Annotated in this window: 357 protein-coding genes, 2 tRNA genes, 1 pseudogene and 2 riboswitches; of the genes and pseudogenes, 217 read left to right on the top strand and 143 right to left on the bottom strand. The window is 67.6% G+C overall.

Annotated features, from left to right (window positions below; all coding sequences use genetic code 11):
- The 5 genes from AC1EJR_RS07895 to AC1EJR_RS07875 all read right to left on the bottom strand — a co-directional run.
- A partial coding sequence (locus tag AC1EJR_RS07895) for an ATP-binding cassette domain-containing protein (RefSeq protein ID WP_477106200.1) occupies positions 1-225 on the bottom strand: 225 nt, incomplete at its 3' end.
- Positions 226-548: 323 nt separating this feature from the next.
- Entirely contained in the window at positions 549-2,228 is a 1,680-nt protein-coding gene (locus AC1EJR_RS07890) for a GMC family oxidoreductase (RefSeq protein WP_477112790.1), read from the bottom strand.
- 90 nt (positions 2,229-2,318) lie between these two features.
- Positions 2,319-3,182: a lysophospholipase gene (locus tag AC1EJR_RS07885; RefSeq protein ID WP_477112795.1), complete on the bottom strand. Its 864-nt coding sequence runs from the start codon at positions 3,180-3,182 to the stop codon at positions 2,319-2,321.
- A 166-nt stretch (positions 3,183-3,348) separates the two neighbouring features.
- Complete coding sequence (cueR, locus tag AC1EJR_RS07880) at positions 3,349-3,777, bottom strand: Cu(I)-responsive transcriptional regulator (RefSeq protein WP_092290921.1); 429 nt, start codon at positions 3,775-3,777, stop codon at positions 3,349-3,351.
- Positions 3,774-6,032, bottom strand: coding sequence for a heavy metal translocating P-type ATPase (locus AC1EJR_RS07875; RefSeq protein ID WP_441591615.1), 2,259 nt, complete (start codon positions 6,030-6,032; stop codon positions 3,774-3,776). Before AC1EJR_RS07875 ends, cueR begins: the two co-directional genes overlap by 4 nt.
- 161 nt (positions 6,033-6,193) lie before the next feature.
- On the opposite strand from AC1EJR_RS07875, the gene AC1EJR_RS07870 reads away from it, so the two are divergent.
- Both AC1EJR_RS07870 and AC1EJR_RS07865 read left to right on the top strand, forming a co-directional pair.
- Positions 6,194-6,391: a heavy-metal-associated domain-containing protein gene (locus tag AC1EJR_RS07870; protein WP_477112789.1), complete on the top strand. Its 198-nt coding sequence runs from the start codon at positions 6,194-6,196 to the stop codon at positions 6,389-6,391.
- Positions 6,392-6,510: 119 nt separating this feature from the next.
- A complete protein-coding gene (locus AC1EJR_RS07865) occupies positions 6,511-7,395 on the top strand; it encodes a hypothetical protein (protein WP_477112788.1) in 885 nt (294 codons plus the stop codon).
- A 74-nt stretch (positions 7,396-7,469) separates the two neighbouring features.
- On the opposite strand, the gene AC1EJR_RS07860 is transcribed toward AC1EJR_RS07865, so the two are convergent.
- From AC1EJR_RS07860 to AC1EJR_RS07850, 3 genes are all read right to left on the bottom strand, one after another.
- Complete coding sequence (locus tag AC1EJR_RS07860; RefSeq protein ID WP_092290929.1) at positions 7,470-8,198, bottom strand: OmpW/AlkL family protein; 729 nt, start codon at positions 8,196-8,198, stop codon at positions 7,470-7,472.
- A gap of 249 nt (positions 8,199-8,447) precedes the next feature.
- Positions 8,448-9,416 carry a delta(1)-pyrroline-2-carboxylate reductase family protein gene (locus tag AC1EJR_RS07855; RefSeq protein WP_477112787.1) on the bottom strand — a complete coding sequence of 323 codons (969 nt, stop codon included), beginning with the start codon at positions 9,414-9,416 and terminating at the stop codon, positions 8,448-8,450.
- Between the two features lie 69 nt (positions 9,417-9,485).
- Positions 9,486-10,484, bottom strand: coding sequence for an aldo/keto reductase (locus AC1EJR_RS07850; RefSeq protein WP_092290933.1), 999 nt, complete (start codon positions 10,482-10,484; stop codon positions 9,486-9,488).
- A gap of 87 nt (positions 10,485-10,571) precedes the next feature.
- Here AC1EJR_RS07850 and AC1EJR_RS07845 point away from each other — a divergent pair, with 87 nt between their 5' ends.
- Positions 10,572-11,498 (top strand): LysR family transcriptional regulator, encoded by a 927-nt coding sequence (locus tag AC1EJR_RS07845; RefSeq protein WP_092290936.1) that lies wholly within the window; start codon positions 10,572-10,574, stop codon positions 11,496-11,498.
- Here the strand turns inward: AC1EJR_RS07845 and pbpC are convergent.
- The 4 genes from pbpC to AC1EJR_RS07825 form a co-directional block, all read right to left on the bottom strand.
- On the bottom strand, positions 11,495-13,699 hold the full coding sequence (gene pbpC / locus AC1EJR_RS07840) for a penicillin-binding protein 1C (protein WP_477112794.1): 2,205 nt from the start codon (positions 13,697-13,699) through the stop codon (positions 11,495-11,497). The two genes, AC1EJR_RS07845 and pbpC, sit on opposite strands and share 4 nt — an antisense overlap.
- A 2-nt stretch (positions 13,700-13,701) precedes the next feature.
- A complete protein-coding gene (locus AC1EJR_RS07835; protein WP_092290940.1) occupies positions 13,702-14,415 on the bottom strand; it encodes a lysoplasmalogenase in 714 nt (237 codons plus the stop codon).
- A complete protein-coding gene (locus AC1EJR_RS07830; RefSeq protein WP_477146975.1) occupies positions 14,412-20,408 on the bottom strand; it encodes an alpha-2-macroglobulin family protein in 5,997 nt (1,998 codons plus the stop codon). The genes AC1EJR_RS07835 and AC1EJR_RS07830 overlap by 4 nt, the downstream gene beginning before the upstream one ends.
- A gap of 93 nt (positions 20,409-20,501) precedes the next feature.
- A complete protein-coding gene (locus tag AC1EJR_RS07825; protein ID WP_092292059.1) occupies positions 20,502-20,981 on the bottom strand; it encodes an Lrp/AsnC family transcriptional regulator in 480 nt (159 codons plus the stop codon).
- A gap of 141 nt (positions 20,982-21,122) precedes the next feature.
- Here AC1EJR_RS07825 and phhA point away from each other — a divergent pair, with 141 nt between their 5' ends.
- From phhA to AC1EJR_RS07805, 4 genes are all read left to right on the top strand, one after another.
- Complete coding sequence (gene phhA / locus AC1EJR_RS07820) at positions 21,123-22,046, top strand: phenylalanine 4-monooxygenase (protein ID WP_477146974.1); 924 nt, start codon at positions 21,123-21,125, stop codon at positions 22,044-22,046.
- Between the two features lie 23 nt (positions 22,047-22,069).
- Positions 22,070-22,393: a 4a-hydroxytetrahydrobiopterin dehydratase gene (locus tag AC1EJR_RS07815; protein WP_477146982.1), complete on the top strand. Its 324-nt coding sequence runs from the start codon at positions 22,070-22,072 to the stop codon at positions 22,391-22,393.
- A 110-nt stretch (positions 22,394-22,503) separates the two neighbouring features.
- Positions 22,504-23,208: a response regulator transcription factor gene (locus AC1EJR_RS07810; protein ID WP_477146973.1), complete on the top strand. Its 705-nt coding sequence runs from the start codon at positions 22,504-22,506 to the stop codon at positions 23,206-23,208.
- A complete protein-coding gene (locus tag AC1EJR_RS07805) occupies positions 23,147-24,847 on the top strand; it encodes a sensor histidine kinase (protein WP_477146972.1) in 1,701 nt (566 codons plus the stop codon). The genes AC1EJR_RS07810 and AC1EJR_RS07805 overlap by 62 nt, the downstream gene beginning before the upstream one ends.
- 14 nt (positions 24,848-24,861) lie before the next feature.
- Here AC1EJR_RS07805 and AC1EJR_RS07800 read toward each other — a convergent pair whose 3' ends face one another.
- The gene (locus AC1EJR_RS07800; protein WP_092290953.1) at positions 24,862-25,359 is read right to left on the bottom strand and encodes an SET domain-containing protein; all 498 of its coding nucleotides are present in this window, start codon (positions 25,357-25,359) and stop codon (positions 24,862-24,864) included.
- A gap of 820 nt (positions 25,360-26,179) precedes the next feature.
- Between AC1EJR_RS07800 and AC1EJR_RS07795 the strand changes: the two genes are divergently transcribed.
- Positions 26,180-26,458, top strand: coding sequence for an HU family DNA-binding protein (locus tag AC1EJR_RS07795; RefSeq protein ID WP_092290955.1), 279 nt, complete (start codon positions 26,180-26,182; stop codon positions 26,456-26,458).
- Positions 26,459-26,699: 241 nt separating this feature from the next.
- Entirely contained in the window at positions 26,700-27,671 is a 972-nt protein-coding gene (locus AC1EJR_RS07790) for a DUF2272 domain-containing protein (protein ID WP_477112785.1), read from the top strand.
- A gap of 54 nt (positions 27,672-27,725) precedes the next feature.
- Here AC1EJR_RS07790 and AC1EJR_RS07785 read toward each other — a convergent pair whose 3' ends face one another.
- On the bottom strand, positions 27,726-29,480 hold the full coding sequence (locus AC1EJR_RS07785; RefSeq protein ID WP_477146971.1) for a carbohydrate porin: 1,755 nt from the start codon (positions 29,478-29,480) through the stop codon (positions 27,726-27,728).
- Between the two features lie 304 nt (positions 29,481-29,784).
- Between AC1EJR_RS07785 and AC1EJR_RS07780 the strand changes: the two genes are divergently transcribed.
- The 5 genes from AC1EJR_RS07780 (at position 29,785) to AC1EJR_RS07760 (ending at position 36,397) form a co-directional block, all read left to right on the top strand.
- Positions 29,785-30,924 carry a TRAP transporter substrate-binding protein gene (locus tag AC1EJR_RS07780; RefSeq protein WP_092290961.1) on the top strand — a complete coding sequence of 380 codons (1,140 nt, stop codon included), beginning with the start codon at positions 29,785-29,787 and terminating at the stop codon, positions 30,922-30,924.
- Positions 30,925-31,035: 111 nt separating this feature from the next.
- The gene (gene rarD, locus AC1EJR_RS07775) at positions 31,036-31,938 is read left to right on the top strand and encodes an EamA family transporter RarD (RefSeq protein ID WP_092290963.1); all 903 of its coding nucleotides are present in this window, start codon (positions 31,036-31,038) and stop codon (positions 31,936-31,938) included.
- Positions 31,939-32,059: 121 nt separating this feature from the next.
- Positions 32,060-33,232, top strand: coding sequence for a DNA polymerase IV (gene dinB / locus AC1EJR_RS07770; protein ID WP_477146970.1), 1,173 nt, complete (start codon positions 32,060-32,062; stop codon positions 33,230-33,232).
- Between the two features lie 80 nt (positions 33,233-33,312).
- Positions 33,313-34,506 (top strand): MFS transporter, encoded by a 1,194-nt coding sequence (locus AC1EJR_RS07765; protein WP_441591598.1) that lies wholly within the window; start codon positions 33,313-33,315, stop codon positions 34,504-34,506.
- Positions 34,507-34,627: 121 nt separating this feature from the next.
- Positions 34,628-36,397 (top strand): diguanylate cyclase, encoded by a 1,770-nt coding sequence (locus tag AC1EJR_RS07760; RefSeq protein WP_477146969.1) that lies wholly within the window; start codon positions 34,628-34,630, stop codon positions 36,395-36,397.
- A gap of 30 nt (positions 36,398-36,427) precedes the next feature.
- Here AC1EJR_RS07760 and AC1EJR_RS07755 read toward each other — a convergent pair whose 3' ends face one another.
- Complete coding sequence (locus AC1EJR_RS07755; protein WP_092290972.1) at positions 36,428-36,928, bottom strand: hypothetical protein; 501 nt, start codon at positions 36,926-36,928, stop codon at positions 36,428-36,430.
- Between the two features lie 377 nt (positions 36,929-37,305).
- On the opposite strand from AC1EJR_RS07755, the gene AC1EJR_RS07750 reads away from it, so the two are divergent.
- From AC1EJR_RS07750 to AC1EJR_RS07725, 6 genes are all read left to right on the top strand, one after another.
- Positions 37,306-38,262 (top strand): Bug family tripartite tricarboxylate transporter substrate binding protein, encoded by a 957-nt coding sequence (locus AC1EJR_RS07750; RefSeq protein ID WP_092290974.1) that lies wholly within the window; start codon positions 37,306-37,308, stop codon positions 38,260-38,262.
- 128 nt (positions 38,263-38,390) lie between these two features.
- Positions 38,391-38,873, top strand: coding sequence for a tripartite tricarboxylate transporter TctB family protein (locus AC1EJR_RS07745; protein WP_092290976.1), 483 nt, complete (start codon positions 38,391-38,393; stop codon positions 38,871-38,873).
- Between the two features lie 19 nt (positions 38,874-38,892).
- Entirely contained in the window at positions 38,893-40,407 is a 1,515-nt protein-coding gene (locus AC1EJR_RS07740; protein WP_092290978.1) for a tripartite tricarboxylate transporter permease, read from the top strand.
- A 95-nt stretch (positions 40,408-40,502) separates the two neighbouring features.
- The gene (locus AC1EJR_RS07735; protein WP_477146968.1) at positions 40,503-40,943 is read left to right on the top strand and encodes a PaaI family thioesterase; all 441 of its coding nucleotides are present in this window, start codon (positions 40,503-40,505) and stop codon (positions 40,941-40,943) included.
- 19 nt (positions 40,944-40,962) lie between these two features.
- Positions 40,963-41,892 (top strand): patatin-like phospholipase family protein, encoded by a 930-nt coding sequence (locus AC1EJR_RS07730; protein ID WP_477110831.1) that lies wholly within the window; start codon positions 40,963-40,965, stop codon positions 41,890-41,892.
- A 69-nt stretch (positions 41,893-41,961) separates the two neighbouring features.
- Positions 41,962-43,443 carry a dihydrolipoyl dehydrogenase family protein gene (locus tag AC1EJR_RS07725; RefSeq protein WP_441591592.1) on the top strand — a complete coding sequence of 494 codons (1,482 nt, stop codon included), beginning with the start codon at positions 41,962-41,964 and terminating at the stop codon, positions 43,441-43,443.
- Positions 43,444-43,503: 60 nt separating this feature from the next.
- Here the strand turns inward: AC1EJR_RS07725 and AC1EJR_RS07720 are convergent.
- From AC1EJR_RS07720 to def, 8 genes are all read right to left on the bottom strand, one after another.
- Positions 43,504-43,579, bottom strand: a tRNA-Phe gene (locus tag AC1EJR_RS07720).
- A 62-nt stretch (positions 43,580-43,641) separates the two neighbouring features.
- Positions 43,642-44,361, bottom strand: a complete 720-nt coding sequence (locus AC1EJR_RS07715; RefSeq protein ID WP_092290986.1) for a response regulator — start codon at positions 44,359-44,361, stop codon at positions 43,642-43,644.
- A gap of 51 nt (positions 44,362-44,412) precedes the next feature.
- Positions 44,413-46,893 carry a sensor histidine kinase gene (locus AC1EJR_RS07710; protein ID WP_477146967.1) on the bottom strand — a complete coding sequence of 827 codons (2,481 nt, stop codon included), beginning with the start codon at positions 46,891-46,893 and terminating at the stop codon, positions 44,413-44,415.
- The gene (locus tag AC1EJR_RS07705) at positions 46,890-47,780 is read right to left on the bottom strand and encodes a DUF4390 domain-containing protein (RefSeq protein ID WP_477146966.1); all 891 of its coding nucleotides are present in this window, start codon (positions 47,778-47,780) and stop codon (positions 46,890-46,892) included. Before AC1EJR_RS07705 ends, AC1EJR_RS07710 begins: the two co-directional genes overlap by 4 nt.
- 8 nt (positions 47,781-47,788) lie before the next feature.
- Positions 47,789-49,162 carry a 16S rRNA (cytosine(967)-C(5))-methyltransferase RsmB gene (gene rsmB, locus AC1EJR_RS07700; protein ID WP_092290992.1) on the bottom strand — a complete coding sequence of 458 codons (1,374 nt, stop codon included), beginning with the start codon at positions 49,160-49,162 and terminating at the stop codon, positions 47,789-47,791.
- 128 nt (positions 49,163-49,290) lie between these two features.
- Positions 49,291-50,151, bottom strand: a complete 861-nt coding sequence (gene htpX / locus AC1EJR_RS07695; RefSeq protein ID WP_092290994.1) for a zinc metalloprotease HtpX — start codon at positions 50,149-50,151, stop codon at positions 49,291-49,293.
- A 140-nt stretch (positions 50,152-50,291) separates the two neighbouring features.
- Complete coding sequence (gene fmt, locus AC1EJR_RS07690; RefSeq protein ID WP_477110832.1) at positions 50,292-51,287, bottom strand: methionyl-tRNA formyltransferase; 996 nt, start codon at positions 51,285-51,287, stop codon at positions 50,292-50,294.
- A gap of 110 nt (positions 51,288-51,397) precedes the next feature.
- Positions 51,398-51,904, bottom strand: a complete 507-nt coding sequence (def, locus tag AC1EJR_RS07685) for a peptide deformylase (RefSeq protein WP_092290998.1) — start codon at positions 51,902-51,904, stop codon at positions 51,398-51,400.
- Positions 51,905-52,065: 161 nt separating this feature from the next.
- Here def and AC1EJR_RS07680 point away from each other — a divergent pair, with 161 nt between their 5' ends.
- From AC1EJR_RS07680 to AC1EJR_RS07665, 4 genes are all read left to right on the top strand, one after another.
- Positions 52,066-53,241, top strand: a complete 1,176-nt coding sequence (locus AC1EJR_RS07680; protein ID WP_092291000.1) for a LysM peptidoglycan-binding domain-containing protein — start codon at positions 52,066-52,068, stop codon at positions 53,239-53,241.
- Entirely contained in the window at positions 53,238-54,401 is a 1,164-nt protein-coding gene (dprA, locus tag AC1EJR_RS07675) for a DNA-processing protein DprA (protein ID WP_477112781.1), read from the top strand. Before AC1EJR_RS07680 ends, dprA begins: the two co-directional genes overlap by 4 nt.
- A gap of 75 nt (positions 54,402-54,476) precedes the next feature.
- On the top strand, positions 54,477-54,878 hold the full coding sequence (locus tag AC1EJR_RS07670) for a thioredoxin family protein (protein ID WP_149137045.1): 402 nt from the start codon (positions 54,477-54,479) through the stop codon (positions 54,876-54,878).
- Positions 54,879-55,043: 165 nt separating this feature from the next.
- The gene (locus AC1EJR_RS07665) at positions 55,044-57,752 is read left to right on the top strand and encodes a DNA topoisomerase III (protein WP_477146965.1); all 2,709 of its coding nucleotides are present in this window, start codon (positions 55,044-55,046) and stop codon (positions 57,750-57,752) included.
- A 64-nt stretch (positions 57,753-57,816) separates the two neighbouring features.
- On the opposite strand, the gene AC1EJR_RS07660 is transcribed toward AC1EJR_RS07665, so the two are convergent.
- The 3 genes from AC1EJR_RS07660 to AC1EJR_RS07650 form a co-directional block, all read right to left on the bottom strand.
- On the bottom strand, positions 57,817-58,236 hold the full coding sequence (locus AC1EJR_RS07660; RefSeq protein ID WP_441591586.1) for a type II toxin-antitoxin system HicB family antitoxin: 420 nt from the start codon (positions 58,234-58,236) through the stop codon (positions 57,817-57,819).
- 15 nt (positions 58,237-58,251) lie between these two features.
- Positions 58,252-58,437: a type II toxin-antitoxin system HicA family toxin gene (locus tag AC1EJR_RS07655; RefSeq protein WP_441591585.1), complete on the bottom strand. Its 186-nt coding sequence runs from the start codon at positions 58,435-58,437 to the stop codon at positions 58,252-58,254.
- 115 nt (positions 58,438-58,552) lie between these two features.
- The gene (locus tag AC1EJR_RS07650) at positions 58,553-59,470 is read right to left on the bottom strand and encodes a LysR family transcriptional regulator (protein ID WP_441591584.1); all 918 of its coding nucleotides are present in this window, start codon (positions 59,468-59,470) and stop codon (positions 58,553-58,555) included.
- Positions 59,471-59,660: 190 nt separating this feature from the next.
- On the opposite strand from AC1EJR_RS07650, the gene AC1EJR_RS07645 reads away from it, so the two are divergent.
- On the top strand, positions 59,661-59,912 hold the full coding sequence (locus AC1EJR_RS07645; protein WP_092291006.1) for a hypothetical protein: 252 nt from the start codon (positions 59,661-59,663) through the stop codon (positions 59,910-59,912).
- A gap of 129 nt (positions 59,913-60,041) precedes the next feature.
- On the opposite strand, the gene AC1EJR_RS07640 is transcribed toward AC1EJR_RS07645, so the two are convergent.
- The 3 genes from AC1EJR_RS07640 to AC1EJR_RS07630 form a co-directional block, all read right to left on the bottom strand.
- Positions 60,042-60,482 (bottom strand): hypothetical protein, encoded by a 441-nt coding sequence (locus AC1EJR_RS07640; protein WP_477146964.1) that lies wholly within the window; start codon positions 60,480-60,482, stop codon positions 60,042-60,044.
- Positions 60,483-60,688: 206 nt separating this feature from the next.
- Positions 60,689-60,883 (bottom strand): YbdD/YjiX family protein, encoded by a 195-nt coding sequence (locus AC1EJR_RS07635; RefSeq protein ID WP_092291010.1) that lies wholly within the window; start codon positions 60,881-60,883, stop codon positions 60,689-60,691.
- A 35-nt stretch (positions 60,884-60,918) separates the two neighbouring features.
- Positions 60,919-62,994, bottom strand: coding sequence for a carbon starvation CstA family protein (locus AC1EJR_RS07630; RefSeq protein WP_477146963.1), 2,076 nt, complete (start codon positions 62,992-62,994; stop codon positions 60,919-60,921).
- Between the two features lie 367 nt (positions 62,995-63,361).
- On the opposite strand from AC1EJR_RS07630, the gene AC1EJR_RS07625 reads away from it, so the two are divergent.
- From AC1EJR_RS07625 to AC1EJR_RS07595, 7 genes are all read left to right on the top strand, one after another.
- Positions 63,362-64,780: a cache domain-containing protein gene (locus AC1EJR_RS07625; RefSeq protein WP_477146962.1), complete on the top strand. Its 1,419-nt coding sequence runs from the start codon at positions 63,362-63,364 to the stop codon at positions 64,778-64,780.
- Entirely contained in the window at positions 64,777-65,484 is a 708-nt protein-coding gene (locus AC1EJR_RS07620; RefSeq protein ID WP_477112779.1) for a response regulator, read from the top strand. Before AC1EJR_RS07625 ends, AC1EJR_RS07620 begins: the two co-directional genes overlap by 4 nt.
- A gap of 312 nt (positions 65,485-65,796) precedes the next feature.
- Positions 65,797-66,927 carry a TRAP transporter substrate-binding protein gene (locus tag AC1EJR_RS07615; protein WP_092291016.1) on the top strand — a complete coding sequence of 377 codons (1,131 nt, stop codon included), beginning with the start codon at positions 65,797-65,799 and terminating at the stop codon, positions 66,925-66,927.
- A gap of 102 nt (positions 66,928-67,029) precedes the next feature.
- Complete coding sequence (locus AC1EJR_RS07610) at positions 67,030-67,677, top strand: TRAP transporter small permease subunit (protein ID WP_092291018.1); 648 nt, start codon at positions 67,030-67,032, stop codon at positions 67,675-67,677.
- Positions 67,674-69,635 (top strand): TRAP transporter large permease, encoded by a 1,962-nt coding sequence (locus AC1EJR_RS07605; RefSeq protein WP_441645265.1) that lies wholly within the window; start codon positions 67,674-67,676, stop codon positions 69,633-69,635. The genes AC1EJR_RS07610 and AC1EJR_RS07605 overlap by 4 nt, the downstream gene beginning before the upstream one ends.
- A gap of 217 nt (positions 69,636-69,852) precedes the next feature.
- The gene (locus tag AC1EJR_RS07600) at positions 69,853-70,365 is read left to right on the top strand and encodes an RNase A-like domain-containing protein (protein WP_441591577.1); all 513 of its coding nucleotides are present in this window, start codon (positions 69,853-69,855) and stop codon (positions 70,363-70,365) included.
- The gene (locus tag AC1EJR_RS07595) at positions 70,301-70,588 is read left to right on the top strand and encodes a contact-dependent growth inhibition system immunity protein (protein WP_177219848.1); all 288 of its coding nucleotides are present in this window, start codon (positions 70,301-70,303) and stop codon (positions 70,586-70,588) included. The genes AC1EJR_RS07600 and AC1EJR_RS07595 overlap by 65 nt, the downstream gene beginning before the upstream one ends.
- Positions 70,589-70,632: 44 nt before the next feature.
- Here AC1EJR_RS07595 and AC1EJR_RS07590 read toward each other — a convergent pair whose 3' ends face one another.
- The gene (locus AC1EJR_RS07590) at positions 70,633-72,489 is read right to left on the bottom strand and encodes a phosphoenolpyruvate carboxykinase (GTP) (RefSeq protein ID WP_441591575.1); all 1,857 of its coding nucleotides are present in this window, start codon (positions 72,487-72,489) and stop codon (positions 70,633-70,635) included.
- 569 nt (positions 72,490-73,058) lie between these two features.
- Between AC1EJR_RS07590 and AC1EJR_RS07585 the strand changes: the two genes are divergently transcribed.
- From AC1EJR_RS07585 to AC1EJR_RS07565, 5 genes are all read left to right on the top strand, one after another.
- Entirely contained in the window at positions 73,059-74,072 is a 1,014-nt protein-coding gene (locus tag AC1EJR_RS07585) for a D-2-hydroxyacid dehydrogenase family protein (protein ID WP_092291026.1), read from the top strand.
- Positions 74,073-74,212: 140 nt separating this feature from the next.
- Entirely contained in the window at positions 74,213-75,373 is a 1,161-nt protein-coding gene (locus AC1EJR_RS07580; protein WP_454757433.1) for an MFS transporter, read from the top strand.
- 75 nt (positions 75,374-75,448) lie between these two features.
- On the top strand, positions 75,449-76,093 hold the full coding sequence (locus AC1EJR_RS07575; RefSeq protein WP_092291030.1) for an MOSC domain-containing protein: 645 nt from the start codon (positions 75,449-75,451) through the stop codon (positions 76,091-76,093).
- Between the two features lie 273 nt (positions 76,094-76,366).
- Complete coding sequence (locus AC1EJR_RS07570) at positions 76,367-77,602, top strand: efflux RND transporter periplasmic adaptor subunit (protein ID WP_441645751.1); 1,236 nt, start codon at positions 76,367-76,369, stop codon at positions 77,600-77,602.
- A gap of 3 nt (positions 77,603-77,605) precedes the next feature.
- Complete coding sequence (locus AC1EJR_RS07565) at positions 77,606-80,821, top strand: efflux RND transporter permease subunit (RefSeq protein WP_477146961.1); 3,216 nt, start codon at positions 77,606-77,608, stop codon at positions 80,819-80,821.
- A 5-nt stretch (positions 80,822-80,826) separates the two neighbouring features.
- On the opposite strand, the gene AC1EJR_RS07560 is transcribed toward AC1EJR_RS07565, so the two are convergent.
- Positions 80,827-81,726, bottom strand: coding sequence for a LysR family transcriptional regulator (locus AC1EJR_RS07560; RefSeq protein ID WP_477146960.1), 900 nt, complete (start codon positions 81,724-81,726; stop codon positions 80,827-80,829).
- 90 nt (positions 81,727-81,816) lie between these two features.
- Here AC1EJR_RS07560 and AC1EJR_RS07555 point away from each other — a divergent pair, with 90 nt between their 5' ends.
- From AC1EJR_RS07555 to AC1EJR_RS07540, 4 genes are all read left to right on the top strand, one after another.
- The gene (locus AC1EJR_RS07555) at positions 81,817-82,593 is read left to right on the top strand and encodes an NAD(P)H-dependent oxidoreductase (RefSeq protein ID WP_477146959.1); all 777 of its coding nucleotides are present in this window, start codon (positions 81,817-81,819) and stop codon (positions 82,591-82,593) included.
- Positions 82,594-82,717: 124 nt separating this feature from the next.
- Positions 82,718-83,218: a MotA/TolQ/ExbB proton channel family protein gene (locus tag AC1EJR_RS07550; protein WP_255370693.1), complete on the top strand. Its 501-nt coding sequence runs from the start codon at positions 82,718-82,720 to the stop codon at positions 83,216-83,218.
- Positions 83,215-83,562, top strand: coding sequence for a DUF2149 domain-containing protein (locus AC1EJR_RS07545; protein ID WP_092291040.1), 348 nt, complete (start codon positions 83,215-83,217; stop codon positions 83,560-83,562). The genes AC1EJR_RS07550 and AC1EJR_RS07545 overlap by 4 nt, the downstream gene beginning before the upstream one ends.
- Entirely contained in the window at positions 83,559-84,386 is an 828-nt protein-coding gene (locus tag AC1EJR_RS07540; protein WP_477146958.1) for a ChaN family lipoprotein, read from the top strand. The genes AC1EJR_RS07545 and AC1EJR_RS07540 overlap by 4 nt, the downstream gene beginning before the upstream one ends.
- 133 nt (positions 84,387-84,519) lie before the next feature.
- On the opposite strand, the gene AC1EJR_RS07535 is transcribed toward AC1EJR_RS07540, so the two are convergent.
- The 6 genes from AC1EJR_RS07535 to AC1EJR_RS07510 form a co-directional block, all read right to left on the bottom strand.
- A complete protein-coding gene (locus AC1EJR_RS07535) occupies positions 84,520-86,136 on the bottom strand; it encodes a T6SS phospholipase effector Tle1-like catalytic domain-containing protein (protein ID WP_477146957.1) in 1,617 nt (538 codons plus the stop codon).
- A 66-nt stretch (positions 86,137-86,202) separates the two neighbouring features.
- The gene (locus AC1EJR_RS07530; RefSeq protein ID WP_477146956.1) at positions 86,203-86,679 is read right to left on the bottom strand and encodes a DUF3304 domain-containing protein; all 477 of its coding nucleotides are present in this window, start codon (positions 86,677-86,679) and stop codon (positions 86,203-86,205) included.
- On the bottom strand, positions 86,669-87,541 hold the full coding sequence (locus AC1EJR_RS07525; RefSeq protein ID WP_177219850.1) for a DUF4123 domain-containing protein: 873 nt from the start codon (positions 87,539-87,541) through the stop codon (positions 86,669-86,671). The genes AC1EJR_RS07530 and AC1EJR_RS07525 overlap by 11 nt, the downstream gene beginning before the upstream one ends.
- An 11-nt stretch (positions 87,542-87,552) precedes the next feature.
- Entirely contained in the window at positions 87,553-89,847 is a 2,295-nt protein-coding gene (locus AC1EJR_RS07520; RefSeq protein WP_441591563.1) for a type VI secretion system Vgr family protein, read from the bottom strand.
- Between the two features lie 108 nt (positions 89,848-89,955).
- Positions 89,956-91,431, bottom strand: a complete 1,476-nt coding sequence (locus AC1EJR_RS07515; RefSeq protein ID WP_477146955.1) for a sensor histidine kinase — start codon at positions 91,429-91,431, stop codon at positions 89,956-89,958.
- Position 91,432: 1 nt separating this feature from the next.
- Entirely contained in the window at positions 91,433-92,107 is a 675-nt protein-coding gene (locus tag AC1EJR_RS07510) for a response regulator (protein WP_092291052.1), read from the bottom strand.
- A 213-nt stretch (positions 92,108-92,320) separates the two neighbouring features.
- On the opposite strand from AC1EJR_RS07510, the gene AC1EJR_RS07505 reads away from it, so the two are divergent.
- The gene (locus AC1EJR_RS07505; RefSeq protein ID WP_477146981.1) at positions 92,321-93,409 is read left to right on the top strand and encodes an ABC transporter substrate-binding protein; all 1,089 of its coding nucleotides are present in this window, start codon (positions 92,321-92,323) and stop codon (positions 93,407-93,409) included.
- Positions 93,410-93,421: 12 nt separating this feature from the next.
- Here AC1EJR_RS07505 and AC1EJR_RS07500 read toward each other — a convergent pair whose 3' ends face one another.
- Positions 93,422-94,138 carry a TetR family transcriptional regulator gene (locus tag AC1EJR_RS07500; RefSeq protein ID WP_092291054.1) on the bottom strand — a complete coding sequence of 239 codons (717 nt, stop codon included), beginning with the start codon at positions 94,136-94,138 and terminating at the stop codon, positions 93,422-93,424.
- Positions 94,139-94,637: 499 nt separating this feature from the next.
- On the opposite strand from AC1EJR_RS07500, the gene AC1EJR_RS07495 reads away from it, so the two are divergent.
- From AC1EJR_RS07495 to AC1EJR_RS07485, 3 genes are read left to right on the top strand one after another with little or no spacing between them, the layout of a single operon-like run.
- Complete coding sequence (locus AC1EJR_RS07495; RefSeq protein ID WP_092291056.1) at positions 94,638-95,804, top strand: efflux RND transporter periplasmic adaptor subunit; 1,167 nt, start codon at positions 94,638-94,640, stop codon at positions 95,802-95,804.
- 43 nt (positions 95,805-95,847) lie between these two features.
- Complete coding sequence (locus tag AC1EJR_RS07490; protein WP_477146954.1) at positions 95,848-99,003, top strand: efflux RND transporter permease subunit; 3,156 nt, start codon at positions 95,848-95,850, stop codon at positions 99,001-99,003.
- 1 nt (position 99,004) lies between these two features.
- Positions 99,005-100,483, top strand: a complete 1,479-nt coding sequence (locus AC1EJR_RS07485) for an efflux transporter outer membrane subunit (protein WP_092291060.1) — start codon at positions 99,005-99,007, stop codon at positions 100,481-100,483.
- A gap of 69 nt (positions 100,484-100,552) precedes the next feature.
- Here the strand turns inward: AC1EJR_RS07485 and AC1EJR_RS07480 are convergent, their stop codons facing one another.
- The 7 genes from AC1EJR_RS07480 to AC1EJR_RS07450 all read right to left on the bottom strand — a co-directional run bounded on the left by AC1EJR_RS07480 (position 100,553) and on the right by AC1EJR_RS07450 (position 108,966).
- A complete protein-coding gene (locus tag AC1EJR_RS07480) occupies positions 100,553-101,338 on the bottom strand; it encodes an OmpW/AlkL family protein (protein ID WP_477112793.1) in 786 nt (261 codons plus the stop codon).
- An 80-nt stretch (positions 101,339-101,418) separates the two neighbouring features.
- The gene (locus AC1EJR_RS07475; protein WP_441591557.1) at positions 101,419-102,717 is read right to left on the bottom strand and encodes a DUF2957 domain-containing protein; all 1,299 of its coding nucleotides are present in this window, start codon (positions 102,715-102,717) and stop codon (positions 101,419-101,421) included.
- 41 nt (positions 102,718-102,758) lie between these two features.
- Positions 102,759-104,150 carry a DUF2957 domain-containing protein gene (locus AC1EJR_RS07470; RefSeq protein WP_477146953.1) on the bottom strand — a complete coding sequence of 464 codons (1,392 nt, stop codon included), beginning with the start codon at positions 104,148-104,150 and terminating at the stop codon, positions 102,759-102,761.
- A gap of 227 nt (positions 104,151-104,377) precedes the next feature.
- On the bottom strand, positions 104,378-105,304 hold the full coding sequence (locus tag AC1EJR_RS07465; RefSeq protein WP_092291068.1) for a DUF1571 domain-containing protein: 927 nt from the start codon (positions 105,302-105,304) through the stop codon (positions 104,378-104,380).
- A 200-nt stretch (positions 105,305-105,504) separates the two neighbouring features.
- Positions 105,505-106,446, bottom strand: a complete 942-nt coding sequence (locus tag AC1EJR_RS07460; protein ID WP_477146952.1) for a TetR/AcrR family transcriptional regulator — start codon at positions 106,444-106,446, stop codon at positions 105,505-105,507.
- 331 nt (positions 106,447-106,777) lie between these two features.
- Complete coding sequence (locus AC1EJR_RS07455; RefSeq protein ID WP_477146951.1) at positions 106,778-108,373, bottom strand: GMC family oxidoreductase; 1,596 nt, start codon at positions 108,371-108,373, stop codon at positions 106,778-106,780.
- An 11-nt stretch (positions 108,374-108,384) separates the two neighbouring features.
- Positions 108,385-108,966, bottom strand: coding sequence for a hypothetical protein (locus tag AC1EJR_RS07450; RefSeq protein WP_441645448.1), 582 nt, complete (start codon positions 108,964-108,966; stop codon positions 108,385-108,387).
- Between the two features lie 318 nt (positions 108,967-109,284).
- Here AC1EJR_RS07450 and AC1EJR_RS07445 point away from each other — a divergent pair, with 318 nt between their 5' ends.
- The 4 genes from AC1EJR_RS07445 to AC1EJR_RS07430 are packed head-to-tail and all read left to right on the top strand — an operon-like array spanning position 109,285 to position 113,630.
- Positions 109,285-110,838 (top strand): flavin-containing monooxygenase, encoded by a 1,554-nt coding sequence (locus AC1EJR_RS07445; protein ID WP_477112775.1) that lies wholly within the window; start codon positions 109,285-109,287, stop codon positions 110,836-110,838.
- A 31-nt stretch (positions 110,839-110,869) separates the two neighbouring features.
- Entirely contained in the window at positions 110,870-111,763 is an 894-nt protein-coding gene (locus AC1EJR_RS07440; protein WP_477105418.1) for an SDR family NAD(P)-dependent oxidoreductase, read from the top strand.
- Positions 111,760-112,761 carry an alpha/beta fold hydrolase gene (locus AC1EJR_RS07435; RefSeq protein WP_092291080.1) on the top strand — a complete coding sequence of 334 codons (1,002 nt, stop codon included), beginning with the start codon at positions 111,760-111,762 and terminating at the stop codon, positions 112,759-112,761. The genes AC1EJR_RS07440 and AC1EJR_RS07435 overlap by 4 nt, the downstream gene beginning before the upstream one ends.
- On the top strand, positions 112,758-113,630 hold the full coding sequence (locus AC1EJR_RS07430) for a metal-dependent hydrolase (protein ID WP_092291082.1): 873 nt from the start codon (positions 112,758-112,760) through the stop codon (positions 113,628-113,630). The genes AC1EJR_RS07435 and AC1EJR_RS07430 overlap by 4 nt, the downstream gene beginning before the upstream one ends.
- Here the strand turns inward: AC1EJR_RS07430 and AC1EJR_RS07425 are convergent.
- Positions 113,627-114,439, bottom strand: a complete 813-nt coding sequence (locus AC1EJR_RS07425; protein ID WP_092291084.1) for a MerR family transcriptional regulator — start codon at positions 114,437-114,439, stop codon at positions 113,627-113,629. The two genes, AC1EJR_RS07430 and AC1EJR_RS07425, sit on opposite strands and share 4 nt — an antisense overlap.
- A gap of 79 nt (positions 114,440-114,518) precedes the next feature.
- Between AC1EJR_RS07425 and AC1EJR_RS07420 the strand changes: the two genes are divergently transcribed.
- From AC1EJR_RS07420 to AC1EJR_RS07405, 4 genes are all read left to right on the top strand, one after another.
- The gene (locus AC1EJR_RS07420) at positions 114,519-115,463 is read left to right on the top strand and encodes a LysR family transcriptional regulator (protein ID WP_477112774.1); all 945 of its coding nucleotides are present in this window, start codon (positions 114,519-114,521) and stop codon (positions 115,461-115,463) included.
- 197 nt (positions 115,464-115,660) lie between these two features.
- A complete protein-coding gene (locus tag AC1EJR_RS07415; protein ID WP_477146950.1) occupies positions 115,661-116,641 on the top strand; it encodes a Bug family tripartite tricarboxylate transporter substrate binding protein in 981 nt (326 codons plus the stop codon).
- A 14-nt stretch (positions 116,642-116,655) separates the two neighbouring features.
- Positions 116,656-117,630, top strand: coding sequence for a M14 family metallopeptidase (locus AC1EJR_RS07410; protein WP_092291090.1), 975 nt, complete (start codon positions 116,656-116,658; stop codon positions 117,628-117,630).
- A 185-nt stretch (positions 117,631-117,815) separates the two neighbouring features.
- Positions 117,816-119,828 (top strand): methyl-accepting chemotaxis protein, encoded by a 2,013-nt coding sequence (locus AC1EJR_RS07405; protein ID WP_477146949.1) that lies wholly within the window; start codon positions 117,816-117,818, stop codon positions 119,826-119,828.
- A gap of 58 nt (positions 119,829-119,886) precedes the next feature.
- Here the strand turns inward: AC1EJR_RS07405 and AC1EJR_RS07400 are convergent, their stop codons facing one another.
- The 10 genes from AC1EJR_RS07400 to rpmH all read right to left on the bottom strand — a co-directional run bounded on the left by AC1EJR_RS07400 (position 119,887) and on the right by rpmH (position 127,957).
- Positions 119,887-120,486 carry an Sbal_3080 family lipoprotein gene (locus AC1EJR_RS07400; RefSeq protein ID WP_092291094.1) on the bottom strand — a complete coding sequence of 200 codons (600 nt, stop codon included), beginning with the start codon at positions 120,484-120,486 and terminating at the stop codon, positions 119,887-119,889.
- Positions 120,487-120,684: 198 nt separating this feature from the next.
- Positions 120,685-121,251, bottom strand: a complete 567-nt coding sequence (locus tag AC1EJR_RS07395) for an OB-fold putative lipoprotein (RefSeq protein ID WP_092291096.1) — start codon at positions 121,249-121,251, stop codon at positions 120,685-120,687.
- A 33-nt stretch (positions 121,252-121,284) separates the two neighbouring features.
- Entirely contained in the window at positions 121,285-121,908 is a 624-nt protein-coding gene (locus AC1EJR_RS07390) for a TetR/AcrR family transcriptional regulator (protein ID WP_454757451.1), read from the bottom strand.
- A 39-nt stretch (positions 121,909-121,947) separates the two neighbouring features.
- Positions 121,948-123,375, bottom strand: a complete 1,428-nt coding sequence (mnmE, locus tag AC1EJR_RS07385) for a tRNA uridine-5-carboxymethylaminomethyl(34) synthesis GTPase MnmE (protein WP_477146948.1) — start codon at positions 123,373-123,375, stop codon at positions 121,948-121,950.
- Between the two features lie 46 nt (positions 123,376-123,421).
- The gene (locus AC1EJR_RS07380) at positions 123,422-124,219 is read right to left on the bottom strand and encodes a CHAD domain-containing protein (protein ID WP_477112773.1); all 798 of its coding nucleotides are present in this window, start codon (positions 124,217-124,219) and stop codon (positions 123,422-123,424) included.
- A 116-nt stretch (positions 124,220-124,335) separates the two neighbouring features.
- A complete protein-coding gene (gene tam, locus AC1EJR_RS07375; protein ID WP_441591533.1) occupies positions 124,336-125,106 on the bottom strand; it encodes a trans-aconitate 2-methyltransferase in 771 nt (256 codons plus the stop codon).
- Positions 125,107-125,228: 122 nt separating this feature from the next.
- Positions 125,229-126,911 (bottom strand): membrane protein insertase YidC, encoded by a 1,683-nt coding sequence (yidC, locus tag AC1EJR_RS07370; RefSeq protein ID WP_441645438.1) that lies wholly within the window; start codon positions 126,909-126,911, stop codon positions 125,229-125,231.
- A gap of 22 nt (positions 126,912-126,933) precedes the next feature.
- The gene (gene yidD, locus AC1EJR_RS07365; RefSeq protein ID WP_092291108.1) at positions 126,934-127,233 is read right to left on the bottom strand and encodes a membrane protein insertion efficiency factor YidD; all 300 of its coding nucleotides are present in this window, start codon (positions 127,231-127,233) and stop codon (positions 126,934-126,936) included.
- A gap of 8 nt (positions 127,234-127,241) precedes the next feature.
- Positions 127,242-127,679 carry a ribonuclease P protein component gene (gene rnpA, locus AC1EJR_RS07360; protein WP_092292073.1) on the bottom strand — a complete coding sequence of 146 codons (438 nt, stop codon included), beginning with the start codon at positions 127,677-127,679 and terminating at the stop codon, positions 127,242-127,244.
- A gap of 143 nt (positions 127,680-127,822) precedes the next feature.
- Positions 127,823-127,957, bottom strand: coding sequence for a 50S ribosomal protein L34 (rpmH, locus tag AC1EJR_RS07355; protein ID WP_008650850.1), 135 nt, complete (start codon positions 127,955-127,957; stop codon positions 127,823-127,825).
- An 815-nt stretch (positions 127,958-128,772) separates the two neighbouring features.
- Between rpmH and dnaA the strand changes: the two genes are divergently transcribed.
- The 5 genes from dnaA (at position 128,773) to AC1EJR_RS07330 (ending at position 136,123) form a co-directional block, all read left to right on the top strand.
- Complete coding sequence (dnaA, locus tag AC1EJR_RS07350; protein ID WP_092291122.1) at positions 128,773-130,533, top strand: chromosomal replication initiator protein DnaA; 1,761 nt, start codon at positions 128,773-128,775, stop codon at positions 130,531-130,533.
- A gap of 367 nt (positions 130,534-130,900) precedes the next feature.
- Positions 130,901-132,016, top strand: a complete 1,116-nt coding sequence (gene dnaN, locus AC1EJR_RS07345; RefSeq protein WP_092291124.1) for a DNA polymerase III subunit beta — start codon at positions 130,901-130,903, stop codon at positions 132,014-132,016.
- Positions 132,017-132,227: 211 nt separating this feature from the next.
- On the top strand, positions 132,228-134,753 hold the full coding sequence (gene gyrB / locus AC1EJR_RS07340) for a DNA topoisomerase (ATP-hydrolyzing) subunit B (protein WP_477146947.1): 2,526 nt from the start codon (positions 132,228-132,230) through the stop codon (positions 134,751-134,753).
- A 100-nt stretch (positions 134,754-134,853) separates the two neighbouring features.
- Positions 134,854-135,186, top strand: coding sequence for a nucleotide pyrophosphohydrolase (locus AC1EJR_RS07335; protein WP_477146946.1), 333 nt, complete (start codon positions 134,854-134,856; stop codon positions 135,184-135,186).
- Positions 135,187-135,259: 73 nt separating this feature from the next.
- A complete protein-coding gene (locus tag AC1EJR_RS07330) occupies positions 135,260-136,123 on the top strand; it encodes a restriction endonuclease (RefSeq protein WP_477146945.1) in 864 nt (287 codons plus the stop codon).
- 120 nt (positions 136,124-136,243) lie between these two features.
- On the opposite strand, the gene AC1EJR_RS07325 is transcribed toward AC1EJR_RS07330, so the two are convergent.
- From AC1EJR_RS07325 to AC1EJR_RS07315, 3 genes are read right to left on the bottom strand one after another with little or no spacing between them, the layout of a single operon-like run.
- Positions 136,244-137,875: an ATP-binding protein gene (locus tag AC1EJR_RS07325; protein WP_477146944.1), complete on the bottom strand. Its 1,632-nt coding sequence runs from the start codon at positions 137,873-137,875 to the stop codon at positions 136,244-136,246.
- A gap of 10 nt (positions 137,876-137,885) precedes the next feature.
- The gene (locus AC1EJR_RS07320; protein WP_441591520.1) at positions 137,886-138,500 is read right to left on the bottom strand and encodes a DUF4194 domain-containing protein; all 615 of its coding nucleotides are present in this window, start codon (positions 138,498-138,500) and stop codon (positions 137,886-137,888) included.
- Positions 138,497-138,937 carry a DUF3375 family protein gene (locus AC1EJR_RS07315; RefSeq protein ID WP_441591518.1) on the bottom strand — a complete coding sequence of 147 codons (441 nt, stop codon included), beginning with the start codon at positions 138,935-138,937 and terminating at the stop codon, positions 138,497-138,499. The genes AC1EJR_RS07320 and AC1EJR_RS07315 overlap by 4 nt, the downstream gene beginning before the upstream one ends.
- A 182-nt stretch (positions 138,938-139,119) precedes the next feature.
- Here AC1EJR_RS07315 and AC1EJR_RS07310 point away from each other — a divergent pair, with 182 nt between their 5' ends.
- The 8 genes from AC1EJR_RS07310 to AC1EJR_RS07275 all read left to right on the top strand — a co-directional run bounded on the left by AC1EJR_RS07310 (position 139,120) and on the right by AC1EJR_RS07275 (position 148,021).
- Positions 139,120-139,995: a DUF72 domain-containing protein gene (locus tag AC1EJR_RS07310; RefSeq protein ID WP_441591517.1), complete on the top strand. Its 876-nt coding sequence runs from the start codon at positions 139,120-139,122 to the stop codon at positions 139,993-139,995.
- A gap of 53 nt (positions 139,996-140,048) precedes the next feature.
- Entirely contained in the window at positions 140,049-141,479 is a 1,431-nt protein-coding gene (gene dbpA / locus AC1EJR_RS07305) for an ATP-dependent RNA helicase DbpA (RefSeq protein ID WP_092291166.1), read from the top strand.
- Between the two features lie 202 nt (positions 141,480-141,681).
- Positions 141,682-142,122, top strand: a complete 441-nt coding sequence (locus AC1EJR_RS07300; RefSeq protein ID WP_441591515.1) for a CBS domain-containing protein — start codon at positions 141,682-141,684, stop codon at positions 142,120-142,122.
- 251 nt (positions 142,123-142,373) lie between these two features.
- Complete coding sequence (locus tag AC1EJR_RS07295) at positions 142,374-143,864, top strand: MDR family MFS transporter (protein WP_441644157.1); 1,491 nt, start codon at positions 142,374-142,376, stop codon at positions 143,862-143,864.
- A gap of 131 nt (positions 143,865-143,995) precedes the next feature.
- A complete protein-coding gene (locus AC1EJR_RS07290; protein ID WP_477146980.1) occupies positions 143,996-144,661 on the top strand; it encodes a glutathione peroxidase in 666 nt (221 codons plus the stop codon).
- Between the two features lie 97 nt (positions 144,662-144,758).
- Positions 144,759-145,538 (top strand): oxygen-binding di-iron domain-containing protein, encoded by a 780-nt coding sequence (locus AC1EJR_RS07285; RefSeq protein WP_092291172.1) that lies wholly within the window; start codon positions 144,759-144,761, stop codon positions 145,536-145,538.
- A gap of 147 nt (positions 145,539-145,685) precedes the next feature.
- The gene (locus tag AC1EJR_RS07280; RefSeq protein ID WP_092291174.1) at positions 145,686-146,534 is read left to right on the top strand and encodes a fumarylacetoacetate hydrolase family protein; all 849 of its coding nucleotides are present in this window, start codon (positions 145,686-145,688) and stop codon (positions 146,532-146,534) included.
- A gap of 227 nt (positions 146,535-146,761) precedes the next feature.
- Complete coding sequence (locus AC1EJR_RS07275) at positions 146,762-148,021, top strand: M20 aminoacylase family protein (RefSeq protein ID WP_477146943.1); 1,260 nt, start codon at positions 146,762-146,764, stop codon at positions 148,019-148,021.
- A gap of 46 nt (positions 148,022-148,067) precedes the next feature.
- Here AC1EJR_RS07275 and AC1EJR_RS07270 read toward each other — a convergent pair whose 3' ends face one another.
- Positions 148,068-148,886 (bottom strand): AraC family transcriptional regulator, encoded by an 819-nt coding sequence (locus tag AC1EJR_RS07270; protein WP_092292079.1) that lies wholly within the window; start codon positions 148,884-148,886, stop codon positions 148,068-148,070.
- 189 nt (positions 148,887-149,075) lie between these two features.
- Here AC1EJR_RS07270 and AC1EJR_RS07265 point away from each other — a divergent pair, with 189 nt between their 5' ends.
- On the top strand, positions 149,076-150,305 hold the full coding sequence (locus AC1EJR_RS07265) for an MFS transporter (protein WP_477146942.1): 1,230 nt from the start codon (positions 149,076-149,078) through the stop codon (positions 150,303-150,305).
- 94 nt (positions 150,306-150,399) lie between these two features.
- On the opposite strand, the gene AC1EJR_RS07260 is transcribed toward AC1EJR_RS07265, so the two are convergent.
- Positions 150,400-151,707, bottom strand: a complete 1,308-nt coding sequence (locus AC1EJR_RS07260; protein ID WP_477146941.1) for a M20/M25/M40 family metallo-hydrolase — start codon at positions 151,705-151,707, stop codon at positions 150,400-150,402.
- 262 nt (positions 151,708-151,969) lie between these two features.
- Between AC1EJR_RS07260 and AC1EJR_RS07255 the strand changes: the two genes are divergently transcribed.
- Both AC1EJR_RS07255 and AC1EJR_RS07250 read left to right on the top strand, forming a co-directional pair.
- Positions 151,970-152,233 (top strand): hypothetical protein, encoded by a 264-nt coding sequence (locus AC1EJR_RS07255; protein ID WP_177219853.1) that lies wholly within the window; start codon positions 151,970-151,972, stop codon positions 152,231-152,233.
- 117 nt (positions 152,234-152,350) lie between these two features.
- A complete protein-coding gene (locus AC1EJR_RS07250) occupies positions 152,351-153,343 on the top strand; it encodes a Bug family tripartite tricarboxylate transporter substrate binding protein (RefSeq protein ID WP_454756716.1) in 993 nt (330 codons plus the stop codon).
- A 21-nt stretch (positions 153,344-153,364) separates the two neighbouring features.
- Here AC1EJR_RS07250 and AC1EJR_RS07245 read toward each other — a convergent pair whose 3' ends face one another.
- Positions 153,365-154,096 carry a response regulator transcription factor gene (locus tag AC1EJR_RS07245; protein WP_477146940.1) on the bottom strand — a complete coding sequence of 244 codons (732 nt, stop codon included), beginning with the start codon at positions 154,094-154,096 and terminating at the stop codon, positions 153,365-153,367.
- Positions 154,097-154,272: 176 nt separating this feature from the next.
- Here AC1EJR_RS07245 and AC1EJR_RS07240 point away from each other — a divergent pair, with 176 nt between their 5' ends.
- Positions 154,273-155,076 carry a response regulator transcription factor gene (locus AC1EJR_RS07240; RefSeq protein WP_477112771.1) on the top strand — a complete coding sequence of 268 codons (804 nt, stop codon included), beginning with the start codon at positions 154,273-154,275 and terminating at the stop codon, positions 155,074-155,076.
- Positions 155,077-155,156: 80 nt separating this feature from the next.
- Here AC1EJR_RS07240 and AC1EJR_RS07235 read toward each other — a convergent pair whose 3' ends face one another.
- The 4 genes from AC1EJR_RS07235 to minC all read right to left on the bottom strand — a co-directional run bounded on the left by AC1EJR_RS07235 (position 155,157) and on the right by minC (position 158,674).
- Entirely contained in the window at positions 155,157-156,260 is a 1,104-nt protein-coding gene (locus tag AC1EJR_RS07235) for a porin (protein ID WP_477146939.1), read from the bottom strand.
- 449 nt (positions 156,261-156,709) lie between these two features.
- Positions 156,710-156,964, bottom strand: a complete 255-nt coding sequence (gene minE / locus AC1EJR_RS07230; protein ID WP_011296252.1) for a cell division topological specificity factor MinE — start codon at positions 156,962-156,964, stop codon at positions 156,710-156,712.
- Between the two features lie 15 nt (positions 156,965-156,979).
- Positions 156,980-157,795 carry a septum site-determining protein MinD gene (gene minD / locus AC1EJR_RS07225; RefSeq protein ID WP_092291192.1) on the bottom strand — a complete coding sequence of 272 codons (816 nt, stop codon included), beginning with the start codon at positions 157,793-157,795 and terminating at the stop codon, positions 156,980-156,982.
- Between the two features lie 72 nt (positions 157,796-157,867).
- Entirely contained in the window at positions 157,868-158,674 is an 807-nt protein-coding gene (gene minC / locus AC1EJR_RS07220) for a septum site-determining protein MinC (protein ID WP_441644112.1), read from the bottom strand.
- 197 nt (positions 158,675-158,871) lie between these two features.
- Here minC and AC1EJR_RS07215 point away from each other — a divergent pair, with 197 nt between their 5' ends.
- The 16 genes from AC1EJR_RS07215 to AC1EJR_RS07140 all read left to right on the top strand — a co-directional run bounded on the left by AC1EJR_RS07215 (position 158,872) and on the right by AC1EJR_RS07140 (position 181,021).
- Positions 158,872-159,843: a magnesium and cobalt transport protein CorA gene (locus AC1EJR_RS07215; protein ID WP_477146938.1), complete on the top strand. Its 972-nt coding sequence runs from the start codon at positions 158,872-158,874 to the stop codon at positions 159,841-159,843.
- A 178-nt stretch (positions 159,844-160,021) separates the two neighbouring features.
- The gene (locus AC1EJR_RS07210; protein ID WP_255370702.1) at positions 160,022-160,150 is read left to right on the top strand and encodes a hypothetical protein; all 129 of its coding nucleotides are present in this window, start codon (positions 160,022-160,024) and stop codon (positions 160,148-160,150) included.
- Entirely contained in the window at positions 160,150-160,239 is a 90-nt protein-coding gene (kdpF, locus tag AC1EJR_RS07205; RefSeq protein WP_092291198.1) for a K(+)-transporting ATPase subunit F, read from the top strand. Before AC1EJR_RS07210 ends, kdpF begins: the two co-directional genes overlap by 1 nt.
- 11 nt (positions 160,240-160,250) lie before the next feature.
- Positions 160,251-162,077: a potassium-transporting ATPase subunit KdpA gene (kdpA, locus tag AC1EJR_RS07200; protein ID WP_477146979.1), complete on the top strand. Its 1,827-nt coding sequence runs from the start codon at positions 160,251-160,253 to the stop codon at positions 162,075-162,077.
- Between the two features lie 14 nt (positions 162,078-162,091).
- Positions 162,092-164,272, top strand: coding sequence for a potassium-transporting ATPase subunit KdpB (gene kdpB / locus AC1EJR_RS07195; RefSeq protein WP_441591501.1), 2,181 nt, complete (start codon positions 162,092-162,094; stop codon positions 164,270-164,272).
- Between the two features lie 25 nt (positions 164,273-164,297).
- Positions 164,298-164,933, top strand: coding sequence for a potassium-transporting ATPase subunit KdpC (kdpC, locus tag AC1EJR_RS07190; protein WP_441591499.1), 636 nt, complete (start codon positions 164,298-164,300; stop codon positions 164,931-164,933).
- Positions 164,934-165,000: 67 nt separating this feature from the next.
- Entirely contained in the window at positions 165,001-167,886 is a 2,886-nt protein-coding gene (locus AC1EJR_RS07185; protein WP_477146937.1) for a DUF4118 domain-containing protein, read from the top strand.
- A gap of 5 nt (positions 167,887-167,891) precedes the next feature.
- Positions 167,892-168,587 carry a two-component system response regulator KdpE gene (kdpE, locus tag AC1EJR_RS07180; protein WP_092291206.1) on the top strand — a complete coding sequence of 232 codons (696 nt, stop codon included), beginning with the start codon at positions 167,892-167,894 and terminating at the stop codon, positions 168,585-168,587.
- Between the two features lie 180 nt (positions 168,588-168,767).
- Positions 168,768-169,457 (top strand): tetratricopeptide repeat protein, encoded by a 690-nt coding sequence (locus AC1EJR_RS07175; protein ID WP_369823465.1) that lies wholly within the window; start codon positions 168,768-168,770, stop codon positions 169,455-169,457.
- 152 nt (positions 169,458-169,609) lie between these two features.
- Positions 169,610-173,149, top strand: a complete 3,540-nt coding sequence (locus AC1EJR_RS07170) for a transglutaminase family protein (protein WP_477146936.1) — start codon at positions 169,610-169,612, stop codon at positions 173,147-173,149.
- A 30-nt stretch (positions 173,150-173,179) separates the two neighbouring features.
- Positions 173,180-175,816 (top strand): circularly permuted type 2 ATP-grasp protein, encoded by a 2,637-nt coding sequence (locus AC1EJR_RS07165; RefSeq protein ID WP_477146935.1) that lies wholly within the window; start codon positions 173,180-173,182, stop codon positions 175,814-175,816.
- A complete protein-coding gene (locus tag AC1EJR_RS07160; RefSeq protein WP_477112767.1) occupies positions 175,813-176,763 on the top strand; it encodes a transglutaminase family protein in 951 nt (316 codons plus the stop codon). The genes AC1EJR_RS07165 and AC1EJR_RS07160 overlap by 4 nt, the downstream gene beginning before the upstream one ends.
- 134 nt (positions 176,764-176,897) lie before the next feature.
- Entirely contained in the window at positions 176,898-177,764 is an 867-nt protein-coding gene (locus tag AC1EJR_RS07155; RefSeq protein ID WP_477146934.1) for a hypothetical protein, read from the top strand.
- A gap of 103 nt (positions 177,765-177,867) precedes the next feature.
- On the top strand, positions 177,868-178,743 hold the full coding sequence (locus AC1EJR_RS07150) for a hypothetical protein (protein ID WP_092291218.1): 876 nt from the start codon (positions 177,868-177,870) through the stop codon (positions 178,741-178,743).
- Positions 178,744-178,888: 145 nt separating this feature from the next.
- Positions 178,889-179,782, top strand: coding sequence for a hypothetical protein (locus AC1EJR_RS07145; RefSeq protein WP_477146933.1), 894 nt, complete (start codon positions 178,889-178,891; stop codon positions 179,780-179,782).
- Between the two features lie 123 nt (positions 179,783-179,905).
- Positions 179,906-181,021: a hypothetical protein gene (locus AC1EJR_RS07140; RefSeq protein WP_477146932.1), complete on the top strand. Its 1,116-nt coding sequence runs from the start codon at positions 179,906-179,908 to the stop codon at positions 181,019-181,021.
- A 128-nt stretch (positions 181,022-181,149) separates the two neighbouring features.
- On the opposite strand, the gene gatB is transcribed toward AC1EJR_RS07140, so the two are convergent.
- The 5 genes from gatB to gatC all read right to left on the bottom strand — a co-directional run bounded on the left by gatB (position 181,150) and on the right by gatC (position 186,093).
- On the bottom strand, positions 181,150-182,604 hold the full coding sequence (gatB, locus tag AC1EJR_RS07135; protein ID WP_477146931.1) for an Asp-tRNA(Asn)/Glu-tRNA(Gln) amidotransferase subunit GatB: 1,455 nt from the start codon (positions 182,602-182,604) through the stop codon (positions 181,150-181,152).
- Positions 182,605-182,664: 60 nt separating this feature from the next.
- Entirely contained in the window at positions 182,665-183,693 is a 1,029-nt protein-coding gene (locus tag AC1EJR_RS07130) for a dienelactone hydrolase family protein (RefSeq protein ID WP_177219854.1), read from the bottom strand.
- A 76-nt stretch (positions 183,694-183,769) separates the two neighbouring features.
- Positions 183,770-184,234, bottom strand: a complete 465-nt coding sequence (locus AC1EJR_RS07125) for a hypothetical protein (RefSeq protein ID WP_441591485.1) — start codon at positions 184,232-184,234, stop codon at positions 183,770-183,772.
- On the bottom strand, positions 184,234-185,733 hold the full coding sequence (gatA, locus tag AC1EJR_RS07120; protein WP_441591484.1) for an Asp-tRNA(Asn)/Glu-tRNA(Gln) amidotransferase subunit GatA: 1,500 nt from the start codon (positions 185,731-185,733) through the stop codon (positions 184,234-184,236). Before gatA ends, AC1EJR_RS07125 begins: the two co-directional genes overlap by 1 nt.
- 60 nt (positions 185,734-185,793) lie before the next feature.
- On the bottom strand, positions 185,794-186,093 hold the full coding sequence (gatC, locus tag AC1EJR_RS07115; RefSeq protein ID WP_477112765.1) for an Asp-tRNA(Asn)/Glu-tRNA(Gln) amidotransferase subunit GatC: 300 nt from the start codon (positions 186,091-186,093) through the stop codon (positions 185,794-185,796).
- Between the two features lie 767 nt (positions 186,094-186,860).
- Between gatC and AC1EJR_RS07110 the strand changes: the two genes are divergently transcribed.
- The 7 genes from AC1EJR_RS07110 (at position 186,861) to AC1EJR_RS07080 (ending at position 194,896) form a co-directional block, all read left to right on the top strand.
- Positions 186,861-187,904: a rod shape-determining protein gene (locus AC1EJR_RS07110; RefSeq protein WP_011296266.1), complete on the top strand. Its 1,044-nt coding sequence runs from the start codon at positions 186,861-186,863 to the stop codon at positions 187,902-187,904.
- Between the two features lie 127 nt (positions 187,905-188,031).
- A complete protein-coding gene (gene mreC, locus AC1EJR_RS07105) occupies positions 188,032-189,003 on the top strand; it encodes a rod shape-determining protein MreC (protein WP_092291234.1) in 972 nt (323 codons plus the stop codon).
- Positions 189,000-189,512, top strand: a complete 513-nt coding sequence (gene mreD / locus AC1EJR_RS07100; RefSeq protein WP_092291236.1) for a rod shape-determining protein MreD — start codon at positions 189,000-189,002, stop codon at positions 189,510-189,512. Before mreC ends, mreD begins: the two co-directional genes overlap by 4 nt.
- 85 nt (positions 189,513-189,597) lie before the next feature.
- Complete coding sequence (gene mrdA, locus AC1EJR_RS07095; protein WP_477112764.1) at positions 189,598-191,973, top strand: penicillin-binding protein 2; 2,376 nt, start codon at positions 189,598-189,600, stop codon at positions 191,971-191,973.
- A gap of 14 nt (positions 191,974-191,987) precedes the next feature.
- On the top strand, positions 191,988-193,130 hold the full coding sequence (gene rodA, locus AC1EJR_RS07090) for a rod shape-determining protein RodA (RefSeq protein ID WP_454756722.1): 1,143 nt from the start codon (positions 191,988-191,990) through the stop codon (positions 193,128-193,130).
- Positions 193,131-193,179: 49 nt separating this feature from the next.
- The gene (locus tag AC1EJR_RS07085; protein WP_477146930.1) at positions 193,180-193,851 is read left to right on the top strand and encodes a DUF484 family protein; all 672 of its coding nucleotides are present in this window, start codon (positions 193,180-193,182) and stop codon (positions 193,849-193,851) included.
- A 1-nt stretch (position 193,852) separates the two neighbouring features.
- Positions 193,853-194,896 (top strand): tyrosine recombinase XerC, encoded by a 1,044-nt coding sequence (locus AC1EJR_RS07080; RefSeq protein WP_477146929.1) that lies wholly within the window; start codon positions 193,853-193,855, stop codon positions 194,894-194,896.
- Positions 194,897-194,905: 9 nt separating this feature from the next.
- Here AC1EJR_RS07080 and AC1EJR_RS07075 read toward each other — a convergent pair whose 3' ends face one another.
- Positions 194,906-195,865, bottom strand: a complete 960-nt coding sequence (locus AC1EJR_RS07075; RefSeq protein WP_092291246.1) for a transcriptional regulator GcvA — start codon at positions 195,863-195,865, stop codon at positions 194,906-194,908.
- A 195-nt stretch (positions 195,866-196,060) separates the two neighbouring features.
- Here AC1EJR_RS07075 and AC1EJR_RS07070 point away from each other — a divergent pair, with 195 nt between their 5' ends.
- From AC1EJR_RS07070 to pcp, 9 genes are all read left to right on the top strand, one after another.
- A complete protein-coding gene (locus AC1EJR_RS07070) occupies positions 196,061-196,429 on the top strand; it encodes a DUF2917 domain-containing protein (protein WP_092291248.1) in 369 nt (122 codons plus the stop codon).
- A gap of 118 nt (positions 196,430-196,547) precedes the next feature.
- The gene (lipB, locus tag AC1EJR_RS07065) at positions 196,548-197,306 is read left to right on the top strand and encodes a lipoyl(octanoyl) transferase LipB (RefSeq protein ID WP_477146928.1); all 759 of its coding nucleotides are present in this window, start codon (positions 196,548-196,550) and stop codon (positions 197,304-197,306) included.
- An 82-nt stretch (positions 197,307-197,388) separates the two neighbouring features.
- Positions 197,389-198,381, top strand: a complete 993-nt coding sequence (gene lipA, locus AC1EJR_RS07060; RefSeq protein ID WP_092291252.1) for a lipoyl synthase — start codon at positions 197,389-197,391, stop codon at positions 198,379-198,381.
- Between the two features lie 337 nt (positions 198,382-198,718).
- Positions 198,719-199,369, top strand: coding sequence for a 5-oxoprolinase subunit PxpB (gene pxpB / locus AC1EJR_RS07055; RefSeq protein ID WP_092291254.1), 651 nt, complete (start codon positions 198,719-198,721; stop codon positions 199,367-199,369).
- Complete coding sequence (locus AC1EJR_RS07050) at positions 199,366-200,385, top strand: 5-oxoprolinase subunit C family protein (RefSeq protein WP_092291256.1); 1,020 nt, start codon at positions 199,366-199,368, stop codon at positions 200,383-200,385. Before pxpB ends, AC1EJR_RS07050 begins: the two co-directional genes overlap by 4 nt.
- A gap of 34 nt (positions 200,386-200,419) precedes the next feature.
- Complete coding sequence (gene pxpA / locus AC1EJR_RS07045; RefSeq protein ID WP_092291258.1) at positions 200,420-201,160, top strand: 5-oxoprolinase subunit PxpA; 741 nt, start codon at positions 200,420-200,422, stop codon at positions 201,158-201,160.
- 66 nt (positions 201,161-201,226) lie between these two features.
- Positions 201,227-201,967: a DUF969 domain-containing protein gene (locus AC1EJR_RS07040; RefSeq protein WP_092291261.1), complete on the top strand. Its 741-nt coding sequence runs from the start codon at positions 201,227-201,229 to the stop codon at positions 201,965-201,967.
- Between the two features lie 3 nt (positions 201,968-201,970).
- Positions 201,971-202,921 (top strand): DUF979 domain-containing protein, encoded by a 951-nt coding sequence (locus AC1EJR_RS07035; protein ID WP_092291263.1) that lies wholly within the window; start codon positions 201,971-201,973, stop codon positions 202,919-202,921.
- 18 nt (positions 202,922-202,939) lie between these two features.
- Positions 202,940-203,602: a pyroglutamyl-peptidase I gene (gene pcp, locus AC1EJR_RS07030; protein WP_477146927.1), complete on the top strand. Its 663-nt coding sequence runs from the start codon at positions 202,940-202,942 to the stop codon at positions 203,600-203,602.
- A 16-nt stretch (positions 203,603-203,618) separates the two neighbouring features.
- On the opposite strand, the gene AC1EJR_RS07025 is transcribed toward pcp, so the two are convergent.
- Genes AC1EJR_RS07025 through AC1EJR_RS07005 form a run of 5 tightly spaced genes read right to left on the bottom strand, consistent with a single transcriptional unit; the run spans position 203,619 to position 208,613 of the window.
- Positions 203,619-204,929, bottom strand: coding sequence for a VanZ family protein (locus AC1EJR_RS07025; protein ID WP_477146926.1), 1,311 nt, complete (start codon positions 204,927-204,929; stop codon positions 203,619-203,621).
- A 21-nt stretch (positions 204,930-204,950) separates the two neighbouring features.
- Positions 204,951-205,652 (bottom strand): ABC-type transport auxiliary lipoprotein family protein, encoded by a 702-nt coding sequence (locus AC1EJR_RS07020; RefSeq protein ID WP_477146925.1) that lies wholly within the window; start codon positions 205,650-205,652, stop codon positions 204,951-204,953.
- Positions 205,653-205,702: 50 nt separating this feature from the next.
- Positions 205,703-206,644 carry an MlaD family protein gene (locus AC1EJR_RS07015; RefSeq protein WP_177219855.1) on the bottom strand — a complete coding sequence of 314 codons (942 nt, stop codon included), beginning with the start codon at positions 206,642-206,644 and terminating at the stop codon, positions 205,703-205,705.
- Complete coding sequence (locus AC1EJR_RS07010; RefSeq protein ID WP_092291271.1) at positions 206,644-207,486, bottom strand: ABC transporter ATP-binding protein; 843 nt, start codon at positions 207,484-207,486, stop codon at positions 206,644-206,646. Before AC1EJR_RS07010 ends, AC1EJR_RS07015 begins: the two co-directional genes overlap by 1 nt.
- Positions 207,483-208,613, bottom strand: a complete 1,131-nt coding sequence (locus AC1EJR_RS07005) for an MlaE family ABC transporter permease (RefSeq protein WP_092291273.1) — start codon at positions 208,611-208,613, stop codon at positions 207,483-207,485. Before AC1EJR_RS07005 ends, AC1EJR_RS07010 begins: the two co-directional genes overlap by 4 nt.
- A 198-nt stretch (positions 208,614-208,811) precedes the next feature.
- Between AC1EJR_RS07005 and AC1EJR_RS07000 the strand changes: the two genes are divergently transcribed.
- Genes AC1EJR_RS07000 through AC1EJR_RS06990 form a run of 3 tightly spaced genes read left to right on the top strand, consistent with a single transcriptional unit; the run spans position 208,812 to position 211,417 of the window.
- Entirely contained in the window at positions 208,812-209,720 is a 909-nt protein-coding gene (locus AC1EJR_RS07000) for a biotin--[acetyl-CoA-carboxylase] ligase (protein WP_477146924.1), read from the top strand.
- On the top strand, positions 209,717-210,547 hold the full coding sequence (locus AC1EJR_RS06995) for a type III pantothenate kinase (protein ID WP_477112761.1): 831 nt from the start codon (positions 209,717-209,719) through the stop codon (positions 210,545-210,547). The genes AC1EJR_RS07000 and AC1EJR_RS06995 overlap by 4 nt, the downstream gene beginning before the upstream one ends.
- A gap of 45 nt (positions 210,548-210,592) precedes the next feature.
- Positions 210,593-211,417 (top strand): SPOR domain-containing protein, encoded by an 825-nt coding sequence (locus AC1EJR_RS06990; RefSeq protein WP_477146923.1) that lies wholly within the window; start codon positions 210,593-210,595, stop codon positions 211,415-211,417.
- A 13-nt stretch (positions 211,418-211,430) separates the two neighbouring features.
- On the opposite strand, the gene rfaE2 is transcribed toward AC1EJR_RS06990, so the two are convergent.
- The 6 genes from rfaE2 to AC1EJR_RS06960 form a co-directional block, all read right to left on the bottom strand.
- Entirely contained in the window at positions 211,431-211,925 is a 495-nt protein-coding gene (gene rfaE2 / locus AC1EJR_RS06985) for a D-glycero-beta-D-manno-heptose 1-phosphate adenylyltransferase (protein ID WP_477146922.1), read from the bottom strand.
- Positions 211,926-211,947: 22 nt separating this feature from the next.
- Positions 211,948-212,802, bottom strand: a complete 855-nt coding sequence (locus tag AC1EJR_RS06980) for a ferritin family protein (RefSeq protein ID WP_477146921.1) — start codon at positions 212,800-212,802, stop codon at positions 211,948-211,950.
- Positions 212,803-213,019: 217 nt separating this feature from the next.
- Positions 213,020-214,210, bottom strand: a complete 1,191-nt coding sequence (locus AC1EJR_RS06975; protein ID WP_477112792.1) for a patatin-like phospholipase family protein — start codon at positions 214,208-214,210, stop codon at positions 213,020-213,022.
- A 70-nt stretch (positions 214,211-214,280) separates the two neighbouring features.
- On the bottom strand, positions 214,281-215,150 hold the full coding sequence (locus AC1EJR_RS06970) for a PhaM family polyhydroxyalkanoate granule multifunctional regulatory protein (protein ID WP_477146920.1): 870 nt from the start codon (positions 215,148-215,150) through the stop codon (positions 214,281-214,283).
- Positions 215,151-215,208: 58 nt separating this feature from the next.
- A complete protein-coding gene (locus AC1EJR_RS06965; RefSeq protein ID WP_092291287.1) occupies positions 215,209-216,048 on the bottom strand; it encodes an enoyl-CoA hydratase/isomerase family protein in 840 nt (279 codons plus the stop codon).
- 88 nt (positions 216,049-216,136) lie between these two features.
- On the bottom strand, positions 216,137-217,117 hold the full coding sequence (locus AC1EJR_RS06960) for a fumarylacetoacetate hydrolase family protein (RefSeq protein WP_092291289.1): 981 nt from the start codon (positions 217,115-217,117) through the stop codon (positions 216,137-216,139).
- Positions 217,118-217,231: 114 nt separating this feature from the next.
- On the opposite strand from AC1EJR_RS06960, the gene AC1EJR_RS06955 reads away from it, so the two are divergent.
- From AC1EJR_RS06955 to AC1EJR_RS06940, 4 genes are all read left to right on the top strand, one after another.
- Positions 217,232-218,104 (top strand): IclR family transcriptional regulator, encoded by an 873-nt coding sequence (locus AC1EJR_RS06955; protein WP_092291291.1) that lies wholly within the window; start codon positions 217,232-217,234, stop codon positions 218,102-218,104.
- 40 nt (positions 218,105-218,144) lie between these two features.
- Positions 218,145-219,149, top strand: coding sequence for a DUF3108 domain-containing protein (locus AC1EJR_RS06950; protein WP_477146919.1), 1,005 nt, complete (start codon positions 218,145-218,147; stop codon positions 219,147-219,149).
- 36 nt (positions 219,150-219,185) lie between these two features.
- Positions 219,186-220,016: a 3-oxoadipate enol-lactonase gene (gene pcaD / locus AC1EJR_RS06945; protein ID WP_092291293.1), complete on the top strand. Its 831-nt coding sequence runs from the start codon at positions 219,186-219,188 to the stop codon at positions 220,014-220,016.
- A gap of 240 nt (positions 220,017-220,256) precedes the next feature.
- Positions 220,257-220,514, top strand: a complete 258-nt coding sequence (locus AC1EJR_RS06940; protein ID WP_092291295.1) for a BTH_I0359 family protein — start codon at positions 220,257-220,259, stop codon at positions 220,512-220,514.
- Between the two features lie 84 nt (positions 220,515-220,598).
- Here the strand turns inward: AC1EJR_RS06940 and AC1EJR_RS06935 are convergent, their stop codons facing one another.
- Positions 220,599-220,991: a rhodanese-like domain-containing protein gene (locus tag AC1EJR_RS06935; protein ID WP_092291297.1), complete on the bottom strand. Its 393-nt coding sequence runs from the start codon at positions 220,989-220,991 to the stop codon at positions 220,599-220,601.
- Positions 220,992-221,196: 205 nt separating this feature from the next.
- On the opposite strand from AC1EJR_RS06935, the gene AC1EJR_RS06930 reads away from it, so the two are divergent.
- The 5 genes from AC1EJR_RS06930 to AC1EJR_RS06910 all read left to right on the top strand — a co-directional run bounded on the left by AC1EJR_RS06930 (position 221,197) and on the right by AC1EJR_RS06910 (position 227,004).
- Positions 221,197-222,270 carry a homocysteine S-methyltransferase family protein gene (locus AC1EJR_RS06930; protein WP_092291299.1) on the top strand — a complete coding sequence of 358 codons (1,074 nt, stop codon included), beginning with the start codon at positions 221,197-221,199 and terminating at the stop codon, positions 222,268-222,270.
- 37 nt (positions 222,271-222,307) lie between these two features.
- On the top strand, positions 222,308-225,055 hold the full coding sequence (gene metH / locus AC1EJR_RS06925; protein WP_092291301.1) for a methionine synthase: 2,748 nt from the start codon (positions 222,308-222,310) through the stop codon (positions 225,053-225,055).
- 148 nt (positions 225,056-225,203) lie between these two features.
- Complete coding sequence (locus AC1EJR_RS06920) at positions 225,204-225,596, top strand: hypothetical protein (protein WP_092291303.1); 393 nt, start codon at positions 225,204-225,206, stop codon at positions 225,594-225,596.
- 315 nt (positions 225,597-225,911) lie between these two features.
- A complete protein-coding gene (locus tag AC1EJR_RS06915) occupies positions 225,912-226,544 on the top strand; it encodes a response regulator (RefSeq protein WP_061956399.1) in 633 nt (210 codons plus the stop codon).
- 55 nt (positions 226,545-226,599) lie between these two features.
- Complete coding sequence (locus tag AC1EJR_RS06910; protein WP_092291305.1) at positions 226,600-227,004, top strand: response regulator; 405 nt, start codon at positions 226,600-226,602, stop codon at positions 227,002-227,004.
- Positions 227,005-227,033: 29 nt separating this feature from the next.
- On the opposite strand, the gene AC1EJR_RS06905 is transcribed toward AC1EJR_RS06910, so the two are convergent.
- Positions 227,034-228,434 (bottom strand): CHASE3 domain-containing protein, encoded by a 1,401-nt coding sequence (locus tag AC1EJR_RS06905; protein WP_092292089.1) that lies wholly within the window; start codon positions 228,432-228,434, stop codon positions 227,034-227,036.
- A 282-nt stretch (positions 228,435-228,716) separates the two neighbouring features.
- On the opposite strand from AC1EJR_RS06905, the gene AC1EJR_RS06900 reads away from it, so the two are divergent.
- Together AC1EJR_RS06900 and AC1EJR_RS06895 are read left to right on the top strand one after the other, a co-directional pair.
- The gene (locus tag AC1EJR_RS06900) at positions 228,717-228,881 is read left to right on the top strand and encodes a DUF1328 domain-containing protein (protein WP_092291307.1); all 165 of its coding nucleotides are present in this window, start codon (positions 228,717-228,719) and stop codon (positions 228,879-228,881) included.
- Between the two features lie 83 nt (positions 228,882-228,964).
- Positions 228,965-229,396 (top strand): ElaB/YgaM/YqjD family protein, encoded by a 432-nt coding sequence (locus AC1EJR_RS06895; RefSeq protein WP_092291309.1) that lies wholly within the window; start codon positions 228,965-228,967, stop codon positions 229,394-229,396.
- Between the two features lie 165 nt (positions 229,397-229,561).
- Here AC1EJR_RS06895 and AC1EJR_RS06890 read toward each other — a convergent pair whose 3' ends face one another.
- The gene (locus AC1EJR_RS06890; protein ID WP_092291311.1) at positions 229,562-229,882 is read right to left on the bottom strand and encodes a DUF1840 domain-containing protein; all 321 of its coding nucleotides are present in this window, start codon (positions 229,880-229,882) and stop codon (positions 229,562-229,564) included.
- A gap of 190 nt (positions 229,883-230,072) precedes the next feature.
- Here AC1EJR_RS06890 and argS point away from each other — a divergent pair, with 190 nt between their 5' ends.
- The 5 genes from argS (at position 230,073) to AC1EJR_RS06865 (ending at position 235,236) form a co-directional block, all read left to right on the top strand.
- Entirely contained in the window at positions 230,073-231,881 is a 1,809-nt protein-coding gene (gene argS, locus AC1EJR_RS06885; RefSeq protein WP_454756728.1) for an arginine--tRNA ligase, read from the top strand.
- A 105-nt stretch (positions 231,882-231,986) separates the two neighbouring features.
- Positions 231,987-232,736, top strand: coding sequence for an SPOR domain-containing protein (locus tag AC1EJR_RS06880; protein WP_477146918.1), 750 nt, complete (start codon positions 231,987-231,989; stop codon positions 232,734-232,736).
- A gap of 115 nt (positions 232,737-232,851) precedes the next feature.
- A complete protein-coding gene (locus AC1EJR_RS06875; RefSeq protein ID WP_092291317.1) occupies positions 232,852-233,490 on the top strand; it encodes a thiol:disulfide interchange protein DsbA/DsbL in 639 nt (212 codons plus the stop codon).
- A gap of 100 nt (positions 233,491-233,590) precedes the next feature.
- Positions 233,591-234,403, top strand: a complete 813-nt coding sequence (locus AC1EJR_RS06870; protein WP_477146917.1) for an SDR family oxidoreductase — start codon at positions 233,591-233,593, stop codon at positions 234,401-234,403.
- Positions 234,403-235,236 (top strand): helical backbone metal receptor, encoded by an 834-nt coding sequence (locus AC1EJR_RS06865; protein WP_477146916.1) that lies wholly within the window; start codon positions 234,403-234,405, stop codon positions 235,234-235,236. The genes AC1EJR_RS06870 and AC1EJR_RS06865 overlap by 1 nt, the downstream gene beginning before the upstream one ends.
- Before the next feature lie 23 nt (positions 235,237-235,259).
- Here the strand turns inward: AC1EJR_RS06865 and AC1EJR_RS06860 are convergent, their stop codons facing one another.
- Positions 235,260-236,336, bottom strand: coding sequence for an MBL fold metallo-hydrolase (locus AC1EJR_RS06860; RefSeq protein WP_441591453.1), 1,077 nt, complete (start codon positions 236,334-236,336; stop codon positions 235,260-235,262).
- 193 nt (positions 236,337-236,529) lie between these two features.
- Here AC1EJR_RS06860 and AC1EJR_RS06855 point away from each other — a divergent pair, with 193 nt between their 5' ends.
- The 24 genes from AC1EJR_RS06855 (at position 236,530) to AC1EJR_RS06740 (ending at position 260,492) form a co-directional block, all read left to right on the top strand.
- The gene (locus AC1EJR_RS06855) at positions 236,530-236,955 is read left to right on the top strand and encodes a MerR family transcriptional regulator (RefSeq protein ID WP_092292091.1); all 426 of its coding nucleotides are present in this window, start codon (positions 236,530-236,532) and stop codon (positions 236,953-236,955) included.
- Positions 236,956-237,056: 101 nt separating this feature from the next.
- A complete protein-coding gene (locus tag AC1EJR_RS06850; protein WP_441591451.1) occupies positions 237,057-238,250 on the top strand; it encodes an isovaleryl-CoA dehydrogenase in 1,194 nt (397 codons plus the stop codon).
- Between the two features lie 86 nt (positions 238,251-238,336).
- On the top strand, positions 238,337-240,160 hold the full coding sequence (aceK, locus tag AC1EJR_RS06845) for a bifunctional isocitrate dehydrogenase kinase/phosphatase (RefSeq protein ID WP_092291327.1): 1,824 nt from the start codon (positions 238,337-238,339) through the stop codon (positions 240,158-240,160).
- Positions 240,157-240,828: a carbonate dehydratase gene (gene can / locus AC1EJR_RS06840; protein WP_092291329.1), complete on the top strand. Its 672-nt coding sequence runs from the start codon at positions 240,157-240,159 to the stop codon at positions 240,826-240,828. Before aceK ends, can begins: the two co-directional genes overlap by 4 nt.
- A gap of 37 nt (positions 240,829-240,865) precedes the next feature.
- The gene (locus tag AC1EJR_RS06835; RefSeq protein WP_092291331.1) at positions 240,866-242,062 is read left to right on the top strand and encodes an acetyl-CoA C-acetyltransferase; all 1,197 of its coding nucleotides are present in this window, start codon (positions 240,866-240,868) and stop codon (positions 242,060-242,062) included.
- 40 nt (positions 242,063-242,102) lie between these two features.
- Complete coding sequence (locus AC1EJR_RS06830) at positions 242,103-242,783, top strand: SDR family oxidoreductase (RefSeq protein ID WP_092291333.1); 681 nt, start codon at positions 242,103-242,105, stop codon at positions 242,781-242,783.
- Between the two features lie 29 nt (positions 242,784-242,812).
- Positions 242,813-243,943 carry an acyl-CoA dehydrogenase family protein gene (locus AC1EJR_RS06825; RefSeq protein ID WP_477105393.1) on the top strand — a complete coding sequence of 377 codons (1,131 nt, stop codon included), beginning with the start codon at positions 242,813-242,815 and terminating at the stop codon, positions 243,941-243,943.
- 114 nt (positions 243,944-244,057) lie between these two features.
- Complete coding sequence (locus tag AC1EJR_RS06820; protein WP_092291337.1) at positions 244,058-244,726, top strand: 2-hydroxychromene-2-carboxylate isomerase; 669 nt, start codon at positions 244,058-244,060, stop codon at positions 244,724-244,726.
- Positions 244,723-245,415 (top strand): HAD family hydrolase, encoded by a 693-nt coding sequence (locus AC1EJR_RS06815; protein WP_454756731.1) that lies wholly within the window; start codon positions 244,723-244,725, stop codon positions 245,413-245,415. Before AC1EJR_RS06820 ends, AC1EJR_RS06815 begins: the two co-directional genes overlap by 4 nt.
- On the top strand, positions 245,412-245,843 hold the full coding sequence (locus tag AC1EJR_RS06810) for a YchJ family metal-binding protein (protein ID WP_477146915.1): 432 nt from the start codon (positions 245,412-245,414) through the stop codon (positions 245,841-245,843). The genes AC1EJR_RS06815 and AC1EJR_RS06810 overlap by 4 nt, the downstream gene beginning before the upstream one ends.
- 51 nt (positions 245,844-245,894) lie before the next feature.
- Complete coding sequence (locus AC1EJR_RS06805) at positions 245,895-247,502, top strand: carboxyl transferase domain-containing protein (RefSeq protein ID WP_092291343.1); 1,608 nt, start codon at positions 245,895-245,897, stop codon at positions 247,500-247,502.
- Positions 247,503-247,563: 61 nt separating this feature from the next.
- The gene (locus AC1EJR_RS06800) at positions 247,564-248,490 is read left to right on the top strand and encodes a dienelactone hydrolase family protein (protein ID WP_144199244.1); all 927 of its coding nucleotides are present in this window, start codon (positions 247,564-247,566) and stop codon (positions 248,488-248,490) included.
- A 30-nt stretch (positions 248,491-248,520) separates the two neighbouring features.
- The gene (locus tag AC1EJR_RS06795; protein WP_477146914.1) at positions 248,521-249,309 is read left to right on the top strand and encodes an enoyl-CoA hydratase/isomerase family protein; all 789 of its coding nucleotides are present in this window, start codon (positions 248,521-248,523) and stop codon (positions 249,307-249,309) included.
- Positions 249,310-249,565: 256 nt separating this feature from the next.
- Positions 249,566-250,984, top strand: coding sequence for an adenosylmethionine--8-amino-7-oxononanoate transaminase (gene bioA, locus AC1EJR_RS06790; RefSeq protein WP_477112757.1), 1,419 nt, complete (start codon positions 249,566-249,568; stop codon positions 250,982-250,984).
- Positions 250,974-252,188 carry an 8-amino-7-oxononanoate synthase gene (bioF, locus tag AC1EJR_RS06785; RefSeq protein ID WP_477146913.1) on the top strand — a complete coding sequence of 405 codons (1,215 nt, stop codon included), beginning with the start codon at positions 250,974-250,976 and terminating at the stop codon, positions 252,186-252,188. Before bioA ends, bioF begins: the two co-directional genes overlap by 11 nt.
- Complete coding sequence (bioD, locus tag AC1EJR_RS06780; protein ID WP_477112756.1) at positions 252,185-252,949, top strand: dethiobiotin synthase; 765 nt, start codon at positions 252,185-252,187, stop codon at positions 252,947-252,949. Before bioF ends, bioD begins: the two co-directional genes overlap by 4 nt.
- A gap of 30 nt (positions 252,950-252,979) precedes the next feature.
- Entirely contained in the window at positions 252,980-254,041 is a 1,062-nt protein-coding gene (gene bioB, locus AC1EJR_RS06775) for a biotin synthase BioB (RefSeq protein WP_092291355.1), read from the top strand.
- Between the two features lie 64 nt (positions 254,042-254,105).
- Complete coding sequence (locus AC1EJR_RS06770) at positions 254,106-256,139, top strand: acetyl/propionyl/methylcrotonyl-CoA carboxylase subunit alpha (protein WP_092291357.1); 2,034 nt, start codon at positions 254,106-254,108, stop codon at positions 256,137-256,139.
- A gap of 96 nt (positions 256,140-256,235) precedes the next feature.
- Positions 256,236-257,177: a 2-hydroxyacid dehydrogenase gene (locus tag AC1EJR_RS06765; RefSeq protein WP_477112755.1), complete on the top strand. Its 942-nt coding sequence runs from the start codon at positions 256,236-256,238 to the stop codon at positions 257,175-257,177.
- Between the two features lie 41 nt (positions 257,178-257,218).
- Positions 257,219-258,151, top strand: a complete 933-nt coding sequence (locus tag AC1EJR_RS06760) for a hydroxymethylglutaryl-CoA lyase (protein WP_092291361.1) — start codon at positions 257,219-257,221, stop codon at positions 258,149-258,151.
- A 37-nt stretch (positions 258,152-258,188) separates the two neighbouring features.
- Entirely contained in the window at positions 258,189-258,722 is a 534-nt protein-coding gene (locus AC1EJR_RS06755) for a YbaK/EbsC family protein (protein ID WP_092291363.1), read from the top strand.
- An 8-nt stretch (positions 258,723-258,730) separates the two neighbouring features.
- Positions 258,731-258,991 carry a DUF1289 domain-containing protein gene (locus AC1EJR_RS06750; RefSeq protein ID WP_092291365.1) on the top strand — a complete coding sequence of 87 codons (261 nt, stop codon included), beginning with the start codon at positions 258,731-258,733 and terminating at the stop codon, positions 258,989-258,991.
- On the top strand, positions 258,988-259,929 hold the full coding sequence (locus AC1EJR_RS06745; protein ID WP_477105386.1) for an MBL fold metallo-hydrolase: 942 nt from the start codon (positions 258,988-258,990) through the stop codon (positions 259,927-259,929). Before AC1EJR_RS06750 ends, AC1EJR_RS06745 begins: the two co-directional genes overlap by 4 nt.
- A gap of 14 nt (positions 259,930-259,943) precedes the next feature.
- Positions 259,944-260,492: a GNAT family N-acetyltransferase gene (locus AC1EJR_RS06740; RefSeq protein ID WP_477146978.1), complete on the top strand. Its 549-nt coding sequence runs from the start codon at positions 259,944-259,946 to the stop codon at positions 260,490-260,492.
- A gap of 3 nt (positions 260,493-260,495) precedes the next feature.
- Here AC1EJR_RS06740 and AC1EJR_RS06735 read toward each other — a convergent pair whose 3' ends face one another.
- The 6 genes from AC1EJR_RS06735 to AC1EJR_RS06710 all read right to left on the bottom strand — a co-directional run bounded on the left by AC1EJR_RS06735 (position 260,496) and on the right by AC1EJR_RS06710 (position 267,223).
- Positions 260,496-262,637, bottom strand: coding sequence for a TonB-dependent receptor (locus AC1EJR_RS06735; protein WP_092292095.1), 2,142 nt, complete (start codon positions 262,635-262,637; stop codon positions 260,496-260,498).
- Between the two features lie 60 nt (positions 262,638-262,697).
- On the bottom strand, positions 262,698-263,183 hold the full coding sequence (locus tag AC1EJR_RS06730; RefSeq protein WP_477112754.1) for a hypothetical protein: 486 nt from the start codon (positions 263,181-263,183) through the stop codon (positions 262,698-262,700).
- Positions 263,116-264,300, bottom strand: coding sequence for a GTP-binding protein (locus AC1EJR_RS06725; protein ID WP_441591431.1), 1,185 nt, complete (start codon positions 264,298-264,300; stop codon positions 263,116-263,118). Before AC1EJR_RS06725 ends, AC1EJR_RS06730 begins: the two co-directional genes overlap by 68 nt.
- A gap of 241 nt (positions 264,301-264,541) precedes the next feature.
- Entirely contained in the window at positions 264,542-264,961 is a 420-nt protein-coding gene (dksA, locus tag AC1EJR_RS06720) for an RNA polymerase-binding protein DksA (RefSeq protein WP_008642844.1), read from the bottom strand.
- A gap of 617 nt (positions 264,962-265,578) precedes the next feature.
- Positions 265,579-266,673, bottom strand: a complete 1,095-nt coding sequence (locus AC1EJR_RS06715) for a CobW family GTP-binding protein (protein ID WP_092291371.1) — start codon at positions 266,671-266,673, stop codon at positions 265,579-265,581.
- A gap of 31 nt (positions 266,674-266,704) precedes the next feature.
- On the bottom strand, positions 266,705-267,223 hold the full coding sequence (locus AC1EJR_RS06710; protein WP_092292099.1) for a Fur family transcriptional regulator: 519 nt from the start codon (positions 267,221-267,223) through the stop codon (positions 266,705-266,707).
- A gap of 358 nt (positions 267,224-267,581) precedes the next feature.
- Here AC1EJR_RS06710 and AC1EJR_RS06705 point away from each other — a divergent pair, with 358 nt between their 5' ends.
- The 4 genes from AC1EJR_RS06705 to AC1EJR_RS06690 all read left to right on the top strand — a co-directional run bounded on the left by AC1EJR_RS06705 (position 267,582) and on the right by AC1EJR_RS06690 (position 271,310).
- Entirely contained in the window at positions 267,582-268,568 is a 987-nt protein-coding gene (locus AC1EJR_RS06705; protein WP_092291373.1) for a tripartite tricarboxylate transporter substrate-binding protein, read from the top strand.
- A gap of 210 nt (positions 268,569-268,778) precedes the next feature.
- Complete coding sequence (gene hslV / locus AC1EJR_RS06700) at positions 268,779-269,315, top strand: ATP-dependent protease subunit HslV (protein WP_092291375.1); 537 nt, start codon at positions 268,779-268,781, stop codon at positions 269,313-269,315.
- 48 nt (positions 269,316-269,363) lie between these two features.
- Positions 269,364-270,695, top strand: a complete 1,332-nt coding sequence (gene hslU, locus AC1EJR_RS06695) for an ATP-dependent protease ATPase subunit HslU (protein ID WP_092291377.1) — start codon at positions 269,364-269,366, stop codon at positions 270,693-270,695.
- 243 nt (positions 270,696-270,938) lie between these two features.
- Positions 270,939-271,310, top strand: coding sequence for a hypothetical protein (locus AC1EJR_RS06690; RefSeq protein WP_092291379.1), 372 nt, complete (start codon positions 270,939-270,941; stop codon positions 271,308-271,310).
- 33 nt (positions 271,311-271,343) lie between these two features.
- On the opposite strand, the gene AC1EJR_RS06685 is transcribed toward AC1EJR_RS06690, so the two are convergent.
- Together AC1EJR_RS06685 and AC1EJR_RS06680 are read right to left on the bottom strand one after the other, a co-directional pair.
- Positions 271,344-271,937: a response regulator transcription factor gene (locus AC1EJR_RS06685; protein ID WP_092291381.1), complete on the bottom strand. Its 594-nt coding sequence runs from the start codon at positions 271,935-271,937 to the stop codon at positions 271,344-271,346.
- Positions 271,937-273,265, bottom strand: a complete 1,329-nt coding sequence (locus AC1EJR_RS06680; RefSeq protein ID WP_477146912.1) for an ATP-binding protein — start codon at positions 273,263-273,265, stop codon at positions 271,937-271,939. The genes AC1EJR_RS06685 and AC1EJR_RS06680 overlap by 1 nt, the downstream gene beginning before the upstream one ends.
- Positions 273,266-273,541: 276 nt before the next feature.
- On the opposite strand from AC1EJR_RS06680, the gene AC1EJR_RS06675 reads away from it, so the two are divergent.
- On the top strand, positions 273,542-274,039 hold the full coding sequence (locus AC1EJR_RS06675; protein ID WP_477146911.1) for a copper chaperone PCu(A)C: 498 nt from the start codon (positions 273,542-273,544) through the stop codon (positions 274,037-274,039).
- 8 nt (positions 274,040-274,047) lie between these two features.
- Here AC1EJR_RS06675 and AC1EJR_RS06670 read toward each other — a convergent pair whose 3' ends face one another.
- The 4 genes from AC1EJR_RS06670 to AC1EJR_RS06655 all read right to left on the bottom strand — a co-directional run bounded on the left by AC1EJR_RS06670 (position 274,048) and on the right by AC1EJR_RS06655 (position 276,133).
- Complete coding sequence (locus AC1EJR_RS06670; protein WP_477112751.1) at positions 274,048-274,986, bottom strand: LysR family transcriptional regulator; 939 nt, start codon at positions 274,984-274,986, stop codon at positions 274,048-274,050.
- A gap of 62 nt (positions 274,987-275,048) precedes the next feature.
- Positions 275,049-275,264, bottom strand: coding sequence for a cysteine-rich CWC family protein (locus tag AC1EJR_RS06665; RefSeq protein ID WP_441591424.1), 216 nt, complete (start codon positions 275,262-275,264; stop codon positions 275,049-275,051).
- Positions 275,261-275,485, bottom strand: coding sequence for a zf-HC2 domain-containing protein (locus tag AC1EJR_RS06660; protein WP_441591422.1), 225 nt, complete (start codon positions 275,483-275,485; stop codon positions 275,261-275,263). Before AC1EJR_RS06660 ends, AC1EJR_RS06665 begins: the two co-directional genes overlap by 4 nt.
- 36 nt (positions 275,486-275,521) lie before the next feature.
- Positions 275,522-276,133, bottom strand: coding sequence for a sigma-70 family RNA polymerase sigma factor (locus AC1EJR_RS06655; RefSeq protein ID WP_477146977.1), 612 nt, complete (start codon positions 276,131-276,133; stop codon positions 275,522-275,524).
- 153 nt (positions 276,134-276,286) lie between these two features.
- Here AC1EJR_RS06655 and argB point away from each other — a divergent pair, with 153 nt between their 5' ends.
- From argB to AC1EJR_RS06625, 6 genes are all read left to right on the top strand, one after another.
- A complete protein-coding gene (argB, locus tag AC1EJR_RS06650) occupies positions 276,287-277,204 on the top strand; it encodes an acetylglutamate kinase (protein ID WP_477146910.1) in 918 nt (305 codons plus the stop codon).
- Positions 277,205-277,283: 79 nt separating this feature from the next.
- The gene (locus tag AC1EJR_RS06645) at positions 277,284-278,336 is read left to right on the top strand and encodes a pyrimidine 5'-nucleotidase (RefSeq protein ID WP_441644138.1); all 1,053 of its coding nucleotides are present in this window, start codon (positions 277,284-277,286) and stop codon (positions 278,334-278,336) included.
- Entirely contained in the window at positions 278,333-278,992 is a 660-nt protein-coding gene (gene slmA, locus AC1EJR_RS06640; RefSeq protein WP_092291397.1) for a nucleoid occlusion factor SlmA, read from the top strand. Before AC1EJR_RS06645 ends, slmA begins: the two co-directional genes overlap by 4 nt.
- A 300-nt stretch (positions 278,993-279,292) precedes the next feature.
- Positions 279,293-280,471 carry a homoserine O-succinyltransferase MetX gene (metX, locus tag AC1EJR_RS06635; protein WP_092291399.1) on the top strand — a complete coding sequence of 393 codons (1,179 nt, stop codon included), beginning with the start codon at positions 279,293-279,295 and terminating at the stop codon, positions 280,469-280,471.
- On the top strand, positions 280,468-281,079 hold the full coding sequence (metW, locus tag AC1EJR_RS06630) for a methionine biosynthesis protein MetW (protein WP_092291401.1): 612 nt from the start codon (positions 280,468-280,470) through the stop codon (positions 281,077-281,079). Before metX ends, metW begins: the two co-directional genes overlap by 4 nt.
- A 71-nt stretch (positions 281,080-281,150) precedes the next feature.
- Complete coding sequence (locus AC1EJR_RS06625; protein ID WP_092291403.1) at positions 281,151-281,981, top strand: acyl-CoA thioesterase; 831 nt, start codon at positions 281,151-281,153, stop codon at positions 281,979-281,981.
- A gap of 6 nt (positions 281,982-281,987) precedes the next feature.
- Here the strand turns inward: AC1EJR_RS06625 and AC1EJR_RS06620 are convergent, their stop codons facing one another.
- Positions 281,988-283,271: a muropeptide transporter gene (locus AC1EJR_RS06620; RefSeq protein WP_477146909.1), complete on the bottom strand. Its 1,284-nt coding sequence runs from the start codon at positions 283,269-283,271 to the stop codon at positions 281,988-281,990.
- A 148-nt stretch (positions 283,272-283,419) separates the two neighbouring features.
- Here AC1EJR_RS06620 and AC1EJR_RS06615 point away from each other — a divergent pair, with 148 nt between their 5' ends.
- Positions 283,420-284,340, top strand: coding sequence for a M48 family metallopeptidase (locus AC1EJR_RS06615; RefSeq protein WP_177219863.1), 921 nt, complete (start codon positions 283,420-283,422; stop codon positions 284,338-284,340).
- Positions 284,341-284,456: 116 nt separating this feature from the next.
- The gene (locus AC1EJR_RS06610; RefSeq protein WP_477112750.1) at positions 284,457-284,930 is read left to right on the top strand and encodes an excinuclease ATPase; all 474 of its coding nucleotides are present in this window, start codon (positions 284,457-284,459) and stop codon (positions 284,928-284,930) included.
- Positions 284,931-285,005: 75 nt separating this feature from the next.
- On the opposite strand, the gene argC is transcribed toward AC1EJR_RS06610, so the two are convergent.
- Positions 285,006-285,953 (bottom strand): N-acetyl-gamma-glutamyl-phosphate reductase, encoded by a 948-nt coding sequence (gene argC / locus AC1EJR_RS06605; RefSeq protein WP_477146908.1) that lies wholly within the window; start codon positions 285,951-285,953, stop codon positions 285,006-285,008.
- Positions 285,954-286,115: 162 nt separating this feature from the next.
- Here argC and AC1EJR_RS06600 point away from each other — a divergent pair, with 162 nt between their 5' ends.
- Both AC1EJR_RS06600 and AC1EJR_RS06595 read left to right on the top strand, forming a co-directional pair.
- Positions 286,116-286,412 (top strand): type II toxin-antitoxin system MqsR family toxin, encoded by a 297-nt coding sequence (locus AC1EJR_RS06600; RefSeq protein WP_092291411.1) that lies wholly within the window; start codon positions 286,116-286,118, stop codon positions 286,410-286,412.
- 30 nt (positions 286,413-286,442) lie between these two features.
- Positions 286,443-286,844, top strand: a complete 402-nt coding sequence (locus tag AC1EJR_RS06595) for a type II TA system antitoxin MqsA family protein (RefSeq protein ID WP_092291413.1) — start codon at positions 286,443-286,445, stop codon at positions 286,842-286,844.
- 36 nt (positions 286,845-286,880) lie between these two features.
- On the opposite strand, the gene AC1EJR_RS06590 is transcribed toward AC1EJR_RS06595, so the two are convergent.
- On the bottom strand, positions 286,881-287,657 hold the full coding sequence (locus tag AC1EJR_RS06590) for an exodeoxyribonuclease III (RefSeq protein WP_477112749.1): 777 nt from the start codon (positions 287,655-287,657) through the stop codon (positions 286,881-286,883).
- A gap of 31 nt (positions 287,658-287,688) precedes the next feature.
- Between AC1EJR_RS06590 and pyrE the strand changes: the two genes are divergently transcribed.
- Entirely contained in the window at positions 287,689-288,366 is a 678-nt protein-coding gene (gene pyrE, locus AC1EJR_RS06585) for an orotate phosphoribosyltransferase (protein WP_441591415.1), read from the top strand.
- A gap of 54 nt (positions 288,367-288,420) precedes the next feature.
- On the top strand, positions 288,421-289,764 hold the full coding sequence (locus tag AC1EJR_RS06580; RefSeq protein WP_477146907.1) for a DUF3734 domain-containing protein: 1,344 nt from the start codon (positions 288,421-288,423) through the stop codon (positions 289,762-289,764).
- A 10-nt stretch (positions 289,765-289,774) separates the two neighbouring features.
- Here AC1EJR_RS06580 and AC1EJR_RS06575 read toward each other — a convergent pair whose 3' ends face one another.
- Genes AC1EJR_RS06575 through AC1EJR_RS06560 form a run of 4 tightly spaced genes read right to left on the bottom strand, consistent with a single transcriptional unit; the run spans position 289,775 to position 293,289 of the window.
- Entirely contained in the window at positions 289,775-290,584 is an 810-nt protein-coding gene (locus AC1EJR_RS06575; protein WP_477146906.1) for a polyphosphate kinase 2 family protein, read from the bottom strand.
- Positions 290,585-290,621: 37 nt separating this feature from the next.
- Positions 290,622-291,488, bottom strand: coding sequence for a diaminopimelate epimerase (gene dapF / locus AC1EJR_RS06570; protein WP_092291423.1), 867 nt, complete (start codon positions 291,486-291,488; stop codon positions 290,622-290,624).
- Positions 291,489-291,502: 14 nt separating this feature from the next.
- Positions 291,503-292,396: a lipid A biosynthesis lauroyl acyltransferase gene (locus tag AC1EJR_RS06565; RefSeq protein WP_092291425.1), complete on the bottom strand. Its 894-nt coding sequence runs from the start codon at positions 292,394-292,396 to the stop codon at positions 291,503-291,505.
- Positions 292,393-293,289: a lysophospholipid acyltransferase family protein gene (locus tag AC1EJR_RS06560; protein ID WP_477112748.1), complete on the bottom strand. Its 897-nt coding sequence runs from the start codon at positions 293,287-293,289 to the stop codon at positions 292,393-292,395. Before AC1EJR_RS06560 ends, AC1EJR_RS06565 begins: the two co-directional genes overlap by 4 nt.
- Before the next feature lie 325 nt (positions 293,290-293,614).
- Between AC1EJR_RS06560 and metK the strand changes: the two genes are divergently transcribed.
- Both metK and AC1EJR_RS06550 read left to right on the top strand, forming a co-directional pair.
- Positions 293,615-294,778, top strand: coding sequence for a methionine adenosyltransferase (gene metK, locus AC1EJR_RS06555; RefSeq protein ID WP_092291429.1), 1,164 nt, complete (start codon positions 293,615-293,617; stop codon positions 294,776-294,778).
- A gap of 131 nt (positions 294,779-294,909) precedes the next feature.
- A complete protein-coding gene (locus AC1EJR_RS06550; protein WP_441591412.1) occupies positions 294,910-295,803 on the top strand; it encodes a Kdo hydroxylase KdoO in 894 nt (297 codons plus the stop codon).
- Positions 295,804-295,834: 31 nt separating this feature from the next.
- Here the strand turns inward: AC1EJR_RS06550 and AC1EJR_RS06545 are convergent, their stop codons facing one another.
- Complete coding sequence (locus tag AC1EJR_RS06545; protein WP_477146905.1) at positions 295,835-297,238, bottom strand: coniferyl aldehyde dehydrogenase; 1,404 nt, start codon at positions 297,236-297,238, stop codon at positions 295,835-295,837.
- Between the two features lie 230 nt (positions 297,239-297,468).
- On the opposite strand from AC1EJR_RS06545, the gene AC1EJR_RS06540 reads away from it, so the two are divergent.
- Entirely contained in the window at positions 297,469-299,160 is a 1,692-nt protein-coding gene (locus tag AC1EJR_RS06540) for a GMC family oxidoreductase (protein ID WP_441591411.1), read from the top strand.
- A 13-nt stretch (positions 299,161-299,173) separates the two neighbouring features.
- Here the strand turns inward: AC1EJR_RS06540 and AC1EJR_RS06535 are convergent, their stop codons facing one another.
- Complete coding sequence (locus AC1EJR_RS06535; protein ID WP_477146904.1) at positions 299,174-300,715, bottom strand: methyl-accepting chemotaxis protein; 1,542 nt, start codon at positions 300,713-300,715, stop codon at positions 299,174-299,176.
- Between the two features lie 175 nt (positions 300,716-300,890).
- Positions 300,891-302,558 carry an acyl-CoA dehydrogenase family protein gene (locus AC1EJR_RS06530; RefSeq protein ID WP_477146903.1) on the bottom strand — a complete coding sequence of 556 codons (1,668 nt, stop codon included), beginning with the start codon at positions 302,556-302,558 and terminating at the stop codon, positions 300,891-300,893.
- Between the two features lie 234 nt (positions 302,559-302,792).
- Positions 302,793-302,894: riboswitch (TPP riboswitch) on the top strand.
- Between the two features lie 104 nt (positions 302,895-302,998).
- Here AC1EJR_RS06530 and thiC point away from each other — a divergent pair.
- The 6 genes from thiC to AC1EJR_RS06500 all read left to right on the top strand — a co-directional run bounded on the left by thiC (position 302,999) and on the right by AC1EJR_RS06500 (position 308,923).
- A complete protein-coding gene (thiC, locus tag AC1EJR_RS06525; RefSeq protein ID WP_092291440.1) occupies positions 302,999-304,876 on the top strand; it encodes a phosphomethylpyrimidine synthase ThiC in 1,878 nt (625 codons plus the stop codon).
- A 57-nt stretch (positions 304,877-304,933) separates the two neighbouring features.
- A complete protein-coding gene (locus tag AC1EJR_RS06520) occupies positions 304,934-306,142 on the top strand; it encodes an FAD-dependent oxidoreductase (protein ID WP_454756747.1) in 1,209 nt (402 codons plus the stop codon).
- Positions 306,143-306,168: 26 nt separating this feature from the next.
- Positions 306,169-306,366 carry a sulfur carrier protein ThiS gene (gene thiS / locus AC1EJR_RS06515; RefSeq protein WP_092291444.1) on the top strand — a complete coding sequence of 66 codons (198 nt, stop codon included), beginning with the start codon at positions 306,169-306,171 and terminating at the stop codon, positions 306,364-306,366.
- 6 nt (positions 306,367-306,372) lie between these two features.
- Positions 306,373-307,221: a thiazole synthase gene (locus AC1EJR_RS06510; RefSeq protein ID WP_092291446.1), complete on the top strand. Its 849-nt coding sequence runs from the start codon at positions 306,373-306,375 to the stop codon at positions 307,219-307,221.
- Entirely contained in the window at positions 307,218-308,378 is a 1,161-nt protein-coding gene (locus AC1EJR_RS06505; RefSeq protein WP_477112744.1) for a thiamine phosphate synthase, read from the top strand. Before AC1EJR_RS06510 ends, AC1EJR_RS06505 begins: the two co-directional genes overlap by 4 nt.
- A 110-nt stretch (positions 308,379-308,488) precedes the next feature.
- Positions 308,489-308,923 (top strand): PaaI family thioesterase, encoded by a 435-nt coding sequence (locus tag AC1EJR_RS06500; protein WP_092291450.1) that lies wholly within the window; start codon positions 308,489-308,491, stop codon positions 308,921-308,923.
- On the opposite strand, the gene AC1EJR_RS06495 is transcribed toward AC1EJR_RS06500, so the two are convergent.
- Positions 308,920-309,336 carry a PGDYG domain-containing protein gene (locus AC1EJR_RS06495; RefSeq protein WP_477112743.1) on the bottom strand — a complete coding sequence of 139 codons (417 nt, stop codon included), beginning with the start codon at positions 309,334-309,336 and terminating at the stop codon, positions 308,920-308,922. The genes AC1EJR_RS06500 and AC1EJR_RS06495 overlap by 4 nt on opposite strands.
- Before the next feature lie 9 nt (positions 309,337-309,345).
- Positions 309,346-310,185 carry a bifunctional hydroxymethylpyrimidine kinase/phosphomethylpyrimidine kinase gene (gene thiD, locus AC1EJR_RS06490; protein ID WP_092291454.1) on the bottom strand — a complete coding sequence of 280 codons (840 nt, stop codon included), beginning with the start codon at positions 310,183-310,185 and terminating at the stop codon, positions 309,346-309,348.
- A gap of 98 nt (positions 310,186-310,283) precedes the next feature.
- Positions 310,284-310,355: riboswitch (S-adenosyl-L-homocysteine riboswitch) on the top strand.
- A gap of 110 nt (positions 310,356-310,465) precedes the next feature.
- Between thiD and ahcY the strand changes: the two genes are divergently transcribed.
- From ahcY to AC1EJR_RS06470, 4 genes are all read left to right on the top strand, one after another.
- The gene (gene ahcY, locus AC1EJR_RS06485; protein ID WP_477146902.1) at positions 310,466-311,884 is read left to right on the top strand and encodes an adenosylhomocysteinase; all 1,419 of its coding nucleotides are present in this window, start codon (positions 310,466-310,468) and stop codon (positions 311,882-311,884) included.
- 78 nt (positions 311,885-311,962) lie between these two features.
- Positions 311,963-312,310: a phage holin family protein gene (locus tag AC1EJR_RS06480; RefSeq protein ID WP_092291458.1), complete on the top strand. Its 348-nt coding sequence runs from the start codon at positions 311,963-311,965 to the stop codon at positions 312,308-312,310.
- Between the two features lie 12 nt (positions 312,311-312,322).
- Positions 312,323-313,153: a methylenetetrahydrofolate reductase [NAD(P)H] gene (gene metF, locus AC1EJR_RS06475; RefSeq protein WP_441591404.1), complete on the top strand. Its 831-nt coding sequence runs from the start codon at positions 312,323-312,325 to the stop codon at positions 313,151-313,153.
- A gap of 38 nt (positions 313,154-313,191) precedes the next feature.
- Positions 313,192-313,953, top strand: coding sequence for a Mut7-C RNAse domain-containing protein (locus AC1EJR_RS06470; protein WP_092291462.1), 762 nt, complete (start codon positions 313,192-313,194; stop codon positions 313,951-313,953).
- On the opposite strand, the gene AC1EJR_RS06465 is transcribed toward AC1EJR_RS06470, so the two are convergent.
- Positions 313,950-314,543, bottom strand: a complete 594-nt coding sequence (locus AC1EJR_RS06465) for a 5-formyltetrahydrofolate cyclo-ligase (protein ID WP_477105375.1) — start codon at positions 314,541-314,543, stop codon at positions 313,950-313,952. The genes AC1EJR_RS06470 and AC1EJR_RS06465 overlap by 4 nt on opposite strands.
- 118 nt (positions 314,544-314,661) lie before the next feature.
- On the opposite strand from AC1EJR_RS06465, the gene AC1EJR_RS06460 reads away from it, so the two are divergent.
- The 4 genes from AC1EJR_RS06460 to AC1EJR_RS06445 all read left to right on the top strand — a co-directional run bounded on the left by AC1EJR_RS06460 (position 314,662) and on the right by AC1EJR_RS06445 (position 319,817).
- The gene (locus AC1EJR_RS06460; RefSeq protein ID WP_477146901.1) at positions 314,662-316,620 is read left to right on the top strand and encodes a lytic transglycosylase domain-containing protein; all 1,959 of its coding nucleotides are present in this window, start codon (positions 314,662-314,664) and stop codon (positions 316,618-316,620) included.
- 83 nt (positions 316,621-316,703) lie between these two features.
- Positions 316,704-317,726, top strand: coding sequence for a complex I NDUFA9 subunit family protein (locus AC1EJR_RS06455; protein ID WP_441591401.1), 1,023 nt, complete (start codon positions 316,704-316,706; stop codon positions 317,724-317,726).
- Positions 317,727-317,869: 143 nt separating this feature from the next.
- Positions 317,870-318,559, top strand: coding sequence for a glutathione S-transferase family protein (locus AC1EJR_RS06450; protein ID WP_477112742.1), 690 nt, complete (start codon positions 317,870-317,872; stop codon positions 318,557-318,559).
- 7 nt (positions 318,560-318,566) lie between these two features.
- The gene (locus AC1EJR_RS06445; RefSeq protein WP_477112741.1) at positions 318,567-319,817 is read left to right on the top strand and encodes a multifunctional CCA addition/repair protein; all 1,251 of its coding nucleotides are present in this window, start codon (positions 318,567-318,569) and stop codon (positions 319,815-319,817) included.
- 10 nt (positions 319,818-319,827) lie between these two features.
- Here AC1EJR_RS06445 and AC1EJR_RS06440 read toward each other — a convergent pair whose 3' ends face one another.
- Both AC1EJR_RS06440 and AC1EJR_RS06435 read right to left on the bottom strand, forming a co-directional pair.
- The gene (locus AC1EJR_RS06440) at positions 319,828-320,022 is read right to left on the bottom strand and encodes a DUF2905 domain-containing protein (protein ID WP_092291474.1); all 195 of its coding nucleotides are present in this window, start codon (positions 320,020-320,022) and stop codon (positions 319,828-319,830) included.
- Between the two features lie 12 nt (positions 320,023-320,034).
- Positions 320,035-321,213 carry a class I SAM-dependent methyltransferase gene (locus AC1EJR_RS06435; protein ID WP_441591398.1) on the bottom strand — a complete coding sequence of 393 codons (1,179 nt, stop codon included), beginning with the start codon at positions 321,211-321,213 and terminating at the stop codon, positions 320,035-320,037.
- Positions 321,214-321,229: 16 nt separating this feature from the next.
- Between AC1EJR_RS06435 and AC1EJR_RS06430 the strand changes: the two genes are divergently transcribed.
- The 3 genes from AC1EJR_RS06430 (at position 321,230) to ttcA (ending at position 323,520) form a co-directional block, all read left to right on the top strand.
- On the top strand, positions 321,230-322,048 hold the full coding sequence (locus tag AC1EJR_RS06430) for an SDR family oxidoreductase (RefSeq protein ID WP_092291478.1): 819 nt from the start codon (positions 321,230-321,232) through the stop codon (positions 322,046-322,048).
- Between the two features lie 112 nt (positions 322,049-322,160).
- A complete protein-coding gene (locus tag AC1EJR_RS06425) occupies positions 322,161-322,505 on the top strand; it encodes a dihydroneopterin aldolase (RefSeq protein ID WP_477146900.1) in 345 nt (114 codons plus the stop codon).
- A 70-nt stretch (positions 322,506-322,575) separates the two neighbouring features.
- Positions 322,576-323,520, top strand: a complete 945-nt coding sequence (ttcA, locus tag AC1EJR_RS06420) for a tRNA 2-thiocytidine(32) synthetase TtcA (RefSeq protein ID WP_477146899.1) — start codon at positions 322,576-322,578, stop codon at positions 323,518-323,520.
- On the opposite strand, the gene AC1EJR_RS06415 is transcribed toward ttcA, so the two are convergent.
- Positions 323,513-324,325, bottom strand: coding sequence for a DUF6279 family lipoprotein (locus AC1EJR_RS06415; protein WP_092291484.1), 813 nt, complete (start codon positions 324,323-324,325; stop codon positions 323,513-323,515). The genes ttcA and AC1EJR_RS06415 overlap by 8 nt on opposite strands.
- 254 nt (positions 324,326-324,579) lie before the next feature.
- Here AC1EJR_RS06415 and glmU point away from each other — a divergent pair, with 254 nt between their 5' ends.
- The 9 genes from glmU to AC1EJR_RS06370 all read left to right on the top strand — a co-directional run bounded on the left by glmU (position 324,580) and on the right by AC1EJR_RS06370 (position 334,614).
- Complete coding sequence (gene glmU / locus AC1EJR_RS06410) at positions 324,580-325,944, top strand: bifunctional UDP-N-acetylglucosamine diphosphorylase/glucosamine-1-phosphate N-acetyltransferase GlmU (protein ID WP_441591395.1); 1,365 nt, start codon at positions 324,580-324,582, stop codon at positions 325,942-325,944.
- Between the two features lie 107 nt (positions 325,945-326,051).
- Positions 326,052-327,890, top strand: coding sequence for a glutamine--fructose-6-phosphate transaminase (isomerizing) (gene glmS, locus AC1EJR_RS06405; protein WP_477146898.1), 1,839 nt, complete (start codon positions 326,052-326,054; stop codon positions 327,888-327,890).
- Between the two features lie 251 nt (positions 327,891-328,141).
- Positions 328,142-330,364 (top strand): catalase, encoded by a 2,223-nt coding sequence (locus AC1EJR_RS06400; protein WP_477146897.1) that lies wholly within the window; start codon positions 328,142-328,144, stop codon positions 330,362-330,364.
- 235 nt (positions 330,365-330,599) lie between these two features.
- Positions 330,600-331,196 carry a GTP cyclohydrolase II gene (gene ribA / locus AC1EJR_RS06395; protein WP_092291492.1) on the top strand — a complete coding sequence of 199 codons (597 nt, stop codon included), beginning with the start codon at positions 330,600-330,602 and terminating at the stop codon, positions 331,194-331,196.
- A 177-nt stretch (positions 331,197-331,373) separates the two neighbouring features.
- Positions 331,374-331,829 carry a PA2169 family four-helix-bundle protein gene (locus AC1EJR_RS06390; protein WP_092291494.1) on the top strand — a complete coding sequence of 152 codons (456 nt, stop codon included), beginning with the start codon at positions 331,374-331,376 and terminating at the stop codon, positions 331,827-331,829.
- A 252-nt stretch (positions 331,830-332,081) separates the two neighbouring features.
- Positions 332,082-332,570 (top strand): bacterioferritin, encoded by a 489-nt coding sequence (gene bfr / locus AC1EJR_RS06385; RefSeq protein ID WP_477112740.1) that lies wholly within the window; start codon positions 332,082-332,084, stop codon positions 332,568-332,570.
- Between the two features lie 95 nt (positions 332,571-332,665).
- Positions 332,666-332,740, top strand: a tRNA-Cys gene (locus AC1EJR_RS06380).
- 353 nt (positions 332,741-333,093) lie between these two features.
- Positions 333,094-333,537 (top strand): GNAT family N-acetyltransferase, encoded by a 444-nt coding sequence (locus AC1EJR_RS06375; protein ID WP_477146896.1) that lies wholly within the window; start codon positions 333,094-333,096, stop codon positions 333,535-333,537.
- A 93-nt stretch (positions 333,538-333,630) separates the two neighbouring features.
- Positions 333,631-334,614, top strand: a complete 984-nt coding sequence (locus AC1EJR_RS06370; RefSeq protein WP_477112739.1) for a quinone oxidoreductase family protein — start codon at positions 333,631-333,633, stop codon at positions 334,612-334,614.
- A gap of 15 nt (positions 334,615-334,629) precedes the next feature.
- Here AC1EJR_RS06370 and dmeF read toward each other — a convergent pair whose 3' ends face one another.
- Both dmeF and AC1EJR_RS06360 read right to left on the bottom strand, forming a co-directional pair.
- Positions 334,630-335,631, bottom strand: a complete 1,002-nt coding sequence (gene dmeF / locus AC1EJR_RS06365; RefSeq protein WP_441591390.1) for a CDF family Co(II)/Ni(II) efflux transporter DmeF — start codon at positions 335,629-335,631, stop codon at positions 334,630-334,632.
- Positions 335,632-335,737: 106 nt separating this feature from the next.
- Positions 335,738-336,655, bottom strand: coding sequence for a LysR family transcriptional regulator (locus AC1EJR_RS06360; RefSeq protein ID WP_477146895.1), 918 nt, complete (start codon positions 336,653-336,655; stop codon positions 335,738-335,740).
- 171 nt (positions 336,656-336,826) lie between these two features.
- On the opposite strand from AC1EJR_RS06360, the gene AC1EJR_RS06355 reads away from it, so the two are divergent.
- Entirely contained in the window at positions 336,827-337,705 is an 879-nt protein-coding gene (locus AC1EJR_RS06355) for an alpha/beta fold hydrolase (RefSeq protein WP_092291506.1), read from the top strand.
- Between the two features lie 445 nt (positions 337,706-338,150).
- Positions 338,151-338,738 (top strand): acyloxyacyl hydrolase, encoded by a 588-nt coding sequence (locus tag AC1EJR_RS06350; RefSeq protein WP_477112738.1) that lies wholly within the window; start codon positions 338,151-338,153, stop codon positions 338,736-338,738.
- An 11-nt stretch (positions 338,739-338,749) separates the two neighbouring features.
- Here AC1EJR_RS06350 and AC1EJR_RS06345 read toward each other — a convergent pair whose 3' ends face one another.
- On the bottom strand, positions 338,750-340,183 hold the full coding sequence (locus tag AC1EJR_RS06345; RefSeq protein ID WP_477146894.1) for an aminotransferase-like domain-containing protein: 1,434 nt from the start codon (positions 340,181-340,183) through the stop codon (positions 338,750-338,752).
- 299 nt (positions 340,184-340,482) lie between these two features.
- Here AC1EJR_RS06345 and aptA point away from each other — a divergent pair, with 299 nt between their 5' ends.
- Positions 340,483-341,814, top strand: a complete 1,332-nt coding sequence (gene aptA / locus AC1EJR_RS06340) for an omega-aminotransferase AptA (RefSeq protein WP_092291512.1) — start codon at positions 340,483-340,485, stop codon at positions 341,812-341,814.
- Positions 341,815-341,857: 43 nt separating this feature from the next.
- The gene (locus tag AC1EJR_RS06335; RefSeq protein WP_092291514.1) at positions 341,858-343,384 is read left to right on the top strand and encodes a CoA-acylating methylmalonate-semialdehyde dehydrogenase; all 1,527 of its coding nucleotides are present in this window, start codon (positions 341,858-341,860) and stop codon (positions 343,382-343,384) included.
- Between the two features lie 57 nt (positions 343,385-343,441).
- On the opposite strand, the gene AC1EJR_RS06330 is transcribed toward AC1EJR_RS06335, so the two are convergent.
- The 3 genes from AC1EJR_RS06330 to AC1EJR_RS06320 form a co-directional block, all read right to left on the bottom strand.
- Complete coding sequence (locus tag AC1EJR_RS06330) at positions 343,442-343,732, bottom strand: contact-dependent growth inhibition system immunity protein (protein ID WP_144199064.1); 291 nt, start codon at positions 343,730-343,732, stop codon at positions 343,442-343,444.
- Positions 343,733-343,738: 6 nt separating this feature from the next.
- Positions 343,739-344,569, bottom strand: a complete 831-nt coding sequence (locus AC1EJR_RS06325) for an RNase A-like domain-containing protein (protein WP_477146893.1) — start codon at positions 344,567-344,569, stop codon at positions 343,739-343,741.
- A gap of 227 nt (positions 344,570-344,796) precedes the next feature.
- Complete coding sequence (locus AC1EJR_RS06320; protein WP_144199060.1) at positions 344,797-345,213, bottom strand: WapI family immunity protein; 417 nt, start codon at positions 345,211-345,213, stop codon at positions 344,797-344,799.
- 150 nt (positions 345,214-345,363) lie between these two features.
- Between AC1EJR_RS06320 and AC1EJR_RS06315 the strand changes: the two genes are divergently transcribed.
- Entirely contained in the window at positions 345,364-346,773 is a 1,410-nt protein-coding gene (locus AC1EJR_RS06315) for an amino acid permease (RefSeq protein ID WP_477112736.1), read from the top strand.
- On the opposite strand, the gene AC1EJR_RS06310 is transcribed toward AC1EJR_RS06315, so the two are convergent.
- Entirely contained in the window at positions 346,770-348,176 is a 1,407-nt protein-coding gene (locus AC1EJR_RS06310; RefSeq protein ID WP_477146892.1) for an aminotransferase-like domain-containing protein, read from the bottom strand. The genes AC1EJR_RS06315 and AC1EJR_RS06310 overlap by 4 nt on opposite strands.
- A 176-nt stretch (positions 348,177-348,352) precedes the next feature.
- Between AC1EJR_RS06310 and AC1EJR_RS06305 the strand changes: the two genes are divergently transcribed.
- The gene (locus AC1EJR_RS06305; RefSeq protein WP_092291522.1) at positions 348,353-348,691 is read left to right on the top strand and encodes a DUF2917 domain-containing protein; all 339 of its coding nucleotides are present in this window, start codon (positions 348,353-348,355) and stop codon (positions 348,689-348,691) included.
- A gap of 234 nt (positions 348,692-348,925) precedes the next feature.
- A complete protein-coding gene (gene icmF, locus AC1EJR_RS06300) occupies positions 348,926-352,240 on the top strand; it encodes a fused isobutyryl-CoA mutase/GTPase IcmF (protein ID WP_477146891.1) in 3,315 nt (1,104 codons plus the stop codon).
- Positions 352,241-352,267: 27 nt separating this feature from the next.
- Here icmF and AC1EJR_RS06295 read toward each other — a convergent pair whose 3' ends face one another.
- From AC1EJR_RS06295 to AC1EJR_RS06270, 6 genes are all read right to left on the bottom strand, one after another.
- Positions 352,268-353,365 carry a T6SS phospholipase effector Tle1-like catalytic domain-containing protein gene (locus AC1EJR_RS06295; RefSeq protein WP_477112735.1) on the bottom strand — a complete coding sequence of 366 codons (1,098 nt, stop codon included), beginning with the start codon at positions 353,363-353,365 and terminating at the stop codon, positions 352,268-352,270.
- Positions 353,366-353,558: 193 nt separating this feature from the next.
- Positions 353,559-354,020, bottom strand: a complete 462-nt coding sequence (locus AC1EJR_RS06290) for a DUF3304 domain-containing protein (protein ID WP_313818144.1) — start codon at positions 354,018-354,020, stop codon at positions 353,559-353,561.
- A gap of 14 nt (positions 354,021-354,034) precedes the next feature.
- Positions 354,035-354,385 carry a DUF3304 domain-containing protein gene (locus AC1EJR_RS06285; protein ID WP_222944701.1) on the bottom strand — a complete coding sequence of 117 codons (351 nt, stop codon included), beginning with the start codon at positions 354,383-354,385 and terminating at the stop codon, positions 354,035-354,037.
- Positions 354,386-354,510: 125 nt separating this feature from the next.
- Positions 354,511-354,972 carry a DUF3304 domain-containing protein gene (locus AC1EJR_RS06280; RefSeq protein WP_454756759.1) on the bottom strand — a complete coding sequence of 154 codons (462 nt, stop codon included), beginning with the start codon at positions 354,970-354,972 and terminating at the stop codon, positions 354,511-354,513.
- Between the two features lie 14 nt (positions 354,973-354,986).
- Complete coding sequence (locus AC1EJR_RS06275) at positions 354,987-355,256, bottom strand: DUF3304 domain-containing protein (RefSeq protein WP_477112734.1); 270 nt, start codon at positions 355,254-355,256, stop codon at positions 354,987-354,989.
- A gap of 16 nt (positions 355,257-355,272) precedes the next feature.
- Entirely contained in the window at positions 355,273-355,440 is a 168-nt protein-coding gene (locus AC1EJR_RS06270; protein WP_441644574.1) for a hypothetical protein, read from the bottom strand.
- A gap of 227 nt (positions 355,441-355,667) precedes the next feature.
- Here AC1EJR_RS06270 and AC1EJR_RS06265 point away from each other — a divergent pair, with 227 nt between their 5' ends.
- Together AC1EJR_RS06265 and AC1EJR_RS06260 are read left to right on the top strand one after the other, a co-directional pair.
- The gene (locus AC1EJR_RS06265; RefSeq protein ID WP_477146890.1) at positions 355,668-356,096 is read left to right on the top strand and encodes an HIT family protein; all 429 of its coding nucleotides are present in this window, start codon (positions 355,668-355,670) and stop codon (positions 356,094-356,096) included.
- Positions 356,097-356,147: 51 nt separating this feature from the next.
- A complete protein-coding gene (locus tag AC1EJR_RS06260) occupies positions 356,148-357,002 on the top strand; it encodes a 3-hydroxybutyryl-CoA dehydrogenase (protein WP_477146889.1) in 855 nt (284 codons plus the stop codon).
- A 39-nt stretch (positions 357,003-357,041) separates the two neighbouring features.
- On the opposite strand, the gene AC1EJR_RS06255 is transcribed toward AC1EJR_RS06260, so the two are convergent.
- Positions 357,042-357,710: a Crp/Fnr family transcriptional regulator gene (locus AC1EJR_RS06255; RefSeq protein ID WP_092292105.1), complete on the bottom strand. Its 669-nt coding sequence runs from the start codon at positions 357,708-357,710 to the stop codon at positions 357,042-357,044.
- A 231-nt stretch (positions 357,711-357,941) separates the two neighbouring features.
- Here AC1EJR_RS06255 and AC1EJR_RS06250 point away from each other — a divergent pair, with 231 nt between their 5' ends.
- The 7 genes from AC1EJR_RS06250 to AC1EJR_RS06220 all read left to right on the top strand — a co-directional run bounded on the left by AC1EJR_RS06250 (position 357,942) and on the right by AC1EJR_RS06220 (position 366,430).
- Positions 357,942-359,906 carry an AMP-dependent synthetase/ligase gene (locus tag AC1EJR_RS06250; RefSeq protein ID WP_477112733.1) on the top strand — a complete coding sequence of 655 codons (1,965 nt, stop codon included), beginning with the start codon at positions 357,942-357,944 and terminating at the stop codon, positions 359,904-359,906.
- A 13-nt stretch (positions 359,907-359,919) separates the two neighbouring features.
- A complete protein-coding gene (locus tag AC1EJR_RS06245; RefSeq protein ID WP_477146888.1) occupies positions 359,920-360,840 on the top strand; it encodes an ABC transporter ATP-binding protein in 921 nt (306 codons plus the stop codon).
- Between the two features lie 15 nt (positions 360,841-360,855).
- Entirely contained in the window at positions 360,856-361,770 is a 915-nt protein-coding gene (locus AC1EJR_RS06240) for a branched-chain amino acid ABC transporter permease (RefSeq protein WP_477146887.1), read from the top strand.
- A 20-nt stretch (positions 361,771-361,790) separates the two neighbouring features.
- Entirely contained in the window at positions 361,791-362,867 is a 1,077-nt protein-coding gene (locus AC1EJR_RS06235) for a branched-chain amino acid ABC transporter permease (RefSeq protein WP_092291545.1), read from the top strand.
- A gap of 59 nt (positions 362,868-362,926) precedes the next feature.
- On the top strand, positions 362,927-364,264 hold the full coding sequence (locus AC1EJR_RS06230; protein ID WP_092291547.1) for an ABC transporter substrate-binding protein: 1,338 nt from the start codon (positions 362,927-362,929) through the stop codon (positions 364,262-364,264).
- A 79-nt stretch (positions 364,265-364,343) separates the two neighbouring features.
- Complete coding sequence (locus AC1EJR_RS06225; RefSeq protein ID WP_092291549.1) at positions 364,344-365,159, top strand: ABC transporter ATP-binding protein; 816 nt, start codon at positions 364,344-364,346, stop codon at positions 365,157-365,159.
- Positions 365,160-365,179: 20 nt separating this feature from the next.
- Entirely contained in the window at positions 365,180-366,430 is a 1,251-nt protein-coding gene (locus AC1EJR_RS06220) for a phenylacetate--CoA ligase family protein (protein WP_477112732.1), read from the top strand.
- Here the strand turns inward: AC1EJR_RS06220 and AC1EJR_RS06215 are convergent.
- From AC1EJR_RS06215 to AC1EJR_RS06185, 7 genes are all read right to left on the bottom strand, one after another.
- On the bottom strand, positions 366,421-366,924 hold the full coding sequence (locus tag AC1EJR_RS06215) for a YbaN family protein (RefSeq protein WP_369823467.1): 504 nt from the start codon (positions 366,922-366,924) through the stop codon (positions 366,421-366,423). The two genes, AC1EJR_RS06220 and AC1EJR_RS06215, sit on opposite strands and share 10 nt — an antisense overlap.
- A 38-nt stretch (positions 366,925-366,962) precedes the next feature.
- Positions 366,963-367,940: an NAD(P)H-dependent flavin oxidoreductase gene (locus AC1EJR_RS06210; RefSeq protein ID WP_441591379.1), complete on the bottom strand. Its 978-nt coding sequence runs from the start codon at positions 367,938-367,940 to the stop codon at positions 366,963-366,965.
- Between the two features lie 298 nt (positions 367,941-368,238).
- Positions 368,239-369,432: a class I SAM-dependent rRNA methyltransferase gene (locus tag AC1EJR_RS06205; protein WP_092291555.1), complete on the bottom strand. Its 1,194-nt coding sequence runs from the start codon at positions 369,430-369,432 to the stop codon at positions 368,239-368,241.
- Between the two features lie 4 nt (positions 369,433-369,436).
- Positions 369,437-369,742 carry a YbeD family protein gene (locus tag AC1EJR_RS06200; RefSeq protein ID WP_092291557.1) on the bottom strand — a complete coding sequence of 102 codons (306 nt, stop codon included), beginning with the start codon at positions 369,740-369,742 and terminating at the stop codon, positions 369,437-369,439.
- Between the two features lie 25 nt (positions 369,743-369,767).
- Positions 369,768-370,961, bottom strand: a complete 1,194-nt coding sequence (locus AC1EJR_RS06195; protein ID WP_092291560.1) for a D-alanyl-D-alanine carboxypeptidase family protein — start codon at positions 370,959-370,961, stop codon at positions 369,768-369,770.
- A gap of 43 nt (positions 370,962-371,004) precedes the next feature.
- Positions 371,005-371,649, bottom strand: coding sequence for an alpha/beta hydrolase (locus AC1EJR_RS06190; protein ID WP_092291562.1), 645 nt, complete (start codon positions 371,647-371,649; stop codon positions 371,005-371,007).
- Positions 371,650-371,731: 82 nt separating this feature from the next.
- The gene (locus AC1EJR_RS06185) at positions 371,732-372,052 is read right to left on the bottom strand and encodes a (2Fe-2S) ferredoxin domain-containing protein (RefSeq protein ID WP_477146886.1); all 321 of its coding nucleotides are present in this window, start codon (positions 372,050-372,052) and stop codon (positions 371,732-371,734) included.
- A gap of 420 nt (positions 372,053-372,472) precedes the next feature.
- Between AC1EJR_RS06185 and AC1EJR_RS06180 the strand changes: the two genes are divergently transcribed.
- From AC1EJR_RS06180 to cmdF, 4 genes are read left to right on the top strand one after another with little or no spacing between them, the layout of a single operon-like run.
- Entirely contained in the window at positions 372,473-373,759 is a 1,287-nt protein-coding gene (locus AC1EJR_RS06180; protein ID WP_092291566.1) for a dicarboxylate/amino acid:cation symporter, read from the top strand.
- 49 nt (positions 373,760-373,808) lie between these two features.
- Positions 373,809-375,821 carry a sensor histidine kinase gene (locus AC1EJR_RS06175; RefSeq protein ID WP_092291568.1) on the top strand — a complete coding sequence of 671 codons (2,013 nt, stop codon included), beginning with the start codon at positions 373,809-373,811 and terminating at the stop codon, positions 375,819-375,821.
- A 27-nt stretch (positions 375,822-375,848) separates the two neighbouring features.
- Positions 375,849-377,168: a sigma-54-dependent transcriptional regulator gene (locus AC1EJR_RS06170; RefSeq protein ID WP_477146976.1), complete on the top strand. Its 1,320-nt coding sequence runs from the start codon at positions 375,849-375,851 to the stop codon at positions 377,166-377,168.
- Between the two features lie 60 nt (positions 377,169-377,228).
- Positions 377,229-378,845, top strand: a complete 1,617-nt coding sequence (gene cmdF / locus AC1EJR_RS06165; protein ID WP_477146885.1) for a tyrosine 2,3-aminomutase — start codon at positions 377,229-377,231, stop codon at positions 378,843-378,845.
- A gap of 10 nt (positions 378,846-378,855) precedes the next feature.
- Here cmdF and AC1EJR_RS06160 read toward each other — a convergent pair whose 3' ends face one another.
- From AC1EJR_RS06160 to AC1EJR_RS06140, 5 genes are all read right to left on the bottom strand, one after another.
- Positions 378,856-380,952 (bottom strand): ATP-dependent helicase, encoded by a 2,097-nt coding sequence (locus AC1EJR_RS06160; protein ID WP_477146884.1) that lies wholly within the window; start codon positions 380,950-380,952, stop codon positions 378,856-378,858.
- Between the two features lie 135 nt (positions 380,953-381,087).
- Positions 381,088-381,408, bottom strand: a complete 321-nt coding sequence (locus tag AC1EJR_RS06155; protein WP_092291574.1) for a helix-turn-helix domain-containing protein — start codon at positions 381,406-381,408, stop codon at positions 381,088-381,090.
- Positions 381,405-381,731 (bottom strand): type II toxin-antitoxin system RelE/ParE family toxin, encoded by a 327-nt coding sequence (locus tag AC1EJR_RS06150; RefSeq protein ID WP_477112730.1) that lies wholly within the window; start codon positions 381,729-381,731, stop codon positions 381,405-381,407. The genes AC1EJR_RS06155 and AC1EJR_RS06150 overlap by 4 nt, the downstream gene beginning before the upstream one ends.
- Positions 381,732-381,932: 201 nt before the next feature.
- Positions 381,933-382,472, bottom strand: coding sequence for a TlpA disulfide reductase family protein (locus tag AC1EJR_RS06145; protein WP_092291578.1), 540 nt, complete (start codon positions 382,470-382,472; stop codon positions 381,933-381,935).
- Between the two features lie 55 nt (positions 382,473-382,527).
- Positions 382,528-383,001 carry a thioredoxin fold domain-containing protein gene (locus AC1EJR_RS06140; RefSeq protein ID WP_092291580.1) on the bottom strand — a complete coding sequence of 158 codons (474 nt, stop codon included), beginning with the start codon at positions 382,999-383,001 and terminating at the stop codon, positions 382,528-382,530.
- A gap of 157 nt (positions 383,002-383,158) precedes the next feature.
- On the opposite strand from AC1EJR_RS06140, the gene AC1EJR_RS06135 reads away from it, so the two are divergent.
- The 3 genes from AC1EJR_RS06135 (at position 383,159) to AC1EJR_RS06125 (ending at position 384,708) form a co-directional block, all read left to right on the top strand.
- The gene (locus tag AC1EJR_RS06135) at positions 383,159-383,779 is read left to right on the top strand and encodes a hypothetical protein (protein ID WP_477146883.1); all 621 of its coding nucleotides are present in this window, start codon (positions 383,159-383,161) and stop codon (positions 383,777-383,779) included.
- A 22-nt stretch (positions 383,780-383,801) separates the two neighbouring features.
- Positions 383,802-384,461: a LysE family transporter gene (locus AC1EJR_RS06130; protein WP_441644587.1), complete on the top strand. Its 660-nt coding sequence runs from the start codon at positions 383,802-383,804 to the stop codon at positions 384,459-384,461.
- An 85-nt stretch (positions 384,462-384,546) separates the two neighbouring features.
- Positions 384,547-384,708 (top strand): hypothetical protein, encoded by a 162-nt coding sequence (locus AC1EJR_RS06125; protein ID WP_477112728.1) that lies wholly within the window; start codon positions 384,547-384,549, stop codon positions 384,706-384,708.
- On the opposite strand, the gene AC1EJR_RS06120 is transcribed toward AC1EJR_RS06125, so the two are convergent.
- Positions 384,705-386,252 (bottom strand): YifB family Mg chelatase-like AAA ATPase, encoded by a 1,548-nt coding sequence (locus AC1EJR_RS06120; RefSeq protein WP_092291584.1) that lies wholly within the window; start codon positions 386,250-386,252, stop codon positions 384,705-384,707. The genes AC1EJR_RS06125 and AC1EJR_RS06120 overlap by 4 nt on opposite strands.
- A gap of 103 nt (positions 386,253-386,355) precedes the next feature.
- Positions 386,356-386,634 (bottom strand): accessory factor UbiK family protein, encoded by a 279-nt coding sequence (locus AC1EJR_RS06115; RefSeq protein ID WP_092291586.1) that lies wholly within the window; start codon positions 386,632-386,634, stop codon positions 386,356-386,358.
- Positions 386,635-387,181: 547 nt separating this feature from the next.
- Between AC1EJR_RS06115 and AC1EJR_RS06110 the strand changes: the two genes are divergently transcribed.
- The 3 genes and pseudogenes from AC1EJR_RS06110 to AC1EJR_RS06100 all read left to right on the top strand — a co-directional run.
- A complete protein-coding gene (locus AC1EJR_RS06110) occupies positions 387,182-387,991 on the top strand; it encodes a TorF family putative porin (RefSeq protein WP_092291588.1) in 810 nt (269 codons plus the stop codon).
- 55 nt (positions 387,992-388,046) lie between these two features.
- Entirely contained in the window at positions 388,047-388,385 is a 339-nt protein-coding gene (locus AC1EJR_RS06105) for a P-II family nitrogen regulator (protein ID WP_092291590.1), read from the top strand.
- Positions 388,386-388,421: 36 nt separating this feature from the next.
- A pseudogene (locus AC1EJR_RS06100) lies at positions 388,422-388,604 on the top strand (ammonium transporter); the annotation flags it as partial.

Raw genomic sequence — 388,604 nt, 5'->3', positions numbered from 1 at the left:
CGGTTTCTCGCGGGTGATGTCGATGCCGTTGAAAAGGATGGTGCCGGTGGTCGGCTCCAGGAACTTGGTGAGCAGGTTGAAGCAGGTCGTCTTGCCCGCGCCGTTGGGGCCGATCAATGCGTGGATCGAGCCGCGTCGCACCTGCAGGTTGACGTCGCTAACCGCCGTGAACCCCTTGAATTCCTTCGTGAGGTTCTTTGTTTCCAGGATGATTTCCTGAGTCATAGTCTCCTGCCCGCCCTCTTGCTGCGATACCGGGTTGTGCCCGGCACTGACAATGGTTCGAACTCCGGCTTTGTCGCCATGTTTGCCGCGTTATAGGTGTCTGGAAGCGGCGCGGCTGCCGCGATATCCGGGTGGCTCAACCGCCCTGAAGTGCAGGCGGGAGCACCGTATACCGGCGACTATTGTGTGCGTCTGCTGCGTCGCAAAACATCGGGGTTTGCACTAGGCATAAGACATGCAGGAGTCGTCATGTTTCGCCTTGTCTGGTCAACGCTGGCGCGGGTTGGCGGCGGGTTGGGGGCTCCCGCTGCCGACCCGGCACATCACGCCACGGGAATACCCGAAGGCGTGTCAGCAAGCACCTGCACCACGGCGGCGCCACTGGCGCGCAGCTTGCGATCCTCGCGGATCATGTCGCTGGCGCGCTCGGCGATCATGATCGTCGGCGAGTTGGTATTCCCCGACGTGATCAGCGGCATGACGGACGCATCCACCACGCGCAGGCCGGCGATGCCCCGCACGCGCAGGCGGTTGTCCACCACGGCGTCCGGATCGTCGGCGGTGCCCATGCGACAGGTGCCCACCGGGTGGAAAATGGTCGTGCCGATGGCGCCAGCAGCCTCGGCCAACTGCTCGTCCGTCTCGAAAGCGGCGCCGGGCAGCCATTCCTGGGGCTGGTACGGCGCCAGCGCCGGGGAGGCGACGATGCGCCGCGTCAGGCGCAGCGAATCGGCCGCCACCTTGCGGTCCTCCTCGGTGGCGAGGTAGTTGGGGGCGATGGCCGGTGCGCGCCGGAAATCGGCGTCTTCTATATGTACGCTGCCGCGCGAGCTGGGCCGCAGGTTGCACACGCTGGCCGTGAAGGCGTTGAAGGCGTGGAGCGGATCGCCGAACTTGTCGAGCGACAGCGGCTGCACGTGGTATTCGAGGTTCGGCCGTGTGTAGCTGGGGTCGCTGCGCGCGAACGCGCCGAGTTGCGACGGCGCCATGCTCATCGGCCCGCTCTGGTTGAACGCGTACTGGAGGCCGATGCCGAGCTTGCCCCACCAGCGCGCCACGCGCGTGTTCAGCGTGCGCACGCCATCCACCTTCATCACCGCGCGCAGCTGCAGGTGATCCTGCAGGTTCTCGCCCACGCCCGGCAGCGCCTGCCGCACGCGGATACCGAGCGACTGCAGCCGCTCCGGCTGGCCGATGCCGGACAGCTCCAGCAGCTGGGGCGAATTGATCGCACCCGAGGCCAGGATCACTTCCTCGGTGACGCGTGCCTCGCGGTTCTCCCCGCCGCCGACGAACTGCACGCCGGTGCACCGGCGCCCGTCGGGGCCGTCGAAGGTCAGCGCGCTGACCTGCGCCCCGGTGACGATGGTCAGGTTGGGCCGGTCCGAGGCGCGTCGCAGGAAGGCCTTGGCCGTGTTCCAGCGAATGCCGCGCCGCTGGTTGACCTCGAAATAGCCGACGCCGAAGTTGTCGCCACGGTTGAAGTCGTCGGTACGGGGGATGCCGGCCTGCTCGGCCGCGTCGATAAAGCGCTCGAGGATGTCCCAGCGCAGCCGCTGGGCCTCCACGCGCCATTCGCCGCCCGCGCCGTGGAAGGCGTTGGCGCCGCGATAGTGGTCTTCGCTGCGCCGGAACAGCGGCAGGACGTTGTCCCAGCGCCAGCCGTCGTCGCCGGCGATGCGCGCCCACTCGTCATAGTCCTCGCGCTGGCCGCGCATATAGATCATGCCGTTGATGGACGAGCTGCCGCCGAGCACGCGCCCGCGCGGGTAGCCGAGCGAGCGGCCATTGAGCCCCGGCTCCGCCACGGTGCGGTACATCCAGTCCGTGCGCGGGTTGCCGATGCAGTACAGGTAGCCCACCGGAATATGAATCCAGTGATAGTCGTCCTTGCCGCCCGCCTCCAGCAGCAGCACGTTGACGTCGGCGTCCTGCGTCAGGCGGTTGGCCAGCACGCAGCCGGCCGAACCGGCGCCCACGATGATGTAGTCGTACGTCTCCATAGTCCCTGGCTAGTCCTTCAATGCGCCCCGGCACATCGGTTTTATTATCGGAATGCCACGGATCATCGCACGACTCGGACCCTGCCGCCGTCAGGGCTTTGCCTGAGCCCCCGCACCCGTCCCCGCCACGGGTGCCGCCCCCAGATGCGCCCGCAGCCAGCCGGAGAGCGCCGCGAACACCTCGCTGCGCAGCGGCTCGGCCTCGTTGAAGATCTCGTGATAACCGTTGCCGAACCAGACCATCTCGCGCAGGTCCTCGGGCGCGTTGTCGTGGAAGGTCCGGCTGCCGGCGGCATCGACGATCCGGTCCGCGCCGCCCACCAGCATCAGCGTGGGCGCCTCGAGCCGGGGCGCGTCGGCCTGCGCCTGGGCCATGCCGTGGAGGAACGTCTCCAGCACGCCGGCGCTGATGGTGCCCTGCACCAATGGATCGGTGCGATAGGCGCGCGCCACCTCGGGGTCGTGCGACAGCTGCCGCGCGTCGATCGGATTCGGCACGCGCAGTTGTGGCGCCAGCGCCAGCAGCAGCCGGTGCACGGTCATCATGCCGCTGGAGATGCGCAGCGCCAGTGCCGGCGAGGACAGGATCAACGCGCGAATCGGCCGCACGCGTGCCGTGGCCAGCCGCGCCGCCACGAGCCCGCCCATGCTGTGGCCGAGCACGATCGGCAATTCGTTCCACTGGCGCACGGTGGCGTCGTGGATCTCGGCGAGGTCATCCACATAGGTGTCCGCGTGCGGCACGGCCATGCGCGGGCCGCCGCTGGCGCCATGGCCGCGATGATCATAGGCGCGCACGCGCAGGCCGAGCCCGCACAGCAGCGCCGCCACATGCGGGTAGCGCCCGCTGTGCTCGGCCAGCCCGTGTACCAACAGCAGCGTGCCGAGCGGCTCGGGGTAGCGGTTCGGATCGGGCAGCCAGGTGCGCACCAGCAGCTCGGTGCCGTCGCGCATGCGCTGGCGGGTCTCGGCTGGGGCGATGCTGGGGCGGGCGGCGGCTTCGGTGCCGGGCCGTTCGTCCACGCCGCCCACGTCGTCCGTGCCGATGAGAGGTTCGTCCATCGCTGGTCTCCTGATTGGTACGCCTGCTTCTTCTTGTGGGAATGCTTGCGGCGCGCGGTCAGCGGTGACAGCTCGCACAATCCTTGGAATCCTCGCCGGCGGCGCTCGCCATGTCCGCCAGGATCGGGCAGTCGGGGCGATCGTCGCCGCTGCATGACTCGGCCAGCGCACGCAGCGTGTCTCGCATTGCAGCCAGTTCGGCAATGCGCACTTCGAGATCCGCCACGTGCTTCAGGGTCAGCGCCTTGACGTCCGCGCTGGCCCGCGCGCGGTCGTGCCAGAGCGACAGCAGCCCGCGAATCTCGTCGAGCGAGAATCCCAGATTACGGGCCCGCCGCACGAAGCGCAAGGTGTGCACCGCGCGGTCGTCGTAGCGCCGGTAGCCGCCCTCGGAACGCGGCGGCGCGTCCACCAGGCCGATCGATTCATAGTGGCGGATCATCTTGGCCGTGACGCCAGAGGCCGCTGCGGCTTCTCCGATATTCATCGTGATTCCTCATCAGTCGATCGGGCACTCGCCGCCCCAGCACCCGCCGGATGCCAGCGGCGCAGCAAGAGCGCATTGCCGACCACGCTCACGCTCGAAAACGCCATGGCCGCGCCCGCGACCACCGGGTTCAGCAAGCCGGCGGCGGCAAGCGGAATGCCGATCACGTTGTAGATGAACGCCCAGAACAAATTCTGCCGAATCTTGCGCACGGTGCGGTGCGACACGGCGAGCGCATCGGCCACCAGCGCGGGGTCGCCGCGCATCAGCGTGATGCCGGCGGCGTGCATCGCCACATCGGTGCCGGTGGACATGGCGATGCCCACATCGGCGGCGGCCAGCGCGGGGGCGTCGTTGATGCCGTCGCCGACCATCGCCACCACGGCGGCGCCGTCGCGCTTGAGCGCGGTCACGCGCGCGGCCTTGTCCTCGGGCAGCACCTCGGCCTGGAACTCGTCCAGACCGAGCGCGCGGGCGACCTGCGCGGCGGCGCCGGGGTTGTCGCCGGTCAGCATCACGGTCCGGATGCCCGCCGCGCGGAGCCGTGCGATGGCCGGTGCGGCGCCCGGCTTCACGGCATCGCCGAACGCGACGAGACCCGCCACGCGTCCGTCCGCCATCAGCCAGGACACCGTGCGGCCCTCGGCGCGCAGCCGCTCGGCTTCGGCCTGGAGCGGACCGGCGTCGGCGTGCAGGCTGGCGCGCAACGCCTCGCTGCCCAGTTGCAGCGGCTGGCCATCGACCACCCCGGCGATGCCACGCCCCGGCAGCGCACGCACCTCGCTCGCCGGCAGGGGCGCGATACCACGCGCGGCGGCAGCCGCCAGCACGGCACGGGCCAGCGGATGCTCGCTGCCGGACTGCAGCGCCGCCAGGCGCGCCAGCAGCGCGGCTTCGTCCCCATCGGTGGCGATCAGCGCCACCACATCGGGCTTGCCGACGGTGAGCGTGCCAGTCTTGTCGAAGGCGACCACCGACACGCGATGCGCCACCTCCAACGCCTCCGCATCCTTGATCAGGATGCCCGCGCGCGCGCCGGCGCCCGTGCCGGCCATGATCGCGGTCGGCGTGGCCAGCCCCAGCGCGCACGGGCAGGCGATGACGAGCACGGCCACCGCGTTGAGCATCGCGGCGGTCCAGTCGCCGCCCACCAGCCCCCAGCCGAGCAGCGTGGCCGCCGCCAGCGCCAGCACCACCGGCACAAACACCGCGCTGACCTGATCCACCAGCCGCTGGATCGGCGCCTTCGCGGCCTGCGCGTGCTCCACCATGCGGATGATGCGCGCCAGCACGGTCTCCGCGCCCACCGCCACGGTGCGCGCCACCAGCAGCCCTTCGGCATTGATCGCGCCACCGGTGAGGCGATCCCCGGCGCGCTTCGGCACCGGCACGGACTCGCCGGTCAGCATCGATTCATCGACATGGCTGCTGCCTTCGATCACCTCGGCATCCACCGGAATACGTTCGCCGGGACGCACGATGACTTCGTCGCCCACGCGCACGGCGGCCAGCGGCACGGTGGCTTCCACGCCGTGCCGACGCACCTGTGCGGTATCCGGCCGCAGCGCGGCCAGCGCGCGGATGGCGGCGGCGGTCTGACGCTTGGCGCGCGTCTCCAGCCACTTGCCGAGCCGCACCAGCGTGATGACCACGGCGGCGCTCTCGAAGTAGAGGTGCGGCATGACGTCGTGCGCCATCGCCATCTGCCACAGTGACAGCCCATACGCGGCGGACGTGCCGAGCGCCACGAGCAGGTCCATATTGCCGGCCCCGGCGCGCACGGCCTTCCAGCCGGCCTTGTAGAAGCGCCAGCCGAACACGAACTGCACCGGCGTAGCCAGCAGCCACTGGACCCACCCGGGCAGCATCGCGTGGATGCCGAACCACTCGAGCACCATCGGCGCCACCAGCGGCACGGACAGCGCGGCGGAGATCGCCACGGGCCACGGGCCGGACCAGAAATCGGCATGCCCCGCCTCCGCCGACACCGATGCCTCGTCCGCCGGAACCGGCGTGGCCGCATAGCCGGCGCGCGTGACGGCATCGGCCAGCGCCGCCGCATCCACGGCGCCACGCTGCACGGTGACGGCGGCGCGCTCKGTAGCGAGGTTGACCTGGGCATCCTCGACGCCGGGCACCGCGCGCAACGCACGCTCCACCCGGCCCACGCATGACGCGCAGGTCATGTCGGCGATGTTCAGGTCGATGGTGTCGCGCGGCCCTTCGGCGGCGATCAGGGCGGGGGTACTGGACATGACAGGAAAACTCCACGGGAGCCATCGATAGCGATGACTGCACTGTGAACCCTACCATGATTGGAAGGTCAAGGTCTTTGCGCGACGCGGAAAGCGCTTGCGCTTCCCATGGTGGGAAGGTTCACACTGCAGGCTATCGTCATTAATCCCGGAGTTCCAAGATGATCCAGTTCCAAGTCGAAGGCATGTCCTGCAACCATTGCGTCCGCGCCATCACCCAGGCCGTGCAGGCCGTTGATCCTGCGGCACGCGTCACGGCCGATGTGCCGACGCAGGCGGTGAAGGTGGAATCGGGCGCGGGTCGACAGGCGCTGCGGCAGGCGATCGAGGGGGCGGGGTATCCGGTGAAGGCGGAGTGAATCTGGCGCCATTTTGTGTTGCGCCTGAATCATCGCAATTTCAGCGTATGGCCATAGCCGGAGCGCAACCCGTCATATAGATTCCGCGGTCCAAGCTTCCTCGACCGCGATCCATCGATATGAAACCGTTGCGATGCCTGCTCGTTCTCATCGGCACTTTTACGCTGTCCAACGGGGCCACCGCCTCTCCGCAGGAGCCTGATGAATTGCCGACACGCTATGTGTCGGCCCCAAACCTCCCCTATTCCTCGATGCAAGAGTGGGAAGGACGCGTGGCAGTGGTCAGGGCCAGATCAGGCTCTTACGGTGTCAGGGACCCGTCGACGCGGCGCGAGATACTGCGGCCTAATTGGAAGGCCGTCGAGATCATTCAGGCAAGGCACCCCAGCCCCGCCGTGGCGCCCCCTGTCCCGGCCTACCTGCTGGCAACGAAGGTGCGCATGCAGCTCTTCACCTTGTCCGGCGAGCCCGTCGATGTCCCGCCGTTTGACAGGATCGAGGTCCTGCACGACTTCTTCGTTTCCCTGCGCCCCGGTCTGATGCTGTGGAAAACAACGGAGCTGCAGGCCAAAACCTGCATGCTCTACAGCATGGGTTTCCGGCCGCTGCTCCGCACACCCATGCCGCTCGACGTTTTCGGCAAATGTCCGGCTGAGTATTTCAAGGAATACTCCAGCTTCGCATTCACCGACACGGCGGAAAAGAGTCGGATATACCGCAAGGAACTTGCCGGTCCCGAAGGTCTGCTGCTTCCGACCGCCGCGAATATCGACGGCACCATCGTTTTCCGTTATGAAGACGGCTCTCTGGTCTTGAGGCGGCGTCGCGGTGGACCGCTGGAATATCGCCTGGTCAATGCCGCCGCACAGGATGTCCAGGGCGCAAGTTTCAGTAGATTCCGAACGTTTGGCCGTCGCCCTCTGGTCCTGCATGAGGGGAAATGGCGGACCCTCAATCCTGACGGCACCCTCGGTTCACGGCTCTTGTTCAGGTTCAGTTCCTGACGGTATCGCGCGAACCATGAAAAAAGGGCACCCTAGGGTGCCCTTCTTGTCACATCACGTCCGGATCAAACCGATCAGAACCGATACCCCACATTCAGGAAGGTAACGATCGGGTCGATCTTGATCTTGGTGTGCGACTGCACCTGCGCGCCGTTGGCCAGCGTGGTGGTGAAGTTGGCAGTGGTCGAGATCGGTACGTAGGACACCGACAGGCCGACGAACCAGTTGTCGGTCACGGCATAGTTGGCGCCGACGTTGAACACCGGGTTCCACGACGGCTTGGCCGAGGCGGTCATGGTCGAGCCCGGGCCGAATTCGCTCTGCACGAAGGTCTGGTTGGTGACCGTTTCGCCCGTGAACCACGTGTAGTTCACGCCGATGCCCACGTACGGGCGGAACTTCGTCTTGGCGTCGAAGAAGTGCCACTTGGCGACGATGGCCGGGCTCCACTGGCGCACCTTGCCGAGCTTGCCGTACTTCTCGTAGCCACGGTCACCGCTCACGTCGTGCTCCGGCGGAATGCCGGCCACGAATTCCGTGGAGATGTTGTCCGTGAAGAAGTGGCTGAACGCCAGGCCGACCGTGTCGGCCGAGTCGATCGTGGCGCCCGTGTTCTGGCGCTGCAGGCCACCGGTGGGACGGCCCGCGACCGAGTCGATCGTCAGGAATTCCGAGTGGCCCTGCGGCATCACCCGGAACCAGCCCAGGCTGACGATATTGCTGCCCGCGGATTGTGCTTGTGCCACGCCCGCCAGCGTCATTGCGGCGGCGGCCACGAGCATCTTCTTATAGGTGTTCTTCATGATTCCTCTTACTCCTCATCCTCGTTCTGTCTCAACTCACTGCTGGCACGCATTATCCGTCTCACGGACGGCAAGCTGTTTCAAACGTGATACCGGGAGGTAGAAGAATTGCCCTAAAGGCAGGGTTAACCCAAGAACCTCGCACAAATCGAGGTCGAATTCGCCTCAAAACGCGGCTTTCGCGCAACGGTTCTGTTCACAAAACGATAATCCATTCGAACAGCGTGGTTTTTCCGCTGAGGACGAAGGTCAGCCGGCGTCACTCCGGCTCGCCAGCACGCAGGCAGCGAGGTCCCAGAGCGCGTAGCCCACGCTCTTGAAGACCAGCGGGCAGCCGGTGCGGGCGCGCAGAGCGTCGGCATCGAGAATGGCGGTTTCGAACGGCTGGACCGTGGCCCAGTCGATGCCGGCCTGGAGCAGGTCGCCCGCCTCGTCCTCGATGCCGAACAGGGTGTCGGCCAGCAGCCTGCCTCGGGCGGAGGCGGTCTGGCAGAGCACGGGCGGCAGCTCGCACATATCGGGGCGGAATGCGCCGACGCCTGCGACGAAGTGCCGATCTGTCCACAACCCACTGTCGAGGTCGGGCAGCACCGCCGTGCGGCTCGACGTCACCGTGACGACCATCGACACATGTGGAAGTGCCTCGGCCACATCGTCGATCACCCTCGCTTCCACGCCGAGGGCGCGCGCCTGGGTGGCCAGCGCCTCGGCCTTGTCGCGCGTGCGCGACTGCAGCCAGACCCGCCGTACCGGCAGGCCGGCCACGAAGGCCTCGAGGTGGGTCTGCGCCTGCACGCCGGCGCCGACGATCAGCAGCTCGCCATCGGGCTCGGGCGCGAACGACTGCGCCGCCAGCAGCGTGACCGCCGCCGTGCGCCGCCCCGTGACCGTGGGGCCATCTAGCATGGCGATCCGCTCGCCCGTGTGCGCATTGGCGACCAGCACTTCGCCGAGGATGGTCGGCAGGCCGCGCCGGGGGTTGTCGGGATGGACGGTGATGTTCTTGGTCATCACCAGGTCGCGGTTGCGCGCAGGCATGACCAGCAGCGTCCCGGCGCCGCTCGCGGCGTCGCCCACGGGCAGCGCGATGCGCGGCGGCGCCATCGCGCTGCCATCCCGCAGTTCAGCGAGCATGGCGGCGATGGCCTGGGCCAGTTCGGGATACGGCAGGCGGGCCGCCGTGGCGGCGGCGTCGAGTGGGACGAAGGCGTTGGGCATCGGGCGACGGATGGGTGACAGGTGGGCCGAAGGCAATCCGCCATTGTCCCCCATGCCGCGCCCCCGGGATCAGCGCGACAGCATCCCCATCACCGCCGCCGCGTAGCGCGTACCCGCCGCTGCGCCGGCCGGGAATACGGCCTCGATGTCGGCAAGATCCTGCGCTCCGAGCCGCACATCGAGCGCACCAAGGTTGTCATCGAGATTGGCGATGCGGCGCGTGCCCGGAATCGGCACCACATGCTCGCCGCGCGCCAGCACCCAGGCCAGCGCCAGTTGAGCCGGCGTGCAGCCGCGGGCATCGGCCAGCGCACGGACCTTGTCCACCAGCGCCAGGTTGCGGGCGAAGTTCTCGCCGATAAAGCGCGGATTGGTCTTGCGATAGTCGTCCGCATCGAAGTCGTCTGGCGTGCGGATGGCCCCGGTCAGGAAGCCGCGCCCGAGCGGGCTGTACGGCACGAAGCCGATGCCGAGCCGCTCGCACGTGGCGTAGATGCCGTTTTCGTCCACGTCACGCGTCCACAGCGAGTACTCGGTCTGCAGCGCGGTGAGTGGATGCACCGCGTGGGCGCGTTCGATGGTCTCCGCGCCCGCCTCTGACAGCCCAATCCAGCGCACCTTGCCCGCCTGGACCAGTTCGGCCATCGCGCCGACGGTGTCCTCGATCGGCACGGTCGGGTCCACGCGATGCTGGTAATAGAGATCGATGGTGTCGAGGCCCAGCCGCTTCAGGCTGGCATCGCAGGCGGCACGCACGTACTCGGGCCGCCCGTTCACGCCGCGCGCCGCCGGATTGGCCGGGTCGCGCACCATGCCGAACTTGGTCGCCAGCACCACCTTGTCGCGCCGCCCGCCGGCCAGCGCGCGGCCAAGCAACTGCTCATTGGTGTGCGGGCCGTAGATGTCGGCCGTGTCGAGCAGGTTCACGCCGCGCTCGATGGCATGGTGGATCGTGCGGATCGACTCGGCGTCGTCGTGCGCACCGTAGAAGTCGCTCATGCCCATGCAGCCGAGGCCCAGCGGGAAGACGTCGGGGCCGACCCGGCCCAGTTTGCGCATTGCGGTCATGTGAGACTCCTTGTGACGGGGTTGGAAACTGGCGCCCAGTATCCCCATCCCGCGCGATCGGAAACAGCATGCTACGCTGCAAGCATCATGAAGCCCGACTTCACAATCGATCCTGATTCCCTGCCCTCGCTGGCCGCCTTCGCCTGCGTGGCGCGGCTTGGCAGCTTCACGGCCGCTGCCGGCGCGCTGGGCGTCAGCCCCTCGGCGGTCTCCCAGACCATCCGGCACCTGGAAGACCGGCTGGGTGTGCGGCTGCTGCAGCGGACCACGCGCCATGTCGGCCTGACCGAGGCCGGCGCGGCACTGCTGGCCCGCGTGGCGCCGGCGCTGGCCGAGATCCAGGCGGCCACCGAGGACGCCCGCGCCCAGCGCGACACCCCGGTCGGCACGCTGCGGCTGACCAGTTCGCACTCGGCGGTGGTCATCGCGCTGCGGCCGATCCTGACGGACTTCATGCGCGCCTATCCGTCGATCTGCGTCGATCTGGTCACCGACGACCGCTTCGTCGACCTGATCGCCGAAGGTTTCGACGCCGGCCTGCGGCTGGGCGAGGCACTCCACCAGGACATGGTGGCGATTCCAGTGACCGGCCCGCTGCGGATGTTCGTGGCGGCCTCGCCCGACTACCTCGCCCGCCACGGCACGCCGCAGACGCCGCACGCACTGCATCAGCACGCCTGCCTGCAATACCGCTTCGGGCCGATAGGTTCGGTGTATCGCTGGGAGTTCGCGCGCGGCGGGCGGCCGTTCACGGTCGATACGCGCGCCGCGCTGATCGCCAATGACAAGACCATGCTGCATCAGGCTGCGGTGGCCGGGCTCGGCCTGATCTACGAGTTCCCGCACCACATCCAGGCCGCGCTGGCGGCAGGCCAGCTCGTCACCGTGCTGGAAGACTGGACGCCGCCGTTCTCGGGCTTCTACCTCTACTACCCGAGCCGCGCGCTGATGCCGCCCAAGCTGCGCGTATTCGTCGATTTCCTCAAGGCGCGCGGCCTGCCGGCAACGGCCTAGCGCCGCATCGACGTGCGCTGCGGCCCGGCCTCGCGCACGCTGGCGCCGCGCACCTCGATGCCGATGTCATCGACGACCTTGCCCGCCGCATCGACCAGTTCCACGCGATGCCGGCCCGGCCACGGCAGCCACGCCAGCTGCCCACCCTTGCCGAGCGGCTTGCCGTCGATGCGCCAGCTCACCGCGCGCGCCGTCTGCCCGGTCAGCCCATCGGCATGGAACCAGACGCGTTGCGCATCGGGCGGAATATCGGGATCGAGCGCGAAGATCGTGCCATCCCTGGGACTGGCGATGGCCGGCGTGCCGCTCGACGGTGGCGCCGCGCCCACGTTGATGCGCGTCACGGCGGTGCCGGCCAGGAACACTTCCTCGCGCGCCGGCTCGAGGTTGTCGGCGAAGGTCAGCGGCACCCGCTCCACGCCGGCCGGCATCGCGGGCGCGCGGCTGGACGACTGCCGATGGAGCGCCGCCATCACGTCGTGCCACACCGGCGCCGCGCCGGAGACCCCCGACACATCGTGCATGCTCGCGCCGCTGGCGTTGCCGATCCACACGCCCACCGTGTAGCGCTGCGACCAGCCGATGCACCAGTTGTCGCGCATGTCCTTGCTGGTGCCGGTCTTCACGGCGGTCCAGAAGCGCGTGGTCAGCGGGGTGTCGAGGCCGAAGGTTCGCGCCCGCGCGTGGCGGTCGGCCAGCACATCGCCAATCACATAGCTGGCCGCCGGACTCATCACGGGCTGGCGGGGCACCGGCGCGCCGTCCACGGTCATCCGCACCGGGCCGTAGGCGCCCTGGTTCGCAAAACTCCGATAGGCATTGGTCAGCGACAGCAGCGACACATCGGCGCTGCCCAGCGCGAGGCTGTAGCCGTAGTAATCGCCCGATTCGGTGAGCGGCAGGCCCAGCGCCACCAGCCGCCGATGAAAGCGATGCGGCGTGACCATCACCAGCGTCCGCACGGCCGGCACGTTCAGTGACGAGCCGAGCGCCGCGCGCAGGCTGACCCAGCCCGCGTAGCGATGATCGTAATTCTGCGGAATGTAGAGCCCGCCGCCGGTCGGCAGGTTGACAGGACGGTCATCGAGCAGCGACGCGGCCGTCAGCCGTCGTTCCTCGATGGCCTGCGCGTACAGGAACGGCTTCAGCGTCGAGCCGGCCTGACGCGGCGCGGCGGCGTGATCGACCTGTGCGGCCGACGACAGCGCGCCTGAGGAGCCCACATAGGCCAGCACATCGCCGCTGGCATTGTCGATGACCACCACGGCGCCGTCCTCGGCATTGCGCCCGGCCAGTTCGCGCAGATGGCGCGAGAGGCTGTCCACGGCCACGCGCTGCACCTCGGCATCGACCGTGGAAGCGATGCGCGCCGGCACCGGCCGCCCTGCCGGCAGCGTCTCGCGCGTATGGGCGATCACGGCGCGCGCAAGGTGCGGCGCCAGATTGGTCCGGAAACTCGCGTCCGGCACGCTGGCCGACTTCGCCAGGGCCAGCGCCGTGAAGCCATCCAGGCCGTCGCACTCGCGCGGCTGCTTCATCTCGCGCAGGATGCGGCACGCGCGCACCGACACCTGCCCCGGCGCGGCGTTGGGGCCGCGCACCAGTGCCACGGCAAGCGCCGCCTCGCGCGCATTCAGGCCGCTCGGCACCTTGCCGAACAGCGTCTGCGACATCGCCGAGAGCCCCACCAGTTCGCCCCGGAACGGCACGAGGTTCAGGTATGCCTCGAGGATCTGGTCCTTGCTCCAGCCGTGTTCGAGCGAGGCGGCGCTGACCGCCTGCCCTACCTTCTGGCCGAAGCTGCGCCCGCGCGCGGCACGCAGGTCTTCATCGAGCAGACCGGCCAGCTGCATGGTCAGCGTGGAGGCACCGCGCGTGCGCGTGTTCCACATATTGGCCCACGCGGCGGCGGCCACCCCCTGCCAGTCCACGCCGCTGTGCGCGTAGAAGCGCCGGTCCTCGGACAGCACGATGGCCGTGCGCAGGGCCGGCGAGGTGTCGGCCAGCGTCACCCAGTCGCCACGCCGCGCGCGGAAGTCGTCCCGCACGCGCGCCACGGGTTCGCCATGGCGATCCATCACGACGATGTCGGCGCTGCGCCAGTTGTCGCGCACGTCGCGGAAGGCGGGCACCGCCGCCGCCGAGGACGTGGCTGCGGCCAGCGCGAGCAGGACGAGTGGGGCAAACAAGCGGCGCGGCATCGTCATCGTCCCCCGGCCTCCCCGCGCTCCGACACCACCCCCGCCACCAGCAGCACCTGCGCCAGCGCGTAGGTCCACCAGATGCCGAGTTGGTAGGTATCGAACGGGGACAGGAACCTGGCCATGCCGATCATCGCGTCCGAGGCGACGAAGCACAGCGCGCCCAGCGCGGCGAGCGGCGTTGGCAACTGCGCCAACAGCGCCGCGCAGGCCATGGCCGCCAGCGCGCCGATGTAGACCGTGACCGGCAGCGCCATCTCGCCAAGATTGGGCCAGAAGCGGCCGAGCAGCGCGCCCGCCGCACCGATCACCAGCCCGCAGCCCAGCAGTCGCTGCGGCCGGAGATCACGCGCCATCGGCACGAACAGGCGCAGGTAGGCCAGGTGCGCCAGCAGGAAGGCGCCGAGCCCGCCGAGGAACGAGATCTTCAAGCCCGGCAGCGCGAGCAGGAAATCGCCGATCGCCGAGAACACGAGCGCCACTACCAGCCAGCGGCGCTCGCCAAGCGGGCGATGGAACCATGCGGCGCGCGCCAGCATGATCGCCATCGCCGTCTTCCACGCCGGCTGGTAGGCGATCTGGCCGGTCAGCGGCGTGCCGGGCGGTAACTCCATCGACGCCTGGAGCAGCAGCACGCCATAGACCACGGCGGCCAGCGTGCCCGCGATCCACCACTCGCGCACGCGCGGCGGCATCCGCATCGCGAGCCAGCTCATGGGCGCGCTCCCACGGTCACCTTGGCGTTGGGGGCGGCGCCGAACACGTCGGGTGCGTAGAGCGCCTCCACGCGCGTGGGCGGCAGCGCGAACTCGCCGGCGTTGTTGAGCCGCACCGTGTACTCCACCGCCACGTTGCCCTTGGGCAAGTAGCCGAAGTACTCGCGGTACGACTCGGGCGTGCGTTCGGTGAAGGTCGCCGACGACTTCTTCTCGCCGCTCGTGGCGATCTGCGAATCGCGGCCCAGCCCGCTGCCGAGGATGGTGGCGCCGGTCGGCACCGGATCATTCACCACGACCCAGGTCATGTCCGCCTGCGCGTCCACTTCGAGCCGCACGCGATAGGAGTCGCCGCGCGACCACTTGCCCGCCACGGCCTGCTCCACCGGTGTCACGGTGCGCTTGATGCGATACCCCGCCGCCACCGGATCGCGCAGCGGCACGGCGGCCATCGCCCGCACCGTGGCCCAGGGACGGCCCGAGCCCTGCTGCTCGACCTGCAAGGTGCCAGTCGTGCCGGCAGCGGGCCACGGCAGTTCCACCGCGCCGCTCGCCACGCCATCCTTCTTGGTCGCGCCCGACCAGTCGAACGTGCGCGAGGCATCGCCCAGCGTCACGCGCGCGCCGCCGGCCACCGGTGTCTTCTCAAACGCCTGCGCGTAGCGCTGCACGGCCAGCACGCCCCAGGCGTTGGCCGTGGTGGTGCCCCACGCGCCGCGCGTCTGGCGGCCCAGCAGGCCGGTCACCAGTTGCGGCACATCATCTTTCCAGCCCGGCAGTTGCGTGGCCAGCGCCAGCAGCTTGGCGGCGTTGACGTCGCCGTTGGCCATCAGCCACCACCAGTCGTCGCTGCGCTCGGTCGAGAACACCAGCCGCGTGCCCTGCACCGTGAGCCGGCTGCGCAGCAGTTGCTGGGCTTCGGCGAGGCGTTTTTCATGCTCGGGGATGTCCGTCACGCGCGAGAGCAGCGCCAGCCAGTCGATCAGCGCCGAGGTGGGCCACTGCGCGGGCAGGATCTGGACGCTGCCGAGCATGCGCGCCTGGGCGTGGCCGGTGCGCGAGAGTGCCTCGAGCGCGGCCAGCTTGCGTACGTCGAGGTCCATCGACGCGGATGCCGGCGCCCAGCGCGGCGGCGTGATGCGCCCTTCGACGAACGACGTCAGCCCACGCTCCATCTGCGCGCGCTGCGCCTCGGGGAGGCGCATCGGCAGACCGGCCCGTGCGGCCTCATCGGCCACGGACAGCAGGTAGGCCGTCAGCACCTCGCTGCCCGCGCTCGCATCGCTCTGCAGCGGGAAGTAGGCGGCCAGGCCGTTGCTGTCGAGGTAGGACGGCAGTTGCGCCATCAGTGCATCCCACGCCGCCGTGTCGCCCAGGCCGAGCGACTTCGACGTGCGCTGTTCGAGGCAGCTATAGGGATAGTGGCGGAACCACTCGCGTACGCCAGGCATCCCGCCCGCCAGCGACGACTGCATCGTCACCTGCATGCCGCCGCGCAGCTTGCCGGACGGATCGGTCAGCGCGCCGGCCGGGGCCTGCACCGGCACCGAGACCGTCGGCGTCATTTGCGCCAGCATCGCCTGCTGCGCGGTGACGGGCACCGCCGGGACGATCTGCTGCGAGAGCTTGAGCCGGTCGGCCGCATTGCTACCGCCCTTCTCGGTCGCCGCCACCTCCCACATTGCCGTGCCGCTGCGGCTGTAGGCCAGCAGCGCCGGCGCGGTCACGTCCCAGCCAATCTCGCGCGAGGCGCCGGCCGCCAACTCCACGGTCTGCGCCGGCAGCGTCTGGGCATCGACGAGCGTGGCGCGCGCGGTGGCCTCCACAGTCATCGCCCGTTGCGTGGTGTTGCGCAGCGTGAACATGGCGCGATACTTGTCGTCCTCGCGCACCAGCAGCGGCAGGCCCGAAATCATCTGCAGATCCTGCGTGGCGGCGACGGTGGCGCTGCCGGACCCGAAACGGCCCACGCCGAGGTCGGCCACGGCGACGATGCGGAAGCTCGTCAGCGAGTCGTTGAGCGGCACGTCGAGCGTGGCACGCCCTTCGGCGTCGAGCTGCACGCGCGGGTTCCACAGCAGCAGCGTGTCGAACAGTTCGCGCGTCGGACTCTTGCCCCCGCCGCCGCCGGCCGGCACGGCCTTGCGGCCGTAATGGCGCCTGCCGATGATCTCCATCTGCGCGGTCGAGGTCTCMACGCCATAGCTGCGCCGTTGCAGCATCGCGTCGAGCAGGTTCCAGCTCGTGTTCGGCATCAGTTCGAGCAGCGCCTGGTCCACGGCGGCCAGCGCCACCTCGCCGTTGGCGGCGGGCTTGCCGTCGGGCAGCTTCACCTGCACCACCACGCGCGCCTTGCCGCGCACCGGGTAGGTGGCCTTGTCCGGCGTCACGGTCACGTCGAGCCGATGGGCTTCATTGCCGACGCGGATCTCGGCCAGCCCGAGCCGGAACGCCGGCTTGGACAGGTCCACCAGCGGCGATGGCGCCACGTAGTCGCGCCCCTCGCTGCGGAACGCGCGCCACCAGTCCACCGGCTGGCGCCAGCCCCAGGTGAAGAACGAGTACCACGGCACGTCGCGGAGGCGCCCGCGCACGCTCAACACAGACACATAGACGTTCGGCCCCCATTCCGGCTTCACCTTGAGCCGCACCGTGGGATCGGTGCCGTTCAGCTCCACCACCTGCGTTTCGAGAATGCCTTCCCGTTCGATGGCGACCAGCGCCGTGGCATGGCGGAACGGCATGCGCACCTGAAACACGGCGGTATCGCCGGGCGCGTAGGCGCGCTTCTCCGGCAGCACGTCCATGCGGTCGTGGTTCTCGCCGCCGAACCAGAGTTCGCCCTGGCGTGTGACCCAGACCGTGGTGGAAGCCTGCGAGACACGTCCGTCCGTATCGCGCGCACTGGCGATCAGCTCCACCTGCCCCGCCTGCGCCAGCGACACGTCGCAGCGCATGCGGCMCTGCGCATCGGTGCGCGACTCGCACACCACGCCCAGGTCCTTGCTCTCGGTACGGTTGTCATAGCGATAGAAGCCGCCAACCACGCGCTGGCGGGCAGACGTGGTGATGCGCGCGCGCGCCTTCACCTGCACCGGCGTATCAGCCACCGGCTTGCCCTGGGTGTCGAGCACCACGCCCTGTACCGACAGCTTCTGGCTCACCGATACCCAGTTGGCCGCGCGGATGCCCGCCACCACGGCGGCCGGCCACACCGGCACGGTCTGGCGCAGCGTCTGGATCTCGCCATTCGGGTCGGCAAAGCCGGCCTCCAGCACGAGGTCGCCCGGCGTGGTGATCTTCGGCATGTCCTTGACCGTGACCTTGCCGTTGCCGTCCTTGTCCAGCGTGACGGGCAGCTTGTCGGCGACGAGCTTCTCGCGGCTTTCGCCGGATGTGTCCTCGCTGTCTTCGTCATCGACGGTGGCCTTCTCGTCCTGCGCGCGCGGCGGCTGGAACGAGAATTCGTCGAAATCGGCGAAGTTGACCGGCTTCTCGCGCAGCAGCGCCGACAGGCGCACCGGCAGGCCGGCCGCGCCGCCGCCGTTCAGATAGTGGATTTCCACGCCGACCGGCACCTCGCCCGGCGCGACCAGCGCGTTGCCCTTGGCTTTCGGGTCCTTGGCCGTGCTCAGCGTACCGGACAGTACCGGCAGGCGGAATGCTTCGACGCGGAAGCTGCCGCCGTCGAGCGTGCGGCCATCGACATAGACCAGCCCCACGGTGTAGACGCCCAGCTTGGCTGCCTGCGGGATCTGGAAGGTGCTCTCGGCGCTGCGCCCGCCCGTGGCCGTGGTACGCCAGGCCAGCGGCAGTTCATAGGTCTGGCCGCTGCCGTCATGCGTGACGACGGCCTTCTCCGGCATCGATACCGGCAGCGCAAAGCCCTGCGCCGTCTCGCTGCGCAGCAGGTGCTTCATCGACACCGTCTCGCCCAGCCGCAGCAGCGTGCGGTCGAAGATGGTGTGCGCGCGCACGGTCTGCTTCGGGCTCATGTCGGTGGGCACGTTGAAGCGCCACGTCTCGATGCCACGGTTCCAGTTCGACATCACGAAGGCCATGTCGGCCTTGCCGCGCGCCTTCGGGTGGTCGGCGGCGATCCGTGCGGAGACGAAGTAACCCTCCATGCCGTTGCCGCAGTCCTGGTAGCGCTGGTCCGGCAGCTTGGCGAAGCGGGCGACGCCGGTGGCGTCGGTGGTGCCTTCGCCCAGCAGGGCGCCCTCGCAGCTACGCACCGCGATGCGGGCGTTGGCGACGGGCTTGCCGTCGTCGAGGCCGGTCACCCAGGCCAGTCCGCTCATCTCGCCCTCGGCAGTGCCGCGCGCGAGCTTGAAATGGACGCCGAGGTTGGTCACCAGCGCCGCCGTGCGCACGTACATCGGCTCGGACTTGCCGAGCAGCGCGGCGCCCAGCATCGGCGAGGCAATCTCCACCACGTGGAAGCCCGGCTCGGGCAGCGGAATGCCGACGACCTCGAAGGGTCGGGGCGAGGTGTCCGACGATTTCGGAATCGCCAACGTCTGCGCGCCCGCCACGCCGCGCAGCAATGGCACCGCGCGCGTCTCGATGGCCGGGGCGTCGCGCGGGCTCTTGGCCCGGTACGGCGGCTGGCCGGCACGGATCGCGTCGATCTGTTCCTTGGTCCACGTGTTCTCGTGCATGCGCTTGACCATGCCGAACCAACGCAGGATGGCCGTGTCGTCATCGACCTTGAGCCGCGCCACAGTGCCCGCCTGGGCGCGCACGGACGTGGCGGGCAGGTCGGCCTCCACGTTGCGCAGCGTCACGGGCAGCAGCGGCGGATAGTCGGCCGGGGACTTGCCGCGCGGCACATCGGCGAAACGTTCCACCACGCCGAACGGCGCGGCGGCGAACTTGGCCAGCGGCGGCAGCGCGCCGGTGGTCAGCTTGATCGGGAACAGGTCCGCATTGGTCAGCGGGCGGCCGCTGTCGTCCTTGATGTCGCGCGGGGCCTCGATGGTCAGGCTGGCGCGCTCCGGGAACGGCGCGGTGAAGCGGACCGACTCCACCGGGGCGTCCGGCGGCGTGTCCGGGTCGAAGGCCGGCGCGCGCGGGCCGGACGGGGTTTTCAGGACGATGTGCTCGGCCACCTTGCGCGGAATCGGGGCGGTGAAGGTCACCGTCATCGGCCGCAGCGGGGTGCAGGGCGCCTCGGCCCGTTCGCGCTCACAGGTGAAGCCGGCGGCGAAGGCTTCGCGCACCGTGTAGTCGAAGCGGCGCGGCGCCGTGGTGGCAATGCCGGAGGGTGTGGCGATGCCCGCATCGAGCACGAGCTGCATCMGCGCGCCGGCGGGCAGCTTCTGCTGGCAGGCCAGCAGGTGCACCGCCTCCCCTTCCCGCTTGACGATCTCGTTCCAGCCGACCGCCGCAATCACGTCCGTGCGTTCCTTGCCGGCCAGCAGCCGTACCGGAATGCGCTCGCCCAGGCCCTCGGCCTGGCACCACGCGTGTTCGCGGATCGACCCGGCCGTGGCCGCGCCGTTAAAGCGCAGCACGAAGACCTGGTCTTCCTCCACCTCTCCGCCGGAAGGCCGGGCCGATACCACCGTGGGCCCACCGGTCTCGAACCGGTATTCCGGCTTGCCCGCGTAGGCCTTGCCAGCCACGCTCTTGAGCCCGCCGGCAATGCGCACCGTGCAGCGCATGCCGGGCGGCAGGTCACGCTCGAAGTCGAATACCCAGTTGGTGGCGTTGACCCAGCGCCCGCTACCGGCCGCCGCACCGCCGGTGCAGGACACCGCCGCGGGTGGCGCGGCGTTGAGGTCGCCCATCGGCACCATCGGCTCGTCGAACCGGATGGCCACCTGGCGCACCTGGGGCACCACCCCTTCGGGCGAGAAACGCGCGATCTGCGCCGCGTGCGCATCGCCGGCGCCGGCCCACAGCGCCAGTCCCGCGCCCAGCACGGCCAGCCTCCCAAACGTGGTGGCGTACCCGCCGCTGCGACCCGAGGTGACAATCGTCCCCATCATCCTTTCCTTGTTGGATTTGGCTCGGGGCGAGGGTGACATGCGCGGATGGCAAGCGCAAGCCTCTGCACATTTTGGATTTTGTGTATGGCTGATTCAGCGCAAATGTGACAGCGGCAGCGGTCCTTCGCGCTTCAGGGCGGTCAGCACGATGTTGGACCGCACGCTCTCCACGCCGGGCACGCGCATCAGGCGCTTCATGGTGAATTCGGCCAGCGTTGGCAGGTCCGGCACCACCACGCGGACAAGGTAATCGGCCTCGCCGGCGACCGAGTAGCACTCCTGCACCTCTTCCAGCAGCAGGATTTCCTCGCGGAAGCGTTCGATGATGGTGTCGCCGTGGTGGGCCAGTTTCACACTAATAAATACCAGCACGCCCAGACCCAGCGCTTGTGGCGAAAGATTCACACGGTAGCCGGTAATCACGCCATCGGCCTCGAGCTTGGCCAGCCGGCGGCCGACCTGGCTGGGCGAGAGGTGCACCCGTTCGGCCAGTTGCTGGTGGGTAGAGCGGCCGTCGGCCTGCAGGGCGGTCAGCAGGGCGAGGTCGTAGGGGTCGAGGCTGGCAGTGTTCATGGCACGCAGAAAATCCGCATCCAGGATCTGAAAGATGCAGGTTACCTGCATGCGCCGACGAAACCAAGCCGTTTATGCGGCCTGAATGCACGTCCACACGCCTACACTGTGCATAAATTCCGCATCGCTGGAGACACACAGATGAACGCCACCCCGGACACCACGGCCGACTTTGCCGGCACGATGACCGCCAAGCTCAGGGAACAATTCGAAGCCGGCCTGCTGTCCGGCGAGGAACTGCGTCCCGACTTCACCATCGCCCAGCCGGTGCACCGCTACACCAGCACCGACCACGCCATCTGGCGCAAGCTCTACGACCGCCAGGCCTCGATGCTGCAAGGCCGGGTCTGCGACGAGTTCCTGCAAGGGCTGGGCACGCTGGGCATGGAGCGCGACCGCGTGCCCGAGTTCGACCAGCTCAACGAGACGCTGATGCGCGCCACGGGCTGGCAGGTGGTGGCCGTGCCGGGCCTGGTGCCGGACGAGGTGTTCTTCGAGCACCTGGCCAACCGCCGCTTCCCGGCGAGCTGGTGGATGCGCAAGCCCGAGCAGCTGGACTACCTCCAGGAGCCGGACTGCTTCCACGACGTGTTCGGCCATGTGCCGCTGCTGATCAACCMGATCTTCGCCGACTACATGGAGGCGTACGGCAAGGGTGGCTTGAAGGCGGCCAAGCTCGGCGCGCTGGACATGCTCGCGCGCCTGTACTGGTACACCGTGGAATTCGGCCTGATCCAGACCCCGGCCGGGCTGCGCATCTTTGGCGCGGGCATCCTGTCCAGCCAGGGCGAATCGATCTACAGTCTGGATTCGGACAGCCCGAACCGGATCGGCTTCGACCTGCACCGCATCATGCGCACGCGGTACCGGATCGACACCTTCCAGAAGACCTACTTCGTGATCGACAGCTTCGAACAGCTGTTCGACGCCACGCGGCCGGACTTCTCGGACCTGTACCCGCAACTGCGCGCGCTGCCGACGCTGGGCGCCGGCGATGTCGCCGAGGGCGACCGTGTGCTGAACATCGGCACCCGCGAGGGCTGGGCCGACAGCAACGACATCTGACGACGACAGCCGAGCCGCAGAACATTMATAACACCGAGGCCATCATGACCCCTCTTTCGCAAGACGCCCGCGCCAGCCTGCTGGCCGGGCTACCCGGCTGGACCCCGGTCCAGGACCGCGATGCCATTCACAAATCCTTCAAGTTCGCCGATTTCAACGCGGCGTTCGGCTTCATGACGCGCGTGGCGCTGCATGCCGACAAGGTCGATCACCATCCCGAATGGTTCAACGTCTACAACCGCGTGGACATCACCCTGTCCACCCACGACGCCAACGGCCTGACCCAGCGCGATATCGACCTGGCGCGTTTCATCGAGCAGGCTTTCAGCGGCCCGCCGGCGCGTTGAAGTCGCGCTATAGATAACTGTCGCCAGCTGAAGGGCAACTGAAAGGCAGCGCGCAAGGCTGCCCTGTACAATCGGCGGCATTGCCCCACAACGCCGCCGAGCCCCCTGCCATGCGTATCCTGCTGATCGAGGACGACCGTCAAATCGCCAGTGGCGTGGAGGCGGGCCTGACCCGTGCCGGCCATCAGGTACGCGTGGTCCATGACGGCGTGTATGCCACGGATCACCTGCTGCGCGAGCAGCACGACCTCGTCATCCTCGACCTGGGCCTGCCCGGCATCGACGGCATGACGCTGCTGGCCCGCTACCGCGCCCGCAACCGCACCACGCCGGTCATCATCCTGACCGCCCGCGACGAACTCGAAGACAAGCTCTCCGGCCTCAACGCCGGCGCCGACGACTACCTCGTCAAGCCCTTCGCGCTGCCCGAGCTGGAAGCGCGCGTGCGCGTGCTGCTGCGCMGCAGCCAGCATGGCGAGGCCGCGCCCGAGCGCGACGTGCGCCTGGGCCGCCTGCGCCTGTCCGGCAACGACCGCCGCATGTTCGTCGACGGCAAGCCGCTGGAGCTGTCGCCGCGCGAGTTCGCCGTGCTGGAACTGCTGCTCCAGCGCCAGGGCCGCGTGGTGAGCAAGGCGCAGATGCAGGACCACCTGGCCACCTTCGCCCATCCGGCTGGCGAGGGCGGCGATACCGTCGGCGACACCGCCATCGAGGTCTACGTGCACCGCGTGCGCAAGAAGCTCGAGGAAGCGGATGTCGAGATCGTCACCGTGCGGGGCTTCGGCTACCTGCTCCAGATTCGTGGCGGACACTGACTCTCCCTCCCCCTCGCGTTCGCGGCTGGTCCGCGCTTCGAACCCGAGCCTGCGTGTCCACCTGCTGCGCGCGCTGGCCACGCCGCTGTTCGCGCTGGTGCTGGTCAGCGGCTCGCTCTCCTACTGGCTCGCGGCGCACTACACCACCCAGGTCTTCGACCGCGCGCTGTATGGCGTGGCGAACAACATCGCCCAGCAGATCCGCATCGCCGGGCCGCGCCTCGATCAAGATATTCCGATGATTGCCCAGACGCTGGTCGAGGCCGAAGGCTCCGACCGCATCTACTGGCGTATCCACKGCCCGGACGGGCTGATCGGCGGCATGGACACCTGGCTCGGCTACGGCACGGGCCAGACCACGCTCCACGACGCACGGCTGTTCTACGCGTGGTTCAGCGGTCGCCAGGTACGCGCCGTGCGGCTGCCGGTGACGCTGCCGAGCCCCGCCTCGGACGAATTCGGCACGAGTGGCGAGGGCACGCTGTCGCGCGGGCCGATCGTCGTGGAAGTCGCTGAACTGCTAGACCGCCGCGAGACGGCGGCGAACGAGATCCTGCTGTCGGTGTCGGTGCCGCTGATCCTGCTGCTGCTGGTGGGCAGCCTGATCCTGTCGCACGTGCTCAAGGAGGAACTGGTGCCGCTCCAGATCCTGACCGACAAGCTGAACCGCCAGACCGCCCGCTCGCTGGCCGCGCTGGACGAAACCCAGGTGCCGGCCGAAGTCGAACCGTTGATCCGCGGCCTGAACGCGCTGCTGGCGCGCCTGCGCGATGCGCTGGACGCCCAGCGCAAGTTCATCGCCGATGCCGCGCACCAGCTACGCACGCCGCTGACCGCCGTGAAGCTCCATGCGGACCGCGCGCTCGATGCCGATTCCCCCGATGTGGCCCGCCACGCGCTGCGCGAGGTGCAGACCGCTGCCGACCGCGCGGTGCGGCTGTCGAACCAGCTGCTGTCGCTGGCGCGGGCCGAGCCGGGGCTGTCGCTGGAGCGGCTGGGGCCGGTGGAACATTTCGACCTGGCCGAACTGGCTTTCGAGATTGGCGCGGAATGGGTGCCGCAGGCGCTGGCCCGCCGCGTGGACCTGGGTTTCGAGATCCTGCCTGGCCCCACCTTCACCGGCAGCGCGCCGGCCACGGTGCGCGGCAACCGGCTGCTGATGCGCGAGGCGCTCTCGAACCTGATCGACAATGCCGTGAAATACGTGCCGGCCGGCGGGCGCATCACGGTGCGCGCGGGTGGCGAGACCATGGGCCATCGCGGCATGGCCGTGGTGATGGTGGAAGACAACGGCCCGGGCATTGCGCCAGCGCGGCGCGAGGAAGTCTTCAAGCGCTTCTTCCGGGGCGATCACACACCCGGCGCCCAGGCGGTGCAGCAGGCCGCGCCGAGCGGCGCCGGCCTGGGGCTGGCCATCGTGCATGAAATCGTCTCGCTGCACCAGGGCACCATCCGTATCGAGGACGTGCCCGCGCCCTCCCCGGCGCCTGTGCCGGCGCCGTCCGCGCTGTCAGCCGTGGTGGCTGGCCACGGGGATCACGGCGACCATGGGGAGCAGCGCGACCCGGCACCCCGGCGCGCGTCGATGCGGTTCGTGATCCGCATCCCCTGCGAGGCGCCCGGCACGGCTGCCGGCTGACTTCTTCCGACTGCTTACTTCCGTTCCTTCGGGGCCAGCATCGTGCCCCGGCAGTTCGGGCTGCCGCAGCGGCACTCGTATTCCTTCTTCAGCTTCTTGGTATAGCGCGCGTCTATTACCAAACCATAGTCATAGAACAGCTCTTCGCCCTGGGCGATGTCGCGCAGCGCGTGGATGAACACGCGCCCCTTCTTCTCACGTGCCTCGCAGTTCGGCTCGCAGGCATGGTTGATCCAGCGCGCGCGGTTGCCGCCGAACTTGGCGTCGATCACGTCGCCGTCGTCCAGGCTGAAGTAGAAGGTGTGGTTCGGGTCGGCCGGATCATGCGGATGGCGCTTGAGCGCTTCTTTCCACGAGATGTGCTCGCCCTTGTATTCGATCACGCGCTCGCCCTCGGCGATATTGCCGATCGCGTATACGCCCTTGCCGTGCACGCCTGACTGGCGCACCTCGATGCGGTCGCTGGCGCTCTTCTTCTTGCCCGCCTTCTTTGCCTTGCCTTGTTCCGACATGTCGCTGTTTCCCCGTCAAACCGATGACTGCCGGTCCACTCCGGCGCGCCCCGGATGATACCTGCCAACCATGTCGGCGCGACACCCCTTTTCGCCTCCTGTATACCGTCATGCATGTGGATAAACCGGCCAAAATCTGTGGATAAGCGCGCGGGTTTGGTGTGGGCGGCAAGGGGGTGACATGGGGATGGCGCAGGAACAAGTCGACGAGGTATACCTCCCATCCTCCTCCAGACGGCTGAGTCATCCACGCCGGCCAACAACCGCTCCCTGTGCTTTCGGTATACGTAAACATCTGATCCGATTGACGTATACGTGGTTATCCACAGAAACGGTCGCCCTCTATTGACTACTACTATTCGTATACATAAAAGAAAGATGTAAACCGAAAGCACGAGAGCCGGCAGCGCAGCGAGGTATACGTCCGAACCCCTCCGACTTTGGGAGGAAGGCCGTTTTGGACGTCGATGAAAAATTGAGCAGGTCCCGTTTTTCGCGTATACCGGCACGCGGGCACGCCAGAAGCCCCTCAGGCGCTTTTGGCCGCGTATACGTCCCCAACCCTCTGTCAGCCGCGTATACGCCTCTCAAGGGCTCTCAGCGCTTCCAGGCCCCTTCCGCGTGACGCGTATACCGCTTCCCAATCGCCCTCAGCCCCCCTGCTGCCAAGGCCTGGCAATGGCTGGCGTAACAATCTGTTCCCGGTGCGCCTTCCCCGACACGGTATGATGTGGCCCGCGGCGTCTTTGCCGGTGCGGGTTCCAGCGGAGCCGGCGCGGCCAGGACGTCAGTGTTTTTTCAACTCGAGACGGAGTGAAGCATGACGAAAACCGAACTGATCGACGCGATTGCAGCTGGCGTGGACGGTCTGACCAAGGCCAAGGCGGAACAGGCACTCAACGTGACGCTCACCGCGATCATGGACGCCGTGGCCAAGGGCGATACCCTGAGCCTGATCGGCTTTGGCACCTTCAGCCAGGGCGAGCGTGGCGAGCGCATGGCGCGCAACCCGCGTACCGGCGAGGAAATCAAGGTGGAAGCCGCCAAGACCGTGAAGTTCAAGGCGGGCCAGAAGTTCAAGGACGCCGTCAACCAGTGATGCTTGCGGGCCGATGAATCAGCCCGGTTTGCAAGACCCCGCCGTGCCGCCACCGGATGCCGTCTCCGGCGCAGGTGCGCGCCAGGCGGGGGACGTTATCCACAACAGGTTTCCCGCCGCCGTGCGCGGCAAACCGCACAGCTGCACCGTGCCGTCAGACGGCGGCCGCAATCCTCTTCAAAATGGCGTCCGGACGTGGCCAGCACTAGGATTCTCGGGCGTCGCCATCCGTGGCCTCGCCATGCCGTCCAGCCCGCTCGCACCCAGATTTCCACAGCGTTATACACAGCGCTTTCCACACAAGGCTCCACAGCTTTCTCCACAGGCACTGACTCGGCGTTTTCTGAGTCTGGTAGCACTCGCCGTGCTATGTGGTTGCACCGCCGCGCCGCCGCGCACGGCACGTCCGCAGGCCGTGCCCTTGCCCGACCTGGAGCGCGTGGCCACCACGCCCGGCGCCACGCCGCGTGAGCGCATTGTCGAGATCGCCATGCAGGAGTGGCGCAAGTGGGGCAGCCAGACCATGCGCATCGGCCGCGACGATGGCGCCTGTGTGACGCACAGTCCCCTGCCCGCCCCGGTGGCAGTCGAATCGTTCGCCCCCCTCGCCCCGCAAGGCGCCCAGTCGGCGGACGATGAATCGGACGAGAACGGGAATGCAACGGATTGCATACGTTTTCCCGATGGCACGGGCATGGAAGCCACCGCGCAAGGCTGCCGGATGGCCCAGCGCTACTGGGGCATCGTGGGCGAGGCGCCGGATTGCCGCCAGGTGACGCAAGGCGGGTGGGCGTGGTCGGCCGTGTTCATTTCGTGGGTGATGCGCAAGGCTGGGCTCAACAACGACCAGTTCCTGACCGGTCAGTCCCATGCGATGTATGTGGTCGATGCCCGGGATGGCAAGCTGCCGCGTCCCGCCTTCCATATCGAGCCGATGCCGGCGCTGCCGCGCCCTGGCGATGTCATCTGCGCGCCGCGCGGACGTGACAAGTACCTCGAGAACCTGTCGGAGATCGGCTTCGGCACCACGCCGATGCACTGCGACATCGTCGTGGCCGTGGACCCCGCTGCGCGCGTGGTGCGGGCCATCGGCGGCAATGTGCAGCAGTCGGTGACGATGAGCGAGATCGACCTCAACGATGCCGGCCAGCTCGACGCCTTCACCAACTCGCACATGCCGTGGCTACTGGTGATGCGGAACGATTTGCAGTGACGGGACGAATCGAGTGGGCTGAAATTTCCGCTCGATCATCTATCCGAAGAATGATTACCAGCGGCGGTTGAGCTGCACGCCGAAGATCGAGCCGCTGGTMTGGGTCGCCCAGGCTTCGGCGGGCGTGGCGAAGGTGATGCCGTCGACGTCGCTGGCGCGGCTGTAGGTGTAGAACGCGCGTAGGTTGGCGTTGCCGGTGGACTTGCCGAGCGTGAAGGTCGGCGCCACGGTCAGCGCGGTGCGCTGGCCACCCACGCCAAACCCGGACGAGATCTGGTCGTGCGCGACTTCGAAGTTGAGCCGGAACTGGTCGTTGGCCACATAGGCCGGACGGAAGCGCGTGGCCGCCCATTGCAGCGTGCCGACCGGCGAGCGGTCCAGCTGCAGGCTCGATTCCACCGAGCCGCCGATGCCCGAGCGGCCCTTCCACTCCATCGATTCCGCCACGCGCACGCGTGACAGCGAAGCGCCCATGCCCGTGTAGCCGGTCATGGCCGCGCGCGACCCCTGCCCGTACTGCACGCCCAGCCGGTTGGTGCCCATCAGCACGTTCTTCTGCTCGTGCATGGCGGAGGCCCACCAGGCGCTGCCGGTGTCTTCCATGGCCGAGAGCGGCTCCACGCGCGTGAAACCCAACTGGACGTTGCCCTTGTCATTGGTGTCGATCGGGGCGCTGCGCAGGCTGTGATAGCTGGGCAGATGGGCGCCGTTCAGATCGTTACGTGCGGTGTATTGATAACTGAGTCCGAAATCGCCCAGTTTGGCGTTATCCACCCCGAATCGCATCGAGGGCGAGTTGGGCGGCAGCAGGCCGGACGACATCAGGAACGGATTGCTCTCGCGGCGGCCGGCCCAGACGCTGGCGCCATCGAGCACGGATACACCCGAGAGCCCGGTGACAGAGGTATAGAACTGCGGCACCAGTGCGTAGGGGTCCACGGCGGCGGCGTTGCCGTTGACCGAGGTGGCGTTGGTACCCCGGGCCTGGGCCACGAGCTGGACCTGGGTGCCGCCGCCGATGTCGGCCAGCGATTCGCGGATCTTGACCTCGCCAGTGCTGGTGCAGGCCAGCCCGCCACCGAGCCCGACCGACGGCGTACCACCGCCCGGGCAGGCGCGCTGCGTGCTGGCGCGGTCCTCGACCGCTGCACGGCCGCTGTAACCCATGCGCCATACCGTATCGCCGGCGAGATCCTCGGCCGGCAACTGCGAGCGGAGCACCGGAGTTGCATCCGAGACCGTACCCGCTTCAGCGCTGTCGACTTGATCACCGCCGTTTGTGCCATCAGCGGCACTGGCGCGTGCCGGCTGGACGGGCTGAGCCGGCTGCGCGGGGAATTCACCCAGCCGCTGCGGGAAGAGGACCAATGGCGGTGGCGGAGGCGGCGGGGCTGCGGCCGACTCGGGCGGACCGACGAAGTCGGGGTCCACGGGGTTCTCCGCCGCGACGGTTGCCATGGTTTCGGATGGTGCCGCATTCGCCGCATTCGCCGCATTCGCCGCACTCGCCGTATTCGCCACAGCCGCATCGGCAGACTTGCTCGTACCCGGGACGACGGTCGGCTGGATCAGGTCGTACAGCGGGTCCGTCGCCGGCGCGGCAGCCGCCACGGGCGCAGCGGTAGGTACGCTCGCTGGGGCCGAAGTCGACGCCATGGCCGTCGGCGGCACAGTGCTGGCCGAAATTTGTGGCGGTGTCGCCACCTGACTGCCCGTTTGCGCGCAGGCGACCATGCCCCAAGCAGCCATGACGGCAAACGTGAGACGGCGGGAACGCAGGCGAGCGAATCGGGGTACTGGCAGCAGCATGGGAAACAGTGACGGCGCGCGGCGCGCCGGATGGGGGCTCCGTTTTTTAACAGGCGAACTTTTTGACCGCAAGACGGGTTACAAAATCCATCAAACCGTGCGGCATCTCACATTGCGAAAAGATCACCTCGCGCCACCTTGCCAGTCTCCCCGTAAACCGTTGCAGAAGTGCGAATCCCTAGCGAAAACCCGCAGTCGGGAGTGTGGTCGTGCGCAAAACGCCACCGCTATAATCGACCGGCTGTTTTGGACTTGTCCTATGGGTGGGGCAGCCAGCGCACATATATCTATAAGAGGAGATGTCATGGAACGTCGTTCCTTCCTGTTGAAAGCATCGGCTGTGGCCGCTACCGGGGCCCTGGCCGCGTGCGGCAAGGAAGACAAACCCGCCGCGCCCGCGGCGTCGGCGAGCGCACCGGGCGCGCCGGCCGTGATCGGCAGCAACCCGGCGGTGGAATGGCGCCTGGCATCGAGCTTCCCGAAGTCGCTGGACACCATCTACGGCGCCGCCGAGCTACTGTCCCAGCGCGTGAAGGAGCTGACCGACGGCAAGTTCAACATCAAGGTGTTCGCCGCCGGTGAAGTGGTGCCGGGCCTGCAGGTGCTGGACGCCGTGCAGAACCAGACCGTGCAGATCGGCCACACGGCCGGCTACTACTACTTCGGCAAGAATCCGACGCTGTGCTTCGACACCACCGTCCCGTTCGGCCTGACCGCGCGCCAGCAGACCGCGTGGATGATGCAGGGCAACGGCATGAAGCTGATGCGCGAGTTCTTCAAGGAATATAACGTCGTCAACTTCATGGGCGGCAACACCAATGCCCAGATGGGCGGCTGGTTCCGCAAGGAAATCAAGACCGTGGCGGACCTGCAGGGCCTGAAGTACCGCATCGCCGGGTTTGCCGGCGTGGTGCTGCAGCGCCTGGGCGTGGTGCCGCAGCAGATTGCCGGTGGCGATATCTACCCGGCGCTGGAAAAGGGCACCATCGATGCGGCCGAGTGGGTCGGCCCGTATGACGACGAGAAGCTCGGCTTCTACAAGGTGGCGCCGTACTACTACTACCCGGGCTGGTGGGAAGGCAGCGCCCAGCTGTCGTTCTACGCCTCCGCACCGGAGTTCGAGAAGCTGCCGGCGCAGTACAAGCGCGCGCTGGAAACGGCCACCATCGAGGCCCACACCAACATGATGGCCAAGTACGACGCCGTGAACCCGCAGGCGCTGGCCCGTCTGCTGGAGAATGGCGTGAAGCTGCGCCCGTTCTCGAAGGAGATCATGGAGGCATGCTTCAAGGCCACGCAGGACGCGTACGCCGAGGAAACCGCCAAGAACCCGTCGTTCAAGAAGATCTATGACGACTGGCGCGTGTTCCGCAACAACGAGGCCGCCTGGTTCAACGTGGCCGAGCAGGGCTTCGCGCAGTTCAGCTTCGCGCGCAAGCTGTAAGACATCGATGTGATTTGGATGTGATGTTGTCGCCTCTCCCGCCAGGGGGAGGCGAGTTCCAACGCCGATGACGGCGTCCCGGTAGAATCCGCGCACCTACCGGATACTCCCATGCAACTCGGCATCTTCTACGCGCTGCTCGCGTACGTCATCTGGGGCCTGCTGCCCCTCTATATCAAATCCCTCCACGGCGTGGCGCCGCTCGAGATCCTGCTGCACCGGATGGTGTGGTCGCTGGTCTTTTTGGGCGCGATCCTGCTCTGGCGGCGGCATTTCGGCTGGCTGCGCGAGGTGGCGGGAAATCCTCGCCTGATCCTCGGCTTCGCGGCGAGCGCCGCCCTGCTCTGCGCCAACTGGTTCCTCTATATCTGGGCGGTGTCGGCCGACCGGGTGGTCGATGCGAGCCTGGGCTACTTCATCAATCCGCTGTTCAGCGTGCTGCTGGGTGTGCTGTTCCTGCACGAGCGGCTGCGGCCGGGGCAGTGGCTGTCCATCGCCGTCGCGGCGGGGGGCGTGCTCTGGCTGACCATCAGCGCCGGGCAACTGCCGTGGATCGCGCTCGCGCTGGCGGCGTCGTTCGGCGGCTACGGGCTGCTGCGCAAGACCGGGGCGCTGGGCGCGCTGGAGGGGCTGTCGCTGGAGACGCTGCTGCTGTTTCCGATTGCGGCCACCGCGCTGGGCGTGCTCGTCTTCACCGGCCAGGACACCTTCCGGAGCGCAGCACCGGGTACGCAGATCTTGCTGCTGCTGGCCGGCCCGGTCACGGCGGTGCCGCTGCTGTTCTTCGCCGCCGGCGCGCGCCGGATTCCGCTTTCGCTGCTCGGCCTGCTCCAGTACACCGGCCCGACGCTCCAGCTGCTGCTCGGCATCTGGCTGTGGCACGAGCCGTTCCCGGCCCAGAAGCAACTCGGCTATGCACTGATCTGGGTGTCGCTGCTGATCTACGCGATGGAAGGGGTGTGGGTTTCCCGCCGCAATTCCGTTAAGTCTATCAGCGCGACAAATGAAGCATAAGTTTGGATCGATTAATCGATTCATCCCGGGAATGATGGATTAACACCGGCTCGGCATGCGAGGGCCGACGCACTATACTGTACGTTTATACAGTACCGACGACGCGCACGCCCCCTTCGCCATGTCCACCCCCGTCCGGCGCATCGCCCACCTCGACATGGACGCCTTCTATGCGTCCGTCGAACTGCTCCGTTATCCCGACCTGCGCGGCCAGGCCGTTGTCATCGGCGGCGGCCGCAATGCCATCCCGGAGACGCTGCCCGATGGCTCGCGCCGCTATGCCCGCCTGCGCGACTACGTCGGACGTGGCGTCGTCACCACTTCCACTTACGAAGCCCGCGCGCTGGGCGTGTTCTCGGCGATGGGCATGATGAAGGCGGCCAAGCTGGCGCCGGACGCCATCCTGCTGCCGACCGATTTCGACGCCTATCGCCGCTACTCGGGCCTGTTCAAGGCCGCCGTGCGCACCTTCACCGAGCAGGTGGAAGACCGGGGCATCGACGAGATCTATATCGATCTGACCGAGGTGCCCGGCGAGCCGGCCGAGGTAGCCGCKCGCATCAAGGCKGCCGTGAGCGAGGCCACTGGCCTGACCTGCTCGATCTGCGTGGCGCCCAACAAGCTGCTGGCGAAGATCGGGTCCGAACTCGACAAGCCGGACGGCCTGACCCTGCTCACCCCCGCCGACATCGCCCACCGTATCTGGCCGCTCGCGGCGCGCAAGGTCAACGGCATCGGGCCGAAGGCGGCCGAGAAGCTGGCCGGCATCGGCATCGACACCGTGGGCGACCTGGCCGAGGCCGACCAGGGCGTGCTCCAGACCCATTTCGGCCGCAACTACGCGAGCTGGCTGATCGAGGTGGCGCATGGGCGTGATGACCGCCCGGTGGTGGTCAGTTCCGAGCCCAAGTCGATGAGCCGCGAAACCACCTTTGAGCGCGACCTGCACCCGCGCGTGGACCGCCCGCTCCTATCGGAATCGTTCACCAAGCTCTGCATGCGCGTGGGCGAGGACCTGCGCCGCAAGGGCTACGTGGGCCGCACGGTGGGCATCAAGCTGCGCTTTGACGATTTCCGCACGGTCACGCGCGACCTGACCATGCCGGCCCATACCGCCGATGGCGCGGCGATCCGGCGCAGCGCCACGGAATGCCTGAAGCGGATACCGCTCGAGCGGCGCATCCGGCTGCTCGGCGTGCGCGTGAGCKCCCTGATCCCGGCGGACGAACAGGGCGACGACCCGGCGCCCGTGCAGGAGGAGTTCCGCTTCGAGGATGAGCGGCCGGATGCCTGACGCGGCACCGGAATGACCCCTCCGACGCATCTATCTATCTCCMGCTAGAATCGGCGGCTTCGAGCACCAAGGCCGTCCCCATGACCACCACCGCCACAGAGCGCGCCGCTGAGCCCGCCACCTGGATCACGCCGCTGCTGGCCACGGCCTGCGGCATGATCGTCGCCAATCTCTATTACGCCCAGCCGCTGGTCGGCCCGATCGCCCGGTCGCTGCAACTCTCGCCCGAGATTGCCGGGCTGATCGTCACGCTGATCCAGATGGGCTACTGCGCGGGGCTGGTGCTGCTGGTGCCGCTCGGGGATCTGGTCGAGAACCGCAAGCTGGTCCTGACGCTGATTGGCGGCTGTGCCGTGGCGCTCATGGCGGCGGCCCTGGCCACTCACGCCAGCGTGTTCCTGATCGCGGGCTGCGCCATCGGCCTATGCTCGGTGGCGGTGCAGGTGCTGGTGCCGTTCGCGGCGCACCTCGCCCCGGACCATATCCGGGGCCGCGTGGTCGGCAACGTCACCAGCGGGCTACTGATGGGGATCATGCTGGCGCGGCCGGTGTCGAGCCTGATGGCCGGCCTGACGGGCGGCTGGCACACCATCTTCGCGGTCTCGGCCGTAGCCATGGTGCTGCTGGCGCTGGTGCTGGCGCGCAAGCTGCCGCGCCGCCAGCCCGCGCGGGGCGTGACCTACGGCCAGATGCTGGCGTCGATGGCGCACCTGCTCCGTACCCAGCCCGTGCTGCGCCGGCGCGCGCTGTACCAGGCCAGCATGTTCGGCGTGTTCAGCCTGTTCTGGACCACCATCCCGCTCTATCTGGCCGGGCCTGCGTTCCACATGTCGCAGACCGGCATCGCCGTGTTCGCGCTGGTCGGCGTGGCCGGCGCCATCGCCGCGCCGATGGCCGGCCGCTACGCGGACCGGGGCCACAGCCGCCAGATGACCGCCATCGCGCTGGCCATCGGCGCCGGGTCGTTCCTGTTGAGCCGGGTGGGCGTGGAGGGGTCGATGACCTCGCTCCTGGCGCTGACCGTGGCGGCCATCCTGCTCGACTTCGGCGTATCGGCGAACCTTGTGGTCGGCCAGCGCGCCATTTTCACGCTCTCGGCCGAGCACCGCAGCCGGCTGAACGGCCTGTACATGGCGATCTTCTTCGTCGGCGGCGCCACCGGCTCGTGGCTGGGCGCCTGGGCCTTCGCGCGCGGCGGCTGGCCGCTGGCGAGCTGGATCGGCTTCGCGCTGCCGGCGCTCGCCCTGCTCTACTTCCGGACCGACCGGCACTAAGCGCGGGGCGCCACCCCCTCCCGAAGTCCCGTTTGCTGCACTACACTGGCCGAGCGTTGTCCTTCATCGTCACAGTTTCGTTGCAGTGCCCGCTCAGGCGGGACTTGCCCGGAGGCCCCCGATGCCATGGCGCAAACTGGTGCCGCAACCGCGATGGTTACCGCGCGCGGCGGTCATGCGCCCGCAGCGAGTCGTGATCTGGTGTTTCAGCCTCGTGCTGGCGCTGACGCTCGCCGTTGGCCTGCGAGACCTCTACACGCTGCGCGAGCGCGTGATTGCCAGCCATCAGCACAATCTCGCGCTGCGCGCGATGGGGCTGGAGGCCGCCGTGTCGTCGGAGCGCTTCCGGCTGTCGTTCGTGCGCGACTACGCGCGGCAGCTGATGCGGATGGAGGCCGTGCAAGCCCGTGGCGTCTCGGACCCCGTCCTCGATCGGGCCTTCGCCGCGCGCGACGAGCCGATCTGGCAGATGGAAGTCCCGCTCGGCGATGCGCCCCTGATCGGCGTGTCACCGCAGGCCCTGGCCGGCCTGCCCGGCTTCGAGCGCCACGTGGGCGACCTGCGCGCCGACCTCTTCGCCGCGCGCCAGCTCAGCCATGTGCTGGGGCTGACCATGGGCGTGGACGAGATCCGCAATTCGGTCACGTTCATCTCGAGTAACGGCTTCTTCGTGACCTATCCCCCGGTGCCGGCCGACAAGGCACCCGCGTTGCTGCAGCGCTTTGCGAGCATGCCCTACTACCGCGATCTCCTGCCCGACCGCAATCCGGGCCAGGACCTGCGCTGGGCGCCGCCCTATCGCCAGTTCGAAAGCACCGAGCTGCGCACCACGCTGAGCGTGCCGATCTATGTGGAGTCGCGCTTTCGCGGCGTGGTGGCGGTGGATGTCTCGCTGAAGCATATCCAGGCGCTGCTCGGCGCACCGAGCGACGACTCCCCGGCCCTGAACCGCTACMTGATGGACAGCGCCGGCCGACTGATCGCGGCCTACCATGACCATCTGAGCACGGACCTGCGCTGGCCCGACGTGCTGGGCGACACCTGGCGCGACGTGGGACCGCAGACGCTGTTCGCCACCGACGGCCCCGGCATGCGCAAGGGCGATGGCGGCTACCTGTTCTACCAGCGGCTGGGCACCGGGCAGTGGATGCTGCTGGAGGCGGTCTCGACCGCCCAACTCTACGGCGAGGTTTTCTCGCGCATCAGCAAGCCGCTGCTGCCGGTCTGGATCGCGCTGCCGCTGCTGATGTGGATCTCGGTGAGGCTGGTATCGCTGCTGTTCAGCTACTACCTCGCGCTGGGCGACAAGCTCCAGAAACTGGCCGAGCGCGATCCGCTGACGGACCTCGCCAACCGGCGTCATTTCGGCGACCAGTTCGCGCAGGCGGCGGCGCGGCGCGCGCGCGACGGCAGCGCGCTGTCGATGCTGATGCTCGACATCGACTATTTCAAGAAGGTGAATGATCGATGGGGCCATGCCAGCGGCGACCACGTGCTCCAGCGGCTGGCCACGGCGTTGCGGGAAAATATGCGTGCGGTGGATACGCCGGCCCGCCTGGGTGGTGAGGAATTCGCCGTGTTGATGCCCGGCGCCACGCTGGCCGAGGCCAGGGTCAGTGCCGAACGGCTGCGCGTGGCGCTGGCCGCGATGCCGGTGGAGCCCGCCCCGGACGCGCCCACGTCAGCGACGCAGGGCGACCCCGGAGCGCGCATCCGCTTCACGGTGTCGATAGGCGTGGCCGAAGCCGGGAGCGACGGGGGCCAGACACTCGATGCCATGTTGGCGACGGCCGACCGCCGTCTTTATGCCGCCAAGGCAATGGGGCGAAACCGGGTTTGCGCGGAGGATGCGCGGGCCGGCAATGCAGAGGCACCGCCGGTTGCGGGGTGAGGTGCAGGCAGGTCATGACGGCGTCCCCGGTCAGCGCAGCAGGAAGGCGATGTCCTCGACGGCAATCACCGAAACCGGGATGCCCTTGCGGCGCTGGAACAGGATGTGTTGCTGCACGCGGCTGCGCTGCTCCGCGAACACGGCCGGGTCCACCGGCGTGCCGCTGCGCGCGTAGTGCTGCACCAGCAGCTTGTAGGCGCGATGGCGGATCTGGAGCGTCTCGTTCTCGGCGCGCAGCCGCTGCCATTCGGTGGGGCTGAGGTCGAGCGTGTGGTTGAGTTCGTCGAGCGTACGCGCGTGAAGGTCGCGGTAGAGATCGCGCTCGGCTTCGGCGCGATGCAGCTCGTCGCGCAGCGCCATGATCTTGTGCTGGAGCTTCAGTGTCTGCCCCACCGCCGCCTGCATGCCCTTGGCGGCCTCGAGCGCCTGGCTTGCCGCCGCCATGGTGCTCTTCCACAGTCCACGGTCGGTACCCGCGGCCGTATCCAGCTCCGGCGGCCACACGTCGGCAGCCTTGATCGTCGTATCCATTGTTGACCCCAGTTGACACCCATCAGGCCCGTCGCCTCGTTGTGCGCGGGTCCCTTTTTCATCGTTTGTCCGTCGCCTGTTCCGCACTGCAACGTGCGGCAGGCAACTGTGGTCAATCGTAGTGATATGTCTGACGTCAGCCAAGTCAAAGATGTTTAGATCAGACTTCCTCGCACTTGTCTGTGGCGAAAACCATGCAGTGGGTAGTGCGTGTGCCGTCCGGCGCGTGTCGGCGGGGCCAGACAAAGCAGACAACCCCCACGTAAACCCCATGCGAATTCCTGTCGGTTTGACAGGCTTTTGACAGTTACCGACCTCTAGAATCCAGCCCACAGCTATCACTAGCTATCCATTCCAAAAAAAGACAGGAGACCGCGATGCCTCGCACGCTTGCCCGCTTTGCCCATGTCGTCCTCGCCGCCGCCACGCTGGCCGCGGCCCCGGCCTACGCCGTGGACAGCCTGAAGGTCATGATCGGCGCCAACCCCGGCGGCGGCTACGACCAGACCGGCCGCACGATCGGCGCGGCGATGATCGCGGCAGGCACCGCCAAGACCGCGTCCTATGACAACAAGGGCGGCGCCGGCGGCACCATCGGCCTGACCCAGTTCGTCAACACCGACAAGGGCAACCCCAACGCGCTGATCGTGACCGGCGCGGTGATGGTCGGTGCCATCGAGACCAACCATCCGCCCGTGACGCTGAAGAACGCCACGCCGATCGCCCGCCTGTATGCCGACACCATGGTCCTGACCGTGCCGGCCAGCTCGCCGCTGAAGTCCATCAAGGACCTGACCGCGCAGCTCAAGGCCAACCCGGGCAGCGTGAGCTGGGGTGGTGGCTCGAAGGGTTCGATCGACCACATCCTGGCCGGCCTGATCGCCAAGGACATCGGCGTGGATCCGAAAAAGATCAACTACGTGCCGTTCGCGGGCGGCGGCGAAGCCTCCGCGTCGATCATGGGCGGCCACGTGACCGTGGGCATTGCCGGCGTGTCCGAGTTCCTGCCCTTCATCAAGAGCGGCAAGATGCGCGCGCTGGCGGTGACCTCGAAGGACCGCACYGCCGACATCCCCACGCTCAAGGAGCAGGGCGTGAACGTGGAGATCTATAACTGGCGCGGCGTCTACGGCGCGCCGGGCATCACGCCCGAGCAGCGCAAGGCGATGATCGACGCCGTGGTCAAGGGCACCGAGAACAAGGTCTGGAAGGAAGCCCTGACGAAGAATGACTGGACGCCCTTCCTGCTGACCGGCGACGAGTTCGGCAAGTTCGTGGATGCCGAGTCGACCCGCCTGGGTGGCACGCTGCGCGAACTGGGCGTTGCCAAGTAAGTCCGGCGKATTCATCGCCAACTGCACGACTCKCCTCACCGCCCCACCCGCGCGCCCCAACAATAATCACAATCCTGTCACGCTCGTCGTGACCGCGCGGGTGGTGGCCATCCCTCCGGGAGCCCACCATGAAACCATCGCATGTCTCCATCGGCATCGCCGTCCTGGCGTTGTCCGCCTTCTTCCTGGCCGGCCTGTCCGGCATCTCGGGCGAGGAAGGCTACGCCGGCCTGTCGCCGCGCTTCGCGCCCACCCTGGTCGCCATCGGCCTGGCCGTGTGCGGCGCGCTGCTGACCTGGCAGGGCGTGCGCGGCGGCTTCCGCAATATGCCGGAGGAAGATGCCGAGTTGCCCGAGGCGCCACACAACTTCAAGGGCTTCCTGTGGGTAGCGGCGGGCCTGGTGCTGAACATGGCGCTGATCGGCACGCTCGGCTTCGTGCTGTCCTCCACGCTGATGATGGTCTGCGTGGCGCGCGGCTACGGCAGCCGCCGGCTGGTGCGCGATGCGCTGATCGGCCTGGGCCTGACGCTGCCGATGTGGGCGTTGTTTGAATTCTTGCTCGGCATCAACCTGCCGCTGCTGCCCCTTTTGTCGATCTCCGGCTTCTGAACCGGCGGGAGGAATTGCCATGGATACCCTGAACCAGTTGATGCACGGCTTCGCCGTCGCCATCACACCGATCAACCTGATGTGGGCCCTCGTGGGCTGCTTCCTCGGCACCGCCATCGGCGTGCTGCCGGGCATTGGCCCGGCCCTGACCGTGGCGATGCTGCTGCCGCTGACGGCCAAGGTGGAACCCACCGCCGCGCTGATCATGTTCGCCGGCATCTACTACGGCGCGATGTACGGCGGCTCGACCACCTCCATCCTGATGAACACGCCGGGCGAGTCGTCCACCATGGTCACCGCCATGGAAGGCAACCTGATGGCCAAGAACGGCCGCGCCGGGCCGGCGCTGGCCACGGCGGCGATCGGCTCCTTCGTGGCGGGCACCATCGCCACCGTGCTGCTGTCGATGTTCGCGCCGGTGGCGGCGGACGTGGCGCTGCAGTTCGGCCCGGGCGAGTACTTCATGATCATGCTGCTGGCCTTCACGACCGTGTCGGCCGTGCTCGGCTCGTCGCTGCTGCGCGGCATGACCAGCCTGTTCCTGGGGCTCGGCATCGGCCTGATCGGCATCGATTCGCTGTCCGGCCAGACCCGTTACTCGATGAACATCCAGGAGCTTTACGACGGCGTGGATATCGTCGTGGTGGCCGTGGGCCTGTTCGCCGTGGGCGAGGCGCTGTTCAACGCGTTCTTCCCGCAGCCGGCMGGCTCGTTCAACAAGCTCAGTTCCGTCCACATGAACAAGTCGGACTGGAAGCGCTCGGTGCCGGCCTGGCTGCGCGGCACGCTGATCGGCTTCCCGTTCGGGCTGATTCCGGCCGGCGGCGCGGAGATCCCGACCTTCCTGTCGTACGCGACCGAAAAGAAGCTCTCCAAACACCAGGACGAGTTCGGCAAGGTGGGCGCCATCGAGGGCGTGGCCGGCCCCGAGGCCGCCAACAACGCCGCCGTGACGGCCACGCTGGCGCCGCTGCTGACGCTGGGCATTCCGACCTCGAACACCACCGCCATCCTGCTGGCGGCGTTCCAGAACTACAACCTCCAGCCCGGTCCGATGCTGTTCCAGACCTCGGGCGATCTGGTCTGGGGCCTGCTGGCGTCGCTGTACATCGGCAACGTGATGCTGCTGGTGCTGAACCTGCCGGCGATCGGCCTCTGGGTGCGCATGCTGCGCGTGCCCACGCCGCTGCTGTACGGCGGCATCCTGATCTTCGCGGGGCTCGGTGCGTACGGTATCCGCCAGTCGTGGTTCGACCTGCTGCTGCTGTTCGTGATCGGCCTGCTGGGCATGGCCATGCGCCGCTTCGACTTCCCCACGGCGCCGGTCATCGTCGGCCTGATCCTGGGGCCGATGGCCGAGAAGCAGCTGCGCAATGCGCTGTCGATTGGCCAGGGCGACTGGAGCCTGTTCGTCAAGCAGCCGATCTCCGCCACGATTCTGGCGATGACGGTGGCCGTGGTGGTGGTGCCGCGCGTGCTGCGCTGGCACGCCAGCCGCAGCAGTGCCCGCGCTGCTGCCGACAACGCGGCGTAGCCGTCGCCCGCCCCGGCCGGCGGGGTCTTGCAGTGCATCACACGGGGGGCTGCGGCCCCCTGTATCATTGGCGAAACCCGCTCGACAGGATCGCCATGCCGGAACCGACCTCCGCACCKACCKCAGCGCCCGCCTTCACCCTGGCTGATGTCGATGCCACGCTGGAACGCGTGCTCGCCCCGTGGGTGCGCCAGCTTGGCCTGCGAGCCGAGGCGGTGGACGACCAGGGCGTGACGCTGCGCCTGCCGTTCAGTGAGACTTTTCGCCATGCCGGCGGCGTGGTGTGCGGGCAGGTACTGATGTCGGCAGCCGATACGGCGATGATCGTCGCCATCTCCCGGGTGCTCGGGGAGTTCCGCCCGATGACCACGGTCAGCCTGACCACCAACTTCATGCGGCCTGTGATCGACGGCGACGTGCGCGTGCGCGCCAACGTGCTGCGGCTCGGCAAGACCGTGGTGTTCGGCGAGATCGAGCTGACCGGCACCGACGGCAAGCTGGCGGTGCAGGCCACCACCACCTACGCGCTGCTCTGACATCCAGGACCATCCGACGATGATGACTGGCGCCGCGCCAATCTCCTCCGCCCCTCCCCAGCCGCTTTCCCAGCCGTTCGACCAGATCGTGTTCGCCGGCGGCGGCAACCGATGCTGGTGGCAGGCCGGCTGGTGGGACACCGTGGCGCCCGAGCTGGCGCTGCGGCCGCGCGTGATTGCGGGCATCTCGGCCGGGGCGGCTACGGCGTGCATGGTCCATGCGCATGATTCGCACCAGACCATGGCCTATTACCGCGACATCCTGGCCAACAACACGCGCAACGCCTACTGGGGCAACCTGCTGCGGCGCGAGCGCGTGTTTCCGCATTACGGCATCTATCGCAACGCGCTGCTGTCGCTGTTCGGCGATAACCGGCTCGCGCGGCTCCAGGCCGCGCCCGAGATCCGCATCGGCGTGGCGCATATCCCGCCGTGGAGCGGCCCGCGCCTGGCCGTGGCCGCCGGGCTGCTCGCGTACAACATCGACAAGCACCTCCTCAAGACGCTGCACCCGCGGCTGGGCCGCAAGCTGGGCTTCCGGCCCGAGTTCGTGCGCGCGCAGGATTGTGCTTCGCCCGAGGATCTGGCCGATCTGCTCTTGCAGTCGGCCTCCACGCCGCCGTTCACACCGGTACTGAAGCGCCATGGGCGCGCGGTGCTCGATGGCGGGCTGGTGGACAACGTGCCCGTCGATGCGCTCGACCCGGCCCCCGGCAACGTGCTGGTGCTGGTGACGCGGCTGTACCCGCGCCCGCCCCGCTTCGTGCTGGCGGAGGGCGGCCAGCGCCGGCTGTACCTGCAGCCGTCGCAGCGCGTACCCATCTCGAGCTGGGACTACACCCGGCCCGAGGCCATGACACATGCCTACGATCTGGGCCGGCGCGACGCGGAAGCGTTTCTGCGCGACTGGCCCACGATCCGGGACGAGGAATTGTTGCCGGCGCCCTGAGTGGTTGCGCCCACGGGCGCCGGTCGGTCGTGTTGAATGCGGCGATGCGCCGCGTACAAGGAGACATGGATGACTAAGCGCCAGGCAACACCCGAGACCGCCACCCCGGCACCGGCCAAGGAGCGCCGCCGCGCGCGCGAGATCAGCGCGGCGCCCGTGGTGGAGAACGTGCCGCGCCGCAAGCGCAATGGCCGGCCGGGCAAGGCGCGCGAGGCGGACCTCGTCGTCATCGGCGCGGGTTCCGGCGGCGTAGCGGCGGCCCGGCGCGCGGCGTCGCTGGGCGCGCGCGTGATCCTGGTCGAACGTGGCGCCATCGGCGGCACCTGCGTCAATCGCGGCTGCGTGCCCAAGAAGATGCTGTCCTACGGTGCCACCTGGGCGGCCATTTTGTCCGATTGCCTGTCTCACACGGGCGGCAAGGAGGACTGGCGCGATGCCATCGTGCGGGTCAATGCCGAGGTCGCGCGTCTCAACGCGTCTTATGCCCAGCGGCTGACCGAGGCCGGCGTGGAGATCCTGCACGGCGAGGCCCGGCTGACGAGCCCGACCGAGATCGTCGTCGGCAACGAAACCCTGCGCACCCGCAAGACGCTGATCGCCACGGGCGCGCGGCCGCGCGTACTTTCGGTGCCCGGCGGCGAGCTGGCGAGCACGTCCGACGATGTGTTCACGTGGCAGACCGTGCCGGCGTCGATGGTGGTGATCGGCGGGGGGTATATCGCCGTGGAACTGGCGTCGATCCTGTCGCGCTACGGGGTCAAGGTCGACCTGCTCGTGCGCGAGGACCGACTGCTGCCGCGCTTCGACCACGACGTCTCCGCCTCGCTGGCCGGGGCGCTGGCCGCCAAGGGCATCCGCCTGCATTTCAATACCGAGGTGACGCTGCTCTCGCAGGCCAATGGCGCGACCGAGGTCTGCTATACGCAGGACGGCAACCCGGGCCGTACCCAGACCGTGCGCGCCCAGGCGGTGCTGTCGGCCATCGGTCGGCAGGCCAATGTGGAGGGGCTGGGGCTCGAGGACATCGGCATCGAACTGGGCGAAAAGGGCGGCATCGTTGTGGACCGCCAGTTCCGCAGCGCGGAGCGCGCGCTGTACGCGGTGGGCGACTGCATGGCCGAGAACCTGCACCTGACGCCGGTGGCCATCGCACAGGGCCGCTGGGTCGCGGACCGCCTGTTCGGCAAGCGCGGCGACCTGGCCGATTTCGACATCGTGCCCACGGCCGTGTTCTGCGAGCCGGCCATCGGCGTGGTGGGCATGACGGAGGCGCAGGCCATCGAGGACGCGGGGAAGCCGGAGCGCATCCGCACCGAAATCAAGCGATTCGTCTCATTGGAAAACCGCTTCGGCGGCAGTTCGCAACAGTCGATGATCAAGCTGGTGCTGAACGCGCGCAGCGGCCGGGTGCTCGGCGTGCATTTGATGGACAACGCCGCGCCCGAGATCATCCAGGCGCTGGCGGTGTCGCTGCGGCTGGGGCTCAAGGCCTCGCACCTGAAGACGACCCTGCCCCTGCATCCGACGGTGGCGGAGGAGATGTTCGGGTAGGCGCTAAACCATTGACCCCAAACGCAAAAACGGACGCCGAAGCGTCCGTTTTCTTGTATCTGGTGGCCTGGGACGGAATCGAACCGCCGACACAAGGATTTTCAATCCTCTGCTCTACCGACTGAGCTACCGGGCCAAAGAAGCGAAACTATATCAGCGCGAAACCGGCCAGTCAAGCGCCCCGTGCATCACTGTCGGTCATTGTTCGGTGGGCTCGGGCTTGTTGCGACCCAGCTCCACGCCGAGCTGCTTGAGCTTGCGGTACAGGTGGGTCCGTTCGAGGCCGGTCTTCTCGGCCACGCGTGTCATGCTGCCGTGTTCGCGCACCAGGTGGTATTCGAAATAGGCACGCTCGAACAGATCGCGTGCCTCACGCAATGGCATGTCGAAGGAGAAGTGCATCTCGGCCTCGGGCAGGCGTGCCGGATTGCCGTTCGCGGCGATCTCCGCGGGCATCTCGGCGGGCGCCAGCGCGGCCGCGGCGGCTTCGCCCGTGGCAGAGGTGGCGGCAGGCGCCGCGCTGGCCGCCGTCGGCGCCGTACGCGGGCGTTCGATGCCGCGCGCCAAGCCTTGCTCCACGGCGGACAGCAACTTCTGCAGCGCGATGGGCTTCTCGAGGAAGTTCAGCGCGCCAATCTTGGTCGCCTCCACAGCGGTGTCAATCGTGGCGTGGCCAGACATCATGATGACCGGCATCGTCAGGTAACCCTGTGCCGACCATTCCTTGAGCAAGCTGACGCCATCGGTATCTGGCATCCAGATATCGAGCAATACCAGATCGGGCGTCCCGGCCGCACGGTACTCGCGTGCCTGCTGGGCGTTCTCCGCCACTTCGACCACATGGCCTTCGTCACTCAGGATCTCCGAGAGTAATTCCCGGATGCCCATTTCGTCGTCGACTACGAGGATGGTTGCCATACTTCCCCTCTTAACCCCACCGCAGCGCCACCGGACGGTGACGCAGTTTGACTATGCCAGTTTAACGAACAGGATCGAGATCTGTGCCCCGATGATCTCGGCGCCGTCCATGCGATTGCGTAACTCGATGCGCGCGCCGTGTTCGTCAATGATCTTCTTTACCATCGCCAGCCCGAGACCCGTACCCTTGGCTTTCGTGGTCACATACGGTTCGAACGCCCGACTGAGAATACGGGGTGCGAATCCTGGACCATTGTCCGCGATGGACAGCTTGACGGCCTGCCGGTCTTCGCCAGCAGAATCTTTGTATTCTACAGTCTCGGTGTGCAGAGTGATATGGGGCGCCGCCCTACCGGCCGCCACGTTGTCCGCCACCGCATCCTGCGCATTCTGCAGCAAGTTGTGGATCACCTGCCGCAACTGGGTCGGATCTCCCTTTATTTCAGGCAAATCGGGCCCCAGCGCCGAATGGATCACGGGATGCTCGTGCACCCCGGGCTCGTCGATCCCATACAGATGCAAGACTTCTGCCACCAGGTGATTCAGCGCCAGCGTCTGCACTACGGCGGGCGGCGTACGCGCGTAATCGCGGAAGTCGTCAACCATGCGTTTCATTGCCGCCACTTGGTTAACGATCGTTGCGGCCCCGCGCTTTAGCACTTCCGCATCGGTTGTCTCCAATTTCGGCGAAAGTTTCATCTGCAGGCGCTCCGCCGAGAGTTGGATCGGGGTGAGCGGATTCTTGATTTCGTGGGCCAGCCGGCGCGCCACCTCGCCCCAGGCGACCGAGCGCTGGGCCGAGATCACATCGGAAATATCGTCGAAAACCACCACGTAGCCGGGCTCGTCGCGGCTGCCGCCCGGCAGGTGGGCGCCGCGCACCAGCAGCGTCAGCGGCTGTTCCTCGTCGCCCTGCGGCAGTTCGATCTGCTTCTGCCAGTGCCGCGCGCCGCCCAGCACCTCGCTGGTGTTCTGCTCGGAAAACGCCTGGCGCACGATCTCGGTGAACTCGCCCAGCCCTGGAATCTGCTCGGCCGGCTGGCCCAGCACACCGGCGAAGGGCTGGCGGAAGATGCGCTCGGCGCCGGGGTTGGCGGTCAGCAGCGCAAAGCGCCGGTCGAACACCAGCACGCCGGCGGTCAGGTTCTGCAGCACGCTTTCCAGGTAGGCCTTCGACTGCTCCAGCGCGGTGCGGTTTTCCTCCACGGCGATGCGGGCCTCGGACAACTGGCGCGTCATCGCGTTGAACTGCTGCGTCAGCATGCCCAGTTCGTCGCGGCTTTTAAGTTCACGCTTGGGTGAGAGATCGCCCTCGGCCACCTCCTTGGTCCCCTGCAGCAGCATCAGCAGCGGCCGGGCGAGCTGGCCGCCCAGCAGCAGGGCCAGCATCACGGCGATGAACACGGCCAGGAACAGCGTCAGGGTCAGCGTGCCGATGTACATCTTGCGCAGGCCGGTGCGCCCCAGCGCCTTTTCCTGGTACTCCTGATAGGCGCGCTGGACCTCGTCGGCATTGCGTGCGAGCACGGCCGGCACTGGGTGCAGCACCTGGAGGTAGCGCTCCTCGCGCACCGTATCGCCCATCAGGCCGAAGCCGGTAGCCGGTGCGTCCTCGGGGCGGCGCTCCACGGACAGCCCCGACCCGGCCCAGCGGGCACCGGGCGCGGACATGCCGGCACGCGGCGGGCGCTGCGCGCGCTGGACCGCGGCGGCTGCAGCCACGGCGGCGGCCTGCGCCTCCGCGTCGGTCGAGTTCTGCGACGGCGCCGGCCCGAGCGGAATGATCACGCGGATGCGGTACAGGTGGGTACTGTCGATGGGGCCCGTGCGCTTGCCGTCCACCGAGGGCTCGGTGCCGCCCTCCACGGCCGCATAGCCGCCGGCCAGCCGCGCCTGCTCGGCGAGCATGCCCGACGGCAGGTCCGGCACCAGCGAGGCGTAGCTGCTCGACGCCGTGGCCATCACCCGGCCGCTGCCGGTGAAGATCGCGGCCTCCTGCACGCCGTACTGCTCGCGCAGCCGGTTCAGTTGCAGCGACGTGGCCATGCCCGACGACCCCGTGAGCTGGTCCGCCATCAGCCGGGCCTTGCCCTGCAGATCGGCCAGTTGGCTGTCGATGGTGGACCGGCCCAGGTTCAGCCCGGCCTCGAGCGCCGTTTCCACGCGTACATCGAACCAGGATTCGATGCTGCGCGAGACGAACTGCAGCGAGACCAGGTAGATCAGCACGCCCGGCAGCAYGCCCACCACGCCGAAGAACACGGCCAGCTTGGTCATCAGCCGCGTGCCGAACTTGCCGCGCCGGTAGCGCACCCACAGCGTCATGGCCAACGCGCCCACGGTCAGCACAAGCAGCGCGCCGACGACGAGGTTGACCTTGAACAGCAGGGTGAAATAGCGATCGAAGAATTCGGTGTTGGCCGAGGCCCCGGCCAGCAGGCCCACCAGGACCAGCGCCAGGAAGACGATGATCCCCACCACGACGCGATAGAGCACGCGGCGGAATCGGCTGTCCCAGATCGCTCCGTTCATGGCGGGCTCGATGCGGGCTGTACCAATTGGCTCGGAGACAGGACCGTGGAGACGGTCTGCGAGAACGGCGTGCGGGCATCGGCTGATGGCGCGGAGGCCGCGGCGGGCGCGGAGCCGGGGATGGYCGGCGCAGCGGGCGGTGCCGGGGGTGCCGCAGGCGGTGAGGCCGGCATCGGGGCCGGCGGTGGGGGCAGCGGCTGCGGCGCGTCGAGGTTGGTCGGCACGGTGTAGTTGAAGCGCTTCCACTCGGACGACAGGTTCCACTCGCGCGTGTTCACCGCATTGATCTGGAACGGCTTCGGCAGCTGCGAGAGGTCGAGCCGCATGCGCAGCTCGGCGTGATAGGTTTCGCCGCGCCGCACGTCGCCGCGCTCGAACACGCGCCAGCCACGCACCTGCTGGATGAACTGCAGCGCGCCCTTGAGGCGGTTGAACGGCAGTTGCAGCCCGCCCGTGGAAACGCGGTACTGACGCGTCAGCGGCTGATACGACAGGCGCACGCTGCGGTTGGTGTTCACCGGCTTCTCGTCGAACCAGTACCAGCGCGGGCGCGAGAGCTGGAATTCGACCACGAAATAGAGCGGAATGCCCTTGTGCAGCGCGTCTTCCAGCGCCGGCGGCAGGTCGAAATCGAACGAAGTGGCCAGCTCGAAGCCGCCGTCCTGGTATTCGATCTTCGCTTCGGAATTCTCGATGAGCTGCGCCTCGGCGCGGGGCGTCAGCGCTAGCAGCAGGCTCAGCAGCAGCCATGCGGTGACGGCCCAAATGCTGAGTGTGCCAAGGGTGCCCAGCGCACGCCGGCCGCTATTGGCCAGCGCGAGCGCCGGCGCCTCGCGCGTTGCGCGGCCCGGGACTCGGTGGACGAACAAGCGCAGCGGGCTCGGCATCGGTGGGATCAGGCGCGTTTCTGGAAGCGGGCGTAGTAGAAGCCATCGTGATCGGTAGGCAGACCCGATGGCGAACCGGTTGGCAGGCTGGCCGTTTCAGGCGCCTTCGTACCGGGCAGCAGTTGTCCCGGCGCTTGCAATCGTATCGCATCTGGTAGCTGCGCACCAAACCAGAGCGCCTGCTCCTCGCCTTCCGTTGGGAAAATAGAACAGGTCACGTACACCAGGATGCCGCCCGGCTTCAGCAGCGGCCAAAGTTGAGACACGATGCGACGCTGCTCATTGACGAGGCGCGCGATATCTGTCTCGCGGCGCAGCCAGCGGATATCGGGATGGCGCCGCACGATGCCCGACGCCGAGCACGGCACGTCCGCCAGGATGCGATCGAACGGCTGGCCGTCCCACCAGTCCTGGGGCCGGCTCGCGTCGCCGACGATCACGTTGGCGCGCTGGCCCAGGCGGGCAAGGTTTTCGTGGATGCGGGCGGCGCGTTGCGCGTCGCTCTCCACGGCGGTGACGTCGATGTCGGCCAGCTCCAGCAGGTGGCCGGTCTTGCCGCCGGGGGCCGCGCAGGCATCGAGCACGCGCATGCCATCAGACAATTCGCAAAGGGGCGCGGCCAGTTGCGCGCCGGCGTCCTGCACCGACACATCGCCTTCGGCAAAGCCGGGCACCTGCGAGACCGGGAACGCGCGGACCAGCCGCACCGCCTGCTCGCCCACGACCGTGCCGGCCATGCCGGCGTTGGCCAGTTCAGTCAGATACTCCGGCACCGACATGCGCTGCGTGTTCACGCGCAGCGTCATCGGCGGCCGGGCGTTGACGCTCTCCGCCAACGTAGTCCACTGGTCCGGGTACGCCTTGCGCAGCTGCGCCAGCCACCAGGACGGCAGGTTGTAGCGCGCTTCCTCGTCCTGGTTGACGGTCTGCATCAGTTGCTGACGTTCACGCAAAAAGCGGCGCAGCACCGCGTTCACCAGGCCGCGCGCGTGGGCGGTCTTCGGCTCKGATGCGGCCGCGCTGACGGCCTGGTCTACCACGGTGAAATCGCTGTAGCCACCGCGCCCGACCTTGCTGGCATCGCCCTCCTCGCCTTCCAGCAGCAGCGCCAGGGCCACGGCCAGCAGGGAATCGACGAGCGCGCCGGGCGGGCGCGTKACCAGTTCGGTGACCAGCGCGCGCGTGGTGCCGAACTGGCGCACGGTGCGATAGGCCAGGTCCTGCACGGCGCCGCGCGTGGCGGCGTCGCGCACGCGGTCGAGCCGCAGGTGCGTGGCGACGTCTTCGATGGCCTGCGGCAGGGCCGTGCCTTCATTGACGCCGCGTACCGCCGCGGCGGCGCCGAGCATCTGGAAGGCAAGTGAATCGTGTTGCAGGCGCATGGAATACGAGAATTCTGAAAATGCTATGAATGACAGTGACCGGCACGGCGTGCCGATCACAAAAAAAGCCCGCCGGTTCCGGGGAACACAGCGGGCAGTTTACCCGGACTCGGGGCGCGCGGCCGGCCTCAGGCGGGATAGGTGCCCGTCTGCGCCATGTGCATCAGCCGCGCAACGCGCTCCTCGGTGGCCGGGTGGGTCGAGAACAGGTTGGCGATGCCGCCGCCCGAGAGCGGGTTCATGATCATCATCTGCGCCGTGGCCGGGTGCGCCTCGGCGGCCTGGAACGGGATACCCTGCGCGTAGCGGTGGATCTTGTCCAGCGCGCTGGCCAGCGCCTGCGGGTCGCCGCTGATCTCGGCGCCGCCCCGGTCGGCCTCGAATTCACGCGCCCGGGAAATCGCCATCTGGATCAGCGAGGCCGCCAGCGGGGCCAGGATCGCCACGGCGATGCTGGCGATCGGATTGGACCGATTGCCGTTCTCGTCGCGCCCGCCGAAGAACATCGCCATGTTGGCCAACGCCGAGATCGCACCGGCCATCGTGGCCGCGATGGTCGAGGTCAGGATATCGCGGTGCTTCACGTGCGCCAGTTCGTGCGCCATCACGCCGCGCAGCTCGCGGTCAGACAGCACGCGCAGGATGCCCGTGGTGGCCGCCACCGCCGCGTGCTCGGGGTTACGCCCCGTGGCAAACGCGTTCGGCGCGTCCTCGTTGATCAGGTACACACGCGGCATCGGCAGCCCGGCGCGCTGGGACAGCTCCTGCACCATGTTGTAGAACTGCGGCGCCGTGCCGGCGTCCACTTCCTGCGCGTTGTACATGCGCAGGACCATTTTGTCCGAGAACCAGTAGGAAAAGAAATTCATGCCCAGCGCGATCAACAGCGCGAACATCATCCCGCTGCGGCCCCCGATCATGCCCCCGATGACGATGAACAGCGCCGTGATGGCGGCCATCAGCATGAAGGTCTTGACCCAGTTGAACATGGAAAAGTCTCCCAAATCGACAATCGACGTACATCCCCGCGTACCCGCCCCTGCGGGACGCGTTGACGGTTAGATCGGGACCGATTGCCGGAAATTCAATGTCCGTAGCAGGGTTTTTGCAGACGGATGTGGAGATTGCGTCACGCCGGCACGAGGCAGCGCGTGCCCGGCGGCAGCGGCTGGCCCTGCAGGAACTGTTGCGCCGGCTGGCGGCGGCCGCCCGGCTTCTGGAGTTCGGTGACCTGGAGCGCGCTGCCCTCGCCGCAGGCGATGATCACGCCGCTGGCGTCGGCCGCCAGCACAGTGCCGGGCGGGTGCGGCAGCGGCGTCGAGCTGGCCAGCGGCAGCGCCTGCCAGCACTTGATGACGGTGTCGCCCACCTGCACCGTGGCMCCGGGGAAGGGGTTGAAGGCGCGCACCTGGCCAGCCAGCGCCGTGGCCGGGCGGCGCAGGTCGAGCGGCGCTTCGTCCTTGGCGATCTTCTCGGCATAGGTCACGCCGGCCTCGGGCTGGGGCGTGGCGGCCAGCGGCTGGCCGGCCGCCAGTTGCTGCAGCGCCGCGACGATCATCCGCCCGCCCAGCGCCGCCAGCGTGTCATGGAGCGTGCCGGTGGTGTCCAGCGGGCCGATCGGCACGGCCTCGCGGGAGAGCATGCCGCCCGTGTCGAGCCCTTCGTCCATCTGCATCAGCGTGATGCCGCTCTCGGCATCGCCGGCCTCGATGGCACGGTGGATCGGCGCCGCGCCGCGCCAGCGCGGCAGCAGCGAGGCGTGGATGTTCAGGCACCCATGGCGCGGCAGCGTCAGCACCTCGGCCGGCAGGATCAGGCCGTAGGCGGCCACCACCATGACATCGGGCGCCGTGGCCGCCAGCGCATCGACGGCCGCGCCGGCTTCCTCGGGATATTTGCCCTGGCGGCGCAGCGAGCGCGGCTGCAGTACCGGCCCGAGGCCGGCATCGAGCGCAAACTGTTTGACTGGGCTGGCCTGCAGCTGCATGCCGCGGCCCGCCGGGCGGTCCGGCTGGGTCAGCACGGCCACCACCGGGAAGCCTGCGGCGTGGATGGCCTCCAGGGCGACGCGCGCGAATTCCGGGGTGCCGGCAAAGGCAACGCGCAGTGGCTGGGCTTGGGTCATGGCAGGGTTCCGCGATAAAAACGCCACCGGCCGCATGGTGGCGGCCGGGTGCATTGGGTGCTTCGGAGGGGTTAACGATAGCAGACGGCGCCGGCGCGGCGGCACCGCTGTTACATCCGCGAACGGACGCGCTTCTGGAGCTTCTGCTTGATGCGGGTGACCTTGAGCGGCGACAGGTACTCGACGAACACCTTGCCCATCAGGTGATCCATCTCGTGCTGTATACATACAGCGAGCAGATCGTCGGCATCGAGTTCGAAGGCTTCGCCCTTTTCGTTCAGCGCGCGTACGCGCACGCGGTCCGGGCGCTCCACGCGGTCGTAGACCTCGGGCACGGACAGGCAGCCCTCTTCCCAGACCTTGCGGTTGTCGCTGGCCCAGACGATTTCCGGGTTGATGAAGACCTGGAGGGCGTCGCGCGTCTCGGAGAGGTCGATCACGATCACGCGCTCGTGCACATCCACCTGCGTGGCGGCCAGGCCGATGCCCGGCGCTTCGTACATGGTTTCGGCCATGTCGCGCACCAGCGTGCGGATGCGGTCATCCACCACCTCCACGGGCTTGGCCACTTTGTGCAGGCGGGGATCGGGGTAGGTGAGGATGTCGAGTTTTGCCATGATGCTCGGGCGCAACGCCAGGTGCTGTCTACTGCCCGGCCGCGTTGCGGCGACGGGTGTTTACATGCAGAATCGGGGCGCAAGTACAAAAAATCAAGGCGGGCCGCAGCAGGCACGCTCTCTAGGGTCAATCCGGTCGCTACACCGACCGGTTCACGAAAATGCGCGATCTTACCAAAGAACAAGCGGCGTCGGGCCGCAGGCTGCACGCGTTCACCCTTCTCATGCTAAGTGTCGCCGGCATCACTGCCGGGGCGGGCATGACCGTCCAGGCCGCAGACCTCAGTGTCTCGCCGGCGCAGCAGGCGCAAGCCGACCGGACGGCACAGCAAGGCATTCCAGTTGCCGATCTGGCGCCCAGCGCGCCGGGCCAGTACACGGTGCGCTCCGGCGACACCCTGTGGGGCATCTCGGGCCGCTTCCTGCGCCAGCCCTGGCGCTGGCCCGAGCTGTGGGGCATGAACAAGCAGCAGATCCGCAATCCCCACCTGATCTATCCGGGCCAGACCCTGTATCTGGTCACCCGCGATGGCCGCGCCTACCTGAGCACGACCGCACCGGGCGGCGCGAGTGGCGATGGCCGCCTCTCGCCGCGCATGCGGGGCGAAGGCGCCGATGGCGACGCGATCCTGAGCATTCCGGCGGCCGACATCGAGCCGTTCCTGATCCGCCCGCTGGTGGTGGACAAGGACACCGTCGATACCTCGGCGCGCCTCGTGGCCCTGCCCGATGCCCGTGTCTACATGGGCCGTGGCGATACCGGCTACGCGCGCGGCATTGGCCCCGGCGATGCCTCCATCGGCAGCGACTGGCAGGCCTTCAAGCCGGCCTTGCCGGTGCGTGATCCGATCACCAACAAGGTGATTGGCTTCGAGGCCGAATACCAGGGCAGCGTGCGCGTCTCGCGTCCGCCCGAGGGCCCGGACGCCGTGACCACGGTGCAGGCCACTCAGTCGCTGCAGGAAATGGGCCCCGGCACACTGCTGCTGCCCCAGCCCCCGCGCGAGCTGGTGCGCTATGTGCCGCACGCGCCCGAGACCGACGTGAATGCCCGCATCGCAGCCGTATATGGCGGCGTGCAGTACGGCGGCGCCAAGCAGGTGGTGGTGCTGAACGTGGGCACCGATGCCGGGCTCGAGCCGGGCCATGTGCTGGCGCTCTCGCGTGACGGCGGTCTGGTCAAGGATCCGACGGACAGCAATCGCACCATCCGGCTGCCCGACGACCGGTACGGGCTGGCCTATGTGTATCGCGTGTTCCCGGGTATCTCGTACGCGCTGGTCACCGATGCCACGAACCTGATGAAGGTTGGCGACATCGCCACGACGCCACGTTGACCGGTTGGCGCGCGCCGGAGGGCGCGCAAGTCTCCGGGCCGGCCCTGGGCAAGGATGCGGGGCTGGCCGACGTTGCGGCGTGGCTGCGGCTGATCGCCACGCCAGGACTGAGCGCAGCGGCCGCGCGCCGGCTGCTGGGCGCGTTCGGCCTGCCGTCGGCGGTGCTGGCGCAGCCCGCTGCCCGACTGCATGGGCTGGTGCCGCCCGCCATCGCCCAAATCCTGACCGCCCCGCCCGATGCCACGCTGGCCGCGCTGATCGCGCGTACCGAGGCATGGCTTGCCGTACCCAACCATCACCTCGTCACGCTCGCCGATAGCGATTACCCGGCGCGGCTGCTCGACCTCGCCGATCCCCCGCTCCTCCTCCACGTCAATGGCCGGCGCGATGCGCTGGCAGCGCCGTCCATCGGCATCGTCGGCGCGCGCAAGGCCACCGTGCAGGGGGCGAAGGACGCCCACGCGTTTGCCGCTGCCCTGTCCGGGGCGGGATTCACGGTGGTGTCCGGCCTCGCGCTCGGTATCGATGCAGCGGCCCATGCGGGGGCGATGTCCGGCGCCGGCGGCACGATTGCCGTCATCGGCACGGGTATCGATGTGGTGTATCCGGCACGCCATCACGCGCTGGCGCATGAGATCGTCGACCGAGGCGGCGCCATCCTCAGCGAATTTCCCCTTGGAACGCCGCCGGTGAGCCACCACTTCCCCAAGCGGAACCGGCTGATCGCGGCACTGGGCCAGGGCGTGCTGGTGGTCGAGGCGGCCGAGCGGTCGGGGTCGCTGATCACGGCGCGGCTGGCGTCGGAGCTGGGGCGCGAGGTGTTCGCGATACCCGGCTCGATGCACGCGCCGCTCTCGAAAGGCTGTCACCGGTTGATCCGGCAGGGCGCCAAGCTGGTGGAAAGCCTCGAGGACATCGTGGAGGAGTTTCCCGACCTCGCCCCGTCATCGGCCAGACCCGCCGGGGCGGAGGTTGCCGACCCCCGCCCGACCCCCGCCGACGCATTCGGCGCCGCCCTCGCCTATGATCCTGTGACACTAGACGCCTTGTGCGCCTGCAGCGGAATGTCGGCGGATGCGGCGTCGGCAGCGCTTTTACAGCTGGAACTGGCCGGCGCGGTGGAGCGATTACCGGGCAACCGCTACCGGCGGCTCGGGTAAGGGGCGCCAAACTCTATACAATCTGCCGGCAATTGCCGCGGCTGGTKCCGTAGGCTGCTCATGTTTTCGACTGCCATGACCGTTTACTTTCCCGAACAAGACGCCGCGGCGCTGCGCCAGGCGTTGGCCGCGCGGCCAGCGGGCCGGCTGGTGGCCTGCCTGTGCGCGGACTGGTGCGGGACGTGCAAGGACTATATGAGTGGCTTTGCGGCGCTGGCAGCGCGCTATCCCGGCGACTGCTTTGTCTGGATCGATATCGAGACCCACGCCGACCGGCTCGGCGAGGACATCGACATTGAGAATTTTCCGACGGTGCTGATCCAGCCCGTGGCCGGCGGCGATCCGCATTTTTACGGCACGGTGCTACCTCATCTGGAAGTGTTGGAGCGAATGCTGGACCGTGGGGCGTCGATGCCCGCGGCCGCATCGGAAATTCCCGAAGTGCTCGACTGGTTACTCGAGAGCCACCCCGGCTGATGCCATGTGCTGCCTGAGCCTCAGGCGGCGTTTGCTTGCACCGCCGACGGATGCGCGCTTATTATTGGCGCCTCAAAGCCCAGGCGTGCTGTTTACATAATTAGCAGTGCCAATCAAGAGGCGCTGGCTTCCCCTGGAGGGGGCCGCGCCGCAAGGACCCGTTCAATGTCTAAAGCCCTCATCATCGCGGAAAAGCCATCGGTCGCCGCCGATATCGCGCGCGCCCTCGGGGGCTTTACCAAGCACGACGAGTACTTCGAGAGCGACGACTACGTGCTGTCTTCGGCCGTGGGCCACCTCGTGGAGATTGCCGCGCCGGACGACTACGAGGTCAAGCGCGGCAAGTGGAGCTTCGCCAATCTGCCGGTGATACCGCCGCACTTCGACCTGCGCCCGATCCAGAAGACCGAATCGCGGCTGAAGGTGCTGAACCGGCTGATCAAGCGCAAGGACGTGACCGGCCTGATCAACGCCTGCGATGCGGGGCGCGAGGGGGAACTGATCTTCCGCCTGATCGCGCAACAGGCCAAGGCCAAGCAGCCGGTGCGCCGGCTGTGGCTGCAGTCGATGACGCCGCAGGCCATCCGCGACGGGTTTGCGCAGTTGCGCGACGACCTGGAAATGATGCCGCTGGCCGATGCCGCGCGCTGCCGGTCGGAGGCCGATTGGCTGGTCGGCATCAACGGCACCCGGGCGATGACCGCGTTCAACAGCAAGGGCGGCGGTTTCTTCCTGACCACGGTGGGCCGGGTGCAGACCCCGACGCTGTCGATCGTGGTGGAGCGCKAGGAGAAGATCAAACACTTCGTGGCGCGCGACTACTGGGAGGTGCACGCCGAGTTCATCGCCGCCAAGGGCCTCTATGAAGGCCGCTGGTTCGACCCGAAGTTCAAGAAGAACGAGTTCGACCCCGAGGCGCGCGAGGCGCGCCTGTGGAGCGAGGCCGAGGCCAAGAGCATCGTGGCCGCCTGCCGCGACAAGCCGGGCACCGTCACCGAGGAATCGAAGCCGTCGACGCAGCAGTCGCCGGCACTGTTCGACCTGACCACGCTCCAGCGCGAGGCCAACTCGCGTTTCGGCTTCTCCGCCAAGAACACGCTGGGCCTGGCCCAGGCGCTGTACGAAAAGCACAAGGTGCTGACGTACCCGCGTACCGACGCCCGCGCGCTGCCCGAGGACTACCTGGAGACGGTCAAGGAGACCATGGGCATGCTGGCCGACAGCTCGCCCAACTACCTGACCCACGCCAAGAAGATCCTGGCCAGCGGCTGGGTGAAGCCGAACAAGAAGATCTTCGACAACAGCAAGATCAGCGATCACTTCGCCATCATCCCGACGCTGCAGGCGCCCAAGAACCTGTCCGAGCCCGAGCAGAAGCTGTATGACCTGGTGGTGCGCCGCTTCCTGGCGGTGTTCTTCCCGGCTGCCGAGTTCCAGGTGACCACCCGTATCACCGAAGTGGCCGGCCACCACTTCAAGACCGAGGGCAAGGTCCTGGTCAATCCGGGCTGGCTGGTGATCTATGGCCGCGAGGCGCAGGGCAAGGACGACAAGGACGCCAACCTGGTGCCGGTGGACAAGGGCGAGCGCGTCAAGACCGACAAGGTCGAGTCCGTCGGCCTGACCACGCGCCCGCCGGCGCGCTACAACGAAGCCACGCTGCTCTCGGCGATGGAAGGCGCGGGCAAGCTCGTCGACGACGACGCGCTGCGCGAGGCCATGGCAGGCAAGGGCCTCGGCACGCCGGCCACGCGCGCAGCCATCATCGAAGGGCTGCTGACCGAGAAGTACCTCGTGCGCGAGGGCCGCGAACTGATCCCGACCGCCAAGGCGTTCCAGCTCATGACGCTGCTGCGCGGCTTGGGCGTGCTCGAACTGACGCAGGCCGAGCTGACCGGCGAGTGGGAGCACAAGCTGTCGCAGATCGAGCGCGGCCGGCTCAAGCGCGACGAATTCATGCGTGAGATCGCGCAGATGACGCAGCAGATCGTCAAGCGCGCCAAGGAATACGACAGCGACACCATTCCGGGCGACTACGCCACGCTGGACACCCCGTGCCCGCAGTGCGGCGGCCAGGTCAAGGAAAACTACCGCCGCTTTGCCTGCACCGCGTGCGAGTTCTCGATCAGCAAGATCCCGGGCGGCCGCCAGTTCGAGATCGAGGAAGTCGAGGAACTGCTGCTGAAGAAGGAAATTGGTCCGCTGCAGGGCTTCCGCAGCAAGATGGGCCGGCCGTTCGCGGCCATCCTGAAGCTGGCCAAGGGCGACGACGGCAACTGGAAGATGGAGTTCGACTTCGGCCAGAACGACGATGACGCCGATGGCGAGCCGATCGACTTCAGCGCCCAGACCCCGGTGGGGTCGTGCCCGAAGTGCAKCGGCGCGGTCTACGAGCACGGCATGAAGTACGTCTGCGAGAATGCCGTAGGCAGCGAGAAGACCTGCGATTTCACCACCGGCAAGATCATCCTGCAGCAGGAAATCTCGCGCGAGCAGATCGGCAAGCTGCTGACGGCCGGCAAGACAGACCTGCTGACCGGCTTCAAGTCGTCCCGCACGGGCCGCAACTTCAAGGCGTTCCTGGTGAAGCAGCCGGACGGCAAGATCGGCTTCGAGTTCGAGGTACGTGAGCCGAAGGCTGGCGCCAAGGGCGCCGCAGCCAAGACCGCCAAGGGGGCCAAGGCCACTGAAGCGGCCGAAGGTGCCGAGACCGAAGCCGCCACGGCCAAGCCGGCGGCGAAGAAGGTAGCCGCGAAGAAGGCGCCCGCCAAGAAGGCTGCAACGAAGACCGCGACCAAGACCGCCACCGCCAAGACCCCGGCCGCCAAGAAGACCCGCGCCGCCACCAAGGMGACGGCCGACGCCGAAGAGTAAAAGCCCGCGCGGCGCGAGCCGGGCGGGCTTTCTTCGAGCGACGAAGGCAGGCAACGCGGCGGAATCAGACCGCCAGCACCTCCAGGCGCTTGCCCAACTGGTGGAACGCCGCTTCGATCTGTTCGATCTTGGACGAGTGGCGCAGATCCAGCAGTCGGTCGACTTGCGGCATATGCAGCGCCAGCCGCCGCGCCAGTTCCGCCTTGCGCACCCCTTGGGTCAGCAACTCGTTTGCCAGTTGGACCTTGGCCGCGACAAGCGCGGGCAGCACCACGGTGCGTTGGCCTCGCTTTGGCTTCGAGCCTCGCGGAATAATGCGCTTCTCCTGGAAATAGATCTCGAAAGCCGCCTCGAGGGCGTCGAGGCCCTCCACGAGCGCGTCCGCTTCATCCTCGCCAACCGAGGTCGCTTCGGGAACGTCGGGGAAAGTGACAAGCAATGTGCCGTTGTCATCCGGCGTGAGGTTGACTGGGTACGCGTACATTTGGGGCCTCCCCGCTTACTTGATACCGAGCTGCTTCTTGATGGCTTCGACCAGTCCCGTGCCCATTTCCTTGGAACCATGGTCCGGAAAGATGGTGGTCCTGCCACGGAGCGTCACCCGGTAGTGGCTCGAGCCGCTTCGGTGCCGCTCAAACGTGGCACCTTGCTGGCGCAGCCATTTCCGAAACTCGCTGTATTTCATGCGCCTCCAGATGCGTCGGGAGGTGTGCATGGTACAACACAAATGTTGTGTTTTGTTGTGAAATTCTACAACATTTTTGTTGCGTTTTGGGTGGCGTGTTTCGAGTCGCGTTTGACTACGGCTTCTGTCCGCTGGCTTCGCCGGCCCGCTTCGTGCCTTCCTCGAGCAGGAAGTCGATGAAGGCGCGCACCTTGGTCGGCAGGAACTTCCGGCTGGGGTAGACCACGCTCACGTCGCGGCGCGGCAGTTGGTATTGGGGCAGGATGTGCGTGAGGCGGCCGGCTTCGATGTTGGGCCGGGCGAGATAGGAGGACAGCATGGCGATGCCCATATTGGCCAGCGCGGCCTGGTGGGCCAGTTCGGCGTTGCTGCACAGCAGGCCCGGCCGGATCGCGACCGTGACGTCGCCTTCGGGGCCGGAGAGCGTCCATTCGTGCTCGGCCGTCGGCAGCCGCATGGCGATGCAGCGGTGGTTGGCGAGGTCCTGGGCATTACGCAGCGGTGGGTGCGCGCGCAGGTAGCCGGGCGAGGCACACAGGATGACTTCGGCCGAAATCAGCGGCCGTGCCACGAGGTGCGAGCCGAGACCCAGGTCGGACAGCATCACACCAACATCCCGGCCTTCTTCCACGATATCGACGATACGGTCCGAGAGCAGCACGTCGAACACCACGTCCGGGTAGAGCTGCTGGAAGCGTTCCAGGGTCTGCGGCAGCAGGTGGAGGCCGAACATGACCGGCGCCACCAGCCGCAGCGTGCCCGAGAGCGACTGGCTGCGCGCCGTGACCACCGATTCGGCTTCTTCCACATCCTCGAGGATCTGGCCGCAGCGCTGGAGGTAGGTTTCGCCGGCGTCCGTCAGCGAGAGGCTGCGGGTGGTGCGGTTCAGCAGCCGGGTGCCCAGGTGGCTTTCCAGGTCCGCCACATAGCGCGTGACCACGGCATTGGACATTTCCAATTGCTGCGCCGCACGTGCAAAACTGCCAAGTTCCACCACCTTGGCGAAGACGCGCATCGATTGAAGCCGATCCATGACATAGTCTCCCGATTCACCCGTGAACTTTTACACGATCCGGGGGATTTATTGTGAAAAGCACAATCAATCATTGTGGATGGCAATATTTATTCATATCAGGGGAATGCCTAATATCGCATCACCTGATGCCGCATCGCAACATCCACATTCCGAGCGCCGGCATCCACGAAAAACGAAAGGATTTGCCATGAAGCGCCAATTTGCCCTGACCGTTGCCCTGGTTGCCGCCCTCTCCGCCGCCCCGGCGTTCGCCAAGACCTCGTTCGACCCGTACACCGACGGCGCCAAGTCCACCAGGTTCGACTCGTTCACCGACGGTGCCCGCACCGGCAAGTTCGATTCGTTCGGTGAAGGCGCCCGCACTGGCAAGTTCGACTCCTTCGGCGAAGGCGCCCGTGCTGGCAACTTCGACGTCTACACCGACGGCGCCGCGCTCTGATCTGAGCCCGCCAGTCGCCAAAAAGCCCGTACCTGACCGGTACGGGCTTTTTGTTTATGCGCGCGATGTTTGCTGCGCGCCATGGAAAAACGGGCCCGAAGGCCCGTTTTTTCGTTACCCGCCAATGACTTAGTCGTCGTGGCGATGGCCATGGCGGCGATGCTTGCTCTTCTTGTAGTAGCGGCGATCGTCGTCGTAGGAGTTGCTGCGCGAGACGTTGCCGCCCAGCGCCGCACCGGCCGCGCCGCCCAGGCCCGCACCCACCAGGCCGCCCGTACGGCCGCCCATGGCGTTGCCGGMCGCCGTGCCGGCGCCGCCGCCCAGGGCGCCGCCGATGATGGCACCGGTGCGTTCGCGCTTGCTGGAGGTCAGCGCGCCGCCGGCGCCGCCGCCCACCGCGCCGCCGATCACGGAGCCGGTGCTGCCGCCCAGCGCGCCGCCCACGGCAGCGCCAGCCACGCCGCCCAGACCACCGCCGAGTGCATTGTTCAGGTCACCCCCTGCAAACGCCGGCAGCGCAGCCGCGGAGAGGGCAAGGGCCAGAGTGAGGGTGCGAAKATGGCGAGACATCGTGTTTTCCTTTATCAGTCGTGCATCTGGAACCGGAGTGTAGAGAACGAGCCGTGCCGTTGCTGTAACCAGTTGTGAGGCCCTGTAACCCGCTCCAGAAACGGTATCTATTGGTTAAAAATCGCGGTGTAAACACAACACCCGATTACCGGGGATAAAAAAAGCGACCCCGTAGGGTCGCTTTCGTCACGTCATGATGGATGACGTCAGCAGCACTTGCCCTGCCCGCCGCCGTACCGCGCTTCCTGGCGTTCGCGGAAGAATTCCTCGTACGTCATCGGCGCGCGGTCCGGGTGGGTGGACTCCATATGGGCCACGTAGGTCTGGTAGTCAGGCAGCCCGACCATCAGCCGCAGCGACTGGCCGAGGTAGCGGCCCATGGTCCCGATTTGATCCAGCATGGTGGCCTCCTGTGGATGGCGATTGGGTTGCGTACTCAGTGCTGCGCGGCCGAGGTGCCGGCCGGCAGCGGCTCGAACGGCGTCTCGCTGTCCGTGCGCTTGGTGATGCCGCGTGCCGCCATGGCCGTCTTGAAGCCATAGAAGACAATCGACAGCACCACGAACATGAACAACGCGCACAGGCCGGCGTCCAGGTAGTCGTTGAAGACGATGCGGTGCATCTGCTCCATCGTCTTGGCCGGCGCCAGGACCTTGCCCTGGGCGATGGCGTCGCTGAACTTGGCCGCGTGGGTCAGGAAGCCGACCTTCGGATCGGCATCGAACAGCTTCTGCCAGCCGGCGGTCAGCGTGCAGATCAGCAGCCACACGGTCGGCAGCGCGGTCACCCACGCGTACTGGCCGCGCTTCATCTTCACCAGCACGCAGGTGCCCAGCACCAGTGCCACGGCAGCCAGCATCTGGTTGGAGATGCCGAACAGCGGCCACAGCGTGTTGATGCCGCCCAGCGGATCGACCACGCCCTGGTACAGGAAGTAGCCCCAGGCCGCCACGGTCAGCGCGGTGGCGATCAGGTTGGCCGGCAGCGAGTCCGTGCGGCGCATGGACGGCACGAAGCTGCCCAGCAGATCCTGCAGCATGAAGCGGCCGGCGCGGGTGCCCGCGTCCACGGCGGTCAGGATGAACAGGGCTTCGAACAGGATGGCGAAGTGGTACCAGAACGCCATCATGGCCTGGCCGCCCACCACCTGGTGCAGGATGTGGGCGATACCCACGGCCAGCGTCGGCGCACCGCCGGCGCGCGAGATGATCGTGTTCTCGCCGACATTCCTGGCGGTCTCGATCAGCACGTCAGGGGTGATGACAAAGCCCCACGTCGACACGACCTGGGCCACGGCTTCCGGCGTCGTGCCGATCACGGCCGCCGGGCTGTTCATCGCGAAGTACACGCCCGGCTCGATCACCGAGGCGGCTACCAGCGCCATGATGGCGACGAAGGACTCGGCCAGCATCGCACCGTAGCCGATGAAGCGCGCGTGCGACTCGTTCTCCAGCAGCTTGKGCGTGGTGCCCGACGAGATCAGCGCGTGGAAGCCCGACACCGCGCCGCAGGCGATGGTGATGAAGAGGAACGGGAACAGGTTGCCCGACCACACCGGCCCGCCACCCTGGGCGAACTGCGTGAACGCCGGCATCTTGAGTTCCGGCGCGACGATCACGATGCCGATGGCCAGCGCGATGATCGTGCCGATCTTCAGGAACGTGGACAGATAGTCACGCGGCGCCAGCAGCAGCCACACCGGCAGCACGGCGGCGATGAAGCCGTAGATGATCAGCATCCACGTCAGGGCCTTGCCGTCGTAGGTGAACAGCGGCGCCAGCGTGGCGCTCTCGTGCACGTACTGGCCGCCGATGATGGCCAGCATCAGCAGCACGAAGCCGATGACGGAGACCTCGCCGATACGGCCCGGGCGGATGTAGCGGGTGTAGATGCCCATGAACAGCGCGATGGGGATGGTCACCGCCACAGTGAACGTGCCCCACGGCGAGCCGGCCAGCGCCTTCACCACGATCAGCGCCAGCACCGCCAGGATGATGATCATGATCATGAAGCAGCCGAACAGCGCGATCATGCCGGGCACCGTGCCCATCTCGGACTTGACCAGGTCGCCCAGCGAGCGGCCGTCGCGGCGCGTGGAGATGAACAGGATCATGAAGTCCTGCACCGCCCCGGCGAACACCACGCCGGCCAGGATCCACAGCATGCCGGGCATGTAGCCCATCTGCGCGGCCAGCACCGGGCCGACCAGCGGGCCGGCGCCGGCAATCGCGGCGAAGTGGTGGCCGAACAGCACCGCCTTGTTGGTCGGCACGTAGTCCAGGCCGTCGTTGTGGCGCCACGCGGGCGTCATGCGTTTGGGGTCGAGCTGCATCACCTTGTCGGCGATGAAGCGGCTGTAGTAGCGGTACGCGATCAGGTAGATGCAGAGCGCGGCAACCACGATCCACAGTGCACTGACGGCTTCCCCGCGCGACAGCGCGACGGTGGCGAAGGCAAACGCGCCGAGCACGGCGACGGCCAGCCACAACAGGTGTTGTCCGATGCGATTCATGTTGAAGGGTCTCCTCAGACCGGATATGAAAAACCTGGCGACGCGGATGGCGGGCAGAGTGGGTGGTGCCGGGGCGGCGGCGGACGATCCTGCGAGGAAAGGGGGTCTCCTGGATGTCTGCGGCGTGCCCGGTCTGTTCTCGTCTGTTCCGGATCTGGTCGGCAGGCAGGAGCGCACCGAACCGTGGGCGCGGCGCGCTGACTGCAACGGATTGTGCAGCGCAGGGGCGCACCGCCAATCCGGCGTGTAGTATTGACACCCGCTCCAGCCGGCACAAGCGCGTAACTACGCAACGGGCTTGCGTAGTACTACGTAAGGCCACGCTGCCATGCGGCCTCGCCGGCCTCGGTGTTTACCCCCGATCCAGATGAAACTCCGCCAGAAGATCCTGTTGCTCGCCGTGGCGCCGCTTGCGGTGGCCATGTTCGGCATCGCCTTGGCCGTGCGCTATCAGGCCACCGCGCTGGCCCGCCACGAGCGCGCGCTGGTGGAGGCGGCCTACCTCCAGAGCAAGGAAGTGGAGCTGCGCCACTACGTGGAACTGGCGCAGAGCGCCATTGCGCCGATGGTCGATTCCGGCCGCAACGATGCCGAGACCCGCCGCGCCGCCATGGAAGCCCTGGCGCGGCTCGACTACGGCCCGGACGGCTACTTCTTCCTCTATGACCTCCAAGGCCGCAACCTGATGCACCCGCGCCAGCCCGAACTGGTCGGCCAGGATTTGTGGCTGATGCGTGACCCGCAGGGCGCGCTGACCATCCAGCAGTTGATCATGGCGGCCAAGGCCGGCGGCGGCGCCGTGCGCTACCAGTGGAAGAAACCGTCCTCGCAGCAACTCGCCCCGAAGCTTGGCTACGTCGTGGCCGTGCCGGCGTGGAACTGGATGCTCGGCACCGGCATTTATCTCGACGATGTGGAGCGTACGCTACGTCAGCTCGATGCCCGGGCCGAGACCGACATCCGTGAGACCATGGCGTGGATCGGCGTGATTGCCGGCATCAGCATCCTGCTGGTGGCGGCGAGCGGCCTCGCCCTCAATGTGAGCGACCACCGCGAGGCGGACGCCAAGCTCCATCAGCTGGCCCGGCGCGTGGTGCAGTCGCAGGAGGAGGAGCGCGCGCGACTTTCGCGCGAGCTGCACGATGGCATCAGCCAGTTGCTGGTGTCGGTGAAGCTGGTGCTCGAGGCCGCCACGAACCGCCTGAAGCTGGCGCCGACCGAGGGCGCCTCGGTGGCGCCCGTGCTGGGCATGGCGCTGAACCGGCTCGACTCGGTGTTCAACGAGGTGCGACGGGTGGCGCGCAACCTGCGCCCCGCCCTGCTCGACGACCTGGGTTTGTTCGCCGCACTGCAGCACCTGGCGCGCGAGATGCAGGCCGGCAGCACGCTGGAGATCCACGTCACCCAGACCGGCCAGCCTTGTGAACTGGCCRACGAGCAGGCCACCGCGCTGTTCCGCATCGCCCAGGAGGCGCTGACCAACGTGGAGCGCCACGCGCATGCGCGGCGTGTGGAGGTGGCGCTCACCTTTGAAGACAAGCTCACGCGGCTGACGGTGCGTGACGACGGCACGGGCTTCGACGTCGCCCGCATGCAGTCAGACCCGCAGCGCGGCATCGGGCTGCGCAACCTGCGCGAGCGCATGGCCGCGCTCGACGGCCAGTTTGTGCTGAGTTCCTCGCCGGCCGGCACCCGGCTGGTGGCCACGCTGCCCACGCGTCTTCCAGCCCAACCGCACGCCCCACCGCCCGCCCCAGCCCCCGTATCGGAAATTTCGCAGTCATGACCGCTTCGCACGACGACGCCACGACCTCCCCGGCGTCTCCCTCCGCCCCCGCACTCGCCACGCCGGCCCGCGTGCTGTTGATCGACGACCACGCGCTGGTGCGCGACGGCATGCGCATGCACCTGACGCTCCAGCCGGGGCTCGAAGTGGTGGGCGAGGCCGATGACGGCGAGGCGGCGCTCGGCTGGCTGGCCGCCGCCGGCCCCGGGCGGCACCCGGACCTCGTGATCACCGACATCGGCATGCGCGGCATGGGCGGCATCGCGCTGGCTGGCGCGCTGCACGACCGCTATCCGGAACTTGCCGTACTGATCGTGTCGATGCACGACAACCTCGAGTACGTGCGTCAGGCGATGCGTGCCGGCGCCCGCGGCTACGTGCTCAAGGACGCCCCGGCCGACGAATTGCTGGCCGCCATCCAGGCCGTGCTGGCCGGGCGCGTGTTCTACAGCGCCCGGATCGCGCGCGGCATGGCCGAGCAGACCGTGGGACCGGTGGACGCGCTCACGCCACGCGAGCGAGACATCCTGGCCGGCATCGGCCGGGGGCTGGCCAACAAGGAAATTGCCGCGCAACTCGGCGTGTCGGTGCGGACGGTGGAGACCCACCGCCTCAACCTCAAGCGCAAGCTCGGCATCGAGGGCCGCGCCGGGCTGGTGAAGTACGCCGTGCAATCGCTCGCCGGCGAGCAGGACGGCAACTAGCCCTCCTCCCCCGGCTTTTCCTCCGCCTTCCCAGCTTCTTTCCTGCCATCCGACTGCGGCCTGCCGCACGCGGAATCGGGTATCCCCTACATTGTTGGCGCGATGCCTGTTGCCTAACATTCAGACAACTGAAGGTCGGGGGAAATGTCTCATATTGTCCGCACGTGCATGCTGCGGACCCTTCCCACTGCCTCGCGCTACCTCTTTCCTTCCACTGTTCTCAACCGTGCGTGCAGGCGCCTTGCCTGCGCGCGCGGGTGTCCGTGCGGTTCGTCGATTGGTTCATCCAATACAGATAATGGGGAGACAGTCATGGCAGCAAGGCAGAAAGGCAGCGCGGTATCGCGACGCAAGTTCATGGGTGGTGCCGGCGCCGCCGCCGTGGGCACCGCGACGATGGGCTTCCCTGCCATCGTCAAGGCGCAAGGCCCCGTGACGATGCGTTGGCAGAGCACCTGGCCCACCAAGGATATTTTTCACGAGTTCGCGGGTGACTTCGTCAAGAAGGTCAACGACATGTCCGGCGGCGAACTCAAGATCGAGTTGCTACCGGCGGGCGCCGTGGTCAAGGCGTTCGACCTGATCGACGCCGTCAGCAAGGGCACCCTCGACGGCGGCCACGGCGTGATTGCCTACTGGTACGGCAAGAACTCGGCGCTCGCGCTGTGGGGCTCGGGGCCGGCCTGGGGCATGGACCCGAACATGCTGCTGGCCTGGCACAAGTTCGGTGGCGGCAAGGAGCTGCAGGAGGAGATCTACCGCAGCCTGAACCTCGACGTGGTGTCCTTCCTCTACGGTCCCATGCCCACGCAGCCGCTGGGCTGGTTCAAGAAGCCGATCACCAAGCCAGAAGACTTCAAGGGGCTCAAGTTCCGCACCGTGGGGCTGTCGATCGACATCTTCACCGGGCTGGGCGCGGCCGTGAACGCGCTGCCCGGCGCCGAGATCGTGCCGGCACTGGACCGTGGCCTGCTGGACGCGGCCGAGTTCAACAACGCGAGTTCGGACCGCGCGCTGGGCTTCCAGGATGTGTCGAAGGTCTGCATGCTGCGCAGCTTCCACCAGTGCTCGGAGCAGTTCGAGATCATCTTCAACAAGAAGCGCTACGACGCCCTGAACCCGAAGCTGCGCGCGCTGATCGCCAACGCCGTGGACGCGAGTTCCGCCGATATGTCGATGAAGGCCATCGACCGCTATTCGAAGGACTACCTGGCGCTGCAGCAACAGGGCGTGAAGTTCTACGCCACGCCCAACTCGGTGCTTCAGGCGCAGCTCAAGGTCTGGGACGACATCGTGGCGCGGAAGGAGAAGGAGAATCCGATGTTCAAGAAGGTGAACGATTCGATGAAGGCGTTCGCGCAGCGCAGCACGCGCTGGCAGAACGACACCAACGTCGACTATCGGATGGCGTCTTCCTACTACTTCGCGCCGAAGAAAGGCTGAGTTCGAGGCTGGGTCCACGCTACAAGGCAGGCGGCGGGCGCGCATGATGGCGCGGGCCCGCCGGCGGCCGTCTTCCTCACCGTTCCCTGAAAAGGCATCTCCGTGCAAAAGCTCCTGTTCGGGATCGACAGGATCAGCACCTTCGTCGGCCAGACCGCGTCGTGGCTGATCGTCGCGCTGACACTGATCATCAGCTACGAGGTTTTCTCCCGCTACGCCTTGGGCACGCCCCATGCGTGGGTGTTCGACGTGAGCAACATGCTCTACGGCGCGCTGTTCATGCTGGCCGGCGCCTACACGCTGGCCAAGCGCGGTCATGTGCGCGGCGACATCCTCTACGGCTTTCTCTCGCCACGCGCGCAGGCAGGCATCGACCTCGTACTTTATTGTCTTTTCTTCTTCCCCGGCGTGATCGCACTGGCCTGGGCCGGTATCGACTTCTTCGAGGTCTCGTTGGCGCAGAACGAGCATTCGTCGATCGCGGCAGACGGGCCGCCCATCTACCCGTTCAAGGCCATGATTCCCGTGGCGGGCGCCTTCCTGCTGCTGCAGGGCGTGGCCGAGGTGATCCGCTGCGTGGTCTGCCTGAAGCAGGGCCGCTGGCCGGCGCGCGAGGATGACGTGGAGGAAGTGGATGTGGACAAGCTGCGCCAGATGGTGAGCAGCGAGGACGTGCTGGCGACACCCGCGTCGCCAGTCGAGCCCGCACCGGCCAAGACTTCGGAAAAATACGAGGGCATCGCGCGATGAGAAAGGAACTGTGGTTCGGCCTGTCGCTGATGATATTGATTGTCGGCGCCGTGTTCGTGTTCATGCCATCGCCCGCGGACTGGACGAACGGCCATCTCGGGCTGCTGATGCTGGCGCTGATCGTGGTGGCGATCATGCTCGGCTTCCCGACCGCCTTTACGCTGATGGGCATGGGGGTGCTGTTCGCCTGGCTCGCGTACCGGCACGCCAATCCCGAGATCGCCGTGGAGCAGACGCTGGACCTGATGGTGCAGCGGGCCTACGCGGTGATGACCAATGACGTGCTGATCTCGATCCCGCTGTTCGTGTTCATGGGCTACCTGGTGGAGCGCGCGAACCTGATCGAGAAGCTGTTCCGCAGCCTGCACCTGGCGCTGGCGTGGATCCCGGGCTCGCTCGCGGTGGCCACGCTGATCACCTGCGCGGTGTTTGCCACGGCCACGGGCATCGTCGGGGCGGTGGTCACGCTGATGGGGCTGCTGGCGTTCCCGGCCATGCTGCGGGCGGGGTACAGCACGTCGGTCTCGGCCGGCGCGGTCACGGCGGGCGGGTGCCTGGGCATCCTGATTCCGCCATCGGTGCTGCTGATTGTCTATGGCGCCACGGCCGGGGTGTCGGTGGTGCAGCTCTACGCGGGCGCATTCTTCCCCGGGCTGCTGCTGGCGGGGCTCTATATCGTTTATGTGATTGTGCTGGCGAAGCTGCGGCCGGCGCTGGCGCCGCCGCTGTCGGCCGAGGAGCGCGTGGTGCGCCTCTCGCCGATGGCCACCACGCTGCGCGACACCGTGAGCCGGCGCGCCCTGCCGGCGCTGATGGTGGGGCTCAAGGGCCGGCGCAATGTCGATGTGCCGATGCGCGACGTGGCGCGCCAGCTCGGCGTGACGCTGATGCCGGCGGTCTTCGTGGCGGTGTCGATGAGCCTGATGTACGCGGCCGTGACCTCGCCGCTGGTGGCCGCCGGCGCGGGCGGGCTCGAGGAGATGGGCGCGGTGTCGTCGTCATCGTCATCTTCCGAGGGGGAGGCATCGTTCGACAGTCTCCAGGCCCCTCCCGAAGAAGCCAGCCCGGCGGCCGATGCGCTGACGCCGGCCACGCCCGCCGCCCCGCCCATCGCCCAGATGCCGGCCCCGGCACCCGCCGAGGCCAAGCCGACGCTGGCGAAGCCAGCCGCCGATGGGGCAGCCGATGCCACCGCCGAATCCCGACCCGCCCCCACGTGGTTCTGGGTGACGCTGGCCGTGGTGGCGTTGCTGCTGGTGTATTTCTACTGGCGGTTCGACTTCGCGCGGCTCGAGATCTTCAAGATGCTGCTGTCGTCGTTCTTCCCGCTGGCCGTGATGATCCTGGCGGTGCTGGGTTCCATCGTCTTCGGCCTGGCCACGCCCACCGAGGCGGCGGCGGTCGGCTCGCTCGGCGGCGCCCTGCTGGCCCTGGCGTACGGCCAGCTCAACTACGGCGTGGTGCGCGACTCGGTGTTCCTGACGGCCAAGACCAGCGCGATGGTGTGCTGGCTGTTCGTCGGCTCGTCCATCTTCTCCGCCGCCTTCGCCCTGCTGGGCGGCCAGGCGCTGGTCGAGGCGTGGGTACTGTCCCTGAACCTGACCCCGGTGCAGTTCATGATCCTGGCGCAGGTCATCATCTTCCTGCTCGGCTGGCCGCTGGAATGGACTGAGATCATCATCATCTTCATGCCGATCTTCATCCCGCTGCTCGACAACTTCGGCATCGACCCGCTGTTCTTCGGCCTGCTGGTGGCGCTGAACCTCCAGACGGCCTTCCTCTCCCCGCCAGTGGCGATGGCGGCGTTCTACCTCAAGGGCGTGGCCCCACCCCACGTCACCCTGAACCAGATCTTCGCCGGCATGCTGCCGTTCATGGCGATCCAGATCCTGGCGTTGGCGCTGCTCTATATCTTCCCGGGGATTGGTCTGTGGCTGCCGCAGGTGTTGTATCGGTAGGTACGGCGGCGACGCCGCAAACGGCGCCCAAGTGGCAGTTCCCTGCCACGAGGTTTGCTCCCTCTCCCCTCAGTGGGAGAGGGGAGACAACCGGCGCCCGCTCCATCGTGGGTGGCCATCTCGCAATTTCCTTGTTCCCGCCTGACGTTGCGTCATCTCAATCCCCCACATACGGTAGAACGGTAGGGTCTGGCCTCTCCTTTATCGAGATTCGCCGATGACGCAAGAAGACGAGATAGATGGCCTACGCATTGTCATGAGCGCGGAGCAACTAGAGGCGCTGCTGGCGGGAGAGCCGCTCCGCATGGGCCAGCAAGGTGGCCATACGTTGCGCGAACATGTCGGCCACACGGAAGCGCAATTGTGGGAAAGGCTTTCGCAAGAACCCAGGTTGCGAGCGGCATCGTCATTTTTGGATTGCGACACGGCGGAGTTGGCCATCACCGCGGCCGTGCATGCGAACAGGCGCCGGATAGCGAAATGGGCAGAAGGCTATGGCGCGACGCGATTCGCACTAGAGCAAACCACGGCCAGATCCACTGGCAAGGTCGCCTCCCGGAAAACCGGGACAACGCACGATGGGAACAAACTCGCTGTCGTGCTGTGCCGCGAGCCCTATAACGGCATGCCGTATTTCATCCTGACCGCATATCCGATTGTCGACCATGAGCAAAACCCGGTATCCCGATTTATGGCAGTTGCTAGGCGCTTACTTCAACCAGGATTTTGATCTGTTCGGAAACAGCATCGAAGACCTGACGGATCTGTACATTTTCGAGTCGGACGGGGCGACACGAAGGCGGGTGCTCCGCGACATCGAGACATTCAGGTCGAAGCACGCGGGAGACTTCGAGGAAGCCTATCGCAGGGAGTTTCGTGAAGAAATCGACTGGGGAATCAGCCACGAGGCGTTCCTCGGCAAAGTCGAGCGTCTCATTCACGATAGCCTATAAAAAAGGGCGCCTTGCGGCGCCCTTCTTCATTCCAACCCGAACCCTCAGGCTGCCAGCCGCTTGGCCAGCTTGTCCTTCGTTTCCACCAAATCCTGCGGCAGGTTGTGCTGCAGCTGGGTGAACAGTTCGTCGTGCAGCGCCAGTTCCTGCTGCCAGGCGGCGTGGTCGATCGAGGTGACTTGCTGGAATTGCGCTTCCGAGAAGTCCACGCCGCTCCAGTTCAGGTCCGCGTAGCGGGGCGAGGTGCCGAAGACGTGCTCGGCGCCCTGGCCGCGGCCTTCCACGCGGTCGATCATCCACGACAGGACGCGCATGTTCTCGCCGAAGCCCGGCCAGACGAAGTTGCCGTCGGCGTCCTTGCGGAACCAGTTCACGCAGTAGAACTTCGGCAGCTTGGCGCCGGCGGCTTCGAGCTTCTTGCCGAGTGCCAGCCAGTGGCCGAAGTAGTCGCTCATGTTGTAGCCGCAGAACGGCAGCATGGCGAACGGGTCGCGGCGCACCACGCCTTGCTGGCCAGCGGCCGCGGCGGTGGTTTCGGAGCCCATCGTGGCGGCCATGTAGACGCCTTCGGTCCAGTTGCGGGCCTCGGTCACCAGCGGCACCGTGGTGCTGCGGCGGCCGCCGAAGATGAAGGCATCGATGGCCACGCCGGCCGGGTTGTCCCAGTTCTCGTCGATCGACGGGCACTGCGAGGCCGGCGCCGTGAAGCGCGCGTTCGGGTGGGCCGCCTTGGCGCCGGTTTCGCGGGCGATGGCCGGCGTCCAGTCCTTGCCCTGCCAGTCGACCAGGTGCGCCGGGGCTTCCTTGGTCATGCCTTCCCACCACACGTCGCCGTCATCGGTCAGCGCCACGTTGGTGAAGATCACGTTCTCCTTGAGCGTGGCCATGGCGTTGAAGTTGGTCTTCTCGCTCGTGCCCGGGGCCACGCCGAAGTAGCCGGCTTCCGGGTTGATGGCGTAGAGACGGCCGTCCTGGCCCGGCTTGATCCAGGCGATGTCGTCGCCGATGGTGGTGACCTTCCAGCCCTCGAAGCCCTTGGGCGGGATCAGCATGGCGAAGTTGGTCTTGCCGCAGGCCGACGGGAACGCGGCGGCCACGTGGTACTTCTTGCCCTCGGGCGAGGTCACGCCGAGGATCAGCATGTGCTCGGCCAGCCAGCCTTCGTCGCGGCCCATGGTCGAGGCGATGCGCAGCGCGAAGCACTTCTTGCCCAGCAGCGCGTTGCCGCCGTAGCCGGAGCCGAACGACCAGATCTCGCGGGTTTCGGGGAAGTGGACGATGTACTTGGTCGGGTTGCACGGCCACGGCACGTCCTTCTCGCCAGCGGCGAGCGGCTTGCCGACCGTGTGCACGCACGGCACGAACTCGCCGTCGGCGCCCAGCACGTCATACACGGCGCGGCCCATGCGGGTCATGATGCGCATGTTGACGGCCACGTACGGGGAATCGGACAGTTCCACGCCGATATGGGCGATCGGCGAGCCCAGCGGGCCCATCGAGAACGGCACCACATACAGCGTGCGGCCGCGCATGCAGCCGTCGAACAGGCCGGACAGCGTCTGGCGCATCTCACGCGGGGCAGTCCAGTTGTTGGTCGGGCCGGCGTCCTCTTTCTTCTCGGAGCAGATGAAGGTGCGATCCTCCACGCGCGCCACATCGGACGGATCGGACAGTGCCAGGAAGGAGTTCTTGCGCTTGGCGGGGTTCAGGCGGCGCATGGTACCGGCAGCGACCATCTGTTCGCACAGGCGGTCGTACTCCTCCTGGGAACCGTCGCACCAATAGATGCTGTCCGGTTTGGTCAGTGTGGCGATGTCGGTAACCCATGCGACCAGTTTCTGGTTCTTGACCCAGGACGGCACGTTCAGTGCCGGGGTGCCTTGCATTGTGGGGTGGTTCATACAGCTACTCCAAAGCGAGAAAGAAACCTTGGCAAAGCCCTGCCGGGTACCGTGTCAGGCTCCCGGGGCGGCGCCGTCCATAGCGTGAGGGAATGAGAGGCCCGGTGCGCCATGTTCGACATGGGGCACTCGGGCACGCAATCGTCACATCCCGTTACAACTACGCAACAAGCAAATCCGCCCAAGGGTCGCAGCGGTCCCTGCGGCTGCGCTACAGTTGCGCTTCGCCCGCATATGGCGGGCGGCAGGGGCCGGTCGGGCTTTGTCCGGCGGCGCGGGGCGATGGGCGGGAGCGTGGCTCTACCGTCGCATCCGGCCCGCCGCGTCGCAGAAGCGGGCAAGGATACCACCGCAAACTCCGCCTGTTTTTTGCTGCGCAACATTGTGCCGAGGCATCCGGCGCCCCGTTTTGGCGGGTCGGCAAGGGCGCACGCGGATGCGGAACGAGCCATGTCTGGGTTCAATGTTGCGTCAGGTCGGCCCACAATACTGTCGGGCGCGCGCTGATTCTGTTGCCGTGCGCACCAAGCCGCCGCCCCGATGTCGCTCCTCAAGCCAAAGAGTCACCGATGAAGATTGCCGTTCTCGACGATTACCAGGACGCGGTGCGCAAGCTGCCGTGCTTCGCCCTGCTGGAAGGCCACGACGTCAAGGTGTTCAACAACACCGTCAAGGGCGTGGGCCAGCTGGCCGCGCGCCTCTCCGATGTGGAAGCCGTGGTCCTGATCCGCGAGCGCACCCGTGTGACGCGTCAGTTACTTGAAAAGCTGCCGCGCCTGAAGATCATCAGCCAGACCGGCCGCGCCGGCGGCCATGTGGATATCGACGCCTGCACCGACCGCGGCGTGGCCGTGCTCCAGGGCGTGGGCTCGCCAGTGGCCCCGGCCGAACTGACCTGGGCGCTGATCATGGCGGCCCAGCGCCGCATTCCCCAGTACGTGGCCAGCCTGAAGCATGGCGCCTGGCAGCAGTCGGGGCTGAAATCGACGACGATGCCGCCCAACTTCGGCCTGGGCCAGGTGCTGCGCGGCCAGACGCTGGGTGTCTGGGGCTACGGCAAGATCGGCCGGCTCCTGGCCGGCTATGGGCGGGCGTTCGGCATGAACGTGCTGGTCTGGGGCCGCGAGGCCTCCCAGCAGGCTGCGCGTGAGGACGGGCTGAACGTGGCCGCGTCCGCCGAGCAGTTGTTTGCCGAGAGCGACGTGCTGTCGCTCCATCTGCGCCTGAACGACGAGACGCGCGGCATCGTCAAGCTGGCCGACCTGCAGCGCATGAAGCCCACGGCGCTGTTCGTCAACACCAGCCGGGCCGAGCTGATCGAGGATGGCGCGCTGGTCGCCGCGCTGAACCGGGGCCGCCCCGGCATGGCGGCCGTGGACGTATTCGAGTCCGAGCCGATCCTGCAGGGCCACGCGCTGCTGCGCATGGAGAACTGCATCTGCACGCCGCACCTGGGCTATGTGGAGCGCGACAGCTACGAGCTGTACTTCCGCACCGCGTTCCAGAACATCCTCGACGTGCTGGACGGCAATCACGAAAGCGTGGCCAATCCCAAGGCGCTGACGCCCACCCTGTCGCGCTAAGTTATTAGACAGTGCGGCCGGGGGCCGCAGCCCCCATGGAGACGCTCGGCGAGCGTCTCCTTCCCCACATTGGCGCCGGTCCGGATTGCGCCAAAGCCGCTACACTCGGGGCAATCTGTCGCCCCATCCCCCTAAATTTCATGGATCCCAGGCTCCTGGCGCTGTGCGTCGGCAACTTCGTCATCGGCACCGGCGCGATGATCGTCACCGGCATGCTCAACGACATTGCCGCCGATTTCGCGCTCAGCGCCGCCACGGCCGGTCAGCTGATCTCGGTGTTCGCCATCGCCACCTGCGTGGGCGCGCCGCTGTTCGCCACGATCGGCTCCCGCATCGACCGCCGCCTGCTGCTGGCCGGGGCGCTGCTGGTCTACGGGGCGATGCACCTCGCCGCCGCGTTGGCGCCCAGCTTCGCCATGCTGATGGCGATCCGCTTCGTCACGGCCATCGGCGCCGCCATCTACACCCCGCAGGCCGCCGCCACGCTGCCGCTGCTGGTGGATGCCCGCACGCGCGGGCGGGCCATCAGCTTTGTCTTTCTGGGCTGGAGCGTGGCCAGCGTGGTGGGCGTGCCGCTGGGCACCTTCATCTCCAGCACGCTGGGCTGGCGCGTCAGCATGGGGCTGGTGGGCGGGCTGTCGCTGATCGTGTCGATGGCGGTCTGGCGCGCGTTGCCGGCCGGGCTCCAGGTGGCGCCGGTGGGCCGCAAGGCGTGGGCGGCCGTGCTGCGCCACAAGCCGATCATGCTGGTGGTGACCACCACGATGATCCAGTCGGCCGGCATGTTCACGATGTTTACCTACATCGCCCCGCTGATGCGGGACCGCTTCGGTATCAGCGGCGGCGCGCTGAGCCTGATGTTCCTGGCCTACGGGATCTGCGGCGTGACCGGCAACGTGGTGGCCGCCTCGCGCATGGACCGCGTGACGCCGAGCCGCATCGTGCAGGTGGCGCTGACCACCTCGCTGGCCGCCATGCTGCTGTGGCCGCTGGCCGGCTGGCATGTTGGCGCGCTGGTGGCGCTGTTCATGCTCTGGGGCGTGGGCGGGTTCGCCACCAACAGCGCCCAGCAGGCCCGGCTGGTGCTGCTGGGGCCGGACCAGGCCGCGGCGTCCATCTCGCTCAATTCCTCTTCGATTTACCTGGGCCAGGCGCTGGGCGCCATGGCCGGGGCGGCCATCTATACCGTGGCCGGGCCCGATGCGCTGCACTGGGGTGCGGCGGTGCTGATCGCGCTCGGACTGGCGATTTCGCAGCGGGCGCGGGCGCTCGGCTGCCACTGGACACCGCGCAGCGCGTAGCAGATGTCGTAGCAGTCCCAAAGCAGCGCGGGACCACGAGCCCGCGCGGCCCCGCACACGCAAGGAGGGCGTACCGTGGCCGAGACCGATCCCCGTCCCAACCCAGCCGCCTCGGGCGGTGGCGCCACCGGCCGCGTGCTGGCCGTCAATGTCGGCATCCGCCTGCCGCTGGTGGTGGCCGGGGCCGGCACCGAAGCCGTGGTGCTCTCCGCCATCCGCAAGCATCCGCTCAGTACGCTGCATCATCCGATTGCCGTCGGCGTGCACCTGCGCGGGCTGGCCGGCGACGAGCAGGCCGACCTGACCGTTCACGGCGGGCGGGACCGGGCGGTCTATGCGTACCCGATCGAGCATTACACCTGGTGGAACGCGCGCCGCCGCGAGGCCGGTGTCGAAGAGGCCGAGCGCCCGCTGGCCTTCGGCGCCATGGGCGAGAACCTGACCCTGCAGGGGCTGCTCGAATCCGCCCTGTGGATAGGTGACCAGCTGCGCGTGGGCGAGGTGGAACTGGTGGTGCGCGCACCGCGCCAGCCCTGCTACAAGCTCAACGCCATCCTCGGCTATGCCCAGGCGGTGCGCGACATGGTGCGCAGCGGCTATTCGGGCGTGTACCTGAGCGTGGCCACGCCGGGGGTGATCCGGGCCGGCGATGCCGCCGTGGTGATCCCGGGGCCGCGTGAAGTGTCGGTGGAAAACATCAATCGGCGCACCAATCCGTAACGAAATCGACGTTCCACCCCCTTCCAGCGTTAGTCCGGAGTGGCCCGACCGTGCTTTTCTGCTAATGTTTTAAGTCAGATACAAGCGTCTTCGGGCCAGATCTCCCTCCCCCGGCCCGCCTATCCCCTATTGGCGCTGTAACAGGTTGTAATACGACGCGCTGGCCTGAAAAGCCAAGGCGCGGTACTAGTAGTGGTTTGCGCGGGCAAACCGGTTCCAAGAAGCCGGTGCCGGGGAGCGGGCGCGCGCCATGCGGTGTTTGAGGGTCCTCACATGAAAACAGACGGGATCGACCGGCCCAAGGGCTTCGTCGATGGCAACTGGAGCGCGTCCACCAGCACGGGGCGCGGCCGCACTTCGCCCTGGATCGCCATCGTGGCGGTGATCGTCATTGCCGGGGCGGGCTGGTTTGGCTACAAGACGTGGTTCGCGCCCAAGCCGGCGGCCAAGGGCCCGACCGCCACGGCGGTGGCCACGGCCATCGTCCAGCAGGGCGATGTACCGCTGGAAGTCACCGCCAACGGCACCGTCACGGCCATGCAGACCGTGGAGGTGCGGCCGCAGGTGTCCAGCACCGTCCAGACCGTGCATATCAAGGAAGGCCAGACTGTGAAGCCGGGCGATTTGCTGTTCTCGCTCGACACCCGCATGGACGAGGCAAACCTGGCCAAGGCCCGCGCCCAGTTGATGCGCGACCAGGCCGACCTGTCCGATGCCCGCCGCACGCTCTCGCGCAGCCAGGAGCTGCTGGAGCGCAATTTCGTCTCCAAGAGCGCCGTGGATACGGCCCAGGCCAAGCTGGACGGCTTCGAGGCCACCATCCGCGCCGACCAGGCCGCGATCGAGGCCAGCCGCGTGGCCATCAGCTACGGCGCCATCCGCGCGACGATTGGCGGCCGCACCGGCGTGATCAACGTCTTCCCGGGCTCGCTCGTCACCCCCGCCACGGTGACGCCGATGGTGACCGTGGCGCAGATCTCGCCGGTTACCGTCAGCTTCACGCTGCCCGAGCGCCAGCTCGCCGCGCTGCGCGAGGCGCTGCACGCCGGCCCGGTCGAGGTGACCGCCGTGCCCAACGACGGCAACAAGGCCCCCGTGACCGGCAAGATCACCTTCGTCGACAACACCGTGGACCCGCAGTACGGCAGCATCCGCGTGAAGGCGATGTTCGACAATCAGGCGCAGCGGCTCTGGCCGGGCACCTACGCCAACGTCAGCGCCACGGTGCAGGTGCTTCGGGGCGCCCTCAGCGTGCCGCCGCAGGCCGTCATCACCGGCCCGGAAGGCCGCTTCGTCTACACCGTGGGCGCGGACCACACCGTGACGCGCGTGCCGGTGACCGTGGTGGCCACCACCGCCGCCGCCGCCGTGGTCGAGGGCGTGCAGCCCGGCGCCCGCGTGGTGACCGAGGGCGCGCAGAACCTGCGCCCCGGCGCGCTGGTGCGCGAGGCCCGCCCGCGCGACGCCTCATCCCCGGCTGCCCCGGCGGCCGTGGCAGACAAGCACTAGACCATGACGCTGTCCGAACTCTGTATCCGCCGGCCCGTCATGACGGTGCTGCTGTGCCTGGCCGTCATCGTGACGGGCATCGTGCTGTATCCGACGATTCCCATCGCGGCGCTGCCCAGCTTCAACTCGCCGGTGATCCAGGTCACGGCGACGCTGCCCGGGGCGAGCCCCGAGACCATGGCCGCCTCGGTGGCCACGCAGCTGGAGAAGCAGTTCGCCACGATTCCAGGCGTCACCGTCATCAGTTCGTCCAACACGCTGGGCAATTCCAGCATCACCATCGAGTTCAACAGCKACCGCAACATCGACGATGCGGCCGTGGACGTGCAGGCGGCGCTGTTCCGCGCCCAGCGTTCGCTGCCGATCGAGATGACCGTGCCGCCGTCCTACCGCAAGGTGAACCCGGCCGATGCGCCGGTGCTGCTGCTGGCGATCAACTCGCCCGCGATGAGCCTGGCGGAGCTGAACGCGTTCGGCGACAACCTGATTTCCCCGACGCTGGCCACGCTGCCCGGCGTGGCGCAGGTGCAGATCTTCGGCCAGAAGCGCTTTTCGGTGCGCGTGCGCGCCCACCCGGACGCGCTGGCGGCGCGCGGGCTCACGCTCGACGAGCTGGCCACCGCGCTGAACCGCGCCAACGCCAATACGCCGGTCGGCACGCTGGACGGCGCACGCCAGACCCTGACCATCCAGGCCAATCGGCAGATGACCAGCGCCGAGGCGTTCCGCAACATCATCGTGGCCAGCCAGCCGAGCGGCGCCGTGGTGCGGCTCTCGGACGTGGCCGATGTGGAAGACGGCGTCGAGACCATCAAGACCGGTAGCTGGCTCAACAACGAGCGCTCCATCGTGCTGGCCGTGCTGCGCCAGCCGGACGCCAACACCGTGGCCGTGGTGGATGCCATCAAGGCCGCCCTGCCCCGCCTGATCCAGCAGATGCCCGGTTCGGTCAGCGTGAACGTGGTGAACGACCGCTCGCGCTCCATCCGCGAGTCGATCCATGACGTGCAGTTCACGCTGGCGCTGACCGTGGGGCTGGTGGTGATGGTGATCTTCCTGTTCCTGCGCCGCGCCGCCGCCACGCTGATACCGACGGTGTCCCTGCCGATCTCGCTGATCGGCACGGTGGCGCTGATGAAGGCGTTCGGCTACAGCCTGGACAACGTCTCCCTGCTGGCCATCACGCTGGCGGTGGGCTTGGTGGTGGACGACGCCATCGTGATGCTTGAGAACATCGTGCGGCACATCGAGGAAGGCGTGCCGCCGCTCAAGGCCGCGCTGGTGGGCTCGCGCGAGATGGGCTTCACGATCCTGTCGATCTCGATCTCGCTGGTGGCCGTGTTCATCCCGATCTTCTTCATGCCGGGCGTGATCGGGCTGCTGTTCCACGAGTTCGCCGCAGTGGTGTCGCTGTCGATTCTGGTCTCGGCGGTGGTCTCGCTGACGCTGATCCCGATGCTCTGCGCGCGCTTTCTCTCGGCCGAGAACGTGCCGGTGGACGAGTCGCAGCACGCCTATGGCGACCATGGCGACCACGCCTCCGGTGCGGCCAGCGCCGCCGCGCCGCGCGTGCAGCAGAAGCAGACCATTGGCATGCGCAGCACGCAGTGGTTCGAGGACCTCTTCGAGTGGACGCTCCATAAGTACGCTACCGGCCTGGACTGGTGCCTGGCGCACCGGCGTTTCGTGCTCGGCGTGGCGGGGCTGACCTTCGTGCTGACCGCCGTGCTGTTCGTCAAGATTCCGAAGGGCTTCTTCCCCGAGGAAGACATCGGCCAGATCCAGGTCAACGCCGAAGGGCCGCAGGACATCTCGTTCGATGCCATGTCCGACCGCCTGCGCGATGCCGCCGAGCGGATCCGCGCCAATCCGGCGGTGAAGAGCGTGGTGGCGTCGATTGGCGGCGGCAATTCGCCGGCCATCAACACGGGCCGGATGTTCGTGGAACTGAAGCCGCTGGACGAGCGGCCGAAGATGCCGCAGGTGGTGGAGTCGCTGCGCAAGGACGTGTCCAGCGTGCCGGGGCTGGCGGTGTACTTCTCGCCGGTGCAGAACCTGCGGCTGGGCGGGCGCCAGAGCAAGAGCCGCTACCAGTACACGCTGCAGAGCGTGAAGGCGGGCCAGCTCCAGGAGTACAGCGACAAGATCATGGCCAAGATGCGCGCCGAGCCGATCTTCCGCGATGTGACGAGCGATTCCCAGCAATCGGGCCTGGAAGCGCAGCTGACCATCGACCGGGACAAGGCCAACGCGCTGGGCGTGCAGATGCAGGACGTGCGCACGGCGCTGTACACGGCGTTTGGCGAGCGGMAGGTGTCGACCATCTACACGCCGATCGACAATTACTACGTGATCCTGACCGCCGCCGATGTGGATCGCGTGGACGAGACGGCGTTCTCCAAGCTCTACGTGCGCAGCAAGACCGGGCAGATGGTGCCGGTGTCGGCGTTTGCCACCACCGAGCGCCGGGTGGGGCCGATTGCGGTGAACCACCAGGGGCAACTGCCGTCGGTGACGGTGTCGTTCAACCTCGCGCCGGGCGCGGCGCTGGGCGACGCTTCGGCCAAGATCGACCGCTACAAGCAGGAGATCGACATGCCGCCAGCCATCTTCACCAGCTGGGGCGGTGATGCGGCGGTGTTCCAGTCGTCGCAGGCCACGCAGGTGGTGCTGCTGGTGGCGGCTATTGCGGTGATCTATACGCTGCTGGGCGTGCTGTACGAGAGCTACATCCACCCGCTGACCATCCTGGCCGGGCTGCCGTCGGCGGCCATCGGCGCCTTGCTGACGCTGTTCCTGTTCAACGTGGAGTTGTCGCTGATCGCGACGATTGGCGTGCTGATGCTGATTGGCATCGTCAAGAAGAACGCGATCATGATGATCGACTTCGCGCTCGCGGCGCAGCGCGACCACGGCATGGCGCCGGCCAAGGCGATCCGGCAGGCCTGCCTGCTGCGCTTCCGGCCGATCATGATGACGACCTTCGCGGCCGTGATGGGCGCGCTGCCGCTGGCGCTGGGCCTGGGCGCCGGTGCCGAGCTGCGCCAGCCGCTGGGTCTGGCCGTGGTGGGCGGCCTGCTGTTCTCGCAGGTCATCACGCTGTTCATCACGCCGGTGATCTACCTCGCGCTCGACCGGTTCTCCGGCACGGGTCCGCTGCAGATCGATTCGGAAGGCAACCCGCTCGCGGAACGCGAGCCGGCGGCGGTCACGCACTGATCCTGCTAGACACTGGTGGCCTGCGCGATGCATTCGCGCAGCCACTGGTKCGCGGGGTCGCGATGGGCGCGCTCGTGCCACAACATCGACATCTCATAGCCGGGCACCTCCACCGGCGCCTCTACCACCTCCAGCGTTACCGTATCGCGCACCAGCCGCTCGGGCAGCATCGCCACGAGGTCCGTGCGCTCCAGCACCGCGCGCACGAACAGGAAGTGCGGCACCGATAACACCACGCGGCGCGTGGCGCCGGCCGCCGCCAGCGCGGTGTCCGTCACGCCGAAGAAGCCGCCGCCATCGGGCGACACCATCACATGCTCCAGTTCCGCAAACTGCGCCAGCGTGGGCCGCCGCTTCAGGCGCGGATGGCCGGCGCGGCCCACCAGCACGTAGCGCTCGGTGAACAGCGCGCGGCGGCGCAGGCCGGGCGGCGCGCCATCGGAGGTGTGGAAGGCGAGGTCGATCTCGCCCTGCTCCGCCTGCCGGGCGATGCTGGCCGGCACCATGTCGAGCACCGCCAGCCGCGTGCCCGGCGCCGCCGCGCGGATGGTGCTCAGCGCCGGCAGCACGATGGTCGATTCGCCATAGTCGGTGGCGGCCACGCGCCAGGTGTGGTCCGCCTGCGCGGGGTCGAACGGGCTGGACGGCGCCACGGCGGCTTCCAGCGCCGCCAGCGCCTGCCGCAGCGGCTCGCGCAAGGACTCGGCGCGGGCCGTGGGCCGCATGCCGCGCGGCCCGGGCAGCAACAGCGGATCGCCGAAGATCTCGCGCAGCTTGGCCAGATGCACGCTCACCGAGGGCTGCGAGTAATGCAGCCGCTCTGCCGCACGCGTGACGTTGTGCTCGGCCAGCAGCACATCGAGCGTCAGCAGCAGATTCAGGTCCAGACGCCTGAGATTAGTCATCGCAATACCTAGGATATTGGAAATTCATTTCCAATATACCGGACGGCCGTCCATCCTTGGGGCATCCCTTCCCATCGACAGAGACCCGCCATGAACGTGCTGATTGTCTACGCCCACCCCGAACCGACCTCGCTGAACGGTTCGCTCAAGGATTTTGCGATGCAGCGGCTCGCGGCCAACGGCCACGCGGTGCAGGTCTCGGACCTCTATGCGATGGGCTGGAAGCCGCAGCTCGACGCCGGCGACACGCTCGAGCGCCAGGCCGGTACGCCGTTCCATCCTTCGCTCKACTCGAAGCGCGCGTTCGAAGGCGGCTGGCAAAGCCCCGACATCGCCGCCGAGCAGGACAAGCTGCGCTGGGCCGACGCCGTGATCTTCCAGTTCCCGCTCTGGTGGTTCTCCATGCCGGCCATCATGAAAGGCTGGGTCGAGCGCGTGTACGCCTATGGCTTCGCCTACGGCGTGGGCGAGCACTCGGACGCGCGCTGGGGCGACCGCTACGGCGAAGGCTCGCTCAAGGGCAAGCGGGCGATGCTGCTGGTGACCACGGGCGGCTGGGACTCGCACTACAGCGCGCGCGGCATCAACGGGCCCATCGACGATTTGCTGTTCCCGATCCAGCACGGCGTGCTGTACTACCCCGGCTTCGACGTGCTGCCGCCCTTCGTCTCCTATCGCAGCGGGAAGATGGATGACGCGCGCTTCGCGTCGATCCGCGAGGCGCTGGGCGCACGGCTCGATGCGCTGTTCGAGACGGCGCCAATCCCCTATCGTCCGCAGAACTCGGGGCAATACGAGATTCCGGCCCTGACGCTGCGCGACGATATCGCGCCTGACCGCAAAGGCTTCGCCGCGCATATGGAATAGGAGGGCGCTTGGGACCGGTGCCGGTACTATGCGTGGCTTGGCAGCGGCGATCATTGGATAGTCATCGCCATGAAGAATCAACGTAGTTAGATTTATCGCTTCATTATTCATCGCGACGATATTTATGACGCCCACCGTCCTCGAAACGCTGATGTATGACATCGGCCAGTTGTTCCTGTACCCCACGCTGGCCATGATCGGCCTGCTGTTTCTCTACGCGTTCTGGGCGCTGGGCCAGTTCGCCATGCAGGCGTGGCTGCGCCGGCGGCATGGGATCGAATCGGGGCGCGGCTATCTGCTGGTGGCCTGGGCGCACGCCAACGGGGTCAGCCACCCGGACGCGCTGGACGTGGCCGCGCACCGGCTACTGGAGCGCCTGCGCATTGCCACCCGCGTGGCGCCGATGCTCGGGCTGGTGGCCACCATGATCCCGATGGGGCCGGCGTTGAAAAGCCTGTCCGGCGGCAACCTCGCCAATGTGGGCGAGAACCTGACCATCGCGTTCTCGGCGGTGATCCTGGCGCTGATCGCGGCGAGCATCACCTTCTGGGTGGTCAATGTGCGCCGCCGCTGGCTGGCCGAGGAACTGGTCTGGCTCGGCCAGGCGCGCGAGGCGGCCCGATGAGATTCCTGGACGAAAGCGAGGCCGACGACCCGATCCTGTCGGTCGTCAACCTGATCGACGTCTTCCTGGTGGTGATTGCCGCCCTGCTGGTGGCCATCGCCCAGAACCCGATGAACCCGTTCACGCACGACGACGTAACGGTCATCACCAACCCGGGCAAGCCCAATATGGAAATCGTGTCGCGGCAGGGGGAGAAGATCGTGCGCTATCAGGCCAGCGGGCAGGTGGGCAGCGGCGACGGCATCAAGGCCGGCGTGGCCTACCGGCTGAAGGATGGGTCGATGGTGTACGTGCCGGAGTCACAACAGGCGTCCCAACAAGCCACGTCCGGAGCGAAGCCATGATGCGCGCGACGATCCTTGGCATGGCGCTCGCGATGCTGGCCGGCTGCGCGACGCAGCCGCCGTCGCCGGCGGCCATCGGCGCCACCTTCCCCAGCCGCCAGTACGTGTTGCTGGGCGAGGTCCACGACAACGGCGCGGCGCAGGCGGCCCGCCTCCAGGCGCTGACCCGCGCCGTGGAAGCCGGCTGGCGGCCGGCGGTGGCGATGGAGCAGTTCGACCGCGAGCGGCAGGCCGACATCGACCGCGCCCGCAAGGAACGGCCGGGCGATGCCGACTACCTGATCGCCCAGGCCGGCAGCGCGGCCGGCTGGCAGTGGCCGCTGTACCGGCCCGTGGTGGCGCTGGCGCTCCAATATGACCTGCCGCTGCTGGCCGCGAACCTCTCGCGCGCCGATGCCGCGAAGATCGTCCGCGGCGGGCTCGGCGCGGTCTTCCCGCCGGACCAGCAGGCCGCGCTGGGGCTGGACAAGCCGCTGCCGATGGAAGTCGTGGCCGCGCAGACCGCGACGCTGGATGCCGGCCATTGCGGCAACTTCCCCAAGGCGATGCTGCCCGGCATGCTCAACGCCCAGGCCGCCCGCGACGCCGTGATGGCCCGCACGCTCGCCCCCTACGCCAGCCGCGGCGCGGTACTGATCGCCKGCAACGGCCACGTACGGCGCGACCTCGGCGTGCCCCGCTGGCTCCACGGCGACGCCGCAAAGGTGCTCAGCGTGGGCTATCTGGAGGACGGCAGCCGCGCCGAAGGCTTCGACGAGGTGGTGCGCGTGGCCCCCGTCGAGCGGAAGGATCCGTGCAAGGAGGCTGTGGCGAAGCCGCGGTAGGCGTTTGATTCGTGGCTGATCTCATCGGCCACGGTCCGCCGTCGATGAGGGCTGGCACCGCAGGCGGCACAACCAAGGCGAGCTAAGGCTGATATCGGTGTAGGAATCGGACAACTTTGGGTTAACTTGGGGCTCAATACACTTGTCGGTAGCGGAAGTAGCCGTTGGTTACGCGCCGGGGCTCCATGAGCCCACCCATCCGGAATCCGCATCGGGAGTCGTGGACGTAGTCGTCCATCAAGGTGCGAACCGCCGGGGGCACGGCGAGCGAATGGGTGGCATGCTCGAGCATGTGGCGAGTCTCGGCGTCCACGGGCTCGGTTACGTCATCCTGCAACACGCGCAGGACGGCAGCGCCGATGGGGTTAAGGGTGCCGACGAGGTCAGTCTGCGACGACCCGGCATGCTGCAAGCGGCGGCGCAGGGCCGTAATGTGCTCGGCGAAATCATCGACGCCCTCCTGTAGTCTGGCCCGGTCCGCGCCCAGCTTCGCGTCCAGGTAGAAGCGCCGCGTCTTCAGCGGATCCTTGTACGCCATCAGTTCCCCGCGCCACTGCAGGTATTGCAGCGTGTGAGACTTGAGCACCCCGGTGACTCCAGCCTTGCCTGTTGCCGTGGTGTCGATGCCGCAGGTCTTGAAGAAGTCGTTCGCCGCGCTGACGAGCCGCGGTGAGCAGTGGTAGTCGACGGCGAGGTTGGGCGCTTGCCTGATTTCCGCCATGGTCATCAACGGCACCCCGGCGCTGAAGGCGGCGTGATGCATGTCGATCAATGGAATCTGGGACAGATGTGGCGATGCGCCCCATTCGGGCATTGCCTTGCCTTGCTCCCCGGGGCGATAGCCGCCACCGACGTCGGAATGCATGCCGGGATAGCCGACCTGCCGCGCACGCGCGGCGAGTTCGAGAGGGAAACTTGCACGCTGCTCGTGCAGCGCAACGAAGTGCACGCACTGATCTACCGCAGGGCTGATATCCATGTAGCCCTCGGCCCAGTCCAGATGGCCATTGAATCCCGGCACGATGTCTGGCACGCCGACCGACGCTACGGTGTCGAACAGGCCCATGAAGTAGATCCGGATCGGGACGCTGGCCAGCCGATAGGCGCCATCCTTCTGCTCCATCAACTGGAGCAGCCAGTTGGCGAATACCCGCGCTATGGCCGCGCCACGTGAGAAGCCGAACACTGCAACGTTGATCCGGGTGACCTGACGCTGGCTGCTTCTTATGATGGCTTCGAGTTTTTGCTCCCAGGCGGTTAGCACCATGCGGCGGTATGGTCCCTCGAGGCCCATATTCGCGAAGAGGGAACTTGCGTTGTTGACGACGGTTCTTGCCGTTTCGTCATCGAGAAGGAGCGCCTCGGTCAGGTAGTAGTGCACCGAATTCAGAATGCGCGTGATCGCCCAGTTAATGCGGTCCGCACCCATGTAGCCCCCCGCCATGCCCTTGTGTCCGCCGGGATCGCCGATTTTCTCGAACGGAGTGCCGAGTCCCGGTACGTAGTGGGAGAAGAATCCATCTTCGAACCTATCAATGCTCGCGTTATACAGGCGGGCAACATTGCTATGCTTACMGACGGATGTCTGAGTGCCGTTGAGGCCGGGCTCCTTCCAGTCCTTGTTGTTGCCGGTACCATCGAAGAATAGATTGACATACACCTGCCCGTTGCATTGAACAGGGCGGCATTCTTCTGGGCACGTGATTGCTCGGCAGCGCTGCAGCGATTCACGTACGGTGAGCTTGCGCATGCCGCTATTAGGCATTGGTGAGGGTGGCGAGATGCTGTAAGGCAAGTTTTTTCTCCATCCAGCGTGTTACAGGCGGGTTTCGTCCCCTCGTAGGGGATAGGCAGGGTGGYGGGGTCCGACCATCGTCACAAAGACCTTGACGTTCCCGTCGCGCAGAAAATGTACGGACAGCATTCCTCCGTCTTCGGGCCGATAGGACGGCACCATCACCTTACGTTGCTTCGGAGTGTCCTTAACGTTGTTGACCCATTCGACGTTCAGTGTCATGCCGGGCCGATAAATTCGCGAAATGCTGGCGCAACACGTGAACTTCCCGCCCCCCGAGTGCGGACCTAGGTACGCACCGCCATAGCCGTTCACCGAGAAGCTGTAGATGCCTTCGTCGGTATGGTTGTAGCCAACCACTTCCAGTGTCATAGGGTCTTCGCCACAGCCGGACAGTGCGACAGACCCTGCTGCCAGCATTACCACCAGAAATGTTCGAAACCTCGGGCGCCAACCGGCAGTGGCAGTGCTTGTCATTGAGATGGCGTTATGGTTCATGGCTTGCTCCTCGGTTGTCATCGATCGTGTCCCACAGCGGTCTTGCAATATCCAAGATGTCGTCCCCAAGGCCAGCCAGCCAGTCCTTGAAGGCTTCCTCGTGGGCGGGCGCAGGCATCGACAGGCGCTGCGCAACCCGAGGATGGTCGACATAACGTCCGGACGTATGGAGCGCCAGGGTCAGGAGTTGCAGACGGTCTGGCCTCGCGGTTAGTCCGTGCTGCCGCGCGACAAGCAGGTGCTCCTGGACGAACGGATAGAGCGTGCGATACGGTACGGACCGGAGTTCGTCCCGATTTACCTCGCGTAGATCCACGATCATCATGTCGGCCTCGCATGCGCTCATTAGCGCTGAAAGCTGGTTGTCATCGAGGCGGATAGGGGCTGGCGGCGGTTCCGTCGCGCCCGCTGCAGGCAAGGGTAGTTGTTGTGGCTCGCCGAAACGGTCGAAGTAGGTCCATGCCGAKACGTGCCGCGTGAAAAGGGCGCGCTGGTCAGCCCCCAGAATCTCCAGCCAGGCTGGAAGGATGCGGCCGTCGTACCAGCGCACGATCATTTCCCGGCCGTTGGGTATCTCGGTCAGATGGAACTGGCGAAGATGCTCGGCAAGCTCGTCAAATGGCACCGAGGCGATGAGGAGGCTGACGCAGGGCTTCAGTTTGCCCAGGTGCTCGGCTGCCGCGAGTAGGTTTTTGCGGAGTTCGTCATCTCGGTTCAAATCGATCAGGAGCGGCGCCATGTCTAGCAACGATTCTTCCGGATAGCCGGCAAAGAGGGACTGGTACGTGGCGCCCGAGCGGTCCAGTCTTCGGTGAAATCGCATCTGTTGGCTCGAGTCGATCAGTGCAAATCGATAGTCCATATCGGAATTCCCTATTTGAGAATGACGCCAGGCGTACCCCGGCGCATGGCGTCGAGCAGGCAGCTTCTGCATGTGGTACGGGGGAATTGAGGCAGCGGAACGGTCATCGACGCGCGTTCCTGGGTGCTCCAGTACGCCGACTTTTCGTAGATGTCGCCCAGCGTGACGTTCTCGATGCGCTCCCCGGTGATGCGGATGTAGGATCCTCCGGCACCGATCCAGACCTCTTTGTCTGCGGTAAGAACAAGCTTCCCGTCGGTACTGCTGATGGTGACGTCCTTAAGTGCCGCCAACTGCAATTCATCGCCCTGCGCCTGGATCTCGACCTTGCCGCGCGCCGCGAACAGTTTCATGCCGAGCTTCTGCGCGAACAGCAACACGGCGTCGCCGGCGGCGACGGTGAAGCGCTTCATCACGCCGATGTCCGCGCTGCCCCCGGCGGTGGCGATGAGATGGTTCGCCGCGCTGGTTTGCAGGTCCGCGCCAGACACCAGGGCGATACCGGCGGGGGCGCTGGCGAGCAGGCCGGCGGCGCGCAGTTGCTTGAGGCTGTCATTGAGCAAGGCCTGCTGGCGCTCGCAGTCGGCGGCGAGGGCCTGGGCGGTCTTGGCGGTCTCGGCCAGTGCCTGGCTTTGCTGGAGCGCTTGTTCGAGCAGGCGCTGGGCTGGGGCCATGTCGAGTTGCTGTCCTGTGGCCTTTGGCTGATCGTCGGCGGTGATGAACAGCCCCTTGCCGCCCCGGATCGCCCCCCAGCCGGAAGTCCTGAGTTCGAAGCCCTCACCCCGTCGCTTCCACTTCCCATCCACCATGTGGCCAAGCGTCAGCTGACTCTTCCCCGAATGCTCGGTGGACAGCTTGATGTGCTCCTGCCCCTCCCAATCCTCGAATTCGAGCTTGTTATCGCTCTGCGTACGGATGACGTTGCGGGACAGCCAGCGATCCTGATTAGTAATCAGATCCGTCTGACGACTGTTATGGTGAACGTGGGCGATATACGGCTTATTGGGATTACCGTCCCGAAATGCGATCGCCGCCTCGGTGCCGTCGATCAGCGGGAAGTGGAATCCCGTTTGCAGTGCCCCGGCGAATGGCTTGGCCAGCCGCAGCGGCACGCATTCCCCACCGCCCGGCCAGTCCTCGAAATCGAAGTCAAAGCGGACGGTGTAATAACCCTGCTGGGTCAGGTAGGCATATGGATATTGGCTCGGGGAGGTAATGCGCGCACTCAGCGTGCCCTGAATCTTCGGCCAGTTGGCCTCGTCCAGCGGTAGCCGGAAGCGCCGATCCGAAGGGATCGATTTGAAGGTATTGCGATACGCGGCGTCGCGTGCGCCGGTGTGGATGACCTCGGTGATGACCTGCCCATGCGGCGCGTCCGCCAGCGCAAGATCCATCCGCAGAATCCGCGCCGGACGCAGTTCCAGCACGTTGCTTTCGCCCTCATACACCACCTGCGAAGCCACCGCCGCCTCATGCCGAAGCTGCGCCTCCCACTTGGCGCCTTCGAAATCCAGATGATGAGTGCCGAAGACATAAGGCTGGCCGTAGGTGGTCTTGTCCTTCCTCGCGACATTGGCTTCGCCCTTCAGCGGCTCCCATGCCAGATCGGGGTTGTAGTCCGCCACCAGGAACGATGCTGGAACGGTTTTCGCAATAGTACGAAGGGCGAAGACCGCTTCGATGCCCGCTTCCAGCCCCGCCGTCTCCCGGTACGGCACCCGCAGTTCAGGCTGGTAGAGGTAATGGTCGATGTCATCGCCAAACACCACCATCTCGCCGAACTTGCCGGGAAGGAAATAGGAATACAGCCCCTCCTGCTCCATCAGCAGACGGATGGTTTCCCAATCGGACATCTGATACTGGAAGCGGAACGCGTGCTGGGGATATTGGCGTCGAAGCCTGAAGGAAAACTGATGCCCGACCAGTTCATGCCGCCGCAGAATTGCCTCGATAATCTTCGGCGCGGTCTGGTGCTGGTAGATGCGGGTGGAGCGAGTCAGCCTCAGGCGGGCGACCAGCGGTTCCACGACCATCTCATACGCATGGAAGTCCGGTGTTTGCGCCGTCTTGGAGAAGCGGGTGATGCAGCCGGCAAAGGTGCGCGGCTCGGATTCATCGCCGGGGTCGATCAGGAATGTGGCCGGCTTGCCGAGATAATCGGCGCGGTCCAGTTCAAGAGGGTGTGTCAGTTGGACGATGGCCTCGTAGGGCTCGCCCAGCCGCTCCACCGCCTCGAATGACACCACCGACAACCCTGCGGCGCTTGTCGCACCGGGGACTTTCAGGAAATACGACTGCCGCGCCATGATTCTCGCTCCGTTGCCCGCGCAGTCCGGAAAAGCTGCGTAGGGGCCATGCTAGAAGCGTCGAAGTGGGCACTACAATCGTACTAGTTCGAAAAATCGCTGTCGCGTCTACGCGTCGCCAGCCATCGGCAATCTCAACTCCGCTCGCACCCCCCTGCCCTGTACGCCTTCGCGCAGCACCACGGTGCCGCCGAAGCGTGMGGCCATTTCCCGCGAGATGGCGAGGCCCAGGCCGGATCCCGGTTCGGTGTTTTCCACCCGTCGATAGAAGCGCGCGAACACCTTCTCGCGCTCAGCTTCGGGGATGCCGGGGCCGTCGTCTTCCACCACCAGCAGTGCATCGCCGCCCACGCGCGCKGCGGAGAGCGTGATGCGGCTGCCGCGCCCCGAGTATTGGATCGCGTTGTGCACCAGGTTGGCCAGTGCCTCGCGCAGCAGCGCGGCGTCGGCGCGCACCGGCAGCGTCAGGTCCGTCGGCCGTTCCCAGCCGAAGTCCTGCTGCTTGCCGCGCGCCAGCGGCAGGTAGTCGAGTGCCACCTGTTCTGCCACGGTCACCGCGTCGATCTCGGCCACGAATTCGGCCGGCCCGCCGCCCTCGCGCACTGGCTGCCGAGCACGCGCCAGCGCCAGTAGCTGGTTCGTCAGCCGCGCGGCTTGCTCCAGTTGCGTGACGATGCCGCCCACCGCTTCGCCAGCCGCCTCGCGCCCGGCCTCGCTGTGGCGGGCCGCCAGCTGCCGCTGGGCGAACTCGGCCTGCGTCTTGAGGATGGCCAGCGGCGTGCGCAGCTGGTGCGCGGCATCGGCGATGAACTGGGCCTGCGACTGCGCCATGGTCTCGGAGCGCGAGACGTGCAGGTTCACCGCGTCCACCAGCGGACGCACTTCCACCGGCACGCGGTCGAATTCGAGCGGCGTCAGGTCCTCGGGCGAGCGCGCGCGCACATCGTCGCGCACGCGCTGCAGCGGACGCAGCACATAGGTCACGCCGCCCACCAGGATCAGGGCCGACAGCACGATCAGCGCCAGGTCGCGCAGCAGCGCGCTGCGCCAGACATTGGCGATCAGCGCCGAGCGGGGTTCGGCGGTCTCGGCCACCTGGATGATCACGCGGATGCGCGCGTCGGGCCGGTAGACCGGCCGGGCCATCGCCGCAATGCGCACCGGCTCGCCGCGATAGGTGGCGTCGTAGAAGCGGGTCTGATTGTTGACGAGGGTGCCCGCCGGCAGCGGCAGGTCGTCATAGCCGGTCACCGTCTCCACGCGCCCTGCCCGCTCCATCGACACCCGGTAGAACACGTGGGTCTGCGCGGCGGTCTCGAACATCTCCATCGCGGCATCCGGCAGCGTCAGCTGCACGCTCTCGCCGGCCATGCCGATGGCGTTGTCGATGGTGCGCACGGAGCCGTAGAGCGAGCGGTCGTAGGCGGTGTTGGCGGCGTGGCGCAGCGTGCCGTAGGTGAACCAGCTGTCCACCGCCATCATCAGCGCCAGCGCCGGCACGAGCAGGATCAGTAGCTGGCGGCGCAGGCTGCCGCGCAGCCAGGGCCGCGCCGGCGTTGGCGTGCGCGGGCGGCGGCGCCTCATGTCAGGCCTCGGCCTCGGGTTCCAGCAGGTAGCCGAAGCCGCGCAGCGTGACGATGGTCACGCCATGGCCGGTCAGCTTCTTGCGCAGGCGGTAGACCAGCACCTCGATGGCGTCCGGACTCACGTCGGCATCGAGCGAGAAGACTTTGTCGAGCAGTTGCGCCTTGGTCAGCGGCTGGCCGCTGCGGGCCAGCAGCGCGCCGAGCAGCGTGGATTCGCGTGGCGTGAGCGCCAGCGGGGCGCCGCCGAGGGTGAAGCTGCGCGTCTCGCCATCGAATACCAGCGTGCCGCATTGCAGGCGGGGATGAGCGCGGCCACGGCTGCGGCGGATCAGGGCGAGGATGCGCGCCTCGAGTTCGGCGATGGCGAAGGGCTTGGGCAGGTAGTCGTCGGCGCCGAGGTTCAGGCCGCGCACACGTTCGTCGAGGGTGTCCTGGGCGGTCAGGATCAGCACCGGCGTGCGGTCGTCGCGGCCACGCATGGCCTTGAGCACGGCCAGGCCGTCCTTGCCGGGCAGGCGCAGGTCGAGCACCACGGCGTCGTATTCCTCGGCCATCAGCCGGGCTTCGGCCTGCAGGCCGTCCGCCACGTGCTCGATGACGAAGCCGCCCTGCTCCAGCGCGCGGGCCACCCAGCGGGCCAGTTCCACCTCATCTTCTACCAGCAGGATACGCATGCCGGACCTCCTCTGCCGGATCGGGAATCGAGGGCGCGGGCGCGTCCCGAGGGCGCCTATAATACCTCCGCCCTGCCCGCCGGTGTCGGCGGCCTGTCCCTCATCGCCCTCCGTTCCGCCTTGCCGAATCGCGTCCTGACATCGCCCCTGCCGACGCCGTCCTCCGCGCCCGCATCGCCGGTGCGCCGGCACCTGCTGCGCGCGGGTGCCGCGATGGCCGCCCTGCCCGCACTGGCCCAGGCCGCACCGCGCGTGCCGGACGGCTATCCGCCCGAGTACGCCGGCATCATCGAACGGGCCCAGCGTGAGGGCGCCGTGGCGGTCTACGCGTCGACGGATCTCGCGGTGGTCCAGCCGCTGATCGCCGCCTTCGAAGCGCGCTACCCCGGCGTGCGCGTGCGCTACGCGGACCTGAACACGGTGGAGCTGAACGATCGATTCCTGGCCGAGAGCGCCGCGCTGGGCGCCACGCGCGCGCCGCGCGACGCGGCGTTCGCCGATGTGCTGTGGAGCACGGCGATGGACCTCCAGATCAAGCTTGTCAACGACGGCTATGMCCAGCGCTACAACTCGCCCGAGCGCGCCGGCCTGCCGAGCTGGGCGGTGTGGCGTGACGAGGCCTGGGGCACGACCTTCGAGCCGGCCGTGATCGTCTACAACCGCAAGTATTTCGATGGCGCGCATGTGCCCGGCAGCCGCAGCGGGCTGGCGCGGCTGCTGCAGGAGCGCGGGCCGCAGTGGCGCGGGCGCATCGTGACCTATGACGTGGAGCGTTCGGGGGTGGGCTACCTGCTTGCGCAGCAGGACGCGCGCATGGGCAGCGAGTTCTGGTATCTGGCGCAGGCGCTGGGTCGCGCGGGCGTGAAGCTGTCGGCCTCGACGGCGGACATGATCGAAGGCATCGCCAGCGGCGAGCTGGTGCTCGGCTACAACCTGCTGGGGTCGTACGCGCTGTCGCTGATGGAGCGCGGCGCCAGTATCGGCGTGATCGCGCCGCGCGACTACACGCTGGTGATGTCGCGCGTGGCGTTTATCGCCCGGCAGGCGCCCCGGCCCAATGCGGCGCGGCTGTGGCTGGACTTCGTGCTCTCGCGCGAGGGGCAGGCGCAGCTCGGCAAGTCGACTTCCCAGCTCTATACGATCCGCACCGATACTGACAGCGCCTACACGGCCCAGACGCTGGCGGAGCGGCTCGGCTATGCGCTCAAGCCGATCAGCGTGGGCCCCGGCCTGCTGGCCGCGCAGGACGCCCTGCGCAAGCGGGCGTTCCTGGCGCGCTGGCGCGAGGCGCTGCGGGGATAGGGCTGGGGAGGCTTATTCGGCCAGGGCCTGTGGCGTGGACGACCCGCAGAACGTGGCCATTTCGGCGTCGATCGGCCCCATCGGGCGCGGCACGTAGCCTTTCCGGAGCGCGGTGGAGAAGCGCAGCATGTCGATCATGGCGTCGGCCAGCCGCTCGGCTTCGTGATTGAGTTCGAAATCCTCGGGCGAGAACAGCCAGTGCGCCAGCACGCCGCCAATGGCCGCGTGGAAGGCGTTGACGGCCAGCGGGATGTCGAGATCCTCCGGTAGCTGGCCGCATTCCACGGCCATGCGCAGGTGCTCGTGCATCTTGACCAGCCCTTCCTTGTGCGACTGGCGCTGGCGTTCGAAGATCGCGCCGTTGTCCTGCACCATCTCGCACTTGTGGAAGATGATCTCGAAGACGCGGCGCCACTGCGGGTTCACCACGGTCTGCTTGAATACGAAGGCGCAGATGTCGCGGATGCTGTTCAGCGGATCCTCGCGCAGCGCACGCCGCTCGGGGGCGATCAGCGCCTCCACCGGCAGGTTCACGCGGTCGCACATGGCCGCGAAGACATCGCTCTTGTTCTTGAAGTGCCAGTAGATGGCGCCGCGCGTGACGCCGGCCGCTTCGGCAATATCTGCAAGTGACGGGCGCGCCACGCCACGGGCGTGGAACACCGCCTCGGCGGCATCCAGGATCCGGTTGCGGGTTTCCTGCGCTTCTTCCTTGGTACGTCTGACCATTTCCTCTTTCCTGCCAGCGGACGCTTATCCGCCCAGGTCTCCGTTGTGCCACACGATTGTGACGACAACCTCTCATTTGTTCATGGCGACACCGCCATCGGCGGGGCGCATCCTAACCTGCCCGCAATATTCGTGCTCACTGTTGACGCAAATCGTCAAGATTGCGTCAAAAAGGCTGCGCTTCAAAGTGTTGTAAAAGGCGCTGTTTGCGTGCCGGACTTAACATACATGCTTGAATGTATATATACTACGCGCTTGCTCGATCGTCGGCCAGCCCAAGATCCAGTGACGCCCTGCACGCAAAGTGACGTCACGGCCGACGCGCCGGGCACCAACCTGCCCGTTTTAACGCACCAACGCCGCTAGCCATGCGCCCGCTCAAGGGGGCCGGCTTGCGGTGCGCATTACGCTTTTCCGCACTCGCCACGCAGTGGCGCGCCCGTCCGGCCGTCACATGCGGCCAGTGCGGCAGATCTCAAACATCATCATGGGGTTATCGATGAGGAAGTCCCAACGTATCCATTGCGTTGCCGCCGCCGTGGCGGTCCTGGCGTTGTCCGCCTGCGGCCAGAAGGCCCCGCAGGGCGGCGCCATGCCGCCGGCCGAAGTGGGTGTGGTTACCGTCACACCGTCCGCTGTTGCCGTCATCAATGAATTGCCGGGCCGCCTGGAAGGCGTGCGGACCGCCGAAGTGCGCGCCCGCGTGGAAGGCATCGTGCTGTCCCGCAACTACACCGAAGGCGGCGAAGTGAAGGCTGGCCAGGTGCTGTTCCGCATCGATCCGGCCCCGTACCAGGCCCAGCTGGCGTCCGCCAGGGCGCAGCTGGAGCGGGCCGAGGCCAACGCCGTCTCCGCGCGTCAGAAGGCCGAGCGCTACAAGCCGCTGGTGGCCGCCAACGCGGTCAGCAAGCAGGAGTTCGATGACGCCGTGGCCGCTGCCGGCCAAGCCAATGCCGACATCGCCGCCGCCAAGGCTGCCGTGACCACGGCCCAGATCAACCTGGGCTACACCACGGTCACCGCGCCGATCTCCGGCCGCGTGGGCCGCGCGCTGGTCACCGAAGGCGCGCTGGTCGGCAAGGGCGAAGCCACCAAGCTGACGGTGGTCGAGCAGGTCGATCCGATCTGGGTGACGTTCACGCAACCTGCCGCCGAAGTGGCACGCCTGCGCCGGGCCATCGAGAATGGTCAGGTCAAGGGTGTGAATGGCGGTGCCCGTGTGCACCTGTTCCCCGAGGCGGGCGACCGCGAGTACAGCCAGACCGGGAAGCTGCTGTTCACGGACATGACCGTGGACCCGACCACCGGCTCGATCACGCTGCGCGCGGAGTTCCCGAACGCCAAGCGCGAACTGCTCTCGGGCACCTTCGTGCGCGTGAAGATCGAGCAGGGCGTGGACGAGAACGCCCTGACCGTGCCGCAGCGCGCGCTGATCCGCACGGCGCAGGGCGCCAGCGTGATGGTGGTGGGCGCCGACGGCAAGGTGGCCGTGGTGCCGGTCAAGGCACCGCAGGCGATCGACGACCGCTGGATCATCACCGAAGGCCTGAAGGGCGGCGAGAAGGTGATCGTGGAAGGGCTGCAGAAGGTGCAGCCGGGCGCGCCCGCCAAGGCCGTGCCGTTCCAGGCGCCGAAGACCGCGTCGACCCCGGCCACCCAAGGCTGACCCGCGCCATCGCACCATAAGTAATAGATAGGGAGCCAGATTCATGGCCAAGTTTTTTATCGACCGGCCGGTGTTCGCGTGGGTGCTCGCGCTGATCATCGCGCTCGGCGGGGTGCTGGCGATCCTGCAGCTACCGATCGCCCAGTACCCCAACATCGCCCCCCCGATCATTTCGGTGACCACGACTTACCCCGGTGCGTCCGCCAAGACCATCGAGGACTCGGTGGTGTCCGTGATCGAGCAGGAACTCAACGGCGCGCCGAACCTGCTGTACTACGAGTCGCAAAGCGAGGCGTCCGGGCTGGCGTCGATCAACATCGCGTTCGCGCCGGGCTCGAACGTCGACCTGAACTCCGTGGAGGTGCAGAACCGCCTCAAGCGCGTGGAAGCGCGCTTGCCGGCKKAGGTGCGCCAGCAGKGCGTGAAGGTGGACAAGGCCGGCAACAACTACATGATGTTCATCACGGTCTCGTCCAAGTCCGGCAATACGGATGCGATCGCGCTCGGTAACTTCGTCTCCGCGCAGGTGGTGGACTCCATCCGCCGCGTGCCCGGCGTGGGCTCGGCCGACCTGTTCGGTACCGAGTACGCCATGCGCGTCTGGCTGGATCCGGCCAAGCTGACCGGCTACAACCTGACGCCGCTGGACGTGACCGCGGCGGTTTCCGAGCAGAACATCCAGGTCGCCGTGGGCGAACTGGGCGGCACGCCGTCGCCCCGGGGCACGGAGCTGAACGCCACGGTGAGCACGGAAAGCCGGCTGACCACGCCCGAGCAGTTCGCCAACATCCTGCTGCGCACGAACCCGGATGGGTCGTCGGTGCGCATCAAGGACGTAGGCCGTGTGGAACTGGGCGGCGCGGACTACTCCACGCTGGCCCGCATCAACGGCAAGCCGGCGTCGGCCATCGCCATCAAGCTCGCGCCCACGGGTAACGCGCTGGCCACGGCCACCGCCGTGCGCGCGAAGATGGAAGAGCTGCAACGCTACTTCCCGCCGGACTACGAGTTCAGCGTGCCGTACGACACCTCCGCCTTCGTGAAGATCTCGATCGAGGAAGTGGTCAAGACGCTGCTCGAAGCCGTGGTGCTGGTGTTCCTGGTGATGTACCTGTTCCTCCAGAACTTCCGCGCCACGCTGATCCCGACGCTGGTGGTGCCGGTGGCGCTGCTCGGCACGTTCGGGGCGATGCTGGCCTTCGGCTTCTCCATCAACGTGCTCACGATGTTCGGCATGGTGCTGGCCATCGGTATCCTGGTGGACGATGCCATCGTGGTCGTCGAGAACGTCGAGCGGATCATGAGCGAGGAGGGGCTCTCGCCCCGCCAGGCCACCCGCAAGGCCATGGGCCAGATCACGGGCGCCATCGTCGGCATCACGCTGGTGCTGACCGCCGTGTTCATCCCGATGGCCTTCTTCTCGGGCTCGGTCGGCAACATCTACCGCCAGTTCTCGCTGTCGCTGATCGCCTCGATGGCGTTCTCGGCCGTGCTGGCGCTGACGCTGACCCCGGCGCTGTGCGCCACGCTGCTCAAGCCGGTCGAGGCCGGCCATCACGAAGAGAAGAAGGGCTTCTTCGGCTGGTTCAACCGCACGTTCGCCACGGCGTCCACCGGCTACCAGGGCATGGTCGCGCGCATCCTGAAGCGCTCGGGCCGCTACCTGATCATCTACGCGGTGATCATCGCCGGCGTGGTGCTGCTGTTCCAGCGCCTGCCGTCGTCGTTCCTGCCCGATGAGGACCAGGGCTACATGATCACGGTCGTGCAGCTCCCGCAGGGCGCCACGCAGGAGCGCACCATCGGCGTGCTCAAGCAGATCGAGGACTACTACCTGCAGAAGGAGTCGAAGGTCGTCGACCAGATGATCACGGTGGCGGGCTTCTCGTTCTTCGGCCGTGGCCAGAACGGCGGTATCGCCTTCGTGCGGCTCAAGGACTGGAAGGAGCGCCCGGGCGCGGACCAGACCGCCCAGGCGCTGGTGGGCCGGGCATTCGGCGCGCTGTCGTTCATCAAGGATGCGATCATCTTCCCGCTGAACCCGCCTGCGATCTCGGAACTCGGCAATTCGTCGGGCTTCGACTTCCGCCTGCAGGACCGCACGGGGCAGGGCCACGCCAAGCTGATGGAAGCGCGTAACCAGATGCTCGGCATGGCGGCGCAGAATCCGGTGCTCCAGGGCGTGCGCCCGGAGGGCCAGGAAGACGCGCCGCAGCTGCGCATCGACATCGACCGCGAAAAGGCGCGGGCGCTGGGCGTGACGGTGGCGGATATCAACGCCACGCTGACCATCGCCTTCGGTTCCTCGTACGTGAATGACTTCATCTATGAAGGCCGCGTGCGCCGCGTGATCGTGCAGGCTGAGGGCGCGGACCGGCAATTGCCGGACGACCTGACCAAGCTGCGCGTGCGCAATGCCAATGGCGACATGGTGGCGTTTGCCGCGTTCGCCACGTCGCAGTGGATCATGGGCTCGCCGCGCCTGGAGCGCTACAACGGCATGCCGGCCGTGAAGCTGGCTGGCCAGGCTGCGCCGGGCAAGTCCACGGGCGAGGCCATGCGCGTGATGGAGGAGAACTTCGCTAAGCTGCCGCCGGGCTTCGGCTTCGAGTGGTCGGGCCAGTCGTATGAAGAGCGCCTGGCCGGTTCGCAGGAGCCGATTCTCTACACGCTGTCGCTGGTGATCGTGTTCCTGTGCCTGGCCGCGCTGTATGAGAGCTGGTCGATCCCGGTGGCGGTGCTGCTGGTGGTGCCGCTGGGCGTGCTCGGCGCGCTGCTCGGCGTGACGCTGCGCGGCATGCCCAACGACGTGTACTTCAAGGTGGGCCTGATCGCGACGATCGGCCTCTCGGCGAAGAACGCCATTCTGATCGTGGAGTTCGCCAAGGACCTGCAGGCCCAGGGCAAGGGGCTGGTCGAGGCGACGCTCGAGGCGGTGCACCTGCGCTTCCGGCCGATCCTGATGACGTCGTTCGCATTTATCCTGGGCGTGCTGCCGCTGGCGATTGCCACCGGCGCAGGCTCGGGCAGCCAGCGCGCCATCGGGACGGGCGTGATGGGCGGGATGATCACGGCCACGGTGCTGGCGATTTTCCTGGTGCCGGTATTCTTCGTGGTGGTGCGCGGCCGCTTCAAGGGCAGCGCGAGCCAGCACGAGCGGGAACGCGCGCGCCTGGAAGAAGCCCAGGAGAAAAACTGACATGACCAAGACACTGACCACACTGCTGCTGGTGGCCGGCGTGCTGACGGGCTGCACGCTGGCGCCGCACTATGACCGTCCGGCCGCGCCGGTGGCGGCTGGCTTTCCGGCGGCGCCGGAGGGCTACGCATCGGCCGAGGTGAAGAGCGGCGAGACCCGCCGCGCCACGGACATCGGCTGGCGCGACTTCTTCACCGATCCGCGCCTGCAGGGGCTGATCGCCACGGCGCTGGAGAACAACCGCGACCTGCGCACGGCGGCCTTGCGTATCGAGGAAGCGCGCGCGCAGTATCGGATCCAGCGCGCGGACCTGCTGCCGACCCTGAACGGCAACGCGAGCTTCCAGCGCGGCCGGTTCTCCGGGGCAACCTCGGGCGTCGATCAATCGTTCACGGGCAACATCTACCAGGTGGGCCTGTCGGTGACCCAGTGGGAGCTGGACTTCTTCGGGCGCGTCCGCAGCCTGTCGAACGCCGCGCTGGCCCAGTACCTGAGCACCGAGGAGGCCCATCGCGCCGCCTACATCTCGCTGGTGTCCGAAGTCGCCAAGGCCTATCTCGCCGAGCGCGCGGCGGCCGAGCAGTACGACCTGGCCCGCAACACGCTGGAAGCGCGCCAGAGCACGTTCGAGCTGGCGAAGCGGCGTTTCGATGCGGGGGCCACCTCGGCCCTGGATCTGCGCGACAACGAGTCGCTCGTGGCGCAGGCCCGCGTGGCCGCCGCGCAGCTGGCGCGCCAGCGTGCGCAGGCGCAGAACGCGCTGGAAGTGCTGGTGGGCAAGCCGATCGGCGAGATTGCCAACCTGCCGGCACCGATGCAGCTGTCCGACGAGCACATCATCAGCGACATCCCGGAAGGCTTGCCGTCCGATCTGCTGACGCAGCGTCCGGACATCCGCCAGGCCGAGCAGGCCCTGCTGTCGGCTAACGCCAACATCGGCGCGGCGCGGGCGGCGTTCTTCCCGCGCATCACGATGACCGCGAGCGCCGGCAACATCAGCACCTCGTTCACCAACCTGTTCGACTCCGGCGCCAACATCTGGTCGTTCTCGCCGCAGCTGGTGCTGCCGATCTTCGACTACGGCCGCAATCTGTCGAACCTCGACCTGGCGAACGTGCGCAAGAACATCCAGGTGGCCAACTACGAGAAGACCATCCAGGTGGCCTTCAGCGAAGTGGCCGACGCCCTCGTGGCGCGCGGCACGCTCGAAGAGCAGGTGGCCGGCCAGCAGCAGCAGCGCGACGCGGAATCGGCGCGCTACGAGCTGTCCCGGCTGCGCTTCCGCAGCGGCGTGGCGAGCTATCTGGACGAACTCGACGCGCAGCGCCAGCTGTTCTCCGCCGAGCAGGCGCTGATCCAGGCGCGGCAGTTGCGTCTGGTCAACTCGATCGACCTGTACCGCGCGCTGGGCGGCGGGCTGACCGAGACGGGTGCAGTGGCGCAGGCCACCACGCCGCCGACGGGCACCTCGGCACAGTAAGGACTGCGGCAACGCAGATGCAAAAAGGGCGAAGCGCGAGCTTCGCCCTTTTTGCTTGGGAGCGCCGGATCAGAACTTGTACGTCGCCGCCAGGAAGAAGATGATCGGATTCGGTTCGAGCTTCGTCTTCGAGGTGGACAGCGTGGTGCCGTCAGACGCCTTGATGGTCATCGTCGAGGTGCTCTTCAGCGGGATGTAGGTCACCGCCGCCGTCACGCCCCAGTGCTCGTTGAAGTTGTAGGTGCCGCCGACGTTGAACACCGGCGCCCACGACGACGAGGCATCGGCATGGACCGAAGTCGGCCCCGGGATACCGGCGCCGGCCGCCAGCACCGCGCCGAGGTTGTTGTTGACCGACTCCGCGAAGGCCGGATTCACGCGGATATCGGTGAAGAAGTTGTACGACACGCCCACCCCCAGGAACGGCCGGAAGCGCGTGCCCGGCTCCAGGAAGTGATACTGGACCATCGCGGCAGGGCTCCACTGGCGGGCGCGCGTGATGATCGGGTTCAGCGATGGATCGCCCAGGCTCTGCCGCCCCAGTGCGCCGGCGGGCCCCGGCGGGATCAGCTCGCCGTGGCCGTACAGCTTGAACTCGGGCGGAATGCCACCCACGGCCGTCACGGCGATATGGTCCGTGACGAAGTGGCTGAAGGTCAGCCCCAGCGTATCGGCATTCGACGTCGACAGGCCGCTGCCCGGCGCCGTGAACGTGGAGGGCAGGCCGAGCGGGTAGTTGATCGGCACGTCCACCACGCTGGTGGTCAGCGGCGGGCTCGTGCCGTGGGTCTGGATATGGAACCAGCCCGCCGAGACGACGTTGTCCCCGGCTTTCTGGGCGTGGGCGGCCGGCATGCCGGCGCACGCGGCCAGCGTGGCGATGGTGGCGAGGCGGGCGAACAGGCGGTGCAGGGTCATGTTGTGTCTMCTGTCCGTTATTCGACAAACGCGCCGACGGTGAAGTAGGGCGAGCCGTTGCGGTCCTCGACGAAGCCGAACACGCCGCGTGGGCCGGTGAACATGAACTTGCCCTTGGGGCCGCTGGCGCCGACGTCCTTGCGAGTGGTGGTGACCACGCCGGGCACCGTCTGCGAGAAGTCGAGCTTCATCGCCGTGGCCAGCGTGGCGTCCGAGGCGCGGAACGGGTCGAGCATGGCCGCGTCGCCATCGACCAGTGCCGTCACGCGGTACTCGAAGTTGCTGTCCACCCCCACGTACTCGGCGTTGTAGGTGCCCTGCGGCGCGGAGACCGCCTGCGCCATCATGCCGATGCCGATCTCGTCGTCGGCGCCCACCGGCAACTGGGTGAAGTCGTCGTTGGCAAAGCCCACCCGGATCATGATCGGCACGAGGTGCCCGGCCAGCTTGCCGACGATCAGGTAGGCGCGGCCCAGCACGGCGCCCAGCGTCGGCGGCAACTCGCCCTCGTAGTGCGTGGAGAGCAGCGTGCCGTTGTCCTGCGGCACGAACTTGTCGCCGCGCTGCTTGCAGGTGCCACCGGCCTTGTTGTCGCACACCGTGAACGAGCCATCGGCCGCCAGCGCCATGCGGTAGTCCTGCGCCACCATCTGGAACTTCTTCGATGGCACCTCATGGAAGCCCGAGCCGTTGTAGCTTCCGGCAATCTTGGTCAGGTCGGTCTCGGTCTGCGCGAAGCCGATGAACTGGAAGAACGGGAAGGTGGTATCCGGCACCGAGCCCGCGCCGGCGATGCCGTTGAACTGGATGCGCGCGCCCGGGATGGTGCCGCCCATCACGCCCTGCCCGATGAACAGCCGCGCCGGCCGGGCCGGGTCGAGGCTGGCGCCGAGCAGCTGGAACGCGCACTGGTTGAGCTTCTCGGTCGGCAGGCCGGTCTCTTTGGCCAGCGTGCCGGTCATCACGTTCTTGCCGCCGGTGGGGTCGGAGCGGGTCGGCTTGATGGTGCCCGTGGTGCGCGGCACCGATGAATCGAGGAAGGTGACAGCCCAGGTGCGCTGGGTGGTATCGATCTGCACCTTGACCAGTTCGCCCGAACCCGTGCCGCCGATGTAAGGCGTGGAATAGTCGATGGCGCTCGGGCACAGCCGCACCGGCGCGGCGGCCGGCGTGGCGGTGCCACCGCCGCTGTCCCCGCCGCCACCGCAGGCGGCGAGCAGGGCGGTGGCGCCGAGTACCAGCGCGAGCCGGCCCAGCCACGGTTGGCGACGGGGGACGGGGAGCGAGTCAGGAAGCGGGGAGGGCAGTTGGGGCATGAGGCGTCTCCTTKGTCTTTCTTATGGTGTGGGGTGCGGAATCAGCGGCTGGCCAGCGCGCTCACGCGGAACGTGGGGCTCGCGGCGGGGCCGAACAGGTGCGCGTAGACCGGGCCGGTGGTGATCAGCTTGCCGGTGACGCCGCTGTTGTCGGTGGTGGCCACTACGCCGGGCTGGGTGGCCTGCGTGAAGTCSATCTGGAAGCCGCCCACCGGCTTGAGCGACGAATCCTGCGGATCGATCAGCGCGACGAGGTTGTCGTGGACGATCGACGACAGGTACTTGAAGTCGCTGCCCGAGCCGATGTAGCTGCCCTGCATCGCCGCCTGCGTGGTGGCGGTGGTGGGCGAGAGCAGCGCCAGGCCCGATTCGTCATCCACGCTGAGGATGTTCGCCGCCAGGTCGATGCGGGCATAGCCGACGCGGATCAGCAGCGGCACCTGCGCGCCGTCGAGCTTGCCGACCACCAGCACGCCCTTGGCGAGACTGTTGGGGTCCTGCAGGAAGGCCTTGTCGAAGAAATGCGGGTAGGGCTGGGTGCTATTGGCGTTGTCGCTGTCGAACGCGCCGTCGGTGCCCCCGCGCAGCTTCCACGGCTGGCCCGTGGTCACGCAGTTGCCGCTCGATGCGTGACAGGTGCCATCGGCATTGAGCGTCTCCACGGTCTGCGCCGTGGCAGGCAGGAAGTAGCCGGCCGGGGACAGCTCGCCACCGGACGGCACGAGGTGGTAGCCGAGCACGTTGTAGGTGCCGGCCACCTTGGCGAAGTCGGTCTCGGTCTGGGCGAAGGCCAGCACCGGGTACATCGGAAAGGTGGTCTTCGGGATCGCGCCGATGCCGAAGATGCCGGCGTACTCGATCGTCGCCCCCGGAATGCCGCCGCCCGCCACGCCGTTGCCGACGAAGATGATCGGCGGGTTGGCCGGGTCGATCAGCGCCTGCGAGACGCCGTCGGAGGCCGTGGCCGTCTTCAGCTCGTAGGCGCACTGGTTCTGCGCCGGGGTGGGCAGCGGGCGCGTGGGATGCGCCATCGTGCCGGTCAGCGTCACGCCGCCGCGCGTCGGGTAGATGTCGTTGGTGGCCTTCGGCACGGCCGATTCGAGGATCTGGATGCGGTAGGTGCCCTGCGTGGAGTCGAACTGCATCTTCACGAGTTCGCCAGCGCCGGAGCCGCCCGTGTAGGTGGTGTTGTAGTCGAGCGTGTCCGGGCACAGCGCGGCCACGGGCTGGTTCTGCGTGGGGCCGGTGGCGGGGCAGCTGTTGGTGGCGCCGCACTGCTGGGCGGCGGCGGGCGCCGCGGTGCCCGGGTCATCGCCCCCGCCGCCGCAAGCGGCCAGCGTGAGCGTCAGGCTTACCCCAGCCAGGGTGGCGGCGAAGCTAAGGGCGCTGTTAGGGGCGCGATGTGGCGCGCGCCGAAGGTGCAGCTCGGACATGACTTGTCTCCATGTTGTTATGACCGGCGGTCCGCTTGTTGCGGATCTCTCGCGGTGGGTCGGACTCTCGCGTCTGGCGCGTTTGAGCGTCAATAGAGCGCTCGTTCCAAACACCGGTGGCCGGTCTGTCAGCGTTGCCGTGCAAGCGCGGGGGCCCAGCGTTCAAACCGTGTGCGGAGGCCCCTGCGTCCACATTCAAACGCCCGGCGTACGCACTCGCGCGGCGGTCAGAACTTGTACTCGCTGTTGGCGGGGTCGAACGTGGCGGCGTCGAAGGTCTTCTTCACCGCGCGCTCGAACACGATCTTCTCGACCATGTTGCCGTCCGCGTCCCACGCGGTTTCCACGCGCGGCCACGGGTGCTTGAGATCCAGCATCAGCTGCACCTTCTTGGCGTAGTACTTGGGCGCGCCCTCGGGGAGGTCCCAGGTCAGCGCCACCATGCGCACGCCCTGTTCGCGCACGATCTCGGCCCGGTTGTACTTTTCGGAGAGGCCGGCGGCGCGCAGCGAGCGCGCGTCGCGTTCGAGCATCGACAGCACGAACTGGAAGCCCAAGTCGCGGACCGTATGGTTCGACTGAGACTTGGCGAGCGTGCCATCGAGCGAGATCCACATCGACGTGAAGCCCATGATGCCGCCCAGGTGGCCGTACATCTCGTCCTTGCGGCGGGTCTCGTCATAGAGAATTTCCTGCCCGGACTGCACGCCGTTGGGCAGCCACTTGGCGTAGAGCTGGCGCGGCTGGTGGCGGTAGCGGATCATCATCCGCGCCGGGGTGTCCTGCCACTGGCCATTGAGGCGCTCCTGGCGGGTCATCCAGTATTCGTATTCGGGATAGCGGCTCATCTCGGCGCGCGCCCACATCAGCAGGGTCTCGGGCTGCAGGGCGTCGAAGGTGGCCAGTAGCTGCGCATCGGGCAGCGCGGCCAGCTCGCCGCTGGCAACCTGCTTCGAGAACAGCGCCGACTGCTGGGCGGCCGGGATGCCGTCATAGGGCGTGGCGGCGCGCGTACCCGGTGCTGCGGCGGGGGCGCTCATGGTTGGGGCGGCCGGCGGCGCGGTCTGGGCGCGGGCCAGCGGCAGGCCAACGTGTTGCGTGGCCAGCAGGCCGATGACGGCGCCGATGGCGGCGACCAGATGTAATGGCTTCATCGCGTGTCTCTTGTCTGTTGTTGTGCAAGGCGTGGGCAAATGGCGGGCAGCAGGGCGCCCGTGCGTGGCGCGCAGGGCGTCACGCCTCGCGGTGGCGTGGCGAAAAGAATCGATCTCGAATCAGGGCAATCCCGGCGCGACGCGGGTCGTCGCGCGCTCGGTGCCAGGGCGGCGGTCCCGATGGAGACCGCCGCGCACGGCTAGTTTCTGGAGCGGGTGCGCATCCAGTCGTCGAGCGGATTGCTGGGGAAAGCGGGACACATCTCGCGGCGTACCGCCAGGCTGGCGGTGGCCGCGCGCGTGGCCCCTTCGTTGCGTACCGTGCGCGTGCCGCGTCGGGCACGGTTCACGGCGGCGGCCGTGGCAACGGCGGCCTTGTGGGCCTCGTCCTCCACGGTGGCGGCCAGGGCCGCCATATGTGCCTGCTCATCGGCCTGCTGAGCATCGCCGATGTCGAACACGTCCTGCAGCGCGCCCAGCTCCTGCGTCTCGGGCGAGGGCGCCTTGAGGGCTGCCACCACCATCGACGTCAGCTGGGCCAGCACGTGCGCATCGCTCATGCTCTTGCCCTGCGTGAACGCCGGCATCAGGTTGCCGAGTTCGTCGCCGGCCAGCACGCCGGCCAGCGCCTTGAGCGCGAAATGCAGGCGCCAGCCGAGTTCCTGGCGTGGCACGTCCGGCAGCGCCCGGGCGAAGGCTTCGAAGAAGCGCCCGAAGACCGGAGCGTAGTGCCCMATCAGGTAGGACTGGATGAATGGCGAGGTGTCCGAGTACACCCGCCCGAGCAGGCGCAGGAAGGACGGACCGCCGATCTCGGGCTGGCGTGCCATCTGCAGCGCGGGCACGAACAGCGCGCCCATCACGTGTTCGCAGCGGATGGCGTGGCCGGGCCAGCGGGCCTCGCAGGCATCGAGGAGCGCCAGTCGCCGCGTGTTGAGTGGATCCAGCCGGCGGCCGAGCACCGCCTGCATCATCATTTCCTTGCTGCGGAAGTGGTAGTTGACGGCTGCGAGATTGACGATCGCCCGCGACGTGACTTGCCGCAGGGAGGTCGCTTCGTAGCCCACTTCGATGAACAGCTTCTCGGTCGCATCCAGGATCCGCGCCTTGGTATCGCCTGCCGTGCTTTTGCCGGTCTTCATGGGGTGTCTCTCGCAAAATTACTGCTGTGGACCCCTGCAAATATCCACTACCACTGTGGCTCCGTTGCTCTGTCGGCGTACGGATGCTTGAAACGGTTGTACGAAGCCTACTTCACCGCCTCGACTGTTTCACAAGTGCAATTTTCGAAGAGTTCCTCTAGACCGCGAGTACCGATCCGCCAGGCAGAAAACCTACGCGAATCCGTAGGGTCGCCACAGTCGCCGGGCCTCCGCCATGCCTTGTGATGCCAAGCCTGGCGGCGGTTTGCCTCCGCTGCGCGATCCCCAACCCAACGCTACCGCCCCCCCGAGCGGGCCGCCGCCGATCCCATCACGCCGTGATGCGAGCTGCTAGCGACATACCATTTTGCGCCGTCAATGCGAAAACTGACAACTGGGGATTCGCCCCGATGCTCGTAGGAAACACTGACCCGTCGCACACAGACAAATTGGACAAATGGTGATGCCGGCCCTGGCTATCGACCACGCCGCGCGCCGGGTCGTCGCTCATCGCGCAGCCGCCCATCAGGTGGGCGGTGAACAGCAGGGCACGGAACGGCTTCAGGGGCAGGGTCTGGATGGCGTCGCGCGCCTGCGGCCAGCTGGTGTACCAGGCGGCGTCCAGATGGGCGGGACGCACCTTTTTGGCGCCAGCGGCGAACTGGGCCTCGGCCATGCTCAGCCAGGCGCGGCGCACGCCGTCCCAGACGTAGTCGCTCAGCGCGTAGTCCAGCACCGGGCTGCCGTCGTCGGCCACGCGCACCCGGCCGCCGGGGCTATCCGGCACGAAGCCGTCGCGCAACAGCGCCAGCATGGCGTTGGTGTGCGGCAACGCGGCCATCTCGCGGCGCAGCGCATCGCCAAAGTTATTGAGCACGCCAGCGCTGATGCCGGGGAACATTGGCGGGACCTCCAGCTTGTAGCCCATCGGGCCGGTGGCGCCATTGCGCCACTGAAATTCGTCCGAGGCGATGGATTGGGGCGCCCCATAGTACGGTTCGATAAGCTCCGGCATTTCCGCAATGCTCAAATTCACCGGATGAATAAACGTGCGACGACCGATAAGATCGTGCGGATCCGGCACCCCCGAACGCAGCAGTAGCGCCGGCGAGTTGATGGCCCCGCCCGCCACCACCACATGGCGTGCCCGCACGGTCAGCGTCACGCCGGTCGGCGTATAGCCGTCGAAGCCGAGGGCCTCGCCCGTCAGCCCGTGCGCGGCCTTGCCGTCATGGTCGAGCTTGCGTACCCGCACGCGGTGGATCAGCGTGGCGCCGTGGGCGAGCGCGTTGGGAATCGTCGACACCAGCATCGACTGCTTGGCGTTGACCGGGCAGCCGAAGCCGCAATAGCCGGAGTTCCAGCACCCCTTCACATTGCGCGGAATCACGTGCGATTCCCAGCCGAGCTGGTCGCAGCCCCGCTTGAGCACCGCGTTGTTCGGATTCGGTGCCATCGCCCATGGCGCCATGCCGAGCCGGGCCTCGATGCGCGCGAACCACGGCGCCATCTCGGCCTCGCTGTGGMCCGTCACCGCGTGTTCGCTGGCCCAGTGCGCCAGCGTCCGGGACGGCGTGCGGAAGCTGGACGACCAGTTGACCGTGGTGCTGCCGCCCACCGAGCGTCCCTGCAGCACGGCGATCGCACCGTCCGACGTCGCCCGGGCGGCCGCCTCCTGGTAGAGATCGCGATAGGCGCGCGCCTCGTCCATGTCCCGGAAGCTGTTCGAGGTATGCAGCCCGCCTTCCTCGAGCAGCAGCACCCGCAGGCCCGCTTCGCTGAGGATTTCGGCGGCCATGCCGCCGCCCGCACCGGTGCCGATGATGGCCACGTCAGTGTCGAGCGTGCGCGGCGCGGTGAATGTGGCGGCGTCCAGCACCTTCCAGCCGGACGCGATGCCGGCGCTGTAAATATCGTCGATGGCCATGAGCGGGAGCCTTAGCTGTGGAGGGCGCGATAGACCGCGGGATTCGGGCCGGGATAGCCGCTCGCAGCCCAGGTGCCCGGCAGCACGAAGTAGGCGACGCTGGCCAGCTTGACCAGCACCACGCCGCCCGCGTTGAGCGTCTCGAAACGGCTGGCGCGCCAGCGCGCGAGGAAGGCGCGCACCGCATCGGGCGTGGCCTGCTCCCACGGCGACCGAACGCCCGCCACGGCCCAGCGCAGCGGCGTGCTGGCCAGCAGGTCAAGCAGCTTGCGTAGTTCCCCGCGCCCGTTCTGATCCATTGCGGCGATGGTTCCGTCGATGTTCCTTACGGCGGCGGCCAGCCGCGTCTCGTGCGTGGCGGCGTCCACCGTGGCCAGATCGCTGGCGATGGCGGGCAGCAGGGCGCGAAACAGGGTCACATCGGCCGGGCGCAGGAACGCCATGCCGGCCTCCGGCGCATCGGCGGGCGTGCAGCCGGTCAGTGCCGGGAACAGCGCCGAGCAGGCGATGGCCGCCGAGAAGCCGGCGCCAACCTTCAGGAATGCGCGACGCGCGGGTCGTTGGGGTGGGGCGAGGGAAGCCGGTCGGGGCATGCGGTGTCTCCGTTTTTGTTCTTGGGATGACGGCGTGGCGATTCTGCCTAAGCGCCCGAGAATAATTTCGACTTCCACTTCGGTTTCAAACGCGCGGCTGACATCCGTACCCACTGCTGCGCCCATCGCTGCGTCATCGTTTTATGTGATGGCTACGACACTGGAAATCCCCCAAAAATAGAGCAATCCTTCAAGCCATCGGATTGACCGGCCCCGGAAGCGCTACCTATGATKACATCGAACAATGTCACAATAAACGGTGTCGCTAACGAACCGCCGCCAGCCGGCGCCGCCAGCGCACCCACCGGAACGCCCTCTATGAACGCACCCGTGGACCTGCCGGCCGGTCTTGGCACCGAAGTCACCTGCGACATCGCCATCATCGGCAGCGGCTTTGCCGGGCTGGGCATGGCCATCCGCCTCAAGCAGTCTGGCGAAGACGATTTCCTGATCTTCGAGCAGGCCGAGGCGGTGGGCGGCACCTGGCGCGACAACCACTACCCCGGCTGTGCCTGCGATGTGCAATCGCACCTCTATTCGTTCTCGTTCGCGCCGAACCCGGACTGGTCGCGCATGTTCTCGACCCAGCCGGAAATCCGCGCCTACCTGGAACACTGCACGGACCGCTTCGGCCTGCGCCCTCACCTGCGCCTTGGGCATTCGCTCCAGCAGGCCACCTGGGACGCCCCGGCAGGCTGCTGGCGCCTGCGCATGGCCGATGGCCGGCGCGTGCGGGCGCGGGTGCTGGTGTCGGGGATGGGCGGCCTGAGCCGGCCATCGATCCCCAATATTCCCGGCCTCGATACCTTTGCGGGCGCGATGTTCCACTCGCAGCAGTGGCGCCATGACACGCCGCTGGCCGGCAAGCGCGTTGCCGTGATCGGCACCGGTGCCAGCGCGATCCAGTTCGTGCCGCAGATCGCGCCGCTCGTCGATCAACTCGACCTCTACCAGCGCACCCCGCCGTGGATCATGCCGAAGCCGGACCGGCCGGTCTCCGCCGCCGAGCGCTGGCTGTTCCGCCACCTGCCGTTCACGCAGGCGCTGGCGCGCACGGGGATCTACTGGATGCTCGAATCGCGCGTGCTCGGCTTCGTGCTCCATCCGAAGCTGATGAAGGCGGTGGAGCGCATCGCGCGCCGCCATCTCCGGCGGCAGGTGCCGGACCCGACCCTGCGCGCCACGCTGACGCCGGACTACACCATCGGCTGCAAGCGCGTGCTGATTTCGAACGATTACTACCCGGCGCTGATGCGGCCCAACGTGGACGTGGTGACCACCGGCATCGACCACGTCGAGGCGGACGCCATCGTCATGCGCGACGGCACGCGCCGCCCGGCGGACTGCATCATCCTCGGCACCGGCTTCCACGCCACGGACCCGCTGCCGCGCGGCGTGATCGTCGGCCGCGACGGCGAAGACCTGCTCGATGCCTGGCGCGATGGCGCGCAGGCCTACCTCGGCACCACCGTGGCCGGCTTCCCGAACCTGTTCCTGATCGTCGGCCCAAACACCGGCCTGGGCCACAGCTCGATGGTGTTCATGATCGAGTCGCAGGTGAACTACGTGCTGGACGCGCTGCGCCACATGCGTCAGGCCCGCCTCCAGGCCGTGGACGTGCGCCCGCCCGTGCAGGCCGCCTTCAACCGCAACATCCAGCAGAAGCTCGGCCACGCCATCTGGAGCGCCGGCGGCTGCGCCAGCTGGTACATCGACCCACGCAACGGCAAGAACACCACGCTGTGGCCGGGCTTCACCTGGCAGTTCCGCCGCGCCACGCAGGCTTTCCAACCGGCCGATTACGAGCGATGGCCGGCACGGCAGCCGACTGGCATGCCGCAGCCCGAGGACGCCGACGCGATCCGCATCTAGCCCCACACGCCAAATAAAAGAGGAGACCCGCATGAAGGTGTTTCGAAACAAGGTGGCCGCCATCACCGGCGCCGGTTCGGGCATGGGCCGATGCCTGGCGATCCAGCTCGCGCAGGAGGGCTGCCACGTGGCGATTTCCGATTGCAACGAGGCGGGGCTGGCGGAAACCGCTGCGCAGGTCGCGCGCCATGCGCCGGGTGTGACGATAACGGCGCACCTCGTCGATGTGGCGGACCGCGCCGCCGTCCACGCCTGGGCAGACGACGTGGCCGCCGCGCATGGCCGCGTCAACCTGATCTTCAACAACGCCGGCGTGGCGCTGTCCAGCACCGTGGACGGCATGCAGTACGACGATCTCGACTGGATCATCGGCATCAACTTCTGGGGCGTGGTCCATGGCACGAAGGCCTTCCTGCCGCATCTCAAGGCCAGCGGCGAGGGCCACATCGTCAACACCTCGAGCGTGTTCGGCCTCTTCGCGCAGCCCGGCATGGGCGCGTACAACGCCAGCAAGTACGCGGTGCGCGGCTTCACGGAGTCGCTGCGGCAGGAACTCGACCTGATGGACTGCGGCGTCTCGGCCACCACGGTGCACCCGGGCGGCATCAAGACCAATATCGCGCGCGACAGCCGCGTCTCGCCGAGCGTGAACGGCCTGCTTGTGCGCGATGCCCAGCAGGGCCGTGAGGCGTTCGAGAAGTTCTTCATCACCACGCCCGAGAAGGCCGCCGGCATCATCCTGGACGGCGTGCGCGCCAACAAGCGGCGCGTGCTGGTGGGGCCCGATGCGTACGCGGCAGACGCCATGGCGCGCCTGCTGCCGGCGGCGTACCAGTCGCTGGTGGTGCGCGAGACGCGCCGCAAGCGCAAGACGCTGATGCCGGATGGCACGCCGGCGGCGGCCAGCGAAGGAGAGCGCGCATGACCCGCGCCGCGTTGCCGCGGGAAGCCGCGCTGCAGGCGCCGCCGGGCGCGTTCACGCGCTGGTTCGGGCAGGGGCGGGTGGGCTTCTTCAGCCTGTCCCGCGCTACGCTGGCGCGCCGCTACGCGCTGCCGGCCTCGCGCTGGGTGCAGGTGATGGGCGCGCTGGTCCACTACACCGAGGAGGGCGTGCCCGAGGGCGAGCCGCTGGTGCTGATCCATGGTTTCGGCGCGTCCCTGCACACCTGGGAAGGGCTGATGCCCGCGCTGCGCCAGCGCTACCGCGTGCTGCGGCTCGACATCGCCCCGTTCGGCCTGACCGGACCGCTGCGCGACGCACGCGGCCGCGTGGTGACGATGGACATCCACGTCTACCGCGACTTCATCGACGCCTTCCTGGCCGCCGTGCAGGTCTCGCGCGCCACGCTGATCGGCAACTCGCTGGGCGGGCTGATCGCCTGGGACCTGGCCGTGCGCCGCCCCTCGCTGGTCAACCGGCTGGTGCTGATCGATGCGGCCGGTTTCCCGATGCAACTCCCTATCTATATAGATCTGTTCCGCCACGCGCTGGTGCGCTGGTCGGCGCCGCGCCTGCTGCCCGAGTGGATCATCCGGGCGGCCACGCGCGATGTGTACGGCGATGCCTCGCGCGTGCCCGAGGCCACCTTCCGGCGCTATGTCGATTTCTTCTACGCCGAGGGCAGCCGCGAGGCCATCGGCCGGATGGTGCCGAAGCTCGATTTCGCCGACCTCGCCACCGACCTGCTGGCCGGCGTGCGCGCGCCGACGCTGGTGCTGTGGGGCGACCGCGACCGCTGGATTCCGCCCGCGCACGCCGACGCCTTCCTGGCGCGGCTGCCCAACGCCACCCTGCGCCGCTACGCCGGCCTGGGCCATATCCCGATGGAGGAAGACCCGCACCGCGTGGCGACCGACCTCCTGCCGTTCCTGGACGCCGCCGGCGCAGGCCGTCCGCTTTCGATCAAGGAGCTCACATCATGATGCCAGTCCGTCGCGACGTGCATCCGCACCTCCCGCCAGCCCGCATCAGCGACTGGCACGAGCGCGGCCCCCACGTCACCCACTTCATCAACGCGCTGTCGATCTTCTTCCCGGCCGGCGAGCGCTTCTTCATGGACAGCGTGCGCCACTACCGCGACCAGCTCACCGACCCGGAGCTGAAGCGCGCCGTGGCCGGTTTCATCGGCCAGGAGGCGATGCACACGCGCGAGCACATCCTCTACAACCGGCTGCTCGACGACGCGGGCCTGCCGGCGAGCCAGCTCGACAACTTTGTATCAAAACTGTTGAATTTGCTGCGCAAGATCCTGCCGCACTCGTGGCAGCTCGCGCACACCATCGCGCTGGAGCACTACACGGCGATGCTGGCCGGCGGCATGCTGTCCGACCCGCGCCACATGGGCCGTTCGGAGCCGGGCTACCGGCAGGTGTGGACCTGGCACGCGCTCGAGGAAACCGAGCACAAGGCCGTGGCCTATGACGTCTGGAACGCCGTGATGAAGCCCGGCCCGTACCGCTACCTGCTGCGCGCGTTCACCATGCTGACCACCACGGTCACGTTCTGGGCGCTGGTCTTCGTCTTCCACGTGCGGCTGGTGATGGCGGACAAGACCTGCCGCCACAAGCTGCCCGGCTTCGGCAAGGTCGTCAACTTCCTCTGGGGCGCGCCGGGTGTGCTGCGCAAGATGATCCCGGAATGGTTCGACTACTTCCGGCCGGGTTTCCATCCGTGGGACGAGGACAACCGGGCCGAACTGAACCGGATCGGGCCGCTGATCGAGGAGATCGAGCAGACCGCGCTGCAGGCCGGGGCCAGCACGCGCGCGCCGTCGATCCGCAGCGCGGCCTAGCTGCGGGGCTCGGCGGGAGGTTCCGAGGGAGGCGCGGCGGGATCGTGCAGGTGTTCAAGGATCGCGGCGACGCGGTCCCCGAGGTACTTGTTGGCCGAGATTTCCAGCGCACGCATCATCTCGGTCTCCACGGCCACCATCGCCAGCGGGCGGATGCGCCAGAGGATGTCCACCAGCCGGGGCACCTCGGCCGGCGGCGGCAGCTGGCCTTCGCCAAAGCGGTCCAGCTCGCGCACGACCATGCCGACGATGCGGTCGGACACGGCCTGGAAGTGGCTGCGGGAATGCTCGATGATGTCCAGCACGTCTTCCAGCCCGAAGCCGGCCCGGGCGATCTCCGCGCCGGCCATCAGCGCGCGCGGGCTGCGCGCGAGGTAGCCGAAGCCGTCCGGCTCCAGCAGCCCCAGCGCGATGGCCTTGGCCAGCGCCGGGCGCGACACCGCACGGCCGAACAGCCGGGCCAGTGCGAGGTAGGAATAATGGCGCGGCGCCTCGCTGTTCCACGGGCTGCTGATGGCCGTCTCCAGCCCGAGGATGGAGCGCAGGTCGTGGCCTTCGACGATGGCCTTGAGCAGCTCCATGATGTTGGCGAGCGTGTAGCCGCGCGCCAGCAGGTGATGGATCAGGCGAAGGCGCCCGAGATGGGTTGGCGTGTAGATGCCGACCCGGCCACGCCGCTCGGGCGGATCGATCAGCCCGCGATCCTGGTACGAGCGGATATTGCGCACCGTGGTGCCGGCCGCGCGCGCCAGTTCGTCGATCGTGTATTCGGGATGCGGCGGCTTGGCGCCGCGCGGTTCGGTGGCCATGGGGGAAAATTCTAACCGAGTCGCGCAGGGGCCGGCGCTACAATGCCCGATCTCCCGCCTGCCCCGCCCGCCGCCCCCCATGCACATCCGTTGGCTCGAAGACTTCGTCTGCCTGGCGCAGGCCGGCAGCCTGGCGCGCGCGGCCGAGTTGCGCAATGTCACGCCGCCGGCGTTCGGCCGGCGCATGCAGGCGCTGGAGGTCTGGGCCGGCGCGCCGCTGATCGACCGCAGCGCGTTTCCCGTGCGGCTGACCGCCGAGGGCCGCCAGTTCCTTGAAGCCGCCGAAGCCGCGCTGCGCACGCTCGACGAAGCACGCCTGTCGCTGCGGGCCGCACATCGCGCTGATGCCAAAACGCTGACCATCGCCACCGGCAAGACGCTGGCCCGCTCGATGGTGCCGGCGTGGCTGGCCGGCCTGCGCCACGCGCTGCGCGACGACCCGGCCGGCGCCGGCTTCCGCACGCGCATCTCCACCCATGCCACGCACGACGCCCTCGCGCTGTTCACCGAAGGCGACGTCGACTTCCTGCTCTGCTACAGCCCGCACGACCTGCCCGTGATGCTGGACGACGCGCGCTACACCTTCCACCCGGTGGGCGTGGAGCGGCTGGTCTGCGTGGCCGCCGCCGACGCGCGCGGCGGCCCGGCCTATCGGCTGCACCGGGCCAAGACCGCCGCGCGTACCGCGCCCGTGCCGATGATCGCCTACGCCGAGACGCTGACCATGGGCCGCATGGTCAATCAGGAAATCGCGCGCCGGAAGCTGGCTGCGCGGCTCGATGTGATCGCCGTGAGCGATTTCGCCGAATCGGTGCATGAGATGGTGCGCCAGTCGATGGGGCTGGCCTGGCTGCCCGCCCGGCTGATTGCCGACGACCTCCACGCGGGCCGTCTGGTGCGCGCCGATCTGGACGGCGGCGACGCCTCCGACCTTGTCCTCGACATCCGCCTCTACCGGCCCCGGGCGTCGATGCGCGCGCTGGCGGAGGCGTTCTGGCGGGCGGCGGCGCAGCGGGCGGATTAGGACGCGTCTTAGCTGTCGATTCGCGCGCAGAATCGGGAGCGAACTCCGTCGATTTTCGACCCACATTTGTGCGTCCAACTGCACCATTCCGGCCCATTGCCGAAATGGCAACCCGCATTGCCAAAGCCGCATGCCGGCGCGCCCGGCGCTCACTACCATCGCCGGACAACACCACACCTGCCGGAAGAGAAATCACCATGAAAACCCTGCTGCGCGCGGCCGCTGCCGCCTCCCTGAGCTGTTGTGCCCTCGCCGCCACCGTCGCCCAGGCGGCGGGTGGCTATCCCACCAAGCCCATCACGCTGGTGGTGGGCTACACCGCCGGGGGCAGCGTCGATCTGGTCGCCCGCACCRTGGCGCCGGAGCTGGGCAAGCGGCTCGGCCAGAGCGTGGTGATCGAGAACCTCGGCGGCGCCGGTGGCACGATCGGCGCGTCGAAGGTGGTCAAGGCGGAGGCGGATGGCTACACGCTGCTGCTGGGCTCGGGCAGCGAGGTCTCCATCGCCCGCCTGACCAACCAGGCCGTGCGCTATGACGGCGAGAAGGATCTGGCGCCGATCACCTTCGTCGGCACGCAGCCGATGGTGCTGGTCGGCAAGCTGCAACTGCCGGCCAAGGACGCGGGCGAGCTGATGGCGCTGGCCAGGTCGCAGCCGGGCAAGCTGTCTTACGCGTCGTCGGGCGTGGGCACGCCGCTGAACCTGGCGGGCGAGCTGATCAAGCAGCAGKGCAAGGTCAACATCACGCACGTGCCGTACAAGGGCGCCTCCGCGATGGCCACGGACCTGCTGGGCGGCCAGATCGACCTCGCCGTGATGGTGCTGTCCTCGGCGCTGCCGCATATCCAGGCGGGCCGCGTGCGCGCCTATGGCGTGACCGAGGGCAAGCGCGCCAGCGTGGCGCCGAACGTGCCGGCGCTGGCCGAGACGCCGTCGCTCAAGGGCGTGGACATGGGCGTCTGGTTCGGCCTGATGGCGCCTGCCGCCACGCCGCGCCCGGTGATCGACCGCCTGAACACCGAGATGCAGGCCGTGCTGGCCCTGCCGGACGTCCGCAAGAAGCTGGCCGAAGCCGGCGTGGAGGTGGCGCCGGCCAATCCGGCCCAGTTCGGCACCTTTATCAAGCGCGAGACGGCCCGCTATCGGACCATCGTGCAGACCGCCGATATCCGCGAGTAAATAGGATTCTTTCCATGACGCAGACGCCTCCCGCCTTCGCCGCCTATCCGGTGGAGGTCAGCTTTCCCGATATCCGCCCCTACGCCGCCGGCAACACCGGCATCGCCTACGTCCACACGTTCGATTCCGGCCTGCCGGGCCCGCATGTGATGGTCAACGCGCTGACACACGGCAACGAGGTCTGCGGCGCCATCGCCGTGGCCGGCCTGCTCGACCACGGCCTGCGTCCGCGCCGGGGGCGCCTGACGCTGGCGTTCGCCAATGTGGACGCCTACGCCACCTTCGACGCCGCCCGGCCCGATGCCTCGCGCTTCGTCGACCAGGACTTCAACCGCGTCTGGACCGCCGCCGTGCTCGACGACACCACGCGCGATTCCAGCGAACTGCGACGCGCCCGCGCCATGCGCCCCGTGATCGATACCGTGGACCTGCTGCTCGACCTGCACTCGATGCACGAGAAAAGCCGGCCGCTGATCGTCTCCGGGCCGCTCGACAAGGGCATCGCGCTGTCGAAGGCGCTCGGCGCCCCGGCGGACATCATCGTCGACGAAGGCCACCCCGAGGGCCGCCGCATGCGCGACTACGCCGGCTTCGGCGACCCGGCCAGCGCGCGCAACGCGCTGCTGGTGGAGTGCGGCCAGCACTGGGAGACCGCCGCCGTGGACGTGGCGCGCGACTGCACGGCGCGCTTCCTGCTGCAGGCGGGCATCGTCGAAGAAGCGGATTTGCCGGCCGGCTGGCTGCGCCCGCTCCCGGCGGCGCAGCGCGTGGTACGCGTGACCGAGCCCGTGGTGGCGGCGAGCATGGACTTCCGCTTCGCCGGCCCGTACACGGGGCTGGAAACCTTCGACCAGGCGGGCACCGTGATCGGCTGGCGCGATGGCGAGCCGGTGACCACGCCGTACGACCACTGCGTGCTGGTGATGCCGTCGCTGCGCCAGCTTCGGCCGGGTGTGACGGTTGTACGACTTGGTCGGCTGGACGTTTGATCGAACACATCCATGCAACCGGTTGCAATCGACATTGCATCCTGATGTGACCTATTAGAGTAAGCGTTCGATCCATTCAAGCCGGGGGGCGCGCCATCCGTTATTGACGCTGTGACGACCTGCCGTCAGAGCGGGCGTTGCCCGCGCGCCATAAAGGTGCGTGGAATTGCCACGGAGCGCCCCTTTTGACTTCTCTCTCACTCTCCCGACCCGCGTCGGCCGGCCGCGCGCGCGCGCTCGCCGGTAGCTGGAGCATCGGCACCCGCATCGCGCTGGTGGTGCTGGTCGTCCAGATCATCGCATTCGGCGCCTACGCGCTGGCGCTGTCCCTGAGCAGCATGCATCAGCTCGAGGACCAGGCCCGCGAGGCCATCTACGCCGAAAGCCAGACCCTCAGCGAACTGGTCGGCCAGCTCGACGACACCATCCTCCAGGAAGCCGACCGCTTCATGCTGAGCTTCGCGGCCGTATTGCCCGGCCCGTACAGCGTGGACCCGGCGCAGACCGTGGAAGTGGCCGGCAAGGCCACACCGACGTTCCGCAGCGGCGACCTCGTGCTCAATAACAGCTTCGACGTGCCCGACCGCTTCCTCGCCACCACCGGTGGCGTGGTGGCGACGGTGTTCGCGCGCACCGGCGACGACTACATCCGCGTGACCACCTCGCTCAAGAAGCAGGACGGCCAGCGCGCCATCGGCACGCTGCTGGACCGCGCCGGCGCCGCCTACACGGCCGTGGCGGCGGGCAAGTCCTACCGCGCGCTGACGTGGCTGTTCGGCAAGCCCTATATGAGCAAGTACGAGCCGGTGCGCGACGCTGGCGGCAAGATCGTCGGCGCGCTGTACGTGGGCGTGAACGTCGAGGCCGAGCTGGCGATGCTGAAGAACCGCATCCGCCGCAAAGCCATCGGCAGCGATGGCCACTTCATGGTGATCGACGCCCGGCCGGGCGCGGACCAGGGCAAGGTGCTGGTCGACCGGGCCGGCGGCGAGGGCTCGGTGCGCATCGACGCCAAGGACGCCGATGGCAAGACCTGGGTGCGCGACATGATCGCCGCCAAGGAGGGCTCGATGGTGCACACGGTGGCCATGGGCAATGACGGCAACGGCGCCACCGCCGAGCGCCTGACCGCGTTCGCCACCTACCCCGAGTGGCAGTGGGTGATCGCCGGCACGGTGCCGATGGATTCGCTGCGTGGCGAACTGGTGGCGAGCCGCAACCGCTTCCTGGCCGCCGGCCTGCTGGTGGCGCTGGCGGTGTCCGCCGCGTTCTGGTGGCTGCTGCGTCGCATGGTCAGCCAGCCGCTGACGCACGCGGCCGGCGCGGCCTCCCGGCTGGCCGAGGGCGACCTGACTGCCCGGCTGGACAGCCCGCGCAATGACGAGATCGGCGAGCTGATGCGCGCCATCGACGGCGTGGGGCAGGGGCTGACCGGCATCGTGGACAAGGTGCGCGGCAGCGTGGCGGCCATCGCCGGCAGCACGAGCCAGATCGCCAGCGGCAACGCGGACCTGTCGTCGCGCACGGCCTCGCAGGCGGGCAGCCTGGAGCGCACCGTGGCCAGCATCGAACAGCTTTCCGCCACCGTGAAGCAGAACGCCGACAACGCCCACGACGCCAACGCCGCTGTGGCCAGCGCCGCCGAGGCGGCCCGCGCGGGCGGGATGACGGTGGGCAAGGTGGTGGATACGATGGCCGAGATCCATCGCAACGCGCAGCAGGTGGTGGACATCATCGGCATGATCGACGGCATTGCCTTCCAGACCAACATCCTGGCGCTGAACGCCGCCGTGGAAGCGGCCCGGGCGGGCGAGCACGGGCGCGGCTTTGCGGTCGTGGCCGGCGAGGTGCGCAGCCTGGCACAGCGCAGCGCCAACGCGGCGGGCGAAATCAAGGGGCTGATCGAGCGGACCGTGACGGACCTGAAGTCTGGCAACGAGGCCGTGCAGCAGGCCGGTTCCGCCATCGACGACATGGTGCGGCGCGTGGAAGGCATGGCGGCGCTGATGAGCGACATCAGCGTGGCCTCCCGCGAGCAGGCGCAGGGGCTGGCGCAGGTCAGCGGCGCGGTGGCGGAGATGGATACCACCACGCAGCAGAACGCCGCGTTGGTGGAAGAGGCCGMCGCGGCCGCCGAGAGCCTGCATCACCAGGCGCAGGAGCTGCGCCAGGCGGTGGAGGTGTTCCGGCTGGCCTGATGGCTGGGCTGCTGGTTGGCCTGACTGCTGGCCTGACTGCTGGCCTGACCGGGGACGGTCAGGCGGCGGGTGCCGGCGCCGGGGCTGCCTCGGGCGCCGGTGCCGGGGCGGGCGCTGCCTGGGCCGGCTGCGGCTTGGGCTTCAGGCCCGGGAAGAGCTGGTCGACCAGTTCCTCGATCTTGGACGCCGGCGGGATCAGGTGGCTCAGGTTCACGCCGCCCGCGCTGCGGTTGGCGTTGAACAGGGCCTTGCCCACGCGCTCGCCGTTGCGGTAGATGGTGATGTCCGCCGAGGTCAGGAATGGCGTCACGTAGGTCTGGCGCTGGGCCGTGTAGGTGGCCGTCATCGGGCACGAGGCGATCGACGAATACGGCGGCAGCATCTTCACCTCGAAGTTGCGCGCGCGCAGCGAGGCCGCGAAGTCTTCCACATAGGCATTGCCGTTCACCTGGTTGGTGACCACGCAGAACAGCGCGCCATCGGCGCCAATCACCTGGTTGCCATCGACACGGAATTCGGCCGGGCCGCCATAGGCACCGGACTGGTAGCCGGCGATGGGGTCGTACGTGACCGGCCGGTCGACCGGGGTGACCGCCTGGTAGGTGGAACAGCCGGTGGCCAGCAGGGCCAGCGCAGCGGCAAGGGTTGCTCTCTTCATGGTGTGTCCTGGATCGCGTCGGCGAGGGTGCCGGCCGCCCGGGCTCACAACAACAAGCGAGGGGCGCAGTGCCGGCAGCATGCCTGCGTACTGTAGGCGTGCGGCGCGGCGGTCAATGCGGGGAACAGAGGGGGAAAATCGGCCCAGCCGTGCTGTCAGGCGGCCAGGCGGCCCGGGAGGCGCTTCTTCGTTAGGGACTTAGTTGGCGCCGCCACGTACCAGGCACTCGTTCAGCAGCGGCGTGCCACCCTCGGCCAGCCCGGCGCCGGTGCACTCCACGGCCACCTTCTGGCCGCGCCGGACCATCGTGGCGCGTGCCTCCACCTCGCATCGGCGCCCGGCCGGTCCGCAGATCTGTTCCGGCAGCAGCACGGCGCGGACCACCTGGCCCGGCGCATCGGTGCGGATCTCTAGAAACACCTCCGTCCCTTCACGGCGAATGCCGCTGGCCACGCCTTCCACGATGAAGTATTTGCCCCGATAGCGGTCGTCGGCCGCCCCGGTGTTGTCGCGATAGTCGTTGAGCAGGGCCGCCGCCGCGTACTCGGGCAGCCGGTCGGCGGGACGGTTCTCGTCGATGCTGATCGGATCGAGCGTGCCGTCGTGCGGAATGCCGCGCGGCACGCTGGCCGGCACCACCTCGGCCGTCTCGGCGGGAGCGGGCCCGGTCGGCACGATCTCGCCAGTGTCATTGCCGACAAACCACAGGATGCCGATGATCGCCACGAAGACGATGATGAGAAGGGTTTGCCGGAGACGGGACATCTTGGAGGGGGGCTGAGGAGGAAAAGCGGCAGTTTACCCGGTTGGGCCGCCCGAGACCCCATCGGCGTCGCCAACCTGCGCCAGCAACTGCGCCTTGGCCGCCGCCAGCACCTCGTTGGACAGCCCGGTGCCCAGCGTGGCGCGCGACAGCACGAGCGCGCCGACCATCGTCGACAGCTGCGCGATGGCCGCCGCGCGCCGTGCCGCCGGGTCGTCGCCCGGCTGCACGCCCTCGAGGATCTCGAGCAGATCGCGGATACCGTCGACAAAGGCCGCACGCACCGGTTTCTCCTCGCCCTCGCGGGCGACGTCATTGGCCAGCGCCGCCGCTGCGCAGCCGGTGCCGGCGGCGTTGCGGTTGCGCACGGACAGGTAGTTCTCGATCAGCCCGGCGAGGGCGGTGGCCTTGTCCGGAGATTCCTCCACCCGCTTGCGCCAGCGCGCGCCCGATTCCTCGAACGCCCGCGTGCAGGCGATGGCCGCCAGCGCATCCTTCGACGCAAAATGGCCATAGAACCCGCCATGCGTCAGCCCAGCCGCCCCCATGAGGTCCGCCACGCTGATGCCATGAAACCCCTGCTCGCGAAACAGCCGCGAGGAGACCTGTTCGATAGTGACGCGGTGCCGTTCGGCTTCCGCCTTGGAGACGCGGGGCATGTGTAACTCCGGTTCAGGGATGTGCGGCCCGGGCAGGCCCTACTTCCCAATACAAAACCGCGTGAAGATGGTTCCCAGCAGGTCGTCGCTCGTGAACTCGCCGGTGATGCTGTTGAGGTGGTCCTGCGCCAGCCGCAGTTCCTCGGCGAACAGGTCGAGCGCCTGGGCCTGTTGCTGCGCGCGTTCGGTGGCCACGTCGAGGTGGGACTGGGCGTTGCGCAGCGCGGTGAGATGGCGCTCGCGCGCGAGGAAGGTGCCCTCGTTGCCGGACTGCCAGCCGATCAGACGCAGCAGTTCGCGGCGCATGAGGTCGATGCCCGCGCCGGTGCGCGCCGAGATCCAGATCTCGGTCGGGTTCGGCCCGTTGGCCGCCACCACGTGCGGGCGGTTGCCGCCGAACATCATCTCGCCGGCGGCGGGCGCCATGTCGATCTTGTTCACCACGCGCACGATCGGCGCGCCCGGCGGCAGGCGGCCGCTGAGCTGGTCGTCGATGTGGTCGTCGATCTCGGACAGGCCATGCTCGATGTAGTCGGGGGCATCCACCAGATGCAGCACGATGTCGGCGCGGCCGATGGCCTCCCAGGTGCGCTCGATGCCGATGCGCTCGACCTCGTMGGCGGCGTCCTCGCGCAGCCCGGCGGTGTCGATGATGTGGAGCGGAATGCCGTCGATCTGGATCGTCTCGCGCACGCGGTCGCGCGTGGTGCCGGCAATCGGCGTGACGATGGCCAGTTCGGCGCCCGCCAGGGCGTTAAGCAGCGACGACTTGCCCACGTTCGGCTGCCCGGCGAGCACCACCGACAGCCCCTCGCGCAGCAGCGCGCCCTGGCGCGCCTGCTTCAGCACGCCGGCGAGGTCGCTGCGGATGCGGGCCAGCTGGCCGCGCGCGTCGGAGGCTTCGAGGAAATCGATCTCTTCCTCGGGGAAGTCCAGCGTGGCCTCCACCAGCATGCGCAGATGGATGACCTTCTCGACCAGCGCGTGGATGGCCTTCGAGAATTCGCCTTCCATCGAGCGCGCGGCGGAACGCGCCGCGGCCTCGGTGCTGGCTTCGATGAGGTCGGCCACTGCTTCGGCCTGGGCGAGGTCGAGCTTGTCGTTCAGGAAGGCGCGCCGCGTGAACTCGCCGGGCTCGGCCACGCGCAGGCCAATCTCGCGCCCGGACTCCAGGCAGCGCGACAGCAGCATCTGCATGACCACCGGTCCGCCGTGGCCCTGCAGTTCGAGCACCTCTTCGCCGGTGTACGAGTTGGGGGCGGGGAAGTACAGCGCGAGGCCGTGGTCGATCACGCAGCCGCGCGCATCGAGGAAGGGCAGGTAAGTGGCATGGCGCGGCTTGAGCGTCTGGCCGCAGACCGCGCGCATCACGGTGCCCACATCGGGGCCGGAGACGCGCACGACGCCGATGCCGCCACGACCTGGTGCGGTAGCGATGGCGGCGATAGGAAGCTGGGGAGCAGTCATGGGCACTATTGTCGCAGAACGGGATGGGTGCGGCGCATGCCGGCGGTTAGGGCGGGGTGGGTTTGGCTGTCGATTCGGCCATGGATTCGGTCGTCGATACACCGAGGCATTCCGCCATCAACCGACGTGCCACCGAGGCGTCGATCACGGCGCCGAGCTCCCCCTGCCTTGCCACGAGTTGCTTGCGCAGTCCTTTGCGATAGCACTTCGGCAGGACATCGGACAGCGCTTCGATCGCATAGCGCAGCCGCTTGTTGCCGATGCGGAGCTTGTGCACGTGCTCGGTCCGGCCGTCGCGCGCGGTGCGGGTGAGGTCACGTACCCGATCGCGTGCCTTGCGGATGCGCTTGCGGGCGAACGCGCCCAGCTTGCCGCGCGATTTGCGCCCGGCAAGGTGCAGCAGGTCTCGGTGCAGTGTAGGCAAAGGCGCCTGCCGATATCGTGACAATCGTGTAACCATGCCTTCCCGCGCGGCCGACCGGCGTGCCTGCGCGGTCTCGATCAGCGCCACCAGCACGGCATCGCCAGGATGGTCGGCCAGCGCCGGGGACAGCGTCTCGATGACGAACACGTCCCAGTCGCGCACGTCGCTGGCGGCGTTCGCCACGTCGCGCAGCGCCCGCTTCCAGCGGGCCTTGACGCGCGCGGGCTGTACCGGGCCGAAGGCCCAGGCCACGGCGCGCAGGTGTCGCAAGGCCACGCGCAGCGCGTGGACGTCCTCTGCCTGATCGCGGTGCAAGACCAGTTCCAGCCCGTCCTCCACGGCGCTGAGGCCCTGCGTGGCCAGGTCCACGAAGGCTTGGGCCGGACGCATGTTCCGGTGCAGGGCGGGGGCGGTTGGCATCGGCAACCTCTGACCTCCACGACAATGACTGTGTCACTGCAGTGTAGGCGATAGCGCACGCGTCGCCGGAGATGCTGTGACCGCTGCGCCGCACAAGGGCGCCCAAGGAGTTGCCGCTAGCGCGTGGCGACGATGAACACGCGCGGGAATGGCAGCAGCACCGTGCCGTCGGCCATCGCCGGGAAGACCTTGGCCAGCGCGGCTTCGTACTGGCGCAGGTAGTCGGCCTGCTCGGCGGCGTCCAGCGGCGCCAGGAATGGCCGCAGGCCGCTGCCCTTGAACCACTCCACCACGGCGGCGGGGCCGCCCTTGAGGGGATGCTGGTAGATGGTGCGCCAGACATCCACGCGCGAGCAATGCGGCTTGAGCAGTTCGTAGTACCAGCGCTCGGACGCCAGCGGCGTGCGCGCCTGCGCCGCCGCCGTGAGTTTGGGCGACCACGGCCCGTTCATGGCCGTCTCGCGCATCAGCAGGTGCGGCGGTTCGTCGAGGTTGTCCGGCATCTGCACGGCCAGGCTGCCGCCCGGCGCGAGCTTGCTCACCAGCGACGGGAACAGCGTGGCGTGATCGGGCACCCACTGGAACACCGCGTTGGCCAGGATCACGTCATAGGGGCCGGCGTCGGTCCACGTGGTGGCGTCGGCGAGGGCGAAGTCGATATTCGGCAGGCGCTTGCGGGCGGCCGTCACCATGTCGGCATCGCTGTCCAGGCCGGTGACCTGGGCGTCGGCATAGCGCGCCGCGAGCACCTCGGTCGAGTTGCCGGGCCCGCAGCCGATGTCGACCACGCGCCGCGCCTCGCGGGTGGGAATCGCCTGCACGAGGTCGCGCACCGGGCGCGTGCGCTCATCCTCGAACTGTACGTACTGGCTGGCCGACCATGTCATCTCGCGTCCTCTTCATCGTGGCTGGATCAGGGCACAAGCATACGCCGCCGGCGCACCAAAAAAGAAGCCCGGCGCGAGGCCGGGCTTACTTTCAGATTCGTCTCAGGCGAATGTCAGCGCGATCAGCCCTTGGCCACCGCCGCCGCCTTGCCCTTGCCGAGCATCCGGTTGATCTGCCATTGCTGGGCGATCGACAGGATGTTGTTCACGACCCAGTACAGCACCAGGCCGGCCGGGAAGAAGAAGAACATGAACGAGAACACCAGCGGCATGATCATCATGACCTTCGCCTGCACGGGGTCCGGCGGGGTCGGGTTCAGCTTGGTCTGCACGAACATCGACACGGCCATCACCACCGGCAGGATGTAGAACGGATCCGGCACCGACAGGTCGTGGATCCAGCCCAGCCACGGCGCGCCGCGCATTTCCACGGACGAGAGCAGCACCCAGTACAGCGCGATGAACACCGGGATCTGGATCACGATGGGCAGGCAGCCGCCCAGCGGATTGACCTTCTCGGTCTTGTACAGCCCCATCATCTCCTGGTTCATCTTCTGCGGATCGCCCTTGTGGCGTTCGCGGATGGCGGTCATGCGCGGCTGCAGGTCCTTCATCTTGCCCATGGACTTGTAGCTCGCCGCGGACAGCGGGAAGAACACCAGCTTGATCAGCACCGTCAGCGCGATGATCGACCAGCCCCAGTTGGCMAGCACGCCATGCAGCTTCTCGAGCAGCCAGAACAGCGGCTTGGCGAGGATGGTCAGCCAGCCGTAGTCCTTCACCAGCTCCAGGCCCGGCGTGATCTGCTCGAGCATGCGCTCTTCCTGCGGACCGGCGAACAGGCGGGCATCGGTGGTCACCGAGGCGCCCGGCGCGATCTGGCCCAGCGGCTGCTGGATGCCCACGCGGTACAGGTTCGGATCGATCTGCTCGGCGTAGAAGCTGTGCTGCTTGCCAGCCTGCGGAATCCAGGCGGAGGCGAAGTAATGCTGCACCATCGCCACCCAGCCGCTGGTGGTGGCAGCCGGCACGGTGGCCTTGCCCTTGGCGATGTCTTCGAAGCTCAGCTTGTGATACTTGTCGGCATCGGTGTAGATGGCCGGGCCGGTGAAGGTGCTGTAGAACTGCGACTGCTCGACCTTGCTGCCGTCGCGCGCCAGTTCCAGGTACAGCGTCGGCGAGATCGGCGCCGTGCCGGCGTTGGTCACGTCGAAGCGCGCATCCACCACGTAGCTGCCCTTGTGGAAGATGTAAGTCTTCACGAACTTCACGCCGCTCTTCTCGGCAGTCAGCACCACTTCGAGCTTGTCCTTGCCATCCAGCGTACGCGGACCCGGCGCAACCGAGAACACCGTGGTGTGGTTGGGCAGGTCGCCGCCGATCAGGCCGGAGCGCGCCATGTAGGTGCGGTTGGCGTCACGTTCGAACAGCACGACCGGCTTGCCGTCCTTCTCGTGGTGCTTGAGCATCTCCAGGCGGGACAGGATGCCGCCGGCCGTGTCGATCTCGGCACGCAGGTCGTCGGTGGTGACCACCACCTTCTCGCCCGTGGGCTGGGCAGCGGCCTGCGGGGCGCCAGGCACTGCGCCCGGCGCCGAAGCACCCGCGGTGGCCGATGCGTTCGCCTTGGGCACGTCGCCCTGCGCCGCAGCGCCGCTCGCGCCGCCGGCCGGGGCGGCCTGCTGCTGCGTGTTGGCGCTCGGGAAGAACATCGACGCGTGGCCGTTGGCGCGCTGCCAGTTGTCGTAGAGCAGCACGAGGGCCATCGAGAAGATGACCCACAGGATGGTGCGTTTGATATCCATGTCTCGMTATGGTCGGAGGAAATCAGGGTCTCGGGAGCCGGACCGTGACAGGCGGGCGGCCTGGCGCGGCGGAGGCAGGAGTCGCCGCGGCGGCATTCCCGTGTTTCGTGGGGTCGGGCACGGGATCATACCCGCCCTGCGTGAAAGGATGGCAGCGGCAGAGCCTGCACGCGGCCATCCAGCTGCCCCGGGCCGGTCCGTGCAGCACGATGGCGTCACGGGCGTACTCGGAGCAGGTAGGCAGGAAGCGGCACCGCGAGCCCAGGTACGGACTCAATGCGATCTTGTAGATGCGCAGCAGGGCAAGCAGGATTCGCTTCATGGTGGATATCAGGCAGGCGCGTTGGGCGTGGCAGGCGCCGCCGGGCCGGCCGCATCGACGGCGGGCGGGGCGGTGGGCAAGGGTCTGGCCGCCACCTCGAGCAGGCCGGCGATTTCCGCAAGGCACGCCCGCCGGACGGCCGTCCGGCTGGCGAAGTCCGCGCGCGGAAACTTGGCCTGCAGCCGCAACAGGATGTCGCGGCCCGCGAGTTTGGCTTGCTGGCCCCGGAACAGTTCCCGCGCCATGCGCTTCACGAGGTTGCGCTCGGCGGCGCGCGGCGCGAACTTCTTGCCGACGACGATGCCCAGCCGGGCCTGCGCCTGGCCGTTGGCTCGCACGTACAGCACGAAGTGTGCGCTGCGACGCCGTGGCCGCAAAGCAAAAACGGATGAAAATTCATCCGTCTTTGTGAGCCTCGCGGCTTTGGGAAAGGCATGGGTAGACACGCTGTGCAAAGCTAGCGGGATCGCTGGGCTTGCGGCGGCTGCCCCTGGCTGACCTGAGTGCGAGGCGGTGGCGGGGACGGTCAGTGCGCGGTGCGATGGCAGGCCATCGCGGCGCTCGACCGTCCGGGCCGGTCGCCCGGCGCTCAGATGGCCAGGCGCTTGCGGCCCTTGGCGCGACGAGCGTTGATGACGGCACGGCCGCCGCGGGTCTTCATGCGCACGCGGAAACCATGGGTACGCTTGCGGCGGGTAACGGAAGGTTGGTAGGTACGTTTCATGTTGCACTCTCTGGTTGATCCGGGCTTTCCGGGCGCCGGCCAATGCCGGGGCGCCTTGGCCGCCGCGTATGGTTCGCATGGGGCCGCCGCAATTCCGATCGGGTTTGCTGCGGTCTGCCGACGATTCTGGTTCTGTCTTGCTGCCGGCCGCCGCTGGCCTGGCTGAAGGCCGAGGCGCTGACGGGGGATCAGGCCGCTTGCCTKATGCCGCACATGTTTACACGTGGCGGTACGGGCCAGACCCGGCGATGCGCATACGTGATCCCCTGCCGCATCGCAGAACCCGCCATTTAACCGATATTCGCGCGAACTGTCAAGGCAACGGATGGCCAGTGCCGCCGACGCCGCCACAATGGCAGGCGCATGCGTCGGTGCGCCATTGTCCACAATGGCCGGTGGGTAACCTTGTGGGTATCCGGGGTCACCTATATGCGGTAGCCAAGATGTCCAACTCGTTGTTTCCGATGGATTATCAGCTGCCCAGGCCCCTCTCCGGGCCGTTCTTCCTTATAGGTTGTGCACAGCAATCCACTGAATTTTCACAACTTGTCCACAGGGTTATCCTTTGTGGATAACTTGAGGCGGGGGGTACAATCCCGGTCCAAACACTACACGGGCCGCGTGGCGCACGCACAACCCGGACTTCCTGCCTTGGTATACCGCTTGATCGGGCGATGCTTGCCGCACGCCGATGGGGTGGCATTGCCGCGTCGCGCTGGCCCCCGAGGGGCCGCGTGGCGGGAAGCCGGATGATTGGCGGGCACCCCGATACTCGTGACGCGCTGCGGCCTGGCGCGATCACCAAACAAGAACACATGCAAGATTTCTGGCAGGCGGCAGCCGCGCAACTCGAGCGCGAACTGACGCCGCAACAGTTCAAGACCTGGATCAAGCCGTTGGCGCCCGTCGCCTTCGACGAGGAGGCGCATGCGCTGCGGATTGCCGCGCCTAACCGCTTCAAGCTCGACTGGGTCAAGAGCCAATTCTCGGGCCGCATCACGGCCCTCGCCTGCGAATATTGGGAAGCGCAGGTTAGCGTTCACTTTGTCCTTGACCCTGCCGCCTCGGGGCGCGCGGCCGCCTATACCCAGCAGGCCACGGCACAGATGGGTGACAACGCCGGCGCGCACGCTGCAATGGGTACGCCGATGGGCGCACCCGGCAACGGCTATCCGAGTGGACAACACGGCGCTTCTCATGCGCCGCAGGGAACCGGTTATCCCGACTATCCGAACCCGGGCGCGCCGAGCGGCTATCCCGGCATGGCTGCCCTGAATCCCCAGGGCAACTACCCGGCGCGGCCGCAGATGCCGCAGGCGCCGCACACCGGTCATCCGCTGCAAGGCAATGCCGGCGGMCATGGCGCGGATATCGGTGATATCGACGTGGCCCAGATGGACCCGTCGGAGGCCAGCGCGCGTTCGTACCGCGTGCAGCCCCAGCATCCGCAGCATGTGCAGCAGCACCCGCAGCACCAACAACACCCGCAGCACCAGTCCCACCCGGGCCAGCCGCAGCCGATGGGCGGCGCCCAGCCTAGCGACACGGTGCATGAGCGCTCGCGCCTGAACCCGATCCTGACGTTCGACAACTTCGTCACCGGCAAGGCCAACCAGCTGGCGCGCGCCGCCGCGATCCAGGTGGCCAACAACCCGGGCAAGTCGTACAACCCGCTCTATCTCTATGGCGGCGTGGGCCTGGGCAAGACCCACTTGATCCATGCCATCGGCAATTTCATGCTGATGGAGAACCCGCGCGCGCGGATCCGCTACATCCACGCGGAGCAGTATGTGTCCGATGTGGTGAAGGCGTACCAGCGCAAGGCGTTCGACGAGTTCAAGCGGTACTACCACTCGCTGGACCTGCTGCTGATCGACGATATCCAGTTCTTCTCCGGCAAGAACCGTACGCAGGAAGAATTCTTCTACGCGTTCGAGGCGCTGATCGCGAATCGCGCGCAGGTGATTATCACCAGCGACACGTATCCGAAGGAAATCACCGGCATCGACGACCGGCTGATCTCGCGCTTCGACTCGGGGCTGACCGTGGCCATCGAGCCGCCCGAGCTCGAGATGCGCGTGGCCATCCTGATGAAGAAGGCCGCCGCCGAGAACGTGAGCGTGCCCGAAGAGGTGGCGTTCTTCGTCGCCAAGCACCTGCGTTCCAACGTGCGCGAGCTGGAAGGCGCGCTGCGCAAGATCCTGGCGTTCAGCAACTTCCACGGCAAGGACATCACGATCGATGTCACGCGTGAGGCGCTGAAGGACCTGCTAACCGTGCAGAACCGCCAGATCTCGGTGGAGAACATCCAGAAGACCTGTGCCGACTTCTACAACATCAAGGTCGCGGACATGTATTCGAAGAAGCGGCCCGCCAATATCGCCCGGCCGCGCCAGATCGCCATGTACCTGGCCAAGGAGCTGACGCAGAAGAGCCTGCCGGAGATCGGCGAGCTGTTCGGCGGACGCGACCACACCACGGTGCTGCACGCCGTGCGCAAGATCGCCGACGAGCGGAGCAAGGACGCGCAGCTGAACCACGAGCTGCACGTGCTGGAACAGACGCTCAAGGGGTGATGCCTGAGCCGGTGACGCAGGTGAATCCTGCGCCGCCTGGCACCGTTTTATGATTTTAAAGGTTGGCCTTGCCGGGCTGGCATACTACAGGGTGCGCGCCCGGCGGCAAACGGGCGACTGAACGAAACGCTTGGATCGCGGGAAATCGGCCTCAGATAAGGCTTTGCGGTGAGTCGGGGCGGCTTGGCGGGAAGAAATGACGGATCGTGGCTTTTTAGGCACAGCCGTCCTCCGCGCCGGAGCCGGCCCGCTTCACCGCAGCGGCTTATCCTTGGTACAATGCACAATTAACTCCTTGATTCCTAAGTGAATTTGGGGTTGCGCGCAACCTGCGGTCGCTGACGACAAACGACGAAGGATAAATTCAATGCAATTGGTCAAAACCTCGCGAGACAATCTGCTGCGTCCGCTGCAAATCGTGAGCGGCATCGTGGAGCGCCGCCACACCCTCCCGATCCTGGCCAACCTGCTGATTCGCAAGTCCGGCTCGAATGTTTCCTTCCTCTCGACGGACATCGAGATCCAGATCACCACCCACGCCGAATGCGGCGTTGGCAGCGACAGCGTGGCCACCACCGTGGCGGCGCGCAAGCTGCTGGACATCCTGCGCGCGATGCCTGACGGTGACGTGGCGCTGTCGCTGAACGACAAGCGGATGACGGTGCAATCGGGCAAGAGCCGCTTCGCGCTCCAGACGCTGGCCGCCGAGGAATTCCCGACTGTGGCCGAGGCTGCGGAGTTCAACGCGAGCGTGAGCCTGCCGCAGAAGACGTTCAAGCATCTGCTGGCGATGGTCCACTTCGCCATGGCGCAGCAGGACATCCGCTATTACCTGAATGGCATGCTGCTCGTCGTGGACGGCAAGAAGGTGATGGCCGTGGCCACCGACGGGCACCGCCTGGCGTACTGCGGCGTGGAACTCGAGACCGAGGCCACCGGCGGCGGCGCGCGCCAGGAAGTGATCATCCCGCGCAAGACCATCCTGGAACTGCAGCGGCTGCTCGAAGATAACGACGATCCCGTGCAGGTGCAGCTGGCGGCCAACCAGGTCAAGTTCACGTTCGCCAACATCGAACTGATCAGCAAGCTGGTGGAAGGCAAGTTCCCGGACTTCCAGCGCGTGATCCCCAAGGGCTACAAGAATGCGTTCGCGATCGACCGCGTGAAGCTGCAGCAGGCGCTGCAACGTACCGCCATCCTGACCACGGACAAGTTCAAGGGCGTGCGCTGTATCCTCGATACGCACATGCTGAAGATCAGCTCGACCAACGCCGATCAGGAAGAGGCGCAGGAAGAACTCGAACTCGATTACTCGGGCGACGCGCTCGATATCGGCTTCAACGTGACCTACCTGCTCGACGTGCTGGCCAACCTGAAGAGCGAACAGGTGCAGGTCAGCCTGGGGGACTCCAATTCGAGCGCCCTGATTACCGTACCGGAAGACGACAACTTCAAGTACGTCGTCATGCCGATGCGGATCTGATGACCGGGACTCCGGTCATGCCCGCCCACGCGGGGATGGCCGTGGACTGTCCAGTAGACAACCGGGCACACACCGCAGCAGGGGCAGGATCCCAACGATCCGCCCCTTTTGCCGTTTTTAAGTAACCCGCCATTGCGGACCCCAGACCCCGCGCCAGCCCGGCGTCGGGACCGGATTCCGCATTTGCCGTGAGTATCGTGAGTAGGAAAACATGACCGACCAGCAAAATCCGCAGCAGGAAAACTCTTACGGAGCCTCTTCGATCCAGATCCTGGAAGGCCTGGAGGCGGTACGCAAGCGCCCGGGCATGTATATCGGCGACACCTCCGATGGTACTGGCCTGCACCACCTCGTGTTCGAGGTCCTGGATAACTCCATCGATGAGGCGCTGGCTGGTTATTGCACCGAGATCCAGGTCACGATCCACAGCGACAACTCGATCTCCATCGTCGACAACGGCCGCGGCATTCCGCCGGCGGTGAAGTTCGACGACAAGCACGAGCCGAAGCGCAGCGCGGCGGAAATCGCCATGACCGAGTTGCACGCGGGCGGCAAGTTCAACCAGAACAGCTACAAGGTGTCTGGCGGCCTGCACGGCGTGGGCGTGTCCTGCGTGAACGCGCTGTCCAAGTGGCTGCGTTTGACCGTGCGCCGCGACGGCCAGGTCAACCTGATCGAGTTCGCCAAGGGCGAGGTGCAGAACCGCGTGATCGAGACCGTGAACGGTCCGGATGGCAACCCCGTGGAAGTCTCGCCGATGAAGGTCATCGGTGCGACCGACAAGCGCGGCACCGAAGTGCACTTCCTGGCCGACGAGGAAATCTTCACCAACGTGGAGTTCCACTACGAGGTGCTGTCCAAGCGCATCCGCGAACTCTCGTTCCTGAACAACGGCGTGCACATCCGCCTGACCGACCAGCGCACGGGCAAGGAAGAGGATTTTGCCTACTCGGGCGGCGTGAAGGGCTTCGTCGAGTACATCAATCGCGCCAAGACCGTGCTGCATCCGACCATTTTCTACGCGAATGTCGAGAAGGAAGGCATCACGGTGGAAGTGGCCATGCAATGGAACGATGGCTACAACGAGCAGGTTTTGTGCTTCACGAATAATATTCCGCAGCGCGACGGGGGGACCCACCTGACCGGCCTGCGCGCGGCAATGACGCGGGTCATCAACAAGTACATCGAAGAAAACGAGATCGCCAAGAAGGCCAAGATCGAGACGTCCGGCGACGACATGCGCGAGGGCCTGTCCTGCGTGCTGTCCGTGAAGGTGCCCGAGCCGAAGTTCAGCTCGCAGACCAAGGACAAGCTGGTGTCGTCCGAAGTGCGTCTGCCGGTGGAGGAACTGGTAAGCAAGGCGCTGACCGACTTCCTGCTGGAAACGCCGAACGACGCCAAGATCATCTGCGGCAAGATCGTGGATGCCGCTCGTGCGCGCGAGGCGGCCCGCAAGGCCCGCGAAATGACGCGCCGCAAGGGCGCTTTCGACGGCATGGGCCTGCCGGGCAAGCTGGCCGACTGCCAGGAGCGCGACCCGGCGCTGTCCGAACTGTTCCTGGTGGAGGGCGACTCCGCAGGCGGCTCGGCCAAGCAGGGCCGCGACCGCAAGTTCCAGGCAATCCTGCCGCTGAAGGGCAAGATCCTGAACGTGGAACGCGCGCGCTTCKACAAGATGCTGTCCAGCCAGGAAGTGCTGACGCTGATCACGGCGCTGGGCACCGGCATCGGCAAGGACGACTACAACCTCGAGAAGCTGCGCTACCACCGCATCATCATCATGACCGATGCGGACGTGGACGGCTCGCACATCCGCACGCTGCTGTTGACGTTCTTCTATCGCCAGATGCCGGACATCATCGAGCGCGGCTATGTGTACATCGCCCAGCCGCCGCTGTACAAGATCAAGCACGGCAAGGAAGAGCGGTACATCAAGGACGACAACGAACTCAACGCCTACCTGCTGAAGCTGGCGATGGAGAAGGCGTCCCTGACGCGCCCGGACGGCAGCGAGATCATGGGCGACGCCCTGACCGAGCTGGCGCGCCAGTACCAGCTGGCCGAAGGCGTCATCGGCCGCCTGTCCCGCATCGTCGACCCGGACGCGCTGCGCGCCATCGCCGACGGCGTGGTGCTGGATCTCGACAACGCGGCAGCGGCGGAAGCCTCGGCCGTGGCGCTGAAGGCCAAGCTGGCCGAGATGCACGCCAAGACGCTGCTGGGCGCCGCCGTGAACGACGACGGCACCGCTGACGTGTATGCGCAATTCGACGAGAAAACCGACAAGMACCGCCTGATGATCGCGCGCCGGCACCACGGCAACGTGCGCCTGTCGCACCTGGACGCGGACTTCGTCCATGGCGCCGACTACGCCGCACTCGCCCGCGCCGCCACGACCTTCCAGGGCCTGATCCCGGAAGGCACCAAGGTCAAGCGCGGCGAAGGCGAACGCCTGCGCGATCAGACGGTGTCCGACTTCCACCAGGCCATGCAATGGCTGCTCTCCGAAGCAGAGCGCGGCGTGTCCCGCCAGCGCTACAAGGGCCTGGGCGAGATGAACCCCGAGCAGCTGTTCGAAACCACGCTGGACGTGACCCAGCGCCGCCTCCTGCGCGTGCAGATCGAAGACGCCATCGCGGCCGACCAGATCTTCACCACACTGATGGGCGACGAAGTGGAACCGCGTCGTCATTTCATTGAGTCGAATGCGCTGGTGGCGCGGAATATTGATGTTTGAGGTGGTGCGCCGATCCTAGCGAGATCATAAAAACGCTAGTCATCAAATGGGGTTACGGCTTGCCAGGCCGTAACCCTTTTTCATTGAAGTGAGACTGTCCATGCCTCTCATCGATATCAAGAATCTCCAACTCGCCGCCGMCGCCTTTGGCGAGCGGCGCGGCTGGGGCAAGTATCACAGCCCCAAGAATCTCGCCATGGCGCTGAGCGTCGAGGTGTCCGAACTCGTGGAAATCTTCCAGTGGCAGACGGAAGAGGAATCCCGCAACGTCATGGCGACCGCGGAGCGGGCGCATGTGGAGCAGGAACTGGCGGATATTACGATTTACCTCACGCAGCTTGTGACGGCGTTGGGGGTGGATCTGGATGCCGCGGTGAGGGCGAAAATGGAAATGAATGCGGTGAAATATCCCCCACCTGCGGGGGAAGCGTAGCGGAATCGAATTCAGGCACACTCGCGGCATAAGGACGAATTCAAAAACCCTACGGGCGTAAGCGAGCATCGCGATGGCAAGAAGAAATAATAACGGTGTCTTCGAGGATCTTTTCGGTATTGCCCGGATGTTGCCATGGTGGGCCAGCGTAGTCCTTGCTGTGGTCGCCTACGGCATATTGCATCGTTATGCCATCGCCGACGTTCCCACCAATGTGCCGCCTGGTCAGATCGGCAGTATGGTTGTTGCACAGATGGTCAAGGCGTTCGCCACATATGGCCAGTACATCGTCCCTACCATCGTTCTCGCAGGCGCGTTGGCGTCGTATTTTGAAAAGAAAAAGCGAGAGAGGCTTATTGGCGCGGTAGCCGCTGATGCGTCAGGTAAAGCCCTGAATCAAATGTCGTGGCGCGAGTTMGAAATGCTTGTGGGACAGGCGTTTCGCGCAGATGGCTATACCGTGACAGAAGTCGGTGGCGGTGGAGCTGACGGCGGCGTGGACCTACAATTGCGAAAGTCCGGCGAGATATTCCTGGTTCAATGCAAACAGTGGAAGGCGTACAAGGTCTCCGTGAAAGTGGTTCGGGAACTCTACGGCGTCATGACGGATAGAGGCGCGGCTGGCGGTTTTGTCGTGACGTCAGGCGTTTTCACGTCGGATGCGGCGGCATTTGCCAGGGGCAAGAATATCGAACTCGTGGATGGCGCGTCGCTATTGGCTCGKATTCGAAAAAACGAAGCGATCGCGCCATCTCCTGCACTGTCGGCACAATATACCTCCGTCGAACCGATGGCCTCAAGTGCCGGCCCGACGCCAGCTTGCCCGAAGTGCGGTGCACAGATGCTCCAGCGGATCGCAAAGCAAGGCGCTAACGTGGGTAAGGCATTTTGGGGATGTGAGGCGTTTCCAAAGTGCCGTGGTGTTCGGGGACTGTGAGGGATACGGTTTTCGCGGATAGAGCGGGCTGTCTCGGATCTGCCGACTTACCGATCGGGAAGATTTCCTTCCTAAATCGCTCGATAGACGCTTTCGCGTTATCGATCGGTAATTTTCTTCCTACACATTCCCGATTGCCACGCGCCAGACCCGCGCTGCAGCGTCTCCCTCATACCGCACAAACGCCACGCTGGACACCATCGGCTCAACAATAGGAATCTTCTCCATCGGGGTGACGATCAGGCATTGCACGTTGGCGGCGCCTAGCCGTTGTAGCCAGTTGCGCGTGGTGTCGTCGTCGCCCCGCCAGAATKATTCATCCAGCACGGCGAGGTGGAAGCGGTAGGGCCGAGCCGCCTCTGCGGTGGCCAGCGCGGATGGCGCGTCGCGTAGTTGTTCGTCCAGAAGTGCCCAGTCGCGTGCGTCGGCGTCGATGCGGGCCTGGAGCCAGCGGCGCATGCTCTCGCGGCAGGGGTCGCATGATTCCACGGTGGGCGCGTGTTGCCCGAACGCCTCGGCGCGCAGCGCGTCGAGCATGTCGAGGCTGGCCGACTGCATGGCGGGTTCGGACGCGGCCAGTAGGTCTTCCGCCTGCTGGCGCTCCGTTTCTGCGATGGCCATCGCCGTCTGCGCCGCCGTGCGGGCGTCGCGGCAGGCATCGAGCGATTGCTCGCATGACCGGATTGTCCCTCGTAACTCCTCCAGCCCATCAGCCAGTTGCTGGAGGATGTCCGAGGCATTCTGGAGTCGTTGCTTTTCCTCGCCGAGCCGCGCGGCGTCGCGCGCCGGCATGTGCCAGTCGATTTCGTGGAAGTCTAGAAAAGCGGAGAGTTGTGAGAGCGCTGCGGACGGCGCATGGGCCCGGCGCGCCGCCAGCCGCTCGCGTTGGGCGAGGAAGTCCGCCTCGGTGGCGGCAGGCGCTTCGTTGACGGAGGCAATCAGCGTGGCGTACAGCGTTGCGCGTTGCCGGCGGATGTCGCGTACCCGTTCGAGTTGCTCGATATCGATGTCGAGTTGCGCGATCCGCTCGCCGCCACTCGCGGAAATGCTATGCCGCAGGTGCAGCGCCTGGGCGCGCAGCGCGGCGTGGCGCTCCACTTCATCCAGCACGCGGCGGTCGTGTCGCGCCCAGTCGTCGGCCAGTTGTCCGAGCCGCACCTCCAGCAGCGCGAGCTTGAGGCTGGCAAAGTAGCCGTCCAGCGCGTCGCGGCAGGCGCGCAGAGCCTCGACGGGTAGCGGATCGCCGATGGTGAAACAGCGACGGAACCATGCGTGATACCGCGCGAAGGTGTCGAAGGATTCGGCGCCGACCGTGCGCAGCGATTTGCGGAGGGCGACGAGGTCGCCGTCGAAGTGAGAAAGATCCCCGCCGATGCTCAATTCATGCGGCGCGGCGACGAACAGCCGCGCGGGCAGGGGCTGATCCGCCGMGCTAGGGAATATCTGGGCAAGGGTGACCGTTCTGTCGAACGCGGCATTGTGGAAGACGCCAAGCAGCATGGCGGGCCGATCCGTCGCATGCGGCGTGATAGCGGGGTTCGGGGCCGGGAGTAGGAGCATTCTCAAGGCCTCKACCAGGGCGCTCGTGCCTGGCCCGAGGTTGCCAGTCAGCACGGCATGGCGGCCGTCGGGACACATCGATGTCACACCTTGCCGGAACGGCCCCCAGTTCGAGACCTCGAGCCGCATCAGGCGGAATCCTGCATCCAGTGTGGTGGCCTCGATATCCGGGGCCACCGTCTCCGGTGCCATGGTGGGTGGCCTATCCATCGACGCCTCGCGTGCGCTCGGTGGAGGTGCCGCGCAGTTGTGTCTGATAGGCGGCCAGCCGCGCGTCGAAATCGGCCAGCCATTGGGTGTCGATAAATGCTTTCAACACCCGGCGGACTTCGTACGAAGGTGTTTCCGTTTGGCCCGCGCGCCGCAGGAAGCCGAGTTCGACGATCTTGCCCACATGCGAGTCGACCATGTCGATAAGTTTGGCTTCATTGCTGCCCGAAGGCAGGAACGTGCGTAGCAATTCAGCGATGTCTTCGCGCGTCAGGATCAGTGGGCCATCGAGACCGGCAGCGTCGAATTCGGCGAGCGCCTTGCGCAGCAACGCCAGCGTGAGGCTGACCGCGTAGGACAGGGGGCGTCTGGCGATCAAAGAGGGCGCCGTGGCATCTGCCGCTGGCGCTGATAGCACTCGTAGAAATGCGAATCCATCGTCCTCGTCGACGACCAGGGCGAGGCCCAGCACGGCCACATAGTCGCGCACGGCTGCCTGCTGTGACACGAGTGCCTGCCAAGCGCTGGGTGAGTCTTCGCGGCACAGCACCCCTTTGAGCAGCGGGACCACAAGGGGCGACAGGGCGTGGGGACCGTGCGCGCTCATGATCCATGTCTCACAAAGACGACGCGTGGCATTTGTGCGCCGCGTGTCAGCGGCTCGCCGCCCATGCCGCGCGCGTGCCAGGTGACGGTCTCGGTCGCCGCCTCATCGACGACGCAATGGAAGGTATCGCCAGTCAGTTGCAGATAAGTCAGCAACTCCGCGAGGCCGTGTTCGAGTGGGTGGTCCCCGCAGAGGGATTGCAGCGAGACTTGCGGCTGGCTGCGTAGCGCAGCTTCGACCCGTCGTTTGAGAAGGCTCTGACTCAGGGCCGCAGCCGGCGGCGGCTGATACAGCACCCGCTCCATGGGCAGGTCGATGTGAGCCGCCGTCTCGTCGATCGACGAAAACAAGCCGGCTGGCGGGGTGTCGCGCAGTGCCAGGGCCCGTGCCTCGATGCTTTGCAGAATGGCCGGGAGCGTGTCGGGGTCGATGCGCAAGGCGGGCCCTCCGGGTTAGGTGAGGCGGCTGGAATCGGTTGTAGTGTGCCTTCGGTCGCCACATTCAGGAAGCAACATTCCCGCCATGAATCGTCATGCGACGAAAACGTGGCGTTGGCCGGACACGCCGCTGCGCGCTAGACTGGTATGCATCGCATTTTGCGTGATTGGCGGAGGTGGTCATGGCAGTGCGCAAGCAAGGCAAGACGGTAGGTAACATCCACATCGGCATCGGCGGATGGAGTTTTGCGCCATGGCGCGACAACTTCTACCCGTCCGGGCTCGCGCAGGCGCGCGAACTCGAGTACGCAAGCCGTCACCTGACCGCCATCGAGATCAACAGCACCTATCACGGGACACAAAAGCGAACGTCATTCGCCAATTGGCGCGATGCGACCCCGGATGGCTTCGTGTTCTCGGTGAAGGCGTCGCGCTTCGCCACCAACCGGCGCATCCTGGCCGAGTCGGGCGACTCCATCGCCCGCTTCATCGACAGCGGCATTGCCGAGCTGGGCAAGAAACTCGGTCCCATCGTCTGGCAATTCGCGCCAACCAAGCAGTTCGTGGCCGATGACTTCGAGGCATTCCTGACCTTGCTCCCGGATGCTGTCGAAGGCGTGAAGCTGCGGCACGTGCTTGAGGTGCGGCACGAGAGCTTTATGTGCGACGACTACCTGAAACTCGCGCGCAAGTTCAAGGCGGCCACGGTGTACACAGATTCGCCAAAGTTTCCGTCGTTCGCGGACCCGACCGCGGACTTTGCCTATGCGCGGCTGATGAACGCGCAGGCCAAGCTCAAGACCGGCTATGCGCCGAAGGACCTCGACGCCTGGGCCGCGCGCGCCACCGCGTGGGCCGGCGGTAGCGTGCCGGACGACCTGCCGCGCGTGGATGAGCAGGCCGGCGCCCGTCAGAAGCCCAAGGGGTTGTTCCTGTTCTTCATCAACGGGGCGAAGGAGCACGCGCCGGCGGCGGCGCAGGCCCTGCTCGAGCGGCTGGGATGGGCGCCGACCGAGGACGTGCCGGTGAAGAAGCCCGCCGCGCGCAAGGCTGCGTGACTGAAGCCGGTTTCCGAGCCACCCCCGCCGCACCCCCGCCGCTATAATCCGGCATGACTTCGAGCCCAACCCCCAACTCCACCGCCCCCGCCACGACTTCGGCAGGCGCGCCGTTCTCTGATCTGGCGCTGTCGCCCGCTATGCTCGCCACGCTGGCGCAGCTCGGCTACGACACCATGACGCCGATCCAGGCCGCCAGCCTGCCGCTGGCGCTGGCCGGGCAGGATCTGATCGCGCAGGCCAAGACTGGTAGCGGCAAGACCGCCGCCTTCGGGCTTGCGGTGCTGCATCGGCTCGACGCACGCCGCTTCGACGTGCAGGCGCTCGTGCTCTGTCCCACGCGCGAGCTGGCCGATCAGGTCACGCAGGAAATCCGCCGCCTGGCGCGTGCGGAAGAGAACATCAAGGTGCTGACGCTGTGCGGCGGGTCGCCTATGCGGCCACAGGTCGACAGCCTTATCCATGGCGCGCATATCGTTGTGGGCACCCCGGGGCGCATTCTCGATCACATCGAGCGCGGCAGCCTGGACCTGCGCGGTATCAATACGCTGGTGCTGGACGAAGCGGACCGCATGCTCGACATGGGCTTCTTCGATGACATCGCGTTCGTCGCCAACCATTGCCCGAAGGACCGCCAGACACTGCTGTTCTCGGCCACCTACCCGCCCGGCATCGTCAAGCTGAGCCAGCAGTTCCTGAACAAGCCGCGCGAGATCAAGCTGGCCGAGACGCACGGCGCCAGCAAGATTCGTCAACGTTTTTACGAGGTGGAGGATGGCGACCGCCTGCAAGCTGTGGGCCGCCTGCTCGATCACTTCCGGCCTGCCAGCACGCTTGCCTTCTGCAATACCAAGGCGCGTTGCCGCGATCTCGTCGAATTGCTGCGCGCGCAGGGCTTCGAGGCCCTGGCGCTGCATGGCGACCTGGAACAGCGTGACCGCGATCAGGTGCTGGTGCAGTTTGCGAACCGGAGCTGCTCGGTCCTGGTGGCCACGGACGTGGCAGCCCGCGGTCTCGACATCGCCCAGTTGGAAGCCGTGATCAACGTCGATGTCACGCCCGACCCCGAGGTGCATGTGCACCGCATCGGCCGCACGGGCCGCGCGGATGCCGAAGGCTGGGCGTTCAGCCTGGTCAGCATGGATGAAATGGGGCGCGTGGGGAACCTGGAACAGCATCAGGGCGGCGAATTCGAATGGCACGCGCTGACCGAGCTGGTGCCGAAGAGCAAGGAGCGCCTGCTGCCGCCGATGGTCACGCTGCAAATGCTCGGCGGCCGCAAGGAAAAGATCCGCGCGGGCGACATCCTCGGCGCGCTGACCGGCGAGGCCGGCTTCACCAAGGAACAGATCGGGAAGATCAACGTGATGGAGATGTCCACGTACATCGCCGTGGATCGTGCCATCGGCAAGGAAGCGGTCAAACGGCTCAACGATGGCAAGGTCAAGGGCCGCAAGGTGCGGGTGCGGATGCTGACCGAGTAACGCGCGACTTCGCTGCTGGGAATTGTGCGCAAGAAGAAACAATAGGGCACGTCGGCTTGCTTACAAAGATTCGTGAAAGTCACCCTGTAAGCGCCGACTATCCTTTGCTAATCTGAATGAGCGGCCGGCGGCGTATGCGGGGGCAAGACAGCGCGGCGGGCCGGTGCAGCGATTTMCCCAGACAGCAATAAGGAGTCGGTCTATGAAAACCGCACGGCAGGTTCTGGAAGCGAAGCCAAATCAGGCGATCTTCAGCATTCCTCCTTCAGCGACGGTCTACGCCGCGCTGCAACTGATGGCGGAGAAAGGCATCGGCGCGTTGCTGGTGATGGAGCACGGCAAGATCCAGGGCATCCTCAGCGAACGCGATTACGCCCGAAAAGTGATTCTGATGCAACGTACGTCGCGCGAAACGCTAGTGCGGGAGATCATGACCTCAGCGGTGATCTATGTGCGGGCGGACCAGACCACGGACGATTGCATGAGCCTGATGACGCGGCACCGCCTGCGCCACCTGCCCGTGATGGAAGGGGACGAACTGCTCGGCATGCTGTCGATCGGCGACCTCGTGAACAACATCATCAGCGAACAGCGTTTCGTGATCGAGCAACTCGAACACTACATCACCGGCGGCTCGCGCTAGCGGCCATCAGGCCACGGACGCGCCATGTGGCGCCGTGGCCACTTCTCGCCAAAATTCATTGCTACGTCAACGATGGCTTCCGCATATAATTATGCGGATACTGAATTAGGCCGTCCCCACGCAAGGGATGGTCCCCGCAGCCTCCATCCCGCCGTAGCCACATGTCGTCGCCCACCTCGCCGCAATCCGCCGTGGAGGCTACCGCCTCCGTTCCCGAACATCCGCCCATCGTCCACGATCACCGCGCCATCATGCGGGTGATCGGCGGCATCGTGTTATGTATCCTGCTCGCGGCGCTGGACCAGACCGTGGTCATCCCCGCCGTGCCCGCCATTGCGAATGATCTCAACGGATTTGGGCATCTGTCGTGGATCGTCACTGCCTACCTGATCGTCTCCACCGTCACCACGCCGCTGTACGGCAAGCTGTCCGATAGCTTCGGGCGGCGGCGCCTGCTGATGGTGGCCATCACGCTGTTCATCCTCGCCTCCGTGGCGTGCGCGCTGGCGCAGTCGCTGACGCAGCTGATCCTGTTCCGGGCGCTGCAGGGCGTGGGCGGCGGCGGGCTGATGTCGCTGGCGCAGGCGGCCATTGCGGACGTAGTGGCGCCGCGCCAGCGCGGGCGCTACCAGGGCTATCTGGCGATGGTCTGGGCGATGGCCTCCATCGCCGGGCCGCTGGTGGGCGGCTGGGTGTCTGACCATCTGTCCTGGCGCTGGCTGTTCTGGATCAACGTGCCGCTCGGCGCGCTGGCCATGGCGATGTGCTACCGGGGCCTGGCCAACCTGCGCCCGCGCGGCGGCCGGCCGCGCGTGGACTGGCTGGGCGCGCTGCTGCTCGCGGTGGCCATCGTCGCCTTCCTGCTCGCCATGAGCTGGGCCGGCGATGCCTTCGACTGGATCTCCCCGGAAACCGGCGCGCTGCTGGCCATCACGGCCGGGGCGCTGGCGCTGCTGACCTGGCAGGAACGCCGCGCGGCGGACCCGATGCTGCCGCCGCGTCTGTTCCGCAACCGCGCCTATGTGATGGGCGTGGGCGCCTCGGCGCTGGCCGCGCTCAATATCTTCCTGTGCATCTTCGCGCTGCCGCTGCATTTCCAGCTGGCGCGCCATGCCGATGCCGCGATGTCCGGCCTGCTCGTGGTGCCGTTCCTGCTGTCCACCGTGGCCGGCAACCTCGTGGTGGCCTGGCTGGCGCCGCGCATGGGACGCATGCGGGGCATTCTCAGCGCCGGCTTCGTGTTGGCCGCCATCGGCCTGAGCGCGCTGGCTGGCGCTACCCCGGACGTGCCCACGGCTGCCGTCCTGCTCGCCATGACGGTGGGCGGCGTGGGGCTGGGCATGGCGATGGTCGGCACGCTGATTTCGGTACAGAACGCGCTCGAGCGCCGCGACATGGGCGCCGGCACCGGCGCGCTGCTGGTGGTGCGCTCGCTCGGCAGCGCGATTGGCGGCGCACTGGCCGGCACGCTGCTGGCGCTGGAGTTCCGCGAGGCGATGGGCCGCGCCGGCGTGACCCAGGCGCTGGACCTTGGCGCGCTGCGCCACGGTAGCGAGGCGATGGCGCATCTGTCGCCGGCCGTGCGGCAGGTGCTGTCCGCCGGCGTGGAGTCGGGCTTCCAGCTGATTTTCGCGGCGGGCGCGGTGGCGGCGGTGGTGGCGTTACTGATCGTGCGGCGCATGCCGGACCTGGAACTGCGTACCAGCGTGACCGAGCACGCCGCGACGGCGGTGATGGACTGACCCCCGGACGGATGGCGGCCGCCATCTTCCATCATCGATCCTGCAGCACGGAGTGCAGTGAACCCGACGAAGGCGTAGACTGCGGAGGCTACCTTTCACGCCCCAATATGGAGTCGCCCGTCATGACCCGCATGGTCCCCCCGACCCGGATGCGCCACCCGCGCACGGCCACCCTGACGCTCCAGCGCCGCGCGCTGCTCGCCGCCCTGGCGGTGTCCGCGATGGCCGCCGCCACGGCCAGCCTGCTGCCGCGCGCAGCCCACGCCGCCGAGAAGTCGACCCCCACAGCCGCCGCTTCAGCCGGTCAGGCCGGCAGTTGCCCGGCGACGCTCAACTTCAAGTTCCCGCGCCTGCAGGACGAGTCGCCCCAGAATCTGTGCCAGTACGCCGGCAAGGTCGTGCTGGTGGTCAACACGGCCAGCTACTGCGGGTTCACGCCGCAGTATGAGGGCCTCGAGGCGCTCTACGCCAAGTACCGGGAGCGCGGCCTGGTCGTGCTCGGCTTCCCGTCGAACGATTTCTCGCAGGAGCCCGGCTCCTCGAAGGAAATTTCCGACTTCTGCTACAACACCTACGGCGTCAAGTTCCCGATGCTGGGCAAGTCCCACGTGMGCGGCAGCGATGTCAACCCGATGTACGAGCTGCTGGCCAAGGAAACCGGCACCGCGCCGAAGTGGAACTTCTATAAATACCTGATCGACCGCAAGGGGCAGGTCGTCGGCAGCTACAACAGCATGGTCAAGCCGGACGACAAGCAACTCGTGGCCAATATCGAGAAGCTGCTCAGCACGCGCTAAGACCGCATGACCGACCTTTGATCCCCGTCAAAGGTCGAACCGCCCCCGCTGGTACTTTCGCCGATTCAAAACAAAAACGAGCGAAAGGGGGGCCGCGATGGCTATCGCGCTATATGAATCGAGCGAGCATGTCTGCATGGTGTTCACCGACCTGGTGGACGATGGCGACGGGGACGTCGTGCAGTCGAACCAGTTCCTGGTGGTCAACCACGGTCACGGGGCGTTGATCGATCCCGGCGGTGCGCTGACCTACGGCGAGCTGTATATGGCGATCAGCCGCCACTTTCCGCCCAAGCGGCTCGACTACGTGCTGGCCTCCCATGCCGATCCGGACATCGTGGCGTCGGTGGGCCGCTGGCTGACGGCATCGGACAGCAAGGTGTTGATCTCGCAGGTATGGGCGCGCTTCCTGCCCCATATCTGCCAGGCCGGAAAGATGGCCGGCCGCGTGGTCGGCATTCCGGATGCCGGCATGGTCGTGCCGCTCGGCGCGAGCAACCTGATCGCCGTCCCCGCCCACTTCCTCCATTCGGAGGGCAATTTCCACTTCTACGATCCCATCAGCAAGATCCTGTTCTCGGGCGATCTGGGCGCGGCCATGACCACGGCCGCCGAGGCCGGCGCGGTGGTCGAGGACTTCGACGCCCATCTCCCGCGCATGCTGCCGTTCCATCGCCGCTATATGAGCGGCAACCGCGCGTGCCGGCTCTGGGCCGAGATGGCGCGGACCATGGATATCGAATGGATCGTGCCGCAGCACGGGCCGTCGTTCCGGGGCCGGGCGATGGTGAAGCGCTTTATCGACTGGGTGGGGCAGCTCGAATGCGGGCTCGACCTGCTCGACAGCTCCCACTATCGCGTGCCGGCCGGGGCGTAAACGTAGCGCGTGGTGGTGACCCTGGCGGTACTTCTCCACCGGGGATGTCTCCGCTGCTGCACAGGACAAGCCGGCCAGATTCCGGCTATCCTCGGTTTCCTTGCCGTCTCGCTTCCCACGGCCAGCCCAGAAACCAAGGAAATCACCATGAAACTAGTACGCGTAGGACAGCCCGGTGCAGAGCGCCCGGGCGTCGTGGATCGTGATGGCCGCGTGCGCGACCTGTCTGCCGTGATCGGCAACATCGGCCCGGACGAACTGGCGCCGGCCGCGCTGGCCCGGCTGGCCGCGATCGACCCCGCCACGCTGCCGCTGGTGGAGGGCGCCCGCCACGGCGTGCCCTGGACCGGCATCGGCAAGATCATCGCCATCGGCCTGAACTACGCTGACCATGCCGCCGAAGCCGGCATGCCGCTGCCGGCCGAGCCGATCGTCTTCCTGAAGGCCAATTCCTCGCTGAACGGCCCCAACGATGCCGTGATGCTGCCGTTCGGTTCGGAGAAGTCCGACTGGGAGGTGGAGCTGGGCGTGGTCATCGGCACCACCGCGCGCAATGTCTCGAAGGCCCAGGCGCTTGAGCACGTGGCGGGCTACTGCGTGGTCAACGATGTGTCCGAGCGCGAGTTCCAGATCGAGCGCGGCGGCACCTGGGACAAGGGCAAGGGCTGCGACACCTTCTGCCCGGTCGGCCCCTGGCTGGTCACGCGCGACGAGGTGCCCGAACCCCAGAACCTGGCGATGTGGTTGGACGTGAACGGCCAGCGCATGCAGAAAGGCAGCACCGCGACCATGGTTTTCGACGTCGCCACCGTGGTCAGCTATGTCAGCCGCTTCATGACCCTGCTGCCCGGCGACCTGATCGCCACGGGCACGCCGCCGGGTGTGGGCATGGGGTTCAAGCCGCCGCGCTACCTGCGCGCGGGCGACACCATGCGCCTCGGTATCGCCGGCCTCGGCGAGCAGACCCAGCAGGTCGTGCCATACGGCGAGCGCTGAGTCGGGCGTCGGCCCATGTCCGACATCGTTGCCAGAAAAAGGGGGACTTTCGGGTTCCCCGCTGAAACGTCTTCATACAAAGGGTCGCAGTTCCACACAAAGCGTCCCCTAAGGGCAACAGTTTTGGCACGGTTTAGGGCGCATACGCACGAAATCCGCATTCTGGGTTTTACCCTTCGACCCTGCGTGAAATACTGTTCATACATGCAAGCCAAAAGAGCAATGCCATGTCTGAACATGCCCCCGAAATAGAATCGATATTGAAGACCGTCGCGGTCAAGCTCGCGAACGGTTCCACCGAATCCCCCACGCGCTCCTACTGCACGCTGCACGACACGCTCGATTGCCACGACGAGCTGCAGGACATCCGGCGCAGCATCCACCAGCATCCCGAACTGGCCTTCAACGAGATCCGCACTGCCGAACTGGTGGCGTCCCGCCTGGAGGGGTGGGGCTATCAGGTCACGCGCGGCGTGGGCGGCACCGGGGTGGTCGGCACGCTGCGCGCCGGCACGGGCAAGCGGAGTGTCGGCATTCGCGCCGATATGGACGCGCTGCCGATTCACGAGCGCTCGGGTTTGCCCTATGCCAGCGTGCATGAGGGCAAGATGCACGCGTGCGGCCACGACGGCCACACCACCATGCTGCTGGGCGCCGCCCGCCAGCTGGCGCGGACCCGCCGCTTCAACGGCACCATCCACCTGATCTTCCAGCCGGCCGAGGAAATCGGCGCGGGCGGCGGGGCGGAGCGGATGCTGGCCGATGGCCTGTTCGAGCGGTTTCCCTGCGATGCGATCTTCGGCCTGCACAACCATCCGGGCGTGGAAGCTGGCACCTTCATGTTCCGTTCCGGCCCGTTCATGGCGGCCTGCGACACGGTAGCGATCACGATCCGCGGCAAGGGTGGCCACGCGGCGCGCCCGCACCAGTCGATCGACCCGATCCTGGTGGCCGGCAGCCTGGTGATGGCGCTGCAATCGGTGGTATCGCGCAATGTGGATCCGAACGAGACCGCCGTGGTGACCATCGGCACGCTGCACGCCGGCCACGCCCCGAACGTGATTCCGGACAGCGCACGCATGGAAATCAGCGTGCGGTCGTTCAACCCCGAGGTGCGGGCGTCGATGGAGGCGCGCATCCGCCAGCTGGCTACATCGCACGCCGAGGGTTACGGCGCTACGGTCGATATCGACTACGTGCGCGGCTACCCGGTGCTGGTGAACAGCGAGGCCGAAACCGAGTTCGCGCGCCAGGTGGCCGAGGAACTGGTGGGGCCGGAGCGTGCCGTGCCGAATTTCCACCGGATCGCCGGCAGCGAGGACTTCKCGTACTTCCTGCAACAGCGCCCGGGCTGCTTCGTGCGGATGGGCAACGGCGCCAACCAGCCGCTGCTGCACAACGCCGGCTACGACTTCAATGACCAGAATCTGACCGTGGGCGCGGCGTACTGGACCCGGCTGGCCGAGCGTTACCTGGATGGGGCCTGAGCGGGACCCGATCGGGGCCTGAGCCCCGACCGGGCTCATCGGGCAGTTATCGGAAGAAGGCGCTGGGCGGCACGCCGAACTGCCGCCGGAACATCGTCGCAAAGGCGCTCGGGCTGCCATAGCCCATGTCGAGCGCCACATCCACCACCTTCGCCCCCGCCGCCAGGCGCTCCAGCGCGGCCAGCAGCCGCGCCTGCTGGCGCCACTGGCCGAAGGTCATGCCGGTCTCGCGCGCGAACCGTCGCTGGATCGTCTTCGGATCTACCCCCAGCGAGTTTCCCCAGTCGGCCAGGGTCAGGTCGGTGTCCGGGCTTTCGACGATGGCGTCGCAGATCTGCCGCAGGCCGACATCGCTCGGGCGCGGCAGGTGCAGCGGCAGGGTCGGCACCAGCAGCACCTCATCGAGCAGCAGCCGCATCAGCCGACCGTCGCGCGAGTCCGGTGCATAGGGCAGGGGGATGTCGATGGCGGCCAGGATCAGCTCGCGCAGCAGCGCGGTGACGCCGAGCACGGTGCAGCGGGTGGGGAGGTCCGGCGCGGCGTCCGGGCGGATATAGGCGGTGCGCATCTGCACGCGGCCGACCATGCGAATCCAGTGCACCGTGCCGCCGGGCATCCACATGCCGCGCGTGGGCGGCACGATCCACTGCCCGTCCGCCGTGGAGACCACCATCACGCCGTGCATCGCGTGGATCAACTGCGCGTGGGGATGCTGGTGCGGCTTGGTGACGTGGCCCGGGGCGTAGTCGGCGGCCATGGCCGTTACCGGCATCGGGCTGCGGTCGTAGCGGATGTAGGCTGGCGAGGCCGCGTAGGTGTCGGCCCGGGCGTCGGCATCGGGGTCGTGCGGGGCATCGGGCGGCAKGCGCCGGGCGCCCGGCGTGGTKCGGTCGATCCACTCGACTGGCGGCGGCGTCGCTTTCCGAGGACGGGGGGTGGGCGGCATGTCCTTTTCTCCAAAGTTCCGGCCCCATTCTCGCAGGACAGGCGGAAATTTGCCATTTAGGATGCGATCGTCACACTTTTAACCAGATCGGCCAATGCGCCCCGCCCCATGAGCACAACCGTCAATCCCGCCCCCGCCGCCGAGGCCGCGCACCGCGAGGAAGGCACGCGCTTCCGCGTGTTGTACGCGATCAGCTTCGCGCACTTCCTCAACGACATGATTCAGTCGCTGATCCTGGCCATCTATCCGATGCTCAAGGGCGGCTTCAACCTGAGCTTCACCCAGATCGGCCTGCTGACGCTGACCTATCAGATCACCGCGTCGCTGCTGCAGCCGATCGTTGGCCTGTACACAGATAAGCATCCGAAGCCACATTCGCTGGCCATCGGCATGGGCTTTACGCTGTGCGGGCTGCTGCTGCTGTCCGTGGCGCCGACCTATGGCGTGCTGCTGGTGGCGGCGGCGCTGGTGGGTACCGGCTCGTCGATCTTCCATCCGGAGTCGTCGCGCGTGGCGCGCATGGCCTCGGGCGGCCAGCACGGGCTGGCCCAGTCGATCTTCCAGGTGGGCGGCAACGGCGGTAGCGCCATGGGGCCGCTGCTGGCGGCGTGGATCGTGCACCAGCAAGGCAGCGTGGCGTGGTTCTCGCTGGCCGCGCTGCTGGCGATTGCCGTGCTGTGGCAGATCGGCGGCTGGTACGGCCGCCACCTGGCCGAGCGCGCAGCCAAGAAGAAGGGCGCCGGCACGGCGGCCAAGCCGCTGCCGAYCCGCACCGTGGTCCGCGCCATCGCGGTGCTGCTGCTGCTGATCTTCTCGAAGTACTTCTACATGGCGAGCCTGAACACGTATTACACGTTCTATCTCATGGAGAAGTTCGGGCTGACCCGCCAGTCTTCGCAGATCTACCTGTTCCTGTTCCTGTTCGCGGTGGCGGCCGGCACCATCCTCGGCGGCCCGATTGGCGACCGCATCGGCCGCAAGCGCGTGATCTGGGCGTCGATCCTCGGCGTGGCGCCGTTCACGCTGATGCTGCCGCACGCCAACCTGTTCTGGACCGGCGTGCTGTCGTTCGTGATCGGCTTCATCCTGGCCTCGGCGTTCTCGGCCATCCTCGTGTTCGCCCAGGAGCTGATTCCGGGCAAGGTCGGCATGGTGTCCGGCCTGTTCTTCGGCTTCGCGTTCGGCATGGGCGGCATCGGCGCCGCCGTGCTCGGCACCCTGGCCGACACGCACGGCATCAAGACCGTGTACGACGTCTGCGCCTATTTGCCGCTGCTCGGCCTGCTGGCGGTGTTCCTGCCGGACCTTGGCGGACGGAAGAAGACCGCGGCGGCCTAGCCCGCCGTTGGATTGCTCCCCTCGCCCGCTTGCGGGAGAGGGGCCGGGGGAGAGGGCCGGCGCATGAACCTGCCCGCCACCCCTCGTAGAACGCCTACTTCGCGGCCCCAGCCTTATCCTGGGACACATCCATGATCATCCGCGTCAGCAGGTACAGGCGCGGCGTGACCGAGTTCAGGTCCACGTACTCGGCATCGTTCGAATGCGCGCCAAAGCCGCGCAGCCCGAAGCGCTCGATCACCGGTGCCTTGGTGCCCGCCGCCGCGAACGCCGCGTCGGTGCCGCCGCCTTCGGCAGTGTCATAGACCATCAGCTTCTMGCCGATTTCCGAATAAATGCCCTGCGCATGGGCTGCCAGCGTGCGCGCCGCCTGGGTGACCTCGAGCGGCGGGCGACGACGCTCGAACTTGACCTCGACCTTGGTGTCCGGAATCAGCTTCTGCTTCACGCGCTCCTGCAGCGTGCGCTCCAGGCCATCGTAGTCGGCGGTGCGCAGCACGCGCACATCGGCCTGCGCCGTGGCGACGGCCGGAACCACGTTGCGGTTGGTGCCCGCGTTCGAGATCGTCCAGTTGACCTTGAGCCCGGTGTCCGGGTTGGACAGGTCGCGCATTTGCAGGATCTGGTGCGACAACTCGTACAGCGCGTTGCGGCCCAGCTCCGGCGCGCTGCCCGCGTGCGACGCCTTGCCCTCGACTTTCAGCGAAATCGCACCGATGCCGCTCGTCGCCAGCGACAGGCGGTCGCCCGTGACGCGCGTGGCCTCGCACGAGAACACGGCGTCCTGCTGCGCCCCGAGCTTGGTCATCATGGCGCGGGCGCCCGGCGAGCTGATTTCCTCGTCGCCGTTGATCAGCACCGTCAGCGTGCCGTAGTCCTTGAACTTCATCTTTTGCAGGATGGCCACCGTGTGGAGGATCACGGCCACGCCATTCTTGTCGTCGGCAATGCCCAGCCCGTAGGCGCGGTCGCCGTCCACGCGGAACGGCTGCTGCGCGAGCATGCCGCGCAGGTACACGGTGTCCATGTGGGCGATCAGCATGATGTTGCGGCGCCCGGTGCCCTTGAACTGGGCCACGACCATCTTGCCGACCTTCTCCGGCGTGTCTTCCATCCGGTAGACCTCGGTGGGCTCGACCAGCTTGGCGTCGCCGCCGAGCGCGGCCAGCCGGTCCCGGATCAGCGCGGCGATGCGGTCCAGACCCTCGATATCCTTGCTGCCGGACTCGATCGACACCAGATCCTTGAGCGTGGCGATCAGCGCGGGCTTCTCCTGCTGGGCGAGCTGGTAGGCCGGCTCCACCGGGGCGGCGTGGGCCGTGGCGGCGCAGGCGGAGGCCAGTGCCAGCGCGAACGGCAGGGCGCGCAGGGCAGGGAAGCGGGGGCGACGAACGGATGGCATGCGGTCAGGCTCCTTGTTATGGGGATGTGGGATCGGAAATCTTGAGCGCATGGCGCCGCCACGTAAAGTGCGCCAGACGCGATGCCGCGTGAAAGCGCCAGCCTGTCGCGCGCACGCAGCAGACATGGCGCGACATGGCCTGCCCATGGCCCGGCCACGGACCAATCACCGCCAGATGGGGCCAACGCCAGCGTTTTGCGGCATCATGGCGGGCATGAAGTCCGCCGTGCCCCCGCTCCCCGGTCATTCCGGTCATCCCGCCATGCCAGCCGCCCCGCCCCTGCCGGTACCCACCCGCCCCGCCTGCGCCCACTGCCTGGCCTTGGCCGAGGACCCGCGCCGGCGCGAGCCGCACGCCTGCCTGGCTCTGCGCAACACGGCGCCGCATGTCAGTGCCAGCGCGGCCGGGGTGCCGTTCAGCATGCTGTCCTTCACCTGCCGCGAGTGCGGCACGGCGTGGCGGCTGTACGACCGCGCCAACGAACTCTTCGTCTCGTGGGTGCCGGAACACCCGCTCGTGCGCTAAAACGGCTTCGCCGGGAGGGCTGGCAAGGCCGGAACGGCAAGCGGGCGGTTCGGCCGCCGGGGCCCTTCGGCTAAGATAGCGCCAATCCATCAGCAACCCTCCCGCCCCGTTTCCAACATGTTTCCTGCCATTTCCAAGCCGCTGCTGGCGGCCTTGTCTGTCGCCACGCTTGCGGCCCCGTCCTTCGTTTCCTCCGCCCACGCGGCCGACGCCTACCCGAGCCGCCCGATCCGCGTGATCGTGGCCTACCCGACCGGGGGCATCAGCGACGCCGTGGCCCGCGCGCTGGGCGAGAAGCTGTCCGTACAGATGGGCACCTCCGTGGTGGTGGAGAACAAGGCCGGCGCTGGCGGCAGCATCGGCATCGACGCCGTGGCCAAGGCCGCGCCGGACGGCTACACCATCGGCTTCGCCTCCACCAGCCCGCTGACGCTGAACCCGCACGTGGGCCGCGTCAACTACGACCCCGAGCACGACGTGGCGCCGGTCATGAGCGTCATGTACTCGCCGGTGCTCGTGGTGGCCACCTCGGGCTTCGCCGGCAAGGCCTTCCCGGACCTCGTCGCGCAGGCCAAGGCCAAGCCGGGTTCGGTCCGCTGGGCCACTTCGGGCCTGGGCACGGTCGGGCACGTGATGCTCGAGCAGGTCAAGGCGAAGTCCAAGGCCGACATCACGCTGATCCCCTACAAGGGCGCGGGCCAGCAGATGAACGACGCGCTGGGCGCGCAGTTCGAGGTGATGAGCACCAACGCCAGCCCCATGCTGAGCCAGCATATGCAGGCGGGCCGCCTGCGCGCGCTGGCCGTGGGCGCGCCCAAGCGCCTGGAGAGCCTGCCCGGCGTGCCGACCTTCGCCGAACTCGGCTATCCCAAGGCCAACCTGACGTCGACGTTCGGCATCTTCGCTCCGGGCAAGACCCCGCCGGCCATCATCAACCGCCTCAACGCCGAACTGAACAAGGCGCTGGGCGAGCCGGAAGTGCGCGAGCGCCTGCTCAAGGGCGGCGAGGTGCCCACCGGCGGCACCGCCGCGCAGTTCGCCGCCGCTATTCGCGCGGAATCGGAAGACAACGCGCGCATCGTCAAGGAAGCCGGCATCAAGGCCGACTGAGCCCCCGTCGTCCACCATCGGCTAGACCAGATCCAGCCGGCTGCCCAGCCGGTGGATCGCCCGCAGCATCACGCCGTTGCGGGGCCATAGCGCCAGCTTGGTCCGCACGCGCGAGAGGTGGCTGTCCACGGTGCGCGCGTGTGTGTGCACCCCGCCGTCCGGCCAGACGTGCCGGATCATCGCCTCGCGCAGCACCAGCGTGCCCAGGTTGCGGAACAGCAGAAGGGCCAGCGCAAACTCCTTTGGCGCCAGCGCCACKGGCACACCGGCCACCCAGGCCTGCCGCTCGGCCGTGACGAAGCGATAGACGCCGCTCACGAGTTGCTCGGGCATGTCGCCGAAGCCCSCCGGCGCCACGGTGCCGGCCAGMATTCCCGGTACTGCCGCGCGCCGCGCCAGCGCCTCCACGCGCGCCAGCAACTCGGCCCCGCGCCCCGCCTCGCCCACGTAGGCATCGGCGCCCGCCGCCAGGCAGGCCGCCACCTGTGCGTCGTCGTCGCCCCGGCCCAGCATCATCACCGGCACGCCTTGTCCGAGCGTGTCGCGCACCCATTTCAGCACGTCGCACGCGGCCGTCGCGGCGGCGATGGAACTGGCGCGGTCCAGCAGCAGCACGTCGTAGCGGGCATCCCGCACCGCGTCCGTCATCGACTTTCCACACCCGAAGCAGCGCACGACATGCCCGCCCCGATGCAGCGCGTGCCTGAGCATTCCGGCGCGGGACGGGTTGTCCGCCAGCGCGGCGATCTTCACGATGGGCCTCCCTCGGCTTGTTTCAATGCGGCCATGGTAGGCCGCGCGCCGGCCGGCACGAAGTAAACATTTGTTGCCGACTAAAAATGAGCATCGTCTTATAGGGTTGCGACGCGTCCCGGCCTCTAATGCTCGGATGGCAGACAACGGATGCGCCTCGGGGGCGCGCAACGACGATGGGATTGAGGATAGCTTCGCTGGAGCCAGACGCCGGCCACGCCGCGCGGATTCGGGAGATCGTGACCGCCGCCGGGCACGAGTGCGTGACGTTCGACGACGGCCGGCGCATGCTGCTGACGCTGCGCAAGGTCACGTTCGACCTGCTGCTGCTGGACTGGCACGCGCCGCAGGTCAGCGGCCGCGAGGTGCTGGCGTGGGTGCGCGCCCATCTGGACGCCCGCGTGCCGGTGATGTTCCTGACCGGGCTGGACAACGAGCGGGACATCGTGGCGACGCTGGCAGCGGGCGCGGACGACTACATGGTCAAGCCGATCCGCCCGCAGGAACTGGCCGCGCGGATCGAGGCGCTGCTGCGCCGCGCGTACCCGGACCTGCGGCAGTCGCGCGACGGCAGCATGGCCTGGGGCTGCTTCGCCTTCCACCTGGCCACCCGGGCCTCGACATGCCACGGCCAGAAGGTGGCGCTGACGCCCAAGGAATTCGACCTCGCGCTACTGCTGTTCCGCAACGCCGGCCGGGTGGTGCCGCGCGAACACATGGTGGTGGCGGTCTGGGGGCGCGACATCCCGCCGATGTCCCGCACCATCGACACCCACATCTCCCGCGTGCGCAACAAGCTGGGCCTCTGGCCCGACAACGGCGTGCGCATCGTCCCGCTGTACACGCATGGCTATCGGCTGGAGTTGCTCGGCGAGGAGGGGTTGGCGGGGCCTGCACCCAAGCCCGACGCCGCGCCGGCCGGCGGCTCCCGCAGGCGCCGTGGAACGGGCCGCCAGCCGGTGCTGGGCCCCAATCGCTGATGACGGCAGGAACGACCCGCCGCCCTGAAAAACAAAAAGGCACCCGAAGGTGCCTTTCTGCGATGCGGTCAGACCAACAATCAGAAGATGTGGCGGATACCTGCGGCCACGCCCGTCTGGTTGTTCTTGCCAGGCATTTCGGCCTGCACAGCGCCCGTGACCTTGTTGTAGTCGACGGTGCCGTACACCTGGGTACGCTTGGACAGCGAGTACTCGGCCAGCAGCACGCCGGTGTAGCGGTTGCCGCTGCTTTCCACGCCGTTCTTGTCCTTCACGTGGTCGCCGTAGAACACGCCGGTCACGGCCAGGGCCGGGCTGACCTGGTAGGTCATGCCGACGTAGCCGATCATGTCCTTGCGCGGCGTGTTGGCGGCGCCGGCGGCGATGGCGTTCTGGGCGGCAACCGTGGTCGTGGCGGCCGAGCGGTTCAGGAAGCCATTGTCGATCGTACCGGTGGCGTMACGGCCGCCGACGTAACCGAGGAACAGCTTGGCTGCGCCGATGGTGTACTTACCAGCCAGGCCCCACATCTGCTGGCGCTCGCTGCTGGCGTTGCGGAATTCCTGGTACACGGCGCCGATGCCGAACGGCCCGATGTCGTACGAGGCACGGGTGCCCCAGTACTGGTTGCGCGTCATGCTGCCGGCGGTCTCACCGAAGCCGTAGCTGGCGCCCACGTTCAGGCCCGCGAACGCGCCCGAGTAGCTCACCACGTTGTCGGTACGGATCTGGGTCAGGAAGAACGGCCAGGCGTTGTTGTCGTAGTTACCGATGGTCAGCGGGTCGAAGTCGCCGAACAAATTAAACCCTTCGGTGTACTGGCGGCCCAGCTTGACTGCGCCGAAGTCACCGGCCAGGCCCACATAGGCCTGACGACCGAACATACGGCCACTCGGGTTGGCGGTGCTGACCTGGTTGGAACGACCCGTATCCGGATCGAAGCCGTTTTCCAGCTGGAAGATGGCCTTCAGGTTGTTGCCCAGTGCTTCGCTGCCCTTGATGCCCCAACGGCTGTTGGTGATCGCGCCGTTGGTCAGCTGCGTCTGGCTGTGGTTGCCGGCGTCGGCGTTGGTCTGGAAGCGAATGCTCTGGTCAACGATACCGTACAGCGTCACCGACGTCTGTGCGTAGGCGCTGCCGGCCAGCAGGCTGCCAATGGCGAGGGTGAGTAGCGATTTCTTCATGGTGCTCCTTTTCTGTCTTGTGGTTGTGCCGTAACCGGATCACGGCCGGCACAAAGGTTTACGTTTGCAGTAAACGCCGCGAAAATTTAACAAAACACGGAACTTTCGGACATAAAAGCAGCGTGAACCGGCACTCTAGAGAGACATTTGGTGCAATTCCGTTGGTTTGTCGCTACACAATGTCACACCCTCGTGATAATGGTGCATTGCAGCGTGCGCCATGGCAGTGCATGGACGTGGGAGGCGAGCGGTGGGGCGGCTGTGCAGGCGCGATTGCAGCCACCACGTGGATGGTTGCTGCAATGCAAAAACCCCTCCTTGCGAGGGGCGGGTTATCCCTTAGTTAATGGGATAACGGCGCACGGAAGGTATCCGCGCGCCGTTCAGGACCGGGAAACTCGAATTAATTCGAAAACCGAAAAACGAATACCGAAAATGCCGAAGGGCAATCAGTTTTGCGGGATTTCGATTTTCACCTCGAGCACTTCGAGGTTGTCCTGGCGCTCCAGGCTGACGCGCAGGTCCTGGTCGCTGATCTTCACGTACTTGGAAATCACGGCCACCAGCTCGCGCTGGAGGGCCGGCAGGTAATCGGCCGGCGCGGAATGGCCGGTGCGCTCATGGGCGAGGATGATCTGCAGCCGCTCTTTGGCGACCGACGCTGACTTCTTCTTCTCCCCCAGCAGGAAGGACAGGATCGACATAGGGATGAGTCCTCCTTACTTGTTACCGAAGATGCGCGAGAGCAGGCCCGGCTTCTGGTAGTCGGTGAAACGCATCGGCTTGTCCTTGCCCAGGAAGCGGTCCACCACGTCGCCATAGGCGTCGGCCACATCGCTGCCTTCCAGGTGGATGGCGGGCGTGCCCTGGTTGGACGCGTGCAGCACGGCTTCCGATTCCGGTACCACGCCAATCAGCTTGATGCGCAGGATTTCCTGGATGTCGGTCAGCGACAGCATTTCGCCGCCATGCACGCGCTTCGGGTTGTAGCGCGTGATCAGCAGGTGCTCCTTGATCGGCTCGCCGCCCTCGCTGGCACGCTTGGTCTTCGAGGCCAGGATGCCGAGGATGCGGTCCGAGTCGCGCACGGACGAGACTTCCGGGTTGGTCACGACGAGCGCCTCGTCGGCGAAGTACATCGCCATCAGCGCACCGGACTCGATGCCCGCCGGGGAGTCGCAGACGATGAACTCGAAGCCCATGCCCACCAGGCCGTTGATGACCTTTTCCACGCCGTCGCGGGTCAGCGCGTCCTTGTCCCGCGTCTGCGACGCCGGCAGGATGAACAGGTTCTCGCACTTCTTGTCCTTGATCAGCGCCTGGTTCAGGTTGGCTTCGCCCTGGACCACGTTGATCAGGTCATACACCACGCGGCGCTCGCAACCCATGATCAGGTCGAGGTTGCGCAGGCCGACGTCGAAGTCGATCACGGCCGTCTTGTGGCCCCGCAGGGCCAGGCCGGCGGCGAAGCTCGCGCTGGTGGTGGTCTTGCCAACGCCTCCCTTGCCGGAGGTCACAACGATGATTTTTGCCATGGCTCTATGGTCCAGTATGGGTGCAGGGTATTTCGTACCGGGCGGGCCGGCCGTACCGATGGGTTAGCGCGGTTATTTCATCCGCAGCGGTTCGAGAATCAACTTTTCGTCAGCCAGGCGCACCTGGGCCGACTTGCCGAGCACATCGGCCGGGAGCGTCTGCTCGGCGGTCCGATAGATGCCGGCGATGGAAATCAGCTCGGGCTCCAGGCACGTGCAGAAGATGCGCGCGTCCGGGTTGCCCTTGACACCCGCCAGCGCGCGTCCGCGCAGCGGGGCATAGATATGGATGTTGCCTTCGGCGATGACCTCGGCGCCGTAGCTGACCAGGTCCAGGATCACCACGTCGCCCTGCGCGTAGATCTGCTGGCCGGAGCGCAACGGCTTGTCGATCAGCAGGGTCGGCACCGCGCGCGGGGCGGCGGCAGCGGCCATGATCTCGGCGATATCCGAGGCCGTGTTGTTGACTGGCGCGGCTTCGGCGGCGGGGGATTCAGGGGTTTCGGCGGCCTTGGGGGCGCCTGGGGCGGCAGCCGTCGCCGCTTCGTCCCGGCCGCCACGGCGGCTCTGGCTCTCCAGCAGCGGCAGACCGAAGGCTTCGGCCCAGGCGCGCTGGTCGTCGCGCGCCACCACGCCGATGGCCCGGGCCCGCAGGGTGGCCAGCGTGTCGATCACGCGGTCCAGCGCCAGGCGGTCGTCGCCTTCCAGGCGGCGCAGGTCCAGCGCCACCACGTCATTGGAGAAGAAATCGGGGGTCGATTCGAAGCGGGAGAGGAGATCATCCCGCAGCGCCTCGATGTCGGCGGTCTTGAGGGCGAGAAGGAGGGCGTCGACGTTGCCACTGCGCAGCTCGAAGCGTGGCGATTTCTTCTGAGACATAGTCGGTGACCGTGGAAATGCCACATTCTAACGTCGGTTCTCCGGCGAACTGTAACAATTCTCGAACCCGGCGCCGAACGTGCCCGATGCGGGGCTTCCCGGCCGGATCGCGCGCCTAAAGTGCCGGGCGATGCCGCTTACGCTCGCAGAAGGGTGACGCTCTTGTTACGATTGCGCATCTCGACAACGGAGTTCCCATGGGCGCCATCGTCAATTGCGCGGCCTATCGTCAAGGCAAGAAGCTGGGTCCGGTCGAATTCGACGCCCTCGCCGGCGTACTGTCCGAGCCCGGCACCTTTGTCTGGCTGGGCCTGCACGAACCGGACCTGGCGTTGCTGCGCAAGGTCCAGCAGGCGTTCGGGCTGCACGACCTCGCCGTGGAGGACGCCCTGGACGCCCACCAGCGGCCCAAGCTGGAAACCTACGGCGATTCGGTCTTCGTGGTGCTCAATACCGCGCAACTGGTCGGGGAGGAGGTGGTGGTGGGAGAGACGCACCTGTTCGTCGGCCCGAACTACGTGGTTTCGGTACGGCACGGCGCCAGTTCCACCTACGCCCCGGTGCGCGAGCGCTGCGAGAGCGACCCGCAGGGGCTGGCCAACGGCCCCGGCTATGTGCTCTATGCGCTGATGGACTTCGTGGTGGACCACTACCTGCCCATCGTCAACCGGCTCGAGGACAACTTCGAGACGCTAGAGCAGGACATTTTTMGCGATGAATTCGATCGTGCCGCCATCGAACGGCTGTACCAGGTCAAGCACCAGGTGCTGCGGCTGCGCAACGCGGTCTATCCGGTGGAGGACATCTGCAGCCAGCTGATCCGGCTGCACGAGGAACTGGTGCCGAAGGAGCTGCGCGCCTATTTCCGCGACATCGAGGACCACGCCAGCCGCATCGTCCGCACGCTGGACGTGGTGCGCGAGATGCTGACCACGGCGGTCCAGGTCAACCTGGCGCTGGTCACGGTGGGCCAGAACGAGGTGGTCAAGCGGCTGGCCGGCTGGGGCGCCATCCTCGCCGTGCCGACCGTGATCTTCAGCCTCTACGGCATGAATTTCAGCTTTATGCCAGAGCTGAAGCTCCATTACGCCTATCCGGTGGTCATCGGCGTGACCGCCACGGCCTGCACCTGGCTCTGGCGCAAGTTGCACCGGGCGGGCTGGATCTAGCCCAGTCCGGCTCAGCCGCCATGGCTGGAAAACGGCGCCACGCCTGGCGTTGGCGCCGTTTTTATATCTTCTTTACACCACCCCTCCCCCTCTCTACCCCGTTTTTACCCCGCCGTCCCTAATCTCCAGAACGTGAAGTCAACGTGAATCCTTCACGTTTTTCCTATTTGGGGTTTGTATGGACGGGATCTATTTCCTCGTGTTGCTGGCCTTCGGCGCGCTGACCGGCGCGCTGCTGGCACTGTGCGCCGCGCTGGGCGCCAACCCGCCGTCTGCGCGGCAGACGGACGACGAGCGGGGGCGCTGATGGACTGGACCGACATCCTGAGCGGKGCCCTGGCCGCCGCGATCTTCCTCTACCTGCTTTTTGCCCTGTTCCGGCCGGAGAAATTCTGATGTCCACGCCGTTGTCCACACAATTCATCGGGCTGCTGGTCCTGTACCTCGCGATCCTGTTCGCGATGGCGCCGTTCCTCGGCCGCTACATGCGCCGCGCGCTGGAGGAGGGCGACTATCGCCTGACCGCCTGGGGCCGCCCTCTTGAGCGCGCGCTCTACCGTCTGGCCGGCGTGCGCGCGGACGCGGAGATGKGCTGGAAGCAGTACGCCATCGCCGTCCTCGTCTTCAACGTGCTCGGCGTGGTCTTCGTCTATGCGATCCAGCGCCTGCAAGGCATGCTGCCGCTGAACCCGCAGGCGTTCGGCGCGATCTCGCCCGACTCCTCGTTCAACACCGCCATCAGCTTCGTCAGCAATACCAACTGGCAGGGCTACGCCGGTGAATCGACGATGAGCTACCTCACGCAGATGCTGGCGCTGACGATGCAGAACTTCGTCTCGGCGGCCACTGGCATTGCGGTGGTGTTTGCGCTGATCCGCGGCTTCGCGCGCCACGGCGCCGCCACGCTCGGCAATTTCTGGGTCGATCTGGTGCGCACCACGCTCTATGTGCTGCTGCCGCTGTCCTTGATTACCGCGCTGCTGCTGGTCAGCCAGGGCGTGATCCAGAACTTCGACCGCTACCAGGATGCAGCGCTGGTCTCGGAACTCACCTACACCCAGCCCAAGGTGGATGCGGCCGGCCAGCCCGTGCTCGACACCGCCGGCCAGCCCGTGACGGAGACCGTCAAGACCCGCACGCAGTCCTTGGCGATGGGTCCGGTGGCCTCGCAGGAAGCCATCAAGATGCTCGGCACCAACGGTGGCGGCTTCTTCAATGCCAACTCGGCGCACCCCTACGAGAACCCCACGCCGTTCACGAATTTCGTGGAAATGCTAGCCATCTTCCTGATCCCGGCGGCGCTGTGCTTCGCCTTCGGCGAGATGGTGCGTGACCGCCGGCAGGGCGTGGCGGTGCTGGCGTCGATGACCGTGATCTTCGTGGTCATGGCGATTGCCGCCGTGGTGTCCGAGCAGCAGGTCAACGCGGCGCTGACGTCGCTGGGTATCGACCACGTGGCCTCTGCGCTCCAGGCCGGCGGCAACATGGAAGGCAAGGAAGTGCGATTCGGCATCTCGGCGACCTCCCTGTTCGCGACGATCACCACGGCGGCGTCGTGCGGCGCGGTGAACGGCATGCACGACTCGTTCACGGCCATCGGCGGGCTGGTGCCGATGCTGCTGATGCAGCTGGGTGAAGTGGTGTTCGGCGGCGTGGGTTCGGGCCTGTACGGCATGCTGGTCTACGCGGTGCTGGCGGTGTTCATCGCCGGGCTGATGATTGGCCGCACGCCGGAATACCTCGGCAAGAAGATCGAAGCCTACGAGATGAAGATGACCGCCGTGGCGATCCTCGTCACGCCACTGCTGGTGCTCGTGGGTACGGGCATCGCGGTCATGACCGAGGCCGGCCGCGCGGGGGTGTTCAACCCCGGCACGCACGGTTTCTCGGAAATCCTCTATGCCCTCTCGTCGGCGGCGAACAACAACGGCAGCGCGTTCGCGGGCCTCTCCGCCAACACGCCGTTCTATAACGGGCTGCTCGCCGCGGCAATGTGGTTCGGCCGCTTCTGGATCATCGTGCCGGTACTGGCGATGGCCGGCTCGCTGGCCGCCAAGCGCCGCACCCCGCCTACCGCCGGCACCATGCCGACGCACGGCCCGCTGTTCGTGGTGCTGCTGGTGGGCTCGGTCCTGCTGGTAGGCGCGCTKACCTATGTGCCGGCGCTGGCGCTGGGCCCGGTGGCCGAGCAGTTGCAGCACATCCCGGCCGCCACTCAGGCGGTGGCCCGGTAATCGTGGAGAATCGTATGCAGCAAGACACTACGGTGACGCGCACTTCGGTGGCGCGTACCCCGCGTCAGGTTCCGGCCCGGGGCGGCATGTTCGCGCCCGAGCTGGTCAAGCCGGCCATCGTCGACGCCTTCAGGAAACTGTCGCCGCGCGCCCAGTTGCGCAATCCGGTGATGTTCGTGGTCTACGCGGGCAGCGTGCTCACGTCGATCCTGTTCCTGCGCGCCCTGTTCAGCCCCGTGCAGGGTGGGGAATCGGCCGGCTTCATCCTGGCCATCTCCATCTGGCTGTGGTTCACGGTGCTGTTCGCCAACTTCGCCGAAGCCATGGCCGAAGGCCGCAGCAAGCAGCAGGCTGCCGCGCTGCGGGGGCTGAAGACCACGGTGACGGCACGCGTGCTGCGCCCGGGCCGGACCAACATCCGGGCCGATGGCGCCACCGAGGCGCGCATCGCCACGGACCTGCGTCGCGGTGACGTGGTGCTGGTCCAGGCCGGCGACATGATCCCCGGCGACGGCGACGTGATCGAAGGCGTGGCCTCGGTCGACGAGTCCGCCATCACGGGCGAGTCCGCACCGGTGATCCGCGAGTCCGGCGGCGATTTCTCGTCGGTCACGGGCGGCACGCGCGTGCTGTCCGACTGGATCGTGGTGCGCATCACCGCCAACCCCGGCGAGAGCTTTATCGATCGCATGATCGGCATGGTGGAAGGCGCCAAGCGCCAGAAGACCCCCAACGAGCTGGCGCTGACCATCCTGCTGGTGGGCCTGACGCTGGTCCTGCTGCTGGCCACGGCCACGCTGCAACCGTTCTCTCTATATAGCGTGATGGTGGCCAAGGCCGGCGTGCCGGTCTCGGTGACGGTGCTGGTGGCCCTGCTGGTGTGCCTGATCCCGACCACCATTGGCGGCCTGCTGTCCGCCATCGGCGTGGCCGGCATGAGCCGGATGATGGAGGCGAATGTGATCGCCACGTCCGGCCGGGCCGTGGAAGCTGCTGGCGATGTGGACGTGCTGCTGCTCGACAAGACCGGCACGATCACGCACGGCAACCGCCAGGCCGCGCGCTTTATCTGCGCACCGGGCGTGACCCCGCGCCAGTTGGCCGAAGCCGCCTGGCTGTCGTCGCTGGCTGATGAGACGCCGGAAGGCCGCAGCATCGTGGCGCTGGCCCGCCAGCAGCCCGACGCCACCGTCCCCGAAATGGGCGGCAAGGGCCTGGACGCCCCCGTGTTCGTTCCCTTCACCGCCCAGACCCGCATGAGTGGCGTGGACGTCACCCACGGCGCGCGGGTGCGCAGCGTGCGCAAGGGCGCCGCCGATGCGGTACGCCGCTACGTGGCCGACCGCGCCGGCAAGTTCCCCGATGCCGTGATGCAGGCCGTGGACGATGTGGCGCGCGCCGGCAGCACGCCGCTGGTAGTGGCGGAGGCGATCTCCGAAGGCACCGAGGACAGCGTGCGCGTGCTCGGCGTGGTCGAACTCAAGGACATCGTCAAGACCGGTATCCGCGAGCGCTTTGGCGAACTGCGCCGGATGGGCATCCGCACGGTGATGATCACCGGCGATAACCGCCTCACGGCGGCGTCGATCGCGGCGGAAGCCGGCGTGGACGACTTCCTGGCCGAAGCCACCCCCGAAGCCAAGCTGGCGCTGATCCGCGAGTACCAGCGCGAGGGCCGCCTCGTCGCCATGACCGGCGACGGCACCAACGACGCCCCGGCGCTGGCCCAGGCCGACGTGGCCGTGGCCATGAACAGCGGCACGCAGGCGGCGCGCGAGGCCGGCAACATGGTCGACCTGGACAGCAATCCGACCAAGCTGATCGAGATCGTCGAGATCGGCAAGCAGATGCTGATGACGCGCGGCTCGCTGACCACGTTCAGCGTGGCCAACGACGTGGCCAAGTACTTCGCGATCATTCCGGCCGCCTTCGCCACCACCTATCCGCAGCTCAACCTGCTGAACGTGATGGGGCTGGCCACGCCGGCGTCCGCGATCCTGTCGGCGGTGATCTTCAACGCGCTGATCATTGTCGCCCTGATTCCGCTGGCACTGCGCGGCGTGGTCTACCGCCCGCTCGGGGCGGCCGTGCTGCTGCGCCGGAACCTGCTGATCTACGGGCTGGGCGGCATCATCGTGCCGTTCGCGGGGATCAAGCTGATCGATCTGTTGCTGACGATGTTCGGCTGGGTCTGAGCCGAGTCGTCTAGGAGAAATACGCATGACTACGCAAACCAAGGCCGCCATGGGCGCCGCCGCAAACAACGTACCGCGCCAGCCGGGGCTGCTTCGGCCGGCGCTGACGATCTTCGTCGGCCTGGCGGTGGTGACCGGGCTGCTGTATCCCGGCGCGGTGACCGGCATCGCCCGCGCGGTGTTCCCGCACGAGGCCGCCGGCTCGCTGATCGAGAAGGATGGGAAGGTGGTCGGCTCGGCGCTGATCGGCCAGCCGTTCTCCGAGCCGAAGTACTTCTGGGGCCGCCTGTCGGCCACGGCGCCGATGCCGTACAACGCGGCGGCGTCGGTGGGCTCGAACCTCGGCCCGAGCAACCCGGCGCTGACGGACGCGGCGCGGGCGCGCATCGAGGCGCTGCAGGCCGCCGACCCCGACAACAAGGCGCCGGTGCCGGTGGATCTGGTGACGGCCTCGGGCAGCGGCCTCGATCCGCACATCAGCCCGGCGGCGGCCCGCTACCAGGCGGCGCGCGTGGCGCGTCTGCGCGGGCTGTCGGTGGCGCAGGTGGAGGCCCTGATCTCGGCGAACACGGAAGGCCCGGGGCTGGCCGTGTTCGGCGAGCCCGGGGTGAATGTGCTGAAGCTGAACCTTGCGCTGGATGGGGTGAAGCGGGGCGCCTGATGGAATGGATGCGCCAGCCCACGGCCGCCGGCCCCGTGGCAGAATCCGTCCCACCGCCCCCTCTACCATGACCCTCGCCGACAACCGCCCGGACCCCGACGCCCTGCTGCAACGCATGCAGGAGGAGGGCGCGCGCGCCGGGCGCGGCAAGCTGCGGGTCTACTTCGGCGCCTCGGCCGGCGTGGGCAAGACATTTGCGATGCTCACCGCCGCCCGCGCGCTGCGCACGCAGGGGGTGGATGTGGTGGTGGGCGTCGTGGAGACCCACGGCCGCGCCGAAACCGAGGCGCTGGTCGCCGGGCTGGACAGCGTGCCGCTGCGCGAGATGCCCTACCGCGACCGCATCCTCAAGGAATTCGATCTCGATGGCGTGCTCGCGCGCCATCCCGCGCTGGTGCTGGTGGACGAACTGGCCCACACCAACGCCGCCGGCAGCCGGCATCCCAAGCGCTGGCAGGACATCGCCGAACTGCTGGCCGCCGGCATCGACGTCTGGACCACGGTCAACGTGCAGCATCTGGAGAGCCTGAACCAGGCCGTGGGCGGCATCACGGGCGTGCGGGTCTGGGAGACCGTGCCCGATGCCGTGTTCGATGACGCCGATGACGTCGTCCTGGTGGACCTGCCCGCCGACGAACTGCTGCGCCGGCTGCGCGAGGGCAAGGTCTACCTGCCCGAGCAGGCCCGCCACGCCGCGCGCAATTTCTTCCGCAAGGGCAACCTGATCGCGCTGCGCGAGCTGGCGCTGCGGCGCACGGCGGATCGTGTCGATGACGACGTGCGCGCCTATCGCGACGCCCAGTCGATCGAACCGGTCTGGCGCACGCGCGAGGCGCTGGTKGCCTGTATCGGCACCGGCGACGACGCCGAGCAGGTGGTGCGCAGCGCGCGCCGGCTGGCCAGCCAGCTCGACTGCGACTGGCACGTGGTGACGATTGCCACGCCCCGGCTGGTGCCGCTGTCCACCKAGGTGCGCACCCGCGTGCGCGCGGCAATGCGGCTGGCCGAGGAACTGGGCGCCCGCACCGAGACGCTGGCCGGACACGATATGGTGCGCGCGGTCACCGGCTACGTGCGCCGCCACAATCTCACCAAGGTGCTGGTGGGCCGCGCGCGCACCGACTGGCAGCATGAAGGCGGATGGCTCGAACAGGGCCGCATGCTGCTGGGGCGCGCGTTGTCGCCGGTGCTGGGCGCCGGCAACCGGTTGATCGGCCGCCAGACCTTCGCCGATGCGCTGGCGGCCGGCTGCCCTGAAATCGACGTGATCCGCGTGGCGGCCGACACCACACGCGCGGCGCCGCTGCCGGCCACGCAGGGCCTGCCGGCAGGGGCGATGTCCGAGGAAAACGTCGCCGAATCGGGTACGCGCCGCCTCGACTATGTCTGGTCGGTGGCCTGGTGCGCCGGGGCCACGCTGCTTTCCACGTTCGCCCAGCCCTGGTTCGACATCGTCAACATCGCCATGCTGTTCCTGGCCGCCGTGGTGGGCGTGGCGCTGCGCCATGGGCGGGGGCCGGCGGCGCTGGCGTCGGTGCTGTCGGTGGGGGCGTTCGATTTCTTTATCGTGCCGCCCCGGCTCTCGTTCGCCGTCAGCGACGTGCAGTATTTGCTGACCTTCGTCGTGCTGCTGACGGTGGGATTGGTCATTGGCCAGCTCACTGCCGGCCTGCGCGAGCAGGCGAGCGTGGCAGTGCGGCGCGAGACCGATGCCCGCACGCTCTACGAACTGGCGCGCGAGCTGTCGGCGGCGCTGACCACGCAGCAGATCGTCGAGATTGGCGGACGCTTCCTGCGTGCCGCGTTCGACGCCCACGCGTCGTTCTTCCTCGTCTCCGCATCGGGCCGGCTGCTTCCGGTGGCGGATCCCAATGAGACAAGTCCGAAAGAAGGTCGGACCACCAAGGGCGAAGCCATCGACACCGTGCTGGCCCAGTGGGTGTTCGACCATGGCGAAGCGGCCGGCACCGGCACCCACACGCTGCCGGGCAGCACCGTGCTGTACCTGCCGCTGAAGGCGCCGATGCAGACGCGCGGCGTGCTGGCCGTGGAGCCGCACGATTGGGGCGCGCTGGCCGACCCCGCGCTGCGCCGCCAGGCCGATGTGTTCGCCACGCTGATCGCCATCGCCATCGAGCGGCTGCACTATGTGGAGGTGGCGCAGCAGGCGCTGGTGTCGATCGAATCCGAGCAGCTGCGCAGTTCGCTGCTGGCAGCGGTGTCGCACGACCTGCGCACGCCGCTGACCGGGCTGATCGGCATGGCCGAGTCGCTCGCGCGGGCGCCGCTGCCGGCCGATGTGGCGGCCACCGTGGACGCCATGCGCGTCCAGGCCCACCGCATGCGGACGATGGTGGTGAATCTGCTCGACATGGCGCGGCTGCAGCGGCACGACGTGTCGCTGACGCGCGGCTGGCAGTCGATGGAAGAACTGGTGGGCGCGGCGCTGGCGGCGATGCGCGAGGCGCTGGCGGGGCACCCGGTGCAGGTGTCGGGGCTGGCGGCGCTGCCGCTGGTCGAGTGCGACGCCGTGCTGGTGGAGCGCGTGCTCTGCAACCTGCTGGAGAACGCTGCCAAGTACACGCCGCCGGGCACGACGGTGCGCATCGGCGGCGCCGTGGCCGGCGAGATGGTGCAGGTGTTCGTCGAGGACGACGGCCCCGGCGTGCCGGTTGGGCAGGAGCGCCGCATCTTCGAGAAATTCACGCGCGGCGCGCACGAGTCCGCCACGGCAGGCGTGGGGCTGGGCCTGGCGGTGTGCGACGCCATCCTGCAGGCGCACGACGGCCGCATCTGGGTGGAGCCGGTGCACGGCGCGGCGCCGCATGGCGCGCGCTTCACGCTCGCGCTGCCGCGCGGCAATCCGCCGGACATCGAGCCGGAAACCCTGCATGACCTCAACGACCTCAATGATCTGAGCGACCTGAACCAGGTCGCCAGGACGGAACCCTGAACGAGATGCCATTCGACTATTCGCCGACCGTCCTGCTGGTGGAGGACGAGCCCCATATCCGGCGCTTCGTGCGGGAATCCTTGCAGGCCGAGGGCTGCACCGTGCACGAGGCGGAGACGCTCAAGCGCGGGCTGATCGACGCCGGCACGCGCCAGCCAGACGTGGTGATCCTCGATCTCGGCCTGCCCGACGGCGACGGCATGACGCTGATCCGCGAGATGCGTACATGGACGCAGGTGCCGGTGCTGGTGCTATCCGCGCGCACCGAGGAGGCCGACAAGATCGCCGCGCTCGACGCCGGGGCGGACGACTACCTGACCAAGCCCTTCGGCGTGGGCGAACTGGTGGCGCGCGTGCGCGTGCTGCTGCGCCGCCACGCGCGCGCCAATCCGCAGGGCACGCCGACCATCGCCTTCGGCGACGTGCAGGTGGACCTGGCCAACCGCCTCGTCACGCGCGCCGAGGCGCCCGTGCACCTGACCCCCATCGAATACCGGCTGCTGGCGGTGCTGATCGCCCACCGCGGCAAGGTGATGACCCACCGCGAACTGCTGCGCGAGGTCTGGGGCCCGTCGCACGCCGAGAGCAGCCACTACCTGCGCGTGTACATGGGCCACCTGCGCCACAAACTTGAATCCGACCCCGCCCAGCCAGCCCACCTGCTGACCGAGGTCGGCGTCGGCTACCGCTTCGCGGCGTGATCCCCCAGTCTTCTGTGCCGCCCAATCCACGTACATAAGACGACTCGCATTCTGGCGAGCCGGTCGAAGCGTCGTCCGCTACACTGAATTGGTAGCGCCCCGTTCCGTCCGACCCCTGCTCGCCGGAGTCACGTCATGTCTGCCTCCCTTGTCCCGATTCGCCAGGCCGCAGCCGCTGTCATGGCGTGCATGGCATTTCTGGCCTGCGTGCTGTCCGTGGCCCATGCCGCACCGATGCGGGCCGCCACCGAGCCGCCGGCGCCCGCGCAGGCGCAGACGCGCGATGCGGTGACCGCTTACGAGGCTGGGCAGTTCGATGCCGCGCTGCAGGGGTTTGCCGCGGCGGCGCAGAAGGGCAACCGGCTGGCGCAGTTCAACTACGCGATGATGCTGTTGCGTGGCGAGGGCACGTCGCCCAAGCCGCAGGAGGCGCTGGTCTGGCTGCGCAAGGCGGCTGACAACCAGATGACACATGCGCAGTTCACATTGGGCGATCTGAACGAGCGCGGCGAGTTGGTGCCGAAGTCGCTCGTGGAGGCCAATCGCTGGTATGAGCGCGCGGCGCAGGGCGGGCATGTGCAGGCGCAGATGGCGCTGGCCACCAACTACTTCACCGGGCGGGGCGTGGCGCGCGACTACGGCAAGGCGTTCACCTGGTACAGCCGGGCGGCCACAGCCGGCGACGGTGGCGCGCAGTACATCGTCGGCAGCTATTACGAGCGGGGCGAGCCCGGCGTGGTGGACAAGGACATCGAGCAGGCCAAGATCTGGTACGCCCGCGCGGCGGCAGGCGGGGACCCCGGCGCGCTGGCCAAGCTGCGGTCGCTGCTGGAGGAAGGCCTGCGCGCCAAGAGCGGCGGGTCGATGTGAAGCGCCGCGCGCGCCACCTCGTCGGGGCCACGGCGCGGTCTGCCGATAGGGCTCGGTACAAGTCTTGCTTGCTGCATTCCATCCGGCCGATGCCCATCTGGACGATTCACTGACGCATTACTGACGATTCACCGCACCCCTGGGAGGTTGTAGTGGCTACGCACGTTGCGCTGAACCATGTCACGCATTACCGCTACGACCGCCCGGTGAATCTGTCACCGCAAGTCGTGCGGCTGCGCCCCGCGCCGCATTGCCGGACCCCGATCCTGTCCTATTCCCTGCGCATCGAGCCCGCGCAGCACTTCGTGAACTGGCAGCAGGACCCGTTTTCCAACTACCTCGCCCGCCTGGTCATCCCCGAGAAGACCACCAGCTTCAAGGTCACGGTGGACCTCGTGGCGGAAATGGCTGTCTACAACCCGTTCGATTTCTTCCTGGAGCCATCGGCCGAGACATTCCCGTTCGACTACGACGCCAGCCTCGGGCACGACCTCGCCCCCTATCTGGTGCGCGGCGAGCTGACCCCCCGCCTGGCGGCCTTCGTGGCCAGCATCGACCGGACGCCCACCGCCACGCTGGACTTCCTGGTGGCCCTGAACCAGCGCCTCCAGCACGACATCCGCTACCTGATCCGCATGGAACCGGGGGTGCAGACGCCCGAGACCACGCTGGAGAACGCCTCCGGCTCGTGCCGGGACACCGGCTGGCTATTGGTGCAGACGCTGCGCCATCTTGGGCTGGCGGCGCGTTTCGTATCGGGTTACCTGCTGCAGCTGACGCCCGACGTGAAGGCCGTCGATGGCCCGGTAGGCGCCGAGACCGATTTCACCGACCTCCATGCCTGGTGCGAGGTCTACCTGCCCGGCGCCGGCTGGATCGGGCTGGACCCCACCTCCGGGCTGCTGGCCGGGGAGGGCCACATCCCGCTAGCCTGCACGCCGGAGCCCAGCGGCGCCTCGCCGGTGAGCGGGGCGGTGGACGAGTGCGAGGTCTCCTTCGAACACCATATGTCGATCACGCGAATCTATGAGTCCCCGCGCGTGACCAAGCCCTATACCGAGGCGCAATGGATGGCCGTCGATGCGGCCGGCGCAGCCGTCGACCGGACGCTGGAGCAGATGGACGTGCGCCTGACGATGGGCGGGGAGCCCACCTTCGTCGCTGCGCGCGACCGCGAGGGCGCCGAATGGAACACCGACGCGCTCGGCCCCACCAAGCGCGGGCTGGCCACCGAACTGGTGCAGAAGCTGCGCGCGCAATATGGCGAGGGTGGCTTCCTGCACTTCGGCCAGGGCAAGTGGTATCCGGGCGAGCAGTTGCCGCGCTGGGCGCTGTCGATCTGCTGGCGTACCGATGGCGTGCCGTGCTGGGAGAACCCGGCGCTGTTCGCCGATGAGCGCGAGCCGGACGCCTACACCGACGCCGACGCCCGGCGCTTCATGGAAACCCTGACCGCCCGGCTCGGCCTGGCTTCGCATTTCATCCTGCCCGGCTACGAGGACGTCTGGTACTACCTGTGGCGCGAGCGCAGCCTGCCGGTCAACGTCGATCCGCACGAGGCGCGGCTGGAAGACGCCATGGAGCGCGCCCGCCTGCGCCGGGTGTTCGAAGGCGGCCTGTCGCGCGTCACCGGCTACGTGCTGCCGCTGGCCCGCGCCACGCAGGAGCCGCCGTCGCGCAATGACGCCGCATGGATTACCGGCCCGTGGTTCCTGCGCGATGACCGCATGTATCTGCTGCCCGGCGATTCGCCGATGGGTTACCGGCTGCCGCTCGACGCCCTGCCGTGGGTGTCCGAGGCCGACTACCCGTGGCAGTTCGATCAGGACCCCTTCGCCCCGCGCGCCCCGCTGCCGGCCACTACACCGCTGCGCAGCCAGTTGCCGGCGCCGGCCGGCGGGCTGTCGCTCGAACCGACCGGGCTGGGTCCGGCCGCCATGGCGGTTCGGCGCGCCCAGGCGCGCGGCGAGGCCGTCGCCCCGGCACCGTCCGGGCCCGCAACACCAGCGGAGCCAGCACCCGCACCGGTCGCCACGGCCGACGCAGCGGGCCTGGCCCCGGCCTTCACCCGCCCGCCCGCGCTTGGCGAGTCGGCGGCGGACATCATCCGTACCGCGCTCTGCGTGGAAGTGCGCCATCCCAGCCGCGCGGCCGGCCCGGCCGTCGAGTTGAAGGCGATGGGCGACAAGCGCGGCATCCTCTATGTCTTCATGCCGCCGCTGACCGTGCTCGAGGACTACCTCGCGCTGGTGGCCGAGGTGGAAGCCACGGCGGCCGAACTCGGCATGAAGATCGTGATGGAAGGCTACCCGCCGCCGCGCGATCCGCGCCTGAAGCTGCTCCAGGTCACCCCGGACCCGGGCGTGATCGAGGTCAACATCCATCCGGCCAGCAACTGGGCGGAACTGGTGGATCACACCGAGTTCCTCTACCAGGCCGCGCACGAGACGCACCTTTCCACCGACAAGTTCATGCTCGATGGGCGCCACACCGGCACCGGCGGCGGCAACCACTTCGTGCTCGGCGGTGCCACGCCGGCGGACAGCCCCTTCCTGCGCCGGCCTGACGTGCTGGCCAGCCTGATCGCCTACTGGCACAACCATCCCGCGCTGTCCTACCTGTTCTCGGGCCTGTTCATCGGCCCGACCAGCCAGGCGCCGCGCGTGGACGAGGCCCGTAACGACCAGCTCTACGAACTGGAGATCGCCTTCGCGGAACTGCGTCGGCAGGTGGCGCTGCACGAAGGCGCCGGCGATGGCCACACCCCGCCATGGCTGATCGACCGGGCACTGCGCAACCTGCTTGCCGATGTGACGGGTAATACGCATCGATCCGAGTTCTGTATCGACAAGCTCTATTCCCCCGATGGCGCCACGGGCCGGCTCGGCCTGCTGGAGCTGCGCGCCTTCGAAATGCCGCCGCACGCACGCATGAGCCTGGTGCAGCAACTGCTGCTGCGGGCGATGGTCGCCCGTTTCTGGCGCACGCCCTATACCGCGCGGCTCACGCGCTGGGGCACGGCGCTGCACGACCGCTTCATGCTCGGCACCTTCGTGCAKATGGATCTGGAGGACGTGCTGGCCGAGATGCGCAGCGCCGGCTTCGTGTTCGAGTCCGCGTGGTTTGCGCCGCACTTCGAGTTCCGCTTCCCGCGCGTGGGCGAGGTGGAGGCCGAGGCGGCCGGGCTCTCGCTGCAACTGCGCGCGGCGCTGGAGCCGTGGCACGTGATGGGCGAGGAGGGCGCGGCGGGCGGCACGGTGCGCTATGTCGATTCGTCGGTGGAGCGGCTGGAGGTGCGCGTGCTCGGCATGAACGAGACCCGCCATGTGGTGACGGTGAACGGCCGGACCATCCCGCTCCAGCCCACCGGGCGCGCCGGCGAGTACGTGGCAGGCGTGCGCTACCGCGCCTGGGCGCCGCCGTCGTCGCTGCATCCGACCATCGGCTCCCATGCCCCGCTGACCTTCGACGTGGTGGATACGTGGATGGATCGCAGCGTAGGGGGATGTCAGTATCATGTTTCCCACCCCGGCGGCCGTAATTACCAGACATTCCCGGTGAACGCCTACGAGGCCGAAAGCCGGCGGCTGGCCCGTTTCTTCACCATCGGCCATACGCCGGGGCGGTCCGTGGCGCCGCCGGTGGAACGCAGCCTCGAATTTCCCTTTACGCTCGATTTGCGGCAGATCTAGCCCGACACCCTCCCCCGGAGACCCCTCCCCGTGCCCTTGCAGTCGTCGCTTCCCCTCGACGGATCGGACAGCCCGGCTGCCATGGCGAGCCGGCTGGCCCTGCCCGTGCCGTCCGGCCATCTGGACGAGCTGCGCCTGCCGGACGGCACGCTGCGCGCGCCCTGGGCGCGCTTCTTCTCGGAACTGGGCGAGCAGGGCGACCTGGGCAACCTGAGCCCGGACGCGCTGGCGGCGCGCGCGGCGGCAGTGGCGCGCCAGATCCGCGACAACGGCGTGACCTATAACGTCTATGCCGACCAGGGCGGCGGCGCGCGGGCGTGGCAACTCGAATTGCTGCCGTTCCTGATCGCCGAGGAGGACTGGGCCGTGATCGAGGCCGGCGCAGCCCAGCGCGCCACGCTCGCCAACGCCATCATGGCCGACATCTACGGCCCCCAGACACTGCTCACGCGCGGCCTGCTGCCGCCGGGGCTGGTCTACGGCCATCCCGGCTACATGCGGCCCCTCAAGGGCTACCAGCCGCCCGGCGGCAGCTTCCTCCAGACCATGGCGATCGACCTCGTCCATACCGACGATGGCTGGACCGTCATCGCCCATCGCACGGAAACCCCGTCGGGCATGGGCTACGCGCTGGAGAACCGGCTGATCATCTCGGGCCAGTTCGCCGATGCCTTCCGCGAGATGCGCGTGCGGCGCCTGCCGCCGGCCTTCGCCCAGCTGATCTCCACGCTGGCCCACGCGCCGCTGGTGGCGGGGGCGGATGAAGGCACGTCGCTGCCGTCGAGCGGCGGGCTGCACATCGTGCTGCTGTCGCCGGGGCCGTTCAACGAGACCTACTTCGAGCACACCTTCCTGGCGCGCTACCTCGGCATCACGCTGGTGGAAGGCAAGGACCTGACCGTGCGCAACGACATGGTCTACCTGAAGACGTTCGGCGGGCTGGAGCGCGTGGACGTGATCCTGCGCCGGCTGGACGACGTGTTCTGCGACCCGCTGGAGCTGCGCAGCGACTCCACCATCGGCGTGCCGGGGCTGCTGGAGGCGATGCGGGCGGGCAACGTGATGGTGTCGAACGTGCCGGGCGCGGGTTTCCTGGAGTCGCCGGCGATCCACGGCTTCCTGCCGGGCATCGCCCGCGCGTTGCTCGGGGAGACGCTGATCCTGCCTGCGGTGTCGAGCTGGTGGTGCGGCGAGGCCGCCGCGCAGGACGAGGCCATGTCGACGCTGACCGAGGCCTTCGTCATGCCGACCTATCCGCGCGTGCCGGGCGAGCCGCGCCTGGGCATGGAGCGCGGGCTGCAGCCGCTGGAAGACTKGCGCGCGCGCATCGCCGAGACGCCGGACCGCTACACGCTGCAGGCGCCGCTGCCGCTTTCGCACACGCCGTGCTGGGAGCCGGACGGGCGCGGTGGCGGGCGGATTGGCTCGCGGGCGTCCATGCTGCGCGTGTTCGCCATCGCCGATGGCAACGGCGGCTGGCAGGTCATGCCGGGCGGATTCATGCGACTGGCGCCGCCCCGGCTGGAGGCGGTGTCGATGCAGCTGGGCGGCACCAGCGCCGACACCTGGGTGCTCTCCAGCCAGACCTCGGGCGCCGTGCCACTGGCCGCGCGCAGCGGGCTGGCGGGGGCGCCCGCCTCGCGCCCGCTGGCCGTCTCCAGCCGCGCCGCCGAGAACCTGTACTGGGCCGGCCGCTACGCGGAGCGCGCCGAGAACACCGTGCGCCTGTGCCGGCAGATCCTCGGATCGATCGAATCGAACGATGAAACCGACGACGGCACGCTGAACATGATCAGCCAATTGGCGCAGTGGTTCGGCCTGGTGCCGGCCCAGACGCCGTCGCCGCAGGCGTCGCTGCGGGTGTTCGAGCGCAGCCTGGTGTCCGCGCTGGCCGATGCCAGCGGGAGCGCCGGCGTGGTGCAGACGCTGGCCAGTCACGCCCGCGCCGCCAACGAGATCCGCAACCGGCTCTCGAACGACCACTGGCGCACCATCCTGGCCGCCCGCAACGACTTCCATGACGCGATGGCCGCCGCCGCGTGCCCGGCCGGCTCGGCCAGCGGCGAGGGCTCGTACGACCGCTCCCGGGTGCTGGTCGCGCTCGAGCAACTGTCGATGCAGCTCGGGGCGATCAGCGGCGCGCAGGGCGACCGCATGTCGCGCGACGAAGCGTGGCGGCTGGTGTTCATCGGCCGTCATATCGAGCGCGTCTCCACGCTGGCGCTGTTCCTGGAGGTGGCCGAGCGCAGTGGCGCGCTGCGCTCGCGCAGTGGCTTCGACCTGCTGCTGCACCTGTTCGACAGCACGCTGACCTACCGCTCGCTGTTCCCGGGCCGGACCGACGTGCCGGCGCTGGTGGACCTGCTCGTGCTGGACGCCACCAACCCGCGCGGCCTCTACGGCGTGCTGGACCGCCTGCGCGAGAAGCTGGTGCAGTTGCCGACCGGCGCCACGGGCCAGGCCCGCGTACCGCTGGCGGAACTGCTGCCGCCGGCCAGCGCGCTGCCGTCGCGCACGGTGCTGTGCGCCACCGATGACGAGGGCCGCCATGCCACGCTGGCCGCGCTGTGCGACCAGCTCGGCGCGCGCATGGCCAAGCTGTCCGATGAAATCGGCGGCCGGTACTTCAGCCATGCCGGCGTGGCGCCGGAAACGGACCTGCCATGAGCGTGCATCCCGTGCCCGCCGCCAAGCCGCCGGCCACCCCGGCGCCGACGCCGGAGGCCGACGCCCCGGCCACCCTGAGCGTGCACCACGTCACCACCTACCAATACGCCTGGCCCGTGGAGCACGCGCAGCAGCGCGCCGTGGTCACGCCGCCGTCCTACCCGTGGCAGGCCGTGAGCGCGCACTGCACCGACATCGATCCGCAGCCCTCGCACCATCACGTGCGCACCGATGCCTTCGGCAACAACGTGCTTCATTTCATGCTCGACGTGCCGCACGAGACCATGCGGCTGACCACGGCCAGCACGGTCACGCTGACGCCGCGCTGGGCCACGCTCGACCCGGCCCGCAGCCCGCCGTGGGAGAAGGCCGCGCAACGGCTGCGCTACCGCGCCGGCCAGCCGTTCGATCCCGAGGCCGAGTTCGTCTTCGCCTCGCCCAATGTGGCGCTGCACGCGGACCTGCGCGACTACGCCCGGCGCAGCTTTACGCCCGGGGTGAGCGTGGTGGCTGGCGCCATCGACCTGATGCACCGCATCCACGCCGATTTCGAGTATCACGCCGAGATCACCGAGGTCCACACGCCCGCGCTGGAGGCCTTCGCGCTGCGCAGCGGCGTGTGCCAGGACTTCGCCCAGGTGATGATCGGCTGCCTGCGCTCGCTCGGGCTGCCCGGGCGCTATGTCAGCGGCTATCTCCGCACCGACCCGCCGCCGGGCGAGCCGCGCCTGCTGGGCGCCGATGCCTCGCACGCCTGGGCCGGCGTCTGGTGCCCCGGGAACGGCTGGGTCGATCTCGACCCGACCAACGCCATGCTGGCCGACACCCGCCACGTCACCCTGGCCATCGCGCGCGACTACAGCGACGTGCCCCTGCTGCACGGCGTCATCGTGGGCGGGGGCGAGCACACGGTGGAGGTGGAGGTGAGCGTGGTGCCAGTGGAGTGATCGGCGGCGCCCGCGCATCATCTACCCGGGGATCCATGTACTTCAGGAGAGGGACCGCGGAACATGGTGGCGTCCTGGACGTTGTGGCGCCATGATGCGCGCCGTCCACCAATGGCACCTTTCGGAGAACTGCAATGACCCATCGCACCGCGATCGAAGCAAGGCGAAATCTTCCGGGGAGGGCCTTGCAGGGTGAGTATGTCACCCAGCAACAATTCAATGCGCTACGGAAACGGGTTGACGCTATTGCGCTGACAGACGACGGCATTATGTATTTCACAGTCAACAGCACCGGCGCGGATAGTCAGGCCAATGGCAGCGAGTCGGTGGCGATTGCCAGCGGTGCCTCCGCAAATTCCGAAGAATCTGTTGCAGTCGGCTACCTGGCTACCGGATCTGGCCAGGGCTCGGTGTGTGTGGGGGCGTATTCCTCAGCCAGCGAAACGTGCAGCACCTCCATAGGCTTTGACACGCTCGCTCAGGCTTATGGAGCGGTTGCGATCGGGTCTGCCGCGATAGTGGACCCCGTTGCTAACAAGGGGATCAGTATCGGCAACACAGCCATCGTTGCCGGTGATTCAGCATTGGCCATCGGCGCGAGTGCCACGGCGAGCGGCGAGCAGAGTGTGGCGATAGGCGCTGGTTCCACGACCGATCGCGCGCAGACGGTGTCCGTAGGCAATGACAGCGCGCTCCGCTTCATCGCCCGTGTTGCGGCGGGGCAGGAGGATGATGATGTCGCCACAATCGGCCAGTTGAAGGAGGCTGGCCTGCCCGTGAATGCGCGCGGCGAAGTGGAGCGTGCGCTGGTGCTGTACGACGACAGGAACAAGACGAGGCTGACGCTGCCGTTGGTAAGAGTGTMGGGATTGCGTCCCGCTGAACTGAGCGCGCAGAGCACAGAAGCGGTAACGGGCAGCCAGCTCTTCAAGGCAAATCAGCGGCTGGTCGAACTCGAGGCGCGCCTCGCGGCGCTGGAGCGTGCGGTGCGCGACAGGTAGTCGTGCAGGAATGGCCCCGGGTGGCTTGAGCACATGGTGCGGTCACACGGCAATCTTACTCAGGATGGGGCGCTGTCCGTCGCGGCAGCTGATGGAGAACGCAATGAGCAATCAGACTGATGTCCAGGCTAGGGCCAACGCCTCGGACAGGGACCGCCCGGGCCAGTATGTCACCCTGCAACAGTTCCATGCGCTACGGGAACGGGTTGACGCCATTGCGCTGCAAGACGACGGTATTACGTATTTTGCAGTCAACAGCACCGGTCCGGACAGTCAGGCCAATGGCATAGAGTCGGTGGCGATTGCCAGTCACGCCGAGGTGGATTCCGAGGAATGCGTCGCTGTCGGCCACGCGGCGGGAACAATCGGCGCGGACTATCCGGGCTCGGTGTATGTGGGTGCGTATGCCCAGGGATATGCCATATGCACCACTGCCATCGGCTATTACGCCTATACCAACGCTTATGGAGCGGTTGCGGCCGGGTGTCTGGCGACGGTGAGCGCCAGTGGTAACAAGGGGATTGCTATCGGCGATCTGGCCCTCGTTGACAGTGATTCAGCAGTGGCCATCGGCGCGAAGGCGACCGTGAATGGCGCCCAGAGTGTGGTGCTGGGTTGCGCTTCCACGACCGATCGCGCGCAGACAGTATCTGTCGGCAATGACAGCACCCGTCGCTTCATCGCACGTGTTGCGGCGGGGCAGGAGGATGATGATGCCGCCACKGTCGGCCAGTTAAAGGAGGCGGGCCTGTCCGTGAATGCGCGCGGGGAAGTGGAGAGCGCGCTGGTGCTCTACGACGACAGGAGCAAGACCCGGCTTACGCTGCAATCGGTAAAAGTTGCGGGGTTGCGACCCGCTGAGCAGAGCCTGCAGAGCACGGATGCGGTGGCAGGCAGCCAGCTCTTCAAGGCAAACCAGCAGCTGGTTGAACTCGAGGCGCGCCTCGCGGTGCTGGAGCGTGCGGTGCGCCACAGGTAGTACGGGAGCGAGCACACGGTGGAGGTGGAGGTGGAGGTGAGCGTGGTGCCGATGGATTAGGCTGGGTTTGTCCGATCCATGGTTTTCCGAAGTACGGCGTGAAAACATGGCCTCGCTGGCCAACGTCAACTTCAGGAGACCTTCGATGAGCAACGCCCAGACGGATATCGCAAGCAATCAGTACCTGACCCGGGAACAGTTCCAGGCACTGAGCGCAGTCGGAAAGAACGACAAGAACGCCAAGTACTTCCACGCCAACAGCAAGGGTCCCGATAGCGAGGCCAGTGGCCAGGAAGCCGTGGCCATCGGACCCTCCGCCGTGGCGGCGGGCTCGGGGAGCGTTGTGGTGGGCGAGGGCGCCGTGTTCGGCGCCGCGGGCCGGGGCGTGGTCATCGGCTCCCAGGCGCAGGTCGGGGCGGACTCGCCCGGCGACGGCGTGGTGGTACTGGGCAGCGACGCCACGGCATGGGGCGACAAGGCCGTGGCGATCGGCGGCAACGCCAATGCGGGCTACACGGACAACATCGCCATCGGCGGCGATGCCCAGGCCACCGCTGCCTCCGCCGCCGTGGCGGTGGGCGCCGATKCCTTCGCGGGGGGCGACCAGAGCGTGTCCGTCGGCTCCGCCGCCAGCGCCCAAAGCCAGGCGGCCGTGGCGATCGGAGCCAGCGCGAACGTGTACGGCTACGGCACCATCGGCATCGGGCGCGGCGCCATCGCCAACAACCACCACGCCACCGCCATCGGCGAGTATGCGGAGGTGAGCGCCTACGGCAGCGTGGCGCTCGGCGCGTCTTCCGTCTGCGACCGCGAATACGCGGTGTCCGTCGGCACGGCGGACAATGGCCGCTACATCACCCATGTGTTACCGGGCGAGCAGGACGACGACGCCGTGACCGTCGCGCAACTCAAGGACGCGGCCCTGCAGGTCAACCCGAAAGTGGCCCGGCGCCTGGGCAACCTCGAGGCCCGCATCGCAACGCTGCGCCAGCTCGAAGCGCGCATCGCGGCGCTGGAGCGGGCGGCGGGGCGTTCGTAGTCGGGGGGCGGGCGGCCTTTGGATCCATGTACTTCTGGAGATCGGGTAGCGACCATGGCGACGGCACGGGCCGTGTATGCGCCCTTGCCGTGGTTCTGATCAACCMGATTCCAGGAGCCCTTCATGGCAATTCCTMAGACTGAGCCCGAAGCAGGGAACCATCCATCGTCCGCCAACGGCAATCGTGGCGGTGGCGGTGGCGGCGGCGGTGGCGGCGGTGCGCCCTACCTGGCCTATGACGACAAGAGCAAGAGCCGCGCTACGCTGCCATCGACATTGGTCACGGGGCTCCGGCCCGGCGATGTGAGCCCCGGCAGCAGCGACGCCATCACGGGCAGCCAGCTGGCCGACACGGAGGCCGACGTCGCTGGCAATGCGCAGGACATCGCCGCGCTGTCGCAGACGGTGGATGACCTCGCCTCGGGCAAGACCGGCCTCAAGTATGTGCAGGTGAACGCCAGCGGGACGGCCGCCTCGGCACMCGGCAGCAACGCCATCGCCATCGGCGCGGATACCGTCGCCACCGGGGTCGGCAGTGTCGTGCTGGGCCAAGGGGCGACGGTCAGCGAGTCGGGGCCCGGCGTGGCCATTGGCCTGAATGCCCGTGCCGATGTCGCCGCGCGGGACCCCGTGGACGCCGGCTCGGTCGCACTGGGCTGCGATACCTATGCCTATGGCAGCCGCTCGGTCGCGATCGGCGAAAAAGCGCAGGCCGCCTACGCGTGGAGCGTCGCCATCGGCGGCAATGCCGTGGCGTCCGGCGCGGACAGCTTCCAGGTGGGCGGCACCACGGCGGTGGGGATGGCCGCGGTGGCATCCGGTCACAAAAGCGTGGCGCTGGGCCAGCGATCGGAAGCCTCCGGCGCGACGGCCATCGCCGTGGGGCYGATGGCGCAGGCCACCAATACCGGCGCGGTCGCCGTGGGCACCGACGCCGTCGCCAGCACCGAGTTCGCGGTGGCGCTCGGGCACGGCAGCCGCGCGGCGGCAGCGCACGGCGTGGCGCTCGGCACGGCCTCGTACTGCGACCGCGACCTGACGGTCTCGGTCGGCACCGACACCCTGCAGCGCCAGATCATCAACGTCGCGCCGGGCACCGCGCCGACCGACGCGGCCACCGTGGGGCAACTGAGCGCGCCCATCGCCCAGATGCGGGAAGCCCTCGCCTCGCGCGAGCGCCGCCTGCACGACCTCGAGGCGCGCATCGTGGCGCTGGAGCGGGCGCTGCGGGGGGCTTAGGGGTGCTTAGGGGTGCTTAGGGGTGCTTAGGGGTGCTTAGGGGTGCTCAGGGGCGCCCAACAAAAAAGCCGGCCGCTTGCGCGGACCGGCTTCTTTCGCCAGATGGCTCGGATGACGCCGAGGGCGGGTCAGCCGAGCTTTTTCTTGAGCAGTTCGTTGACCTGGGCCGGGTTGGCCTTGCCCTTGGTGGCCTTCATGGCCTGGCCGACCAGTGCGTTGAACGCCTTTTCCTTGCCGGCGCGGAACTCTTCGACCGACTTGGCGTTGGCGGCCAGCACGTCGTCGATGATCTTCTCGAGTTCGCCGGTATCGGACATCTGCTTGAGACCCTTGGCGGCGATGATCGCGTCGGCGTCGCCGCCGGACTCGCCGGCCCACATCGCCGGGAAGACGTCCTTCTTGGCTGTGTTGTTGGACACCGTGCCGTCGGCGATGCGCGCCAGCAGCCTGGCCAGTTGCGCCGGGCGCACCGGGGCGTCGTCGATGGCCATGCCTTCGCGGTTCAGTTGCGACGCCACGTCGCCCATCAGCCAGTTGGCCGCCGGCTTGGCGCTGGCCACGCCGGCTTCGGTCACCACAGCCTCGAAGTACGCGGCGAGGGACTTGGTGGCCGTGAGCGTGCTCGCATCGTAGGCCGAGAGGCCGTATTGCGAGACGAAGCGCGCCTGCATCGCCGCCGGCAGCTCGGGCAGGCCGGCGCGCACGCGCTCGACCCACTCGCTGTCGATMTCGAGCGGCATCAGGTCCGGATCGGGGAAGTAGCGGTAGTCGTGCGCGTCTTCCTTGGTGCGCATCGCGCGCGTCTCGCCGGTGTCCGGGTCGAACAGCACGGTGGCCTGGACGATCTTGCGGCCGTCCTCGATCTCGTTGATCTGCCACTGCACTTCGTAGTCGATCGCCTGCTGCAGGAAGCGGAACGAGTTCAGGTTCTTGATTTCGCGGCGGGTGCCGAATTCCTTCTGGCCGACTGGGCGCACCGAGACGTTGGCGTCGCACCGGAAGCTGCCTTCCTGCATGTTGCCGTCGCAGATGCCGAGCCACACCACGAGCGAGTGCAATGCCTTGGCATAGGCCACGGCCTCGGCCGAGCTGCGCATGTCTGGCTCCGTCACGATCTCCAGCAGCGGCGTGCCGGCGCGGTTCAGGTCGATGCCGGTCATGTTGGCGAAGTCCTCGTGCAGCGACTTGCCCGCATCCTCCTCAAGGTGGGCGCGGGTCAGGTTCACGGTCTTCTCGTAGACGCCCTGCCGTCCTTCCACCTGGATCGTGATGGTGCCGCCCTGGACGACCGGGATCTCGTACTGGCTGATCTGGTAACCCTTCGGCAGGTCAGGGTAGAAGTAGTTCTTGCGCGCGAAGATGCTGCGCGGCGCGATATGGGCGCCGATGGACAGCCCGAACTCGATGGCGCGCTCGACGGCGCCCTTGTTCAGCACGGGCAGCACGCCCGGCAGCGCCAGATCCACGGGCGAGGCCTGCGTGTTGGGTTCGGCCCCGAACGCGGTGGAGGTGCCGGAAAAAATCTTCGAGGCGGTGGAGAGCTGCGTATGCGTCTCCAGGCCGATCACCACTTCCCATTGCATGGCGGTATTCCTGGTTTAAGTCTTCTGTTCTGTTCTATATCAGGCCGGACCCGGCGTTTTTCAGGGCGCGGGGTTCAACAGCCACGAATCGAGTTGGGCGAGCGCGGCCACACGCGCCAGGGCGTCGCCGCCGCTGGCGGTATCGCCGCCCGGGGTGCGCCGGGAGGCGTCGCGCCGGCCGTGCAGCTCGCTGGTGCCGTCGAAGCCATGATAGGCGCCCGGGTAGATCTCCAGCCGGAAGCGCGCATCGGGCTGGCGGGCCAGCACCGCGTTCTGGAGCATCGCGCAGCGCGTGGCCGGGGTCCAGTCGTCCGCGCCGCCAATCATCATCAGCACCGGCGCGCGCAGCTTGAAATTGTGCTGCCGCACCACGCGCTTGCAGGCCGGGTAGAAGGCCACGGCGCGCTCCACGGCAGGCGTGCCGGCCGGCCACGGGCGGCTGGCGTCGATGGCGGCCAGCACCGCCTGCGCGCCGTTCGACCAGCCCAGCAGCACGATGCGGCGCGGGTCGACGCCGGGCTGGCGGGCCACCCAGCGCAGCGCGGCCAGGGCGTCGGCGCGGCGCGTCTTGTCGTCGATGCCGCGCGCGTCCGGCGTGTCGCCGCAGCCGCTGGTGATGCGGCCGCGCGGGCCGAAGCTGTCCGGCATCAGCACGGCGTAGCCGCGCTCGGTCAGCCAGTGGGCGTACTCGCGGTAGCGGGCCTGCAGGGCGCCGGCCGGGTCGAGGATTTCGTCGATGGAGCCGGTGCGCCGTGCCACGCGATGCGTGTCTTCAAGCCCACCGCAGCCGTGCAGCGCCACGACCACCGGCAGCGGCTGCGACCTTGGCTGGCCGCTGTCGCGGGGCAGGAACCAGTAGGCGGGGAGCGTCGGCATGCCGGCATCGCCCGCCAGCCGTACGCGCTGGACGATGGGCGCCGGGGCGGCCGACGTGGAGGTGGCTGCCGAGGCCGCCACAGAAGCCGCCACAGCAGGCGCACTGGAGGCCGAAATCGGCGCTTGCGGCGCCGAGACCGTGCTCCAGGCCGGCACCGCCGCCACCGTCATCATCGCAAAACCCGCGCGCAGCCAGCGCCGCGCCCGAGGCATAACGCCGGGCAGAATCCCGGGCAGAACCCCGGCGGCGAAGGATGAGCGTGGGCGGCGTGGCGGCATGATAGTTACGTTATCGCGTGCGGGCGCAGGCGCCCGAGTCCGGCTCGAACATCACCGGCCACGCTTCTTCATAGATGCCGGGCGTGCAGTGCGACTGGCAGCTTGCGTGCGCCAGCGTCACGCGGCGCGGGTCCTGCCAGACCATCAGCTTGCAGGCGCTGCCATCGTTGGCGCGCAGCTCGATATGTGGCGTTTTGCGCACCTGTCGGAAGTCGGCCAGATTGAAGCTGCACGAGCCGCGCTTGCCGACCCACAGCTTCCACTGCAACTGCTGCACGGCGTTGTCCACCACGCGTAGCTGGGCGTCCTCGCGGAAACCGTCTTCCTCGGTGCGGCGGCAGTCGCCGTTCAGGTCGATGTCCCGCGCGGCGATGGGCGTGGAGCGCCCGCCGAAGGGCAGCGAGCAGCCGGCCAGCACCACGGCGAGGGCCATCGCGACAAAGAGGCGTAGCAGGCGCTTGTCGTGCATCGTCATCAGGCCGGGCGGCGCAGGTGCCAGTCGGTGGCCTGCTGGAACGCATGGGCCACCTGCAGCAGGCGCGCTTCGTCGAAATAGTTGCCGATGAGCTGCAGGCCGACGGGCATATTGTCCTGACCGGTGCCGCACGGCACGCTCATGCCGGGCAGGCCGGCGAGGCTGGTGGAGAGCGTGAAGATGTCGGCCAGGTACATCTGCACCGGGTCGGCGGTCTTCTCGCCGAGCTTCCAGGCCACCGTGGGCGCCACCGGGCCCATGATCACGTCGCACTGGCTGAAGGCGCGCTGGAAATCGTCGGCGATGATGCGGCGGATCTTCTGCGCCTGCAGGTAATAGGCGTCGTAATAACCGTGCGACAGCACGTAGGTGCCCACCATGATGCGGCGCTTGACCTCGGCGCCGAAGCCTTCGGCGCGGGACTTCTTGTACATGTCGAGCAGGTCGCTGTACTCGGCCGCGCGGTGGCCGTAGCGCACGCCGTCGAAGCGCGACAGGTTGCTCGACGCCTCGGCCGGTGCAATCACGTAGTACACCGGGATCGACAGCTCGGTCTTGGGCAGGGTCACGTCGACCAGCGTCGCGCCGAGCTTCTCGTACTCGGCCAGCGCGCCGCGCACGGCGGCTTCCACGTCGGCGGACAGGCCCGCGCCAAAGTACTCGCGCGGCAGGCCGATGCGCAGGCCGGCCAGCGGTTGGTCGGCGCTGGCGCCGGCGCGCGGCTGGCCCAGATGGCGCGTGAAGTCCTCGTCCACGCCGCCCTGGGCGGGCGTGAGGCTGGTGGAATCCTTCGGATCGAAACCGGCCATGGCGTTGAGCAGCAGCGCGCAGTCCTCGGCCGAGCGCGCCATCGGGCCGCCCTGGTCGAGCGACGAAGCGAACGCGATCATGCCGTAGCGCGAGACGCGGCCGTAGGTCGGCTTGATGCCGGTGATGCCCGAGAACGACGCCGGCTGGCGGATCGAGCCGCCGGTGTCGGTGCCGGTGGCGGCCGGGGCCAGCCCTGCGGCCACCGCGGCGGCGGAACCGCCCGAGGAGCCGCCCGGCACGCGCTGCTTGTCCCACGGGTTGCGCACGATGCCGAAATACGAGTTCTCGTTCGACGAACCCATCGCGAATTCGTCCATGTTGGTCTTGCCCAGCGTGACCATGCCGGCGGCGGCGAGGCGCTCCACCACGGTGGCGTCGAACGGGCTCTGGTAGCCGGCCAGCATCTTCGAGCCGGCCGTGGAGGCCCAGCCGCGCGTCACGAAGACGTCCTTGTGGGCGATGGGCACGCCGGTCAGCGGCGTGGCCTGGCCCTGGGCGCGGCGCGCATCGGCGGCACGGGCCTGCTCCAGGGTGAGGTCGGCGTTGATGTCGACGAAGGCGTTCAGGTCGCGCGCGGCCTCGATGCGGGCGAGGTAGTCGCGCGCGAGTTCCTCGGCGGAAACGGTGCGCGCCGCCAGGGCATCGGCGATCTGGCGCAGGGAAGTCACGGAATCAGCGGAAAAGGACATGTTGGTCTGGTGTCTGCGGTGGCGGTCAGGGGCGGCGGGCCGGGCGGGTGGGCCCGGGCGTCACTCGATGACCTTCGGCACCAGGTAGAGGCCGCGTTCGGTGGCCGGGGCCGGGCGCTGGTAGTCTTCGCGGCGGTCGGTCTCGGTCACGGCATCCTCGCGCAGGCGCTGGGCGATGTCGCGCACGGCGGAGAGCGGGTGCGCCAGCGGCTGGATGCCGGTGGTGTCCACCGCCTGCATCTGCTCCACCAGCGAGAAGAAGTTGTTCAGTTGGGCGAGCGTCTGCGCGGCCTCGGCATCGCTGGTTTCGATGCGGGCCAGGTGCGCGATGCGCTTGACGTCGGAGAGTGCGAGAGCCATGGCGTGATGCGGCGCGGGCGCCGGGTTCAGTCCATCGGACTGGGGATGTTGCGGTCGGGTGGCGGGCAGGACGCCCGGAGCGGGGTCCGGGGGCGCCCCCGGGATCGTTTCGTTACAAGTTTTTCCGGGCGCTGACGCCCCGAAACAGCGTGGATTATAAGGTATCATTACGCGCTGCAGGCCTCCCGCAACGCGGACTTCACATGGCGCGCCAAATGGCGGGTTCCAGGCAGGTCACGGGTCACGCCGGCGGCTGCGCCGGTGATGCCGTCGCCACTGCTGGCACGTACCATGAGTGCCGGGCAGGGCAGCCGCCCGGGGCATGCGGCGCGCGAGCGTCGCAGGACTGCAACAGAGCAGGAAACGATTGGCGAACGATAAAGGCACGGCCCGGCGGCGAGTCCGCGATTAACGGCTGGTTTTCATCGCAGTTTCACACTTCACAATCAGGTTCCTCCGATTAGGCTTCTGCCATCKTCAGGCGATTTTCCGACCTGTCCGGCGCATCTGGCGGCGAACTTTCGCGCAGAGTCTAATCAAAGGTTCCCGTAGGTCCGGCGTGCAGGTTGCGCCGGTTGCGGATCGCCGATGACCGGGCGGGCATGCGCCCCTCGCCGTCGGCACCGGGGCGTACCGGCTTGCCGGTACGGGCCGCAGCGCACCGGGGGAACCGTGAACCATCACCCTTGCAAACGTATACCTGGCCGGGCCGAAGACGGCGCCGGCCGTTTCGCATACTCGCGAGCCAACAAAAGACAGGATTCCTGATGTTCGGATTTCTCCGCAGCTATTTCTCCAACGACCTGGCCATCGACCTGGGCACCGCCAACACCCTGATCTATATGCGCGACAAGGGCATCGTCCTGGACGAGCCGTCGGTCGTGGCCATCCGTCAGGAAGGCGGCCCCAACGCCAAGAAGACGATCCAGGCGGTCGGCAAGGAAGCCAAGCAGATGCTGGGCAAGGTGCCGGGCAATATCGAGGCCATCCGCCCGATGAAGGACGGCGTGATCGCCGACTTCACCGTGACCGAGCAGATGCTCAAGCAGTTCATCAAGATGGTCCATGACTCGAAGCTGCTGCGCCCGAGCCCCCGGATCATCATCTGCGTGCCGTGCGGCTCCACCCAGGTGGAACGCCGTGCCATCCGCGAATCGGCGCTGGGCGCCGGCGCCAGCCAGGTGTACCTGATCGAGGAGCCGATGTCGGCCGCGATCGGCGCCGGGCTGCCGGTGTCGGAGCCGTCGGGCTCGATGGTGGTGGACATCGGCGGCGGTACCACCGAGGTGGGCATCATCTCGCTGGGCGGCATGGTCTACAAGGGTTCGGTGCGCGTGGGCGGTGACAAGTTCGACGAAGCCATCGTCAACTACATCCGCCGCAACTACGGCATGCTGATCGGCGAACAGACCGCCGAAGCCATCAAGAAGGAAATCGGCTCGGCATTCCCGGGGTCCGAAGTGCGCGAGATGGAAGTCAAGGGCCGCAACCTGTCCGAAGGCATTCCGCGTGCATTCACGGTCTCGTCGAACGAAATCCTCGAAGCCCTGACCGATCCGCTGAACCAGATCGTGTCCGCCGTGAAGATCGCCCTCGAGCAGACGCCCCCGGAACTGGGTGCCGACATCGCCGAGCGCGGCATGATGCTGACCGGTGGCGGCGCGCTGCTGCGCGACCTGGACCGCCTGCTGGCCGAGGAAACCGGCCTGCCGGTGCTGGTGGCCGAAGACCCGCTGACCTGCGTGGTGCGCGGCTCCGGCATGGCGCTCGAGCGCATGGACAAGCTCGGCAGCATCTTCTCGTACGAGTAAGAACAGGAACCGCAACGTGGCGACACGCGGCATGCCGGCCCCAGCAGGCTGCGCCGGCGCGTGCGCCACGAGATTTCCGCCCCTTCCCGCCGCCCCCGGCGGGATGACTTCGCCTGCGCACGGGTAAATGGATTACTCCCCACCGCCGCTCTTCAAGCAAGGCACGTCCGCCGTGGCGCGGCTGGTCATTTTCGTGACCATCGCGCTGACGCTGCTCGTGGTCGATGCCCGCTTCGACGCCATGCGCGTCGCGCGCCAGGTTGCCGCCACCGTGCTGATGCCGGTGGAACGCGCGGTCCTGGTGCCGCGCGATGCGCTGCGCGGCGTCTTTGACTATGCCCAGTCGTCCGTCACGCTGGCCAACGAGAACCGCGAGCTGCGCCGCAGCGCCGTGGAGCAGGCCAGCGCCGCCGTGCGCCAGGCCCAGCTCGAGGCCGAGAACAACCAGCTGCGCAAGCTGCTGAATCTGACCCAGCAATCGGCCACGCCGGTGGTGGCGGCGGAGATCCTCTATGACGCCCGCGACCCGTACAGCCAGCGCATCGTGATCGACCGGGGCAGCGTGCAGGGCCTGCGCGCCGGCTATCCGGTGATCGACGAACGCGGCGTGATCGGCCAGATCACGCGGGTCTCGCCGCTCCAGTCCGAAGTGACGCTGCTGACCGACAAGGATCAGGCGATTCCGGTCCAGGTGGTGCGTAACGGGCTGCGCAGCGTGGCCTTTGGCGGCTCGCGTGCCGGGCAGCTCGACCTGCGCTTCATGGCGGCCTCGGCCGATCTCCAGCAAGGAGACCTTCTCGTCACATCCGGCCTGGACGGGACCTATCCGCCCGGCCTGCCGGTGGCGAAGATCTCCCATATCGAACGCAAGGCCGATACCGCCTTCTCGCGCGTGTACTGCGAGCCGGTGGCTGGCGTGCGCTCGCACCGACAGTTGCTGGTGGTGCGTTACGAGTCCGGGCTGGGACCGCGTCCGCAGGACGAGGACAAGCCGCAGAAGGCCGAGCGCGGTGCGCGTTCGGCGGCGGCCCGCGCCGGTGCCGAGAAATCGGCAGAGAAAAACGGCGATAAACCCGCTGCCACGGAGCCCGCACGGTGACCAATCCCCAGTATCTGCTGCGCCCGGTCAACCCCGCGTTCATCGCGGTGACGTTCATCGTCGCCTTCCTGTTCAACCTGATGCCGTGGGGCACCACGCTCTGGATTCCGGACATGGTGGCGCTGGTGCTGGTGTTCTGGAACATCCACCAGCCGCGCAAGGTCGGCATGGGCGTGGCCTTCCTGCTCGGCCTGCTGATGGATGTGCACGATGCCCGCCTGCTGGGCGAGCACGCCATGGCCTACACGCTGCTGGCCTACTTCGCCATCACGATCCATCGCCGCGTGCTGTGGTTCTCGGTTTATACCCAGGCGCTGCACGTGCTGCCGCTGCTGTTTATCGTCCACGCCGTGCCGGTGGTGATCCGCCTGGCCATGGGCGCGCCCCTGCCGGGCTGGCAACTGCTGCTGGCGCCCTGCATCGAGGCGCTGCTGTGGCCGCTGGCCACCAGTGTGCTGTTGGCGCCACAGCGGCGTTCGCACGACGTCGACGAAACCCGACCGATTTAGCCGATCCAGCCTTCCCGGGCCGGATCTATCTATATAGAGCCGCCCGGGCCACCGCCCACGCCGAACCCGCCGCCGCAGTACCGCCATGACCGAAATCCGCAACGTCGAACTGGAAATCGGCCGCTTCCGCATCCGCGTGGCGGCTGCCGCCCTGTTTACGGTGATCTGCTTCGGGCTGCTGTTCACCCGCTTCCTGTGGCTGCAGTGGTACAAGCACGACCAGTACTCGGCCAAGGCCGAGGACAACCGGATCTCGGTGGCGCCGATCGAGCCCAATCGCGGCATCATCATGGACCGCAACGGCGTGATCCTGGCGCGCAACTATTCGGCCTACACGCTGGAAATCACGCCGTCGAAGCTGACCGATACCCTCGACAACACGATTGAGTCGCTTTCGTCACTTGTCGATATCCAGCCGCGTGACCGTCGCCGCTTCAAGCGGCTGCTGGAGGAATCGCGCAGCTTCGAAAGCCTGCCGATCCGCAGCCAGCTTTCCGACGAGGAAGTCGCCAAGTTCTCCGCCCAGCGCTTCCGTTTTCCCGGCGTGGATGTGCGCGCGCGGCTGTTCCGCCAGTACCCGCTCGGCGAATCGGCCAGCCACGTGATCGGCTACCTGGGGCGCATCTCGCAGCGCGACCAGGAGCGGATCGATGCGATGGACGAGGCCAACGACGCCGAGGGCGCCAAGTACGATCCGCGCAAGGACGCCGACAACTACAAGGGCACCAACTACATCGGCAAGATCGGCCTGGAGCAGAGCTACGAGGCCGAACTGCACGGGCTGACCGGCTTCGAGGAAGTGGAAGTGAGCGCGGGCGGGCGGCCGATCCGCACGCTGTCCACCTCGCCGGCCACGCCGGGCAACAACCTGATCCTGTCGCTGGACATCCGCCTCCAGCAACTGGCCGAGCAGCTGTTTGGCGACCGGCGCGGCGCGCTGGTGGCGATCGAGCCGGCCACGGGCGACATCCTGGCCTTCGTCTCCAAGCCGACCTACGACCCGAACCTGTTCGTGGAAGGCATCGACTCGAAGACCTGGGACGAACTCAACAGCTCGCCGGACAAGCCGCTGCTGAACCGCCCGCTGCGCGGCACCTATCCGCCCGGCTCAACCTACAAGCCGTTCATGGCGCTGGCGGCGCTGACCATCGGCAAGCGCACGGCCGCCTGGGGCATGCACGATCCGGGCTTCTTCACGCTGGGCAACCACACCTTCCGCGACGACAAGCCGGGCGGCCACGGCTGGGTGGACATGCAGGCGTCCATCGTGCAGTCCTGCGACACCTATTACTACGCGCTGGCGCGCGACATGGGCGTCAACGGCATCCACGACTTCATGAAGCCGCTCGGGTTCGGCCAGATCACGGGTATCGACATCGAGGGCGAAAGCCGCGGCATCCTGCCGTCCACCGAGTGGAAGCGCAAGGCGTACCGCAAGCCCGAGCAGCAGAAGTGGTATGACGGCGAGACCATCTCGCTGGGCATCGGGCAGGGCTACAACAGCTTCACGATCCTGCAACTGGCCAATGCGGTGTCGATCATCGTCAACAATGGCGCGGCGATGAAGCCCCACCTGGTGAAGGCGGTGGAGGATTCGGTCTCGCGCCAGCGGACGCTGACCGTGCCCAAGGAAAGCTATCGGATTCCGCTCAAGCAGGCCGATATCGACGTGATCAAGAAGGCCATGGTGGCCGTGACGCACTCGGGCACTGCCGCGCGCGTGTTCGCGGGCGCGGCCTACGAATCGGCCGGCAAGACCGGCACGGCGCAGACCTACACGCTGGCCAAGGGCGAGAAGTACAACCACCATGCCATCGACGAGCGAAAGCGCGACCACTCGCTCTATACCGCGTTCGCGCCGGCGGACAACCCGAAGATCGCGCTGGCGCTGATCGTCGAGAACGCCGGCTTCGGCGCGGCCGTGGCGGCGCCGATCGCGCGGAAGGTGATGGATTACTACCTGCTCGGCAAGTGGCCCGAGGAGTTGCAGGCCAACGCGCCGCCGTCGGCCGAGCGCGAGCGCGCGGGCGGCAAGCCGCCGGTGGACACGCCGAGCGTGTTCACCACCGGCCTGACGGCGAACGTGGCGACGGCCACGGTGATGGCCAATGCGCCGGTGAGCGCGGCCTCGGGCGCGGACGCCAGTGCTGCGGGGGCGAGTGCAGCCCTGGCGGGGGCTTCCGGCGCCACCGTGGCATCGGGCGCCGGCGCGCGCGGCGCGTCGGAATCGATCGCCGCCCAGCTTGACCCGGCCGCCATCGCGCCGGCCTCGGCCGTGGCCACGCTCGACGAACGGATGCTCCAGGCGCTTGGCCACAGCAAGCCGGCCGCGCCGGCTCCGGTGCCGGTCCCGGCACCCGCCGCGCGCCCCGCACCCGCCTCGGCGCCTGCGCCGGCCAAGCCACGCGTCCGGCCGGTCAGCACGACGGCACCCGCCCCCCGTAACAATGCTTCAGAGTAAAGGAGACGGGCACCATGGATAAACGCCGCGTCGTGTCCGTGATCCGGACGGCCCTCACGGGCTTCGACAAGCCGCTGGCCCTGATCGTCTTCCTGCTGTTCGCCACCGGTATCGTGGCGCTGTACTCGGCCGCCATCGACATGCCGGGCCGCGTGGAAGACCAGCTGCGCAACATCCTGCTCTCGTACGCAGTGATGATGGTGATTGCCTACATGCCGACCCAGCTGCTGATGCGGGTCGCCGTCCCCCTATATACAGTGGGCGTGGCGCTGCTGATTGCCGTGGCGATGTTCGGCCTGATCCGCAAGGGCGCGCGGCGCTGGCTCAACGTGGGCATGGTGATCCAGCCGTCCGAGATCATGAAGATCTCGATGCCGCTGATGCTGGCGTGGTACTTCCAGAAGCGCGAGGGCGTGGTCAAGTGGTTCGACTTTGTCGTGGCGCTGGTCATGCTCGGCATTCCGGTGGGGCTGATCGCCAAGCAGCCTGACCTTGGCACGGCGCTGCTGGTGCTGGCCGCCGGCCTCTATGTGATCTATTTCGCCGGGCTGACCTGGAAGATCATCCTGCCGCTGCTGGCCATCGGCGTGGTGGCGGTCACGCTGCTGATCTCGTATGAAAGCCAGATCTGCGCGCCGGGCGTGAACTGGCCGATCCTGCACGACTACCAGCAGCACCGCGTCTGCACGCTGCTGGACCCCACCACCGACCCGCTCGGCAAGGGCTTCCACACCATCCAGTCGATTATCGCCATCGGTTCGGGCGGCGTGACCGGCAAGGGCTGGCTCAAGGGCACCCAGACCCACCTGGAATTCATCCCCGAGAAGCACACCGACTTCATCTTCGCGGTGTTCTCGGAGGAATTCGGCCTGATCGGCAACGCGGTGCTGCTGGTGCTGTACCTGATGCTGATCTTCCGCGGGCTGTATATTGCCGCCAATGCGCCGACGCTGTTCTCGCGGCTGCTGGCGGGTTCCATCACGCTGATCTTCTTCACCTACGCTTTCGTGAACATGGGCATGGTGAGCGGGATCCTGCCCGTGGTGGGCGTGCCGCTGCCGCTGCTCAGTTATGGCGGGACGGCGCTGGTGACGCTGGGCATGGGGATCGGCATCCTGATGAGCATTTCGCGCCAGAAGCGGCTGATCCAGACCTAGCAGTGCCGTTTGCTACACTGCCATCCGAAAAATACTCCGGTAGAAGCTTATGAACGCCCAAGATGTCGCCGCCTGGCTGCAGAGCAATCMGCAGTTCTTCGAGGAACACGCCGAACTGCTGGCCGCGGTGCAGCTGACCAGCCCGCATAGCCATCGCGCCGTGTCGCTGCAGGAGCGCCAGATGGAAATCCTGCGCGAGAAGAACAAGGGGCTGGAGCTGAAGCTGGCCGACCTGGTCCGCCACGGGCACGACAACGACCGCACCCAGCAGCGCATGCACGCCTGGCAGCTCCGCCTGCTGGCCGAGGCCGACTCGCACGCGCTGCCGTACACGGTGCAGGACGGCCTGCAGCAGGTGTTCGACGTGCCGGCCGTGGCGCTGCGCGTGTGGAACGTCGGCGAAGCCTTTACGCACATCGAAGTGGCGCAGGGCGCCAGCGACGACCTGCGCCTGTTCGCCGAAGGGCTGCGCGCGCCGTACTGCGGCCCGAACAGCGGCTTCGAGGCCGCCGCGCTGCTCGAGCGTGACGACATCGCCTCGCTGGCGATGGTGGCGCTGCGCGTGCCGACCCGCCCGGACGAAGACGCGCTGGGCGCCACCTTCGGCCTGCTGGTGCTGGGCTCGCCCGATGCGCGCCGCTTCCACGAAGGCATGGGCACGGCCTACCTGGGCCAGATCGGCGAAGTCGCCGGCGCCGCGCTGAACCGCCTGCGCGACTGACATGTCCCGCCGCCCGCCATCGGATAGCGAGGCACCGGACCCCAAGCCGGTGCCCGATCCGCTGGTGGTGCGCTACCTCGACTGGCTGGCCACCGGCCGCAAGCTGGCCGAACACACGCTGGCCAGCTACGGCCACGACCTCTMCGTGCTCCAGACCCACGCCGCGCGCCACGCGCCGGGCGTGGCGCTGCTGGCGCTCGAAACCCATCACATCCGGTCCTTCGCCGCGCGCATGCACGGCGGCGGCCTGTCCGCGCGGACCATCGCCCGCACGCTTTCCGCCTGGCGCGGCTTCTACCTGTGGGCGGCGCGCCATGGCCATGGCGTGGCGGTGAATCCTGTCGATGGGGTGCGCGCGCCCAAGCGCGGCCAGCCGCTGCCCAAGGCGCTGTCGGTGGAGCACGCGGTGGCGCTGGTCGCCCATCGCCCCGGCGACTCGGCCKAGGCGCGGCGCGACCAGGCGGTCTTCGAACTGTTCTATTCGAGCGGGCTGCGGCTGTCGGAGCTGGTGCAGCTCGACCTGCGCTACACCGAGGATGGCGCGTACCGCTCGATCGGCTGGATCGACCTGGCGGGCGCCGAGGTCACCGTGATCGGCAAGGGCTCGCGCCGGCGCTCGGTGCCGGTCGGCAGCAAGGCGATGGAGGCGCTGCGGGCGTGGCTGGCCGTGCGCGACACGCTGCTGCGCCCCGGCGCAGCGCCCGAGGACGCCCACGCGCTGTTCCTCGGCACGCGCGGCAAGCGGCTGTCCGGGGCGACCGTGCAGTCGCGCATCCGCAAGCAGGCGCTGTCGGCCGGCGTGCCGACCMACGTGCATCCGCACATGCTGCGCCACTCATTCGCCACGCATATGCTGCAGTCGTCGGGCGACCTGCGCGCGGTGCAGGAGATGCTCGGCCACGCCAGCATCGCCACGACGCAGGTCTACACCTCGCTCGACTTCCAGCATCTGGCCAAGGTCTACGACCAGGCCCACCCGCGCGCGGGGCGTGCAAAGACTGCCACGCCGGCACCTGCGAAACCTTCGGACAAAGACGAGAAGTAGGGCGCTGGCCTAGTCAGACCACTGCGACAAAATGTTGCGAAAGCGCTCCATCTCGGGCAGCAGCCACTGGCGGAACGCCTGCACCTTCGGCAATTCCAGGCTGGCCTGCGTGCTGACGAAGTACAGCAGCCACGGGCAGACGATGCTCACGTCGAACAGCCGCACCACGCGGCCGGAGAGCAGGTCGTTGTAGGCCAGCGAGGAGCGGATCAGCGCGATGCCCTGGCCCTCGGCGGCGGCCTGCAGCAGCAGCGAGGAATCCTGCAGCAGCAGGCCCTTGCGCGGCTCCGGCCAGTCCAGCCCGGCGGCTTCGAACCACGGTTGCCACGGATCGCCCTCGCCGCGCAGCAGCGGCATGCCGGCCATGTGCGCCGGCTGTTCGGGCAGGCGGCCACCGTTGAAATCGGGGCTGCACACGGGAAAGAACACATCGTCGAGCAGCCGTTCCACGTACAGGCCGGGGTAGTCGCCGTTGCCCATGCGCAGCGCGATGTCCACTTCCTCATTGGCGAAGTCGACCAGCGAGTTCGAGGACAGCAGCTCCACGTCCAGCTCCGGATGCTGCTCGATAAAGCTGCCAATGCGCGGCGTGAGCCAGCGCGCGGCGAAGGACGGCATGGTGCTGATGGTCAGCCGCTTGTCGCGGTTGCCGGCCTGGAGCACGCGCGTGGCATCGGCGATCTGCAACAGCGCGTCGCGCACGCGCTCGGCGTAGACCCGGCCGTTGGCGGTCAGCATCACCCGCTTGCCGCGCCGCTCGAACAGCAACTGGCCCAGTTCCTCCTCCAGCGCGCGGACCTGGTGGCTGACGGCGCCATGGGTGACGAACAACTCCGCCGCCGCGCGGGAAAAGCTCTCGTGGCGGGCGGCGGCCTCGAAGGCGCGCAGCGCGGAGAGCGCCGGCAGGCGCGGGAAATCGCGCTTCCAGCGCTGTCCATTGTCGGGATTCCAGCTGCCGCTCCAGACCATGATGCGAGTTCTCTATGTGAGTTTGGCTAACAAGACACAAGAATATATATCGTTTTGATAGTGCTAGGGCAATCACTAGAATGCAATGCACCGGAACCGCTTGTCAGCGCCCCCTAACTGGCCCGGTCCAATATCCAGGCCAGTTCCGGCGCATCTGACCAGTCAGCGGGCACCCGGCACACGGAGAAAGCCATCATGAAAGCATTGCTCACAACGACAGTGTTCACCCTCGTCCCTGGCGAAGTCACCAGCCTCTCGCTCCATGCTGCCCAGCGTCTTTTTGTGGAAGACGCCAAAGCCACGGACGTGTGGGTGACCCGCGAGAACGACTCGGAGGATTACTGGCTCCGTTGTGGCGGCAGCCTGTTGCTCCGGCGCGGCGACGAGATCGTGATCAGCGTGGACTCGCGCGCGACCCGCCCGGTCAGGCTGGCGCTGATTGCGGAAGCACGCCGCCCGGCGGCGACCGTGGCGGACCTGCCACACCTCGTGTATCGCGCCGTGAGGCGTTTGGTTCGAGGGACCGAATGGACACCGGGCCAGGATCAGGTCACGGCCTCCTGAACTGAGGCTGGTCTGGCCGCCCAGGCCGGACCGGGAGGCCGAATGCGAGACCCCGCCATGACCGGGGTCACCCACCAGGGGCCGGCGGATGCCGGCCCTTTTCGTTACACTCTCGGGCATGCATGCCATTCAAGTCATCGAACGGGGTCTGGAGCCGTACGCGCCCTGTTTCGACGCCATGCGCGCCTATACCGAGGCCCGCACGCCCGACACGCCGGACCAGATCTGGCTGGTCGAGCACCCGCCGGTCTACACGCTCGGCCAGGCCGGGGACCCCGCGCACCTGCTCTTGCCCGACGCCGCCATCCCCGTCGTCAAGATCGATCGTGGCGGACAGATCACTTATCACGGCCCGGGCCAGGTCGTGGCCTACCTGCTGCTCGACCTGCGTCGTCGCCACCTGATGGTGCGCGAGCTGGTGACCGATATCGAGCAGGCGGTGCTGGACACGCTCGCGGCGTATAATCTCGCAGCCGAACGCAAGCCCGGCGCCCCCGGCATCTACCTGTCGGACGGACCGCACCAGGGCGCCAAGATTGCCGCGCTCGGCCTCAAGATCCGCAACGGCTGCAGCTATCACGGCGTCAGCCTCAACGTGMAGATGGACCTCTCACCGTTCCTTCGCATCAACCCCTGCGGCTATGCCGGACTGGAAACAGTCGACATGGCCAGCGCGGGCGCCACCGTGCCGGGGGCAGACGAAGCCGGAGGAACGCCATCGACGCTGGGTGCCACGACGAATGCCACGAACGGCGCCGTCACTGCGGCCCACTACCCCGAAATCGCGCGACGCCTGGCGGCGGCCCTGTGCGAGGTGCTGGCGGCGCGCGAAGCGCGTGCCCCGGTGCGCGGGAATGCCGCCGCCGAGGCCGCCTGAGCACAGCGATGGCGTACCCGGCCCCGATTCACAGCCAAGTCCACAGCCAAACATGCACGCGGCCAAGCGTGCGGAGAACAGTATGAGCGACGCCCTGATCGCCACGTCCAGCGAAGCCCCGCAATCCCCTGCCGAGTACGATCCGACCCGCAAGCAGAAGTCGGCCGACAAGACCGCGCGCATCCCCATCAAGATCGTGCCGGCCGAGAAGCTGAAGAAGCCGGAGTGGATCCGCGTGAAGGCGGCAACCGGCAACTCGCGTTTCTACGAGATCAAGGACATCCTGCGCGCGAACAACCTCGTCACGGTGTGCGAGGAAGCGAGCTGCCCGAACATCGGCGAGTGCTTCGGCAAGGGCACGGCGACGTTCATGATCATGGGCGACAAGTGCACGCGCCGCTGCCCGTTCTGCGACGTGGGCCATGGCCGCCCCGATCCGCTCGACGTGAACGAGCCGGGCAACCTGGCGCGCACCATCGCCCAGTTGAAGCTGAACTACGTGGTGATCACCAGCGTGGACCGCGACGACCTGCGTGACGGCGGCGCTCAGCATTACGTGGATTGCATCTCGCAGACMCGCGCGCTGTCGCCGGCCACCCGCATCGAGGTGCTGGTGCCTGACTTCCGTGGCCGTCTGGACAAGGCGCTGGACGTGCTTCAGGCCGCCCCGCCCGACGTGATGAACCACAACATGGAAACCGTGCCGCGCCTGTACAAGCAGGCTCGCCCGGGCGCCGACTACGCGCACTCGCTCAAGCTGCTGCAGGAGTTCAAGCGCCGCAATCCGCACCTGCCGACCAAGTCTGGCCTGATGGTGGGCCTGGGCGAGACTGACGAGGAAATCCTCGAAGTCATGCGCGACATGCGCGCCCACGATATCGACATGCTGACCATCGGCCAGTATCTGGCGCCGTCGAACCATCACCTGCCGGTGATGCGCTACGTGCATCCGGACACCTTCAAGATGTTCGAGGAAGAGGCCTACAAGATGGGCTTCACCCACGCCGCCGTGGGCGCCATGGTGCGCAGCTCGTACCACGCCGACCAGCAGGCGCATCAGGCCGGGTTTGCCTGAAGCAAAACAAAGCACGCAGGTAGCAGGATCAAAGAAGGCCGGGACACGCTCCCGGCCTTTTTTATTGCCTATTGTTCCGACAGGCAGGCAAGCGGCGCCTTGAATGTCTGCGCACCGCCTTTCAACCACCTTTCACAATAAGCGCAGCAAAAATCACTTATTCCCCGTCTTGGCGACATCTTGTCGCTAACGGTGCATAACATCCTAGGGACAACCCCGAGTGCTGGGCGTTGGCATGTTTCGTTATGATGAATTTATCGATAAATCGTCGATGAAATACGGCTGAGTCACATTCGGTCCGACGCCATCCGACCTCTTCCTCACAGGTTGCCCCCACATGCCCGATTGCACCGTCCATCGCCTGGCCGAGCAGGCGCTGCTCTATAGCGTGGCGCCGCCCGCTTCGCTCGATGTCCAGCGCCGCATCTGGGCCATGGCCGAGCGCGCCGCCGACTGGCGCGGCGTAGTGGACGTGGTGCCGGGCATGAACAATCTCACCCTGGTGTTCGACGACACCGCCGACGTGGCCGCGCTGGAGCGCAATCTGAAGGTGGCGTGGGCCTCCGGCGAGACGCGCAACGCCACCGGCAAGCTGGTGGAGATTCCCGTGCGCTACGGCGGCGAGTTCGGCCCCGATCTGGCCGATGTGGCCGCGCACACGGGCATGACGCCGCAGGAAGTGGTGCGCCGGCATGCGGCCGGCGAGTACGTGGTGTATTTCCTTGGCTTCCAGCCCGGCTTCGCCTATATGGGCGGGATGGTCCCCGAACTGGCCACGCCGCGCCGCCGCGAGCCGCGCCTGGCCGTGCCGGCCGGTGCCGTGGGCATCGGCGGCGAGCAGACCGGCATCTATCCGGCCGTGCTGCCCGGCGGCTGGCAGTTGATCGGCCATACCGACGCCCAGCTCTTCGTGGCGGACCGCGATCCGCCGTCCCTGTTCGCGCCGGGTGACACCGTGCGCTTCATCGTCGAGGAGTATCTGGCGTGATCGAAATCATTCGTCCCGGCGCGCAGGCGTCCGTGCAGGATCTCGGCCGGGTGGGCTTCCGACGCTTCGGGGTGGGCCGCTCGGGCGCGGCGGACAGTCTGGCGCTCCAGGTGGGCAACCGGCTGCTCGGCAACGCGGCCGGCGCCGCCGGCATCGAATTCACGCTGGGCCGCGCGGCCATGCGCTTCCATGTCGATATGCGCGTGGCGCTGGTCGGGGCCGAGTGCGGCGCCAACCTGGACGGCGTGCCGGTCTGGTGCTGGCATGCCTTCGATGTGCATCGCGGCGAGACCCTGACGCTGCCGTCCCCGCGCGGTGGCACCCGCACCTACCTCTGCGTGGCGGGCGGCATCGATGTGCCGCTGGTCATGAACTCCCGTAGCACGGATCTGAAGTCCGGCTATGGCGGCTTCGAGGGCCGCGTGCTGCGCGAAGGCGACAAGCTGCCCGCCGGCCGTCCGGGCCTGGACGAGGAACGCGACTGGCTCGGCGTGGCCGCACCCGGTTGGGCGCTGCCCGTGAACCGCATCGACGACGCCTGGGCCATCCGCATGCTGCCCGGCCCCGAATATCCCGATTTTGAACCCGCCGCGCAGGCCGCGCTGTGGCAGTCCGACTGGACCATCACGCCGCAGAGCAACCGCATGGGCCTGCGCCTGCAGGGCCCCGCGCTGGCGCGTCGCGCCGAGCGCAGCGGCGACCTGCTCTCGCACGGCGTGGTGCCGGGCGTGATGCAGGTGCCGCCGGCCGGCCAGCCCATCGCCCTGATGAGCGATGCGCAGACCACGGGCGGCTATCCGAAGATTGGCGTCGTGATCGGCGCCGACCTCTGGCGGCTGGCGCAGGTGCCGCTCGGCGCGTCCGTGCGCTTCGTGCAGGCCACGCTGGACGAGGCCGCCGCCGCGCAGGCGGAGCTGGACCGCTACCTGCGGCAGATCGACCAGGCGCTGCAATGGCAGGGCGATGGCATGAAGATCGCCGCGCGCCGCCGCACCACCACGCGCTTCGTGGCGTAACCGGGCTGGACCCCACCGTACAAGGAGAACCCCCATGCAAATCGACCTGAACGCCGACCTGGGCGAAGGCTGCGGCAACGACGAAGCCCTGCTGGCACTGATMAGCTCCGCCAACGTGGCCTGCGGCTGGCACGCCGGCGATGCCGCCACCATGCTCCAGACCGTGAAGTGGGCCATCGCCAACAACGTGGCGATTGGCGCGCACCCGAGCTTCCCGGACCGCGAGAACTTCGGCCGCACCGAGATGCAGCGCGACCCGGAAGCCGTCTACGCCGACGTCCTGTACCAGATCGGCGCGCTCGACGCCATCGTGCGCGCCCAGGGCGGCCAGCTCGCCCACGTGAAGCCGCATGGCGCGCTCTACAACATGGCCGTGCGCGATGAAAAACTCTGCGCCGCCATCGTACGGGCCGTGCGCGACTACAACCCCGACCTCGTCTTCTTCGGCCTGGCCAACAGCCGCATGATCACCATGGCGCGCGACGCCGGGCTGCAGGTGAAGGAAGAAGTGTTCGCCGACCGTGGCTACAACCCCGACGGCACGCTGGTCAAGCGCGGCACGCCGGGCGCGCTGCACGACGACGAGGAAGTTGCCCTGGACCAGACCCTGTCGATGGTGCGCGACCAACGCGTGCGCGCCATCGACGGCACCTGGGTACCGATCCGCGCCGAAACCGTGTGTCTGCACGGCGACGGCGCCCACGCGCTTGCCTTCGCGCGCCGCATCCGGGAACGGCTCGGCGCGGAAGGCATCGCCATCCGGGCTGGTGCCTGACGGGCGCCCGCCCGCCGGCGCTGGCTTTGCTCCACCGTTAGCTTCACCTTCTATCTGGTGTTACCCATGGAATCGGCTGTCAATCTTTGGCCCCTGCTCGGGGTCGGCGTCATCGTCATCGGCTTTGTCCTGCGGTTCAATCCCATGCTGGTGGTGGCGCTTGCCGCCATCGTCACGGGGCTGACCGCTTCCATGCCGCTGATGCAGATCTTCACCGCGATCGGCACGGCCTTCGTCAAGGCGCGCAACCTGCCGCTGATCATCCTGCTGCCGCTGGCCGTGATCGGCCTGCTCGAGCGCCACGGCCTGCGGGAGCACGCGCAGGCGTGGATCTCGCGCATCGCCTCGGCCACGGTGGGCCGCCTGCTGATCGTCTACCTCGCCGTGCGCGAGCTGACCGCCGCCGTGGGGCTGACCAGCCTGGGCGGACATCCGCAGATGGTGCGTCCGCTGCTGGCCCCGATGGCCGAAGGTGCGGCCGAGAACCGCTTCGGGCACCTGCCCGAGCCGGTGCGCCAGCGCGTGCTGGCCTTCTGCGCCGCCACCGACAACGTGGGCCTGTTCTTCGGCGAGGACATCTTCGTGGCCTTCGGTGCCATCGCGCTGATGCACACCTTCCTGCTGTCGTCGAACATCGACGTGGAGCCGCTGCACATCGCCGTCTGGGGCATTCCCACCGCGATCTGCGCGTTCCTGATCCACGCGGTGCGCCTGAAGCGGCTGGACGGCTGGCTCGAGCGCGAACTGGGCAAGACGCCGGCGGGGACGCCGGCCACGTCCGCCGCATCCGGCAAGGTTGGGGAGTAAGCCATGATCGTATCCATCGACTATCTCTACTGGCTGGCCGGCTTCGTGCTGGCGATTACCGCCCTGATGACGTTCACGGACAAGACGCACCCGCGTCGCCTGTCCACCGGCCTGTTCTGGGCGCTGTACGCGGCCATCTTCCTGATTGGCGACAAGATCCCGCCGGCCATCGTCGGCATCGCCGCCGTGCTGATGGCGCTGATCGCCGGCTTCGGCGGCGTGGGCCACGGCAAGCACGGCACGCTGCCCGAGTCGGAGCGCCGCGCCAGCGCCAAGCGGCTGGGCAACAAGCTGTTCATCCCGGCGCTGCTGATTCCGCTGGTGACCGTGATCGGCACGGTGCTGTTCAAGGACGTGAAGCTGGCCGGCGTGCCGCTGCTCGATCCGAAGAACGTGACGTTCGTGTCGCTCGGCATTGGCTGCCTGGTTTCGCTGGCCGTGGTGTGCTGGCTGACGCGTGACACCGTGACGCAAGGCATGCGCGAGTCGCGCCGGCTGATCGAGTCGCTGGGCTGGGCGCTGGTGCTGCCGCAGATGCTGGCGATGCTGGGCCTGGTCTTCGCGGACGCCGGCGTGGGCAAGGCCGTGGCGCACCTGGCCACCGCCTACATCAACATGGACTACAAGCTGGTGGCCGTGGCGGTGTACTGCGTGGGCATGGCGCTGTTCACGGTGATCATGGGCAACGGGTTTGCCGCGTTCCCGGTGATGACCGGCGGCGTGGGCGTGCCCATCCTGGTGGGCATGTTCGGCGCCAACCCGGCTGTGATGGCGGCCATCGGCATGTTCTCGGGCTACTGCGGGACGCTGATGACGCCGATGGCGGCCAACTTCAACATCGTCCCGGCGGCGCTGCTGGAGCTGGACGACAAGAACGCGGTCATCCGCGCGCAGGTGCCGTCGGCGCTGGCCATCCTGGCGGCCAATATCGTCCTGCTGTACTTCCTGATGTAACTGATGGAGACACGCACTATGCGTACCGCCCAGCGAACCGTATTACTTACCGGCTTCGAGCCGTTCGACAAGGAACCGGTCAACCCGTCATGGGAGGCGGTGCGGGCGCTGGACGGCCAGCAGGTGGGCGATGCGATCATCGTCGCCCGCCAGCTGCCGTGCGTGTTCGGCGCGGCCATCGAGGCGATGTCGGCGCTGCTGGCGTCGGTGAAGCCGGATGTGGCGATTGCGGTCGGCCAGGCTGGTGGCCGCACGGAATTGTCGATCGAACGCGTGGCGATMAATGTCGACGATGCGCGCATCGCCGACAACGCCGGCGCGCAGCCGATCGACCTGACCATTGCCGCCGATGGCCCGGCCGCCTACTTCGCCACGCTGCCGATCAAGGCCATCGTGCGCGACCTGCGCGCGGCGGGCGTGCCGGCGATGGTGTCGCAGACTGCCGGCACCTTTGTCTGCAACCACGTGTTCTACGGGCTGATGGATGGCATCGCGCGGCACGGCCTGACCGGCACGCGCGGCGGCTTCATCCACATTCCCTATCTGCCGGAACAGGCGGCGCGGCATCCCGGCGCGCCGAGCCTGGCGCTGGACACGCTGATCGCCGGCCTGCGGGTGGCGGTGCAGACCACGCTGACCACCGACGCGGATATCCGCKAGCAGGGCGGCCAGCTCCACTAAATCGATTCGATTGGGATCAGGGCTGGCCCGGACCCGGGCCGGCATCCACCTGCCGGTCCGTCGCCGCCGCCACGGCGCGCGCCGTGGCACGGCGCCGGGCCAGCCGCTGCAGCCGCCGGCGCATGCTCATCTGCTCCACGCGCCACAGCACATAGAAGAACGCCGCGAACGGCCACAGCCAGCCCAGCCACTGGGCCAGGCTGTTGAAGTGCACGAAACGTCCCATGCGCCAGCCTTGCTCCGAAATCCACGCATAGGGATTCGCCGGCAGCACGTTGGTCAGCACTACCAGCCCCGCCAGCGCCACGATGGCCAGCAGCGCGCGCAGCCAGCGTGGCAGGCGCAGCAGCAGCACCAGCACCAGCGAACTCGTGGTCAGCGCGAAGCGGCCCCCCTCGGACAGCCAGTTGAAGGTGTTGTCGTCCGCGAACTGCAACTCGGCCACGGTGGCCTTGAGCAGCAACGCGAAGGCGAGCAGCCCGGCCAGGATGCGCAGCATCGGCGCGGTGCGCCGCATCGCCAGCGAGGCGAACAGCCCCGTGCCGATCCAGCTGCACGCGGTCACCATGGTTTCCAGCATCAGCTGGGCCTGCATGTCGTCGGGCCGCAGTCCCACGTTGTTCTGCCAATCGAGCAGGGCGGGGAAGTAGCCCTGCAGGATCTCCATCGGCCAGGAATCGGGGTCGGTCAGCCATTCCCGCACGATGCCGCCCATGCCGAACAGGTGCTCCTGCGGAAAGATCTGCGCGAACGGCCACAGCAGCACCAGCAGGATCGCAAAGCTCGCATGGGGCTCGAACCACGCCATGCGCAGGCGCGTGAGCGTGCCGCGATCCACCRGCGCGCTGGTGAACGGCGCCACCATGGCCGCGCCCAGCAGCGCGCCGAGCGCGTTGGTGATCAGGTCGATATTCGACGAGATCCGGCTCGGCAGCCAGGTCTGCAACGCCTCCATGACCGCCGACAGCAGCGCGCCGGCCACCAGCGCGATCAGCGTGGCGCGCGCGCCCGAGATGCGCGGGTGCAGCGCCAGCACGACCAGCGCCCCGAACGGGCAATAGCCGAGCACGTTGGTAATCAGGTCGAACTCGGTGATGTAGCGCGGCTTGGGCGCGGTCAGGAAGGCCAGCGGCGAGATGCCGTTATTGACCCATCCCGTGAACGGATAGAGGCTGGCGTAGGCCACCAGCAGCGTGAAGCAGATCAGGCCGACGCGCGCCAGCGGCGAGTGGCGCGGCAGCCAGCYGTCCAGCTCCGGCTGGCGCGGCTGCTGCGGTGGCTGCGGCGGCGGGGGCGGGGGAGATGTCGGGGGCGCGACCAGAGTCATGCGTGCGAATACAGGMCGCCGTTACGGCCGGKGCGGATTCGGTGACGGCGGCGCCGTCGGCAGCGGCACCGCATTGGCGCCGGGCGGGTTGGCGGCGGGCAGCGCGGCCGGGCCGGATGCCGTGGCGGCGGCCAGCGGCAGCGTGGCAGCCCAGTCGAGGATGGCGGCGATCACCGCGTCGCTGCTGGTGGAGAGCGCCTTGACGCCGCCGGCGCCATCGGCGCTGGGGGCGGGCTGCTCGGCCACGAAGGTCTTCTGGCCGATCAGGCCCTTGTGATAGACGGTGGCGCGCGCCCGCACCACGCCCCGGCTGGCGGTGGCGCTGTCGAACACCTGCTCGAAGGCGAGCAGGTCCACCTTGAGCGCCGGCACCGAGCCATCGCCGAACCACGTCAGCGCGCCGCGCCCGGACACCGCGTCGCGCAGGCGCGCATCGAACAGGCGGGGTGGCGAATCGACCCAGCGCTGCGTGGCATAGGCCTGCAGCCGCTGCGCCTGCGAGTATTGCAGGCGGTAGTAGAGCGACTGGTTGTCCATCCATACCGGGCCGTCGGTCTGGGCCACGCGCAGCTTGGGCAGCGGTGCGGGCGACTGCGACGGCGTGCCGGCCATCGGCCCGAGGTCATAGGTCAGCGCGGACGGCCCCGGCGACAGCGCGCTGCATCCGCCCAGTGCGAGCAGTGCGGCAAGGGCGGCGATTCGTACGAGTCCTACAGGCGTCATGGCGGAGTCCCGGTGGAAGTTGGGGCGAAGGGCAGGGCGATGGTCGATGATCATGGCGCGCTGAACCCCGCTTCGCCCGGGCCCGGCGTGGGCGAGGGGCCGCCGAACAGCACGCTGCTGGGCCGGTCGTTGAAGGTGCCGGCGGCGCGGTCGATGGTGCGCGCGGTCTGGCGGGCGTCGCGCGCCAGGCCGTTCAGTTGCGGCAGGGTTTCCTCGCTCAGGATGCCGGCGGCCGACTGCACCGAGTCCGCCGCGCCCTGGAGGTTGGTGCCCACGCCGTTGACCGTGCGCAAGACCGTGCCGTTGGGGCTGGCCAGCTCGTCCGCCAGGCGCCGCGTGGAGACCAGCGTGGCGTTGAGGTTATCCACCGCCTGCGGCAGCTTGGCGGCGGCCGGCTGGAGCGAGGCGGACAGCTTCGAGTAATCCTCGGCCGTCTTGTGCACGGAGCGGATGGCGGCCATCAGCTCGTCGCGGTTGGTGGTCTGGAACATCTCGTTGAGCGAGGACATCAGCGTCTCGGTCTGCGTCAGCAGCGAGTCGCCACGCTTCTCCAGTTCCTCGAAGAAGCCCGGCCGCATGGCGATGCGCGCCGGCGCCCGCGCCGAGGTGGGCAGCGGCGGCGACGCCTTGTCGTTGCCGGCCTCGCGCGCGGTGTCATCGAGCTGCACGTAGGCGATCCCGGTCACGCCCTGGAAGCCCAGCGTGGCGTAGGTCGTGCGGGTGATCGGCGTGTCCTGGTTCACGCTGATGCGCACGATGATCTGCCCCGGCACCTGCGGATCGAACTTGATCGACACCACCTTGCCCACGTCGAGCCCCCGATACTTCACATCGGCCTGCGGCCCGAGGCCGTTCACCGTGGAGCGGGTGATGAGGTCGTACGGCACGCGCACCGCGTGGTCGGAACTGAACCAGAACAGCGAGAACAGCACCAGCACGGCCAGTCCGATGGTGAAAACGCCGGCAAGGAAGGCGTTTGACTTGTTTTCCATCAGGTGTCTCCGGAAGGGGGGCGCGGGGCGTCGGGCCGGGTCGGGGCCGGCAGGGCCTGCAACGCGCGCTGGGCGCGGTCGCCCAGGAAGTATTCGCGAATGAAGGGGTGGTCCACCTTCACCAGTTCGGGGATCGGGGCGGCGGCCAGCACCTTGCGGTCGGCCAGCACGGCCACGCGGTCGGACAGTGCCACGAGGGTGTCGAGGTCGTGGGTGATCATCACCACGGTCAGGCCCAGCTCGCGCCGCAGTTCGCGGATCAGGTCCACGTAGTCGTCGGACGCCATCGGGTCCAGGCCGGCCGTGGGCTCGTCAAGGAACACCAGTTCCGGCTCCAGCGCCAGCGCGCGGGCCAGCGCCACGCGCTTGACCATGCCGCCGGAGAGGTCGGCCGGCATCTTGTCGGCGTCCTTGGCGGACAGCCCCACCAGTTGCAGCTTGAGCAGCGAGGCCTGGCAGATCAGGTTGTCCGGCAGCGCGCGCAGCTCGCGCATGGGCAGCGCGATGTTGTCGATGACCGACAACGCCGAGAACAGCGCCCCGCGCTGGAACTGGAGCCCCCAGCGGTTGCGCAGCGCCTGCAGCTGCGCCGGCTTGAGCTTGGCGGGGCTTTCGCCGAAGACCTTGATGGTCCCCGACGTGGGCCGCTCCAGCCCCACGATCTGCCGCAGCAGCACGGTCTTGCCCGTGCCGGAGCCGCCCACGATGGACAGCACCTCGCCGCGATAGACATCAAGGTTGAGATGGTCATGCACGACGTTGTCGCCGTAGCGCTTGACCAGGTCGCGCACCTCGATGATCGCCTCGCGGCGGGCGGGGGAGGGATTGGCCGGATGGTTCATAGGCCTACGTCCTTGAACAGGATGGCGAAGATGGCGTCGGCGATGATGACCACGGTGATCGACGTGACCACCGAGGCTGTCGTGCCTTCGCCCAGGCTCTGCGTGTTCGGCCGGATGCGCAGGCCGAAGTGGCAGGCCGTCAGCGCAATCAGCATGCCGAACACCACGCCCTTGCCCAGCCCGAGCCAGAGGTTGGCCACCGGCACGGCCTCGGGCAGCTGGCGCAGGAAGAAGGCGTAGCTGATGCCAAGCTGGAACTGGGCGGCGGTCATGCCGCCGAGCAGCGCCATCAGGTCGGTCCAGGCCACCAGCAGCGGCATGGCCACGGCCAGCGCGATCACGCGCGGCATGATCAGCCGGAAGCCGTGCGAGATGCCCATCACCCGCATCGCATCGAGTTCCTCGGTCACGCGCATCACGCCGATCTGCGCGGTGATGGCGGACCCGGAGCGCCCGGCAATCAGGATGGCGGCCAGCACCGGCCCCAGTTCGCGGATCACGGCCATGCCCAGAATGTTGACGATGAACGTGCTGGCGCCGAAGGTGCGCAGCTGGTTGGCCGACAGGTAGGACAGCACGATGCCGATCAGGAAGCCCACCAGCGCCGTGATGCCCAGCGCCTTGTATCCCACGTTATAGACGTTGGCCGAAATCTCGCGCCATGGCCCCCGGTGCGGCGCGCGGGCGAAGCGCAGCAGGTCGAAGGTGAGCTGGCCGAGCATGGTCACCCCGATGGCGAACTGGGCGAAGAACGACAGCAGGCTCGCGCCGAGGATGGTGACCGGGTTGAAGCGATCCACCATGCGCTTCTTCCAGCCGTCGCGGCGCAGCGCGGCGATGCGGTCGAACACGCGGCGCTGGCCGTCGTTGAGTTCGACGTTCGCCGGCATCTTGCTGTTCCAGGCCTGCCAGATCAGTTGCGCGCCGATATGGTCGAGCCGGTTCACCCCGGCCAGCGACCACGCGGCGTGCTGGGGCGCCTCGGTCAATTCGTGCAACTGCGCGCGCAGCCCACGGGCTTCGTGGCAGCCGGCGAGCGCGAGTGCGGTCCAGTCCCCCTGCAGCGCGATGCTGCAGGCTCCGTCCTGGCGCGAAATCTCGATGGCCGGCGTCGATGGGCGATCCAAGGGTGAATCCAAAGGGGGGCGGCGATGTGATGGGGGAGTCTCGATTCTATGCTACCGGCCGTGACGTGGCGACCGGGCATCCTCTGACACGGCCACGCGGGGCTGTCCGACAGCCACGGGATCGGGCCAATCCGGCCAAATCGGGCGACGCGGCTACAATCGCGGCTAACTGCCCCAAGCCACCCTGACCCGCCCCGCATGACCGCGCCTCCCGACCGCCCCCACCCCAGCATTCCCAGCCTTGCCGACGATGCCGCCGCGCTGCCCGCGTGGCACATCGACGCCGGCGCGCTGCGCACCGCGCTGGACACCGGCCCTGCACGGGGTTGGACCGTGGAGGTGGTGGAGGAAACCGGCTCGACCAACGCCGACCTGACCCAGGCCTGCCGCAGCGCCGGCTGGGTGGAGGGCTGGGTGGAGGGGGACGAGCGCGCGCAGGTGCGCGTGGCCTATCGCCAGACCGCCGGGCGCGGCCGTCAGGGCCGGCCCTGGCAGGGGCAGGCGGGGCTGACCTTCTCGGTGGCCATGCCGCTGGCGCTGCCGCCGGCCCGCCTGAGTGGCCTGAGCCTGGCCGTGGGACTGGCGCTGGCGGAGGCGCTCGAGGACGTGAACCCCGCGCTCGGCACCCGCGTGGGCCTGAAATGGCCCAATGACCTTCAGATCGACGGCCGCAAGCTGGCCGGCATCCTGATCGAATCGGTGCCGGCGCGGCCCGGCGCGCTCTGGGCCGTGATCGGCATCGGCCTGAACCTGGTGCGCGATGCCCGTATGGAAGCCGCGCTGGGCCGCCCGCTGGCCGGTGTGGCCGAGGCGCTGCCGGGCTTCGACCCCGCCCACCATCCCACCKAGATCCTCGGCGCCGTGCTGAACCGGCTGGCGGCGATGCGCGCCGTGTTCCTGGCCGAAGGCTTCGCGCCGATGKCGGCCCGCTGGTCTGCGCGCGATGCCTTCCGCGACGAGCCGGTGCGCCTGCTGCACGACGGCACGCTGCTGGCCGAGKGCCTCGCCCGGGGTGTGGACGGCGACGGCCACCTGCTGCTGGAGACGGCGGACGGGCTGCAACGGATCGCCAGCGGCGAGGTGTCCTTGCGCGGAGCGACGGCATGAGCGCGCGCCTGCTGATAGATATCGGCAATACCCGGCTCAAGTGGGCGTGGAGTACGGACGACACCGACGCGGCCGCGCCGGCCGGCACCCTGCCCACCCCGTGGCGCCACGCGGGCGCCGCCACGCACGCCGCGCCGGCGGAACTGGCGGCGCTGGTCGGCACATGGCGGGGGCTGGCGGATGGCGGCGTGCCGTCGGTCTGGATCGCCAATGTGGCCGGGGCGGCGATTGGCAAGGCAGTGGCGGCGACGCTGGCCGACGCCTTCGGGGCCGCCCCCACGCTGCAATGGGTACGCACCACGGCCGCTCACGGCGACCTCGCCAACGGCTACCGCGAACCCACGCAACTGGGTGTGGACCGCTGGGTCGGCAGCATCGGCGCGCATCGCTGGCTGCCCGGCGAGACGCTGCTGATCGTCACGGCCGGCACGGCCACCACGCTGGACATCGTCACCACGCAGGCCGATGGCGCGGCACGCTTCGAGGGCGGGCTGATCCTGCCCGGGGTGGCGCTGATGCTCGGCTCGCTGGCCCGCAACACGGCCCAACTGCCGGCGCTCGACGTGCTCGACACCGGCGCGGGCGCCGCGCGGGCGGTGCGAGCGTTGGGCGCTGACAACACTCACGACGCCATTGCCGCCGGCTGTCTGGCCGCCCAGGCTGGCGCCGTGGAGCGCTCCTGGCGGGCGCTGGCCGAACGCGGGCCGGTGCGCTGCCTGCTTTCGGGCGGGGCGCGACAGGCGCTCTCCGGCGCACTCGCGATGCCGTTCGAGATGCACGATAATCTCGTGCTGCTTGGACTGCACGCGATGGCCACCGGGGCCTGAGGCAGCCGCCAGGCGATCTTGCATCGCCCAACCGAACCGTCTTCCATGTCCCAGAAAGGCCCGACCGCCCTGCTGCTGATCCTGCTGCTCGTCAACGCGCTGCTGCTGGCCGCCGTGCTGGGCGGGTTCGGCCCGGACCCGCTGGCTGGCTGGATGGAAAGCCCGCGCGAGCCGCAGCGGGTGTCCCAGCAGGTGCGCGGCKAGCGGATGCGGCTTGAGCCGCCTGCCGATACCGCCACTGTACGCCCGGCCCCGGGCGCTCCGGCAGGCTCCCCGCGCGGCGCGCTGACGCCCACCCCCGCCGGCACGGTCTCGCTGGCCGTGGCCCAGCCGGCCCCGCGCGCCGATGCCTGCTTCGAGATCGGCGGTTTCTCGGCCCAGACCGTGGCGCGGGCGCGTGAAGACCTCGCCGCCATCGCCGCCGGGGCTTCGCTGCCGGTGCAGCAGTTCGAACGGACCGAACAGGTGCGCTGGTGGGTCCACCTGCCGGCCCAGCCCACGCGCGAGAACGCCGACCGCAAGCTGGCGGAGCTGAAGCGCCGCAAGGTGACCGATGTGTCCGTGGTGAGCAACGAGGACGATGAGGCGTMGTCGGCGTCTTATACCGTGTCGCTGGGGCTGTTCCGGGAGCGCGAGCGCGCCGACCGCTTCCTCGAATCCCTGCGCGCCCAGGGCGTGCGCACGGCGCTGATTACGGACGCGCCGCGGCCGGTCTCGCGCCAATGGCTGCGCGTGACGTCCTCGGACGATGCGGTGCGGGCAAGGATGGATGAAGTGCGCCTGCGGTATGGCGCGGAGTCGCTCCAGGCGTGCCGGGCCGGCACGCAGGCGCGCGGCGCGAAACAGCCCGGATCGGGCGCCGAAGGTTGAACAGCGAGGCTGATCAGCCCTGCTGGCGCACCTTGGTCAGCAGCTTGGTGGTGGAGCGGTCGTGCAGGAAGGGGATGGCGTAGGCCTGGCCGCCCCAGCTACGGACGAGGCGGGTTTCCTCGAGGGTGTCGATGTCGTAGTCGCCGCCCTTCACATAGATGTCGGKGCGCACCAGGCGGATCAGCTCCACTGGCGTCTTTTCGCGGAACATCGCCACCAGATCGACCGAGGTCAGCGCTGCGAGCAGCGCCATGCGGTCCGACTCATGGTTCAGCGGGCGGTCATCGCCCTTGCCCAGCATCTTCACCGAACCGTCGCTATTCACGCCCACGATCAGCGCCGCGCCCAGCTCGCGCGCCTGCGCGAGGTAGGTGGCGTGGCCACGGTGCATGATGTCGAACACGCCGTTGGTGAAGACCAGCGGGCGCGGCAGGGCGGCCACGGCGGCGCGCAGCGCGGCCGCGTCGTCAKCGGGAACGAGCTTCGATTCGAAAGCGGGAGCGGTCATTGAACGGCGTGGGTCGCGGGGATCAGGCCGGTTGCTGGCCTGCTGCCACGAGGCTGGCGTTCAGTTCCTTGCGGTAGCGGTTCAGTTCCTGCACGGTGTCGAACGTGCGTTCGAACAGCAGCGACATGTTGTGCAGGATGCGCTCGATCACCTTCTTTTCCCACACTTCGTCGAAGCGGATCTGCTMGTCGAGCCAGTGCTCGAGCCAGTCCGGGTCCGGCAGGCGGGACTGCACGGTGTCGTTGGGGAACAACGCCTTGTTCACGTGCAGGTTGGTCGGGTGGAGCGGCTTTTCCGTGCGGCGGGCCGAAGCCATCAGCACGCCGATCTTGGCGAAGGCGGCGCGCGCGGAGTCGCCGAACTGCGCCAGGTACTTCTTCATATAGCGCAGGTAGGCGCCGCCATGGCGGGCTTCGTCCTGCGACAGCGTGCGGTAGATGTGCTTGATCACCGGCTCGGTGTGCCATTCGGCAGCACGGCGATACCAGTGGTTCAGGCGAATCTCGCCGCAGAAGTGCAGCATGAGTGTCTCCAGCGGCGGGGCCGGATCGAACTCGAAGCGCACGGCATGCAGTTCTTCTTCCGTCGGCACGAGGTCCGGGCGGAAGCGGCGCAGGTACTCCATCAGCACCAGCGAGTGCTTCTGTTCCTCGAAGAACCAGATGCTCATGAACGCCGAAAAGTCGGAATCGTGGCGGTTATCGCGCAGGAACATCTCCGTGGCCGGCAGGGCGGACCATTCGGTGATGGCATTCATGCGGATGGTCTTCGCCTGGTCGTCCGTCAGCAGGCTGGGGTCGAAGGAATCCCAGGGGATGTCCTTGTCCATGTGCCAGCGGACCGATTCCAATGATTTGAACAGTTCGGGGTAGAGCATGGTAAGCCTTTGAAATTACGGGCGGATTCTACCAGATGGGAATTATTCTCGAATCTTTTCTCTAGTTCCTTTTTAGTGCGATTACTAGGGATTGCAACAGACGTTGCCCTTTTCTTGCGCTGTGCCGGCTGAGGAACCAGCGGGGCTGGCCCCAGGAAAGTGGACGAATTGCGACCTGAGAGGCCGAAAAGCGACGCCGGGACGGCTGCTCAGGGGGCTAGTAGGGCGTCAGCGCGGGATCGGTGGCGCGCGCGGTGGCGTGGCCGGTTTCGGGCACCACGCCATAGAGGAAGGCCGCGATGCCGTCCGCCTCCGCTGCGGCATCGCGCTCGCCCAGCGCCAGCAGGGCCTGGGTGAATTCGGGCTCGAACAGCAGGTAGCTCGCGAACGCGGCGCCGCGCGCCTCGGTACCGCCGAGCGGGGCGAGCATCGCGCGCACCGTGCGCGGCAGCCGGTGCACATGCTGGGCGGCGATGGACTCGATCGGTTCGCTCGGAGAAATCGTCATGACTTCCACCGGGCGCCAGCCGTCGGTCTCGCCGGCAGCCTCGGGCATGCGCGCGAGCAGCCGGTTGATGTGCATCAGCCGCTCGATGTCGGCCTGCAGGCCATCGAGGAAGATGCTGGCCAGCGCCTGCCCGCCCACCTGCGCGAGCGACGGATAGCCGCCGGACGGCACGGTATCGAACCAGCCCGGCCGCGGGCGCGACGCCGCGCCGATGGCCAGGATGCGCGACGCGCCGAGGTGGATGGCCGGCGAGAGCGGCGACATCTGGCGCATCGTGCCGTCGCCGAACCATTCGTGATGACCTTCGATCTCGAGCGGCACGGCCGGGAACAGGAACGGAATCGACGAGGAGGCGAGCAGGTGGTCCACGCCAATCGGCGCTTCCACGGCCAGCCGCTGGCTGCGCTGCCACGGGTGGATGCGCCGGTGCGACTGGTAGAAGGTGACATGGCGGCCGGTGCTGTACGACAGCGCGGTCACGGCGAAGGCCTGGAGCACGCCGGCGTCCAGGCTGGCCTGCACGCGGCCGGGTTCGAACAGCTCGGTCAGGAAGCTGTCGAGCGGGGCGCTGTCGAACAGCGCGCGCGGGGCGTGGCGCGTGATCCAGCCGAACGCGAGCGACGAGAGCCAGCGCGCGCCCGAGGCGCCCACGCCCAGCACGCCGGTGCGATAGACATCGTCGGCATGAATGCCGTGCCAGAGCGCGGCGAGGCGGTCGGTGGCGGCCTGGAAGTCCGCGGCGCCCACGGCCATGCCGGCACCATTGATCGCCCCGGCCGAGGTGCCGGTGACGATGCCGAACGGCAGCGGACAATGCCCCAGCCCATGCCGCGCGGCGATACGGGCGATGCCGGCGAGCACGCCGGCCTGGTAGGCCGCCCGCGCGCCGCCGCCCATCATGACCAGCGCCGTGCGCTGGCGCTGGCTGGCGCGGACGGCCGGGTCGGCGTGCGCGACGTTCACCGGCGGCTCACTCGACGCTGTCCTCGGGGGTGCCCGGCGCGGCAGGTGTCTTCGCGGCGGKCTGCTTGGGCTTCTTCGTGGCGGGTTTCTTGGTGGTGGGCTTCGCAGCCTTGGTGGCAGCTTTCTTCGCGGCGGGCTTCTTTGCCGGCGTACGCTTGGCCGCCGGTTTCGGGCTCGCCTTGCCGTTCGGGGCAGGATTGTCCCGTGCGGCGGGCGCCACGCCCTCCGCGCCCGGGGCGCCCATCGCGCCGAATCCGCCCAGGTTKCCGAACGGCGCTGCGGTGGCCGCCGTCGCGCTGCCTGCGATCTGGCTGAACTGTTGCTGGAGCAGGTCCCACCACAKGCTCGCGTTGGGCGGCAGTGGGGCGGGACCGGCGGATTCGGGCGATGGGGCGGCTTCGGGTTCCTCGCCCTCGGCGGCTCCGGCGGTCACTTCAGGCGGCGCGTCGAAGTCCTCGTCGTCCTCGGCATTGGCCGCGTCGGCTTCCGCTTCGGAGACGGTCTCGGAGGCGGGGGACGGACGGAACGGGTGCGGCGGCGAGGTGCTCGGCGCGTTGGCCGCGCGCGCCACGTTCTCCATCGCCGTCTGCATGGCTTCCGGGGAGAGCGCGTTGCCGAAGGTTTGCAAGGCCACCAGCGTGGCGCGCTGTACCTCCAGCCCCTGGATGGTGGTGCGCAGCAGGCTCGCGTTCAGTTGCAGCCAGCCTTCCACAGCCTTCAGGTCGTGGATGCGCTTGTCGACCTCGTCGAGGTCCATCGGCGGGGTCATCGCGCTCAGGCCGGGCATCATGCCGCCGCCCGGCAGGCTGCCGCCGGCGCTCCAGATGCGGCGCAGGAATTCGAAGCCATTGGTGAAATCGGGGATCTGTCCGAACATGGTCGCGCGCTCTCCGTGGGGGGCCGCCAGGGCCGATCATTCCACCTTGGCTGGCCGGTTACTGGAATTCAGGCGGCCGCTTCTGGCGCAGGCTCGCCATGCCTTCATGTACGTCGGGGCCGCCAAAGCCCATGAATTCGAGTGCCAGCGAGGTATCGAACGCCGGGCCGGCCATGCGCAGCCAGTTGTTCAGCGCGTACTTGGTCCAGCGGATGGCCGTCTGGGACCCCGTCGCGAGCCGGTTCGCCACCTCGAACGCCTTGGCCACCAGCTGGTCTTCGTCCACTGCCAGCGATACCAGGCCAATGCGCTCGGCCTCCTCGCCGCTGAGCGACTCGCACAGCATCAGATAGTACTTGGCCTTGGCCATTCCGCACAGCAACGGCCACACGATGGCGGCGTGATCGCCCGCCGCCACCCCGAGCCGGGTATGGCCGTCGACGATCCGCGCGGTCTTGGCCGCAATCGAGATGTCGGCCAGCAGCCCCGCCACCAGCCCGGCGCCCACGGCCGGGCCGTGCATGGCCGAGACGATGGGTTTGTCGCAATTGATGACGTTGTAGACCAGGTCGCGCGCTTCGTGCCAGACCCGCGTGCGGGTTGCGAAGTCGTTGGCCATCTCCTCGACCAGGGACAGGTCGCCGCCAGCCGAGAAGCCGCGCCCTTCGCCCCGGATGATGGCCACGCGGATGTCCGGATCGGCGGAAATGTCGCGCCAGATCTCGGCCAGCTCGCGGTGCATGCCGGCGTCGGCGGTGGCCAGCTTCTGGTTGGCGGACTGCGCCGCGCCCATGATGACCTCGAGCACGGGGCCGTGGCGGCGCAGCGTCAGCGACGCGTAGCGCGCCAGGCGCGGGGAGAGGGTGGTGTCCGGGGTCTCGGGGGTCTCTGCGGTCATGGGGCGGCTTCCGTGGCAAGGGAGGGTTCCGCCGGCATGGGATCAATTGTCCGACCGGTCGGTCGGACAATTATAGGCACATTGCGCGTCAGCGCGGCGCCACGAGCTGGTCGATGGCGCCGAAGATCGACTGGCCCTGGGCGTCGAGCATCTCGATGCGCACCGCATCGCCATATTTCATGAACGCGGTGACCGGCTGGCCGCCCTCGATGGTCTCGATCATGCGCTGCTCGGCGATGCAGCAGTAGCCCTTGCTCCGGTCCACGTTCGAGATGGTGCCCGAGCCGACGATGCTGCCMGCGCGCACGTTCCGCGTCTTGCAGATGTGCGCGATGAGCTGGCCGAAGTCGAACACCATGTCGGTGCCGCAGTCGGGCGCGCCCACCTTCTTGCTGTTCCAGTGCACGGTCAGCGGCCGGTGCACCTTGCGGTCGTGCCAGGCTTCGCCCAGTTCGTCCGGCGTGATGGCCACCGGCGAGAACGCCGTGGCCGGCTTGCTCTGGAAGAAGCCGAAGCCCTTGCCCAGTTCGGCCGGAATCAGGTTGCGCAGCGAGACATCGTTGGCCAGCATCACCAGGCGGATGCCTTCGCCGGCCTGCTCGGGCGTGGCGCCCATGCGCACGTCGCCGGTAATCACGGCCACCTCGGCCTCGAAGTCGATGCCGAACGCCTCGCTGGCGCAGACGATGTCGTCCTGCGGGCCGAGGAAGTCGTCCGAGCCGCCCTGGTACATCAGCGGATCGGTCCAGAACTCGGGCGGCATCTCGGCGCCCCGCGCCTTGCGCACCAGTTCCACATGGTTGACGTAGGCCGAGCCGTCGGCCCACTGGTAGGCGCGCGGCAGCGGCGCCATGCAGTCCTTCGGCTGGAACGGGAACGGGTGGCGGGCGCGGCCGGCGTTCAGGGCATCGTAGAGGTCCTGGAGCTGGGGGGCGTGGAAAGCCCAGTCGTCGAGCGCGCGCTGCAGCGTGCCGGCGATGTCGGTGGCGAAGTGCGCGGTCTTGAGGTCGCGGGAGACGACCACGAGCTGGCCGTCGCGCGAACCGTCCTTCAGGGTTGCGAGTTTCATGGGGGTGCGGGCAATCGTCGATGTGCGGTGGCCGGTAGTCTACCGGACCCGGGGCGCCGGGCCGCCGGCTGCCGTATAGAATGGCCGGCAACGCCGCTTCCACCTTCGCCCCGCATGACCGCACCCGACGATTCCCGCCTCGATGACGCCGCCGATCCTTCCAATGAGGACGATGGCAAGCGCGCGGGCATCCAGTCGATCGAGGTCGGCTTCCGGCTGCTCCAGGCGCTGGCGGCCTCGCCGCGCGCGATGATGCTGCGCGACCTGGCCGCCGCCGCCGACATGCCGCCGGCCAAGGCCCACCGGTACCTGGTGAGCTTCCAGCGCCTTGGCGCGGTGGCGCAGGACGCCGTGAGCGGGCGCTACGACCTCGGGCCGTTCGCGCTGCAACTGGGTCTGGCGGGGCTGAACCGGCTCGATCCGGTGCGCAAGGCGCGGCCGGTGCTGTCCCAGTTGCGCGACGAGATCGACCAGACCGTCGGCATCGCCGTGTGGGGCAACCACGGGCCGACCATCGTCCATTGGGAAGAATCGAGCCATCCGGTCAGCGTGAGCCTGCGGCTGGGCGATGTCATGCCGATGCTGAACTCGGCCACGGGGCGGCTGTATGGCGCCTACCTGTCGCGGCGCCAGACGCTGCCGCTGATCGAACGGGAATTCGCTACGCGCGGCGCCACGCCGCTGCCGGACATGCCCGCCTCGCTGGCCGACTACGACGCGATCTGCGCCGAAGTGCGCGCCCAGGGCGCGGCGCGCACGCGCGGTGGCGTGCTGCCGGGCATCAACGCGATCTCGCTGCCGGTGTTCGACGCCAACGGGCATTTGTCGATGGCGCTGATTGTGCTCGGCGCGCAGCGCGTATTCGATGCAGAATGGGGCGGTTCGGTGGACCGCCGCGTGCGGGACATCGCCCGACAGATCTCTTCGGAACTCGGATACCTTGGCGCAAGCCACTCGGCCGGACCCGCCGGCCACCCCTCGCGATAGCACGAAGCCACGCAGGCGACTCAGGCGGCGCTGGGTCGCGGTGATCGCGGTCGTGGTGTGCGTGGTGATTGCGCACCTGCTGGTGCTGCTCGGGCTGCTGCGCATGCCGCTGCCGGGCTTGCCCGAGATCAGCATTCCGCCATCGATGGAGGCGATGCTGCTGCCGCCGCCCGCCCCGCCTGCCCCGGCCCCGCGCCCCCGGCCCCGCMCGGTGCCCAAGACCCAGCCTGCCCCGCAGCCCCAGCCCGCCCCGGCCGAGCCCCAGGCGGCGCCGGACCTGGCCACGACGCCGTCCGGCGAGACCGGCGCCGTGACCGGCACCGGCGGGGAGGGTGCCGCGCCAGCCGGCGCCACCGCCACCGCCGCGCCGGCCCCCCCGGCCCCGCCCGCGCCGGCATCGCCCCAGTACAGCCCGCCGCCCTCGGCCACCATGCATTACTCGAGCTACGTCAACGGCGTGCAGAACCCGGACGGCCTGATCCGTTGGGAGCAGGACGGCGGCCACTACCGGCTGGTGGTGGAGACGCGCGTGCTGTGGTTCCGCTTCGTGTTCCAGAGCGCCGGCCAGATGGGGCCGGGCGGGCTGACCCCGCTGCGCTACGAGGAAGCCCGCCGCAGCAAGAAGGAAGTGGCGCGCTTCGACCCGGCCGCCGGGCAAATCGTGTTTGAAACGCGTGGCGGCCAGGTGCCGATGCCGCAGAACTTCCAGGACCGCTTCAGCGTGTTCCTGCAACTGGTCKGATGGGTCGCCGCCGACCCCCAGCGCTATGCCGCGCCGGGCGTGACGGACACCTTCAATGTGGCCGATACCCGCGAGGTGGAGCCCATGCAGGTGCAATACGTGGGCGAGGAGACCATCGAGATCGGCGTGCACGGCATGGTCACGACGAAGCACTTCGTGCGCCTGCCACGGCATCCGGGCGATAAACGGCGCGTGGAAGTGTGGCTGGCGCCGGCGCTGAAATGGCTGCCGGCGCGCCTCCGTCAGACGGAACCCGATGGCACACAGATTGATCTCGTCTATCGTAGTACTGAGGGACGATGAGAATGATTCGTGCTGTGACACCCCGGAGACCGACATATGGCTGACACGACCCCCCGACGCATACGCACTGGCGACGTGGACCTGCAAGTCCGCATCGATGGTTCGGACGGCCCGTGGGTGGTGTTGGCGCACGCGTTGGGGGCGAATCTGTCGCTCTGGGACGACACGGTGCAGCATCTGGCGCCCCGTTATCGCATACTGAGGTACGACCTGCGCGGCCATGGCGGCAGCGATGCCCCGATCGGGTCTTATACGATGGCGCGACTGGCCGATGACGTGGCCGCGCTGATGGACGCCCTAGAGATACCGCAGGCGCATTTCTGCGGGGTGTCGGTGGGCGGCATGATCGGGCAGACGCTCGGCGTGCGGCATGCGGAGCGGCTGCTGTCGCTGACGCTGGTCGACACGCACGACCATACGCCGATGACGGCGCACCCGATGTGGGCCAACCGCATCGGCCAGGCCGAGGCCCATGGCATGGCGGGCATGGTCAACGCCACGCTGGCGCGGTGGTTGACGGCCGGATTCCGGGAAGCGCATCCGGAGCCGGTCGAGAGGATCCGCAGGATGCTCCTGGGGACGCCGGTGGAAGGCTACGTCGGGGTGGCGCAAGCCATCGTGGCCTTCGACCTCTCGGAGGCCATCGGCCGGATTCATTGCCCCACGTTGGTGATCGTGGGCGAAAACGACGAGGGTGCGCCCGTTTCGATGGCGCAATCCATTGCCAGCAAGATCCACGGTGCGAAGCTCGAGGTATTGCCCGAGGCCGCGCACTTGCCGTTCCTGGAACAGCCGGAACGCTTTTTCGCGGTGTTCGATGCGTTCCTCGGCAATGCGGCATGTGGCGGTCAATGCGACGTGCCGTAGTAAGAAGCTGAAAGATTTTGGAATACAGAACTGCTCGGCGCTCAAGAAACTTGCGTGCGGCGCCGATGCCCAACCTAGGAGGGCAGCAATTGCACGCAAGGTTTCGTCCGGCAGCAGAACTTGAATTACGGACGACTACCCTCAGCTTGGAGGTGAAATCGCGGCATTCACGCCGGTTTACGCCGGAAACCGCAATAATCCGCGGGATTGTCGCCAACCATGACGCCAGGAGGTAGCGCAATGCAAATGATCTACAACAGCGACAATTACTGCATTGTCGAGTTTGGAGCAGATGTCGAGCATGCGCCCCTTGCCTCGGGCGGCTACGAAATCGTCGACAAGAACCTGAAACGCGAAATTTTCCTCGGTGGCCATATGGCCGAGACCTTCCGCGCCGACGTGACGCGTCTGATCGAGAGCGAGCCATCCGTGGAAGAGGTGGATGAATTCCTCGGCAAGTTCGATACGGTGATGAACAACCCGCTGGTCATGCACTGATCCCGGCACCGTCTGCCACACCGCGATACGACGACGCCCGCGCAAGCGGGCGTTTTTCATGGTGGGGGCGGGTCAGCGGCGTTGTCAGTACTGTTCCCACGGCAGCCCGTCGTGGCGCCAGCCATTCAGGGTATTGCGATGCCGCTGGGGGTCCAGGTCGCCCTCGAAGCCGTGCAGGACGTTGTACACCGTGGTGAAGCCAGCGCCTTCCAGCGCACGCGCCGCCGCCGTGGAGCGGTTGCCGCTGCGGCAGATCAGCAGCACCGGGCGGGCCGAGGCATGGCCGGCCAGTTTCTTCACCGCCTGGACGAAATGCGGGTTCACCTCCCAGTCCGGCCCGTCGTTCCAGGGCACGTTGTGGGCGCCCTGCGGATGGCCGACGAACAGGTATTCCATCTCGCTGCGGCAGTCGATGAACAGCGCATCGGGGGCGTTGTCGAGCAGGGCGCGGGCGTCGGCGGGACTCAGGTGTTGCATGCGGATGGCCGGTTGGGGCGGGTTGGGAACATGTGCGGTGGCGATTACGTCTCCCAGTGTAGGCCGCCACGCCCGGCACTGACAACCCGGGTGCGGCGCGGATTAGCGGGGTTTCCGATGTCCTTTCTGCCCGCAATGCCTTGATCACCCTGATAAAATCCCGCTCTTACCCAAAATTCGGCAGTCTTCCGCCCCCAGCCCCGTCATGAGCGCCACTCCCACACCTGTCCGTCCGTACACGCGGGCCGCCAACCTGCCCCGGTTGCTGCGCGACCGCATCCTGATCCTGGACGGCGCCATGGGCACCATGATCCAGCGCTACAAGCTTGGCGAGGCCGACTACCGCGGCGCGCGCTTCGTGGACCATCGCATCGACGTGAAGGGCAACAACGAGCTGCTGCTGCTGACGCGCCCGGACGTCATCAGCGAGATCCACGAGCAATACCTCGCCGCCGGCGCGGACCTGATCGAGACCAACACGTTCGGGGCCACGCGCGTGGCGCAGGAAGACTACAAGATGGCCGATCTGGCCTACGAGATGAACGTCGAGGCCGCCCGCCTGGCGCGCGCCGCCTGCGACAAGTTCAGCACGCCGGAGAAGCCGCGCTTCGTGGCCGGCGCCTTCGGCCCCACGCCGAAGACCGCCAGCATCAGCCCGGACGTGAACGACCCCGGCGCGCGCAACGTCACGTTCGAGGAACTGCGCCATTCCTACTACGAGCAGGGCAAGGCGCTGCTCGAGGGCGGCGCCGACGTGTTCCTGGTCGAGACGATCTTCGACACGCTGAACGCCAAGGCCGCGCTGTTCGCCATCGACCAGTTGTTCGAGGACACCGGCGAGCGCGTGCCCGTGATGATCTCCGGCACCGTGACCGACGCCTCGGGGCGCATCCTGTCCGGCCAGACCGTCGAGGCGTTCTGGAACAGCCTGCGCCACGCCCGGCCGATCACCTTCGGCCTGAACTGCGCGCTGGGCGCCACGCTGATGCGCCCGTACATCGCCGAACTGGCCAAGGTGTGCGATGCCGCGGTGTCCTGCTACCCGAACGCCGGCCTGCCCAACCCGATGAGCGACACCGGCTTCGATGAAACGCCCGAGGTCACCTCGTCGCTGGTGGAGGAATTCGCCGCGTCCGGGCTGGTGAACCTGGTGGGCGGCTGCTGCGGCACCACGCCCGAGCACATCGCCGCCATCGCCGCGCGCGTGGCCAACAAGGCGCCGCGCGCCTGGCCCGGCCAGTACCGCGACGACACCGCAACTGCCACCACGGCAGCCTGATCCATCGCCCGCCCCACACAAGACACATAGCCTTCCCATGAGCCAGCAAAACCTGCCCCCGCGTCCGATGCGCCTCTCCGGCCTGGAGCCGTTCACCATCGACGACGACACGCTGTTCGTCAACGTGGGCGAGCGTACCAACGTCACCGGCTCCAAGGCGTTCGCGCGCATGATCCTGAACGGCCAGTTCGACGAGGCGCTGGCCGTGGCCCGCCAGCAGGTGGAGAACGGCGCGCAGATCATCGACATCAACATGGACGAGGCCATGCTGGATTCGAAGGCGGCGATGGTGCGCTTCATGAACCTGATTGCCTCCGAGCCGGACATCGCGCGGGTGCCGATCATGATCGACTCGTCCAAGTGGGAGGTGATCGAGGCCGGCCTGCAATGCGTGCAGGGCAAGGCGGTGGTGAACTCGATCTCGCTCAAGGAGGGCGAGGAGCAGTTCCGCCACCACGCCGGGCTGATCCGCCGCTACGGCGCCGCCAGCGTGGTGATGGCGTTCGACGAGAAAGGCCAGGCCGACACCTTCGCGCGCAAGACCGAGATCTGCAAGCGCAGCTACGACCTGCTGGTGAACGAGCTGGGCTTCCCGCCCGAGGACATCATCTTCGACCCGAACATCTTCGCGGTGGCCACGGGCATCGAGGAGCACAACAACTACGCGGTGGACTTCATCGAGGCCACGCGCTGGATCAAGCAGAACCTGCCGTACGCGAAGGTGAGCGGCGGCGTCTCGAACGTCTCGTTCTCGTTCCGCGGCAACGACCTGGTGCGCGAGGCAATCCACACCGTGTTCCTGTACCACGCCATCGCGGCGGGCATGGACATGGGCATCGTCAACGCCGGCCAGCTCGGCGTGTACGACCAGCTCGACCCGGAACTGCGCGAGCGCGTGGAAGACGTGGTGCTGAACCGCCGCGACGATGCCACCGACCGCCTGCTGGAAATCGCCGACCGCTTCAAGGGCGGCGGCGCCAAGCGGGAAGAGAACCTGGCCTGGCGCGGCACGCCCGAGCAGCCGGTGACGGTGGCCGCGCGGCTGGCGCACGCGCTGGTGCACGGCATCACCAACTTCATCGTCGAGGACACCGAGGAGGCGCGCCAGGAGATCTTCGCGCGTGGCGGTCGCCCCATCGAGGTGATCGAAGGGCCGCTGATGGACGGCATGAACGTGGTCGGCGACCTGTTCGGCGCCGGCAAGATGTTCCTGCCGCAGGTGGTMAAGAGCGCGCGGGTGATGAAACAGGCCGTGGCGCACCTGCTGCCGTTCATCGAGGAAGAGAAGCGCCTGGTGGCCGAGGCCGGCGGCGACGTGCGCGCGCGCGGCAAGATCGTCATCGCCACGGTGAAGGGCGATGTGCATGACATCGGCAAGAACATCGTGTCGGTGGTGCTTCAGTGCAACAACTTCGAAGTCGTGAACATGGGCGTGATGGTGCCCTGCAACGAGATCCTGGCGCGGGCCAAGGTCGAGGGCGCCGACATCGTCGGGCTGTCCGGCCTGATCACCCCGTCGCTCGAGGAAATGGCCTATGTGGCGTCCGAGATGCAGCGTGACGACTACTTCCGCATCAAGAAGATTCCGCTGCTGATTGGCGGCGCCACCACCTCGCGCGTGCACACGGCGGTCAAGATCGCCCCGCACTACGAAGGCCCGGTGGTCTACGTGCCCGATGCCTCGCGCTCGGTCAGCGTGGCCTCCAGCCTGCTGTCGGACGAAGGCGCCAAGAAATACCTGGATGACCTGCGCGTCGACTACGACCGCATCCGCACCCAGCACGCCGGCAAGAAGGCCACGCCGATGGTGACGCTGGCCCAGGCACGCGCCAACAAGACGCCGGTGGACTGGAGCGGCTACGTCGCGCCGAAGCCGAAGTTCATCGGCCGTCGCGTGTTCCGCAACTACGACCTCGCCGAACTGGCGAACTACATCGACTGGGGTCCGTTCTTCCAGACCTGGGACCTCGCCGGAAAATTCCCGGACATCCTCAACGACGAGATCGTGGGCGAGTCTGCCCGCCGCGTGTTCTCGGACGGCAAGAGCATGCTGGCCCGCCTGATCCAGGGCCGCTGGCTGACTGCCAACGGCGTGATGGCGCTGCTGCCGGCCAACACGGTCAACGACGACGACATCGAGATCTACACCGACGAGACCCGCACCAAGGTCGCCCTGACCTGGCACAACCTGCGCCAGCAGAGCGAGCGCCCGGTGGTGGACGGCGTGCGCCGCCCCAACCGCTGCCTGGCGGACTTCATCGCCCCGAAGGACAGCGGCGTGGCCGACTACATCGGCCTGTTCGCGGTCACGGCCGGCATTGGCGTGGACAAGAAGGAGGCCCAGTTCGAGGCCGACCACGACGACTACAGCGCGATCATGTTCAAGTCGCTGGCCGACCGGTTGGCCGAAGCCTTCGCCGAATGCCTGCACGCGCGCGTGCGGACGGACCTGTGGGGCTACAACGCCGGCGAGACGCTGAGCAACGACGAGCTGATCGCCGAGTCGTATCCCGGTGTCCGCCCGGCGCCCGGCTATCCGGCCTGCCCGGAGCACACGGTCAAGGGCGCGATGTTCGAGTTCCTCGATGCCGCCGAGATCGGCATGGGCATCACCGAATCGCTGGCGATGACGCCGGCGGCCTCGGTGAGCGGCTTCTATCTCGCGCATCCGGACGCCACGTACTTCAGCGTGGGCAAGATCGGCCAGGACCAGCTCGACGACATGGTGGCGCGCCGCGGCGAAGACCGCGCCACGCTGGCACGCGCGCTCGCGCCGAACCTGTAACGGGCCTCACCACTGCTTACAGGGCATTACAAGTCCTCACAGACCGCGCCGGAAAGACTCCTTAGACTGAGCCTCAGTTCACGTGACACCGCGTGAATGCCGCGACGAATGTTTCGTCGCGGAGCATTCCAGAATAGGAGTCTCTTCCATGAACAAGCTGCTGATCTCCCTGTCCGCCCTGTCGATTGCTGCCGCTTCCTCCGTGGCGATGGCCCAAGGTACCGGCGTCACCGCCGGTGCGCAAAACGGACTGGGCGCCTCGGTGAACGCGCCAGGTGTGAGCGCGGGCGCCAACGCATCGGGCGGCCTGAGCACGCAAGGTGGCGCCGCCACGACGAGCGCGCCGACGGCCGCCGACAGCAAGGCGGACCTCGGCGCCCATGCCGGTGCCGAGGCTGGCACCAAGGCCGAGACCAAGTCGAAGAGCAAGCAGGGCAGCCACGCCAAGGCCAAGAGCAAGAAGGGCGAGTCGAAAGACGGCGTGACGCCGCTCGGCGCCAATGCCGGGGCGGGGGCGGACGCCGGTACCAAGATCCAGTAGTCGATCGCTATCCCAGCGCTCGGTGTCCGGCCGGGGCCGGGGCGGTACCCTCCAGGCCGCCTCACCCCCAGGCCGGGGCGCAGGACGCGGGATGCATGACCAGAACGGGCGCTTCGGCGCCCGTTCTGGCGTTCTGGCGCCTTGACGTACTTGTGTGCCGGGCGCCCGATTTGGCGCAGTGCAGCACGCTTGTGCCGTGGCGCATCATGTCAGCCTGACACTGACATATTTGCTGCGGCGCCGGCACTACAATGCAGAAACCGGCGCGGGCCGTGTTTCTTCAGCCCGGCCGGCCCCTCACCGTGGGAGACACCGATGATCCGCGTCTTGATCGCCGACGATCATGAGATCGTTCGCGCCGGTCTGCGCCAGTTCATTTCAGAGGAACCCGACATCAAGGTGACGGGCGAAGCCGCCAGCGGCGACGAAGTGATGGCGCAGTTGCGCGACAGCGAGTTCGATGTCCTCGTACTCGATATTTCCATGCCGGACCGGAACGGCATCGACGTACTCAAATTGATCCGGCAGCGCCTGCCCAACCTGCCGGTGCTGATCCTGTCGACCTATCCGGAAGACCAGTACGCGATCAATCTGATCCGTGCCGGCGCGTCGGGCTACCTGACCAAGGAATCGGCGCCGGACGACCTCGTCAAGGCGATCCGCACGGTGGCCCAGGGCCGCCGCTACGTCAGCCCGACCGTGGCCGACCTGCTGATCGGCGGGTTGGACAAGCCGACCGAGCAACCGGTGCACCAGACCCTCTCCGAGCGCGAGTTCCAGATCTTCTGCAAGCTGTCGCGCGGGCAGTCGGTCTCGGTCATCGCCGACGAGCTGTTCCTGAGCGTGAAGACCGTGAGTACCTATCGCTCGCGCATTTTGGAAAAAATGGGCATGAAGACCAACGCCGACCTGACGTACTACGCCATCAAGAATGGCCTGGTGGAGTAGCGTCCCGTCGTCCCCAGTCAGCAAACAGACCTTTTTCCCCGCCCCCTATCGCACCATGCCGGAGCAAGCCACGGCCTCCTCGACCCGATCGCTGCGTGTCCTCCTGATCGAGGATTCCGCGGTCCTGCGGGGCATGCTGCTGGAATACCTGACGGCTTTCCCGTTCGTCGAATCCGTGGACTGGGCCGATACCGAGGCCATGGCCATCCGGCTGGCCGCGAGCGGGCACTATGACGTGGTGATCGTCGACCTGCAGCTCAAGCAGGGCAACGGCATCAACGTGCTGCGCGAGATGCAGCGCGCCGGGCTCTCCGGCATCCGCATCGTCTACACCAATCATGCGCAGGTCTCGATGTACCGCCGCCAGTGCACGGAGGCCGGGGCCGACTATTTCTTCGACAAGTCGCTGGAACTGGAGCAGGTGTTCCGCGTGATCGAGGAATACGCCACCTCGGCCTGACGGCCGCGGCGCGACTTCGGCCTGACGGCCTACAGCTCGGCTTCCTTCTCTGCTTCCTCCGGCGGCGCCAGTACCGATGTGGTGAGCGGCACCTCGACGCGCACGCTCACGCCCTGGCCCGGCGCGGAATCGATCTGCATCGTCCCGCCCAGCGCCAGCACGCGCTGCTCCATCCCCAGCAGGCCATGGTGGCCGGCCGTGCTGCCGGCGTCGAAGTCTGGCGGCAGCCCCTTGCCATCGTCGCGGATGGTCATGGTGAGATGGTCGTCGGTGCAGGCCAGCGCCACGGACACGTGGCGCGCCTCGGCGTACTTGCTGGCGTTGGTCAGCGATTCCTGCACGATCCGGTATAGCGCGATGGCCGCGCTGTCGCGCAGCGGCGGCAGGGAATCGGGTAGCTCCACGTCGGTTTCCCACTGGTTGCGCGCGCCGCCGTCTTCCACGGACTGGATGATGGCCTCGCGCAGGCCCAGGTTCAGCAGCACGGTGGGGCGCAGGTCCTCGATCAGCTGGCGCTTGATCTGGATGCCCTGGTCCACGTGCAGCATCACGCGGGTCAGCTTGTCGCGGGCCTCGGGGTGGGTCTCCTGCACGCGCATGCGCACCCAGTGCAGGTCGAGCTTGATTGCCGTCAGGATGGCGCCCAGTTCGTCGTGGAGTTCGCGCGCCAGCCGGGTCTTCTCGTCCTCGGTCACGCGCTGCAAGTGGGCCGCCAGCGCGGAAAGCTGCCGCGTGCGCGCGCGCACCTTGCGGTCGAGCCGGGCGCTTTCTTCTTCCAGCTGGATACGGGCCGCCTCGGCCATCGACATCCGGCGCGAATGGCCGAGCCCGACCGTCACCAGCAGCAGGATGTTGATCGCCGTCAGCAGCCCGATGCCGTAGCGCGAGAGCTGGAGGTCATGCTCGGCGGCCTCCAGGTTGTGCGTGACGGTGCCGGACTCGCGCACCTGCAGCTGCTCCAGCCCGCGCCGGGCGGCTTCCATGGTCTGGCGGCCGAAATCGGTGCGGATCAGGTCCATCGCCACGTCCACATCGCGCTTGCCGTAGACCAGCGTCAGGGCCATCTCGTTGAGCTTGCGCGTGACGAACTGGGACGCCTCGCCAAACTGGCGCAGGCCCTCGGCGTCGTTGGCGTAGTGCTGGCGGATGCGCGCCATCAGGGCGTTGATCTGCGGCAGCGCCTTGTAGTACGGCTCCAGGTAGCTGTCCTGGCCGGTCAGCAGGAAGCCGCGCTGGCCCGCCTCGGCATTGACGAGTTCGCCCATCAGCGCGCCCAGGTCGCTTTGCAGCTGCTGGGAGCGGATGGCCTCGGTATAGCCCTCGCGCAGGCGCAGGTTGCCCGTCTCCGAGGCAATCAGGACGGCCAGAGTCAGCACGATGCCGCCGGCGAGCAGCAGGGTATTTCTGAGAAGTAGGGAGTGCTTGGCCATCACGAATACCAGGAAATACCGGTTTGGGCGGACGCGCGGGCGCACGTGCGGCCATGGAATCACATCGACATGGCAGGGTCAATCGTACAGACGGCCCCCGAGTGGCGCACCCGGTGCGGCGCGGTGTGCATTGTAGGACTTGGCTGACACGGGAATCGGTCGGGGGTCGGTGTCTGGCGCCGGGGCATGACCCTACGATGAGGCTATGAGCTTGCGCACCGTGGCGCAAGCCGGGCGCACCGCAGCAACCGGGGTGCGCCCGCTAACCTCGGGAGACTGGCCATGCTGCATTACGCACTCGTTTTCTTCGTTGTCGCGCTGATCGCGGCGATCTTCGGCTTTGGTGGCATTGCCGCCGGTGCCGTCGAAATTGCCAAGATCCTGTTCTTCATCTTCCTGGTCGTGGCGCTTGTCACCTTCGTGATGGGCCTGATCCGCAGAAGGTAAGGGGCACGCACGCGGCACGCGCCCACGCCGGATCGGCCGGCGGGCGCGGTGCTCAGTACCCCGAACCGCAATGAGGAGTCCCTATGCTCACGCAGAACCCCAAAGTCCGGAAGGAAATCAATCACTTGCATGACAGCGCCGATGCTGCCGTGCGCCAGCTGAAACATGCCGCCCGGGATACCCGCGACGCGGCGCGTGACGCCGCCGTACCGGTTTCGGGCGAGGTCAAGGCCCTGATCGCCCAGCTCCAGCAGACCATCGACGTGCTCACGCACGAGGGGTCGGAAGAGGGCCTGGCGGCCGGCCGCCGCCTGCGCATGCGGGCCAACGAGATGGCGGAACGGATTCGCGCCCGGGGGACCGATGGCATGCACTGGGCCCGGGAACACATGGATGAAGCCGTGGATCACGGCCGTGCGCGCGTGGCCGAAAGCCCGCTGAAGGCGGTGGGGATTGCCGCGCTGATCGGCGCCTGTATCGGGTTGCTGCTGGCGGGACGCCGCAGCGACGAGTAACCGAATATCCTGGCCCGGCACGCCGGGCCTGTACCGTTTTACCCCTGCAGCAAAMCCCCCTTTCCGGATATATCCCTGATCCGGGACGCCCGGCACCTCGATGGTGGCCGGGCATTTTTTTGCCTGTTTTTTGCCTGTTTCTTGTCGACTACGGCCCGCGGGCCGTCAGACGCCCCACATCACGTTGGCGCCTTCCCGCTCGGACGCGCGCAGCATGTCCAGGAACGGGTAGGCGCGCTGGCCCAGGTGGAGGGGTTCTTCCTCGTCCTCGTCGCGGGCGTCGGAGTGGACAGAGGTATCGGCGGGGTGCACCTTCTTCGCATCCTGCACGGCGGCCTCGAGTTTCTTGATGGCGCGCGGGAGTTCCTCGGACGTGATCACCCCGCGCTCGCCCATGTGCTTGCCGATGATGCCAAGCAGCGTGAGGGCAAGATCCTTCATCATGATCAGGTCCTGCGCCGCGTGGGATTTGAAGGTGATCAGCATGATGTTTCCTTTCACGAGTGACGAAGTTCCGCACAAGCCGCGCGGCACGGTCGCATGATGTCAGCATAGCACCTGATAAAATTCCGCGTTTCCCGATTTCCGGTGCCGGTCACGCGACGCGCGGCGCACTTGCCGCAACGCCTCCGGACCGTTCATCGCTCTCTTTAGCGCCTTCAGGGCAAAGACATCCATGCTGCCTGTTCAGACCTCCAATCTTGCCGCCGCGTTCACTGACGCCGTGCGCGCGCTCGCCCCGGCCGACGCCGCCCTGCCCGCCGTCACCTTCGAGCGCCCCAAGGTGGCCGCCCACGGCGACCTGGCGTGCAATATCGCCATGCAGGTGGCCAAGGCGCTCAAGAGCAATCCGCGCGAACTGGCCCAGAAGATCGTCGCCGCCGTGCAGGCCGACCCCCGTGCCACGGCGATCGTCGCCCAGGCCGAGATTGCCGGCCCCGGCTTCATCAACCTGCGCCTGACCCCCGCCGCCCGCGCCGACGTGCTGCGCGCCGTGCTGGCCGAAGGTGATCGATTCGGCGCCCGGCCGGCCGGCGAGCATGGCCAGGTGCTGGTGGAGTTCGTCTCCGCCAACCCGACCGGGCCGCTCCACGTCGGCCACGGCCGCCAGGCCGCCCTGGGCGACGCGCTGGCCAACCTGCTGGCCTGGAACGGCTGGGCGGTGCACCGCGAGTTCTATTACAACGACGCCGGCGTGCAGATCCAGACGCTGGCCATCTCGGTCCAGGCCCGCGCGCGCGGCCTGAAGCCGGGCGACGCCGGCTGGCCCGAGTCCGCCTACAACGGCGACTACATCGCCGATATCGCCGCMGACTTCCTGGCCGGCAAGACGGTGGCTGCCAGCGACGGCGAGCCGGTGACCGCCTCGGGCAACATCGACGATATCGACTCGATCCGCAAATTCGCGGTGACCTACCTGCGTAACGAGCAGGATATCGACCTCCAGGCCTTCGGCGTGAAGTTCGACCGCTACTACCTGGAGTCGTCGCTGTACAGCGATGGCCGCGTGGAAGGCGCCGTGCAGTCGCTGGTGGCCAAGGGCAAGACCTACGAGAGCGAAGGCGCGCTGTGGCTGCGCACCACCGACGACGGCGATGACAAGGACCGCGTCATGAAGAAGACGGACGGCACCTACACGTACTTCGTGCCGGACGTGGCGTACCACACCACCAAGTGGGAGCGCGGCTTCGCCAAGGTCATCAACGTGCAGGGCAGCGACCACCACGGCACCATCGCCCGCGTGCGCGCCGGCCTGCAGGGGCTGGACATGGGCATTCCCCAGGGCTACCCCGACTACGTGCTCCACAAGATGGTCACGGTGATGAAGAACGGCGAGGAGGTGAAGATCTCCAAGCGCGCCGGCTCGTACGTGACCGTGCGCGACCTGATCGAGTGGAGCAACGGCGGCGACGAGACCATCCGCGGCCTGCTGGACGCCGGCGTGGCGGATTGGCCCGCCCATTTCACGCGTGGCCGCGACGCCGTGCGATTCTTCCTGCTGTCCCGCAAGGCCGACACCGAATTCGTGTTCGATGTGGACCTCGCCCTGAAGCAGAACGACGAAAACCCGGTGTATTACGTGCAGTACGCCCACGCCCGGATCTGCTCGATCTTCGAGGCCTGGGGCGGCGCCGGCTGGGAAGCCCGCCTGCCGGAACTGGCCGGGGCCGACCTGGCCGCCGTGACCGCCGCGGACGTGAGCGCCCAGGCCATCGCCCTGGGCCGCCGTCTGGCCGAGTTCCCGGACATGCTGGCGGCTGCCGCCGGCGAGCTGGCGCCCCATGCGGTGGCGTTCTACCTGCGCGACCTGGCCGGCGACTTCCACGCCTTCTACAACGCGGACCGCGTGCTGGTGGACGACGAGGCGGTCAAGCGCGCCCGGCTGGCGCTGCTGGCGGCCACGCGCCAGGTGCTCAAGAACGGCCTGGCCGTGATTGGCGTCTCGGCGCCGCAACGGATGGACCGCGAGCCCGCCGCCAACTGAGCCGCAACGCCCCGGTGACGGATTCTTGGGCCACTTTTCAGAGTGGTCTCAATCGTGCCTGCCGGGACAGGCCCTATAATCCCCGGCAACACCGAAGAGGACTTCATGCAACAGCAACGCAAGCGCGCCGCGCGCCCAACCCGTACCCATGTCCGGATGCAGCGCGGTGGTACGTTCCTGGGCCTGGTGCTCGGGCTGATCGTCGGCCTGGCCATCGCCGTGGTGGTGGCCCTGTATATCACCAAGTCGCCCGCGCCGTTCCAGCAGAAGGGCGCCAACGGCAATGCCCAGCAGCGCCCGAGCGAGCCCGGCAACGTGGCCACGCCGCTGCCGGCGCCGACGCAACCGCAGCAGCAGGCCGAGGGCCCGAGCGACCCGAACCGGCCGCTGTGGAGCAAGACGCCGGCCAAGCCGGTGGGCCAGCCCGACGGGCAGCCGGCTACCCCGGCGCAGCCGCCGGTGGCGACCACCCGCCCGGCTGACCAGCCCGCCAACGGCGCGGCCAGCGCCGCCAAGCCGGCCGATGCCTCGCGTCMGGCCGAAAAACCCGCCACGCGCCCCGCCGAGAAGCCGGTAGCCGACCCGATCGCCGAGATCGCCCAGGCTGACGCCAACAAGGTGGGTTACCTGCTCCAGGTGGGCGCCTTCCGCTCGCAGGACGACGCGGACCGCCAGAAGGCCAATCTGGCCATGCAGGGCTTCGAAGCCAAGGTCACGGAGCGCGATGTCAACGGCGTGAAGATGTACCGCGTTCGTCTGGGGCCGTTCAACCGTATCGAGGACATGAACCGGGCGCGCGACCGCCTGCAATCGAACGGTTTCGAAGCTTCGGTGATCCGCTTTACAAAGCAGTAACATGGCGGGCGGCGCCGCGGAGGAACCGGGCGCCGCCGCACTTGTCTTACCGGTCGGCTCGCTGCGTGCGGGCCATCCCCCTGATCTCTCTGACCTATCAGAAGGCCCTTCGAAGATGAAGAAAATCGCCGCTTTCCTCGCCACCGTCGCCGCCGTGGGCGGTCTGCTGATGACTGCGCCCGCAGCCATGGCCGCACCGGCCGAGGGCAAGGACTACACGGTGCTGAAGTCGCCCCAGCCGGTACCGGCGGGCAAGATCGAAGTGACCGAGTTCTTCTGGTACGGCTGCCCGCACTGCTACGACTTCGAGCCCGAACTGGAAGCCTGGGTCAGCAAGCAGGGCAAGGACGTGGTGTTCAAGCGCGTGCCGGTAGCCTTCCGCGACGACCTGCTGCCGCACACCAAGATCTTCTATGCGCTGGAGTCGCTGGGCAAGCTGGACGCCCTGCACGGCAAGGTGTTCGAGGCGATCCACAAGGACCGCAAGCGCATGCTGACCACCGACGAAATCGCCGATTTCATGGCCAAGAACGGCATCGACCGCAAGCAGTGGCTCGATACCTACAACTCGTTCACGGTGACCACGAACGCCCAGCGCGCCAACAAGATCGCCGATTCGTACAAGATCGAGGGTGTGCCGACCGTGGTGGTGCAGGGCAAGTACGAGACCTCCCCGAGCATTGCCGGCACCAAGCCGGCTGCCATCCAGGCCATGGATTTCCTGGTCACGGGCGTGCGCGCGAAGAAGCTCTGATCCGCGCGGCATGACCCCGACGGCCCGGTGCGCGAGAAGCGTGCCGGGCCGTTTTGCTTGATCCGGGCCGTTCTCCCTCCGAATTCACTATATTGATCCGATGCGACCCCTGAAAGTCTTCCTTACCGGCGCATCGAGCGGCATCGGCCAGGCGCTGGCGCGCGCCTACGCGGCGCAGGGCGCCGTGCTCGGGCTGGTGGGCCGGCGCGAGGAGGCCCTGCGCGACTTTGCCGCCTCCCTGCCCAACCCCAACGCCGTGCGCATCTATGCGGCCGATGTGCGCGATGCGGACGCCATGCACGCCGCCGCCACCGATTTTCTCGACCATTTCGGCTGCCCCGATGTGGTCATCGCCAACGCGGGAATCTCCGTGGGCACCGTGGCCAGCGAGCGCGAGGACCTGGACGACTTCCGCCTGGTCATGGACACCAACTGGTTCGGCACCCTGACCACCTTCCAGCCTTTCCTGCACCCGATGCGCGAGCGCGCGCCCGGCGTCGGCGGCTGGCGCGGCACGCTGGTCGGTATCGCCAGCGTGGCCGGCGTGCGCGGCCTGCCCGGCGGCGGGGCCTACAGCGCCTCGAAGTCCGCCGTGGTGAAGCTGCTGGAAAGCCTCCGGCTGGAGCAGGCGCGGCACCGCATCCGCGTGGTGACCATCGCGCCCGGCTATATCCGCACGCCGATGACGGCGCACAACCCGTACCGCATGCCGTTCCTGATGGATGCCGACGTCTTCGCGCGCAAGGCCACCCGCCGGATTGCCGCCGGCACGCGCTACAAGGTGATTCCGTGGCAGATGGGGGTGGTGGCGTCGATCCTGCACGTGATGMCGCTGTGGCTCTACGACAAGCTGTTCGCCCGCGCGCCGCGCAAGCCGCGCAAGGCAGACCGCGCCGGTGGGGGAGACGCCTGATGCGGACCGACGCCCTCGGGCAGGCCCACGACCCGGCCAGTGGCGAGGTCCGCATCGCCTCGCTGGTGCCGTCCGTGACCGAACTGCTGTTCGATCTCGGCCTGGCCGACCAGATRGTGGCCCGCACCGGCTTCTGCATCCATCCCGAACCGGCGGTGCGGGCGGTGGAGAAGGTCGGCGGGACCAAGGACGTCAAGCTGGACAAGCTGCGGGCGCTGGCGCCGACCCACGTGGTGGTCAATATCGACGAGAACCGGCGCGAAACCGTGGACGAGATCCGCACCTTCGTGCCGCACGTGATCGTCACCCACCCGTGCGCGCCCGAGGACAACTTCGCGCTGTACCGGCTGCTCGGTGGCATTTTCAACAAAGTGCAACAGTCGGAGGGGCTGGCGCAGGCGCTCCAGGCCGAACTCGACGCGATCCGCGCCCGTCGCTGGCCGGCGCGCACCGTGCTGTACGCGATCTGGCAGGACCCGTGGATGACGGTGTCGCGCGCCACCTATATCAGCAGGATGCTGGCGCTGGTGTACTGGGCCACCTGGCCCGATGACGGCGCGGACCTCGCGGCCTGCGTCGATGGGGATTGCAGCCGGCCGAATGCGCCCGGCGAGCGCTATCCCACCTTCCGCTGGAGCGACGCGCTGGTGCGCGAGCTGGACGCCGTGCTGCTGTCGACCGAGCCGTACCGCTTCACCGAGGACCATGCCGATGCGCTCGAACGCCAGATCGGCAGGCCGGTGATGCTGGTCGATGGCGAGATGCTGTCCTGGTACGGCAGCCGCGCCGTGGCCGGCGTGCGCTACCTCAGGACGCTTGCCGAGTCGTTCTGACTCGTCCTAATCCGTTCTGATCCTCAGACCGTCCGGAAGCGGATGATCCCGTCATCGCCGCATTCGCGCACAAGTTGCCCGCGATGCCAGAGCGCGTGCAGGTGCGCCAGCGCCTCGCCCATCGCGAAGGTCAGCTGGTGGATGTCGAACTGGCGCCGGAAGATCACGCCGACGATGTCGTGCGCATGGCACGGCTTCTCGGCGCAGGCGGCCAGCGTCTCGGCCAGCCGGTCCACATGGTGCTCCTGCAACTGGCGGATGCGGGTATGCAGGTTGCGGAACGGGCGGCCGTGCGACGGCAGGATCAGTACGTCAGCCGGCAGGTCTTCGTACTTGTTCAATGAGTCGAGGTAGAGCTGGAGCGGATTGGCCTCCGGCTCCATGTCGAACACGCTGACGTTGGTCGAGATGCGCGGCAGCACCATGTCGCCCGAGATCAGCACATTGGTGGCGGCGTTGTAGAGCGCCACGTGTTCCGGGGCGTGGCCGAAGCCGGTGATCACGCGCCAGCCGGCCGTGGCCGGATCGGCGCCGATGGTCACGGTGTCCTCGTCCATCAGGCGGCGGTATTGCGTCGGCACCTCGGGCACCATCGACGGATAGTAGGCTTTGCGGCCGCGCAGTTTTTCGAGGTTGTCCGGGTCGGTCAGGCCGTGGCGGGCGAAGTGGCTCGCCGCGAAGTCACCGCCGGCATTCGAGCCGACGCCGCTGCCGCCGGACATCACGCGCGCGGTCATGTAGTCGCCCAGGCTCATCCACAGCCGCACGTCCCAGTGCTTGCAGAGCCAGTGCGCCAGGCCCACGTGGTCCGGGTGGCAATGGGTCACCAGCACGCGCAGCACGGGCAGGCCGTCCAGCTCGTTGGCGAAGATGGTCTCCCAATGCCCCTTGATGATGTCGTTGGTGATGCCGCAGTCGATGATGGTCCAGCCGTCCTGCCCGTCCAGGCGGTCGCGCAGGAGCCACAGGTTGATGTGGTCGAGCGCGAAGGGCAGCGGCATGCGCAGCCAGTAGACGCCGGGCGCCACTTCCTGGCGCGTGCCGGGCGCCGGCATGGTCTCGTCAAACGGGTAGTGGAGCTGGCTTTCGAGTGCGTTCATGGGGCTTGTCTCGGTCGAATCTGGCGCCTTCGGGTGCAGCGGGGCACCGGGCGCTCTGTGGGGTCATGTTGTCCAGTCATTGTCAGCGGCGGCACTTGACGCTAACGTTAACGTCAATCGTCGCGGCCTGCTCGTCATCTTAGACCAAAACTTGACCGTACAACGAACGACCGTTCACTTTCCTGGGCGCACCATGCCGGCACAGCCATCCTCCGCCACCTACACCATTACCGACCTCGCGCGCGAGTTCGACGTCACCCCGCGCGCGATCCGGTTCTACGAGGATCAGGGCCTGCTCTCGCCTGACCGCGAGGGCCCGGGCGGCCGCAAGCGCGTCTATAACGGACGCGAGCGCACCCGCCTCAAGCTCACGCTGCGCGGCAAAAGGTTAGGGCTCACTCTCAACGAGATTCGCGAAATTCTGGATCTCTACGAGTCGCCACGCGATACCGCGCCGCAGTTGGAGCGTTTCCTGGGCGCCCTGTCGCAGCATCGGGACGTTCTGGAGCGCCAGATGGAAGACCTCCAGGCCCAGCTTGCCGAGATCGACCAGCACGAGCGCCATTGCCGGGCGCTGCTAGCGGCACATGGCGAAGCCCCCAAGACCAGAACCGCCTGATGCCGCACTTTCAGCCATCCGCCTTCGGATGGAATTGACGTTTACGTAAACGTCAATAAAATACGCCCCACAACACCGACACGAACAGACAGGAGACCGACATGACCGAACTGCCAGGCCTGAGATTCGATCTGGGCGAGGACATCGAGATGCTGCGCGCCTCCGTGCGCAGTTGGGCGCAGGCCGAACTGGCGCCGCGCGCGGCCGAGATCGACCGGTCGGACCAGTTCCCGATGGATGCCTGGAAGAAGATGGGCGACCTCGGCGTGCTGGGCATCACCGTGGCCGAGGAGTACGGCGGCGCGAACATGGGCTACCTCGCCCATATGATCGCGATGGAGGAGATCAGCCGCGCGTCGGCGTCGGTCGGGCTGTCCTACGGCGCGCACTCGAATCTGTGCGTGAACCAGATCCACCGCAATGGCTCGGCCGCCCAGAAGGCGAAATACCTGCCCAAGCTGGTGTCGGGGGACTGGATCGGCGCGCTGGCGATGAGCGAGCCGAACGCGGGCTCGGACGTGGTCAGCATGAAGCTGCGGGCCGACAGGGTTGGCGGACCCGGGGGCGACCGCTACGTGCTGAACGGCACCAAGATGTGGATCACCAACGGGCCGGACTGCGACGTGCTGGTGGTCTACGCCAAGACCGAGCCGGACCTCGGCGCGCGCGGCATGACGGCCTTCATCGTCGAGAAAGGCATGAAGGGCTTCTCGGTGGCGCAGAAGCTGGACAAGCTGGGCATGCGCGGCTCCCACACGGGCGAACTGGTGTTCGAGAACGTGGAAGTGCCGGTGGAGAACATCCTCGGCGCCGAAAATGGCGGCGCCAAGGTGCTGATGAGCGGGCTCGACTACGAGCGCGCGGTGCTGTCCGGCGGCCCGGTCGGCATCATGCAGGCGTGCATGGACGTGGTGACGCCGTACATCCACGACCGCAAGCAGTTCGGCCAGAGCATCGGCGAGTTCCAGCTGATCCAGGGCAAGGTGGCGGACATGTACACCACGCTCCAGGCCGCGCGCAGCTATTTGTATACCGTGGGCAAGAACCTGGACTCGCTGGGCAGCGGCCACGTGCGCCAGGTCCGCAAGGACTGCGCGGCGGTGATCTTGTACACGGCGGAAAAGGCCACGTGGATGGCCGGCGAGTCGGTGCAGATCCTCGGCGGGAACGGCTATATCAACGACTATCCCACCGGCCGGCTGTGGCGCGATGCCAAGCTGTACGAGATTGGCGCGGGCACGTCGGAGATCCGCCGGATGCTGATCGGCCGGGAGCTGTTTGCCGAGACGATGTGATCGAATGTGATCTATCGTCAACCCAGCCGACGCTAGCGAACCCCTTTACAATTCCCTGACCCCTTACCGCAGCCGCCGCCTCGAACATGTCGCACTTCCCCAAGCTGCTCTCGTCGCAGATTGCCTACGATGTGGCGCGGACCATGCTGGACGGCTTCGACAAGCACTACCGGCTGTTCCGCGAGGTCAGCCACGCGGCCAAGCTGCGTTTCGAGGCAGGGGATTGGCACGGGCTGCAGCAACTCCAGCGCGATCGCATCGCGTTCTATAACGAGCGCGTGCGCGAGACCACGGTGATCCTCGAGGACGAGTACGACGCCGCGCGGATCGAGGACGGCATCTGGCAGCAGATCAAGCTGCACTACATCGGCCTGCTGACCAGGCACCACCAGCCCGAGCTGGCCGAGACCTTCTTCAACTCGGTCTGCACCCGCATCCTGCACCGCTCGTACTTCAATAACGATTTCATCTTCGTGCGGCCAGCGATCTCGACCGAGTACATCGAGAACGAGGAATCGCCGATGCGGCCCACCTATCGCGCCTACTACCCGGGCAGCCGCGAGGGCATGGCCGCCTGTTTCGAGCGGATGGTGCACAACTACCAGCTGGAGCGGCCGTTCGAGGATCTGGCGCGGGACATCGGCTACGTGGTGCGCGCCTTCGCCGAGCACCTGGGCGAGGCGCGGATTGCGCCGAACTTCCAGATTCATGCGCTATCGTCGCTGTTCTTCCGCAACAAGGCCGCCGTCATCGTCGGCCGGGTGCTGAACGGCGACCAGACCTACCCGCTGGCGATCCCGATCATCCACGGCCCGACCGGCCAGCTCGTGCTGGACACCGTGCTGCTGCGCCCGGAACAGCTGCTGATCCTGTTCTCGTTCTCGCACGCTTATTTCATGGTCGACATGGAGATTCCGTCGGCCTACGTGACCTTCCTGCGCGACATCCTGCCGCGCAAGCCGCGCGGGGAGATCTACACCGCGCTGGGGTTGCAGAAGCAGGGCAAGAACCTGTTCTACCGCGACTTCCTCCACCATCTCCAGCATTCGTCGGACAAGTTCGTGGTCGCGCCCGGCATCCGGGGCCTGGTGATGCTGGTGTTCACGCTGCCGTCGTTCCCGTACGTGTTCAAGGTCATCCGCGATGCCTTCGCGCCGCCCAAGGAAACCACGCGCGCGCTGGTGGAGTCGAAGTACCAGCTCGTGAAGCAGCACGACCGGGTCGGGCGCATGGCCGATACGCTCGAGTACTCCGACGTGGCCTTCCCGCTGTCGCGCTTCGACGAATCGCTGGTGCGCGAGCTGGAAGCCCACGCGCCGTCGATGATCGAGTACCAGCGAGGCCGCGACGGCGGGCAGGAGATCGTGGTGCGCCACGTCTATATCGAGCGCCGCATGACGCCGCTCAACCTGTGGCTCCAGGAGGGCACCGACGAGCAGGTCGAGCACGGCATCGTCGAGTACGGCAACGCGGTCAAGGAACTGATCGCCGCCAATATCTTCCCGGGCGACATGCTCTACAAGAACTTCGGCGTCACGCGCCACGGGCGCGTGGTGTTCTACGACTATGACGAGATCGAATACCTGACCGATTGCAACATCCGCCGCGTGCCCGAGCCGCGCAACGAGGAGGAGGAAATGTCGGGCGAGGTGTGGTACACCGTACGTCCGCACGACATCTTTCCGGAAACGTTCCGCACGTTCCTGCTCGGCGACCCACGCGTGCGCGCCGCCTTCCTGCGGCACCACGAGGATTTCTTCGATGCTGCCATGTGGCAGCACCATAAGGACCGGCTGATGGCCGGACACGTCCATGACTTTTTTGCCTATCAGAGTAAAGACCGCTTTATCCACCGCTACGGCCCCGGCGCCGACGACCACCCCACAGATCTTCCAAGGAGGGCGGCATGACTGATGCCATCGCGCAACTGTTCAAGAACAACCGCGACTGGGTGGACCGCGTCAACGCGGAAGACCCCACCTTCTTCACGCGACTGGCCAACCAGCAGGCCCCCGAGTACCTGTGGATCGGCTGTTCCGATTCGCGCGTGCCGGCCAACCAGATCCTCGGACTGGCGCCGGGCGAGGTGTTCGTCCATCGCAATATCGCCAATGTGATCTCGCACAGCGACCTGAACGCGCTGTCCGTGCTCCAGTTCGCCGTGGAGGTGCTCAAGGTGCGTCACATCACCGTGGTGGGCCACTACGGCTGCGGTGGCGTCAAGGTAGCGCTCAAGCGCGAGCGCGTCGGCCTGGCCGACAACTGGCTGCGCCACGTGCAGGATGTGGCCGACAAGCACGCCGCCTACCTCGGCACGGTGCTGCGCGAGGACGATGCCCACACGCGGCTGTGCGAGCTGAACGTGATCGAACAGGTCAACAACGTCTGCCAGACCACGGTGCTCCAGGACGCCTGGGACCGTGGCCAGGCCGTGACAGTGCATGGCTGGGTCTACGGCGTGTCCGATGGCCTGCTGCGCGACCTCGGCATGGCCGCCAGCAGCAATGAGGAATTGCACGAACAACTGGCCGCGGCCTATCGCCAGTACGGCGACCCCCCGCAGGCTTCGATCCGCTGATTTCAAGACAGTACGAACCGGTATTCAGGAGACAACCATGCAAGACCCGATCGTCATCGTATCCGCCGCCCGCACGCCCATGGGCGCGTTCCAGAGCGAGTTGAGCAGCCTGACGGCGCCGCAGCTCGGCGCCGCGGCCATCCGCGCCGCCGTGGAGCGCGCCGGCCTGAAGCCGGAGCAGGTGCAGGAAGTGGTGTTCGGCTGCGTGCTGCCGGCCGGGCAGGGGCAGGCGCCCGCGCGCCAGGCGGCGCTCGGCGCCGGGCTGCCGCTGGACGTGGCCTGTACCACGGTCAACAAGATGTGCGGATCGGGCATGCGCGCGGCGATGACGGTCTTCGACGGCCTGCTGGCCGGATCGTTCGAGATCGCCATCGCGGGCGGCATGGAAAGCATGACCAACGCGCCGTACCTGATTCCGAAAGGGCGCGGCGGCTACCGCATCGGTCACGGCATGATCTATGACCACATGATGCTCGATGGCCTGGAAGATGCCTACTCTCGTGACGAAAAAGGCGGGGGCCGCGCGATGGGCACCTTCGGCGAGGACTGCGCCGCCAAGTACGCGTTCACCCGCGCCCAGCAGGACGAATTCGCGATGGAGTCCGTGCGCCGCGCCCAGCAGGCCACCGAGAGCGGCGCCTTCCGCTGGGAAATCACGCCGGTCACGGTGTCGGGCAAGGGCGGCGACACGGTGATCGACACCGATGAAGGCCCGCGCCGCATCAAGGTGGACAAGATCCCGTCGCTGAAGCCGGCCTTCGCCAAGGACGGCACGATCACGGCGGCCTCGTCATCGTCGATCAACGACGGCGCCGCCGCGCTGGTGATGATGCGCGAGTCGACCGCGAAGTCGCTCGGCCTGCAGCCGCTGGCGCGCATGCTCGGCCATACCTCGCACGCGCAGGCGCCGGGCTGGTTCACCACGGCGCCCGTGGAAGCCATCGCCAAGCTCTACCGCAAGCTGGACTGGACCACCGACAGCGTGGACCTGTTCGAGATCAACGAGGCCTTCGCCGTGGTGCCGATGGCGGCCATGCACGACCTCAAGATTCCGCGCGACAAGGTCAACATCCACGGCGGCGCCTGCGCGCTGGGCCATCCGATCGGCGCCTCGGGCGCGCGCATCATGACCACGCTGATCGGCGCGCTGCGCAAGACCGGCGGCAAGCGCGGCGTGGCCAGCCTCTGCATCGGCGGCGGCGAGGCCACGGCGGTCGGCATCGAAATCGTCTGATCCTTCCAACCTCGCCTACCCACACGACAGGAGTCCTCCCATGCCCACAGCCCTCGTCCTTGGCGCCTCGCGCGGTCTCGGTCTCGAGTTTGTCCGCCAGTACCGTGCCGACGGCTGGCGCGTCATCGCCGCCGCCCGCAGCGACGAGGGCGTGGCAGCGCTCAAGGCGCTCGGCGCCGAGGCCCACCAGCTGGACCTGACCGACGCCGGCGCGCTGGCCGGGCTGGGCTGGAAGCTGGATGGCGAGTCGTTTGACGTGGCGATCTACAACGCCGGCGTGATCGGCCCGCGCAGCGAAGGCGCGCAACCGGTCACGCGCGAGGACTTCGACGGCGTGATGCACACCAACGTGCTCGGTCCGATGATGGCCCTGCCGCTGATCCTGCCGTTCGTCGAGACTGGCAACCACGGGCGTGGCGGCGTGCTGGCCGTGCTGTCGTCGCGCATGGGCAGCATCGGCGCGATGGACAGCAACCGCAGCTGGCTCTACCGCGTCAGCAAGGCCGGCGCCAACGCCGCCCTGAAGGCGGTCTCGCTGGACGCGCGCCATGCGATCTGCGTGGCGCTGCATCCCGGCTGGGTGCAGACCGACATGGGCGGCCCCAAGGCCGACCTCACGCCGCAGCAGAGCGTGACCGGCCTGCGCCGCACGCTGGCCGGCCTGACCCAGCGCGACAACGGCAGCTTCCACAACTACGACGGCACCCCGCTCCCCTGGTAAGGGGAGGGAGACAAAGGACACCGGACACCATGCTGCTGACTCCCGAACAGGAAATGATCCGCGATGCCGTGCGGCAGTTCGCGCAGGACGTCATCGCCCCGCAGGCGGCGCAGTGGGACCGCGACAAGACCTTTCCGAAGGCGGTGCACAAGGAACTGGCCGCGCTCGGCTGCTACGGCGTGGCCGTGCCGGAAGAACTCGGCGGGGCGGGGCTCGACTACCTGTCGCTGGCGCTGATCCTCGAGGAGATTGCCGCCGGGGATGGTGGCACCTCCACCGTCATCAGCGTGAACAACTGCCCGGTGTGCAGCATGCTGATGGCCTTCGCCAACGACGCGCAGAAGCAGCAATGGCTGGCCCCGCTGGCGCGCGGCGAGATGCTGGGCGCCTTCTGCCTGACCGAGCCGCACGTCGGCTCGGACGCCGCCGCGCTGCGCACCACCGCCCGGCGTGACGGCGACCACTACGTGCTCAACGGCGTGAAGCAGTTCATCACCAGCGGCAAGCACGCCGACGTGGCCATCGTCATGGCCGTGACCGACAAGGCTGCTGGCAAGCGCGGCATCAGCGCCTTCCTGGTGCCCACGTCCACGCCCGGCTACGTGGTGGCGCGCATCGAGGACAAGCTCGGCCAGCATTCGTCCGATACCGCCCAGATCGTGTTCGAGGACTGCCGCATCCCGGCTGAGAACCTGCTGGGCGAGGAGGGCGCCGGCTACAAGATGGCGCTGTCCGGGCTCGAAGGCGGGCGCATCGGCATTGCCTCGCAGAGCATCGGCATGGCCCGCGCCGCGTTCGACGCCGCGCTGGCTTACGCGAAGGAGCGGGAAAGCTTCGGCCAGCCGCTGTTCCAGCATCAGGCCGTGCAGTTCCGGCTGGCCGACATGGCTACCCGCATCGACGTGGCGCGCCAGATGGTCTGGCACGCGGCGGCGCTCAAGGATGCCGGCCGCCCGTGCCTGAAGGAAGCCGCCATGGCCAAGCTGTTCGCCAGCGAGATGGCCGAGGCGGTCTGCTCGGACGCCATCCAGGTCTTCGGCGGCTACGGCTATGTGACCGATTTCCCGGTCGAGCGCATCTACCGGGACGTGCGCGTGTGCCAGATCTACGAAGGCACGAGCGACATCCAGAAGATCCTCATCGCCCGCGCGCTCGGCTGAGCGCKGGCGGGAAGCGTACTATCGGCAATCGTACTTGTACTATTGGCAATCGCCGTCGCAGTTCCTAGTTCCTGACCCCAACGCAAGCGAATCTGACCTGGAGCCCCCTTCGCCATGACCGCACCGATCGACTTCTACTTCGATTTTTCCTCGCCCTACGGCTACTTCGCCAGCACCCGCATCGACGAGATCGCGCAGAAGTACGGCCGCTACGTGGCGTGGCATCCGATCCTGCTGGGCGTGGTGTTCAAGACGACGGGCTCGTCGCCGCTGCCGAGCATCCCGCTCAAGGGCGAATACTGCTGGCGCGACTTCGAGCGCACCGCCGAATTCCACCACATCGACTACAAGCGCCCGACCCACTTCCCGCTGCCTACCCAGCACGCCGCGCGCGCGGTGCTGTGGCTGCAGAACCACCATGGCGCCGATGTGGCCACGGCGTTCGCCAAGGCCGTGTACCGGGCGCTGTTCGTCGATGACCTCAATATCGCCGAGCCGGCGGAGCTGGCCAAGCTGGCCGAGCCGCTGGGCGTCGACCCCATCGCCATGAACGAGGGCGCCACCAGCTACCAGATCAAGGACCAGCTCAAGGCCGAGATCGAGGTGGCGATGGCCAAGGGCGTGTTCGGCTCACCGTTCGTGATCATCGACGGKGAGCCGTTCTGGGGCTTCGACCGCTTCGAGCAGGTGGAGTCCTACCTCAAGAGCCGGCGGCAGACGGCACAGACCCCGCTGCGCGCCGTCGGCGGCAATGACATCACCAAGGAAAAGAAACCCGCATGACCGCAGCAACCCAGGCCCCCGTGCAGCCCTCCGCCTTCGATTGCGTGATCTTCGACTGTGACGGCGTGCTCGTCGACAGCGAGCCCATCGTCCACCGCGTGCTCAACGAGATGCTCAACGAGCTGGGCATCGCCATCTCGCTGGAGGAGTCGAAGCGCTGGTTCCTCGGCCGCGCCGTGCGCGACGAGCTGGGGAACATCGAGCGCCGGCTGGGCAAGCCGCTGCCCGACAACTGGCTGTCGACGTGGCTCGCGCGCCGCAACCAGGTGCTGGAGGCCGAGGTGGTGGCCGTGCCGCACGTGCGCGAGGCCATCGAGGCCATCACCGCGCGCGGCCTGCCCGTGTGCGTGGCTTCCGGCGCGGACCGCATCAAGGTGAAGCTGCAACTGACGCGCACCGGGCTGGTCGAGCTGTTCCAGCAGGACACGCGCGAGCACATCTTCTCCTCCACCGAGGTCGAGCGCAGCAAGCCGGCGCCGGACGTCTACCTGCTGGCCGCGCGCACGATGAGTGTCGATCCGTCGCGCTGCGTGGTGGTGGAAGACAGCCCCACCGGCGTGACGGCCGGCGTGGCGGCGGGCATGACCGTGCTCGGCTACGCCGCGCTGAACGACGCCCGCGAGCTGCGCGAAGCCGGCGCACGCGCCATCTTCACTGACATGCGCCAACTGCCGGAGCTGATCGGATGAGTCMAAGCCGCCCTCAGCGCGCCGGTCCCGAGCCTTGCCCGTGCGGCCATGCCGACTACGCCGCGTGCTGCGGGCGCTTTCATCGCGGCGAGGCGCTGCCGCCGAACGCCGAGGCGCTGATGCGCTCGCGCTACAGCGCCTACGTCAAGGGGCTGGTGGACTGGCTGCGCCAGACCTGGCACGCCACCACCTGCCCGAACGACCTGGCCCCGGAGCGCGAGACGCGCTGGCTCGGGCTGACGGTCAAGGCCCACGCCCAGCAGGACGACACCCACGCCATCGTCGAATTCGTCGCCCGCTACAAGGTGGGTGGCCGCGCGTGGCGGCTGCATGAGCGCAGCCGCTTTGTGTTCGAGCCGCGCGAGGCCGGGGAGACGCCGCGCTGGCTCTATGTCGATGGCGAGATGCTCGGGCAGGATCAGGGGTAGGGATTGGCAGGGAAGCGGTAAGCGGGAACGAGACAAAGAACAGGACGAGACATGCCCACGCTGGAAACCAAACTGAACGCACGCTCGGAAGCCTTCAAGGCCAACGCCGAGGCCATGCAGGCGCTGGTGGCGGACCTCAAGGCCCGCATCGCCAAACTGGCCGAAGGCGGCGGCGAAGCCGCCCGCGCCAAGCACCTGGGTCGCGGCAAGCTGCTGCCGCGCGACCGCGTGCAGCAACTGCTCGATCCGGGCACCCCGTTCCTGGAGCTGTCGCAACTGGCCGCGTACGAGATGTACGACGACGCCGCGCCCGGCGCCGGCATCATCACCGGCATCGGCCGGGTGGCCGGGCAGGAGTGCGTGATCGTCTGCAACGACGCCACGGTCAAGGGCGGCACCTACTACCCGATCACGGTCAAGAAGCACGTGCGCGCGCAGGAAATCGCCGAAGAGAACAACCTGCCGTGCATCTATCTGGTCGATTCGGGCGGCGCCAACCTGCCCAATCAGGACGATGTCTTCCCGGACCGCGACCACTTCGGCCGCATCTTCTACAACCAGGCCAACCTGTCCGCCAAGGGCATCCCGCAGATCGCCGTGGTGATGGGTTCCTGCACGGCCGGCGGCGCCTACGTGCCGGCGATGAGCGACGAGTCGATTATCGTCAAGGACCAGGGCACGATCTTCCTGGGCGGCCCGCCGCTGGTGAAGGCGGCCACCGGCGAGGAAGTCAGCGCCGAGGACCTGGGCGGCGCGGACGTCCACACCCGGCTGTCCGGCGTGGCCGACTACTTCGCCCAGAACGACCACCACGCGCTGTCCCTGGCGCGCAACATCGTCCAGCACCTGAACCGGCGCAAGCCGGACCAGATCCGCCTGCACGAGCCGACGCCGCCGCTGTATCCCACCGAAGAACTCTACGGCGTGATCCCCACCGACACGCGCAAGCCCTACGACGTGCGCGAGGTCATCGCCCGCCTCGTCGATGGCTCGGAATTCGACGAATTCAAGGCACGCTACGGCACCACGCTGGTCTGCGGCTTCGCGCGGATCTGGGGCTACCCGGTCGGCATCATCGCCAACAACGGCATCCTATTCTCGGAGTCGGCGCTCAAGGGCGCGCACTTCATCGAGCTGTGCTGCCAGCGCAAGATCCCGCTGGTGTTCCTGCAGAACATCACCGGCTTCATGGTCGGCCGCAAGTACGAGAACGAAGGCATTGCCCGCAATGGCGCCAAGATGGTGACCGCCGTGGCCACGGCGCAGGTGCCGAAGTTCACGGTCATCATCGGCGGCTCGTTCGGCGCCGGCAACTACGGCATGTGCGGCCGGGCCTACTCGCCGCGCTTCCTGTGGATGTGGCCGAACGCGCGGATTTCGGTGATGGGCGGCGAGCAGGCGGCCAGCGTGCTGGCTACGGTGCGGCGCGATGGCATCGAGGGGCGCGGCGGCAAGTGGAGCGCCGATGAGGAAGAGGCGTTCAAGCAGCCCATCCGCGACCAGTACGAGCATCAGGGCCATCCGTACTACGCCAGCGCGCGGCTCTGGGACGATGGCGTCATCGACCCGGCGCAGACGCGCACCGTGCTCGGCCTCGGCTTGTCCGCCAGCCTCAACGCGCCCATCGGCGACATGAAGTTCGGCGTGTTCCGGATGTAGGCCCGCGCTTGCGCCGTTGCCGTTTCGACCTTTCGTTCACCGTATTTTTTCTGGTTTGACCATGCTTCGCCTTGCCCCCCTCGTTCGCGGCGTTGCCGTCGCGCTGGCCTGCGTCACGCTGTGCGGGGCGGCCCTCGCCCAGTCGGCCCAGGCCGCGCTGCCGCCGCGCACGATCGAGCGCGTGGTGATGGTGCCCAAGGCCGGCGCGGACGCCAACGTGGACCTGGAGACCACCATCTTCCGGCCCGCCGCCGATGGCCGCTACCCGCTGGTGGTGATCAACCACGGCAAGGCGCCCGGCAAGCCCGCCTACCAGGGCCGCGCGCGCTTTGCCGCGCAAAGCGCTGAGTTCGTGCGGCGCGGCTACGTGGTGGCGCTGCCGATGCGGCAGGGCTTCTCGAAGTCCGGCGGCGCCTACGTGGGCGGCAGCTGCAACATCAGCGCCAACGGCATGGCGCAGGCCGAAGACGTGATCGCCGCGCTCGACTACCTCGTGCAGCAGCCCTATGTGGACCCGACCCGCATCGTAGTGATCGGCCAGTCACATGGCGGGCTCTCGACCATGGCGCTGTCCGCCATCGGCTATCCGGGCGTGCGCGGCGTGGTCAACTTCGCCGGCGGGCTGCGCAATGCTGCCTGCGCCGGCTGGGAGAACAACCTGATCGATGCGTTTGGCGACTACGGCCGCACGGCGCGCTACCCGTCGCTCTGGTTCTACGGCGACAACGACAGCTTCTGGCCCTGGCCGCTGCCCGAGCGGCTGTACAACAACTACAAGGCGACCGCGAGCGGCCCCGCCGCCGACGCGCGCTTCGTCAACGTGGGCGAGTTCGACGGCGACTCGCACCGGCTGTTCAGCAGCCGCCACGGCATTGCGCTGTGGCTGCCGGAGGTCGATGCTTTCTTCCACCATATCGGCATGCCGTTCGACGACGACGCGCCGGAAGACCCGCCCAAGCCAGCCGGCGCCACAGAACGCGCCTCCTGACCCCCCATCGATGCACCGGAGACAGAGACCATGCACTTCACCACGCTGAACGTGACCGCCGCGCACCACGTTGCCACGGTCACGCTGAACCGCCCGGACGTGCGCAACGCGTTCAACGAAACCGTGATTGCCGAGGTGACCGGCGCGTTCCGCGCGCTGGGCGATACCCCCGACGTGCGCGCCATCGTGCTGGCAGGCACCGGCCCGGCCTTCTGCGCGGGTGCGGACCTGAACTGGATGAAGAAGATGGCCGGCTACACGKACGACGAGAACCGTGCCGATGCCCTGACGCTGGCCCAGATGCTCCACACCATCTGGGCCTGCCCCAAGCCGGTGATCGCCCGCATCCACGGCGACACCTACGCGGGTGGCGTGGGCCTGGTGGCCGCCTGCGACATCGCCGTGGCCGCCGAACCGGTCAACTTCTGCCTGTCCGAGGCCAAGCTCGGCCTGCTGCCGGCCACCATCAGCCCCTATGTGATCCGGGCGATGGGCGAGCAGGCCGCGCGGCGCTACTTCATCACGGCGGAGCGGTTCGACGCCGCCGAGGCGCTGCGGCTCGGCTTCGTCCATGCCGTGGTGCCGGCTGCACAACTGGACGCCAAGGTGGCCGAGGTGGCCGCCGCGCTGGTCGCCAACAGCCCCAACGCCGTGCGCGAGAGCAAGCGGCTGGTGCAGGAAGTGGCGGGGCGGGCCATCGACAACGACCTGCTGGCCGACACCGCGAACCGGATCGCGGCGATCCGCGCGTCCGAGGAAGGGCGCGAGGGCGTGCGGTCTTTCCTCGAAAAACGCGCGCCGGCCTGGCGTCCGCAATGATTTTTCTGCCGATTTGTTTCGGGACGATGCCGGACGTTAGCGGCTGGAAGCCCGAATGGGGCGGCGCGCGCGTCACCGCATCCGCCAACATCGCGCAACCTCGGTCAAGTTGCCGCTAACGTGCCGGGGCAGCCCGGTTTGCCAAGTCCCCAAGGACCTTCCTACCATGAGCCTCCCCATTCCGTCCTGCTTGCCAGCGCGCCCCGGCCTCGTCCGGCGTGGCGCCGGCGTGGACGGACAACAAAGGAGGCTTCCCTTGGAACATCCGGAACACCTTTCTTCCCCAGCGGCTGACGGATCACTCGCCGCGCGCAGCCAGCGCGCCGTGTGGCACCCGTGCACGCGCCTGCGGCCCGACGCGGGCGCCAACGAGCCGCCGCTGGCCATCGCACGCGGCGAAGGCCCGTGGCTGATCGACACCGACGGCCGCCGCTACTTCGACGCCATCAGTTCGTGGTGGGTCAACCTGTTCGGCCACGCCAACCCGGTCATCAACGCCGCGCTGGCGGACCAGATGCAGACGCTCGAACACGTGATGCTGGCCGGCTGCACGCACGCGCCGGCCGTGGCGCTGGCCGAGCGGCTGTCCGCGCTCACCGGCGGGGCGCTCGGCAACACCTTCTATGCGTCCGATGGCGCGTCGGCGGTGGAGATCGCGCTCAAGATGAGCTTCCACTACTGGCACAACACCGGCCTGCCGGCCAAGCGCGAGTTCGTGTGCCTGCGCCACGGCTACCACGGCGAGACGGTGGGCGCGCTGGCCGTGACCGATGTGGAGATCTTCCGCGACGCCTACGCCCCGCTCACGCGCCGCGCCCATGTGGCGATGTCGCCGGACGCCCGCCAGGCCAATCCCGGCGAGAGCGCCGCCGATGTCGCCACCCGCGCGCTGGCCGACCTGGAAGCGCTGCTGCGCGAACGCGCCGGCCAGATCGCCGCGCTGATCGTCGAGCCGCTGGTGCAGGGCGCCGCCGGCATGGCGATGTACGACCCGTCCTATCTGGAAGGCGCCCGGGCGCTGTGCGACCGCTATCGCGTGCACCTGATTGCCGACGAGATTGCCGTGGGCTGTGGCCGCACCGGCACCTTCTTCGCCTGGGAGCAGGCGCGCGAGCGTCAGGAGGGTGAAGCCTTGCCCGCCCACGCGTGGCCAGACTTTCTGTGCCTGTCGAAGGGCATCAGCGGCGGCTACCTGCCGCTCTCGCTGGTGCTGTCGCGGCCGGAGATCCAGCGCGCCTTCGTCGCCGACGACATCGCGCGCAGCTTCCTCCATTCGCACTCGTACACGGGCAACCCGCTGGCCTGCCGCGCCGCGCTGGCCACGCTCGACCTGTTCGACGCGGAAGACGTGCTCGCCCGCAACCGCGAGCGCGCCCGCTGGCTGGCCGACGCCATGGCGCCGCTGGCCGCCGACCCGCGCCTGGTCAACGTGCGCCAGCGCGGCATGATCTGGGCTGCCGATGTGGACCCGGAGGTCGCCGGCGCCGATTTCGCGTCGCGCTTCCATCTGGCCGCGCGCGAACAGGGCGTGCTGGCGCGCCCCATCGGCAACACCCTCTATCTGATGCCGCCGTACGTGTTCGACCAGCAACTCGCCGAATGGCTGGGCGAGCAGCTGCTCACCACGCTGCACGCGGTGGCGGGACCGATGCCGGAGGTGCGCCATGCTGCTTGAGCAACTGACCCGCGCCGCCGCCGACCGCGAAGCCCAGGCGCTCACGCGCCGGCGCCGCATCGCCCACACGGCCTGCGCGCCGCACCAGTCGGTCGGCGCCATCGACGCCAGGCCGGTGCCGCTGCTGACCTTCAGCAGCAATGACTACCTCGGGCTGGCCAACCATCCGGCGATTGCCGAGGCGCTGGCCGATGGCGCGCGTCGCTATGGCGCCGGCAGCGGGGCTTCCCACCTCGTCAGCGGCCATTCGATTGCGCACGCCCAGCTCGAACAGGAACTGGCGCGGTGGCTGGCGCCGCATATCCCGCAGGCGCAGGCGCTGTACTTCTGCACTGGCTATATGGCGAACCTTGCCGTGCTGACCTCGCTCGGCACCGCCGGCGCGACGCTGTTCTGCGAGACGCTGAACCATGCCTCGCTGATCGACGGCGCTCGGCTGGCCCGTGCCGATGTGCAGCGTTATCCGCATGGCGATCTGGCCGCGTTGGACGCCCAGCTCGCCGCCCACACCGGCGGCCTGAAGCTGATCGTGACCGACAGCGTGTTCAGCATGGATGGCGATATCGCGCCGCTGGCTGGCCTGCTGGCGCTGGCCGAACGCCACGATGCGTGGATCATCGTCGACGATGCCCACGGCTTCGGCGCGTTGGGCGAGAACGGGCGGGGCGTGCTGGAGCACCTCGGCCTGCGCTCGGAACKGCTGATCTATATCGGCACGCTGGGCAAGGCCGCCGGCGTGGCCGGGGCGTTCGTGGCGGCGCACGCCACGATCATCGAGCATCTGGTGAACACCGCGCGCCCCTATATCTATACGACGGCGGCGCCGCCGGCCGTGGCGCACGCGCTGCTGACGAGCCTGGCGATCATCGCCGGTGAGGAAGGGCGCCAGCGCCGCGCGCAGCTTGGCGGGCTGATTGCCACGCTGCGCGACGGACTGGCCCGGCTGGCCGCGCAGGCCGGCTGGACGCTGGGCGAAAGCGACACGGCGATCCAGCCGCTGATCGTCGGTGACAACGCCGCCGCGCTGGCGCTGTCTGCCGCGCTGGAGGCCGAGGGCATCCGCGTGGGCGCCATCCGGCCGCCGACTGTGCCGGCCGGCACCGCGCGGCTGCGCATCACGCTGTCCGCCTCGCACACCGCGCAGGACGTGCAGCGGCTGCTCGATGCCATCGCGCGGGCCATCCCGCACCGGGAGGCCGCATGACGGATATCGACAAGGAGCAGAAGAAGCCCGGCCGCGTGGCCTGCTTCGTCACCGGCACCGATACGGGCGTCGGCAAGACCCACGCCACGGCCACGCTGCTGCACGCGCTGCACGCGGCGGGCTACACCACGGTCGGCATGAAGCCGGTGGCGAGTGGCGGCGAGTGGCTGGACGAGCGCTGGCAGAACGACGACGTGGAGCAGTTGCGCGCCGCCGGCTCGGTGATCGTGCCGCAGGAGGAGATGTGCCCGTTCCTGATGCGCACGCCGGTTTCTCCGCACCTGGCGGCGGCCATGGAAGGGCTGCGCATCACGCGCGAGCCGATCCGGGCCGCGTTCGCGTCGCTGCGCCATCGCGCCGAAGCCGTGGTGGTGGAGGGCGTGGGCGGCTTCCAGGTGCCGCTCGACGTGGGCGCCGCGCGCTGGAACACCGCCGACCTGGCCGAAATGCTCAACGTGCCCGTAGTGATGGTGGTGGGCGTCCGGCTTGGCTGCCTGAACCACGCGATGCTGACCGCCGACGCGGTGCGGGCGCGCGGGCTCACGCTGGCCGGCTGGATCGCCAACCGCATCGACCCCGACATGCTGCTGCCGCACGAGAACATCGCCACGCTGCACGACGCGCTCGGCGCGCCCTGCCTGGGCGAGCTGCCCTGGCAGGTGGCCCCCGCCGTGGCGGCGACGGAACTCGACCTCGCCCCGCTGCTGGCCAGCATGCCGCCGCATATCCGATACACCGCCGTGGCCCAGTCCGCTGACTGAGCCCCGACTACACAGAATCCGCAAAAGACCATGACCCAACAAGCCCAACAATCCCAACAGACCTCCGCCCAGACCGTCGCCACGATTTCCGCCGACGCCCTGCGCCAGTCCGCCCGCAACCTGCAAGCCGCCGCCGAGCGTGATGAAAACGCCGCATGGCGGGTCGATGACGTCGCCGCGCTGTTCGCGCTGCCGTTCAACGACCTGCTGTTCCGCGCGCAGCAGGTGCATCGGGAACACTTCGACGCCAACACGGTGCAGCTTTCCACGCTGCTGTCGATCAAGACCGGCGGCTGCGAGGAGGATTGCGGCTACTGCCCGCAGAGCGCGCACCACGACGCCGGCGTGAAGGCCGAGAAGCTGATGGAACTGGACGCCGTGCTGGAGGCCGCCCGCAACGCCAAGGCCAACGGCGCCACCCGCTTCTGCATGGGCGCCGCCTGGCGCAGCCCGAAGGACCGCCATCTGGAGCCGGTGATCGACATGGTGCGCGAGGTCAAGGCGATGGGCCTGGAGACCTGCGTGACGCTGGGCATGCTCAAGGCCGAGCAGGCGCAGCGCCTGGCTGACGCCGGCCTGGACTACTACAACCACAACCTCGATACCTCGCCCGAGTTCTACGGCAAGATCATCGGCACGCGCACCTACCAGGACCGCCTGGACACCATCGGCCACGTGCGCGGCGCCGGCATCAACGTCTGCTGCGGCGGCATCGTCGGCATGGGCGAGGCACGCGAGGCGCGCGCCGGCCTGATCGCCCAGCTCGCCAACCTGGACCCGTACCCCGAGTCGGTCCCCATCAACAACCTGGTGCAGGTGGAGGGCACGCCGCTGGCGGGCACCGAAGCGCTGGACCCGTTCGAGTTCGTTCGCACGATTGCCGTGGCACGCATCACCATGCCGCGCGCGATGGTGCGCCTGTCCGCCGGCCGCGAGGCCATGGACGAAGCGTTGCAGGCGCTGTGCTTCATGGCCGGCGCCAATTCGATTTTCTATGGCGAAAAGCTGCTGACTACCGGCAACCCGCAGGCCGAGCGCGACCGCGCGCTGCTGGCCCGGCTCGACATCCGCGCGGAAGGCTACGCGGGATGACGGCCCTGCCGTGAGGTAAGCAACTGGCCGCCCCCCGGATAACAAGGGAAACAAAGGAGGAGCCATGTTCAACAAGATCCTGATCGCCAACCGTGGCGAGATTGCCTGCCGTGTGGCGGCCACGTGCCGCCGGCTGGGCATCCGCACGGTGGCCGTCTACTCCGATGCGGACGCGAACGCGCGCCATGTGGCGTTCTGCGACGAAGCCGTGCATATCGGCGGCCCGGCCGCGCGCGACAGCTACCTGCGCGCGGACCACATCATCGAGATGGCGAAGGAGACCGGCGCCCAGGCCATCCACCCGGGCTACGGCTTCCTGTCCGAGAACGAGGCGTTCGCGCAGGCGTGCGCCGCCGAAGGGCTGGTCTTCATCGGCCCGCCGGCCTCGGCCATCCACGCCATGGGCAGCAAGAGCGCGGCCAAGCAACTGATGGAAAGCGCGTCCGTGCCGCTGGTGCCCGGCTACCACGGCGAGGATCAGGACCCGGCGCTGCTGCGCCGCGAGGCGGACCGCATCGGCTACCCGGTGCTGATCAAGGCCAGCGCGGGCGGCGGCGGCAAGGGCATGCGCGTGGTGGAGGCGGGCGAGGGCTTCGAGGCCGCGCTGGCCTCGGTCAAGCGCGAGGCATCGGCCAGCTTCGGCGACGACAAGGTGCTGGTCGAGAAATACCTGACCCGCCCGCGCCATATCGAGATTCAGGTTTTTGCCGACACCCACGGCAACTGCGTCTACCTGTTCGAGCGCGACTGCTCGGTGCAGCGGCGCCATCAGAAGGTGCTGGAGGAGGCCCCCGCGCCCGGCATGACCGAGGAACGGCGCCGCGCGATGGGCGAGGCGGCGGTGGCGGCGGCCAAGGCCGTCGGCTACGTCGGCGCCGGCACGGTCGAGTTCATCGCCAATCAGGACGGCTCGTTCTACTTCATGGAGATGAACACCCGCCTCCAGGTGGAGCATCCGGTCACGGAGATGATTACCGGCCAGGATCTGGTGGAGTGGCAGTTGCGCGTGGCGGCCGGCGAGCCGCTGCCGCTGACGCAGGAGCAGCTCCGCATCGACGGCCACGCGCTGGAAGCGCGCATCTACGCCGAGAACCCCGACAACCAGTTCCTGCCGTCCACGGGCACGCTGCGCTTCCTGCGTACGCCGCCGGCGGTGCAGTTCATGCTTGGCGGGGACTCCCACGGCCCGGCAGGCGTGCGGATCGATGCCGGCGTGCGCGAGGGCGACACCATCAGCCCGTTCTATGACCCGATGATCGCCAAGCTGATCGTCTGGGGCCCCAACCGCGACGCGGCGCTGGCGCGCATGGAGCAGGCGCTGGCCGGCTACCACGTGGTGGGGCTGCAAACCAACGTCGCCTTCCTGCAGCGGCTGGTCAAATCCGAGGCGTTCCGCACGGCAGACCTCGACACCGGCCTGATCGAACGCAACCAGGCGGTGCTGTTCCCGCCGCCCAAGGCGGCCGGCATGGAGGCCATCGCGCTGGCCGTGGCTGCGCTGCTCGAGCGCGAGACCCGCACGCGCCGCATCGACGAGGCCGACCGGCACTCGCCGTGGACCCACGCCGGCCCGTGGCGCCTGAACGGCCGGGAGTCCCGTACGCTGTACTTCTCGCATCGCGGCAACAAGGTGGAAGTGGTGCTGCGCGCCGACCCGCGCCGCAGCACGCTGATCTATGCCGATCAGGCGGCGCCGTTCGCCTACGTGTTCAAGGCCGACGACATCCGCGTGGACCTGGGCACCCGCCGCACCCACGGCCAGGTGCACGTGGAGGGCGACATGTTCCACGTCTTCACCGCCGGCCGGCACACGGAACTGGCGTGGCTGGACCCGCTGGGCCACGCCGGCGAGGCCGAGAGCGAGGGCGGCAAGCTCACCGCCCCGATGCCGGGCAAGGTCATCGCCGTGATGGTGACGCCCGGCAGCACCGTCACGCGCGGCACCCCGCTGCTGGTGATGGAAGCCATGAAGATGGAACACACCATCAGCGCCCCCGCCGACGGCGTGGTCAGCGAGGTGCTCTACGGCGTGGGCGAGCAGGTAGCGGAAGGCGCGCAACTGCTGGCGTTCGCGGTGGCGGAGCCAACGGCTGCCTGACGGTTTGCTCCCTTCTCCCAGAGGGAGAGGGGAGCAAAGCAGGGTCTGCCGTGCCAAAATGCCCCCACAACACCCCCGAAAAGAACTGGAGTCGAGATGAAGTTGCAGTTGTACGTGCCGGATGGCCGCTATGAACCCTGGATCGAAGGCTTTGCCGAGGCGCTGCCCGAGGCGCAATGCCTGAAGTGGGAGGAAAGCCAGGGCGAGGCCGCCGACTACGCCGTGGTCTGGCGTCCGCCCGTGGCCATGCTGCGTGGCCGCCAGGACCTGCGCGCCGTGTTCAACCTCGGTGCCGGCGTGGACGGCATCCTGCGCCTGCGCGACGAAGACCCCGACGCGCTGCCGGCCGGCGTGCCCATCGTGCGCCTCGATGACGCCGGCATGGCCGCCCAGATGGCCGAATACGTCACCGCCGCCGTGCTGCGCTACTTCCGCAAGCTCGACGCCTACGACGCCCAGGAACGCGCCGGCACGTGGAAATTCCTCAAGCCCCATCGCCGCGCCGACTTCACCATCGGCGTGATGGGCATCGGCACGCTGGGCGCCCACATCGCCCGCACGCTGGCCGGCTTCGGTTTCCCGGTGCGCGGCTGGAGCCGCTCGGCCAAGGCCGTGGAAGGCGTGGAGTCGTTCCATGGCGAGGACGGCCAGCGCGCCTTCCTCGACGGCCTGCGCGTGCTGGTGAACGTGCTGCCGCTGACCACCGAGACCGAGGACATCATCGACACCGGCCTGCTCTACCGCCTGGCCCGTGGCGCCTATGTGATCAACGTGGCGCGCGGCCCGCACCTGGTGGAAGACGACCTGCTGGCCGCCGTGCGCGAAGGGCAGATCGCCGGCGCCACGCTGGACGTATTCCGCACCGAACCGCTGCCGGCCGACCATCCGTTCTGGCAGGAACCGCGCATCACCATCACGCCGCATATCTCGGCGCTGACGCTGCGCGAGGACAGCATCGCCCAGATCGCCGGCAAGATCCGCGCGCTGGCCGAAGGCAAGCCGATTGCCGGCGTGGTGGACCTGCAGCGCGGCTACTGAGCCGGGCCGGCACGTCCAGACAAGGAACCGAGGAGACAGCCATGACCATGCCCCAGTACGTGAAGATCGTCGAAGTGGGCCCGCGCGACGGGCTCCAGAACGAAAAAGCGATGGTGCCCGCCGACGTCAAGGTGACGCTGATCAACCAGCTCACCGACGCGGGCTTCGTCAATATCGAGGCCGCGTCGTTCGTCTCGCCCAAGTGGGTGCCGCAGATGGCGGACGGCGCCGAGGTCATGGCGCGCATCCAGCGCCGTCCCGGCACGCTGTATTCGGCCCTGACGCCGAACTTGCGCGGCTTCGAGGGCGCCGTGGCGGCCGGGGCCGACGAGGTGGTGATCTTCGGCGCGGCCAGCGAGGCGTTCTCGCAGAAGAACATCAACTGCTCGATCGCCGAGTCGATCGCCCGCTTCGAGCCGGTGGCGGCCGCCGCCAAGGAAGCCGGCGTGCGGCTGCGCGGCAGCATCTCCTGCACGCTGGGCTGCCCCTACCAGGGCGAGGTGTCCGTCCACGACGTGGTGGACGTGGTGCGCCGCATGCGCGACCTGGGCTGCGACGAGATCGACATCGCCGATACCATCGGCGTCGGCACGCCCGCGCGGGTGCAGGAAGTGATGCGCGCGGCGTCGATGGAGTTTGCGATCGACCGGCTCTCGGGTCATTTCCACGATACCTACGGGCAGGCGCTGTCCAACATCCTGGCCAGCCTGGAAGTGGGCATCGGCATCTTCCACGCGTCCGTGGCGGGGCTGGGCGGCTGCCCGTACGCCAAGGGCGCCACCGGCAACGTGGCCACCGAGGACGTGCTCTACATGCTCCACGGCATGGGGCTGCATACCGGCATCGACCTGGAGGCGGTGGTGCGCACCGGCGACTACATCTCGCAGGCCATCGGCCGCCCGAACAACTCGCGCGTGGGCCGCGCCCTGCTGACCAAGTGGGCGGCGGCGGACGACGCGGCGGTCTGCACCTGAGCTGCCCCCTATATAGATAGATAAGGAGAATCCACCCATGAGCGCGTCCCCCGCATCCAACGAGCCGAACGAACTCGGCGAATTGCCCGACGCCGCGCAGCGCGTGGCCGACCTGCTCGCCGGCATCGGCCATGACCGCCCGGTGGTGATGCTGCCGGCCACCGGCAAGACCTCGGCCGAAGCCGCCGCCGGGCTCGGTTGCAGCGTGGCGGAGATCGCCAAGTCGATCATTTTCCGGCGCGTGGCGGACGACGCCCCGGTGCTCGTCATCGCCAGCGGCAGCAACCGCGTGGACGAGGCCAAGGTGGCCGCCCGCGTGGGCCCGCTGGGCAAGGCCGATGCGAAGTTCGTGCGCGAGAAGACCGGCTATGCGATTGGCGGCGTCTGCCCCATCGGCCACGCCGTGCCGCCCGTGATGCTGCTCGACCAGGACCTGTTCCGCTACGAGAGCCTGTGGGCCGCCGCCGGCCATCCGCACGCGGTGTTCAACCTCACGCCGCACCAGCTCCAGGCCATGACCGGCGCCGAAGTTGCCGACGTGGCGGCGCAGGTGGCGCCGGTGGCTAACTGACCCGCGCGATGTCCGCCGTGCTCCCGCCCGCCGCGCGCCGCCTGCAAGCCGACCTCACGCGCGGCGCCGCAGCCGCGTTGGGGACGTCGCCGGTGGCGTCCCCGTGCCGCAACGTCTGCAAGATGGACCCGGTGACCGGCTATTGCGAAGGCTGCCTGCGCACCATCGAGGAAATCGCCGGCTGGTCCCAGGCCGATGATGCCGAGCGCCGGCGCGTCTGGGCGCTGCTGCCTGCGCGCGTGGCGTGGCTGGGCGGAGACGGGGCATGAACGCGCCGCTTTCCTTTTCCGCCTCTTTGCCGCCGTCCGTCCGCGTGTTCGAGCGCGGCTGGCTGTCGGCCAACAACGTGCTGCTGGTCGATGACGAGACTGGCGACACGGCGCTCGTCGATACCGGCTACCTGACCCACGCCGCCCAGACCGAGGCGCTGGTCGCATCGGCGCTCGATGGCCGGCCCCTGCGGCAGGTCATCAACACTCATCTCCATTCGGACCATTGCGGCGGCAACGCTGCGCTGCAGGCGCGCTGGCAGCCACGCACGTCGATCCCGGCCGCCGAGGCGGCGGCGGTGTCCGCGTGGGATGACGACGCCCTGAGCTTCGTGGCCACCGGCCAGCAGTGCCAGCGCTTCACCTTCGACGCGCTGCTGCACGACGGCGACCACCTGCGCCTGGGCGGGCTCGACTGGCACGTGGTGGCCGCGCCGGGCCACGACCCGCACGCAGTCATGCTGTTCGCCCCCGGGCCGCGCATCCTGATCTCGGGCGACGCGCTCTGGGAAAACGGCTTCGGCGTGATCTTTCCCGAACTCGACGGCGAAAGCGGCTTCGCGGAGCAGGCCGCCGTGCTGGCGCGCATCGCCGAACTCGACGCCCGCCTCGTCATCCCCGGCCATGGCCGCGTGTTCGGCGATGTGTCCGAGGCGGTGGCGCGCGCGCAGGGCCGGCTGGCCCACCTGCGCGGCGACCCGCTGCGCAACGCCAGCCACGCGGTAAAGGTGCTGGTGAAGTTCAAGCTGCTGGAGCAGCAGTCGATGTCGCGCACCGCGCTGCTGGCGTGGATGCACGGCACGCCGCTGATGCAGCGCATCCACGCGCGCTTCATGGCCGAGACGCCGTTCGAGACGGTCTTCGCCCAGTCCCTGCGCGGGCTGGCGGCGGTGGGCGCGCTGGCGCTGGACGGCGAGACCGTCCACAACCGCGACTGAGGCGCCGGGCCATGATGCCGCCGCTGCGGGGCAAGGACTTCATGCTGCGGCCGTTCCGTGCGGCCGATGTGCTGCCGTTCGCGGCGGCGGTGCGGGAGTCGATGGCCACCGTCGGCGCCTGGATGCCGTGGGCGCGGCATGACTACAACACGCTGGACGCCCAGGAGTGGTTCGCGCGCTGCGACGCCAATATGGCGGATGGCTCCGCGTTCKACATCGGCGTGTTCTCGCCCGATGGCCGGGAGCTTTACGGCGGCGTGGCGATCAACCAGATCCGGCCGGAGGACAACCTCGGCAACCTGGGCTACTGGATTCGGGAGAGCCGCCAGCGGCAGGGGCTGGCGGCGGGCGCGGCAACGATGATGGCCTGCCATGGCTTCCACGGGCTCGGCCTGACCCGCATCGAGATCGTGGCGGCCGAGGCCAACGTGGCGAGCCGCGCCGTGGCGGTGAAGATCGGCGCCACGCTTGAATGCATCGCCCGCAACCGGCTGATCCTGCGCGGCAGGCCGGTTGCGGCGGCGGTGTACTCGCTGGTGCCGGAGTGGTTCTCGGGGGGCTGACCCTTAGAACGACGTCCGCATGCCGATCTTGACACTGCGGCCCGGCAGCGGGGCGATGTCGCGCAGGATCGACGTGGCGCTGCGGGCTTCCTCGTTGGTGAGGTTGTCGCCGCGCACGTAGAACAGCGTCTGCACGCCCGATACCTTGAGCTTGTACGTCAGCGCCACGCCCAGCGTGGTGTACGCGTCGGTGGGCGTGTCGCCGCTCGGCACGCGGCTCTGGCGCGCGTTCCAGTTCACGTCCATGCGCGCGCCCCACGGGCCGGCGCCGTAGACCAGCGCGCCGCCCAGCCGCAGCGGGGACAGGCGCGGCAGGGCCTCGCCGGTGTTGCGGTTCTCGCCGTGGACGTAGTCGGCGCGGGCTTCGAAGTCCAGCGTGTCGCTGGTCGTCAGCATCTTCTGCAGCAGCCGCGTCTTGCCTTCGGCCTCGAAGCCATACAGCGTGGCCGGCACGCCGAGGTATTGCAGCTCCGGCAGCGCGCCGTCACTGCCGGCGGCCACCACATTGCCTTCCGCGTCGCGGAAGCTGCCCGAATTCACCAGCGCCAGGTAGTTCTGGAATCGGCTGTAGTAGCCCGAGAGCGAGCCGCTATGCGCGCCCTGCTTGAAGCGCACGCCCAGGTCCAGCGAGGTGGCGCGCTCCTTGTTCGCGTTGGGGTCGCCTACCTCGTAAGAGCCGGTGGCCAGGTGGGGGCCGTTGGCGTACAGCTCGTAGAACGTGGGCGCGCGCTCGGTGTAGGACAGGTTCGTGGTCACCGACCACACCGGGTCCAGCTTCCACAGCAGCCCGGCCGAAGCGCTGCCCGCGTTGAAGCTGCGGTTCGCATCGGTAAAGCGGTCGTTGCCGTTGGCGCTGGCCTTGACGCTGCTGTGATCCAGCCGGCCGCCGAGGTTCAGCTTCAGGTCGCCCGAGGCCACCAGCGGCATTTCCTCGAACACGAAGATGGCGGCGTTGTCCGTGGCGGTGCTCGGCACGAACGCCTCCTCGCCCAGCGCGGAGAAGTTGGTGTGGCCGAACTGCGTGCCGATCACCCCGGTCATGTTGCCGATCTTGCCGTGCGTGGCTTCCAGGCGGGCGTCCCAGCCGTGGTTCTTGAAGATCGTGCCGGTCTCGCCGTCCTCGATCTCGCGGTGTTCGTAGTCGGTGTAGCTGAACTTGCCCTTCACCGCCTCGATAAAGCCGCCGGTGTTGTTCGACAAATTGCGCGCCTCGCCCTCCACCGCGTAGCGGTCCTGGCGCATCTTGATGCGCGCGTCGGCTTCGGCCGGGGTGCCGTAGTCGTTGCGATAGGTCGAGAAGTTGGCGCCGACGAAGCCGTCGCTCCAGGTGTAGGCGCCGCCCATCGCGCCGCCTTCCTGGTGCGCGTTGGTGTTCGGGATCTTGCCGTAGGCCTCGCTCTCGCCCTCGGGCAGCGGCTGGGTGGCGCGCAGGTTGCCGCTGCGTGCGTAGCCGGGGATCTTCAGGTCGCTGGTCTGGCGCACGAAGGCGTCGGCGTGCACGGCGAACTGGCCATTGCCGGCCTCGATCAGGCCGCTGGCGTTGCGGCCCTTGTCGCCGCCGATGGTGCCGCTTACGTCCGCCGCGCCGCTCACGCCGGTAATCGGGTCGCGCGGGATGCGGTTATCGATCACATTCACCACGCCGCCGATGGCGCTGCCGCCGTACATCAGCGCGGCCGGGCCGCGTACCACTTCGATCTTCTCGGCCACCAGCGGGTCGATGGGCACCGCGTGGTCATAGGAGAGCGTGGAGGCGTCCAGCGTGGAACCGCCGTTCTGGAGCACCTTGATACGGTCGCCATCGAGCCCCCGGATGATCGGCCGGCTCGAGTTCGGGCCGAAATAGGTCGAGGTCACACCGGGCAGGCTGTTCAGCGTCTCGCCGAGTGTGCTGGCCTGGCGCACGGCCAAGGCGTCCCCGCCGAGCGAGGAGACCGGCGCGACCATGTCGTTGAGGTCGCTGCCGAGCGGATTGGCAGTGACCACCACTTCCTTGAGGGTTTGCGGGGCGGCCTGAGGGGCAACCGGAGTCGCGGCTTCCTGAGCCGAGGCGCCAGCGGTGAAGCCGGCGGTGACGAGAAAGGCGGCAACGGCCGCCAGCGGGGTGCGGCGCACCGCCGAGGAGAAATGAATAGGGGAGGACATGGCTCGCGATTCGAATTCGATGACGAAGCGCGGGCGGCGGTTCACACCGCAGCCGCGCGATCAGGCGAAGACGGGCGAGGCAGGCGGGGCGCGAGAGTGGAAGGGCCGGGCGGCGGGCAGGTCGGGCCAACGCCAGGCGAGGCTGGCCGGCTTGACTGGCTTGCCGAAGACCAGCACCGGCAGGTCGACGCTGCCGTGGTGGCTGTCAGCCAGCGTCGCGCCATCGAACAGCACGCACGAGTGCAGGCCGAGCTTGAGCGCGAAGGTGTCGGTATGGGTGTCGGTGCTGTCAGTGGCGGCTTCAGCCGTCACCGGGGCCGTCATGCCCGGCAGGCCGCCGTGCATCACGCGGTGGATCAGGCCCGCGTGCTGGGCCAGCAGCAGGCACAGCACGAGGCACAGCGCGGTCCAGAGGCCGGGGCCGTGGGCGCGCCAGCGGGCCATCCGGCCGCCGATGCGGTCGGCGAGAAAGGTGGCTTCAGTGCGCATGGCCGCAATCGCACGCGTCATCGCCATGATCGTGGTCATGGTCGTGCGCGTGGTCATGATCGTGATCGTCACCGAAGGCGTCGCCCCAGTCGGGGAACGGGTCGGGGTAGGCCGCCCATGCTTCGGGGCCCGCCGCGAGTTCGGCGTCGGTCAGCAGGCAGGTGTCCAGCCGGGCTTCTAGCCCCGGGGCGTCGAGGTTCTCGCCGATCAGCACGAGTTCCTGGCGGCGGTCGCCGTACTCGGCGGGCAGGCCGTCATCGACCATATCGGCCTCGATGCCGGCGCGCGAGGCGGCGTCAGCCGGCCATTCCTCGGCGTCGATCGCGGCCCACCAGGCGCCGGCGGCACCGGGGCGGCACACGCCGCCTGCCTGATGCCAGTCGCCGGCAATGTCCATGCGGCTGGCCAGCCAGAAGATGCCCCGGGAGCGCAGCACGTCGCCATGCTCGCGCATCCATTCGGTATGAATCAGGTCCGCGAAACGCTGCGGATGGAACGGGCGGCGCCGGCGGTACAGCAGGGCCCCCATGCCAGCGGCGGCCGGCACCGGCTCGCCCTGCAGCGCCACCTGCCAGCCGGCGGCATTCGGGGTGGCGTCCGGGTCGAAACGGCCCGTCCCGAGCACGCGCCCGTCCGGCACCTTGCCGTGGCTCGCATCGACGAGGTCCGCGCGCGGGTTCAGCGCGTGCAGTACCGCGTGCAGGCGGCCGAGCTGGCCGGCATCGACCAGGTCGATCTTGTTGATGACGATGACGTCGGCGACTTCGATCTGGTCGATCAGCACGTCCACGACGGTACGGTCGTCGTCGTCATGGGCGGCCAGGCCGCGCTCGGACAGGAAATGGGCGTCGTGATAGTCGCGCAGGAAGCGCTCGGCATCGACCACCGTCACCAGGGTGTCCAGGTGCGCCACGCCTGCCGGGGCGTCGCCGTGGGCGTCCTCGAAGGCGAAGCCCTCGGCAATGCCGAGCGGCTCTTCGGTGGCCTGGGCTTCCACCACCACGTAGTCGTGCTGGCCGGCGAGCGCCAGCCGGTCCACCTCGGCCAGCAGGTCGCCCTGGCTCGCGGCCACGGCCACGCGCGTGCCGCCCTGCGCGAGCAGGTGTTGCAGCACGGTGGTCTTGCCGGCGCCGGAGAAGCCGGACAGTACGGTGACGGGCAGACGAGGAGCCATGGAACGGGCGATTTCGGCGATGGGCGCGCCAAAGCGGCGCGCAAGGTGTTATTGCAACAAGGTTGCGACTGTAGCAGAAAGCCGCGCCGGACGACAGCCCGGCCACGTGGGTAGGTGTCCTGCCAATGGTAGTGCCGTGGCCGCCGTGAGACAAACCGCCCGGCACCGGCGCGTCATCAATGTGTCACCAAACAAAACGGCCCGGATGACCGGGCCGTGTTTGTCGGAGCGGGGCGGGAGATCAGTCCCCGAACAGCTTCTGGCGCAGTTCGCGGCGCTGCTGGGCTTCCAGCGACAGCGTGGCCGTGGGGCGGGCCAGCAGGCGCGGCACGCCGATCGGCTCGCCGGTTTCCTCGCACCAGCCGTAGTCGCCGGATTCGATGCGCTGCAGCGACTGCTCCACCTTCTTCAGCAGCTTGCGCTCGCGGTCGCGGGTGCGCAGCTCGAGGGCGTGTTCTTCCTCGATGGTGGCGCGGTCGGCCGGGTCCGGCACGATCACCGTCTCGCGCAGGTGTTCCGTGGTCTGGTCCGCATTCTTGAGGATTTCGTCGCGAAGCTGCTCAAGGCGATTCTTGAAGAAGGCCAGTTGCGCCTCGTTCATGTAATCCTTGTCGCTCATCTTCAGGATTTCAGCTTCAGTCAGAAGTTTGTTGCTGCTCATGGTTGCTGCTGATTCTCTTGTTGATGCGACCGGCGGCGTCTTGGTCCGCTCGGGTGCAGTGGCCGCCCGCTTGCGCGGTGCGGTCGGTTCACTCTGGCTGGCTGCAGTCTTGCTGCTTCGCGTGCCTCCCTTGGCCTCGCCCGCATCGGCGTGCGCCGTACTGCCGCGGGGAGCTGGCGCTGCCTTCACTGCTGGCTGCGCGTCTGGCGTCTCCGCCGCAGCGGTGCCTGTCTTGCTGCGGCTTTCTTTGGTCTTCGTTGCGGCTGTCATGGGGACACCTCTCTCTACGCGTCGACGAGTGACGGCGCTGTTGCCAAGGTACCCCAAGCGGAGGGCGGTCTCCGCATGAAGCACTGCGACCGCGCCTGCCGGCGGCCCGCCTCATGCTGACGACGACCGCCGCCCTGCCAATACCGGCGCCGCTCAAACGTGCGTCGCCCGTATCAAATCCGGCCTATTGTACTTGAACAAGTTTTTCGTAGATATGGGAGAAAGCCGGACAAGAGACAGGAGTTTTCCCGGTACCCCGCCCAAAGGAGGGGAAGGGTGGGCGGAAAACCGGTCCGGCGGCAACCGCCACAGGATGCGGCGGTTGCTTCACATCGGGTTGTAGGGGCTCAGGCCAGGCAGGCAGCCAGTCCCTTGAGGATGGCATCGCGCGGCAGGTCCACGCCGATGAAGACCATCTTGGTGCCCGGGGTCTCGTCTTCCCACTTGGCGCCGATGTCGCTGCCCATCAGCTGGTGCACGCCCTGGAACACCACCTTGCGGTCCACGCCTTCCATATAGAGCACGCCCTTGTAGCGCAGCAGCTTCTCGCCATAGACCGACAGGATGCCCGACAGGAATTCCTCGAGCTTGCCGTAGTGGAACGGCTTGTCGCTGCGGAAGACGAACGAGGCGATGTGGTCCGTGTGGTGGTGATGGTGGTGGTGATCGTGCACGCCATGCCCGTGACCGTGGTCGTGGTCATCGTGGTCGTGGCCGCAGTGCTCGTCGTGCACGTGGCCATGATCGTGGTCATGGTCGTGCTCATCGTGCTCATGGGCCTCGGCGCGCAGGAAATCGGGGTCGATCTCGAGCTTCTCGTTCAGGTTGAAGCCGCGCAGGTCGAAAATCGTGTCGATCGGGGTCTCGCCGAAGTTGGCGGTGCGGATCGGCGCGCGCGGGTTCATGTGCAGCAGGCGATGGCGCAGGTCGGCCACCTCGGCCTCGGGCACCAGGTCGGACTTGGTGATGAAGATGGCGTCGGCAAAGCCTACCTGGCGCTGCGCTTCCTCCTGCTTGTCCAGCTGGAGGTTGCCGTGCTTGGCGTCCACCAGCGTGATCACGGCGTCCAGCAAGTAGCGCGCGGCGATTTCCTCGTCCATGAAGAAGGTCTGCGCCACCGGGCCCGGGTTGGCCACGCCGGTGGTCTCGATCACCACGCGGTCGAAATCGAGCTTGCCTTCGTCGCGCTGGGTGATCAGGTCGGACAGCGCCTGCACCAGGTCGCCCCGGATCGTGCAGCAGATGCAGCCGTTGCTCATCTGGACGATCTGCTCGCGGCCGTCCTGCACCAGGATCTCGTTGTCGATGTTCTCCTCGCCGAACTCGTTCTCGATGACGGCGATCTTCATGCCGTGCTGCTCGGTGAGGATGCGCTTGAGCAGCGTGGTCTTGCCGCTGCCGAGGAAGCCCGTCAGGATCGTGACCGGGATCAGTTTGGACATGTCTTGGAACTCCGGGAAAGGTTTGCGGCGCCTAGTGGGCGTCGCCGGCGCCGCGCGTGCGGCCGCATTCGGCGCACACGCCGTTGACGGTCAGCTCCACGTGCTCGACGGCAAAGCCGCGCGGCACCTTGGGCGCTACCGACGGCGCGGGCACGCCGGCCGCCTCGAGGCAGAACGTGCGGTCGCAGCGGGTGCAGTGGAAATGGCTGTGCTGGCGATGGACTTCGGCGCGCGCGGCCTCGTGCTCCACCAGCGTGAAGCGGAACACGCGGTCATGGCCCGCGCGCTTCTGCGCCAGCCCCTGCTCGACCAGCCAGTCGAGCACGCGGTAGACCGTGACGCGGTCCACGTCGCCATCGGCCGGCAGGCGGTCGATCACGGCCTGGTGCGTGAGCGGGTCCTCGGCGTCGATCAGGCAGGCGAGGATGGCCACGCGCGGCTGCGTCACGCGCGCGCCAAGCTGGCGCAGGCGCGCCTGCGCAGCGTCCAGCGTGGCGTCGGGGAGCGGCCCGGCTGCCTGGGCGGCCGGATGCGGGATGGTGCGTGTCATGCGGGCCATTTAACCATAGCGACCGGGTCGATGCAATTCAGTTGCGTAAGCGGCTGCGCGGCACGAGCGCGGCGCAAGCGTGGCGAATCCGCCGAAAACGCCGCTTTCTCGCGGGTTAGCCCCTATACCTCGCTAATCTTTCAGGTTGCTAACATCCACCTCCGGCTCCGCCTGTCAGCGGGGTCAGTTGCTGTTCGCTTCCCATACATTGAGCCGATGGTCACCGCGTGTTTCCAATATGGACCGCGACCGGCGGCGCCGCCTCCCGGGCGGCCCGGCCGGCGGCAAGGGGTGTAAAGAGGAGGAGGCAAGGCGGATGGTGAGAACGGGAAAAGCAGGGTATCCAGGAGAGACAGTAATGAAACGAGTTGCAATGCATTTCGCGGCCGCGCTGGCTGTTGCCGGCGTGGGCGTTTTCACGGGGGCGCAGGCTCAGGAATATCCCGGCAACAAGCCGGTCCAGGCCGTGGTGCCGTTCGCGGCTGGCGGCCCGACCGACAAGGTGGCGCGCGAGCTGACCATGGTCATGTCCAAGCACCTGGGCACCACCATCGTGATCGAGAACCTCGGCGGTGCCGGCGGCACCATCGGTGCCAAGAAGGTGGCCCAGTCCAAGGGCGATGGGTACACCATCCTGATCCACCACATCGGCATGTCCACGGCACCGGCGCTGTACCGGAACCTGGGCTTCGACCCGCTGAAGGACTTCGAGATGGTCGGTGAAGTGGCCGACGTGCCGATGGTGCTGGTCGGCAACAAGCAACTGCCGCCGGCTACCTTCAAGGACCTGCTGCCGTACATCAAGGCCAATGCCAGCAAGCTGTCGATGGCCAACGCCGGCATCGGCTCGGCCTCGCACCTGTGCGGCCTGCTGTTCCAGAGCGCGATCCAGACCGAGCTGACCACCGTGCCGTACAAGGGCACKGCGCCGGCGCTGACGGACATCCTGGGCGGCCAGGTCAACCTGATGTGCGACCAGACCACCAACATCGCCGGCCAGCTGAAGGCTGGCGCGCTGAAGCCGTACGCGGCCATGCAGTCGCGCCGCGTGGAGGCGTTCAAGGACATCCCGACCGCGGCCGAGCAGGGCCTGCCGGGCGTGGAAGTGAAGATCTGGCACGCCATGTACGCGCCGAAGGGCACGCCGAAGCCGGTGATCGACAAGCTCTCCGCCGCGCTACAGAAGGCCGTGGCTGACCCGACGTTCCGCGCCAAGATGGCGGAACTCGGCGCCGAGGCCGTGCCGGCCCAGCGCGCCACGCCGGAGTCGCTGCGCACGTTCCTGACGGCGGAAATCAACAAGTGGACGCCGGTGATCAAGAAGGCCGGGGTGTACGCGGACTAAGCACGGACTAACCCCCGCGCCAGCCCGGAAGGCAGAAGGCCACGCAGCGATGCGTGGCCTTTTTGTTTTGGCGCCCGCCCGGCGCCTTCTATATTGTGKGGATTGCCCGTGGCGGGCGCCTGTGATGCGTGCGGCTCTTGAAAGCGCGCTGCGTGTCGCCACCTACCMCCTGACACACTCCACAGATCACAGAAGGACCACGAAGGCACCATGGAACAGTATCACGGCACTACCATCGTCAGCGTCCGACGCGGCAACCAGGTTGCGCTCGGCGGTGACGGCCAGGTCACTCTCGGCAATATCGTGATGAAGGGTACGGCGCGCAAGGTGCGCCGCATCTACAACGGCAAGGTGCTGGTCGGGTTTGCCGGCAGCACGGCCGACGCCTTCTCGCTGCTCGACCGCTTCGAGGCCAAGCTCGAGAAGTACCAGGGCAACCTGACCCGCGCCGCGGTGGACCTGGCCAAGGACTGGCGCTCGGACCGCGCGCTGCGCCGGCTCGAGGCCATGCTGATCACGGCCGACCGCGACACCACGCTGGTCATTACCGGCAACGGCGACGTGCTGGACCCCGAGGGCGGCATCGCGGCCATCGGCTCGGGCGGTGCGTACGCGCAGTCGGCGGCCAAGGCGCTGATCGAGAACACCGAACTGGCTCCCCAGGACGTGGTCGAGAAGGCGCTGACCATCGCCGGCGAGCTCTGCATCTACACGAACACGAACTTCGTCATCGAGACGCTGGAATAAGCGTCGCCCGCTGGCGCTGCACCGCACCGCACTGAACCCCCGGATACCATGTCGCAAACCATGACCCCGTCGGAAATCGTTTCCGAACTCGACAAGCACATCATCGGCCAGAACAAGGCCAAGAAGGCCGTGGCCGTGGCGCTGCGCAACCGCTGGCGCCGCCAGCAGGTGGAAGACCCGCTGCGCCAGGAAATCACCCCGAAGAACATCCTGATGATCGGGCCCACCGGCGTGGGCAAGACCGAGATCGCGCGCCGGCTGGCCAAGCTGGCCGATGCGCCGTTCATCAAGATCGAGGCCACCAAGTTCACCGAAGTGGGCTACGTGGGCCGCGACGTGGACACCATCGTGCGCGACCTGGCCGAGATGGCCATCAAGCAGACGCGCGAATCKGAAATGAAGAAGGTGCGCACCAAGGCCGAGGACGCCGCCGAGGACCGCATGCTGGACGTGCTGCTGCCGCCGCCGCGCGACATCGGCTTCGCCCAGACCGAGGACAAGGACTCGAACACGCGCCAGGCCTTCCGCAAGAAGCTGCGCGAGGGCCAGCTCGATGACAAGGATATCGAGCTGGAAGTGGCCGCCGGCCAGCCGAGCATGGACATCATGGGCCCGCCGGGCATGGAGGACATGACCGAGCAGATCCGCACGATGTTCGCCGGGCTGGGCCAGGGCAAGAAGCATCGCCGCAAGATGAAGGTCAAGGAAGCGTTCAAGCTGCTGATCGACGAAGAGGCCGCCAAGCTCGTCAACGAGGAGGAGCTGAAGCACAAGGCCATCGCCAACGTCGAGCAGAACGGCATCGTGTTCCTGGACGAGATCGACAAGATCGCCAGCCGCAGCGATGTGGGCGGCGGCGAGGTGTCGCGCCAGGGCGTGCAGCGCGACCTGCTGCCGCTGGTGGAAGGCACCACGGTGAACACCAAGTACGGGATGATCAAGACCGACCACATCCTGTTCATCGCCTCGGGCGCGTTCCACCTGAGCAAGCCGAGCGACCTGATTCCCGAACTGCAGGGCCGTTTCCCGATCCGCGTGGAACTGGAGTCGCTGTCCGTGCAGGACTTCGAGGCCATCCTCACCCAGACCGACGCCAGCCTGACCAAGCAGTACCAGGCGCTGCTGAAGACGGAAGAGGTGGACCTGCAGTTCGCGCAGGACGGCATCCGCCGGCTGGCCGAGATCGCGTTCTCGGTGAACGAGAAGGTCGAGAACATCGGCGCGCGCCGGCTGTACACGGTGATGGAGCGGCTGCTGGAAGACCTGTCGTTCCACGCCACCCGCTCCTCGGGCGAGACGGTGACCATCGACGGCAAGTATGTCGATGAGCGCCTGGCCGACCTGGCCGGCAACGAGGACCTGTCGCGCTACGTGCTGTAAGCCGCCCCGGCGGATTTGAAGGAACAACGAGCCAGACCGATGTCTGGCTCGTTTTGTTTTGGGGTCTTGACCGGCATGTGTCAGCGGCCCGCGCGGATGCCTCCCGCCAGTAACGACCGTAAGCATTGGTAAGCATGCTGGCGCCGGACCTCGTCGAAATGCGACCCTTGCGCACCTTGCTGGTCGATGGACCGGAGCGGGAGCCACCGCATTTCACTTCAAACACCTGCCGGGAGTCTGCCTATGTCGCGCCAACCTTCGCGCACGCTTTTTTTCAAACGCAACCAGGTGCGCAAGCGCCGCGTTGCCATCGCCACCGCKAGCGTGGTGGCGAGCATCACCGCCGCCACCGTCTTCCTGTGCGTCCGGCCCGCCGTGACCCCGGCCGCCGCCGCCGCGCTGCCGATCCCGGCTTCGGCCTCGGTCCACGCGGACCAGCCCGAGCGGCAGGCCGCGCACGGTGGCCAGGCTGCCGCCACGGCGCTGGCCATCGCCTCGGGCGAGCTGGTCACCCTGGCCGACCGCCACGCCAATGACGCCGTGCGCATGGCCGGCGTGGACCATGAATCGTCCGCCGATGATCTTGGCTGGGACTACGTCCAGCTTCGTCTGTAAGTTATTTCGCGTCGCCCGACGCGCCTAGCGCGACTATCGCGACACCGGCCGCTTGCCGAGCTTGCGCTGCAAGGTGCGCCGATGCATGTTCAGTGCCCGTGCCGTGGCCGAGATATTGCCGCCGTGCTCGGTGAGCACGCGCTGGATATGCTCCCATTCGAGTCGCGCCACCGATAGCGGCGTCGGCTCCTCCAGCGCCGCCTCGGCCGCCTCTTCCGAAATCCCCGCCATCAGTGCCGTCAGGATCGAATCGACATTGGCCGGCTTGGCCAGGTATTCGTCCGCCCCCTGCTTGACCGCCGCCACGGCTGTGGCAATGCTCGCGTAGCCGGTCAGCACGAGGATGCGCGCGTCCGGCAGCGCGGCGCGCAGCGGCGCCACCAGATGCAGGCCCGATTCCGCCTGCGCCGTGCCGCTGGCCTCGGCGGGCGGCCCCAGATGCAGATCCAGCGTGACGTAGGCAAACGGCGTGCGCGCGGCCAGCGCCAGCGCCGCGCTGCCGTGGTGGGCCACCTGCACCGCATAGCCGCGCCGCGTCAGCGCCCGCGCGAGCGTGCCCGAGAAGACCTCGTCGTCATCGATCACCAGGAAGGGCGTTGCGTCGGTGGGCGCGGAGGCGTCTGTCATCACGGTTGGAAGTCGGAGGAAGTGAGGTTGAGCGGGGTGGCGCCGCCCAGCGGCAGGCGCAGCACGGCCACGGTGCCACCGCCGCGGTGGTCCTGCCAGGACAGGCTGCCGCCAAGCTGGCGCGCGGCGCTTTGCGCGAGGTAGAGGCCGATGCCCTGGCCGCCGTGCGTGCTGGCGACGGGCGCCTCGCCCAGTTGCGCGCGCAGCGCCGGGGGGATGCCGCCGCCGTGGTCGGTGACGGCGAAGCGCAGCGCGTGGCCATCGCCGGTGATATCCAGCCGCAGCGGCGGCGCGTGACGCATCGCATGGCCCATCGCCTGTTGGCTGCGCKCGGCGTTGTCCAGCAGGATGGTCAGGATCTGGCTCACGCGGGCGGCGTCCACGGGGTGCGTGGCCGCCTCCGGTGCGAGCGTGGATTGCAGGCTGGCCTGCGGATGACGCAACTGCCAGCGTTCGACGAACGGCGCGAGCCAGGTGTCGAGCGGCTGCGGCGCCAGCGGTTCGCGGTCCGCGCGCAGGCGGGCCAGGATCGAGCGGCACAGGTCCAGCTGCTGCTCCATCGTGCGGAAATCGGGGAGGTAGTCGGCGAGTGGCGTGTTCGCACGCGCTGCGTCGGAGGCATCCCCACGCAACTCGCCGGCGATCACCGCCAGCGTGGCCAGCGGCGTGCCGATCTCATGCGCGACAGCCGCCGCCTGATCGTTCAGCGCCTCGGCACGCGACTCCCGCAGCAGTTGCTCGCGGGCGAGATTCAACTGGGCATCGCGCTGGCGCAGCACGCCCGACAGCCGCGCCACGAAGAAGGCGATCATCACCGCGCTGGCCACGAAGTTCAGCCACATGCCGGCCAGGTGGTAGTTCACCGCGTTGTCCGGGTTGTGCAGGTGCAGCGGCACGTATTCGAGCAGCAGCAGGGAATAGCACGCCAGCGCATAGAGCGCGAGCGCCGAGACGAAGCGCCACGGCAGGATGGCCGATGCGATGGCCAGCCCGGGCAGGTAGAACGAGACGAACGGATTGGTGGCGCCGCCGGTGTAGAACAGGATGGCCGACAGCGCGGTCAGGTCCACGATCATCTGGGCCATCAGCTCGGCGTCCGACGGCACCGTGTTCTGCTGCCCGTGCCAGTGCAGGCGGACCACCGTCAGCACATTGAAGATGGCCTGCGCGGCGAACAGGTAAAGCAGCGGCTTGTAGGGCAGGTGGATGCCGGCCACCGACTCGCACGACACCAGCAGCAGCGCCTGCCCCGCCAGCAGCGCCCAGCGCAGCCAGCACAGGCGGCGCAGGCTCACCAGGCCGTGGCGCTGGGGCGCCCCGCCCGGCATGGCTGGGGCGGGAGCCGGCGCGACGGAGGCAGCGGGAGTCGGCCGTGCGGTAAGGGGCGGGGAGGGCGGCATGCCGGCAGTGTAGCAATGCCGCCATGCCGCGCGGCGGCGGCGACCCGGCGTGCGACACCTTGCCGCATTCAGGCCGGCCCGCGGMGCTGCCAGACTAGGCGGTTGCCATGMCCGGCAGACTCGGGGGCGCCATGGTCTAATAGCCGCCTTTCGTTGAATTTCGTTGATCCCGTCGATTCCGTCGACTTCGTGGAGATGTTACCGATGCAAGCCCGTTTTCGCGCGCCGCGCGCCGCCTCGATCGTCACCCTGGCCCTGGCCGGCCTGCTGGGCAGCGCACACGCGTTGGCGCAGGTCGACGTGAGCAATGCCTGGGTGCGCGGCACGGTGCCGGCGCAGTCGGCGTCCGGCGCGTTCATGACGCTGCACGCGCATGCGTCCGCAAAGCTGGTGGGCGTGTCGTCGCCCGTGGCTGCTGCCGAGCTGCATGAGATGAAGATGGAGAACAACGTGATGCGCATGCGCCAGGTGCCGTCGCTGGACCTGCCGCAGATGCAGGACGTGGAACTCAAGCCGGGCGGCTATCACATCATGCTGATGGGGCTGAAGTCCCAGCTCAAGGCCGGGGATACCGTGCCGCTGACGCTGAAGATCGAGCAKAACGGCAAGATCGTCGAGCAGCAGGTCAAGGCGCAGGTGCGCGACCTGACCGCCGGCGCGCCGACGGCAGGCGCCGCCGGCCACGGCGATCACAAGCACTAAGACGCGGATCAGCCGCGCAGGCTGATCGCCGCCTCCGCTTCCGATTCCGGCGCTGCCGCCGCCTGCAGCACCCGCTCACGCAGCCAGGTGTGGCCCGGATCGGCCTCGGCCCGCTCGGGCCAGATCATGCTGTAGCTGAAGCCGGGAATCGAGAACGGCGCCTCGAAAATGGTCAGGCGCGGATCTTCCAGCGTCGCCAGCGTACGCCGCGCCGCCGTCAGGACCATATTGGTCCCGGCGATCAGTGCCGGCGCCACGCTCCAGTGCGGTACCGTGCACGCAATCTTGCGGCGACCGCCCAGGCGCGCCACGGTAGCGTCGATCAGCTCCCCGCGCTCGCTCGCCGCGCTTACCAGCACGTGGGAGCGCGCCAGATAGGCCACGTGATCGAGCCGGCCGGTGTCGCGCACCGTGGCCGCATCCACCGCACACGCAAAGTCATCGTCGAACAGCACCGCCGTGCGCACGCCTTCCGGCTGGTAGGTGAAGGCGCCCAAAGCAATGTCGAGTTCGCCGTCGGCCACCTGCGCCGTCATGGTCTCGCGGCTGGCTTGCGTGACCACGAGGTCGATGTTCGGCGCGGCCTTGCGCACCGTGCGCAGCAGCCGGGGCAGCACCACCAGTGCGCCGTAATCGGACATCGCCACGCGGAAGGCGCGGCGCGCCATGGACGGCTGAAAGCCGCCCGGGCCGAGCAGGATACGCACCTGCGCCAGCGCCTCGGCCAGCGGGGCAGTCAGTTCATGCGCGCGGGGCGTCAGCACGAGCCCGCCCTGGCCGCGCACGAGCAGGGGGTCGTCGAGCAGTTGCCGCAGCCGCGCCAGCGAATGGCTGACCGCCGGCTGGCTCAGTTGCAGCCGCAGTGCGGCGCGCGAGATATGGCGCTCGGCAAACAGTGCTTCGAGCACCACGAGCAGATTGAGGTCGATTCCGCGTAGGCTATTCATGTGGCGAATATTAAACCGGATGGGTCCGGTTATGCCATTCGTCGAGCGGAATTTTTAGGGCTTCAAGTGTTTTGCGAGGCGTCCCGCCGGGCCTTCAGGCAATCCGGGCACAGGCAGTGCTGGCCTGCCACGATCTGCCGCGCCGGCAGCAGTGGCTGGCTGGCGCACCAGCATTCGGGCAGTCCGGCCACGTAGCCGCAGACGAAGGCCGCGCCGCAGCGGCTGCACCGCTCCACGGGGCGTAGCTGGCCGGTCTGGATGGTCGATGGATCGGTCATGGCCTCGGGCCGGGTCCGTCGCCACCATCCTGCCCAAGCCGCCGCATCGCCTCGCGCATCATCCGCATCTGCCCGCTGAAGTGGGTACACGTGGCGCAGATGGCCAGATGGCCGCGCAGGCGCAGCCGCTCCCCCCACGTCAGGGGCTGGTCCATGCCCTTCATGGTCAGGTGATGGATTTCCTCGCAGTTCGGCAGCAGGCGGCGGCGGGGTTCGGACATGAGACGAATTCGGCCTATCTATATAGAGGGGTAGGGTCAGCGCGACGGCGCGGCGGGGGCGGCTGTTGTATTCGCACCACGGTTGCCGAACCATTTCACTTCCAGGCATTCGCGCAGCMGCATGCGGGCGCGGTACAGCATCACCCATGCGTTGGTCGCGCTGATCTGCAAGGCCTGACAGATTTCTTCGGTCTCCAGTTCGAGCCATTCCCGCATCATGAAAATCCGCGCGGACTTGGCGGGCAGTCGGTCGACGCAGGTTTGCAGCACTTCGAAGAACTCGCGGCGCTCGAAAGTGCGGTCGGGGTCGCCCCAGTCGGAGGGCGGATGCTGGTAGTGGCCGTTGCGCGTGAACAGCGCGTCGAAGGCGTCCTGCTCCGATTGCGGCTCGCCATCGTCGCCGGTGGCCAGCGCCAGGCGCACCTCGCGCTTGCCGCTGCGCAGGATATCGACGATCTTGTGCTTGAGAATGCCGACCAGCCACGTGCGCAGCGCTGACTGGCCTGCAAAGCGCTCCGGGTGTTCCAGCGCGGCCAAAAGGGTCTCGGAAACGGCGTCTTCGGCGAGCGCTTCGTCGCGCAGCTGCAACCGGGCAAAGCGCAGCAGATAGGGCCGCACGGCCTGCAATTCGGCGGGATCGAGGCTCATTGCGGGGGCGGCATCGGGCGTGCCGGGGATCAGGTTCTTGTCGTCTTCGCGCGTGCCGCGCGGTTTCTTGTAAAATCGGCGCCTGCCCGTCAAAGCCAGTCCGGCGGACGGATTCGCCATGATACCTGCTGATTCCAACGGATGTCCCTTGCCATGAACGCCGACAATCCTGGGCCGGCCACCACCACGGTTGCCGCCATCGCCCCCTCCCTCAAGGCCGAGATCCTCGCCGAGGCGCTCCCCTATATCCGCAAGTTCCACGGCAAGACCATCGTGGTCAAGTACGGCGGCAATGCGATGACGGAGGAGAAGCTCAAGCACGGCTTCGCGCGCGACGTGATCCTGCTGAAGMTGGTGGGCATGAACCCGGTGGTGGTGCACGGCGGCGGGCCGCAGATCGACGAAGCCCTGAAGAAGGTGGGCAAGGTCGGCACGTTCATCCAGGGCATGCGCGTCACCGACGAAGAAACCATGGAAGTGGTGGAGTGGGTGCTCGGCGGCGAGGTGCAGCAGGACATCGTCATGCTGATCAACCAGTACGGCGGCCAGGCTGTGGGCCTGACCGGCAAGGACGGCGGCCTGATCCGCGCCAAGCGCCTGCAGATGCCGGACCGCGAAAAGCCCGGCACCTTCATCGACATCGGCTACGTGGGCGATATCGAGGCGATCAACCCGGCCGTGGTCAAGGCGCTGCAGGATGACGCGTTCATCCCGGTGATCTCCCCGATCGGCTTCTCCGACGACGGCCAGGCGTACAACATCAACGCCGACGTGGTTGCCGGCAAGATGGCCGAGATCCTCAAGGCCGAGAAGCTGGTGATGATGACCAACATCCCGGGCGTGATGGACAAGAAGGGCAACCTGCTGACCGACCTGTCCGCGCGCGAGATCGAGGAACTGTTCGCCGATGGCACGATCTCGGGCGGCATGCTGCCCAAGATCTCGTCCGCGCTGGATGCCGCCAAGAGCGGCGTGCACTCGGTCCACATCATCGACGGCCGTATCGAGCACTCGCTGCTGCTGGAAATCCTGACCGAGCAGGCGTTCGGCACGATGATCCGCTCGCACTGAGCCGGATTTGCGGGCGCAGGGGCGGATTGACGCCGCCGCGCCCGCACCCCTCCCACCAGTCATCCCCCTGCAGCCCGGCGTGTTCCTCAGACAACCTCACCAGCGCCGCGGCGTGGCGCACGCGCGCCCGTCGGAGGCATCGACTCCCGCCGCACGGCAACGCCCCCGGCATCCTCGGGTGCGCCGGCCGGCGGGCGACCAGTCGGGCGACATCGTCTGGCTGTTCGATCTCGACAACACGCTGCACGACGCCTCCCACGCGATCTTCCCGGCCATCAACCGGCGCATGACCGCCTATGTGGCGCGCGTGCTCGGGTCCGACGAGGCCACCGCCAGCCGCGTGCGGGTGGAGTACTGGCAGCGCTACGGCGCCACCCTGCTCGGCATGATCCGCCACCATGGCGTGGATGCGGCCGATTTCCTGCACGAAGCCCACGACTTCCCGGCCCTGGCCGAGATGGTGCGCGTGCGGCGCGGGCTGGCCGCCGCGCTGCGCCGGCTGCCCGGGCGCAAAATCCTGGTCACCAACGCGCCGCGCGACTACGCCCGGGCGGTCATGGCGATTGCCGGCATCGAACGCTGCTTCGAGCGCGTGGTGGCCATCGAGGATATGTGGGTGCACGGCCATCTGCGGCCCAAGCCTGACCGCCGCATGCTGCGCCGGCTGCTGGCGCGCACCGGCGTGGCGCCCCATCGCGCGGTGCTGGTGGAAGACACGCTGTCGCATCTGAAACACTACGCGGGCACGGGGATCCGCACCGCCTGGGTGACGGGCTACCTGCGCACGCTGGCGCCGTCGCGGCCCCAGCCGGTGCCGGCGGCCGCGCCAGTCCCGGTCGATGCCGCCGTGCCGGGCGCGGTGGCCGATGCTGCCACGCGCACCGCGCTGGCCGCCGAGGACCGCCAGCACGTGGGCCACGGCGCCCAGGAAAGATCGGTCACGATGATGGCCGCCGAAGCGCAGCTTCCGCCACCTGGCGTGGATGGCGCACAATACGGCACGGCGCCGCAGCAGTTGCCCGACCATGCCCCGCGCGTACGGGCGCGCGTGGTGAATCGGCCCGGCTATGTGGACATAAAAGTACAATCGATGCATCAACTCCTACGACGAATACGGAGAACCGGGTCATGACGCAAACCATTGAAAGCCAGCCGGAGGCGCCGCCGCTGATGGCCGCCACCGCCATCCAGACCGCCGAAGGGCCCGCGCGCAAGCGCCCGCGTCCTGGCGAGCGGCGCATCCAGATCCTCCAGACCCTGGCCGGCATGCTCGAGCATCCGCGCGGGGAAAAGATCACCACGGCGGCGCTGGCCGCCAGGCTGTCAGTCTCGGAAGCCGCGCTCTATCGCCATTTCGCCAGCAAGGCGCAGATGTTCGAGGGCCTGATCGGCTTTATCGAGCAGACCGTGTTCGGGCTGATCAACCAGATCACCACGCAGGAGGAGCATGGCCTGCGCCAGGTGCAGGCCATCGTGCGGATGCTGCTGTCGTTTGCCGAGAAGAACCCCGGCATGACGCGCGTGCTGACCGGCGAGGCGCTGGTGGGCGAGCACGAACGGCTGCAGGAACGCATCAACCAGATGGTGGACCGGATCGAGGCGTCGCTGCGCCAGTGCCTGAAGGTGGCCGTCACGCAGGCCGCCTTCCCGGCCGACGCCGACATCCCGGTGCGCGTGGCGCTGATCACGGCGGCTGTGCAGGGCCAGTGGCACCGCTACGTGAAGAGCGGCTTCCGCAAGGCGCCGGGCGAGAACATCGACGCCCAGTTGCGGATCCTGCTGGGCTGAACGAGCGGGAGGACCGGGGGCGCGTCACACGCGGCCAGCAGCGCACCCGGGAACTGCACTATAATGGCCGCGTCGCGCCGATTTGATGACTGGCTTGCGGGCGCGCGGCAGCCAACGGGAATCTCAGGATGACCGCCGGCTGCCACTATAAATGCGGCTAAAGAGGTTGGGTCGGTGCCTCGCGGGAGCAATCCACGATATGGCGCCGACGCGCGGGACACCGCGACATGCCCGACTTGGCTGCGACACACGCAACTGCCAGTCGGGTTTTTTTATGCCCGCTCGCCGCGGGCCCCCTCCATGACAGATGTTGCTATTCCTGCCGCCGTACCGGAGGCCGACCTCGCCGCCGGCTCCGTCGGCGTTGTCACGCCCCGGCGCATGCACTTCGCCGAGCCGCTCCCGCTGCGCAACGGCAGCCAGCTGGCCGGCTATGACCTGATGGTGGAAACCTACGGCACGCTCAACGCGGCGGCATCGAATGCCGTGCTGGTGTGCCACGCGCTCAACGCCTCGCACCACGTGGCCGGCATCGCGGCGGACAATCCGCGCGACATCGGCTGGTGGGACAACATGGTCGGCCCCGGCAAGCCGCTCGATACCGACCGCTTCTTCGTCATCGGCGTGAACAACCTTGGTTCCTGCTTCGGCTCGACCGGGCCGATGAGCACCAACCCGGCCACCGGCCAGCCCTATGGCGCGCTGTTCCCGGTGGTGACGGTGGAGGACTGGGTCAACGCCCAGGCGCGCGTGGCCGACGCGTTCGGCATCACGCAGTTCGCCGCGGTGATGGGCGGCAGCCTCGGCGGCATGCAGGCGCTGGCCTGGAGCCTGATGTACCCGGACCGGCTGCGCCACTGCATCGTGGTGGCGTCCACGCCCAAGCTGTCGGCGCAGAACATCGCCTTCAACGAGGTGGCGCGCAGCGCCATCCTGTCGGACCCGGACTTCCACGGCGGCAACTACTACGCGCACAACGTCAAGCCGAAGCGCGGCCTGCGCGTGGCGCGCATGATCGGCCATATCACTTACCTGTCCGACGAGGACATGGCCGAGAAATTCGGCCGCTCGCTGAAGTCCGAGGACATCCGCTTCTCGTTCGACGTCGAGTTCCAGGTGGAAAGCTACCTGCGTTACCAGGGCGACAAGTTCGCGGAGTACTTCGACGCCAACACCTACCTGCTGATCACCCGCGCGCTCGATTACTTCGACCCGGCGCTGGCCTACGGCGGCGACCTGAAGCGCGCGATCTCCCACACCCAGGCCAGCTTCCTGGTAGCGAGCTTCACGACCGACTGGCGCTTCGCGCCGAACCGCAGCCGGGAGCTGGTCAAGGCGCTGCTCGACAACAAGCGGCCGGTTTCGTACGCCGAGATCGACGCCCCGCACGGCCACGACGCCTTCCTGCTCGACGATCCGCGCTACCACAACCTGATGCGCGCCTACTACGAACGCATTGCCGAGGAGATCGGCGCATGAACGCCTCCGCCAACCCCAATATCCTCGCGCTGCGGCCCGACTTCCGCGCGATTGCGCGCTGGATCGAGCCCAACTCCACGGTGCTGGACGCCGGCTGCGGCGATGGCAGCCTGCTGCGCGTGCTCCAGGACGAACTGGACGTGCAGGCGTATGGCATCGAAATCCGCGACGAAGGCGTGCTGGCCTGCGCCCAGAAGGGCGTGCACGTGATTCAGCAGGACCTGGAGGGCGGGCTGGCGCTGTTCGAGGACCGGAGCTTCGACACGGTGATCCTGTCCCAGACGCTCCAGACCATCCACAACACGGCCCAGGTGCTGCGCGACACTCTGCGGGTKGGACGCGAGTGCATCGTCTCGTTCCCGAACTTCGGCTACTGGCCGCACCGGCTGTCGGTGTTCCGGGGCCGCATGCCGGTGTCGGAAGCGCTGCCGTACCAGTGGTACAACACGCCGAACGTGCGTGTGCTGACCATCAGCGACTTCGAGGGGCTGGCGCCCAAGGTGGGCCTGCGCGTGCTGGACCGCGTGGTGATGCACGAGGGCGTGACCGTGAACTGGGGCGAGAACTGGCGCGGCAGCCTGGCGGTGTACCGGGTTTGCGCGGTGTGAACCCGGCTTGACGCGGGGGCCGGGTGGGCATACCGTACGACGATTACCGAACGATCGTACTATTTTCTGCCATGACCCAAGCGCCCCACACCGACTCGCAACATCCGTTCGACCTCGCCCTGGCGCTGGAGCCAGCCGGCGAGCACCGCTTCCTGGGTCATACCAGCCAGGCCTACTGGAACATGATTGGCCCGTTCGGCGGGATGACGGCGGCCACGCTCCTCCAGGCGGCGTTGAGCCATCCCGAGCGGCTGGGCGATCCGATTGCGCTGACGGTGAACTTCGCCGGGCCGATTGCCGAGGGGCCGTTCGAGATCGAGGCGCGTCCGTCGCGGACCAACCGGTCCACCCAGCACTGGCATCTGGAATTGCGCCAGAACGGCGAGGTGACGACCACCGGCAGCGCGGTCTTCGCCGTGCGGCGCGAGACCTGGGGCAGCGGCGAAGCCGTCATGCCCGATGTGCCGCCCGCTGACACCCTGCCCGGCATGGGCGGTTTCGCGCCGGTGCGCTGGATCGGCAGCTACGACATGCGCGCGGTGCGCGGCGCCAAGCCCTCAACCGCCGTCGGCACCGAGCATCCGGACAGCCTGACCCAGTTCTGGCTGCGTGACGAACCGGCCCGCACGCCCGACTACGCCGCCGTGGCGGCCTGGTGCGACGCCTTCTATCCGCGCATTTTCCTCAAGCGCGCCGGCTTTGTGCCGGCCGGTACGGTGTCGATCACGACCTATTTCCATGCCGATGCGGCCACGCTGGCCGCGCTGGGCGACAGCCACGTGCTCGGCAGCGCGCGGGCGCAGGTGTTCCGCCAGGGCTTCTTCGACCAGAGCGCGCAGATCTGGAGCGCCAGCGGCGTGCTGCTGGCCTCGTCGCACCAGATCGTCTACTACAAGGAATAAGGCCGATCAGGCCGGACGAGGGACGCCCGGCTCCTTGGCCGGCTCGCGCGCCTGGGCTTCGTAGCGGTGGACCGTGCCGCGCATCGCCCAGAGCAGGGCCACGCCGGGCACGGCCGCCACCACGGTGCCGAGGTAGAAGGGCGCCCAGCCCCAGGCTTCGACCATATAGCCCGAGGTGGGCCCCACGTAGACCCGGCCGATCGACGCCAGCGCGGACAGCAGCGCGTACTGCGTGGCCGAGAACGAGCGGTTGCAGAGCGTCATCAGCAGCGCCACGAAGGCCGCCGTGCCCATGCCGCCGCAGATGTTCTCGATGGCGATGGTCGCACCCATGCTCCAGATATGGGGCGGCGTGACCGAGAGCACCCAGTAGCCGAGGTTCGACACCGCCTGCAGGATGCCGAACAGCATCAGCGACCGGTACAGCCCGAGCCGCACCATCAGCGACCCACCGAACAGCGCGCCGATGATCGTGGCCGCGAGGCCCAGCGTCTTGTTGACGATGCCCACCTCGCCCGGATCGAAGCCCAGGCCCCGGATCAGGAACGTGGTGGACAGGCTGCCGGMGAAGGCATCGCCCAGCTTGTAGAGCACGATCAGCAGCAGCAGCCACCACGCGCCCTGGCGCCCGAAAAAGTCGCGCAGCGGGCCGACCACGGCCTCCTCCAGCGTGCGCGGCTGGCGCGCMGGCACGTCCGGTTCGGGCGCCCAGAGCAGCGTCAGCAGCCCTACCGACATCAGCGCCGCCATCAGCAGGTACATGCTGGACCAGCCCAGCACGCGGTCCGCCAGGTACAGCGCCAGCCCGCCCGAGACCAGCATCGCCAGCCGGTAGCCGAGCACCTTGACCGCCGCGCCGGCGCCGCGCTCGGCCGGGCGCAGCACGTCGGTGCTGTAGGCATCGAACACAATGTCCTGCGACGCCGACAGGAACGCCACCAGCGTGGCCAGCGCCGCCAGCGCCCAGAGCGCCTCGCGCGGCGGGCAGAACGCCATGGCGGCGATGCTGGCCACCAGCCCGAGCTGCGTCACCAGCAGCCAGCCGCGCCGCCGGCCCAGCAGGGGCGGCGTGTAGCGGTCCATCAGCGGCGCCCACAGGAACTTGAAGATGTACGCCTGCCCGACCAGCGAGAAGAAGCCGATGGTCTTGATGTCGAGCCCCTCCACGGTCATCCAGGCCTGGAGCGTGCCCGAGGTCAGCGCGAGCGGCAGCCCGGACGCGAAGCCCAGCGTCAGCATGGCGCCGATGCGGCGATTGCGGAAAATGTCGAGGTAGTCTTGGAACGTCATGGATGTATTATTGCATCACCGTTTGCGTCCCCACTCATCGATTCGACGCCGTTTGTCGACCCTTATCGCGCCGAGCCCTGCCGTGACCCTGATCGCGTCGAACGAATCGCCGTTGCCACCGTGCCGCACGCCCCGGCGCCCGGGATGGCTGACCTGGCTGGCTTGGTCCTGCGCCGCGTGCGCAACCGTGCCGGCCATCGCGCAGGAAGTGGCCCTGGTAGCCGCGCCCGACGACGGCGTGCGCGTGGAGCGCCGCTACTCGCGCGTGCGCACGATCGTGCCGATGGAAGTCATCGACCAGCAGGCTGCCCGCGAGTACGAACAGATCAAGCAGGAAGCCATCGCCAAGCACACGCTGGCCGGCGACGACAACCCGCAGGTGAAGCGCCTGCGCGAGATCGGCATCCGGCTGCTGCCCGAGACCGTGCTGTGGAACCCACGCGCCGGCCGCTGGGCGTGGGAGATCAACCTGATCGAGTCGAAGCTGGTCAACGCGTTCTGCATGCCCGGCGGCAAGATGGCGGTCTATTCCGGCCTGCTCGACCAGCTCAAGCTCACCGACGACGAAGTGGCCATGGTGATGGGCCACGAGATCGCCCACGCGTTGGAGGAACACGCCCGGCAGCGCGCGGCGCAGTCCGAGATCTCKAATCTTGGCGCCAACGTGGTGTCCCAGCTGACCGGCTTCGGCAATCTCGGCAATTTCGATATCGGCAACAATGCCCGGCTCGTGTCGCTGCGGTTTTCGCGGCTCGAGGAAACCGAGGCGGACCTGATTGGCATGGACATCGCCGCCCGCGCCGGCTACGACCCGCGCGCCGCCGTCACGCTGTGGCGCAAGATGGGCACGGTGCTGGAGATGGGCGACGAGTTCAAGTCCACGCACCCGTCCGGCCGCAGCCGTATCGCGGTGCTTGAGGCGCACATGGCCGAGGTGATGCCGCTCTACGCCCGCGCCATGAACATGCCGATGGAGAAGCTGCCCGCCCACACGCCCAATATGGCTAACCTGGGCGGTGCCCCGGTCGATGCCGGCGACGACGACAGCCAGCGTCCACTAAAAAAGTAAAGACGGCCGTCGACTCAGGTTATCGGCGATTCCTGTAGGATGGAAAAGTGGCGTCAACGCCCCTGCAACAGGCTTTGGCGCGCTGAGATTCTCAACCTTGATCAGGGAGAAAGACCATGAGGACTGGATTGCGCTGCGGCCTGGTAGCGGCCGCGCTGATGGCTGCGGGCGCGTCGGGCGTGGCCAGCGCCGCCGACACGCTGCTGACGATGCCGATCGACCAGGCACTGGCTAGCCAGGCCGCCAAGGAACGCATCGACCCGAACACGAAGCTGCTGTTCGGCTTCAACCGGCTTGAGGGCGCCACGGATCCCACCTTGTACAAGACGGTGAAGCGCGTGCGCCGGCCGGTGAACAAGGTGCAGGAGGGCCCGGTGCTGACGGATGCCCAGCTGTGCGAAACGGTGTTCGTGCAGGCTGTGCAGGACCTCCAGCAGCGCGCGGCCCAGGGCGGCAGCAATGCGGTGATGGAGATCCGCAGCAACTGGAAGGACGACGAGACCTCCAGCGATACCACCTACGTCTGCGCCAAGGGCGCGGCGTATATCGGCGTGGCGCTGAAGGCAACGCTGGTCAAGACCGGCAGCTAGGCCAGCCGGATCCCAGGAAAGCGAAAAGCCGGCGCGAAGCCGGCTTTTCTTATTGTGCGACGGGTTGGTGACGCGTCAGGCGGTCAGCCCGGTCGCCTCGTCGGCGCCCACATGCACGTTCATGCATTGCACGGCCGCGCCGGCGGCGCCCTTGCCGAGGTTGTCCAGGCGTGCGACCAGATTCAGGCGCTCGCCATTGCCGAACACGAACAGGTCCACGCGATTGGTGTCGTTGCTGGCCTGGACGTCGAAGAAGCCGCCGTCGAGGTTGGCATCGCTATTGAACGGATGCACGCGCACGAACTGCTCGCCCTCGTAATGCTTGCGGTAGATGTCGAGGATGGCCTCGGCATCGGCCTTGCGCGACAGCAGCGCCGGGAACACCGGCACCGTCACGGCCAGACCCTTCAGGAAGTTGCCGACGATCGGGTTGAAGATCGGCGCCTGGGCCAGGCCGGCCTGCACGCGCATCTCGGGCAGGTGCTTGTGCTCGAGGCTCAGCGCGTAGGGGCGCGGGCTATCGAGACGCGGATTCCCGCCCGCCTCGAACTCGGCAATCATCTTCTTGCCGCCGCCGCTGTAGCCGGTCAGCGAGAACGCCGACACCGGGTAGTCGGCCGGCATCAGGCCCGCTTCCACGAKCGGACGCACGGCCAGCACGAAGGCGCTGGCGTGGCAGCCCGGCACCGCGATGCGCTTGCTGGCGCGCACCTTCTCGCGCTGGCCACGGGTCAGCTCGGGCAGGCCATAGGCCCACGAGTCGGTGGTGCGGAACGCCGTGCTGGCGTCGATCACGCAGGTATTGGGATTGGTCACCAGCGACACGGCCTCACGCGAGGCCACGTCCGGCAGGCACAGGAACGAGACATCCGAGGCATTCAGGAAGCGTGCTCGCTCTTGCGGGTCCTTGCGCTTGTCATCGGCAATGCGCAGCAGCTCCACATCGGAGCGACCCGAGAGGTAGTCCAGCAGCCGGAGACCGGTGGTGCCTTCCTGACCATCGACGAACACTTTGAAAACCATGGCTGACTCACTCTGAAAATGCGAAAAGTCGCCTGCCCAACGGGGCAGCGAACCTGCATTGTAGCGAGGTTAGGGGTTGGGCGCAGGGTTTACGCGGGAGAGGCGGTTGCGGTCCGACACATTCCGGGGCTTGCAGGTAATAACCAAGTAGGTTAATTTTGCATGGAGAAATCGTCAGCGCATTACAAGCTCTCTGTGGTGAGGGCGTTGGTGACGGAGGGGAGGTTGCGGTTCACCACCTCAGCTTCCCGGAGCTATCGGGCAATGGGGTTGAGTCGGAGGGAGGTGATTGACATCCTGGCGCGGCTTGAGCGAAGCGACTTGTATAAGAGCATGACAACGCACGCGGATCATCGAGTCTGGCAGGACGTCTACCACCCCGTCACCCCCTATGGGTCGCTCTACCTGAAGCTCAGCGTGATCGAGCAACTGGTGATTGTGTCATTCAAGGTGCTGTAAAGAGCACCACCTCGAAAAAGGAGTCGGGATATGAGATGCCCGGAATGCGGAGGATCCGAACTGGTCAGGGAGCGGCAGGACATGCCCTACGACTATCGCGGCGAAACCATGGTGATCGAAGGCGTGCTGGCGGACTGGTGTCCCGCCTGCGGTGAAGGGGTTCTTGATCTCGATGAAGATGAGCGGATCGGCCAGTTGATGGTTGCCTTCAACAAGCAGGTCAACGCCGCTATCGTCGATCCGGCGTTCATCGTGTCGGTGCGCCGCAAGCTGGAACTCGACCAGCGGGAGGCTGGCGAGATCTTCGGCGGCGGGGTCAATGCGTTCTCGCGCTACGAGACCGGCCGGACCAAGCCGCCGCTGGCGCTGGTAAAGCTGCTCAAGTTGCTGGATCGCCACCCGAACCTGCTGGAAGAAATCCGCGCCAACTGAGCGCGCCGGCCCCGGCATCCCGCCCGGGCGCCCCGCCTACAGCGGAAAATCGTAGTCGATCGACAGCGGGGCGTGGTCGCTGAACTTCTCGTCCTTGTAGATGGCGCAGGCGCGGGCCGTGGCGGCGATCTTGTCGGTGGTCAGGTGGTAGTCGATGCGCCAGCCGACGTTCTTCGCGTAGGCCTGGCCGCGGTTGCTCCACCAGGTGTACTGGTCCGGGCGTTGGTCGAGCTGGCGGAAGACGTCCACATAGCCGTGGTTATCGAACAGTTCACCAATCCAGGCGCGCTCCTCGGGCAGGAAACCGGAGTTCTTGAGATTGCCCTTCCAGTTCTTGATGTCGATTTCCTTGTGGGCGATGTTGACGTCACCGCACAAGACGATCTCGCGCCCGCTGGCCTTCAGTTGCAGCAGGTGGGGCAGGAACGCCTCCATGAAGCGGAACTTGGCCTGCTGGCGTTCTTCGCCGCTGGAGCCGGACGGCACGTAGACGGAGATCACCGCAAGGTGCGGATACTGCACTTCCACGTAGCGACCCTCGGCGTCGAACTCGGGCACACCGAAGCCGGTGACCACCCGCTCGGGCTTGTGGCGCGTGTACAGGCCCACGCCGCTGTAACCTTTCTTCTCGGCATAGTGGAAAAAGCCGTGGTAGCCATGTGGCGCCAGGAACGCCTCGGTCATGTCGGCTTCCTGGGCTTTCAGTTCCTGCACGCAGATCATGTCCGCGTCCTGCTTGCCCATCCACTCGAAAAAGCCCTTCTTGGCCGCGGAGCGGATGCCGTTGAGGTTGGCGCTGATAATCCGTAACATCTCGGGAAATTTTGAAATTCAGAGAGAAAAGATGACGCAGCAGACCACGCCGGACGACCTCAGCCAGACCTTTATCCGCTTCGCGCTCGATGCGGGCGTGCTGTCCTTTGGCGAGTTCGTGACCAAGGCGGGCCGCAAGTCGCCTTACTTCTTCAACGCCGGCCTGTTCAACCAGGGCGCGATGCTGGGTCAGGTGGCGCAATTCTATGCGAAAACCCTGCTCAACTCGGGCCTCGAGTTCGACGTGCTGTTCGGGCCGGCCTACAAGGGCATCACGCTGGCCTCGGCCACGGCCGTGGCGCTGGCCGGCATGGGCCGGGACGTGGGGTTTGCCTACAACCGCAAGGAAGCCAAGGACCATGGCGAAGGCGGCACGCTGGTCGGCGCCAAGCTGCAGGGCAAGGTAGTGATCATCGATGACGTGATCTCGGCCGGCACCTCCGTGCGGGAGTCGATGCAGCTGATTCGCGCCGCCGGCGCCGAGCCGGCCGCCGTGCTGATCGCGCTGGACCGCATGGAGAAAAGCGGCACCGCCGACAAGATCGGCACGCATTCGGCCGTGCAGGACGTGCAGCGCGAATACGGCGTGCCCGTGATCTCGATCGCCAGCCTCAAGGACCTGCTGGCCTACCTCGACGCGTCGAACGACCCCGCGCTCGGGAACTCCCGGGCGGCCGTGGCGGCCTATCGTCAGACGTACGGCGTCTGACGCGCCGGAGCGGGCGCCATGGGGCGCCCAGGCTCAACTTCGAGGGAGCATGGCGTGGCGGGCAAGCGGCAACAGCAGGTAAAACAGGCGACCAAGCAGGCAATCGGGCGCGAACTGGGCGAACAGGGCGCGCCACCGCAGGATTCCGCATCGACGGCCACGCCGGCCCGGGMGAAGCGCACCAGGGCGCCCAAGCGCGCCGCAGTGAGCGACCACTGCGCCCCTGATGCGCTGCCGGGCGACGGCCCCGCCCACGAAGCCTATGCGATCCGCGCGCTGGTGCTGCAAGGCGGCGGCGCGCTCGGTGCCTACCAGGCCGGTGTCTACCAGGGCCTGGCCGAAGGCGGCATTCATCCGAACTGGATCGCGGGTATCTCGATCGGCGCGCTCAACGCGGCGGTCATCGCCGGCAATCCGCCTGAAACCCGCGTGACGCAGTTGCGCGCGTTCTGGGAATACATCTGCGCCCAGCCGTGGCTGCCCGGCCTGCCGCTGGAGCTGCTGACGGAGACCGCGCCCACGTGGCCGGAGCCGATGCGGATCTGGTTCGACAGCCTCAACGCCGCCCGCGCGATGATCGAAGGCCAGCGCGGCTTCTTCTCGCCACGCGCTATCGCCGATCTCTGGGGCCGCGGTGAAGACCCGGGCCGCGCCAGCTATTACGACACTGGGCCGCTGAAGGCCACGCTGGAGCGTTTTGCCGATTTCGACCGCATCAACCATCCGAAGGAGATGCGCGTCTCGGTGGGTGCCGTGAACGTGCGCACGGGTAATTTCGCGTATTTCGACAACACGCGCCAGCGGCTGCGCGCCGAGCACTTCATGGCGTCCGGCGCGCTGCCGCCCGGGTTCCCGGCCGTGGAGATCGATGGCGAGTATTACTGGGACGGCGGCCTGGTCTCGAACACGCCGCTACAGGAGGTGCTGACCGCCCAGCCGCGCCGGGACGCCCTGATCTTCCAAGTGGACCTCTGGAGCGCGCGCGGCAAGCTGCCGCACAATCTGCTCGACGTGGCCGAGCGCCAGAAGGACATCCAGTATTCCAGCCGCACGCGTGCCATCACGGACGTGATGCGCGAGCAGCAGAACTATCGCCGCATGCTGAGCGAACTGATGGCACTGGTGCCGGCTTCCAAGCGCGACGACCCCTGGTACAAGCGCGCCGCCGACCATGCCTGCGACGCGCGCCGTAACGTGATCCAGCTGATCTACCGCGACAAGTCGTTCGAGGGCAGCGCCAAGGACTACCAGTTCGGCCTGCTGACGATGCACGAGCACTGGGCGAGCGGGCTCGACGATATCCGCGACACGCTCAAGCACCCCAAATGGCTGGCGATGCCCGGCCCCGAGCGGCCGTTCGTCACCCACGATGTGCATCGCGGCAACGGCAGCGACTGACCCCCGGCGCCTACTCCACCTTTAGCTTCGCCAGTTCCGGCTTCGGCGGCGGGTATGCCGGCTTGAGCTGCCGGAACACGGCCGCCACAATCTCGCCCACCATCAGGTTGCGGTGGGTCTTCGAGTCGGCCGGCACGACATACCAGGGGCAACTCGGCGTGGCCGTGGCCGCGATGGCAGCTTCGTAGGCTTCCTGATATTCCTTCCAGAACTTGCGCTCGGCCAGGTCCTGCGGGTCKAACTTCCAGTGCTTCTGGGGATCGGCGATGCGCGCCTCGAGCCGCGCCTTCTGCTCGTCCTTCGAAATATGGAGGAAGCACTTCACGATGGTCGTGCCGGTATCGGTCAGCAGGGATTCGAACGCGCGGATCTGCTTGTAGCGGCGCTCGCACTCGGCCTCATCGATCCAGCCATGCACGCGCGTGATCAGCACGTCCTCGTAGTGGCTGCGATTGAACAGCGCGATCTCGCCGGCGCGGGGCACCTGCGCGTGCACGCGCCACAGGTAGTCGCGCGCCAGTTCCTCGGCGGTAGGGGCCTTGAAGCTCACCACGCGGATGCCAAGCGGATCGAAGCTGCGGAAGACCGAGCGCACGGTGCCGTCCTTGCCGCTGGTATCCATGCCCTGCAGGATGACCAGCACCTTGCGGCGGTGCTCGGCGTAGAAGATGTCCTGGAGCGCGTCGAGTTCGCCCGAGAGGGCCTCCAGCCGCGCGAGGTCGGCGGCCTTGTCGCCCTGCGACAGCGGTTTGCTGTGCGGGTCGAAATCGGCCAGATTGAATTTTTTACTACTGGTGATGCGGAAATCGTCCAGCGTCATGGGGTCTCCGGTGGCGTGGCCTGCGGAGCCCCCATAGTCACGCGTTCAGTGCGGCGAGGTCAATAGTGCCTTCGAACACGGTGGTCGCCGGGCCGGTCATCTGCACGGGCTGGCCCGCGCCGTTCCAGGCGATGGTCAGGTCGCCGCCATGGGTGTGGACCTTGACCGGCGAGTCCAGCAGACCGCGCCGGATGCCGGCCACCACGGCCGCGCAGGCGCCCGTGCCGCAGGCCAGCGTCTCGCCGGCGCCGCGCTCGAACACGCGCAGCCGCACGGTGCTGCGGTCCACGATCTGCATGAAGCCGGCGTTCACCCGCTTCGGAAACGTCTGATGGTGTTCGATCACCGGGCCGTCCTGGAGCACCGGGAACTGCTCGGTATCGTCCACGACCTGCACCGCGTGCGGATTGCCCATCGACACCGGCGTGATCCACGCCGTGCGGCCGTTCACTTCGAGGCCATAGAGCGTGTCGTCGCCCTCGCGGCGTGTCGGCAGGCCCTCGGCGAGGAACGGCACGCGCGCCGGCGTCAGCTCGGGCGCGCCCATGTCCACCGTGACCTGGCCGTCGTCCTGCAGGGTCAGCGTGATCACGCCGTTCATCACCTCCACGCGCACCGAGCGCTTGTCGGTCATGCCCTTGTCCGTGACAAAGCGCACGAAACAGCGCGCGCCGTTGCCGCAATGCTCCACCTCGCCGCCATCGGCATTGAAGATCCGGTAGCGGAAGTCCACGTCCGGGCGCGTCGATTTCTCGACGATCAGGATCTGGTCCGCGCCCACGCCAAAGTGCCGGCTGGCGAGCGCGCGCCACTGGGCCTCGGTCAGGTCGAGCGTCTGGTGGATGCCGTCCAGCACGACGAAGTCGTTGCCGGCGCCGTGCATCTTGGTGAACTGGAGTTTCATGGCTCGGATTGTAGCTAGTAAATCTCTGGCTCGCCGGGTGGCCGATGCTTGAAGCGCTTGTGCACCCAGTAGTACTCGGTCACGCGCGGGCGGATGGCGTCCTCGAAGAAGGCGTTCATGCGCCGCGTGTCGTCGGTCACGCTGTCGCCGGGGTAGTCGTCCCAGGCGGGCAGGATGTGCAGCACATAGCCCTTGTAGTCGGGCAGCATCTCGGTATAGATCGGCACGACCTTGGCGCCGGTCAGCCGCGCCAGCCGCGACACGGAGGTCAGCGTGAGCGCCTCCACGCCGAAAAACGGCACGAATTCCGAGTCGCGCTCGCCGAAGTCCATGTCGGCGATCAGTTGCAGCGCCTCGCCCTTCTTCAGGCAGCGCAGGATGTTCCGCGCGCTGTCGTTGCGCGAGATCATGTTGGCGCCGAAGCGGCCACGCGCGTGCTTCAGGAAATCGTCGAACAGCGCGTTCTTCTGCTTTGTATACAGCGAAGCCCCGGAGCGGCCCACGTGGTCGCGCAGGTGGATGGTCAGCCGGATCGCGCCCGCCTCCACGCCCGAGAGGTGCATGGTCACGAGGATATGGGGCTTGCCGTCCAGCGCCACAAGGTTGGCCTGGTCGTCGATCTGCACCCAGCGGCGCATCTGCGCCTCGCTGCCGGTCCAGAAGATGCCGCGCTCGGCAAAGCTGCGGAAGATGTGGCGGAAGGTCTCGCGCGACATCTCGTCGATCTCGGCCTCGGATTTTTCCGGGAAACAGAGCCGCAGGTTGGCGCGCACCACCTCGCGGCGGCCGTTCGGAATCCGGTAAAGCAGGCCGCCCAGCCCTTCGCCGAAGCGCGCGACGAACGGATACGGCAACTTGCCCAGCACGGTCAGCAGGCCGATGCCGAGCCAGGTAAAGATTCGGCTCATTGGATGATGTCTTGGGGGGCCGCCTGCGGCTGGCTGGTCAGGTCGGGGGGCGGCGGGGCGCCGGTGGGCTGCTTGTAGCGGTTGTAGCCCCAGAGGTACTGGGTGGGCACCATCGCAATCGACTCCTCGACCGCGCGGTTGATCTGGGCGGCGGCGGCCTCCACCTCGGCGGCCAGCACGCCGCCACAGCCCACCAGGCGCATATGGCCGACATAGCCGGCGCCCTTGGGCAGGCGCTCGGCGAACATCATCACCACCGGCGCGTTGGTCAGGCGGTGCAGGCGGTGCACCAGCGTCATCGAATAGGCCGGCTTGCCGAAGAACGGCGCCCAGGTGCCGTCTCCGGCACTCGGCACCTGATCGGGCAGGATGCCGACGGCCTCGCCGCGCTTGAGCGCCTTGACCAGCATCCGCACACCGCGCGGCGTGGCAGGCGCCATCGAGATGCCCGGCCGGCTTCGCATCCGTTCGACGAAGTCGCGCAGCCACTGCTGGTGCGGCGGCTTGAACAGCACGGTTACGGGCCGATGCAGCGCATGCGACTGCGGCAGCACTTCGAAACAGCCCAGGTGCGGGGTCAGGATGATGATGCCGTTGGCCTGCATCTGGAGCCGGTTCAGCGTGGGCCAGAGCGAGTCGTCGAAGTTGTAGAGCGCGGCGTCCAGCGTCTTGCGGCTCCAGAAGTACGGCATTTCCAGGATCAGGCGGCCCGTGGCGCGCGCGGCCTCGGCCAGCATGGCGTCGGTGACGTCCGGGTAGGCGTGGCGGAAGTTCTCGGTCAGGCGCTGGCCATAGCGGCCCGGTAGCCGCGCCGCGAGCAGGCCCAGCGCGCCGCCGATGGCGTGCAGCACGCGCAGGGGCAGGAGAGAGATGAGCCAGAAGATAAAGGTCATGGGGCCAAACGTGGAAATACGGGCAAAAAAGGCTTGTCGACGGGGAATCGCGCGCGAGGCAGGCACGGTATCGTACCGGCTACACGTCCTGCTGCCTCCGTGCGCGCGGTGCACTGTGCGGCGCGCCGCGCCGGAGTACTGCAGCGCACGCGGCAGGCGCGTATAATAGCCTGTATCGCCGAGTTAACTGACAACTTGCGGGGCGATGCCGCTCTCTCCAGAGCGGTCTGAAAATACCGCTAAAGCGTCGCCGCATCGTTTCCCGAGGGTGGCACGCAATAGCCGACTCACAGCCAATCTTGGCTAACCTTGGAGAAACAAGCTCGTGGCAAACGACTTCCTGTTCACTTCGGAATCTGTCTCCGAAGGCCATCCCGATAAAGTTGCTGACCAGATCTCGGACGCCGTCCTGGACGCCATCCTGGCCCAGGACAAGTACGCCCGCGTGGCGGCCGAGACGCTCTGCAACACCGGTCTGGTGGTGCTGGCCGGTGAAATTACCACCACGGCCAACGTGGACTACATCCAGGTCGCCCGCGACACCATCAAGCGCATCGGCTACGACAACACCGACTACGGCATCGACTACAAGGGTTGTGCCGTGCTGGTGGCGTACGACAAGCAGTCGCCGGACATCGCCCAGGGCGTGGACCGCGCCTCGGACGACTACCTGAACCAGGGTGCTGGCGACCAGGGCCTGATGTTCGGCTACGCGTGCGATGAGACGCCCGAACTGATGCCGTTCCCGATCTACTACGCACACCGTCTGGTGGAGCGCCAGTCGCAGCTGCGCCGTGACGGCCGCCTGTCCTGGCTGCGCCCGGACGCCAAGTCGCAGGTCACCGTGCGCTACCTCGACGGCCGCCCGCACAGCGTGGATACCGTCGTGCTGTCCACCCAGCACGCCCCGGACATCACCCAGGCCCAGATCCGCGAAGCCGTGATCGAAGAAATCATCAAGCCGGTGCTGCCGGCCGCGATGCTCAAGGACACCAAGTACCTGGTCAACCCGACCGGCCGCTTCGTGATTGGCGGCCCGCAGGGCGACTGCGGCCTGACCGGCCGCAAGATCATCGTCGACACCTACGGCGGCGCCTCGCCGCACGGTGGCGGCGCGTTCTCGGGCAAGGACCCGTCGAAAGTGGACCGCTCGGCCGCCTACGCCGCCCGCTACGTCGCCAAGAACGTGGTCGCCGCCGGCCTGGCKCGCCAGTGCCAGGTGCAGGTCAGCTACGCTATCGGCGTGGCCCGCCCGATCAACGTGACCGTGTACACGGAAGGCACCGGCAAGATCTCGGACGAGAAGATCGCCGAACTGGTGCAGGAGCATTTCGACCTGCGCCCGAAGGGCATCGTCCAGATGCTGGACCTGCTGCGCCCGATCTACGAAAAGAGCGCCGCCTACGGCCACTTTGGCCGCGAGGAGCCGGAGTTCTCGTGGGAAGCCACCGACAAGGCCGCCGTGCTGCGCGCCGCCGCCGGCCTGTAATCGGCCGTCCGGCAGTCAGGAACCCCGCCGGTCCTTCGGGACCTGCGGGGTTTTTTGTTATCTGGGCGCCACGTGGCACCCGCTGCGGCGCGGAGTAGAATCCCGCTCAACCGGACCTCCACGCCAAGACCATGACGACGCCGCTGAACCTGATCCGCACGCAGCCCTATACCGAATGGGCGCCCGACGTCACCCCCGAGGTGCGCGCCGACCTGCGCCGCCAGCTCGAGCAGGGCGCCGTGCTGTACTTCCCGAACCTGAATTTCCGCTTCCAGCCGGGCGAGGAGCGCTTCCTGGATGCCCGCTGGTCCGATGGCAAGTCGAAGAACATCAACCTGCGCGCCGATGACCGCGCCGTGCGCGGCGCCGCGGGCAGTGAGCAGGATCTGGCCGATCTCTACGCGCTGATCCGCCGCTATGCGGATTCCAGCGAGACGCTGATCCACACGCTGTTCCCCGAATATGTGACGCATATGACGCGCGCAGGCACGTCGCTGCGGCCCAGCGAGATCGCCGGCCGCCCGGTGAGCTGGCGCAAGGACGACACCCGCCTGCACGTGGACTCGTTTCCGTCCAATCCGATGCTGGGCAAGCGCCTGCTGCGCGTGTTCCACAACATCGACCCCGCCGCGCCGCGTGTGTGGCGCGTGGGCGAGCCGTTCGCGGATTTCGCCGCCCGCTTCGTGCCGAAAACGCATGGCATGTGGCCGGGGCAGGCGTGGCTGATGAAGCAGCTCCACATCACCAAGCGCACGCGGTCCGAGTACGACCACCGCATGCTCCAGCTGCACGACCTGGCCAAGGCCGACCTGGATTACCAGAAGACCGTGCCGCAGCAGGAGTTCCAGTTCCCGCCCGGTGCGACCTGGATCGTGTTCAGCGACCAGCTGCTCCACGCCGCCATGCGCGGCCGGGCGATGATGGAGCAGACCATCTACCTCGACCCGGCAGCCATCAGCGACCACACCCACTCGCCCGAGGCGGTGCTGTCGCGCATGCTCGGCAAGCCGATGCTGGCGGCCTGAGCGCCGCCGATCGTCCCCGAGCGGACCCGATTCAGCGCAGCAACAGCTTCAGCATCGACGCGAAACGCTTGCCGTAAGGCGGCCGCAGCAGGCCGGCACCGTTCAGCCCGGCCTGATGGAACACCGGCTTGAGCTTGGAGAACGTCTCGAAGCCGGCCCGGCCGTGGTACACGCCCATGCCGCTCGGGCCCACGCCGCCGAAGGGCAGGTCGTCCTGGGCGATGTGGAACAGGGTGTCGTTAATGGTGACGCCGCCGGCCACGGTCTGGCGCATCACGTGGTCCACCACGTCGCGGCGACGGTCGAACAGATAGAGCGCCAGCGGCCGGGGCCGCGCATTGACGAAGCCGATGGCCTCGTCCACGGTGCGATAGGTCACCACGGGCAGCACCGGCCCGAAAATCTCCTCCTGCATCGCCATCACATCGCCGGGCACGTCCGTCAGCAGCACGGGCGGCAGGCGGCGCGCGTCGGCGTCCGGCGTGGCATCGGTCAGCGGCACCACGCCGGCGCCAGCCGCGCGCGCGGCGTCGATCATCGACACCAGCCGGCCAAAGTGGCGCGGGCTGATGATGCTGGTGTAGTCGGGGTTGCGGGCGAGGTCCGGATAGAGGMGGTTCACGCAGCGGCGCGCGGCCTCGGCAAAGCGGTCGCGCTGGTCCTCCGGCACCAGCACGTAGTCCGGGGCGATGCAGGTCTGGCCGGCGTTGAGCAGCTTGCCCACCACGATGCGCTCCACGGCGTGGTCGAAATCGGCATGGGGGCCGATGATGGCCGGCGACTTCCCGCCCAGCTCCAGCGTCACCGGCGTCAGGTTGGCGGCGGCGGCGCGCATCACGTGATGGCCGACGTGGGTCGAGCCGGTGAACAGCAGGTGGTCGAACGGCAGGGCGCTGAAGGTGGCGGCTACCTCGGCATCGCCGTTGATGACCGACACCTCATCCGGCGCGAAGGTGGCCTGCACCAGTTGGGCGAACAGGGCCGAGAACCGCGGCGTGTATTCGGACAGCTTGACCATGGCCCGGTTGCCGGCCACCAGCGCGCCAGTGAGCGGCCCCACGGTCAGGTAGAGCGGATAGTTCCACGGCACCACCACGCCCACCACGCCCAGCGGCTGCGGCATCAGGCGCGAGCGCCCCGGCAGGAACCACAGGCCGGTGCGGGCGCGGCGCTCGCGCATCCAGCGCCGGCCGTGCCGCAGTGCGTCATCGAGACCCGCCAGGCTCGGGAACACCTCCAGCAGCGCGGTTTCCTGCGGCGGCCGGTTGGTGAAGTCGGCGCTGATGGCGGCGGCGATGGCGTCGTGGTGGGTCTTCACCAGTTGCCGCAGCCGGCGCAGGCGGTCCGCGCGGATATCCCACGGCGGGGTCTGGTCATGCCGCGACGCCGCGCGCATGGCGTCGAACACCGATGACATGGCGGGAACTTCTCTCATCTGGCGGTCTCCTGGCTGTCCGAGGGGGCTGCATGGGAAGGGCGCAAGGCCCGCGCACCATCGCGCACCATAAGCCAGCCGCCCCGTTCCCGCAATGGAGGACGGCCCCCAAACGCCGCGTGCACCGGCCGCGGTCTTTTGCCGGTAGTCGCCCGGCTTCATTCCGCCGGCCCCAGCGCCTACACTGGATTTTCGCGGTGGCCCGGGGACACAGGCAGGCGAGGAGACAGATGGAAGCGATCTTTGACTATCTCGTCGTGGGGGCCGGCTCGGCCGGCTGCGCGCTCGCCGGCCGGCTGGCCGACAGCGGCACCGACTCCATCGGCCTGATCGAAACCGGCGGCCACGATCACCATGTGCTGGTGCGCACACCCGCCGGCTGCGGTGCGATGCTGCCGCGCGCCGGCCGCCGCAACTACGGCTACGAGACCGTGCCGCAGGCCGCGCTGGACGGCCGGTGCGGCTACCAGCCACGCGGCCGGGGCCTGGGCGGGTCATCGTCGATCAACGCCATGATCTATATGCGGGGCCGCCCGGCTGACTACGACGGCTGGGCCGCCGCCGGCTGTGACGGCTGGTCGTGGGACGACGTCCTGCCCGTTTTCCGCCGCGCCGAATGCAACGCCCGCGTGGCCGGTCACGACGACGATCCACTGCACGGCGGCACCGGCCCCCTGCACGTCAGCGACCTCTGTTCGCCCAACCCGTTCGGCCAGCATTTCCTCGATGCCGCCGAACTTGCCGGCCTGCCCCGCAATGACGATTTCAATGGCGACGAGCAGGAGGGCGCCGGCTGGTACCAGGTGACCCAGCACAACGGCGAGCGCTGGAACGCCGCGCGCGCCTACCTGCACGGCGGCAACGTGCGCGACCGCGCCTGCAACGGCGGGCGCTCGCACCTGCATGTGCTCACCGGCACGCAGGTGCTGCGGATCCTGTTCGAAGGGCGCCGCGCGGTGGGCGTGCTGGCCCGGCGCGATGGGGTGGAAGTGGTGCTGCGCGCGCGCCGCGAAGTCATCGTCAGCGCCGGCACGTTCGGCTCGCCGCAGTTGCTGATGGCGTCCGGCATCGGCCCGGCGGCGCATCTGCGCGGGCACGGCGTGGCCGTGGTGCACGACCTGCCCGGCGTGGGCGAGAACCTCCAGGACCATCTCGACATCATCCTGCACAAGCGCGTGGCGGCCACGGCGCTGTTCGGGATCTCGCTGGCCGGGGCCTGGCGGCTGCTGGCCGAGATGCGGCGCTACCGCCGCGAGAACGCCGGCATGATGACGTCGAATTTCGCCGAGGCGGGCGCCTTCGTGCGCAGCCGCCCGGACCTCGACGAGCCGGACCTGCAACTGCATTTCGTGGTGGGGATGGCGGACAACCACATGCGCCGCGTCAATCGCGGGCATGGTTATTCCTGCCATGTCTGCCTGCTGCGCCCGCGCAGCCGGGGCGTGGTGCGGCTGGTGTCGGCGGATATGCGCGAGGCGCCAGCCATCGATCCGCGCTATTTGTCCGATCCACAAGACATGGAAGGGATGGTCACCGGGCTGCGCATCGTGCGCGCCATTTTCGACCAGCCCCCGCTGGCCGCGTTTGGCGGCCGGGAGCTGTATTCGGCGGACCTGCGGCTCGATGGCAGCGACGATGACGCCGTGCGCGCGCTGATCCGCCGCCAGGCGGACACGATCTACCACCCCGTGGGCACCTGCCGCATGGGCATGGACCCGCTGGCGGTGGTGGACCCGCAGCTACGGGTGCGCGGCGTGGAGGGGCTGCGCGTGGTCGATGCGTCGATCATGCCGACGCTGGTCGGCGGCAACACCAACGCGCCCGCCATCATGATCGGCGAGCGCGCGCACGACCTGATCCGCTACGCGCCGCGCGTGACGCTGCGTATCCGCGAGTCGGTCGCTGGCGTGGCGGCGGACTGAAGCCGGTCGAACGTCAGCCGGCCATCCGGAACTGCCCCACGCAGTCGCGCAGCTTGCCGGCCTGCTCGTCCAGGGACTGGGCGGCGGCGGCGGCTTCCTCGACCAGCGCGGCGTTCTGCTGCGTGACCTGATCCATCTGGCCCACCGCGTGGCCCACCTGTTCGATGCCGGCGCTCTGCTCCTGCGAGGCAGCGGCGATCTMCGAGATGATGTCCGACACGCGCTTCACGGCCTGGCGGATCTCGGTCATCGTGCCGCCCACGCCGTGGGCCTGGGTCGAGCCGGTGCGCACGGTGTTCACCGAGGCCTCGATCAACTCCTTGATTTCCTTGGCGGCGCTGGACGAGCGCTGCGCCAGGCTGCGCACCTCGCCGGCCACGACCGCGAAGCCACGGCCCTGCTCGCCGGCGCGGGCGGCTTCCACGGCGGCGTTCAGCGCGAGGATGTTGGTCTGGAAGGCGATGCCCTCGATCAGGTTGGTGATCTCGGCGATGCGCTCGGAGCTGCCGCTGATGGCGCCCATCGTGTCCACCATCTGCTGCACGGCCTGGTTGCCGGCGTCGGCCACCTCGGCGGCGTTGGCCGCCAGCGAGCTGGCCTGGCGCGCGTTCTCGGCGTTCTGGCGCACGGTGGTGGTCAGTTCTTCCATGCTCGACGCGGTTTCCTCGAGCGACGCCGCCTGCTGCTCGGTGCGCGACGACAGGTCCACATTGCCGGCCGCGATCTGCCCGGCGGCCACGCCGACCGAATCGGTGGACTGGCGCACCTCGCGCAGGGTCTGCGCCACGCGCTCGATCAGCGCGTTGAAGGCGTGCGCGGTCTGGCCGATCTCGTCCATCCGCGCCACCGGCGCGCGATGGTCGAGGTCCAGCGTCTGGCTCACGTGCTCGAGCGTGCCCTGGATGTCGGCCAGGCTGTGCTTGATGCGCCGATAGAGCGACACGGCCATGAAGACGATGAAGCCCACCACGAGCGCGATGACGACCAGGAACAGCCGCACCACGTGGGTGTGCTGGGCCTTGTTCTCGGCCACGGCGGCGTCGCCCATCTTGGTGTTGTATTCGACGTGCGTGTCGATGGCCTTGCGAAGTGCTCGATACGACGCATTCAGCGTGCCGTCGGTCAGCATCTTCTGCGTGGCCGCGTAGTCGTTGTTATTGGAGCGGTCGAGGAAAGTGGCGAATTCGGCACGATACTGTTTCGCGGCCTCGCGGTCCGCCTCCAGCAGCTTGCGGTCGGCGTCGTCGGAGATGTCTTCGCGCTCATAGGTGGCGATGAGTTCGTCGAAACGTTTGCTGGACTTGTCGAGCGAGACCTCGGCCTCTTGCTTGGCGACGTTGTCGTCGGTCATCGCGTGGCGATGCAGCAACACGCGCATCGACGCCACGGCGTCATAGACGCCGTTCAGGTGCCGTACGCTGGCGAGCGTGTTGTCGTTGAAATATTCGAGGCGGTCTTCGGATCGATTGAGTTGCCAGATGCCGCCGAAGCCGACAGATATAAGGGCGAACACGGCGAGGGACAGCGTGAGAAGCAGGCGTTGACTGATATTCATGGGGTGTGGACGGCACATGCTTTGTCGCAGTGCTCGGAGTGGCGACTGGAATGCAGGCAGGCTCGTAGCCCGTCGCCTCAACGTTTACGGCGCCCCTCGCTACCCCTGAAGCGGCTTTTGATGCGCTGCGCCATTTTCTAGTGCGATTTCCGGACAAAAACGGGCAGTTCCGCCATCAAGCCGGCCACGCCCGATCCGCCACGCGCTGCAATGTGACGGAATCGGCATCCAGCGTGCCGAACACGCGCCCGTGCTGCCGCCCGAGCCGGCTGGCGACGAACAGTTCGGCCGATTCCGGGTCGGCATGCGCGATCATCAGCGCCGCCTGCGCGGTCAGCACCAGACCCTGTGCGAAGCGGCGCGCGCTCGCTTCGAGTTGATCGGCAGGCTCGCGCAGCATGCCCTGCAGCGAGGCCAACTCGGCACGCACCGCCGCATGGCCGTGGGAGAGGCGGGCGAGGTCCTGCAGCACGCGCGCGCCATCGTCGGGATTGCGTTGCAGGGCGCGCAGCACGTCCAGGCACATCACGTTGCCCGAGCCTTCCCAGATCGAATTGACCGGCGCCTCGCGGTAGAGCCGCGCCATCGGGCCTTCCTCGACATAGCCGTTGCCGCCCCAGACCTCCATGGCCTCACCAGTGGCTTCCAACGCACGTTTGCAGATCCAGAACTTGGCGGCCGGCGTGACCACGCGCTTCCACGCGGCGGCGAGCGGGTCGTCGTCGGCATGCTCGAAGGYGTGGGCGAGGGCCATCATCATCTGCGTGGCGGCCTCGGACTCCAGGGCGAGGTCGGCCAGCACGTTGCGCATCAGCGGCTGGTCGGCCAGCAGCTTGCCGAACGCCATGCGGTGGCGCGCGTGATGGAGCGACTGCACCAGCGCCGCGCGCAGCAGGGCCGCGCTGCCGATCACGCAGTCGAGCCGGGTGTTGGTGGCCATCTCGATGATGGTGGGGATGCCGCGGCCTTCCTCGCCGATMAGGATGCCCGTGGCGCCCCGGAACTCGACCTCGCTGCTCGCGTTGGAGCGGTTGCCGAGCTTGTCCTTGAGGCGCTGGATTTCGATCGGGTTCTTGCTGCCATCGTCACGGAAGCGTGGCACGAAGAAGCACGAGAGCGGCCCCTCGGGGCCACCCATGCGCGCCACGACCAGATGGGCGTCGCACATCGGCGCGGAGAAAAACCACTTGTGGCCCGTCAGCGCGTATTCGGCGCCCCGGCCCTCGCCGCGCATGGGCAGGGCGACGGTGGTGTTGGCGCGTACGTCGGAGCCGCCCTGCTTCTCGGTCATGCCMATGCCGATCATCACGGCGGTCTTGTCGCGCCAGGGCAGGTCGCGGGCGTCGTGCTCGGCGGCATAGAGCCGGGGTTCGAGGTCGCGGAACAGCGCGGGTTCCTTGCGCAGCACCGGAATGCTGGCCAGCGTCATGGTGGTGGGGCAGAGCGAGCCCGACTCCACCTGGGCCTGGAGGAAGTAGCCGGCCGTGCGCGCGGCCCAGGCGCCGGGGCGCGGCTGGGCGAAGGGCAGCGCCTGCAACTGCTGGCCGCGCAGCAGCCCGAGCAGGGCGTGCCAGGATGGATGGAAGGTCACCGCGTCGATGCGCTCGCCGGTGCGGCTGTGGGTGTGGAGTTCCGGCGTCAGGCGGTTGGCGTCGGCGGCCCAGGCCTGCACCTCAGGCTCCCCGAGCCGGGCGCCGAAGGCCCCGAGCGCGCCGGCGTGCCATCCGCCACCGAGCCGTTCCAGCGCGGCCCGCAGGCCGGGGTCGGTCTCGAACAGGTTGTAGCCGGAGAGGTCCGGCACCTGATTGAACACGGCGTGGGTCGCTGCGCTGGAATCGGACATGGCGGCTCCTGGAGATGGGGCGGGCTGCGTCGATGGTACGGCCGATGGTACGGCAACTGCCGCGTTCGGGAAACGCGCGCATTCCCCGGGCAAATGCGCTGGGACGTCCACATCGTCGGCCATCGTGCAGCGCAGCATTGGTCAGTCGATATCCAGTCGATACCATCATGCACGGCAGTCGCAACGAAATTCCGGGTGGCGCCGGGCGGGGGCTTGTGCTTAAATTCACCCCGTTGGATGAAACAGKGGTGCCGTACGGATGGGCCGTGCGGCTGAGAGAGTCCCTTCGAACCCGATCCGGCTAGTACCGGCGTGGGAAGTTTCACTGAATACCGAACAGCTCCTGTCCCGCAACGGGACCTCGCCGCCGGCTCTGCCGCGCAGCGGGCTCACAGGGCTCCTGGTTTCGTCCATCCCCCGCAAGAGAGAGGACGACACCCATGGCCCGCACTGCCCCCGCCGCATCGTTTGAATCGCTCGAGAGCGATCTCGACCAGAAATTCGCCTACCCGGCTTCCAGCAAGACCTACCTGACCGGCAGCCGTCCGGACCTGCGCGTGCCGCTGCGCACGATCCTGCAGACGTCMACGCGCACCGACAAGGGCGAGATGGCGAATCCGCCGATCCCCGTCTACGACACTTCGGGCCCGTACAGCGACCCGGACATCCATATCGACCTGAAGTCCGGCCTGCCCGGCGTGCGCACCCGCTGGATCGAGGAGCGCGGCGACACCGAGGTGCTGTCGGGCCTGTCGTCCGAATATGGCCGCGACCGCGCCAATGACCCGGCCACGGCGCACCTGCGCTTTGCCCAGCTGACCAACCCGCGCCGTGCCAAGGCGGGCGCCAATGTGTCGCAGATGCACTACGCGCGCCAGGGCATCATCACGGCGGAAATGGAATACGTGGCGCTGCGCGAGTCGCTGAACCTCCAGGCGCTCTACGACAAGCCCGAGTACAAGGCCCTGCTGCGCCAGCATCCGGGCAACGCGCTCGGCGCGAACCTGCCGCTGCGCCCCGAGGACATGACCCCGGAGTTCGTGCGCAAGGAAATCGCCGCCGGCCGCGCCATCATCCCCGCCAACATCAACCACACGGAACTGGAGCCGATGGCCATCGGCCGGAACTTCCGCGTCAAGATCAACGGCAACCTCGGCAATTCGGCCGTGACCTCCTCGCTGGCCGAGGAAGTKGAAAAGATGGTCTGGTCGATCCGCTGGGGCGCTGACACCATCATGGATCTGTCCACCGGCAAGCACATCCACGAGACGCGCGAGTGGATCCTGCGCAACTCGCCGGTGCCCATCGGCACGGTGCCGATCTACCAGGCGCTGGACAAGACCGGCGGCATCGCCGAGGACCTGACCTGGGAGATGTTCCGCGACACGCTGATCGAGCAGGCCGAGCAGGGCGTGGACTACTTCACGATCCACGCCGGCGTGCTGCTGCGCTACGTGCCGATGACGGCCGACCGCGTGACGGGCATCGTCTCGCGCGGCGGCTCGATCATGGCCAAGTGGTGCCTGGCGCACCACAAGGAAAACTTCCTGTACACGCACTTCGACGAGATCTGCGAAATCATGAAGGCCTACGACGTGTCGTTCAGCCTCGGCGACGGCCTGCGTCCGGGTTGCATCGCGGACTCCAACGACGACGCCCAGTTCGGCGAACTGCGCACCCTGGGCGAGCTGACCGCCAAGGCGTGGGAGCATGACGTGCAGGTGATGATCGAAGGCCCGGGCCACGTGCCGCTCCAGCGCATCCAGGCCAATATGGACGAGGAACTCAAGCACTGCTACGAGGCCCCGTTCTACACCCTCGGACCGCTGGTGACGGACATCGCCCCCGGCTACGACCACATCACCAGCGGCATCGGTGCGGCCAATATCGGCTGGATGGGCACGGCCATGCTGTGCTACGTCACGCCCAAGGAGCACCTGGGGTTGCCGGACAAGGAAGACGTGCGCGAGGGCATCATCACGTACAAGATTGCCGCCCACGCCGCCGACCTCGCCAAGGGCTGGCCGGGCGCGCAGCTGCGCGATAATGCGCTGTCCAAGGCCCGCTTCGAGTTCCGCTGGGAAGACCAGTTCAACCTGGGCCTCGATCCGGAGCGCGCGCGCTCGTTCCACGATGCCACGCTGCCGGCCGAGGGCGCCAAGATCGCGCATTTCTGCTCGATGTGCGGCCCGAAGTTCTGCTCGATGAAGATCACCCAGGAAGTGCGCGACTACGCGGCATCGCTGCCCGCAGCCGAGCGCGGCATGGAGGAGAAATCGATCGAGTTCGTGAAGTCCGGCTCGAAGATTTACTCGTAATTCAACTGGAGACCGCGCGGCGCCACCCCCACCCGGGCGCCCGCGGCGAATACACCCATGACAGCAGTAAAGTCCTTCGATGTCGCCATTCTTGGCGCCGGCCTGGCCGGGCGTTTGTGCGCCTGGCTGCTGGTGCGTGCCGGTGCCCGCGTGGCGCTGGTCGAGCGTGGCGGCCCCGACGGCACCGGCGCGGCCGCCCATGTGGCCGCCGCCATGCTTGCCCCGCTGGCCGAGTCGGCCATCGCGGAGCGGCGTATCGTCGATCTCGGCATGGCCAGCGTTGACCTGTGGCGTGCCTGGATCCAGGAATTGCCCGAGCCCGTGTTCTTCCAGGAAGACGGCACGCTGGTGGTCTGGCACGCGCGGGACCGCAGCGAGGTGTCGCTGTTCACGGGCCGCATGCGCGCCGTGGCGCCGCCGGAACTGGTGCGCGAGCGGCTGGCCGTGCTCGACGGCGCCGGCGTGGCTGCCGTGGAGCCGGAGCTGGCCGGGCGCTTCCCGCAGGGCCTGCTGCTCAAGGGCGAAGGCCAGCTGGACAACCGTGGCGCGCTGCGCGCGCTTCTCGACTGCGCGGTCAAGGAAGGCGTGCATTGCATCTGGGAGGCTGGCGATGTCGATATCGACCTGCTGCCCCAGTTCGACATCCGCGCCAACGTGGTGCTGGACTGCCGCGGCCTGGGCGCGCGCGACGCGTGGTGCGACCCAACGGCCGAGCCCGGCGTGGTCAAGCCCGGCCTGCGCGGCCTGCGCGGCGAGGTGGTGCGCGTGCACGCGCCCGACGTGAAGCTGCATCGGCCCATCCGCCTGCTGCATCCGCGCTACCCCATCTATATCGCGCCCAAGCCGAACGACCTGTACGTGATCGGCGCGACCGAAATCGAGAGCGAGGACGACTCGCCGATGAGCGTGCGTTCCGCGCTGGAACTGCTCTCGGCGGCGCACTCGCTGCACCCCGCGTTCGGCGAGGCCCGCGTGCTGGAGCTGAACGTGCAGCGCCGGCCCACGCGGCCGGACCACCTGCCGGCGATCCGYGTGGACCAGCAGGCGCGCGTGGTGCGTGTGAATGGCTTGTACCGGCATGGCTGGCTGATTGCGCCGGCCGTGACCGAGGCCGCCTGCGCCGTGGTGCGCGCGTTGCTGGCCGGCGACCCGGCCGCGCACGCGGTGCCGGCGTCGCTGCGCTGGCCGGGCCTGATCCAGTCCGTCGAGGAGCCCGCCCACGTGCGCGGCACGGCGGTGCCCGGATTGGGCAGCCTGCTGCATTAGGAACACGCCCAGAACCCGCCCAGATCATGGAAATTATGCTCAACGGCAAGCTGCTGAACCTGCCCGAGGCCGCCACGCTGGCGGACGCGGTGACAGCGGCTGCCATCGCGCCCCCGTTCGCCGCGGCGGTCAACGGCCAGTTCGTGCCGCGCACCGCCCATGCCGCCACGCCGCTTGCGGCGGGCGACCACATCGACCTCGTGCAACCCGTGACGGGAGGCTGATCCATCATGACTTTCGAACCCGCTGAAACCCTGCGCGACCCGTTCGTGCTCTATGGCGAATCCTTCGCCTCGCGCCTGCTGCTCGGCACGGCGCGCTATCCGTCGCCGGCCACGCTGCAGGCGGCCGTGGAAGCCAGCCGTCCCGCCATGATCACCGTGGCGCTGCGCCGCCAGAGCGCGGTGGGCGGCGGTGATGGCCAGACGCTCGGCGGCCAGGCGTTCTGGCAGATGCTGCGCGATCTGGGCGTGCCGGTGCTGCCGAATACCGCCGGCTGCTTCACGGCACAGGAAGTCATCACCACGGCGATGATGGCGCGCGAGGTCTTCGAGACCGACTGGATCAAGCTGGAACTGATCGGCGACGACTACACGCTTCAGCCGGACACGCTGAACATGCCCGCCGTGGCCGAGACGCTGATCAAGGAAGGTTTCAAGGTGCTGCCGTACTGCACCGAGGATCTGGTGCTGTGCCGCCGCCTGCTGGACGTGGGCTGCCAGGCGCTGATGCCGTGGGCTGCGCCGATCGGCACGGGCCGGGGCGCCGCCAATCCGCTGGCCATGCGCACGCTGCGCGACCGCCTGCCGGACACGCCGCTGATCGTCGATGCCGGGCTGGGCCTGCCGTCGCATGCGGCGCAGGTGCTGGAGTGGGGCTATGACGGCGTGCTGCTGAACACCGCCGTCGCACAGTCCGCCTACCCGGTGAACATGGCCCGCGCATTCGCGCTGGCCGTGGAGGCCGGCCGCACCGCCTATCTGGCCGGGCCGATGCCCGAGCGCGACGTGGCGCAGGCCAGCACGCCGGTGGTCGGCATGCCGTTCTGGCACGCCGAAGGCGCGGAGGACCGCGCATGACGCGCCCCGGCGTGGCCGCGGCCATCGATTCCGCGCTGTTCGACACCCTGGTCGCCCGCTTTGGCGCCACCTTCGGCCATGACGACGCCCCGTGGCGTGCATGGCCCATCGCCAACGCTCCGGCCGCGCCGGGCCGCCACGACGTGGTGCTGGCCGATGGCGAGGCCACGGCGGACGCCATCGCCCAATTGACCGCAGCCGGCGCGGTGCTGATCGAGACCGACCGCGAGGGCGGCCGCTGGATCGACACGGTGCGTTCGCCGATGGGCACCTGGGTGCTGGATGCCCCCGCCCAGGCCGATGACAACGATGGCGACACGCCGCACCCGCCAGCCTTCGTGGCCGTGCTGCTGGCGGCGCTGGCGCTGCACTTCCCGGCCCACGACGCGCTGTGCATCGCCCGCGCGTGGCAGCCGGGCCGCCAGGACTGGCCGACCGATTTCGCCCGCTTCCCACGCGTGCGCCACGCCGCGCTGGCCTCGCCCGACGCATCGCCCAACGCATCGCCCAAGCCCTTCGCGCCGTGCCCGCCGGACCTCGGCCTGTACGCGGTAGTGCCGAGCGCGGAGTGGATCGAGCGGCTGGTGCCGCTGGCCGTGCCGACCGTGCAGTTGCGTTTCAAGTCGGATGACGCGGCGGCGGTCAAGGCCGAAGTGGCCCGCGCCGCCAAGGCCGCCAAGGGGCAGGCATCGCGCCTGTTCATCAACGATCACTGGCGCGTGGCGCTCGACCACCATGCGGCGATGGGTGGCGACAGCGGCATCTACGGCATCCACCTGGGTCAGGAAGACCTCGACGAGGCCGATCTCGAGGCGATTCGCGCCTCCGGGCTGCGTCTGGGCGTGTCCACCCACGGCTACGCCGAGATGCTGCGCGTGGCCGCCATCGGCCCCAGCTATCTGGCGCTCGGGGCGATCTTCCCGACCACGACCAAGGTCATGCCGACCGCGCCGCAGGGCATGGGCCGCTTCCGGGCCTATGTGGCGCTGATGCAGCCGGTGGTGCCCGCGCTGGTGGGCATCGGCGGAGTGAACGGGAGCAATCTGCGCGAAGTGCTCGACGTGGGCGTCGGCAGCGCCGCCGTGGTGCGCGCGGTGACCGAGGCCAGCGACGTGCCGGCGGCGGTGGCCTCGCTCACCGCATTGTTTGGGCGCTGACCGCCCAGCCGGCTGGCACGGCCCCTGAAATCCGCATATCCTCTCCGCTCCACCGAACACAATGGATCGAGGTTCCGCCATACGGAACCCGGAGCAGAGAGGAAACAGCCGTGAACGAGATCAAGCCCGTCGCCCCTGGCACCCCGGAAAAGCCGTATTTCGGCATCGACATTCCGCTGATGCGGCATCTGGGCCTGCAGCCGGAACATATGGAAGAGGGGAAGTGCCGCACGCGCCTGCCGGCCAACCCGGCGCTCGTGAACAGCCGGGGCGATGTGCACGGCGGCACGCTGATGGCCGTGCTCGATTTCACGCTCAGCGGCGCGGCGCGGTCCTACTCKCCGCTCGACGTGGGCGTGATCACCATCGACATGTCCACGCACTTCCTGGCCGCCGCGCGCGGTGAACTGACCTTCGAGTCGCGCTGCATCCGGCGCGGCGCCAAGATCGCCTTCTGCGAAGGCGAGGCGCGTGACGCGGCCGGCACCGTGGTGTGCGTGGCCCGCGCCGCGTTCAAGCTCGTGCAGCTGGCCGGCGGCAACTAATCCTCCATCCGGCGGTACACCGCCAGGAAGCGCGCGCGCTCGGTGATGCCATAGTCGCCGGGCGCGTATTGCATCAGCCAGTCGCCGGCCTTGCCGGTCAGCACATCGCCGCCGGTCGAGCGCGCGATGGCGAACGGCACCGTCATCTCCTTCGCCAGCACCGGCACCGGCCGGTTGCGCCAGCCACCGCCGTCCACCGGCAGGTAGCGCGCGTCGAAGCGGTCGCGCGAGACCACCCAGCGGTCGCCCGTGGCGCCGGTCACGATGGCGTCGCCGGGCTGGTAGCGGTTGGGGCCTTCCCGGCTCACCAGCTCGCCGGGCTCTGCGGCAAACGTCACCTGGACGACTTCCTCCTTGATATAGCGGGCCGCGGCCGGATCGGTGCGCAGGTCGATATCGCTCAAAGTCTGCATGGTCGGACCTCAACCCAGCGCGCGCGGCGCGAAGGCATGGTTCAGCGGGCCGTTCCCGGCCCCGATGCGCAGCCGGGCCCCGGCGGCGATGGCCTGCGCCACGTAGTCCAGCGCGGTGCTGATGGCGTCGGCCAGTGCGTCGCCACGGGCCAGTTGCGCGGCGATGGCGGCCGCCAGCGTGCAGCCGGTGCCGTGCAGGTTCGGCGTGTCGATGCGCGGATGGGTGAACACGCGCACCGTGCCATCGGCCAGCATCAGCAGGTCGTCGAGCCCCCGGCCGTGCGGGCCATCGTCCCGATCATCTTCCAGATGGCCGCCCTTGAGCAGCACGGCCTGGCAGCCTAGCGCGAGCAGGTCGGCGGCAGCGGTCTCCATGTCCGCGCGGCGCGCGATGCGGCGGCCGAGCAGGTAGGAGGCTTCCGGCAGGTTGGGCGTGACCACCAGCGCGCGCGGGAACAGCAGCCGCACCATGGCCTGGCTGGTGGCGTCGTCCGAGAGCGTGGCGCCAGACGTGGAAATCATCACCGGGTCCACCACCAGTTGGCGGATACCGTGGCGGTCCACCGCATCGGCCACGGCCTCGACGATGGCGGCCGTGCCGAGCATGCCGGTCTTGGCCGCGTCCACGCCGATGTCCGTGGCGACGGCATCGATCTGGGCGGCCACCATGTCGGCCGGAATGGCGTGCACGCCGGTCACGCCGAGCGTGTTCTGCGCCGTGATGGCGGTAATCGCGCTCATGCCGAAGCAGCCGAGTGCGCTGAAAGTCTTCAGGTCGGCCTGGATGCCGGCACCGCCGCCGGAGTCGGAACCGGCGATGGTCAGCGTGCGGGGTGGCGTGGAAAGCATGTGGGCGGGCAGGATGGCAGGGAGGCTGGAAGAGGAATAGACGGGAAAAAAGTCCGTTTCTCGCGCCGCAGGCGCGGACAGGCACGCTACAATACCGCCACTCCGAGGAGCGTTGCAACGGATGGCCCTCATCCGCCAGGCTCGGAATGTTTCAACGGCGCTCGCTGATCCGTGGTCCGCACGGAGGCGAGTCGACCTATCCGCCCGTTCCGCAATTCGCGCGGGATGCGGCCGTTGTCCCCCCTCGTCACCTGCGTGCCACTCTTCACCGGAGTGAAACATGAACGCTGTGACCGAACTCAAGCAAGACTACCTCGTGGCCGATATCGGCCTGGCCGGCTGGGGCCGCAAGGAAATCGCCATCGCCGAGACCGAAATGCCGGGTCTGATGGCCATCCGTGACGAATTCGCCGCCGCGCAGCCGCTCAAGGGCGCCCGCATCGCCGGTTCGCTGCACATGACCATCCAGACCGCCGTGCTGATCGAGACGCTGGTGGCACTGGGCGCCGACGTGCGCTGGGCCTCGTGCAACATCTTCTCGACGCAGGACCACGCCGCCGCCGCCATCGCCGCGTCCGGCGTGCCGGTTTTCGCGTTCAAGGGCGAGTCGCTCAAGGAATACTGGGACTTCACGCACCGCATCTTCGACTGGACCGACGGCAGCACGCCGAACATGATCCTGGACGACGGCGGCGACGCCACGCTGCTGCTGCACCTGGGCGCCCGTGCCGAGAAGGACGCGTCGCTGATCGCCAAGCCGACCAGCGAGGAAGAAACCTACCTGTTCGCCGCCATCAAGGAAAAGCTGGCCAAGGACCCGAGCTGGTACAGCCGTAACCTGGCCGCCATCCGTGGCGTGACGGAGGAAACCACCACCGGCGTGCACCGCCTGTACCAGATGGCACAGCGCGGCGAACTGAAGTTCCCGGCCATCAACGTGAACGACTCGGTGACCAAGAGCAAGTTCGACAACMTGTACKGTTGCCGGGAATCGCTCGTGGACGGCATCAAGCGTGCCACGGACGTGATGATCGCCGGCAAGGTGGCCGTGGTGGCTGGCTACGGTGACGTGGGCAAGGGCAGCGCCCAGGCCCTGCGCGCGCTGTCGGCCCAGGTCTGGGTGACCGAGATCGACCCGATCTGCGCGCTCCAGGCTGCCATGGAAGGCTACCGCGTGGTGACCATGGACTACGCCGCCGAGCACGGCGACATCTTCGTCACCTGCACCGGCAACTACCACGTCATCACGCACGACCACATGGCCAAGATGAAGGACCAGGCCATCGTCTGCAACATCGGTCACTTCGACAACGAGATCGACATCGCCTCGGTGGAAAAGTACCAGTGGGACGAGATCAAGCCGCAGGTGGACCACGTGGTGTTCCCGGACGGCAAGAAGATCATCCTGCTGGCCAAGGGCCGCCTGGTGAACCTGGGCTGCGCCACGGGCCACCCGTCGTACGTGATGAGCAGCTCGTTCGCCAACCAGACCATCGCCCAGATCGAACTGTGGGCCGAGCGTGACACCGGCAAGTACCCGGTGGGCGTGTACACCCTGCCGAAGCACCTGGACGAGAAGGTCGCGCGCCTGCAGCTGAAGAAGCTGAACGCGCAGCTGACCGAGCTGACCGAGCAGCAGGCCGCGTACATCGGCGTGCAGAAGCAAGGCCCGTACAAGGCTGACCACTACCGCTATTGATCGGCGGGAGGTGTCCCCCCCCTCTCCCGTTCGCGGGGGAGGGGGGAAATCGACAGGCAACCTGGAAAAGGAGTCGCAATGAGACTGTTGGCCGTTTGGATCATCAATGCCGCCTCGCTGTTCCTGGTCGGAAGCGTCATCTCCGGCATCTCGCTGGGCGGGTTCGGCTCGGCGATGATCGCCGCGCTGGTGCTGGGCCTCGTCAACACGCTGATCCGGCCCATCCTGGTCATTCTGACGCTGCCGGTCACGCTGCTGACGCTGGGCCTGTTCATCTTCGTCATCAACGCGCTGCTGTTCCTGTTCGTCGGCAACCTGCTGTCGGGCTTCGTGGTGCAGGGCTTCGGCGCCGCGCTGCTGGGCTCCATCCTGTACAGCGTGATCTCGTGGGTGCTGTCGAGCCTGTTGCTCGGCGACCGCGACTGAGACTTTATTCGCATGACAGACCGCTACTACAGCTTCGAATTCTTCCCGCCGAAGACGGCGGAAGGCACGGAGAAACTGCGCAACACGCGCGCGCAGCTGGCTCCGCTGCAACCCAAGTACATCTCGGTGACGTTCGGCGCCGGCGGCACCACGCAGCAGGGCACGCTGGACGCCGTGCTGGAGATCCAGCGTGATGGCATCGAGGCCGCGCCGCACCTTTCGTGCGTGGGTTCCACGCGCGACAGCATCCGCCAGATCCTGAAGACGTACCGCGACGGCGGCATCCGCCATGTCGTGGCGCTGCGGGGCGACATGCCGTCCGGCATGGGCGAAATCGGCGAATTCCGATACGCCAACGAACTCGTGGAATTCATCCGCGCCGAGACCGGCGACTGGTTCCACATCGAGGTGGCGGCGTACCCCGAGTACCACCCGCAGGCGAAGTCGCCGCGCCACGACCTCGACAATTTCGTCCGCAAGGTCCGCGCGGGCGCCGATTCGGCGATCACGCAGTACTTTTACAACGCCGACGCCTACTTCCGTTTCGTCGACGAAGTGCGCGCGCTGGGCGTGGACGTACCGATCGTGCCGGGCATCATGCCGATCACGAACTACTCGCAGCTGATGCGTTTTTCGGAAATGTGCGGTGCCGAAGTGCCGCGCTGGGTGGCCAAGCGGCTGGAGTCGTTCGGCGACGACCGGGAGTCCATCCGCGCGTTCGGCCTGGACGTGGTGACCGGGCTCTGCGACCGCCTGCTGGCCGCCGGCGTGCCGGGCCTGCACTTCTACACGCTCAACGCCGCCGGCGCCACCAAGGCGGTCTGGGAACGGCTGAAGCTGTAACTTCCATCGGACGGGGTCATGGGGGCATACTGCGCCCCATGGTTCCCGCCACCGTCACCGCCACCTTCCGCTTCTACGAGGAGCTGAACGATTTCCTGGCGCGCACCCGACGCCACCAGGACATCGTCGTGCCCTGCGCCCGCGCGGCCACGGTCAAGCACATGATCGAGGCGCTCGGCGTGCCGCACACCGAGGTGGAGTTGATCCTGGTCAATGGCGAATCGGTGGCATTCGACCGCCCCGTGCAGGACGGCGACCGCGTGGCCGTCTATCCCACCTTCGAAGCCTTCGACATCTCGCCCCTGCTCCGCGTGCGCGATCAGCCACTGCGCGAGACCCGTTTCGTTGCCGATGCCCATCTGGGCGGCCTGGCGCACCTGCTGCGCATGACCGGCTTCGATACCCTCTACGACAACCATTTCGAAGACAGCGAGATCGCGCGGATTGCCGCCGAGGAGGGCCGCATCGTGCTCACGCGCGACCGCGAACTGCTCAAGCGGCGCGGCGTGACGCACGGCTGCTATGTACGGGCGATCAAGTCGGCGCTCCAGGTGCGCGAGGTCTTCCGGCGGCTCGACCTGGCCCGCAGTGCGCGTCCGTTCTCGCTGTGCCTGGACTGCAATGTGCCACTGCATCGGATCGACAAGTCGGAAGTGGACGGCCGCGTACCCGAGGGCGTGCTGGCGCGGCACACGCGCTTTGTCACCTGCCCGCACTGCCGGCGGGTGTTCTGGGAGGGGTCGCACTGGCGCAAGATGCGTGCGCTGGTGGACGAATTGCTAGCCGAGGAGAACGCTTAGAACGCGCCGCCTTCGGTGACGATCCAGTCCATCGGCAGGTCGTGTGGCTGGGCCTGCAAGGGAATCTCGCAGGCCGCGAAGCCGATGCCGATGGACACCGGCGTTTCTGCGAGGGCCGCCAGCGTGCGGTCGTAGAAGCCGCCGCCGTAGCCGAGGCGGAACTTATCGCGGCTGAAACCGACACAGGGAATGAGCAGCGCGTCGGGCAACACGGCCTCGGTGCCATCGGGCACGGGAATGTCGTAGTGGCCGGCGCGCATTGTCGTCTCGGGCGTCCAGGCGTGGAAGTCCAGCGGCGTGCCGGGGCGGGTGACCACCGGCAGCGCGGCCTGGCGGCCCGGCATGCCGGCCAGCCATTGCACGATGACGGCGCGTGCGTCGAATTCGCCCTGGATCGGCCAATAGAAGCCCACGCGTCGCGCGCCCAGGCGTTCGAGCAGGGGCGCCAGGGCGGCACCGATGCGCGCGTCGGCCTCGGCGCGATCCGACAGGCCGGCGCGCAGCGCGAGCAGTCGCCGGCGCAGCGCGCGGCGCTCTTCGAGGAATGGCAGGTTTTCTGCCCCGTTGTCTGGGGCCTGTTCAGGCTGCATGGCGTGCAATAATGGCCGGCACCGCGATCGATCGATGGATCGACATCCGAATACCAACACGCGCGGGGCGCGACCGGGTACCCCGGCGCCGCGCGCGGACCAACAAGGGATAGCAAGAATGCCGAAGGGAGTATATCTGCGCCGTGCGCAACGCGCCGCGTGGCTGGCAGGACTGGGGGCGTTGACAGGTGCATTGCTGGCCACGCCGGCCTACGCCCAGAAGCGCCCGGCGCCGCAGCCGGCCGCGCTGACCATCCCCAGCAATCCGGACGATGCCTTTGTCGCGCTGCGCGAGGCTGCCCGCAAGAACGATGTGGACCGCACGGCCGCCATCTCGGCCACGCTGGTCGACTATCCGATTCCGTCGTATGTGGAGTATTTCCGCATCAAGCCGCAGCTGTTCGATGCCAGCGGCCTGGCCCGCATCGACGCGCCCGACGAGCAGGTGCGCGTGTTCCTGAAGCGTTACCAGGGCGAGGCGATTGCCGACCGCATGCGCAATGACTGGCTGCTGGTGCTGGGCAAGAAGCGCGACTGGGCCAACTTCGACGTCGAATACCCACAGTTCGTGCTGAAGGACGACACGCAGGTGGAGTGCTACGCGCTGTTGTCGAGTGCGCTCAAGGGCAAGAACGTGGCCGCCGATTCGCGCGCGGTGCTGGCGGACCCGCGCTATTACGGCGAGGGCTGCGTCGACCTGATCAGCTATCTGGCGCAGAGCCAGCAGATCCAGCGCAGCGACGTGGCGTTCCAGGCACGCCAGGCGCTCGAACTGAATTTCACGACGCTGGCGGCAAGGATCGCCGCGACCGTGCCCGATGCACGGGTCGATAGCGACACGCTGGCCACCGTCGTCAAGATGGCCCGCAACGATCCGGCCCAGGCTGCGGCCTACCTGACCGCCTCGGGCGGCACGCTGTCGCGCGACGAGCAGGGCGCCGGCTGGGGCGTGATCGGCCAGTACGCGGCCAAGAAGCTGATGCCCGAGGCCGCCGGCTACTACAAGAACCAGATGACGTTGGGCGGCAACCAGTGGCTGTCCGATGAATCGCAGGAATGGCGCGTGCGCGCCGCGCTGCGCCAGGGCGACTGGAAGCAGGTGCGCCAGGCTGTGGAGCTGATGCGCCCCGAGATGCGCGCCAAGGACCCGGCGTGGATCTACTGGTACGCCCGCGCGCTCAAGGCCGATGGCCGCACCGCGGACGCGCAGACGCAGTTCCAGACCATCGCTGGCCAGTTCAACTTCTACGGCCAGCTTGCCACCKAGGAACTCGGCAACCGCATCACGCTGCCGCCGCGCACCACGGTCTCCGATGCCGAGGCGATGGCCATGCGCACGCGGCCCGGCTTCGTGCGCGCGCAGAAGTTCTATGACCTGAACCTGCGTTTCGAAGGCAATCGCGAGTGGAACTGGGAGCTGCGCAGCATGAGCGACCGCGAACTGCTGGCCGCCGCCGAGTACGCGCGCAAGATCGAACTGCTCGACCGCACCGTCAACACGGCCGACCGCACCAAGGCGGAGCACGATTTCTCGCTGCGTTTCGTCATGCCGTACCGGGACATCATGCAGCGGGCCACCGACGACGTGGGCCTGGACATGGCCTGGGCCTATGGCCTGATCCGCCAGGAATCGCGTTTCATCATGAACGCGCGCTCGTCGGCCGGCGCGCATGGCCTGATGCAGGTGATGCCGGCCACGGCCAAGTTCGTGGCGCGCAAGATCGGCATGACCGACTTCTCGCCGTCGATGATGAGTGACCCCAATATCAACATCCTGCTCGGTACAAATTACATGAGCATGGTGCTGACGGACCTGGACAGCTCGTGGACGCTGGCCTCGGCGGGCTACAACGCTGGCCCGGGACGGCCCAAGAGCTGGCGCAGCAGCCTCTCCCGGCCGGTAGAAGGCGCGATCTTTGCAGAGACGATTCCGTTCACGGAAACGCGAACTTATGTCAAGAATGTGCTTTCCAACGCTACGTACTATGCTGCATTGATGAGCGGCCGGCCCCAGTCTCTCAAAGACCGCCTGGGAACGGTCGCGCCGTCCTCGGTCACGACCACCAGCCTGCCTTGATGTAGCGGGGCCAGCAGGAGGCGCCGTGACTCCGGGCGCGCATCGAGAGATGCCAGCGTTACGTGACCGTCACGGAGCCCACCATGCTGACCAGTAATGTCCTCGTGATCGGTGGCGCCGGATTCATCGGCAGCCACCTCGTCTCCCGCCTTGCCGGCGCGGCCTCCGCCTCAGGGGTGCCGCGCAATCCCGCCACCAATCCCGACAGTCCCATCGCGCCAGAGCGCATCCTGGTGGGCTCGCGTCGTGCCGAGCACGCCCAGCACCTGTTGCTGCTGCCGCGCGTGGAAGTCTGCGAACTGGGCCTGGCCGACGCCGCCGCGCTGGACGACGCCATTGGCTCGGTCGGCGTGGACGGCATCGTCGTCAATCTCGTCGGCGTACTGCATGGCGACCGGGGCGACCCATATGGCCCCCAGTTCGCCGCCGCGCACGTAGACCTGCCGCGCCAGATCGTGGCCTCCTGCCAGCGCACCGGCGTTCGCCGGCTGATCCATATGAGCGCGCTCGGCGCGGACGCGCAGGGGCCGTCGATGTACCTGCGCAGCAAGGGCGAGGGCGAGCGCATGGTGCGCGAGAGCGGGCTCGACTGGACCGTCATGCGGCCGTCGGTCGTGTTCGGCCCGGACGACCACTTCCTGAACCTGTTCGCCCAGATGCAGCAGATGGCCCCCGTGGTGCCGCTGGCCTGCGCCCAGGCGCGCTTCCAGCCCGTGTTCGTGATGGATGTGGTGGAGGCCTTCCTGCGCGCGATGGTCAACCCGGCTACGGTCGGCCAGGTCTACGAGGTGGGTGGGCCGCAGGTCTACACGCTCGAGGAACTGGTGCGCTTCGCCGGGCGGGCGTCGGGCCATCCGCGCCCGGTCATCGCGCTGCCCGATGCGCTGGCGCGCGTGCAGGCGGCCGTGCTCGAACACATGCCCGGCGGCCCGGTCATGTCGCGCGACAACCTCGACTCGATGCGCCTGGACAACGTGCTGCACGCGCCGATGTCGGCCGAACTCGGCCTGGAACCGGCTAGCCTGGAGTCCGTGATGACCGATGTGCTGGGTGGCCGCAACCGCGAGGCGGCGCTCCAGGCCATGCGGGAGAGCGTGCACCGCTGACCCCCAACATCGCTCCCTCTGACGCCGATGTGACTTGCGCTCACAGCCTTGCGAGCGCAATTCATTTGGAGGCGGCGCGGCCCACTCGCTAGAATCATCGGTTMAGGCCATTTTCCCTCCCCCCCGCCCCCCAAGGAATCGCGATGAAACTCGTCATCGGCAACAAGAACTACTCGTCCTGGTCGCTGCGCCCCTGGCTGCTGCTGCGCCAGGCTGGCATCGCGTTCGAGGAGATTCCCGTGCGGCTGGGCACGCCCGGCTTCACGGCGCAGATCGCCCAGTACTCGCCGGCCGGCAAGGTGCCGACGCTGGTGGATGGCGACGTCACGGTCTGGGATTCGCTGTCGATCTCGGAATACCTGGCCGAACGTTTCCCCGAGAAGGCGCTCTGGCCGGCTGACCCCGCCGCGCGCGCGCTGGCACGTTCGGTCTGCGCCGAGATGCATTCGGGCTTCGCCAACGTGCGCAACCAGTTGCCGATGAACGTGACTGCCGTGCTGCCCGGCTGCGGCTGGAACGTGGCCGTGCAGCGCGAGGTGGAGCGCATCGCCACGATCTGGACCGACCTGCGCACACGCTTCGGCGCCGAGGGCCCGTTCCTGTTCGGCACCTTCTCGGTGGCGGACGCGTTCTACGCGCCCGTGGTCTCGCGCTTCGCCACCTACGGCATCCACCTGCCCGAGACGGCCAAGCAATACGCCGATTTCATCCTCGCGCTGCCGGCCATGCAAGAATGGATCGCCGCCGCGCGCGAGGAACGCGATTTCCTGGCCGACGACGAGCCGTACCGCACCGTGCCGGACCATCCGGACGCCATCGTCATCCATCACTAGGAATTTCATGCAGGTCTATGCCGTGGGCGGCGCCATCCGCGACCAGTTGCTGGGCAAGCCGAGCCAGGACCGCGACTACGTGGTCGTCGGCGCCACGCCGGCCGAGATGGAGGCGGCCGGCTACAAGCCCGTGGGCAAGGACTTCCCGGTCTTCCTGCATCCGCGCACCAAGGAGGAGTACGCCCTCGCGCGTACCGAACGCAAGACGGCGGCGGGCTACAAGGGCTTCGCGTTCTACTGCGCGCCCGACGTCACGCTCGAGGATGATCTGGTCCGGCGCGACCTGACCGTCAACGCGATGGCGCAGGCCGTGGACGATGCCGGCCAGCTCGTCGGGCCGATCATCGACCCGTACGGCGGCCAGCGCGATCTGGACGCGCGGCTGTTCCGTCATGTCTCCGATGCCTTCGCCGAAGACCCGGTGCGCATCCTGCGCGCGGCGCGTTTCGCGGCGCGCTTCCATGACTTCTCCGTGGCGCCCGAGACCGTGGCGCTGATGCGCGCGATGGTCGAGGCGGGCGAGGTCGACGCGCTGGTGCCGGAGCGGGTGTGGCAGGAGCTGGCGCGCGGGCTGATGGAGGCGAAGCCGTCGCGGATGTTCGACGTGCTGCGCGAATGTGGCGCGCTGGCGCGGCTGCTGCCCGAGCTGGACCGGCTCTGGGGCGTGCCGCAGCGCGCCGAGTATCACCCCGAGGTGGATACGGGCGTGCACGTGATGATGGTGGTCGATCATGCAGCCGCGACCGGCGCGTCGCTGCCGATCCGCTTCGCGGCACTGGTCCACGACCTCGGCAAGGGCACCACGCCGGCAGACGTGCTGCCGCGCCACATCGGCCATGAACAGCGCAGCGTGAAGCTGCTCGAAGCGGTCTGCGAGCGGCTGCGCGTGCCGAACGACTGCCGCGACCTGGCGGTGCTGGTGGCGCGCGAGCACGGCAACATCCATCGATCGATGGAATTCGGCGCCGCCGCGCTGACCCGGCTGGTGGAGCGCTGCGACGCGCTGCGCAAGCCGGACCGCTTCGCGGAGGCCCTGAAGGCCTGCGAGGCCGACGCGCGTGGTCGGCTAGGTTTCGAGGATCGGGATTATCCGCAGACCGAACGCCTGATGGCGGCACGGGCAGCGGCGGCCTCGGTCGATGCCGGCGCCATCGCCAAGGCCTGCGCGGACCGGCCGGACCTGATCAAGGAACGCGTGCACAAGGCCCGCATCGCGGCGGTGGCGGAGAAGCTGGGGCTGGGCGCGGAGCCCGACTGAAGGGCTACGCCTACAGCAGCTTCCCAATCGCCAGCGCGATCAGCGACAGCAGGATGGTCGAGGCGAACGGCAGCACGTACTCGCGCTTGAACAGCCGGAAGCGCACGTCGCCGGGCAGCCTGCCCAGGCCGATCTTCTGCAGCCACGGCAGCGAGGCCGACAGCACGATCACGCAGAGGAAGATGGTGAATGTCCAGCGCAGCATGGCGGCTGTTCCTCAGAGTGCGTGAACGCGGTCGCCGCGTGCGAAGCCTGCCAGCGGCAGCGCGTCGTCCAGACCGCGCGTCAGCACGATCACCTTGAACAGCTCGCCCATCTCGGCCTCGGACAGCAGCTTCTGCACCGCGTTGGCATGGGGCAGGAAGGCGCGGGCGTCGGTCGGGTCCAGCTCCATCAGCAACTCGGTGATCCCGGCGTTCATCAGGAAGCGCGCCTGCGAGGCGAAGCCGGCCACGGACAGCCCGGCGTCCACCGCCGCCTCGGCGATGCCGGTGAAATTGACGTGCGCGGTGATGTCCTGCAGCCCGGGATACAGGAACGGATCGGGGTGCGCGTGGTGGCGGTAGTGGCACATCAGCGTGCCTTCGGCGCGCTGCGGATGGTAGTACTCGGCCGCCGGGAAGCCATAGTCGATGAAGAACGCCGCGCCGCGCGTCAGCATGGCGCCCACCGCCCGCGTGAAGCCTTCGGCCTCGGCATGGGTCTCGGTGACCATGTCGTGGTCGCCCGGCAGCGCGCGTAGCGCGTCGGGGACGGCGTTGTCTGCCAGCGGACGGTCCTCGAACGTGAACTTCCCGTCGGCTAGCGCCACGCCGCGCTCGTGCCAGCGGCCGTCCAGGCGCGCGAACAGGCGCACTGGCATGGCGTCCAGCACCTCGTTGCCGACGATGACCCCTTCGAACTGCGCGGGAAGCTCGTCCAGCCACTGCACGCGACTAGCCAGGTGCGGCGCGCGGGCGGCCAGCGTTTCCTGCTGGCGTACGCGCAGCTCGCCCGACAATTCGACGATCTGGTAGGTCTCGGGCAGCGCACCTTCGGTTTCCAGGGCGAGCAGCAGGTCCGCCGCGAGGCGGCCCGTGCCGGCGCCGAATTCGAGCACGCGCGGCAGGTCCAGGGCGATCAGCGGTGCGAACTGGCGGGCCAGCGTGCGGGCGAAGAAGGGGGTCAACTCGGGGGCGGTGATGAAGTCGCTGCCGTCCCGGGCATCGCGGCCGAACTTGGCGGCGCCGCCACTGTAATAGCCGAGCCGGGGGGCGTAGAGCGCCAGCGCCATGTAGCGATCGAAGCCGATCCAGCCGCCGGCGGCCTCGATGGCGTCGCCAATACAGGTGGTCAGGGCCGCGGAGGCGTCCAGCGCGTCGGCGGGGGGAAGGGGTAGACTAGCGACTTTCTGCATACCGCGAATTGTAGCAATGCCAGATTCCCTGACTGCTGGCGCCTCCGGCGCCCACCCTGCCGCCGCGCGCGGCGTCGCCCTCGTGACCGGCGGCGCGCGCCGCCTGGGCCGTGCCATCGCGCTGGAACTTGCCACGCGAGGCTGGGACGTGGCGATCCACTGCAATCGCTCGCGCGACGAAGCCGAGACGCTCGCCACGCAGATCCGCGGCCTGGGCCGCCGCGCCGCCGTGCTGCAGGCCGACCTGTCCGACGAAGCCGCTACCAGCAAGCTGGTCGCGGCCTGCGCCGACGCGCTGGGCGTACCGACCTGCCTGGTCAACAACGCCTCGCTGTTCCAGTACGACGTGGCGACGAGCTTCTCCTACGCCTCGCTCGACACCCATATGCGCACCAACGTGGCCGCGCCGCTGCTGCTGGCGCGTGAGATGCACAAGGCGCTTGGCGCCGATGGCAACCAGACCGCCCAGCGCGGCGTGGTGATCAACCTGCTCGACCAGAAGCTCAACAACCTGAATCCGGACTTCCTGTCGTACACGCTGTCCAAGGCCGCGCTGCAGACCGCCACGGTGCAGCTGGCCCAGGCGCTGGCGCCCCGGCTGCGGGTGGTGGGCGTGGCGCCCGGCATCACGCTGGTGTCCGGCGACCAGTCCGACCCCGGTTTCGTCCGCGCGCACGGCATGACGCCGCTGGGCAAGTCGTCCACGCCGGACGACATCGCCCAGGCCGTGGCCTACCTCGCTGGCGCCCACGCCGTGACCGGTACCACCCTGTATGTCGATGGCGGCCAGCACCTGATGCCGCTGGCCCGCGACGTGATGTTCCTGACCGAGTGATCCCAATCCCCGGTCGTTTTTAAGCATTTTCCGATTTACCGCAGCACCTGCCCGACGCCCCACCATKACCTTCGCCGCGCTTTCCCACCCCAGCCTGCAAGGCTGCCGCCGCATGTTCCTGCGCAACTATGAAGTGCAGATCAATATCGGCGTGCACGAATTCGAGAAGAAGGGCGAGCAGCGCGTGCTGGTCAATATCGACCTGTTCGTGCCGCTGGACCAGAGCACGCCGCAGGCCGACAAGCTCGAGGAAGTGGTGGACTACGACTTCATGCGCAGTACCGTGGCCGCGCGCATGGCCCAGGGCCACATCCACCTGCAGGAAACCCTGTGCGATGACGTGGCACGTGCCATGCTGAAGCATCCGAAGGTGCGCGCGGTGCGCGTTTCCACGGAAAAGCCCGATGTCTACCCGGACTGCGATTCGGTCGGCGTCGAGGTGTTCCACGTCAAGTAGAATACGGGCCCGTCCGACAGGGCCATCCGACGGGCTTCCCAAGGCCCGCGCCCCGCATCAGGTATGTCTTATGAGTCACTCCGCTAACTTCTATCGCCTCGAAACCCGCCTTCAGTCGCTGGCCGGCAAAGCCATCGGCGACTTCGGCATGATCGAGGACGGCGACACTGTGCTGGTCTGCATGAGTGGCGGGAAGGACTCGTACACCATGCTGTCGGTCCTGATGGCGCTCCAGAAGCGCGCGCCGATCCACTTCAAGCTGATCGCGATGAACCTGGACCAGAAGCAGCCAGGTTTCCCGGAACACATCCTGCCCGAGTACCTGAAGTCCACCGGCGTGGAATATGTGATCGTCGAGGCGGATACGTATTCGATCGTCAAGGAGAAGGTGCCCGAGGGCAAGACCACCTGCTCGCTGTGCTCGCGGCTGCGCCGGGGCGTGATCTACCGCACGGCCAAGGAGCTGGGCGCCAACAAGATCGCGCTGGGGCACCATCGGGACGACATCGTCCAGACCTTCTTCCTGAACATGTTCTTCGGCGGGAAGATGAAGGCGATGCCGCCCAAGCTGTCGACCGATGACGGCCAGCACATCGTGATCCGGCCGCTGGCGTATTGCGCGGAAAAGGACATTGCGTCCTACGCGCGGGCGATGGCCTACCCGATCATCCCCTGCAACCTGTGCGGCTCGCAGGAGAACCTGCAGCGCAAGAAGGTCAGCGAGATGCTGCAGGGTTGGGAGCGCGAGAACCCGGGCCGCATCGACAATATCTTCGCGTCGCTGCGCAACGTGGTGCCGTCCCACCTGGCCGATACCKACCTGTTCCCGTTCACCGGGCTGGCCACCGGCCTGGCCAAGGTGGACGAGGCCTCGCTGTTCGGCGAGACCACCTTCACCCAGCAGGCGCTGACCTTCACCGGCAGCGCCGAGCCGAACCGGATGGAGTTCGTCCGCTTCGACAAGCTGGCCGAGAAGGCCGATCAAGCCGACAACCAGCCCACCCCTCTTATTTAGACGCCTGCGACGGGCCTGCCTCGCGCATCAGCGAGCGGGTATCGTCGATCCATTTCTGGAAACGGTCCACCGCGTGGGCCTTCTGCTCGGGCGTGGTCAGGTTGGCGATGGTCACGGTCAGGTCCACCCCGGCCTCGTTGGCCTGCCGGATCTGCGCGCGCTCGGCCGCCGGGCGCTGCCAGTGGTCGGCGTACTTGCGCAGCATGTCCTCCACCTGCGATTTGGGCGGATGGGTCGTCGAGACCTCCCGGGCAATCCCCAGCCATTCCTGCTGCCGCTTCACGCGCTCCGCATAGCGGGCGTCGGCGCCCTGCATGTACGGCCCCATCGCGGCGCGGATCTTCTGCGCCTGATCGTCCGAGAACTTGCCGTAGACCAGCTTGGCGTAGTCCATGACCTTGTCGAAACGGGCGTTCGAGCGAGCCTGCGGGTCCGATTTCAGGAATTCCTTGCGATATTTGGCGTTGCTTTCGTTGAATTTCGATTCCATGCGCTGGATCTGCTCCGGCGTCAGCGTCAGCATCAGGTCGGCCAGGTCGGGTATGGCGTTCTCGAAGGCCTGGCGGCCCAGCCGCTGGGTGTCCTCGCGCGCGTGGCGCACCATCGACGCGTCCACCGGGCCGGCCACCTCGCTCTTGACCCGCGTCAGCACGTTGGCGATCTCGGGGAGCTGGGCGCGGCGGTGCCAGGAGAAGAACCGGGCGATGGCCTCGCGGGTGGGCGGCTCCTGGTCGTCCGTCACATCCACATAGCGGTCTACCCACCAGTAGGCGAGCCGATCGCCCTGCTGATAGCCGAGTTTCATGGCGTTACAGCCACCCAGCGCCAGGACGACGGTAAATGCTGCAAATCCTGCAAAAATGCGCCGTCGCCAAATGTGAAAAACGGAAACCACCGGCGGTCGGGCGCAAGGCGCCATGCTAAAATCGCCGCGCATGTTTTCCCGCCTCGCAGATCGCCCGCCAGCCCAGTCCTGACAAGGGTTTGGAGGGATTGAAGAGATCGCTTGGTACGGGTTTTCGCGCTTATTATCAGACACACTCACTTAGGGACCTCCTTGTGAATATCGTCATTCTTGCCGCAGGGATGGGAAAACGGATGAATTCCGCCCTGCCCAAGGTCCTGCACCCGGTTGCCGGGCGGCCGATGCTCGCCCATGTGCTCGACACCGCGCGCACGCTTTCGCCGTCGCGCCTCGTCGTGGTGGTTGGCCACGGTGCGGAGCACGTGCGCGAGGCCGTCGCTGCGCCGGACGTGGCGTTTGCCGACCAGACCCAGCAACTTGGCACCGGCCACGCCGTGATGCAGGCGCTGCCGATGCTCGATGACAACCAGCCCACGCTGGTGCTCTATGGCGACGTGCCGCTGACCACCGCCGCCGCGCTCGAGGCCCTGGTCCATGCGGCCGGCGCCGAGCGCATGGGCGTGCTCACCGTCGAGATGCCCGATCCTACCGGATACGGCCGCATCGTACGTGACGCCGCCGGCAACATCGTGCGCATCGTCGAACAGAAGGATGCCAGCGACGAGATCCGCGCCATTCGCGAGATCAACACCGGCATCATCGTCTGCCCGACCGGCCACCTGCGCCGCTGGCTTGCCACGCTGGGCAACAACAACGCGCAAGGTGAGTACTACCTCACGGACACCATCGAGCGCGCCGCCACCGAGGGCGTGGAGATCGTCTCCGCCCAGCCGGCGGCCCTGTGGGAGACGCTGGGCGTCAACAGCAAGGTCCAGCTGGCCGAGGTGGAGCGCATTCACCAGCGCAACCTCGCACAGCGCCTGCTCGAGGCCGGCGTGACGCTGCTGGACCCCGCGCGCATCGATGTGCGCGGCCAGCTTACGTGCGGACGCGACGTGACCATCGACGTCGGCTGCGTGTTCGAAGGCCGCGTGCATCTGGACGATGGCGTGCACATCGGCGCGCATTGCGTGATCCGGAATGCCACCATCGGCGCCGGCGCACGCGTGCAACCGTTCTGTCACATCGAGGAAGCAAAGATCGGGCCGGCGGGCCGGATCGGGCCCTACGCGCGGCTGCGCCCCGGCACCGAGCTGGGCGAGGATGTGCATATCGGCAACTTCGTCGAGGTGAAGAACAGCCAGGTCGGGGATCACAGCAAGGCCAACCATCTGGCCTATGTGGGCGATACCACGGTGGGCCAGCGCGTCAACATCGGCGCGGGTACCATTACCTGCAACTACGATGGCGTGAACAAGAGCCGCACGGTGATCGAGGACGACGCGTTCATCGGCTCGGACACGCAGCTGGTGGCGCCGGTGACGGTGGGCCGTGGCGCCACGATCGGCGCGGGCACCACGCTGACCAAGGACGCGCCAGCCGGCAAGCTCACGCTCTCGCGGGCCAAGCAGATGACGCTGGACGCATGGCAGCGCCCGGTGAAGCAGCCGAAGCAGTAAGCTAAGTCAGTCAACGTCAGTCAGGCCGGGCCCGGGGAGGGCCGGCCATCATCATTCAGCGGGTTGCGGCGCGCGGCGCGAGGCAACCCAAACGGGGGGTTCACAAGATGTGTGGCATCGTCGGCGCGGTTTCCACGCGCAATATCGTTCCGGTCCTGATCGAAGGCCTGCGTCGCCTGGAGTACCGCGGCTATGACTCGTGCGGCGTGGCCATCGTGCGCGACGAGATGCTCGAGCGCGCGCGCACCGTGTCGCGCGTGGCCGATCTGGACACGCAGACGCAGTCGTCCGGCCTGGCCGGCACGCTGGGCATCGCCCACACGCGCTGGGCCACGCACGGCAAGCCCGATACGGTCAACGCCCACCCGCATTTCTCGGACGAGACCATCGCGCTGGTGCACAACGGCATCATCGAGAACTACGAGCCGCTGCGCGACGAACTGCGCGCCGTGGGCTACGGCTTCGAGTCGCAGACCGACACCGAGGTGGTCGCCCACCTGATCCACCAGGCCTACACCTACCCGAGCAGCGCCACGCGCGGCAACCTGTTCGGCTCGGTGCGCGTGGTGACCAAGCGCCTGCACGGCGCCTACGCGATTGCCGTGGTGGCCAAGGACAACCCGGACGTGGTGGTGGGCGCGCGCGCCGGCTCGCCGCTGGTGGTGGCGCTGGGCGAGAACGAATCGTTCCTGGCCTCCGACGCGCTGGCCGTGGCCGGCACCGCCAACCGCATCGTCTATCTGGAAGAGGGCGATGTGGTGGAGCTGACCCGTGCCGGCGCCACCATCCGCGACGTGAACGACGTGGAAGTCGTGCGCGAGGAGCGCGTGGTGGAAGCCCACGCGGCAGCCGTCGAGCTGGGCCCGTACCGCCACTTCATGCAGAAGGAAATCTTCGAGCAGCCGCGCGCGCTGGGCGACACGCTGGAAGGCATCGTCGCCATCGCGCCCGAACTGTTCGGCGAGAAGGCGGCCGAGGTATTTCCCGACATCGACAACATCCTGATCCTGGCCTGCGGCACCAGCTACTACTCGGGCTGCACGGCCAAGTACTGGCTCGAGTCCGTGGCGAAGATCCCGACCCAGGTGGAAGTGGCCAGCGAATACCGCTACCGCGACACCGTGCCGAACCCGCGCGCGCTGGTGGTGGTGATCTCCCAGTCGGGCGAGACCGCCGACACGATGGCTGCGCTGCGCCATGCCCGCGACCTCGGCCACACCCACACGCTGGCCATCTGCAACGTGGCGACCAGCGCGATGGTGCGCGAGACCGAGATGCGCTTCCTGACGCGCGCCGGCACCGAGATCGGCGTGGCCTCGACCAAGGCGTTTACGACCCAGCTCGCCGCGCTGTACATGCTGACGCTGGCGCTGGCCAAGGTACGCGGCCGGCTGACCGAGGAAGAAGAGGCAGCCGCGCTGACCAACCTGCGCCACCTGCCCGTGGCGCTGCATGGCGTGCTGGCGCTGGAGCCGCAGATCATCGCCTGGTCGGAAGACTTCGCGCGCCGCGAGAACGCGCTGTTCCTGGGCCGGGGCCTGCACTACCCGATCGCCCTCGAAGGCGCGCTGAAACTCAAGGAAATCTCATATATCCACGCGGAAGCCTACCCGGCCGGCGAGCTGAAGCACGGCCCGCTGGCGCTGGTCACCGAGGCGATGCCGGTGGTGACCGTGGCGCCGAACGACGCGCTGCTGGAGAAGCTGAAGTCCAACATCCAGGAAGTGCGCGCGCGCGGCGGCCGGCTCTACGTGTTTKCCGATGCCGACACGCATATCCAGTCGTCCGATGGCATCCAGGTGATCCGCCTGCCCGAGCACTACGGCGCGCTGTCGCCGATCCTGCACACGGTGCCGCTGCAACTGCTGGCCTACCACACGGCCTGCGCACGCGGGACGGACGTGGACAAGCCTCGGAATCTGGCTAAGTCGGTGACGGTGGAATAAGGCGGGGCCGCCGCCCGGAGAGCAAGACACGGCAAGCGGTTTTACAAGCCGGATGTAAAAGGAAGCCACGGTGTGCACGCACCGTGGCTTTTTTTTTGTCGCCCCCAATCCCGGCTTGCCAGACGTGGCGCGGCCTGGCGGGGAGCCGGTGCGCGCCGAGCCCCCGGTGGCACGGTATCTGCGGAAGCCATAGGCTCCAATCGGCTCCAATCCGCGATACCCAGCCACCGAACGCCACCGAGGGACCCCACATGACGAAAAAGACCGCACCGTCCGCCGCCCAGCCACCCGGCAAGAAAGGCGACACCACGCCGCCCAAGCCACAAGGCATCGGCAACAACAACGACGGCAGCTACGAGCGCGCCGTGGCGGACCGGMTGGCCGAGCGGCCAAAGCAGCTGGGTTCGGACTCGGTCGGCAATCTCGTCTCGAACCGTGACCGCACGCTGACCACGAACCAGGGCCTCCAGATTCCGCAGGACGACGACTCGCTCAAGCTCGGCCTGCGCGGCCCCACGCTGCTCGAGGACTTCCACCTGCGCGAGAAGATCACGCACTTCGACCACGAGCGCATTCCCGAGCGCGTGGTCCACGCGCGCGGCGCGGCGGCCCATGGCTATTTCGAGCTGACCGAGTCGCTGGCTGACGTGACCACCGCCGCGTTGTTCACCGAGGTTGGCCAGAAGACCCCAGTGTTCGTGCGATTTTCGACCGTGGCCGGCTCGCGCGGCTCCGCCGATCTGGCGCGCGATGTGCGCGGCTTCGCCACCAAGTTCTATACGCGGCAGGGCAACTTCGACCTGGTCGGCAATAACATCCCGGTGTTCTTTATCCAGGACGGCATCAAGTTCCCGGATTTCGTCCATTCCGTGAAGCCGGAACCGCACAACGAGATCCCGCAGGCCGCGTCGGCGCATGACACGTTCTGGGATTTCGTGTCCCTCCAGCCCGAGTCGATGCACATGGTGCTGTGGACCATGTCCGGCCGCGCCATCCCGCGCAGTTTCCGCACGATGGAGGGGTTTGGCGTGCATACGTTCCGCCTTGTCGATGCAGAGGGGCAGGGCACGCTGGTCAAATTCCACTGGAAGCCGGTGGGCGGCGCGCATTCGCTGGTCTGGGACGAGGCGGTCAAGATCAACGGCAAGGACCCCGATTTCCACCGGCGCGACCTCTACGATTCGATCGAGGCGGGCCAGTTTCCCGAATACGAGTTCGGCGTGCAGCTGGTGCCGGAGACCGACATGCTCAAGTTCGGCTTCGATCTCCAGGACCCGACCAAGCTCATTCCGGAGGAACTGGCGCCGGTGCGGCGCGTGGGGCGGATGGTGCTGAACCGCAACCCGGACAACTTCTTCGCCGAAACCGAGCAGGTGGCGTTCCACCCGGGCCACATCCTGCCGGGCATGGATTTCACCAACGATCCCTTGCTGCAGGCGCGGCTGTTCTCGTACACCGATACCCAGCTCACGCGGCTCGGCGGGCCGAATTTTCATGAAATTCCGATCAATCGCCCGCTCTGCCCCGTGCATAACAACCAGCGCGACGGCTTCGGCCGGCAGACCGTGGTGCAGGGTAAGGAGAGCTACCAGCCGAACTCGGTCAGCGGTGGCTGCCCGTTCCTGGCCGGCGATGCGGACGCCTACCGGCATTTCGCTGCCGCCGCCGAGGACGGCGCGGTGAAGGTGCGCATGCGCGCACAGACCTTCGCCGATCATTTCTCGCAGGCCAATCTCTTCTGGCGCAGCCAGTCCGACGTCGAAAAAAGGCAGATCGTCGATGCGTACGCGTTCGAACTCTCAAAGGTCTTCGACCCCGCCATCCGGGCGCGCGTGGTGGGGCAGATCCACCATATCGCCGTGGAACTGGCGGAGCGCGTGGCGCAGAAGCTCGGGATTCCCGTCGAGCCGGTCGGGCCGAACGTGCAGATCAACGACTACGGCGTACCGGCCTCGCCCGCGCTGAGCCTGGACGCCCAGCCAAAGGGCGACATCACGGGCCGCAACATCGCCGTGCTGGTCAACGATGGCGTGGACGACGCGGCCATCGCCTCGCTCAGGAAGCTGGCCGAGGCGGCGCGCGCCAATCTCAAGATCATCGGCCCGCGCGCGGCGAGCGTGACTACGGCGAAGGGCGCGGCGCTGCCGGTGGACCATGCGCTGTCGTCGGTCGGCTCGGTGCTGTTCGATGCGGTGTACGTGCCCGACGTGGCCAAGCCCCCCGCCGAGCCGGATCCGGACGCGCTGCTGTTCATCAAGGAGGCCTACAAGCACTGCAAGGCCGTGGGCGCGGGCGGCTCGGGCGCCGTGATGGTGGCCGAGGCCGCGCGCTGCGCGGGGCTGGCCGGCGGCTTCGCGGGGCCGGGCGTGGTGATCGCCAAGACCGAGGACCCGGCGCGGCATCGGGAATTCCTCGATGCCGTGGGCCAGCATCGCTGGTGGCAACGGCCGGACGCGATGCGCATTCCCGCCTGAGCGCAGGCGGCGCGAAAGCGTCCTAAGGGGCACTCGTCAGGCGACCGCGCCGTCGCCCGAGAGTGCCCGCTCGGCATAGGGGTACCTGCAGCGATACCTATAGCGAGAGGCGTTTCGCGGTATCCTTGCCGGCATGCCGCGCGCCACAGCCCCCTCAGGGTGGCGCGCAGTGCGCCTGTCCCGGCCCGCATCATGCGCGCCCGGGCCCCACGGCGCCCCCCGCGATCACAGGAATATGAAAGACCTAGAAAGTGAGCTGATCGGCTCCGCACGGCTGCCGACCCGCTACGGCGAATTCACCGCCCATGCCTTCCAGGGCGTGGACAGCCGCACCGAACACCTGGCGCTCTCCATGGGAGACATCTCGGGCGAGAACGTTCTCGTCCGCCTGCATTCCGAATGCCTGACCGGCGACGTCTTCGGCTCGTGCCGCTGCGACTGCGGCGAGCAGCTCGACCTCGCCATGCAGAAGATTGCCGAGGAAGGCCGCGGCATCCTGCTCTACCTGCGCGGCCACGAAGGCCGGGGCATCGGCCTCTCGAACAAGATCCGCGCCTATGCGCTGCAGGACGGCGGGCTGGACACGGTCGACGCCAACCTCGCGCTCGGCCAGGCCATCGACGGCCGCACCTACGCGTTCGCGGCGGACATGCTGCGCCAGTGGGGTGTGAAGTCGGTCCGCCTGATGAGCAACAACCCGATCAAGATCCGGGCGCTCGAAGACGCCGGCCTGGCCGTGACGGAGCAGATGCGTCACATCGTGCCCGCCAACGCCGAAAACGAGAAATACCTCGCCACCAAGCGGTCCCGCATGGGTCACCTGCTGGACTGATTCAGCGGGTGTAGGCGAAGGCCGACAACCGCTTGCGCAGCCTCCCGACAGCTTGTCCGGGTCCACTCTCCTATCGTGGATATAAGGTCCGCGCCATGCTCGGCATGGCGCGGGATGTTCCACGCGATGTGCCGCCGTGGCCTCACGGCGCGCCTCCGATGTGAGAGGAGTCCAACAATGGCTGACAACAACGTTTCCGTACTGAACGATTTGATCGAAGTCTCGCGCGATGGCGAGGAGGGCTTCCGCAAGGCGGCCGAGGACGCCAAGAATCCGGAACTGAAGACGCTGTTCTCAAGCCGTGCCACCGAGTGCGGCGCGGCGGTGCGCGAGTTGCAGAGCCAGGTGATGGCCCTCGGCGGCAAGCCCGAGGACCACGGCAGCGTGGCCGGTGCGCTGCATCGCGGCTGGGTGAGCCTGCGCAGCGCGGTGGCCGACCGCACGGACCTCGCCATCCTCGAGGAAACCGAGAAGGGCGAAGACGTCGCCAAGAAGAAGTATGGCGATGCGCTCCAGGAAACCGACCTGAGCTTCGACATCCGCGCGCTGATCGAGCGCCAGTACCAGGGGGTGCTGCGTAACCACGACCTGATCCGCGATCTGCGTAACCGCTATCGCGCGAGCGGCGAATAACCGCTTCCGGATCGGCACGAAGGCGCTTCCCTAGGGAGGCGCCTTTTACATTGGGGATTATGTTCGCGCGTGCCGAAAGGTAGCTGAATCGGAATCGCAATCATCCGCAAAATCATCCGCATCGTGTCGTAAAGCCCCGTCTGGCAAGGGATTTATTAACGCGATTTTCCCTATGTATGCTTGATCTTCTAGCCTCGGCTATTAACATGAAAATCGTCCACCGTGGTGTGCAGGCGTTTTGGGGTCAATGTCATGAAAGGCGACAAGAAAGCTATCCAGTTACTGAACGGCCAGCTGCGTCACGAGCTGACCGCGATCAACCAGTATTTCCTGCACGCGCGCATGTACCGGCACTGGGGGTTGAGCGCGCTGGGCAAGCATGAGTACGAGGAGTCCATCGAGGAGATGAAGCACGCGGACAAGTTGATCGAGCGCATCCTGATGCTCGACGGCCTGCCCAACCTCCAGGATCTGGACAAATTGCTCATCGGGGAGAACGTCGAGGAGATGCTCGGCGGCGACCTGAAGGTGGAGTTGCTGTCCCAGACGAGCTGCAAGGATGCCATCAAGTACTTCGAGTCGATTAGCGACTATGTGTCGCGCGATGTGGTGACCGATATCCTCTCGGACACCGAGGACCACATCGAGTGGATCGAGACGCAGCTGGAACTCGTGCGCAAGCTCGGCGTGCAGAACTACCTGCAATCCGCGATGGGCGAGCTGGGCGAGCCCGACGCCTAGTCGGCAGGCAGGCGCTCTGCAGAGTTCCAGATCTTCGGCTACACTGCGCCCCGCACACTGAATGCAAGGCGCCCGCCAGGGCGTCCAGACTCCGGGGCGGGGTGGCAGAGTGGTGATGCGACGGCCTGCAAAGCCGTTTACGACGGTTCGATTCCGTATCCCCGCCTCCATCTCCTTCCTGCCGTTTTCCCTCCTGCTTTCCCTCCTGCTTTCCCTCCTGTTCTCCCTCGTTCATTGCCTTCGCCGGATCTGACCAATCTGTCATCTGGAAGGACTATCATTTTCTGCCGGGCATTTGGCGGATAACGCCGAGCCGCTGGCGCATTTCATGCTCGTTCCGCAGGCAGATACGCCGCAAGCGTTGAGTACGCCGCAACGCGGAGTTTCCCTGTGGATATAGCGCCCCGATTGCGATAATGTTTTGCCGCGCGTGCACCAAGTGTCAGCACGTGAGGCAGGGTTCACCATGCAGGGCTTCCATGGCGTTTCCGTCCCCAGACGATGAGAGAAACAGAGGCTCCCGATGATTAAAGATCTGCGAGTGCGTGCGGCGCAGCCGTCGGATATGCCTGCCATCGCGGCAGTGCTCGAGCGCTGCAACCTGCCGGTGGACGAACTGCCGCGTCTGGTGGGCGAGTTCCACGTGGCCCTGATGGAGTCAGAGCTGGTCGGCTGCGCCTGCGCCGAGCGCTTCGGCGATACGGCCATCGTCCGCTCGGTGGCCGTGCTGCGCGAATGGCGCGACCAGGGCGTGGCCAGCCACCTCGTCAACGCGGTGATGATGCGTGCCCGCGCCAACGGCACGCGCCGCGCGGTGCTCCTGACCTCGAGTTGCCCGAGCTACTTCGCCCKCTACGGTTTCTCGCTGATCCACGCCTCCAAGCTGCCCCCAGAAGTCCTMGAGAGTGAGGAATTCCAGCGCCTGCGCAACACCAGCGCGTTGTGCATGTGCGCGGTGCTGACCTGATGGTTTTTCCTTGATTGGCCCGCCTTCGGCAAGGTTTTACAAAAGCGACAATAATCGGGGCTCCAATTCTGCAAGCCTGACCAGGGAGACCCCATGACGACCACTGTCCGTGCCATCCGCCTCCAGGAATTCGGCGCGCCCGAAGTGATGCAGCTCACGCCGGTCGAGCTGCCGGCGCCGGCGGCCGGCGAGGCGCGCGTGCGGCATACCGCCATCGGCTTCAACTTCATCGATGTGTACCAGCGCCGCGGCACCTATCCGCTGCCGGTGGGCACGGGGCTGGGCCACGAGGCGGCCGGCGTGGTGGAGGCGGTGGGCGCGGGCGTGACGGACATCGCCGTGGGCGATCGCGTGGCGTACATGAACGCCGGCCTCGGCGCCTACGCCGAAGCGCGCAACGTGCCGGCGGACAAGCTGGTCAAGCTGCCCGACACCCTCAGCGACGAGCAGGCTGCCGCCGTGATCTTCAAGGGCATGACCGCCCAATATCTGGTGCGCCACACGCACGCCGTGAAGCCCGGTGACACGGTCCTGGTCCACGCCGCCGCCGGTGCCGTGGGCCAGATCCTGGCCGGCTGGGCGAAGGCGCTCGGCGCGCGCGTGATCGGCACGGCCGGCGGCCCGGCCAAGTGCGAGCGCGCCCGCGCGGCGGGTTGCGACATCGCCATCGACTACAAGCAGGCGGATTGGGTCAAGCAGGTGCGCGACGCCACCGGCGGCCAGGGCGTGACCGTGGTCTACGACGCCGTGGGCAAGGACACCTTCATGGGCTCGCTCGATTGCGCCCAGACCTTCGGACTGGTGGTGCTGTACGGCGGGGCGTCCGGCCCGGCGCCGGCCATCGAGCCGGAAATCCTGAACAAGAAGGGCTGCCTGTTCCTGACCCGGCCCTCGGTGTTCCCGCACAACGCGGACCCGGCCCGCTTCCGCGCCAATGCGAAGGACCTGTTCGATGCCATCGCCACCGGCCAGGTGAAGGTGGAGATCGGCGCCCGCTTCCCCCTGGCCGAGGTCGCCCGCGCGCACGAGGCCGCCGAGCGCCGCGAGACCACCGGCGCCATCCTGCTGCTGCCGTAATTCGACGGGTTTCGACTAGTGCGGATGACGATGACGGGCCGCCCGGCGCGGTGCCCCGTCATCGCACAGGCTGATCTCCACGCTCACGTGGGCCAGCTCCTCATGGATCGATAGCGCCTGCCGCACGCGCTGCGGCGTGAGCGTGGCGTCGTGCGTGACCAGGCTGGCGATGCAGGCGAACTGCTCGCGGCCCACGCGCCAGACGTGCAGGTCGGTCACGCGCGTGCCGTCTTCTCCGTGCTGGAACTCGGCCAGCACCTCTCGCACTTCGTCMACAACAGGGTGGTCCATCTCGCGGTCCAGCAGCACCGTGCCGCTCTGCCGCATCAGCCCGATCGCCCAGCGACCGACCAGCGCCGCGCCCACCAGCCCCATCACCGGATCGAGCCAGCTCCAGCCCAGCCACCAGCCGCCCGCCAGCGCCACGATGGCCAGCACCGAGGTGGCTGCATCGGCAATCACGTGGATATAGGCCGAACGCAGGTTGATGTCGTGATGATGGTGATCGGCATGTCCGTGGTGATCGTGCGCATGCGCATGGCCATGATCGTGCCCGTGATGGGGCGCGCCGCCGAGGATGAACGCGCAGCCCAGGTTCACGAGCAGGCCGATGGTGGTGACGGCCATCGCCTCCTGGTAGTGGATGGCCTGCGGGGTGAATAGCCGTTCGACCGAGCCGGCGATCATCAGCGCGGCCACGCCCAGCAGGACGATGGAACTGGCGAAGGCCGCCAGCACCTCGATCTTCCACGTGCCGAAGGTGAAGCGGGCATCGTTGGCCAGCCGGCGCGCGGCGGCGTAGGCGAAGGCCGAGAGGCCGATCGCCAGCGCGTGGGAACTCATGTGCCAGCCGTCCGCCAGCAGGGCCATCGAGTTGAACCAGAGGCCGGCGGCAATCTCCACCACCATGGTGGCGAGCGTGATCCACATGACCAGGCGCGTGCTGCGCTCGGCTGCCGGATTGCCGGCATTGAAGACGTGGGAATGGGTCCACGCGGACAGATCGTGCGTGTGCATGTCGGGAGGGGATCTGGAGTGGGTTGGGGGGACGCTGCCCAAGCGTACCAGTCATGGCGCGCCCGGTCACCCGCCACCCTGCCGCCGGCAGGGGTAGCCGCGCCGGCTACCAGCCGTGATAGGGCGCGGTCTGCTCGTACGCGCCGAGCCGTTCGGCCAGAAAGTCGACAAAGGCACGCACGCGGGCCGAAAGTTTGTCGCGCGTGAGATACACGGCGTAGATGTCCGCCGGCGGCGAGGCCCAGTCGGCCAGCACCTGCCGCAGCCGGCCCGAGCGCAGCAGCGGCGCCACCTCCCACTCCGAACGCAGCACGATGCCATGCCCCTGGAGCGCCCAGTTCGCCGCCGCCTCGCCATCGTTGGTCGCGGCATGGCCGCGCACCTTCACGGTCTCCTGCCGGCCGGCCGACTGGAGATGCCACGTGCCGTAGGCCGATTCGCTCTCGCGGATCACAATGCAACGATGCTGTTGCAATGCGCGCGGCGAGGCCGGCTCGCCGTGCCGCGCGAGGTAGGCCGGCGACGCGCACAGCAGCCGGCKGTTCGGCGCGAGCAGGCGGGCGTTGAGCCGCGCATCGGGCAGGTCGCCGAGGAGGATGCCGACGTCGTAGCCTTCCTCGGCAAGGTTCATCGCCCGGTCGGTCAGTTGCAGCTGGACTTCGACATCGGGATAGACCTGCAGGAAGTCGCTGACCAGCGGGGCGATGTGGCGCCTGCCGAATCCGAGCGTCGCGTTCACCCGTAGCAGCCCGCGCGGCGCCACCCGGCTGCCGCCGAGGCCCTGTTCGAGTTCCTCCAGCTCGGCCAGGATGCGCCCGCCCTGGGCCAGGTACGACTCGCCCTCGGGCGTGACCGACAGCCGGCGCGTGGTGCGGTTGAGCAGTCGCACGCCCAGCCGCGCCTCCAGCGCCGCCAGCCGCTTGCTGGCGGCCGAGGGCGTGACGCCAAGCTGCTGCGCCGCGCCGGCGAGGCTGCCGCGCTTGACCAGCAGGACGAAGAAGGCGAGATCCGAGAAGGTGTCCATGGGTGGCGGCAATTCGTGAATCGAGCGCACGAATGAAGTTCGGTTCGCGCAATTATAGCGATGGATTCCGCGATTACACTGCCCGCCGATGCGCATCCCATGCGCGGCGACTACCATGGCACGGCTTGCCACATTGACGCATCGACGCATCAAGGACCAAGGAGACAGCCGATGTTTGAAGGATTCAGAACACACCGGATCGACAGCCAGGGCGTGGCGATTCACGCCGTGGTCGGCGGGGAGGGCCCGCCGCTGCTGCTGCTGCATGGCCATCCGCAAACGCATGTGATCTGGCACAAGGTGGCTGGCGAGCTGGCCCGGCATTTCACGGTGGTGGCCACGGACCTGCGTGGCTATGGCGACAGCGACAAGCCCGTCGGCCTGCCGGATCACGCGAACTACAGCAAGCGGACCATGGCGGCCGACCAGATGGCGGTGATGCGGGCGCTCGGCTTCGAGCGGTTCCGCGTGCTGGCGCATGATCGCGGGGCACGCGTGGCGCACCGGCTGGCGCTCGACCACCCGCAGGCCGTGGAAAAGCTCGTCACGCTGGACATCGCCCCGACGCTGGCGATGTATGCCCAGACCTCGGAAGCCTTCGCGCGCGCCTACTGGCACTGGTTCTTCCTGATCCGGCCCACCCCGTTCCCCGAAACGCTGATCGAGGCCGACCCCGACCTCTACCTGCGCCAGACCATGGGCTCGCGCAGCGCCGGCCTCGCCCCGTTCACCGAGGCCGCGCTGGCCGAGTACCTGCGCTGCCTGAAGCTGCCCGGCGCCGCCCACGGCCTGTGCGAGGACTATCGCGCCAGCGCCGGCATCGACCTGGAGCATGATCGCGCCGACGCCGAGGCCGGACGCCAGGTGGAGTGCGAAATGCTGGCCCTGTGGGGCGCCGACGGTGCGGTCGGCAAGTGCTTCCAGCCGCTGGAGGAGTGGCGCAAGGTGGCCCGCCGGGTGACGGGTCATGCCTTGCCGAGCGGTCACTATATTGCGGAGGAAGTGCCGGAACAGCTACTTGCGGAAGTGCTGCCGTTCCTGCGCGGCTGACGGGCGTCGTTATCGGCACAGATTGTGTGCGTCGGGGGAACAGTGTGTTGTACGATCCGCCGCGCTCGGCACAGTGCACGGTTCGCCGCTCACTGGCATTATGGCGAACTGAGGACTTTTGGCATGGTCTGACTGCGCAGTGTTTGACTCGGCAGAGTTCGGGGCAAACATACATTCACGGATGGATGTATAATCCGCGCACATTTCCATTCCAAGACCCCCTCAGAAGTCCCTTTCCACAATGACGTACCGATTTATTGCAGGTTGCCTCGCCGTCTGGCTCGGAATTTGCGTTGCCGCGAGCTGGTTKGTCGAGCGACTCTGGGCCTGATCGCCCGCGTTCCTTCTCGGAAGCGGGCAGGGCCCGTCAATCGCGCCGAGTTGTGTTGTCGAGCCATCTCTCTTCGTAGTCCTCCTCATGAAGACAGAACAACAAGAACGCCGCATGCATTCCGCCCTCTCCGCTCGTACCCTGTTTATCACCCGGACTCTTGCCGTTGCCGCGCTGGCCGCGGGCGCCACGTCGGCCGCCAGCGCCGAGGAACTGGTTGGCTGGAGCCATCCCGCCGTGCACGTGGCCTATGGCCGTGATCCCGGCCATAACATCAACAAATACGAACTCGGGCTGAACTTCAACACCCCGATCCAGTACGGCAATCCGCAAGGCTGGCTGTTCCGCCTGCAGGGCGAATTCAACGTCGCCGGATGGGATGCACGTAGCGGCACCAACCAGCAGAACCTGTTCGAGTTTGGCGTATCGCCGATCCTGCGCGTGGAAAAGCGCGGTGGCAATTTCGTGCCGTTCGCCGAGGCGTCGGTGGGGCTGCGCGTGCAGTCCCACACCGGCACGTCCGACGAACACCGTTCGGGCACGGCGTTCCAGTTCTCCGACATGGTCGGTATCGGCGTGGGCTTCGGCAAGAATGCCAACACGGAAGCGGGCTTCCGCTTCCAGCACATCTCCAACGCCAGCATCAAGGGGCCGAACCCGGGCAGCAACTTCTACACCGGGTACGTGCGTTACCGCTTCTGAGGCGTCTCAGGCTAGGCCGCGCGCGGCAGTTGGCCGGCGCGGCAGGCCTCGAAGAATGTCCACAATGCCGGGGCGTCGCTCGTCGCCACGTTGAAGCGGATCCACGGGGAATCGGTCTCGTCGGGCTCGAAGTACGAGCCCGGTGCCAGCCAGATGCCGTGGTCCAGCGCCAGCGTGGCGAGGCGGCTTGCGGGCGGCGCGTCGTCGCCCCGCAGCCGCGCCCAGGCGAACATCCCCCCTTCGGGCCGCAGCAGCACCTCCAGCCCGTGCGCTTCCATCTTTTCCGTCACGCGATCCTGTTGCGCGCGTAGCCGTTCGGCCAAAGCCGCCACGTGGCGGCCATAGTGGCCGCTGGTCAGTACGGAATACACCAGTCGCTCCGTGACCTMGGACGAGGTCAGTCCCACCGCCATCTTGGTCCGCGCGAAAGCCTTCGCCAGATCCGGGCTCGCCGCGAGGTAGCCCACGCGCAGCGACGGCGTGATGGTCTTCGAAAATCCGTTCACGTAGACCACCTGCGAGAGGCCGTCCATCGCCGCCAGCATCGGCGAGCCGGCCGGAGCCAGTTCGCGGTAGATATCGTCCTCCACCACCAGCAGCCGGTGCTGTTCGGCCAGTTGCAGCACGCGGAAGGCGTTCATGCTCGTCAGGCTGGCGCCGGTGGGGTTCTGCAACACCGTGTTGACGAACAGCGCGCGCGGGGTGTGCTGGCGGATGGCGTCTTCGAGCGCGTCGGTATCGAGCCCGGCCGCCGTGCGCGGCACGCCCACTACGCGCAACCCGGCCAGCCGCAGGATCTGCAATAGATTGCAATAGCAGGGCGCTTCCACGAGGACCGTGTCCCCAGGGCGCAGCAGCGTGCGCACCACGAGGTCCAGCGCCTGCGTGGCGCCCTGGGTCAGCACCACCTGCTGCGCCTGCACCGGCATGCCGTACTGGCTCATATGCGCCGCGATGTGCTCGCGCAGCGGCGCGAAGCCATAGGGATGGCCGTAGCCCGAGACCTGCGCGGCCGGCACACGCGCGGCGCTGCGCATGGCCTGGTGCAGCCCTTCCTCGTTGAGCCAGTCGCCCGGCAGCCAGCCCGCGCCGGCCTTGATCGGCACGGAATGGTCGGCGAACACATCGGAAAGCAGCCAGGCGGCGTTGAGCCCCGGCGCCTCCCAGTGGGGCGCGCGGGCATGGCCGGCCGGCGCGTGGCGGTGCGCCACCGTGTAGCCGGAGCCGGGGCGCGCCGCGAGGTAGCCCAGCGCGGTCAGCCGGCCGTAGGCTTCCGCCACCGTGAACGTGCTGACGTTGTGCAGCTGCGCAAAGCGGCGCACCGAGGGCAGGGGGGTGCCGGCACGCAGCGCGCGGCGGTCCACCAGCGCGGCGATGCCGGCCACGATCTGTTCGGTCAGGGTGTCGCCGCCACGGCGGCTGCGGACGAGGTTCAGGTTAAGCATCAGGCACTCGACAGGGCGCGAAACCTGTACAGTGTACTGGCTACCGCGCCGCGCGACCGGGCACCTTTCCCATTGGTGCGGTGCAGCGGTGAAGCGCCGTATCACCGTCGATCCGGGCCGCCGCGTGGCTTCGCGCCCCAATCCGCTATCTGTACAGTCGAGGCTGTCTACACTGTACGGTAAGGCAGCGATMTCCCGACCGTATATTCGTGCGGCCCGACCGCGCCGGTAGAGTTGCCGGAATCCGTGCCGGGGCGCTTCGCTCCGCGCCCCCTACCCCTGATTGCTGAGGAGAAAGTATGGACGCCGCCAAGACCGTGATCCCCGATATGGATGCCCTGTGGATGCCGTTCACCGCCAATCGCCAGTACAAGGCCGCCCCGCGCCTGCTGGCCTCGGCCAGCGGCATGTACTACACCACCCACGACGGCCGCAAGGTCCTGGACGGCTGTGCCGGCCTCTGGTGCGTGGCTGCCGGCCATGGCCGCAAGGAGATCGTCGATGCCATCGCCCGGCAGGCCGCCACGCTGGACTACGCGCCGCCGTTCCAGATGGGCCATCCGCTCTCGTTCGAGGCTGCCACCAAGCTGGCCGCGATCATGCCGAAGACGCTGGATCGCATTTTCTTCACGAACTCGGGTTCGGAGTCGGTCGATACGGCGCTGAAGATCGCCCTGGCCTACCACCGCGCGCGGGGCGAAGGCCAGCGCACGCGCATCATCGGCCGCGAGCGCGGGTACCACGGCGTGGGCTTCGGCGGTATGGCCGTGGGTGGCATCGGCCCGAATCGCAAGACCTGGTCGGCCAACCTGATGCCGGGCACGGACCACCTGCCGGCCACGCTGAACATCGCCGAGGCTGCGTACTCGAAGGGCCAGCCGCAGTGGGGCGCCCACCTGGCCGATGAACTCGAGCGCATCATCGCGCTGCACGATGCCTCGAACGTGGCCGCAGTGATTGTCGAGCCGCTGGCGGGTTCGGCAGGCGTGTTGGTGCCGCCGGTCGGCTATCTCGAGAAGCTGCGCGAGATCACGAGCAAGCATGGCATTTTGCTGATTTTCGATGAGGTCATCACGGCGTTCGGCCGCCTTGGCACCGCCACCGCCGCCGAGCGCTTCAACGTGACGCCGGACCTGATCACGATGGCGAAGGCCATCAACAACGCCGCTGTGCCGATGGGCGCCGTGGCTGTGCGCCGCGACGTGCACGACACCGTGGTCAACGCCGGCGCGCCGAACGGCATCGAGCTGCTGCACGGCTATACCTATTCCGGCCATCCGCTGGCGTGCGCGGCGGCTATCGCCACGCTGGACCTGTACCAGCGTGACAACCTGTTCGGCCGTGCCGCCGAACTGGCGCCGAAGTTCGAGTCGGCCGTGCATGGCCTGCGCGGTGCGCCGCATGTGAAGGACATCCGCAACCTGGGGCTGGTGGCCGGCGTGGAGCTGGAGTCGCGCCCCGGCCAACCGGGCGCGCGCGCCTACGAGGCCTTCCTGAAATGCCTCGAGCGCGGCGTGCTGGTGCGCTACACCGGCGACATCCTGGCGTTCTCGCCGCCGCTGATCATTTCCGAGGCGGAGATCGACCAGTTGTTCGATACCGTCAGGCAAGTGCTGAACGACGTGCAATAAGCCCGTACAGGGGCTCGCCAAGACAGACTGAGAGGAATACGCAGTGAACATCGCTGAAAACCGGCAGATCGCCGAAATCCATCACTACATCGGCGGTAGCGTCCGCCGCGCCGCCGCCGAGGGTACCGGCCGTTTCGCCGAGGTATTCAACCCCGCCACCGGCGAGGTGGCTGCGCGCGTGGCGCTGGGCAGCGCCGAAGACGTCGGTGCCGCCGTGGCCGCCGCCAAGGCAGCGTTTCCGGCATGGTCCGAACTGGCCCCGCTGCGCCGCGCGCGCATCCTGTTCAAGTTCAAGGAACTGCTGGACAAGCATCATGACGACCTGGCCGCGCTGATCACGCGCGAGCACGGCAAGGTGTTTTCGGACGCCAAGGGCGAGGTCACGCGCGGTATCGAGGTGGTGGAGTTCGCCTGCGGCATCCCCAACCTGCTCAAGACCGACTTCACCGACAACATCGGCGGCGGCATCGACAACTGGAACCTGCGCCAGCCGCTGGGCGTGGTGGCCGGCATCACGCCGTTCAACTTCCCGGTGATGGTGCCGATGTGGATGTTCCCGGTGGCGCTGGCCTGCGGCAACACCTTCGTGCTCAAGCCGTCCGAGCGCGACCCCTCGCCAAGCCTGCTGATCGCCGACCTGCTCAAGCAGGCCGGCCTGCCCGATGGCGTGTTCAACGTGGTGCAGGGCGACAAGACCGCCGTGGACGCGCTGCTGGCCCACCCGGACGTGCAGGCGCTGTCGTTCGTCGGCTCCACGCCGATCGCCGAGTACATCTACACGGAAGGCACCAAGCACGGCAAGCGCGTGCAGGCGCTGGGCGGCGCCAAGAACCACCTCGTGGTGATGCCGGACGCGGACCTGGACCAGGCCGTGGACGCGCTGATCGGTGCCGCCTACGGCTCCGCCGGCGAGCGCTGCATGGCGATCTCGGTCGCGGTGGCGGTGGGCGACGTGGCCGACAAGCTCGTGCCGCGCCTGGCCGAACGCGCCCGCGCGCTGAAGATCCGCAACGGCATGGACGCCGACGCCGAAATGGGCCCGCTGGTGACTGGCGTGCACAAGGCCAAGGTCGAGGGCTACATCGCCAAGGGCGAGGCCGAAGGCGCCACGCTGGTCACGGACGGGCGCGGCCACAAGGTGGACGGCCACGACGGCGGCTTCTTCGTCGGCGGCACGCTGTTCGACCACGTGAAGCCGGACATGACGATCTACAAGGAAGAGATCTTCGGCCCGGTGCTGTCCGTGGTGCGCGTGCACGACTTCGCCGAAGCCGTGGACCTGATCAACCGCCACGAATTCGGCAACGGCGTGTCGTGCTACACCAGCGACGGTGGCATCGCCCGGGCATTCTCGCGCCAGATCCAGGTCGGCATGGTGGGCATCAACGTGCCGATTCCAGTCCCCATGGCCTGGCACTCGTTCGGCGGCTGGAAGCGCTCCCTGTTCGGCGACCACCACGCCTACGGCGAGGAAGGCGTGCGGTTCTACACGCGCTACAAGAGCATCATGCAGCGCTGGCCCGACAGTATCGGCAAGGGCGCCGAATTCACGATGCCGGTGGCGAAGTGATGGGGTAGGGAAAGGTCGTAGAAGTGCGAAACGGCAGGGTTTTGACCCTGCCGTTTTTTATTGTCGAAGCACCCTTGCAATCTCATTCAGGAACGATTGCGTGGTGTAACCCCATAACGCCGGGTCAGGCTCACCGCCAAACAGATTCTCAAATGCTGCATCCAGATCGAAAGGGTGGTCTGCCTTTATGTTTTCTATCTCGCGCATCACGCTCTTGCGCATGTCAGGATCCGATTGACGCATGTAGGTCTCGACGATTTCCTCGATATTTTCTCCCCACATGTCCGCGTCCTCGTTAAAGTAGCCGATGATAAGGTGCCAAAGTTGAGGGTATTTGGGTGTCGCCATCTGGAGTCAAAGTCCGGTATAGGCCGTCACTATATAGAACGGCATGTCGTTGTAGCTGACGGGTTCCAGCACTACAGTAACGCTAGTGGCGTCATGCATCTTGCCTGAATTCCGAAACAGCACTTTCCCTACAGGTTTCCCCAAGCTAGATGTGAGGACCAGTCGGCCTTTTCCGGTGGCGGCCCATCCCGCTATTCGATTTTGCTCCCGACGCATGACGTMGGAAATCGCCCATTCGGCAGTGTGCAGATTGGTGAATGTCGATACCCTACCCCGCTTCGACTCCCGTACCAAACGGGCGCGCAATTGGGCTTCAGTTTGCCCGATGTGTTTCAGGATCGTATGCCCGCCCAAGCCGCCCGCAGTTTTCGCTTCATGCTGCATCAAATTGATGCGCCCCAGCGTAATGCTCGCCACCCGCGCGGCCTTCAACATCCCCGCAAGCCCGAAGCCTACGCCGATGTCCAGCGACAGCCCGATGTTGTTGGCCATATCGGGCGGCGCCCGCATTGTGTGGGCCAGCTTGGCGGCGCCCCGCTGGGTCAGGGTTGCCGTGTCGCGCCCGGTCCATGCCTGCCGCATGCCCCGCCAGGCGGTGTCGGCGCCATGCATGCCAAAGGCGATGCAACCTGCCTTGGTGACCCCGGTCGGCTCCGGTGCGATGCATAGCACCCCGGCACCGACCATCTCCAGCACGCCGCCGACGATGTCCAGGCCGCCCCACAGGCGGTTGCTCATCGTTTCAGCGGGGCTGATCGAGCGATGCGCAAGCACCGCAGCCAACTGCGGCGCGCTCAGGACTACGCGCACGCCTTCCATCTCGTCCAACTGAGCCATTGCAACCTACCTCCTGTCAGAAAAGGAGGATCGACGCTAGCTGTTCAACGGCCAGACACATTTGAGATATCTCAAACCGCGCGGGTTCGTAACGAAAATGTTGCAGTGGCCTGAGGCTGGCTTGGTTCTACACGCGCTGCATGATGCCGGTGGCGAAGTGATGGTGAGAAGTGCGGAATGGCGGGTGTGTGGACTCCGCAGTTTCTTATTGAGGCAGCCTAGATGGCTCAACCAGAAAAGGACAGAAGCGCGTCGATCCCTCGCAGAAGTTCGCCTAGGAAGGACTGATCCAGCCCACATTGCCCTGTAATCCATGCGCCAACGGGTGGTGCTGGCTGAAACCGCCAGTCGCCAATGATCTGCCCTTGATCAAGCGTTCGCAATATCAGCGAAAAGCCAGCTTCAACACCTGCCAACTCGGCTGTTTGTCCCACCTGGAGTTGGGTTTGCATGGTCTCCAGCTGTTGTTGAAACTGCCGCAATTCCCCAGGCATGACACTCCATGCCCCCTCGGCGCGAATGCCCGGGGCAGTCAAGTCGATCCGGACATCGATCCATTCGAGATAGGGTCCTCCCGGTTCCTCACGCCGCGCGGAAACCGGCCTGATTTGAAGCTTGAAGTCGTCTGTGTCAAGGGTCAGCATGGGCCAATAGTACATAGCGCAACGCACTGAAATGTTGAAAATGTCATCAGAGGGAGTCAATGCGTGCGAGAGACCCAGCCGATATTCCCCTTCCCCAAACCGTCCCCAAGCACAACAATGATCTGACCCACCCCCGTCGGAGCCCTCGCCATGAGTCTGTTTCGCACCAAGAACATCGATGCCATGCTCGAGGTCAGCGCGCACGACGGGTTGCGCAAGGTGCTCGGGCCTGGGGATCTGGTGATGATGGGGATTGGCGCCATCATCGGCACCGGGATCTTCGTGTTGACGGGGACCGGGGCGCTCACGGCGGGGCCGGCGTTGACGGTGTCGTTCGTGATCGCGGCGATGGCGTGCGGGTTTGCGGCGCTTTGCTATGCCGAGTTTGCGTCGGCCATCCCGGTGTCGGGGTCGATCTATACCTATAGCTACGCCACGCTGGGGGAGATCGTGGCGTGGATGATCGGGTGGGATCTGCTGCTCGAATATGGGCTGGCCACGTCGGCGGTGTCGGTGGGGTGGTCGGGGTACTTCCAGTCGCTGGTGGCCGGATTCGGGATTCGGCTACCCGTGGCGCTCACGGCGGCGCCGGGGGCGGTGCCCGGTGTGGAGACCATGCTGAACCTGCCGGCCGTGCTGATCATGCTGGCGATTACCTGGGTGGTGTCTTACGGCGTGCGCGAGTCGGCGCGGCTCAATAACGTGATGGTGGCGATCAAGGTCAGCGTGGTGCTGCTGTTCATCGTCGTCGGCGTGTGGCGTGTGCGGCCGGTCAACTGGGAGCCGTTCGCGCCGTTCGGCATGACCGGCATCTTCAACGCCGCCGCGCTGGTGTTCTTCGCGTTCATCGGCTTCGACGCGGTGACTTCGGCGGCGGAGGAGGTGCGCAACCCGCGCCGGGACCTGCCGATCGGCATCATCGGCTCGCTGGCGGTCTGCACCATTCTCTATGTGGTGGTGGCCGCCATCATGACCGGCATCGTGCCGTACGCGAAGTTCGCGGGGGTCGATCACCCGGTGTCGCTGGCGCTCCAGTACGCCGGGCAGAACTGGGTGGCGGGGTTTGTCGATCTCGGCGCCATCCTCGGCATGACCACGGTGATCCTCGTCATGACCTACGGGCAGACGCGGATCATCTTTGCGATGTCGCGCGATGGGCTGCTGCCCGAGGCGCTCTCGGCCGTCCATCCCGTGCACGCCACGCCGTTCGTCGCCACCTGGACGGTCGGACTGATCTTCGCCGCCATCGCCGGCTTTGTGCCGCTGAACGTGCTGGCCGAGCTGATCAATATCGGCACGCTGGCAGCCTTCACGCTGATCTCGATTGCCATCCTGGTGCTGCGCCGCACCCGGCCGGACCTGCCGCGCGGCTTCCACTGCCCCGGCGTGCCCGTGGTGCCGCTGCTGGCGGTGGGGTTCTGCCTGTTCCTGATGGCGCACCTGCAATGGCTGACGTGGGTCGCCTTCCTGTGCTGGCTCGCGCTCGGGCTGGTGGTCTACTTCGCCTACTCGCGCCGCAACGCCGTGCTGCACAACCACGGCGGCGACGCGGAGGGCTAGCTGTCTCGCGATCCGGCATCGGCCAGGAACGCGCGCGAGCGCGCTTCCCCAGCATAGGCCGAGTTGATGCGCACCCAGGGCGTGGTCTCGCCGGCCGGGCGGAAGAAGTGCCCCGGCGCCAGCGCGATCCCGTACTGCTCGCCGAGCGTGACGAGGTCGCGCKAGTCGGCCATGCCGCGCGGCCGGGCCCACAGGAAGTTGCCGCCCGCAGGCTCGCAGAACACGTCCCAGTTGCTCTCGCCGAGGATCTTCACCGCATCGGCGGTGACCTCGCGGGTGCGCACGCGCAGCCGCTCCACATATTTGCGATAGGCGCCGCGTTCCAGCATTGTCGCCGTCACGGCTTCGGCGAAATGCGAGCCGGCCACGCTGGTCAACACCTTCACGTCGATCAGGTCCTTGACCAGCGCCTTGTCGGCCACKAGGTAGCCCACGCGAAGCGCCGCCGACACGGTCTTTGAGAATCCGCCTATATAGATGACGTGCTCGAGCTGATCGAGCGTGGCCAGCCGGTCGGTGAACGTGAGCTGGAAGTCCGAGAAGATGTCGTCCTCGACGAAGCGGAAGTTGTGCTTGCGCGCCAGTTCGAGCAGGCGGAACGCCACCGGGGGCGTCAGCGTGGAGCCAGTGGGGTTCTGGAGAATGCTGTTGGTGAAGAACAGCTTGGGCTTGTGGTCGCGCAGCAGGCGCTCGCAGGCTTCCGGGTCGGGGCCGTTCGGGGTGTGCGGCACGCCCACCAGCTGCACGCCGTGCAGCCGCAGCAGGCCGAACAGGTTGTAGTAGCCGGGGTCTTCGACGAACACGGTGTCGCCAGGCTTGAGCAGGTGCCGCACGACGAGGTCGAGCGCCTGGCTGGCCCCAGTGGTGATCAGCACCTGCGACAGCTCGGCCTGCACGCCCACCTGCCGCACGCGCGTGAGCACTTGCTTGCGCAGCTCCGGGTGGCCGAGCGGCGTGGCGTAGTGGATCACACTGTCGATGTCATGCCGGGTGATATGGCGGATGGCCTGCGTCAGCCCCTCCACATCGCGCCATTCCTCGGGCACGAAGCCGCCAGCCAGCTTCAGCGCGCCGCTGGGGTGGTGGAACTGGTCGATGATATGGACCGACAGGTCTTCGGCCAGGCTCGGGTCGGACCAGCCCCGGCCGCTGCGGCCGGCCAGCGTGCTGTCCGCCACATAGAAGCCCGAGCCCTGCCGTGAATCGAGCAGGCCCTGCGAGACCAGTCGGTCGTAGGCCTCGATGACCGGGAAGCGGCTGATGTTGTGCTCGGCGGCCAGCTGGCGGATCGATGGCAGGCGGGCGCCGGGCAGTGCCTCGCGCGAGCTGATCCAGGCTTTGACGGCGAGCACGATCTGCTCGGTCAGCGGTACACCGGTGGAGGGGTCGAGGACGAGCTTCATGGCGGGGGCGGCGGGGGGTGGCGGCGAACTGTCAGCAAAAACTACTGAACAGTTCATCGAAAACTGTTCGGAACTGTGCATGGGATTGTAATCCTCGCCATGAATAATGGAAGCGTGGCGGAGGCGTCCGCGTTGTCCTTCGACGCCGCTCCGCCGGGCAGAACGAGGAGACCMCCATGCGTGAACTCAGGACCTTTGAACTCGATGAACCGGGCAAGCCCGTGAGCTGGCGTGTCCGGCATGGCCAGAGCGTTGCCGTGCTCGAAGGCCGGCTGTGGCTGACCATCGAAGGGCAGGCCGCCGATATCTGGCTGCGGCCGGGCGACATCTTCGCGCTACCCGAGGGCGCGCAGGTCTGGCTGTCGGGCGAGTCGCTGCTGGCCCGCTTCCAACTGGCCGAGACCCCCGCGCCGCTCTCGCTCCAACGTGCCGCCGCCATCGCCCGGCAACTGCTGCGCCGGTGGCGCGCCCGCAAGACGGACGCCTTCGGCGACTGCCCGCAGATCCACGCCTGAGCCTCCGCAACGCCGCGCGGCGGGCAAGTGCCTGCCGCGATCCATCCGGGCCAACCCCGCTGGTCCAATCCCTCCCGCCATGCGAGGATGCCGCCATGACCCTTGGCGCGCAGCCTTCCTGCCCGCCTTGCCTTACGTTAACGTAAACGTCATATAATCGTCCGGCCCCGTCAGTGCGGTCGTCAGAACCGCCGGCGCGTGGCACGCCAGCCACATATCCGAGCGGTGGAGACAATGACTGATCTTTCCGATGTGAGCAGGACCGCGGCGCCCAAGCCGCGCGCAGCCACGGGCAAGGGCCCCATTTCGCCCACCACGCCCGCTTCGCCGACCAACAAGGTGCGGTTTGTGACCGCCGCGTCATTGTTCGATGGCCACGACGCCTCGATCAACATCATGCGGCGCATCCTCCAGTCCCACGGCTGCGAGGTGATCCACCTGGGGCACAACCGCTCCGTGCACGAGGTGGTGACCGCCGCGCTGCAGGAAGACGCCCAGGGCATCGCCATCTCCAGCTATCAGGGCGGGCACGTCGAATACTTCAAATACATGATCGATCTGCTGCGCGAGCACGGCGGCGAGCACATCCAGGTGTTCGGCGGCGGCGGCGGCGTGATCGTGCCGGACGAGATCCGCGAACTGCAGGCCTACGGCGTGGCGCGCATCTACAGTCCCGAGGACGGCCAGCGCATGGGCCTGGCCGGCATGATCGCCGACATGGTGCAGCGCTGCGACATCGACCTGACCCGCTACGCGCCCACCTCGCTCGATGCCGTGGCCGGCGGCGACCGCCGCGCGCTGGCCCAGCTGATGACCGCGCTCGAGAACGGCCGCGCCGACCCGGTGCTGGTCGAGACCCTCCATGCCCAGGCGAAGACCGCCACAACGCCGGTACTCGGCATTACGGGGACGGGCGGTGCCGGCAAGTCGTCGCTGACGGACGAGCTGATCCGCCGTTTCCGGCTGGACCAGCAGGACGCGCTGTCGGTCGCGGTGATCTCGATCGACCCGTCGCGGCGCAAGTCCGGCGGCGCGCTGCTGGGCGACCGCATCCGCATGAACGCGATCAACCATCCGCACGTTTTCATGCGCTCGCTGGCCACGCGCGAGGCCGGCTCGGAGATTTCCCAGGCGCTGCCGGACGTGATTGCCGCCTGCAAGGCGGCGCGCTTCGATCTGGTGATCGTGGAGACGTCCGGGATCGGGCAGGGCGATGCGGCCATCGTGCCGCACGTGGACCTGTCGCTCTATGTGATGACGCCCGAGTTCGGCGCGGCGAGCCAGCTCGAGAAGATCGACATGCTCGACTTCGCCGACTTCGTCGCCATCAACAAGTTCGACCGCAAGGGCGCGCAGGACGCCTGGCGCGACGTGGCCAAGCAGGTGCAGCGCAACCGCGAGCAGTGGCACAGCAAGCCCGACGAGATGCCGGTCTATGGCACGCAGGCGTCGCGCTTCAATGACGATGGCGTGACGATGCTCTATCAGGGGCTGGCCGCCGCCCTGGCCGAGCGTGGCCTGGCGCTGAAGCCCGGCGTGCTGCCGGCCACCAGCGGGCGGATCTCGACTGGCCAGAACGTGATCGTGCCGCCGGCGCGCAGCCGCTATCTGGCCGAGCTGGCCGACACCGTGCGCGCCTACCATCGCCGCGTGGCCGAGCAGAGCCGGCTGGCGCGCGAGCGCCAGCAACTGCGCGCCGCCGGGGCGATGCTAAAGCAGTCCGACGCCAGCGGCGATACCGCCGCGCTGGACACGCTGGCCGCCGACCGTGACGCCGCGCTCGGCGCCGTGGAGCGCAAGCTGCTGGCGATGTGGCCGCAGATGCAGCAGGCATACAGCGGCGACGAATACGTGGTGAAGATCCGCGACAAGGAGATCCGCACGGGGCTGGTGACCACCACGCTCTCCGGCACCAAGATCCGCAAGGTGGTGCTGCCGCGCTTCGAGGACGACGGCGAGATCCTGAAATGGCTGATGCGCGAGAACGTGCCGGGCAGCTTCCCGTACACGGCCGGCGTGTTCGCGTTCAAGCGCGAGGGCGAGGACCCCACCCGCATGTTCGCTGGCGAGGGTGATGCATTCCGCACAAATCGCCGTTTCAAGCTGGTGTCGGAAGGGATGGACGCCAAGCGCCTTTCCACCGCGTTCGACTCGGTCACGCTCTACGGCGAAGACCCGCACCTGCGCCCGGACATCTACGGCAAGGTCGGCAACTCGGGCGTCAGCATCGCCACGCTCGACGACATGAAGGTGCTCTACGACGGCTTCGACCTGACCAGTCCGAGCACGTCCGTGTCGATGACCATCAACGGACCCGCGCCGACCATCCTGGCGATGTTCATGAACACCGCCATCGACCAGAAGCTGGACAAGTTCCGCGTCGACAACGGCCGCGAGCCGACCGCCGACGAGGAATCGAAGATCCGCGCCTGGGTGCTCCAGAACGTGCGCGGCACGGTGCAGGCAGACATCCTCAAGGAGGATCAGGGCCAGAACACGTGCATCTTTTCCACCGAGTTCTCGCTGAAGGTGATGGGGGACATCCAGGAGTACTTCGTCCACCATCAGGTGCGCAATTTCTACTCGGTGTCGATCTCGGGCTATCACATCGCCGAGGCCGGCGCGAACCCGATCTCCCAGCTCGCGTTCACGCTCTCGAACGGCTTCACCTACGTGGAGGCCTACCTCGCGCGCGGCATGCATATCGACGACTTCGCGCCGAACCTGTCGTTCTTCTTCTCGAACGGCATGGACCCCGAGTACAGCGTGCTCGGCCGCGTGGCGCGCCGCATCTGGGCCGTGACGATGCGCGACAAGTACGGCGCCAACGACCGCAGCCAGAAGCTCAAGTACCACATCCAGACGTCGGGACGCTCGCTGCACGCGCAGGAAATCGACTTCAACGACATCCGCACCACGCTGCAGGCGCTGATCGCCATCTACGACAACTGCAACTCGCTGCATACCAACGCCTATGACGAGGCGATCACCACGCCGACCGGCGAATCGGTGCGCCGCGCGCTGGCGATCCAGCTCATCATCAACCGCGAATGGGGCGTGGCGAAGTGCGAGAACCCGAATCAGGGCAGCTTCCTGATCGAGGAGTTGACCGACCTCGTGGAAGAGGCCGTGCTGCAGGAGTTCGAGCGCATCGCCGAGCGTGGCGGCGTGCTCGGGGCGATGGAAACCGGCTACCAGCGCGGCAAGATCCAGGAGGAGTCGATGTACTACKAGCAGCTGAAGCACGACGGCACGCTGCCGATCATCGGCGTGAACACGTTCCGCAATCCGGAAGGCGACCCGACGCCGCAGAAGCTGGAACTGGCGCGTTCGAGCGAGGAGGAGAAGCAGAGCCAGCTGAACCGCCTGGCGGAATTCCAGCAGGGCCACACGGCGGACGCCCCGGCGATGCTGGAGCGGCTGCGCCAGGCCGTGATCGCCAACCAGAACGTGTTCGCAGTGCTGATGGACGCCGTGCGCGTGTGCTCGTTAGGGCAGATCACGCACACGCTGTTCGAGGTCGGCGGGCAGTATCGGCGCAACATGTAGGAGTGGATGCAGGCAGCCGACGCAACGCTAGAAGAAGGTGCGGTAGCGGAAGTAGCCGTTTGTCCGCGCCGTGGACTCCATCTTTCCGGTGGGTCGGAACGCGCACCGCGAGTCGTGGATGTAGTCGTCCATGAGCTTGTGCACGCTTGGTGGCAGGGCGCCCGGCGCTTCCAGTGCTGCCAGCAGGCGAGCCGTGGCGGCATCCACGCGCGGCGCGTTGGCGATGCTCGGGCCTACGCGGCCTCCTGCGGGAATAGGCGGACGCATCGCCACGCGCAAGCTTCGGTGGTGGGTGGCAAAGTCCTCGGCCCCTTCACGCAGGTCGATCTGGTCGGGGTCCTTTCTCGCCCGCTGGTAGACGCGGCGTCGCTCCAGCGCCTGGCCCGGCAAGTGCAGGCCGCTGCGCCATTGCAGGTACTGATGGGTATGCGCCTCGAGGAAGGCTTGCGTTGCCGGCTTGCCGGTGGCACTTGGCGCGATGCCACAGGTCGCATAGAAGTCAGTGACGGTGGCGATCAGGTCCGGGGAGCAATGGAAGGCCCGGGCGAGGCCGGGGTCCTCCTGGATTTCATCGGATGACAACAGCGGCACACCGCCGACGAGCGCCGCGTGGTGCATGTCGATCAGCGGTATCTGCGATAACTGCGGTGACAATCCCCAATCCGGCATCGCCTTGCCTTGATCACCGGGCCGGTAGCCGCCCCCCGCGTCTGAATGCATGCCGGGGTAAGCCACCTGCTTGCCACGCGCCATTTCCAGCGGAAAGCTGCCGCGCTGTTCGTGCAGGGCGATGAAATGCACGCATTGTTCGATGGCGGGGTGGATGGCCATATGGGCGCCCCAGGAACCATGGCCGTCGGCGCCCGGGATGCCGTCGGGGATGCCGACTGCAGCGACCGTATCGAACAGGCCCATGAAGTGGATGCGAATCGGTATGCCAGCCAGCCGATGAACGCCATCCTTCTGCGCAAGAAATTCGAACAGCCAATGGGCGAATGCGCGGGCTGCGGCGGCACCGCGAGAGAAGCCGAACACCGCGACATTGATCCGCGTGACCTTGCGCTCGCGGTCTGCCACCACTTTCGCCAGTTTGTTCTCCCAGGTCTTGAACGCGAGCTTGCGCATGGGATCATTCGGGTCATAGCTCATGCCTGATACGACGGCTCTCATCACGTGATCTGGGAGCATGCGGGTTCCAGTCAAATTCAAATGAACCGAGTCAAGCGTTTCTCGTAGCGAAAGTTCGCGCTGTCCATTCGCAGGCATCGGTGCAGGTATCGTAAGGTTGTATGGCATATTGCTCAGGCTCGGATGTACTTCACAATTTGGCTTCGTCGCCTTTAAGCGGATAGTCCGGATGCCCGAGGCCCATCATGGTGACGAACACCTTGACCTCGCCGCCGCGCAGGAAATGGACAGCGAACCGGCCGCCCTCGTCGGGGCCATACCGTGGCACTTCCACGTCGCGCTCCATGGCGTTTTCTCCACCCCAATCGCTCCACCAGACCTTTACCGTCATACCCGGCTTGTAAGCGCGTGGAATGCTTGTACAACAGGTGAATTTTCCGCCGCCACGATGTGCTCCCAAGTACGCACCGCCATACTCGTTGACCCCAAAGCGGTAGATGCTCCTGTCGGTGTGGTTGTAGCCCACCAGATTCAACGTCATCTGGTCTTCGGTGCATCCGGTCAGTGGCAGGCACAGCCCGGCCAATAGGCAAAGACGCCAGACTGACGGGAACCATTTCGTTTCGCGGCGATGACGCGTATTGGCAGGCATGGACGAAGTCTTTGTCACAGTTCGGCATCCTCACCCTTGAGCGGATAGTTGGGATGCCAGTAGCCCATCATGGTGACGAACACCTTGACCTCCCCGCTGCGCAGGAAATGCACGGCAAATGCACCGCCTTCATCTGGTCCATACCGTGGCACTTCCACAATGCGCTCCATGGCGTTTTCCCCACCCCAGTCACTCCACCAGACAGTGACCGTCATCCCAGGTCGGTAGGCGCGTGGAATGCTGATGCAACAGGTATGTCCCCCGCCGCCGCGGTGTGCTCCCAGGTAGCCACCGCCATATTCGTTGACGCCAAAACTGTAGATGCTCCTGTTGGTATGGTTGTGGCCCACCAGATTCAACGTCATCCKGTCTTCGGTGCACCCGGTCAGTGGCAGGCACAGCCCGGCCAATAGGCAAAGACGCCAGACTGAKGGGAACCATTTCGTTTCGCGGCGATACCGGACATTCGCAGGCATGGACGAAGTCTTTGTCACAGTTCGGCATCCTCACCCTTGAGCGGATAGTCCGGATGCCCGAGGCCCATCATGGTGACGAACACCTTGACCTCGCCGCCGCGCAGGAAATGGACAGCGAACCGGCCGCCCTCGTCGGGGCCATACCGTGGCACTTCCACGACGCGCTTTATGGCGTTCTCTCCATCCCAATCGCTCCCCCAGACCGTTACCGTCATGCCGGGCTTGTAGGCGCGTGGGATGCTGATGCAGCAGGTGAACCCTCCACCGCCCCGGTGCGCTTGCAGGTGACCGCCCCCATATTCATTGACGCCATAGCGGTGGATGCTCCTGTCGGTATGGTTGTAGCCCACCAGATTCAACGTCATCTGGTCTTCGATGCATCCTGTCAGTGGCAAGCACAGCCCGGCCAATAGGCAAAGACGCCAGACTGAGGGGAACCATTTCGTTTCGCGGCGATGACGCGTATTGGCAGGCATGGATAGAGTCTTTGTCACAGTTCGGCATCCTCACCCTTGAGCGGATAGTCCGGATGCCCGAGGCCCATCATGGTGACGAACACCTTGACCTCGCCGCCACGCAGGAAATGCACGGCAAAATGTCCGCCTTCATCCGGGCCATACCGTGGCACTTCCACGACGCGCTCCATGGCGTTTTCCCCACCCCAATCGCTCCACCAGACGGTTACCGTCATGCCTGGCTTGTAGGCACGCGGAATGCTCATGCAACACGTAAATTTTCCACCACCGGTGTGTGCTCCCAAGTAGCCGCCGCCATACTCATTGACAGCCGAAGCTGTAGATGCTGCGGTCGGTATGGTTGTATCCAAGAATGTCCAGTCCCATCTGGTCTTCGGTGCACTCTGTCAGCGGCAGGCACAGCCCCGCCAGCAGCGCCAGACGAAGCGTTCCCTTCCACCCTGCAGTACGGCCGATCGCGTGTGCCATCGATGAATCCCCCGGTTGCCATGGCATTGCACCTTAAACGCTGACCGGGGCACTGAAAATGCGTGAACGTTCACTTGCTGCGGAAGATCAGCAAGGACGTTGATTTCATCGAACTACGATTCCCATTGATGGAGACGTTGTGTAGGCGCGCGCTGCGCTACACTCGAAGGTTGCCGCGCGCCATCCTTGCGCGGGTCCAAGCCACGCAGAAGGAGGGCCCTGATCCCATGTACGACAACCAGAACATCTTCGCCCGCATCCTGCGTGGCGAACTCCCGTGCTTCAAGATCTACGAGGACGCGGACACCATCGCGTTCATGGACATCATGCCGCAKACCGACGGCCACGCGCTGGTCGTGCCGAAGGAGCAGGCAGTGGACCTGTTCGGCCTGTCCGAGGCCGGCGCGGCGGCGGCGATCAAGTCCACGCAGCGCGTGGCGCGTGCCGTGCGCGAGGCCTTCCAGCCGGACGGCATGGTCATCACCCAGTTCAACGGCGTGGCGGCGGGACAGACCGTGCCGCACATCCATTTCCACATCGTGCCGCGCTACGCGGACCAGCCGATTCGCGGCCATGCGCGCGAGCAGCAGGACATGGCCGTGCTCAAGGAGCACGCCGAGCGCGTAATCGCGGCGCTGGCGAAGCTGCCGGMCTGATCGGTCCCGATTTCATTCCCGGATACACGTAACGACACAAGGAAGTTCGACATGGCAATCAAGACAGTAGGCATCGTCGGTGCCGGCACGATGGGCAACGGCATCGCCCAGGCCTGCGCAGTAGCTGGCCTGGACGTGGTGATGGTCGATATCAGCGACGCCGCCGTGCAGAAGGGCATCGCCACGGTGGCCGGCAGCATGGACCGGCTGATCAAGAAGGAGAAGGCGACCGAGGCCGACAAGGCGGCGGCACTGGCGCGCATCCACGGCAGCACCGCCTACGACGACCTCAAGAAGGCCGATATCGTCATCGAGGCTGCCACCGAGAACCATGAGCTGAAGCTCAAGATCCTCAAGCAGATCGACAGCATCGTCGGCGCGCACGTGATCGTGGCGTCGAACACCTCGTCGATCTCGATCACCAAGCTGGCTGCGGCGATCTCGCGCCCGGACCACTTCATCGGCATGCACTTCTTCAACCCGGTGCCGATGATGGCGCTGGTGGAACTGATTCGCGGCCTGCAGACCAGCGATGCCACGCATGCCGACGTCGAGGAGCTGGCCAAGCGGCTGGGCAAGTATCCGATCACGGTGAAGAACAGCCCGGGCTTCGTGGTGAACCGCATCCTCTGCCCGATGATCAACGAGGCATTCTGCGTGCTGGGCGAGGGCCTGGCGTCGCCGGAAGAAATCGACGAGGGGATGAAGCTGGGCTGCAACCATCCGATCGGGCCGCTGGCGCTGGCGGACATGATTGGCCTGGATACGATKCTGGCGGTGATGGAAGTGCTCTACACCGAGTTCGCCGATCCGAAGTACCGTCCGGCGATGCTGATGCGCGAGATGGTCGCCGCCGGCTACCTCGGCCGCAAGACCGGGCGTGGGGTTTACGTGTACAGCAAGTAAGTCGATAGCCTTGCCCCCTCTCCCCAGCGGGAGGGGGACTCACTCCCCGTACTGCCGCAATCCCTCCAGGTCGAGCACCTCGATCACCCCGTAGTCCACCCGCACCAGCCCCTGCTGTTCCAGCACCTTCAGCGCCTGGTTGGCGCGCTGCCGCGAGATGCCGGCGAGCAGGCCGATCTCCTCCTGCGAGATCTCCAGCGTATTCCCCAGCCCCGGATACAGGTGTTCGTTGAACAGCGACGACACCGCGCGCGCCACGCGCGAATCGATGTCCAGCAGCCGTTCGTACTCCACCGCCGCAATGAACTGCCCGAGCCGCTCGTTGAACTGCATCAGCAGGAAGCGCGTGAACGGCAGGCTGGTATCCAGCAGCCACTGAAAAGTCTCGCGCGGGATGAACGCGATGCGCGAGCGGCGCAGCGCCATCACGTCGTATTTGCGGATTTCCGACTTCAGCACCGCGCCTTCGCCGAACCAGCCGCCGGTCGGCACGCCGGTGAAGGTCACCGACTTGCCCGAGGGCGACACCGTGGTGATCTTGATGATGCCTTCCACCACCCCCAGCCAGTGTTCGGCCAGGTCGCCCTTGTGGCAGACATAGTCGCCCTGGCTGTACTCGCGCACGGTAGTCACGCGTTTGACACGCTCGCGCTGGGCCGGGCTGAGGTCCACGGCCCAGGCGCAACGGTCGATGAAATCATGGGAAATCGCCACTCGGTGCTCCCGTAGGGATTAACCCGGAATTGTCATCGGCGTGACAACCCGGGGGGATGGCATCGGCTATCTTACGATCACTACGGAACCGGCCCGGCCTGATGTCACAAGGCCTGGCGGCATGATGCGGTGCGAGAAGCGCCGCTTGGCGCCCAGTATAGCGACCGGTCCGGCGGCTTGATACCCGGCGTGGCCCCTACGCCCCCTGGGGGAGAGGAGACAGCGATGCAGGAATCGTCGGCAACGACCTTCCCGCGATGCCTGCTGGCGCACGCCACGCAGCGGCCGGACCATCCGGCCCATCGCGAGAAGGATCTCGGCATCTGGCAGACATATAGCTGGTCGCAAGCCGCGCGCGAGGTCCGCGCGCTCGCCTGCGGGCTGGCCGCGCTTGGGTTCCGGCGGGGCATGAACCTGGCCGTGGTGGGTGACAACCGCCCGCGTCTCTATTGGGCGATGACCGCCGCGCAGGCGCTCGGCGGCGTGCCGGTGCCGCTCTACCAGGACGCCATCGCCAACGAGATGGTCTATGTGCTGGAAGACGCCGAGATCGAATTCGCCGTGGTCGAGGACCAGGAGCAGGTGGACAAGCTGCTCGAGGTGGAGGCCCAGCTCGCCGCGCGCGGCCGCGCCGTGCGCCATCTGATCTACGAAGACCCGCGCGGCCTGCGCGACTACGACCATCCCTCGCTGCTCTCCTACGAACGCCTCCAGGAGATCGGCCGCGAGTACGATGCCGCGCACCCCGGATTCTTCGATGAGCAGGTGCAGGCCGGCCAGCCCGACGACACCGCGATCATCCTCTACACCTCCGGCACCACCGGCAAGCCCAAGGGGGTCTGCCATTCGCACGGCGGCCTGATCGGCGCGGCGCGCAACGGCTGCCAGTTCGACAAGCTCGGCCCCGCCGACGACGTGCTCTCCTACCTGCCGATGGCCTGGGTGGGCGACAACCTGTTCTCGTACGCGCAGGCGCTGGTCGCGGGCTTCACGGTGAACTGCCCGGAGTCGCGGGAGACCGTGATGACGGACCTGCGCGAGATCGGCCCCACCTACTACTTCGCCCCGCCGCGCATCTATGAAGGGCTGCTGACGCAGGTGATGATCCGCATGGAGGACGCTGGCTGGGTCAAGCGCCGCCTGTACGACTGGGCGATGGGCGTGGCGCGCCGCTGCGGCGCGGACATCCTCGACAAGCGCCCGGTGCCACTGGCGGACCGGCTGCGCTACGCGCTGGGCGAATGGGTGATCTACGGCCCGCTGCGCAACGTGCTCGGCATGAGCCGCATCCGCGTGGGCTACACCGCCGGCGAGGCGATCGGCCCGGACCTGTTCCGCTTCTATCGCTCCATCGGCGTGAACCTGAAGCAGTTCTACGGCCAGACCGAGACCTGCGCCTACGTGTGCCTGCAGCCGGACGGGCAGGTCAAGTTCGACTCGGTCGGCCCGGCCGCGCCGGGCATGGAGATCCGCATCGCCGACAACGGCGAGGTACTGGTGCGCGGCGTGGGGCTGCTGAAGTCCTACTACAAGCGTGACGACGCCACGCGGGAGGCCATCAACGACGAGGGCTATTTCATGACCGGCGACGCCGGCGTGATCGACGCCGACGGCCACCTCAAGATCATCGACCGCGCCAAGGACGTCGGCAAGCTGGCCGACGGGTCGATGTTCGCGCCGAAGTACATCGAGAATAAGCTCAAGTTCTTCCCGTACATCAAGGAGGCGGTGGCCTTCGGCACGGACCGCGAATCGGTCTGCGCCTTCATCAACATCGATTTCGATGCGGTGGGCAACTGGGCCGAGCGCCGCCACCTGGCCTATGCCGGCTACGTGGACCTGGCCGCCCAGCCGGAAGTGATCGCGATGATCGCCGAATGCGTGGAACAGGTGAACACCGACCTGGCGGCGGACGCCATGCTGGCCGGCTCGCAGGTGGCGCGCTTCCTGATCCTGCACAAGGAGCTGGACCCGGACGACGACGAACTGACGCGCACGCGCAAGGTGCGGCGCGGCTTTATCGCCGAGAAATACGCGGTGCTGGTCGAGGCGCTGTACGCGGGCAAGCCCGAGCAGTTCATCGAGACGCGCGTGAAGTTCGAGGACGGTCGCGAGGGCAGTGTCTCGGCCACGCTGAAGCTGGTGGACGTCAAGCGTTTCCCGCCCACGGGCGGCGCGCGCGCGGCATGAACAGGGGAATGGCATGACGCAGATGGCATGGCGCGTGGACGCCACGGGCACGATGGCGCCGGCAGGCACGATCACCGCGCCGGGGCACGCCGATGGCGTGCAGCACGAGGGGCTCCGCACCGGCGACGCGCTGGAGCCGGACTCCACCCTGCACACCCGCACGCGCGGCGACGTGATCCTGGACCTCCAGAACATCTMGCTCGCGTTCGGCGGCGTGAAGGCGCTGACCGACATCTCGTTCGATGTCTGCGAGCACGAGATCCGCGCGATCATCGGCCCGAACGGCGCCGGCAAGAGTTCGATGCTGAACGTGATCAACGGCGTCTATCACCCCCAGCAGGGCCGCATCGTGTTCCGGGGCGAGGAGCGGCGCCAGATGCATCCGACCGCCGCCGCGCGGCAGGGCATCGCGCGCACGTTCCAGAACATCGCGCTGTTCAAGGGCATGACCGTGCTGGACAACATCATGACCGGCCGCAACACCCAGTTCCGCACCGGCCTGTTCGCGCACGCGCTGTGGTGGGGCCCGGCGCGCGCCGAGGAGATCCGGCACCGGCACAAGGTGGAGGAGGTGATCGACTTCCTCGAGATCCAGGCCATCCGCAAGACCCCGGTGGGGCGCCTGCCGTACGGCCTGCAGAAGCGCGTGGAGCTGGCGCGCGCGCTGGCGGCGGAGCCGTCGATGCTGCTGCTGGACGAGCCCATGGCCGGCATGAACGTGGAAGAGAAGCAGGACATGTGCCGCTTCATCCTCGACGTGAACCAGCAGTTCGGCACCACCATCGTGCTGATCGAGCACGACATGGGCGTGGTCATGGACATCTCCGACCGCGTGGTCGTGCTCGACTACGGCAAGAAGATCGGCGACGGCACGCCCGAGGAGGTCAAGRCCAACCCCGACGTGATTCGCGCCTACCTCGGCACCTCGCACTGAGCATCGGACCCCATCATGACCTTCTTCTTCKAAATCCTGATCGGCGGGCTGCTCTCCGGGCTGATGTACTCGCTCGTGGCGCTGGGCTTCGTGCTGATCTACAAGGCGTCCGGCGTGTTCAACTTCGCGCAGGGGGCGATGGTCTACTTCGCCGCGCTGGCCGTGGTGGGGCTGATGGACAAGGGCATGCCGATGTGGGCGGCGTTCATCGGCGCCTTCGTGGTCATGATCATCGTGGGCATCAGCACCGAGCGGCTGGTGCTGCGAAAGCTGGTCAACCAGCCGCCGATCACGCTGTTCATGGCGACCATCGGGCTGTCGTTCTTCCTGGAGGGGCTCGGGCCGCTGCTGTTCGGTAACGAGGTGCGGCCGATCAACCTCGGCATCGTGGACGAGCCGATCGAGGCCATCCTCACCCGCTTCAACATCGTTATCTCGAAGTTCGACCTGGCCGCCGCCGCGATTGCCGCCGTGCTGGTGGCCGCGCTGGCGCTGTTCTTCCAGTACACCAAGGTGGGGCGGGCGCTGCGTGCGGTGGCGGATGACCACCAGGCGGCGCTCTCGCTCGGCATTCCGCTCCAGCACATCTGGGCGATCGTCTGGGGCGTGGCCGGCTTCGTGGCGCTGGTGGCGGGCATGCTCTGGGGCTCGCGCAACGGCGTGCAGTTCGCGCTGACGCTGACCGCGCTCAAGGCGCTGCCGGTGCTGATCCTGGGCGGCTTCACCTCGGTGCCGGGGGCCATCGTCGGCGGGCTGATCATCGGCGCCTCAGAGAAGCTGGCCGAGATCTACATCCCGCCCGTGTTCCAGGCGATGTTCGGCGGCAACTTCGGCGGCATCGAAGGCTGGTTCCCCTATGTATTCGCGTTGCTGTTCCTGCTGGTGCGGCCCGAAGGGCTGTTCGGCGAGAAGMACATCGACCGCGTGTAACCCGTCCGGAGACCGACACCATGCTCTATCGTGAAGCCGGGCAGTTCAAGACCAGCTACATCGCCGACAGCCAGATCTTCCCGATCCGCCAGGACCGCATCGGTTTTGCCGTGCTGATGGCAGTGGCCTTCGTCGCGGTGCCGTTCACCGCCTCGGAATACTGGTTCAACGCGATCCTGATCCCGTTCCTGATCTTCTCGCTCGCGGCGCTGGGGCTGAATATCCTGACCGGCTATGCCGGCCAGCTCTCGCTGGGCACGGCGGCCTTCATGGCCGTGGGCGCCTACGCGGCGTACAACTTCCAGTTGCGGATCGAAGGCATCCCGGTGCTGGCMACCTTCCTCCTGGCCGGGCTGTCGGCGGCACTGGTGGGCGTGGCGTTCGGGCTGCCCTCGCTGCGGATCAAGGGCTTCTATCTCGCCGTGGCCACGCTGGCGGCGCAGTTCTTCGTGGTCTGGGCGCTGACCAAGTTTCCCTGGCTGTCGAACAACAGCTCGTCGGGCGTGATCACGGCGCAGCGGCTGGACCTGTTCGGCTTCACCATCGACACCCCGGTGCGCAAGTACCTGTTCGTGCTCGCCTTCGTCACGGTGCTGGCCTTCGTCGCCAAGAACCTGGTGCGCTCGGCCACCGGCCGCGCCTGGATGGCCGTGCGGGACATGGACGTGGCCGCCGAGGTCATCGGCATTCCGCTGATGCGCACCAAGCTGCTCGCCTTCGCGGTCAGCTCGTTCTACTGCGGCGTGGCCGGCGCGCTCTATGCGTTCTGCTACCTCGGCTCGGTGGAGCCGGACGGCTTCTCGCTCGACCTCTCGTTCCGCATCCTGTTCATGATCATCATCGGCGGGGTAGGCAGCATCCTCGGCTCCTTCCTCGGCGCCGCGTTCATCCTGCTGCTGCCGATCTTCCTCGACAACGTGCTGCCCGGCCTGGCCGCGCTGCTGCACCTGCCGTTCACGAACGCCACGGTGTCGCACATCCAGCTGATGGTGTTCGGCGCGCTGATCATCTTCTTCCTGATCGTGGAGCCGCACGGGCTGGCGCGGCTGTGGCAGATCGCCAAGGAGAAGCTGCGGCTCTGGCCGTTCCCGCATTGATTCATCGTCGTAGCCCATAACAACGCCCGTCTACGAGGCGAAAGGTCAAGGAGACTGTCATGACAACCCTGATTCGCAATGTGCAGCGCGCCGCCCTGGTGGTTGGTGTGGCGGCGGCGCTGCTGGCGCCGTCGCTGCCGGCGCTGGCGCAGGCCAACGAGCAGTTCGTGGCGTTGCCGAGCTACCGCGTGGGGCCCTACGGCGCCAACGGCCAGTCGTTCTACGGCGGCTTCATCGACTACCTGAACTACGTCAACCTCAAGGATGGCGGCATCAACGGCGTGAAGCTGAGCTGGGAAGAGTGCGAGACCGAGTACAACAACGCCAAGGGCGTGGAGTGCTACGAGCGGCTCAAGTCGAAGAACGCGACGACCAAGGGCACCGCGTACCACTCGATGTCCACCGGCATCTCCTACGCACTGGTCGACAAGACCGCCGCTGACAAGGTGCCGCTGGTGATGATGGGCTACGGCCGCACGGACGCCGTGGACGGTTCGGTGTTCCCGTACGCGTTCCCGCTGGTCACCACGTACCAGATGCAGGTGTCGGCCATCGTCAAGTACCTGGCCACCAAGAGCGGCGGCTCGCTCAACGGCAAGAAGATCGTCTACCTGTACCACGACTCGGCCTACGGCAAGGAGCCGATCGTCGCCCTGCAGGCGGAGGCGCGGCTGAACAAGTTCAACCTGGTGGAGATTCCGGTGGCGCACCCCGGCAACGAGCAGGGCGCCCAGTGGCTCAAGATCCGCCAGGAGAATCCGGACTACGTGATCTTCTGGGGCTGGGGCGTGATGAACCAGACCGCGCTGAAGGCGGCGCAGAAGGTGGGCTTCCCGCGCGACAAGATGATCGGCTCCTGGTGGGCTGGTTCCGAGGAAGACACCGTGCCGGCCGGCGACGCCGCCAAGGGCTACATGAGCGCGACGTGGAACGTGGCGGGCCGCAACGTGCCGCTGATCGCCGACATCGACAAGGTGGTGTACGGCGCCGGCAAGGGCAATATGCAGGACCGCAACAAGGTCGGCTCGGTGCTCTATAACCGCGGCGTTTCGGCGGCCGTGGTKACCGTGGAGGCGATCCGCGTGGCGCAGGACAAGTTCGGCAAGGGCAAGATGATGTCCGGCGACCAGATGCGCTGGGCCTTCGAGAACCTGAACGTGACCAACGCGCGCCTGCAGCAGCTGGGCGCCACCGGCCTGCTGCCCGAGATCAAGACGAGCTGCGACAACCACGAGGGCTCCGGCAAGGTGAAGATCCAGCAGTGGGATGGCGCCAAGTGGGTGGTGGTGTCTGACTGGATCGAGGGCAACAAGGCGCTGATCCACCCGCTGTTCAAGGCCAACGCGGCGCAGTACGCGAAGGAGAAGGGCATTACGCCGGCCTGCGCGAAGTCGTAAGCGCGGCCTGCGGTTGTCTTCCCTCTTCCGCAAGCGGGAGAGGGGAGCGCAAAACCAGCGGCATTTGAGGTGTCCATCCATGTCCCTGCTATCCGTCAACAACATCGAAGTCATCTACGACCACGTGATCCTGGTGCTCAAGGGGGTCTCGCTGGAGGTGCCCGAAGGCCGCATCGTGGCGCTGCTCGGCGCCAACGGGGCCGGCAAGACCACCACGCTCAAGGCGATCTCGAACCTGCTCCACGCCGAGCGCGGCGACGTGACCAAGGGCTCCATCGAATATCGCGGTAATCGCGTGGACCAGCTCACGCCCAACGACCTCGTCAAGCGCGGGGTGATCCAGGTCATGGAGGGGCGCCATTGCTTCGCCCACCTGACCATCGAGGAAAACCTGCTCACCGGCGCCTACACGCGCGGGCTGTCGCGCGCAGACACGCGCCACGAGCTGGAGAAGATCTACACCTACTTCCCGCGCCTGCAGACGCGGCGCAAGTCCCAGGCTGGCTATACCTCGGGCGGCGAGCAGCAGATGTGCGCGATCGGGCGGGCGATGATGGCCAAGCCGGCGATGATCCTGCTCGACGAGCCGTCCATGGGCCTGGCCCCGCAGATCGTCGAGGAGATCTTCGAGATCGTGCGCGACCTGAACACGCGCGAGAAGGTCAGCTTCCTGCTGGCCGAGCAGAACACGATGGTGGCGCTGCGCTACGCCGACTACGGCTACATCCTGGAGAACGGCCGCGTGGTCATGGACGGCGAGGCCGAATCGCTGCGCACCAACGAGGACGTCAAGGAGTTCTACCTGGGCGTGGCCGCCAACGATGCCGATGGCGCCGCGCGCAAGTCGTTCCGCGATGTGAAGAGCTATCGGCGCCGCAAGCGCTGGCTGGCCTGAATTCCTACCCCTCCCGCACCATGGCTGACTATTTCGATTCGCTGGAAACGCGCACGCCGGCCGAGCGCGAGGCCGCGCTGCTGGCCGCCCTCGCGCGCCAGGTGGCGCACGCGCAGGCCCACGCGCCTTACTTCGCCGAGGTGCTGTGCGATGTGGACCCGCGCGACCTCACCTCCCGCGCCGCGCTGGCGGCGCTGCCGGTGACGCGCAAGTCGGAGTTGACCGCCCGCCAGCGCACCGCGCCGCCGCTGGGTGGCCTCAACGCTACGCCCATCGGCGGGCTGCGGCATGTGTTCCAGTCGCCGGGACCGATCCTTGAGCCGGACGGCCATGCCGATGACTGGTGGCGCATCGCGCGCGCCATGTTCGCGGCCGGTTTCCGCGCCGGCGAGCTGGTCTACAACACCTTCTCGTACCACTTCACGCCGGCCGGCATGATGATGGAATCGGGCGCACACCGGTTGGGCTGCTGCGTGTTCCCGGCGGGCGTCGGCCAGACCGAATCGCAGGTGCAGGCCATGGCGGCGCTGCAGCCGTCCGCCTATGCCGGCACGCCATCGTTCCTGAAGCTGCTGATCGAGCGGGGCGCCGAGCTGGGAATGCCGTGCGCGAGCCTGTCGAAGGCGCTGGTCACCGGCGAAGCCTGCCCGCCGCCGCTGCGCGCATGGCTGCAGGACCATGGCGTGACCGTGCGCCAGATGTACGGCACCGCCGACGTGGGGCTGATCGCCTACGAAACCGAGGGCGGCGACGGCTGGGTGGTCGATGAAGGCGTGCTGGTGGAGATCGTCGAGCCGGGCGGCACGCAGCCGATGCCCGAGGGCGAGACCGGCGAGGTCGTGGTGACGGTGCTCGGCAACGGCGACTATCCGCTGATCCGTTTCGGCACGGGCGACCTGTCGGCCATCGTCAGCGACTCCTCGCACCGCGCCAGCCCATGCGGGCGCACCAATATCCGGCTCAAGGGCTGGCTGGGGCGCGCGGACCAGACCACCAAGGTCAAGGGGATGTTCGTCCATCCCGGGCAGGTGGCGGATGTGGTGCGCCGCCATCCCGAGATCCGCGCCGCAAGGCTGGTGGTGACCGGCATGGTCGGCGCGGACACCATGACGCTGCACTGCGACGCCACGCGCGAGGACGACGGACTGGCGCACGCCATTGCCGATTCGATCCGCGACGTCATGCGCCTGCGCGGCGAGGTGCGCTTCGTGGCGGCAGGGTCGCTGCCGCAGGATGGCAAGGTGATCGAGGACGCGCGCAGTTACGACTGAGGGGATTGGGGCGGCTCCGCCGCCTCACCATACCCACCCCGGGGCCGGGTCGGCAGCCGCACCATCCAGATGGTCACGGCGGCGCCCACCGCCAGCAGCGTCAGCGAGGACACCGGCCGCCCGCGCAGCAGCCAGGCGGTGGTCCCCATCGAAATCCACATCATCGACAGCGCCAGGCACTTGGCGCGCAGCGGAATGCTGCGATGCGCCTGCCAGTCCCGCACCAGCGGGCCGAAGCGCGGGTGCGAGATCAGCCAGTCGTGGAAGCGCTCCGAGCCGCGCGCGAAGCAGGCGGCCGCCAGCAGGACAAACGGGGTGGTGGGCAGCAGCGGCAGGAAAATGCCGATGAAGCCGAGCACCAGCGACACGACGCCGCAGGTGACCCAGAATGCCCGGATCACGCGCTCACGGTGCGTGAGCGCGTCGCTGGCGTTGCCTGGGGAGCGGGGCCGGCGGGTGTCGCCGGCGGGGCGTTCGGAGTCGGTCGGGTGCAAAGGAAGGGGCGAAAAGGAGCGAGGGCGAAAAAACGCCCCTATCGTACCAGTCCGAGCCGAGCGCGCGCGGCGTCGTACTCTTCCTTCATGCGCGCGATGATCTCGCCGGCCGTGGCAATGTCCTCGATCTGGCCCACGCCCTGGCCAGCGCCCCAGATGTCCTTCCACGCCTTGGTCTTGGAGCTGCCGCTCGAGAAGTCCATCTTGGTCTTGTCCGCCACGGGCAGGTTGTCCGGGTCGAGCCCCGAATTGCTGATGCTCTCGCGGATGTAGTTGCCGTGCACGCCCGTGAACAGGTTCGTGTAGACGATGTCCGAGGCCGCCGCGCTGGTGATCGACTGCTTGTACTCCGCGCTCGCGTGGGCTTCCTGCGAGGCGATGAAGCGCGTGCCCACGTAGGCGAAATCGGCGCCCATGGCCTGGGCGGCCAGCACGGCGTCGCCGGTGGCGATGGAGCCGGACAGCGCGATGGGACCGTCGAAGATCTTGCGCACCTCGCCCACCAGCGCGAACGGCGAGAGCATGCCGGCATGGCCGCCGGCGCCAGCCGCCACCAGGATCAGGCCGTCCACGCCCGCCTCGATGGCCTTCTCGGCGTGGCGCAGGCTGATCACGTCGTGCAGCACGATGCCGCCATAGCTGTGCACGGCATCGATCATTTCCTTGACCGGCGCGCGCAGCGAGGTGATGAAGATGGGTACCTTGTGGTCGACGCAGACCTTCACGTCGTGCTCCAGCCGCGCGTTGGACGCATGGACGATCTGGTTCACGGCGATCGGGCCGACGCGCTTGCCCGGGTTCGCGGCCTGGAACGCGGCCAGGTCTTCCTGCATCTGCGTGAGCCATTCGTCGAGCAGTTCCGCCGGGCGTGCGTTGAGCGCGGGGAAGGAGCCGACGATGCCGGCCTTGCACTGCGCCAGCACCAGTTCCGGATAGCTGACGATAAACATCGGCGAGGCGATGACGGGCAGGGCCAGGTTCTGCAGGATCGGCGGCAAGGTCGTGGCGGCGGGCATGGGGTCTCCTCTGATCGGGTCGCAAATTGAACGATCGTTCGATTATAGGGACTTTCGCTCCGGATGGCGCCGCCCGGACCGTCGCCCGGCCTAGAGGCCCGCTTCCATTCCGCCAGGAGAGACGGACAAAAAAATGCCCCGCCGGGTAGGCGGGGCAATTACCACGAAGACTGATAAGAAGAGGCAGTGAGACACCTGCCAATGCCTCACCGCGAGACGAAGCATAGACGGTGAATATGACCGTCAGAAGTCAAAACCGAGGGTTTATACCGGGGTGCCCGGGCGCCCTCGGCCCCTGTCACACCTTCTCGAGCAGCAGGCCCTTCAGGTATTCCCCTTCCGGGAAGGCCGCCGACATCGGATGGTCGGTGCCCGCCGAGAGCCGGCGCAGGATGCGCGCGTCGCAGCGGGCATCGGTGGCCGCGCCAGCCACGATCTTCTGGAACAGCTCCATGCTGATGGCGCCCGAGCACGAGTACGTGAACAGCAGGCCGCCCGGCCGCAGCAGTTGCATGCCGACAAGGTTGATTTCCTTGTAGGCGCGCGCGGCGCGGTCGATGTGCTGCGCCGACGGGGCGAACTTGGGCGGGTCCAGCACGATCAGGTCGAACTGGCGGCCCTCGGCGCGGAACTCGCGCAGCGTCTTGAACACGTCGGCGTCGAGCCAGGTCGCCCGTTCAGCGTCGAAGCCGTTCAGCGTGACGTTGTTCGCGGCGATCTTGAGCGCCTCGCCCGACGAGTCGATCGACGTCACCGCCGTGGCGCCGCCCCGCAGCGCGGCCAGCGAGAAGCCGCCCGTGTAGCAGAAGCAGTTCAGCACCTCACGCCCTTCGGCCAGATCGCCGACGAGCTTGCGGTTGTCGCGCTGGTCGACGTAGAAGCCCGTCTTGTGGCCGTTGCGCACGTCCACGTAGTAGCGCACGCCGTGTTCGGTCACGGACAGCTCCGGGTCCGGCTCGGCGCCAGCCAGCACGCCGGTCACCAGCGGCAGGCCCTCGCGCTGGCGCACGGCGGCGTCGGAGCGCTCGTAGACATTCGGGCAGCCGGTCTCCTTGACCAGCGCCTGCACCAGCGCCTCCTTCCACTGCTCCACGCCGGCCGAATTGAACTGGCAGACCAGCTGGCCCTTGTCGCCGCTGCCGTAATAGTCGACAACCAGCCCGGGCAGGCGGTCCGCCTCGCCGAAGATCAGCCGTACCGCGTCGGTATCGCGCACCCACTGGCGCCGATGGGCCACCGCGGCGGCCACGCGGCGCTTGAACAGCGCGTGGTCGACCGGCTCGTTCTCGTCGAACGTCCACACCCGTGCGCGGATCTGCGACTCGGGGCTGTAGGCGCCGCGTGCCAGGAAACGGCCGTCCGCGGCGCGGATGACCACCGTGGTGCCGGTCTCGCAGCGGCCTTCGGTGGAGGCGATGCCGGTGGCGTACACCCAGGGGTGGCGGCGGAGCAGGGATTTTTCCTTGCCCGGTTTGAGCGTGATGGCGTTCATGCGCTTACAGCACCACCTTCACCATCGGATGCGACGTCAGCGCGCGGTATAAATCGTCCAGCTGCTCGCGGCTGGTCACCCAGACCGTCACGGTCAGGCCCAGATAATTGCCGTTGCGCGATGGACGCATCTCCATCTTGCCGGCGTGGAAGTTCGGGTCGAAGTCCTGCACCAGGGTCACGATCGCCTCGGCAAAGCCGTCCTGCATCGCGCCCATGACCTTGATGGGGAAGTCGCTCGGGTACTCGATCAGCGAGGCCTGCGGCGGAATGCTGCCGGGCTGCTGACCATCGTTCGAATCGGTCGTCATGTTCGTGCTCTCGCGTGTGTGCGGATTACTTGCGCTTGAACCAGAGGCGGATGGTGTCCCACAGGCGGCCGAAGAAGCCGGCCTCGGGCACGTCCTCGAGCGCCACCACCGGGAACTCGCCCACCTTCGTGGTGCCGTCCATCAGCTTGACCGTGCCGACCTGCTGGCCGACCGCGATCGGGGCCAGCAGCAGTTCCTGGCGCTCCAGCACCGGCTTCAGGCGGCTGCCCGTGCCCTTGGGCACCGTGACGAAGGTCTCGTTGGACACGCCGATCTTGACCGTGCCGGCGGCGCCCTTGTAGATCTCGGGCGTGGCCAGGACCTGGCCCTTGTCGTACAGGCGCAGGGTGTCGAAGAACTGGAAGCCGTAGTTCAGGATCTTCAGGCTTTCCTGCGTGCGCACCTGCTCGCTGGTGGTGCCGATCACGATCGACACCAGGCGGCGGTTGCCGTTCGGCACGTTGGCGAGCGGGCGCTGCGCCGACGAGATCAGGCAGTAGCCGGCCGACTTGGTGTGGCCCGTCTTCACGCCGTCCACGGTGGGGTCGATGTACAGCAGGCGGTTGCGGTTCGGCTGCTTGATCTTGTTATAGGTGAACTCCTTTTGCGAGTACATGCCGTAGTACTCGGGAAAGTCCTTGATCAGGCGCGTGGTCATCGTGGCCAGGTCCACCGCCGTGGTGTAGTGCTCCGGGTCGGGAATGCCGTCCGTGTTCGTGAAGTGCGTGCCCTTGAGGCCCATGCGCTGGGCCTCGCGGTTCATCATCGCCACGAAGCCTTCCTCGGAACCGCCCACGGCCTCGGCCAGCGCCAGCGCGGCGTCGTTGCCGGACTGGACGATCAGGCCCATCAGCAGGTCCTGCACGCTGACCGGCTTGTTCGGCTCGATGAACATGCGCGATTCGTCGCTTTTCACCTTCAGCACGACGTTGGTCGGCACCACGGTCTGGTCCATCGTCAGGCGCTTTTCCTTGACCGCCTGGAAGGCCAGGTAGGCCGTCATGATCTTGGTCAGCGAGGCCGGCTCGATGCGCAGGTCCGCGTTCTGCGAGGCCAGCGCCTGGCCGCTCGTCACGTCGTACAGCATCCAGGACTTGGCGGCGACCTGCGGGGTCGGCACGCCCTGCGCCAGCACGGCGGCAGGGGCGGCGAGCGCGACAGTAACGGCAATAGCGACGGGGGCAAGGGCGGACGCGAAGCGCGGCGTGGCTCTGTTCATAGGTGCGAATTCCAACGGATGAGGGTTGCGCGGACGGGACGGATCACCGGTCCCACGCGTTGACGACAAGCTGCTTGATCAGATGCAGCTTGCGATGAAAAAAATGGTCGGCGCCAGGAATGACGATGATCGGGAGTTCCTGCGGCCGGACCCAGTCCAGCACGCTGGCCAGCGGCACGGTCTCGTCCTGCTCGCCATGGATGACGATGGTGTCGGCCGGCACCGGCGCCACGTCCCAGCGGCTGGTGGCGGTTCCCACCAGCACCAGGCGCTGCGCCGGCGTGCCGGCCTCGGCCAGCCGCCGCGCCACGTGCGTCTGCACGAAGCTGCCGAACGAGAACCCGCCCAGCGCCAGCGGCAGCGTGGCGGCGTCCGGGGACCACGCGGTCTGGGTGCGCATCCAGTCCACCACGGCCAGCAGGTCGTCCTGCTCGCCGATGCCCTGGTCATGCTCGCCCGCCGAGTTGCCCACGCCGCGGAAGTTCGGCCGCACCGTGGCGTAGCCGAGGGCGACGAAGGTGCGCGCCAGCGTCTGCGCCACCTTGTTGTCCTTGGTGCCGGCGAACAGCGGGTGCGGGTGCGCCACCAGCGCCAGGCCGCGCACGGGCATGCCCTGCGGCAGGTCGATCGAGATATCGATGGCGCCGACGGGGCCGGGAATCGTGGTGACCTGGGTATGCGCGTTCATGGTGGCAGGAGCAGGAGTGAAAGCGGGACGAAGACGGGCAACAAAAAAACCGGGCGGACCCGGCGGGCACGGCGGAGGCGGATCAGCGGTCGAGCATCAGGCGTTCGACCGGCTTGCCGTTCACCAGATGGCTGTCGATGATCTCGTCGATGTCCTGCTCGTCGACGAAGGTGTACCAGACGGCCTCGGGGTAGACCACCAGCACGGGCCCGAGTTCACACCGGTTCAGGCAGCCGGCCTTGTTGATCCGCACGCGGCCTTCGGCGMCGGAAATKCCAAGCTGCTTGCAACGCTTCTTCGCGTATTCCTGCATCGCCTTGGCATTGTGGTCGGTGCAGCAGGCTTTGCCGTCGTCGCGCTCGTTTAGGCAAAAGAAGACGTGGTGTTGGTAGTAGCTGCTCATGCTCGGGCGCGCTCGCGGGGGCGGATGCGTCGATGGCGTTAGGGAAGCACGGAATTATACGTCGTCAGACTCCGCGTTCCGCCATGCGGGGCTGCCTGGATTTCCGGAATGGGGCGGGCGATCGGGCCCTGCTGCATCGGCCGATTTGGCTAAATGTGATGCGATATGCCCTTGCAAGGCGATCCCCACGTCGCATCGGCTTCCGGAAACCCGGAGCGGCCCGGTCCGGAATTCCGGAAAGCCGGACCCGTCGGCCGTCCGGAAAATCGAAAGTCATTCCAAATCAATGGCTTGCGGACAAGTGCCTCGGTGGCACGTCTGTTGCAAATAGTTACCTTCAGACGCGCCGCAATCCGCCAGGCGTGCATAGCGGGCGCCCCGAGCGCCCGGCACCGGTCAAAAAACACCGAGGACGACATCATGAGGAAACCCTTCTACAAGATCCTGTACGTGCAGGTGCTGTTCGCGATTGCCGTGGGCATCCTGCTGGGCCATTTCTGGCCCGACACAGGCGTGGAGATGAAGCCCCTGGGCGACGCCTTCATCAAGCTGATCAAGATGATCATCGGCCCGATCATCTTCTGTACCGTGGTGTCCGGCATCGCCGGCATGCGCGACATGAAGAAGGTAGGCCGCGTGGGCGGCAAGGCGCTGCTGTATTTCGAGATCGTCTCGACCTTCGCGCTGCTGATCGGCCTGCTGGCCTCGCACGCGCTCAAGCCGGGCGTGGGCTTCAACATCGATCCGGCCACGCTGGACACCAAGTCGATCTCGCAATACGTGTCCAAGGCCCACGGCCAGAGCACGACCGAGTTCTTCATGCACATCATCCCGGACACGGTCTTCAGCGCGTTCGCCAATGGCGACATCCTGCAGATCCTGCTGGTCTCGCTGTTCTTCGGCTCGGCCCTGGCGGTGCTGGGCGACCGCGCCAAGATCGTGCATGAGATGGTGGACCAGGTCTCGAAGGTGTTCTTCCACATCGTCCACGTGATCACCAAGGTGGCCCCGATCGGCGCGTTCGGCGCCATGGCGTTCACCATCGGCAAGTACGGCCTGGGCTCGCTGGTGCCGCTGCTGAAGCTGATCGGCACGTTCTACTTCACGGCCATCGTGTTCGTGCTGGTGGTGCTGGGTACCGTGGCCAAGTTCACGGGTTTCTCGATCATCCGCTTCGTCGCCTATATCAAGGAAGAACTGCTGATCGTACTGGGCACCAGCTCCTCCGAGGCCGCGCTGCCGCACCTGATGGAGAAGATGGAGCGCCTGGGCTGCTCGAAGTCGGTGGTGGGGCTGGTGGTGCCCACGGGCTACTCGTTCAACCTGGATGGCACCAATATCTATATGACGATGGCGGTGGTCTTCATCGCCCAGGCGACGGGCATCGAGCTGACGCTGCTCCAGCAGCTGACGATCCTGGCCGTGGCCATGGTGACGTCCAAGGGCGCCAGCGGCGTGACCGGCTCGGGCTTCATCACGCTGGCGGCGACGCTGGCCGTGGTGCCGACCATCCCGGTGGCCGGCATGGTGCTGATCCTCGGCATCGACCGCTTCATGAGCGAATGCCGCGCGCTGACCAACATCATCGGCAACGGCGTGGCCACCGTGGTGGTGTCCGCCTGGGAAAAGGAACTGGATCGTGCCCGCCTGAACCGCGTGCTGCGTGGCGAAGATGACACCGTCGGACTGGCCGACGCGGCCCGCTGACCTGTCCCGGCAACGGGTATCATCGGCGCGAGACCCTTCGTGCGCGCCGATGCCTCATTCCGACGATTTTCTAGCCGTACATGACCCTGCGGCGCCGGGTTCCGTGCATGCGCCCGGACCCGGCCCGCGCTGGTATGGCTTTGCCGGCGCCCTGCTGGCCGGCCTGCTGCTGCTCTGCGGGCTGACCTGGCTGCTGTCGGTGCAGCGCGGGATCTCCGCGCTGCAGCAATCCACGGCCATGCGCGCCGAGCGCTACGCCGCCACGCTCGAGTCCACGCTCGACCGCTACGAATTCCTCCCCGCGCTGGTTTCCCTGCATCCCTCGGTGCGCGGGCTGCTGGCCGCCCCCCAGGACCCCGCACGGATTGCCGCGGTCAATGACTATCTTGTCGATGTGAACCGGCGCGCGCGCGCCTCCGCCACCTATGTGATTGCCGCCAATGGCATGGCGCTGGCTGCCAGCAACCACGGCGAGCCGGGCAGCTTCGTCGGCACCGACTACCGCTTCCGGCCGTACTTCCAGCGCGCGGCGCGGGGCGAGGTGGGTCGCTTCTACGCCATCGGCATCACCAGCGACGAACCGGGCTACTACATCGCCCAGCCGATCGAGTCGGGCGGCAAGGTCATCGGCGTGACCGTGGTCAAGCTGAACCTGGAGTGGTTCCAGCGCGCCGGCGCGGGCCGGGCGGAGCCGCTGATGGTGGCCGACGACCATGGCGTGATCTTCCTCTCATCCGTGCCGGCCTGGCAGTACCGCACGCTGCGCACGCTGCCGCCCGAACTCCAGGCCGAGTTGCACAACACCCGCCAGTACCATGATCAGGCGGTCACGCCGCTGCCGCTGCTGGCGCTGGATTCGCCGGTCACGCGCTGGCTCGGCGACACCGTGCTGGGCGAGAACGCGCGGCTGGTGCGGCTGGGCGCCGATGGCGAGGCCGGCAGCCCGGCCGGCGGCATCGGGCTCACCGCCGACCGGGGCGACCGCTATCTGGAGATCAGCCGCGATGTCGGTCCGGCCGGCTGGACCATGCAGGTCATGGCGCCGCTGGACCCGGTGCTGGCCAGCGCGCGCGGCGCCACCGTGGGCGCGGCGCTGGCCTACGCCTGCGTCGGCCTGCTGCTGGTGAACCTGCGCCAGCGCCGCCAGCGCGCGCGCGACATGCAATACAGCCGCCGCATGCTCGAAGCGGCCTATGACGAACTCGAACGCCGCGTGGAGGCCCGCACGGCCGACCTGATGGCGATCAACGAACAGCTCGAAGCCGAGGTGGCCGAGCGTACCCGCGCCGAAGGCGAGCTGCGCGCCACGCAGGACGAACTCGTGCAGGCCAGCAAGCTCGCCGCGCTGGGGCAGATGGCCGCCGGCATCACGCACGAGCTGAACCAGCCGCTGGCCGCGCTGCGCACGTTCTCGGACAACACCCGCGTGCTGCTGGAGCGCGGCCAGCTGGACGCCGCCACCGGCAACCTCGGCGCCATCGCCGATCTCACCACCCGCATGGGCAAGATCACCGGCCAGCTCAAGCTGTTCGCCGGCAAGGCGCGGCCCCGGCGCCACGCCGTGCGCGTGCGCGCGGCCATCGACCACGTGCTGCAACTGATGGCGCCGCGCCTGGCCGGCGTGGGGCTGACCGTGCGCGGGCTGGAGGGCGATGAGACCGAAGGGGCCGACGGCGCCGAGATCGCCGTCTGGGCGGACGAACTGAAGCTGGAGCAGGTGCTGCTGAACCTCGTCGGCAATGCGCTGGACGCGATTGCCGGCGAGGGACCGGAAGCGCGGCAGGCCGGCCACATCGACATTACGGTGTACGTCGCCCCCGAGGCGGTGAGCGTGTCCGTGCGCGACAATGGCCCCGGCATTGCGCCCGATGTGCTGCCGCGCCTGTTCGAGCCGTTCTTCACTACCAAGGAGATCGGCCAGGGGCTCGGGCTGGGGCTGGCGATTTCCTCGTCGATCGTGCGCGAGTTCGGCGGCCAGCTGGCGGCGCAGAACGCGGATGGCGGCGGCGCTGAATTCGTGGTGACTTTGCGGCGGGCGTACCAGCCCGCCACCACTGCCTGAGAAGGCAAGCAGGAATAAGGGATGGCGATGCAAGACGGATTGCGCGTGCTGTTTGTGGAGGATGAGCCGCTGGTGCGGCAGGCCACGGCGCAGAGCCTGGAACTGGCCGGGTTCGCGGTACTGGCGCTGCCCTCGGCGGAGGCGGCCATGCCGCACCTCAGCGCCGACTTTCCCGGCGTGCTGGTGACCGATGTGCGGCTGGGCGGCGCGAGCGGGCTCGACCTGCTGCACCACTGCCGCAACGCCGCGCCCGGCGTGCCGGTGATCCTCGTCACCGGCCACGGCGACATCACGATGGCCGTGCAGGCCATGCKCGAGGGCKCCTACGACTTMATCGAGAAGCCGTTCGGGGCCGACCGCCTGACCGACACCGTGCGCCGCGCCCTCGAGCGCCGCGCGCTGGAACTGGAGAACGTGGCGCTGCGCCGCCAGCTGGCGGGCCCGGCGGCGGGCACGCGCATCATCGGCCGCTCGGCGGCGATGGCGCGCGTGCGCGACCTGATCGCCAACGTGGCGCCCACCGATGTGCCGGTGATGATCAACGGCGAAACCGGCACCGGCAAGGAACTGGTGGCGCGCAGCCTCCACGCGCTGTCCACCCGGCGCGACGCGCCCTTCATCGCCCTGAATTGCGGCGCGGTGCCCGAGGCGATCTTCGAGAGCGAGATGTTCGGCCACGAGGCCGGCGCCTTCACCGGCGCGGGCAAGCGCCGCGTGGGCAAGCTGGAGCATGCGTCGGGCGGCACGCTGTTCCTGGACGAGATCGAGAGCATGCCGCTGGCGCTCCAGGTGAAGCTGCTGCGGGTGTTGCAGGAGGGCACGCTGGAGCGGCTGGGTTCGAACACCTCGGTGCCGATCGACGTGCGCATCGTGGCGGCGGCCAAGGGCGACATGGAGGGGCTGGTAGCGCAGGGCGCCTTCCGCCAGGATCTGCTCTACCGGCTCAACGTGGTGACGATTCCGCTGCCGCCGCTGCGCGACCGCCGCGAGGACATCGTGCCGCTGTTCGAGCACTTCATGCTGGTGGCGGCCGTGCGCTACCAGCGCCCCGCGCCGATCCTCTCGGAGATGCAGCGCCAGTCACTGATGCAGCGCCCGTGGCCCGGCAATGTGCGCGAGTTGCGCAACGCGGCGGACCGGCTGGTGCTGGGCGTGCCCGAAGGCGTGAGCGGCAAGCCGGACGTCGCGGACGACTCCGCACCGCTGCGCGAGCGCATGGAGCACTACGAGCGCGCCGTGATCGCCGATACGCTCGCGCGCACCGGCGGCGCGGTKAGCCAGGCGGCGGATCTGCTGCAGGTCGGCAAGGCCACGTTGTACGACAAGATCAAGCGCTACGGACTGTAACGGGCTTGGTACACTCGGGGCCCTTCGCCTCGTGCGCCCCTGTGATTGCTGATCCGCCCCATGTCCGAAGTCACCCGCTCCGCCTTGCCTGCCGCCGACATCGACGGCCATCACCTTACCGCGCCCGCCGTTGTCGACGTGGCGCGTGGCCGCCGCCCCGGTCGAGTGCCGGGCGCCGTGCTCGACAAGGTGGGCGAAGCCCGCGCGCGCTTCGAGCAGGTAGCGTCGGCCAATGTGCCGATCTACGGCGTCTCCACCGGCTTCGGCGAACTGGTCCATAACTGGGTCGATATCGAGCACGGCCGCGCGCTGCAGGAAAACCTGCTGCGCAGCCACTGCGCCGGCGTCGGTCCGCTGTTCTCGCGCGACGAAGTGCGGGCGATGATGGTGGCGCGCGCCAACGCGCTCTCGCGCGGCTACTCGGCCGTGCGCCCGCTGGTCATCGAACAACTGCTGAAGTATCTGGACGCCGGCATCACGCCGGCCGTGCCGCAGGTGGGCTCGCTCGGCGCCAGCGGCGACCTCGCGCCGCTCTCGCACGTGGCGATCACGCTGATCGGCGAAGGCAAGGTCCTGACCGCCGATGGCGGCACCGCGCMCACTGCCGAGGTGCTGCGCGAGCATGGCATCGCCCCGATCGCGCTGGCCTACAAGGAAGGGCTGGCGCTGATCAACGGCACCTCGGCCATGACCGGCGTGTCCTGCCTGCTGCTGGAGACGCTGCGCGCCCAGATCACGCAGGCCGAGATCATCGCCGCGCTGGCGCTGGAGGGCTTGTCCGCTTCCGCCGATGCCTTCATGGCCCACGGCCACGACATCGCCAAGCCGCACCCGGGCCAGATCCGCTCCGCCGCCAATATGCGCGCGCTGCTGGCCGATTCCGACCGGCTGGCCGGTCATGGCGAGCTGTCCGCCGAGATGAAGACGCGCGCCGGCGACGAGAAGAACACCGGCACCGGCGTCTTTATCCAGAAGGCCTACACGCTGCGCTGCATCCCGCAGGTGCTCGGCGCCGTGCGTGACACGTTGGACCATTGCGCCACGGTGGTCGAGCGTGAACTCAATTCGTCGAACGACAACCCGCTGTTTTTCGATGATGGCGCGCTGTTMCACGGCGGCAACTTCCACGGCCAGCAGGTGGCGTTCGCGATGGACTTCCTCGCCATCGCCGCGACGCAGCTGGGCGTGGTGTCCGAGCGCCGCCTGAACCGGCTGCTGAGCCCGCACCTGAACAACCGCCTGCCGGCCTTCCTGGCGGCCGCCAACGAGGGGCTGTCGTGCGGGTTTGCTGGCGCGCAGTACCCGGCGACGGCGCTGATCGCCGAGAACCGGACGATCTGCAGCCCGGCCAGCATCCAGAGCGTGCCGTCCAATGGCGACAACCAGGACGTGGTGAGCATGGGGCTGATCGCGGCCCGCAACGCGCGCCGCATCCTCGATAACAACCAGTACATCCTCGCCATCGAGTTGCTGGCCGCGTGCCAGGCCGCCGAACTGGCCGGCGCTGTGGAGCAACTGGCGCCGGCGGGCCGCGCCGTGTTCCACTTCGTGCGGACACGCGTGCCGTTCCTGGCGATGGATCGCTATATGACCGATGACATCGAGGCCGTGGCCGCGCTGCTGCGCGACGGCGCCTTGCTGGATGTGGTGCGGCAGGCCGGCATCGAACTCGTCTGATCCCGGCCGGCTACTTCCACATATCGCGCATGCGGCTGGCCAGGTCTACCTGGGGCAGGGGGGCCTTGGTCGGCGCGTCGCCGGGCATCGGCGGGGGCGGCCAGGACCGGCTGTAGAAGTTCGGCATCACCCGGTTCGGCAGGAAGCGCGTGCGCGACGCGTAGACGTGGCGGTCGCCAAATCCCACMTGCTGATGAACGTAGAAGCGCTGCGGCACCACGATGTCGAGGTGGTCCTTGGCGCGCGTCATCGCCACGTAGAGCAGCCGGCGTTCTTCCTCGATTTCTTCCGTGGTGCCCGTGGCGAGGTCGGACGGCATGCAGCCATCCACCGCATTGAGCACGTAGACCGCCTTCCACTCCTGGCCCTTGGCCGAATGGATCGTGGACAGGATCAGGTAGTCCTCGTCGCGCGACGGCACGCCGGATTCATCGCTGGACGCGCTCGGCGGATCGAGCGTCAGCTCGGTCAGGAAGCGCTCGCGCGAGGCATAGGTGGCCGCAATCCGCTCGATCTGCTGGAGATCGGCCTGCCGCGCGGCGGCATCGTCGTGAATCCGCTCCAGATGGGGCAGGTACCACGCCACCACCTGCTCGAACTCCGACGGCCACGGCGAGGTGGGCGCCATCAGCCCGCGCGCCAGCGCGATCAGCTCGGCCCAGGCCGGCGCGGCGGCGGGCGGCGGCTCGAAGGCCTCCAGCGCCAGCAGTGGCTCGGTGGCCGCTTCCAGCCCCTCCAGCACGCGCGCGGCGGTTTTCGGGCCCACGCCGGGCAGCAACTGCAGGGTGCGGAAGCCGGCCATGCGGTCGCGCGGATTCTCCAGCCATCGCACCACGGCCATCACGTCCTTGACGTGGGTCGATTCCAGGAATTTCAGGCCGCCGAACTTCACGAACGGGATGTTGCGGCGGGCCAGTTCGATCTCGACCTGCGCGCTGTGGTCGGCCGCGCGGAACAGCACGGCCTGCGCCATCAGCGTCAGCCCGGCCTCGCGCCGCGCCAGCACCTGCTCCACCACGTAGCGCGCCTGATCGGCTTCATCGTTGACCACCACCACGCCCGGCTTCTCGGCCGACTCGCGCAGCGACCACAAATCCTTGGTGAACCGCTCTGCGGCCAGCCCGATCACAGCGTTGGCGGCGGCCAGGATCGGCTGGGTGGAGCGATAGTTCTGCGCCAGCGTCACCTGATGCGCGGGCGGCGAGAAATGCTGCGGAAAATCGAGGATGTTGCGGACGGTGGCGCCCCGGAACGCGTAGATCGACTGGGCGTCGTCGCCGACCACGGTCAGGCCGCGCCCGTCCGGCTTCAGCGCGAGCAGGATCGACGCCTGCAAGGCATTGGTGTCCTGGTATTCATCCACCAGCACGTGGTCGAAGCGCGCGCCCATGTCCTGCGCCAGCGACGGCTCGATCAGCGCCTGCGCCCAGTAGAGCAGCAGGTCGTCGTAGTCGAGCACCTGCTGCTTCTGCTTGGCGGCCACGTAGCCGGCGAACAGGGCCTTGAGCGCGTCCGCCCACATCGCATAGCGGGGAAATTGCGTCTTGAGAATCACTTCCAGCGGGAGCTGGGTGTTGACCACGCGCGAATAGATCGCGAGGCAGGTTTCCTTGCGCGGGAAGCGCGAGGTCTGCTCCGAGAGGCCGAGGTCGAGCCGCACCACGTGCATCAGGTCGGCCGAATCGCTCCGGTCGCTGATGGTGAAGGTGGGCGCCAGCCCCAGCGTTTCGGCGTACTCGCGCAGCAGCCGCGCGCCGATGGCGTGGAAGGTGCCCGACCATTGCAGCGCGGCCCGGCCCGCCCCGGTACTGGTGCCCAGCGCCTGATCGACGATGCGCTCCACACGGCGACCCATCTCGGCGGCAGCCCGGCGCGAGAACGTGAGCAGCAGGATGCGCCGCGGATCGGCCCCGCCCAGCACGAGGTGGGCCACGCGATGCGCCAGCGTATTGGTCTTGCCCGAGCCGGCGCCGGCAATGATCAGCAGCGGCGCATCCCCGGCATGCGACGCCGCCGCACGCTGCTCGGGGTTCAGGCGGGTCAGGTAGGCAGGGACGTCAGCAGGGACGTCGGGGGCGTCGGCTTCGAGAACAGGATCCGGGGACACGGGCAGGGGCAGGGGCGACTGAGAAAATTCTGGCGCTCACTGTATATCCATACAGCCTGGAGAGGCAAGCGGGTCGTGAGGGCCCCACAACACAAGAGTGCGGTGCTGGGCGCAATTCGCCGGCGCCCTGGGGAATCAGCCCTTGATCGCCTTGCGTTGCCGCTTGAATGCCTTCAGATCCGCTACGGAAAATAACTGGCTACGGCCGACCGTTGCATGCGAAGTCAGCTTCCCATCGCGCACGAAGCGGCGGAAGGTGGCCATCGAGATCTCAAGATATTCCGCCGCTTCGGCTGCCGTGAAGTCGTCCTCTGCCAGGTGGCCGAAGACCTCCTCGTGGCTCAGATTCTCGTCGCGGAACGCACGTTGACCGACCATGGCGAAAAACTTCAGCCGCTCCTGCGCAGGCATCTCGCCAAGATGCCTCATCAGTTCTTCTGCGGTTGCAATATTCACGATTTCCTCTCTGCTTTCAGATACATCTTCAACTCGGCGTAGAAATTCTCGTGCGAGCCCACTTGGTAAAAATCAATCAGCAACAGTTCAATGTCGATGCCGGCACCTTTCTGCGCTTCAGTGGGCGGCCGGTAGGCCATCAAGTATTCCTGGCGGTTGAACTTGAACTTATGGACCCAGATCCCCGCCAGATCCGCCACTTTCGCTTGGCCGACTTCCGGGTTGTTGCAAACGACTTCCACTTCATCCTCGATGGTCAGTTGAAGTGGCCTATGCGCCTTTTTTACAAACTGGCTGAAAGGCTTCTTGTAGTTCGGCGTCATGACCCTTTATTTGATCAGAATTGATTCTATAACGAATCAACCATGGTTGGTGACCGCCCGCGGCGGCGAGGGCATCAGCTTGACCAAACTGGAGTGAATCCGACTTGAGCGGGCGCAGCCGATCGCAAAAAAAGAAAGGCACCCACATGGGGTGCCTTCTGTCAGTCAGCGATGTCCGCCGACGGCGGACGTTTGGGCGCTTCAGGCCGCGCTGGCCAGCGCGCCGTCGAGCAGCTTGTGGAGCGACTCCCATTCGGGCTCGCCGACGTAGCGCTTGAGAATCTTCCCGTTCTTGTCGACCACGAAGGTCGTCGGGGTGAGTTGCACGTCACCGAAGGCCTTGGCGGCCGTGCCGTCGGAGTCCATTGCCACCTTGAACGGCAGGTCGCGGGTCTTGGCGAAGTTGGCGACGTACATCGGCGGGTCGTAGTTCATCGCCACGGCCACGAAGTCCAGGCCCTTGTCCTTGAACTGCTGGTAGGTCTTGATCATGTCGGGCATTTCCTTGACGCACGTGGTGCAGCTCGTGGCCCAGAAGTTGATCAGGTAGACCTTGCCCTTGAGGTCGGCCGTGCTGACCTTTTCGCCCGAGAGCAGCGTGAAGGTGGCGGCGGGTACGGTGCTGGCCGGCGCCAGCGCGCGGAAGCCGAAAAAGCCGAGCACGGCGAGGATGACCACGGCGACGGCGATCGGCACGATCGGGCGGCGCTTCGGTGCGGTGGAGACGGTGGAGTCAGACATGGGAGGCAGTCCCGTGAGATGGATCGGCGGAAAATCGTCGAAGAACGTCGCTATTCTACTTCCGGGCGATCTTGGCGCGCGCGGTGTCCAGCGCCTGCTCCAGGTAGGCGCCGTAGAAATCGCCCTGCAAGCCCAGCAGCGCGTTGGCCACGGGCTGGCCGTTGGCGTCGAGGAACAGCACGGTCGGTGCCACGGACACGTTGTGAGCACGCGCCCACTTCTTGGCGGTGGTCATGGTGCCGTCGATGTCGCGCATCGGCGTGTCGGCGGTCATGTCCACTTCCCGCGCGGCGATCTCGCCGGCGGCGGCCTGCGGCGCGAGGTAGTTGCGGCGCACCGTCTCGCAGTAGCTGCAGCCGGGCAGGCTGACCAGCACCACCAGCGGCTCGCCGGACTTGGCGGCGGCGGCGGTCTGGGCGGCCACGTCGGTCACGGCAGGCAGGTGGCCCGCCGCGTTGGCGGCGCCGCTGGCCAGCAGCAGGGCCGCGAGCCAGGGCAGGGCACGAAGGGTGGACAGGCGTGGACGCATAGAAGACGGGGCCAAACTCGGGGCGAAACTCGCAGAAAATCGATGCGGCGACGAGCGGTCGCGCGCGGCTTCCCGGATAATACCGGCTTGCGCCAGCGGGCGTGCGAGTGGTCAAAGACGCACCCGTCAGCCCCGTCGCCTGATAAGAATGTTCTCCATGCTCCGCCAACCCCGCCGACCGCTCCGTTCGCTTCCCCACGCCATCCTGCCGTCCCTTGTCCTCGCGCTGCTGGCGGCGCTGGCCGGCTGCTCGCCGCGCTATGACTGGCGCACCATCCAGTCCGACGATGGCCGGTACGCCGCGCTCTATCCCGGCAAGCCGACCAGCTCCGCGCGTGACGTGGCGATTGCCGGGCGCAAGCTGCCGATGACGATGGAAGCGTCCCGCATCGACGACACGCTGTTCGCCGTGGGCGTGGTCACGCTGCCCGCCGATGACGCCGCGCTGCGCCGCGAGGCGCTGGCGTCGATGCAGGCCGGCCTCGTGGCCAACCTCGGCGCCCATCCCGAGGCCCCGGCGCGCACGCGCGCGATCACGGTGACGTCGGCCGCCAAGCCGCCCATGGCGCTGGAGGGCGTGGAGCTGACCGTAACCGGCGTCTCGCCGCAGGACAAATCGCCGCGCCGGCTTACCGCGCGGCTGGTGGCGTCCGGCACGCGCGCGTATCAGGCCGTCGTGCTCGAGTCGGGCGACGCCGCCCGTGACGCGCGGCAGGCCGAGCAGGTGGAGCAGTTCCTGACCGGATTCCATCCGTTCTKACCGATTTCTGTGAGTTGACTGACGTTCCAAGGAGAACAAGATGCGTTGGGAAGTGTGGCTGGCGTATTTCGCCGCGTGCTGGGTGATCGCGATTTCGCCGGGGTCGGGCGCCGTGCTGTCGATGAGCCACGGGCTCTCGTACGGGCTGAAGAAGACAACGACGACGATCATGGGCCTGCAAACGGGCCTGGTGATCATCCTGCTGATCGCGGGCGGCGGGCTGGGCGCGCTGCTGCTGGCCTCCGAAGAGGCGTTCGTGGTGGTCAAGACCATCGGCGCGGCCTACCTGATCTACCTCGGCATCCAGCAATGGCGGGCCAAGGTCGAGTCGCAGGGGGAAGGCAATGTTGATGGCGAGGGCGCCCCGGGCCGCGCGCGCGTCGCCGTGATGAGCCGCCGCCGCCGGTTCGCCACGGGTCTGCTGACCAACGTGACGAACCCAAAGGGGATCATCTTCATGGTGGCCGTGCTGCCGCAGTTCATCGACCCGACCCATCCGCTCGGCCCGCAGCTCGCCATCCTGGCCGCGACGATGTGCGGCGTGGATCTGGTCGTCATGCACGGCTACGCGCTGTTGGCCTCGCGCATGCAGGGCCTGTTCCGCAACGCCCGCGCGGTGCGCTGGCAGAACCGCTTCTTCGGCGGCGTGCTGGTGGCCGTGGGCACGGCGCTGTTCTTCGTGCGCCGGCATCCGGCCTGAAGTCACTGCAAGATGGTCACGATCCGGCTGGCGCCTGCCGGCCGGGTTTGCTTCAATGGGGAGAGACCGTTGCCGGAGATCCCCGATGCCTGCTGTACTGCGTTCTGCCCTGATCGCCCAGAGCGCCCAGAGCGCCCTGACTGCCGCGCACCGGGAGCCCCCTCCCGAGCCCCCGCCGCCCGGCCACCCGCCTGACCTGCCGCCGATCGAGGAGCCGCCGCCCCCGCCGGTGGAACCCCCGGTCTAACCCGCCCGCAACGCGCGCCGGTACTGGATGGCTTCCGCCACATGCGCGGCGGTCAGTACCGCCGCGTCTTCCAGGTCCGCGATCGTCCGGGCCACCTTCAGCACCCGGAAATACGCCCGCGCCGACCAGCCCAGCTTCTGCATCGCCCCGCGCAGCAACGCCTGCGCGTCGGCCGCCAGCGGGCAGTGATCGTCGATGGCGCGCCCGGACAACTCCCCATTCGGCATGCCTTGCCGCCCCAGCTGCCGCGCCCGCGCTGCCACGGCCCGTGCGCGAACCGCCGCGCTGCCCTCGCCGGGCGGGCCATCGAAAATCTCCTGCTGGCTTTGCGCCGGCACCTCGATCTGCAGGTCCACGCGGTCCAGCAGGGGCCCGGACACCTTCGACTGGTAACGCTGGATCTGGTCCGGCGTGCAGCGGCACGGCCGCGACGGGTGGCCGAGGTAGCCGCACGGGCACGGGTTCATCGCCGCCACGAACTGGAAGCGCGCGGGGAAGTCCGACTGGCCCGCCGCGCGCGAAATGGTGATGTGGCCGGTCTCCAGCGGCTCGCGCAGGACTTCGAGCACGCGGCGCTCGAACTCTGGCAATTCGTCGAGAAACAGCACGCCGTGATGGGCCAGCGAGATCTCCCCGGGACGCGGATTGCCGCCGCCGCCGACCAGTGCCGGCGCGCTGGCCGTGTGGTGCGGGCTGCGGAACGGGCGCCGGCCCCATTGCGCCGGCTGGAAGCCGCCCGGCGTCAGGCTCAGCACGGCGGCGGCTTCGAGCGCCTCGGCAGCCGTCATCGGCGGTAGCAATCCGGCGAATCGTTGCGCGAGCATCGACTTGCCGGTGCCGGGCGGCCCCACCAGCAGGGCGGAATGCTGGCCCGCCGCCGCGATCTCCATCGCCCGCCGCGCCTGTAGCTGGCCGCGCACGTCGCGCATGTCCGGACCGATATTGACGCCATCGGGCCATGCGGCCAGCCCCGGCGGCTCGGCGCGCGGCAGGCGCCGGTCGGGCAGGGGGCCGAGGTGGTCGCAGACATCGCGCAGGGTGGCGCCCGCGTGGACGGTCAGGCCATCGACCAGCGCGGCTTCGGGGCCGTTGCCGTCGGCGACGATAAAGGCGCGCGCCGGCTGGCCCTGGGCGGTGCGGCGGGCGTTGTCGCGGGCGAGCCCCATCGCCATGACCAGCGCGCCGCGCACCGGGCGCAGGTCGCCGGCCAGCGACAGCTCGCCCGCAAATTCGCAGGCATCGAGCCCGTCCCCCGGCAGCTGGCCGCTCGCCACGAGGATGCCCAGCGCGATGGCCAGATCGAAGCGACCGGACTCCTTGGGCAGGTCGGCCGGGGCGAGGTTGACGGTGATGCGCCGGGCTGGAAACTCGTAGGCGCTGTTGAGCAAGGCGGCACGCACGCGCTCGCGGCTCTCGCGCACCTCGGTGTCGGCTAGTCCGACGATATTGAACGCGGGCAGCCCGTTGGCGATGTGGATCTCCACGGCCACCGGCGGCGCCTCCACCCCGGTCAGCGCCCGGCTGCGCAGCACGGCGAGACTCATGGTGCGGGCCGCTCCCGATTTGCGAAAGTGTTAACGAAAAAGGCCGCCGGAGTCCGGCGGCCTTTCTGGCCTGCTGAGGTGGCGCTGGATCGGCGCCGGGGCGTCATACCCCTGCCGTCGGCGCGCCGCCCTGGGGCGCTGCCCCCGGCGTGGCGCGGCGCTCAAGCTCGGTCACGCGGGCTTCCAGCTCCTCGAGCCGGGCGCGCGTGCGGGCCAGCACCTGCGACTGCACGTCGAATTCCTCGCGCGTGACCAGGTCCAGGCGCGCAAAGCCCTGCGTCATCATGCTGCGCACGTTTTTCTCGATGTCCTTGGCCGGCGAGTTGCGCAGCGCCTCACTGACCTTCTGCTGCAGGTCGTTGAACAGATCGGTCGGTTTCATGGTGGAACTCCTCGTGGTGACCAATGCAATGGATTCGGGGTCCGCTGCGCTGCTATCCGCACTCCCGCACCGGAATGGTGCTGACGGACCCGGCGAGCGCCGGGATCGACGCATGCCGGTGCACCCGACTGGGGCGCGGTGCGTCCTGGCACCCATCTTGTGTCCGTCATGCGTCCGCCGGCCGCCTTCGCGCCTGGGGGATCGCGCCAAGCGCGCAGCACTTGACCCTGTATGGGCGGATTATGACCCCTCGGCGCCCGCCATGAAAGCGCCGGCAAGGCCCGGACACATCTTTTAACGGATTCGGCGGGGGCGAAATGTCTGCTTCGATCGTCGACAAAGTGGTGTGTCGGGCGCCCGCGAACGATCCGGAAGCCCCCCAGGACGATGCACCGCAGGCGGGGAATCGGGCTGGCACGGCTGTTGCAGTAATCGGCTMAGGAGCGTCAATGCCCGAGGCAGCGGAAAAAGCCGCCCGGGCACAAACAAAGGTAGCAAACACCTCAAATCGAGCCCGCGAAGACCACAAGGAAAAGGAGAAACCCCGATGAAGACGTTCAGCCTCGCAGTCAGCGCCAGCGCCGCCGCACTTCTGCTGGCAGCCGCCCCGGTCATGGCGCAGACCGCCCCGGCCGAGCCGGCCCCGGCCGCCGCCCCGGCTGCAGCCCCCGCCGAGGAAGCATCGCCGCATACCTTCACGGCGAACGTCTCGCTGGTCAGCGACTACCGCTATCGCGGTATCAGCCAGACCAACCGCCGTCCGGCCATTCAGGGTGGGTTCGATTACGCGCATTCGAGCGGCTTCTATGTCGGCAACTGGAACTCGAGCATCAGCTGGCTCGAAGACGCCGACTCGACGGTCTCGGCGCCCGTGGAAATGGACTTCTACGGCGGCTTCAAGAACACCTTCAGCGCCGGCGGCGCCGATTTCAACTATGACGTGGGCGTGCTCGAGTACTACTACCCGGGCGGCTACAACACCCCGCGCCCCTACACCACCGAGCTGTACGCCGGCATTGGCTGGGGCCCGGTCTTCCTGAAGTATTCGCACTCGCTGACCAACCTGTTCGGGTTCAACGACTCGAAGAACAGCTACTACATCGACCTKACGGCCAACGTGCCGCTGAATTTCTGGGACCTGACCTTCAACGCCCACGTGGGCTACCAGGGCGTGAAGAATTTCAGCGATGCGTCGTACACCGACTGGAAGGTCGGTCTGACCAAGGACCTGGGCAAGGGTTTCGCGGTGGCGATTGCGTACGTGGACACCAACGCCGACAAGGCCGTGTACACCAACACGCGCGGACGCTACCTGGGCAAGTCGACGTTCTGGGCGTCGCTCACCAAGACTTTCTAATTAGTGCATCGAGGCGGGCGGCCTGCCAGACCGGGTCGCCCCGAGGAGAAATGGGATGAAACTCATCATTGCAGTCATCAAGCCGTTCAAGCTGGACGAGGTGCGCGAGGCGCTCTCGGACGTCGGCGTGTCCGGTATCACCGTGACCGAAGTCAAGGGGTTTGGCCGCCAGAAGGGCCATACCGAGCTGTACCGGGGCGCCGAGTACATCGTGGACTTCCTGCCCAAGGTGAAGATCGAGGTGGCGGTGCCGGACGACGTGGTGGAACGCGCCATCGAGGCCATCGAGAAGTCGGCCCGCACCGGCAAGATTGGCGACGGCAAGATCTTTATCGCGCCGATCGAACAAGTCATTCGCATCCGCACCGGCGAGACCGGCGGCGACGCGCTCTGACACGAGATAAAAGACACGAGACAAGAGGTTAAGCTCATGACAACCTGGTTCAAGCGAATCCTGACGGCCGGCGCGATGTCGCTGGCGCTCGGCACGGCCGGCCTCGGCCTGTCCACCCATGCCGTGGCGCAGGACAAGCCCGCCGCCGAGGCTTCGGCCCCGGCAGCGGCCACCGCCGCTGCCCCMGCTGCMGCCACCCCGGCTGCCGCCGCCCCGGCT

The sequence above is a fragment of the Cupriavidus sp. 05T42 genome, assembly GCF_056396345.1.
This window is presented reverse-complemented; position numbering and strand designations above follow the sequence as displayed.

Bases quoted from the DNA above. Each gene is read 5' to 3' on its own strand.
- AC1EJR_RS07615 (WP_092291016.1), top strand. From the start codon at position 65,797: ATGGCAGCAAGGCAGAAAGGCAGCGCGGTATCGCGACGCAAGTTCATG.
- AC1EJR_RS07035 (WP_092291263.1), top strand. From the start codon at position 201,971: ATGATCGTATCCATCGACTATCTCTACTGGCTGGCCGGCTTCGTGCTG.
- AC1EJR_RS07605 (WP_441645265.1), top strand. From the start codon at position 67,674: ATGAGAAAGGAACTGTGGTTCGGCCTGTCGCTGATGATATTGATTGTC.
- AC1EJR_RS07465 (WP_092291068.1), bottom strand. From the start codon at position 105,304: ATGAAGCCATTACATCTGGTCGCCGCCATCGGCGCCGTCATCGGCCTG.
- AC1EJR_RS06290 (WP_313818144.1), bottom strand. From the start codon at position 354,020: ATGCCTGCCAATACGCGTCATCGCCGCGAAACGAAATGGTTCCCGTCA.
- slmA (WP_092291397.1), top strand. From the start codon at position 278,333: ATGACGCAAACCATTGAAAGCCAGCCGGAGGCGCCGCCGCTGATGGCC.
- AC1EJR_RS07210 (WP_255370702.1), top strand. From the start codon at position 160,022: ATGGACGGGATCTATTTCCTCGTGTTGCTGGCCTTCGGCGCGCTGACC.
- AC1EJR_RS07400 (WP_092291094.1), bottom strand. From the start codon at position 120,486: ATGAAGAGAGCAACCCTTGCCGCTGCGCTGGCCCTGCTGGCCACCGGC.
- AC1EJR_RS06115 (WP_092291586.1), bottom strand. From the start codon at position 386,634: ATGAAACCGACCGATCTGTTCAACGACCTGCAGCAGAAGGTCAGTGAG.
- AC1EJR_RS06330 (WP_144199064.1), bottom strand. From the start codon at position 343,732: ATGGCGACACCCAAATACCCTCAACTTTGGCACCTTATCATCGGCTAC.
- dbpA (WP_092291166.1), top strand. From the start codon at position 140,049: ATGACTTCGAGCCCAACCCCCAACTCCACCGCCCCCGCCACGACTTCG.
- AC1EJR_RS07670 (WP_149137045.1), top strand. From the start codon at position 54,477: ATGACCGTTTACTTTCCCGAACAAGACGCCGCGGCGCTGCGCCAGGCG.
- kdpC (WP_441591499.1), top strand. From the start codon at position 164,298: ATGACTACGCAAACCAAGGCCGCCATGGGCGCCGCCGCAAACAACGTA.
- cueR (WP_092290921.1), bottom strand. From the start codon at position 3,777: ATGAATATCGGAGAAGCCGCAGCGGCCTCTGGCGTCACGGCCAAGATG.
- AC1EJR_RS07430 (WP_092291082.1), top strand. From the start codon at position 112,758: ATGATGCCAGTCCGTCGCGACGTGCATCCGCACCTCCCGCCAGCCCGC.
- AC1EJR_RS06105 (WP_092291590.1), top strand. From the start codon at position 388,047: ATGAAACTCATCATTGCAGTCATCAAGCCGTTCAAGCTGGACGAGGTG.
- AC1EJR_RS07320 (WP_441591520.1), bottom strand. From the start codon at position 138,500: ATGAGCGCGCACGGTCCCCACGCCCTGTCGCCCCTTGTGGTCCCGCTG.
- AC1EJR_RS07480 (WP_477112793.1), bottom strand. From the start codon at position 101,338: ATGCCGGCCGCCCACGCCCAGAAAGCCGGGGACAACGTCGTCTCGGCG.
- AC1EJR_RS07765 (WP_441591598.1), top strand. From the start codon at position 33,313: ATGACCACCACCGCCACAGAGCGCGCCGCTGAGCCCGCCACCTGGATC.
- AC1EJR_RS06415 (WP_092291484.1), bottom strand. From the start codon at position 324,325: ATGAAACTCGGCTATCAGCAGGGCGATCGGCTCGCCTACTGGTGGGTA.
- bioB (WP_092291355.1), top strand. From the start codon at position 252,980: ATGACCCAACAAGCCCAACAATCCCAACAGACCTCCGCCCAGACCGTC.
- thiD (WP_092291454.1), bottom strand. From the start codon at position 310,185: ATGCTTTCCACGCCACCCCGCACGCTGACCATCGCCGGTTCCGACTCC.
- bfr (WP_477112740.1), top strand. From the start codon at position 332,082: ATGAAAGGCGACAAGAAAGCTATCCAGTTACTGAACGGCCAGCTGCGT.
- AC1EJR_RS06895 (WP_092291309.1), top strand. From the start codon at position 228,965: ATGCTCACGCAGAACCCCAAAGTCCGGAAGGAAATCAATCACTTGCAT.
- aceK (WP_092291327.1), top strand. From the start codon at position 238,337: ATGTCGCACTTCCCCAAGCTGCTCTCGTCGCAGATTGCCTACGATGTG.
- metX (WP_092291399.1), top strand. From the start codon at position 279,293: ATGACAGATGTTGCTATTCCTGCCGCCGTACCGGAGGCCGACCTCGCC.
- AC1EJR_RS06130 (WP_441644587.1), top strand. From the start codon at position 383,802: ATGCGTTGGGAAGTGTGGCTGGCGTATTTCGCCGCGTGCTGGGTGATC.
- AC1EJR_RS06210 (WP_441591379.1), bottom strand. From the start codon at position 367,940: ATGCCCGCCGCCACGACCTTGCCGCCGATCCTGCAGAACCTGGCCCTG.
- AC1EJR_RS06285 (WP_222944701.1), bottom strand. From the start codon at position 354,385: ATGACGTTGAATCTGGTGGGCCACAACCATACCAACAGGAGCATCTAC.
- AC1EJR_RS06905 (WP_092292089.1), bottom strand. From the start codon at position 228,434: ATGGCCAAGCACTCCCTACTTCTCAGAAATACCCTGCTGCTCGCCGGC.
- minC (WP_441644112.1), bottom strand. From the start codon at position 158,674: ATGTCTCAGAAGAAATCGCCACGCTTCGAGCTGCGCAGTGGCAACGTC.
- AC1EJR_RS07040 (WP_092291261.1), top strand. From the start codon at position 201,227: ATGGAATCGGCTGTCAATCTTTGGCCCCTGCTCGGGGTCGGCGTCATC.
- AC1EJR_RS07800 (WP_092290953.1), bottom strand. From the start codon at position 25,359: ATGTCGGAACAAGGCAAGGCAAAGAAGGCGGGCAAGAAGAAGAGCGCC.
- AC1EJR_RS06180 (WP_092291566.1), top strand. From the start codon at position 372,473: ATGAGGAAACCCTTCTACAAGATCCTGTACGTGCAGGTGCTGTTCGCG.
- AC1EJR_RS06200 (WP_092291557.1), bottom strand. From the start codon at position 369,742: ATGACGACCGATTCGAACGATGGTCAGCAGCCCGGCAGCATTCCGCCG.
- bioD (WP_477112756.1), top strand. From the start codon at position 252,185: ATGACGGATATCGACAAGGAGCAGAAGAAGCCCGGCCGCGTGGCCTGC.
- AC1EJR_RS06370 (WP_477112739.1), top strand. From the start codon at position 333,631: ATGACGACCACTGTCCGTGCCATCCGCCTCCAGGAATTCGGCGCGCCC.
- AC1EJR_RS06595 (WP_092291413.1), top strand. From the start codon at position 286,443: ATGAGATGCCCGGAATGCGGAGGATCCGAACTGGTCAGGGAGCGGCAG.
- AC1EJR_RS07870 (WP_477112789.1), top strand. From the start codon at position 6,194: ATGATCCAGTTCCAAGTCGAAGGCATGTCCTGCAACCATTGCGTCCGC.
- AC1EJR_RS06935 (WP_092291297.1), bottom strand. From the start codon at position 220,991: ATGCAACACCTGAGTCCCGCCGACGCCCGCGCCCTGCTCGACAACGCC.
- AC1EJR_RS06465 (WP_477105375.1), bottom strand. From the start codon at position 314,543: ATGCAGCCTGAACAGGCCCCAGACAACGGGGCAGAAAACCTGCCATTC.
- AC1EJR_RS06435 (WP_441591398.1), bottom strand. From the start codon at position 321,213: ATGCAGAAAGTCGCTAGTCTACCCCTTCCCCCCGCCGACGCGCTGGAC.
- AC1EJR_RS06470 (WP_092291462.1), top strand. From the start codon at position 313,192: ATGGTTCCCGCCACCGTCACCGCCACCTTCCGCTTCTACGAGGAGCTG.
- AC1EJR_RS06600 (WP_092291411.1), top strand. From the start codon at position 286,116: ATGGAGAAATCGTCAGCGCATTACAAGCTCTCTGTGGTGAGGGCGTTG.
- AC1EJR_RS06125 (WP_477112728.1), top strand. From the start codon at position 384,547: ATGCCTGCTGTACTGCGTTCTGCCCTGATCGCCCAGAGCGCCCAGAGC.
- AC1EJR_RS06505 (WP_477112744.1), top strand. From the start codon at position 307,218: ATGACGCGCCCCGGCGTGGCCGCGGCCATCGATTCCGCGCTGTTCGAC.
- AC1EJR_RS06890 (WP_092291311.1), bottom strand. From the start codon at position 229,882: ATGCTGATCACCTTCAAATCCCACGCGGCGCAGGACCTGATCATGATG.
- dksA (WP_008642844.1), bottom strand. From the start codon at position 264,961: ATGAGCAGCAACAAACTTCTGACTGAAGCTGAAATCCTGAAGATGAGC.
- minD (WP_092291192.1), bottom strand. From the start codon at position 157,795: ATGGCAAAAATCATCGTTGTGACCTCCGGCAAGGGAGGCGTTGGCAAG.
- AC1EJR_RS06280 (WP_454756759.1), bottom strand. From the start codon at position 354,972: ATGCCTGCCAATACGCGTCATCGCCGCGAAACGAAATGGTTCCCCTCA.
- AC1EJR_RS06805 (WP_092291343.1), top strand. From the start codon at position 245,895: ATGCCCACGCTGGAAACCAAACTGAACGCACGCTCGGAAGCCTTCAAG.
- AC1EJR_RS06510 (WP_092291446.1), top strand. From the start codon at position 306,373: ATGACTTTCGAACCCGCTGAAACCCTGCGCGACCCGTTCGTGCTCTAT.
- AC1EJR_RS06220 (WP_477112732.1), top strand. From the start codon at position 365,180: ATGGCTGACTATTTCGATTCGCTGGAAACGCGCACGCCGGCCGAGCGC.
- def (WP_092290998.1), bottom strand. From the start codon at position 51,904: ATGGCAAAACTCGACATCCTCACCTACCCCGATCCCCGCCTGCACAAA.
- AC1EJR_RS07600 (WP_441591577.1), top strand. From the start codon at position 69,853: ATGACGCAAGAAGACGAGATAGATGGCCTACGCATTGTCATGAGCGCG.
- AC1EJR_RS07485 (WP_092291060.1), top strand. From the start codon at position 99,005: ATGACCAAGACACTGACCACACTGCTGCTGGTGGCCGGCGTGCTGACG.
- AC1EJR_RS06440 (WP_092291474.1), bottom strand. From the start codon at position 320,022: ATGCTGCGCTGGACATTCACCATCTTCCTCTGCGTGATCGTGCTGTCG.
- AC1EJR_RS07015 (WP_177219855.1), bottom strand. From the start codon at position 206,644: ATGGAAAACAAGTCAAACGCCTTCCTTGCCGGCGTTTTCACCATCGGA.
- AC1EJR_RS07310 (WP_441591517.1), top strand. From the start codon at position 139,120: ATGGCAGTGCGCAAGCAAGGCAAGACGGTAGGTAACATCCACATCGGC.
- yidD (WP_092291108.1), bottom strand. From the start codon at position 127,233: ATGAAGCGAATCCTGCTTGCCCTGCTGCGCATCTACAAGATCGCATTG.
- AC1EJR_RS06940 (WP_092291295.1), top strand. From the start codon at position 220,257: ATGCAAATGATCTACAACAGCGACAATTACTGCATTGTCGAGTTTGGA.
- AC1EJR_RS07755 (WP_092290972.1), bottom strand. From the start codon at position 36,928: ATGGATACGACGATCAAGGCTGCCGACGTGTGGCCGCCGGAGCTGGAT.
- AC1EJR_RS07395 (WP_092291096.1), bottom strand. From the start codon at position 121,251: ATGTCCCGTCTCCGGCAAACCCTTCTCATCATCGTCTTCGTGGCGATC.
- AC1EJR_RS07730 (WP_477110831.1), top strand. From the start codon at position 40,963: ATGATGACTGGCGCCGCGCCAATCTCCTCCGCCCCTCCCCAGCCGCTT.
- AC1EJR_RS07425 (WP_092291084.1), bottom strand. From the start codon at position 114,439: ATGGCCACCGAACCGCGCGGCGCCAAGCCGCCGCATCCCGAATACACG.
- AC1EJR_RS06320 (WP_144199060.1), bottom strand. From the start codon at position 345,213: ATGCTGACCCTTGACACAGACGACTTCAAGCTTCAAATCAGGCCGGTT.
- AC1EJR_RS07410 (WP_092291090.1), top strand. From the start codon at position 116,656: ATGACGCAGACGCCTCCCGCCTTCGCCGCCTATCCGGTGGAGGTCAGC.
- AC1EJR_RS07660 (WP_441591586.1), bottom strand. From the start codon at position 58,236: ATGTACGCGTACCCAGTCAACCTCACGCCGGATGACAACGGCACATTG.
- AC1EJR_RS06355 (WP_092291506.1), top strand. From the start codon at position 336,827: ATGTTTGAAGGATTCAGAACACACCGGATCGACAGCCAGGGCGTGGCG.
- AC1EJR_RS07495 (WP_092291056.1), top strand. From the start codon at position 94,638: ATGAGGAAGTCCCAACGTATCCATTGCGTTGCCGCCGCCGTGGCGGTC.
- AC1EJR_RS06830 (WP_092291333.1), top strand. From the start codon at position 242,103: ATGCCCACAGCCCTCGTCCTTGGCGCCTCGCGCGGTCTCGGTCTCGAG.
- AC1EJR_RS06920 (WP_092291303.1), top strand. From the start codon at position 225,204: ATGAACAAGCTGCTGATCTCCCTGTCCGCCCTGTCGATTGCTGCCGCT.
- AC1EJR_RS07860 (WP_092290929.1), bottom strand. From the start codon at position 8,198: ATGAAGAACACCTATAAGAAGATGCTCGTGGCCGCCGCCGCAATGACG.
- AC1EJR_RS06390 (WP_092291494.1), top strand. From the start codon at position 331,374: ATGGCTGACAACAACGTTTCCGTACTGAACGATTTGATCGAAGTCTCG.
- AC1EJR_RS06815 (WP_454756731.1), top strand. From the start codon at position 244,723: ATGACCGCAGCAACCCAGGCCCCCGTGCAGCCCTCCGCCTTCGATTGC.
- AC1EJR_RS06730 (WP_477112754.1), bottom strand. From the start codon at position 263,183: ATGACCACGCGCACGACCATGACCACGATCATGGCGATGACGCGTGCG.
- AC1EJR_RS06145 (WP_092291578.1), bottom strand. From the start codon at position 382,472: ATGTCTGACTCCACCGTCTCCACCGCACCGAAGCGCCGCCCGATCGTG.
- AC1EJR_RS06540 (WP_441591411.1), top strand. From the start codon at position 297,469: ATGGAAGCGATCTTTGACTATCTCGTCGTGGGGGCCGGCTCGGCCGGC.
- AC1EJR_RS07795 (WP_092290955.1), top strand. From the start codon at position 26,180: ATGACGAAAACCGAACTGATCGACGCGATTGCAGCTGGCGTGGACGGT.
- AC1EJR_RS06670 (WP_477112751.1), bottom strand. From the start codon at position 274,986: ATGAATAGCCTACGCGGAATCGACCTCAATCTGCTCGTGGTGCTCGAA.
- AC1EJR_RS07175 (WP_369823465.1), top strand. From the start codon at position 168,768: ATGGCGTGCATGGCATTTCTGGCCTGCGTGCTGTCCGTGGCCCATGCC.
- AC1EJR_RS06745 (WP_477105386.1), top strand. From the start codon at position 258,988: ATGAACGCGCCGCTTTCCTTTTCCGCCTCTTTGCCGCCGTCCGTCCGC.
- AC1EJR_RS06750 (WP_092291365.1), top strand. From the start codon at position 258,731: ATGTCCGCCGTGCTCCCGCCCGCCGCGCGCCGCCTGCAAGCCGACCTC.
- AC1EJR_RS06305 (WP_092291522.1), top strand. From the start codon at position 348,353: ATGCGTGAACTCAGGACCTTTGAACTCGATGAACCGGGCAAGCCCGTG.
- AC1EJR_RS06150 (WP_477112730.1), bottom strand. From the start codon at position 381,731: ATGACGCCGAACTACAAGAAGCCTTTCAGCCAGTTTGTAAAAAAGGCG.
- AC1EJR_RS06225 (WP_092291549.1), top strand. From the start codon at position 364,344: ATGTCCCTGCTATCCGTCAACAACATCGAAGTCATCTACGACCACGTG.
- AC1EJR_RS07285 (WP_092291172.1), top strand. From the start codon at position 144,759: ATGGCTATCGCGCTATATGAATCGAGCGAGCATGTCTGCATGGTGTTC.
- AC1EJR_RS07435 (WP_092291080.1), top strand. From the start codon at position 111,760: ATGACCCGCGCCGCGTTGCCGCGGGAAGCCGCGCTGCAGGCGCCGCCG.
- AC1EJR_RS07890 (WP_477112790.1), bottom strand. From the start codon at position 2,228: ATGGAGACGTACGACTACATCATCGTGGGCGCCGGTTCGGCCGGCTGC.
- AC1EJR_RS07010 (WP_092291271.1), bottom strand. From the start codon at position 207,486: ATGAACCATCCGGCCAATCCCTCCCCCGCCCGCCGCGAGGCGATCATC.
- AC1EJR_RS06250 (WP_477112733.1), top strand. From the start codon at position 357,942: ATGCAGGAATCGTCGGCAACGACCTTCCCGCGATGCCTGCTGGCGCAC.
- AC1EJR_RS06850 (WP_441591451.1), top strand. From the start codon at position 237,057: ATGACCGAACTGCCAGGCCTGAGATTCGATCTGGGCGAGGACATCGAG.
- pyrE (WP_441591415.1), top strand. From the start codon at position 287,689: ATGACGCAGCAGACCACGCCGGACGACCTCAGCCAGACCTTTATCCGC.
- AC1EJR_RS06665 (WP_441591424.1), bottom strand. From the start codon at position 275,264: ATGACCGATCCATCGACCATCCAGACCGGCCAGCTACGCCCCGTGGAG.
- AC1EJR_RS07250 (WP_454756716.1), top strand. From the start codon at position 152,351: ATGTTTCCTGCCATTTCCAAGCCGCTGCTGGCGGCCTTGTCTGTCGCC.
- rpmH (WP_008650850.1), bottom strand. From the start codon at position 127,957: ATGAAACGTACCTACCAACCTTCCGTTACCCGCCGCAAGCGTACCCAT.
- AC1EJR_RS06455 (WP_441591401.1), top strand. From the start codon at position 316,704: ATGCTGACCAGTAATGTCCTCGTGATCGGTGGCGCCGGATTCATCGGC.
- AC1EJR_RS06860 (WP_441591453.1), bottom strand. From the start codon at position 236,336: ATGAACGCACTCGAAAGCCAGCTCCACTACCCGTTTGACGAGACCATG.
- AC1EJR_RS06660 (WP_441591422.1), bottom strand. From the start codon at position 275,485: ATGTCCGAACCCCGCCGCCGCCTGCTGCCGAACTGCGAGGAAATCCAT.
- AC1EJR_RS06295 (WP_477112735.1), bottom strand. From the start codon at position 353,365: ATGCGCAAGCTCGCGTTCAAGACCTGGGAGAACAAACTGGCGAAAGTG.
- AC1EJR_RS06140 (WP_092291580.1), bottom strand. From the start codon at position 383,001: ATGCGTCCACGCCTGTCCACCCTTCGTGCCCTGCCCTGGCTCGCGGCC.
- AC1EJR_RS06550 (WP_441591412.1), top strand. From the start codon at position 294,910: ATGACGACGCCGCTGAACCTGATCCGCACGCAGCCCTATACCGAATGG.
- AC1EJR_RS06315 (WP_477112736.1), top strand. From the start codon at position 345,364: ATGAGTCTGTTTCGCACCAAGAACATCGATGCCATGCTCGAGGTCAGC.
- AC1EJR_RS06930 (WP_092291299.1), top strand. From the start codon at position 221,197: ATGAGCGCCACTCCCACACCTGTCCGTCCGTACACGCGGGCCGCCAAC.
- AC1EJR_RS07725 (WP_441591592.1), top strand. From the start codon at position 41,962: ATGACTAAGCGCCAGGCAACACCCGAGACCGCCACCCCGGCACCGGCC.
- AC1EJR_RS06195 (WP_092291560.1), bottom strand. From the start codon at position 370,961: ATGAACAGAGCCACGCCGCGCTTCGCGTCCGCCCTTGCCCCCGTCGCT.
- AC1EJR_RS07825 (WP_092292059.1), bottom strand. From the start codon at position 20,981: ATGAACACTGCCAGCCTCGACCCCTACGACCTCGCCCTGCTGACCGCC.
- AC1EJR_RS07475 (WP_441591557.1), bottom strand. From the start codon at position 102,717: ATGCCCCAACTGCCCTCCCCGCTTCCTGACTCGCTCCCCGTCCCCCGT.
- AC1EJR_RS07295 (WP_441644157.1), top strand. From the start codon at position 142,374: ATGCGGGTGATCGGCGGCATCGTGTTATGTATCCTGCTCGCGGCGCTG.
- AC1EJR_RS07070 (WP_092291248.1), top strand. From the start codon at position 196,061: ATGAAAGCATTGCTCACAACGACAGTGTTCACCCTCGTCCCTGGCGAA.
- AC1EJR_RS07855 (WP_477112787.1), bottom strand. From the start codon at position 9,416: ATGCCCAACGCCTTCGTCCCACTCGACGCCGCCGCCACGGCGGCCCGC.
- AC1EJR_RS07550 (WP_255370693.1), top strand. From the start codon at position 82,718: ATGACGCCCACCGTCCTCGAAACGCTGATGTATGACATCGGCCAGTTG.
- AC1EJR_RS07380 (WP_477112773.1), bottom strand. From the start codon at position 124,219: ATGCCAACCGCCCCCGCCCTGCACCGGAACATGCGTCCGGCCCAAGCC.
- htpX (WP_092290994.1), bottom strand. From the start codon at position 50,151: ATGTTCAACTGGGTCAAGACCTTCATGCTGATGGCCGCCATCACGGCG.
- AC1EJR_RS07620 (WP_477112779.1), top strand. From the start codon at position 64,777: ATGACCGCTTCGCACGACGACGCCACGACCTCCCCGGCGTCTCCCTCC.
- AC1EJR_RS06955 (WP_092291291.1), top strand. From the start codon at position 217,232: ATGACCGCACCCGACGATTCCCGCCTCGATGACGCCGCCGATCCTTCC.
- AC1EJR_RS07835 (WP_092290940.1), bottom strand. From the start codon at position 14,415: ATGAGCTGGCTCGCGATGCGGATGCCGCCGCGCGTGCGCGAGTGGTGG.
- mrdA (WP_477112764.1), top strand. From the start codon at position 189,598: ATGACCGAAATCCGCAACGTCGAACTGGAAATCGGCCGCTTCCGCATC.
- AC1EJR_RS06610 (WP_477112750.1), top strand. From the start codon at position 284,457: ATGAGGACTGGATTGCGCTGCGGCCTGGTAGCGGCCGCGCTGATGGCT.
- AC1EJR_RS07240 (WP_477112771.1), top strand. From the start codon at position 154,273: ATGGGATTGAGGATAGCTTCGCTGGAGCCAGACGCCGGCCACGCCGCG.
- AC1EJR_RS06800 (WP_144199244.1), top strand. From the start codon at position 247,564: ATGCTTCGCCTTGCCCCCCTCGTTCGCGGCGTTGCCGTCGCGCTGGCC.
- AC1EJR_RS07420 (WP_477112774.1), top strand. From the start codon at position 114,519: ATGCACATCCGTTGGCTCGAAGACTTCGTCTGCCTGGCGCAGGCCGGC.
- AC1EJR_RS06735 (WP_092292095.1), bottom strand. From the start codon at position 262,637: ATGTCCTCCCCTATTCATTTCTCCTCGGCGGTGCGCCGCACCCCGCTG.
- AC1EJR_RS07680 (WP_092291000.1), top strand. From the start codon at position 52,066: ATGCGCGATCTTACCAAAGAACAAGCGGCGTCGGGCCGCAGGCTGCAC.
- gatC (WP_477112765.1), bottom strand. From the start codon at position 186,093: ATGGCTCTCGCACTCTCCGACGTCAAGCGCATCGCGCACCTGGCCCGC.
- rodA (WP_454756722.1), top strand. From the start codon at position 191,988: ATGGATAAACGCCGCGTCGTGTCCGTGATCCGGACGGCCCTCACGGGC.
- AC1EJR_RS07865 (WP_477112788.1), top strand. From the start codon at position 6,511: ATGAAACCGTTGCGATGCCTGCTCGTTCTCATCGGCACTTTTACGCTG.
- AC1EJR_RS07655 (WP_441591585.1), bottom strand. From the start codon at position 58,437: ATGAAATACAGCGAGTTTCGGAAATGGCTGCGCCAGCAAGGTGCCACG.
- ribA (WP_092291492.1), top strand. From the start codon at position 330,600: ATGAAAGACCTAGAAAGTGAGCTGATCGGCTCCGCACGGCTGCCGACC.
- AC1EJR_RS07635 (WP_092291010.1), bottom strand. From the start codon at position 60,883: ATGCTGGATCAAATCGGGACCATGGGCCGCTACCTCGGCCAGTCGCTG.
- AC1EJR_RS07590 (WP_441591575.1), bottom strand. From the start codon at position 72,489: ATGAACCACCCCACAATGCAAGGCACCCCGGCACTGAACGTGCCGTCC.
- AC1EJR_RS07445 (WP_477112775.1), top strand. From the start codon at position 109,285: ATGAACGCACCCGTGGACCTGCCGGCCGGTCTTGGCACCGAAGTCACC.
- AC1EJR_RS06715 (WP_092291371.1), bottom strand. From the start codon at position 266,673: ATGTCCAAACTGATCCCGGTCACGATCCTGACGGGCTTCCTCGGCAGC.
- AC1EJR_RS06760 (WP_092291361.1), top strand. From the start codon at position 257,219: ATGACCATGCCCCAGTACGTGAAGATCGTCGAAGTGGGCCCGCGCGAC.
- AC1EJR_RS07595 (WP_177219848.1), top strand. From the start codon at position 70,301: ATGAGCAAAACCCGGTATCCCGATTTATGGCAGTTGCTAGGCGCTTAC.
- AC1EJR_RS07160 (WP_477112767.1), top strand. From the start codon at position 175,813: ATGAGCGTGCATCCCGTGCCCGCCGCCAAGCCGCCGGCCACCCCGGCG.
- AC1EJR_RS06900 (WP_092291307.1), top strand. From the start codon at position 228,717: ATGCTGCATTACGCACTCGTTTTCTTCGTTGTCGCGCTGATCGCGGCG.
- AC1EJR_RS07255 (WP_177219853.1), top strand. From the start codon at position 151,970: ATGCCAGCCGCCCCGCCCCTGCCGGTACCCACCCGCCCCGCCTGCGCC.
- rarD (WP_092290963.1), top strand. From the start codon at position 31,036: ATGCAACTCGGCATCTTCTACGCGCTGCTCGCGTACGTCATCTGGGGC.
- AC1EJR_RS06825 (WP_477105393.1), top strand. From the start codon at position 242,813: ATGCTGCTGACTCCCGAACAGGAAATGATCCGCGATGCCGTGCGGCAG.
- AC1EJR_RS07645 (WP_092291006.1), top strand. From the start codon at position 59,661: ATGAAGCGCCAATTTGCCCTGACCGTTGCCCTGGTTGCCGCCCTCTCC.
- AC1EJR_RS07580 (WP_454757433.1), top strand. From the start codon at position 74,213: ATGGATCCCAGGCTCCTGGCGCTGTGCGTCGGCAACTTCGTCATCGGC.
- AC1EJR_RS07650 (WP_441591584.1), bottom strand. From the start codon at position 59,470: ATGGATCGGCTTCAATCGATGCGCGTCTTCGCCAAGGTGGTGGAACTT.
- AC1EJR_RS07450 (WP_441645448.1), bottom strand. From the start codon at position 108,966: ATGCCCCGACCGGCTTCCCTCGCCCCACCCCAACGACCCGCGCGTCGC.
- AC1EJR_RS06175 (WP_092291568.1), top strand. From the start codon at position 373,809: ATGCCTCATTCCGACGATTTTCTAGCCGTACATGACCCTGCGGCGCCG.
- AC1EJR_RS07790 (WP_477112785.1), top strand. From the start codon at position 26,700: ATGCCGTCCAGCCCGCTCGCACCCAGATTTCCACAGCGTTATACACAG.
- AC1EJR_RS07510 (WP_092291052.1), bottom strand. From the start codon at position 92,107: ATGCGTATCCTGCTGGTAGAAGATGAGGTGGAACTGGCCCGCTGGGTG.
- AC1EJR_RS07390 (WP_454757451.1), bottom strand. From the start codon at position 121,908: ATGCCCCGCGTCTCCAAGGCGGAAGCCGAACGGCACCGCGTCACTATC.
- AC1EJR_RS07885 (WP_477112795.1), bottom strand. From the start codon at position 3,182: ATGCGCGACGGCACCGAGCTGCTGGTGCGCACCTGGCTGCCCGATCCG.
- AC1EJR_RS07585 (WP_092291026.1), top strand. From the start codon at position 73,059: ATGAAGATTGCCGTTCTCGACGATTACCAGGACGCGGTGCGCAAGCTG.
- kdpE (WP_092291206.1), top strand. From the start codon at position 167,892: ATGCCATTCGACTATTCGCCGACCGTCCTGCTGGTGGAGGACGAGCCC.
- metF (WP_441591404.1), top strand. From the start codon at position 312,323: ATGACAGACCGCTACTACAGCTTCGAATTCTTCCCGCCGAAGACGGCG.
- AC1EJR_RS06590 (WP_477112749.1), bottom strand. From the start codon at position 287,657: ATGTTACGGATTATCAGCGCCAACCTCAACGGCATCCGCTCCGCGGCC.
- mreC (WP_092291234.1), top strand. From the start codon at position 188,032: ATGGATTACTCCCCACCGCCGCTCTTCAAGCAAGGCACGTCCGCCGTG.
- kdpB (WP_441591501.1), top strand. From the start codon at position 162,092: ATGCAGCAAGACACTACGGTGACGCGCACTTCGGTGGCGCGTACCCCG.
- tam (WP_441591533.1), bottom strand. From the start codon at position 125,106: ATGACATGGTCGGCCAGCCAGTACGTACAGTTCGAGGATGAGCGCACG.
- AC1EJR_RS07300 (WP_441591515.1), top strand. From the start codon at position 141,682: ATGAAAACCGCACGGCAGGTTCTGGAAGCGAAGCCAAATCAGGCGATC.
- AC1EJR_RS06685 (WP_092291381.1), bottom strand. From the start codon at position 271,937: ATGACAGACGCCTCCGCGCCCACCGACGCAACGCCCTTCCTGGTGATC.
- AC1EJR_RS07545 (WP_092291040.1), top strand. From the start codon at position 83,215: ATGAGATTCCTGGACGAAAGCGAGGCCGACGACCCGATCCTGTCGGTC.
- AC1EJR_RS06480 (WP_092291458.1), top strand. From the start codon at position 311,963: ATGAGACTGTTGGCCGTTTGGATCATCAATGCCGCCTCGCTGTTCCTG.
- AC1EJR_RS06995 (WP_477112761.1), top strand. From the start codon at position 209,717: ATGAGCGCGCGCCTGCTGATAGATATCGGCAATACCCGGCTCAAGTGG.
- AC1EJR_RS06875 (WP_092291317.1), top strand. From the start codon at position 232,852: ATGAAGAAAATCGCCGCTTTCCTCGCCACCGTCGCCGCCGTGGGCGGT.
- AC1EJR_RS06425 (WP_477146900.1), top strand. From the start codon at position 322,161: ATGTTCCTGCGCAACTATGAAGTGCAGATCAATATCGGCGTGCACGAA.
- can (WP_092291329.1), top strand. From the start codon at position 240,157: ATGACTGATGCCATCGCGCAACTGTTCAAGAACAACCGCGACTGGGTG.
- AC1EJR_RS07280 (WP_092291174.1), top strand. From the start codon at position 145,686: ATGAAACTAGTACGCGTAGGACAGCCCGGTGCAGAGCGCCCGGGCGTC.
- AC1EJR_RS06495 (WP_477112743.1), bottom strand. From the start codon at position 309,336: ATGCAGACTTTGAGCGATATCGACCTGCGCACCGATCCGGCCGCGGCC.
- AC1EJR_RS06770 (WP_092291357.1), top strand. From the start codon at position 254,106: ATGTTCAACAAGATCCTGATCGCCAACCGTGGCGAGATTGCCTGCCGT.
- AC1EJR_RS07850 (WP_092290933.1), bottom strand. From the start codon at position 10,484: ATGACCGCAATGCGCAAACTGGGCCGGGTCGGCCCCGACGTCTTCCCG.
- AC1EJR_RS06835 (WP_092291331.1), top strand. From the start codon at position 240,866: ATGCAAGACCCGATCGTCATCGTATCCGCCGCCCGCACGCCCATGGGC.
- thiS (WP_092291444.1), top strand. From the start codon at position 306,169: ATGGAAATTATGCTCAACGGCAAGCTGCTGAACCTGCCCGAGGCCGCC.
- dnaN (WP_092291124.1), top strand. From the start codon at position 130,901: ATGCAATTGGTCAAAACCTCGCGAGACAATCTGCTGCGTCCGCTGCAA.
- AC1EJR_RS06190 (WP_092291562.1), bottom strand. From the start codon at position 371,649: ATGAACGCGCATACCCAGGTCACCACGATTCCCGGCCCCGTCGGCGCC.
- AC1EJR_RS07745 (WP_092290976.1), top strand. From the start codon at position 38,391: ATGAAACCATCGCATGTCTCCATCGGCATCGCCGTCCTGGCGTTGTCC.
- AC1EJR_RS06445 (WP_477112741.1), top strand. From the start codon at position 318,567: ATGCAGGTCTATGCCGTGGGCGGCGCCATCCGCGACCAGTTGCTGGGC.
- AC1EJR_RS06625 (WP_092291403.1), top strand. From the start codon at position 281,151: ATGACCCAAGCGCCCCACACCGACTCGCAACATCCGTTCGACCTCGCC.
- dapF (WP_092291423.1), bottom strand. From the start codon at position 291,488: ATGAAACTCCAGTTCACCAAGATGCACGGCGCCGGCAACGACTTCGTC.
- AC1EJR_RS06120 (WP_092291584.1), bottom strand. From the start codon at position 386,252: ATGAGTCTCGCCGTGCTGCGCAGCCGGGCGCTGACCGGGGTGGAGGCG.
- AC1EJR_RS06755 (WP_092291363.1), top strand. From the start codon at position 258,189: ATGAGCGCGTCCCCCGCATCCAACGAGCCGAACGAACTCGGCGAATTG.
- AC1EJR_RS06565 (WP_092291425.1), bottom strand. From the start codon at position 292,396: ATGAGCCGAATCTTTACCTGGCTCGGCATCGGCCTGCTGACCGTGCTG.
- AC1EJR_RS07570 (WP_441645751.1), top strand. From the start codon at position 76,367: ATGAAAACAGACGGGATCGACCGGCCCAAGGGCTTCGTCGATGGCAAC.
- AC1EJR_RS07075 (WP_092291246.1), bottom strand. From the start codon at position 195,865: ATGGTCTGGAGCGGCAGCTGGAATCCCGACAATGGACAGCGCTGGAAG.
- pcaD (WP_092291293.1), top strand. From the start codon at position 219,186: ATGGCTGACACGACCCCCCGACGCATACGCACTGGCGACGTGGACCTG.
- AC1EJR_RS06765 (WP_477112755.1), top strand. From the start codon at position 256,236: ATGAAGTTGCAGTTGTACGTGCCGGATGGCCGCTATGAACCCTGGATC.
- AC1EJR_RS07520 (WP_441591563.1), bottom strand. From the start codon at position 89,847: ATGGCGCGGCAGTCGTATTTCCTGAAAGTCCCCGGTGCGACAAGCGCC.
- minE (WP_011296252.1), bottom strand. From the start codon at position 156,964: ATGTCGATCCTGTCCTTCCTGCTGGGGGAGAAGAAGAAGTCAGCGTCG.
- AC1EJR_RS06450 (WP_477112742.1), top strand. From the start codon at position 317,870: ATGAAACTCGTCATCGGCAACAAGAACTACTCGTCCTGGTCGCTGCGC.
- AC1EJR_RS07130 (WP_177219854.1), bottom strand. From the start codon at position 183,693: ATGCCTCGGGCGCGGCGCTGGCTGCGCGCGGGTTTTGCGATGATGACG.
- AC1EJR_RS07500 (WP_092291054.1), bottom strand. From the start codon at position 94,138: ATGGTCAGACGTACCAAGGAAGAAGCGCAGGAAACCCGCAACCGGATC.
- AC1EJR_RS07715 (WP_092290986.1), bottom strand. From the start codon at position 44,361: ATGGCAACCATCCTCGTAGTCGACGACGAAATGGGCATCCGGGAATTA.
- AC1EJR_RS06350 (WP_477112738.1), top strand. From the start codon at position 338,151: ATGCATTCCGCCCTCTCCGCTCGTACCCTGTTTATCACCCGGACTCTT.
- AC1EJR_RS06270 (WP_441644574.1), bottom strand. From the start codon at position 355,440: ATGGCACACGCGATCGGCCGTACTGCAGGGTGGAAGGGAACGCTTCGT.
- aptA (WP_092291512.1), top strand. From the start codon at position 340,483: ATGGACGCCGCCAAGACCGTGATCCCCGATATGGATGCCCTGTGGATG.
- AC1EJR_RS06975 (WP_477112792.1), bottom strand. From the start codon at position 214,210: ATGATGGGCGGCGGCGCGCGGGCGGCCTACCAGGCCGGCGTGCTCGCC.
- AC1EJR_RS06965 (WP_092291287.1), bottom strand. From the start codon at position 216,048: ATGACCGCAGAGACCCCCGAGACCCCGGACACCACCCTCTCCCCGCGC.
- hslV (WP_092291375.1), top strand. From the start codon at position 268,779: ATGGAACAGTATCACGGCACTACCATCGTCAGCGTCCGACGCGGCAAC.
- pxpB (WP_092291254.1), top strand. From the start codon at position 198,719: ATGCCCGATTGCACCGTCCATCGCCTGGCCGAGCAGGCGCTGCTCTAT.
- gatA (WP_441591484.1), bottom strand. From the start codon at position 185,733: ATGTCCTTTTCCGCTGATTCCGTGACTTCCCTGCGCCAGATCGCCGAT.
- AC1EJR_RS06725 (WP_441591431.1), bottom strand. From the start codon at position 264,300: ATGGCTCCTCGTCTGCCCGTCACCGTACTGTCCGGCTTCTCCGGCGCC.
- AC1EJR_RS07780 (WP_092290961.1), top strand. From the start codon at position 29,785: ATGGAACGTCGTTCCTTCCTGTTGAAAGCATCGGCTGTGGCCGCTACC.
- AC1EJR_RS07440 (WP_477105418.1), top strand. From the start codon at position 110,870: ATGAAGGTGTTTCGAAACAAGGTGGCCGCCATCACCGGCGCCGGTTCG.
- AC1EJR_RS06855 (WP_092292091.1), top strand. From the start codon at position 236,530: ATGCCGGCACAGCCATCCTCCGCCACCTACACCATTACCGACCTCGCG.
- AC1EJR_RS06560 (WP_477112748.1), bottom strand. From the start codon at position 293,289: ATGACCTTTATCTTCTGGCTCATCTCTCTCCTGCCCCTGCGCGTGCTG.
- AC1EJR_RS07125 (WP_441591485.1), bottom strand. From the start codon at position 184,234: ATGACGATGCACGACAAGCGCCTGCTACGCCTCTTTGTCGCGATGGCC.
- pbpC (WP_477112794.1), bottom strand. From the start codon at position 13,699: ATGCCGCGCCGCTTGTTTGCCCCACTCGTCCTGCTCGCGCTGGCCGCA.
- AC1EJR_RS06205 (WP_092291555.1), bottom strand. From the start codon at position 369,432: ATGAACGCCATCACGCTCAAACCGGGCAAGGAAAAATCCCTGCTCCGC.
- AC1EJR_RS07110 (WP_011296266.1), top strand. From the start codon at position 186,861: ATGTTCGGATTTCTCCGCAGCTATTTCTCCAACGACCTGGCCATCGAC.
- AC1EJR_RS06915 (WP_061956399.1), top strand. From the start codon at position 225,912: ATGATCCGCGTCTTGATCGCCGACGATCATGAGATCGTTCGCGCCGGT.
- AC1EJR_RS06430 (WP_092291478.1), top strand. From the start codon at position 321,230: ATGCCAGATTCCCTGACTGCTGGCGCCTCCGGCGCCCACCCTGCCGCC.
- AC1EJR_RS07845 (WP_092290936.1), top strand. From the start codon at position 10,572: ATGAAGCCCGACTTCACAATCGATCCTGATTCCCTGCCCTCGCTGGCC.
- AC1EJR_RS06710 (WP_092292099.1), bottom strand. From the start codon at position 267,223: ATGACACGCACCATCCCGCATCCGGCCGCCCAGGCAGCCGGGCCGCTC.
- AC1EJR_RS06910 (WP_092291305.1), top strand. From the start codon at position 226,600: ATGCCGGAGCAAGCCACGGCCTCCTCGACCCGATCGCTGCGTGTCCTC.